The following is a 454,950-nucleotide window of genomic DNA, read 5'->3' on the forward strand; positions in this document are numbered from 1 at the left end:
ATCGCGATCAGGTCGGAGAGCTTGTTGCGCACGAAACCCGGGGAATCCGGTTGCTGCTCCCCCCACATCTCCGTCACCGCGGCCCGCAGATGCGACATCCAGGTCAGACCGGCCCAGGCCGCGGTGGCCAGTCCGATCACACCGACCGACGCGCGCGCGTTGATCGCCGAGTTCATCAGGTCAATCAATTGCTGACCCAGCGCGCCGGTCACCGCCGCGCGGATGTGATCGTCAATCGTCTTCAGCAGCGACGGATCCCGGCTCAGCACGAATCCGACCGCCGCGAAACTGACCATCAGCAAAGGAAATAGCGCAAAGATCGTGTAGTAGGTCAGACCGGCCGCGAAAAAGCCGCCGCTGCGCTCGTCGAAATGCTGGTAAGCGCGTATCACGTGGTCGAGCCAGCCGAACCGGGCCCGCAACCGGTCAAGGACCCCTGGCTTGGCCGGCTCGGTCATGAACGCCTTTACCTCCGGTGCGGAAGGAACCCCAGCCGATCGTAAACCCGCCGCACCGTTTTCCCGGCGACTTCGTCGGCGCGCTCGGCTCCGGCCGCCAGCACCGCCTCCAATTCGGCGAGGTCCGCCGTCAATTCGTCGACGCGGGCCTTGATCGGGGCGACGAACTCGACGACGGCCTCGGCGGTCTCCTTCTTCAGATCGCCGTAGCCGCGCCCGGCGTAGCCGTCGACGAGCTTGTCGATGCCGACCCCAGTCACCGCCGATTGGATGGTCAGCAGGTTCGACACTCCCGGCTTGGCCTCGGTGTCAAAGCGGATCTCGCGCTCGCTGTCGGTCACGGCCGAGCGAATCTTCTTGGCGGACAACGCCGGATCTTCGAGCAGGTTGATCAACCCGGCGTCGGTGGCCGCCGATTTGCTCATCTTCGACGTCGGGTCGCCCAGATCGTAGATCTTCGCGGTGGCCTTCGGAATCAGCATGTCGGGGACGACGAACGTGTCCGGGAAGCGGCTGTTGAAACGCTCCGCGATGTCGCGCGCCAGTTCGAGGTGCTGCCGCTGGTCCTCACCCACGGGGACCAGATCGGTGTCGTAGGCCAGCACGTCGGCGGCCTGCAACACCGGATAGGTGAACAGGCCGACGGTGGTGGAGTCAGCGCCCTGGCGCAGCGACTTGTCTTTGAACTGCGTCATCCGCGACGCCTGCCCGAAGCCGGTGAAGCAGCCCAGCACCCACGCCAACTGGGTGTGGGCGGGAACCTGGCTCTGCACGAAGACGGTGCTGCGGGCGGGGTCGATCCCCAGCGCCAGGTACTGGGCGGCGGTGACCAAGGTCCGCCGTCGCAGCGCCTCGGGATCCTGCGGGACGGTGATCGCGTGCAGGTCAACCACGCAGAAGAAGGCGTCGTAGTCATCCTGTAGCGCGACCCATTGGGTGATCGCGCCCAGTGCGTTGCCGAGGTGAAGTGAATCAGACGTGGGCTGCACGCCGGAGAAAATCCGGCTGGGTCCGGTTGCGGTGCTCATGATGTGTCGATCTTTTCACGCGTGGTTTCCCGGCCGTGCCGTTGCTTGCGGTACCGGCGGTACCACCTTTATTGTCGGCACTATGCGACGTCGTGCGCCGATCCACCTCGGTTCTGGAGAGCCGGTCCTGCTGCTGCACCCCTTCCTGTTATCCCAGGCAGTGTGGGAGGCGGTGGCCCAGCAGCTGGCCGATACCGGCCGCTACGAGGTGTTCGCCCCGACGATGGCCGGCCACAACGGTGGACCGCCGGCAGGCACCTGGCTGCTCAGCTCGTCGGTGCTGGCCGACCACGTGGAACAACAGCTCGACGAACTGGGCTGGGATACCGCTCACATCGTGGGCAACTCGCTGGGCGGCTGGGTCGCCTACGAGCTCGAGCGGCGCGGCCGGGCGCGCAGCGTCACCGGCGTCGCCGCGGCCGGCGGCTGGACGCGCTGGAGCCCGGTCAAATTCGAGGTGATCGGCAAGTTCGTCGCCGGAATGCCGATTTTGCTGTTGACCCGGTTGCTCGGCCAACGCACGCTGCGCCTGCCCTTCAGCCGCCTGCTGGCCACCCTGCCGCTGAGCGGATCGCCGGACGGTGTCAGCGAGCGCCAATTGAGCGCCATCGTCGATGACGCCGCCCACTGCCCGGCCTACTTCCAGATGTTGATCAAATCGCTGTTTCTGCCGGGATTGCGGGAGCTGGCGCACACCGCGGTCCCGGCGCATGTGGTGCTTTGCGAGAAGGATCGCGTGGTCCCGCCGCGCCGGTTCAGCCGACACTTCACCGAGTTCCTGCCCGAGGGAGCGACGGTGACCACGCTCGACGGCGTCGGTCATGTTCCGATGTTCGAAGCGCCCGGCCGGGTCACCGAGGTAATCGTGGAGTTCCTCGATCAGTGCACCCAGCCGTCGCGGCAGGCCGTCAACCCACCGGCCAGTTAGTCGAGCGCTTTCTTCAGGTGCGACCCGAACGCGTGTGAAACCTGGGCGTTCAGCGTGCACAGCGGGCGGACAAATCGCCTGAATCCCGCCCTGGTGTCACCCGCGAAGCCCAGAGTTCACACTCGACGCGGGGGGCCTAGTCGAGCGCTTTCTTCAGGTTGTCGGCGATCGAACCCAGGAACTCCTCGCTCTGCTGCCACTTTTGGTCTGGACCGATGAGGATGGCGAGGTCCTTGGTCATCTTCCCGCTTTCGACGGTGCCGATGACGACCTCTTCCACCTTCTGGGCGAAGTCGATCACCTCCGGCGTCTTGTCCAGCTTGCCGCGGTGCTGCAACCCCCGCGTCCAGGCGAAGATCGAGGCGATCGGGTTCGTCGAGGTGGGCTTGCCGGCCTGGTACTGCCGGTAGTGCCGGGTGACGGTGCCGTGGGCGGCTTCGGCCTCGACCGTCCTGCCGTCGGCGGTCATCAGTACCGAGGTCATCAGGCCCAGTGAGCCGTAGCCCTGCGCGACGGTGTCCGACTGGACGTCGCCGTCGTAGTTCTTGCAGGCCCACACGTAGCCGCCCTCCCACTTCAGGCAGGCGGCGACCATGTCATCGATCAGCCGGTGCTCGTAGGTGAGACCTTCGGCTTCGAACTGCTCTTTGAATTCCTCGTCGTAGATGCGCTGGAATTCGTCTTTGAACATGCCGTCGTAGGCCTTGAGGATGGTGTTCTTGGTGGACAGGTACACCGGCCATTTGGCGTTCAGGCCGTAGGCGAACGAGGCGCGCGCGAAGTCGCGGATGGAGTCCTTGAAGTTGTACATCCCCATCACGACGCCGCCGTGTTCGGGGATGGACACCATCTCGTGCACGATCGGCTTGCTGCCGTCTGAGGGAGTGAAAGTTATTGCGACGGTGCCGGGCCGGTCGACTTTGAAGTTGGTCGCCCGGTACTGGTCACCAAAAGCGTGACGGCCGATCACGATCGGTTTGGTCCAGCCCGGAACCAGGCGCGGGACATTGGAGATCACAATCGGCTCTCGGAAAATGGTGCCGCCCAGGATGTTTCGGATCGTCCCGTTCGGCGAGAGCCACATCTTCTTCAAGTTGAACTCGTGGACCCGTGCCTCGTCGGGGGTGATCGTCGCGCACTTGATGCCCACGCCGTGCTTCTTGATGGCATAGGCCGCGTCGATCGTCACCTGGTCGTCGGTGCGGTCGCGGTGCTCGATGCCCAGGTCGTAGTAGTCCAGATTGATGTCGAGGTGCGGGAGGATCAGCATGTCCTTGATCAGCTTCCAGATGACGCGGGTCATCTCGTCGCCGTCGAGTTCCACTACGGGACCCTCGACTTTGATCTTGGGTGCGTTGGACATATCGACGCCGACTTCCTCCTTGCGGGGTCCGTTACGGCCTCAGCCTTGCGACGCCGCTAGCGTTTCATTGAACGTCTTACTCGGCCGCATGACTGCCGTCGTCTTCTCGGTGTCCGGCTGATAGTAGCCGCCGATGTCGACCGTCTCGCCCTGCACCTTGGCAAATTCGGCCACGATGGCGTCCTCGTTCTGGCCCAAGGAGTCGGCCAGCGCGGCGAAATGGTTGCGCAACTCTTCGTCGTCGTTTTGCGCGGCAAGTTCCTGGGCCCAGTACAGCGCCAGGTAAAACTGGCTGCCGCGGTTGTCGAGTTCACCGGTCTTGCGCGACGGGTTCTTATTGTTCTCCAACAGCTTGCCGATCGCGGCATCCAGCGTCTTGCCCAGAATCCGGGCGCGCTCGTTATCGGTCTTGATACCGAGGTCTTCGAAACACGCTCCCAGAGCAAGGTATTCACCGAGGGAATCCCAGCGCAGATGATTTTCCTCGACAAGTTGGTGGACGTGCTTAGGCGCTGAACCGCCGGCTCCGGTTTCATACATTCCGCCGCCGGCCATCAACGGCACGATGGACAGCATCTTGGCGCTGGTGCCCAGCTCGAGGATCGGGAACAGGTCGGTCAGGTAGTCGCGCAGGATGTTTCCGGTCGCCGCGATGGTGTCCTGCCCGCGCATCGCGCGCTCGATCGTGTGCCGCATAGCTCGTTCCTGCGACATGATTTGAATGTCGAGGCCTTCGGTGTCGTGGTCGGCAAGGTAGGTGTTCACCTTCTTGCGCAATTCGCTTTCGTGCGGGCGCCACACGTCCAGCCAGAACACCACTGGCATGCCCGAGTTTCGTGCCCGGGTGACGGCCAGCTTGACCCAGTCGCGGATCGGCTCGTCCCGGACGATGGGCATGCGCCAGATGTCGCCGGCTTCCACGTTTTGCGACAGCAGGACATCCCCGGTGTCGAGGTCGACGATGTTGGCGACGCCGTCTTCGGGGATCTCGAACGTCTTGTCGTGCGAGCCGTACTCTTCGGCCTGCTGTGCCATCAAGCCGACGTTGGGCACGGTGCCCATCGTGGTCGGATCGAACTGCCCGTGGGTTTTACAGAAGTTGATGATCTCCTGGTAGATCCGGGAAAACGTTGATTCGGGGTTGACTGCCTTGGTGTCCTTCTGCCGCCCGTCGGCGCCCCACATCTTGCCGCCGGCACGGATCATTGCCGGCATCGACGCATCCACGATGACGTCGCTGGGCGAATGGAAGTTGGTGATGCCCTTGGCCGAATCGACCATGGCCAGCTCGGGGCGGTGTTCGTGGCAGGCGTGCAGATCGCGGATGATCTCGTCGTGCTGTGTGGCGGGCAGCGATTCGATCTTGTTGTAGAGGTCAACCAATCCGTTGTTGACGTCGACGCCGAGTTCGTCAAACAGCTCCTGATGCTTGGCGAAGGCATCCTTGTAGAAGATCTTGACGGCGTGACCGAAGACGATGGGGTGGGATACCTTCATCATTGTCGCTTTGACGTGCAGTGAGAACATCACGCCGGTCTTGTAGGCGTCCTCCATCTCCGCCTCGTAGAACTCGCAGAGGGCCTTGCGGCTCATGAACATGCTGTCGATGATGTCGCCGTCGCGCAGCGACACCATGGGCTTGAGCACGATCGTCTTGCCGCTTTTGCTCTGTAGCTCCATCTTCACGTTGCGCGCGCGGTCCACCGTCATCGACTTTTCGCCGTGGTAGAAGTCGCCGTGCCTCATGGTCGCGACATGGGTGCGCGACGCCTGGGACCAGTCCGCCATGCTGTGCGGGTGCTTGCGCGCGTACTCCTTGACCGCGTTGGGCGCGCGGCGGTCCGAGTTTCCTTGCCGCAGTACCGGGTTGACCGCACTACCAAGGCACTTGGCGTAGCGGTCGCGGATTTCCTTGTCCGCGTCGGTCTTCGGACTCTGCGGATATTCCGGAATCTTGAATCCCTTGCCCTGCAGCTCCTTGACGGCGGCGATCAGCTGGGGCACCGAGGCGCTGATGTTCGGCAGCTTGATGATATTGGTGTCGGCCAACTTCGCCAGCTTGCCCAGTTCGCCGAGGTTGTCCGGCACCCGCTGCTCGTCGGTCAGGTCCTCGGGGAACTCGGCGAGAATCCGAGCCGCCACGGAGATGTCACTGGTCTTGATCTCGATGTCCGCCGGCTCGGCAAAGGCGCGCACGATCGGCAGGAAGGCGTAAGTCGCCAGCAACGGCGCTTCGTCGGTCAACGTGTAGATGACGGTCGGCTTTTCGGCGCTCACGGTCCCTCTCCCGGCGTCAATATTTCCAATATCGGTCCAGATCCTCTGGGGGGCTCAGCGTTCTGGCTGCCACGTTATCAAGGGCGTTTAAGCAGGTGTCGACCTGTATGTGCACCGCGCGTTGGCGAGGAGTCGACACAGTAAGATAATCTTTGTATTGGTCATGAGCGCCAGCATCAAGCCCCGGCTTGCTGGCCGGCAACCCTCCAACCGCGGTGGGGTGCCCCGGGTGATGACCAGGTTGAGTAGCCATACGACCGGCTATCCGGCAAGCGCGGGTCCGCCATGACGGGCCCCTGAGTAGACAGGGAAACGTAAGGTGACCACCGACAACACCGAGAACGAGACGGATCCGACTGCGCATTGGTCCTTCGAAACCAAGCAGGTTCATGCCGGCCAGCAGCCCGACCCGGCCACCAACGCGCGCGCGCTGCCGATCTACCAGACCACGTCGTACGTCTTTGACGACACCACCCACGCCGCGGCCCTGTTCGGGCTCGAAGTCCCGGGCAACATCTACACCCGGATCGGCAACCCGACCACCGATGTTGTCGAACAGCGCATCGCCGCGCTCGAGGGCGGCGTCGCCGCGCTGTTCTTGAGCTCCGGGCAAGCCGCTGAGACATTCGCCATATTGAACCTCGCGGGTGCCGGCGATCACATTGTGTCCAGCCCGCGCCTCTACGGCGGCACTTATAACCTGTTCCACTATTCGCTGGCCAAGCTCGGCATCGAGACCAGCTTCGTCGAGGATCCCGACGATCTGGACTCGTGGCAGGCGGCGGTACGGCCCAACACCAAGGCCTTCTTCGCGGAGACGATCTCCAACCCGCAGATCGACATCCTGGACACTCCCGGGGTCGCCGGGGTTGCCCACGCCAACGGTGTGCCGCTGATCGTCGACAACACCATTGCCACTCCCTACCTGATCCAGCCGTTCACGCAGGGCGCCGACATCGTGGTGCACTCCGCCACCAAGTACCTGGGCGGGCACGGCTCGGCGATCGCCGGAGTCATCGTCGACGGGGGCACCTTCGACTGGACGCAGGGCCGCTTCCCCGGATTCACGACGCCCGACCCCAGCTACCACGGTGTGGTTTTCGCGGAGCTGGGACCGCCGGCATTCGCTCTCAAGGCGCGGGTGCAATTGCTGCGCGACTACGGGTCTGCGGCCGCACCGTTCAACGCGTTCTTGGTGGCCCAAGGCCTGGAGACGCTGAGCCTGCGGATCGAGCGCCACGTCGCCAACGCGCAACGGGTCGCCGAATTCCTGGAGGGTCACGACGGCGTGCTGTCCGTCAACTACGCGGGGCTACCCAGCTCACCGTGGCATGAGCTGGCAAAGAAGTTGGCGCCCAAGGGAACCGGCGCCGTGCTGGCGTTCGAACTGGCCGGTGGCATCGAGGCCGGGAAGGCGTTCGTGAACGCGCTGCAACTGCACAGCCACGTCGCCAACATCGGCGACGTGCGCTCGCTGGTGATTCATCCGGCATCGACCACCCACGCGCAGCTGAGCCCCGCCGAGCAACTGACCACCGGCGTTACCCCCGGGCTGGTGCGGCTGGCCGTCGGCATCGAGGGCATCGACGACATCTTGGCCGATCTCGAGCTCGGCTTCGCCGCGGCACGGAAATTCGGTGCGTCCGCCGGTGCCAGTGGCGACCCGCAGGCCGTGGCCGCCTTCTGAGGACTTTGACATGACGATTTTTGACGTCCCCACGCAAACGCTGCCCGCCGAAGGCGAGGTCGGCCTGGTCGACATCGGCTCGATGACCACGGAAAGCGGCGCGGTCATCGACAACGTCTCTATCGCCGTGCAGCGCTGGGGTGAGCTATCACCGACGCGCGACAACGTGGTGGTGGTACTGCACGCCCTCACCGGCGATTCCCACATCACCGGCTCTGCCGGGCCCGGGCATCCCACGCCCGGCTGGTGGGACGGAGTCGCGGGGCCGGGCGCACCGATCGACACCGACCGATGGTGTGCGGTAGCCACCAATGTGCTGGGCGGGTGCCGCGGCTCTACCGGGCCGAGTTCTCTTGCCCGAGACGGAAAGCCGTGGGGCTCCCGATTTCCGCTGATCACCGTGCGCGACCAGGTGGAGGCGGACATCGCCGCACTGCACGCGCTGGGTATCAGCCAGGTTGCCGCCGTCGTCGGCGGATCCATGGGCGGCGCAAGGGCTTTGGAATGGATGGTCGGCCACCCCGACCGGGTTCGGGCCGGATTGCTGCTGGCCGTCGGCGCCCGTGCCACCGCCGACCAGATCGGCACCCAGACCACCCAGATCGCGGCGATCAAGGCCGACCCGAATTGGCAGGGTGGCGACTACCACGACACCGGCCGCACCCCGGATGCCGGGCTGGCGATCGCGCGCCGCTTCGCACACCTGACCTACCGCGGCGAAGTCGAGCTCGACACCAGGTTCGGCAACGACAGCCAAGGCGACGAGGAACCGTCGCACGGTGGGCGCTACGCGGTGCAGAGCTACCTGGAGCATCAGGGTGACAAGATCCTGGCCCGTTTTGACGCCGGCAGTTACGTGATCCTGACCGAGACGCTGAACAGTCACGACGTCGGCCGCGGCCGCGGCGGGGTTGATAAAGCGTTGCGCAGGTGCCCGGTACCGGCCGTGGTCGGTGGCATCACCTCCGACCGGCTCTATCCGCTGCGCCTGCAGCAGGAGCTGGCCGAGCTGCTGCCGGGCTGCACTGGGCTACAGGTTGTCGAATCTGCCTGCGGGCATGACGGCTTTCTCGTGGCAACCGATGCGGTGGGTGAATTGATCCGCAAGACACTGGATTTGGCCGCGAATGAAGGCGTGTGTCGGCGATGACACGGTCTCGGGACGACCGCTCCCTGTCGTTCGGTTCGGCGGCCGCAGCTTATGAACGTGGACGCCCGTCGTATCCACCCGAGGCGATCGACTGGCTGCTGCCCCGAGGCGCCCGCAAAGTGCTCGACCTGGGTGCGGGTACCGGCAAGCTGACCACCCGCCTGGTGGAACGTGGCCTTGACGTCGTGGCCGTGGACCCGATTCCGGACATGCTCGAAGTGCTCCGCGCCTCGCTGCCGGAAACCCGTGCACTGCTGGGCACCGCCGAAGAGATTCCGTTGGAGGACAACAGCGTTGACGCCGTGCTGGTCGCCCAGGCCTGGCACTGGGTGGATCCGGAACGGGCGATTCCGGAGATAGCCCGCGTGTTGCGACCCGGCGGCCGGCTGGGCCTGGTGTGGAACACCCGCGACGAGCGGCTGGGCTGGGTGCGCGAGCTCGGCCAGATCATCGGCAGCGATGGGGACGGGCGTCGCTTCGACGTGACGCTGCCGCCACCGTTCGCCGAGCGACAGCGCCATCAGGTCGAATGGACGAATTACCTTACGCCGCAGGCGTTGATCGACTTGGTGGCCTCACGCAGCTACTGCATCACGTCCCCGGCCGACGTCCGCACCCAAACCCTCGACCAGGTGCGCGAGTTGCTGGCCACCCATCCGGCGCTGGCGAATTCGACCGGCTTGGCGATGCCCTACGTCACCGTGTGCATCCGGGCGGCGCTGGCCGGCTGAGGATAGAGTGGCGGCGTTGGAGTTGCAGGTGGCGCCGTTGGTGCGTGGTTCGCGGCGGCCGCCGATCGTGAAAGTCGGTGGTGCGCGATGACCGGGTCCGGTGTCGAGGCCGCTGCGGCCGCGCGGGAAGTCATGCGCTCCGACGAGGATGCAGCCGCGGGGTATCGGGAGTGGCGGGCCGCCGCCGAGCGGGCCGGTCAAAGAGTATTGCGGGAGCCGCACGGCACCTACGTGTTATGGCGCCGCGACGATGTACTCGCCGCCATGCGTGATGGCGAAGTCTTCGCCAGCCGCCAGGGTGAATTGATGCCCGGCAATCCACCGTTCGGCCCGTACCGGGAAATCTTGCTGGAGCTGCTCAATCCGGGCAGTTCGCGGGAAATGTTGAAGCCCGTGCGTGTGCTCATCGATGATGGCATCGGCGAGATCGCGACGAAACTTGACCGCTGCGATGGTGCGCGTGCCGCTGACGCTCTTTGTCACGCAGCAGCCGTGTCGGCGTGCGGGCTGCCGGCGAACATTGGTCTCGAAGCGGTCACCCCGGCGCTGATTGGGAAGCTTCGCCGGGCGCCGCTGGGTGGCTTTGATGTGATCAGCCGCCTGGCCACCGAACCCGTCACCGACGAAGAGATAATCGGACTGATGGGGTCGGTGGTCCGCGGTTTCATGTTCGCGTCATTCCCTATCAAGGCCGGACTCGCGGTGCTGGCGCGAAAGCCGATGCTTCAGCAGGAGCTACGCGAAACCCCAAGCCGGCAAGGTGATTTCATCGAGGAGCTGCTGCGGCTGGATGGTGGGGCGAAGACCGTTTCACGAATCACCACTCGCAGTGTGACGATCGGCGAAACGACGATCCCAGCCAGGTCCCCTGTCGAATTGTGTGTCGGTCTGGTTCACCGCGACGAGTCCGACGTGATGTCAGGTCAGGACATGAAACTGGATGGCTCGCATCGGAATTGGAGTTTTGGCGGAGGCCCGCATCGGTGTCCGGCATCCCACCTGGCCCGGGATCTGCTGAGCGCGTTCTTTGAGGTGTGGCTAGCCGAGGTCCCGTTTTTCTGGTTCGACTGGAAAGGTGGCGCCGTCCCCAAAGCGTGGCATCCCAGAGCCTACGGCCCGGTGCCGGTCGCGATTTTCGACGGTTGGGTTCCGACTTGTGTGCCGCTGAGGTGGTGAGACCAGCGGGGTGCTCAGAATTTCAGACCGGAGAACATGATCTGGTTGGGGTCGTACTTCTGCCGCACGCTGGTCAGTTGCGACAGATTCGAGCCGAAGTAGCGTGACGCCGCGCTGTTGGGCTCCAGGTAATTGACGTACCCGCCAACCGAAAACTGTTGTACCGCTTGGTGGGCGGAGCTCAGCCACTGAGTGGCCGCTGACAGCTGGTTGGCCGCGGGCTCGACGTACCACTGCAGCACCGCGGACTGTTTACGCCACGGGAAGGCCGAATCCCCGGGGGCCACGTCGGCGATGGCTCCGCCGAGCGGATCAACGAGCAATGAAGCCCTTCCGCCGGAGGCGGGCCATTGGCCGATCGCGGTGGCGACAGCATGGGCCGCAGCCGAATTCAACGTGGTGATCACGTCGGATCCGGCCACGAAGCCGCGCGGCGGTGATGTCGAGCTGCCACCGGCCAGATACGTCACCAGGTCCATTCGGTTCATCGTCTTGTTGGTCACCGCGCTGGGCTGCAAACCGACTGCGGATTTGATCGCGTCGGCCATCCCTGCCGCGCCGCCGGCCGGGCAGGTCGCCAGGATATGGCAGTCGGGCTGGCCCGTACCGACCGCGAGATCGACCATGGCCCAAGCATTTCGGTCGGCTCCGTCCAGCCAGGACTGCCAGCCGACGAGCACCTGGACAGCCGACGACGGGGCGAAATCGAGCCGGACAATGTCGGTGTCTCCGGTGCCGAAGGTCGCGAAGGTCATCGATGTCGTCACCCCGAAATTGCCGCCGCCGCCGCCACGAAGTGCCCAGAACAGATCCGGATGATCGTTGGCGGACGCGGTGACCACGTCGCCGCTCGGAAGCACCACCGTGGCCGACTGAAGCGCGTCGCAAGCCAGCCCGGCATGCCGGGAATCGGCTCCTATCCCCCCGCCGAGCGTCAGCCCCGCGACTCCGACGGTTGGGCAACTGCCCGTCGGGACCGCGCGACCGGCGCTGGCGCACGCCTGATGTACCGCCCACAGATTCGTCGCCGGCGTTACCGTGACGTTGCCGCCGTCGAGGTTCGCCCCGCCCGGAAGTCCGCGCAGGTCAAGCACCATCGTCCCGTTGGCGCTCGACGCGCCGACGTAGGAATGCCCACCGCCGCGCGGTGCGATCTTGAGCTTGTTCGCCGTCGCGAATGCAACCGCCTTTTGAACGTCGGCTTGCGAGGACACCCTGACGACGGCCGCCGGGCTGGAGTTGTTGTAGAACGAGTTGAATACCTGCTTGCTCGAAGCGAATTGGGCGCCACTGGCCGGCAGCAGGACGCTGCCGCCAATGGTGGAGGCCAAGCCATTCCAGCCGGCGGTGGCGGCGCCGGGGTCCGCGGCAGCACGCGTGGTCCCGAACACCGCTCCCGTCGCCAACATTGAAACGGCGCCTCGAAGAAACGTTTGCCGCGAGATCCCAGGATCCATGAGCCGGATTCTTAACCATTTCTCACTGAAATTTCCGGCGGCACAGCACGTGTCAGATCACAGTGTGGCTTCGATTGCCCAGCACCCGATCCCTCCTCTTTTGTAACAGCTTCCGCGCAATAATCGATGTCTCAGATGCGTCGCGCTCATGAAACGCATAGTGTGCAAACCTTGATCGTCCCGTGTTCTAAACGTGACAGCCATCGAGCAGTCTTCCTAGAGTGATTTGAGTGCCCTAAGAGCACTCCGCGACAGATGGGGAAGCTGTCCATGAAAGCAGTTGCCGCTGCGAACGGTTGGGTCTGGACGTTTCGCCATCAACCCCTGACGATCCGCTTGCTGACCGCGGTGGCCGGCCTGCTGACCGTGGCGGCGGCCTTTGGGGCACCTCCGGCCGAGGCGGATGCGCACCAAGACGACGAATTCATCGACTCGCTGAACCACGCCGGCGTCGACTTCGGCCAACCGGGAAACGCGATGGCCGTGGGTGAATCCGTCTGCCCGATGCTGGCCCAGCCCGGCGGCAGCTTCGCCGGGGCCGTGTCGAGCATCAGACACCAGGGCATGTCACCGAGGATGGCGCAGGTGTTCACCACGATCGCAATTCAGACGTACTGCCCGCAGGCGATGGCGAACTTGGCCAGCGGCAACATGCCCAACATGCCCGGCGGTATGCCCGGAATGCCCGGAATGCCCGGCGGTATGCCGGGTATGGGAATGCCGGGCGCGGGTATACCGGGAATGCCGGGCGCGGGAATGCCCGGCGCGGGAATGCCGGGGCTGCCGCAGATTGCCGGCCCGGGGATTTAGCCCGTACCAAGGGGATCGATGGTCCACGCGATATAGACCATCGCCGCCCCGACCGTCGCGGTCGTCGCGAAGTCAATGCCCTTGCTGCGCACCACCAAAAGGCCGGCGCGATCATCGGATAGCACCACCCGCAAGACTGCGGCGACGCCAACAGCGATGCCGATGAGCAGGGAGCCACGGCGCCAGAAGTTGGCGCCCACCAACGCGAAAGCCGTAGTGAAGATCAGCCCGACCAGCAGGATCGGCCACTGGGCTTTCGCTGCGGTCTTCGCCAAACTCATTGCCGCTCAGCCAACTCGACCACATTCGTCAGCAGGAAAGCCCGGGTCAGCGGGCCGACGCCGCCGGGGTTGGGCGACACGTGGCCGGCAACCTCCCACACGTCCGGGTGCACATCGCCGACCAGCCCGTCCTCAGTGCGACTGACGCCGACGTCGAGCACCGCGGCGCCCGGGCGCACCATGTCGGCGGTCAGCAGGTGCGGAACGCCGACGCCGGCGACGATGATGTCGGCCTGCCTGGTCAACGCCGGTAAGTCGCGAGTTCCGGTGTGGCACAACGTCACCGTCGCGTTCTCGGATCGGCGCGTCAGCAGCAGACCCAATGGCCGACCGACCGTGACACCGCGGCCGATCACGACCACGTGCGCCCCGGCGATCTCGACGTCGTAGCGGCGCAACAGGTGCACGATGCCGCGCGGGGTGCACGGCAGCGGGGCCGGGTTGTTGAGCACCAGCCGGCCCAGGTTGGTCGGGTGCAGCCCGTCGGCGTCCTTGGCGGGATCGACGCGCTCCAGCGCCGCGTTCTCGTCGAGCTGTTTGGGCAGCGGCAACTGCACGATGTAACCGGTGCAGTCGGGGTTGGCGTTCAGCTCGTCGATCGTCTCGTTCAACTTGGCCGTAGAGATGTCGGCAGGCAGATCGCGGCGTATCGAGGTGATGCCCACCTTCGCGCAGTCCGAATGCTTGCCGCGCACGTAGGCCTGGGAGCCCGGATCGTCGCCGACCAGGATGGTGCCCAGCCCGGGCGTACGACCCGCCGCGGTCAGTGCGGCCACCCGTTCCTTGAGGTCGACGAAGATCTCGTCGCGGGTGGCCTTGCCGTCCAGTGTGATTGCGCCCACGTCTCACAGTCTTCCATGGCCGAGGTCTACGCTCCTGACATGGCTGCTGACCTGCACCCTCAGACAGAGCCGGTTCCCGATGTGTTCAGTCCCGCCAAGCTCGGACCGATAACGCTGCGCAACCGGACCATCAAGTCGGCCACGTTCGAAGCGCGTACGCCCGGTGGGCTGGTGAGCGACGACCTGATCGAATACCACCGACTGCCGGCCGCCGGCGGGGTCGGCATGACGACCGTCGCCTACTGCGCCGTCTCCCCCGGCGGACGCACCGAGGGCAACGGACTTTGGATGCGCCCCGAGGCGGTGCCCGGGCTGCGCCGGCTGACCGACGCGATCCACGCCGAAGGAGCAGCGGTCAGCGCGCAGATCGGCCACGCGGGTCCGGTCGCCAATGCCAAGTCCAACAAGGCCAAGGCGCTGGCGCCGGTGCGGTTCTTCAACCCGATCGGCATGCGGTTCGCCAAGAAGGCAACCCGCGACGACATCGAGGACGTGATCGCCGGGCACGCCAACGCGGCCCGGTTCGCCATGGAAGCCGGCTTCGACGCCGTCGAAATTCATTTGGGCCACAACTATTTGGCGAGTGCGTTCCTGTCTCCGCTGATCAACCGTCGCGACGACGAGTTCGGTGGATCACTGGAGAACCGGGCCAAACTTGCCCGCGGGATGGTGCTGGCGGTTCGCCGCGCCGTGGACAAAGAGGGCACGCCGATCGCCGTCACCGCCAAGCTCAACATGGCCGACGGGGTCCGCGGCGGGATCAGCACCGAAGAGTCGCTGATCACCGCGAAGTGGCTTCAGGACGACGGCGCGCTGGATGCGATCGAACTGACGGCGGGCAGCTCGCTGGTCAACCCGATGTATCTGTTCCGCGGCGACGCACCGCTCAAAGAGTTCGCCGGAGCCTTCAAGCCGCCGCTGAGCTGGGGCATGCGCATGACGGGCAAAAAGTTCCTGCGCGAATACCCTTACCGCGAGGCGTATCTGCTGCGCGATGCCAAGCTGTTTCGCGACGAGCTGTCGATGCCGCTGATCCTGCTCGGTGGCATCACCAGCCGGGAGACGATGGACCTCGCGATGGCCGAGGGATTCGAGTTCGTCGCGATGGCCCGGGCGCTGCTGGCCGAACCGGATTTGATCAATCGACTCGCCGCCGACGGCACCCACCACAGCGTCCATTCGGCGTGCACGCACTGCAATCGGTGTATGCCGACCATCTACACCCGTACCCGCTGTGTCGTCACGGGAGCGCCCGACTCAGTCGCATAAAGGGCCCGACGTGCCGCATTGGCGCGAATGGTCAATGAGGTCCACGAGCTAGAGTTGTGGCGATGAATGCACCAGCCGCGCCGACGTTAACCGTTCGGTACGACGGGTCGGAACGCACCTTCGCGGCAGGTCACGACGTGGTGGTGGGACGCGATCTGCGAGCCGACATGCGCATCACGCACCCCTTGATTTCGCGTGCTCATCTGTTGCTGCGCTTCGACCAGGGCCGGTGGCTGGCGATCGACAACAGTTCCCTCAACGGGTCTTTCGCCAACGGCCGCAAGGTGCCGGTAATCGATATCCATGACGGTCAGAGCATCAACATCGGAAACCCGGACGGGCCGTTGCTGACCTTCGCGGTCGGACACCACCAGGGAATGGCCGGGCGCCCGCCGCGGACCGAGTCGATGGGTATCGCAATGGCGCCTCAGCCCTCCGCAATGGCGTGGCCGGCGTCACAGGCGTCGGGGCAGCCGGGTCATCCGCTTGCTGCTCCGCCCGGACCGCCGCCTGCGCGCCCGATCGCCTGGAGCGCGTCGCCGCCGCCGCGACCGCATCCCGGCCCGCCCGGTCAGTGGCCGGCGCCACCGGGACCACCGGGACCACCGGGGCAACCGGGACCACCGGGGCAACCGGGACCACCGGGGCAACCGATATATCCGACTTCGGTGGCGCGACCGCCCGTTTATCCGGGCGGCGCCCCGCCCAACTATCCGCCGCCGCAGAAGTCCGGTGTGGCGCCCATGCCTGCCTCACCGCAGACGCAGATGTCGCCCGTGGAAGCCAAACCGCCTGAGGTGTCGAACCTCGCGACGAAGATGTTCCAAGCGTTGTTGCCGTCACGGTCCGGGGCGTTGCAGAAACCGTCGGGCGCGCTCACGATCGGCCGCGCCACCGACAACGACATCGTCATCCAGGACGTCCTGGCGTCGCGCCATCACGCGTTCTTGACCCAGACGCCGCTCGGCACCGAGATCCGGGATGCGCACAGCATCAACGGGACCTTCGTCAACGGTGTCCGCGTCGGTTCCGCGGTGCTGACCGAGGGCGACGTGGTCACGATCGGCAACGTCGACCTGGTCTTCACCCGGGACACCCTGGTCCGGCGCACCGAAGCGGCCACGCGCACCGGCGGCCTGGAGGTGAACTCGGTCTGCTACACCGTCGACCAGGGGAAAAAGCAGCTGCTCGACCACATCTCGCTGACCGCCCGCCCCGGCACCCTGACCGCCATCATCGGTGGGTCCGGCGCCGGCAAGACCACGCTGTCGCGGCTGATCGCCGGCTACACGAGCCCCACCTCCGGCTCGGTGACCTTCGAGGGTCACAACATCCACACCGAGTACGCCTCGCTGCGCAGCCGGATCGGAATGGTCCCCCAGGACGACGTCGTGCACCGCCAGCTGACCGTCAACCAGGCACTCGGCTACGCGGCCGAACTGCGGCTGCCGCCCGACACCAGCCAGGCCGACCGCGAGCAGGTGGTGTCCCAGGTGCTCGAGGAACTCGAGCTGACCAAACACGCCGACACCCGGGTCGACAAGCTGTCCGGCGGACAGCGCAAACGTGCCTCGGTGGCGCTGGAATTGCTTACCGGACCGTCGCTGCTGATCCTCGACGAACCCACCACCGGGCTGGACCCGGCGCTGGACCGTCAGGTGATGATGATGCTGCGCCAGCTGGCCGACGCCGGCCGCGTGGTGCTGATCGTCACGCACTCGGTGTCCTACCTCGACGTCTGCGATCAGTTGCTGCTGGTCGCCCCCGGCGGCAAGACGGCGTTCCTCGGTCCGCCCAGCCAGATCGGTGCGGCGATGGGGACCAGCAACTGGGCGGACATTTTCGCCAAGGTGGGCGCCGACCCCGACGAGGCCAACCGCCGCTTCCTGGCCGAAAACCAGCACCAGCTGCCGGCCGTTCCCTCCGAACACAGTCCGGCTGCCGATTTGGGCGAACCGGTACACACCGACGTGCTGCGCCAGTTCTCCACGATTGCGCGACGCCAGATTCGGCTGGTGATCTCCGACCGCGGCTACACGGTGTTCCTCGCGCTGTTGCCGTTTCTCATCGGTGTCCTGACCCTCACCGTTCGCGGCAAGAGCGGATACGGCATGTCCGACCCGCTGGGCAACAACCCCGCTCAGCCCGACCAGATTCTGGTCATGCTCAACGTCGGCGCGGTGTTCATGGGTACCGCCCTGACGATCCGCGACCTGATCGGCGAGCGTCCGATCTTCAAGCGTGAGCAGGCGGTCGGCCTGTCGACGGCGGCCTACATGGGCGCCAAAATCGTGGTGTTCTCGACATTTGCGATTGTTCAGGCGGCGATTGCCACGGCGATCTCCGTGATCGGTTGGGGCACACCGATCTCCAACGCCGTAATCCTGGGCAACGTCAACTTCGAGCTGTTCGTCACCGTGGCCGCGACCTGCGTGGGTGCCGCACTGCTCGGCATGGCGCTATCGTCGCTGGCTCAATCCCAAGACCAGATCATGCCGATGCTGGTGGTGTCGATCATGAGCCAGCTGGTGTTCTCCGGCGGCATGATCTGGGTGACCGACCGGATCGTGCTCGACCAGTTGTCGTGGGCCACCCCCGCCCGGTGGGGCTTCGCGGCGTCGGCGTCGACGATCGACGCCCACCGGCTGATACCGGGTCCGACCGACCCCAAAGACCAGCACTGGAATCACACCAAGAGCGCATGGCTGTTCGATATGGCGATGCTCGGAGTCCTGTGCGTAACCTATAGCGCAATCGTCTGGTGGAAGATTCGGCTGAAACGACGCTGAACTGATGAATAGCCCTGCGCAACCGGTGCTGACGGTGCGGTCCAACCGTTCCGAAGTCAGTTTTGCGCCCGGAGGCGATGTCATCGTCGGAAGCGACGTGCGGGCCGACCTACGCGTGGCGCATCCGCTGGTCACCCGCGCGCACCTGTTGCTGCGCTTCGATCACGGCAGATGGGTTGCGGTGGACAACAATTCGCGCAGCGGCATCTTCGTCGACGGCCGCCGGGTGCCGATGGTCGACATCCGCGACGGCCAGACCATCAACCTGGGCGGTCCCGACGGACCGCGGATCGTCTTCGCGGTCGGACACCATCAGGGGGCGGTCGGCCTGCTCCCGCCGACGACGCACGCGGTCCCGGCGATCCCGCCGCCCGAGAGCTCCCTGGATCGGCCCACCGACGTGCTACACACCACCGCCGTGCCGATCGTCCGGCCCACCGTGACCACCCAGGCCGTACCCCAGGACGCGACTCAGGTGGCCCAACCCGCGGGCACCGACATGTCGCAGTTTCCGACCCGGGTGCTGAAGGTCGTGGGACCCGGATCGGATCTGCAGGGGCCGATCGCGGGTACCACCTGGATCGGCCGCGAGCTCGACAACGACATCGTCATTCACGACGTGTTGGCGTCGCGCCATCATGCCGTGTTGGAGCCGACACCCGCCGGCATCGAGATCCGCGACGCGAACAGCATCAACGGGACGTTCGTCAACGGGGTCCGGGTCGGGTCGGCACTGCTTGCCGACGGCGACGTCGTCACGATCGGCAACGTCGACCTGGTATTCACCGCCGGCATGCTGGCCCGCCGCCAGGAAGCGGCGACGCGCACCGGCGGCCTGGAGGTGCGCGAGGTCGGCTTCGCCATCAACGGGAAGGATCTGCTCCAGCAGATCTCAATGGCGGCGCGGCCCGGCACGCTCACAGCCATCATCGGCGGTTCCGGCGCCGGCAAGTCGACACTGTCGCGGCTGATCGCCGGCTACACCACCCCCACCTCCGGCTCGGTCACCTTCGAGGGCCACAACATCCACACCGCGTACGCCTCGCTGCGCAGCAGGATCGGAATGGTCCCCCAGGACGACGTCGTGCACCGCCAGTTGACCGTCAATCAGGCGCTGGGCTACGCGGCCGAACTGCGGCTGCCGCCGGACACCAGCAAGGCCGACCGCGACCAGGTCGTCGCCCAGGTCCTCGACGAGCTGGGACTGACGGCGCATGCCGACACCCGCGTCGACAAGCTCTCCGGCGGCCAGCGCAAACGCGCCTCGGTGGCCCTCGAATTGCTCACCGGGCCGTCGCTGCTGATCCTCGACGAGCCGACCTCGGGGCTGGACCCGGCGCTGGACCTGCAGGTCATGACGATGCTGCGGCAACTGGCCGACGCCGGCCGCGTCGTGCTGGTCGTCACGCACTCGCTGACCTATCTCGACGTCTGCGATCAGGTGTTGCTGATGGCGCCTGGCGGCAAGATCGCGTTCCTGGGCTCACCCGACCAGATCGGGGATGCGATGGGAACCACCAACTGGGCCCAGATTTTCGGGAAGGTCGGCGCCGACCCCGACGAAGCCAATCGCCGTTTCTTGGCCCGGCAGGATCGCACGCCACCTGTCCGGGCGGAGACGCCGGCCGATCTGGGCGCCCCGGCGCGCACCAGCATGCTTCGCCAGTTCTCCACGATCGCCCGCCGCCAGATTCGCTTGATCGTCTCCGACCGCGCCTACTTCGCGTTCCTGGCGTTGTTGCCGTTCATTCTGGGTGCGTTGTCGCTGACCGTTCCCGGCACCACCGGGTTCGGCGTCGCCGACCCGACCAGCGAGACGCCCGACGAGGCCGCGCAGATCCTGACGCTGCTGTCGATCGCCGCGGTCTTCATGGGTACCGCGTTGACAATCCGCGATCTGATCGGTGAGCGCCCCATCTTCCAGCGCGAGCAGGCCGTCGGCCTGTCCACCGGGGCCTACCTGAGCGCCAAGATCACCGTGTTCTGCGCGTTCGCCGTCGCCCAGGCGGCGATCGCGACGGGCATCGTGCTGGTGGGCAAGGGCGCACCCAAACAGTCGGCGCTGCTGCTCGGGAATGCCAGCCTGGAGCTGTTCGTCACCGTCGCCGCGACCTGTGTGGCCTCGGCGATTCTCGGCCTGGTGCTGTCGTCGATCGCCCGGTCCAACGAGCAGATCATGCCGCTGCTGGTGGTGTCGCTGATGCTGCAGCTGGTGCTTGCCGGTGGCCTGATTCCGGTGACCGGCCGGGTCTTCCTCGACCAGCTGTCCTGGCTCATGCCCTCGCGCTGGGGCTATGCGGCATCCGCGTCGACGGTCAATCTGCGGGCGCTGGTACCGATCGGCGCGAAGGACAGTCATTGGGCGCACACGGACAGTGCGTGGCTGCTCGATATGGGGATGCTCGGCGCGCTGTCGGTGATCTATTCGGTGATCGTGTGGTGGCGCATCCGGCTGCGGCGCTAATCCGCTGTGGCGTCCAGGCGCAGCCCGTGCGCCAGTGCGAACGCCATGGCCTGCGCGATGTCCACGCGCACACCCGCCAGCGTGGCGGTTCGCCACAACGCCGGATCGGCGATCGCGCCGCGCAGGTCGGCGTCATCGAGCCGGGTACCGGTGGTCCGCGCGCCCGCCAGGTCGGCGCCGCGCAGCACGGCCTTACGCAGGTCGGTCTCCACCAGGCTGGCCTCCCGCAGCCGGCAGCCGCTCAGGTCGACGCCCCGCAGGTCGTTGCCGCCGAGCGCCGCGAGCGTGAAATCCACCTCGTCGAACGTTATCGGCCGCAGCCGGCACTGCACAAAGACCGACCCCAGCATGCTGCACTGCGCAAATGTGCTGTGCCACAGCGTAGTTCGCTCGAATCTGCAGTTACGGAAAGCCGATCCGCGGTGTTGCGACTCGGACAGGTTGACGCCGCTGAAATCGCATTCGGTGAACACGACCCGTTCGGTGCGCAACCGGCTGAGGTCATCGTCCCGGAAATCACGACCCGTGAACTCGCGATCGGCCCACTGCTGCAACGCGGTCAGGCCGTCAGGCTCTGCAGCGCGTACTCGCTCACCGCGATCAGCGCGTCGGTCGCCGACCGGCGATCCCGGGCATCGACGTTGATCACCGGAATGTGCGGGGGCAGGGTCAGCGCTTCGCGTACCGCTCCAGCGGGATACCTTGGCGCACCGTCGAATTGGTTGACCGCGATCAGGAACGGAAGGTTGCGGTGCTCGAAGAAGTCGACCGCGGCAAAGCTGTCCTGCAGCCGGCGACAGTCGACCAGGACGATCGCGCCGATGGCGCCGCGGACCAGGTCGTCCCACATGAACCAGAACCGCCGCTGGCCGGGGGTGCCGAACAGGTAGAGCACCAGGTCCCGGTCGAGCGTGATCCGGCCGAAGTCCATCGCCACCGTGGTGGTCCGCTTGTCGGGCGTGGCCTCGAGCATGTCGACGCCGGCCGAGGCGTCGGTGACAATCTCCTCGGTGCGCAGCGGCATGATTTCCGAAACCGCCCCGACGAATGTGGTCTTGCCGGCGCCGAATCCGCCCGCGATGACGATCTTCGTCGAGGCGGTGGCCCTGGCGTCAGAGTGCTTTAAGGCCACGCAGCGTCCTTCCTATGAGTTCGTGGCGCTCGTCACGGGTCGACTGCTCGGTCAATGTTCTATGCACCCGAAGGTAACCGGACAGGACCAGATCACCGACCAGTACGCGCGTGACACCGACCGGGAGGTTCAGCCGGGCCGAGATCTCCGCGACGGACGGGCTTGTGACACACAGTTGGATGATCCTGCCTCTCGTATCGTCGGCCGGCCACCGGTGAGGCAGCCCGGCGGCCTGCAACGTCTGAACCGGCGCTTCCAGCGGAAGGTCGACCTTGGTCTCGGTCCGCCCGGCCGTCAGGGTGTACGGACGGACCAGGCTCGCCTCACGTGCGGGCGGCCCGGGTTCGCGTTTGTCCATCGCGGCTCACGAGTGCCTAACAGCACGCCGGCTGGACTGCACAACGCCGCCCACCCGTTCGACAAGGATGGCCATCTCGTATCCGATCTGGCCGATATCGCACGCCGTCTCGGCCAGCGTCGCCAGATGCGACCCGTCGCCGACGCGCATCAACAGCAGATATCCGTTCTGCATCTCGACCACCGACTGCAGCACCTGTCCGCCATCGAACAGCTGCGCGGCGCCGGTCGCCAGGCTGGCCAGCCCGGAGGCCACCGCGGCCAGCTGATCGGCGCGTTCGCGGGGTAACTGCTCGCTGGCGGCGATGGGCAGACCGTCGACCGACACCAGCAGCGCATGCGCGACCCCGGGAACTTCGCGGGTGAACTTCGTCACCAGCCAGTCCAGCGAGCTGCCGGGAGACGTCATTCCTGATCGGGTCCTTGACTCGAGTGGCGGGCGTGCGACCGTCCGCTGTGTACGCCGTCGAAATGGTTACTGAACGAGGCGCGCACCGCCTCGGGGTCGCGGGCCGCGTGAAGTCCGCCGTTCGATCCTACGAGGGATCCCTCGTCGTCCTGGCCGGGGTGCTGCTGGTCGGAGGCACTGACACCGTTGGCCGCCCCCGGCACCAGCCGGGCGCCGGGCGTGCGGACCGGCAGGCCGTGCTCGGCGGTGCGCTCCTCGACGGGCTTGTCCTCGGCCTCGGCGGCCAACGACCAGCCGCGGTCCCAGACCGATTGCCAATCCAGGTCGGGGCTGTCGACCAGGTCGTGCGGGTCACCCATCATCTCGGAGAGCATTCGCCGGTAGATCACGTCGTCCGATGCACCGGCGACGGAGCCGGTAGGCGGGGCGGGGCGGGTGGTCGGCGGACCGCCGGTCCCCCGCGAGCGCGCGGCGAAGAACGCCGAGGTGTCCGACACCGCCCGCGCCGGAGCTTGCGGCGGCGGAGCTGGAGCTGGGGCCGGGGCTTTCGGCGCCGGGGCTGGGGCTTGCGGCGGCGCGACTTGCGGCGCCGGCTTTGGCGATTGTTGGTTCTCGTTCTCCCACCACGGCGTGGCCAGCTCGCGCCGGCGTGGGCTTGGCTGCTGTGCAGCGGGCGCGGCCGGAACCTCGGTGATGCCACTGGAGCCCGGGCTGCGACGCGGCAACAACGCGATCGGTGGAGTGTCGTCGGAGCGGGGAGATCCGTTGGCGGTGGTGGCCGCGGCGGGGCGTTGACGCGTCGCCCCGTTGACACCGTCCGGCGCGGCGTTCGCACTGGCGAGTTTCGCGCTCGGCGACGAGACCGCGCGGATCCGTTCCCGCGGTGCCGCCGAGACTTCGGCCGGGCCGCCGTGGAAGCCCTCCAGCACCCCCGGCGGCAGGTAGATCTCGGCGGTCGTGCCGGAACCCGCCTCCTCCGGTCCCGGACCGCGCAGCCCGACCCGGATGCCGTGCCGGGCGGCAATCCGGCCCACCACGAAAAGCCCCATGTGGCGGGCATTGTCGGGAGTGACCTCGCCGCCGGCCTGCAGCCGCATATTGGCCATGCGCCGGTCGGCATCGTTCATGCCCAAGCCTGAGTCGGCGATCCGCAGCACCACGCCTCCGTCACCGCCACGCGCCGCGGAAATCCGGGCGAACGTCGACGGCGGCGAATAGCGCAGGGCGTTGTCGATCAGCTCGGCGAACAGATGGATCGCCCCACCGGCGGCCCCGCCGATCAGCATGCAGTCGGGCAGCTCGGCGATTTGGACCCTGCGGTAATCCTCGACCTCGGAAACGGCCGCGTTGAGCACGGTCGACAGCGGGACCGGATCACGCTGGTCGCGGGCAAGCTGTGCACCGGCGAGCACCAGCAGGTTGGCACTGTTGCGGCGCAGCCGGGCGGCCAGGTGATCCAGCCGGAACAGGCTGTCAAGGCGGTCGGGATCCTCTTCGTTGCGCTCCAGCCCGTCGATGAGCGACAACTGCTGATCGACCAGTGACCGGCTGCGCCGCGACATGGTCTCGAACATGTCGTTGACCAGCAATCGCAACCGCGCCTCGTCACCGGCCAACAGCAGGGCCTGGGTGTGCAGTTCGTCCACCGCGTGGGCGACCTGGCCGATCTCCTCGGTGGTGTACACCGGCAGCGGAGCCGGAATCGGTTCGGCGCCACCGGCTTTGACCCGGGCGATCTCCTCCTCGAGGTCGGTGTGGGCGACCTTGAGCGCGCCGTCGCGCAGCATCCGCAGCGGCACAATCAGCGCGCGCGCCATCAGCAACACGATGAGCAGTGCGATCGCGATGGCGGCCAGCACGAGGACGCCGTCGACGATGGCGGCGTTGCGCCGATCGTTGGCTTGGGCTTGCACCGATTTCGTCACCGACGTTGTCGCGTCGGTGATGATCTGTTCGGCGATCGTGTCGGTGGTCTGGATCGAGTGCAGCAGTTCGGGGTTGTCGACGAGCACGCTGGCCGGATCGGACATGATCGCCATCCGGCCTACCATTTGCTGCTGCAGTGTCTTGGCATCGGGCGAGCCGACACCGAGGACCTGGCTCATCCCGAACAGCGTCGACGGTTCGGTGCCGGCCAGGGTGATCATCGTGGTGCGCAACTGCGGCTCGGGCAGCTCGGCGCCGCGGGTCACCAAGATCTCCTGCATCGTCATCTGGCCGCGGGCCCCGACCGCCCGGCTCAAACCCTGTGCCTGGGCACGGATCTGCTCATCGTCCACGCGCACCGAGGCATTGATGACGTCCTCGGCCGTCAACAGCAGCGGCGCATACGTGGTCACCCGGTCCCGCAAACCAATGCTGTTCTCGGCCACCTTGTCCAGCAGCGACTGGCCGCCGTTCAGCAGGGTGTCCACTCCCGATCGCACGTCGGGCGTCACGTCGGTGTCCGCCAGCCGCGTCTGCAGCTCGCCCTTGCGGGCGTCGTAGTTCTTCTTCGCGCCCTCGACATCGCGCCCGGTGGAGCTCGCCAACAACGCGACATCCAACGCCGACATGTATTTGGTGAGCGCCGGCAACACGTCGGTACGAGCGGCGGCCAACCGTAGGCCACTGGAGCTCGCCATTGCGGTGTTGACGCGCAGCCCACCGAAAACCGCCGCCAGGATCAGCGGGACCAGCACAATCGCCAGGACTTTCCACCGGACCGGCCAGTTGCTCAGCGACCAGGCCGGCGGACGTTTCGCCGGGGCGGCTGCGCCGGCAGGGACTTCAGCGAACTCGGTGGGTGCCGCCTCGACCGGGGTGGCCGGGCGATTGAACATGGTCATAGGCGACCAGCCGCTGCGCTGACACTCAGCGTCAAACGAAACGAGAGACTCATGAAACTTCCTGCTTTATTCCGCTCCCCCCGCGCAGATAGGCGCGAGCAGAAACCGCGTGGCGATTCGACGAGTATGCCAGTCCGCGGCCCGGGTCACCAGGATCGTTACTGAGCAGACACCGCCTCCGAGACGCTGCGCAATCGTCACCGTCGAATTCAGATTCCCGCCGTGAATCAGGCGTAGCGTGCGCCCTATAGCTTCGAGAAGAGGAGCCGAGATGTCCGCGACCGATCACGACTGGAGCAAGCCGGCGGCGCTGGCGATCCCCAAAGAGGGTTACTTCGAACTGGAGCGTGGGCGGTACGGACCGGTTTTTCCGCGCACTCCGGCCTGCTACGGGTTCTCCATCATCGCGAAGGTCAAAGCGGGCCGCGAGGACGCGATCCGCGAACACGGCAAGGTCATCGAGGCAGCGATCGCCGAAACACCGGACTTCCTTGCCGCACTACGTCTGCACTACCTTCGCTGGGTGCTTTTCGATCTTGGTGATGGCTTGACCTTTCAGTACCAGGGCATCTTCGACACCGACTTCGACAAGTACACCGAGGATGCGGTGCAGTTGTTCGGCCAGAGCGGCATCAGCACGGTGTTCACCAATCTCGAAGGCTTCCCGGAAGATTGGAAGGAAAACCCAGCAGCCTTCGTCGAGTTCGTCCGCGAGCACCAGTACCCCAGCTTCCTGGAATACGGCGAGTACCCGTACGTGACCGCCGACGAGATCAAGAAGGCGCTGCGACTGAAGTCGGCGTTTTCCGACATGCTCGACCAGATGCAGTAAGCGACGCGAAAGCGCGTGCGGGCAATGCTCGAATTTGACGATATCCAGCACATTTTGCTGACCCGTACCCCTGCGATGACGGGGCGCTACGAGTTCCTGTCCTTCGATAACCCCGCCGGGGGCCGGGCGTGGTTGGCCGAACTGCTGGATCGAGTCCAGTCCACCTCGGATGCCCGCGCCACCATGGACGATGCCCAGCGGTGGATCACAGTGGCGTTCACCTGGAACGGTCTGCGTGCGCTCGGCGTAAACGACGACGCGCTGGCAACGTTCCCCGAGGAGTTTCGTGAGGGGATGGCGGCCCGCGCCGACATCCTCGGTGACACGGGGGCCAATCATCCCGACAACTGGGTCGGCGGTTTGGCCGGCGACGATCTGCACGCCATCGCGATCCTGTTCGCCCGCACCGAGGACCAACACCGGCGGAGCACGAGCGAACACGACAAGCTGATCGCGCGGTGTCCAGGCGTCCGCAGCGTGTCGGTGCTGGATCTGAACGCCACCCCGCCGTTCAACTACGCCCATGACCATTTCGGGTTCCGGGACCGGCTCTCGCAGCCGGTGATGGAGGGTTCGGGCGAAGAGCCCACGCCGGGGTCGGGTGCAGCACTGAAGCCGGGCGAGTTCATTCTCGGCTATCCGGACGAAGACGGGCCGCCGGCCAATCTGCCCCAGCCGGATGTGTTGTCCCGCAACGGTAGTTATCTGGCCTACCGGCGACTGCAAGAGCACGTCGGGCTGTTCCGCGACTATCTGCGCGAACAGGCGGAAACTCCCGAAGGACAGGAGTTGCTCGCCGCCAAGTTCATGGGCCGCTGGCGTAGCGGTGCCCCGCTGGTGTTGGCACCCAAACACGACGATCCCGAGTTGGGCGCGGACCCAATGCGCAACAACGACTTCAACTACAAGGAGATGGACCCGCACGGCTACGCGGTGCCGCTGGGCTCGCACGCACGGCGCCTCAACCCGCGTGATACCGCCGTGAATATGAACCGCCGCAGGATGATCCGTCGCGGCGCGACCTATGGCGAGGCGTTACCAGAGGGCGCGCCCGACGACGGGGTGGACCGTGGCATCGCCGCATTCATCATCTGCGCCAGCCTGATTCGCCAATTCGAGTTCGCCCAGAACGTCTGGATCAACGACCGGTCTTTTCATGAGCTGGGCAACGAACGCGACCCCATCGTCGGCACCCAAGATGGCTCGCTGGACTACACGATCCCCAACCGGCCGATCCGTAAAGTCCACCAGGGACTGCCGGCCTTCACCACCCTCAAGGGCGGCGCCTACTTCTTCCTTCCGGGCATCGGTGCGCTGCGATACCTGGCCACGCTCGACAGTTAAGAGGGCATGCGATGGGCACGCTGACGCCAGCACGCACCTACAACCAAAGCCACCTCCGGCGAAATCACAACGGACGGCGGCGCATCAGCATCTACTGGACGTGGAGCTATCCCTGGGAAGCCCAACGCGATCCGGCCGCGCTGTACAACCGGTTCTCCACGATCACCGAGGTCCGCAATGCGGCGTGGCCCAGCTACGAGACGCCCGAGTACGACGAGGCACATTTCCTGCAGGGCATCGCCGGAACGCTGGAGCTTTTCCACCGCTCAACACTGGCCTTTCAGGAGTTGGCGGCTGAAATCACCGGCCACCCCGTCGCCGTGTTTCAGCGCATCGACCAGGCGGGCTACCGGCTTCCGATTGACGAACGGGTGCTGGCCGACACCGACACCCTGATGGTGTTCGGACTCGACCACCTGCTGTCTGAGCAGGACGCCGCACCCGAGGAGATCGCCGCCATCCGGGAATGGCTGCAACGGGATGGCACCTGCTTGCTACTGGCACCGCATCATGACGTCGGCTTCACCGACGATTTCGCGCAGCGTCAGGTCGAATACCGACACCACGGCGACCCACTGGTGCCGCGTCAGCAGCGGTTCAGTCAGTACACGCGCTCGCTGATGGAGGCTCTCGACGTCCCGGTCCACAACAAATGGGGACTGCGGCCCGCAGTGGTCGATGGCACGAATGAGATTGCGCCGCTGACCGCGTTTCGCGATCTCGATACATCCCGGCTGCTCGACAACGTCACCACGTTCAATTTCCACCCCCACCTGCCGCACTACGAACTCACGAAGCCAGAGACCGACTCGGTGCGGGTGCTGGGCCGTCAGCGCATCGATCCGGACCGGCCACATCCGTTCACCGCGGCCGGTAACGCCGAGTTCAACGCGCTGATCTGGATGCCGCCGACCGGGCCACGCGTCGGCGACATCGTGCTCGTCGACTCCACCAACTTCACGACACTGTTCGGCGGCACCGACAGCCTCAAGAACTTCTGGCACAACCTCGCCGCCATGAAATGACGGGCTACGCCGGCCGAAGAACCGCGACGAGGAAGTCGGAGTCGTCGGTGAACGGCCGCAGATCCCAGGTGGAGAGCAGCAGATCGGGCGCGAATCCGGCCGCTGCCGCGTGGTCGAGGAACTCGGCAAACTCATAGTCGCGGCCGGCGCCGAAGCCGATCGCCGCTCGACCATCGCCTGCGAGGTGGGCACGTAACCTGCTCAGCACCTGGGCCCGGGTACTCGGGGCTAGAAACGCCATGACGTTGCCGGCGGACACGATCACGTCGAACGGTTCGGCAACGCCGCGCGCGGGCAAGTCCAGTTCGGCGAGGTCGCCGACGAGCCAGCGCGGGCCGGGATAGTCCTGCTCGGCTGCCGCGATGAGCGCCGGGTCGACGTCGACACCGACCACCTGGTGACCGGCCTGAGCCAGGGCCCCGCCCAGCCGGCCCGGGCCGCAGCCGGCATCGAGGATGCGGGCACCGCGGGGCGCCATCGCGTCGACCAAGCGAGCCTCGCCGGCCAGATCGTCGCCGGCGAGGGCCATCGCACGGAAGCGCTCGATATACCAACTCGAATGCCCTGGATCGGCGGCAACCTTCTGCATCCAGATGCTCGGCTCGACCATGCCAGCATTATTCCAGGACGAAAATCGGAATCTTCCGTTCCGTCAGCTTCTGCAACTCGATGTAGACGGGGTAGGCGTCGATCGCCGCCTGCCACCACTCTGCGTGTTCGGTGCCGTGGACTTCGCGCGCCGTCATCTCGAAGACCTTGTCGCCGTCTTGCACAGTCACATTCGGGTTGGCCTTCACGTTGTGGTACCAGGTCGGGTGCTTTGGGGCTCCTCCGATGGAGCCGACCATCGCGTAGCGTCCGTCCTTTTCCACGCGCATCAATGGCACGTACCGCTTGAGGCCGCTCTTCGCGCCGATCACCGTGAACAGGACGACGGGCCGGTCGAAGATCTCGACGCCGTCCGTGGTGCCCTGCTGCAGAATTTTTTCGGTCTGCTCTCGCACCCAATCGGTAGTGCTGAGTTGTACTTGATCCGTCATGCCCGCCTCAACATCTCGGCATCCCGAGCCATTCCCACGGCGGGGTCGCCGGGGTCAAGGAGTCTGCCGTGTTCAAGCTGATGTTTTTCTCGCCGCGCATTGCGCCCAATACGGGCAACGCCATCCGGACGGCCGCGGCCACCGGCGCCGAATTGCATCTGGTTGAACCGCTGGGCTTCGACTTGTCCGAACCCAAGCTGCGCCGGGCCGGATTGGACTATCACGACCTGGCGTCGGTCACGGTGCACGCGACGCTGCAGGCCGCGTGGGACGCGCTGGCCCCGGCGCGGGTAGTCGCGTTCACCGCGCACGCGTCGACGCCGTTCGCCGACGTCGCCTATCAGCCCGGCGACGTGTTGATGTTCGGCCCCGAACCCGATGGGCTGGACGCGGCGACCCTGGCCGACCCGCACATCACCGCGCAGGTGCGGATCCCGATGCTGGCGGGCCGGCGCTCACTGAATCTGGCCAACGCCGCCGCGATCGCCGTCTATGAGGCGTGGCGCCAGCATGGCTACTCCGGGGCGGTGTAGCGATGAATGCTGGGCCGGGCGCGAGTCTGCATTGTCATGGCTACCTTCATCACGATCGGTTACGGCGACGAAGCCGGATATAACCGGACGAGCGACGACTGCAGACGGGCCGCGCACGCCCGCGATGACGAACTCAGCGCATCCGGCGCCCTGATCGGACGCGCCGGAGATCCCGTCCAGGTGCGCAATCCGGACGGCTCTGGGGTGCGGGTCGAGCCGGGACCGTTTCTGCAATCGGCGCTGCCGATCGCGGGGTTCGCGGTGTTCGACGCCGAGGATCTCGAGGCGGCAATCGAGCGGGTGAGCCACACCCCGTGTGCCGTCGCGCATGGGGTGGTCGAGGTCTGGCCCTTACAGACCTGAATTACCAGGTGTTCCAGTGCGTCAGGGTCTCGGCGGGCAGCCGCTTGGCCGGCCGGAAATCCGTGCCCTTGGTGTAGGCGATCGGGAACAGTCCGCCCTGGCTGAACCGGTCGTAGGGAATGCCGAGCACTTCGGCGGCTTTGCGCTCGCCGTCATCGAGCAGGTGCAGCGTCGTCCAGCAGGAGCCCAGCCCGCGGGACCGCAGCGCCAGGCAGAAGCTCCACACCGCCGGGAACAGCGACGCCCAGAACGACACGCCACCCAACGGCCCCTGGTCCGCGCGGCCCTGCCGGCAAGGGATCAACAACACCGGCGCCTCGTGCATGTGCTCGGCGAGGTACATCGCGGAATCTACGACCTTGGGCATCTGCTCGCGGCGGGTGTCGCCCTCGGGGTATTCGCGCTTCGGCGCACTGAGATAGCCCCGGGCGTGCGACAGGTAGATGTCGCCGATCGCCTTCTTCTTGTCGGCGTCCTCGACGAACACCCACTGCCAGTCCTGCGCGTTGGACCCGGTGGGCGCCTGCAGCGCCAGCTCGAGGCATTCCATCAGGACGTCGCGCGACACCGGCTTGTCGAAATCGAGGCGTTTGCGAACCGAGCGGGTGGTGGTGAGGACTTCGTCGACGGACAAGTTGAGGGTCATGCATGCGACTCTAGGTCGGTCGATATCGAGAGCGGCCGCCACGCGTCGATGTCGACCTTGAGGTCTTCGATCTTGGCCTCCACCGCGGCGACGCAGTCGGCGCCCAGCAGCAGATGCACCGGCGGCTCGTCGGCCGAAGCGATGTCGACGATGGCAACGGCCGCCTTGATCGGGTCGCCGGGCTGGGCGTGGTTGACGCCCGCGGCGTGGGCGCGGGTGGCCCCGACGGTGGCTTCGTAGTCGGCGATGACGTTCTCTTCGGTGCCGAGACTGGACGCGTCGAGGAAATCGGTGCGGAAATAGCCGGGTTCGACGATCGTGACCCGGATGCCCAGCGACCGTACCTCCTTGGCCAGCGCCTCGCTGAACCCTTCCATCGCGAACTTGGTCGAGCAGTAGATGCCCCACCCGGCCGAACCGAGCAGTCCGGCGACCGAGCTGATGTTGATGATGTGGCCGGAGCGCTGACGACGCATGATCGGCAGCACGGCCCGCTGCATGGTCAGGGTGCCGAACACATTGACGTCATAGACGGCTCGGACCGAGGCGTCGGAAGCCTCCTCGACGGCGCCGAGCAGGCCGCGACCGGCGTTGTTGACCAGCACGTCGATCCGGCCGAACGCGTCGACCGCCGACTGGACCGCCTGGGCCGCTTGGTCGGCATTGGTGACATCGAGGTCGATCGCGAGTAGGGCGTCACCGGCGTCGGGAAGTTCGGTGAGGATCTGCTCCGCGTGCCGCGCGGTCGCGACCACCCGGTCGCCCTGCGCCAGGATCTTGCGGGCGATCTCGAGTCCGAACCCCCGGGATGCTCCGGTGAGAAACCAGACTTTGGCCACTGTGTCCTCCTGAAGTTGGGATCTCATGACTATCTCCTACTAACGAAAGTCACGCGAGCGTGAGCCGACGGCCAGGGTGATGCGACCCAACCGTTCGGCCACGACGGTGATTGCGCCGCTGGCGTTTTGGACCTGCCCGCGGATCAGCAACGCTGGCGCGGTGTTCGCCAGCTTGCGCTGCCGCGCCCACACCCCCGGCGTGCAGAGCACGTTGACCATCCCGGTCTCGTCCTCGAGGTTGATGAACGTCACCCCCTGCGCGGTGGCGGGTCGCTGCCGATGGGTCACCGCGCCGGCGATTAGCACCCGGTCACCGTCGGGCACCGATCCCAGCGCCTCGGCGGGCACCACCCCCATCGCGTCCAGGTCGGCCCGCAGGAACTGGGTCGGGTAACTGTCCGGTGAGATGCCGGTGGCCCACACGTCGGCGGCGGCCAGCTCCAGCTCGCTCATCCCGGGCAGCTCCGGGACGTGTGACGACGACCCCACGCCGGGTAGTCGGTCCGGCCGTTGGGTGGCCGCGGCCCCGGCCGCCCACAGCGCCTCTCGCCGCGACGTCCCGAAGCAGCCCAGCGCCCCTGCCGTCGCCAGAGCTTCGGTCTGCGGCACGGAGAGCTGCAGCCGGGTTGTCAGATCCAGCAGAGACACAAAGGGGCCGTTGGTTTTTCGCTCGTTGACCAGCTGCTCGGCGAGGTCGTCGCCGATATAGCGGACGGCACCCAACCCGAGCCGGACCTCGGTGCCGGCATTTTCCAGGGTGGCGGGCGCCAGGCTGGCGTTGACATCCGGGCCATGGACCAGCACCCCGTGCCGGCGCGCGTCGGCCACCAGCGACTGTGGCGAATAGAAACCCATCGGCTGCGCACGCAGCAGCGCGGCGCAGAACGCGGCCGGATGGTGCAGCTTGAACCACGACGAGTAGAACACCAGCGACGCGAAGGACAGCGCATGACTTTCCGGAAAACCGAAATTGGCGAAGGCCTCCAGCTTTTCGTAAGTCCGCTCGATCACCTCGTCGGTGGCGCCGTGCAATCTGCGCATGCCGTCGTAGAACCGGCCGCGCAGCCGTTGCATCCGTTCGGTCGAACGCTTGGACCCCATGGCGCGCCGGAGCTGGTCGGCCTCGGCGGCGGAGAAGCCGGCACAGTCGACCGCGAGCTGCATCAGCTGCTCCTGGAAAAGCGGCACTCCCAGCGTCTTTCGCAATGCCGGTTCCATGGACGGGTGATCGTAGACGACCGGGTCGATGCCGTTGCGCCGCCGGATGTAAGGGTGCACCGACCCGCCCTGGATGGGCCCGGGGCGAATCAGCGCGACCTCGACCACCAGGTCGTAGAACACCCGCGGCCGCAGCCGGGGCAACGTCGCCATCTGCGCACGCGACTCCACCTGGAACACCCCGACGGAATCGGCGCGCGAAAGCATCTCGTACACCGCGGGTTCGGAGAGGTCCAGCCTGGCCAGATCGACCTCGATGCCCTTGTGCTCGGCCAGCAGGTCTTTCGCGTAATGCAGCGCCGAAAGCATGCCCAGCCCCAATAGGTCGAACTTCACCAAACCGATGGCCGCGCAGTCGTCTTTGTCCCATTGCAGGACGCTGCGATTCTCCATCCGCGCCCATTCCACCGGACACACGTCGGCGATCGGGCGATCGCAGATCACCATGCCGCCGGAATGAATGCCCATATGTCGCGGCAGATTCCGGATCTGGGTGGCCAGGTCGATCACCTGTTCGGGAATCCCGTCCAAGTCCGGCGAGTCGGCTAAACCGTTCCAGTGACCGATCTGCTTGCTCCACGCATCCTGCTGGCCCTGCGAGAAGCCCAGGGCCCGGGCCATGTCGCGCACCGCGATTCGCCCGCGGTAGGTGATGACGTTGGCGACCTGGGCGGCGTAGTCGCGGCCGTACTTGTCGTAGACGTACTGGATGACCTTTTCGCGCTGATCCGACTCGATGTCCATGTCGATGTCGGGCGGCCCGTCGCGGGCGGGCGACAAGAACCGCTCGAACAACAGCTCGTTGCCCACCGGATCGACCGCGGTGACACCCAGGGCGTAGCAGACCGCGGAGTTGGCCGCCGATCCCCTGCCCTGGCACAGGATGTTGTTCTGACGGCAAAACCGGGCGATATCGTGCACCACCAGGAAGTAGCCCGGAAATGTCAGTTGGGAAATGACTTTCAGCTCGTGCTCGATCTGGGCGTACGCTCGCGGCGCGCCCTCGGCCGGCCCGTAGCGGTCGCGCGCTCCCACCATCACCAACTGCCGTAACCAGCTGTCCTCGGTGTGGCCGCCGGGCACGTCGAACGGCGGCAGCTGCGGCGCGATGAGCGCCAGCCCGAACGCACACTGCTCGCCGAGCTCGGCGGCGGCAGTCACCGCCTCGGGCCGCTGCGCGAACAGCCGGGCCATCTCCTCGCCGGACCGCAGGTGCGAACCACCCAGCGGGGCCAGCCATCCGGCGGCCGAATCCAGCGACTGCCGGGCCCGGATGGCGCCCATCGCCATGGCCAGCCTCCTGCGCGACGGATGGGCGAAATGCGCTCCGGTGGTGGCGACGACGCCGACCCCGAAGCGCGGCGCCAGGGCGGCCAACGTCGCGTTGCGTTCGTCGTCGAGGGGCTGGCCGTGGTGAGTCAACTCGATGCTGACCCGCCCCGCCCCGAAGCGGTCCACCAGATCGGCCAGCGCCCGCTGTGCGGCATCACGTCCGCCATCGGAAAGGGCTTGGCGTACATGCCCTTTGCGGCATCCCGTCAGGATGTGCCAATGCCCGTCGGCGGCTTCGGTCAGCGTGTCGATGTCGAAGCGCAGCTTGCCTTTCTCGCCGCCGGCCAGATGCGCGGCGGCCAGCTGCCGCGACAGCCGCCGGTAGCCTTCCGGGCCGCGGGCCAGCACCAGCAGGTGCGGGCCGGGTGGGTCCGGCTTCTCGGTACGAGCCCCCGAAACCGACGAGGCGCCCAGCGACAGCTCGGCGCCGAACACGGTACGCACGTCGAGTTCGGCCGCCGCTTCGGCGAACCGCACCGCCCCGTACAGACCGTTGTGGTCGGTCAGTGCCAGTGCGCGCAGACCCAGCCGGGCGGCCTCCTCGACCATTTCCTCGGGTGTGCTGGCCCCGTCCAGGAAGCTGTACGCCGAATGCGCGTGCAGCTCGGCGTACGAAACAGAAGGAGCGACGGACGAGCGGACGCTCCCGGCTTGTCGCGGCGGTGTGTACGCCCCGCGTTTGTGCGACAGTGGGCCGTCTTCCGCCGGACCGGCTGGGGTGGGCTCGCCGGCATGGCGCGGCTTGCCGTCGAGCACCCGCTCCATTTCCGCCCAACTCGGCGGCCCATTAAACCAACCCATACCAACCCACGTTCCACAGTCTATCGAATGTATGTTCGATTTCGCGCTGGGGTGTGAAAGAGGTTGTTAAACGGGTCTTCAACTTCTAAACACGTTCTTAACGGTCCTGACCTTCCGCGATGGTGCGCTACGACGGATACTGGTACGGGGCAACGACGGGCGGGAATTCATATGGGACAGCTGACAACGGCACTGGACACGGGCTTCCACACCGCGGCCGACCCCGATCGGCAGGCCAGCATGGCGACCGCCGCGGTCGCCATCGTCGCCGGCGCCGTGCCCAGCCTGGAACTCCTCAAAGCCCTTCTGGCAGAACGAATTCAGTCGATACCGCGGTGCACTCAGGTGCTGCGGACACACCCGTTCAACGGCGCCCAGCAATGGATCGACGATCCGAAATTCGACCTCACCCATCACCTGCGCCGGATCGCGGTTCCCCGCCCGGGCGATGAAGCCGACCTCACGCGGGCGATCGCCTACGCCCTGGAACGCCCCCTCGAATTGGACCGCCCGCTGTGGGAGTGCTGGGTCATCGAGGGCCTGACAGGCAAATGGGCGATCTTGATGAAGGTCCATCACTACCTCGCCGACGCCATCCCCGCTGCCCACCTCCTCACCAGGCTCTGCGATGACGCCGACAGCGAGATGTTCGCCAATCACATTGAGCCCAAGCATGATCCGGTGCCAGCCAAGAAGCCCGGCTGGGCCGACGCGCTCTGGCGAGCTTCAGCTGTCGCCGGCGCCGTCTCCAACACCCTGGCCGAGACCATCTGGTCGGCGGCACGGGCGTCGTCAACCGGCCCGGTGGTCACCATGCGGCGCTACAGCACGGTGCGCGTTCCCCTGGCCGCCGTCGACGCCGTGTGCGGCAAGTTCCGGGTGACCACCAACGACGTCGCGCTTGCTGCCATCACCGAGGGCTTTCGCGCTGTTCTGCTGCACCGCGGCGAACAACCCCGCGCGGGCTCGCTGCGCACCCTGGAGAAGGCCGACGACATCTCGGGGAAGCTGCCTTATCTGCCCGTCGAGCACGACGATTCGGTGCAGCGGCTGCGGATCGTGCACAGCAGCTTGAACCGGCCCAACCCGGGTCAACAGAACCCAGGCGCGAGCATCGTGGATCTGGCGACCAACTCCATGCCATTCGTGTTGTGCGCCAAAGCGATTCAACTGGTACGGAGCCGGCTTCCGCAACCGGGCATCGTGACTCTGGCCACCAACGGACCCGGGCCACGCCACCGGTTGGGCCTGATGGGCGCAACAGTGGAGCGCTTGCTGCCGATCCCCCCGACAGCTTCGCAGCTGTCCAGCGGGGTCGCGGTGCTGAGCTACGGCGATGAGCTGATATTCGGAATCACCGCCGACTACGACGCGGCCCCCGAACTCCAGCAGCTCGCCGCCGGTATCGAACGGGAGATGGCCCGCCTGGCGGCGCTCAGCCAAGACTCCGTTCTGCTGTTCACCAAGGATCGGCGCAAACGACCGACCCGCGCGCTGCCCAACGGCGTCCCTCCCACCCATCCCTCGGCGCGAGCACGCCACTGACCCCACCCCGGCGGCGTCGATCACCGTGAGAAGGTTGGTCGTGCCCACATTGGAGCCGGCCACCATCGACCCGCGCCGCCATGACGCGGTGCTGTTTGACCCTGCATTGGGCGCTCCGCAAGCGTTGATCGCGCAACTGCATGAGGTCGGTGTCGGCACCGGCATCTTCGCGCCGGGCGAGGTGGGGGCGCGGGCGGGACGCTGCGTCGTCGTCGCGGCGAACGCGGCGGTTGCCACCGCCGCACGCGATGCCGGCTTCGCGTTGGTCATCGGTGTCGGGGACCGCGACACGCTGCCCGGCGCCGACCCGGTGGTTGCGGACCTGGGTGAAGTCACCGTGCGGACCGGGGACCGACGGATGTCGCAGCTTCCCGACGCGTCGCAGGCCCTCGAGGACCTCGCCACCCGGCAGCCGGCGGTGTTCTTCGACTTCGACGGCACGCTGTCGGACATCGTCGACGATCCGGACTCGGCGCAGCTTGTCGCCGGCGCAGCCGAGGCGCTGCAGAAGTTGGCCGGGCGCTGCCCGGTCGCGATACTGTCCGGCCGCGACCTCGCCGACGTGACAGCGCGCATCGGCCTGCCGGGTATCTGGTATGCCGGCAGCCACGGATTTGAGCTGACCGCACCCGACGGGACACACCACCAAAACGACGCCGCGGCGGCGACGATACCGGTGCTCGAACAGGCGGCTGCCCAGCTACGCGAGCGACTCGGGCCGATTCCGGGTGTCGTGGTGGAGCACAAGCGCTTTGGCGTTGCCGTGCACTACCGCAACGCGGCCCGCGACCGCGTCGGGGAGGTGGCGGCGGCGGTGCGCGCGGCGGGCCAGCGCGACGCGCTCCGAGTGACCACCGGCCGCGAAGTCATCGAGCTACGTCCGGATGTCGACTGGGACAAAGGAATAACCCTGCGCTGGGTGATCGACCACTTGCACGACTCGGCTCCCTTGGTGCCGATCTATCTCGGCGACGACATCACCGACGAAGACGCGTTCGACGCGGTGCGCCAGGATGGGATACCAATCCTCGTGCGGCACAACGACGACGGCGACCGGGCCACCGCCGCGCTGTACGCGCTGGACAGTCCGGCCCGGGTCGCGGAGTTCGTCGACCACCTGGCCCGCCGGCTGACTGACGCGGGCGAAGACTAACCCTGCACGTATTCCACCGCGCCGTCGTCGAGCACCACGCGTGCGTCACCGCCGCCGGGCGCGGCTGCCTCGGTGCGAAAGACCGCCTTACCCGGCTCGGTACGCCAGATCAGCGTCGTCAACGTCTCGCCGGGAAACACCGGCGAGGTGAAGCGCGAATCGATCGAGATGATGTTGGCCGCAAGACCCTTGCCGAGCTCAGCGACCAGCGCGCGGCCCAGCACCCCATAGGAGCACAGGCCGTGCAGGATCGGCTTGGGGAATCCGGCCAACTCCCGGGCGAACCACGGGTCGCTGTGCAGCGGGTTGCGGTCACCGGACAGCCGGTAGATCAGCGCCTGATCCTCGCGGGTGGGCAGCGCGACCCGGGTGTCGGGCTCACGGTCGGGAAATTCCGGGGAAATGGGGCGCTGACCGGGATGCCCGCCAAACCCACCCTCGCCCCGAAGGACGAGCGTGGTCAGCGTCTCGGCGATCAGCTGCCCCGAGTCCGGGTCGGTACCGCGGCCGCGCAGCATGACGATCGCGTTCTTGCCCTCGCCCTTGTCCTGCAGGTCGGCGACCTCGGTGACCACCGACAGCTTGCCCGCTGCCGGCAGCGGCGCGTGCAGCCGGATGCCTTGCGAGCCGTGTAACAGCATGGCCCAGTTGAACTTTCCGATCTTGCCCGCCGCCCCGAAGGCGGGACAGCAGATCACCGCGTAGGTCGGCAGCACCTGCTGGGTGATGTCGTGGCTGTTCTCGGTGGTGAACGACAGGTCGTCGAGCCCCGCGCCGACGCCGAGCGCGTACAGCATCGTGTCCCGATCGGTCCATTCGAACAACATCGGCTCGGTCACTGCACCGATGGCACTCGGGTCAATCGCCATACGAGTCTCCTGTCGACAAGGTTCAAGCTTTTTCTGCACCCAACCATTGCAAACCCTTCCCCCCGGGGGCGTCGGCAGGGCAGGCTTATCGCTATGGCCACGCGCAGCATGATCGGAAAGGCGGCGGCTGTACTCGCCGCAACACTCGTCGTCGGTGCCTGCGGCGGATCGGCTCAGGCGCGCGCGATCACGTTGACCTTCGTCCGAAACGCGCAGACCCAAGCCGACGCCGACGGGGTCATCAACACCGATCCGCCCGGCCCCGGCCTCACCGCCGAGGGCAAGGGACAGGCCCAGCAAGTAGCGCATCAGAGCGGTCGCAACGACTTCGACGCCATCTACGCCTCCGCGATGGCCGAAGCACAGCAGACCGCCGGGCCGCTGGCCAGCGACCTCGGTAAGCAGGTCGAGATCCTTAACGGCGTGCAGGCACTCAACGCCGGCTGGTACAACGGCAAACCCGAATCGATGTCGAGCTCGACGTACATGTTGGCGCCGGCGGACTGGATCAACGGCGACATCCAGGACAGCATCCCGGGATCGATCAGCGGGAAACAGTTCAACGACCAGTTCACCGCCGCCGTCAACAAGGTCTACAACAGCGGCCACAACAAGCCGGTCGTGTTCTCCCAGGGCCCCGCGATCATGGCGTGGACGCTGCTGAACGCCAAGAACGGCAAGACCAGCCTGCTGACCAGCCATCCCCTGCCGAACACCGGCCGGGTGGTGATCACCGGCAACCCGACCGACGGGTGGACGCTGGTCGAGTGGGACGGCATCCGCAACTTCAGCTGATCCCCGCTACCATGGCTTCATGCGGTATGTCGTTACCGGCGGTACCGGGTTTATCGGTCGCCGCGTCGTCTCTCACTTGTTGCACACTCGGCCCGACGCCGAAGTGTGGATTTTGGTCCGGCGCCAGTCGCTAGGACGCTTCGAACGCCTCGCTGCCGAGTGGGGCGAACGGGCTAAACCGCTGGTCGGCGACCTCGCAGAGCTGGAGCTGCCCGACGAGACCATCGCGGAGCTAGGCCGGGTCGACCATCTGGTGCACTGTGCGGCGATCTACGACGTCACCGCCGGCGAGGCCGAGCAGCGCGTCGCCAACGTCGAGGGCACCCGCGCCGTCATCGGTCTGGCGCGGCGGCTGGACGCCACGTTGCATCACGTGTCCTCGATCGCGGTGGCGGGAGACTTCGCCGGCGAGTACACCGAAGACGACTTCGACGTCGGTCAGCAGCTGCCCACCCCGTACCACCAGACGAAGTTCGAGGCTGAATCGCTGGTGCGGTCCACCCCCGGGCTGCGCTACCGCATCTACCGCCCGGCCGTCGTGGTCGGCGACTCGCGAACCGGCGAGATGGACAAGATCGACGGCCCGTACTACTTCTTCGGCGTGCTGGCCAAGCTGGCCATCCTGCCGTCGTTGACCCCGATCCTGCTGCCCGACACCGGGCGCACCAACATCGTCCCGGTCGACTATGTCGTCGACGCGCTCGTCGCGCTGATGCACACCGAGGATGCTGAGGGGCAGACGTTCCACCTGACCTCGCCGAAAACCATTGGGCTGCGTGGCATCTACCGCGGAGTCGCCAAGGCCGCCGGACTACCCCCACTGCGCGGCTCACTGCCCCGCTCGGTGGCCACATCGGTACTGAAAGTGAGTGGACGCGCCAAACGGATACGCAACATGGCGGCCACCCAGCTGGGGATTCCCGCCGAGGTGTTGGACGTCGTGGACCTGGCGCCCACCTTCGTCAGCGACACGACCCAAAATGCATTGCGCGGCACGGGGATTGAAGTACCCGAGTTCGCCAGTTACGCACCCAAGCTGTGGCGGTACTGGGCCGAGCAGCTAGATCCCGATCGCGCCCGCCGCGACGATCCGGACGGTCCGCTGCAGGGCCGGCACGTGATCATCACCGGCGCATCCAGCGGTATCGGCCGGGCCTCGGCGATTGCGGTCGCTGAGCGGGGCGGATGCGTGTTCGCGCTGGCCCGCAACGGCACCGCGCTCGACGAGCTGGTCGCCGAGATCCGCGCGAACGGCGGTCAGGCCTATGCCTTCACCTGTGATGTCACCGATTCGGTGTCGGTGGAGCACACCATCAAAGACATCCTGGGACGCTTCGGCCATGTCGACTACCTGGTGAACAACGCCGGCCGTTCGATTCGCCGTTCGGTGGTCAACTCCACCGACCGGCTGCACGACTACGAGCGGGTGATGGCGGTCAACTACTTCGGCGCGGTCCGCATGGTGCTGGCGTTGCTACCGCACTGGCGGGAGCGCCGGTTCGGTCATGTGGTCAACGTCTCGAGCGCGGGCGTACTGGCCCGCAATCCGAAGTACAGCTCGTATCTGCCGACCAAGGCGGCCCTGGACGCGTTTTCCGACGTGGTCGCGTCGGAGACGCTGTCCGACCACATCACGTTCACCAACATCCATATGCCACTGGTCAAGACGCCGATGATCGCGCCGTCGCAGCGGCTCAACCCGGTGTCGCCGATCAGCCCCGAACGGGCCGCGGCGATGGTGGTGCGCGGCCTGGTGGAGAAGCCCGCGCGCATCGACACCCCGCTGGGCACGCTCGCCGAGGCCGGCAACTACCTGTTGCCCAGGACCTCGCGACGAATTCTGCATCAGGTCTACCTCGGGTACCCCGATTCTGCTGCGGCACGGGGAGTCTCGCCGGTCAGCAGTGACGCAAAGAGCGTCCGCCGGCGGCCCAAACGCCCGGTCCGTGCCGTCGGCCGCATCGGGGTTCCCCGGCCTGTCCGCAAGGCGATCCGCCTGGTGCCCGGGGTCCATTGGTGACCACATCTTCGCCGGTCTTCGTCGATGTCGACACCGGTGTCGATGACGCACTGGCGTTGATATACCTGCTGGCCTGCCCGGACGCCGACGTGGTCGGCATCGCCTCGACCGGTGGAAATGTTGGGGTGCAACAGGTTTGCGCGAACAACTTGGGCCTGCTCGAGCTGTGCCAGGCCACCGGCGTTCCGGTGTCGAAGGGCGCCGACGACACGCTGGCCGGCCCGCTGCGAACCCCCTCGAAAGTCCATGGCCCACGGGGCCTGGGTTATGCCGACCCACCGCCGAGCGACACTGCGCTGACCGACTACGACTCGGCGACCGCCTGGGTGCGCGCAGCATACGCCTTTCCCGGCGAGCTGATCGGCGTGGCGACTGGCCCGTTGACCAATCTGGCGCTGGCACTGCGCGTCGAGCCCGCGCTGCCAACCCTGTTGCGCCGGCTGGTGATCATGGGCGGCTCCTACGACCACATCGGCAACACCACTGCCGTGGCGGAATGGAATATCAGCGTGGACCCCGAGGCAGCGGCCGAGGTGTTCACGGCCTGGTCCGTCGATGGCCTGGCGCCGCAGCAGCTTCCGATCTTGTGCGGTTTGGATCTGACCCGCAACGTCGCGATCACGCCGCAGATCCTGGCGAGATTGGCGGCGGCCGCGGGGTCGACCTCGACGGCGATGAGCGTGCACGACGAACGCGGCACCCGGTCGACGGCGTCGAATCCGGTGATCCGGCTGATCGAAGACGCGATGCGGTTCTACCTAGAGGGCTACTACGACAACGGGCACGGATATCTGGCGCATCTGCACGACCCGTTGGCCGCGGCGGTCGCGCTGGACCCCGAACTCGTCACGACCCGTTGGGCACGGGTGGACGTAGAGCTGGCCGGGACCCTGACCCGCGGCATGACGGTGACCGACTGGTCAGGGCGCCGGGAGCCCAACGCGCGCATCGGTTTTGGCGTCGACCCCGCGGTGTTCTTCGACCGGTTCATCGAACGAGTGGGGCCATTTGCTCGTCGGCTCGCCTCGTGAAGGACGAAGCATGGAATAGTGGCATATCTGCGCGGGGTTGCGTTTGTCAGCAGGAAGGACCTTCGCAATGACAGAGCTGGTTACCGGGAAAGCGCTCCCGAATGTCGTGGTCACCGGTATCGCCATGACGACCGCACTGGCGACCGACGCCGAGAACACCTGGAAGTTGTTGCTGGACAACCAAAGCGGCATCCGCGCCCTGGACGACTCGTTTATCGAGCACTATGACCTGCCGGTGCGCATCGGCGGGCACCTGCTGGAGGATTTCGACCAGGTATTGACGCGCGCCGAGCGGCACCGAATGGGTTGGCTGCCGAGGATGGCCACCATCTTGGGCCGCCGGGTGTGGGACAACGCCGGTTCGCCCGAGGTCGACCCCAACCGGTTGCTGGTGTCCGTCGGCACCGGCCTGGGCTCGGCCGAGCAAATCGTCTTTGGCTACGACGACATGCGCGCCCGGGGCAGGCAGGCCGTCTCTCCGCTCGCGGTGCAGAAGTACATGCCCAATGCCTCCGCCGCGGCGATCGGGCTGGAACGGCACGCCAGGGCCGGGGTACTCACCCCGGTGTCGGCCTGCGCATCCGGTTCGGAAGGCATCGCCCAGGCCTGGCGCAATATCGTCTTGGGTGAGGCGGACGTCGCCATTTGCGGCGGCGTCGAGGTGAAGATCGAAGCGGTTGCGATCGCGGCGTTTGCCCAGATGCGCATCGTGATGTCGACCAAGAACGACGACCCGGTCGGGGCGTGCCGCCCGTTCGACAGGGACCGGACCGGCTTCGTGTTCGGTGAGGCGGGTGCGCTGATGGTGATCGAGACCGAGGAGCACGCGAAGGCTCGTGGCGCCAACATGCTGGCCCGGATCATGGGTGCCAGCATCACCTCGGACGGCTACCACATGGTGGCACCGGACCCCAACGGCGCGCGCGCCGGGCACGCGATGACCCGAGCGATTCAGCTGGCGGGGCTGACGCCCAACGACATTGACCACATCAACGCCCACGCCACCGGCACCTCGGTGGGCGATGTGGCCGAGGGCAAGGCCATCAACAACGCGCTGGGCAGCAACAGGCCGGCGGTGTACGCGCCCAAGGCCGCGCTGGGCCACTCGGTGGGAGCGGTCGGCGCGGTGGAGTCCATCCTGACCGTGCTGGCGTTGCGGGACCAGGTGATCCCGGCGACGCTGAACCTGGAAAACCTCGATCCAGAAATCGATTTGGACGTGGTGTCGGGCAAGCCTCGGCGCGGTGATTACCGGTACGCGATCAACAACTCGTTCGGATTCGGCGGCCACAACGTCGCGGTGGCGTTCGGCCGGTACTGACACCGCTCACTCGTAGCTACCTTCGAGGTACCACCGCCGCTGGCGATAGCACAGCAGCAACGCGCGCTCGTTTTCCAGCAATACCTGGGCGCGGGCGGTGCGGCCCGCCGATCGATCCGGATCCCACCACCGCTCGTCGACCGGCCAAGGCCCGGCCCACCAGCGCAGCGTGTCGTCTTGGCCGCGGGCGACCAGACGCGCGGGGTCGGCGGAGAACATCCCCCGGCTGGTCACCCGTATCGGATTTCCTTGGGCGTCAAGCAATTCCACCGGGTTGTCGAGCAGCACCGCCGGTGACGGATCCGGCAGCTGGCCGGGCCACGGCAAACCCGGGTCGGCGTGCGGCACCGGCTCGTCACCCAGCGGAGTCAGCGTGATGCGTTCGGCCGGCCCGCGACCTCCGGACAACACCGGCACCCGCACCGCCTCCGGACCGAGCAGACCCTGCACCCGCACCAGCGCCCGGCGGGCCCGCAGCCTGTCCTCCTCACCGAGGCCACCCCATAACGGCAGCTGCAGCGCCTCGGCGGACACCACCTCCACCGCCTGCAGCCGCAACAATGTCACCGCCGCGGTGGGACGGGGGTTGCGGGCGGTCCGGTTGCTCAACCATCCGTCGAGTTGCCAGCGCACCCGATCGGCGGTGGCGTCCTCGGTCAGCGGCTCGGCGCACCGCCACACCCGGTTCAGTTCTTCGCCGTTGGCGGTGACGGCATGAATGGACAACCGGGTGCATCCCACTCCGGCGGACATCAGCATCTGGTGCAGCGTGCTGGCCAGCGAACGCCCGGCGAATGCCGCGGCGTCGACCCGGTCGATCGGCGGATCGCAGTCCAGCACGGCCTCGAGTTCGGCCGACGGCTCCCGCCCGGACGGCCCCCGCTCGGGTTCGCCGCGGGCGAACCGGTGCGCGCTCACCCCGTCGGCGCCGAACCTGGAAGCCACGTCGGTTGCCGACAATGCGGCGAACTGTCCGATGGTGCGAATCCCTAACCGCCACAACAGGTCGGTGAGTTCCTCTCGTCCCGGACCGGACAGGCTCGGCTCGGTGGCCAGCTGCCGGATCGACAGCACCGACAGAAACCTCGCATCGCCGCCCGGTTCGACGACACAACCCGCACGGGCGGCGAAGACCGCGGTGGACAACTGGTCGGCGATCCCCACCTGACACTCGGCGCCGGCCGCGGCCACCGCGTCGATCAGCCGCTCGGCGGCGTGGACCTCGGACCCGAAATAGCGGGCCGCTCCGCGCACCGGCAACACCAGGAGCCCGGGCCGCAGCACCTCAGCTCGGGGCACCATATCGTCGACCGCCGCAACCACCCCTTCGAAAAAGCGGGCGTCGCGGTCAGCGTCTGCAGTGGCGACGTGCAGTTGCGGGCAACGGGCCGCCGCTTCCCGGCGTCGCAACCCTCGCCGCACTCCGGCCGCACGCGCAGCCGACGAGCAGGCGATCACCCGGTTGGCCAGAGTGACCGCGATCGGGGCCGTCACGGAGTGGCCCGCTGCTGCTGCCGCCGCGACCGCGGGCCAGTCCATGCACCAGATGGCCAGCACCCGGGAAGACATCCGAATTCACCCGGTCCGCGCTCTGCCGAGCACCCGTCCCCCCGCGCACACCCCGCTGACCTGCAGCCGCACTCCGCTGATTCGTCCGAATCCGCTGACGGGAGTGCCCCGGTGACCCGCCGTGATGTCGTAGCCACAGACCCGGGCCTCCAACCGCGTCGGCGCCCCTTGCCAGTCGCCGTCGGTGACCAGCAGGGTGCAGCCTTTGAGACGGGCCCGCGCCACGACCGCCCGCGCCCGAGTCAGCGGTACCCGGCGCCCGCCCAAACCGAGCACCACCAGATCCATGCCGTCGATGAGCACCGCGGCCACCTCCACCGGATCGGTCCCGGGATCCGGTATCACCGCGAGCCGGCTCAGATCCGCCCCCATCTCCACCGCGGCCAGCAGCCCGATATCCGGCTGACCGACGATCGCCGCGTTTCCTCCGGCCGCCGTTACCGCGGCAACCATGCTCAACAGCAGTGACCGCGCCCCCGACAGCATCGCCACCGTCCCCCGGGGTAACGGTGCGGGTAACGCGTCAGCCAGCCACTGCGGGACCGGCAGTTGGGATTCCGATTCCGGCAGCAGGTCATCGGAGCGGGTGACGACCGCCTCGGGCACCTTCCCGGACAACACCGCAATCTGCCGGCGTAGCGATTCGAGCTGTTCAGCACGATTCTGGTCGGAGGCGACAGCCGCCGTCATACAAGCCTCCTACCAGCGTTTCCTCAATTATTTTCGAATATATGTTCGACTGATTCGAGTAAACACCCACCCCCCGACAGCCGTCAAGAAACGTGAGAGGCTGCTTTATGCGGTCGGTGCTGTTGTGGCTCCTGGTGCTTTTTTGTGGTGTCGTCGGGGCGGCAACACCGGCCAAAAGCGAGGTCGGATGTCAACCGGCGGAGTTCTTCGTCACCGACAACGCCGATCCCCTGTTCGAGCCGCAGGCAGACGTGACGATCGCCCTCAACGGCGTCGCGGTGACGGGATCGACCCCGCTCGACGGGGTGTACTGGTCCAACGCGCAGCAGCGGGTCACCTTTGAGCGTTCGCGTGAATTTCATCTGTGCGGCGCCGACGAGCCCGCCCTGCACATCGCCGCCGAAGCACTGCGCCGTCAGTTCGACCAGGAATCGGTGCTGTCCTTCGGCTACTTGCCGCAGCGTGCGCCGCAGGAGAACGCGATCATCATTACCGTGCCGGATGTCGACATCGAGCGCCTCGGCACTGCGCTGGCGGCCGACCCGGCGGCCCGCAACCGGCTGCGAGGCGGATCAGTCACCACCACCGACCACACCCTGATCCTGGTCGCCGGAAACGACGATCGCGATGTTGCCCGCCGGCTCGTCGGCGAGGCCGGCGGCAACTGGAACGCGGCCAGCATTGCTTATGGCAGAAGCGAATTCGTGGAGTAACCCCGAAGAAACCCGGCTACTCCCACTCGATGGTGCCGGGCGGTTTGCTGGTGATGTCCAGCACCACGCGGTTGACCTCGGCCACCTCGTTGGTGATCCGGGTCGAGATGCGCTCCAGCACCTCGTAGGGCACCCGCGTCCAATCGGCGGTCATGGCGTCCTCGCTGGACACCGGCCGCAACACGATCGGGTGCCCGTAGGTGCGGCCATCGCCCTGCACGCCGACCGAGCGCACGTCGCCCAGCAGCACCACCGGGCACTGCCAGATCAGGGTGTCCAAACCGGCGGCGGTGAGTTCCTCGCGGGCGATCGAGTCGGCGCGGCGCAGCGTGTCCAGCCGCTTTGCGGTGACCTCGCCGACAATCCGAATGCCCAGCCCCGGACCCGGAAATGGCTGGCGCGCAACGATTTCCTCCGGCAGTCCCAACTCCCGACCGACAGCGCGCACCTCGTCTTTGAACAGCAGCCGCAGCGGCTCGACGAGCTTGAACTTCAGGTCGTCGGGCAGACCGCCGACGTTGTGGTGGCTCTTGATGTTCGCGGTCCCACTGCCTCCGCCGGATTCCACCACGTCCGGATAGAGCGTGCCCTGCACCAGGAAATCGACGCCCACGCCGTCCTCCGCCCCCTCGTCTTGCAAGATGTCTCGGACCGCGCCCTCGAAGGCCCGGATGAACTGCCGGCCGATGATCTTGCGCTTGCCCTCGGGGTTGGTGACGCCCGACAGCGCGTCGAGGAAGGTCTGCTCCGCATCGACGGTGACCAGGTTGGCGCCGGTGGCGGCCACGAAATCGCGTTGCACCTGGGCGCGCTCGCCCGCGCGCAACAGCCCGTGGTCGACGAAGACACACGTCAGCCGGTCGCCGATGGCGCGCTGCACCAGTGCCGCGGCCACCGCGGAATCCACCCCGCCGGACAGCCCGCAGATCGCGTGGCCGTCACCGATCTGGGCGCGCACCTGCTCGACCAACGCCTCGGCGATGTTCGCGGCCGTCCACTGGGCGCCCAGCCCGGCGAAGTCGTGCAGAAACCGGCTGAGCACCTGCTGCCCGTGCGGGCTGTGCATCACCTCCGGGTGATACTGCACACCGGCCAGGCGCCGGGCCCGGTTCTCGAAGCCGGCGACCGCCGCACCCGGGCTACTGGCCACCACGTCGAACCCCTCGGGCGCCGCGGTGACCGCGTCACCGTGGCTCATCCAAACCGGCTGCGTCGCGGGAAGTCCCGAATGTAATTCGCCGCCAAGGACTTTCAGCTCGGTGCGGCCGTACTCGCTGGTGCCGGTGTGGGCGACGGTCCCGCCCAGCGCCTGCGCCATCGCCTGAAAGCCGTAGCAGATGCCGAACACCGGGACACCGAGGTCGAACACCGCGGGGTCCAGTTGCGGGGCACCTTCGGTGTACACACTGGCCGGGCCGCCCGAAAGCACCAGCGCGATCGGATCCCGGGCCTTGATCTCGTCGATCGAGGCGGTGTGCGGGATGACCTCGGAAAAGACCCGCGCTTCGCGCACACGACGGGCGATCAGCTGCGCATACTGCGCGCCAAAGTCGATCACCAAGACGGGCCGCGGCGAGGGTGCTTCCACGGCAGCCAGCTTAGTGGCTGGCGACGGCAGCCCGGGTGGGGCCGCACCTTCGCCGGCGTCACATCAGGTAGGTCGGTTGTTCAATGCCGAATCGGGTGTTGGCGTAGCGCTTCAGCGCAGCCGGGCTGAAGTACGCGTGCTGGCCGAGGGTGTGCAGATCCCGGAAGCAGCGTTGCAGCGGGTGGCTCGCGTGCACCGCGCCGGCACCGGTCAAGTCGAAGGTCGTATCGACCACTTGACGCGCCGCGCGCATCGCCTGTAGAGCGGCAAGCCGAAAGCCGGCGCGCTGATCCAGCGATGGTGGATCACCGGCACAGGCGGTTTCCCACAGCGCACTGACCTGATCGAGCACGAACGCCCGCGCAGACCTCAAACCGGCTTCGGCACCGGCGAACTCGAGCTGGACTGCGGGATCCTTCGCGAGCGGCTCGGACGCCATGGCACGCACCTTCGTCGTCGCAAGATCGGTGAACTCGTCGAGTGCGCGCCGCGCGATCCCTAGCGGGACACCGACCATGCCGATCCCGGCGAGCGTGAAGAACGGAATTCTCCACAGCGGGCCGTCTTGCCGGGCCGCATGGAAGAACGGGCTGATGGTGTGTTCTTCGGGGACTGTGAGACCTCGGGCGGCCACGTCGTTGCTGCCGGTGCCGCGCAGCCCCAGGACGTCCCAATTGTCGACGATCTCGGCGTTGGCGCGCGGGAAGAACGCGAGGCGCTGATCGGGTCCCAGCTCGGGGATCATTCGCGGCTGGTCGCCGTCGAAGACGAAGATCCCCCCCAATATCCACTCGGCGTGGCGGCAACCACTGGCAAACGGCCACTTCCCGTCGACGTCGAACCGGCCGCCACCGTCCGGGATGGCACGCCCGGTGGGCGCGAATATCGTGGCCGATAAAAAGTCGGCGTCCGCACCGAACAGTGTTGTGGCGACGGCGGGTTCGAGCCAGGCGGTAAATGCCGGTGCGCCGCCACCGACGGCAGCGACCCAGCCGGTGGAACCGTCGGCACGCGCCAGTTCCTCGATCATCTGGATGTTCTCGGCCGGAGCCATTTCGAATCCGCCAAGCGAGCGCGGTTGTGACGCGCGGAAGATGCCGGCCGCGCGCAGCCGCTCGACCAGATCGAGCGGCAATGTCCCGAGCGCCTCGGCCTCATCGGCGCGCCGCGTGATCTCGGGTGCCAGGGCGCGCGCTACCGCGATGGAATGGTCGCCGTTCGACAAGCTGACGGCGGGGCATGTTGCACTTGTCACGTCACATCTCCTACTTTTGATGCAGTAACCAGTATTCAATACAGGAGCATGTACTCAATTATGGACGCTGTCAATAGTCCGCCTCCGCGCCGTTACGACTCGACCCGTCGGCGCGAGCAGGCTCAGCGCAACCGAGACGCGGTGCTCGCGGCCGCCCGGCAGCGGTTCCTGTCCCAGGGTTACGCGGCGACGACGATCGCCGAGATCGCGCGGGACGCCGCGGTGTCGGTCGAAACGGTGTACAAGGCGTTTGCAACCAAGGCGGGTGTGCTGAAAGCACTGTTCGATGTGTCCGTCGCCGGCGACGACGAGCCGATCCCGATGGTCCAGAGAGACGTGATCCAGAACGTGGCCGAGGAGACCGAGGCGACTCGCAAGCTGGAAATGTATGCCGAGCACATCGCCGCCATGATGCCGCGCAGCGCTCCGGTCCAGCTACTCGCGCGCGACGGCGCCGCGTCCTCGCCAGACGCCGGTGAGGTCTGGAAGCAGATCCGGCAGGAAACGCTGGCCGGCATGACGATGTTCGCGTCCGATCTCGCCCGGACGGGGCAGCTAGGAGTCAGTGCCAAGCAAGCGCGCGATGTCCTGTGGATGTATCACGCACCCGAGCTCTACGAGCTTCTTGTTCTCGAACGCGGTTGGTCGACCACCCGCTACGGCAAGTTCCTCGCCCAGGCCCTCATCCACGCCCTGATTGAAGCCCCGGATTGACGCCTACAGCGAAAAGCCCGCACGTACCGCGCCGACGGCCGCCGAGTCGCCCGTCACGGCTATGCGCCGCAGCGCCGCCTTCCGCTTGGCTTCGCTCGGGCCCATGCGGGCGGTCACCAGATCCGCCGCGCTGGCAGTGATCGTCACCGACGGTTCGCCGTCCGCCGCCGCGAGGTGCCCCTGCGTCACCGTGAACTCGAAACGGCGGCCATCGATCTCGGCCCGGCACGTCGCCTCCAACCCCGCGGCCTTGCCCGAGTCAAAACCCAGCAGGATGCCGGCCAGGAACCCGTTGAGCGGCGATACCGGGCCCTCGTCGATCGGATCCAGCAGGTCCAGGCCGAACCACGCGATGGTCTGAATGATCGGCAGCACCCGCTGCCAGCCCAGGTCGCTGAGCGTGTAGACGGTGCGCCCGACCGGAGCCGGCAGGTCGGTCCGGTCGACGAGCCCGGCGTCTTGCAGCTCCTTGAGTCGCTCGGCAAGCAGATTGGTTGCGATGCCGGACAGTTCGGCACGCAGGTCCCCGTAACGGCGGGCGCCACCGATCAGCTCGCGCAGGATCAGCAGCGTCCAGCGCTCACCCAAGACGTCGAGCCCGCGCGCGATGGGGCAGTTCTGGTTGTAGATGCGGGTGGACACGTCGCCAGGCTACCGGCGTTAGACATCTTTTTCAAGCTAATACTTGATTTGTTTGTCTAGCAGCTTTACTGTTTTGTCCATGCGTACCGACCCCGTGTTCCGCAATCACCCGATTCCCGCGCTCGCCGTCATCTGCCTCAGCGTCTTCGTGATCAGCGTGGACGCCACGATCGTCAATGTCGCACTGCCCACACTCTCGCGCGAACTCGGCGCCGACACCGCGCAGCTGCAATGGATCGTCGACGCCTACACGCTGGTCATGTCGGGCCTGCTGCTGTCGGTCGGCAGCCTCAGCGACCGCTACGGCAGGCGGGGCTGGCTCAGTCTCGGGCTGGCCCTGTTCGCCATTACCTCCGGCGTCGCGGCGCAAGTGAATTCGGCCGACGCACTCATCGCGGCGCGTGCTGCCATGGGCGTGGGCGCGGCGGTGATCTTCCCGACCACGCTGGGACTGATCACCAACATCTTCACCGACCCGGTCCCACGGGCCAAGGCGATCGGGCTGTGGGCGGCCATGGTTGGTGTCGGCGTGGCAGTGGGGCCGATCAGCGGTGGCTGGCTGCTCGAGCACTTCTGGTGGGGCGCCATCTTTATGGTGAACATTCCCATCGCGGTGGTGGCCATCATCGGTGGGATCCTGTTCGTTCCGACCTCCCGCGACCCCGCCGCCCCCCGGATCGACCTTCCCGGCTTGATCCTGTCCGCGGCCGGAATCACCGGGTTGGTCTACACCGTCATCGAGGCCCCCACATGGGGATGGACCAGCACTCGGGCCATGGCCGGCTTTACCGTGGCCGCAACAGTTCTCATCGGTTTCGCGCTGTGGGAGCGACGCAGCACCCACCCCATGCTGGACGTCGCAGTGTTCGCCAACCGTCGGTTCTCCGGCGGAAGTCTGGCGGTGACCGCGGGCTTTCTGACGTTGTTCGGCTTCATTTTCGTCATCACCCAGTACTTCCAATTCATCAAGAACTACACGGCATTTCAGAGCGGCGTGCGATTGTTGCCGGTCGCTGTTTCGATCGCGCTGGCCAGCATCCTGGGCCCCCGACTGGTGCAATGGGTCGGCACCACCGCCGTGACCGCCGGGGGCCTGGCCGTGTTCGCGGCCGGCCTGGCCTGGGCGTCCACGGCGGACGCGGCCACGCCCTATAGCCAGATCGCAGCGCAGATGTTGTTGCTCGGCGGCGGCCTCGGCATGACGATTGCGCCGGCCACCGAGGCCATCATGGGATCCTTGGACGCCGACAAGGCCGGGATCGGCTCAGCGGTCAACGACACCACACGCGAACTCGGAGGCACCCTGGGTGTGGCCATTGTGGGCAGCGTCTTTGCCTCGGTTTACCGCGGCGATATCGGTTCGTCCACAGCCCTGGCCGAACTACCCGCCGATGTTCACTCGGCGATGGGACGCTCGATGGTAATGGCGCACAACGTGATTGGGCAGATGTCCGGGGAGCGGATCACCGGGGTCCGCGATGCCGTCAATGGCGCCTTCCTCGACGGCCTTCAGGTCGGCTCCCTGGTCTGTGCCGCTATCGCCTTGGGCGCGGCAGTCGTCGTCGCGTGGCTGCTGCCCGCCCGGGAGTTGCAAGCAGCACCACCGCCGGCGGCCGCGGCGCTAGCAGATGCTTAGGGCACCGCGGCCCACCATCACTCACAAAGAAAGGCAGGGGCAAATGAACGAGAACCAGCTCGAATCCCAGTACTCGACCGGGCTCTCGCAGCGCAATATCGAGCGGGCGCTGATAGCGGCCGGAAAGGACCTCGAGCACCTGGCTCCCGCCGATCTGGGCCTGCTGGAGGACTTCCACACGATGGGCCGCTACGCCACCGCCCAATTGGTGGATCTGGCCGGGATCACCAGTGGGAGTGCGGTGCTCGACGCGGGCAGCGGGGTCGGCGGCACCGCACGCTACGTCGCCGACCGTTTCGGCTGCCGGGTGAGCGCGGTGGATCTCACCGACGAATACTGCGAAACCAGCCGTTGGCTCAATCGACTTGTCGGGCTGGACCAGCGGATTGAGGTTCATCGCGGTGACGTCACCCGGCTTCCCTTCGCCGATGGCAGCTTCGACGTCGCGATCAGCCAGCATGTTCAGATGAACGTGGCCGACAAGGCGAGCCTTTACTCCGAAGCCCACCGGTCACTGGCCAAAGGTGGGCGACTTGCCCTGTGGGACATCACAGTTGGCGATCATCGCGAACTCAGCTACCCGCTGCCGTGGGCCGATCGACCCGCCCAGAGTCACCTGGTCAGTCCCGATGACCTGCGCGCCCTTCTCGAGTCTTCGGGATTCCATATCGAACACTGGAACGATCTCACCGACCAGGCGAGCGCGCTCATGCAAACGATCCTGGCCCAGCCCGCCAACCCGCTGGGCCTGCACGCCTTCGTGGCCGACTTCGCCCGCAAAGCCGAGAACCTGACCAGCGCGTTGTCGGACGGGCGGCTGCGGGTTATCCAAGGAGTCGCCCGGGCGAGTTGAACAACATGGGCGTTCACTGGCGGCACACGGGCAAGCATGGTGGAGTGGTATCGCCCGACTACTCCGACAGTGAGGATCCTCTGTGCTTGGTTTGCCAGAGAAGGTGCGTGCCTGCCTGTTCGACCTCGACGGCGTGCTCACCGATACCGCGAGCGTGCATACCAAGGCCTGGAAGGCCATGTTCGACGCCTATTTGTCCCAGCGAGCCGAGCGCACCGGGGAGAAGTTCGTCCCCTTCGATGCCGCCGCCGACTACCGGACGTACGTCGACGGCAAGAAGCGTGAAGACGGAGTCCGGTCGTTTCTGAGCAGCCGCGGAATCCAACTGCCCGATGGCAATCCGGACGACTCCGACGACGCCGAAACCGTTTACGGCCTGGGCAACCGCAAGAACGACATGTTCCAAAAGGTGCTCGACAAAGACGGCGTCGAGGTATTCGACGGGTCGCGGCGCTACCTGGAGGCGGCCTCGGCCGCGGGTCTGGGCATCGCCGTCGTGTCGTCGAGCGCCAACACCCGCGAGGTGCTCGAGATCACCGGGCTGGAGCGGTTCGTCCAGAAACGGGTGGACGGGGTGACGCTGCGCGAGGAACACATCAAAGGCAAACCGGCCCCGGACTCCTATCTGCGGGGGGCACAACTGCTCGATGTCGCCCCCGACGCGGCCGCCGTGTTCGAGGACGCGCTGTCGGGCGTGGCAGCCGGTCATGCCGGTAACTTCGGCTACGTGGTGGGCGTCGACCGAGTGGGCCAGGCCGAGGAGTTGCGCCGCAGCGGCGCCGACGTGGTGGTCACCGATCTCGCAGAATTGCTAGGGAATTCAACCGAGGTCACGTCATGATCAGCGAGGAATCCTTTCCCGTCGAGCCGTGGGTGGTCCGCGAAACCCGGCTCGACCTGAACGTCATTGCCCAGTCCGAATCGCTGTTCGCGTTGGCCAACGGGCACATCGGGTTGCGCGGCAACCTCGACGAGGGCGAGCCGCACGGCCTCCCGGGCACCTACCTGAACTCCTTTTACGAGATCCGGCCGCTGCCCTACGCCGAGGCCGGCTATGGGTACCCGGAGGCCGGGCAGACCGTCGTCGATGTCACCAACGGCAAGATCATCCGCCTGTTCGTCGAGGACGAGCCGTTCGACGTCCGGTACGGCAACTTGGTCTCCCACGAGCGCGTTCTCGACCTACGCGCCGGGACGCTGACCCGCAACGCGCAGTGGGCCTCGCCGGCGGGCAAGGAAGTCAAGGTGACTTCCACCCGGCTGGTCTCGCTGACGAACCGCAGTGTCGCGGCCATCGAGTACGTCGTCGAGGCCGTCGGGGACTTCGTCCGGGTGACAGTGCAGTCCGAACTGGTCACCAACGAGGACCAGCCGCAGACCTCGGCCGATCCGCGAGTGTCGGCCATCCTGGACAACCCGCTGGAGGCCGTCGAACACGAGGCCTTCGAACGGGGCGCGCTGCTCATGCACCGGACCCGGGCCAGCGCGCTGATGATGGCCGCCGCGATGGATCACGAGATCGACGTGCCCGGGCGGGTCGAGGTCGCCACCGACGCGCGTGACGACTTGGCCCGGACCACGGTGATCTGTGGGCTGCGGGCGGGACAGAAACTGCGCATCGTCAAATACATTGCCTACGGCTGGTCCAGCCAGCGCTCCCGGCCCGCACTGCGCGACCAGGCCGCCGCCGCGCTGCACAGCGCCCGCTACAGCGGATGGCAGGGGCTGCTGGACGCGCAGCGCGCCTACCTGGACGACTTCTGGGAGAACGCCGACGTCGAGGTCGAGGGCGACGGGGAATCCCAGCAAGCGGTGCGGTTCGGGCTCTTTCACCTCGTGCAGGCCAGCGCCCGCGCCGAACGTCGCGCAATCCCCAGCAAGGGGCTCACCGGAACCGGCTACGACGGCCATGCCTTCTGGGACACCGAGGGCTACGTACTCCCGGTCCTCACCTACACGTTGCCGCACGCGGTCGCCGATTCGCTGCGCTGGCGGGCGTCGACACTGGAACTGGCCAGGGAGCGGGCGACCGAACTGGGCCTCAAAGGGGCCAGCTTCCCCTGGCGGACCATCCGCGGGCAGGAGTGTTCGGCGTACTGGCCGGCCGGCACCGCGGCGTTTCACATCAACGCCGACATCGCGATGGCCTTCGAGCGGTACCGCGTCGTCACCGGCGACCACACCCTGGAAGCGGAGTGCGGCGTCACGGTGCTCATCGAGACCGCTCGGCTGTGGATGTCGCTCGGGCACCACGACCGCCACGGAGTCTGGCACATCGAAGGGATCACTGGTCCCGACGAGTACACGGCGATCGTGCGCGACAACGTGTTCACGAATCTGATGGCCGCGCACAATCTGGTCACCGCGGCCGACGCCTGCAACCGCCACCCGGAGGCCGCGGAGGCGAAGGGGGTCACCTCCGAGGAGACGGCCACCTGGCGCGACGCCGCCGACGCCGTCAACATTCCCTACGACGAGGAACTGGGCGTCCACCAGCAGTGCGAAGGCTTCACCAAGTTCGCGGAGTGGGATTTCGTCAACGACAACAAATACCCGTTGCTGCTGCACGAGGCCTACGTGCGGCTCTACCCCGCCCAGGTGATCAAGCAGGCCGACCTGGTGCTGGCGATGCAATGGCAGAGCCACGCGTTCACGCCGGAACAGAAGGCCCGCAACGTCGACTACTACGAGCGGCGGATGGTCCGCGACTCGTCGCTGTCGGCCTGCAGTCAGGCGGTGATGTGCGCCGAGGTCGGGCATCTCGAGCTAGCCCACGACTACGCGTACGAGGCCGCCCTGATCGACCTGCGCGACCTGCACTCCAACACCCGCGACGGCTTGCACATGGCCTCGCTCGCCGGCGCCTGGACGGCGATCGTCGGAGGCTTCGGCGGCCTGCGCGACGACGAGGGCATCCTGGCCATCGATCCTCAACTGCCCGACGGCATTACGCGGCTGCGGTTCCGGCTGCGGTGGCGCGATTTCCGGGTGACTATCGACGCCAACCACCTCGACGTCACCTACACCGTGCGCGACGGGCCCGGCGGAGAGCTGACCATCCGGCACGCGGGTGAGGACGTGACGCTGAGCACCAAGGCGCCCACCACCATCGCGGTTCGTCCCCGCAAGGCGCTGCTGCCACCACCGCCGCAGCCGCCCGGGCGCGAGCCCATGCACCGGCGTTCACTCGGACGTCCCAAACCGGGCGACTAAGCCCCCTCCGGCGGCTGGTTGCCGAACTGTAGCCAAGCGACTACATTCGGGTTATAGTCAACTGACTACACCCGATGTTCAAGCAAGGACGACAGCCATGACAGACCAGATTTCCGTCACCAAGCTGGGTAGCCGGATCGGCGCTCGGGTCGACGGGGTGCACCTCGGCGGCGACCTCGATCCGGCCGCCGTCGAGGAGATCCGCCGGGCGCTGCTGACCCACAAGGTCATCTTCTTCCGCGGCCAGCACCATCTCGATGACCAGCAGCAGCTCGCATTCGGCGGGCTACTGGGCACGCCCGTCGGCCACCCCGCGGCCGGTGCGCTCGCGGCCAAAGGCGCGCCGGTCATCACACCGATCAACTCCGAGTACGGCAAGGCCAACCGCTGGCACACCGACGTCACCTTCGCCGCCAACTACCCGGCGGCCTCGATCCTGCGCGCCGTCACCTTGCCCAGCTATGGCGGATCGACGCTGTGGGCCTCCACCGCCGCGGCCTACGACGACCTGCCCGAGCCACTCAAGTGGCTCGTGGAGAACCTGTGGGCACTGCACAGCAACCGCTACGACTACGTGACGGCTGAATCCCTGTCGATGAACGACAACCAACGGGCCTTCCGGCAGGCGTTCGAGAAGCAGGATTTCCAGACCGAGCACCCGGTGGTGCGCGTGCACCCGGAGACGGGTGAGCGCACGCTGGTCGCGGGCGATTTCGTGCGTAACTTCGTCGGCCTGGACAGCCGCGAGTCAAGCATGCTGCTGGAACTGCTGGAACGGCGAATCACCAAGCCCGAGAACACTATTCGCTGGAACTGGGAGGCGGGCGACGTCGCCATCTGGGATAACCGGGCCACCCAGCACCGGGCGATCGACGACTACGACGACCAGCCGCGGCTGATGCATCGGGTCACGCTGATGGGCGACGTGCCCGTCAATGTGCACGGCGAGCGCAGCCGGGTGGTCCGCGGCGCACCCCTCGAGGTGATCGCGAGCTAACCGACCGAGCCGACGGGATCGATCGGCAACCAGCGCAGCGCGCCGGGCGCGTCCGCGGGCACCACCGGATGCTTGGGCGCGATCGGGTCCAGCCGGCGGTAGAAGTCGCCCTGCAGCGGCCGCTGATCGTCTTCGCCCTTGTTCGGCCACAGCGAGGCGGCCCGCTCGGCTTGCGCGGTGATGGACAGCGACGGGTTGACGCCCAGATTCGCCGAGATCGCGGCGCCGTCGACCACCAGCAGCGACGGATAGCCGTAGACGCGGTGATACGGGTCAATGACGCCCCGCTCGGGGCTGTCGCCGATCACCGCACCGCCGAGGAAGTGGGCGGTGAGCGGGATGTTGAACAGCTCGCCCCAGGTACCGCCGGCAACTCCGTCGATCTTGTCCGCGATGCGACGGGTGACCTCGTTGCCGACCGGGATCCACGTCGGGTTCGGCTCGCCGTGCCCCTGTTTGCTGGAGTACCAGCGGATGCCCAGCTTCCCGCGCTTGGTGAACGTGGTGATCGAGTTGTCCAGGTGCTGCATGACCAGCGCGATCACCGTACGTTCGCTCCACTGACGGGGATTGAGCATCCGCAACATCTTGCGCGGGTCCTCGCCCGCGGTGTCGAGCAGCTGCCTCCAGCGCGGCACATCGGTGCCTTGCGGGCCGGGGCCGTCGGTCATCAAGGTCTGCAGCAGCCCCATCGCGTTGGAGCCCTTGCCATAGCGGACGGGTTCGACGTGGGTATCCGACGTCGGGTGAATCGACGAGGTGATCGCCACCCCGTGCGTCAAGTCCAGGTCAGGTGAGACCTGCAACCGTCCAGCACCGACGATCGATTCCGAGTTGGTCCGGGTCAACACGCCCAGCCGCTTCGAAAGACGCGGCAGCCGGCCGGTGTCCCGCATCTTGAACAGCAGATGCTGCGTGCCCCAGGTACCCGCGGCCAGGATCAGATGGCTGGCGGTGTACGTGCGCCTGTCCCGGCGCAGCCAGCTTCCGGTGCGAACGGTGCGGACCTCCCACAGTCCGTCGGAGCGCTGCTCGAAACCCTTCACCGTCGTCATCGAAAGTACTTGCGTCCCAGCTGATTCCGCGAGGCCGAGATAATTCTTGAGCAGGGTGTTCTTGGCGCCGTAGCGGCAGCCCGTCATGCAGCAGCCGCACTCCAGGCAGCCGGTGCGGTCGGGGCCGGCGCCGCCGAAGAACGGGTCCGGCACCGTCTTTCCGGGTGTCTTGGTTCCGTCGGAGCCGAAGAACACCCCGACCGGGGTGGGGACGAAGGTGTCTCCGCATCCCATCTCGTCGGCGACTTCTTTGACGATCCGGTCGGCATCGGTGAACGTCGGGTTCTCGACCACACCCAGCATCCGCTGCGCCTGCCGGTAGTGCGGCATCAGCTCGCTGCGCCAGTCGGTGATGTGCCGCCACTGTTGGTCGTTGAAGAACGGCTCCGGCGGCACGTACAGCGTGTTGGCGTAGTTCAGCGACCCGCCGCCCACGCCGGCGCCGGCCAAGATCATCACGTTTTTCAGCGGGTGAATCCGCTGGATGCCGTAGCAGCCCAGCCTGGGCGCCCAGAGGAACTTGCGCAGATCCCACGACGTCTTGGCGAACTCGGCGTCGGAGTAGCGGCGGCCGGCCTCCAATACGCCTACGCGGTAACCCTTTTCGGTCAACCGCAGGGCGCTGACACTGCCGCCGAAACCTGAACCGATGATCAGGACGTCGTAATCTGGCTTCATCCCCACCAGTATGAACTTACCGGCCGGTAATGTGCCAGCGGCCCGCTAGCCCGGCCGAGTGTGGTGCCAGCGGCCCGCTAGCCCGGCCGAGTGTGCGGCCAGCGGCACACTCAGCGTCGAGTGTGCGGTGTGCCGCACATTCGACGCCAAAGAAACCGTCAAATGCCGACAGTCAGGCCGACTTTCTGGAATTCCTTGAGGTCGCAGTAGCCGGCCTTGGCCATCGATCGGCGCAGACCACCGACCAGATTGAGGCTGCCGAACGGATCATCGGAGGGCCCGTTGAGCACCTGCTCGAGCGGCGGCCGTTCGCCGACAGCGATCTGCAGCAGCGCCCCGCGGGGCAGCGACGGGTGCGCCGCCGCGGTCGGCCAGAACCACCCATCGCCGAGGGCCTCGTCGCTTTCGGCCAGCGGCGTGCCCAGCACCACCGCGTCGGCACCACAGGCGATCGCCTTGGCCAGCTCGCCGGAGGTGTGGATATCGCCGTCGGCCAGCACATGGACGTAGCGGCCGCCGGTCTCGTCGAGGTATTCGCGGCGCGCGGCGGCGGCGTCGGCGATCGCGGTGGCCATCGGCACGCTGATGCCCAGCACCTCATCGCTGGTGGTCGCTCCTCTGGTGGAGCCGTAGCCGACGATGACGCCGGCCGCGCCGGTGCGCATCAGGTGCAGCGCGGTGCGGTGGTCGAGCACGCCGCCGGCCACCACCGGAATGTCGAGCTCGGAGATGAAGGTCTTCAGGTTGAGCGGTTCGCCGTCGCTAGCCACCCGCTCGGCGGAGATGATCGTGCCCTGGATGACCAGCAGATCGATGCCGGCCTGCAGCAGCACCGGTGTCAGCGCCTGCGCATTTTGCGGGCTCAGGCGCACCGCGGTGGTCACACCGGCCGCGCTGATGCGGGACACCGCCGCGCCCAGCAGTTCGGGGTCCAGCGGTGCCGCGTGCAGTTCCTGCAGCAGCCGGATGGACGCCGACGGTTCGGGCTCTTTCTCGGCGGCCTCGACCAGTTGGGCGATTTTGGCCTGGACGTCAGCGTGCCGGCCGATCAGGCCCTCGCCGTTGAGCACCCCCAGCCCGCCGAGCCGGCCCAGCTCGATCGCGAACTCCGGCGACACCAGCGCATCGGTCGGGTGTGCGAGGACCGGTATCTCGAAGCGGTAGGCGTCCAGCTGCCACGCCGTGGACACGTCCTGCGAGGAGCGGGTGCGCCGGGACGGCACGATGCTCACTTCGCTGAGCTCGTAGGTGCGGCGGGCGACTCTGCCCATGCCAATCTCGACCATGGCTAGTTCGCTGTTCACCGCGCGTAGTAGTTGGGGGCTTCGACGGTCATGGCGATGTCGTGGGGGTGGCTCTCTTTGAGTCCGGCCGACGTGATCCGGACGAACTGCGCCTGCTGCAGCTCCTCGATGGTCGGCGAACCCGTGTAGCCCATTGCGGCGCGCAGCCCGCCGGTCAGCTGGTGGATCACCGACGACAGCGGGCCGCGGAACGGCACCCTGCCCTCGATGCCCTCGGGCACCAACTTGTCCTCGGAGAGCGCGTCGTCGGCGAAGTAGCGGTCCTTGGAGTACGACTTGCCGCCGGCCCTGCCCTGCATGGCGCCCAGCGACCCCATGCCGCGGTAGCTCTTGAACTGCTTGCCGTTGACGAAGATCAGCTCGCCCGGCGCCTCGGCGGTGCCGGCCAGCAACGAGCCCAGCATGGCCGTCGACGCGCCGGCGGCCAGCGCCTTGGCGATGTCACCGGAATACTGCAGTCCCCCGTCGGCGATGACCGGCACACCGGCCGGTCCGCAGGCCGCAACGGCTTCCAGGATCGCCGTGATTTGAGGTGCGCCGACACCGGCCACCACGCGGGTGGTGCAGATCGAGCCCGGTCCCACCCCGACCTTCACGGCATCGGCGCCGGCTTCCACCAGAGCGGCGGCGGCCGACCGGGTCGCGACGTTGCCGCCGATCACCTCGACCTTCTCGCCGACTTCGGCTTTGAGTTTGCCGACCATGTCGAGCACCAGCCGGTTGTGCGCATGCGCGGTGTCCACGATCAGCACGTCGGCACCGGCGTCGACCAGCATCATCGCGCGCACCCAGGCATCACCGCCGACACCGACGGCGGCACCGACCAGCAGCCGGCCGTCGCTGTCCTTGGTGGCCAGCGGATGTTGTTCGGTCTTGACGAAGTCTTTGACGGTAATCAACCCGGTCAGCCGGCCGTGGCCGTCGACGATGGGCAGTTTCTCGATCTTGTTGCGGCGCAACAGGCCCAGCGCCGCGTCGGCGCTGACCCCCTCCCGGGCAGTGATCAGCGGTGCCTTGGTCATCACCTCGTCGACGTGCTTCGTAGCGTCCACTTCGAAGCGCAGGTCGCGGTTGGTGATGATGCCGACCAGCGCACCGGCGTCGTCGACGACCGGCAGCCCGGAGATCCGGAAGCGGGCGCACATCGCTTCGACCTGGGCCAACGTGTTGTCCGGCCGGCAGGTGACCGGGTCGGTGACCATGCCCGCCTCGGAGCGCTTGACCATCTCGACCTGGCCGGCTTGTTCGGCGACGGGCAGGTTGCGGTGCAGCACCCCCATACCGCCGGCCCGGGCCATCGCAATGGCCATCCGCGACTCGGTGACGGTGTCCATCGCCGAGCTGACCAGCGGCACTTTGAGCCTGATCTTCTTGGTTAGCTGGCTGGAGGTGTCGGCAGTGGCGGGAACCACATCGGAAGCCGCCGGAAGCAGCAACACGTCGTCGAATGTCAGGCCTAGCATCGCCACCTTGTGCGGGTTGTCTCCCCCGGTCAGCACCGGATCGTCGGCCAGGCCGCCGACGCGCACGTAGGGGCTGGCGACCAGGTCGGAGCTGTCTTCGAGATGCGACATGCCACGGGACATCGGTAAAACCCTTCATACACGCGCGGAGCGAGAATGCCATCCTATCGGTCCCGGCCGTCAGGGGGTTGCACCTGTTGGCGCGTTGCCTGCCCCAATCGTTCACTGGACGACGCGCGTCTTCCTGCTGGCGTTACCACGGCCCGTTTGCGTAGGCTGTTGAGCGTGCGTGACCACCTCCCGCCGGGTTTGCCACCCGACCCATTTGCCGACGACCCATGTGACCCGTCGGCGGCGCTCGATGCCGTCGAGCCCGGACAGCCGCTCGATCAACAAGAGCGGATGGCGGTCGAGGCGGACCTGGCCGATCTGGCCGTCTACGAAGCTCTGTTGGCGCACAAGGGAATTCGCGGACTTGTGGTCTGTTGCGACGAATGTCAGCAAGACCACTATCACGACTGGGACATGTTGCGGTCCAACCTGTTGCAACTGCTGATCGACGGCACCGTCCGCCCGCACGAGCCCGCTTACGACCCGGAGCCGGACGCCTACGTGACGTGGGATTACTGCCGGGGATATGCCGACGCCTCGCTCAACGAAGCGACGTCAGACGCCGACGGATTTCACCGCCGCCACTGAGCGCTAGGGCGTATTGCTTGGCACCAGCGAAGAATGGTGTCGGTGCCTGCCCGCAGCAGGACTCGGGGATTGACTGGGCGCCAAAGAGGTTGTGCGCGGGCTCATCGCCGTCGGCGACGCCGCGCCCGGAACCGTTGAGATTTGGGACTGCGGAGCCGGAAGCAGCGCCGAGCTTGGCGGCGGCGCGGCCGGCGGCAGGGTCGCATTCGGATCGCGCGAGTCGACTTTCGCGTTCAGCAGATTTATTTCGTCCAGCAACTCTTTCCGCCCGGCACTGTCATTCATCGACTGCACGGTGCTGCTGACTTCGGCCAACTGGTCCTCGGCCTTGGTCCATTGCCCCTTGTCGATCAGTTGCTGAACCTTCGCCAGATCGGCCTTGGCGGACAACATCGTCTGATTCTGTTTGGCCTCATCGAAGAACATCGAGTGCATGCCGTACAGCGTCCCGCCGGGACGGGCCTCGACCACCATGGCGCCGAACCCGCTGAGGATCAACAACGTCGCCGCAACCGAGCCGATGGTCGCCAGGCCGCGCCGCCCACGCCGCTGCTCCACCATTCCGGCGCGCAGCGCACCGACGGCCTCCTCCGGAGAAACCAGCGCACTGGCCGGTGGCCACCGCAAGTCGTCGCGCCAATCCCCCAGCAGGGTGGCCAACGCGTCATCGTTGGGATCGTCGACATCGATCCGCTGACGTTCGGCGAGCGCGTCGAGGAGCAGATCGGTCCGGCTCAGCTCGTCCAGGCCCGGCCGGTCGGAGAATCCAAATTCACGCATAGTCACCTGCCGCAACTATCTCGGATTTGAGGCGTGACAAGGCCCGGTGCTGAGCCACCCGAACGGCTCCGGGCGTTGCGCCGACGGCGGCGGCGGTCTCTTCGGCAGACAGGCCGACGACGACGCGCAGGATCAGAATCTCGCGCTGCTTGGGGGGCAGGATCTCGAGGAATTCGTTCATCCGGCTGACCGAATCGGCTTCGAGCGCCCGCTGTTCAGGGCCTGCTTCGGAGGACCGGCGCTCGGGAACGGATTCGAAGGGGTAGGCAAGATCGCGACCGGCGGCGCGGTGGGCATCGGCCACCTTGTGCGCCGCGATGCCGTAGAGGAAGGCCAGAAAGGGGCGTCCTCGATCCCGGTAGCGTGGCAGTGCTGTCAAAGTCGCCAAGCACACCTCCTGAGCCACATCGTCGGCTGTCAGGCCCCCCCGCTCGACTGTGCCGACTCGCGCCCGGCAATATCGCACCACAATCGGACGGATGGTCTCCAGCACCTCCCGTAGTGCGTTTCCATCTCCCGCTACGGCTTCCGCAACCACAGCGTCGAGACGTTCCGCTTGAATTGTCATCGACGGCGGTATCTCCAACGTTACAAACAGGACACGTCGCGGGCTAACTCACGCATTGACCATAACGGCCGAACGCCGTTTCAAGCGGAAGGCCAGGTTCCACCGGCGCGCCGCACTTGGCCTGCGCAGACATCCCGAATTTCGGCCAGCTTTTGTGCTGAAAATGTGACGCTTCGGATATCGATGAGCAAGCAGGCCACCGCCCACCGCAGCGGTAGCAGTCCCGATCGGCCGGTGGCGTCCAGCGCCGCCTCGGCCACCGTGCGGGCGCGCTCGGTAGCGCCGGCGCTGCACAGCGCGGCGGCGAGCACCACCTCACTTTTGATCCGATGTCGCGCCGGGGCTTGTCCTTCGATCAGGCTCATGGCTGTTGCGAGCTCGACGGCTTCCTCGGCGTGGCGCACCGCGAGCGCGCCGTCGCCGCAGGCCATCGCCAATTCGGCGGCCACCCACCGCCGGCGCACCGGGAGCCGCTCCGGTACCGCTCCGTCGATCGGACAGGCCGCCAGCGCCGAGTCCGCGCGCGACAACAACGCCGCCGCGGCAGCGAAACGGCCCACGCCCAACGCGTCGGCCGCCAACCCGATCAGGGCGTCGGCGCGAGCTTCGGGGTCGGCGCCGGCCAGCGCGAGAGCACGACCGTCCCAGCCCCGGGCCCGCGCGTGCCAACCGAGTTGGCGCAGAAACGATCCCTGCGTGCTGTGGGCCAACGAAACCAACGGGGTGACCAGCCGACCGGACGTCGCACCGCGGCGCAATACCGCCAGATCTCGGTAGGCGCTGCCGTAGCGGCCTTGCCCGCCGGCCGCAACGGCGCGCCACCACAACTGGTTCGCCGTGGTCGCCGCCGGCAGGGGCCAGCGCCCTGGCTGGTCGCCGAACGCAGCAGCGGCCAGCGTCGGCTCAACCATCGACGTCTGACCAGTTTCAATCACGGTGATAGTAGTAAACAGTTCGTGCTGCTGGTGTTACTGAAATGTTAATCACGATCAACTCTGTACTAAATGGCGCTCACTGGCCCTTGTGCCCTGAGCTGGGAAATCACGGTTTGATCAAGTGCCTGGTAGCACCGTTCTCCTACGCCAAATGCGTGGCAGATGAACGCGGAGTTAATTCTGTTCCAAGCTGTACATATTTTGTCACACTAAGCGCCTATTGACGGAAATTCATTGACCCACCTAAGTTCTAGCAATGACGGGTAGTCATCGGTGACGCCACCCTTAAATCGGTTGCACACTCACTTCGCGAACCTAATCTCACTTGAGCGTGCCGTGCAGAGAGGGAACTAGCCATGCCACAGCCGGAACAGCTACCTGGACCCAACGCCGACATTTGGAACTGGCAACTGCAGGGACTGTGCCGCGGTGTTGACTCGTCGATGTTCTTTCATCCCGATGGGGAGCGCGGCCGTGCCCGCATGCAGCGTGAGCAGCGCGCCAAGGAGATGTGCCGGCAGTGCCCGGTGATCCAGCAGTGCCGATCGCACGCACTCGATGTCGGTGAGCCCTACGGCGTTTGGGGCGGCCTGTCCGAATCGGAGCGTGACATGCTGCTGAAGGGCGATATCGGCCGCAACCGCGGCATCCGCCGCTCGGCTTAATCAACGCCTCGCTAGTTCGACCCCCGCCTCGTCGACGGGGGTCGAACTCACTCCAGGGCCCGATCGATGCGCGTGACTACGGTGGTGGTCGCAGCTGCGGGTGGGGGCGCCGGCAGCCGCGCCGGCATTAGTGTTCTCGGATGGACATCTCGTGCGCGTTTGCAACGTCGTCCGACACTCCGGCCCACGTGGAACTCGCCGAAACCCTGGGCTATGAGCGTGCGTGGCTGTACGACTCTCCCGCGCTTTACCCGGATGTGTGGATGATCCTGACCCGGTGTGCGGAGCGCACGTCGCGCATCGGTCTCGGGCCGGGCGTCCTCGTTCCCAGCCTGCGGCATCCAATGGTCAACGCCGCCGCGATCGCCGAGCTAGCGGGCCAAGCTCCCGGGCGGGTCGCGGTGGCCATCGGCTCAGGCTTTACCGGCCGGATGGCTATGGGCCAGCGGGCGATGCCGTGGCGACAGGTTGCCGACTACATCCGGTGCTTGAAGGCTCTTCTCGCCGGCGACACCGCGGAGTGGGACGGGGCGAAGGTCCGCATGCTGCAGCTGCCCGGCTTCGGGGCGCAGCGACCGATCGATGTGCCGATACTGATCGGCGCCGACGGACCCAAGGGGTTGGCCGTTGCGGCCGAGTTCGGCGATGGTGTCTTCTCCGCCGCCGTGCCGCAGGCCGATGCCATCGAGATCACCGACTGGCGGGCGCTGCTGTGCTTCGGAACAGTGCTCGACGAGGGCGAGAACCTGGCCTCGCCGCGCGCCATCGATGCCGCGGGGCCTGCCGCGGCGGTGCTGTATCACGCCATGTATGAACGCGGCGGCGCCGAGGTGGTCGACGCGCTGCCGGGTGGGCAAAGCTGGCGTGAGGCGATCGAGGCCTACCCGAAGGACGAGCGGCATCTCGCGATCCATACGGGGCATCTCGTCAAGGCGAATGCAAGCGATGAGCCGCACATCGCCGACCTGATCCCGTTTGCCAGCTCGATGGCGGTGACCGGCACTGCCGAGCAAATACCGGAGAAGTTGGCCGGATTCGCCGCGCTGGGAATCACCGAGATCGTCTACCAGCCAGCCGGATCCGATATCGAGCGCGAACTCCAAACATTCGCGTCCGCCGCCAGCCTCTAGGCCGTCGACTTCTCCAGGACATGTACGCCGCAGGCGGAACCGAGTCCGATCACGTGGGCCAGACCGACTTTGGCGTCGGCGATCTGGCGGTCTCCGGCCTCACCGCGCAGGTGGTGACAGATCTCCCAAACGTTGGCGATGCCGGTGGCCGCGATCGGATGGCCCTTGGACTCCAGCCCGCCCGACACGTTCACCGGGGTCGACCCGTCACGCCAGGTGGCACCCGAATTGAAGAAGTCCGCGGCGCCACCCTCTTCGCACAGCATCAAGTTGTCGTAGTGCACCAACTCGGCGGTGGCGAAGCAATCGTGCAACTCGACGAGATCGAGATCGGCCGGTCCGATCCCCGCCTGCTCGTAAGCGATGGTTGCGGCTTTTCGGGTGAGCGTGTTGACGTTCGGCAACACCTGACAACCTTCTTCGTAGGGGTCGGTCGTCAGGACCGACGCCGACACCTTTACCGCGCGCCTGCGCTGCTCGAGCGACAGCGACTTCAGCGTCTCGCCACTGCACACGACCGCAGCCGCGGCACCATCACAGTTCGCTGAGCACATCGGGCGCGTGTTCGGGTACGCGATCATGACGTCGTTCATGATCTGCTCGAGGGTGAACCGCTTTTGGTACGACGCAAGGGGATTCAGGGTGGAGTGGGCATGGTTCTTCTCGCTGATCTTGGCGAACAACTCGAAGCTGGTGCCGCCGTACTTGTGGCCGTACTCGACGCCGATCTGGGCGAAGACACCCGGCATCGTCTCCGTGCCGATCCTGCCGTCAATCCCTGCGACCGCCCCATACCGGCCCGCCGGTGTCCAGGTGTCCGCGTCCTTCTTCTTGGCCCCACCCGCCAAAAGGCCGGCGCCCGCGAGCTTTTCGACACCGACCGCCAGGCCGTAGTCGACCTCGCCGGCCTTGACGGCCATGATCGCGGTGCGCAGTGCGGTCGCACCGGTCGCGCAGGCATTGGCGACGTTGTACACCGGTATGCCCGTCTGGCCGATCTGCTTCTGAAGCTGTTGGCCGATACTGGCATTCGCGTTCATCAGGTTGCCCGCGGCGATCACTCCGATGTCTGCCATCGTGACGCCCGCATCGGCAAGCGCGCCCATGGCAGCCTCGGCCGCCAGGTCGACGATGTCGAGTTCGGCGTGCTTGCCGAACTTGGTCATCTGGATGCCGAGGATCCAGACCTCATCGCTTGCGCTCATCGCTGTTCCTTTGTTGTAGAGACAGGCTCGAAGCCGAACCCGACCGCCTCCGTGCCTTCAGAGTCGGTGCCGATCGATTGGGTGGCCAGACGCACTTTCATCCCGTCGGAAACGTGCTCGGGATCGGGCTCGACGTTGATCAGGTTGGCGCGGACCTGGGTTCCGTCGCAATCGACCACAGCCGCCACGAACGGGGTCGGAATCCCGGGTGCCGCGAACGTGACGATGGTGAACGCGCGCACCGTGCCCTCGGTCGCGATCGGGACGGTCGCGAATTCGGTGGCAAAGCACTTGGCACACGCGTTACGTCGGTCGAAATATCTGGAAGCGCAGTTGACGCATTCCTGCGCGACCAAATGCGGTTGATCCTCGTTCAACACCAGATAGTCGACCAGCGGGATCTGTCCGGCCATGCGCACCTCCGTCGTTAGTGTCTTCGACGGTATCCCTCGCCGGCCAACCCCCGATAGCCTGTACCGCGATGGGGGCAAGGAGGGCCGCATGACAACCAACCAGAGCGACCACGGCGGGACGTCACCCGAGGGCACCGTCACCGTGACGGAGGCAGGTTCGGGGACTTATACGCAAGAGATCACCGCCGGGCCGCACCGGTTGGTCGCCGATGAGCCAAAGCCGATTGGCGACGACGCGGGGCCAAACCCGTACGATCTGCTCCTGGCCGCCCTCGGCGCATGCACCTCGATGACGTTGCGGATGTATGCAGACCGCAAGAGCTGGCCACTCGAGCGTGTTCGAGTCACGTTGCGGCACTCGCGCATTCACGCGAAAGACTGCGCCGACTGCGAGACCAGTGTCGGATTCGTCGACCAGATCGATCGCGACATCGAATTGACCGGCGACCTCGATGACACCCAACGGGAGCGGTTGCTGTACATGGCCGACCGCTGCCCGGTCCATCAGACCCTGACATCCGAGGTCCACATCACCACATCCTTGCGGTGACTAATCTTCGACGAGCGGCTTGAGCACCTCGCCCACCTTCGTGATGACACCAGGCGTATGGCGGTGCGTCGGGAGGTTGACGATCACGCCGTCGATGCCCATATCGAGGACCCGGCGTTTGATCTGGTCGGCTACCTGATCGGGCGTGCCGGTGATCGCCCGGCCACCGCGTGTCTCACCGATGTCTGTGGGCGCGTCATAGCCGTCGAGCGTGACCGTCAGCAAGCAGCTGGTCTCCAAAGTCGCTGGGTCACGGTCGATTTCGGTGCAGCGCTGCCGTAGTACGTTCAACTTGCCGGGCAGCTTGTCGATGTCGGCGATGATGTTCAGGTGGTCGGCGTAGCGGGCGGCCAATCGGAACGTCTTCTTCTCGCCGCTGCCGCCGAGCATGATCGGGATGTGGTCCCGATAACGGGGCTCGTTGATCGCGCTCTCGGTGTGATACCACTTTCCGGCGAAGCTGGGTCGCTCACCATGCAGCATGGGGGCGATGATCTGCAGCGCCTCCTCGAGCTTTTCGAACCGCTCGGTGAACGTGTCGAAGTCGAAGCCCAGCTGGCGGTGCTCCAGCTCAAACCAGCCCGTCCCGATACCAAGAATTGCCCGTCCCGCGCTGACGACGTCCAGCGTCGTCACCGTCTTGGCGAGCAACGTCGGGTTGCGGTAGGTGTTGCCGGTCACCAACGTCGAGAGCTGCACCCGCTCGGTGGCCGTGGCCAACGCGCCCAGCGCCGTGTAGGCCTCCAGCATGGGCTCGTCGGGTTCACCCAGCGTCGGCAGTTGGTAGAGGTGATCCATCACCAGGACGGTGCCGAAGCCGGCGGCCTCGGCTTCCTGGGCCTGGGCCTTGACGGCGGGAAACAGTTCGGCGACCGGCCCGCCGTAGGAGAAGTTCGGGATCTGCAGTCCGAGTCGAATAACCATGCCCATGTCTAACTGCTCCCGGCGCAGATACTGTTCCGACATGCAGGCAGTGCTGTTCATGCTTGGGCTGATCCTGTTCCTGGTCGGCCTGCTCACGGGGTTCGCCGTCCCAGCACTCAAGAACCCGCGCATGGCGCTGTCGAGCCACCTCGAGGCAGTGCTCAACGGCATGTTCCTCGTGCTTCTCGGGCTGCTCTGGCCACACATCCACCTGCCCGACGCATGGGCGGTTACCGCGGTCGCGCTGATCGTGTACTCCGCCTACGCGAACTGGCTGACGGCGCTGCTCGCGGCGGCGTGGGGCGCCGGTCGCAAATTCGCGCCGATCGCGACCGGCGACCATCAGGCCTCAGCGGTAAAAGAGCGGGTCGTCAGTGTGCTCTTGGTGTCCCTCTCGGTGTCGATCGTGGTCGGCGTGACCATCGTCATCGTCGGACTCTGAAAGACTCGACAGGGTGGAGGTGAACACAATGGGCCGTAACCGTCGAGCCGCGGGCGTTCTCGCCATGATCACGTTCACCCTCGCTGGCTGCGCAGAGCCGGCGCCAACCGCGATGAACGCGACCGCCTCAACCGCGACGCCGGTGGCCCCCACCCGGCCGCACAGCGCGACGATGATGGACGATCCCTCGCCGCCAGCCCCGGCACCCGCGGGCGCGCAGCCGCGACTGGCATCAGATCCCGCCCAGCTGGCCGACGACCTCGTCGCCGACGAGAAAACGCTGCGTGACGGAGCGACGGCGGAGGCAGCACTGGTGGCGGCGGCACACCGCCAGCAGGCGGCCTACCGCGCCATCGGGCATCACCCCGAATGGGATGCGATCGCCCGCCCGCGAATCCCGCCGTCACTGCTCGACGTCTACGACCGCAATGTCGACGCCCGTCGGGCGCTCATCGCGATGACACACGCCAAAAGCACCCTGCCCGCGTGGCGCATCGGGCCGCCGGCTCCGGCGGACGAGCTGCTCGGCGACTATCACGACGCGGAGTCGGCGTCCGGCGTCGGCTGGAACTATCTGGCGGCGATCAATCTGATCGAGACCCACTTCGGCAGCATCGACGGTGACAGCAGCGCCGGTGCACAAGGCCCCATGCAGTTCTTGCCCTCGACGTTTTCCGCCTATGGCGACGGCGGCGATATCCACTCGCCTCGAGACAGCATCATGGCTGCAGGCCGCTATCTCGCCGCGGATGGCTTTGGCAACGATCGCGATCAGGCCATCCGCCGCTACAACCATTCAGACGAATATGTACGAGCGGTCAACCAGTACGCGGCAGTGCTGGGGGCCGATCCCGCTGCGTTTGCCGGCTACTACAGGTGGGACGTTTACTACGCCACGACCGCCGGGGACGTATTACTGCCCATCGGTTACGCCGCGACGGCACCGATCCCGGTGGACGACTACCTGTCGACCCACCCGCAGTAACTCGGGCCTAGCCGCCGAGAGGATTGGCCTCGATGCGTTCGGCAAGGCGATTGACAATCGATCCGGCGGCGGCGCTTTCCGGCTTGCGCGTCCCCTGGTCTTGGAAGCACGCCAAAAACTCGCTACCGAATCCTTGCCAGGGATAGCGCGCGAGAATCTCCGCCCTAGCCTGCGCTCCGAACTCCTCCGGTCGCCTTCCGACGATCTCCCAGCTGGTAGCGACCTGCAAGATGTGCGACTCGGGGTCAGCGGTCGCAGCGACGTCGTCGCGCATGTGCCGCACGATGATCTCCGTCACCCGGGCCGCCCGATCGGCCGGCCAACCAGCCGCCACCCCGAAGACCCATGCCAAATCCCCGCCCGCCTCCTCGAAAGGCACTCGGTGACTGTCGAATACGGCGGTGAGGCCAATGTCGTGCAGCATCGCCGAGACGTAAAGGAGCTCCTCGTCGAAGGTGATGCCGTGCGCTGAGGCGTACATCGCTCCCCACAAGTAGGAGCGGACGCAGTGGTTGAGTAACGGGGGCGTATAGAAACGCGAAGCCACTGACAGTGCGGCAGTGGCCGCCGGTGTCTGCGGAAACCTTTTCCCCGTTGCTAATTCGGCGACAGTGTCCATGGTGTCTTCCTTTCACTAATTTTCTAAAACTCAGTTGTTGACGAGCGTGCGAGCGAGGTAGTGGTCGGGCTCATGCCAGGCACCCGGAACGATGAGCAGAGACGGAAGACTAGCGCCAGCACTGTTTTCCGTCACTTGCCGGCTCCGATCACGCGGATGATCGGCTTGCCGGGGACACGGTGGGCCGGGTCGAAAGCCGAAGGAGCGTCGTGCAGGTCGTAAATCGCTCCGACGAGTGGACGCAGCCGTCCCTCCCGAAGCCTGAGCTCCAGTTCGGCGAGCGCCGCGCGATCGGGTTCGACGACGAAGAAGACGGCCCGCGTGTTTCCGGGAAGAACCGGCGGCGGTTCAGCGATACTGACAAGTGCACCGCCAGGACGGACTAATGTTGCTGAGCGATCAAGGATTTGACCACCCATCACGTCGAATACCATGTCGACCTCGCCAACATCCTCCAGCCGGTCATGGTGCAGATCGACAAAGAAATGCGCGCCCAGATCGAGCACCGCCTGACTGTGGGCGGCGCGTCCGGTACCGATCACCAGAGCCCCCGCCTCGCGGGCCAGTTGCACAGCGACCGATCCGACGCCGCCGGCAGCGCCATGGATGATGACCGTCTGCCCCGCCGCGAGTCGCCCGTGAACGAAGAGTCCCTGCCATGCCGTAAGACCTGAAATCGGTAGCGCGGCAGCCATAACGGGGTCGACTCCCGCCGACAATGGCACTAGGTTTCGCGCTTCTACTGCCACGAACTCGGCCAGCGTGCCGTCGCGGCGCCAGTCGGTGATTCCGAAGACTCGTTGCCCGACATACAGTCCGGTGGTCCCATAACCCAACTCCTCAACCACCCCGGAGACGTCATGGCCGGGGATGGTCGGCGTCCGATCACGGCCGGCCCGGTCGGTCCAGGTGCCCGGCCAGTCGAGTTCACCCGGGGTGAACCCCGCCGCATGCACCCGGACAACGACGTCGTTCTCGGCAGCGTGGGGGTAGGGCACTTGCGCTAGCGCAAGACGATCGATCCCGGCGGCGTGGTCGCCCGCGATGATCGCTTGCATCGTCTTCGTCTTGCATGCACCCAACATGCTTCCAACGCTAGGCGCGGTATCGCGCTGATTGTGGGCCACTTGGGTGCGGCAAGTAGGGGCCAGTCGAGCCAGCGAGCTCAGGGCAGCAGTCGCACCAAGGCAGCCAAAGCTGCCGACCATGCGCTCGGCGCCGGCGCTGCATATCCGATCACCAAACCGTCCTGTTCGCAGCTGGTTTCGGGATGACGGAAGTGATCAAGGCCCCGCACGCCGAGGCGTCGCCACGCGCGTTGACGAGACGCCGCGCTTTCGCCGCCACCGGCGAGCTCGAGCATCACCTGCAGGCCCGCGGCCATCCCGACCACCGCCGTCGTCGGTGACGACCGGGCGACGGCGGCGACGAGTTGTTCACGGCGGCGGTGGTACTGGGCGCGCATTGTGCGGATGTGTCTGTCATAGGATCCGGAGACGATGAACTCGGCCATCGTCAGCTGATCGACAAAGCCGGAGGTCTCCTCGGTTTCACCCTTCTGCCGGGCCACCGCTTCGACGAGTCGTTGCGGTAACACCAGCCACCCGAGCCGAAGGCCCGGCGCTAGCGACTTGCTCGCCGTGCCCATATAGATGACATGTTCGGGATCGACGCCGTGCAGCGCACCGACAGGGCTGCGGTCGTAGCGGAATTCGCCGTCGTAATCATCCTCGATGATCACTCCACCGGTTCGTCGCGCCCAATCAATGACCGCTGCGCGGCGGTCGGAATGCAAAGACACGCCAAGCGGGAACTGGTGCGACGGCGTCAGCAACACACCGCCCACCTCTGGCATGTGCTCGAGCGCCATGACGTCAGCACCATGGGAGTCGACTTCAATTGGAGGGCAACGTAACCCGGATTTGATGAGGGATGACCGTTGTGAGCTGAGTCCGAACGCCTCGACAGCGACGGCGGCGGTCCCGGCCTCGGCTAAAGCGCCGGCGACGAGGCTCAGCCCTTCAGCGGCCCCGGAGCACACGATGATGTTGCACGGTCGGGCCTGAACTCCCCGAGTTCGTGCGAGATATTGAGCAAGCGCCACGCGAAGCTCCAGCCGGCCGTGCAGGTCGGCGTAGTCGAATGCCTCGAACGGTGCAGCGTTCAACGCGCGCTTGACCGCACGGCTCCACTCTGTGCGCGGAAACGACGACAGGTCCGGATGACCGGGGCGCAGGTCGTGGTCCAATCGGTGCGGCGCCGGTGGCTTTGGCGGTGCGGCGACGGACTGGAGAACCGCGGCCGCACGTTGGGAGACAGTTGTGCTTGAGCCATGTTGCGATGTCAGCCAACCCTCGGCGATGAGTTCGGCGTATGCACGGGCCACGGTGTTTCGCGCGACACCGAGATCGGCGGCCAGCGCGCGGCTTGAGGGCAACCGGGTGCCCGGCACCAACCGTCCCGCGCGAATCGCGTCGCGGATGGCATCCATCACACTGTCACGCACCCTGCCGCCGGGACGGTCCAGATGCAGGTCCAATCCGGCGACCGAGCTTCGTCGTCCGGTCGTGACAGCCATAGTTCATGAGGCTACGGCCTGAAATTGGGATCAGATCGCGAACAGCCGCACGCTTGGGCCCGGCCGCTTCTGGTCGTGAGATGTCCGGGATCGGCCGGCAGCACCGCCTCCGTTCAGCTGCCCCATCGGCAGCGCGCTCCACATGGCTGGCGGCATGCCCGTCAAGATCGGTTCGGCGCCCACCGTGATACCCGGCGCGGCCACGAGCTGCGCCGAGGGCGTGGCCGTGGTCCAGCTGGGCGGCACCGACAAGGCACCGACCGCACCCGCTTTGCCCAGGCTTGTCGACACGGTCGCCGCCGGCTCAATCTGGCCCGCGAGCACCCCGGCCGCAGAACCGATCGGACCCGTCGCTACCGGCCCGGATACGGCGGCCGCACCGCCACTGGACGTCAGCGCCGAGCCCTCCGCCGCCGCGGCGACGATACCCAGCACGCTGTTCAGCGCTCCCACGCCGGCACCGATGATGCCGGTGCCCCCGGCCGCGAGTCCGGTGTACGGGGCCAAGCCGCTCAGCGCGTCCGCGGTCGACGACACCGGTGAGGCCGCAGTGGCTTGGGCGACGGCGGCAGATTGCGCGGCCGACCCGGCGTCGTTGGTGGTCGGCGCTGGCGGGGTGAACGGTGTCAGCTGGCTTGCGCTCGCCGAGGATGCGGCATATCCGTACATGGCGGCCGCGTCTTGGGCCCACATCTGCGCGTACTGCGCCTCGGTGGCCGTGATCGCCGGCGTGTTTTGCCCCAAGAAGTTGGTGGCCACCAGCGCCGCCAACAGGCTGCGGTTGGCCGCAATTTCTAGGGGCGGCACCGTCATAGCGAACGCAGTTTCGTAGGCAGCCGCGGCTAACCGCGCGTGCATGGCGGCGTCCTCGGCCCGCCCGGCAGCGCCGGTCATCCACGCCGTATAGGTGGCGGCCGCGGCCGCCATCGATATCGACGACGGCCCCAACCACACGTCGCCGGCCAGCGCTGAGATGACCGCGCGATAGGAGGCCGCCGTCGAGTACAGCTCCGCGGATAGACCATCCCAGGCCGTCGCGGCGGTTAACAGCGGGCCTGATCCCGGTCCGGCATACATTCGGGCGGAGTTGACCTCCGGCGGTAACGCTCCGAAATCCATCAGTCCACTCCTCTCGCCTCTTACTTACCTGTTCGAACAGGTATCCAACGCAGATCTATTCCAATGTTGCTTTTAAGTACGGATTTCCTGTTAAACTGCCCGAGCAGGATATGTCGACGGAACGAGGGGTGAATGGCGAAATCCAGCAGGCCACCGGAGCGCAGCGGACCGACCAGTGTCCCGGTGCCGGCCGCCGCACGTGGCGCGCAGATCGGTGCCGCGCTTTATCGCGTCGCGCGCCTGCACCGGATGACGGCCGGCAATCTACTGCGCCGCGTCGGTCTGCACCCCACTCAGGATCTGCTCATGACGTATCTGTGGGAATTGGGTCCCCAGCGCCAGACCGACCTCATCCGCCTACTCGACTCCGACGCCGCCACGATGACGAGGTCGATCCAGCGCCTCGAACACGCGGGCTTCGTGCGGCGCTCGCCATGTGCCGATGACAAGCGCGCGTACCTCATCGAGCCAACGCCAGCGGGTCGCGCGCTGCGCCCGGAGGTTGAGCAGATATGGAATGAGATCGAAGACTGCATCGTCGGCGGCGTTAGTGAGCGCGAGCGGCAGACGATCCTGCGCATCTTAGAAGCGATGGAACAGCGGCTCACTCAGGCCGCGGAGTCACGGGCCTAAACGGCCAAAACGCGAAACACCCCCGGCCAGCGGGCCGGGGGTGTTTCGTACTGCTTGATCTAGTGGTGGTGACCGTGGCCGTGGCCGTGGCCGTGGTCGTCAGCCTCTTCAGCCGGCTTCTCGACGATCGCCGTCTCGGTCGTGAGCACCATCCGCGCGACCGACGCCGCGTTCAGCACCGCCGACCGGGTGACCTTGACCGGGTCGATGACACCGTCCGCAACCAAGTCGCCGTACTTCAGCGTGGCCGCGTTCAATCCGTGTCCTAACGGCAGCTCACGGACCTTGCTGACGGCCACCGCACCGTCGAGCCCGGCGTTGGAAGCAATCCAGTACAGCGGCGAGGTGAGCGCATCGGCGAACACGTCGACGCCGGTGGCCTCGTCGCCTTTCAGCGACTTACGCAGCTTGTCCAGCACCTTGCCGGCCTGAATGAGCGCCGATCCGCCACCCGTGACGATGCCCTCCTCGACAGCCGCCTTGGCGGCCGAGACAGCATCCTCAACGCTTTCCTTGCGCTCCTTGAGCGCGGTCTCGGTGGCGGCACCGACCTTGATGACGGCCACGCCGCCGGCCAGCTTGGCCACCCGCTCCTGCAGTTTTTCGCGATCCCATTCCGAGTCGCTGTTCTCGATCTCGGCACGCAGCTGCTTGACGCGTGCGGCGACCGCATCTGCCGGGCCGCCACCCTCGACGAGGATGGTGTCGTCCTTGCTGACCACCACCCGCCGGGCCGAGCCCAGCACATCGGCGCCCACCTCACGCAACACCAGACCGGCATCGGGGTTGACCACCTGGCCACCCGTCACGATCGCCAGGTCTTCCAGGAAGGCCTTGCGCCGGTCGCCGAAGTAAGGCGCCTTGACCGCGACCGCCTTGAGCGTCTTGCGAATGGAGTTCACCACCAGCGTCGCCAGCGCTTCGCCCTCGATGTCCTCGGCGATGATCAACAGCGGCTTGCCCGATTCGGCGACCTTTTCGAGCATGGGCAGCAGGTCGGGCAGCGACGTGATCTTGTCCTGGTGCAACAGAATCAGGGGGTCATCGAGCACGGCTTCCTGCGAGTCGAAGTCGGTCACGAAATACGCCGACAGGAAACCCTTGTCGAAGCCGACGCCCTCGGTGAACTCCAGCTCGGTGTTCATCGTCGATGATTCTTCGACGCTGACCACGCCGTCGGTGCCGACCTTCGACATCGCTTCGCCGACCAGCTCACCGATCACCTCATCGCGCGAGGAGACGGTGGCCACCTGCGCGATGCCCTCCTTGCCGGAGACCGGGATGGCCGCCGCCAGCAGCGCTTCGGACACCGCGTCGGCGGCCTTGCTGATGCCGACGCCCAGCGAGATCGGGTTGGCGCCCGCGGCCACCTGGCGCAGGCCGGCCTTGATCAGCGCCTGGGCCAGCACGGTCGCGGTAGTGGTGCCATCTCCGGCGACATCGTTGGTCTTGGTGGCCACCGACTTCACCAGCTGGGCACCCAGGTTCTCGAACGGGTCTTCCAGGTCGATCTCCCGCGCGACGGTGACACCGTCGTTGGTGACGGTGGGCCCGCCGTACGCCTTGGCCAGCACCACATGCCGGCCGCGCGGTCCCAGCGTTACCCGTACCGCGTCGGCGAGCTTGTTCACGCCCGCTTCGATGCCGCGACGTGCGGTTTCGTCGTACTCAATCAGCTTGCTCATCAGGCTCCTCACGCCCGCTACGAACGCATGCCGCCCCGGAAATCACCCGTGTTGCACACGGGGATCGCCGGGGCGGAACACGGTTCTTTACTTGGATACGACAGCCAGCACGTCGCGTGCCGACAGGATCAGGTATTCCTCGCCGTTGTACTTGATTTCGGTGCCGCCGTACTTGCTGTAGATGACGGTGTCACCCTCGGACACGTCCACCGGGATCCGCTTGTCGCCATCTTCGTCCCACCGGCCGGGGCCGACTGCGACGACGGTGCCTTCTTGCGGCTTCTCCTTGGCGGTGTCCGGAATGACCAGACCAGACGCGGTCGTGGTCTCGGCCTCGTTGGCCTGCACGAGAATCTTGTCCTCGAGTGGCTTGATCTTCACCTTCGCCACGATAGGAGTCCTCCACTATTTGGATCGGGTCCGGGACGCTCGCCCGGACTGAGAGTTGGCGGCCGATCCAGGGGTTGCCCGAACCGTCCAATTACCAGATGATTCGGCATTCGGCCGTGCCCCTGGATCGTCGTCGCGGGTGCCGACACAGGGGGTTGTTCGATTGCCACCTAGCACTCTATACACGAGAGTGCTAGCACTCAAGGCCGCCCTGGTGCTTCCCGGATATTGGCCCGTCCCGGTCAGCCAACCTGCCCTTTTACCACCGGCAGCCCCGGGTCGCTGGGCACGTCCAGCGGGGACGGCGGCGCGCCCGCGGCGACCAGGTGCGCGGCGAACGACGCGATCATCGCTCCGTTGTCGGTGCAAAGCCGTGGCCTGGGGATACGCAGCGTCAGGCCCGCCTCGGCGCAACGCTGCGTGGCCAGCTCCCGCAGTCGCGAGTTGGCGGCCACTCCCCCCGCGATCAGCAGGGTCGAGACGCCCAGCCCGGTGGCCGCGCGCACTGCCTTCATGGTCAGCACGTCGGCGACCGCTTCCTGGAATCCCGCGGCGATATCGGCCGTCCCCGCATCCGGGTTGCTCTCCACATACCGCGCGACCGCGGTCTTGAGGCCCGAGAAGCTGAACGCGTATGGGTCGTCGGCCCGGCCGGTCATGCCGCGCGGGAACGCGATGGCGTCGCGATCGCCGGTGCGGGCCAACTCGTCGAGCACCCTGCCGCCCGGATATCCCAGACCGAGCAGCCGCGCCACCTTGTCGTAGGCCTCGCCGGCCGCGTCATCGACCGTGCTGCCCAGCTCGATGATCGGCTCGCCGAGCGAACGCACCTGCAAAAGGTGGGTGTGTCCGCCGGACACCAACAGCGCCACACACTCGGGCAGCGGCCCGTGCTCGTACACATCGGCGGCCAGGTGCCCGCCCAGATGGTTCACCGCGTAGAACGGCACCCCCCACGCGGCCGAATAGGCTTTGGCCGCAGCCACTCCCACCAACAATGCGCCGGCCAGCCCAGGCCCGATGGTGGCCGCGACGATGTCGGGCTTTTCCAGCCCGGCGGTCGCCAGCGCGCGCCGCATGGTCGGACCGAGCGCCTCCAGGTGTGCCCGGGAAGCGATCTCGGGGACCACGCCACCGAACCGGACGTGCTCGTCGACACTGGATGCCACCTCGTCGGCCAATAGGGTGATGGTGCCGTCGGCGTCCAACCGTGCGATGCCGACTCCTGTTTCGTCGCAAGAGCTTTCGATGGCCAAGACTGTGGTCATGTGCGCCGTTCCTCCTCATCGCTTTGCTCTGCATCGTCACCGGCGCGGGTCATGTGCGCCGTTCCTCCTCATCGCTTTGCTCTGCATCGTCACCGGCGCGGGTCATGTGCGCCGTTCCTCCTCATCGCTTTGCTCTGCATCGTCACCGGCGCGGGTCATGTGCGCCGTTCCTCCTCATCGCTTTGCTCTGCATCGTCACCGGCGCGGGTCATGTGCGCCGTTCCTCCTCATCGCTTTGCTCTGCATCGTCACCGGCGCGGGTCATAACGCCTCCCGCCGCATGGTGTACGCGTCCGCGCCGCTGACTCGGTAGTAGCTCCTGCGCAGGCCGATCTGCTCGAAACCCACGCTGCGATAGAGCGCGATGGCCGCCTCGTTGTCGGTGCGGACCTCCAGGTAGACGACACCGCCGTCGGCGAACTCCAGCAGCTCGTCGAGCAGCCGGCGACCGATTCCCCGGCCCTGACATGCCGGATCCACACCGATGGTGTGCACCTCGAATTCGAACGGCGGTTTGCGGCCCAACTTTGAGATGCCGGCATAGCCGACCAGCGTGCGTGGGGTGCGCGCGCCCACGTAATGGTTATGGGCGCTGGCCAATTCGCGGGTAAACGCCTCCGCCGGCCACGGATCGTCGCCGTCGAACAGCTGGGCTTCCAGCTGGGCACACCGCTCGGCGTCGGCGGGTGTCAACGGGCCGAGGGTCACGGGGTCGTTGCAGGCGGTCATTGGCGGGCGGCCAGGGGCTTGGCGTCGGGCCGGCGTAGATACAACGCCACCAGCGGCGCCGGGTTATCGGACCAGTCGGACACCGCGGAGGCTGATGGCGCGGCTCCTCCTCCCGCCGTTCCGGCCGGCATCGTCACCGCGCGCACCAAGCCGGCCGGTGTCGGGTGGACAGGCTCGCGCAGCGGCAGCCCGAACAGCGCCGCGTGTTCGGGCGAGCCGGCCACCGCTTGGGCCGGACCGGGGTCGACGTCGGCCGGGGCGTTGACCGCCGGACCGTCGGTGCGGACTCCGTCCCGGTAGCGGGCCCAGTAGACCTCGCGCCGGCGGGCGTCGGTGACCACCAGCACGTCGCCGGTGGTCAGCACTCCGATGGCATCCAAGCTGCACACCCCGTGCACCGGGATGCCCAGCGCATGCCCATACGCGGCGGCGCTGGCCATTCCGGCCCGCAGACCCGTGAACGGGCCGGGTCCGCAGCCCACGACAACGGCGTCGAGGTCGGTCATCGTCAGCGCGGCATCGGCCAGCGCGGCGAGCACATTGGGAGTGAGCCGTTCGGCGTGGGCCCGGGCGCCGACGGTGACGTGCTGGGCCAGCACCGTGCACGCGGCGCCGTCGCGGCGGACCACGCCGGCCGTCACCGCCGGCGTGGCGGTGTCCAGGGTGAGAATCAGGCTCACGAGTGACCCCACTCCCAGGTCGCGATCCGCACGTCGGAGTGACTGACCCGCTCCAGCCGGATGTCGAGATGACGTTCGGCGAGGCGTTCGGCAAGGCCCTCGCCCCACTCCACCACGACAACCGCGTCCTGCAGATCGGTGTCGAGGTCCAGCGAATCGAGTTCACCGAGCAGGTCGGCGCCCTGGTGGTCCAGCAGCCGGTAGACGTCGACGTGAATCATCGCCGGTGCGCCTGCACGTCGCGGCGGATGGACTCGGGCCAACACATACGTCGGCGAGGTAACCGGGCCGTCGACGTCCATGGCCGCGGCAATCCCCTTGGCCAGCACGGTCTTTCCCGCTCCGAGCGGACCGGAAAGCACAACGACGTCGCCGGCGCGCAGCTGCTGGCCCAACTGCGACCCGAGCGCAACGGTGTCCTCGACCCGCTCACAGCTGGCCGTGCCTGATCCCTGGTCAACCATGGCGTCGGAACCGTTGCCAGGCCTGCCGGTACCGCAGGGTCATTCTGCCCGGAAAGGCCCGGTTGACCAGCCGGACCAGCCCGTCATTGATGGCCTCGGGCTTGTCCAGCAGCGCCAGGTGACTGGCCCCGCTGACGATGACCAGCTCCGATAGCGGCAGCGACGCCCCCATCTTCCTGGAGTACTCATCCGGGGTGAGCAGATCGTGGTCACCGCAGGCAATCAGGGTCGGGATCCGCAGCAGCGTCCACAACCCGCCGGTTTCGTCGTGGTCTTCCAGAGCGCCCAGGAAGCCCACCAGGGTGGCGATCGGGGTGCTGTTCATCATCCGCTGGGAGAACGCGTCCAGGCTGCGGCTGACCTGTAGGTCGCTGAAAGAGGCGGCCCGCAGAACCGGCGCGATCAGTGACCGCGACACATTGCGGCCGCGATGCATCAACTTGGGGGCCGACCGAGCGGTGAAGCGGAAAGCTTCCACCGCGGGGTTTTTCAAGATCTCGCCCAGTGGCGAGCGGGTAACCCCTTCGGCGGCAGTAGAAATCAGCGCCGCACCGACGATCCGGTGACCGTAGTGCTCGGGATACTGCCTGGCGTGCGACAACACCGCCATGCCGCCCATCGAATGGCCGACCAACACGATCGCCCCGCCCGGCGCGACCGCCTTGAGCACGCTCTCCAGGTCCTCGCCCAGCTGGGTCAGCGTGTAGGTCTCGGGTGAGCCTTCGCCGGAGCGTCCGTGCCCGCGCTGGTCGTAGAAGACCATGCGCACGCGCGGTCCCCATTTCTCGGCGAGCCGGGTCCGCTGAAAGTGGAAGGCGCCCATCCGCAGACAGAATCCGTGCACGAAGACCATGGTCAACTCGGCATCCAGCGGGCCGACTTCACGGACGGCCAACGACACCTCGTCCGGTGTGGTCACCACGTAGCTGCGGTCGCTGTACAGACTCTCGAAATCCTCGTCGGCGTAAGGATCCTCGCTTCGGTGACTGCGCTGAATCATCGACCGGCGGATCGATGCGCCGACGATGGTGGCGACCGCGGTCAGCCCCGCCCCACCCGCAAGCCAAGCCCGTCCCCGTTGGCGCCTGCGAGGTTTCTTATCGCTCAACGGTTTCGGCCTCGCGATAGGTCCTGGTGATCCGCCCCCGTGGACTGGTGACCACTTCGTAGTGGATGGTGCCGAGCAGATCGGCCCAATCCTGCGCGGTGGGTTCACCGTGGGTGCCCGGACCGAACAGGATCGCCTCGTCGCCTTCTGCCACATCGACCTGCCCGGGACCGAGGTCGACGAGGAATTGGTCCATGCAGATCCGCCCGACGCCGGGACGCCTTCTGCCGTTGATCAGCACCTCGAGCCGACCGCCCAGCGACCGGAAGACACCGTCGGCGTATCCGATCGGCAGCAGCGCCACCGTGGTGTCCTGCTCCGCGATCCAGGTGTGGCCATAGGACACGCCTTCGCCGGCACGAATCGATTTCACCAGCGTAACAGCACATTTCACTGTCATCGCCGGTATCAGCCCCATGTTGCCGCGCTCGGGAACGGGGCTGAGGCCGTAGACCGCGATCCCGGGCCGCACCATGTCGAAGGCCAGGTCGGGACGGGACATCGTGGACGACGAGTTCGACAGGTGAGCAATCTCGAACTCCACGCCCTGCTCGCGCGCCTGCGCCAGCAAGGCGGAGAACCGTTGGGCCTGAACATCATTGACGGAGTTGGCCGGCTGGTCGGCGAAAACCATGTGTGACATCAGCCCCCGCAGCCGGACCTCTTCGTCGGCGACGGCCCGACGCAGCGCGGTCAGCATCGCCGGGTACTGCGCCGGGCTGACACCGTTGCGGTTGAGCCCGGTGTCGACCTTGACGGTGACCGTCGCCGTGGCCCCCGTCCGGCGCACCGCATCCAGCAGTTCGTCGAGTTGGCGTACCGAAGCCACGGCGATTTCCACGTTGCCCTGCAGCGCGGGTGCGAAGTCGATGCCGGGGGGGTGCAGCCAGGCCAGCACCGGCGCGGTGATGCCGTCGGCGCGCAGGGCCAGTGCCTCGTCGATGGTGGCAACACCCAGTTCGGCCGCACCCGCAGCCAACGCGGTGTGCGCAACTCGGGTCGCGCCGTGGCCGTAGCCGTCGGCTTTGACGACAGCCATCAGCTGCGCGGCGCCGGCGTGCTCGCGCAGCATCCGCACGTTGTGCGCAATTGCACCCAGGTCCACCACGGCCTCGGCGAGGACGCCCGGGGTCAGGGATATCGGCGTAGCTGCCACGGCCGCCATTGTCCCAGAACCACAGAAAGCGTCGCCGAGCGTAACGGCATGGCGAAGAAACGGCCCGAAAGACGCCGTCAGGTTAGGCTCGCGCACACCTCCGCAAGCCCCCCTCAGTGCGCGAAGTGCTCGGCCTTGTAGTGCCCGCCGGGCTGGAGTTTGTCCAGCGAGGCCAGCGCGCTGCGGGCATCGTCGTGCAAGGCCCGGGCCAGGTCGGCGGAGAGGCCTTCACGGACCACGATGCGCAGCACGGATATGTCCGTGGCGTTGTCGGGCATGGTGTAGGCCGGCACCTGCCAGCCATAACCCCGCAGCTCGTGCGAAAGGTCGAACTCGGTGTACCCGCAGTTCTTGGCGAGCCGGAAGCTGACCACCGGAATCGCCGTACCGTCCGAGATCAGCTCGCAGTGATCGCCGACGCGCAACTGCTCGCCCAGCCACCGCGCGGTTGCCGACAGTGACTGCATGACCTGGGTGTAGCCCTCGCGGCCGAGCCGCAGGAAGTTGTAGTACTGGCCGACGACCTGGTTGCCCGCGCGGGAGAAGTTCAGCGTGAACGTCGGCATGTCGCCACCCAGGTAGTTGACGTGGAAGACCAGCTCTTCGGGTAGATACTCCTTGCTGCGCCACACCACGAACCCGATGCCGGGGTAGGTCAACCCGTATTTGTGGCCGCTGACGTTGATCGACACCACCCGCGGCAGCCGGAAATCCCATTTCACCTCGGGATGCAGAAAGGGCACCACAAAGCCTCCGCTGGCGGCATCGACATGCACGGGGACATCCACGCCCCCGTCGGCGGCGAGTTTGTCCAGCGCCGCGCAGATCTCGGCGATGGGCTCGAGTTCACCGGTGTAGGTGGTACCCAGGATCCCCACCACCCCGATGGTGTCCTCGTCGACGGCGTCGATGACCTGCTCCGGTGTGATGACGTAGCGGCCCACCTCCATCGGCAGGTAGCGGGGTTCGACGTCGAAGTAGCGACAGAACTTCTCCCAGACCACCTGGACGTTGGAACCCATCACCAGGTTGGGGGTGCGCTTCGCCCAGTCCTTGCCGATCTTCTGGCGCCAGCGCCATTTCATGGCCAGGCCGCCCAGCATCACCGCCTCGCTGGAGCCGATGGTGGACACCCCGATGGCGCTGGACGGATCGTCATCGCGCAGGTCCTCGGCGTGAAACAGGTCGGCCACCATGCAGACGCACCGCTGCTCGATGGCCGCGGTCGCTGGGTATTCGTCCTTGTCGATCATGTTTTTGTCGAACGTCTCGGCCATCAGTTTCCCGGCCTCGGGATCCATCCAGGTGGTGACGAAGGTGGCCAGGTTCAGCCGGGAACTGCCGTCGAGCATCAGCTCGTCATGGATGAAGCGGTACGCCGCCTCCGGATCCATCGATTCCTCGGGCAGCCGTAGCGCCGGCACCGGGGTGGTGAACATGCGTCCGGTGTAGGCGGGCGCGATCGAGTGGGCGGGGACGGACGGGTGACTGAGGGTCACGATGGATCCTTTCGTTGACGGCTGCGGGCTATAGGGCGGCGAGGGCCGCTCGAATGTGGCCGACGATGCGGGACGCCGAGGTGGGCGCCTCGCCTGGCCCGGGGTCGGCGGCCGACAGCGCCGCCGCGTGCGCGTGGACGAAGGCGCCGGCCGCGGCGGCCTCAGCCGTCGGGAGTCCCGCCGCCAGCAGGGCGCCGATCATCCCGGACAGCACGTCGCCGGACCCGGCGGTGGCCGCCCAGGACTGCCCGGCCGAGTTCAGATAGACCGGGCCGCCGGGGTCGGCGATGACGGTGACATTGCCCTTGAGTAGCACCGTCGCACCGAACGCATCGGCCAGCTTGCGGGTGGCACCCACCCGGTCGTCGCCGGGCGGATTGCCGGCCAGCCGGGCGAATTCACCCGCGTGCGGCGTCAGCAGCGTCGGGGCGGTCCGGTTGGCCACCAGCTCGGGGTGGGCCGCCAGGATGGTCAGCCCGTCGGCGTCGACGAGCACCGGCAGGTCGGTACCTAGGGCGAACCACAGCGCGGCGGCCCCGGTGTCGTCGGTGCCCAGTCCCGGCCCCACCACCCAGGCCTGCACCCGCCCGGCTGCCGCCGGGGTCGGCGACGCGATGACCTCCGGCCAGTGTGCGAGGACCTCGCCATGCGCGCTGCCGGTGTAGCGGACCATGCCAGAGGTGGCTGCGACCGCGGCCCCGGTGCACAGCACGGCGGCGCCCGGATACGTCGACGATCCGGCCATCACCCCCGTGACACCTTGGGTGTACTTGTCGTCATGCGGGCCGGGCACCGGCCAACGGGCGGCCACGTCGCCGCCCTCGAACGCCAGGACGTCGGTGGCGGGCAGGTCGAGCCCGATATCGATCAGCTCGACCCGGCCGCAGTCGGCCAGCGCGTGCACGGGCTTGAGCCCGCCGAAGGTGACGGTCAGCGCGGCGTGCACCGCCGGGCCGCTGATCGCTCCGGTCGCCGCGTCGATGCCGCTGGGGATGTCGACGGCCACCACCGGGATCCCGGCATCGCGGACGGCGGCGAACACGTCGGCGGCCGCCGGCCGAAGCGCACCCGAGCCGGAGATGCCGACGACGCCGTCGATGACGAGATCGGTTGTCGCCGAAACACTCTGCACGACGCGACCGCCCGCTTTCTGGAAGGCTGCCAGTCCCTTGCGGTGGGTGCGGTCCGCGCTGAGCAACACCGCGTCGGCGGCCGTCCCGCGACGGAGCAGGAACGTCGCCGCCCACAGCGCGTCACCGCCGTTGTCGCCCGAGCCGACGACCGCACACACCCGCCGACCGGCGACCCCACCCGCGCGGGCGGTCAGCTCGCCGACGATCTCGGTGGCCAGCCCGAAGGCCGCACGCTTCATCAGGGCACCATCGGGCAGGCTGGCGAGCAGCGGCGCTTCGGCGTCACGGATTGCGTCTACTGAGTAGTAATGCCGCATCACAGCCAGCATTCCATGCATGTCTGGCTTTGCGCACAGCACTCGTTAAGGAGCCGTCCGTACATTCGGATTTATGGCACGCACAGACGATGACACCTGGGACCTGAGCAACAGCGTGGGAGCGACCGCGACCGGAGTCGCGGTGGGACGCGCGTTGGCCAGCCGAGGCCCCGACCCCCTGATCACCGACCCCTTCGCCGAGCCCCTGGTCCGCGCGGTCGGGGTGAATTTCTTCACCCGCATCGCCAGCGGTGAACTGGATCCCGGGCACGTCGACGACAACGGCGACTTCGGGATGCAGCGCATGGGCGCCATGATGGGCGTGCGCACCCGGTTTTTCGACGAGTTCTTCCTCGGCGCGGCCGACGCGGGCATCCGCCAGGCGGTGATCTTGGCCTCCGGACTGGATGCGCGCGCCTACCGGCTGCCCTGGCCCACCGGCACCACGGTGTTCGAGATCGACCAGGCCCGGGTCATCGAGTTCAAAACCACAACCCTGGCCGACCTGGGTGCCAGCCCCACCGCCGACCGGCGGGCGGTACCCGTCGACCTTCGCCACGACTGGCCCACGGCGCTGCGCGCCGCAGGACTGGATCCCAGCAGGCCGACCGCCTGGAGCGCCGAAGGCCTGTTGCCGTTTTTACCGCCGGATGCCCAGGATCGGTTGCTGGACAACATCACTGCGCTCAGCCCGGCGGGAAGTCAGTTGGCCACCGAGAGCCTGCAGGGCGCCGGTGATGCCGTCCAGACGATGGCCGACCGAATGCGTGAGGTCACCGACCAGTGGCGCGAACATGGCTTTGACATCGAGATGACCGACCTCTGGTATGCCGGTGACCGCAAGGACGTCGTCGACTATCTCGATGGGCGCGGCTGGGCGACCTCTGCCACCGGTGTCTCGGAATTAGCTGCGGCCTATGGCCTTTCGTTGCCGGCGGATTCCACCGACCGGACGACCACGCTTGGGTCGCTACAGTACGTCACCGCTACCCGGAACTAGACGCGGCGTGGTCGAGCCCGAGCCCCTCCGCGGCGTCGAATGCCCTGATCATCCATTCGCTCATCGCCGTGGCCAACGTGGCGCGGTTCTCGCGCTTGATGATGCCGTGTCCGTCATTGCCGAAGAGCAGATAGCGCACATCGCGACCGATCTGGCGCAACGCGTCGACGATCTGCTCCGATTCGCTGACCGGCACATTGGTGTCATGGGCGCCGTGCACCACCAACAACGGCGCTACCAACACATCGGCGCGCCGCAGCGGTGACAATTCCTCGAGCAATTCGCGGTCACCGATCGGGTGGCCGTACTCGGGATACGCGGAGTCGGCGATCCACGGTTCGGTGTTGCGATAGAACGTGCTCAGGTCACTCATCCCGCAGATGCTGATTCCCGCCGCGAACAGGTCGGGATGAAACGTCAGCGCCGCCAGCGTCAGGTAGCCCCCGTACGACCAGCCCGCGCAAGCGATGCGGTGTGGGTCCGCGAGGCCGTTGTCAACCAGGAAGCGCGCGCAGTCCGCGACGTCATCGATGGCAGCGAACCGGTTTTCCTTGTCGTCGGCGTGAACGAATGTCCGCCCAAATCCACCAGAGCCGCGGACATTCGGCGTAAGCACCGTGAACCCGTCGTTGACCAGCCGGGCAAAGATGTCGTTATAACCTGGCCGGGCCTGGTCTTCCGGACCGCCATGCAGGAAGATCACCGCGCCCGCCGATGCGCCGGCTTTGATCGGCGGGTACAGCCATGCGTTCAGGCTCAGCCCGTCGCGTGCGGTGATCGTCTGCGGCACGGCAGAGATGCCGGGAATCATCGCACGGTCGCCGCGTTCGGTGTCGACGAGTTCCCATTCGCGCGAACGCGGGTCGACCAACTCGACGGTCCGCGGCAAGTCGGGTCCCTCGACGGTCATCGCGACCATCGAGCCGCCCGCGCTGATGGACAGCTGGCTCACGACCGGGCCGGGCAGCGGGATCGGCGGCCCCAGTGTGTAATCGGTGTATTCGAGTATCTGTAACTCGCTGCCGCCCTGCAGGTTCCACAGCAATGCGACCGTGGATAGGTCATCACTGACAGTGAATTCGGCGAGATCACAATCCGGGCGCTCGGCGACCACGAAATAGGTGACGCCGTCCAATGTCACCGTCACTTCCAACAATCGGGCATGCTCGCAGCCGTTGTCGCTGCGGACCAGCGCGCGTACGTATCCGTCAGCGCCCGTCCCCGGGTAGTACAGCTTCGTCTCGCCGGTGAGTCCATACCGGAGGCGGCGGGGTTGGTGGTCATCGAGGATGATTCCGTCGGCAGTCGTGGAGCCGGGATCGGCAGGCAGTAAAGCGATTTCGGTTTGCCCGAGCAGCATGATCATCTCGTGGTAACCGCGCGGCCCCACCCGAATCAATGCCGCCCCGGCCCAGGCGTCGACCAGCCGGCCGCCGGATCGACGGTCCAGCACGGTGTGACGACCGTCGCCCGGATCGATCAGGCAAGACCGCCCAACCCCGTCCTCCCCGGTCAGGATCGCCGCCACCAGCGTGCCGTCCCACGCGATCAGCTCGGCGGTCCCGGCCTCTTCGTCGTCGATGCGCCAGGCCGTTCGATCATCGGGATCAGTCGTGACGACCCAGATTTGGCTCCGCGATCCACTCCCGTCGAGCGTTACTTCACACGCCAGCCACTGGCCGTCCGCGGAGTGGACGACGCGAGAGACCGGGCCCTCGACCGGAAGCTCCACATCCCGCGAAGAGCTGGCCCGCCAACCGCGCAAAAAGCGTTGCACCGCACGGGGATAGCCGCCGTCGTCGACGATGTGAGCAAACGCGGTTGCGTCCGGGGACAGTGACGCCCCGTAGACCTCACGCACCTGCTGCCCCACCGCCTCAAACCCCTCTCTCGAGCACCGCCGGTTCCCACGCCATCGTCATCATGTCGACCCGCTTTACCGGATCGTCGACGAGCATGACGAGTAGGTTTCCACAGACGGGCAGCTATCGCACACGCACAGTTCGACCTCCGGCACGGACTTCGCCCGGTCGGACGTCAAACCGGCTCCTCGCGGGATCGGAATCGCCGGTAAGCGGCTCTCGCGCGGGCCGGACTCCATGGCCTGCCGTGTCTCGCCTTGGCCATCGGATAGAAGCAGAGCCCGATGAAAATCGAGGTGAAGTGACCTATCGCGGTGAAGTTCAGCCCATGACGGGTCATCGTGATCAGCGGAAAGCCGAAGATGACCAGCAGCACCCCGAGATAGAGCCAGCGCCATGGCGGCACGATGCGATAGGTCAGCACGGCCATGATGCCGACAAGGAAATAGCTGACGCCGATATCGCGCGAGAGCACCAGCCGCTCCGACGCGTCGTGTTCCTCGATCGCGTAGTACAGGATGCCTTCGCTGATATAGGTCGAAAGGATGTGGGTGGTCAATCCCACGGTGAGCCAGTTCAGATGACCGAGCCAGTGTTCAACCGGGGCGAGAAACAGGGTGAACAGCAGGAAATAGGGCTCCAGGCTTTTGCCGTCGATCCAGAGCAGGCTGGAAAACAGCACCGCGAGCGGATCGGTTCCCAGCTCGTGGATGTTGGTGGAACGGTGCAGCAGCACCGAGTGCAGTTGTCGCCCGGAAAGTTGGCTCTGGATGATCGTCGTAATCGTCAGCACGAACAGCCAGCCGTAGGTTAACGGCGCGCCACTGACGTAATGCCAAACCGCGAGCGCCAGGCTCCGCAGTCGCGCCCCCACCGATGCATCCGCCACGGCGTCAACCTTCGCATGCTTGGCGACATCGACAAACCGTTAAGCAGGGTTCTCAGGTTCGGGTCGCAGGTGCCGCCACCAGCAGAAGACGTAGAGCAGCATTGACATTGCCAACACGACGATGACCCAGAGTGTGACCGTGACATCAACCCAAGATCCGACCGGAGGCGCGTCGGGCAGCGCATTTCGCAGCGGTATCACCGCGAAGAGCATTGCCGCATACCACGTCGTCATCGGCGGCTGGAATTTTCGCTTATTGCGCACCGTCTGAATCGCGACGAACAGGGCTGCCCCAGCAAGCACGATCATGACGCCGAGGATGACGGCGGCGAACGCCGCAGTGCTCGGTGATCGACGCACTTCGACTCGGTAGGCCGAGGACGGTTTACCGTCACCAGCGACGGCGACCTTCCAGCCGGAAAGTCGGTCGACGAATCTCGCGGGCACCTGTTCGGGTGTTGGGTTGGTGCCGTAGATGAGATCAACCGTGATGGGGCCCGAATGATAAGTGTCGAAGGGCCATGCCGAGGGGTCACCGCTAATTGTCAGCGGCACAGGGTAATCGCCCGGCAGCATTTCCTTCGTCCAGGTGCGCTTGCTCGGTGTCACCGCGGAGTGAACCACGACAGCGAAGTCTTGGTTGAGACCGCGGGTTGCCGGATCCAGTAGCCCCGGCCCGGGCGCCACGGAGATATTGGCAACCAACGCGCCCTTCATCGACTGGAGCTCGACGACGTCAATCGCCACGGTGGTTCCGTCGGCCGCCGGCTGACCTTTAGTGACTTGAAGCGGGCAGCCACAACCGGAGTTCGCATACAGCCCGATCGTGATGGCGTAAGCCGCAACGAAGAAGACCACGAAACCAAGCGCGGAAAATCTCATCAAGCGATTGCTTTTTGTCAAACCAACCGCCGACAAGGTTGCCTCCCGCTTACTTGGCGCCTGAGATGTGTTCCCGGCCAAAGATCGTAAACCGGCGCCGCGCGTCATTGCCAGAGGCGCACGCGACTAGGTCGGCTTGTGCGCGTCCTCTCGCACCTGTCGCCACCAGCAGAGGATGTAGAGCGCCATCGAGGTCACCAGCACGACGATGACCCACAGCACGACAGTGATGTCGATCCAGAATCCGATCGGGGGTGAATCCGGGAGCGCGTTGCGCAGCGGTACCACCGCGAACAGCATTGCGGCGTACCAAGGAATCATCACCGGCTGGAACTTTGCTCGATCGCGCACCGTCTGAAACGCGACGAAAAGGCCCAGAGCCGCCAGCACGACCATGGCGACGACCATCACGGCAGCGAACGCTGCGGTGCTGGGCGAACGCTCGAAATCCAGCCGGTATGGCGCATCGCTTGCGGTGCCCACCGGAACGGTAATGGTCCAACCGGGAAGACGATCGACGAAAGTCACCGGCACCCGTTCCGGCAGTTGCGCTGGGCCGCGGAAGAGTTCGACGACGATGTCCTCGGATCGGTAGTGGTCGAAGGGCCATTCGGACGGGTCGCCATAAATGGCCAGCGGGACCGGAAGAACGCCCGGCACCATGCCCTTCGACCAGTCCTGTTTGGTAGTCACTTCCGACGTGACCGCGACGCTGAGGTCGTCTTTGAGCGTGTGGGTTACCGGGTCCAACAACTCTTTCCCGGGCGAAACGGTGAGGTTGGCGCCCAGCGCGCCCCGCACCGAGTGCAGCTCTTCAACGTCGATGGTCACCGTGGTCCCGTCGGCCGCGGGCCGGACATCAGTGATTTGCTCGGGGCGCCCCACTCCGGTGCTGGCATACAGCGCAATCGTGATGGCATATGCCGCAACGAAAGCGACGGCCCCGGTGATGGCCCACTTCACGATGCCTCCCCGTCAAACGAGCGGCATGGATGCGCTGCCGTCAGGGATTCTAGGGACTCGAGCTAGTCCCGGCTACTCGACGGTGGCAGGCGCGGCCAGCTCGTCGGGTTCGGGGCGCAGATGCCGCCACCAACACGAGATGTACAGCGACATCGAGATCACCAACACGACGATCACCCAGAGAACGACCGTGATGTCGATCCAGGCTCCGAATGGAGGTGAATCGGGAAGCGCATTTCGCAGCGGCATCACCGCAAAGAGCATCGCCGCATACCAGGTCGTCATCGGCGGCTGGAATTTTCGCTTATTGCGCATCGTCTGAACGGCAACGAACAGGGCCAGGGTGGCAAGGGCGACCAGGACGCCGAGCATGGCGACGCCGAACGCCGCGGTGCTCAACGTCCGATGCAAATCCAGTCGGTACGCCGGGGACACCTGGGCATTGCTGACGCGGGCGACGCCAACTTTCCAGCCGAGCAGACGGTCGACCAGTGTCACCGCTGCTCCGTGCGGCACCTGCGTCGCGCCGGTAAACAGCTGGACCGCAACCGGTCCTGACCGGTAGCGATCGAAGGGCCAATCCGCGATGTCGCCGGCAAGGGTAAGCGAAACCGGAAAAACGTCAGGCAACGTGCCCTTCGCCCAGGTGCGCTTGCTGGCCGTCACCACGGATGTGATGACGACACTGAGATCTTCCTTGAGGGTGTGGGTTTGCGGGTCCAGTAACGCGGGCGCGGGTGAAACGGTGAGGTTGGCGCGAAGCACGCTGTTGTCCGACTGAATATCTTCGATATCGACGGTCACCACGGTGGTATCGCCCGACAGTGAATTTTCAGCAATCTCGTGCGGCTGGCCCATGCCGCTGTTGACATACAACACGATCGAGGCGACGTAGGCCCCGATGAAGGCCACGACACCCATGATGCCGAATCTCGAACGACGGCTCGGCAGGTGAAAACCATTCGCCGACAAGATCGCCTCCCACTTACTCAACCGCATCAAATACGTTGCCGGGCCGCAGATGCCGCCACCAGCAAGAGATGTAGAGCCCCATCGAGATCACCAAGATGACGGTCACCCAGAGCACGATCGTGACATCGATGAAGACTCCGATTGGAGGCGAATCGGGAAGCGCATTTCGCAACGGCACCACCGCAAACAGCATCGCCGCGTACCAGGTTGTCATCGGCGGCTGGAATCGTCGCCGGTCCCGCACCGTCTGGACCGCAACGAAGAGGGCAAAGGCGGCGAGCGCGATCAGCACACCGAGGATGACGACCGCGAACGCCACGGTGCTCGGCGATCGGACCAAGTCCACTTGGTAGGGGCCGACCGCATCGTCATCGTTGATGCGATCCGTCTCGACATCCCAGCCCAACAGGCGATCGACCATAGTCACTACCGCCGGCACGCGGGTGGAGCCGGATACAAGTTGGGCGACGACGGGCCCCGAGTGGTATTGGTCGAAGGGCCAGTTGGCGACTTCGCCGCCGAGGGCCAGCGAAATGCGAAACACATCGGGCAGCGTGCCTTTTGGCCAGGTGCGCTTGCTGGCGGTCACCGCGGAGGACACCGCGATGGTGAGATCGTCCTTGAGATTGTGAGTCTGCGGGTCCAGCAGCTCGGGTCCGGGGTAAACGTTGATGTTGGAAACAACCAGGCTGTTGGCCGACTGAACTTCTTGTATGTCAATGGTCACCCTGGTCGCGTCGGGCACCGGCTCGCCCCGAACGACGACATTCGGACGGCCCATTCCACTGTCGACGTACAGCACCACTGAGATGACGTAGGCGGCGACGAACAACACGACACCAACGATGCCGAATAGCGTGCGCCGCTTACTCAACGGTGACGGACTTCGCCAGGTTTCGCGGCTTGTCGACGTCGTAGCCGCGCGCCTGCGCCACCGAAGCGGCGAACACCTGCAGCGGAATGGTCGACAGCAGCGGCTGTAAAAGTGTTGACACCGCAGGGATTTCGATCAGGTGATCGGCGTAGGGACGCACGGTGTCGTCACCCTCTTCGGCGATGACGATAGTCACCGCACCGCGGGTCTGAATCTCGCGGATGTTGGACATCAGCTTGGCGTGCAGGGTCGCGGCACTCTTGGGCGAGGGCATGACCACGATGACCGGCAGCCCGTCTTCGATCAAAGCAATCGGGCCGTGCTTGAGCTCGCCGGCGGCGAATCCCTCGGCGTGCATGTAGGCCAATTCCTTGAGTTTCAGCGCACCTTCGAGCGCCACCGGGTAGCCGACGTGGCGACCCAGGAACAGCACGGTCGAGGATTGGGCGAACCGGTAGGCCAGCTCTCTGACCGGCTCGATCGTCGAGAGCACCCGGCTCACCAAGTCCGGCATCGCTTCCAGCTCGCGGTATTCACGCTCGACCTCGTCGGGGTACTTGGTGCCGCGGGCCTGCGCCAGCGCCAGGCCGACCAGGTAGTTGGCGGTGATCTGGGCCAGGAAGGTCTTGGTCGAGGCCACGCCGATCTCCGGGCCCGCACGGGTGTAGAGCACCGCGTCGCACTCGCGCGGGATCTGCGAGCCGTTGGTGTTACAGATCGCCAGGACCTTGGCCTTCTGCTCCTTGGCGTGGCGCACGGCTTCGAGGGTGTCCGCGGTTTCACCGGATTGCGATATCGCCACCACCAGCGTGCTGCGGTCCAAAACCGGGTCCCTGTACCGGAATTCGCTGGCCAGTTCCACTTCCACCGGCAGCCGCGTCCAGTGCTCGATCGCGTATTTCGCCAGCAGCCCGGAGTGATAGGCGGTGCCGCAGGCAACGACGAATACTTTGTCGATCTCGCGCAGTTCCTGATCGCTCAAACGCTGTTCGTCGAGCACGATCCGGCCGTCCACGAAATGGCCGAGCAGTGTGTCGGCGACGGCGGTGGGTTGCTCGGCGATCTCCTTGAGCATGAAGTACTCGTAGCCGCCCTTTTCGGCGGCGGCCAGGTCCCAGTCGATGTGGAACTCGCGGTATTCGACGTCGTCGTTGCCGTCGAAGTCGGTGATCCGGTAGCCGTCGGCGGTGAGCACCACGCATTGGTCCTGGCCGAGTTCGACGGCGTTGCGGGTGTGCGGGATGAAGGCAGCCACGTCGGAGCCGACGAACATCTCACCGTCGCCGACACCGATTACCAGCGGGGTCGACCGTCGGGCAGCCACGATGGTGCCCGGCTCGTCGGCGTTGGCGAACACCAGAGTGAAGTGGCCCTCGAGCCGGCGCAGCACCGCCAGCACCGAAGCGACGAAGTCGCCGGCCGTCTCACCCTCGCGATACGCCTGGGCGACCAGGTGCACCGCGACCTCGGTGTCGGTGTCGCTGGCGAACTCGACGCCGGCCGTCTCCAGCTCCTGGCGCAGGGTCGCGAAGTTTTCGATGATGCCGTTGTGGACGACGGCGATCTTGCCGGCGGCATCGCGGTGCGGGTGGGCGTTGCGGTCGGTGGGGCGACCGTGGGTGGCCCAGCGGGTGTGGCCCAGGCCGGTGGTGCCGCCCAGGTCCTGCGGCGACATTTCGGCGACGGCCTTGTCCAGGTTGTCCAGCCGGCCGGCACGACGGCGCACGGTGAGTCTGCCCTCGCCGTCGACGAGCGCGATGCCTGACGAGTCGTAGCCGCGGTACTCCATGCGGCGCAGCGCGTCCATAACGACCTGGCAGGCAGGACCATGCCCGACGTAGCCGACGATTCCGCACATTCTGACCAGGATAATGCAGCCGTGCACCTGGGCCGACCCGTCGCCAGAGCGCTGGCGTGCTGACACGGCGTCGAGTGTGCCCTGAGGGCGGGATTTAGCCGGAATTGCCGCCCTCAGCACACACTCGGCGCCCTAGCGTCACACTCGCCGGCCTGACGGTATCGTTGGGCCGCCCACCTGCGTGAAAGGCCTGTTTTGACCGACCCATACCGCCGCTTCTCTGTCAGGCTTTACCAGCACACCGGCGCGGTCATCTTGTGGCATCAGCGCACCTTCACCTTCACCGGCACGCTCAAGCAGTGCGAAAGGGCATATCGCGATGCGCAGCTGCATTGTCTGCTCGCCGGCTGGTGGAGCGTGGTGTCGCTGCTCGTGATGAATTGGATAGCGCTGTTCTCCAACTACAGCGCGATACGGAAGGTGCGCGCCTTGGCCGCGCAGGCTCCGGCGCCCTACGCCGGGAACCCGTACGCCCCCACCGGCCAGAGCAGTCCCGTCGGCCCGCCTCCTCCCGTCGTCCCGCCTGCTCCGGTCGTCGCACCCCGGCCCCTCGGGCCGCCGCCCGGGTGGTACCCCAACCCCTCGGGACCGGGGCAGCGGTACTGGGACGGTGTCACGTGGACTCATTGGACCCATCCCCGCTAACGTCAACGAGTGGCCCGCATCCGCAAGCTCGTCGCCGCCCTCAGCCGCCGTGGCCCGCACAAGGTTTTGCGTGGTGACCTGGCTTTTGCCGGTTTGCCGGGCGTGGTGTACACCCCCGAGTCGGGTCTGAACCTTCCCGGCGTCGCCTTCGGTCACGACTGGCTCACCGGTGCCGCCCACTATTCGGGTCTGCTGGAGCATCTGGCGTCGTGGGGCATCGTGGCGGGAGCTCCCGACACCGAGCGTGGCCTGGCGCCGTCGGTGCTCAATCTGGCCTCTGATCTCGGCACCGCCCTCGACATCGTGGCGGGTGTGCGCCTCGGACCGGGCAACATCAGCGTGCACCCCACCAAGCTCGGGGTGGTGGGGCACGGTTTCGGGGCTTCGGCCGCCGTGTTCGCCGCGGCGGGGATGCCAACGACGCTGGCGGCGGCGGTCGCGGTGTTCCCCACCGTCACGAGTCCCCCCGCCGAGCAGCCGGCCGCGGCGCTGAAGGTTCCCGGTTTGATCCTGACCGCGCCGGGAGATCCAAAGACGTTGAATGCCAACGCGCTGGCGCTTTCGCGTGCGTGGAACACGGCCACGCTGCGCATCGTCAGCAAAGCGGAGCCCGGTGGGTTGGGTGAGGGCCGGCGACTGGCGTCGGTGTTCGGGCTGCCCGGCTCCGACCGCCGCACCCAGCGATCGGTTCGAGCTCTGCTGACCGGGTATCTGCTCGCCACACTCGCCGGCGACAAAACCTATCGCGACTTCGCTGATCCAGATGCGGTGCTGCCCAAGACAACTCAGATAGACCCCGAGGAGCCACCAGTGGCCCTCGAAGAAAAGATCGTCGCGCTGCTGAAGTGACGCTAGGCCGGCCAGCGCGACGTCAACACGTGCGGCGCCCACGTCGGCCGCATAGGCGCCCCGACCAGCTGGCCACCACTCATTTGGGCGACGATACGGGGACCTTTGCGGGCACTGTTGTCGAAGACGGCCGCGGAATCGCAGCGCGTGATCGCGGTGCCGACCAGTGGCCAAAGATGTTGGTACCGTTGACGAATCTTGTCCTCGGGCACGTCGTCCCCACCCGCCTTCACTCGATGCTTGACCCGCTGCACGGCTAGCTCTTCGGGAATGAGCAGGACGTGCAGGATAACGGTGTAGGACGCCGCATGTGCGCTGTCGATCAGCTCGAGTTTGGACGGGTGAGAAAACACCGTTTCGGCGATGAACGACCGGCGCAGTTCGATGAGCCTGACTCTGGTGTCGGCGGCGATCTGGGCGGCCTCGTAGGCATGCGCGGCCGGGTCGGCAGGCCAGCGTTGTCTGGCGATCTCGTCGGCGTTGACGAAGGCGCTTGTCGGCAGCAGCGGTGCGAGCGTGAATTCGACAAAGGTCGATTTACCCGCTCCGTTGGGCCCGACGACCAGGTCGAGCCGGTTCATCGGGCTCCGGAGTTCACTTCTTGCGTCGTGCGCGTCGTGCGCTGGCCGTCAACACCGTCGAACCGCCATCGGGCCGGTATTCGACGATCTCGCCGGCCTCGTTGAGGGCGACGGTGGTGATGCCACGCTTGGCCAACAGCTCGCCGTAGTTGGACTCGTTGAGGTTTTCTTGGATCGCCGCCGCGATTTCGGCGTTGAAGACGACACCTTCTTCGACGCTCAGGTCGGCCAGTTCCAGGTCGCCCGCCAGCGCCGCCTCCACCCGGCGGCGGGCAGCGGTGTGCTGGCTCGACACGGCGCGACCGACCCGCGCCCAGTGATCGAGTTGCTGCTTGGCCGAACGGCTCTGCCGCGCCCCCTCGGCCGCGGCGCTATCGACCAGGTCCGTGGCGAACCGGGTGACCCGACCTGCGCTGTCAGCCATCATTCCTCAATTCTGTAGCAATATGTAACAAGTGGAGCAAGGAGCTACACGCGGGTGCGAACTCAGCGAAAAGCACCGCGGCGCGAGCCGCCATGCCCCGCGTGATTAAGTGTCGTTCATGCGAATCGGAATCGCTCTGGACTATTCAAGCGGCTTCCACGAAGCCGTCGACCGCATCGTCGAACTCGAGAAGGCCGGCATCGACATCGCCGTAGTGGCCGAGGCGTATTCGTTCGACGCCGTCAGCCAGCTCGGGTATCTGGCCGCCAAGACAAGCACCATCGAATTGGCCTCGGGCGTGTTTCCCATCTATATCCGCACGCCGTCACTGCTGGCGATGACTGCCGCGGGCTTGGACTTCGTGTCCGACGGTCGATTCACTCTGGGGATCGGCACCTCCGGACCCCAAGTGATGGAGGGCTTTCACGGCGTCGAATTCAACGCCCCGATCGGCCGCACCCGCGAGATCGTGGAGATTTGCCGACAGGTGTGGCGCCGGGAGCGGGTCCAGTACGACGGCAAGTACTACCAGCTGCCGCTGCCCGCCGATCGCGGGACGGGGTTGGGAAAGCCTTTACAGCTCATCAACCATCCAGTCCGCGAACGTATTCCGATCACCATCGCGGCGCTGGGCCCCAAGAATGTCGAACTCACCGCCGAGATCGCCGAGGGCTGGCAGCCGGTCTTCTACCTTCCGGAGAAGGCTGACACCGTCTGGGGCGAGGCGCTGGCCGCCGGTACCGCCAAGCGCGACCCGGGTTTGGGGCCGCTGGACATCGTGGTGCATGCGTCGTTGGCCATCGGCGACAACGTCGAGGAGCGACTGGCATGGGTCAAGCCGCAGCTGGCGCTCTACATCGGCGGTATGGGCGCCAAGGGCCGCAACTTCTATCACAACCTGGCGACCCGCTACGGCTACGGCGAGGTCGCGGACAAGATCCAGGAGCTGTACCTGTCCGGCCGCAAGCGTGAGGCCATCGAAGCGGTGCCCGACGAGTTGGTCCGCGGGATGTCGCTTGTGGGACCACGCGGTTTCATCGCCGAACGCATCGCCGCCTTCGCCGAGTCCGGTGTGACGACGCTGTTGGTAAGTCCGGCAGCGACCGACCCGAAGGAATCCGTGCGTTTTGTCGAAGAAGTGCTCGAGCTGCGGGGCGCATAAGACATCACTGCCCTGCCTGCGGAACCTGTTCTGCGGCAATCTGACACGGCGTTGACCCCTCGGTCGGCGGCGCGGCAAGGGGCGCGGGCACAGCCGCCGGCGCCGGCGTGGCCACCGGGGCGGGCACGTTAGCGGCCGGTGGACCGTCAACCGGTGGTGGTGGCGTGTCAGCGGGCGGCGGAGCGTTTACTGGCTGAGCCTCTTCGACTTTGGCATCGTGCTTGTCGTCGGGATCGTCGCGCTCGTCGTCCGCGTCGTCGTGCTCATCGTCGGGGTGGAACGGATCCTCGTCGGAGGAGTCCTCGTCGAATGGGTCGTTGCCCACCGAGTCGTCAAGCCCTGCCGAATCACCGACCCCGCCCGCAGCCGAACCCAGCAGACCACTCATCGCATCGACAATCCGGCTGGCCAGCCCGCCAAGTCCGCCAAGGCCGCCGGCTCCCCCACCGAGATCCCCCAGGCCGCCCAGGCCCTCGGCTCCCGTTGGTATCGCTGGAGCATCACCTAGCGCGGCCCCCAAGTCCGACAGCGGTGACGCCGGGGGCGCCGGTGTCGAAGCCGGTGCGGAAGCCGCCGGCACGGGTGCGGGATCCGCCGCAACGCTGGGAAGCACGGCGGCGGGCGCTGTCACCGCCGGGGCACTCGACAGTGTCGGGGCGCTCGGCGGTTGCGATGGTTGAAAACCCGGCCCGAGGTCGCCCGGAAATTCGAAGTAGGCCGCGGATGCGGCAGCCATCCTGTCGTTGACCATGTCGTAGGCAGTCCCGAACGCGGCCAGTGAGGAGCGCATGGCGGTCAACCAGTCGTCGCGAATGTCGTTGTCCACGTACGGCGTCATCTGCTCGTGAACGACCTCCTGCGCCGTTGACCGCTCGCCTGCCCCGGCAGTCACCACCGCGGCGGCGGCCAACCAAGCCGACCGCTGCGCCAGGCTGCGATCGTCGATCGCGATGGCAGTGCCGACCTTCGAGTCGAGCAGATACCACAGGTTGTCGCGCAGCGACTCACACCGCTGCGCGGCCGCCCGCACTTCGGTGGCGACCATGTTGGCGGCATCGCAATGGCGTTGCAGGAACGCAACCGCGGAGTCGCTTCCCGCACCTGTCCATGCTGCCGTCAGGTCGGCCACCTGGACATGCTGAATCCGCAAGCTTTCGGCGGCCGCGGCACCGGCTGCCCGCAGCTCCGCGCAGTCGCGGTCGAGGACTCGGAGGTCCAGGCCGTCTTCGCTGTCGAGCCAGTCCCGGATCTGGGACGGGTGCGATGTCAAATCCGGATGCTCGTACCCCAGCGTCTGGCAGGCCCGCACGTAGACCTGCGTGTGCTCGATGACGACCCGACCCTCGGCGAGGCGCTCGGCGACGTCTAACCGGTCGGCCACGATCAGGCGATCCGCGCCGCGGCATACAGTTCGGCGTCGGCATAGCGTTCGGCGCCGGACCGCAGCGCGACGGCGATCGCGACCGACGCCCGCGACCACTGCGACAACTGCTCCGCCAACCGCTCCAGCTCGGCTCGCAGCGCGTCGCCGCGCGCGGTGTATGCCCGTCCGGCCGTCGCTCCGCTAAAAGCCAACGCCGCCAGGTGATCACAGACGGCACGGTCGATCAGTTCGGCGGCAGCCCGCAATTGGTCAGCAACTCGATGGACCGCCGCGACGTCGATCCCGGTGCGGTCAAAAGTGGCGTGTCGTACTCGACTTTCGAATCCCATGCCTAATCCGACGCGGGACTGTGCGTCGGGGTTCCAGCGTGGCCGGATTAGTGCGCAGCGCTGACCGCTGCGGCAACGCGAGTGGCGACCCGCTGAGCAATGTCTTCGTCGGGCGCTTCCACCATGACCCGGATCATCGGTTCAGTTCCCGAGGGGCGCAACAGGATTCGACCAGTGTCACCCAGTTCGGCCTCGGCCTCGTCGACCGCGCTACGCACCGAGGGCGCGGCGGCCGCGGTGGTCTTGTCGGCGACCGTGACGTTGATCAGCACCTGCGGGAACGACTGCATCCTCGACGCGAGGTCGGCCAGGGATGAGCCGGTCTGCACCATGCGCGTCATCAAGCGCAGCCCGGTGACGATGCCGTCGCCGGTGGAGCCCAGCGCGGGCATCACGATGTGGCCGGACTGCTCGCCGCCCAGGGTGTACTCGCCGGACCGCAGCTCCTCTAGGACGTAGCGGTCGCCGACGCCGGTCGTGCGGACCGTGACACCCGCGTTGCGCATGGCCTGGTGCAGTCCGAGGTTGCTCATCACGGTGGTGACCAGTGTGTTGGACGCCAGTTCGCCGGCCTCTTGCATCGCCAGCGCGAGCACCACCATGATGGCGTCGCCGTCGACGAGCTCGCCGTTGGCGTCCAGCGCCAGGCACCGGTCGGCGTCCCCGTCGTGGGCGAGGCCGAGGTCGGCACCGTTCGCAAGTACCGCGGAGCGCAGCGACTCCAGGTGTGTGGATCCGCAGCGGTCGTTGATGTTGAGCCCATTGGGCTCGGCGTTGATCGCGATGACCCGAGCGCCGGCGGCGCGGTAGGCGCGCGGTGCGGCCGACGATCCCGCGCCGTGGGCGCAGTCGACGACCACGGTCAGGCCATCGAGCGGCTGTGTGCTGGCCTTACCGACGTGGCGCAGGTAGCGATCGGCGGCATCCTCGGCGTCGATGACACGGCCGAGCCCGGCGCCGACCGGGCGCAAACCCGGTCCGGCGGCGACCAGTTGTTCGATCTGGTCCTCGGTGTCGTCGTCCAGCTTGCGACCGCCGGGGCCGAAGATCTTGATGCCGTTGTCGGGCATCGGGTTGTGCGACGCCGAGATCATCACTCCGAAGTCGGCGTCATAGGCGCCGGTCAGGTAGGCCACCGCGGGGGTGGGAAGGATCCCGACCCGCAGCGCGTCAACACCCTGGCTGGTCAGGCCGGCGATCACCGCGGCTTCCAGCATCTCGCCGCTGGCCCGCGGATCGCGGCCGATCACGGCCAGGTGCCGGCCCGGTTTTCTTGGGCCGGCCAGGCACCGCGCCGCCGCGGTGCCCAGCGCCAGTGCCAGCTCGGCGGTCAACTCATGATTGGCGACTCCTCGTACACCGTCGGTGCCAAATAGTCGACCCATCGGACAAACCTCTCACAGTGACCGTCATGCGCACAAAGTGCACTTAACGTTTGTGACCGCAACCGCGCAGGTTTGTGCGACGACACGCCGAAGACGACGGACAAAGACGCGCAAAGATGCGCAGTCGCGGCCAGAAAGTGATCCCTGATCAGCGCTTGCTGTACTGCGGGGCCTTACGGGCCTTCTTCAGGCCGTACTTCTTGCGCTCGGTGGCACGCGGGTCACGGGTGAGGAAACCGGCCTTCTTCAGCGGGGGCCGGTCCTCCGGCTGGACCACGATCAGGGCCCGGGCGATGCCTAGGCGCAGCGCGCCGGCCTGGCCCGACGGGCCGCCGCCGTGCAGCAGGGCGTAGATGTCGAAGGTTTCCACCCGATCGACGGTGACCAGCGGAGCCTTGATGAGCTGCTGGTGCACCTTGTTGGGGAAGTAGGCCTCCAGGCTGCGGCCGTTGAGGTCGAACTTGCCGGTGCCGGGCACCAGGCGCACCCGCACCACGGCTTCCTTGCGGCGGCCGACGGTCTGGATGGGCCGATCGAGCACGATCGGCTCGCTGGGCTGGGCCGCGGGGGTCTCGGCAGTGGTCTCGGCCGGGGTCTCCTCGGTTGTCACTTCGATGACCACTTCGGTGGCCACCTCGGGCGTTGCCTCGGGTGTTGCCTCGTTGGTTTCGGTCACTGAGCCACCTGCTTGATCTCGAACGGAACCGGCTGCTGCGCGGCGTGGGGGTGCTGCGGGCCGGCGTAAATGTGCAGTTTGCGCTGGATCTGACTGCTGAGCTTGTTGTGCGGAAGCATGCCGACGATGGCCTTCTCGACCACCCGCGTGGGGTGCTTTTCCAGCAGCTCGCCGATCGTGCGGCTGCGCAGACCGCCGGGATACCCCGAGTGGCTGTAGGCCAGCTTGTTCTGCAGTTTGTCGCCGCTGAGGGCGACCTTTTCGGCGTTGATGACGATGACGTAATCGCCGCCATCGACATTGGGGGCGAACGTCGGCTTGTGCTTACCGCGCAACAGGGTGGCTGCCGCGACGGCAAGGCGGCCAAGCACTACGTCCGTGGCGTCGATGACGTACCACGACCTCGTGGTGTCACCCGCCTTTGGCGCGTAGGTGGGCACAGCGCTTACCTTCTTTTCTCTCGGGTGGATCCCGGTTGGAGCCGGGTGCCGGTCAAGCGTCCACGGTTGGGGTTTGGTCTCGGCGACCGACATTGACCCGAGTCCCCGGCGTACCGCACGCCAACGGAGCAGCTTACCGACCCGCATCCCCGCAGGTCAAAATGACTACGAGCCGCTAGCCGCCAGGCGGCTGATGTGCGCCAGCTCGTCACTCTTCTCGGTACGCACCACGTCGGCGTCGTAGCGTGCCTGCAGGTTGATCCAGAACATATCGCTCAGCCCCAGGGCCCGTGAGAGTCGCAGCCCAGTGTCGGCGCTGATCCGGCGCTTGCCGGCGAGGATCTCACCCACCCGCGTCTGCGATACGCCGATCTCCTTGGCAAGACGGTAGGGCGTAATCCCCATCGGCGTGAGGAACTCCTCGGCGAGGATCTCGCCAGGGTGGGTGGGCGCAAAATCGGCCGGCATTCCCCTCCTCAGCTCCCAAATTTTCTGGGTGTCGGCCCCGCTGAACGAGTGGATCACAGTCCCATACTAACGTTCTACGTTACTAACGCCAATCGAGACTAACCGATTATGACTGTGTGGTCCCGACGGCTCTCCTTCCGCCGGGACCACACAGAGACTCACGATTGCGGCTACCTGGCCCAGACGCCGGCCGCCCGACGATCGGCGTTCGCCACCTCGTCCGAGCCGTCGCGCACCGCGTTTCCCAGGTCCACCAGAATCTCGTTCAACGCGGTCGCCGCCTGGTGCCACTTGAGCTGCTCGGCCTGGTAGGCGGCCGCCGCTTCGCGGGTCCAGAGCTGCTGTAACGGCGCGATTTGCGACCTCAGCTCGTCCAGCAGCGCATTGAAACGAACCGACGTGGTGTGGATCTCCTGCCGCACCGAGTGTTCGATTTCGCTGAAGTTATAAGACAGCACTGGGTCCACAGGAACGTCCCCTCAGAGATTTCCACTGGCGGCACCGATGTGGTGCGCATGGTTCTGGCCGGCCTCCTGCAGCACGGCCTCGTTGTGTCGAATCGAGTCGGCGATCGTATGCAGCACGTGGTAGAGCCGCAAAGACTCGGCATTCCAGCGATCGACCACATCCTTGAACCGCGCCGCCGCAGGCCCACCCCACACCGACGGGGGCACGCTGCTCATGCCGCCGATGAAGGCCTGCAGCATCGCCCTGATCTCTTCGTTGCGGGCGTCCGTCGTGCCTGCGACCGATCGCATCAGATCAAAGTCGGTGCTCAGTGTGTTCGCACCGATTGGTGTACTCACCGTTTCCCCTTCCGTTCCGATACCAAGTACGACCGCGCCCGCCACCATTCGGTTCCATCCGATTTCCTCGACCCGTCGCCATTGCTCATCCGATCGCTCGAGCGGACCGCACCGCCTGCTCACACACGTCGCGAACGGCATCCTCGCCGCCAGGCCGGCTCTGGCATCCGACGCTGATCCGAACCGACCCATCTACCAACACCGTCCATCGCACGTGATGGCTGGCGCGTAGTTCGCGATAAGTCACCGCCGGCCGGCCGGCCGTGACTCCGGATGGGTTGAAATCGACAAACACACCCGCAGGCTCGGTGTCGATCGCACGTCTCAACTGGTCAGCGGTGGCACTGAGCGTCTCATCGCGAATCGGCGACTGTGTGATGTGTAGCGCGACTTCGGGATCCGACGGCGAATTGACCTGTACTCGTGCCGAACCCGGCCCGGTGACCACGCGCTGGGTCGGCCAATCCGCCGGCACCGTCAGTGCGACCCGGCCTTCCACCAGAAATGTCGTCGGCGGAGTATTCACGGGCGGGACTGCCCGATGGCCGACAGCGGCCATCGCCGGCACCGCCGCGGCCAGCACGGTGGCGGCGGCCGCCAGCCCACCCAGCATCCGAACGCGCGATCGCCCGTGACCGGCATCGACGGGGTGCGGCCGTGACAGCTGGTCCAGCGCCTTGACGGCCGCCGACACGGTCAGCCGTACCAACCGAGCATCACCGATCTCCACTACTGGCCGACCACTTCGGCGCAGTCGGCCGGCGATCAACGTCGCAAGCGCTTGCGCTCCGGCAACTGCGCCGGGCACGTCGATCAGCACGGCGGTCGTTGTACCGCCGGCCATTTCGCCGACCAAACGCACAATCGCCTCGGCAACAGGTTGCGGCTCTGCCCCTCGCGGCACAGCAACGACATCTTCACCCGCGATCGCCACCAGCCGCTCGGCAATCTCCACCACCATCGCTGCCGGCTCCGCATTCGATGCCTGCCTGACCAACCACGACCGCGGCTGCACCTGCACGTCGTCGGCCAAGGTCGCTGCGGCCGCGGCAACTACATCGACCCGCGACGACGGCCACCACGACGGATGAAACACCTGAATTATTCTCTGCGCGTCCGGGTTTCCGCATTTCAGTGAGCGCAGAGCGGTGCGCCACAGCGAATCGACTGCCACCGGCCGCCCATCCACCAATGCCACTTGATCGTCAATCGCGTCGAGAGCCGCCTGGAGAATCTCGGACGTGTGGTCGTCGGCGACCACTCCTGTGCCACAACACAACCGGCGAATCGCACCCGGACCCGTCACGATAATCGTGCGATGCCCGTTCACGGCTCCGGACTCCAGCCGACCTGTATTACCTGCCCGGCACCGGCGTGAGTGACCAAAACGCCACGCCCCGCGGGCAACCGCGCCGGGCGACCCGAACCCAACAGAGTGCCCTCATCAGGACGCGCACTCATCATCAGCCCCAGGCAGCCGATCTCACGCATGGCCGCCAATAATGGCTCGAACAGGGCACGCGCTGCGCCGCCGCTGCGCCGTGCCACGACCACGTGTAGTCCTAAATCTCTTGCGTGCGGCAAGTATTCAAGCATGGCCAGCAGCGGGTTTCCCGCCGGAGTAGCGACCAGGTCGTAGTCGTCGACCACGAGGTAGATTTCCGGGCCGGACCACCAGGACCGGGCCCTCAGCTGGGCCTGACTCACGTCTGCAGGAGGCATCCGTCGCCGCAGTACGTCGAGCAAGCCCGGCATCAGCGCCCTGAGCGCAGTCGGCGACATCGCATAGCCGCCGAGATGTTGGGACTCCACGACACCCAGCAGGGTGCGCCGAAAGTCGACGATCAGTAGTTGCGCCTCCGCGGCCGTCTTCGTCCGGACAATGTCGCGGCACAAGGTTCGCAACGTGGTGGTCTTTCCGCATTCGTTGTCGCCGAGGATCAACAGATGCGAATCCCGCTCGAAGTCGATTGCGACCGGCCGCAGTCGACGCTCCTCGAGACCAAGGAGTAGTTGTGCATTGAGTTCGTCGCCCGCCTGCTGGACGACGACATTGTGGTCGACGTGGCTGGGCAGCTGCGGTATGGGCGGGGCGGCTAACTCACCGTGCCGGCCCCGCAGTTCTCCTACGTCAATCGGCGATGAAATGGCCATGTGCAGTCCGTCGTGGGACAGGCCGCGGCCCGGTCGATCACGAGGCACGTCGTGCGCTCGTTTTCGGTCAAGCTCGGAATCCGCGGGATCGCCCAGCCGCAATTCGATGCGAGTGCCGATCTGATCCCTCAGCGACGGTCTGATCTCTGCCCAACGTGAAGCCGAGAGCACGACGTGCACTCCGAACGACAGCCCTTGGACGGCAATAGAAGTGATCGATTCCTCAACTGACTGAAACTCATGGCGCAAGCTTGCCCAGCCGTCGACTACGAGAAAGACGTCGCCGAACGGGTCGTGGCCGGAATCCGGGCGCCGCTCGGATCGCAGCTGACGATATTGTGCGATCGAGTCGATGCCCCGCTCGCAATAGCTGGCCTCTCGGGAGCACCTGATGGACTCGAGTTCGGCGATCATGCGCCCGACGAGCTGCGGCTGGGCCCTGCTGGCGACCGCGCCCACATGTGGCAATGCACTTAGCGACGCCAGTGTTCCGCCACCGAAGTCCAGACAGTAGAACTGGACTTGACCCGGATCGTGAGCGGCCGCCAACGCGGTGATCAGTGTCCGCAGTGCTGTCGACTTGCCCGATTGAGGTGCCCCCACAATGGCGACATTGCCTGCAGCCCGGGATAAGTCGACCACTAACGGTGTCCGACACTGCTCGAAAGGGCGGTCGATGATGCCGATGGGTACGGTCAGACTGCCCACTCGAACGTCGTGCAGCAGGCTCGCCAGCGGGGGCGCCACACCCAACGGCGGTAGCCAGACCCGGTGTGCGGGCGGCCCATGTCCCGACAGGCGGTCCAGTACGGTCCGCAGCACGGTGGGTGCGGGCGACGCATCTGCCTTGACGACGTGCGCGATCGGCCCGACGGCTTCTGTGGTGAACATCCGCACCGATGTCGGTGTCTCTTGGTGTATCGGTGCGATGCCTCGAGCCGGCCGGTCTGCCTGTCGCGGTCCTGACACGAATGCGGTTTGGAAGCGCACCAGCTCGCCGCTACCGGAACGCAGAAGGCCTGCTCCCGGCGTGTTCGGTAGTTGGTAGGCGTCGGGCGTTCCCAATACGATTCGTGATTCGCTTGGGGACAACGTCTTCAAGCACACCCGATAGGACAGGTGGGCTTCCAGCCCCCGCAGCCGGCCCTCGTCGAGTCGCTGGCTGGCGAGCAATAGGTGCATACCCAACGACCGGCCGAGTCGACCGATCGCGACAAACATGTCGGCAAAATCCGGGTGCTGGCTCAACAGTTCGGAGAACTCGTCGACGACAATGAACAACGCGGGCAGAGCGATCAATTCCGCACCGGTCCGGCGAGCCTGCTGGTATGCCGCCAAGCTGGCGCAGCCCGCCGTTCGCAGCAGCTGTTGCCGACGGTTCATCTCACCGGCCAATGCGTCACGCATCCGGGCGACCAGCGGCGCTTCCTCCGCGAGGTTGGTGATGACCGCGGCGACATGCGGAGCATGTGCCAAGTCGAGAAATGTTGCTCCGCCTTTGAAGTCGATGAGGAGGATGTTGAGCAGCTCCGGGGAATTGCGCGCCATCATGCCGAGAGCGACGGTGCGGAGCAGCTCCGACTTGCCCGACCCCGTCGCACCCACGCACAGCCCATGGGGCCCGATGCCGTTTTCAGCAGGTTCCTTGATATCCAGCTCGAGTGACACTCCATCGAGCTTCGTTCCGATGGGGGTGCAAAGTCGTGCATGGCGGCTTTGGCTGCGCCACATGGTGATCGGGTCAAAATGTGCGACGTCCTCAAGCCCGACCAGGCCCGCCCATCCTGGGCTGCCGTCCCGGTAGTACGCCGCGCCGACCCGGTATGCGGCAAGCCGGCGCGCACATATCACCGCGTCTAACCGATCCATTTGGTCGGGGTACCTCAGCGCTTCGGCCGCGCCGGCATGCCCGATCGTCAACGGCGAGCCGGCGCGGCCGGGGCAGGCCTCGAGGATGGTCACACCCGCGATCGCGTCGGCGCTATCAAAATCGCGACGCCCCTCTAAGTCGCCTATCATCACCACGCGCGGCGGCAGTTCGGAACCGGATAACGCGCGATGCGCCTCGGCCGGGCTCTGATACACCATGCGGGCAGACCCCACCGAATCAGTGGCGGCGGGATGTTGATTGTGCGGCAGCCACTTCAACCAATCCCAGTGGGCCCGATATCGTTCGTCAATCACACCGACGATCAGCAACTGATCCGGCGGGTGCAGCACAGCCAGTTGGCAGATCATCGCACGCAGCAGTCCGCGTACCTCGGTCGAATCGCCGTCGACCGTCACCCACGCGGTTGCTGTCAAATCAACCGTGATTGGCACGTCCGCGATGGTCGCGTGCGTATGGATAAAGCGATGCGCGGCGGCGACGGTCACCGGATCCGACCGTTCCGCGGACTGGATCTCGGGGGCTACCAACCGGGTCGACAGTGGGTGAGTACCCATGCCGATACGAACCCGACAGAAGTCGGAGTCGGTCAATCGCCGTTCCCACATTCGTGGGCCGCCGATCAATGTCCACAGCGTATCGGGGTCGGGATGGCTCCAGTCAAGTGATGCACGCTGTGCCGCAGCGATTTCGGTGACCGCCGCGCGTAGACGACCTAGGTATCCCAGGTAATCGGTGCGGTCCACATCGATCTCGCCGCCCTGCCGACGGCCACGTTGGGTGACCGCGGTCAACACCATCGAAACGAGCATCATCATCGGGAAGGCCAGAAACGCGGGATTGCGGGTGACGATGGAGCCGGCGAAGAAGGACGCGGCCATGACGCCCAGAGCCGCCAGCGACATGCCCGCCGGCAGCAGGCGCATCAGCAGGCTTGGCGATGTGGAACGCGGCAGCTCGGGCGGCGCGACAACGACGATGTCTGCAGTCGCGACCGCCGTCGGCAACTGGCGCACAACAGGCACAAACCCCTCAGTCATCCCGGCCCCTCCCAGCGTGCGACGACGGTAAGCAGCCACTGAATTGGCCGCAACTCACCTGTGGACAACCGGATACCAGTGGATCGAAATCGCGTTAGCCTCCTGATCATCCGAAGCCGATGAGGTTGATGTTGTCTGTATCCGATCCCGGGCTGCGCCGCGTGTCCGTGCATGCCGGCGATGCCGTCGTCGACTTGGCTCTGCCTTCCGGGATGCCTGTTGCCGCCCTGATCCCGCCGATCGTCGACACCTTCAAACGCCACAGCGCGGACAGTTCCGCCGGTCGCACGGCGACGCGGTATCAGCTGTCGGGCCCCGGCGCGGCCACGTTGCATTCGTCAATGACGCTGGCGCAGAGCGGTATCCGAGACGGTGATGTCCTGGTTTTAAGCCAGTCCGCAACACCATTACCCGTCTTCCGTTACGACGATGTGGCGGAGGCTGTGTCGGAGACGCTGAACGGCCGGAGTTGGAGTCAGTCCCAGAATCACCGGGCGGCGCGGCTTTCCGCCGCGCTGGCAGCGGGCTGGCTAACCGGCGCCGGGGGCCTGGCACTCGTTCGAAATACGTTTAGCGCGAGCGCCGGCCGCTCTGTTGGCGCCACTGCGGCAATCGCGGCACTTGTCGCGTTCATCGCCGTGATGATGGCGGCACTCGCGCACCGGGCATACCGCGACTCGATGGCTGGGCTCACGCTGAGCCTGATCGCTACGACGTTCGCCGCGATTGCGGGCTTTCTGGTGGTGCCTGGCTCCCCCGGTGTCCCCGGCGTGCTTCTGGCCGCCACGGCGGGAGCCGTCACAGCGGTGCTGGCGAAGCGGGTATCCGACTGTGGGGCCGTCACATTGACCGCAGCGTCGTGCTTCGCGACGGTCGTCGCGGTCGCGGCGTTCGGGGGTATGGTCACCGGGGTGCCGTTGTACGTGATCGGTGCGGTCGCTGCGCTGGTATCACTTGGTCTGCTTGGGGTAGCGGCACGCGTTGCTATTGCCCTGGCCGGATTGTCACCGAAGCCAGCAGACCCAGATACCGTCGAGTCACCTGCGGACGGCTTGGGCGCCAAGGCCATCCGTGCTGATGAGTGGTTGGCCAGTCTGCTCGCTGCATTCTCGTCCGCGGCGGCCGTCGGCGCGATCATCACCGTCCTGGCGGGCACACCGCGGCTCGGCTGCATTGCCTATGGCGCTGCTACCAGCGCGCTACTGCTGCTGCATGCCAATTCGGGCGATAGCAAACGCACATTGCCGTGTGTCATCAGCGGAGTGGTCACTATCGGGGCAACGTTCGGGTGTGCCGCGATCAGTACCCCGGAGCACGGCCCCTGGATTGCTGCAGCGACGGCGTTGCTGGTCGGTGCAGCGGTCTACCTGGGGTTCGTCGCTCCTGCGATATCGCTCTCACCCATCGCGCGCAAAGGTGTCGAGCTGTTCGAGTGTTTGGTCCTCATCGCGATGGTTCCCCTGACCTGTTGGATATGCGGCCTCTACGGCGCCGCCCGCGGCCTGCATACGACATGAAGCTAAGCACCTCGCGCATCGTGCGCGTGGCGACGGTATCGGTGCTGCTGGCATACTTTGGAACGCCTTCGGCACAAGCGGTTTCGCCGCCGCAAATCGACGACAGGTTGCTGCCCAAACCAGCGTTGCCGGCGCCGCCCAAGCCGACCGTGCAGCGCGAGGTTTGCACGATGGTGACCGGGGACCCGGGACCAGGCCGGAATCAACTCGCAGATCTCGATCTCCCGCGTGTCTGGCAGCTCACCCGCGGTGCGGGCCAACGGGTCGCAGTCATCGACACCGGCGTTTCGCGACACCGCCGACTGCCCGATGTGGTGGCCGGCGGCGACTATGTGTTCACCGGTGACGGCACCCAGGATTGCGACGCACACGGGACCTTAGTCGCTGGAATCATCGCTGCCGCAGCCGATTCCAAAACCGACAACTTCAATGGTCTGGCGCCCGATGTCACTTTGATCAGCATCCGTCAGTCCAGCGCGAAATTCGCATCCGCGAGCGACCGGTCGAGCTCCGGGATCGGAGATGTGGACACCATGGCGAAAGCGGTTCGGACCGCCGCGGACCTTGGCGCCTCGGTCATCAACATTTCGGCGGTGGCATGCGTTCCGGTCACGTCGGAGCTCGACGACCGGGCGCTGGGCGCCGCGCTCGCCTACGCGGTCGACGTCAAGAATGCCGTGGTCGTGGCCGCGGCCGGAAACACCGGTGGCGCCGGACAATGCCCGCCGCAGCGCCCCGATGCGACCTGGCAGACCGTCTCGGTCGCGGTCAGTCCGGCCTGGTACGACGACTACGTGCTGACAGTCGGTTCGGTGAATGCTGACGGAACGCCGTCGGCCTTCACTCTTGCCGGACCCTGGGTCGACGTCGCCGCGATCGGCGAGGCGGTGACGTCGTTGAGTTCTGCGCCACTGTCCGGCACCAGTTACGCCGCACCGGTTGTCAGCGGACTCGCCGCATTGGTGCGTGCCCGATTCCCGGCGTTGACGGCACGGCAGGTGACGCAGCGTATCGAGGCGACAGCGCATCACCCGCCGGCCGGATGGAATCCGGTGGTCGGCAACGGCACAGTCGATGCCCTTGCCGCGGTGAGCACCGATGCGAGTTCTCCGGGAAACGTCGCCAAACCACCGCCGGCGCGCGCGCCGATCGCAACGCCGCCGTCACCCAGACCAACGAATTCTGATGCGCGGGCGACCGCGTTGCGCGGCGCAACCATGTGCCTGATCGCGCTGATGTGCGCGCTGATCATCGGTGCGGCCAGGCGGCGGCTACGGGGGTCCCGCGACGACGTCGCGGGCGACTGACGCGTTCGCCCTGCTCAGTTCCGGCCCGGACGGCAACACCGCGAGCATCGGCCACGGCACCTGCACCGCTTCCGTCTGCAGACCGAGATCGTGTGCCGCGTCGTTGTCGTGAATCGCGAATCGCACCCCGGTGTCGGTGACGAAGTAGCGTGCGCCGGCCCCCCCACTTCCCCTCACGTAGGCGCTCCGGCCTGGCGGCAAATAGACGCCATCGAGCGCGGGACCACGACCGTCGGCTTGTGACAAGACCACCGGAGCCCGACCAACGGGCAGCGGCAGGCCGCTCCCGGTGAGGAACGCCGCCCCGGATCGGCCGGACCTCCCTGAACTCACACACACGGTGGTGGCGGCGCTGCTCAGGCTGCCCTCCCCGGGTGCGGGTGCCCGTTCGGGGAACGTCCCCACGGGCAGCATGTTCACGATCTGCGCGCCCCGGATCACGTCAGGCGCCACGCTGATGGCGTCGTCGGTGCCCCGCGAGTCGGTGAAACGCAGCAGATCGGCGGCTACCTGACCGACACGTTGTACTCCCGTGCTCAGGACGGCGTAATACTCGTCACCATCGCCGCGGGTGATGCGCAGCAGGCTGCCGACCGGAAAACCCGGGAGTCCAGCCGCTTTGCCGCCCGCGCCACGAATCCGTGGCGCCGTGATCGGCGGCGCCTCCGGGACCGCGTTCAGCAATGACTGCGAGACAACGAGCGGCGTGTGACCCTCCAGTCGTAACGCACGCACCACCGCGGTATCCGCAAGATCCACCACGGCCCGCTGCCCGTTATAAAGCAGGTAAGCCGGCGGACCCGAACCCGATGTGACCAGGAGGGCCTGATCGCGGGCCAGGCGATGGACCGACGATCCCTCGGCCGGTCCGACGACGACCGTCGTGGCCGCACCGCCGTCCGTATCGCAGATTGCCCAGATCGCGTCGTCGCCGGACAGGGGCGGCCCGAGAAACTGTGGCGCACCCGGAATACCCAGCAGCGGACCGCGTTTGGTGCCGCTCAAATCGGACTCGCGCACCGGTTGCGGATTGGCATCGGCCGCCGCGATCAACCGCGCCGAGGCCAGGTTCAGCACCGGGTGCCAGATATCGCCGACTCGCACATACAGCGCTCCGGTCTCCTTGCCCATCACTATCTGGGCGTGATCGAGCCGTGGCTGGGGCCGCAGTACCCCAACAAACGCGCATCCCACCATCGCGACGGCCGCCAGTACGCAGCCGACCGTCAGGGGTCCCTTCCGCGCTCGGAGGGGTTCGCTGGGCGCGGAGCTATCCCCGCTCAGCAACGCCCGCTCGATGCGACGCAGCAGGAATCGGTAGCCGCTGACGTGGGCCCAAGTCGTCGGTTGGCGGGGCACTGACCTCCCAAGATCCGCAAATTCGCTCGTCACGTTAGGTGCTGAGCCGACGGTCCTGCCATCAGGTATCCACAGCTGCAGAAGTTTCGCCAGGTCCCAAATTGGGTAAAATTGCCCGGTGATTTCACACCGCATACGTAGCCCTCGGGTGGGCATCGTGCGGTCAGCCGGTCGCTGGCTCGGCCTGGGCGTTGCCGCCCTGGTCACGGCCTCGGGCCTGCTCGCCACGCCGAGTGCCCCCGTCGCGCACGCCTTCGACTGCCCTGACGTCGAGGTCATCTTTGCCCGGGGCACCAACGAGCCGCCCGGCCTGGGCAAGGTCGGCGACGCCTTCGTCGACTCACTGCGCCAGCAGACCGGCGGGCTCAACATCCTGCCCTACGGGGTCAACTACGCCGCCAGCAAGCTGCAGCTGCATGGCGGCGACGGCGCCAACGACACGATTGACCGCGTCAAGAAGAGCGTGGAAACGTGCCCGAACACCAAGATCGTGCTCGGCGGCTACTCGCAGGGCGCCTCGGTAATGGACATCGTGGCCGGTGTCCCGATCGGCGGCATCAGCTGGGGTAGTTCGCTGCCGCCGCAGTACGCGAACAACATCGTGGCCGTGGCCACCTTCGGCGACGTGGCCGACCGCTCCGGAGGAACCCTGCCGAGCCAGAGCACGCTGCTGGGCTCCAAGGCGATCGACTTGTGCAACCCGAATGACCCGATCTGCCACGCCGGCCCCGGCAACGAGTGGAGTGGTCACACCGAGGGTTACGTCCCCGTCTACACCACCCAGGCAGCGGCGTTCGTGGCGTCCAAGCTGGTCGGCACCGGCCAGTCGGTGCCCGGATACGGGCCGTCGGTCCCGGGCGCTGGCCCGCAATCCCCCTACGGCCCGCAAACGCCCGGCTACGGCCCGCAGACTCCCGGGCAAGCGCCCGGCCCCGGCCCGCTGAGCCCGCAGGCGCCCGGGCCGTTGACACCCAGCTACGCCCCACAGACACCCACCTCTTCGGTGCCCGGACCGCCCGCTCCGCAGACCGACGTGGTAGCTGCCGTTCACTAATTCGTTGTAAACAACCCGTACGATCGCGGCATGAGCCTTGCGAAAAGATCACGGGCGCATAAACATTCAAGCTTGGCGGTCGCCGCGTTCCTGGTAGCGGCCGTGATGCTATTGGGCGCCCCGCTGATTCCCCGCGCCTCCGCCGCGTGCCCGGACGTCGAGGTGGTGTTCGCCCGGGGAACCAACGAGCCCCCCGGTGTCGGGAAGGTGGGTGGCGCCTTCATCGATTCCCTGCGCAAGAAAACCCGCGTCGATGTCGGGGCGTACGCCGTCAACTACCCCGCCAACGACGACTTCCTCGCCGCCACCCAAGGCGCCAACGACGCCAGCGCCCATATCCAGCACATGGCCGCCACCTGCCCCAACACCAAGATCGTGCTCGGTGGCTACTCCCAGGGCGCCGCCGTGGTCGACATCGTCACCGCCGCACCCTTGCCCGCCCTCGGCTTTCAGAAGCCGCTGCCGGCCCGCGCCGCCGATCACGTCGCCGCGGTCGCCCTGTTCGGGAACCCGTCGGGCCGCGCCGGTAATCTGATGACCGCCCTGAGCCCAGGTTTCGACGGCAAGATCGTCGACTTGTGCAACCGGGGTGACCCCATCTGCTCCCCCGGCAACTCGTGGCCGGCTCACCTCAGCTACGTGCCCGGATTGACCAATCAGGCCGCACATTTTGTTGCCGCCAAGGTGTAGCCGCACAAAGATCCGGTCACGCTGCGGTCGCGGAGTGGTCACAGCCGTTCACTAATGCCCCGCGATACTGCGTACCATCGGCTCATGGGGGTTAGTCCGTTGTTGAAAAAATCAGATCTAGTGAAGCGCTCGGCAGGCATCGCGGGCGCCGCGGTTCTCGGGGCAACGTGGATGATCATCGGTCCCGGCGTGGTGTCGATTCCGGTCGCATCGGCGGCGCCGCCGTGCCCGGGTGCCGAAGTGGTGTTCGCCCGCGGCCGCGAGGAACCACCGGGCGTCGGCCTGGTCGGCGATGCGTTCGTCAACTCGTTGCGCGCCAAGACGCCGATGCCGGTCGGCGAGTACGGGGTCAACTACCCCGCCGACGTCGATCCGGCCAAGGGCTCCAACGACATGAGCACCCATGTCCAGTGGATGGCCAAACACTGCCCGAACACCCGCGAGGTGCTCGGCGGCTATTCGCTCGGAGCGGTGTCGGCCGACCTGGTGGTCGCGGTGACCCAGCCCTCGTTCGGGTTCAAGAACCCGCTGCCGCCGGGCATGGATCAACACATCGCGGCTGTCGCGCTGTTCGGCAACGGCACCCAGCGCGTGCTCGGCCCGGTTCCCAGCTTCAGCCCGGCTTTCGCCGGTAAGACGATCGAGCAGTGCGCCCCCGGCGACCCGATTTGTTCGGGCACCGGCAAAGCGGTGTGGGCATCGCATCTGCAGCCCTCCTACATCGACTCCGGGCTGGTGGATCAGGCCGCGACCTTCGCCGCCGGCAAGCTCTGAGTCGTCGGAATCCCTAGGCGCACAGGCAATTGCCAGGCGCCACAGGTAGCGGTCGCCGTCGCATGCCCGGAGAATACTGACGTGTGACGACGACCGCCGCGAGCGACCTCGACAAGTCGCCAGCTGCCCGGGAAACGCTCGAAGACGCAGTTGCCGCCGGTGGTCCACCGCGGTAGTGGGGATCTCGGCTTCGCGATCAGCGCCGACCTCGGCATCACCTACGGCACCGCAAACGTGTTGTGCGGTCCAGCCGACCTGAACGGCAACCGCGAGACATAAACCACGCACCTCCCTTTCGGCGTGTCGTGTGTGAGGTTTATGTGTCGCGAAGATCGCGACGGTCACGCAGGTCCCGGGTGATCAGGATGCGCGACGCGAGCTCGTCGTCGGGCGGATAGTCCACCCCCGCCAACGTCAGGCCCTGTGCCGGTGCCGCCGAGAAATCACTCGATCGTTCTGTCGCGCCGAGCAATTCACGACACCACTGCGGCGTGCGCCGCTGTTCGCCGACGGCCAACAGTGCCCCGACCAGTGAGCGCACCATCTGCCAGCAGAACGCGTCGGCGCTGACGTGCGCGGTGATCAGATCGCCCTCCCGCGACCAGTCCAGCCGCTGCAGGTCGCGAATGGTGGTGGCACCGGCGCGATGACGGCAGAATGCCGCAAAGTCGTGCAGCCCCAGCAGATCTTGCGATGCCACGCTCATCGCGTCCACATCCAGGTCGCGGGGCCAGGCGGTGATGTAACGCGCCTGCTGCGGCTGGACCCCGTAGGCCGCCGTCGACAACCGGTACTCGTAATGACGCCGCAGCGCCGAGAACCGCGCATCGAAACCCGATGGTGCGCGACTGATTTCGAGAACCCGAACGTCGGCGGGCAGGAACCGGCTCAGGCGCCGCAGCAGCGGCAGGAATTCCGGTTCGCCGGCGCGCGACGACCGCGGATACACATTCGGCAAGGCGGCGGCGGGCACATCGACGTGGGCCACCTGCCCGGTGGCATGTACTCCTGTATCGGTGCGCCCGGCCGCCCACAGCCGTAGCGGCGTGCGGAAAACCGTCGTCAGCGCGTCGCCGATAACGCCGGCGACAGTGCGCTGCCCGGCCTGAGTTGCCCAGCCTGCGAAATCGGTTCCGTCATAGGCGATGCCGAGCCTAAGACGGACGTCTTCGCTACTTCTCGGTGGACTCGTCACCCTCGTCGGCGACCTCAGCCTTGGGTTCGTCGGCCTGGTCCGTGGCTTCGGCCTCGGTGGCTTCGGCCTCGGCGGCTTCGGCCTCGGCGGCGGCCTCTTCGACCGGCGCCTCTTCGACCGCAGCCTCTTCGACCGGCGTCTCCTCAGCCGCGGGTGCTGCGGGCTTCGACGACTTCACCCGACGCGCCCGATCGGCCTCCGACGTCACCGTCTTCTCCCGCACCAGCTCGATCACGGCCATCGGGGCGTTGTCGCCCTTGCGCGCCTCGACCTTGATGATGCGGGTGTATCCGCCTTCGCGGTCGGAGAAGAACGGCCCGATCTCCTCGAACAGGGCGTGCACCACGTCCTTGTCGCGGATCTTCTTCAGAACCTCTCGACGGTTGTGCAGCGTGCCCTTTTTCGCATGCGTGATCAGCTTCTCCGCGTACGGCCGCAGCGCACGTGCCTTCGGCTCGGTCGTCTTGATGCGACCGTGCTCGAACAGCGACGTGGCCAGGTTGGCCAGCAGAGCCTTCTGGTGCGAAGACGACCCGCCGAGGCGAGGGCCCTTGGTGGGCTTGGGCATTGCAGACGCTCCTGTCTAGGGGTTCAAAAGCTTTAGAGCTGTTCGGTTTCCGCGTAGTCCTGGTCGTCGTAAGCACCCTCGGTGGACCAGGTGCCGGTGGCGACGTCGTAGCCCGCAACCTCTGACGGGTCGAAGCTCGGCGGGCTGTCCTTGAGCGACAGGCCCAGCTGGTGCAGCTTGACCTTCACCTCGTCGATGGACTTCTGGCCGAAGTTGCGGATGTCGAGCAGGTCGGACTCGGTGCGTGACACCAGCTCGCCGACGGTGTGCACACCCTCACGCTTGAGGCAGTTGTAAGACCGCACGGTCAGATCCAGGTCGTCGATCGGCAACGCGAACGAGGCGATGTGGTCGGCCTCGGCCGGCGACGGCCCGATCTCGATACCCTCGGCCTCGACGTTGAGTTCCCGTGCCAGGCCGAACAATTCGACCAGGGTCTTACCCGCCGACGCCAGGGCGTCACGGGGGCCGATCGAACTCTTGGTCTCGACGTCCAGGATCAGTTTGTCGAAGTCGGTGCGCTGCTCGACACGGGTAGCGTCCACCTTGTAGGTGACCTTGAGCACCGGCGAGTAGATGGAATCGACTGGGATACGGCCGATTTCGGCACCGGAGGCACGGTTCTGCACGGCCGGCACGTAGCCACGACCGCGCTCGACGACGAGCTCGACCTCGAGCTTGCCCTTGTCGTTCAGCGTCGCGATGTGCATGTCGGGGTTGTGCACCGTGACACCGGCAGGCGGCACGATGTCACCCGCGGTGACCGCGCCCGGACCCTGCTTGCGCAGGTACATGGTGACCGGCTCGTCCTCCTCGGAGGACACGACCAGACCCTTGAGGTTCAAGATGATGTCGGTGACATCCTCTTTGACACCGGGGACGGTGGTGAACTCGTGCAGCACGCCGTCGATGCGGATGCTGGTGACGGCCGCACCGGGAATCGACGACAGCAGCGTGCGCCGAAGCGAATTGCCCAGGGTGTAACCGAATCCCGGCTCCAGCGGCTCGATGACGAACTGGGACCGGCTGTCGGTGAGGATTTCCTCGGACAGTGTGGGTCGCTGAGAAATCAGCATGGTGTTTCTTGTTCTCCTTCTCGGCACCCGCTATTTGATGCCGTTAGGTTCCCTGCACCGGCGGTGCAGGACATCTTTACTTCGAGTAGTACTCGACGATCAGCTGCTCGGTGAGCGGCACGTCGATCTGCGCGCGCTCGGGCAATTGGTGGACCAGGATGCGCTGCCGCTCCCCCACCAGTTGCAGCCAGCCCGGGATCGGACGGTCGCCCGCCGTCTCCCGCGCGATCTGGAACGGCACGGTGTTCAGCGACCCCGACCGCACATCGATGATGTCGTACTGCGACACCCGGTAGCTGGGGACGTTGACGTGCACGCCGTTGACGCTGAAGTGGCCGTGGCTGACCAGCTGGCGGGACATCCGGCGGGTACGCGCCAACCCGGCGCGGTACACGACGTTGTCCAGCCGGCTCTCCAGGATCTGCAGCAGGTTCTCACCTGTCTTGCCGGAGTGGCGAGTGGCTTCTTCGTAGTAGCGACGGAACTGCTTTTCCATCACGCCATAGGTGAAGCGGGCCTTCTGCTTCTCCTGCAGCTGCTGCAGGTATTCGCTTTCCTTGATCCGCGCGCGGCCGTGCTGGCCGGGCGGGTAGGGGCGCTTCTCGAACGCCTGGTCGCCACCGACGAGGTCGGTGCGCAGCCGGCGCGATTTGCGCGTCATGGGTCCGGTGTAACGAGCCATGGATTGTTCTCCTCCTAGACCCTGCGTCGCTTCGGCGGGCGAACGCCGTTGTGTGGCTGCGGGGTGACGTCCGAGATTGCACCGACCTCCAGGCCGGCGGCCTGCAACGAGCGGATCGCGGTCTCGCGGCCCGAGCCCGGGCCCTTCACGAACACGTCGACCTTCTTCACGCCGTGCTCCTGGGCCTTGCGGGCGGCGTTCTCGGCAGCCAGCTGCGCGGCGAACGGCGTCGACTTGCGCGAACCCTTGAACCCGACGTGACCCGACGACGCCCAGGCGATGACGTTGCCCTGCTGGTCGGTGATCGTCACGATCGTGTTGTTGAACGTGCTCTTGATGTGCGCCGCACCGTGCGGGACGTTCTTCTTTTCCCGGCGACGCGTCTTCTGCCCCTTCTTGGGGGCAGCGGCTGCCTTCTTGGCGGGTGGCATGGGTTACCTGGCCTTCTTCTTGCCGGCGATGGTGCGCTTGGGGCCCTTGCGGGTCCGCGCGTTGGTCTTGGTGCGCTGGCCACGCACCGGCAGGCCACGGCGGTGCCGCAGACCCTGGTAGCAGCCGATCTCGATCTTGCGGCGGATGTCGGCCTGCACCTCACGGCGCAGGTCACCCTCGATCTTGAGGTTGGCCTCGATGTAATCGCGCAGGTGGGTCAGTTGGTCGTCGGTCAGGTCCTTGGTGCGCAGGTCCCGGTCGATGCCGGTCGCTTCCAAGATCTCGTTGGAACGGGTACGGCCGATGCCGAAGATGTACGTCAGCGCGATCTCCATCCGCTTATCACGCGGCAGATCGACGCCTACTAATCGAGCCATAGGTGGCGTTTTCCTCTTTTTCTAAGCGGAGGTCTGATCCCAACCCGTTCCCGTCGAATTCGGCGGGGCCCGGCCTCCGACCGGACGTGGATGAGCGGCCTATCCGCTCACTGGTATTGGGAGGTCTGCATTCAGTTGTGTTGGCAGCAAGGCAATTAGCCTTGGCGCTGCTTGTGACGAGGATCTGAGCAGATCACCATGACCCGCCCATGCCGACGGATCACCCTGCACTTGTCACAGATTGGCTTGACGCTCGGGTTCACCTTCACGGCCGTATCGATCCTGTCTGTCTATCTCGTAGGTTGCTTTTACTTGTACCGGTACACGATGCGGCCCCGGGACAGGTCGTAGGGAGACAACTCCACCACTACCCGGTCCTCGGGCAGGATGCGGATGTAGTGCTGCCGCATCTTGCCGCTGATGTGGGCAAGCACCTTGTGACCGTTCTCCAGCTCAATGCGGAACATCGCATTGGGTAGAGGCTCGACCACCCGGCCCTCGACCTCGATGGCGCCTTCCTTCTTGGCCATAACTTTTCAGAGATTCCTCGTCGTTTAGTTTCGTTCTCATCTGCGCCAACAACGGCACAGCATTAACACCGACTTTGAAACGTGAGCCGGTGACAGGAAATTCCTTGGGAACGGACACACAAAAAAGCCGGCGCGGAATGGCGCACCGTCGGTCCATGCTACCCGCTGCGACGGCGTGGCCAAAATCCGCGATCAGAGCCCTCGCGGGCGCCACCTCGAGCCACCACACCGCGCCTGACTAGCGCATACTTGACGCCGATGACACGTCCCGATGCGCAACCGCGCAAACCCGTGATGCTGACCGTTGACGACGATCCGGCGGTGTCGCGCGCGGTTGCCCGGGATCTGCGTCGCCACTACGGCGAGGAGCACCGCATCGTGCGGGCGGAATCGGGCGCCGACGCGTTGGAGACACTCCGGGAACTCAAGCTTCGCGGCGAAGCCGTCGCAATGCTGATTGCCGACTACCGGATGCCGCAAATGTCCGGCATCGAGTTCCTCGAGCAGGCAATGGACCTGTACCCGGCGGCACGGCGGGTGCTGCTGACCGCCTATGCCGATACGCACGCCGCCATCGATGCGATCAACGTCGTCGACCTCGACCATTACCTGCTCAAGCCGTGGGATCCGCCCGAGGAGAAGCTCTACCCCGTCATCGACGGGCTGCTGGAGGCCTGGCGAGCCGCACCCGAACACGCGATCCCCCACACCAAGGTGATCGGGCACCGCTGGTCGGCCCGGTCCTGGCAGGTGCGCGACTTCCTGGCCCGCAACGGGCTCTACTACACCTGGTTCATGGCCGACGAGCCCGCCGGTGAGCGGATCCTCAAGGCTGCCGGCGAGGACGGCCGGCGGCTGCCGGTGGTGGTCACCGAGCGCGGCGAGCCCCTCGTCGATCCCACCGACGCACAACTGGCCGACACGCTCGGTCTGTCCACCCAGCTGTCCAAGGACTTCTACGACCTGATCGTCATCGGCGGGGGCCCCGCCGGCCTGGCCGCCGCTGTCTATGGCGCCTCCGAGGGTCTGCGCACGGTGCTCATCGAACGCACCGCAACCGGTGGTCAGGCCGGCCAAAGCTCGCGGATCGAGAACTACCTGGGCTTTCCGGATGGGGTGTCGGGGGGCCAACTGGCCGACCGCGCGCGCCGGCAGGCCGAGAAGTTCGGCGCCGAACTGATCACCGCTCGCACCGCCACCACGCTGGAGATCAACGGGTCCAAGCGCACCGTGCGGTTCGCCGACGGCGGATCCGTCGACGCGCACGCAGTCATCCTGGCCACCGGGGTCTCCTACCGCCAGCTGGACGCAACCGGGTGTGCCGAGCTGACCGGCCGGGGCGTCTACTACGGCGCCGCCACGTCCGTCGCGTCCGAGTGCAAGGACGAGGACGTCTACGTCATCGGCGGTGCGAATTCGGCCGGACAGGCCGCGATGTTTCTGTCCCGCGATGCCGCATCGGTGACCATCGTGGTGCGTGCGGCGTCGCTCGAGGCGTCGATGTCGTATTACCTGATTCAGCAGATCGAACAGAACCCCAAAATCACCGTCCGTACCTGCTCCGAGGTGCACTGCGCCGTCGGAACCGATCACCTGGAGACGCTGACGCTGGCCGACAACCGAACCGGCACCACCGAAGACGTCACCTGCGCCCGGATGTTCATCTTCATCGGAGCCGCGCCGCGCACCGAATGGCTCGACGGGGTGCTCGCCCGCGACGACCACGGCTTCCTGCTCACCGGCCCCGACCTACGCAACGTGTGCGGCTGGTCCTTGGACCGCCCACCCCATCATTTGGAAACCAGCGTCCCGGGCGTATTCGTCGCCGGCGACGTGCGCTCCGAGTCCGCCAAACGGGTCGCCGCCGCGGTCGGCGAAGGGTCGATGGCCGTGATGCTGGTCCACCGTTATCTGGCGGAGTCATAGGGGCCTGAGGATGACCGACAAGATGCCGTGCAAGCCCGACGAGCTGCGCACCCTGTTCCTGTTCGAGGCCCTCACCGACGAGCAACTCGCGGTGCTGTGCGCGAATGGGCATGTCCAGGACTACGAACTGGGCCCGATCTGCGTCGAGGGTGAGCCGGCGACCTGCTTCTACGTGCTGATCGAAGGCGAGCTGACGATGTCCAAGCTCTCCGGCGGGCAGGACATCGAAACGAACCGGACCTCGCAGCGCGGCGTGTATTGCGGTGCCTGGCGGGCCTTCACCGGCGGGACGCAGAAGAGCTACGACGCGTCGGTTCACGTGACCAAACCGTCGCGGTTCTTTGTGATGGACGCACCCGTGTTCGCCAAGTTCATGAAGGACCAGTTCCCGATGGCGGTGCACTTGCTCGACGGCATCGCCGTCGGCACCGACCGAACCCGCCGCATCATCGACAACCGGGAGAAGCTGCTGGCACTGGGCCGGTTGTCGGCCGGCCTGACCCATCAGCTGAACAATCCTGCCGCGGCCACCGCACGCGCGGCAGCCGACTTGCGCGACCGGATCGCCGGCATGCGCGGCAAGCTGGTGATGCTCGCCGATGGCACCGTCACTGCCGAGGCGATGCGCGCCCTGGTGCGGCTGCAACAGCAGGTCGCCGATCAGGTCGCCAAGTCGACATCGCAGCACCTCAGCTCGATCGAGACCACCGACCGAGAGGACGCGGTCGGCGAGTGGCTCGAGGAACACGGCATCGACGGTGGTTGGGATATCGCACCGACGTTCGTCGAAGGCGGCGTCGACACCGACTGGTTGGACCGGATTTCCGCGGTCACCGACGAACTCGCGACGACGTCGTTGGAGCAGGCGATCCGATGGATCAACTACACCATCGAAAGCGAGCTGCTGATGAACCAGATCGCGGAAGCGAGCAAACGGATCTCGGCATTGGTCGCCGACGCGAAGCAGTATTCCCAGATGGATCGGGCCCCGTTCCAGGTGGCCGACGTGCATGACCTGCTACGCAGCACGCTGACGATCTTCGCCGACCGGTTGAGCAAGGACGCCGGCAAGGACCCCGGAGCGGTCACCGTGGTGAAGGAGTTCGACCAATCGCTTCCGGAAATTCCTTGCTACCCAGGCGATCTCAATCAGGTTTGGACCAACATCATCGACAACGCGATCGCCGCGATGCGCGACAAGGGCGGCACGCTCACCATCCGCACCTGCCGGGAAGGCGAGAGCATGGCCCGCGTCGAGATCTGTGACAGTGGGCCCGGGATCCCCGAGGACATCCGCGAGCACATCTTCGAGCCGTTCTTCACCACCAAGCCGTTCGGGGAAGGCACCGGCCTCGGGCTGGACCTGGCCTTCAACATCGTCGTGAAGAAGCATCGCGGTGACATCCGGGTGGAATCGGTGCCCGGCGATACGCGGTTCATCGTGCTGCTGCCGCTGGACCGGCCACCGACCGCGGACGCCGTCGTCGCCGACCTGGACGACGTGGATGAGGATGTAGCAGCCCCGCAATAGCGAGGAATAGCGTCACCGCGCACCCGGTTGGAGACGTCATGACCGACTCTGCTGCAAGCAAGCCCAATCTAGGCCGGTTCGGATCGTTCGGACGCGGCGTAACGCCCCAGCAAGCCAAGGAAATCGAGTCCCTCGGCTACGGAGCCGTCTGGGTAGGCGGTTCCCCGCCCGCCGAGCTGGAGTGGGTGGAGCCCATCCTGGAAGCGACGACCACCTTGCAGGTGGCCACCGGGATCGTCAACATTTGGACCGCGCCCGCCCAGGCGGTAGCCGAGTCGTTCCACCGGATCGACAAGGCCTACCCCGGCCGCTTCCTGCTCGGGATCGGCGTCGGCCACCGCGAGGTGATCAACGAGTACCGCAAGCCCTACGACGCGCTGGTCGAATATCTGGACCGGCTCGACGACTACGGGGTGCCCGCCAATCGCCGGGTGGTGGCGGCCCTGGGCCCGCGAGTCCTGGGGCTTTCCGGGCAACGCAGCGCCGGCGCACACCCGTACCTGACCACGCCGGAGCACACCGCGCACGCGCGCGAGCTGATCGGCCCATCCGCGTTCTTGGCGCCCGAGCACAAGGTGGTGCTGACCACGGACGCCGACAAGGCCCGCGCGGTCGGCCGCAAGGCCCTGGACATGTATTTCAACCTGTCCAACTATCGCAACAACTGGAAACGGTCGGGCTTTGCCGACGACGAGGTCACCCGGCCGGGCAGCGACCGCCTGGTAGACGCGGTAGTGGCCTACGGCACCCTCGACGCGATCGCGGCACGGCTGAACGAACATCTCGCCGCCGGGGCCGACCATGTGCCTGTGCAGGTCTTGACCAAAGATGAAAACCTGGTCTCGGCGCTGGCTGAATTGGCAGGGCCACTCGGACTGAACCACTCGTGACCAATCGCGCAGGGGGACCTCGATGACCGACGCAGTTTCACTCAAGCCCAGCCTGGGCCGCTACGGCGTGTTCCTGGGCACCCGCTCCATCACACCCGAACTGGCCGCCAAGATCGAGGCGCTCGGCTATGGCGCCGCCTGGATCGGCGGATCTCCGGACGCCGAACTGGACTGGGTAGAACCTGCTTTGGCGCAAACCAGCTCGCTGCAGCTGGCCACCGGGATCGTCAACATTTGGTCGGCCCCGGCAACGCCCGTCGCCGAATCCTTTAAACGCATCGAAAGCGCCTTTCCCGGAAGGTTTTTGCTCGGTATCGGGGCCGGCCACCCCGAGCACACCCAGGAGTACGTCAAGCCCTACGCCGCACTGGTCGGTTACCTCGATGCCCTGGACGACGCTCTGGTGCCGACCAGCCGGCGGGTTCTCGCCGCGCTCGGGCCCAAGGTGTTGCAGCTGGCCGCCGAACGCAGCGCCGGTGCTCACCCGTATCTGACCACGCCGGAACACACGGCCAAGGCGCGCGAACAGCTCGGCAACTCGGTGTTCTTGGCGCCGGAGCACAAGGTGGCGCTCACCACCGACCCCGACGAAGCGCGGGCCGCCGGACGCGCCCTCGTCGAGCACTATCTGGGTCTGAGCAACTATGTGAACAACTGGCTGCGGCTGGGGTTCACCGAAAACGACGTGCGCAAGCCCGGCAGCGATCGTCTGATCGACGCGGTGGTGGCCTACGGCACCCCGGAGGCCATCGCGAAACGCCTCAACGAGCATCTGGAAGCCGGCGCCGACCACGTGGCGGTCCAGGTGCTGGGCGGTTACAACGAAGAGACGCTCTTGCCCGCGCTGAGCGAATTGGCCGGGCCACTGGGGCTAACCCCCGCAAACTAACCGCGGCCCTCGGTTAGGGTTTGACCATGCGGCTGCTGGTCACTGGTGGCGCCGGTTTCATCGGCGCGAATTTCGTGCACAGCACCGTGCGCGAGCGTCCCGACGTGTCCGTGACGGTGCTCGACGCCCTGACCTACGCGGGCCGGCGCGACTCGCTGGCCGACGTCGACGATGCCATCACCCTCGTCGAGGGCGACATCACCGATACCGAGCTGGTGTCCCGGCTGATCGCCGACGCCGACGCGGTCGTGCATTTCGCCGCCGAGAGTCACGTCGACAACGCACTGGACAACCCCGAGCCGTTTCTGCACACCAACGTGGTCGGGACGTACACGATCCTGGAAGCGGTACGGCGGCAAGGGGTGCGCCTGCACCACATCTCGACCGACGAGGTCTACGGCGACCTGGAACTCGACGACCCGAAGCGGTTCACCGAGTCGACGCCCTACAACCCGTCGAGCCCCTACTCGGCCACCAAAGCCGCGGCCGACATGCTGGTCCGGGCCTGGGTGCGGTCGTACGGGGTGCGTGCGACCCTGTCCAATTGCTCCAACAACTACGGGCCGTATCAGCACATCGAGAAATTCATCCCGCGTCAGATCACCAACGTGCTCACCGGCCGGCGGCCCAAGCTGTACGGCACCGGCGCCAACGTCCGCGACTGGATCCACGTCGATGACCACAACAGCGCGGTCTGGCGGATCCTGGACAAGGGCCAGATCGGCCAGACCTATCTGATCTCCGCCGAGGGCGAGCGCGACAACCTGACCGTGCTGCGCACGCTGCTTTCGATGATGGGTCGCGACCCCGACGACTTCGACCACGTCACCGACCGCGTCGGCCACGACCTGCGGTACGCCATCGACCCGTCTCTGCTGTATGACGAATTGTGCTGGGCACCAAAGCATACCGACTTCGAGGAAGGCCTGCGCGAAACCATCGACTGGTATCGGGCCAACGAATCGTGGTGGCGTCCACTGAAAGAGGCATCGGAAGCCCGCTACGAAGAACGGGGTCAGTGATATGGAAGCTCGCGAACTCAAAGTCCCCGGCGCCTGGGAACTCACCCCGAAAATTCACGGCGATTCCCGCGGGATGTTCTTCGAATGGCTCACCGACCATGGATTCAAGGATTTTGCCGGTCACGGGTTGAATGTGCAGCAGGCCAACTGCTCGGTGTCAGCCGCCGGTGTGCTGCGTGGCCTGCATTTCGCCCAGTTGCCGCCCAGCCAGGCCAAATATGTGACGTGCGTGCGCGGCGCGGTGTTCGACGTGGTGGTCGACATCCGGGTCGGCTCACCGACGTTCGGGCAGTGGGACTCGGTCCTGCTCGACGATTCCGATCGCAGGACGATGTACATCTCGGAAGGCCTCGGGCACGGATTCCTTGCGCTGGAAGATAATTCGACGGTGATGTACTTGTGCTCCGCGGAATACAGCCCGCAGCGCGAGCACACTATCTGTGCCACCGACCCGGCCCTGGGCATCGACTGGCCGCTGGTCGATGGCGCCGCCCCGAGTTTGTCCGACCGCGATGCCGCCGCCCCCGGCTTCGACGACGTGCGCGCCGCGGGCCTCCTGCCCACCTGGGAAGAGTCACAGCGCTTTATCAACGGCATGCGCAGCGAATAGTCGCACGCTCGCTCGGTGCGGGGGCGCCAATGTGCTTTGTCAGCCGTTCGGTAACGCTACGATGGCGCCCACAGCGCTAGGCGCGGACCACGGACGGAGGCGGATGAAGCTCGGGCAGGTATTCGATCCGCGGAAAAATGCACTGAACGCCTTCCGTTTGGCGTTAGCGACCGAGGTGATCCTGTTCCACTCCTTCCCCATCACGGGCCACGAAATCTCGCCCAAGCCCGTTCTCCAGCTCCTTTTCGCGGTCGGGGTCGACGGGTTCTTCGCCCTCTCTGGATTCCTGATCACCTCGAGTTGGATCCGCGACCCGCACCTTCGTGACTATCTCGTCGCCCGAGCTCTTCGCATCCTGCCTGGGCTCTACACCTGTTTGATCATCACCGCGTTCGTGTTCGCCCCGCTCAGTCTGGCGATTCAGGGTGGCCCGGTCCTGAAGCTGCTGCTGTCCAGCGCGCCAATCGAATACGTCTTGAAAAACGGCACACTGATTGCGGTGCTTCAGTTCGATGTCGGCGGAACACCGCTGAAGATTCCAAATGCGGGCATCTGGAACGCTTCTCTGTGGTCGCTCATCTGGGAAGTGCTGTGCTACCTCGCCGTTGCCGCCATCGGCGTGGTCGGACTTGCGAATCGACGATGGGTTCCTGTTGCGATCTTGGCGCTCGCAGTCTTGGCAGCGCTGATGTTGCCGCCGCTGACCTTCCCCGGGGTTTGGACTATCCCGCAGCTCGCGGCACGCTCGGCCATCATGTTTTCGGCCGGAGCCCTGATCTATCAGTGGCGAGACAAGATCCCTGCGCGCTGGTCGCTGGTCGCGCTGAGCGTAGTCATCGTCCTAGCGTCGAGCCTGCTGCCTGACTACCGGGTGGTCGGTGCCGTTCCGCTGGCGTACGCCGTGATCGTTTCGGGTTCGCTGATCAAAAACAAGCGGTTGACATTACGTACGGACCTGTCCTACGGCACTTACATTTACGCATTTCCCACCCAGCAGTTGCTGGCGGTCTGTGGACTTGCCACCCTGAATCCCTTCCTGTTTTTCGGCATTGCAACGACGGCCATTCTGCCGCTGGCCGCGTTCAGCTGGTTCGTGGTAGAGAAGCCCGCGATGGCCCTGAAATCTCGTCTCAAGCGGAAGTGGACTGCCGGAGCCGTTGTCGACGCCGGCGGCGATCGCGACGCCACCTCGGCAGACCCGGTTAGCGAGCCGCCGACTCCGAAAGCACCGGGCGCCACCTAGTTCTGGGCAGCTGCCAAAGGCCGAAAGCCCGGTGGCGATACGATAACGCCAACAACGTGAACGACTACGGGATGTCGGGGCGGATGAAACTCGGGCAAGTATTCGATCCACGAAATAATGCGCTGAACGCGTTCCGATTGGCGCTGGCGGCCGAGGTGATCCTGTGGCATTCCTTCCGCATCACCGGCCACGACGTGTCGTCCAGGGCTGTTGTCCAGCTTCTCTTCTCGGTCGGGGTTGACGGGTTCTTTGCGCTTTCAGGGTTTCTCATCGCCGCGAGTTGGCTGCGCCACCCGCAGCTGCGTGACTATCTCGTCGCTCGAGCCCTTCGTATCCTGCCTGGGCTCTACGTCTGCCTGGTGGTGACCGCGTTTGTCTTCGCCCCGATCAGCGTGGCGGTTCAGGGTGGTTCGCCGATGAAGTTGCTACGGTCTGGCGCGCCGTTCGGGTACATCCTCAACAACAGCACACTATTGGCGGACCTGCAGCTCGATATCGGCGGAACACCGCGCGACGTTCCGGTTGCCGGCCTCTGGAACGGTTCGCTGTGGACCCTCGTCTGGGAGGTGTTGTGCTACCTCGCCATTGCGGTCATCGGCGTCGTCGGACTCGCTGATCGCCGATGGGTTTCTCCTACGATCTTGGGACTGGCGGTATTGGGCGCGTTGCTGCTGCCGCCGCTTACCTTTCCCGGCGTCTGGACTATTCCGCAGCTGCTGGTGCGCTTCGTCATTATGTTTTCGGCCGGCGCCCTGATGTATCAATGGCGAGACACGATTCCGGCGCGATGGTCGTTCGTCGTGGTGAGCGTGGTCATCGTTCTAGCGTCGAGCATGCTGCCTGATTACCGGGTACTCGGCGGCGTTGCGCTGGCATACGCCGTGATCGTTTCGGGTTCGCTGATCAAAAGCAAGCGCTTGAGGTTACGTACGGATGTGTCCTACGGCACTTACATTTACGCATTTCCCACCCAGCAGTTGCTGGCGGTCTGTGGACTCGCCAGCCTGAACCCCTTCGTGTTTTTCGGCATTGCCACGGCAGCAACCTTGCCGCTCGCCGCGCTCAGCTGGTTCGTCGTGGAAAAGCCTGCGCTATCTCTCAAATCTCGACTCAAGCGGAAGCCTGCCTCCGAGCTCTCCGAGGCCGACCGTTCGGCCTAGTCCCCGTCTTTGCTGCGGCGTCAGCCCACCCGCAGAGCGCCGCCGAGGGCAGCAAGCGAGGCCCGGCCGTGTGGCTATGATGGCGTGGCATGGGATCGGGGACCGCGGGGCGAACGCGAACGACGCTGGGGCAGGTATTCGATCCACGAGCCAACGCGCTGAACGCTTTCCGATTGGCGCTGGCGGCCGAGGTGATCCTGTGGCATTCCTTCTCCGTCACCGGCCACAGCGTGTCGTCCAGGCCGGTTCTCCAGCTCCTTTTCTCGGTCGGGGTTGACGGGTTCTTTGCGCTTTCCGGATTCCTGATCACCTCGAGCTGGCTGCGTAACCCGCAACTGCGCGACTTTCTCCTCGCTCGAGCCCTTCGCATCCTTCCCGGGCTCTACGCCTGTCTGATCGTCACCGCGTTCGTGTTCGCCCCGCTCAGTCTGGCGATTCAGGGTGGCCCGGCCCTGAAGCTGCTATTGTCCAGCGCGCCAATCGAGTACGTTGTGAAAAACAGCACGCTGTTGTCGGCGCTTCAGCTGGATATCGGTGGGACACCGCTCAAGGTTCCAGACGCCGGCGTCTGGAACGCTTCCGTGTGGACGCTGATGTGGGAGGTGTTGTGCTATCTCGCCGTCGCCACTATCGGCCTGGTCGGACTTGCGAATCGACGGTGGCTAACTCCTGCGATCTTCACACTCGCAGTGCTTGGGGCGATGTTGTTGCCGCCGCTTACCTTTCCCGGCGAATGGACCAACTTCCAGCTCGCTGCGCGCTTCGCGATCATGTTTTCGGCTGGGGCGCTGCTGTATCAGTGGCGAGATGTGATTCCCGCTCGGTGGTCGCTCGTCGCGGTCAGCGTGCTCATCGTTATAACGTCGAGCCTGCTGCCTGACTACCGGGTGGTCGGCGGTGTTGCGCTGGCGTATGCCGTGATCGTTTCGGGTTCGCTGATCAAAAACAAGCGACTGATATTGCGCACGGACCTCTCCTACGGCACTTACATTTACGCATCTCCGATTCAGCAATTGCTAGCCGTCTGTGGGCTTTCCGGCTTGAATCCCTTGCTGTTTTTCGCGATTTCGACCACCGCCACGCTACCGTTGGCCGCGCTGAGCTGGTTCGTGATAGAGAAGCCCTCCCAGTCTCTGAAATCTCGGCTCACACCGAAGTGGTCTGGTGCCGAGCTCGCCGAAGCCAGTCGATCCTGACCCCACCGCGGTCACCCGAGAACGCCCACACCAGCACGGTCAACATTTCGGCTCCCACGCTGATCGCCGCGTACGGCGAGGGATCCCAGCCATGCTCGGTAAAGCCGAAGAGTCCGGTGGTTCTGGACAGAGCGAAGGCGACCACAGAGCCGCCGGCTATCGCGGCCGCGGTCCAGCGCAGCCACCAGGGACCGCCGAGAAGGATCAGTGCAGCCACCGCGAACGAGACACTGGCCTGGATCAGGAACGCCGTGCCGATCATCGGAATGTACTGGTAGCCATGGACGTAGAGGTAGGCGTGGCTGGCGGCGCTGCTGAGCAAGGACACAGCGAAGCCGATCCGGACCACGATGCTTGTCAAATTCATTGCAGCCTCTGCTCTTTCAACGCCAAAGTCGTCTCGCCTTTGGTGTAGCTGACCTCGCGGATGCCCAGCGCGTCGTGCAGCTTTCCGGCCGGCAGCGTCATCGGCTTGGGCGCGGGGCCGTCACCGGGATGGGGCAGCGGGTAGGCGGTCGTCGTCCCGCTGTAGAACGCCACGTTGCCTTCCGTCTTGGAAAACAATTGGTGGACATGCCCGTTGATACACGTCACCGAAGCAAAGCGGCGCAGGTAGCTGAGCGCCTGGGTGGCATCGTCGGTGCCCCAGCCCCAGTCCGGGTACATCGCGAACAATGGAATATGGCTGAACACGATGATCGGGGTATCGCTCGATAGCCGCGCGACGTCCTTCTCGACGAACTCCAGCTGATCGACGCCCAGATGTCCGAGCTTGCGCAGGTTCAACGTGTTGACCAGTGCGATCACGTGAACACCGGCGATGTCGAAGCTGTACCACCCGTCACCGGCCGAGCCCGCGCCGAAGGCGGTTCGGTACTTCTGCCCCGCATCGTCGACCGAGTCGTGCTCCCCCGGCACGGTGAACACATGTGGCGTCCTCAGGCCGCTCATCATCTGCTTCACCTGGTCGAACTGGCCGGGGCTGGACAAGTGAGTGAGGTCGCCGGTGTGTATGACGAAATCCGGTGTGTAGCCCAGGTTGTTGATCTGATCGATCGCGTGGCCGAACGAGCCGGACACGTCCGGGTTGGGCGCACCGGTGAAGCCGATATGGCTGTCGCTGACCTGAGCGAACCGCAGGGCGGGCCGGATACGCGCGCGCTCGGCCGCCGCGGCGCCGGCGACATGTGAGATCACCTCGCCGCCGGCCACCGTGAACCCGACCGCCGCCCCGAACCACGCCGTGTGCCGGATCAGCTGACGGCGACTCATCGTGTTCGGGTCGCGGTTCACTGCGTCACCACCACGGTGCCGCGCATCATCGGATGAATCGAGCAGACGTAGTCGAAAGTCCCTGCGGTGGCGAAGGTGTGGGCGAAGGTGGCCCCAGTCCCCATGCCGGGCGAGCGAAACGAACCGTCGCTCGCGGCCACCGTGTGGGGTTCCTCGTCACGATTGGTCCAGGTGACCGTGCTGCCCGTGCCAACCGTCAGCGTCGCGGGGGCAAACGCGAAGCCGTCGATGGTGACGTGGTTACCGCTGGCCGGCACTGCCGGTGCGGTGATCGACGGCGTCGCGCCGGCATCCGGGCTCAGCGTGACCGACGGGTGCGCACTGGGCCGCGAAGCCGAGCAACCGGCCAGCACCAAGCTGACTGCCACCACCGCGACCGAATGTTTTCGAAGCTTGGCGATCTTCATGCCAAGAGATAGCGCGGTTGGTTACATCGCTTAGGCCGGCTGTTCGGGGTGCGGCGGGGCGAACACCTCGATGATCCCGTTGGCCTCGCGAACTATCAGTGTAGGCAACGGCTTTGGGGAAATCGGCAGTTGATGGGTGAGCACTTCGCCGCCAGGAGAAAACGATGTTGAGTGGCAGGGGCAGCGCAATCTGTCCTCTGGGGCGTCGAACCACAACCGGCACCCTTGATGGGTACACACCCCGGAAACGGCCTGGGGCTTGCCATCGACGCGGCGGACGAATCCGCTGACCGACCCGAGGTCAAACGGATGCATGCGACCATCGGGTACGTCCGAGCTGGCCGCCACGCGCTGCCAGCTTCCGTCGTTGGGCGTGAGTTGTCCGGCCGCAGTATCGGGGGCAGGGCCTTCGGTGTGGTTTCCCGTCACGGCTCGATCAATGGTGACCGCGGTGACCGCAGCGGCCGCCGCGGCCGACGTGCCGACGATGACCTGGCGCCGCGTCGTGTTTGGCTTGGGCGCCGGTTCGGCGGGCGGGCCGGCCATTTGTTCGGCGAGACGCCGGTGCAGGTCGGTCAGGAATTCCGGACGCGGGGCGGCCTCGGTGTCAGGGCCCTCTCGCGCTGCTCGCAGCTCGATCGCTGTGCGGATCTGCGCGGCCTCAAAGTCGTCGGGCGCAAACGGTTTCGGCCGGCGCCCCCGCAGCAGATCGTCGACGTAGCGGCGCAACCCTCGCGCGTTCATGACTGGCCCCCATCGTTGACCTGTGCCGCCAGTCGCAGAGCGCGATGTTGGAGCACTTTGGCATTGGCAACGCTGATTCCGAGTTCCGCGGCAGACTCCTTGATCGAATTACCATGCAGGAAACGCAATTCCAGAATTTGACGATAGCGGTCCGGCAGCTTGTCGAGAACCTGAGCGACGCGCGCCGGGGCGGTGCTGATCGCTTCCTCGCTATCGGGTGGTTGCTCAATATCCTCGATCGAGGTTATCTCCCGACCCAGGGTCTCGCGCCAGTGCGCGGCCAGCACGGTTCGCGCGGTGGCGCGTAGGTATGCGCGCACCTCACCGACGCTCGCCGTCAGGCGCAGCGGCCGCAGCGCCGCGAGGAACACCTCGGTGGTGAGGTCCTCGGCATCCGCCCGGTTGCCGACCCGGGCGAACAGCGTCCGGTACACCCAGGTCACGTTGTCCTGGTACACGGCCTCCCAGTTGGTGTAGCCGTCGTTGGGCACCGCGCGCAGGGGGCGCGGGCCCGCGGGTTCGTTCTGTGCTGTCACATGCCTCCCTCACCCGATCAATAGCACCGGGGGTTACACAGTCAGGGTGCGGCGAGCGAAGCGCCGTCGACGACGAGCTCGTCGAGCTTGGCTGCGGTGGCCGATAGCACTGACTTGGCGATGCCCAGCATCCGCTCCCGCACCCGGGGCTTCACCGACGCCGACGGCAGCAGCTGCCCGATCAGATGACCGAAGAGGTCCAGGCGCACCGCGGACAGCCAGGCGGTCAGGTCCGGGTCATCGAGCCAGCGCAGTTGACTGCCGTAGTCGGCCAGCGCGATGCGCACCCAGTCGAGATCGGTGTCGGGGTGCGGCAACGGCGCGCAGAGCTGATTTTTCGCGATGTCATCCGGATAAGCCGCCTCCACATGCGCGATCAGCGCGGCGCTGAATATTTGTTGACACCCGCGCACGCTTTGCAGCGTGATGCGGTCGGTATCGAAAATCGGAGTGGCAGGGCGTTTTTCGGCACCGTCGGCGGTGCAGTCGATGTAGAGCGCGCGCCCGTCCATCGCCACCTCACCGTCGTCGAGGACCATCTTGTCGGTCTCGATACGCCGCAGGTGGCCCCTGCGAACGATATCGCCGATGCGTCGCAGCTGGTCCAGTTCGGCCTGGGTGACGGTCGCGCAGCGGTACATCGTGGGCCGGACCGCCGGGTCGATCCGCAGCACGGTGCCGGCATCCTCGAGCCGGGAAAACAGATCATCGACCGACACCGCGTCGCTGATCGCCCGCAGCTGCGCGATAAATCGGGCTTTGATCAGGTCGGCGAACAGCGATCCGGGTTGCATCGCCGCGCGATCCAGCAGCCAGGAATCGCGCGGCATGATCCAGGTCAGCCGATGCGGCTCGATCCCGTGGCCCAGTAGCCACAGGCAGGTGTCGATGCCGGTCTTGCCGGCCCCGACGATGACGTAGCGCTCGTGCGCGGGCAGCCTCGGCAGGTCGTTCGGCGGGACACACGTGGTGTCGGTCGCGACCGGGTAAGGCGGCGGGCGCATCGCGGGAACCAGCACGCGCATGTACGTGGCGTCAACGACGCGGCGCGTCACGTTGACGGTGTAGTCGGTCCCGGCCAGCGTGACAAAGCGGCCCGCACCCAGATACTCGCTCATCGGGAAGTAGCTGACCCGCCCCGTCGGCAACAGCTGCTGGCGCATGACGTGGTCGTAGTAGGCGCAGACTTCCCCGCCGGTCGCTAGTTCGTAGAGCCCTTGGTTCCAGCCGGCTTGATCGATGGTGCCGCGGCCGAGGCTTAGCGAGTTGACGCCATAGAATGCCGACGGCTGATGCAGTCGGACGAACGGATACGCGGTAGTCCAATGCCCACCGGGCGCATGGTTGCGGTCCACCACCACCACGCGGGCCTCCGTCTCAGAGACCAGCGTGTCGAGGAACGCCATGCCCATGGCGCCGGCGCCGACGACGAGATAGTCGGCCTCGATGGTGTGCATCGGGGTAAAGGCTAACCCCACGCGCCGGCGTCACACCTGGGTTACGCCGCTCGCGCCTCGACCACGCTGAGGGGTGAAGCGGTTTGCACCACCCGTGTCATCCGGAGTCCGGCTTGGCTGAGCAGGTCTCGGTACTCGGCGGCAGTGCGTTCGCGGGCCCCCAAATTCAGCAGCATCTCCAAATCCACCCATTTGCCCGGGAAGTCACGGTCGTGCTTGGGGATGACCAATTCAACCAGCAGCACCGTGGCTCGGGGGCCGGCCGCTTTACGAACGTTACGCAGGATCTGCACCGCCTGTGCGTCGGACCAGTCGTGGATGATGTTCTTGAGGATGTAGGCGTCCCCACCGGTTGGGACGCGGTCAAAAAACGACCCCTCCGCGATACGTACCCGGTCGGCGACCTTGTGCTCACGCAACAGGCTTGGGGCGCTGGCAACAACCGACGACAGGTCGTACAGGACGCCGCGCGAAGCCGGCGCCCCCGCCAGGATGGCGGCCAACAGTGGGCCGTGCCCACCGCCCACGTCGACGATCGTGGGGTAGGCGCTGAAGTCGTAACCGGCGACCACCGGCCCATCGGTCAGCTCCGAGACGCTCGTCATCGTCTGGTTGAAAAGTTCGGCAAGCTCGGGCTGACCGGCGAAGTAGTCGAAGCTCTCCATACCGCGCAATCCCGGGACGACCGAACTCCCGGTTCGGATCGAATCCACCATCAGGGTCCAGCGTTCGCGCTGCTCGGCAGACCCGTAGAACTGCGCCGCCCATGTCATCGAGCTCGGTGCGTCCGAACGCAGGGTGGCGCCAAGGGAATTCAGCTCGTAGCGTCCGTCGCGCCGATGACGGAAGATGCCTTTGCTGATCAAGGCCCGCAGCAGCCGGGTTAGCGCGTCCGCGTCTGCGTCCACCCGGGCGGCCAGCTCCTGGATCGGCAGCGGGCCGTCGGCGAGAGCATCGGCGACACCGAGTTGGGCCGCCACCGTGATCGCCTGCGACGTCCAGGTGGAAACAATCATCTCCATCATTGCTGCCGGCGCCGGTGTCAGCCGTTGATGGAGCCGATTCAGGTAATGGCGAATCCACTCGACAACGCGGGCCAGCTTCGCGGGTGGCACCTTGGTAGGCGACTTGTTCAAGTTATGCATTGGCTTTCACTGGCTTCGACAAAGTGGGGGCTCGTCGCGGCACCGAGGTCTCGGCCGATCTCGGCGGATATCCGGCGGTGACTTACCGAACGCAGAAACCTGGTCAGTACCCAGGTCATGAACCGGTCCGAGATCATCGCCGCCGGTCTCAGCGCGGACTCACTGCGCGATACCTGCAAGGTGGTCACCCAGGACACGGCCTTGACCTGGCGTCGCCTGGTGCTCTCGTACCAGCGCAGCACACTGGGCAGATCACGGTCGCTGCCGCCCAGCCCGTCAGAGCCCTTGGTGAAATCCGAAAGGGCCTTGCACAACACCATCGTGTCGAGCAGCGCCTGATTGGTCCCTTGCGCAAGGGTGGGCGGCATCGTGTGTGCGGCATCGCCGAGCAACGTCACCGCGCCTTGGCCCGAGCGGGGGATCGGATGCCGAAAATGCGGGAACGGCGAAGGGGCCAGATCTTCGTCGGTCAATGTCGCGAGCACGCGATCGACCAAGTCGGACCATCCGGTGAAATGGGACCGGATCAGCTCGATCGGATGTACCGGCCTGACGAAGTCCGGCGACCACGGCAAGTCGAACCACCACTGCAGATCCGAACCTCCAGCCGGCCACAGGCCAAGGCTTCCGTGCTCGCCGATAATCATTTGTGCGACCTGCTTTTCGGCGATGTGTGGAAGGGTGACCAGTCCCTGCCAGCTGCACCAGCCGGTCGGCTCCGCGGATTGCGCGCCGACGGTGTCACGAACCATCGAGTGCAGGCCGTCGGCACCGATCAGGAGATCTCCTTCGGCAAAGCTGCCGTCGTCGAATTCGAGCCGAACTCCGTTTTGCGTAGTGACGACCCCGACCGCTCGGGCATCGCACCAGATGCGATCGACCGGAAAGCCTTCCAGCAGGCGGTCAAGCAGGACTCGACGTGGGACCATCCGAACGGGTGCGCCCAGCCCGTCCGCGATCGCAGTCAGGTCTAACGTGGCGACGGGGCGACCCGTGGGTGTGGCGACCCGCAGGGTGGAGAGCGGCTGACCGGCCCCCTCCATATCGACCCCCAGCTGCTCCAGAACGGTTGCGCCATTGGACCAGATAGTCACGGCGCCACCAGCCGCCTGCATATCCGGTCGCCGTTCGAAGACGGTGACGTCATGTCCGTCGCGCATTAATCCCCGAGCGATGGAAATGCCCCCCACGCCGGCGCCGACGACAAGGACCCGAAGCGACCGCCTCGTTCTGTCCCCGTGCCTCAATTGACGACTCACTTCAATCCTCTGCATGCCGTTGGTAAGCCCAAAGCTCAAGTCGCGCTTGCAGCTTCAGCAGGCCAAGTCCGGCGAACGACGCGCCTGCTGAAAAGTAGACCATCAGCAACGGATTCATCTCGAACCTCCTTCTGCTAACCCAGGACTCGATTTGGTCAGCCCGACTTTGCCACTGCGGCCAATACCGCTTGGGTGGACGCGCGGCCTCCGACGGTGATCCGAGCGGCGCCGTCAGGGTAGTAGCGGGCCTTCAGCTCGGTGTCGGCGAATACCTCTCGCCAGGGGCGCCCGACAGCCGGCAGGTAGACGAAGTTGGCGTGCCCGTCGGTGGTGTATACGCCCATCGCCCGAAGTCGCCGACACAAGTAATCGCGCTCACCGGTGATTCGCAGAATGCGTTGCTGCAACTGGTCTTCGGCGTCGTAGGACGCCGCGACTGCCGCCAGGCTGGTGATACCCATTCCGAACGGCAATTGCATGCTCCACAACATCTTCGCCAGTTCTGGGGACGCGAACCCGTACCCGATGCGAAGGCCGGCCAGCCCGTATGACTTCGAAAAGGTGCGCAATACAACGACATTCGGAAAGCACCGGATCAGACCCGGTCCGTCGATGCGGTGCTGGGGGGCGACAAACTCGATGTAAGCCTCGTCGAGCACCACAACCGTGTCGTCCGGTACGCGCCGCAGGAATCGATGCACATCTGCGACGGATTCCAGGGTCCCGGTCGGATTGTGGGGCCGACACAAGACGACGACCTTGGCGTCCGCCGCGGCATCGGCCATTGCCTCCAGGTTGTGGTGGCCGCGCTCGTCGAGCGGAACAGTGACCGCGCTCAGGTGGGCCATCTGGGTGAAGATCGGATACCCGTCGAAAGTCGGTTCGCTCAGCACAATCCGATCACCGGGCCGTGTCACCGCATGCAGGACCTGCATCACCACCCCGCTAGCACCTGCTCCCAGCACGACCTGCTCGTCGCTGACCCCGATGTGACCGGCGATCAAGTGGCGCAGGCGTTCGGGCAGGAACTCCGGATAACGGTTGGCGGCATCGACTGAACGGATCAGTGCCGAGCGCACCGCCTGAAGCGGCGGAAACGGGTTCTCGTTGAGCGACAACGCGAATGAATCGATCGCGTCCGGCAGCGCGTCGAGGATATCCCCGGTCACGGGGCTCGCCTCCATCAAAGGTTGCATCAGTTTCGTCCGCCCCAGCGGACCGCCGCCGCACCCGCGAAATCACCGGCGTGCGCGAAGGCGGCCATCATCACGACATCGCCGGTCTTGACCTGACCGTCGGATATCGCATGATCCAGGTTGATCGGGATGCCCGCGCCGAACAGGTTGCCGCACTCGTCAAAGGTGTCGCGGTGACGTTCGGGCGCCACCTCGAGCGCCTCGCGCCAGTTTCGCAGGAACACCCGGTTTGGCTGATTGGTGACCAGCAGGTCGATGTCCTTGGACGACAACCCGATTCGATCGCAGACGGCGAGCGCCACTTCTGGGACCTGCCGATTGCCGCGGGCCAGCACCTTGGCGATCTTGGTTTCGGTGAAACCGATGGAGAGCTCACCGGTGCCGGGCTGCCACCACTTGCGGGCCGGGTCCGAGGCCAGCGTCATCTCGCCCGCATATTCGCCGTAGGTGCGGCACTCGATATCGAGAATGGGTGACTGGTCGGACAGCGTGACCAGGCCCACCGCGGCACCGTCGCCGGGCACCGCCGCCTGCGCCTTGCGGCGCACCCCTGGCTGATCGAAGACTTGTCCCGCGGCGTTCTGGGCGACCGCGATCAGCGCGGTGCGGCCCTGTCCGGACGCGAGCAGTTGGCGGGCCACTTTGAGACCGAGCACGAACGCCGCGCAACCGCCGTTGTGCAGATCCAAGACCCAGTTAGGACGCATGCCCAAGCGGTGGGCGATGCCGCCGCCCCCACCGTAGAACGGCAGGTCGGGCGCCTGGGTGTGGGTGATCAGCACGTCGACGTTGGCAAGGACGTCCTGGCCGTGCCGTTCGATCAGGCCCTGGGCGGCGCGCTCGACCATGTCGGTCGCGGTTTCGTCCGGCCCGACGTGATGGCGGAACTTGGGCGCGCGGAACATCAGGTTGGCCGCCAGGTCGTCCGAGCCGGCGAACTGCGCGTAGTAGTCGGCGCCGATGGGTTCCCCGGGCAGATAGGTGGAAAGGTCGGTCAGGCTAACGGTGGGTTGGTTCATGATTTTTTCATCCATTCCGGCGTGATCGGCAGTCCATTGCGGTGGCGGTACTCGGCGATTGACTTGAGGTTGTTCAGCTCCAGCGCATGACCGGCACCAAAGATGTCCCAGAAGTCGCCGACCCAGCCCTCGCGCTCCGGCGGCCCGGCCTCGGGATGCGGGTTGTCGTCGTAGAACGCGTGACGGCAATTGGTCCACAGCACAACGGAACCGGGCTTGCCGAGCACTACCTGCGCGTCGAGGACCCGCATCAGGTAGATCATCCACAGGTGCTCACCCTGGTCCCAGGCGCAGTGGTAGTCGACGGTACGGGCCTGCGCGTTGGCCACCGTGCGGGTGTAGATCTTGGTGTCCGGAAGCAACCGGTCGTAGGCCAGCCAGAGCCCGGACTCCTCGGTGGGCGTGAAGTCACGCAGGGTATAGGTCCACTCCTCGAGGCTGTTGGTGTGAGAAAGGTATTCGAACAGCTCGTCGGGCGGGCAGTCGACGTAGTCGTTGACCGTGCAGTATTGGCCGAAGACCTCCTCGTGCGGGTACACCGACCGCATCTTCGCCATGAACAGCGGAGTGGTCTCCTCCAGCGGCGAGGTCTCGATACGGACCACTCCCGCGATCGGCTCGGTGGTGCCGCTATGGACTGCGATATCTTCAAGCACTGCTTGGGACATGGAACCGGTTCTCCTTTGTCATTGTGATCTCTTGTTCGACAACCTGATTGGCAGGTTGCTTGTTCAGGAAGGCCGCGAATGGCGGGACTTCGTCTGCGGAGCATTCGACGCTGACCACCGACGGTCCGTCGACGGCCATTGCCCGTTCCAGTGCCGCGGGTAGTGCGTCGATGTCGGCCACGTCGACCGAAGACAGCCCGGGGAACATACCCGCCAGACCGGCTCCCAGCTGGCTGGGAGCGAACCGGTTGTAGCTGTACAGGTCGTCGTAGAACAGCTGCTCGCGGGTCACGCACATGGCGTGGGCGTTGTTGTTGAACAGGACGAAAGTCACCGGAAGCCGGTACTGCACCGCCGTGTGCACCTCCATGCCGTGCATGAAGAATGCACCGTCCCCGGCGACCACGACGGTGCGCCGGCTAGGCCCGTTGCTCACCGCACGGCCGAAGGCCATCCCGATACCGGCGCCGAAGCTGTAGCCCATGCCGCCCATGCCGAGTGCGACCGCGAACCGACCGTCCCGGCGAACGGGGAGGTGATGGATTGCGGATGCGCCCGTGTTGCCGGCGTCGACGACGATGTCGGTTCCGTCGGGCAACACGCGATCGAGCACGACCATGGCATCGCGGTAGCGCACACCCGCACCGGCGAAGGGGGGCGGACTGAGTTCGGTGCCTGCGACGAAATCGGGCACGCGCAATCCCCTTGCGCGCCCGTCCCCGGACAACGCCCGGGTCAGCATCGTCAGCGATCCGCGCAGATCTTCGGTGTGCACGTGCGTGCACGGCAGGTATGGGGGCGCCGAGCCGATTGAGACCGTCCGCACCGCCGCGAGCGCGTCGTCGAGGCCAGCGCGGGCGGTCACCGACAGTCGGGTGCCGACCACTAGGCACACGGCGCTGGCTGCCACCGCGGCAGCCACACCGGGATGGCCCATCACACCGGTCACACCGAGCGCTGACGACGAACCGGAACCTGGTGTACCGGCTACATCTTTGGCGTCGGGCACACATGCCACCTGGGCGCGCAGCAGGGCCCGCAGCTCCTCGAGTTCGGACCGGGCGTCGTCGCGAGCCACCTGCTCGCCGGCGATGATGGTGATAGGTCCATCCGCTCGGCGCAGAGCCCGCACGATCGCATGTGGATCACCGATGCACGCTCCCGGACGGTCGAGACCACCCCGGCCAGCACCACGGTCGCCGTTGACGCCGACCTTCGCCTGCTGAATATCCTTGGGCAGCAACAATACTGCCGGACCACCGGTTCGCGCCGCCGCGATAGCGTCGGGCAACGCCGAAAGAATGTCGGTGGGCGTCAACACCCGCCGGCAGAAGACCGACACCGCAGAAAATAGCGCCTCGGCATTCAATGAACCGTTGCGGCCACTGGTGTCTTGAAAGCTGCCCTGACCGTCCATCGTGGTCGCGGGCTGTCCGACCAATGCCAACACCGGTATCCGGCTGGCCAATGATTCTCCAAGGCCCGGAACGAGATTGAGCGCGCCCCCACCTGACGTCGCCGCCACTACTCCCAAACCAGCGCCGCTACGGCTGTACCCGTCGGCCATCGTGGCCGCGGAAAACTCGTGCTTGGCCAACACCGCGGTGATGTCCGAGCAGAAGTGCGCGGCATCGTAGAGATCTTCGATGTTGGCACCGTCGACGCCGAATATGTAATCGCTGTCGATTCTCGCGAGATGCTCGACGATATGGTCGACCACCCTCTGTTGCCTTGGCATATCCCCACCTAACTTGTTATGCCACTAGTACGACTTGCGAGCGACTTCGGTTCACTCGCGGACGCGAATTTCGGCGAACGCTCCAGAGGTACACGGCCGTCATCGGCGGAAACCATTTGCATACAGTCGATTTGGGCGGCCCACATCGGGATCGAGTCCGATCCCGATGGCCGGTCGTCATATCTGTGACCTCCCGTCTTGAGTTCAACGTCTGTTGAACTCAAGGTAGGCCTCGCTGCTGGCGGTGTCAACAGTTGTTGAATACACTGGTGGGCAGGTCCGCAAACGCGCGTGACGGAGAGGCCGTTGCCTGGCAGGGCCCGGGCCTTCGTGAACCGCAAGCGGATCTGGATCGTGTTACTGCCTGGGACCCGAGGTCCTCGCCACCGAGGAAAACGATCGGAGATCATGACTACACAGACCCTGGACAGCCCCGACGCCGTGGTAATCGGCGCAGGGCCCGCCGGTCTCGCCGTCGCACGCGAACTCGATCATCAGCATGGCATCAAAGCGCTCGTTCTCGACCGCGCAGCTGCCCCGGCGATTTCGTGGCGCACGCGCTATGACAACTTCCGCCTCAACACGACCGGGTTCTTGTCACACCTTCCCGGACAACGGATTCCGTTGACCGCCGGCCGTTGGCCGACCAAAGAGGACATGGTCCGCTATTTCGATCACTACGTTGCGCAGCAGAACATTGCGCTACGGCTCGGATGTGACGTCCACCGCATCGACCGTGCCCGGGGACACTGGCAACTCGACACGTCTTCGGGTGACATCCGTTCCCCGGCAATCGTTCTCGCCACCGGCAACTACAGCGCACCTACCATCCCGGCGTGGCCTGGACTCAGCGGCTTCAACGGCGAGATCGTTCACTCCGGGGACTTCACAAACGCTTGGCCCTATCGTGGCCGCGACGTCCTCGTCGTTGGCGCGGGCAATTCGGCCGCCGACATCGCTGTCCAGCTCGCTAACGACGGGGCAGGGCGGATCTGGGTTGCCGTACGCACACCGCCACATCTCGTGCGGCGGGCGATAGGACCGATTCCGTCGGATATCTTCCTTGAGCTGTCCTCGAGGGTCCCCGCGCGGATGATCGATCCGCTGATCGCGCTCATGACCCGCCTCATGTGGGGTGACCTGTCGACCTACGGTTTCCAGCGGCCGACGCTCGGGCTGAAGGCGACAGTGGAAACACGAGGTCGCATCCCGACGCTGGCCGACGACCTGATCGACCTCGTGCGGGTCGGGCGCGTCGAGGTGGTGGGCGCCGTCAAGGCCGTCGAACCCGACCGCGTGATCCTTGCCGACGGCAGGTCCGTAGCGCCGCAGGTGATCATCGCCGCCACCGGGTTCGCGACGGATCTTGACGGGATGGTCGGACATCTCGGCGTCCTCGACGACCGCGGTAATCCGCTCGGCGGCTTTACCTCACACGTCGGTGACGGAATGTTCGCGATCGGCTACGGCATTCCGCCCAACGGCCCGCTCCGGGCGATTCGGCGGGCCGCGACGCCGTTGGCCGCCGAAGTCGCGCTCTACCTGGAGCGGACTGGTCCAGTTCAGCAATGTCGAACGTTTGACGGTGTCATCCCGGGCATGCACTCGGTAATGGCGCACACGAAACGCTTGGGGGCGCAATGATTTTACTTTCCACCGACAAGACCTTCGTTCGTGGCGCAGACGGCTACGAAACGGCCCGTCGCGAAACGGTGTGGAATGGCATTGTGCCGAAACGCTTTCCGGATGTAATCGTGCAGGCGCGTGATGCCGACGACGTGGTCGCAGCGATCCATTACGCACGGGACAACGGTCATCATGTCGGCGTGCGTTCGGGTGGGCACAGCTGGGCGGCCAGTCACCTGCGCGACGGTGGTCTGCTACTCGACGTCAGCCGCCTCGATCACTGCACCGTCGATCCCGATCGGATGACCGCGGATGTCGGCCCGGGCAAGGTCGCCAGTGTCTTTGCGACAGAACTGGACTCGCAAGGGCTGTTCTTTCCTGCCGGCCATTGCGAAGGCATTTGCCTCGGCGGCTATCTTCTGCAGGGCGGATACGGCTGGAACAGTCCGGTGCTCGGCCCGGCCTGCGAGAGCGTGCTTGGACTGGAAGTCGTCACCGCCGACGGGGAACAGATCTACTGCGACCCGGAGAACAATCCAGACCTGTATTGGGCGGCTCGCGGCTCTGGACCGGGCTTCTTCGGAGTGGTCACTTCCTTCAAACTGCAGGTTTACCCACGCCCTGCGGCCTGGGGCACCTGCCTGTACATGTACCCGATCGAGGTCGCCGACGAGGTGTTCACCTGGGCACGCTCGATGGTCTCCGAGCTCGACGACCGGGTCGAGCTGCAGATCCACACCGGGTGGAGCCCTCCGGGATCCGGGGCCAGCCAACCCGGCATCACGATCGCCTGCCCGGTATTCGCCGATTCGGAGGAAGAGGCGATGAAAGCGCTTGCCCCGCTGGGTACTTGCCCGGTCATCGACAAGGCGATCGTCAGTCTTCCTTATGCGCCGACGACTTTGGCCAATTGGTATACCGCCGTGATGGCCAGCTACCCGAAAGGGCATCGCTATATCGCCGACAACATGTTCACGTCGGCTTCCGCAGAAGAGCTGGTGCCGGGTATCCGCAGAATTATCGAAACCATGCCACCGCATCCCTCGCACTTCATCTTCACGGGCTGGAAGACCTCGCAGGAGCGAGCGGACATGGTGTACGGCGTGGAAGACGAAATCTACCTGGCGCTCTATACCATCTGGCAGGATCCGGCCGACGACGAAAAGTACCGCGACTGGGCCGCATCGAACATGGCAGCCATGTCGCACTTGGCGACCGGTATCTCGCTCGCCGACGAGAATCTGTGCCGCCGTCCGGCCCGATTCATCACCGAATCGAACATGGCCCGCCTCGATAAGGTGCGCTCGGCCTACGATCCGGATGGTCGATTCCACAGCTGGATGGGCGGCGTCTGAACGCTGGGCGACCGCTCGGACGTTGGCGCTTCGCGGGTCTCAGCTAACCCCGGTCAGTGTGCCGCAGGTGAACCAGACGGGCGCGTCAATCGTTTTACCAGCAAGGAGGTGAATCCAGTGCTTGGTGCAAAAGAAGCCATTGCGGGCACTGGCTGTTCACCATCACCCGCAACATAGTTGTCGACGAGAGCCGCACCGCATTGGCCCGCAAGGAAGTTCAGCTCGCCGGGCCGGCCGACTGCTGATGACGAATTCTGACGTACCAGGAGATGAGAGTTACACGATGATGCCGCTACGGCGGCCCGGGACGCCGCATGGCGGTGACCCTTCCGGGCATGACGAATACGCGATGTGGGATGCCGCATACGTGCTGGGATCGCTGTCGTCCGTCGGACGGCAGGAATTCGAAGCACACTTGGCTGTCTGCCCGTTGTGCCCCAGCGCTATTGGCGAGCTAAGCGGCTTGCCGGCTCTCCTGTCGCAACTCGATCGTGACGTGTTGGTGGCGATCGACGAGGCAAACCGCGGTGGCGTCGAACCATTGCCGCCTGACGAGCTGCTGCCGACCCTGCTGGCCAAGGTGAACTGGCGGCGGCGCCGGTCCCGCATCTCGACGTGGACGGCGGGGGCCGCCGCGGCCGCGGTGCTGGCGATCGGTGTGTTCGTCGGGGTTGCCACCTATTCTCCGACGTCCGCGCCTACGCCGCAGGCGAGCGTCGCGGTTCAGCCGATGGCGCAGGTGGGGACGAACAGGCTGACCTCGACGGTCTCGCTCAGCAGCCAGCAGTGGGGAACGTTCATCTCGGTGAACTGTGTCTGCCTGGCACCGCTGAACTCCGATCACGACACGCTCGCGATGGTCGCGGTAGGTCGCGACGGTAGCCACACCCGGTTGGCAACCTGGGTGGCCAATCCGGGCCATACAGCAGCGCCCGCCGGCAGCATCTCCATGCCTGTCGGTGAAATCGCCGCCGTGCAGGTGGTCTCCGCCGACAGCGGCCAGGTGCTCCTGGAACGTTCACTGTAGATTTCCCCGAGCGACTGGACTTGTCACTATCATCGCGCTTGCCAACCCTGACCAGGGTTACTAGGATATGCAAGTAATCTGGGCGTAGCCCGTCCGCGATCAAATGAGGACAGTGATGACCACACAAATCCCGCACTTCATCGACGGGAAGCGCACCCTCGGCCAGTCCGGCCGTACCGCGGACGTATTCAACCCCAGCACCGGCGAGGTGCAGGCGAAAGTCTCGATGGCCTCATCTGCCGACGTCGACACGGCGGTGGCCTCAGCCGTCGAGGCGCAAAAGGGCTGGGCCGCGTGGAATCCGCAGCGCCGCGCCCGGGTGTTGATGCGCTTCATCGAGCTCGTCAACGCCAACATCAACGAGCTGTCCGAGCTGCTGTCTCTCGAGCACGGTAAAACCGTGCCCGACGCGCGCGGCGACATTCAGCGCGGCATCGAGGTGATCGAGTTCTCGCTGGGCATCCCCCACCTGCTCAAGGGTGAGTACAGCGAGGGCGCCGGGCCGGGCATCGACGTCTACTCGCTGCGTCAGCCCTTGGGCGTGGTCGCGGGCATCACCCCGTTCAACTTCCCGGCGATGATCCCGTTGTGGAAGGCCGGTCCCGCTCTGGCTTGTGGAAATGCGTTCGTCCTCAAGCCAAGTGAGCGGGATCCGTCAGTTCCGCTGCGGTTTGGTGAGTTGTTCATCGAAGCCGGTCTGCCGCCCGGCGTATTCCAGGTCGTCCATGGCGACAAGGAAGCCGTCGACGCGATCCTGCACCACGCCGACATCAAAGCCGTCGGTTTCGTCGGCAGCTCCGACATCGCCCATTACATCTACGCGACGGCTGCGGCCAACGACAAGCGGTCACAGTGCTTCGGTGGCGCCAAGAACCACATGATCGTGATGCCCGACGCCGACCTCGACCAGGCGGTCGATGCGCTGATCGGCGCCGGGTACGGCAGCGCCGGCGAGCGCTGCATGGCGATCAGCGTGGCGGTGCCCGTCGGCGAGCAGACCGCGGACCGGTTGCGCGCCAGGCTGGTTGAACGGGTCAACAACCTGCGCGTGGGACACAGCCTGGACCCCAAGGCCGACTACGGCCCGTTGGTCACCGAGGCCGCGCTGGCCCGGGTGCGCAACTACATCGATCAGGGTGTGGCCGCCGGCGCCGAAATCGTGATCGACGGCCGTGATCGGCGCAGCGACGACCTGGCCTACGGTGACGCCAACCTCGAAGGCGGCTTCTTTATCGGGCCGACCTTGTTCGACCACGTCACCAGCGACATGTCGATCTACACCGACGAGATCTTCGGACCGGTGCTGTGCATCGTAAGGGCCAAGACCTACGAAGAAGCACTGGCGTTGCCTTCTCAGCACGAATACGGCAACGGCGTCGCGATCTTCACCCGCGACGGCGACGCCGCGCGCGATTTCGTGTCACGAGTGGAGGTGGGCATGGTCGGTGTCAACGTGCCGATCCCGGTCCCGGTCGCTTATCACACCTTCGGCGGCTGGAAGCGCTCCGGCTTCGGTGACCTCAATCAGCACGGACCGGCGTCGATCCAGTTCTACACCAAGACCAAGACCGTGACATCGCGGTGGCCATCCGGCATCAAGGACGGCGCCGAATTCTCCATCCCGACAATGGATTAGGGCCATGTTCGCCCTGAACGACGACGAACGGGTCATCTCCGAGACGGCGGCCGCGTTCGCCGCCAAACGGCTTGCCCCGTACGCCCTGGAATGGGATGCCAACGCGCACTTCCCCACCGACGTGCTGCGTGAGGCCGCCGAGCTCGGCATGGCGGCGATCTACTGCCGCGAAGACGTCGGCGGCAGCGGGCTGCGCCGGCTCGACGGGGTCCGCATCTTCGAGCAACTGGCCATCGCCGATCCCACCACCGCCGCATTCCTGTCCATCCACAACATGTGCGCGTGGATGATCGACACCTTCGGCACCGACGAACAACGCAAGGAATGGATTCCGCGGCTGGCGCCGATGGATGCCATCGCCAGCTACTGCCTGACCGAGCCCGGCGCCGGATCCGACGCCAGCGCATTGAGCACCCGCGCCGTCAAACAAGGCGGCGACTACGTGCTCGACGGCGTCAAGCAGTTCATTTCCGGCGCGGGCGCCTCCGACGTCTACGTGGTGATGGCGAGAACCGGAGGTGAAGGCCCGCGCGGGATTTCGGCCTTCATCATCGAGAAGGGCACTGCAGGGCTGAGTTTCGGTGCGCTCGAGGAGAAGATGGGCTGGCACGCCCAACCGACCGCACAGGTGATCCTGGAGGGAGTGCGGATCCCCGCCGACGCGATGCTGGGCGGCGTCGACGGCGAGGGCGCCGGCTTCGGCATCGCGATGAACGGCCTCAACGGCGGCCGGCTCAACATCGCGGCCTGCTCGCTCGGCGGCGCGCAGGCGGCCTTCGACAAAGCGGGGGCATATGTGCGCGAGCGCCGCGCGTTCGGCTCCGCACTACTCGACGAGCCCACCATCCGCTTCACCCTGGCCGACATGGCGACCGGCGTGGAGACCTCGCGAATGATGTTGTGGCGGGCGGCAAGTGCGTTGGACGCCAACGACCCCGACAAGGTCGAGCTGTGCGCGATGGCCAAACGCTATGTCACCGACACCTGCTACGACGTCGCGGACAAGGCGCTGCAACTGCACGGAGGCTACGGCTACCTGCGCGAGTATGGTCTGGAAAAGATCGTCCGCGATCTGCGGGTGCACCGAATCCTGGAGGGGACCAACGAAATCATGCGGGTGGTCATCGGTCGCGCCGAGGCCGCACGGTTCCGAGCTTCTCAAGCGACCGCTTAGAAAGGCAGCAATGTCAGAGCCTTTTAAGATTGCCTTCTTAGGGCTGGGAAACATGGGCGGGCCGATGTCGGCGAACCTGCTCGGCGCGGGCCACACCGTGCGCGGGTTCGACCCGGTGCCCACCGCGGCGGCGACCGCGGCCGCAGGCGGCGTCGAGGTGTTCGACAGCGCTGCCGACGCGGTGGCCGAGGCCGACGTGGTGATCACCATGCTGCCCAACGGAGACATCGTCAAGCGCTGCTACGCCGAGGTGCTGCCGGCCGCGCGCGCCGGGGCGCTGTTCATCGACAGCTCCACGATCTCGGTCAACGATGCCCGCGACGTGCACTCGCAGGCGGAATCGCACGGGGTTTCGCAGTTGGACGCACCCGTCTCCGGAGGGGTGAAGGGCGCCGTCGCCGGGACGCTGGCCTTCATGGTCGGTGGCGACGAGGCCGCGGTGCAACGGGCACGGCAGGTGCTGGAACCGATGGCGGGCAAGATCATCCACTGCGGTGGCGCCGGGGCCGGGCAGGCGGCCAAGGTGTGCAACAACATGGTGCTGGCGGTGCAACAGATAGCGGTCGGCGAGGCGTTCGTGCTGGCCGAGAAGCTCGGGCTGTCGGCACAGTCACTGTTCGACGTGATCACCGGCGCGACGGGCAACTGCTGGGCGGTGCACACCAATTGTCCTGTGCCGGGCCCAGTGCCGACCTCACCGGCCAACAACGACTTCAAGCCCGGCTTCGCGGCCGCGCTGATGAACAAGGACCTGGGCCTGGCGATGGATGCCGTGTCGTCTACGGGTTCGGCCGCGCCACTGGGCAAGCATGCGGCCGAGATCTACGCGAAGTTCGCCGCCGAGCATGGCGCCTTGGACTTCAGCGCCGTCATCGAGATGCTGCGCAGCAGCTGAATCGATGGTGGCGACCCGCCGCGGGTCAGAAGTCACCGGCGTTGCGGCGCAAGGTTTCAATCGACTCCACCAACGCCTGCGATTCGGCAGCGTCCATGCCGATATCGGCGAACACCTGCTCGTTGAGCGTGACGGTGGCGTCCTCGACCGTGGACCGGCCGAGGTCGGTGATCTGCACCAGCGTGGTGCGCCCATCGGTGGGGTGGGGTACCCGCTGAACCAGCCCATCGGCCTCCAGCCGGCGGATCGCGTGGGTCACGCTGGTGACGTGAACCTGCAGCCGATCGGACGCCTTGGTGATGGGCAGCGCTCCGGTCCGGCTGAAGGCGAGCAACCGCAGCAACTCGTAGCGGGAGAAACTCAGGTCATAGGGTCGCAGGGCCGTCTCCACCCGGGCCAGCAGGATCTGATGCGCACGCATCACTGAGGTCACCGCGACCATGCCTTGCGTGACATCGCCCCAGCCCGCACGCTCCCAGTTGGTCCGTGCCGCGGCGATCGGGTCGCGCTTTTTGTCCGGGGCCACGCCTTTTCTTACCGCACTTGCGGCCAAAGCGGGCCAACCCGGCCCGATTCAGCGTGTGGTCACTTGCTGACCGCGGCCAGCACCGCAAGAGTCGATGCGCGGCTGCCCACGGTAATCCGCGCGCCGCCGTCCGGGTAACAACGCACGCGAAGGTCGCTGTCGGCGAATAACTCACGCCATTGCCGACCCTGCCCGGTCCTTGACGGCAGGTACATGAAATTCGCGTGCGCGTCGGTGGTGTAGATCCCCAACGCGGAAAGCCGCATCCGGAGGTAGCGCCGCTCGGCGGTGATTAGCCGAATCCTTTGCAGTAGTTCGTCTTCGGCATTGTAGGAGGCTATAACCGCGGGCAAGCTGGTCATCGCGATCCCGAACGGCAGCTGCTGAGTCCACATCGTCGCGGCCAGTTCCGCACCCGCCACCCCGTAGCCGATCCGCAGCCCGGCCAGCCCGTACGCCTTGGAAAACGTCCGCACCACCACCACGTTGGGGAAACGCCGCACCAGCGCCGCAACTTCGATGTGATGCTCGGGTGCGGCGAATTCGATGTACGCCTCGTCCAGCAGCACGATGGTCTCGCGGTGTATCCGGCGCAGGAACCGCAACAGGTGCGTCACCGGCTCCAGCGTGCCGGTCGGGTTGTGCGGCCGGCACACCACCACGACGCGGGCACCCGCGGCCGCGTCGGCCAGCCTGTCGAGGTCGTTATGGCCGCCCTTGTCGAGCGGAACGGTCAGCGCGTTCAGCCGTGCCATCTGCGCGATGATCGGATATCCGTCGAAAGTGGGCGTCGCCATCACCATCGCGTCACCCGGAACGGTCAGTGCCCGCAGGGCCTGCAGCACCACACCCGTCGCGCCGCCACCCAGCACCACCTGATCCGCGGAGACACCGATGCGACCGGCGATCAGGTTGCGCAGTCGTTCGGGCAGGAACTCCGGATACCGGTTGGCGGCATCGATCGACTTCACCAGCACCGAACGCACCGCGGGGAGCGGCGGAAACGGATTCTCGTTGAGCGACAAGGCAAGCGGATCGATACCGGGTGGAACCGCATCATCGACCTCGGCGGTGATGGAGCTCGCGACGGGTTGCATCAGCCACGCCCGCCCCAGCGCACCGCTGCCGCACCGGCGAAGTCGCCGGCATGCGCGAAGCCCGCCATCAGCGCCACGTCACCGGACTTGAGCTGTCCGTTGGATATCGCGCGATCAAGGTTGATCGGGATCCCGGCACCGAACAGGTTGCCGCACTCGTCAAAGGTGTCCCGGTGGCGCTCGGGGGGTAACTCAAGCGCTTCACGCCAATTGCGCAAAAACGCCCTGTTCGGCTGGTTGGTGACCAGCACATCGATGTCTTTGGCGGGCAAGCCGATTCGGTCGCAGACCGCCAAGGCCACCTCGGGAACCTGTCGGTTGCCGCGGGCCAGCACCTTGGTGATCTTGCTTTCGGTGAAGCCGATGCTGCCCTCGCCGGTCCCGGCCGCCCACCACTTGCGGGGCGGGTCGAAGGAGAGCGTCATTTCACCCGCGTATTCACCGTAGGTGCGGCACTCGACATCGAGAATCGGCGACTGGTCACCCACCGAGACCAGTCCAACAGCGGCCCCGTCGCCGGGCACCGCCGACTGTGCCTTGCGACGAATCGTCGGTTGTTCGAAGAACTGACCGGCCGCGTTTTGGGCGATGGCGATCAGCGCGGTACGCCCTTCGCCCGTCGACAGCAACTTGCGTGCCACATTGAGCGCCAACACAAATGCGGCGCAACCGCCGTTGTTCAAGTCGAGCACCCAGGACGGTCGCAAGCCCAGTCGGTGCGCGATGCCGCCGCCCTGGCCGTAGAACGCCATGTCGGGCACCTGAGTGTGGGTGATCAGCACGTCGACGCCCTCGACGACGTCGTGGCCGTGCCGCTCGATCAGGCCCTGCACCGCGCGTTCGATCATGTCGATCGAACTTTCGTCCGGGCCGACGTGATGGCGAAACTTCGGAGCCCGGAACATGACATTCTCACGGAGCTCGTCGGATTCGGCGAACTGTGCGTAGTAGTCGGCGGCGATCGGCTCGCCCGGTAGATAGGTCGAGATGTCGATCAGGCTGACGCTTGGCTTACCCATGGCCTGCTCATCTCATCCATTCGGGGGTCACCGGGAGGCCATTGCGGTGGCGGTACTCGGCGATTGCCTTGAGGTTCTTCATTTCCAGCAGATGGCCCGCGCCGAACATGTCCCAGAAGTCGCCGACCCACACTGGGCGTTCCGCCGGTGCGGTGTCCGGATACGGGTTGTGGTCGTAGAACGGGTGATGGCAATTGGTCCACAGCACAACCGAACCCGGCTTGTCGAGGACCGCCTGGGCGTCGATGACGCGCATCAGATAGATCATCCACAGGTGCTTGCCCTGATCCCAGGCACAGTGGTAGTCGACGGTGCGGGCCGCCTCGTTCACGACGGTGCGCGTGTAGATCTCGGTCTCCGAGCCGAGCCGGTCGTAGGCCAGCCACAGGCCGGGCTCTTCGGTGGGGGTGAATCCGCGCAGACTGTAGGTCCACTCTTCGAGGCTGCGGGTGTCCGACATGTACTCGTACAGCTCGTCGGGCGGGCAGTCGACGTAATCGTTGACGGTGCAGTATTCGCCGAAGACCTGATCATGCGGGTACACCGACCGCATCATTTCCATGATGATCGGAGTGGCTTGCTCCCTGGGGCTGGTTTCGACACGGGTGACCCCGTCGATGAGGACGGGGATATCTTCAAGCGCTGGCAGCGACATTGGTGCATTTCTCCTTAACCGTCGGAACCTCGTCAATAGCAATGGTTTTGGTTTGCTCAGTGTTGAGGAATGGCGCGAACGGCGGGATCTCGTCCGCGGCGCATTCGACGCTGACCACCGCCGGCCCGTCGATGTCGAGCGCCACGCCCATCGCCGTCGCGAAGCCTTTGGTGTCGGTGACGTCGATGGAGGTCAGGCCCGGGAACATCGCAGCAAGGCCGGCACCGAGCCGGCTGGGCCGGAACCGGTTGTAGCTGTACAGGTTGTCGTAGAACAGCTGCTCGCGGGTCACGCACATGGCGTGCGCATTGTTGTTGAGCAACACGAACGTCACCGGCAGCCGATATTGCACCGCGGTGTGAACCTCCATGCCGTGCATGAAAAATGCTCCGTCACCGGCAATCACCACGGTGCGCCCGGGCGGCCGGCCGCCGTTGGCACGCCCGAAAGCCATCCCGATGCCGGCACCGAAGCTGTATCCCATGCCGCCCATGCCGAGCGCGACCGCGAATCTGCCGCCCCGGCGCGCCGGCAGGTAATGCACGGCGGATGCACCGGTGTTGCCCGCGTCCACCACGATGTCGGCGCCGTCGGGCAAAACGCCGTCGAGCACCGCCATGGCGTCGCGGTAGCGCACACCCGCACCGACCCACGACGGGGGCGTCAGTGCGGAGCGACCCACGGCGTCGGGCACCCGTAGGCCCGTTGGGCGTCCGCTTCCGGACAGGGCCTGCGTCAGCATGCGCAGCGAGGTACGCAGGTCGTCGGTGTGCACGTGCGTACAGGGAACATAGGGCCGCGCAGACCCGATCGAGACGGTGCGCACCGTCGCCAGCGCGTCGTCGAGCCCGGCGCGGGCGGTGACCGACAATCGGGTACCGACGACGAGGCACACGGCGCTGGCGGCCACCGCTTCGGCCACACCCGGGTGCCCCATGACACCGGTTACTCCCAGCGCGGACGATGAGCCGAATCCGGGTGTCCCGGCGACGTCTTTGGCGTCGGGCACGGTGGCCACCCGGGCCCGCAGCAACGCGCGCAAGTCCTCGAGCTCGGCACGGGCGTCATCGCGCGCCACCTGCTCGCCCACGATGATGGTGATCGGTCCGTCGACGTTGCGTAGCACCGGAATGATCGGCTGGGGGTTGCCGATCGGGCGGGGGTCGTTGCCGATACCTGCCAATCGGGCGTCCACGTATGCCTGCTGAATATCCTTGGGCAGCAACAATACTGCCGGCCCCCCGGTGCGTGCCGCGGTGATGGCCCGGGACAACGCCCCGGCGATGTCGGCGGCCCGCAGCACCCGCTCGCAGGAGACCGACACCGCGGCGAACACCGCCTCGGCGTTCAGCGACCCGTTGTTGCCGCTGGTGTCCTGGAAACTGCCGCGGCCGTCCATGGTTGTCGGGGTCTGACCGACCAAGGCCAATACCGGAACCCGGCTCGTAAGCGACTCCCCCAGGCCCGCTACAAGATTCAGCGCACCGCCGCCCGAGGTCGCGGCCACCACGCCCAGACCGGCCCCGCTGCGGCTGTACCCGTCGGCCATGGTGGCCGCGGAGAACTCGTGCTTGGCCAGTACCGCGGTGATGCCGGACCGGAAATGCGCCGCGTCGTAGAGATCTTCGATGTTGGCACCGTCCACACCGAAGATGTGGTCGACGCCGATTGATGCGAGGCATTCGACGATGTGGTCAACCACCCGGTGCTTCCGAGGCATGTGCTCACCTAGCTCGATTGAGACGATGCCTATGGCACGAATCAGGTGAGCCGCCGGTTCACCTCCGCGGCGGGCTTTAGAGCGAACGCTGCAGCAAGACCTGGCCGCTGTCGGCGGCAATCACTTGCACGGCGGCAATCTGCTCGAGTGGTGTCGAGATGCTGGCTGCGGGCGTCGCGGTGTGGCCGGGTTCGGCCACCCAGGTCGCCAGCCGCGTCTGGCTGCCGTCGCGACCGACCACAACCATCGCCAGCGTGTCATGGTGCGCGTACGGCGGAGCCAGGCAGACGCACTTCAAGTTGATCGCCGTTCCCCAGTGCTGACTGGAGAGCTGAACCGTGGACGCCAGCAGGCTGGTACCCACCTGCGCCATCTCCGACGACGCGGCCACCGGCTCCGGGGCCGTCGGCGACGGGGAATGACCCTGAATGCCGACGAACACGCCGACCGCAAGCACCGCGGCCGCGGCGGACGAGGCCACCCACGTGATCGCACGGGTGCGGCGGCGGCGCCAGGCCACCTTCGCCAGCAACGACGGCAACAATTCGGGCGACATCTCGGGTGTCGCCATCGGGATGCCGGACTGGGTGATCGCAGTCACTTCGTCACGATCAAGCTGTGAAAGCAGGGCCGGCACTCCACTCAGCTCAGCGACGGCCTCCCGGCACGCAGAGCAGTGGGCCATGTGCCCCTCGAATTCGCGGCGGTCGACCGAAGACAGCGACCCCAGCACGTATGCGGCATCCCACATCGCGTAGCGGTGGTTATCTCCCATGATCAGACCAAAGACCTCGTTATCGCCAGGCGGGCCAACACCTCGTAGCGGCGTCTTCATTTCATCCATCTCCTGTCACCCTTCAAGCATTCGGAGCCGACGACCACACGGATTGGTGGCTGGGCTCTTCATCGGGTAACTCCAAGTTCTTGCAGAGTGAGTCGCAACGCCCGCACGGCATAGTGTAGACGCGACTTCACCGTTCCTTCGGCAATATCGAGGTCCGCAGCAATCTGCGCGGTCGTCCATCCGCGGTAGTAAGACCGGTCCACGACGGCCCGGTGCTCCGGGGAGAGTTGCGTCATCGCATCGGCGATCAGCAACCGGTCCAGGGCGGCATTGACCTCGTCGGGCGTGGCCTGCTCGGGTGCTCCGTCGACGTCGGTCGAAGCGACCACATTGCGATACCGCGCGCTGCGGCGATCGTCGATGATCATGTTGCGGGCGACGGTGAACAGCCAGGCACGCGCCGACCGCTCCGTATCGCCGATCACTTCCGGATGCTGCCAGGCCCGAAGCAAGGTCTCCTGGACGACATCCTCGGCGTGACTCGAGTCACCGGTCAGCCGCAGCGCATAGCGCCACAAGACGGCGGCGTGCTCGTCGTAGAGCGCCTTCATCAGCGCCGCTTCTGCAGCCGCGGTACCAGCACCCCGAGCCACTCGATCACCTCCTGCCCATTGACACGAGTCGAGTAGGTGTTTAGTTCGAGGTTTCGCTCACAGTGAGAATGCGGGGCCCCTCGTCCGTCACCGCTACGGTGTGCTCCCAGTGGGCCGCACGTGATCCGTCGGCGGTGGTGACCGTCCAGTCGTCGTCGAGCACCAGTGTATTGCCTGTTCCGAGGGTCAGCATCGGTTCGATGGCGAGCACCGACCCGGGGGCCAGCAGCGGTCCGCGGCCCGCAGATCCCTGATTGGGCAGGAACGGATCCATGTGCATCGCCCGGCCGATGCCGTGGCCCCCGTACCCCTCGACGATCCCGAATGCGCACCGGTGGCGAACCTCGGCCGCCCGCGTCCCCATTTCGATGGCATGTGAGACGTCGGTCAACCGGTTACCGGGGATCATTGCCGCGATCCCGGCTTCCAGCGACTCCCTGGTCGCCGCGGAGAGCGCTTCGTCGGCGGGATCGAGTGCCCCGACCCCAAACGTGATCGCGGCGTCACCGTGCCAGCCGGCCAGCACTGCTCCGCAGTCGATGGACACCAGGTCACCGGGGTTGAGGATCTCGGCCGCGGAGGGGATGCCATGCACCACCCGGTCGTTGACCGAGGAGCAGATCGACGCCGGGTAGCCGTGATAGCCCAGAAACGACGGTGTCGCGCCGGCCTGCCGGATCACTGCCTCGGCGATTTCGTCGAGGCTCAGGGTCGACACCCCGGAGACCGCCGCCGCGTGTACCGCGTGCAGCGCGGCGGCCACTACGGCACCGGCCGCGGCCATCGCGTCGAGTTCGTCGGCGCTGCGCTGCGGCACTACCTTGCGATTCCGCAGCCGCGCCAGCGGGTTCATCGTTACTTGCCCAGCGCTCGCAGGGCGCGGGCGAATACCTCATCCACCGTGCCGATGGCGTCGACGGTCTTCAACTCATCGCGGTAGTACTCCAGCAGCGGCGCGGTTTCGTCGCGGTAGACCTTCATTCGGTTGAGGATGACGTCGTCGGTGTCATCGGCACGGCCGCGGCCCTTGAGCCGCTGCAACAATTCGTCCTCCGACACCCGGAATTCCAGCACCGCGTCGATGTCGGTGCCCCGGCGTCCCAGCATGTCGTGCAGCGCTGCCGCCTGCTCGATCGAGCGGGGGTACCCATCCAAGATGAAGCCGTTCGCCGCGTCCGGGTGGTCCAACCGGTCGTCGACAAGCTGGTTGGTCAGCTCGGACGGCACCAAGTCGCCGGCATCCAGGTAGCGCTTGGCCTCCAGGCCCAGCTTGGTGCCCTCGCCGATGTTGCTGCGGAACAGGTCCCCGGTGGAGATCTGTGGGATCCCGAGCTTCTCGCTGAGCCGCTCTGACTGCGTTCCCTTGCCTGCCCCCGGCGGCCCCAGCAAAACGATCTTCACTTGAGGAATCCTTCGTAGTTGCGCTGCATGAGCTGACTCTCGATCTGTTTGACGGTATCCAACCCGACGCCAATCATGATCAGAACCGCCGTACCACCGAACGGCAGATTCTGCACCGCTCCAGCATTGCCCATCTGCAAGAACAGGTTGGGCAACACCGCAATCGCACCCAGGTAGATCGAGCCCGGCAGCGTGATGCGGCTCAGCACATAACGCAGATAGTCGGCAGTGGGCTTGCCCGGCCGGATGCCGGGGATGAAGCCGCCGAACTTCTTCATTTCGTCAGCACGCTCGTCGGGATTGAACGTGATCGACACGTAGAAGTACGTGAAGAAGATGATGAGCCCGAAGTAGATGCCGATATAGACCGGGTCGCTGGGATCGGACAGATAGGTGCCGACGAACTTGTCCCACCAGCTGTTGCCCACGCCCCCGCTGCCGCTGCGGATCAGCTGGGTGACCAGGTGCGGAATGTAGATCAGCGACGACGCGAAGATGACCGGGATAACACCGGCCTGGTTGACCTTGAGCGGCAGATACGTCGACGTTCCGCCGTACATGCGCCGTCCCACCATACGCTTGGCGTACTGCACCGGGATCCGGCGCTGGCCCTGCTCGACGAACACCACGCCGACGATGATGAGCAACGCGGCGCCCAGGACCGCGGCGAAGATCATCCCGCCGCGGCTGTCCAGGATGGTCTTGCCCTCGGAGGGAATGCGCGCGGCGATGCCGACGAAGATCAACAGCGACATGCCGTTGCCGATGCCGCGCTCGGTGATCAGTTCGCCCATCCACATCACCAGCGCAGCGCCGCTCGTCATGACCAGCACGATGACAATCAGGGTGAAAATGCTCTGGTCAGCGATGATGTCCAGCGAGCAGCCCTGCAGCAGACCGCCGTTAGCCGCCAGCGCCACGATGCTCGTCGCCTGCAGAACGGCCAGCGCGATCGCCAGATACCGGGTGTACTGCGTCATCTTGGCCTGGCCGGACTGGCCTTCCTTACGCAATTCCTCGAACCGCGGGATGACCACGGTGAGCAGCTGCACGATGATGCTGGCGGTGATGTAGGGCATCACCCCCACCGCGAACACCGTGAGCTTGAGCAGCGCACCGCCGGAGAACAGGTTGATCAGCGAATAGATCTGCCCGGCTTCGCCACCACTGGCCTCTTTGATGCACTGCTGCACGTTCGGGAAGTTGACGCCGGGTGACGGCAGCGCGGCGCCGAGGCGATACAGCACGACAATGCCAAGCGTGAAGAGGATCTTCCGTCTCAAGTCGACTGTTCGCAGTGACGAGATGAAAGCGGAAAGCACTCTATCCTCCTGCGCGGCCGGGGGTCATCCTGCGTTACGCGCCCAACACCCGCAGGCCAGGACGTACGGCGTCACGCGTCAAATCGTGTACGAGACTAACAGCTGGTCGGACCGCGTCCTTAAAAGGGCGCCGTGGAGCCGTTCGGAAAGAGCTCAAAAAATTCAGGAAGCGGACAGCCACGAGGCGTAGAGTTTTGATCGTTCGTTGCATTTGCTAAGTATCAAAGCTGGGTGCCGAGGGCGGCATGGTGACGGCCGACGGCCAGCGCGGAACTGATAGAGGAGCCCCATGACACGCACTGATCAAGACAGTTGGGATCTGGCCTCCAGCGTCGGCGCCACGGCCACAATGGTCGCCGCGGCCCGCGCGGTGGCCAGCAACGACGCCGATCCGATCATCAATGACCCATTCGCTGCGCCATTGGTTCGAGCGGTCGGGCTTGATTTCTTCCGCCGCGTGGTCGACGGCGAAGTCGCCTCCGCCGAAACGCCCGACGGCGGCGAACGGGACTTGCAGCTCGAGACGGACTCGATCGCGATACGCACCCGCTTCTTCGACGATTTCTTCCTCAACGCCGCCCGCGACGGGATCCGCCAATCGGTGATTCTGGCCGCCGGGCTCGACGCGCGTGCCTACCGGCTGTCCTGGCCGAACGGCACCGTGGTTTACGAAGTCGATCAGCCCCAAGTCATTGAGTTCAAGACCACCACGATGTCCAGCCTGGGCGCCGCACCGTCGGCCGAGCGGCGCACCGTCAGCATCGATCTTCGGGAAGACTGGCCGGCTGCCTTGCGCAGCAGCGGGTTTGACGTGACCCAGCCAACTTCGTGGAGCGCCGAGGGATTGCTGATGTATCTGCCCCCCGAAGCCCAGGACCGGCTCTTCGACAACATCACCGGGCTGTCCGCGCCCGGAAGCAAGCTGGCCACCGAATACCACCCCGACTCCGACACGACGATGTCCGAGCGCGCTCAGGAATTCAACCAGCGGTGGGAAAAGCTGGGCTGCGACATCAACCTGTCGGGACTGTTCTTCGACGGCGACCGCAGCAATGTCGTCGAGTATCTGACCACTCATGGCTGGCAAGTGAATTCTCGGCCCCGGCGCGAACTGTTCGCCGACTACGGCCGCGCCTTCCCCGACGACGACTCGCTGGGGCAACTGCGCAACATCGTCAGCGTCACCGCAACGCTTGGATAGGAGGCTCGCCATGACGAACACCGATAGCAGCGATACCAAACGGTTTGATGGCGACAGTTGGGATTTGGCGTCCAGCGTGGGAGCGACCGCCACTGCGGTGGCCGCGCGCCGGGCAATGGCGTCCAAGGGCCCGAACCCGTTGATCGACGATCCCTTCGCCGAGCCGCTGGTCAACGCCGTCGGCGTCGACGCCTTCATCCGGATGATGAACGGCGAGGTCGAACTCTCGGAGGACGACCCGGCGTTCACCCCGCAGCGGCTCAGCGAGGGTATGGCCGTGCGCACCAGGTACTTCGACAACTTCTTCCTCGAGGCCGCCGAAGCCAGGGTGCGGCAAGCCGTCATTCTCGCGTCCGGGCTGGACACCCGCGCTTACCGGCTGCCGTGGCCGGACGGCACCGTGCTCTACGAGATCGACCAGCCGCAGGTGATCGAGTTCAAGACCCGCACCCTGGCCGACCTTGGAGCGGCCCCGACCGTCGATCGCCGAACGGTCGCGATCGACCTGCGTGACGACTGGGTAGGCGCGTTGCGCGGCAACGGATTCGATACGGCGCAGCCGACGGCCTGGATCGCCGAAGGACTGCTCGGGTACTTGCCGCCGGACGCGCAGGATCGCCTGTTCGACAACATCACCGCGCTGTCGGCCCCCGGCAGCCGCATCGGCACCGGCTACGTTCCCAACATGCGCGACCGCGTCGAAAAGCGGGGTCGCGAGATGAGCGAACGCTGGCGCCGGATGGGCCTGAATCTCAACTGGTCCGAACTGGTCTACACCGGTGAGCGCAACGACGTGGCGGCGTACCTCGGAGAACGAGGCTGGCAGACGACGGTGCGCGGCACACCGGAGATGTACGCGCATAACGGTTTTGAGTTCCCCACCGAACCATCCATGGTCGCCTTCGGCGACATCAAATACCTGTCCGCGACGTTAGGAGCCTGAGCATGACACGCACAGAACAAGACACCTGGGATCTGGCCTCGAGCGTGGGGGCGACCGCGACGTGGGTCGCCGCCTGCCGGGCCCTTGCCGGCAAGCAACCCAACGCCCTGATCGACGATCCCTTCGCCGATCCGCTGGTTCGTGCGGTGGGCGCGGATTTCTTCATCCGAGTGCTCGACGGCGAAATCACCGATGAGAGCGGCGGTATCGACCCCCACGCGGACCCCGACGCGGAGTTCAACCTGCAGCGGATGGTCAACATGATGGCCGTGCGCACCCGGTACTTCGACGACTTCTTCACCAACGCGACCGCCGCCGGCGTCGGCCAGGTCGTCATCCTGGCCTCCGGCCTGGACTCGCGCCCCTACCGGCTGGCCTGGCCCGAGGGCACCGTCGTGTACGAAGTCGACCAACCGGCGGTCATCGAGTTCAAGACCGCCGCGTTGTCGCAGTTGGGCGCCCAGCCCACCGCGGAGCGCCGGACCGTTGCGGTTGACCTGCGCGACGATTGGCTAAACGCGTTGCGCCAAGCCGGTTTTGACGAGACAAAGCCCGCGGCGTGGAGCGCTGAGGGCCTGCTGATGTACCTGCCGCCGGAGGCGCAGGATCGGTTGTTCGACGCCATCACCACGCTGAGCGCACCGGGCAGCCGGCTGGCCACCGAATACCATCGCGACGGCATGCCCCTGCTCGAGAAACGCGCCAAGGCGATGGCCAAGCGCTGGGGGCAATTCGGCTTCGACACCGACGTGTCCGCTCTCGTCTATGACGGTGAACGCACCCCGGCCGCGGAATACCTGAGCGCGGCCGGCTGGCAGATTACGCCGCGCACCCGCGCCGATCAGTTCGCCGAGGCCGGGCTGCCCGTGCCGCCGGGCGAAGGCCTCAAGGCGCTGGAGAACCACATTTCGGTGGTTGCCGTCTTGCAGTAGCCGGTTAGGCCGGTTTGGCTGCCGGCGTCCGCACCACCAACGGCACGGCCGGGAAACACCACGCCAGCTCCGAGCGCGACTTGCGCAGGGCGGCGGTGCCGTAGCCCCTCTTTCGGTGGTCCGGGTGAATCCAGATCCGCACGTTTACCTCACCGTGGGCGAGCTCGCCGAAGACCATCCCGACCTTGTCCCCCGAATCGATAGCGACAAACCAGGCGGCCTCTTCGTCTTCGACACGGCGCAACGCCGCACGGATCTCGTCGTCGAGGTTGCCGGCCGGTCCGCCGGATCCGTCGCCGGCGGCGCCGATGTCCTGGGTGCGGGCCGCGAACACGTCACGGTCCTGGTCGGCGGAAAACGGCCGCAGCTCGAGGCTCTCCCCCGAACTCGCCGGCCGCTCCCCGAGCGTGAAGCTCAGCTGCTTGTTCAGGTCCTCGAGTTCGGCGAGGATCTTGCGGCGCGAGTCGATGGTGAGCTGAGCAAAGGACATACCCATCACCGCTTCGGCGGCGAGATGGGTCGTGTCGAGCAATGCGACGATCGCCTCGACCGCGGCTTCCTTGCTTTCCGACTCCACCACGACGTCGGCAATCTCATGCCGGCGCTCAAGCGCTTTCAACAGGGCGTCTGCGATCTCTCTGCGGGCAGCTTTGCGGTCGTGGTCAGTCATTGGACCAGACTAGAACGCCAAGCCCGGTATCGCGCTAGATCTTGGCGTCCGAGGCGCGCGACGGCCGGTCGCCCAGTTCCAGGAAACGCCGGTAGCGGTGCTCGACCGCGGTTGCCCAGGCGCGATCGGGGTCGACGATGCGCTCGGTGGAGACCCAGCGCGAGGCGTCGGCGATCGATGTCTCCAGTCCGGCCGCCATCCGGCCCAGGAAAGCCGCGCCCAATGCCGCACCCTCAGCCACCGCGGAAACCTCCACCGGCCGGCCGGTGGCGTCGGCGATGGCCTGCATCCAGGGCTGCAGGCGGGTCCCACCGCCGGTGGCCACGATGCGCGACACCGGCGCGCCACTCAGCTCGATGAGCTGACGGACGACGAAGCCGGACGCCTCGTAGGCGGCCCTGCGCAGCGCGGCGGCGTCGTGGGTGAGATCGACGGCGTCAAGCACGGCACGGCGGTCCGGGTCGTGGAACGGGGTGCGTTCCCCGCGAATGTAGGGCGACCACACCGGGACCCGGTACGGATCGGCCGACCCGGGGTCGCCCGGTCCGATGACGCGATCCACCCAGCCGAGAAACAGTCCGCCGGCATTGCTGGCGCCGCCGATCAGGCTCTTGCCGGCCTTGGTGTGCGGAATGGTCCATAGCCCCGGCACTTGGCGGGCCTCGGGGACGGTGACCCACACGATCAGCGTGGTGCCACACATCACCAGCACCTCGCCGTCGCGTTCGACGCCGGCCACCATCTGCTCGCACAGCGCGTCAACGGCGCCTATCGCCAGCACGGCGCCGGTCCCGTGTACGTGTCCGGCAGCGGCACCGATCGTCTCCACCCGGGGCATTTGCCCGGGGCCGGCGCCTCGCTCGGCGCAGGCCGCCGGATTCCAGCCGGTCCCGTCGAACAGGGGGTAAGAGGTGGCCGCGGTGGCGAAGTCGATCACCGCCTCGCCCGCCAGGGCGTGGTTGGCCACCGCCGGCGCCGGCCAGTATCCGGCCGCATCGGGGGCTTCGGCCGCCGTCCAGCGCAGGAACTCGGCGGCTTCGCCCAGCGCGGGAAGCGGCTGAGCCAGTTCTTTCACGGTCCCCGACGGCCGGCCGCGCTCGTCGCCGTACAGCAGCCCTGGGGTGCGGGGCCGGCCCGCGGTGTCGACGGCGGTCAGCGAGGGAACCATCGCCGAAATGGCCACCGCGCGCACCTCGGGCCCGGGAGCCAGCTGATGCAGGGCCGCCAAGGGACCGCGCCGCCACGCCTCGTCGGCATCGTGTTCCAACCGGTTGGGGGTCGGCACCCGCAATTGATGGGGGATGCGTACCCGCGCCGTCACGCGGCCGTCGGTGTCGGCGGCGACCGCTTTGACCGCGGTGGTGCCGATGTCGATGCCGATCGTGACGTCGTTACGTGACACGGGCGTCACCGTACGCCAGCATTGGCACTCGTGACGTCAAGACCGCGTGCCCTGGTGACGGCCCCGCTGCGTGGTCCGGGGTTCGCCAAACTCCGGCAGCTGGCCGATGTGGTGTACGACCCTTGGATAAGCGAGCTCGAGGCGACCCCGCTGCGGATCTACAGCCCCGAGCAGTTGGCGCAACGCATCGATGCCGAAGGCGCCGACGTCATTGTGGTGGAGAGCGACTCGGTGCGCGGCCCGGTGTTCGACCTGGGTTTGCGTGCGATCGCGTCCACCCGTGGAGACCCCAACAACGTCGACATCGCCGGAGCCACCGCGGCGGGCATCCCGGTGCTGAACACCCCGGCCCGCAATGCCGACGCGGTCGCCGAGATGGCGCTGGCCCTGCTGTTGGCCGCCACCCGCCACCTGTTGACCGCCGACTCGGATGTCCGCAGCGGCAACGTGTTTCGCGACGGCAGCATTCCCTATCAGCGGCTCCGGGGTTGGGAGATCGCGGGCCGCACCGCGGGGCTGGTGGGATTGGGCGCCGTCGGCAGGGCCTTGCGGTGGCGGCTGTCCGGGCTGGGCCTGCGGGTCATCGCCCATGATCCGTACAGCGACGAAGCGGAACACAGTCTGGACGAACTGCTGGGCGAGGCCGACGTCATCTCGCTGCACGCACCGGTCACCGACGACACCACGGGGATGATCGGCGCTGAGCAGTTTGCCGCCATGCGCGACGGCGTGGTTTTCCTCAACACCGCCCGCGCGCAGCTACACGACACCGACGCGCTCGTCGAGGCGCTGCGCAACGGCAAGGTGGCCGCGGCCGGCCTGGACCACTTCGTGGGTGAATGGCTGCCGACGGACCATCCATTGGTGGGCATGCCCAACGTCGTGCTGACCCCGCATATCGGCGGGGCCACGTGGAACACTGAGGCGCGGCAGGCGCAGATGGTCGCCGACGATCTGGAAGCGTTGCTATCCGGCAACACGCCCGCCCATCTCGTCAACCCGGAGGTGCTGGCCCCGTGAAATTCGTTGACAACCCCGAGGCCGCGGTGCTGGCAGCGGCTCAGGACATGCTGCGCCGGGGTCTCGTCGAGGGAACCGCCGGCAACATTTCGGCGCGCCGCTCCGACGGCAACATCGTGATCACCCCGTCGTCGGTCGACTACGCGGACATGGTGCTCGACGACCTGGTTCTCATCGACGCCGAAGGTGCGGTGCAGCACGCCAAGGACGGCCGGCACCCGTCGTCGGAAATGCAGCTGCACCTCGCCTGCTATCAGGCGTTCGACGACATCGGCAGCGTCATCCACAGTCATCCCGTGTGGGCGACCATGTTCGCCATCGCCCACGAGCCGATTCCGGCCTGCATCGACGAATTCGCGGTCTACTGCGGCGGTGACGTTCGGTGCACCGACTACGCCGCATCCGGCACACCCGATGTCGGGACCAACGCGGTCAAGGCGCTGGAAGGCCGCGGCGCCGCCCTGATCGCCAATCACGGCCTGGTCGCGGTGGGGCCGCGCCCCGACAAGGTCCTGCATATCACCGCACTGGTCGAACGCACCGCGCAAATTGTTTGGGGCGCAAGGGCTCTCGGCGGTCCGGTACCCATTCCCGAAGAGGTGAACCGAAACTTCGCCGGGGTTTACGGCTATCTGCGCACCAATCCTCTATGAGTAGCGTTCAGCTGGGCCGCGCGCGCGTGACGCGCGTCGTGGAATTTCAGTTCGAGTTGGGTGCCAGGTTTTTCGCCGGAACCCCCGCGTCGGGCTGGCGGGACCATGCCGACCTGCTGGTCCCGGACTTCTTCGATCCCGACACCGATCAGTGGCGAATCGCGGTGCAGAGCTGGGTCATTGAGGTCGACGGCCTGACCGTCGTGGTGGATACCGGTGTCGGCAACGATCGCCAGCGTCCGCAGACGCCGGCCCTGGATCACCTGAACACCGGGTTCCTGACTGCGCTGCAGTCGGCGGGTGTCGACCGTAACGCCGTGGACGTGGTAGTGAACACCCACATCCACTCCGACCACGTCGGGTGGAACACCCTGCTGGACAACGGAACCTGGGTGCCGACATTTCCCAACGCCCGATATGTCGCACCGGCTGCCGACTATCGGCACTTCGCACCGGACGGACCCGCGGCCAGACAATCGCCACGTACCGAGCAGGAGGCGACCCAGCAGCGCGGCGACCAGCTGGTGTTCGCCGACAGCGTGTTACCCGTCGCAGCGGCGGGACAGCTCATCTGTTGGTCGGACGACAACCAGATCAGCGAGTCGCTGCGACTACGGCCCGCAGCCGGGCACACGCCGGGATCCTCGGTGCTCTGGCTGGATGCCGGTCAGCCTGCGGTCTTCGTCGGCGATCTCACCCACAGCCCGCTGCAACTGTGCCGCCCCGCCGACCCGTGCGCCTTCGACATGGACGCCGGCGCGGCCGCGGCCACCCGCCGAAGAATTTTCACCGAGGCCGCAGACGCCCACGCCGCCGTGATACCCGCGCACTATCCCGGTCACGGCGGTGCGACGATCCGCGCCATCGCGGATCGATTCGAAGTCGATGAGTGGCTGGACATCGAATCCCTCTAGGACTGGGGCACAAAGAGATTCAGTGGTACCGCGCATTGATGGGGCGCAGCGCGTCGTAGAGCGCTCGGAAGTGCCCGAACTTATCGTCGTAGTAGGCGCGATGGGCGGGCCGCGGCTCGAAGGTACGGTCGAATCTGACGAGCTGTCGCACCGCGTCGCGCATGCTGCTCATTGTCCCGCCTCCGAGTCCGGCGAGGATTGCAGCGCCTAGCGGCGCGGCGTCCGGCACCACGGTGCGTTGGAGCGCAAAGCCCAGCGCGTCCGCGCGGATCTGGCACCAGGTGTCAGAGCGGGAGCCACCGCCGCTGATGTTGGCCAGCGATACGGTACGAGTCGACGATTTCTGCAGCGCTTCGAATGCCCACCGCGCCGAGAAGGCGACCCCTTCCATGACGCTGCGCGCCACTTCGGCGGCTCCCGCCGCAGAATCGATCCGCGCGAAAGCGCCGCGTGAGGATGCATCCCAGATCGGTGCGCGTTCGCCCTCGAGGTGCGGCAGGAACAGAGGCACCGCCTCTCCCGGTTCACTCTCGGCCGCCAGCGCCGACACCTGTGCGGGCGTCTTGCCCAACAGATCCGAAAGCCATTGCAGCGCAGCACCACCCGATTGCGTGGGCGCCGCGTGCAGCACGATGTCCTCGTACGGGGGGAACACAACCACGCCAGCCGTCGGGCTCACCGCGGACGATATGATGCCCAGGATCTCGCTGGTGCCACTCTGATACATGGCGTCGCCGTCGTCGAGGACGCCGGAACCGAACATTCCGGCCCACGCGTCCATGGCGCCGACGACCACCGGTGTTCCGGCGCAAGGCATCCCGTCGCGCACCCGCCCCGCAACGTGATGGAAGCTGCGCAGCGCCGGTAGCAACTCTCGCGAGCGCGGCACCAGGTCGAGTAATTCGTCGACGTAGCCGAGACCCCGGGCGAGCCGCACCGCTGAGATCGCGTCGGAGGATACCGCGCCAGTCAGTTGCATCACGCAATAGTCCTTGGGCAGCAGCACATATCGGGTCTTGGCGTAGATATCGGGGTGAACCCTCGCGACGTACGCCATCCGGGATAACGCGTGACTCGCATCAATGGGGATCGGCGCGCCGAACCACGCCGTCAGCTGCGCGGCGCTGACTTGCGCCGCCAGCGCCGCACCGTCGGCCGCGCAGCGGGTGTCCTGCCAGGTGATTGCGGGGATGAGCGCCGCGCCGTCTGAACCCACGAACGCGTGCGTATTCACCTGCGAGGTGATGCCGATCCCGGCGAGTCCGGACAGGTCGTGCCGAGACACGAATGCAGTCAGTGCAGCAACCACACCATCGGTCCAATCGATGGGATTCTGCTCCGCGTAGCTAGCCGCCGGGCGCGACATCGCCACTGGCCGTGCGAAATCGGCGATCCGGTTGCCCGCGGCATCGATCAGGATCGCCTTGACCGCGCTGGTTCCGACATCGATTCCGACCAGACAGCTGCTCACCACGCTCGCTAGTCTTGCAGATTTACGCCGGACGCCGCCCACGCCAGTTCCGGGGTGAGGTGCCGTGCACCCGGCTGAACAGTCGGCTGAAATAGCCCGGGTCGGGCACCCCGACCCGGCGGGCGACCTCCGCGACCGGAATGTCCGTTTCGGCCAGCAGCCTGCGGGCCTCGGCCATGCGACGTTCGATAATCCAGTCCTGCACGGTGCGCCCGGTGCGGCGGCGCACGACCGTGGTCAGGTGCCCCGGCGTCATGCCGAGTTCACGCGCCACGTCGCGCAGGGACAGCTGGTCGGCGTGACGCTCGTCGATCACCGCGAACACGTCGGCCAGCAGCGGTTCACCGCTGCGCCGCAGGTCGCCCACCACGTCGCGGGCCAGCCGTGCGAGCTCGATCAGCAACAGCGTCAGGTGCGCCAAAACCGCCTGCCGATGGCCCTCCTGCCTGGCGGTGAGTTCGGTTTCGATCGACCGGATCACGTTGTCCCACATGGCTCGTCGGCCCGCGGGCACCTCCAGCCGCAGCACCCCACCCGCATGCCCGTGCAGAAACGGGAAGAGCAGCGGGTGCCCCTGCCACGCCGGCCACGGCGATCGCCCATCCTCGCCGAGTGCGGCGGGATCGAAGAACACCGCAACCCCGGCATCCAAGTCATCCAGCCGCTCCGGGTCGAGCACCTCGCCCGCGGCCGCCACATGCACCACGCCCGCCCCGGGGACATACCAGAGCGCCGGGAAATCGTGAATGTGCCGGCCCCGCTCACCAAGGTCGCCGATATGACGGTGCACCGACACCGGAGAGAGTTCCGGATCGGTCCGGTATTGGTAGATGGGCACACCGCCGCGGAGGCCGATCAGCCGAGCTGGCTGCGTCATGGTTACCAAAGATAGTCCTACTTTTGGCGATGATCACCCAATTGCGCAGTGGACAAGCAGTCCACTATGGATTCTGTGACGAAATATCATCCACATGATTACCTTCCCGCCGCCGGCCACGACGCATTTCTTCCCGGCTACGACCTATTGACCCGCCTGTTCGGCTTCCACCGAGTGCATCAACGTCTGATCGATCAAGCCGAACTCGCCGAGGACCAGCGCATCTTGGAAATCGGCTGTGGTACTGGCAATCTCGCACTCCGCGCCAAACGGGCTCATCCCGGTGCCGAGGTGATCGGATCCGACCCCGACCCGCTGGCGCGCAAGCGCGCCCAGCGAAAGGCGCGCAGCTTGGCCGGCATTCGCTTCGAGCAGGGCTACGCGCAACGGCTGCCCTACGCCGACCGCGAATTCGACCGGGTGCTGTCGTCGATGATGCTGCATCACCTCGATGGCGACGCGAAAACTGAAGCGGCAGCCGAGATTTTCCGGGTGCTGCGCCCCGGCGGCAGGCTGCACCTGGTCGATATGGGCGGAAACATGACCGCCGAGGACGGGCTGGCGGCGCGCCTGATCAAGCACAGCCCGCACGCAATCGGCAACCTCGGCGACGCGATTCCTCGACTGCTACGCACCGCGGGGTTCGACTGCGCCGAGCTCGCCACCGAGCGCCACTGGTTTGTGGGACGGCTCACCTACTTTTCCGCCACACGTCCCGCCTAGCGCTGACGTCAGATCATTGAGGCCGCAACCGAAGGGCTGCCGGCGCGGTCGGCGGGACGGCCGGGCTCCTGGGCACAACAGGCTCCAGTCGCTGGTAAGCGCCGTTCAGCGGGGGCCGGGGATCCGCGTCGCCCTTGTTCGGCCAAAACGACATAGCTCGCTCGGCCAGTGCTGTGATGGTGAGCGAGGGGTTGACACCGAGGTTCGCGGAAACGGTTGAGCCGTCGGCGATGTGCAGTCCCGGATGCCCGTAGACGCGGTGGTAAGGGTCGACGACCCCAGTGCCGGGTTTGTCGCCGATGGTGCAGCCGCCGAGAAAGTGGCCCGTCATCGGGATGTCGAAGATTTCGCCAATGCCGTTGGTGGTGAACCCGCCGATGTTGCTGGCCATCCGGTCAAGGGCTGCGCTGGCGGCCGGAAGCCACCTCGGGTTGGGTGCGCCCTCACCTGGCTTGGACGTGACCTTCCAGCGCCCAATCCGGCTCCGGGTGGGATAGAGGGTCAGCGAGTTGTCCAGGTCTTGCATTGTCATCGTAACGACGCTGCGCTGCGCCCACTGGTTGATGCCCCCGTACAGCGACAGTAGCTGACCGGGATGTCTGGCCGCTTTGGTCAGCCACAGCAGCCAACGCGGATACTTGCCGCCGCCTCTCGTCGCGAGAGTCATCAACAGCCCCATCGCGTTTAAGCGCTTGCCCTGACGGAATGGCTCGATCAGAGTGTGCTCGTCGGGCTGAAATGATGAGGTGACCGTTACGCCGGGGGTGAAGTCGTGACGTCTCCGATCTCGCCACTTCGCGGTGACGGCGCCAACCGATTCGGAGTTGGTTCGGCTCAGCAGACCAAGTCGGTCAGACAGTTGGGGCAAGACCCCGGTCGCTTTCATCCGGTGTAGCAGCTGTTGGGTGCCCCACGCGCCCGCCGCGATGACTACCTGGTCCGCGGTAAAGCTTCGTTTGCTTCGTCGCGAACACCAGGCACCGGTGCGGACGGTTTCGACCTGGTAGCCGCCCTCCGGCAGCGGGCGCAGCGCGGTCACGGTGTGCTCTGGATGTATTGCCGCGCCGAGCTTTTCAGCGAGGTAAAGGTAGTTATTTGGCAGTGTGTTCTTCGCGTTATGCCGACACCCGGACATGCACTCACCGACTTCGATGCAGCCGTTGCGGCGCGGGCCAGCGCCACCAAAGAATGGGTCCTCGGCTTCGACACCGGGTTCGACGCGGCCGTCCCGGCCGAAGAACACCGCGACAGGCGTTAATTCGAAGGTGTGCTCGACGCCCATTTCTGCGGCGACTTTTTGCGCAAGCTCATCTACCGGCGTGGTCGAGGGGCTTCGCGAAACACCGAGCATCCGCTTGGCCTGGTCGTAATGGGTTGCCAGCTCGGCGCGCCAGTCAGTAATGTGTCCCCACTGCTTGTCCCGATAGAAAGCCTCCGACTTAGGCTCGTAGAGAACATTGCCGTAGTTGAGTGAGCCGCCGCCGACGCCAGATCCGGCAACCACGATGGCATCAGGAAGCGGATGAATGCGGGTGATCCCTTTGAGCCCCAACATAGGTGCCCAGATAAACGGCTTGAGATCCCACGTGTTTTTGGCGAACTCGTGGTCAGCCCAGCGGCGTCCGGCCTCCAAGACTCCGACGCGATATCCCTTCTCGGCCAGCCGCAGCGCCGTGACGCTGCCACCGAATCCACTTCCGATAACGAGCACGTCATAGCGCTGGCCGTTTGTCATTGGGTCCCCGGGCTGTCGTTCGGATGCGGCATTGCCACGGTGCGCGTCACCTCGCGGTGAGCGAATCCATCGCAGCCCTAGTAACACGCCTAGTCGCGGCCCGATTCCCAGCGCGACGCCAAATGGACGGCCAGTCCCGCCATCTCGGGGCTGGGGTAGCCTCGAACGCTATCCCAGATAAGAGGCTGGATCATATGTTGCTGGGCCGAGCCCGTGAGTGCGAGGACCTCGACGAACGGCTAGACGCGGTTCGCCGCGGTGATAGCCGCTGCAGGCCCAGGAGTAGATGCCCGCACGCGCGACCAACATCCGCCGACTGCCCAGCAGTCACTCACCATTCCTGTCGATGCCTCGCGACCTCGCCGGGCTCATCGCGGACGTGGCGGCCGCATATGACAGACGGAAAGCGAAGTGTGACTCACCTACCTCGCGTTACACGTCACGGTCTAGCGCTGATCGATAGCGACCTTGACCGCACCGCTTACGCCCTGGTTGGCAATCGCCGAAAAGGCGTCGCGCCACTGCTCCAGCGCGAAGGTGTGGGTCAGCATCGGACGCAGGTCCACCCGGCCCGCGGCGACCAGGTCGAGGTAGTGGGCGATGGCGTGCTTGCGCTGCCCGTCGACCTCCTCGAACCCGAAGGCGTTGGACCCGACCCAGCTGATCTCCTTGAAGTACAACGGGCTCCACTCCCAGCGGCCGGGGGCATGGACACCGGCCTTCACCAAGGTCCCCCGCGAGCGCAGCACCCGGACCCCGACCTCGAATGTCTCGGGCTTGCCGACCGTGTCGTAGACGACGTCGACCGCTCCGGGGTGCGCCATCGGCAGACCCTGCAGGGGTTGGCGCAGCCGGCCACCGCCCCAGCCGACCAGCTCTTCGATGAGGGCCAGGCGTGGTTCGTGCGCAAGGACTTTGGCGGCTCCGAACTGTCGGGCCAGCTCCGCCTGGGCATCGAAGCGTGCCACCACGGCCACCGCCACGTCGGGATAGAGCGCCCGCAGGATCGCGACTGCACACAACCCGAGCGAGCCGGCCCCATAGACCAAGACCCGTCCCGAGCGGGGCGGCGGATGCCGGGTAATCGCGTGCAGCGACACCGAAAACGGGTCGGCGAACACGGCCATCTCGTCGGGAATCGACTCGGGAACAACGAACAGCATGCTGTCGTGGGCGGGCATCAACTCGGCGTAGCCACCAGTCACGTCGGCCGACACCCCGGTGTGGATGCCCGGCTTGATGTCGCCGTCGGTGAAGCTCCAGCACAGGCTGTAGTCGCCGGTTTCGCACGCGGGGCATACGGGTGCGATGCCGCGCGGCCCGCACGACAGCCACGGGTTGAGCACGACCCGCTGGCCCACCTCGAGCCCGCGGGCCTTGGGGCCCAGCGCCACCACGTCGGCGACCACCTCGTGGCCCATCACCTGTGGGAAAGAACAGAAGCCGCCCATGGCGTTGTCGGCGTCGCCCTCGCCGAAATCCATCAGGATCTGCTTGGAGTCCGAGCCGCATATGCCGGTCAGCAGCGGCCGGGTGAGCACCCAATCCTCGTGCGGAAGTTGCGGATCCGGCACCTGCCTCAGGGCGGTCGGGGTCCGGGCCAAGTTCACCGTGAGCGTGTTGGCGTCCCCGCGGACCTCGAACGGCTCCGGTGCCACGCCGTAAACCAGCGCCTTCATCGCGCCGCCATCCCGGCCACCCCGGCGATGAAGGCGTCGAGGTCGGCATTCTTGGCGTCGACGACAGCCTTCATGTCGGGCACATAGTGCTCGAATCGGTCGCTGCCCAGGGCGGCGATGATGCCGTCGGCAACCTCGTCGGCCGCGACCTTGGGGCCCTGGTAGAGCGGTTCCTCGCTGCCCGGCTGATCCCAGATCTCGGTGTCGACCGGGCCCGGCTCGATCAGTTTCACCGTGATCCCGCTGCCGTGCAGGTCCACGGCCATCGCCTCGCTCCACCCGCAGAGCGCGAACTTGCTTGCACAGTAAGCGGTTTCGTGGATGATCCCGAGCCGGCCGCCGACGCTCGAGATGTTGACGATCAGACCGGATCCGCGCGCCAGCATCCGCGGCAGCAGCGTCAGTGTCAGGCGCATCGGGGCGAAGAAGTTCACCCGCATGACGTCCTCGACCTCGTCGGGATCGAGTTCCGTGACCGGCCGGCGCTTAGGGATGGCCGCGTTGTTGATCAGCACGTCGATGCCGCCCAGACCATCCCAGACTTTCATCGCGAGCTCCTCGAGGCCCGCGGTGTCGGCCAGGTCGGCCACCCACATCGCCGAGGCCGGCGAGGTCCGCCGGCAGTCCGCAAGTACCTCGCTGAGGCGGTCGCGCCGGCGGGCGATCAGCCCCACTACCGCGTTCTGCGCGGCCAGCTGCCTGGCCAGGGCGGCCCCCAGGCCGGCGGAAGCACCCGTGATGAGCACCCGTTTTCCGGCCACCGCGTACGTCATTCGTCAAGGTTGCCCCGAATCGCGGGAAGCGTACAGTGGTGAAAGCTTGTTATATTGGCTAAGTATTAGCGAAGGTAAGCTAAATACATCCGATTAGGGGAACACCATGACTTCCACCAGCTCCACCAGATACGACGGCGACACCTGGGACCTGGCATCCAGCGTCGGGGTGACGGCCACGATGGTCGCGGCCGCTCGCGCGATTGCCAACCGGGCCGAGCCCCCACTGATCAACGACCCGTTCGCCGAACCGCTGGTCAAGGCCGTGGGGGTGGACCTGCTCTCCCGCCTGGCCAGTGGAGAACTGGACCCCGCCGAATTGAACGACGTGCACGACGGGGCGACTGGGTCGGCTGGGGCGATGTCACGCATGGCCGACAACATGGCGGTGCGCACCAAGTTCTTCGACGAGTTCTTTCTGGATGCGACCAAGGCGGGCATCAAGCAGGTTGTGATCCTGGCTTCGGGGCTCGACTCCCGCGCCTACCGGTTGGCCTGGCCCGCCGGCACGGTGGTCTACGAAGTCGACCAGCCGCAGGTCATCGAATTCAAGACCCGGGCCCTGTCCGACCTGGGTGCCGCGCCGACCGCCGATCGTCGCGTGGTGGCCATTGATTTGCGCGACGACTGGCCCGCCGCGCTGCGCACCGCCGGCTTCGACCCGGTCCAGCCGGCGGCATGGAGTGCCGAGGGTCTGCTCGGCTACCTCCCCCCAGAGGCCCAAGACCGTCTGCTGGACACCGTCACCGCGCTCAGCGCGCCGGGCAGCCGGCTGGCAACCGAGAGCGCACCCAACCCCGAGCCCGGCGACGAGGACAAGCTCAGGGAGCGCATGCAGGCCATCACCGAACGCTGGCGTGCACACGGTTTCGATCTCGACATGGCAGGTCTGGTCTATTTAGGCGACCGCAACGAGGCGGTTCCCTATCTGGCCGATCGCGGATGGTCGCTCAGCAGCAGCAGCATTCGGGAATTGTTCGCGGACAACGGACTTGACCCGTTCGAGGACGACGACATGCGGATGGGCGAGATGCTCTACACCAGCGGCACCCTGGACAAGAAAGGGAAGTAGATGACCTCCGAGACAGGACGCAGCGACGGCGACAGCTGGGACCTGGCCAACAGCGTGGGAGCGACGGCCACCATGGTCGCCGCGTCCCGCGCCGTGGCGTCGCAAGGACCTGATCCGCTACTGGACGATCCTTTCGCCGACCCGCTCGTCCGGGCCGTCGGGCTGGATCCTTTCATCCGCATCATCGACGGGAAGATCGATCTCGAGGACGATTCACTGCTGAACCGCAAAGCGCGCAGCGAGCAGATCACCGTGCGGACCAGGTTTTTCGACGAGTTCTTCACCGACGCGACGAAGACCGGCATCAAGCAGGCGGTGATCCTGGCCTCCGGCCTGGACACCAGGGCCTACCGATTGGGCTGGCCCGCGGGCACGGTCGTCTACGAGATCGACCAGCCACAGGTCATCGCGTTCAAAACCGACACGCTGGCCGGCATCGGCGCCGCCCCGACCGCCGACCGCCGCACGATCAGTATCGACCTCCGGGACGACTGGCCAGCGGCGTTGCGGGAGGCCGGTTTTGATGTCACCCAACCCGCCGCGTGGAGCGCCGAAGGGCTGCTGCCCTACCTGCCGCCCGAGGCTCAGGACCGGTTGTTCGAACACATCACCGCGCTCTCCGCGCCGGGCAGCCGGCTGGCCACCGAGCACGTCCCGGACCCCAACGCATTCTCCGATGAGCGTTTGCAGCGCATCAGCGAGCGGTGGCGGAGCTTCGGGTTCGGCCTCAATGCCGCCGACCTGTTCTATCCGGGCGAGCGCAACGTCGTCGTGGACTACCTGAACACCCACAACTGGAAGGTCACCGCGCACTCCGCCAAGGAGTTGTACGCGCGCAACGGGTTCCAGTTTCCGGAGGACGAGCTGACGGCCACCTTCGCCGACATGAGCTATGTCGCCGCGACCCTGAAGTAGGCGTTGACTAGGGTCTGTCTCATGCCTCGTGCTCACGACGATAACTGGGATCTGGCGTCAAGCGTGGGCGCGACCGCAACAATGGTCGCGACCGGACGCGCCATGGCGACGAAGGATCCCCGTGGTTTGATCAACGATCCGTTCGCCGAACCCCTCGTGCGCGCGGTCGGGGTGGATTTCTTCACCAAGATGATGGACGGTGAGCTCGACCTCTCGGCCATCGAGAACGCCACGCCCGTCCGCATGCAGTCGATGATCGACGGAATGGCGGTGCGCACCAAGTATTTCGACGACTACTTCTTGGGCGCCACCGCTGCCGGCGTACGCCAGGTGGTGATCCTGGCGTCCGGATTGGACTCGCGTGCCTACCGGCTACCGTGGCCCGCCGAGACGGTGGTGTACGAAATCGACCAGCCACAGGTAATCGAGTTCAAGACAACCACTTTGGCCGGTATCGGGGCCCAGCCCACTGCCACCCGCCAGACCGTTCCGATCGACCTGCGCGCGGACTGGCCGGCGGCGCTGCAAGCCGCAGGATTCGACACCACGACGCCGACCGCGTGGTTGGCCGAGGGCCTGCTGATCTACCTGCCACCCGAGGCCCAGGACGGGCTGTTCGACAACATCACCGCACTGTCCGCGCTGGGTAGCACGATCGCCACCGAATTCGTACCGGGCATAGTGGATTTCGATCCCGACCGGGTGCGGGAGATGTCCGGCTCCTTCCGGGAACACGGCGTGGACATCGACATGGCGTCGCTGGTCTACGCCGGACAACGCAACCACGTCGTCGACTATCTGGGTGCCAAAGGCTGGGCCGTCGAGGGCGTGACGCGCACGGAGCTCTTCGGCCACCACAACATGGACATCCCCCCGCCGGAAAACGACGACCCGCTCGGCGAGATCATCTTCATCAGCGGCCGGCTGGCCGGTTAGTGGCGATCGCAAGGGCGGCGTAGCCGAGCGTAGCGGGTTGCCACCATCGAGTTAGAAGCGCGACTCCCCCAGCCACAGCACGCTGGCACCGCTGACCGCCTGCTCGACGTTTTGCACGATCGCGGCAACCGAGCGGCCGAGCAATGCGCCCAGCGCGTCGGGCAGCGACGCGGCGGCCGGTTGCGAGGACGCCCGGGGTCGCACCATCTGAAGCAACGAGGATCCCGGGTAGCTGGCGACCCGGACTTCGGCATCCTCGTCAAGGCCGGCCAGGATTTTGGCTCGGCGCACCGCGGTGCGCAGCCCGCCGAGTTCGTCGACCAGGCCACGCTCGAGGGCGTCGGCTCCGGTCCACACCCGTCCTTTGGCGACGGCGTCGACGTCCTCGGTACTCAGGTTGCGGCCTTCGGCGACGCGCTGCACGAAGTCGGCGTAGATCAAGTCCGCCTCGGCCTCCCGATCGGCGCGCTGCCGTGCCGTGAACGGCACGTCGGTCGACCAGGCGTCGGCATTGGCGTTGGTGCGCACGGCATCTGAGACGACTCCGAGACGCTCCTTGAGATCCCGGAACACCAGCTTCCCGGTGATCACACCGATCGAGCCGGTGATCGTCGCCGGATTGGCCACGATCACGTCGGCGGCCATCGCGGCGTAGTAACCGCCGGAGGCGGCCACCGAGCCCATCGACGCCACCACCGGTTTCCCGCGTTCGCGGGCCCGTGCCACCTCACGCCAGATGGTCTCTGAGGCGGTGACCGATCCTCCGGGGCTGTCGATCCGCAGCACGATCGCCGACACCGAATCGTCGCCCGCCGCCTCCCGCAGTGCCGCCGCGATCGTGTCACCGCCGACGCTCGAGTTGCCGAACGGCAGGAACTGGGGTCCACCCCGCCCGTTGACAATCGGACCTTGCAGGGTGATCACCGCGAACGTGGGCTTTTGCCGGCGGCCGGGTATCGGCGGCGTCGATGGTACCAACCTCGACCGGGCCGCGGCGGCGTAGCGCGTCAGATTGAGCCGCGGCCCGAGCTTTTCCGGGTCGGCCTCGGAGCCGTCTCCGTCGGCTGAAACACCTTCCACGCCAATCATTTCCGCGATCCTGGTGTGGGCCTGGTCGCGGAAGCCGATCCGGTCGACCAGGCCGGAGGCGACGGCGTCGTCGCGCAGCAGCGGCGCCCGGTCGGCAAGCGCATCGAGCGCACCGGAATCGATGTCGCGGGATTCGGCGATCGCGTGCCACACCTGGTCTTGCAGGCTTTTCAGCATCCGGGTCACCGCTTCGCGATGAGCATCGGTGAAGCCGTCCTCGGTGAAAAGGTTTGCCGCCGATTTGTATTCACCTCGGGCGACGAACTCGGCGTCGATCCCCGCCTTGTCGAGCGCGGCACGAAGGAAGGTCGCGTTGCTCGCGAAGCCGATCAGCCCGACACTGCCCGACGGCTGCATCCAGACCTCGGTGAATGCCGAAGCCAGGTAGTAGGACATGGTGCCCGGGTAGGTCTCGGCCCACGCCAGCGATGGCTTGACGGCGCTGAACGCCGCGATCGCCTCCCGCAGCTCCTGAACTGCCGCCGGCGGCGATGCCGCCAGCTGCACGCGGGCGATCAACCCGGCGACCCTCGGGTCCTCGGCGGCACGGTGGACGGCAGCGACCGCCTCGCGCAGCGACAGCGGTCGCTCCGCGCCGGTGACCAATGCCAGCGGGTCAAAGCCCGCCGCCTCGGGCGGCACCGCACGCAGGCTCAATTCGAGCACGCAGCCATTGGGTACGCCGTGGTGGCGGACGGTATCGACACGACCGGCCAGCGCACGCACATCGTCGACACCAGGCAAAGAAGGCAGAAACGCGAACATGCTCTGCAGCGTACCGATTGCCGGCCGTAGGGTGAGTTCGTGAGGTTCTCGATCGCTATCCCGCAATTCGACTACCACGATTTCGACACGGCTGGGCTGCGCTCATACGTGTTGCGCGCCGAAGAACTCGGGTTTGAGGGCATCTGGACGCTCGAGCAGACCATCGGCCGGGCGCCACTGCTGGCACCGTTGGAGCTGCTGTCATGGTGCGCCGCGCACACGGAGCGATTGCGGCTCGGGGTGGCGGTGCTGGTGACGTCGCAGCACGAGCCGCTTCAGTTGGCCTCGGCCGTGACGACGGTGGACCGGATCAGCCACGGCCGGCTGGACGTCGGTGTCGCACCTGGCCGTGGCGGCCCCACGCTCGCCGCCTTCGGCGTCGACAAGGAGACCTTCATCTCGTATTTCACCGAGGGACTCACCCTGATGAAGGCGGCCTGGTCCGACGATCCCACGGTGAACTTCCACGGCCGGTTCCGCGACGTCGACAACCTGCCCTTCCAGCCCAAGCCGGTGCAGCGCCCACACCCGCCGATCTGGTTCGGCGGGATGGCCCCCAAGGCCTTAGCCCGGGCCGTTCGCCACGGCGACGCCTTCATGGGCGCCGGCGCGTCGAGCACCGAAGCCTACGCCGGAGCCGTCCCGATCGTTCGCCGCGAACTCGACGAACAGCAGAAGGACCCGGCGCACTTCCCGATCGGGAAACGGGTCTACCTGATGATCGACGACGATGCGGCCCGCGCTCGTGAACGGGTGCTCGACGGGCTGCACCGCCTCTACGGCGACATGCCCGGGGTTGACACGTTTCCGGTGTCGGGCACACCCGGCGACGTCGTGCGCGGGCTTCGTGAAGTGATCGATGCCGGCGCCCAGACCATCCTGCTCAATCCCCTCGGTCTCGACATACCCGAAAACCGCGAGCAGATGGAACGCCTTGCCGCAGAAGTGATTCCGCAGCTGCGCTAACTACAGCTCGGTGACCGAGCCGCTCGCGGCGGCGATCTTCTCGCGGGCGCTGCCGCTGAACTTGTGCGCGGACACGTCGACCTTGACGGTCAACTCGCCGTCGCCGAGGACCTTCACCAACGAGTTCTTACGGACCGCGCCCTTGGCGACCAGCTCATCGACACCGATGGCACCGCCCTCGGGGAACAGCCGGTTGATGTCACCGACGTTGACGATCTCGTATTCGGTGCGGAACCGGTTCTTGAATCCCTTGAGCTTGGGCAGCCGCATGTGGATCGGCATCTGACCACCCTCAAAGGTCGCCGGCACGTTCTTGCGCGCCTTGGTGCCTTTGGTACCGCGGCCGGCGGTCTTACCCTTGGAGCCATCACCCCGACCGACTCGGGTGCGAGCCTTCTTCGACCCGGGCGCGGGCTTCAGGTCATGCAATTTGATCGTCACTGGGTCTTCCCTCCGGTTTCGGCCGGCTCCACCGTGACGAGGTGACTCACCACCGCGATCAGCCCGCGAGTCTGGGGGTTGTCGTCGCGGACCACCGAATGGCGAATCCGTCGCAGGCCCAGGGTGCGCAGGCTCTCACGCTGCTTCCAGCGTGCCCCAATCGTGCCGCGCACCTGGGTGATCTTCAGCTGGCTCATTGCTGTGCCGTTCCCTCACGCGCGGCACTGGCGGCCAGCGCATCACTTTCCCGCCGCGCCTTCAGCATCGCGGGCGGGGCGACGTCCTCGATCGGCAGTCCGCGCCGTGCGGCCACCTCTTCGGGACGCTGCAGCAGCTTGAGCGCGGCAACGGTGGCGTGCACCACGTTGATCGCGTTGTCGCTGCCCAACGACTTGGCCAGGATGTCGTGCACCCCAGCGCATTCCAGCACCGCGCGCACCGCGCCACCGGCGATCACACCGGTACCCGGGCTGGCGGGGCGCAACAGCACCACACCGGCGGCTTTCTCACCCTGAACCGGGTGAGTGATGGTGCCGCCGATCAACGGGACCCGGAAGAAGCCCTTGCGCGCCTCTTCCACACCCTTGGCGATCGCGGCCGGAACTTCCTTGGCCTTGCCGTAGCCGACACCGACCATGCCGGCACCGTCGCCCACGATGACCAAGGCGGTGAAGCTGAATCGCCGACCACCCTTGACCACCTTGGAAACACGGTTGATCGCTACGACCCGTTCCAGGTAGTTGCTCTTCTCGCCGTCGCGGTCGCGGCCACGGCCGCCTTCGCGCCGACCCCGGCCGTCACGGGAGTCGCGAGAATCGCGGCCGTCACGGCTGTTCGGGGCGCTTTGCCCCCCAGCGGACTGCTCCGCCATTATGCGGTCCTTCCAGTTGTCATCAGAAACTCAATCCGTTCTCGCGGGCGGCGTCGGCCAGTGCCGCGATCCGTCCGCCGTAGCTGTATCCGCCACGGTCGAACACCACGCTGTCGATGCCGGCGGCCTTGGCGCGCTCGGCGATCAATTGACCGACGCGCACGCTGCGGGTTTTCTTGTCCCCGTCCACGCCGCGCACATCGGCCTCGATGGACGAGGCGGCAGCCACTGTGGTGCCGTTCTCGTCGTTGACCAGTTGCACGTGAATGTGTCGCGCCGACCGGTTCACCACCAGCCTCGGGCGCAGCGGGGTGCCCGAGACCTTCTTGCGCAGCCGGGCGTGCCTACGCAGCCGAGAGACCCGGCGACTTGCGGATACGCTCTGCCCCACCGGCTTCCGCTCGACGGCAGCTTGTTTTTGCGCCATGACTACTTACCTGTCTTTCCGACCTTGCGGCGGACCTGCTCGCCTTCGTAACGCACGCCCTTGCCCTTGTACGGGTCGGGGCGACGCAGCCGGCGGATGTTCGCCGAAATCTGGCCGACCTTTTGCTTGTCGATCCCGGTGACCGTGAACTTGGTCGGTGACTGGACGGCGAAGGTGATGCCGTCCGGAGCCTCGACCACCACGGGATGGCTGTATCCGAGCGCGAACTCGAGATTGGAGCCCTTGAGCTGTACCCGGTAGCCGACGCCGAAGATCTCCAGGTTGGTCGTGTAGCCCTGCGTGACGCCGGTGACCAGGTTGGACACCAGCGTGCGCGACAGCCCGTGCAGCGAACGGTTCAGCCGCTCGTCGTCCGGACGGTTGACCACGATCTCACCGTCGTCGTTGCGTGCCACCCTGATGGGCTCGGCGACGATCAGATCGAGGGTGCCCTTGGGACCCTTCACCGAGACGTTTTGGCCGTCGATCGTTACGTCGACTCCCGCGGGAATCGGAATCGGCTTCTTACCAATGCGCGACATGTCTACCCCCTCACCACACGAACGCGAGGACTTCGCCGCCCACGCCCTGTCTGGCGGCTTGACGGTCAGTGAGCAGGCCCGAGGAGGTCGAGATGATCGCCACCCCCAGGCCGCCGAGCACCCGCGGCAGGCCGGTGGATTTCGCGTACACCCGCAAACCGGGCTTGGAAACCCGCTTCAGGCCCGCGATGCTGCGCTCCCGGCTTGGCCCGTACTTGAGCTGGACCACCAGCGCCTTGCCGACCCGAGCATCTTCGGTCCGGAAGTCAGTGATGTAACCCTCGCTCTTGAGGATCTGGGCAATGTTCGCCTTGATCTTCGAATGGGGCAAAGTCACCTCGTCGTGATACGCCGAATTGGCGTTGCGCAGACGCGTCAAGAAGTCTGCGATCGGGTCCGTCATTGTCATGACAGGTCTGTTACCTTCCTCGCGGCGGTTCCCCGGTCAGGGCCTGCCGCGCACCTTTTCGTGGTAGGGATCATGTCGTGGCGGCCTGTTACCAGCTGCTCTTCTGCACGCCGGGCAACTCGCCCGCATGCGCCATCTCGCGCAGGCAGATCCTGCACAGTCCGAATTTGCGGAACACCGCGCGCGGGCGGCCGCACCTGTTGCAGCGGGTGTAGCCGCGCACCGCGAACTTGGGTTTGCGGTTGGCCTTGTTAACCAGTGCCTTCTTAGCCATCTACTCAGTTCTCCTTGAACGGAAAGCCGAGGGCCCGCAACAGCGCTCGTCCTTCGTCGTCGTTTGTCGCCGAGGTGACAACGTTGATGTCCATGCCGCGGACCCGGTCGATCTTGTCCACGTCGATCTCATGGAACACCGACTGCTCGGCCAGTCCGAACGTGTAGTTGCCGACACCGTCGAACTGCTTGGGCGAAAGCCCGCGGAAGTCGCGAATACGTGGCAGTGCGATCGAGGTGAGCCGGTCGAGGAACTCCCACATCCGGTCGCCCCGCAAAGTCACCCGGGCGCCGATCGGCATGCCCTCGCGCAGCTTGAACTGCGCGATGGACTTGCGAGCCTTGCGGATTTCCGGCCGCTGCCCGGTGATCAGCCCCAAGTCGTTGACCGCTCCGTTGATCAACTTGGCATCCCGGGCCGCGTCGCCGACGCCCATGTTGACGACGACCTTGGTCACGGTCGGGATCTGCATGACGTTGCCGTAGCCGAATTCTTTGTGCAACGCATCGCGAATCTCGTTGCGGTAGCGCTCTTTCAGGCGCGGCTGCACCTTCTCTGCAGTAGTCATCAGATGTCCTTGCCGTTGCGCTTAGAGATACGGACGCGCTTTCCGGTCTCGTCGTCGACCCGGTAGCCGATGCGGGTCGGCGTACCGTCCGAGTCGACCACCATCACGTTGGAGATGTGGATCGGCGCTTCCTGGGTGACAATTCCGCCCGACCGAGCTCCGCGCTGGTTGGTCGAAATCGCGGTGTGCTTCTTGATCCGGTTGACGCCCTCGACCAGCACCCGATTCCGGTCCGGGTAAGACTGCAGCACTTTGCCTTTGGCGCCCTTGTCCTTCCCCGAGATGACCAGGACGGTGTCGCCCTTGTGGACCTTCATCTACAAAACCTCCGGAGCCAGCGAGATGATCTTCATGAATCGCTTCTCGCGCAGTTCACGCCCGACCGGCCCGAAGATGCGGGTTCCGCGCGGGTCGTTGTCGGGCTTGATGATTACCGCGGCGTTCTCGTCGAACTTGATGTAGCTGCCGTCGGGACGCCGGCGCTCCTTGACGGTGCGCACCACGACGGCCTTGACGATCTCGCCACGCTTGACGTTGCCACCGGGGATAGCCTCCTTGACGGTGGCGACGATGACATCACCGATGCCGGCGTAGCGTCGCGACGAACCGCCGAGCACCCGGATGCACAAGATCTCCCTGGCGCCCGTGTTGTCGGCGACCTTCAGCCGCGATTCCTGCTGAATCACTCGATCTCCTGACTGAGTTCACGTGTGCACGGCAGGAGAACACCTCGGCGAGCCTCCAAAAAGCAAGGCCCACCACAAACCTGACGTGCGCGGTCTTTGCTACCGAAGGGCACGCAGGGCCTGTGACGCTTGCACGCACCGGCCGAGGTCTGCCCAAGGCAACCCCTAGAGTCTAGGTGAAGACCTGCTCAGCGCCAAATTTCGGGCGGAGCACACCTCGGCCGGCTCGCGGTGCACCCACAGCCCGCCGAATCTAGCAACGGACGTGTTTGCCGGCAGCTCAAAATACACGCCCTCTATATGCGTTGAACTGCGGCGATACGGACTGCCCCGCGGGTCAGTCCCCTTGCCGGACCCAGGAGAAAATGTACAGGCTCATCGCCAGCACCAAGGCGATCAGCACCCACTGCACGATGGCCTGGTCGATCCAGGAGCCCGGCGGCGGCGACCCGGGCAGGATGTTGCGCAGCGGGACGATCGCGAACAGCATCGCGGCGTACCACGTTCCGAACGGCGGCACGAACTTTCTCTTGCCCATCGCCATCGGAATGGCCACCAACAGCGCCAGGGTCGGCAGGGTGATGAGCACGACGCAGATGAACATGTCGAAGACCAGCGGCCCCTTGGCCCGCTTGATCGTGATGACCAACTGCGCGTCATCGAGACCGCGTGAGTTCACGCCGCTGGTTTCGTCGACGCGATTGACGTCGACGTCCCAGCCATCCAGCCCCCCGGTGACTTCGACGCGGGCGGGTATTTTTTTGCGGCTATCGCCGGCGCCGATCAACGTGTCGGCCGAGATTTTCTCGGTTTTGTACGTGTCGAACGGCCAGTTGGCGGGATCGCCGTGGGCCTCGATAGTGGTTTCAAGTTGCGCCGGCGCTTTTCCTGCCGGGAATTGCAGATCCCCGAGGTCGCTGGTCGGGTACAGGCGCACCGCGACGTCGGTGTTCAACACGTCGAATCGCTTGTCGTACAAAGAATCTGGAGGATAGACGAGCACGTCCACTTTAAGACGGTTGGCGGTGGTTTTCAGATCGTCGAGGCGCAACTGCACGATGGTGTCGTTGCCGCCGCCCTGGCTCAGGTCCAACGGTGGGAGTGGCCCCTCCGATCGCTGCAGATAGTGCACCCCAAACAGTGAGAAGGCGTAGGTGCCGATAACAACCGCCAGAATGAACACGCCGAGTGAGATGCGCGGTCGGTGCCTGCTGAGAAAGCCGAAGCCGCCCCGGGCGCCGGATTCCCCCGGCTGGTCCGGCGGTGGGGGCGCCGGAGTCGGTGTCGGCGGAGTTTCGGTGCTCATTGGTCCCGGCCAGCAACTCGCCGACGGAATCCAGCTTTCGGGGGCGACACGGGCAGATGGTAGCGAACATCCGTGCCGGCCGCGCAGCGAAACCCCATGTCCCGGGGGCTTTTGTCACCTGCCCGCAAGCCGGCGTTAACGCACGGCGGCGGACCCGCGATCGGCCACGCAGCGAAACCCAATGTGGGTGGTGGCGGTGTCCTGCGATTGCGGTGACCGCGCCGCCGGACGGTAGCGATGGCAGTACTCGGGCGCGCACAGATGCGAACCGCCCTTCAACGCCTGGCTGACGGCCGGGTCGGCAGGACCCGACGGTGTGCAACAGGCTTTCGGCGGCTGATCGATCCGATGGTGCGCGGAAAACTCGGTGGCGGTCCACTCCCAGACGTTGCCGATCATGTCGCACAGCCCGAACCCGTTGGGCGGAAACTTTCCCACCGGCGAGGTTCCGATCCAGCCGAGCGCACCGTCGTTGCGGTACGGGAACCTGCCCTGCCAGGTGTTGGCCATGAGTTGCCCGTCGGGACTCGGCTCGTCACCCCAGGAATAGGTTGTCGTGCTGCCGCCGCGGGCGGCGTACTCCCACTCGGCCTCCGTCGGCAGCCGCCGCCCGGCCCATCGCGCATAGGCTGCGGCATCCGGATACGCCACCTGCACGACCGGATGATCGGCCCGGTCCGCGAGATCGCTGTCCGGCCCGAAAGGATGACGCCACGTCGCGCCCGGCACCCAGTCCCACCACTGCCGCCAGTCACGCAGGTCGACGGGGCCCGGCGTCGGACGGAAAACCATCGCGCCCGCGCGTAGCTCATTGGGATCCGCCCCCGGGTACAGCGCCGGGTCGATCGGTTGCTCGGCAACGGTGACATAGCCTGTGGCCGCGACGAATTCGGCAAATTGCGCGGTAGTCACCGGGTGCCGTTCCACCGCGAACGAGCTCACGGTCACGGTGTGGATCGGAGCCTCTTCGGGGTAGAAGCTCGTCGACCCCATCCGGAAGGTCCCGCCGGGTAGATCGACCAGCTCGGTGAGCACCACTTCAGGGTAGGCGGCGCCCAACCGGGTTAAGCCCCGCGCGTTAGTCCGTTCGCCGGTACCAGGTGACCATGTAGATGACCATGGCGCCGACCAGCGCTATCAGCACCCAGATCACCAGAGCCTGGTCGATCCAGGCGCCCGGTGGCGGCGCTCCGGGCAGGAAGTTGCGGATGGGGATGACCGCGAAGAGCAGCGCGGCGAACCATCCGCCGAATGGAGGCACGAACTTCCGCTTACCGAGCAGCATCGGAATGACGACCGCCAACGCCATGGCGGCCAGCGCGAAGAGGACCAGACAGATCCCCAGATCGAAGATCAGCGGGGCCTTGGACCTGTGCAGGGTGATGATCACGTTGTCGCCGCCACCCGCCTCTTGACCGCCTTCGCCGACTCGTTGAACGCTGACGTCCCAGCCTTCCAATTTTCCGGCCACCTCGACCCGGGCGGGTTTGTACTTGCGGTCGTCGCCGGACCCGACGAGCACCTCGGCCGAAAGAGTGTCCGTCTGGTAGGAGTCGAACGGCCAGATCTCGGGGTCGCCGTGCGCGTCGACGGTGGTGGCGACCTGCGCCGGCGACTTCCCCGCCGGATAGACCAGGTCTCCCAAGTCATTCGGCGGATCCATGCGTACCGCGGTGTCCTGTTTCAAGACGTCCAGGCGCGGATCCCACATGGCCTCCTGCGGGTACACGAGCACCTTCACCGCGAGGCGGTTGGCGACGGTCTTGATCTCCTCGATGCGCACCAGAACGACGGTGTCCTCGGCGGCGTTGAGATCCGGGGCCTTCACCGGCGCCGCCGATCTGCCCAGCAGATGGAAGCCGAACAGCGACAGGCCGTAGACGACGATGAATGCGACCAGAACGCCCAGACCGAGCAACGAGCGGCGTTTCCCCTTGGGCGGTGGGGCCGCGTGTGTTGGCGGGGCTTGGGTCGTCATCGGTGACCACCGTCGATCGGACGCGGACGCACATTCGCTGGGGCATTCCAGCTAACCGAAGACCACATGAGGCCAAATGCTAGTCAATTCCCGCCGATTTCGGGCGGACATGCCACTTTCGCAAATTGTCGTACGCGTGCCGCCACTCACGGTCCGCACTCCAATCTTCAATTCACCCGATGTTTGTTTGCGCGTCGCTTCGATAGCTGTAAATGTCGACGTGTGTCGACATCGGGGTGGACGTGCGCCCCGCCGCCGGGCGCCGTCTTGGTCGTCCAGGCGATGCGTAACAGCCTGCCGACATCTATGCTGCCGGAGACTGAGTGCACACCTGCCAGCCCCTGATCCGGTTCACGCGGTTACCCCAGTTCACCGCCGCCATCAAGCAACGCCGCATCGCTAGACTCCGGCCGCCGCCCAAGGCCGTCTTACCGTCCGTCGTTCCCGAGGAGGCAATCAACGTGAAGCGCAACCGACCTGCTGTCGCCGTCAACTTGCTGGCCGCGGCCGCACTGGTGGTCTCGGGATGCGGCAAGCCCCACACGGCCCTGGCGTACGCCAACGGATCCAGGGTGGATTGCGGCGGCAAACAAGACATCGCCGCCAGCGGATCGACCGCGCAAGCAAATGCGATGAAGCAATTCGTCGATGCGTACTCGAAGGCCTGCAAGGGACAAACTCTCTCCTACACCGCAAACGCTTCGGGCGCGGGGGTCTCCGACTTCCTCGCGGGGCGGACCGATTTCGCCGGGTCCGACCTACCCCTTACCGGTGACCAGTACGCGGCCGCCAAACAGCGCTGCGGCGGCGCCGATGCCTGGAACTTGCCCGTGGTATTCGGCCCGATCGGTATCACCTACAACCTCAACGCCATTGACTCATTGGTGCTTGACGCGCAAACGCTGGCCCGGATTTTCAACGGCAGCATCACGCGCTGGGATGATCCGGCCATCACCGCGCTGAACGCCTCGATGCCGCCGGAGAACATTCACGTCGTCTACCGCGCCGAGCCCTCCGGCACCACCGCACACTTCCAGGCCTACCTGCAGGCCGCGGCGGGTGGGGCCTGGGATAAGGGCACCGGCAAGGTATTCAACGGTGGCGTCGGCACCGGCGCCCACGGCAACATCGGCACCTCGGCGGAGGTGAAGAACACCGAGGGAGCGATCTCCTACAACGAATTGTCGTTCGCCATGCAGGAAGGACTGTTCGCCGCCCAGATCAAAACCCCGGCGAGCCGGAAATCGTTGCGTCCGGTGCGCATCGGCGCCGACACGGTCGGCAAGACCATCACGAATGTCAAGATCGTCGGCAAAGGCAACGACCTCGTGCTGGATACCACGTCCTTCTACAACCCCACCCAGCCCGATGTCTACCCGATCGTCATGGTCACCTACGAGATCGTCTGCTCGAAATACCCCAACGCGGACGTGGGCCAGGCGGTCAAGGCGTTCCTGCAGGCGGCCGTCGGTCCGGGCCAGGTCGATCTCGACAAGAACGGCTACATCCCACTACCGTCCGACTTCCAATCACGAGTCTTCACCGCGGTCGACGCGATCACCTCTGCACCGATAGGGAATGCGGGCTAAGGCTTTTCGAGTATCAGGTCTACTTCCGCGTCTTTCGATCTCGTTGCCGCCACCAGGCGGAGACGAATATCGACATCGCGGCGACCAGGCCTATCAACACCCATAGCACGACGGCTTGGTCGATCCAGGAACCGTACGGTGGGCTACCCGGCAGGATGCTGCGCAGCGGGACGATGGCGAACAGCATCGCGCCGTACCAGGTGATGAACGGCGGTATGAACGAGGTCCTTCCCAGAGCCATCGGGATGGCCACCCACAGCGCCAGAATCGGCAGCGTGATGAGTACCAGGCACACGCCGACATCGAAGATCAGCGGGCCCTTGGCCCGGTGCAACGTGATGATCACATTGTCCAGGACATTGGGGTCGGCGTCGTCAGGGTCGTGCACGCGGGTGACGCTGGCGTCCCAGCCATCCAGCTTTCCGGTCACTTCCACACGGGCGGGGGCTTTTTCGCGGTTCTGGCCGGTTCCGGTGAACACGTCGGCCGCGATGACCTCCGTTTTGTACGTGTCGAAGGGCCAGTTACCGGGATCGCCGTGCGCCTCGATGGTGGTGGTGACTTGCCCCGGCGCTTTTCCTACCGGGTACTGCAGGTCGCCGAGGTCGTTGTCGGGATACAGCCGGACGGCCGCGTCGGTGGTCAGCACACCGAAGTTCTTGTCGTACAGCGAATCTTTCGGGTAGACAAGCACATTCACCGTCAGACGATTCGCCACGGTTTTCAGGTCGCTCAGGTTCACCTGCACGACGCTGTCCTCGGCCTCGACCTTGCTGAAATCCACCGCCGGAAGCGGCGGCGCCGATTTGGCCAATAGGTGCACCGCAATCAGGGACAGGACGTAGACACTCACCAAGGCCACGAGAATCGCGAAGGCGATCGCGATTTGCCGTCCGCGCGACTCAGGCTTCGACGGCGGCAACGGCGGAGCTTCAGCAGTCATGAGACATCACCACCACGAGTTGGACGAGTAGTTTGAGGCCTTCCCGGCAGGCACGGCCAGATGCTAGCAGTCGCGCGGGGCTGTTCAGGGGATAACGACCGCGAATTGCTGCATCACCGTGGTTTTCGCCGTGCCGAACCCGGGCGCACTCGCGGGTGCCTCCAGATGGATGGCCACCAAAAATGCCTTGGTGTTCGTCCAGATGTGGGTGATGCGGTCGGCGAACACGACCCCATCTGCGGTGCCGCTGAGCAACTGGCTGCTGTAGCCGCAGAACTGCGCCGCCTCAACGGTGTCCCGGACGCCGGGCTTGGCGGTGCGCATTTCGGCGCCGTAGCGCAGGAACGCCCCGCCGGGATCGAGGTCGGTCGGGGTGATGGTCACCCGCACCGATAGGCCGTCGGGCCCGGTCGAGGCCAATGCCACATCCCCGGAGCCGGGGGCCGAGCTCCAGCCCTCGGGCAGCGGCACCGTGAGCTTGGGGGCCACCGGATTCGACACCGAAGCCGTGGTCATCCGGCCGTTGCCGGTGGACGGCGGCAAGCACGCCAGGGCGTTCGGCGGAATCTGGTCGGGCAGTGTGGCCTCGACGCCGGGCACCGGTTCCGCCGGGTCGGATCGGCGTGGTGCACCAGACGTCGTCGGCGCCGGCGTCTTCGTCGGCGACGACGTTGCGCTGGCCCGAATAGCGGTGCCGTCCGTGGTTTTTCCGCATCCCACGACGACGCATGCCAGCACAAAGATCACGCCCGCCGCGGCAAGCGGGACGCGCCTAGCTCGTCGTGACCGTTCAGTCGCGCGAAAACGCAAGCGCAAGTTCAGTTTCCACGTCATGGTAGGGCCGGCCGGACAAGTCGATGGTGACCGCAGCGATGGTGCCGCCGGTGAAGGTGAACGGCGCTTTGTAACGGCTGGATACTCCGGAACCGCCGTTGCGGCCAACGGTGATGCCGGCCCCCGCCAAACCGAACGTCCCCGGGTGGCTGGTCACGTCGGCGAGCGTGCCGACCACCTCGTCGTCGATGAACAGGGTGACGTCACCCAGTGGCGTATGGCTGTTCGGCACCGTTCCCGTCCTCGCGTAGCTGGCGCCGAGCAGGTGTCTGCCCAACGGCACCGCACCCGAGGAGGAAACCAGCTGCTGGCGCTCGCCCAGGAAGTTGTAGACGTAGTGCAGGCGTCCGTCCTGGATGAAGAGCACATGCCCGCCGTGCGCGCCGCCCTGCTTGAACAGCACCCCCTCGGCGCCGGTGGTGTCCACGGTCACGTCGGCCAGCACGCCGAAGGAGCGGCCGCGGATTTCGGCGGCGGCGCCGATTCCGACTTCCGCGCAGTCCGGGTAGTAGATGTAGCTGGTCCGCTCGCCGGACAGGTAGGGCCGGAAGCGGGTCAACGTTTCCATCATGTTGAGATCGGCCAGCGGCAGGCCGTTGTATTTGGCGGCCTCCGAAAACCACAGCGCCTTAAGCTCTTCCAGCTTGTCGGGTTGCTCGGCGGCCAGGTCGTGGCACTGGCTGCGGTCTGCCTCGATGTGAAACAGCTCCCAGCGGTCGGTGTCGAAATGCGACCAGCCCGCTGGCGAGGCCGCGTGCACGGTGTTGGCGAACCAGCCCTCGTGCCAGATGCCGCGGGTGCCCAGCATGGTGTAGAACTGCGTCTGCTTTCCGGTGTCGGCGGCTGAATCCGCAAGGGCGGCCTTGAAACTCATGCCTTCCAGCGGCTTCTGCGCAATGCCTTTGACCGTGTCCGGCGGCGTCACATTCAGCAGATCGTAGACCGTCGGAGTGATGTCGGAAACGTTGACGTAGTTGTCGCGAACCTCGCCGTGCGCCGCAATTCCGTTGGGCCACGAGATGATTGCCGAGTCGGCGATACCCCCCTCGTGCGAGGCGTAGCGCTTGTAGAGCTTGTAGGGCGTGTTGAAGGCCATCGCCCACCCGATCGGGTAATGGTTGTAGGTCTCCGGTCCGCCGAGGTGGTCGAAGACCTTCATGCTCTCTTCGACGGTGTCGATGTAGCCGTTGAAGAACTTGCCCTCGTTCACCGATCCGTTCGGACCGCCCTCACCGCTGGCGCCGTTGTCGGAGATCACCACGATGATGGTGTTGTCCAGCTGCCCGGACTCCTCGAGATAGTCCAGGACGCGGCCGATCTGGGCGTCGGTGTAGCTCAGGAAGCCGGCGAACACCTCGGCCATCCGGGAGAACAGCTTCTTCTCTTCGTCGTTGAGCGAGTCCCAGGGCCGCACCGTGTCCTGCAACGGCCACGGCTCGCCGTTGGGCCCCTTGACATCCAGATACGGATTGACCGGGGACAGTTCGGTGTCGGGCGGCACGATCCCCATCGACTTCTGCTTTTCCAGCACGACCTCGCGATAGCGTTCGTAGCCCATGTCGAACCGGCCGGCGTATTTGTCGGCCCACTCTTTGAAGACGTGATGCGGTGCGTGTCCGGCGCCGGGGCACACATAGCTGAACCAGGGCTTGTCGGGCGCAATCACCTTGGCATCGCGAATGAATTCGATCGTCTTGTCAGCGATGTCCTTGGACAGGTGATAGCCGTCCTCGGGGGTGCCGGGCGGGTTCACCGGGTGGTTGTCGTAGACCAGGTCGGGATACCACTGGTCGGTCTCGCCGCCCATGAATCCGTAGAACCGCTCGAAACCACGTGAGGTGGGCCAGTGCCGCTTCGTCGAGGCCATGCTGCACTCCTCGAGCGGCGTGAGGTGCCACTTGCCGACACAGTAAGTGTTGTAACCACGTTCGGCGAGCACCTCGGAGACCAGCGCGGTGTCATTCGGGATCCGGCCGTTGCAGTTCGGGAAACCGTCGGTGAATTCTTCAATCGTGGCCATGCCCACCGTGGTGGCGTTGCGGCCGGTCAGCAGCGACGCTCGGGTCGGTGAGCACAGCGCGGTGGTGTGAAACTGCGACAACCGGATGCCGCGCTCGGCAATCCGGGTCATGGCAGGCATCTCGACCAAGCCGCCGAAGCAGTCCCAGGTCGCGATGCCGGTGTCATCCCAGACCAGATAGAGGACGTTCGGCGAGTTCTCCGGCGCGGTCGGTGCGGCGTACGGACCCCAGTCCGGCTCCGAGTCGCGAATGTCCAGCTCGATCTTGCCTTGAAACGCTCGGGAGTCAGGAGACATGGGCCGAGCGTAACGGTGCCCTCAGCTCGGCACAGCGAAACGCCCGAGACCTCAAGGTCTCGGGCGTTTCGGTGTCGCTTGGGGCTACTTGGCCTTTACTTCGCCTTCTCCAAGATCTCGACGAGGCGCCAGCGCTTAGTCGCCGACATCGGCCGCGTCTCCATCAGCGCGACGCGGTCGCCGACACCGGCGGTGCTGTTCTCGTCGTGCGCCTTGACCTTCTTGGTGGTCCGGATGATCTTGCCGTACAACGCGTGACGCATACGGTCTTCGAGCTCGACCACGATGGTCTTCTCCATCTTGTCGCTCACCACATAACCGATGCGGGTCTTGCGCTGGCCACGCGTCTTCGGATTGGCCGGTGTGTTCTTGGGGCCCTTGTCTTTCGACCCGCCATCCTTCGCAGCGGCCTTCTTGGGCGCGGCCTTAGCTTCTGCCATCACGATTCCTTACCGTCGGGTCCGGACGCCAGGCCCAGCTCTCGTTCACGCAGCACGGTGTACACACGTGCGATTTCATGACGCACCGTGCGCAGCCGGCGGTTGTTGGTCAGCTGTCCGGTCGCCGTCTGGAAACGGAGGTTGAACAGCTCCTCCTTGGATTCGCGCAGGCGTTCGGTCAGCTCCTCTTCGGTGAGCTCACGCAGTTCGCCTGGCGAAATGCCCACTGCCATCAGAACTGATCCTCTCGGGTGATGATGCGTGCCTTGATCGGCAATTTGTGGATTGCCCGGGTCAGCGCCTCGCGAGCGGTCTGCTCGTTGGGGTAGCTGAGCTCGAACAGCACCCGGCCCGGCTTGACGTTGACCACCCACCACTCCGGGGACCCTTTACCCGAACCCATCCGGGTTTCGGCGGGCTTCTTGGTCAGCGGACGGTCCGGGAACACGTTGATCCACACCTTGCCGCCACGCTTGATGTGCCGGTTGATCGCGATACGCGCTGACTCGATCTGCCGGTTGGTGACATAGGCGTGCTCGAGGGCCTGGATTCCGTAGTCGCCGAAGTTCACCTCTGTGCCACCACTGGCAATGCCGCGCTGGCGTGGATGGTGCTGCTTGCGGTGCTTAACCCTGCGGGGAATCAACATGATTCAGCTCTCCGTGCTCTCCGTGCTCTGCGGTTCGGGAGCAGGCGCACTCTCGGCCGCGGCGGACTCTTCGGCGCCCGCGGCCCGTCCAGCCTCAGTGCTGGTGGCCGTGGTACCCGACGCGCCGCTGCGGCGCGGGCGGGTGCCCGACGGCCGTTCGCGGCGCGGACGATCGGCGCCTGCCGGCGCGGCAGCGGCCAATTCGCGCTTGCCGCCGACGATGTCGCCCTTGTAAATCCACACCTTCACACCGATCCGGCCGAAGGTGGTCTTGGCCTCGTACAGGCCGTAGTCGATGTCGGCGCGCAGGGTGTGCAGCGGAACGCGGCCCTCGCGGTAGAACTCCGAACGGCTCATCTCGGCGCCACCGAGGCGACCGGAGCACTGCACCCGGATGCCCTTCACGTTGGGTTGGCGCATTGCAGACTGGATGGACTTGCGCATCGCCCGGCGGAACGCCACGCGGTTGCTCAACTGCTCGGCAACCCCCTGGGCCACCAATTGCGCCACCGATTCCGGGTTTTTGACCTCGAGGATGTTGAGCTGGACCTGCTTCTTGGTCAGCTTCTCCAGATCGGACCGGATGCGGTCGGCCTCGGTGCCGCGGCGCCCGATGACGATCCCGGGACGAGCGGTGTGGATGTCGACCCGGACCCGATCGCGGGTGCGCTCGATCTCCACATCGGCGATCCCGGCACGCTCCAGACCGGTGGACAGCAGCCGACGGATCGCGACGTCTTCTTTGACGTAGTCGGCGTACTGCTTGTCCGCGTACCAGCGCGACTTCCAGTCGGTCGTAATGCCCAGCCGGAAGCCATGCGGATTAATCTTTTGGCCCACTAGTCTGAGCCTCCCTTCGCATCAGAAGTCTCAGACGTTGGCTTGGAAGCTTGAGCAGTTTCTGCTTTTGCCTCAGCGGATTTCGCCGCAGCCTTCTTGGCAGGCGCCTTCTTCGCAGGCGCCTTGGTGGCCTTTGGACCAGAACTAGCCTTCTTTGCCGGTGCCTTCGCGGCGGCCTTGCTGGCCTCCGCACGACGAGCCCTCGTCGACTTGGCCGACCGCTCGTCGGAGACCGGACGACTTTCCAACACAACGGTGATGTGGCTGGTGCGCCGGCGGATCCGGAACGCACGGCCCTGGGCACGCGGACGGATGCGCTTGGCGGTCGGGCCGCCGTCGGCGTAGACCGTGGCGACTACCAGAGTCGCCGGGTCCAATCCGCTGTTGTTCTGCGCGTTGGCCGCCGCACTGGCGATCACCTTGGCGACCGGCTCACTGGCGGCCTGCGGCGTCCACCGCAAGATGTCGAGCGCGTCGGTCACCGACTTGCCCCGTACCAGGTCGATTACCCGGCGCGCCTTGGTCGGCGAAACCCGCACGAACCGTGCTACGGCCGTCGCCGACGGAAACTCAGTAGTGGTGGTGCTCATCGCCGTTTGGCCTTTCGGTCGTCCTTGATGTGCCCCTTGAAGGTGCGCGTCGGCGCGAACTCACCAAGCTTGTGGCCCACCATCGACTCGGTGACGAACACGGGGACGTGCTTGCGCCCGTCGTGCACCGCGAAGGTGTGGCCGATGAAGTCCGGAATGATCGTCGAACGACGCGACCAGGTCTTGATGACCTGCTTGCTGTTCTTCTCGTTCTGTACGTCGACCTTCTTCAGCAGATGGTCGTCGACGAACGGTCCCTTTTTCAGGCTACGTGGCATGTGTTACTCCTCGACTTCCTAGCGACCGTGCTTCTTGCCGGTGCGCCGGCGTCGGACGATGAGCTTGTTACTGGCCTTATTCGGGTGGCGGGTGCGGCCTTCCGGCTTACCCCACGGGCTGACCGGGTGGCGACCACCAGAGGTCTTGCCCTCACCACCACCGTGCGGGTGGTCCACCGGGTTCATCACGACACCACGGACGGTCGGACGCTTGCCCTTCCAGCGCATCCGGCCGGCCTTGCCCCAGTTGATGTTTGCCTGTTCGGCGTTACCCACCTCGCCGACGGTTGCGCGGCAGCGCACGTCGACGCGGCGAATCTCACCGCTGGGCATACGCAGCGACGCGTAGGTGCCCTCTTTACCGAGCAGCTGGATGCTCGATCCGGCCGAACGCGCCAGCTTGGCGCCGCCGCCCGGCCGCAGCTCCACGGCGTGGACCAAAGTACCGGCCGGGATGTTGCGCAGCGGCAGGTTGTTGCCCGGCTTGATGTCGGCGTTGGCACCAGACTCCACCACATCACCCTGCGAGAGACCCTGCGGCGCAACGATGTAGCGCTTCTCGCCATCCAGGAAGTGCAGCAACGCGATGTTGGCGGTCCGGTTGGGGTCGTACTCGATGTGCGCGACCTTGGCATTGACGCCGTCTTTGTCGTTGCGCCGGAAGTCGATCACCCGGTACGCACGCTTGTGACCACCACCCTTGTGACGAGTGGTGATGCGGCCGTGCGCATTGCGTCCGCCACGACCGTGCAGCGGGCGCACCAACGACTTCTCCGGCTCCGAACGAGTGACCTCGCCGAAGTCGGATACGCTCGAGCCGCGACGACCGGGGGTCGTCGGCTTGTATTTGCGAATTGCCATGTCTAATCAAGTCTCTCTTCTCGCGCCCGGCTAGGCCGGCGCTCCGAACAGGTCAATCGGCTTGCTGCCCGGGGCCAGGGTGACAATCGCACGCTTGGTGCCCTTGCGCTTGCCGAACCCCGTCCGGGTGCGCTTGCGCTTGCCCTGCCGGTTCAAGGTGTTCACCGAGACGACCTTGACGGAGAAGATCTTCTCAATCGCGATCTTGATCTGCGTCTTGTTCGAATCGGGGCGCACCACGAAGGTGTACACGTTGTCGTCGAGCAGTGCGTACGACTTCTCCGAGATCACTGGGGCCAGGATGATGTCGCGAGGGTCAGTGACGGTCGCCATCAGGCCGAAACCTCCACATCGTTGTTTTCAGCGGTTCCCGTTGCCGCGGCGATGTAGGCATTGAGCGCCTCAACGCTGAACACCACGTCGTCGGAGCGCAGCACGTCATAGGTGTTGAGCTGGTCGGGCGCCAAGATGTGCACGCCGGGCAGGTTGCGCACGCTCTTCACACCGGCCTCGTCGCTGCGGCCGATGACGACCAGCACCTGCTTGCGGTCGGTCAGCGTGCTCAGAAATGCCTTGGCGCTCTTGGTGGAAGGGGTCTGACCCGTCAACAGCTCGGTGATCGCGTGGATGCGACCGTTGCGTGCCCGGTCGGACAACGCCCCGCGCAATGCCGCGGCGATCATCTTCTTGGGGGTGCGCTGGCTGTAGTCGCGCGGCTTGGGACCGTGCACAACACCACCACCGGCGAACTGCGGGGCCCGTGTCGAACCCTGACGGGCGCGTCCAGTCCCCTTCTGCCGGTAGGGCTTGCGGCCACCACCGCTGACCTCACCACGAGTCTTCGTCGAGTGCGTACCCTGGCGGGCCGCCGCGCGCTGCGCGGTGACCACCTGGTGCATCAGGGCGATATTGGCCGGGGCATCGAACAACTCGGCGGGCAGCTCGATGGAGCCGTCGACCTTGCCGTCCGGTGTCTTGACGTCAATCTTTACCGCTGCCATTACTTCTCACCTCGTTTGATCGCAGTGCGGACCACGACGAGTCCACCGGTGCGGCCGGGGACCGCGCCCTTGATCAACAGCACGCCGTTCTCGGCATCGACCTTGTGCACCACCAGGTTCTGCACGGTCACCCGGTCGCTACCCATCCGGCCGGACATCCGCGTGCCCTTGAAGACGCGCGAGGGAGTGGCACAGCCGCCGATGGAACCCGGACGGCGGTGCACTGCCTGGGCGCCGTGGCTGGCGCCTTGGCCCTTGAAGCCGTGCCGCTTCATGGTGCCGGCGAAGCCCTTGCCCTTGGAGGTACCGGTCACATCGACATAGGCGCCGTCGGCGAAGATCTCCGCCGTCAGCTCCTGGCCGACCTCGTATTCGGCGGCCGCTTCCGGGTTGTCCAGCCGAAACTCCGCCAGGTGCCGACGGGGGTTAACGCCCGCGGCTGCGTACTGGCCGGTGACCGGCTTGCTGACTTTCCGCGGGCTGATCTCGCCATAGGCCAACTGCACGGCGCTGTAGCCGTCGAGTTCCGGGGTGCGGATGCGCGTCACCACGTTGGGCCCCGCCTTCACGACGGTCACCGGGACAACTTTGTTGTTCTCGTCGAACACCTGCGTCATGCCCAGCTTGGTACCCAGAATGCCTTTTCTTGCCATGAGTTCTGGATCTCCTACTGGATGTTGACGTCGACACTGGCCGGAAGATCGATGCGCATTAGCGCGTCAACGGTCTTCGGCGTCGGATCGAGAATGTCGATCAACCGCTTGTGTGTCCGCATTTCGAAGTGCTCTCGCGAGTCCTTGTACTTATGCGGCGAACGGATGACGCAATAGATGTTCTTCTCGGTCGGCAGCGGCACCGGCCCTACGACGCTGGCACCTGTGCGGACGACGGTCTCGACGATCTTGCGCGCCGAGGCGTCAATAGCCTCATGGTCGTAGGCCTTAAGCCTGATGCGGATCTTCTGTCCCGCCACGCTTCTCCTACCCTCGCTCCTCTTGAGGCCCGTATCCGGGCCTGGTGCCCCCGGCGCGCTTTCGACGCGGCCCGTCTGAGGCCGATCGAGCGTCGCGCCGGTTAATGCGCCGCTGTTTACCTGTCGTGGTCCACCGGTCCCCGCGCTCGGGCGTGTCACCCGCACGCAGCCTCATCCGCGGCCAAAATTCGTAGCCGATAAGGATGGGACCGGACGCGCCCGTTTGGGCGCTGGTCGCATGCCCGTCCAGGCGCAAACCTGGCGCAAGGCAACCCGAACAGTATGCCTTAGATCATCGCTTCGGCCAAATCCCGGCCTAAATCTCGCTACCAGGACAGATAGGCGATTTCGAATAGCTATAAGGACAGCGGTTCTTAGCCGATGGTCACCCGGCACTTACGGTCAGATCGGGTCGTAAAACCGGGCAAGGGGGGCCATGAGCACACCGATTGTGGACGCGGCCGCGAAGGTGTTCACCGACCCCACCGCCTTCACCGACGAGGCGCGATTACATGCGGCGCTGACCCACTTACGCACGCACGCGCCGGTGTCCCTGGTCGACTATCCGCCCTACCGACCGTTCTGGGCGATCACCAAGCACGCCGACATCATGGATATCGAGCGCGCCAACGACCTGTTCATCAGCGAAGCCAGGACGCTGCTTGCCCCCGCCGAGGCCGACGCTCTCGCCCGGGCCCGGCTCGATGCCGGAATGGGCATGCGCACGCTGGTCCACATGGACGACCCCGAACACCGCGTGTTTCGCACCATCGGCGCCGACTGGTTTCGACCCAAGGCGATGCGAGCGCTGAAGGTTCGCGTCAACGAGCTGGCCAAGATCCATGTCGACAAGATGATTGCCTCGGGCCCCGAATGCGACTTCGTCGAGGAGGTCGCGGTGAACTATCCGCTGTACGTGATCATGTCGCTGCTCGGTCTGCCCGAATCGGACTTTCCACGCATACTCGCGCTCACCCAGGAGCTCTTCGGCGCCAGCGACGTCGACCGTCGCCGGGGCAGCACACCCATGGAGCGGCTCGAGGTGGTGCACGATTTATTCGATTATTTCACCGCACTCACCGCTCGCCGACGCAAACAGCCAACCGAAGACCTGGCTTCAGCGATCGCCAATGCCCGAATCGACGGCGAGCTACTGTCCGACGCCGACGCCGCGTCCTACTACGTCATCGTCGCCACCGCCGGCCACGACACCACCAGCTCGACGATCGCCGGCGGTCTGCACGCGCTGATCGAAAACCCCGATCAGCGACAGCGATTGACCGACGACCTGGGACTGATGCCGCTGGCCGCCGACGAAATGATCCGCTGGGTGACCCCGGTCAAGGAATTCATGCGCACCGCCGCAGCCGACACCACTATCCGCGGAGTGGCAATCGCCAAGGGAGAATCGGTGTATCTGTCCTATGTTTCAGCCAACCGCGACGAGGAGGTGTTCGACGATCCGTTCCGCTTCGACATCGGCCGGAATCCGAACAAGCACTTGGCATTTGGCTATGGCGTTCACTTCTGCCTGGGCGCCGCCCTGGCCCGCATGGAGGTCAACGGATTCTTCGCCGAACTGTTGCCGCGGCTGAAATCCATTGAGCTCAGTGGAGAACCGGCACTGATCGCGACGACATTCGTCGGCGGGCTCAAGCACCTGCCGATTCGATACTCGCCGCGTTAGCCCTGCCCTGCGCACGCTGAACGTGCAGAAAGCCATCGACGGCCGCGAGCGCGCATTCCCGGTAATCGAAATCCGGCAACGTGGACAGACGCCCCAGCACCAGCGGACCGATCAGCAGGGCGATGGCCCGGGATCGGTCCACCTCACCCAGTTCCGCCGCCTCTGGGCAATCGAACAGGGCGTCGAACGGCGCCGCGTACTGCAAGGCGATGCGTTCGCGAAGTGTGGTGATCGCCGGGCTGTCGGCGGAACGCGTGTGATCAGGTTCTGGCAAACCTTCTAGGTCGCGGCCCAGCGCCAACCAGGACATCGCCGTCATGACAGCGGGCGCTTGGGCCACCGATTCGGCTTGAGCCAGCACCAGGGCGACAAGCCGGTCCCGCAGCGGACCTTCGTCGGGCGGCGTCGGGGAGGGTGGGATGAGGCTGTTGAATGCGGCGGCCAGCAAATCGTTTCCACTCGGGAAGTGGCGATACAGGGTGGCCCTGGCTACGTTGGCGGTACGGGTGACCGCTTCCACGGTCACCGCGCTGGGTCCCCCGGACCGCAGCAGCGCCGCGGCGGCTTCGAGCAAGCGAGCCTTCGATCGCGCTGGGCGGGGATCGGTACTTCCCTCGGTGATTGTGACTCGCCTCCTTGTTTAGAACCAAGACTATCGGTCTACCTACGAGACTATTGGTCTCAAAACTTCGTACGCCCCCGAAAGGAGGCGCATCCCATGGTCAATGTCCTGTTCCGGCCTGACCAGCGTACTAATGCGGTAAGCATCGGCGGTAGCCCTCGCGCGCGAGCCTGGACACTTGCGGTCGCCTGCATGGCTGTCGCGCTGGTCGTTGCGTCGATGACGGCACTGAACACCGCGCTCGGTGACCTCGCGGTGGCGACCTCGGCGACGCAGTCGCAGCTGAACTGGATCGTCGACGGCTACACCGTGGCCCTGGCGTGTCTGCTTCTGCCCGCCGGGGCGATCGGTGATCGTTACGGCAGGCGCGGCGCACTGCTGATCGGTTTGGTGATTTTTGCGCTCGGGTCGGCGACGCCGGCGATATTGCACAGTCCGCTGCAGATCATTGTGGGGCGCGCGGTCGCCGGTGTCGGCGCGGCCTTCGTCATGCCCGCGACGCTGTCGCTGCTGACCGTGGCCTACCCGAAAGACGATCGCATGAAGGCCGTCGGCATCTGGGCCGGCACGGCCGGTTCCGGCGGGGTCTTCGGGTTGATCGGTTCCGGCCTGCTGCTTCGCTTTTGGGATTGGCACGCGATCTTCTGGTCACTGGGTATCGCCGGGCTGGTGATCTTCGCCCTGGCGTGCACGGTCTCGCCGTCGCGCGACGACGCGGCTCCCCGCATCGATACGCTGGGTGCAGTCCTGATCGGCGCCGCCGTCGCGGTTGCGGTGGCCGCCATCCTGGAAGCTCCCAATCGGGGCTGGGACGATCCGCTGGTCTGGGGTGGAATTGGCGCGGGAGCGCTCATCGCGGCGCTGTTCGGCGTTGTCGAACTCCGGCGCAAACACCCGCTTCTCGACGTTCGGCTGTTCGCCGACCCCAACTTCGCCACCGGAGTGGCAGCGATCGTGATTCTGTTCGGCGCGACGTTCGGGTTCTTCTATATCGGCATGCAGTACGTCCAACAGATCATGGGCTATTCACCGCTGACCACGGCAATTGCGTTCGGCCCGTTCATGATCCCGTTGGGCATCTTCTCGGCGCTGTCATTTTGGTATGTGCCCAAACTCGGGCTGCGCCGTGTGCTGTTCATCGGCACCCTGCTGATGGCAGTTGGTTTCGCATGCATGTACGGACTGGACCTGCATTCGACGTATTCCCAATTCGCTTGGCCGACATTGATCCTGGCCACCGGAATCGGAATCTGCACGGCGCCGACGACTTCGGCGATCATGGGCGCGGTCCCAGACGAAAAGCAGGGAGTCGCCTCCGCGGTGAACGACACTTCGCGGGAGATGGGCGGGGCGTTGGGAATCGCCGTGGCGGGTTCGATTCTGGCCGGACGCTATTCCCACGAGCTCGCGCCGCAATTGGCGAGCTTCCCGCCGGCGGTGCGCGGCCCGGCCACCGACTCACTCGCCAAGGCCGTCGAGGTGGCCGGCCAACTCGGGCCGCAAGGAGTCAAGCTCGCCGAGCTCAGCAAGACCGCATTCCTCACGGCCATGCATGCGTCCACGATCGTGATGGCGGTGATCGTTGCCGTGATTTCGGTGCTGATCGGGCTGTGGGCTCCAGGACGAGACGGGAGACAGCTGCGCCTGGTGCGCCGGATTCTCTCCCGCCGGCGATAGCCGGCCACTCAGCGGACGAATTCCGCGGCGCGGTGCCCGAGCATCACGATGGTCGCGTGCGGTCCCCGACTGGTGATGCTGGGCAGGATGGAGCCGTCGATCACCCACAGGTTGTCGATCCCGCGCACGTGGCACCGAGGGTCGACCACCGCGTGCGGGTCACCCTCGACACCCATCGGGGCGCTGGAAACCAAGTGCTGCGAGGTCGCCCACGCGGGTGGGCCGACATATGTTGCGGCGCTGGACAGTTCGCGGACTAGTTCGGCGCCTCGCCTTAACGTCGCGACGTCCTGCGGCTCGCTGTCGTAGCGGTGCTCGATCCGCGGGGCCACGGCCGGATCCGCCGACACGAGAGATATGCGCCCTCGGGCCCGCGGCTGCATCAGCGCTACCCCGATATGCGGCCAGTCGGGATGACCCGCGGTGCCGTCACCGGTCATCGCGACGAAGCCGCCCGTGTACGGTCTGATCTCCATATCGTCGGCGTTAAGCACCACCTCCAGCACGGGCCGGCCGCTGGCCACCGTCCAATCGGTGGGCAACACCCACTCGGGGTGATCGCTGCAGGACATCCCCACCGGGAGCGACGCCACCACCGGCACGCCGGCCGCGCGCAGCATCGCCTCATCGCCGATGCCGGAAAGCATCAACAAGTGTGCCGATTGAATAGCACCGGCGCACAGTACAATTCGGTCAGCAGTAAGACTCTGCGGGCCGTGTGGCCCCACTGCGTCGACACCTACGGCGGCGGTACCACTGAACCGCAACTGCGCCGCACGCGTCTGCGCCAGCAATGTCAGGTTTGATCGCCCCAGGGCGGGAAGCAGGTATCCCGCGCCCGATCCGATCCTGATGCCGTCGACGATGTTGAGCGGAACAGCACCGACGCCCGCCACCAGCTCTGGCCCGCAATCATTGAGGTCGGCGATCCAGGAAAACCCGGCGCCCTGCGCCGCCGCGATGAAACGTTCAGTGGTGCCGGTCATTTCGTGCGTCCGGCGAACCAGGATCGGACCGTCATCGCCATGGGCGGGACCAGTGAAATCCAGGTCGGTTTCAATGGCGCGGAAATGGTCGATGACGTCGGACCACGCCCAGCCCGGTATCGGGGCCCGATCGAAATCGCGTGGCAATCCGCGGCAGAAATATCCGCCATTGATTGCCCCCGAACCCCCGACCGTCGCCCCACGCACGATCGACAGTTCGCGAACGGGCTCATCGGTGAGCCGGGTCTGATAGCGCTGCACCAGCGGGCTGCCGGCCCCGATCGGCAGCTGCAGTCCATTGGTGGTTTGGGCGAGCAACCCCGGATCGGCGAGCGCGGGCCCGGCTTCCAGGACGGTCACGGCGCAGCTGGGATCGGCGGAAAGACGTTCGGCAACAACCGATCCAGCACTTCCGGCGCCGACGATCAGCACATCGCAGTGCGTGGTGGTCACGGCGGCGGCTAGCTCCGGATCTGCGGCTTGAGGGCGCGCAGGTTGCGCTCGCGCACCACGCCCCACCACAGCCCGAGGCCGTAAGCCAAGTCGTCAATACGCTTGAGCAACAGATAGGTCAGCAGCCCGATCGGCTCGGCCTCGTCGCCGGTGGCGTCGCGGCGTCGGAGCCAATCCACCACGCCGTCCATCACCGCCGCGACCACCACCACGTGCCTGCAGTGGCGCGACACGATCGCCGCGAGCAAGGCCACCGGCCAATAGTGCCGACAGATGGCCGATGCCAGCTGCAGCGCCGCCGACCACAGTCCGCGCGCCGCGATCACCAGAACGTCGGCAAAGGAGGTCTGCGCGCCGCGCATGGCTTTGGCGATGCGCCGACCGGTGAACACGGCGATCAAGATCGACGCCAACTGGGAAAGGCTCGTCCCGAGTGCCATCAGTATCCAGGCCATCAGCGCCCACCCCGAGATCACCACCGGAGCCGTCTTGTCGGGGTGGCGCACCGACAGCGGAGCCGCAGATCCGCCGTAGAATGCCTTGCGCGCGAGCCAATCCCGTAATTGTGTGCGGTGATCGTGCGCGACCAGTGCGATCGGCTCGTAGCGTAACCGCGCGCCCGCCTCGATCAGCCGCCAGCACAGGTCGACGTCCTCGCCGGACGGCATGGTCTCGTCGAACCCGCCGACGTCGCAGATGGCCGAGCGGCGGCAGATGATCGCGGCGCTGGGCACGTAGGACACCGTGCTGTGGGGTATCACGGGCGCCTCACGCTGCCCGAGGTCGAGGGAGGAGTGCACCGCCTCATAGCGCGCCACCACGTTCTCGCTGTGCGCCAGACCCACGATGCGCGGGGCCACCAGTGCCACGGTGGGGTCGCAGAAATGACCGAGGAGGGCTTCCAGCCAGCCTCGGCGCGGCGAGACATCGGAGTCCAGGAACGCCACGAAGTCGGTGGTGGACGCCGCCAGCCCGGTATTGCGCGCTGCCGCCGGCCCCTTGCTGCGGGGGTGGTACAACACCTCGATATCGCAGTGGGTGCCGACGAAGTCTTCCGCCTCGATGGGCGACAACGAACCGTCGTCCACCACGATCACGCGCAGGCCGCGCAACGAGTTCAACAAGCGTCGCACCCCAGAAACGTTGTCCCGCACCGGGATTACCACCGTGACATCACGATGCGAAGGCCCGCCGGCTGGGCGCGGATGTGCGACGGTGGCGTCCAGCAGGGTGCGGGCCAGCTGGGCACTGAGGTCGTCGCGAACCTTCAGCCGGCCGTCCGAGAGCATGTCTTGGGCGGCGGGGCCCAGCTTGAGCAGTCGGGTCGGTGAGCCGCCGAGCAGGGCCGAGCCGTCGCCGAGCACCCGCACGCGGCGATCGACCTGGACGGCGAACCCGTCCGGCAACCGAGGCTGACTCATGTCAGCATCCCGTCGGGGCCGGGTGACCAACGCGCGATCCGGCGCACACACCCGTCGATCATCTCGGAGAAGATGCGCTTGCCCTCGGCCGCGGTCGCTGTGGTCGGGTCCCCCAAGACGCCCACCGAGCTGACCGCCGCGACTCCACCACTGCGCATCGTCGGGAGCAACTCGGGCAACGGCGCCCGGTTCCCGGCCAGCCATCGGTCGGTCAGCACATCGGACGGCGAGATATGCAGCAACAGCGATGTTTCGGTATGGCCGGCGTGGGCGTCGCCGCCCGCGGTGGCGCAGGGGCACCAGCCGATGTCGCGACCTTCGGCGCGAAGGGTGCTCACCGCGCGGTGCAACGCTTCCGTGTTGCCGCCGTGGCCGTTGACGAAGACCAGGCGCTGCGCCCAGCAGGCGGCCGACCTGCCGTACTCGACCAGCAGCATCGTCAAGGCTTCGGTGCCGATGGAGATGGTTCCGGGGAAACTCTGGTGCTCACCGCTGGCGCCGTAGGCGATGGCCGGCGCCACCAACCACGCCTGCTCAAGGCGTGCCCCGGCCCCCCGGGCGACTGCGGCCGCGATCCTGGTGTCGGTGTCCAACGGCAGGTGCGGACCATGTTGCTCAGTCGACCCCAGCGGGACCATGATCGACGGCGAAGTGCTTAATAGCTCGCTCGACGTCGCAGCTCCGAATTCGCCGAGTACGGGCACTCGGTGATGGTAGGACGAATTCACCTGGCGTGCACCAATTGTTGTGCGTTCACAGTTATTTTTTTTCTGGGCTGTTCATCGAGGCGCCGAAATTCGGCTCGTCCGTCACGGTTGCCCCGCGCGTATCACAATTTTCGCACACGTCGATTTTCGCTGGCAATAGCACATCGCGCCATTTGGGTGGCACTGCGGCGACAACCGTGACGACCCTCCAGCTCAATATCAGGGAAACCCGGCCGACTTACCCGCTATTCCTGGGGCGCCGCCGAGATCGTTGGGTTACGCCCGCCCGACCGGGGGGACGCCCAACGCCCGGGTGAAGCCGTCCGGCACCAGAATGTCGTCCGGACTCAGGTCGTGGACCGAGGCGTGCCCCAGCCCCATGAGCGCCGAGTCGATACCCCCGCGCAGGATGTCGAGCACGTTCTCGACGCCGGCTTGACCATTCGCGGCGAGGCCCCAGAGATAGGCACGGCCGATCATCACCGCCCGCGCTCCCAACGCCACCGCCTTCACGACGTCGCTCCCCCGCCGGATACCGCCGTCCAGCAACACCTCGATCTGGTCGCCCACCGCCGCCGCGACCGCGGGCAGCGCGCGGATTGTCGCGGGTGTCCCGTCCAGGTTGTTACCGCCGTGGTTCGACACAGATATCGCCGAAACACCGGCATCCACAGCTCTTTTCGCATCATCGACGCGCATGACACCCTTGAGCATGAACTGCCCGCCCCACAACTCACGCAGCCAGGCGATGTCTTCCCAGGTCGGCGGAGGGGTGCCCATCCACTCGCCGTACGCAGCGAAGAAGGGCGGGCCCACCTCGCCGCGGCGGCCCTGGTTCGGCACCCGCAGGTCCGGTGGCCGCAAGGTCTTGCCGAATTTCCACAACCACCGGGGCTTGAAGGCCGCCTCCGGGGACAACCGCAGGATGGTCCGCAGGTTCATCGCTTCGGGGATCTTGGGGCTGCCCCAGTCGCGTCCGTGCGAGAAAGACCAGTCGGTCGTGACGATCAAACCGACCGCGCCGGCCTGACGCGCCCGCTCCACCCGCTCGGCGATCGCGTCGCGCCCGCCCAGCCAGTACAGCTGGAAGAACAGCTTGGGGTTTGCGGCGATGACTTCCTCGATCGGCTTGCTGGCGAACGAGGACAGGCCCATCGCCGTTCCCCGTGCCGCAGCGGCCCGCGCGACGGCGACCTCACCATCGGGATCGACCGCTTGGACCCCGGTCGGCGAAATCACCACCGGCATGGAGATATCTTGTCCCATAACGGTAGTCGACAAATCGCGCTTTTCCTGCGCGCCTATGACATGAGGCGCGAAGCCAAGCTCGCCGAAAGCATCGGTGTTGTCGGAGACCGTGATTCCCTTTTCACTGGCCGCAACCAGCGCTGCGTAAACGGATTTCGGCAAGCGGCGCTTCGCGCGCTGCTGGGCGATGGCAACCGTTTCAAACCATTCGTCAGCCACCGCTAGACCGGACTTTCGTTGCACAGCCGCGCCGGTGGTTGCTGCGGCGGCCGCAGGGTCAGGGTCAGCGGCACCGGCTGGCGCACCCGTTGTCCACGCGAGTGGTCGGCGCGCGGGCGCGGGGTCTCCCGATCGCCGGCCAGTGCCGACGCACTGTGGCCCTGGACGCATTCCGGATCCGGCCCGTCCATCGGCAGGCCGGTGAAGAATTTGGCGGCCATGCAACCGCCGCGGCAGCTGTCGTAGTGCCCGCAACTGCCACAGGCGCCCGCCGACTGCGGCTCGCGCAGCTCGCGGAACAGTGGGGCATTCTTCCAGACATTGTCAAAACCACTGTCAGACAACACGTTTCCGGCCAAGAAGCGGTCGTGGATGGCGAACGGACAGGCGTATACGTCGCCCACCGGGTCGATCAAGCACACCACCCGGCCGGCGCCGCACATGTTCAGGCCGGCCAGGGCGCCCGAGGAGCCGAGCGGCGCCAGATGGAAGAAGGAATCGCCGGTGAGCACCCCGTCCCCCTTGGCGACCAGCCATTCGTAGAGCTGCACCTGCTGAGCCGCGGTGGGGTGCAGATCTTCCCAGACGTCGGCGCCACGTCCCGAGGGCCGTAGCCGGGTGATCCGCAGCGTGGCACCGTAATGGCTTGCCAGAGCGGCGAATTCGTCGAGCTGGTCGACGTTGTGCCGGGTGACCACGACGGAGATCTTGGCGTCGGAGAAGCCGGCCGCGGCCAGGTTTTCCAGCGCGCGTACCGCCATGGCGAATGATCCGGGCCCGCGGACGGCGTCGTTGACCTCGGCGGTGGCGCCGTCCAGCGAGATCTGGACATCCACGTAGTCGCTGGCCGCCAGTCGCGCGGCGACCTCCGGCGTGATGCGGACCCCGTTGGTCGAGAACTTCACACCAACGTGGTGCGCGGTCGCGTAGTCGACTAGCTCCCAAAAGTCCGGGCGCACAGTGGGTTCCCCGCCACCGATATTGACGTAGAACACCTGCATGCGTTCCAGCTCATCGATGATGTCCATGCACTGGCGGGTGGACAGCTCTCGTGGGTCGCGCTTGCCCGACGAGGAAAGGCAGTGCACGCAGGCCAGGTTGCAGGCGTAGGTGAGCTCCCACGTCAGGCAGATGGGCGCATCCAAGCCGTGCTCGAATTGCTCGATCAGCCGGGGTACAGCGGCTGTTGTCATTGATGGTCCTCCTGGGGCACCAGCATCTGGGAATCGACCAGCACGCCCAACGCGTGCAGGTAAGGCCCCTGCTCGGAGTCGTCGACCTCCGCGGCACGCAAGGCCGACCGGACATCGGGATGGTCATCCAGCGACCGCACCACCGCCAGGATGGTGCGGTTCTTCAGAAAAGACAGCTTGCGGGTGCCGAAGTGATAGAGCAGTGCGCCAAACGGTTCCGGTCGAACCGCGACCTGCGGGTGCAATCGCCAACCGCGATCAGGGTCGAACCGGCTTCCCGCCTGTCCAGCCCTCGCGGGCGCGGACACGGTCAGTAAACCCCGCACATTCCGTCGATGGACACTTCTTCAACCAACGTCTCGGTGACGAGCTCGGTGTCGGTTTCGGTCTCGCGGTCCATATGAATTACCTCTCTTACGGTCTCGACAACGATGGTCGATCTTGCCAGAATCGTCAGAATATGGCATCGAGTGCCGAAACGGAAGGGCGGGTCTGATGCTTGCGCAGTCGCGGGTGGGCCGGCGCCGCTCAACGACGCCGCACGACATCACCGACGTCGCCATCGAGTTGTTCGCCGCGCGGGGATTCGACGAGGTGAGCGTCGACGATGTCGCGCAGGCAGCCGGAATCTCGCGCCGCACACTGTTCCGCTACTACGCGTCCAAGAACGCCATCCTCTGGGGCGAGTTCGACACCCACCTCGGGCACCTGCGGGCACTGCTCGACACCGTCGGCCCGCGGGTTCCGGTTGGTGAGGCGCTGCGGGCGGCACTGTTGGCGTTCAACACCTTTGACGACTCCGAGACCGTCCGCCACCGCGAGCGAATGCGGGTCATCCTGCAGACCGCGGAACTGCAGGCATATTCGATGACGATGTATGCCGGCTGGCGTGAGGTGATCGCGGAGTTCGTCGCCCGGCGGTCCGGCGCCAAGACGACCGACCTGCTGCCCCAGACCGTCGCATGGACGCTGCTCGGGGTCGCGCTCTCGGCCTACGAACATTGGCTGGGTGACGCGTCCGTCCCGTTGCCGGTGGCACTCGGCAACGCCTTCGACGTCGTCGGCACCGGGCTGGACAGGCTGAAACCATGAACTCCACCGACGAGCACCTGCTGCACACCCTGCGGTCGCAGGGACGGTTCTGCGGCGCGTCGGGCTCCACGATGTACGACGAGCTCTTCGAGCTGGTGGCCCGCGACGTGGAAGCCGGCGGCGTCTTCGCGGCGATCCTGTCCGGCCACGAAGACGACCCGTCGCGCGACGCGGTGCCGCTGCGGCTGCTGGGTGGCTTGCACCGGTTGGTGCTCGACGGCCGGGCACCGGCATTGCGCCGCTGGTATCCGAGCACTGGGGGCACTTGGGACGCCGACAGCGCGTGGCCCGAGATCAGGATCGTCGCGGCCGACCATGCCGACTCGTTGCGCGCGGCACTCGGCCAGCCACCGCAGACCAACGAGGTGGGTCGATCCGCCGCGCTGATCGGTGCCTTGCTGCGCATCAATCACGAAACCGCCTTCCCGATACGGCTTTTCGAGATCGGCTCCAGCGCCGGGCTGAACCTGCGGGCCGACCAGTACCACTACCGCTATGGCGGCGGCCACTGGGGACCGATCGACTCGCCGGTGATCATCGACGACGCGTGGCATGGTCGGTTGCCGCCGAGCGCTTCGCTGCAGATCGTCGAACGGCAGGGGTACGACATCGCGCCCATTGACGTCACGGGCGTCAGCGGCAGCGACGGGGAAATGACCGCGTTGAGCTACGTCTGGCCCGACCAGGCCGCCCGGCTGCAGCGGTTGCGCGGCGCCATCGCAGTCGCCCGGAAGATGCCGGCGCAGCTGGTGCGACGGACCGCCGCCGACGCGGTCGCCGGCCTGACTCTGGCCCACGGCGCATTGACCGTGCTGTGGCATTCGATCACCTGGCAGTACTTGTCCGAGGACGAACGCGCCGCCGTGCGCGACGGAGTCGATGCGCTGGGCGCACAGGCCGATGCCCGGTCACCGTTCGCCCACCTCACGATGGAGCCGGCACGCGAGGGGCCGGGCCATGCGCTCACGTTCTTGGTACGCGCTCGTCGGTGGCCGGGCGGCGACCCGCTGGTTCTGGGTGAATGCCACGCACACGGCCCACCTGTGAACTGGCAATAAGCGGATTCGCCGAAATTTTTCGTGCACAACCCGTCGGAGTTGGCGTCGCCACGGCGACGATAAGGGTGTGAGCGCCGAAGCCGACCACCAATCCGGTGCTCGACGCGCGCTTTTGGCGCTCTACGACGAGGCGTTACCGGTGGTTTACGGGTACTTCGTCCGGCGCTGCGGCGATCGTGGCGCGGCGGAGGACCTGACCTCGGAGACCTTCCTCGCCGCGATGGACGCCGCACGTAAGGTCGAGCCACCGCCGATCTCGATACCGTGGCTGCTCGGGGTGGCGCGACACAAGCTGGCCGACCATTATCGGCGCGGTCAAGACCGGCTCTCCGTGCCGGTGGCCGAACCGCCGGAACCCGTCAAGACGACCGACGACTGGGACGCCGAGCTGGATCGCATGGTCGCCGAAGCCGTGCTGGCCCGGCTGGCCGAGCCGCACCGCACGGTGTTGGTGCTGCGTTATATGGACGACTGCAGCGTCGGTGAATGCGCCGAGCTGATCGGGCGCACGGTGCATGCCACCGAAGCACTACTGGTCCGGGCGCGGCGAGCGTTCAAAAAGCAATATCCGGAAGGAGGCATGTGATGAATCAGCGAGACCACTCGGATCCTCCGCAAGACCCGCTGGACGTGCTGCACACCGATGACCTTCCGGTTCAACCTGATCCGGCTTTTGCCGCGCGGCTACGCCGGCAACTGGAATCCGCACTTTTCCTACCGGAAGGAGTTGTCATGAGCGGCACCACCAGCGCCATCGCCGAACTGGCCGAACCCGTTCCGCCGCGCACACCGCGGCCAGCGGCACTGCCCTACCTGAGCGTGGCAAACGCTCGCGCCGCCATCGACTGGTACGTCGACGCGTTCGGCGCCGTGGTAGTCGGTGACCCAATCGTCATGGACGACGGTCGAATTGGGCATGCCGAAATCGCAATCGATGGTGGGGCGCTGTATCTGGCCGACGAATATCCAGAACTCGGCCTGAAAGCGCCCACACCGAAAGCCGTTTCGGTCAGCCTGATGTTGCATGTCGCTGACACCGATGCGGCCCTGCAACAGGCACGTGAACACGGAGCGACCGTCGAGCGGGAGATCTACGAAAACTACGAAACGCGTAACGCGACCCTCATCGACCCGTTCGGTCACCGCTGGATGCTGTCCGGGCCGACGGCTGCGCCCATTGCCGGAATTCAGCATGGTGACATCGGATACGTCTCGCTGTGGACTCCGGACGCACCCCGGGCGGCCGCCTTCTACGGACATGTCCTGGGCTGGACATACGATCCCGCGTCGCATCAAGTGACGAATACCGACCTGCCGACCGGAATCTTCGCCACCGCTGAACCCGCCACCTTGTTCTGCTGCTACGCCGTGGAGGACGTGCGGGCGGCTCGCATCGCGATTTCCGCCGCGGGCGGTGTCCCGGGCGAAATCCGGCAGACCGACCACGGCGACCTGCTCGACGCCACCGACCCACAGGGCGCGGCATTCGCCGTTTACCAGCCCACGGCTGGCCGAAATCGCCTGGCACTCAACGGCTCCGGGCCCGGTGAGCTGTCCTACGTCACCTACCAGGTGCCCGATTCGGCCGGGTTCCGCGATTTCTATGGCCGGTTGCTGCGGTGGACCTTCGAGCCCGGCCGGGTGAGCGACGGCTGGCAGGTGGTGGGCACGCATCCGATGGCCGGCGCCGCCGGCGGCAACGAGCGTCCCACCACCGTGCCGATGTGGACGGTGGCCGATATCGACGTGGCGGTCACGCGGGTCCGCGAAGCCGGGGGCACCGTGCTGGCCGAACCGGCCCGCCAACCCTATGGCGTGACCGCCGAGTGCACCGACGATCAGGGCACGCGGTTCTACCTAGGCGAATTCTGAGGCCACGCCCCGGGGTTGTCAGGTCGCGACCACCCAAGGCATCGCCCGCGAACTCGCGACGGTCGTCCAAACCGCTTGCGCGCCCGGCATTCTGCAGGCGGCAACCGCGACCTGATATCTAGTTCAACGCCTCGGGGTTGGCGATCCGAATCGGCGTCCCGTCCAGCCAGGCCACCACGGCTTCGATGCTGTCCGAGTAGAAGGCGGCCAGCATTTCGCGGGTGACGTACCCCAGGTGCGGAGACAACGTCACATTCGGCAGGCGTCGCAACGGATGGTCAGGCGCAGGCGGTTCGACGTCGAAGACGTCAAGTCCGGCTCCGGCGATACGCCCGGTCTGCAGCGCCGCGATCAGCGCCGCTTCGTCGACGATCGGACCCCTGGACGTGTTGATCAAGTACGCGTGCGGCCTCATCAGGGCCAACTCGGGTTCGCCGACCAACCCTCGCGTCCGCTCAGAGAGCACCAAGTGGATGGACACCACATCGGAGGATTCGAACAAGGCCGCTTTCTCGACCCGGCGCGCGCCGGACGCCGCCGCGGTCTCCTCGGTCAGATTTTGGCTCCACGCAATGACTTCCATGCCAAACACTTTCGCGTATTCGGCCATCCGCTTGCCGGTCCTGCCCAGACCGAGAAGCCCGAGCGTCTTGCCAGAAAGCGTCACACCGACGCTGGTCTGCCACCCACCATCGCGCATACGCCGATGCTCGTCGGCCAGGTTGCGCACCGTCGCGATCATCAAGCCCCAGGCGAGTTCGGGCGTGCCGTCGCGGACGGCGGCGAATCGGGGGTTGGCGAAGTCGGAATGGGCAACCAGGACGCCGGATTCGCTGGCCGCGGCCATGTCCAGGTTCGGCAGGCTTCTGCCCACTATCGTGATCAGCTTCAGGTTCGGCAACCGCTCGATCAGCGTGCGCGGCAGCGCCATACGTTCGCGTACCGTACAGAGCACGTCGAACGGGCGCAGGATCTCTGCCGCCTCCGTTTCGGAGAGATGCCGGTCGAAAACGCTGATCTCGGATCGGCTTTGCACTGGCGACCAGTCGGCGAGCTCGAGGGCCATACCGGCGTAGTCATCGAGTATCGCCACGCGGGGCATGCGGCGTCAGCCCAGCATCTCGGAAATGGGTGTTGCGGCAGCGATTTTCCCGCGGGCCTTCATCACCTTGCCCGGCATGCCGCCGCCGACCACGCCCACCACCACCCCGTCGCGCTCGTAGTAGGCCAGGAACTTGCGTCCGTCATCCTCGACCAGGTGCACGATGTCGGTGGCCTCCGGCTCCCCCAAACACTGGATCTTGACATCGTATTGGTCGCTCCAGAAGTACGGCACGACCGTGACCGACGGCACCTCTTGGCCCAGCAGCGCAGGCACCACCACCCGGGCCTGATCGGCCACGTTGCTCCAATGTTCCACGCGGGCTTGATGTCCCGTCGCGTCACGCCAGGAGGCGACATCGCCCAACGCCCACACGTTGGGCGCGCTGGTGCGCCCGGCCTCATCGCAGATGACACCGTTGTCGACCTCGACGCCACTGCCCGCAAGCCATTCGGTGGCCGGCCGCGATCCGATACCCACGACCACCAGGTCGGCCGCCAGCTCGGTGCCATCGGTCAGCACCACCGTCTCGACCCGGGCGTCGCCGCGCACCTCGGCCACGCTGATGCCGGTGCGCACGTCGACACCCTCGTCGCGATGCAGCCGCGCCACCAGTTCGCCGATCTGTTCGCCGAGCACCGAGGCCAGCGGTGTCGGCTGCGGCTCCACCAATACGACGTCGACTCCCAGGCTGCGCAGGCTGGCCGCGACCTCGCAGCCGATGAAGCCGGCACCGACCACCACGGCGTGCTTCGCCGCCGATGCGTGTTCGCGCAGCGCCACGCTCTCGTCGTAGGACCGCAGCACGCGAATGCCCTCGAGGTCCGGGAACGCCGGGATACGCCGCGGGACCAAGCCCGTCGCGATCACCAGCTCGTCGTACCCGAGCACTGTTCCGTCGTCCAGAGTCAGGGTCTGCGCGGCGGTGTCCAGACTGGTGGCCGCCGCACCCAGGCGAAGTGTGATGTCTTTTTCGTCGTAGAACTCGCGCGGCTTGAGGGCGACGTCGTCAACTTCTTTGCGCAGCACTTCCTTGGACAACGGCGGCCGATCGTAGGGCAGATGCCCCTCATCGCTGACGATCGTGACGGGTCCGGTGTACTCCGCCCGGCGCAGTTGCTCGGCCGTGCGGGCCGCGGCCAGTCCGCCGCCGACGATCACGATCCCTTTTTCGGTCACGTGGTGTTCATACACGATCGCCGATCAGTACTTCAAGGCGCCCTTGTCGACGTGGACCTGCTGGCCCGACAGCGCGCCCGCCCCGTCACCAGCGAGCCAGACAACGACATCAGACACCTCGTCGGAGGTCATAAAGCCCTTGTACTGCATCGGCATTGGCGGAAAACTGTGTACGTAGCGGGGATGGTCGGTAAAGATCTGCATCATCGCCTCCGGCTCGATCATCGGGGTATCGATCGAGTAGGGGTGGATCGAGTTGACCCGGATGCCGTACTCACCGACCTCGATCGCCAGCGAGTTGGTCAGCCCGGTGACTCCGTGCTTGCTGGCCGAGTAGTGGCCGTTGCCCGGCGTGGCCTTCAGACCCGCCGAGGAGCTGACGAGCACGATGGAGCCGCCGTTGCCGGCCTCGATCATCGCGGGCACCGTGGCACGAAGCGTGCGCCAAGTGCCGGTCAGGTTGACCCCGATGACGGTGTCCCACTGCTCGTCGGTGAGTTCCCAGAGCCGTCCCCAGCCCAGCACCCCGGCGTTGGCCACCACGATGTCGAGCCGGCCGAACTGCTCGACACCATCGGCCACCAGCTGGCGCAGCGCCGGGTCGTCGCGCACATCGACCGCGCGGGCCAGCACCTTGCGGCCCTCGGCTTCCACCAATCGGACGGTCTCGCTGAGATCCTCGGGGGTGGCCGGTGTGTAGGTGATGCTGTCGGACACCGGGGCGCAGATATCGGACGCGATGATGTCGGCGCCCTCCCGGGCCAGCCGCACCGCGTGCGAGCGCCCTTGGGCGCGGGCGGCACCGGTCACGAATGCCACCCGTCCTTGCAGTGATCCATCCTGTTCCGACACGGCACGCCCCTTTCGCCGCTCGCTTGCCGAATGACAGGCTAGCAGCGGAACTGAAACGTGTTCTAACTCGGCCCGGGTCTTGCCGGGATCAGAGCTCCGAGATGATCTGAGCCCGCCTCGCGTTGTACTCGTCGTCGGTCAAAGCGCCACTGGTGCGCAGCGTCTCGAGTTGTTGGAGCCGGGCGGCGATCGACGGTTGCGGGGGCGTGACAACCGGGGCGGCTCCGGCGGGGGCCGGCTGCCCGGCGGGCGCCTGCTCGGCCGCGCGGCGCACGACCGCCTGGATCTGCTGACGCAGCCCAGGGTTCGACCGGATGTCGACCATCCGGTTGAGCGGAACATTGTTGTCCTTGAGGATCTGCAGGATCTCCATCAGCGGCCCGGCTTGCCCGCTCAGGTCGTAGGTCCTGTTGTCCTCGGCCACGGTAAACTGCGCGGGCACCAACCCGTTGACCAAAGCGCTTCGCTCCCAGTCGATTTGGTACTCCTGAGTGGTGGGGTCGACCAGGACGACGAGCTTGCGCGCGGTGAGATTACCCAGTCGGGTGACGTTCGCGATCACCCGGTCTTGACTATCGAAGGGCGTGAACCCCGGCCCGGCGATATGCAGGTCGACCTTCACTAGCGGCTGCTCATTGATCCGGGTCCCGGTCTCGCCGAGCCCGGTGATTTGCGCGAGCGCCAGCACCCCGTGTTGCTCCAGCAGGACCGATTTGGCCGCCGACTTGGCGCCGTAATTGGTCAATGCGAGCGCAATGAGCACGTCGGCCACGGTGATGAGCAGGCCGACATAGAACATCCACTGCAGCATGCTGCCCAGGCCGAGGGTGAAGTAGACGACCAGAAAGATCGGCCCGACCAAACCGCCGCATAGCAAAACCACTAACTGTGTCTTCAGATAGCGCGCCAACACGTGTGTCTCCTCGCCTTGCCGGGAAGTTCGTGTCAGATTAGCGCTGTCGCGAGCGCGTTAGGGGCAAACCACCCCGGTGATCACCCAGGCCGCTCAGCGCGCTGGTGTCGGCGCCCGGCCCTTGGGAGAGGACGGCGGCGGCGGCATGGCCGGCCCGCCGCGCTGCCCTGTCGGCATTGCCGCCGGCAGCATGGGGGGCGCCGAAGACAGTTCCGCGGCTTCCGCGTCCACCGGGGCAACCGAGGCGCTCAGTGGGCCCGGCGCGTCCGGGGCCGCCGATACCGGGATCGCTACCGGTCCAGAAGCCGGAGTCTGTGGCTGCGTCGACGCGCCCGCCGTGGCCGGGGCCGCCGATCCCGCCGGCGCGGCCGCCACCGCAGTGGTCGCTGCCATCGGAGTAACCGTCGCCGTTGCCGGGGCGGCCGCCGTCGCTGCCACCGCTGCCGGGGCCGCAGCCGGCTGCACCGCCGCCGCCACGGGCACCCCGGACGCCAACGAGCCCGCTTGTGCCGCGCTGCCGATCAGCGGCTGCGCGCTCAGCGCGGGACCAGATGCACCGGCTCCGCCCAGCACAGCCTGCGCGCCAGCCTGCAGGGGCGCGGCATTGACGGCCTCGGTGTCGGCATATTCCGTCGCTCCACCGCTCATGAGCTGCACAAATTGCTGATGGAACAGGGCCGCCTGGGAGCTGATCGCCTGATAGGCCGCGGCGTGCGCGCCGAACAGCTGCGAGATGCTCGTCGACACCGCGTCGGCACCGGCGGCCTCAACGGCTGAGGTCACGGTCGACGCTGTCGAGTTGGCGTAGCTGATGGACGACCCGATTTTGGCCAGGTCTGATGCCGCGGACGCCACATATTCCGGCGTCGCATTCACGAACGACATCCGAACCTCCCGGCCAACCCCCGACGGTCAAGTTCCCCGACCGTCAATTCCAGACTTGACATCGATGATCTTACCGGAAGTTGGCAAACCTGTTATGCAGCTTTTGCAGGGCCGAAAACGCAGAAGACCCGGACTGCCGAAATCGGCAATCCGGGCCCTGTGCTGACTCGACTAGTTGATGATCTTGACGACCCGGCCGGCGCCGACGGTGCGGCCACCCTCACGGATCGCAAACCGCAGACCGTCGTCCATGGCGATGGGCTGGATCAGCTTCACGGTGATGTTGGTGTTATCACCGGGCATCACCATCTCGGTGCCCTCCGGCAGCGTCACCACACCGGTCACGTCGGTGGTGCGGAAGTAGAACTGCGGACGGTAGTTGTTGAAGAACGGCGTGTGGCGCCCGCCCTCGTCCTTGGACAGGATGTAGACCTGGCCCTCGAACTCGGTGTGCGGCGTGGTGGTGCCGGGCTTGACGACAACCTGGCCGCGCTCGACGTCCTCGCGCTTGATGCCACGCAGCAGCAGCCCGACGTTGTCGCCGGCCTGCCCCTGGTCAAGCAGCTTGCGGAACATCTCGACACCGGTGACCGTGGTCTTGGTGCTGGTCGGCTTGATGCCGACGATCTCGACTTCCTCGTTCACGTTGACCACACCGCGCTCGACACGACCGGTGACCACGGTGCCACGCCCGGTGATCGTGAAGACGTCCTCGACGGGCATCAGGAACGGCCGGTCGGTCTCGCGAACCGGGTCCGGGATCGACTCGTCGACCGCGTCCATCAGCTCCTCGACCGACTTGACCCACTTCTCGTCGCCCTCGAGTGCCTTGAGCGCCGAGACCCGCACAACCGGGGCGTCCTCGTCGAACTCCTGGGCGGCCAGCAGCTCGCGGACCTCCAGCTCGACAAGCTCGAGCAGCTCCTCGTCATCCACGGCATCGGCCTTGTTGAGCGCGACCAGGATGTAGGGCACCCCGACCTGGCGGGCCAGCAGCACGTGCTCACGGGTCTGCGGCATCGGGCCGTCAGTCGCGGCGACCACCAGGATCGCGCCGTCCATCTGGGCCGCGCCGGTGATCATGTTCTTGATGTAGTCGGCGTGGCCCGGGGCGTCGACGTGGGCGTAGTGACGCTTCTCGGTCTGGTACTCCACGTGGGAGATGTTGATCGTGATACCGCGCTGACGCTCCTCGGGCGCATTGTCAATCTGGTCGAATGCGCGCGACTCGTTCAGCGTGGGGTATTTGTCATGCAAAACCTTGGTAATCGCCGCGGTCAGTGTGGTCTTGCCGTGGTCAACGTGACCGATGGTCCCGATGTTGACGTGCGGCTTCGTCCGCTCGAACTTCGCCTTCGCCACTTTGCTGTCCTCCTGGACTTGTTGGTGCTGTTAAGCAGTGTTGATGTTTTCCAGTTTGTGCCGCGGTTATTGACCGGGCCAGGTTACTCCGAGCTGGTGTTCACTCGCCCGTCGCCTTCGCTTCGACCGACTGCTCGCCGCCGAGCTCGTGAGTTGCCACTCACTCGCCCGTCGCCTTCGCGATGATCTCCTTCGAGACGTTCGCCGGAACTTCGGCGTACGAGTCGAACACCATGGAGTAGTTCGCCCGGCCTTGTGTCTTGGACCGCAGGTCGCCGACGTAGCCGAACATCTCCGACAGCGGCACGTGCGCCCGAACGACGCGTGCACCGCTCCGCTCCTCCATGGCCTGGATCTGGCCACGGCGGGAGTTCAGGTCGCCGATCACATCGCCCATGTAGTCCTCGGGCGTGGTGACCTCGACGGCCATGATCGGTTCCAGGATGACTGGTTGCGCTTGCTGCGCAGCCTTTTTCAGTACCTGCGAACCGGCGATCTTGAACGCCATTTCCGAGGAGTCCACCTCGTGGTAGGAGCCGTCGAGCAGGGTGAGCTTCACGTTGACCAGCGGGTAGCCGGCCAGCACGCCGTACTGCATGGCGTCCTGCGCGCCGGCGTCCACCGACGGGATGTACTCCCGCGGGATGCGCCCCCCGGTGACCTTGTTCTCGAACTCGTAGGTCGCACCGTCTTCGCCGGTGAAGGGCTCGAGACTGACGAGCACCTTCGCGAACTGGCCGGATCCACCCGTCTGCTTCTTGTGGGTGAACTCGACCTTCTCGACCTTGCGCTTGATGGTCTCCTTGTAGGCCACCTGGGGCTTGCCGACATTGGCCTCGACCTTGAACTCGCGGCGCATGCGGTCTACCAGGATGTCCAGGTGCAGCTCGCCCATGCCGCCGATAACGGTCTGGCCGGTCTCGTTGTCCTGGTGCACCTTGAAGGTGGGGTCCTCTTCGGCGAGCTTCTGGATCGACAGGCTCAGTTTCTCCTGGTCGCTCTTGGTCTTGGGCTCAATCGCCACCTCGATCACCGGATCGGGGAAGGTCATCGACTCCAGCACAACCTGGTTGTTCGGGTCGCTCAACGTGTCGCCGGTGGTGGTGTCCTTCAGACCGATCACCGCGTAGATGTGACCCGCCGCGGCGGTTTCCACCGGGTTCTCCTTGTTGGCGTGCATCTGGAACAGCTTGCCCAGCCGCTCCTTCTTGCCCTTGGTGGAGTTGATGACCTGGCTGCCGGAGTCGACCTTGCCCGAATACACCCGGACGTAGGTGAGCTTGCCGAAGAACGGGTGCGTGGCGACCTTGAACGCCAACGCCGAGAACGGCTCGTCGGTCGACGGCTTGCGGATGACCTCCACGTCCTCCTTGCCGGGGGCGTGACCCACGGCCGGCGGCACGTCCAGCGGCGACGGCAGGTAGTCGATGACCGCATCCAGCATCGGCTGCACGCCCTTGTTCTTGAACGCGCTACCGCACAGCACCAGGTAGGCCTCGGAACTGACGGTCAGCTTGCGTAGCGCACCCTTGATCTCGTCGATCGACAATGCCTCGCCGCCGAAGTACTTCTCCAGCAGCGCCTCGTCGGTCTCCGCGACGGCCTCGAGCAGCTTGGTGCGGTACTCGTCGGCCTTCTCCTGAAGTTCGGCCGGGATGTCGATGGTCTCGTAGGTCTCGCCGAGCTGAGTCTCGCCCCGCCACACCTTGGCCTTCATCTCGACCAGGTCGACAATGCCTTCGAAGTCGCCCTCGGAGCCGACGGGCAGCTGGATCGGAATGACATTGGCGCCCAGCCGGTCTTCCATGGTCTTGACCGAGAAGTAGAAGTCGGCGCCGATCTTGTCCATCTTGTTGACGAAACAGATGCGCGGGACGTCGTATTTGTCGGCCTGCCGCCAGACCTGCTCGGACTGCGGCTCGACACCTTCCTTGCCGTCGAACACCGCGACGGCACCGTCGAGCACGCGCAGGCTGCGCTCCACCTCGACGGTGAAGTCGACGTGGCCCGGGGTGTCGATGATGTTGATCTGGTTGTCATTCCAGAAGCAGGTGGTAGCGGCGGAGGTGATGGTGATTCCCCGCTCCTGCTCCTGCTCCATCCAGTCCATGGTGGCGGCGCCGTCGTGCACCTCACCGATCTTGTAGCTGATACCGGTGTAGTAGAGGATGCGCTCGGTCGTCGTGGTCTTGCCAGCGTCGATGTGCGCCATGATGCCGATATTGCGGACCTTGGTGAGGTCGGTCAGCACGTCCTTCTGTGCCACAGAAGTCTTCCCACTCTTTCGATTGCGTAGTTAGTTCGCTGTCAGTTTGCGCCCGGCATCTTCGCTGATGTCGCCGCCTGCGCGGCTCCGGGAGCCGCGCATCGCTCTACCAGCGATAGTGCGCGAAGGCGCGGTTGGCCTCGGCCATCTTGTGAGTGTCCTCGCGTCGCTTGACGGCGGCACCCAGGCCATTGCTGGCGTCCAAGATCTCGTTCGCCAGGCGCTCGATCATGGTCTTCTCCCGGCGTTGCTTGGAGAAGCTCACCAACCAACGCAGTGCCAGCGTCACCGAGCGTTCCGGACGCACCTCGACCGGGACCTGGTAGGTGGCGCCACCGACGCGGCGGCTGCGCACCTCGAGGGCGGGCTTGACGTTGTCCATGGCGCGCTTCAGAGTGACGACCGGATCGGTGCCGGTCTTGTCACGGGCTTGTTCGAGCGCACCATAAACAATGCGTTCGGCCAGCGATTTCTTCCCATCCAGCAGGACTTTGTTGACGAGCTGCGTCACCAGCTGCGACCCGTAGACCGGGTCGTTGACCAGCGGACGCTTGGGTGCGGGCCCCTTGCGCGGCATTAGCTCTTCTCCTTCTTGGCGCCATAACGGCTGCGAGCCTGCTTGCGGTTCTTGACACCCTGGGTGTCGAGCGAACCGCGGATGATCTTGTACCGCACACCGGGCAGATCCTTCACACGGCCGCCGCGCACCAGCACCATCGAGTGCTCCTGCAGGTTGTGGCCCTCGCCGGGGATGTACGCCGTGACCTCGACCTGGCTCGTCAGCTTCACGCGCGCGACCTTCCGAAGAGCCGAGTTCGGCTTCTTCGGTGTGGTGGTGTACACGCGAGTGCATACGCCACGGCGCTGCGGGCTGCCCTTGAGGGCCGCGGTCTTGACCTTGGCGATCTTGTCGCGGCGACCCTTGCGGACCAGCTGCTGAATGGTTGGCATCTACCGGCTTTCTATGTTCGAAGTCTTCTTGGCGCTCTTAAGTCTCTGTACTGCAGTTATGCCCCGCCGCATTACCCCGCAGCCGGGTGTGTCGCACCGCGCCCAGCACCGAAATTCATCCGATGCGTAGTGGACATGCGAATTGGCCCGGCATCCACTTCCTTACGTCAGGCGCCGTAAGCCGCCAGGCACGAGCCACTACGATACCCGCCGCTGGTCTGGCAGGTCAAAGCGGCCGCTGGACCCAACCGCTCACCTCAGCACTAGTGTCCGGTCGGCCGCTATTTCGGCGGGGCACCGTCCAGCGGGGCGCGCTTGTCCACGCCCGCCGCCAGCCGCAACACCATCTCGGTGAACAGCGCATCGGTGTCGATGTCGTCCATGACACCGGTCATCTCCAACAACACGAAGCCGTGCAGTGCGGACCAGAATTCGAGCGCCGCGAAAAAAGCCTCCTCGCCATCGAGGCCATAGGAGGACAGCACCGCGATCACGGGTGCGGCCGCGCCCCGGGTGGCTGCCGTGTACTCCGGGTCGTCACCGCCCAGCGGCATCCGGGTGAACGCCGAGTAGCGCCCGGGATGGTGATGGGCATAACTGCGGTAGGCACCGGCCATGACCAGCACGGCGTCATCGCGGGAGCGTCCCTCACCGACCCGGTTCAGCATCGTGATGATGTCGTCGATGACTCGGATCCGCACCGCGCGGCGCAGGTCCTCCAGGCTGTCCACATGGTTGTAGAGCGACGGCCCCTTGGTGCCCAACTGCATCGCCAGCGCGTTGATGGTCAGCGAGTCCCAGCCCTCCCGGTCCAGGAACGCCAGCGCGCCATCGACGATGCCGTGGCGGCTCAGCTTGGCCGGCCGGGACGGGGATCTGCCGCCACGTTGGCGCCCTGCCGCCGACGGCTGTTCCGGATGAACTGCCATGGCGATCGCCCCTCGATTGCGGTGATTAGGTGAAGGTCAACTAATGACTCTAGTTGACGGAGTCGCCGATCTACTCGGGCGGATCCGCTGCGGGGCGCGGTTGGCCGCGACGAAAAAGTTTGTCATCGGGCAGGCAAATACAACTAGGCTCAGTCCAGCAGATACCCGCCAGAGACATACCCAGCGAAGGGGGCCCGCGGTGCACTGGACAACTGTCGCCGGGTCGCTTGCAACCTGCGTCATCACCATCGCAGCGACACCGCCGGCCGCGCTTGCCAAAAACGGCGACACCCACATCCTCGGGCAGGGCATCGAGCAGACCCTGGACTGCAACGACGCGACCCTGATCGTCAATGGCACAAGGAATTCCATCAATGCGATGGGTAACTGCTGGGCGGTGACGGTGATGGGCTCGGGCAACACGATCATCGCCGACACGGTCACGCACGACATCACGGTGTACGGCTATGACCAGACCGTCTTCTATCACAACGGCGCGCCGGCCCTCTGGGACCGCGGCCGCGAGCTGGGAATGGTCAACCGGCTGCAGCAGGTGCCCGGCTGAGGCACAGCGACCGCAGTTGACGTATCGAGGAGGGGAATATGCGCGTCCAGATCACTGAGCGTTCGTTCAGGCTCGCGGCACTCGCCCTGGCGCCGGCCGCCGCGGCTGTCGTGCTGGCCGGCTGCAGCTCGACCGCCAACCCGCCCGGGGGCCCCACTACGACGACGAAGAGCAGCGCGCCCTCGACGACCAGCGGGGCGGCCGCCCCGACGACCGGGACGAGCGGCGAAAGCACCACCGCTTCCGTCGAGATCGGCAACACGCTGAACTACGGGTCGATGGGGACCACGGCCGCGCTTGACTGCGCGACCGGCAAATCGCTGAATGTCGCCGGTTCCAACAACACGCTGACCGTCACCGGCACCTGCGTGACGGTGAGCATCGGCGGAACGAACAACAAGATCACCATCGACAAGGTCGACACCCGCATCACGGTGCTGGGGCTCGACAACACCATCACCTACAAAGACGGCGACCCCAAGGTGGACAACCTCGGCTCGGGCAACACCATCAACAAGGGGAGCTGACCGGCTCACGGTGACCGGCTAGCTGGCAGGGGCACCGTGGCGGCCGGCGCCTGAGGCGAACCGTGACGCTCCTTCATTGGCCTCCACGGCAACTTTCCAGATGCTGGCGAATTCGGCGTCGATTGCCTCCGATTCCGGCAACCCCCACTGATGTAGCGCCGAAAGACGATCCGCTCGCAGGCACTGCTGGGGCAGGGCGGCCAATTCGGCGGCCAACTCTTCGGCGGCCTGTCGTGCCTGCCCGTGGGGGACGACCCGATTGGCCAGCCCGATCGCAAGTGCTTCATCAGCCTGGACTTCGCGGCCGGTGAGGATCAGGTCCATCGCCCGGCTGTGCCCGATCAGGCGCGGTAGCCGCACGGTGCCACCGTCGATCAGCGGTACCCCCCAGCGGCGGCAGAACACACCGAACACGGCATCCTCCTCGGCGACCCGCAGATCGCACCAGATGGCCAGCTCCAGACCCCCCGCGACGGCGTAACCGCTCACCGCGGCAATCACGGGTTTGGACAACACCATTCGCGACGGGCCCATCGGGCCGGGGCCTTCGCGGTGTACTGCGTTGGCCTCCGGTGTGCCGAAGGCCTTCAAATCGGCTCCCGCGCAAAATATTCCGCCCTCGCCCCACAACACGGCCACCGAAGCGGAATCGTCACGGTCGAATTCCTCGAACGCCGCGTACAGCGCGGTGGCCGTGGGGCCGTTCACGGCGTTACGCGCGCGCGGCCGGTTGAGGATCACCGTGGTCACCGCGCCCTTGCGCTCAACCCGCACCGGATCAGTCATGTCGCCTCCAGGAGTTGTGTTGTATCGCGGCGCTCGAGCAGATCGGTCGCGAAGTCGTGGTAGACGCTGCGCAGCAGCGCGCCCGGCCAATCTTCGGGCAGCAGTTCGGCAGGCAGCATCGGGTCGGTGAGCAGGTGCCGCACTATCGCCGCGGCCACCACAAACCGGCCGGGAATGTCGGGGGCCTCGGCCATCTCGTCCAGCAACCGGTGACCGGCCTGGGCCCACGCGGGCAGATCCCACAGCTGCGCGGCCAGCTGCTCGGGTGCGTCGTCGCGCGCCTTGAGCACCCGCATCCGGTCGGCAACGTCGGGCTCCAAGTCGAGGTCGACATTGTCGGGCCGCATCCAAACGCCTTCGCGCAGTTCACCGAAACGCTTGCGGTACATACTGGCTCGCTGCGCAGCCCGGGTGCGGGCATCGGTACCCACACTGGTGACGATCACGACGTGCCAGTCTTCGCGCCAGGTGCGGGTCCGCGGCCGCATGGCCTCATCCTGGCGGCTCTGACGGGCCAGCAGTCGATCCGAGAGCCGATAGCCGTCGGCGGACCGAATCAGGTCGCCGGCACCGACCATCCGGGTCAGCGCGACCCGCAGTGTCGTCTCCTTGATTCCGAAATCTGCTGTCAGCCTGATCAATTCGCTCGCAGTTGCCCATGCGGGGTGGGCGCCGAGCAGCACGCTCAGCACCACGGAACGCGCCGTCATGTTCGGCATGGCTTATACCTCGGATGCCCGCCGGCCGTAGTCACCGAACGGCTCGTCTCGGTGCCGTACCGCCTCGCGGAAGCCGTGTTCGACCGAATCGGCGACAAAGTCGTGCCCCTCTTGCGTGTGCCGAGCGACACCGTCGAACACCGTACTGACCATCCTGCTGGTGGCCACACCCTGTTGCAGCAGAGCCGAATTCAGCGCGAGTTTGACCATGATCAGCTGGTTGACCGGCACCGCCGCAATCCGCTGCACCAGTCGTTCGGTGCGCTCATCGAGGTCTTTCGGGTCCGGCGCCTCAACGGCCAACCCCCATTCGGCGGCCTGCGCGCCGGTGATGGAATCACCGGTGAACAGCAGACGTTTGGCGCGTTGGTCACCGAGCCGGTGCGCCCATAGGCCCGCCGCCGGCACACCCCACACCCGTGTGGGCGGGTAACCGATTTTGGCGTCGGCGGCAGCGATCACCTGATCGGCGTGCAGCGCGATGTCGGTGCCGCCGGCCACGCAATAGCCGTGGATCTTGACCACCGTCGGTTTGTCCGCGTGCATCAGGCTGGAGAAGCCGCGCACGAATCGGCTCATCATCTGGTAGTCGATCATCGGGTCCCACGGGCGGTCCGGCATGTGGTTGACGCCCTGGGTCTTACCGTCCAGCACGGTGCCGTGATAGGCGCCTTTGAGACCCGCGTCGCCGGCCGAGCCGGTGCGGTCGGCGTAGGCGGACAAATCGAAGCCCGCGCAAAAGCCTTCGCCACGACCGGATATCAGCATGACGTGCACATTCGGGTCAAGATCGGCCCGCTCCACCAACGCCGAGAGCTCCAGCGGGGTGTCGGCGACGATCGCGTTGCCCTTTTCCGGCCGATTGAAGGTGATCCGGGCAACCCGGTCGGTGACCTCGTAGGTCATCGTCTTCAGGTTGTCGAAATCGACCGGCCTGATCGCATGAGTCATGGTGCGGCTCAGCCCTTTACCAAAGACCGCTCCAGAATGGGCGCCAGATCCAGCCCGGTTGGCATAGTGCCGAACGCGCCGCCCCACTGGCCGCCGAGCCTGGTCGCCAAAAATGCCTCGGCGACGGCGGGGTGGCCGTGGCGCACCAGCAGCGAGCCCTGCAGCGCCAGGCAGATGTCCTCGGCAACCTTGCGGGCACGGTAGGCAATGGTGTCCAGGTCGGTCAGGTCTTGCCGCAGCCGTTCGACGTGGCTGCCCAGCCGCGGATCCTGACCTGTGCTCTCCTCCAGCTCGGCGAAAAGCACCTCGACACATTCCGGGCGAGTGGCCATGGCGCGCAACGTATCCAGCGCGCTCACATTGCCGGAACCTTCCCAGATGCCCATCAGCGGCGCCTCGCGGTACAGGCGCGGCATCCCGGACTCTTCGACATAGCCGTTGCCACCCAGGCATTCCAGCGCTTCGGCGGCGTGCGGAGTGGAGCGCTTGCACACCCAGTACTTGCTGGCCGCCAAACCGATCCGGCGCAGCAGCTCCTCCTTCTGGTCTCCGCGCAGCGCGCTATCGGTAGCACCGGCCATCCGCATCGCGACGATCGTGGCGGCCTCGGCCTCGACGGCCAGGTCGGCCAGCACGTTGCGCATCAGCGGCTGATCAATCAAGTAGGCGCCAAACGCTTTTCGATGCTGGGCGTGGTGGATAGCACGGGTCAGCCCGGTGCGCATGCTGGTGGCACTGCCCAGCGTGCAGTCCAGGCGGGTGAGGTTGACCATCTCGATGATGGTCGGCACCCCGCGGCCCTCCTCGCCCACCAGCCAGGCGACGGCGCCGTCGTACTCCACCTCGCTCGAGGCGTTGGCGTGGTTGCCGAGCTTGTCCTTCAAGCGCTGCAACAACATCCGGTTGCGGCTGCCGTCGGGCAGGATCCGCGGCAGCATGAAGCACGACAGCCCGCCCGGTGCCTGCGCGAGGACCAGGAAGAGGTCGCACATCGGCGCCGAGGTGAACCACTTGTGACCGGTCAGGCTGTACGTGCCGTCGCCGTTGGGGGTCGCCTGGGTGGTGCCGGCACGCACGTCGGAGCCGCCCTGCTTCTCGGTCATCGACATGCCCGCGGTGATGCCGGCCTTGGTAGTGGCCAGCTTGAGCTCCGGGTCGTACTCCCGACTGGTCAGCAGCGGCTCGTAAACGGCTGCCAGCTCGGGGTTGTAGCGCAGCGCCGGGACGATGGCATACGTCATCGAGATCGGGCAGACGTGACCCGGCTCCACGTTCCACGCCGAGGTCTTGGCGGCCCGCACCACGTGTGCGCCCGGGCGTTCGTCGGCCCACGGCGCGGCGTGCATGCCGTGCGCGATCGCCGCGCGCATCAACTCGTGGTAGGCCGGGTCATACTCGACCTCGTCGACGCGGTTCCCGTAGCGGTCGTGGGTGTGCAGGATGGGCTGATTGCGGTCGGCGAGTTCACCCCAGCGCTGGGCTTCGTGGCTGGCCGAGAGCTCCCCAACCTCGTTCACCTCTTCCAGACCCCACTGCCCGCCCTCGCGGATCAGGGCCTCGACGAGAACCGCGGAGGTCGCGGGGTTGTAGTTCTCCAGCGGCGGGACCTGATTGGTGACGACATGCGTGTCTGACATGCCACCCATATTACATTTTTCCTACAACCGCACAAGAGGTGTAATACCAGGCCTCGGGGTCGCCTGGACTCAGCCGGTGGTCTTGTCTCGCAGGAAGGCGATGTCGTCCTTGCGGCCCTCGTCGGCGGTCTCACAGATCACCGGCGCGCCCGCGGCCGTGACCGCCGCCACCAGCAAGTCGGGGTCAATCTGGCCGGTGCCCAAGTTGGCGTGGCGGTCCCGGCCCGAGCCGGCCTCGTCCTTGGAGTCGTTGCAGTGCACCAGGTCGATCCGGCCCGTGATGGCCTTGATGCGATCCACGGCATTGATCAGGGCCTCACCGGCCGCCCAGGTGTGGCAGGTGTCCAGGCAGAAGCCAATTTCGGTGTCGCCGATGACATCCCATAGCCGGGCGATCGTGTCGAAGTGGCGGGCCATCGCGTGGTCGCCGCCGGCGGTGTTTTCCAGGTACACCGGCACGGTGGTCTCCAACTGGTCGAGCGCCTTGCGCCAGCGGCCGAAACCCTCATCGAAGTCGTTGTCGTCGGCGACGTGCCCCCCGTGCACGATGACCGCCGCAGCGCCGATGTCGGCAGCAGCGTCGCAGGTCTGCTGCAGGATCTTGCGCGACGGGATACGCACCTTGTTGTTCGCCGACGCGACGTTGATCAGGTAGGGCGCATGCACGTAGATCGGCAGCGCCGCGGCCTTCAGTACGGCCGCGTCCTCACGCGGCTTGGGCGCCTTCCAACTCTGCGGGTTGCCGAGGAAAATCTGTACGACGTCAGCGCCCTCGGCCGCCGCCGCGGCCAGCGGGTCTTGCGGACTGACATGTGAACCGATCAGCACGGTGGCCAGTCTAGTGCGGCGAGCAGACAGAGAATCGCGCCGCAGGCGCCCAAAACGCGCGAGTCTGCGACGGCTCGCCAACGAAAAAACCCCGGGCGAACCCGGGGCTTTTTCGTTACTGACTAGCGGTAGTCGCTGTACCCGTAGTCGTCCAGCGGAACCGCAGCACCGGCGGCTGCACCGAAGTCCGGGCTGTAGTACTGATCCTCGTAGGACGGGATCGTGTACGCCGCGGCGCGGGCCTCCTCGGTCGGCTGCACCTGGATGTTGCGGTACCGGTTGATTCCGGTACCGGCCGGGATCAGCTTTCCGATGATCACGTTCTCCTTCAGACCCTGCAGCTTGTCGCTGCGGCAGTTGATTGCCGCGTCGGTCAGCACACGCGTGGTCTCCTGGAACGACGCCGCGCTCAGCCACGAGTCGGTGGCCAGCGACGCCTTCGTGATACCCATCAGCACCGGACGACCGGCCGCGGGCTCGCTGCCCTCGGCCACCACCCGGCGGTTCGATGACTCGAATTCCGCACGGTCGATCAGCGACCCGGGCAGGAACTCCGTCGCGCCCGAGTCGATGATGGTCACGCGGCGCAGCATCTGGCGGACGATCACCTCGATGTGCTTGTCGTGGATCGACACACCCTGTGCCCGGTAGACCTCTTGGGTCTCCCGAACCAAGTGGATCTGCACCTGACGCGGGCCCTGGACACGCAGCACCTCGTGCGGGTCGGCCGAGCCTTCCATCAGCTGCTGCCCCACCTCGACGTGGTCGCCGTCGGAGAGCACCTTCTCGGAGCCGTCCTCGTGCTTGAACACACGCAGCCGCTGGCGCTTGGAGAGCTTGTCGTACACGACTTCCTCGCCGCCATCGTCAGGAACGATGGTGATCTTGTAGAAGCGCTCACCGTCCTCGAGCTGGATCCGCCCGGTGACATCGGCGATCGGTGCCTTGCCTCGCGGCACCCGCGCCTCGAACAGCTCCTGCACACGGGGCAGACCGCCGGTGATGTCCTCACCGACACCACCTTGGTGGAAGGTACGCATCGTCAGCTGCGTGCCGGGCTCACCGATGGACTGCGCGGCCACGATGCCGACCGCCTCACCGATGTCGACCAGCTTGCCGGTGGCCATGGAACGCCCGTAGCAGGTCGCGCACACACCGGTACCGGTGGTACACGTCAACACCGAACGCACCTTGATCTGCGTGATGCCCGCCGCCAGCAGGGCGTCGATCGACGGGTCACCCAGGTCTTCACCACGCGCGACGACGACGTTGCCGGCCTCGTCGACCGCGTCGGCGCCCAAAGTCCGTGCGTACGCCGAGGTTTCGATGTACGGGTCACGGATCAGGGTGCCGTCAGGCTGACGCACGGCCAGCTCGACGAGGATGCCACGCTCCGTCTCGCAGTCATGCTCGCGAACGATGACGTCCTGGCTCACATCCACCAGACGACGGGTCAGGTAGCCGGAGTCCGCGGTACGCAACGCGGTGTCCGCCAAGCCCTTTCGAGCGCCGTGCGTGTTGATGAAGTACTCCAGCACGGTCAGGCCCTCACGGAAGGAGGACTTGATCGGGCGTGGAATGAACTCACCCTTCGGGTTGGTCACCAGGCCCTTCATGCCGGCCAGCGTCCGGGTCTGGGTGAAGTTACCGGTGGCACCCGACTCCACGATCGTGATGATCGGGTTGTCACTGGGGTAGTGCTCCCGCAGCGCCTGACCCACCTCGTCGGTGGCTTCCTTCCAGATCTCCACCAGCGCCTCGTTGCGCTCCTCGCGGTTCACAGCACCACGCTGGAACTGCTTTTCGACCTTGTCGGCCCGGTCCTCGTAGTGGTCGAGGATCTCCTTCTTACGCGGCGGAACCAACACGTCGGCCATCGAGACCGTGACACCGCTTCGGGTCGCCCAGTAGAAACCGGCGTCCTTGAGCTTGTCGACGGTCTGCGCGACCACGATCATCGGGTAGCGCTCGGCCAGGTCGTTGATGATGGCAGCCTGCACCTTCTTGTGCATCTGCTTGTTCACGAACGCATAGCCCAGCGGCAGCAGCTCGTTGAACAGCACCCGGCCCAGCGTGGTGTCGGCCAGCCACGCATCGCCGGGCCGCCAACCGTTGAGGCCGAACAGCTCGGCCTCGATCTCGGCCGGCGGACGCAACTGCGTCAACCGCACCTTGATCTTGGCCCGCACCGAGAGCACACCACGGTCGGACGCCATGATCGCTTCGGCCGGTGAGGAGTACACACCCTGCTCCGGTTGATCCTTGGCGGCCGCGCGGTATTCGCCGTCCGACCCGTCGATCTCGGTCGTCAAGAAGTACAGCCCGGTCACCATGTCCAATCGCGGCATGGCCAACGGACGGCCGGACGCGGGCGACAGGATGTTGTTCGACGACAGCATCAGGATGCGAGCCTCGGCCTGCGCCTCGGCGCTCAACGGCAGGTGCACCGCCATCTGGTCACCGTCGAAGTCGGCGTTGAACGCCTCACACACCAACGGGTGCAGCTGAATAGCCTTGCCCTCCACCAGCATTGGCTCGAAAGCCTGGATACCGAGGCGGTGCAGCGTTGGTGCGCGGTTCAGCAGCACGGGGTGCTCAGCGATGACCTCTTCGAGCACATCCCACACCTGCGGACGCTGACGCTCCACCATCCGCTTGGCGCTCTTGATGTTCTGCGCGTGGTTGAGGTCGACCAACCGCTTCATCACGAACGGCTTGAACAGCTCCAGCGCCATCAGCTTGGGCAAACCGCACTGGTGCAACTTGAGCTGCGGGCCGACCACGATGACCGAACGGCCCGAGTAGTCGACGCGCTTACCGAGCAGGTTCTGACGGAACCGGCCCTGCTTACCCTTGAGCAGATCCGACAGCGACTTGAGCGGACGGTTACCCGGCCCGGTGACCGGGCGGCCGCGACGGCCGTTGTCGAACAGCGCGTCCACCGACTCCTGCAGCATCCGCTTCTCGTTATTGACGATGATCTCGGGCGCGCCGAGGTCGATCAGCCTCTTGAGGCGGTTGTTGCGGTTGATCACGCGGCGGTACAGGTCGTTCAGGTCAGACGTGGCGAACCGGCCTCCGTCGAGCTGCACCATCGGGCGCAGCTCCGGCGGGATGACCGGCACCGCGTCGAGCACCATGCCCATCGGTGAGTTGCCCGACATCTGGAACGCCGCGACCACCTTCAGTCGCTTGAGGGCACGAAGCTTCTTCTGCCCCTTGCCATTTCGGATGACGTCACGCAGGATGTCGGCCTCGGCGTCGATGTCGAAGTTCTCGATCAGCTTCTGGATCGACTCCGCGCCCATGGCGCCGGTGAAGTACTCGCCGTAGCGGTCGATGAGCTCGCGGTAGAGGTTCTCGTCGACGATCAGCTGCTTGGGGGCCAGCTTGGTGAATGTCGTCCAGATCTCCTCCAGCCGGTCCAGCTCACGCTGGGCGCGGTCGCGGAGCTGGCGCATCTCCCGCTCGCCGCCGTCCCGAACCTTGCGCCGCGCATCGGCTTTCGCGCCCTCGGCCTCCAGCTCGGCCAGATCGGCCTCCAGCTTCTGCGCACGGGCCTCCAGATCAGCATCACGCTGATCCTCGACACCCTTGCGCTCCACCACCATTTCGGCTTCGAGCGTCGACAGCTCGTTGTGCCGCATCTCGTTATCGACCCCGACGATCACATATGCGGCGAAGTAGATGATCTTCTCGAGATCCTTGGGAGCCAGGTCCAGCAGGTAGCCCAGGCGCGATGGCACGCCCTTGAAGTACCAGATGTGGGTGACCGGTGCGGCCAGCTCGATGTGGCCCATCCGCTCACGACGCACCTTGGCGCGAGTCACCTCGACGCCACAGCGCTCACAGATGATGCCCTTGAAGCGGACGCGCTTGTACTTGCCGCAGTAGCACTCCCAGTCGCGAGTCGGTCCGAAGATCTTCTCGCAGAACAAGCCGTCCTTCTCTGGCTTCAGCGTGCGGTAGTTGATCGTCTCCGGCTTCTTGACTTCGCCGTAAGACCATTGCCTAATGTCCTCCGCGGTGGCCAAGCCGATACGGAGTTCATCGAAGAAGTTGACGTCGAGCACGTAACTCCCTTTCCCCTTGCGGGTTTAGTAACTAATTAAGCCAAGTCCTCAACAGAGGCGGATTCGTTGCGAGACAAGTTGATTCCCAGGTTGGCGGCAGCCCGCTCCAGGTCTTCGTCTTCGCCTTCGCGCAACTCGATCGCCGCACCGTCGGACGACAGCACCTCGACGTTGAGACACAGCGACTGCAGCTCCTTGAGCAACACCTTGAACGATTCCGGAATACCTGGCTCCGGGATGTTCTCGCCCTTGACGATCGCTTCGTACACCTTGACCCGACCGACGGTGTCGTCGGACTTGATGGTCAACAGCTCCTGCAGCGTGTAGGCGGCGCCGTAGGCCTGCATGGCCCAGCACTCCATCTCGCCGAATCGCTGGCCACCGAACTGCGCCTTACCACCCAACGGCTGCTGGGTGATCATCGAGTACGGACCGGTGGACCGGGCGTGGATCTTGTCGTCGACCAAGTGGTGCAGCTTCATGATGTACATGTAGCCAACGGTCACCGGGTACGGGAACGGCTCGCCACTACGGCCGTCGAACAGCTTCGACTTGCCGTCTGCGTTCACCATGACATCGCCGTCGCGGTTGGGCAGCGTGCAGGCCAGCAGGCCCTGCAGCTCCTCTTCCTTGGCGCCATCGAACACCGGAGTCGACACGATCTGGTCCGGCTCCGCGTTGAGCAGGTCCTCGGGCAGGTTGACCGCCCACTCCGGAACCCCGCTGCCGGTATCGACTTTCCAGCCGGCTTTGGCGACCCAACCGAGGTGAGTCTCCAGGATCTGGCCGATGTTCATCCGTCGCGGCACCCCGTGGGTGTTCAGGATGATGTCGACCGGCGTGCCGTCCGGCATGAACGGCATGTCCTCCACCGCCAGGATCTTGCCGATGACGCCCTTGTTGCCGTGGCGTCCGGCCAGCTTGTCACCGTCGGAGATCTTGCGCTTCTGGGCCACGTAGACACGGACCAGCTCGTTGACACCCGCCGGCAACTCGTCGTCGTCCTCGCGAGAGAACACCCGAATGCCGATCACCTTGCCGGACTCGCCGTGCGGCACCTTCAGCGAGGTGTCGCGGACCTCACGGGCCTTCTCACCGAAGATCGCCCGCAGCAGTCGCTCCTCCGGGGTCAGCTCGGTCTCACCCTTCGGGGTGACCTTGCCGACCAGGATGTCGCCGTCACGAACCTCGGCACCGATCCTTACGATGCCCCGCTCGTCCAAGTCGGCGAGCACCTCGTCGGAGACGTTCGGGATGTCCCGGGTGATCTCCTCGGCGCCCAGCTTGGTGTCGCGGGCATCGATCTCGTGCTCCTCGATGTGGATCGAGGTGAGCACGTCCTCTTCAACCAGGCGGTTGGAGAGGATGATCGCGTCCTCGTAGTTGTGCCCTTCCCACGGCATGACCGCCACCAGCAGGTTCTTGCCGAGCGCCATCTCACCGTTTTCGGTGCAGGGACCGTCGGCGATCACCTGGCCGGCCTCGACGCGATCGCCCGCGTCGACGATCGGCGACTGGTTGGCACAGGTGCCGTGGTTGGACCGCGCGAACTTGCGCATCCGGTACGTGTGCCGGGTGCCGTCGTCGGCCATCACGGTGATGTAGTCGGCGGACACCTCCTCGATCACCCCGGCCTTGTCGGCGACGACGACATCGCCGGCGTCGATCGCGGCGCGCAACTCCATACCGGTGCCCACCAGCGGCGCCTCGCTGCGCACCAGCGGAACCGCCTGGCGCTGCATGTTGGCACCCATCAGGGCACGGTTGGCGTCGTCGTGCTCGAGGAACGGGATCATGGCCGTGGCCACCGACACCATCTGGCGCGGCGAGACGTCCATGTAGTCCACCTCGGCCGGCGTGACGTTCTCGACCTCGCCACCCTTACGACGGACCAGGATCCGCGGTTCGGTGAACCGGCCGCTGTCGTCGATCGGCGAGTTGGCCTGCGCCACGACGTGGCGGTCCTCCTCGTCGGCGGTCAGGTAGTGGATCTCGTCGCTGACCACACCGTCGATCACCTTGCGGTACGGCGTCTCGATGAATCCGAACGGGTTGACCCGTGCGTAGACCGACAGCGAGCCGATCAGACCGATGTTCGGACCCTCCGGGGTCTCGATCGGGCACATCCGGCCGTAGTGCGACGGGTGCACGTCACGGACCTCCAGCCCGGCGCGCTCACGCGACAGACCGCCCGGCCCCAGTGCCGAGAGGCGACGCTTGTGCGTCAGACCCGACAGCGGGTTGTTCTGGTCCATGAACTGGGACAGCTGGCTGGTGCCGAAGAACTCCTTGATCGCAGCGACCACCGGCCGGATGTTGATCAGGGTCTGCGGCGTGATGGCCTCGACGTCCTGAGTGGTCATCCGCTCCCGGACGACCCGCTCCATCCGCGACATTCCGACCCGGATCTGGTTCTGGATCAGCTCACCGACGGTGCGCAGACGGCGGTTACCGAAGTGGTCGATATCGTCGGTTTCCACCGGCACCTCGCTGCCGCCGGGAACCGTCATGGTCGGCTGGCCCTCGTGCAGACGCGCCAGGTACTCGATGGTGGCGACGACGTCTTCTTCGGTCAGCGTCGACGACGTGATCGGCTTGCCGACGTTCAGCCCGAGCTTCTTGTTGACCTTGTAGCGGCCAACCCGGGCCAGGTCGTAGCGCTTCTCCTTGAAGAACAGGTTCTCCAGCAGGGTCTGCGCGGACTCCTTGGTGGGCGGCTCGCCCGGACGCAGCTTGCGGTAGATATCCAGCAGCGCCTCGTCGGGGCCGGCGGTGTTGTCCTTCTCCAGCGTCGACATCATGATCTCGGAGAAACCGAACCGCTCATGGATCCGCTCGTTGGTCCAGCCCAGGGCCTTGAGCAGCACCGTGACCGGCTGGCGACGCTTGCGGTCGATGCGCACACCGACGGTGTCGCGCTTGTCGACGTCGAACTCCAGCCACGCACCGCGGCTGGGAATCACCTTGACGCTGTGCAGCAGCTTCTCGGTCGACTTGTCGATGGTGTCGTCGAAGTACACGCCGGGCGACCGGACCAGCTGGCTGACCACCACGCGCTCGGTCCCGTTGATGATGAACGTGCCTTTTTCGGTCATCATCGGGAAGTCACCCATGAAGACCGTCTGGCTCTTGATCTCACCAGTGTTGTTGTTGATGAACTCGGCCGTGACGAACAGCGGAGCCGCGTACGTCATGTCCTTGTCTTTGCACTCGTCCACCGGCGCCTTGACTTCGTCAAAACGGGGGTCGGAGAACGAGAGCGACATCGAGCCCGAGAAGTCCTCGATCGGTGACAACTCGTAGAGCACCTCTTCGAGGCCACCAACCGGGTTTACGTCCCCACGGCCGGTGGCGATCTCGCGCCAACGCGGCGCGCCGACCAACCACTCAAACGAGTCGGTCTGCACGTCGAGCAGCCCCGGAACCTCGAGAGGTTCGCGGAGTTTGGCGAAAGAAACTCGGTCAGGTGCTCCAGGCACGGAGTTGTTAGAACTAGAGGAGTCCGTCTTGCTCTGGCGAGAAACTGCCAAGATGCATCCTTCCAGCACCTCGTGCGACTCACGAAAACCGGGGCAACCGGACGTTCGCCGCGAATTATTTCGGTTAAGCCGGCAAACGAACTACCCGGTCCTCACGCGCGCAACTAAATAGCTGAGCCGCAGAAGGGGCTCAGGCTAAGACCACGGTGTCAGGTGGCGGGTGAGGTGGGCAGGAAGTAGCCAGCGCAACGTCCAACAATAGCGCAGGCGCGCGCATTCCTCAACTACCCATCCAGGGGATATCGGCGCTGGCTGGCATCTCAACTTTCCCGTGGGTACATGCTGCCCAACAGATTGACCCGTTGACGCCCCTGTCGTCAAGAGGACAGGCGGCAAGTTGTGCGGAGTTAATCTGCGAAATCCTCGGCCCAGGCTTCTTACGGGCAGGGAACGCGGCCCCCGGTAAGACGTGCCTATCGGGGAGGGTCGTCAGCGTTTGGCGGACTAGCCGCCGAATTCGTGCGTTTTCAGCTTGTGGGTGCCCTCGAGGTCATCGAGGATCGCGGCTTGTGCATCCTTTGGCAGGGTGTGCAACATCTCGCGCACCCGGGCCTGGCGCCGAGCGACGGCCTTACGCTCCGGCATCCCCGGCGTCGCGAGGATCTGCGGTGGCACGCCCTCGACTTCCTCGGTACCACCGGAGTGGTGGCCGGCGTCGACCATGGCCTGCTCTTCGGCCATCGTCGCCTCGTCCTTTTCTTCGGACATGCCGATGGGCCCGATGCGGCGGCCGTTGAGGAACTGTCGCACCACTGGCTCATCGCTGGTCAGCAATACCTCACGGGGGCCGAACATCACCAGGTGCTTGCGGAACAACATGCCGATGTTGTCCGGCACGGTGCGCGCAACGCTGATGTTGTGCGTCACGATCAGGATGGTCGCGTCGATCTGGGCGTTGATGTCGAGGATCAGCTGGCTCAGGTAGGCGGTACGAACCGGGTCCAGACCCGAGTCGGGCTCGTCGCACAGAATGATCTGCGGGTCCAGAACCAGGGCGCGGGCCAGGCCGGCACGCTTGCGCATACCGCCGGAGATCTCGCCGGGGAACTTCCGTTCGTCACCAGTCAGGCCGACCAGGCTCAGCTTCTCCATGACGATGTCACGGATCTCGCTTTCCTTCTTCTTGGTGTGCTCACGCAGCGGGAAGGCGGTGTTGTCGAAGAGGTTCATCGAGCCGAACAGCGCGCCGTCCTGGAACAGCACGCCGAACAACGTCCGGATCTCGTAGAGCTCCTTGGCGGTGCATTCGATGATGTCGGTGCCGTCGATCAGGATCGACCCGCGCTCCGGACGCAGCAGGCCGATCAGGGACTTCAAGAACACCGACTTGCCGGTACCCGACGGGCCCAGCAAAACGCTGACCTCCCCGGCGGGGATATCCAGGGTCACGTCTTCCCAAATCCTCGAGGATCCGAAGGACTTGGTCAGACCACTGACCTCGATAGCGACGCCCATAGGAATCCTTCCGTCGACGCAAGTAGCACCCACCTGCCCCTGTGTGGCTTGAGTCACTGTAGCGCACGCCTGGGGCCCCGCATCATGGTTGCACAGCACCACATAGAAAATTGGCCCACCTGAGACCAACCCGCCAATCCCTGGTCAGCGCGATGCCGAGACCGGGTTAGCCGGCCGGAGCCCAGTTGCCGTGGAAGCCCATTGGTACGCGCTGCGGCAGGTGCACGGTGGCAATCGAGCCAAGAGTCTGGGCGTCCAGTATCAGCAACTGCCCTTCGTCGCGGCCCCGGTGGTAGCCGTAACCCATCAGCACTCCGTCATCTTCGGCGCGTTCCCGTGCGCCGTTCGTGGGGTTCGGCACAAAGGACATCTCGCCGAGCAAAAGGTCGGGGTCGAGCGCCGCGACCTCGCTGGATCCCGTCGCGTAGTCGTGCTTGTAGAGCGACGAGGTCATTTCGGTTGCCCCGCCGGAAAGGTAGCCGCCCTCCATGCCGACGGCGTAGCCGAACCGGTGCCGTCCGCCCAGCAGGGTTTCGTTGATGCGCGGAAACTCCTGCGGACGATCGTCGCGGCATTCGGTGGTGACCGCACCGGTCGTCAGGTTGATGGTCCAGCGGTCCAGTACCGGACGGCTGTCGCCGGGACCACGAAGGTCGCGGTCAAACATCCGCGAGTAGCGGACCACGTCGAGCACCAGGACCTCGGCCCCTTGAGAGTCACTGCGCATCTCCGAGTAGGCATTGAGCGGGTGGAAGACGTAGCAGGGTTCGATCTCGAACCAGCGCACGTCGTCGTTGCCGCCCTCGCGCGGCATGACCCCGATGCGCGCCGGGTAGGTGTCCTTCCAGCTGTAGGGCATCTGGTGCATGGGCTGCCGGTTGCCGTTGATCGCCGTCACCATCGGACCGGGAATCCGGACCCGGCCGAGCACTGACTGCACGACCAGGCGGGCCGGCAAACTCAGCCAGCGCGGCACGTTGGCCGGCACGACCTGCGCCGGGTTGAACGTCACCGGCAGGTCGTAGATGACCACATACTTATCCGTCAGGGAGAAGTCGTGCATCATCGGCGAACCGCTCACCTCGATGTCGACGGTGCGGCGCGCGCGCCCGGCGGTGTCGATCACCGAGTACTGCACGGTGCGCCCGCGCCCGAAGCTGTAGGACACCGCGTGCAGTTCTCCGGTGTGCGGATCGCGGTGCGGGTGCGCCGTGTAGCCACCGAACAGGGTGCCGTCGAAGTCGCAGGGCCCCACGGTGTCCAGCTCGTCGGTGAGCTGGTAGTTGGCACCGCCGCCCTCGACCAGCGCCAGCGTCCGCCCGGCGTGGGTCAGCACGTTGGTGTTGGGGCCGACCGACAGCATCCCGGCCCGCGGATTCAGTCCTTGGGGCTCCGGTTCGCCGAGTGCGGCGCACGCGGGCGGGGTGCGGACCCAGCGGTTTCGGTACCAGAGGGCCTTGCCGTCGCGCAGCGCTATCCCGTGCACCATCGCATCGCCGGTGAACCAGTGATAGGTGGCCGGGTCGACCTCGGCGGCCGGGTTGGGCCCGTTGCGGAGATAGCGCCCGTCCAGGTGCTCCGGGATCTCCCCGGTGACGTCGAGGTCGGTGGCGGTCACTTCGGCGCCCACCGGCGCCAGGAAACCCTCGAGATACGGGTTCCGGGATTTGGCGGTTTGGGTGGAAGTCATGGGCTGAGCTCCTATAACATTGATATTTCAGCGTTATTTGGACGGTACGCCAGTGATGAGAAGATGGCAAGGCCTTCGCAGAGATGGTTGGAGAGATGACTTCGGAAGTTCAGCGCAGTGTTCGTGACGAGATGCTGCACGCTGCGGTCGGGCTGCTCGACGAGCAAGGGCCCGACGCTTTGCAGACCCGCAAGGTAGCCGGCGCGGCGGGGACGTCGACGATGTCGGTGTACACCCACTTCGGCGGGATGCAAGCGTTGATCGCGGCGGTCGCCGAAGAGGGGTTGCGGCAGTTCGGCGAGGCACTGACGGTGCCGCTGTCCGACGACCCGGTGGCCGACTTGTTTGTCGTCGGTGGTGCCTACCGCCGCTACGCCATCGAGCGGCCACACATGTATCGCCTGATGTTCGGTAGCACCAGCGCGCACGGCATCAACGCACCCGCGCAAAACGTCCTGACCCTGACCGTCAGCGAAATCGACGAGCGCTACTCCAGCTTTGCGCACGTGGTACGCGGCGTGCATCGGTGCATGCAGGCCGGCCGGATCACCGTGGGTTCGGCGGATGACGATGCGACCGTCGTGGCCACCGCGGCTCAGTTCTGGGCATTGATCCACGGGTTCGTCATGCTCGAACTGGCCGGGCATTACGGCGACGACGGCTCGGCCGTCACACCGGTGCTGAGCGCGATGACGTCGAATCTTCTTGTTGCTCTTGGGGATTCAGCGAAGCTGGTGGCCCGGTCGCTACAGTCGGCGACCCACGCCGGCTGAACACACAAAACCCCCGAGACCCATGGTCCCGGGGGTTTCGCGCGAGTTGAACTACTTGACGGTGACGGTGGCGCCGGCGGCCTCGAGCTTGCCCTTGGCTTCCTCGGCGGCTTCCTTGGCGACCTTCTCCAGCAGCGGCTTGGGTGCGCCGTCGACCAGGTCCTTGGCCTCTTTCAGGCCCAGGCCGGAGACGATCTCGCGGACCACCTTGATGACGCCGATCTTCTTGTCACCGGCGGCCTCGAGGATGACGTCGAACTCCGACTGCTCCTCGGCGGCCTCGGCGGGCGCGCCAGCGGCGGGGCCGGCCGCGGCGACCGCGACGGGGGCGGCGGCGGTGACCTCGAAGGTCTCCTCGAACTTCTTCACGAAGTCGGAGAGCTCGAGCAGGGTCAGCTCCTTGAATGCGTCAAGCAGGTCATCGGTGGAAATCTTTGCCATGGTGTGGGTCCTTCCTAGTTTTCTCAGGTTTGCGGGTTGGTTTTATTCGGCTTCGGGCGTGGTCTCGGCGGGTGTTTCCGAAGCTGGTTCTGCGGCTGCCTCTGGGGCAGCTTCTGCTGCTACCTCGGGGGCAGTTTCTGCTGCTACCTCGGGGGCAGTTTCTGCGGCTGCCTCGGGGGCAGCTTCTGCGGCGGGCTCCGTCGCAGCAGCCGGTGCGGGCTCTTCGGCGGTCCGCTTCTCCAGGAGCGCGGCCGCGAGCCGGGCCACCTGCGAGGCGGGCGCATTGAACAGACCGGCGGCTTTCGAGAGGTTCGCCTTCATCGCCCCGGCCAGCTTGGCCAGCAACACCTCGCGGGACTCCAGGTCGGCGATCCGCTCGACCTCGGCCACCGTCAATGCGTGGCCATCCATGTAGCCACCCTTGAGGACCAGCGCCTTGTTCTCCTTGGCGAAGGTCTTGATGGCCTTGGCGGCGTCGACCGGCTCGCCGCTGACGAACGCGATGGCCGTCGGGCCCACGAACAGCTCGTCGAGACCTTCGACCCCCGCTTCCGAAGCCGCCCGCTTGATCAGCGTGTTCTTGGCCACGGTGTAGGTGGCTGAACCCGCCAACGACCGGCGCAGCTCGGCCAGGGCGGCGACCGTCAGACCCCGGTAGTCGGTGATCAGGGTCGCGGTCGAGGCACTGAACTGCTCGGCGATGTCCGCAACGGCGGTGGCCTTGTCGGCTCTGGCCATGCATACCTCCTCGGTGAAAAGTCACGGTTCGACGTATCGTCTGTGATCACCCGAGGAACGACGAACGCCCCGGCGCAGGAAGCGGCACGGGGCGTTGGGATCCACCGGCAGCGAGCGCCGGTGGTAATGCCTCGTCCTCCTGCGTGGGCCGCCCGGATGTTCCCGGACCTTCGACCGATTGCTCGGCGACCGACGGTCTTTGGTGGATCGGCACCAAGGATAGCGTGACAACGCGCGGTCAGCCAAAACGGCGGATCTCAGATGACGGCGAGCCTGGCCGCCCCAACCAGCCCCGCATTGCCGCCCAGCTCGGCGGGCACCACACGCAGGCCGGCCAGAAAATCCAGCCCCGCATAGCCGGCCAGCGCCGCGCGCAGCGGGTCGAAGAGCACGTGCCCGGATTTGGCCACGCCGCCCCCGACGATGACGAGGTCCAGGTCGCACACCGCCGCCACCGACGCGATCATCATCGCGAGCCCGGTGGCGCCCCTGCCGAAGGCCCGCAGCGCGACCTCGTCGCCGGCCGTCGCCGCGTCAGCCAGCTCGCGCGCGCCGGCGCCCGGCGGTGCGGACCAACCGTTGGCCCGCGCCCAGTGCACCAGCCATGGCCCGGCGGCGACCGTCTCGACACAGCCGCGGCCCCCGCATGTGCACGGCTCGCCGTCCCGCTCGACCACCACGTGACCGACGTGCCCGGCATTGCCGGTGCGCCCGGCATACGGCGCGCCGTCGAGCACCAATCCGCCGCCGACACCGGTGGATACCACCATGGCCAACAGGAAACGCGCACCCCGTCCCGCGCCGCGCCAATGCTCGCCCAGGGCCATACACACCCCGTCGCCGCCCAGCCGCACCGGCACACCGGGCACCGCAGCCGTGACCCGGTCCCGCAGCGGGAACCCTTGCCAGCAATCGATATTGATCGGGCTGACGGTTCCGCTGTGCAGGTCGATGGGGCCGGCCGAAGCGATACCCACCCCGCGGACGGCACCGTCGGCTGCCCCCAACGCCTCGGCGATCATCGCGGCGACCACGGCCCACACCTGTTCGGCCGAACCGTCCGCGGGGGTGGGACGGGTGGCGGTGTACACCAGCGCCCCTTCGGAATCCGCAAGGCCCGCAGCAATTTTCGTGCCACCGATGTCCAGGCAGAGAGTAAGCATGGCCGATCAGTGCCGGTGTGTGTTGTCGGGCTGGCGGGGGTCGCCGGGATGCTCGTAGCCGGCAGCGAGCTGGACCAGCGCGGCGCGTCGCGCGTCCAGCCATACCCGGAAGGCGCGACGCTGCGCGGCGCCGCGCAGATGTTCGGCGATCGCGGAGCGCACCTGTTCCAGCGGCGGCCCGACCCGTGACGGCGAGCGCCAGCCGTGCGGGTCGGGGCGCGACGCGGCGAACCGCAGCGGATTGCGGGCGTGGTAGTCGGCCACCTCGTCGTCGCTGACCCGGACCGCGCCGGTCACCGCGGCGAACAGCGCCCGCGCCCGCGGGTCCGCCAGCGCCGCCGCGGCCACGCTGCCGATCTCCAGCCGGGCCGTCACGTCGGGCAGCAGCGCGGCCTCGCTCGGCGCATCGCACACGGTCAACCCGCGCGCGGCCGACTCGGCGGCCACCACGCGTTCGGTCACGAGAAGTTGCGTGAGCCAGCGCCGCAGTTGGCGGCCCTCGCTGGTGCCGCTGGCCGGCAGCGCGGCCGCGCGGGGGCCGTTGCGCAATCGCGCCTCGGCCGCGTCGAGCTCATCGACCGCGACAGGCGTGCCGGCAACGGTGGCAATCAGGTGGACGCTCATGTGACGGTCACCGTCACCGCCGGTGAGTAGATCAGCCGTCCGGCGCAGCCGACTCGGACCAGCGCCCACCACTGGCCGGGCTCCAGCCATGCCGGCGGCCTGACGTCGAAGCCGAGCTCGACGCTGCCACGGGCTGGCAGGACCGCGCCGAGCGCGGCCGGGCCGATCCACTCCCAGGTGCCCCAGGGACTGATCAGATGTGCCTCCAGCGCCAAGTCCGCCCGGGCATGGCTGCCGATCGTCACCGCCAGCCGGGCCGTCTCGCCGGCACGCAGCGCGATCTCGGCGGGTCCGTCGACGAGGTAGAGCAGTTCCGTCTCCCGGACCGCACCGACTTCGACGACGCACACATCCTCGACGGTCTGTCGCCAGGCGACCGGGACGTTATCCCCGGTGATGCGCAGCTGCGCCCGGACCGGGTACAGGCCGGGCTCGGTAGCGGCCGGAATCGCCAGCATCACGTCGGCCTCCCGGTGTTCGCCGCTGCCCAGGGTGAACGGTAACTCGGCCGGTGTCGCCGACCAGCCGTCCGGACACGCCACCACGACCGCGCCGTTCAAGTCCGCATCGCTGCAGTCACTTGCCGCGGTGAGCCGCAACGCCACCTTGCGGCCCGGCTCGGCGGTCACCTGTTGCGGGTGCAGATGCGCGACGGCCGGCAGCCCGCCCAGTGGCGCGGGCCCACGGTTATGCAGCCAATAGCGCGCGTAGAGCGGCTGAGCGATCTCGGCTTCCGGGGCCAGCGGGGTGGCGTCGTCGAATGCCTTGGGGACCTCGAGCCGGGCCAGCACCGTGGCGACCTGGTACCCGTGCAGATCGACCGAACGCTTGCGCGCCTGTTCCTTCTCCTCCAGAAGGTCGGCGAGCCGAATCGTGCCCAGCTTGCCCAGTGTCGTGCCGATCGAGACGCGGGCGCGGGCGCCGGTCGTTTCGACCAGCCGCAAGGCCACCGAAGCGGGGTCGACCGGCTCGGCACGACCGGCCGTCAGCGGGTTGCCGGCCGCCTTGAATGCCCCGACGTGGACGGTGTCAGCGGGTTCGACGTGCAGCAGCGATCCGGCGGACGCCAGCTTGCCTCGTCGCTGGCCCGGGAAGACGGCGCGCAGCGGATGGGAGAACTGCGCGCTGCGGCTGGGAATCTGGGCGCGGCGCCAATCGCCGTCGCCGCATGCCAGCGCGTAGTCGAAATGGTGTGTCCAGTGCTGGAGTTGGAAGTTCGAGCCGTCGGGCGCGGTGCGGCGTGGTTCGTCGATCCAGGTCCCGGAGGGCCAGCCGGTGCAGGATCGCAACAGCGCGGAGTGCAGCGTCCCGTCGGTGTCGACGGCGAAGCTCGGCACGCCGCGGTTGAACAACGCGACGGTGCGGGATTCGAAGTGCTCCATACCGGATGCGGCCTGCTGGGCGATGACGATTTCAGCGTCGTCGAGATCGACCGCCACCGAAGCGATCTCGGCGTCGAGGCTTTTCTCGTCGACTCCGTCGATCACCAGCACCGGCAGGGCGCACACCGCACTCAGGTCGGCGCCGGGCACCCAGACCGCCGCCAACCGCGTCGCCGCGGGCACCCACACCCTGGCCCGGCCCGTCTTGGCCAGCTGGCGGCCGAGTTCTTTCGCGTAGATCGGATCGGCCTCGGCCAGAACAGCTTTGGTGAAGACATTGCGGGCTGGCCCGCCGAGCGCGATGCGGACATCGGGCAGGTTCGAGTCGACGTGGAGGTTGCCGTAGCGGGGTTTACCGGCGCCGCTGCAGGTGGCCGTGACGCCGGCGCGAACCAGCGCGACCATCAGCTCACGCGCCAGCGATCCGGACGACGCTTCCGACGGCGACACCACCTCTGCCACGGATACCGCGCGAATATCGTTGTCTCCCAACTTGACCCGTACCGCTGAGGACAGACCGAACCAGCCGTAGGCCGGATTGTCCAGCGTCCACGGCTGGTGCTCGGTATCCACGGAGCGAGCGCCGTCGTGCAGCAACGCGAACCCGCGGCCGACGACGGCGTCGCCCACCTCGCTGACCGGCATCGCGCCCGGCACCGGACACGGCCAGCGCAGCCGCAGCAAGCGGTCCTCGCCGCTGAACTCGTCGATGGTGGTGCGGCAATCCACCCGCGCCACGCCGTTCCACAGCGTCAGAGTCTGGGTGTAGCGCAGCAATTCGCCGATCCGGCCGCGTACGACCAGCCGCTGACCGAGCGGTCCCGCATAGGCCCGCACCTGCGCCGGCGATTCCGACGAGCACACCACCGGCCCCTTCGGCAGCAGATGCCAAGGGCCCTCCCCTCCCGTCGGGTGCGCCGGGTATTCCTCGTAGACGGCAAGCTCGTTGCCCACTCGCCCGTCGGCGATCAGCTCGTGGTCAGCACGGACGAGAGACTCCACCGCCCCGCCACGCGTGGGGTCGACAGCAAGCCGGTAGTGTTCGTTGCGGATCTTGTTGCCGCGGAGCGGTTCCCAGCCGGTCGCCAGCTCCGCGGGAACCAGCCGGTAGGCCCGCCAGCCCAGCGACGGGACGTCGCGGGCCAGCCAGGTGACCGACCCCCCATCGTGCTCGACCAGCGCCGGCAACTCGGCACCGTCGACGTCAAGCACCCGCACGCCCGCGGCCAGCGGCGGGTCAACCCGGGCGGTGACGATGTCGGTGCGCTGGTGTGTCAACGGGTTCCACACCGCTACGGCGTCCCGGGGATCGCCTGAAACGTCTACGGCGCCGGACAGCAGCGCCAGGGAATTGTCGCGGGCCGCCCGACCCAGCTCCCACGCGTCGCGCCAGCCGGTCAGCAGATCGAGGTAGACCTGATCGGATTCCGAGCCGGTGATCGCGTCGTGGTGCGCGCCGTAAGCCAGCTGCACCCACGCCTTGGCCAGGGCGGCATGCGGGTAGTCGGTTCCGGACATCAGCGCGGCGAACGCCGCGTAACGCTCGGCATCCAACACGGCGTTCTCGGCGGCCCGGTTGGCCTGCTTGGTGTCGATATAGGAGACGTCCTTGCCGGTATAGATCGGGTTCATGTCGCGGGTTTGCGGCGACGGCACAGACCCCCGCTCATCCAGCTCGGCGCGCACCGCGGCGAAGAACTCCTGCGGCAGCGCGCACACGAATCGCGGCCAGGTGTAGCGCGCGGCCCAGTCGCGGTGGATTTCGGTGACCCACTTGTTCGGCGGGGTGTAGTCGGTGCCGACCGGCAGCAGCACGTTGCGAGTCAGCGCGACGCTCTTGAGCTCGTCGAACAACTCACCGGTGGCATCCTCGGCTTCACGCAGCGACGCCGAGGAGTCCATCCACCAGCCCGCCGAGTAGTGCGCCGGCATGTAGTGGGTGAGCAGGCCACGCCCGGATGGCGAGATCCATTCGAACTCACTGCAGAACTGCATGCCCTGGACGCCACCGGAGTGCGTCGGGCCCCACTGGTGGTGGGGTCCGCGGGCCCACGAGCTCGACGTCAGCCCGGCGTCGGCGGCCATCCCGGGGAACTGCGGGTCGTGGCCGAACACGTCGAGCTGCCACGCGGTAGCCGGGTGAGCACCCAGCACGTCACGCTGAAACCCAATGCCGTGCACCAGGTTCCGGATGGTCGTCTCCGGGCTGGTGAGGTTGGTGTTGGGTTCGTTGTAGGTGCCGCCCATGATCTCGACGCGCTTGTCGCCGATGAAGCGGCGCAGGTCGGCGCGGTCTTCGGGGTGGGTGTCCCAGTACGGCTTGAGGTAGTCCACCTCGGCCAGCACGAATTTGTAGTCGACGTCGCGGCGGGCCATTTCCAGGTGCGCGTGCACGAGTTCGAAGGCGTTGGTCTGCCGGGCCCGTCCCGGCGGGTCCTCGGTCCACTCGCTGGTGTAGGCCCCCTGCGTGTTCCACCACACCGGGTCGTAATGGAAATGGCTGACCATGAACATCGTCCAGCCGGGCTCGGCCACGGTGAATTCCAACGGCACGCTGGCGCCGCCGGCGTGCACCCGAGCGGCCCGCCGCTGACCGACGACCGGTGCCTCTACCGCCACCGGGATCTCGACCAGCTCGTCGCCGATCTCGGCAAGCGTCTCCCCGCTCAGACCGTCGCCGTCGATGCGGATCGACGTCGGCTCGGCGACGCCGCCGACGGTGACCCGGGCCAGCTGTAGTGGCGTATCCGACGGCCCGACGAACCGTTCGGTCGAGCATGCCGAAACCAGCTGCATCCCCGCACTTTACGGCGTGGTTGTCCAGGCGTCGGAGGTTAAGCAGTTGCGGCCGCAGACAGGTGTCACCGGCAGCTGGAAAGCTGAGCACTATGTCCGACCTGACCACACAACTTGCAGATCAGCTCGACTGGCATTGGCGCGAGCAGCTGCGCCCGCGCCTCGACGCCCTCACCGACGAGGAGTACTTCTGGCAGCCGGTGCCCAACTGCTGGACCGTGTATCCGGACGGGTCGCTGGATTTCGAGTTCCCCGCACCGAGTCCGACGCCGTTCACCACGATCGCCTGGCGCATGGCCCACGTCATCGTCGGCGTGTTCGCCACGCGCAACTACCACCATTTCGGCGGGCCGCCCGCCAGCTACCAAAGTTGGGACTACGCGACCGAGGCCGCCACCGCCCTGCGGCAACTCGACCTGGCTTACGCCACGTGGATCGCCGGGGTGCGGTCGCTTTCGGCGGCCGACCTGACCCGACACTGCGGCCCGTCTGAGGGGCCATATGCCGATTACGCACTCAGCGAGCTGGTCTTGCACATCAATCGAGAAGCGATCCACCATGGCGCCGAAATCGCGGTCCTCCGCGACCTGTACGTACATCGATAAACCGTCAACCAGGAGGATTGGCCATGCCCGCCCTTGCCCCGCCGGTGTCCGACGAGCGCAGCGCCCTGCGCGAGTTCCTGGCGTTCCACCAGAGCGCCTACTTCGCTGTGGCCCATGGCCTCACCGACGAACAGGCCCGCTCGACGCCGTCGGCGAGTGCGCTATCGGTCGGCGGGCTGGTCAAGCACGTCACCCGGATGCAACACAGCTGGATGGCGCGGGTCGCCGCCGCGCCGGACGCGCCGCCAAAGGATCCCCGGCCGGCCGACGTGATCGCCAAGGAGTTCTCCGACCAGCACGTGATGCGGCCCGACGAGACGCTGGACGGGCTGCTGCGGGCCTTCGGGGAGCAGAACGCGACGTCGCTGCGGCTGGTCCAGACCGCGGACCTCGACGCGGCGGTGCCGGTTCCGCGGGACGCTCCGTGGTTCCCCAAGGACCTGGAGGCCTGGTCGGTGCGATGGGTGATCCTGCACGTCATCAACGAGTTGGCGCGCCACGCCGGGCACGCCGACATCGTCCGGGAAACCCTCGACGGAGCAACGATGTACGACCTGATCGCCGGGCTGGAGGGCTGGGAGATCGCGGGCTGGGTGACGCCTTGGAACAAGGCCCCAACAGGTGGCGCGCGCAGCTAAAACGCCTGCTCATCGAAGAGCGAATTGGGACTTGACACCTCTGGTTTGGCAGACTGCTGAGATGAGTTCTACCAAACACCGAGAGGCAGCCAAGCTTGACCGGGTGCCGTTGCCGGTCGAAGCGGCTCGGGTCGTAGCTACTGGTTGGCAGGTCACCCGGTCCGCCGCTCGCGTCGTCACCAAGCTGCCGGGCAAGGGCCCGTGGCAGCAAAAAGTGATCAAGCAGCTCCCCCAGGCCTTCGCCGACCTGGGTCCGACGTACGTGAAATTCGGGCAGATCATCGCGTCCAGCCCGGGCGCATTCGGCGAATCGCTGTCCCGCGAATTCCGTGGCCTGCTCGACCGGGTGCCGCCGGCCGACTCCGGCCAGGTGCACAAGCTGTTCGTCGACGAGCTCGGAGGTGACCCGTCCGAACTGTTCGCCAAGTGGGACGAAACGCCGTTCGCGTCGGCCTCCATCGCCCAGGTGCACTACGCCACGCTGCACAGCGGCGAGGAGGTCGTGGTCAAGATTCAGCGCCCGGGCATCCGCCGCCGGGTTGCCGCCGACCTGCAGATCCTGAAGCGCTTCGCCCAGGCCGTCGAACTGGCCAAGCTGGGCCGCCGGCTCTCGGCACAAGACGTGGTCGCGGACTTCTCCGCCAACCTGGCCGAGGAGCTGAATTTCCGCCTCGAGGCGCAGTCGATGGAGGCATGGGTCTCGCACCTGCATGTGTCGCCGCTGGGCAAGAACATCCGGGTGCCGGATGTGTACTGGGAATTCACCAGCGACCGGGTGCTGACGATGGAGCGGGTGCAGGGCGTCCGCATCGACGACGTCGCCGCCATCCGCAAGGCCGGGTTCGACGGCACGGAGCTGGTGAAGGCCCTGCTGTTCTCGCTTTTCGAAGGCGGGCTGCGGCACGGGCTGTTCCACGGCGACCTGCACGCGGGCAACCTGTACGTCGACGAGCAGGGCCGCATCGTGTTCTTCGACTTCGGAATCATGGGCCGCATCGACCCGCGCACCCGGTGGCTGCTGCGGGAATTGGTGCACGCGCTGCTGGTCAAGAAGGACCACGCCGCGGCCGGCAAGATCGTCGTGCTGATGGGCGCGGTCGGCACCATGAAGCCGGAGGCCGAGGCCGCCAAGGACCTGGAGAAATTCGCCACCCCGCTGACCGTGACATCGCTGGGCGACATGTCCTATGCCGACATCGGGCGCCAATTGTCGACGCTGGCCGACGCCTACGACGTCAAACTGCCGCGCGAGTTGGTATTGATCGGCAAGCAGTTCCTCTACGTCGAGCGGTACATGAAGCTGCTCGCACCCAAATGGCAGATGATGTCCGACCCGCAGCTGACGGGTTACTTCGCCAACTTCATGGTCGAGGTCAGCCGCGAGCATCAGTCTGACGTGGAGGTCTAGTGGAGATCCGCACCGGCTATGCCAGTTCCGGGGCCGCTTCGAGATCTTCAGAGGGCGACCTGAAGATCTATTACGAGGACATGGGCGATATCGACGACCCGCCCGTGCTGCTGATCATGGGCCTCGGCGCCCAGCTGCTGCTGTGGCGGACCGAGTTCTGCGAGCGGCTGGTCGACCACGGCCTGCGCGTGATCCGTTACGACAACCGGGATATCGGCTTGTCCAGCAAGATCGAGCGTCGCAGCGTGGGTCAGCCACTGGTCACCCGTTTGGCCCGCTCCTGGGTGGGTCTGCGGAGCAAGGCGGCGTACACGCTCGAGGACATGGCTGACGACGGCGCGGCCGTGCTGGACCATTTGGGCATCAGCCAGGCCCATATCGTCGGGGCATCGATGGGCGGGATGATCGCCCAGGTCTTCGCCGCACAATTCGCGCAGCGGACGCGGACCCTTGGAATCATCTTCTCCAGCAACAACTCAGCGTTCCTGCCACCGCCGGCGCCGCGCGCGCTGCTGGCACTGCTCAAAGGGCCGCCGCCGGATTCACCCCGCGAGGTGATCCTCGACAACGCGGTCCGGGTGAGCAGGATCATCGGCAGTCCGGGCTACCGCATTCCCGACGAGCAGGTTCGCGCGGAGGCTGCCGAGGGATACGACCGCAACTACCACCCGCAAGGCATCGCCCGCCAGTTCAGCGCGATTCTGGCCAGCGGCAGCCTGGTGCACCACAACCGTCGCGTCGTGGCTCCGACTGTTGTCATCCACGGTCGCGCTGACAAGCTCATGCGGCCCCTCGGCGGCCGTGCGGTTGCCCGCGAAATTAACGGTGCCCGATTGGTGTTATTTGACGGAATGGGTCATGATCTGCCACAACAGCTGTGGGATCCTGTGATCGGCGTATTGACGGGCAACTTCGCCGAGGCCAACTGAATCCGGAGTCCAGCAGAAGGCTCCGAGTTTCAGATTGCCCGCAATTTCGCGCCGCGTCTCACAGCGCTGTACCGTTATCGCGGAAGGATTGGTGATGGTGGCGAAACTGAAGCCGTATTACGAAGAGTCGCAGGCTACTTACGACATTTCGGACGACTTCTTTGCGTTGTTCCTGGACCCCAACATGGTCTACACCTGCGCCTACTTCGAGCGCGACGACATGACCCTCGAAGAGGCTCAGCTCGCCAAGTTAGATCTGGCGCTGGACAAGCTGAACCTCGAGCCCGGAATGACGGTGCTCGACGTCGGATGCGGCTGGGGTGGAGCCGTAGTCCGGGCGGTTGAGAAGTACGACGTCAACGTCGTCGGTATTACGTTGAGCCGAAATCACTACGAGCGCAGCAAAGCCAGGCTGGCGGCGATCCCGACGAAGCGGCGCGCCGAGGCCCGGCTGCAGGGCTGGGAAGAGTTCGACGAGAAGGTCGACCGAATCGTCAGCTTCGAGGCCTTCGACGCGTTCAAAAAGGAGCGTTGGCCGCTGTTCTTCGAACGCTCTTACGAGATCCTCCCCGATGGCGGGCGGATGCTGTTGCACAGCATTTTCACCTATCCGCAGACGTACTGGCGGGAACACGGCATCTCGGTGACGATGAGTGATCTGAAGTTCGTCCACTTCCTCGGTAAGGAAATCTTTCCCGGCGGGGGAATGCCGGCACCATCCGACATCATCGACAATTCGCAGGCGGCAGGGTTCTCCCTCAAGGAGGTCCAAAACCTGCGGCCGCATTACGTGCGGACGCTGAACATGTGGGCGGCCAACCTGGAAGCCAACCGCGAACAGGCCATCGCCATCCAGTCCGAAGTGGTTTACGACCGTTTCATGCGCTATCTGACCGGCTGCGCAAACCTGTTCGGCAAAGGCATCTCCGACGTCGCCCAGTACACCCTCACCAAGTAACCCGCTCCCCTGCTCCCACTTCGGGCAACCGCCGCGTTCAACCGACGAGTTTCGCGATTCGTCAACAGGGTGGAGCAGAAGTAGTTACCATGCTCACACGGGGCTAAGGGAAGATTTCATCGCATTTCGCCAGGGGGAGGGCGGCTGCCATGGCCGAAAAGTTGACGCCACATTTCGCCGATGTTCAGGCGCACTACGACCTGTCCGACGACTTCTTTCGGCTGTTTCTGGATCCCACCCAGACCTACAGTTGCGCGTACTTCGAGCGCGACGACATGACGCTGGAAGAAGCACAGCTCGCCAAGATCGACCTGGCCCTGGGCAAACTCCGGCTGCAGCCCGGGATGACCCTGCTCGACGTCGGCTGCGGCTGGGGTGCCACCATGCGGCGCGCGGTCGAGAAATACGACGTGAACGTCGTCGGCCTGACCTTGTCGAAGAACCAGGCCGCCCACGTACAGAAGTCATTCGACGCGATGGACAACCCGCGCAGCAAGCAAGTTCTGCTGGCCGGCTGGGAAGAGTTCAGCGAGCCCGTCGACCGGATCGTGTCGATCGGCGCATTCGAGCACTTCGGCACGGATCGTTACAGCGACTTCTTCAAAATGGCCTACCACGCGTTGCCCGGTGACGGCGTGATGCTGCTGCACACGATCACCGATTTGACGAAACAGGAAATCGTCGACAAGGGCTTACCCATCTCCATCGACCTGCTCCGCTTCGTCATTTTCATCCAGCGGGAGATCTTCCCGGGCGGACGGCTGCCCAAGATCCCGACCGTCCAGGAGCACGCCGGCGACGCGGGTTTCGCGCTGACCCGCTGCCAGTCGCTGCAGCCGCACTACGCCAAAACCCTCGACCTGTGGGCCGAAGCGCTAGAAGCGCACCAAGACGAGGCCATCGCGATCCAGTCCGAAGAGGTCTACGACCGGTACATGAAATATCTGACCGGCTGCGCCGGGACGTTCCGGGACGGCTATGTCGACGTCAACCAATTCACCTTGGTGAAGTAATTCCGGCAGCTTCAGCTGCCATGTCGAATGGCCAGCGCCGGGCCACGCACGGGGTATGTTAGGTGCGTTTCGTTAGGAAGGCACACCCGTCATGGCTCGCAAGCTGACACCACACTTCGCCGATGTGCAGGCGCACTACGACCTGTCCGACGACTTCTTTCGGCTGTTTCTGGATCCCACCCAGACCTACAGTTGCGCGTACTTCGAGCGCGACGACATGACGCTGGAAGAAGCACAGCTCGCCAAGATCGACCTGGCCCTGGGCAAACTCGGGCTGCAGCCCGGGATGACCCTGCTCGACGTCGGCTGCGGCTGGGGTGCCACTATGCGGCGCGCGGTCGAGAAATACGACGTGAACGTCGTCGGCCTGACCTTGTCGAAGAACCAGGCCGCCCACGTACAGAAGTCATTCGATGCGATGGACAACCCACGGAGCAAGCAAGTCCTGCTGGCCGGCTGGGAGCAGTTCGACGAGCCCGTCGACCGGATCGTGTCGATCGGCGCATTCGAGCACTTCGGCCACGATCGCTACGACGACTTCTTCACGATGGCCCACAGCGTTCTGCCTGCTGACGGCGTGCTGCTGCTGCACACGATCACCGGATTGACGGGCACGCAGTGCATGGAACGTGGCATACCGCTGACGTTCGACATGGCCCGCTTCATCAAGTTCATCGTCACCGAGATCTTCCCGGGCGGCCGGCTGCCGTCCATCGAGAAAGTGGCGGATCACTCGTCCAAGCAGGGTTTCCAGTTGACCCGCCGCCAATCGCTGCAGTTGCACTACGCCCGGACCCTCGATCTGTGGGCCGAAGCGCTGGAGGCACGCGAAGACGAGGCGATCGAGATCCAGTCCGTCGAGGTCTACGAGCGTTACATGAAGTATCTGACCGGCTGCGCCAACGCGTTCCGGGTCGGCTACATCGACGTCAATCAATTCACGCTGGAGAAGTAGCCACCGCATCCGTCACACTAGAGGCGGCGGGTCTGCAATCGAGAAACCCAGTGGCTTGCCACCTCAAATACGCGAGATGAGCCGGGCCCCGTGTAGGGTCGCCCCCGGATGGCCTCCTCGTGAAGGTGCCTGTCCACTCGGGAGGGACTCATGTCAAACAATCCAGCAGCCATTATCCGGACGCGAGCCAACGTCGACGACGTCCAAGCCCACTACGACCTTTCGAACGAGTTTTTCGCGTTGTTCACGGACCCGACTCGTACTTACAGCTGCGCGTACTTCGAGCGCGATGACATGACGCTGGAAGAGGCACAGGTCGCCAAGCTCGACCTGGCGCTGGACAAGTTGGGGCTGGAGCCAGGGATGACCCTGCTCGACGTCGGTTGCGGCTGGGGTTCGGTGATGAAGCGCGCCGTCGAGAAGTACGACGTCAACGTCATCGGGCTGACCCTGTCCAAGAACCAGCACGCTTACTGCCAGCAAGTGCTCGACGGAGTCGACTCAACCCGCTCGCGCCGGGCACTGCTGTCTGATTGGGCGGACTTCAGCGAGCCGGTGGACCGCATCATCACGATCGAAGCGTTGGAACACTTCGGCTTCGAGCGCTATAACGACTTCTTCAAGTTCGCCTACAGCATCCTGCCGGATAACGGCGTGATGCTGCTGCACTCGATCACCGGTTTGACGGGAGGGCAGATCGTCGAGCGCGGTATGCCGGTGTCGTTCGAGATGGCTCGCTTCGTCAAGTTCATCCTCACCGACATCTTCCCGGGCGGCCGGCTGCCGTCGATCGAGAAGGTCGACGATCACGCGACGAAGGCGGGTTTCTCCGTCACCGGTGTCCAGTCGTTGCAGCTGCACTTCGCCAGGACCCTCGACCTGTGGGCCGAAGCTCTGGAGGCGCACAAGGACGAGGCCATCGAGATCCAGTCCGAAGAGGTCTACGAGCGGTACATGAAATACCTGACCGGCTGTGCCAAGTCATTCCGCATCGGCTACATCGACTGCCACCACTTCACGCTGGCCAAGTAGAGTTTTGTGTCGGTCGGGGCGAACGGGCGCACGGCGCCCCAGGCGGCTAAGCGGCACGGCTACATTGGGTAGCGCTGCACATCACTGCAGTCAGCGATGCACAGTGCGTTTCAGGCAGTGAATTTCAGGGGAGAACAAGACGACAATGGCTGAGCAACCAATGAGTCCGACGAAGACGCGGACGCGCTCCGAAGATATCCAGGCGCACTACGACGTCTCCGATGACTTCTTCGCCCTTTTTCAGGATCCGGGCCGGATCTACAGCTGTGCCTACTTCGAGCCGCCCGAGCTCACCCTCGAAGAAGCCCAGATCGCCAAAATCGACCTCAACTTGGACCAGCTGGACCTCAAGCCGGGCATGACGCTGTTGGACATCGGCTGCGGCTGGGGCACCACGATGAAGCGGGCCATCGAGAAATATGACGTCAACGTCATCGGCCTGACACTGTCCAAGAACCAGCACGCCCGCTCCCAGCAAGTGCTGGGTGCACTCGACACCGACCGCTCACATCAGGTGCGACTACACGGCTGGGAGGATTTCTGCGAGCCCGTCGACCGGATCGTGTCGATCGAGGCCTTCGAGCACTTCGGGCATGAGAACTATGACGACTTCTTCAAGCGGTGTTTCGACATCATGCCCGAGGACGGTCGGATGACCGTGCAGAGCAGCGTCAGCTACCACCCGTACGACATGAACGCCCGCGGCAAGAAGCTGACCTTCGAGACGCTGCGTTTTATCAAATTCATCATCACCGAGATCTTCCCGGGCGGTCGCCTGCCGACCACCGACATGATGGTCGAACACGGCGAGAAGGCCGGTTTCACCGTCCCTGACCCTCTTTCGCTGCGCCCGCACTACATCAGGACGCTGCACATCTGGGGCGACACGCTGGAGTCCAACAAGGACCAGGCTATCGAGATCACCTCCGAAGAGGTCTACAACCGGTACATGAAGTACCTGCGCGGCTGCGAGCACTATTTCGATTACGAGATTCTTGACGTCAGCCTGGTGACCTACCTCAAGCCGGGCGCCCTCGCCTGATTTAGCGGCCGGTGTCGGATTAGGGCTGCGTCGTTCGTCGGATAGGTAGAGAGTGGAGCACGAGGCTTCGCTCACTACCGGAGGTGACGAACATGCAGTATTTCGCGCTGTTAATCAGCAAGGAACAAGACCGCACGCCCGAGGAGTGGGCCGCGGGCATGGCCGAATGGGAGCGTTTCCACGCCAAAGCCGGCGCGGCGATCAAAGCCGGTGACGCGCTGGCGCCCGTCGCCGCCGCAGTGGTGATCACCGGCGGCCCGGACGCGCCAATCGTCACCGACGGCCCCTTCGCCGAGGCTGCCGAGGTGGCCTGCGGCTACTACGTGTTCGAAGCGGAAAACCTCGACGAGGCGCTGGCGCTGGCGCGCGAGGTCCCGGTCGCCCAGTTCGGGGCGGTGGAATTGTGGCCGGAGGTCCACTCGATTGAGCCGTCCCGCGAGCTCACCGGCAACGACTGGCTCGCGCTGCTGCTGGAACCGGCCGAATCCGCACACACGCCCGGCACACCGGAATGGGACGCGGTAGCGGCAAAGCACGCAGATCTGCACACTGCCGCGGGCGATCACCTGATCGGCGGCGCCGCATTGCACGACCGGACCACGGCAACGACCGTGCGGGTGCGCGATGGCGAGGCCCTGATCACCGACGGGCCCTATGTGGAGGGCGCCGAAATCGCGACCGGGATCTACCTGCTTGGCGCAGCGGATCGCGACGAGGCCATCAAGTTGGCGTCGATGATCCCCGCTTCGACCGTGCAGCTACGGCAACTGGCTGGAGTCTCGGGACTCTAACCACCCGCAATGACCAACCTGGACGGCGTCTTCCGCCGGGAATGGGGCCCCGCCGTCGCCGCGCTCGCGCGGTGGTCGGGTGACCTCACCGTCGCCGAGGACGCCGTCCAGGAGGCCTGCGCCGAGGCGCTGCGCACCTGGCCCCGCGAGGGTGCGCCCGATAACCCCGGCGGGTGGCTGTTGACGGTCGCCCGTAACCGCGCCCGGGATCGGCTGCGCCGCGAATCCGTCCGTCCCGGAAAGGAATTGGCGGCTGTGAAAAGCTACGTGGACGACATCAGGGCGCGTACCGACCACACCGAACCACATCCGGTTCGCGACGACGAACTGCGGATGATGTTCACCTGTGCGCACCCGGCGCTGGACCGGCAGTCGCAGTTGGCGCTCACGCTGCGATTGGTGTCCGGGTTGACCGTCGCCGAGATCGCCCGTGCACTGCTGCAAACGGACACGGCCATCGGTCAGCGAATCACACGCGCCAAGAACAAGGTTCGCCATGCCAACATCCCGCTGCGAGTGCCGCCGGCGGAGCTGCTGGCCGAGCGGACCTCACACGTGCTGGGTTGCATCTATTCGGTGTTCACCGAGGGGTACTGGTCGACCGCGGGCCCCTCGGCGATTCGCGACGAACTGTGCGACGAAGGCGTTCGGCTGGCCGGCGAGCTGTGCGCGCTGATGCCCGACGAGCGTGAGGCGCACGCCTTGTCCGCCCTGACGCTGCTGCATGATTCGCGGCGAGCAACGCGGGTGGATGACACCGGGATGCTGGTGCCACTCGAAGATCAGGACCGCCGCAAGTGGGACCGCGGCCGCATCGCGCGCGGGCTGGACCGGCTACGGCGGGCCGAGGGTTCGACGGGTCCCTATCTGCCCCAGGCGGTGATCGCCGCGCTGCACGCGACGGCTTCGTCCTGGGAACAGACCGATTGGGTCACCATCTGCACGGCCTACGACCGGCTCGTGGAGTTAACCGGTTCGCCGGTGGCGGGCGCGAACCGCGCACTGGCGGTGGGCCTCCGCGACGGCCCCGACGCCGGCCTGCTCGCGCTGGACGAAGCGGCGCGTGATCCCCGGCTGACCCGCTCGAATCTCGTCGCGACGGTAAGGGCCGATCTGCTGCGGCGCGCAGGAAGGCCCGCGGAAGCTCTCACTTGGTATCGAACGGCGTTGGAGTCCAACGGTTCCGAGCCGGGCCGCGACTTCTTGCGGCGACGCATCGCCGAGTGCGGCGGAGAGGCGGCTTCGACGCTCGGCGTCGACGGAATTACTCCTCGGTGAAGTTGCGCGTGACGGCCGGGTCCACCGGGATGCCCGGGCCGGTGGTCGTCGACACGACGATCTTCTTGAGGTAGCGCCCCTTGGATGACGACGGCTTGAGCCGCAGCACCTCGTCAAGCGCGGCGCCGTAGTTCTCCACGAGGTTCTGCTCGTCGAAGGACGCTTTACCGATGACAAAGTGCAGGTTGGCCTGCTTGTCGATGCGGAAGTTGATCTTGCCGCCCTTGATGTCGGTGACGGCCTTGGCGACGTCGGGGGTCACGGTGCCAGTCTTGGGGTTCGGCATCAGGCCGCGGGGGCCCAGCACACGCGCGATGCGGCCGACCTTGGCCATCTGGTCAGGGGTCGCAATCGCGGCGTCGAATTCCAGCCAGCCGCCCTGGATCTTCTCGATCAGGTCGTCACTGCCCACGATGTCGGCACCGGCGGCCTGCGCTTGCTCGGCCTTGTCGCCGACGGCGAACACCGCGACCCGGGCGGTCTTACCGGTGCCGTGCGGCAGGTTGACCGTGCCGCGGACCATCTGGTCCGCCTTACGCGGGTCGACACCGAGCCGGATCGCGACCTCTACGGTCGAGTCCTGCTTGGTCGACGAGGTCTCCTTGGCAAGCTTGGCCGCCTCGAGCGGGGTGTAGAGGTTGTCGCGGTCCACCTTCTCGGCGGCGGCGCGGTATGCCTTGCTGTTCTTGCTCATTCTTCTATCCAATCTGTGTTGGGTTCGTGGTTAATCGGGCCGCAGCTGGCCCTCCCACGCTTGCTGATCCGTACAGGTACTAGACGACCGTGATGCCCATCGACCGGGCGGTGCCGGCGATGATCTTGGCGGCAGCGTCGATGTCGTTAGCGTTGAGATCGGTCTTCTTGGTCTCGGCGATCTCACGAACCTGAGCCCAGGTGACCTTGGCGACCTTGGTCTTGTGCGGCTCCGCCGAGCCCTTGCTCACGCCGGCGGCCTTGAGTAGCAGCTTGGCGGCGGGCGGCGTCTTGAGCGCGAAGGTGAAGCTGCGGTCTTCGTAGACCGTGATCTCCACCGGGATGACGGTGCCGCGCTGGCTCTCCGTCGCCGCGTTGTAGGCCTTGCAGAACTCCATGATGTTGACGCCGTGCTGGCCGAGCGCGGGACCAACCGGCGGCGCAGGATTAGCCTGTCCCGCCACGATCTGCAGTTTGATCAGCCCGGTGACCTTCTTCTTCGGGGCCATGAGATGTTGACGTTCCTTCCTGGTTTATGCATCCAGCCGTTCCCGCGAACGGGCCGGCCGGCTAGATCTTGGAGACTTGGGTAAAGGTGAGTTCCACCGGTGTTTCGCGGCCGAAGATCGACACCAACACCTTGAGCTTCTGCTGTTCGGCGTTGACCTCGTTGATCGTTGCCGGCAACGTGGCAAACGGTCCGTCCATGACTGTCACGGATTCGCCCACCTCGTAGTCGACCTCGACCACCGGACGTTCCAGACCGCCGACCTCGGCGCTGGCGGCGGTGGCGGCCGCACCCTTGACGGGCTTCTTCGCCGCACCCGGCGGCAGCAGGAACTTCACCACGTCGTCGAGCCGCAGCGCCGACGGACGAGACGTTGCGCCGACAAATCCCGTCACACCGGGGGTATTGCGGACCGCGGCCCACGAGTCGTCGGTCAAGTCCATGCGCACCAGGATGTAGCCCGGGAGCACCTTGCGATTGACCTGCTTGCGCTGGCCGTTCTTGATCTCGGTGACCTCTTCGGTGGGTACCTCCACCTGGAAGATGTAGTCGCCGACGTCCAAGTTCTGCACACGGGTTTCGAGGTTGGCTTTCACCTTGTTCTCGTATCCCGCATAGGAGTGGATCACGTACCAGTCGCCGGGCTTGCTGCGCAGGTCCGCCTTGAGCGCGGCGGCAGGGTCGTCCTCGTCGGCCGGCTCCGCCGGGGCGGGGGCCTCCGGGGTCTCCGAAGCCTCCGGGGTCTCCGCGGCCGCTGGGGTCTCAGAGGCCGCTAGGGTCTCCTCGGCGACCTCGTCTACGTCGACCGCTTCACCCGCGGACGTGTCACCGTCGAAGGTAGTCACGGTTTTCAGTCCTCTCTATCACTCTGGAAAGCTCAGCCGAATACCAACAGCACGAGCTTGGTCAGGCCAAAATCAGCAAGGCCGACGAGCGCCACCATGAAGGCCAGGAACACCAGCACCACGGAGGTGTAGGTGAACATCTGTTTGCGGTTCGGCCAGATCACCTTCCGCATCTCTGCAACGACCTGCTTGAGGTAGTTGTAAATAAAAACGAACGGGTTAGCCGTACGGTCCCCGGGTTTCTTCGGCTTCTTGGCCTTCTTGTCGGCTCCGGCCTTCTTGGCTGCGCGGGTCTTCTTGGCCTCCTTGGAGACCTCGACCTCGTCCGAGGACTCTACGTCGACGTCGTCGTCGGTATCCGTCACTCGCTGCCGGGATCGCTTGCCGGTCGGGCGTTGCGGACGCGTCGCAGGCTTGGTCACCACGGCCGTCCGACCACCGCTGGCGCTGTCATCGGTGTCATCGCCGTCGCGTGCGGCGTCGTTGGCAGCGTCGCCCTCGTCGCTCACCGCATGCTCCTTTGTTCGCTAGCTATCTCACGATCCGTCCCGCGCTGATCGGGCACTCGCTTAGTGTCCAGCATGGCACGTCTTCGCGTTCTGCAGGGGCGACAGGACTTGAACCTGCAACCTGCGGTTTTGGAGACCGCTGCTCTGCCAGTTGAGCTACGCCCCTTCGCGGTTGGCAGCCCAACCTGCGCTTACCTGCCGGGGCCTACATGACACACGCGCTCTCCGTTCGGTGATCGCCGAACCGACGGACAGCGCGCTGTAATGGGAAAACCCCGAGGTCCGAGTGTACATCGGCACGCGAGTCAGATACTAATTACGCGGTCCTGACGACCTGCCCGGTTTCCTTGTCCCACCTGAGCTGGATGGAATTGTCCCCCTCGTGTCCCATCAAGGTGGTGTAGGCCTCCAGAATCACCTCGCCATCCTCGGTGCTACAGGTGTTCTTGGTGACCACGATGTCGGCGCCGAAACGCTCGTCCACCGAATGGACGTCCATACGGCCGTACAGTTTGTCTCCCGCGTAGACCGGCCTGGAATAGATGAATTTCTGGTCGACCTGAACGATTTGCATGGACTCCAAGCCGATATCGACATTCCGGAAGAAATCGTCCTGAACAAGCTTCGCGAAGATCGACACGTAAGTCAGCGGCGCAATGATGTTGTCGTGGCCGAGTTCGGCGGCCGCTGACTCGTCGAAGGATGCCGGGTCGTCACACAGGATCGCTCGCGCGAATGCTCGGACCTGCTCACGGCCCACGACGAAATAGTCCGGGTACTGCCAGACCATGCCGCGGATGTCGATCTTGAGCGCCATAGGCTACGCCAGCTTCGCCGACGCGATGGCCCTGCCGAAGATCTTCTTGCCGCCGGTAGTGGCGGTAAGTGCGATGGTTACCAACTTGGTCTCCGGATCGGCCGACTTCACCCGGCCGCTGAAGACCAGCTCCGCGCCCTTGCCGTCGTTGGGTACCGGCACCACGGCGGTGAATCGCACGTTGTACTCGGTGACCGCACCGGGGTCACCGATCCACGAGGTGACGTAGCCGCCGCCGATACCCATGGTCAGCATGCCGTGGGCGATCGCGGTGTCCAGTCCGACGACCTTGGCGATCTCGTCGTCCCAGTGGATCGGGTTCAAGTCACCCGAAACTCCCGCGTAGTTCACCAGATCCTGTCGGGTCAACGGGTAGGTCTTCTCCGGAAGCTGGTCGCCCACCTTCACCGAGCTGAACTCACGCAGTGGCATCAGCAAATCCCTCTTCTCCATCATCGCCGACACGGCCCGCCAGGGTCGTGTAGGTCTCCTGGACAGTCTCGCCGTCTTCATTGGCGATGATGTTCTTGGTCACGATGATCTGGGTGCCGTGCGACACGCGCACCGACTCCACGTATACATCGCAGTAGAGCTTGTCACCCGCCACCAGCGGCCTGAAGTACTTCAGCACCTGGTCGACCTGAACGATCTGCGCATCCTGGACCGCGACGTTGGCGTACTTGAAGAACGCCATCTGAGCCTGGTAGCCGAACACACAGCAAAACGTCAGCGGGGCCAGCAGTCCCTTGTAGCCGAGCTCGGCGGCGGCCCCCTCCTCGGAGTAGCACGCGTCGCCGTTCTGCACCGCCACCGCGTACTCGCGGATCTTCTCCCGCTCCACCTCGTAATGGTCGGGGTAGCGGAAGTGCATTCCGACAATATCGGTCGTCAACGACACGGCTACAAAACCTACCTGCTCAATCTCGATTAAACGGCCGCAGGTAATTAGCGTGTCTCGCGATGCGCCTGGTGCTTGCCGCAATTGGGGCAGAACTTCTTCAGATCCAGCCGGTCGGGGTCGTTTCGGCGGTTTTTCTTGGTGATGTAGTTACGGTGCTTGCACACCTCGCAGGCCAAAGTGATCTTCGGCCGAACATCCGTACTGGAAGCCATATCAGTTCTCTCTCAAACGTCACGTTGTTGTGTTGTAGCGATGGCCGGACTCGAACCGGCGACCTAACGATTATGAGTCGTTCGCTCTAACCGACTGAGCTACACCGCCTCTGGTATGCGCCACCCGCCTGCTCGGCATCCGCCGAGCCCCCTAACGGAATCGAACCGTTGACCTTTTCCTTACCATGGAAACGCTCTACCGACTGAGCTAAGGGGGCCTCTCACCCGTAGCGACCAGTCGTGCCGCGGGCCTAAAAGAGGGTACAGCGCGACGCGCGACGGCACCAAACCACCGGTGCGGGAGGTTCACCCCCCGTCGCTATCGCGGTGAGGTTGCCACGCGGTGAGGTCGCTGAACTCGTCGTAGATATCGTCTTGTTCACCATTTGGGTCCGTGGTGTCGTCGAGCAGAGTCCGCAACGCGAGATGGACGGCCTCGCGCGCGTCGGCCAGGTGATAGCGGCGTATTGCCTCTCCGACCAGATCGTCGTCGATCTCGATCTCGACCTTCTTCAGCATGGACCAACAATACCCACCGCAGACACGGGAAACCCTTCGAAAAAGTTCGGTTGACCGGCCGCGATGCGCCCGCAATCCGCGGTCGGTCGGCCGGGTCATAGGCTGTTGCGGTGACAGATTCGTCAGCGGACCGCCTGTACTTCCGCCAGCTGCTCGCCGGTCGCGATTTCGCTGCTGGTGACATGTTCGCGACGCAAATGCGCAATTTCGCTTACCTGATCGGTGACCGTCAGACCGGAGACTGCGTCGTGGTCGACCCGGCATACGCCGCGGGCGATCTGGTCGACGCGCTCGAGGCCGACGGCATGCATCTGTCCGGGGTGCTGGTGACCCACCATCACCCGGACCACGTGGGCGGCTCGATGATGGGCTTCGAGCTCAACGGGTTAGCCGAGTTACTGGACCGGGCCAACGTGCCAGTGCACGTGAATACCCACGAAGCGGTTTGGGTTTCGCGGGTCACCGGGATTGGTATCAGCGACCTGACCACCCATGAGCACCGCGACAAGGTCAGCATCGGGGACATCGAGATCGAGCTCCTGCACACTCCGGGTCATACCCCGGGCAGCCAGTGCTTTCTGCTCGACGGCCGACTGGTAGCCGGTGACACCCTCTTCCTGGACGGCTGCGGGCGCACCGACTTTCCGGGCGGCGACGCCGACGAGATGTACCGCAGTCTGCAGCAGCTTGCCGCGCTTCCCGGCGACCCGACCGTGTTTCCCGGGCACTGGTATTCCGCAGATCCAAGCGCGTCGCTGGCCGAGGTCAAGCGTTCCAACTATGTGTATCGAGCCACAAACCTTGATCAGTGGCGAATGTTGATGGGCGGCTAACCGACTGAGCGGGGCGTTTCTCGCGTTCGATATTTGCGCCGACGTGAGTGATCGCCGTGGTCATTGCGATTCCGCAGCCGGGCCAGCAGAATTTCGGGTGCACATCGCTGAGATATAAGCGGAGGGATGGATTCAATGGGGTGGATCCAGGGCAGCTGGCACGGGGTCACCAATGTTGAGTCCAGCACCTGGTTGGCATGGGCAGCGTGGGTGGCGATTGCGCTCGGCATCGTCGCGCTGGTCTTCACCAACCACCAGATCGCCCGCAACCGCCGGCTGACCGCCGAGCAGACTCGGCCCCATGTCGGCATGCTGATGGAGCCGCATGCCGCCGACTGGCATGTGATCGAGCTGGTGGTCCGCAATTTCGGTCGGACGGCGGCCTATGACATCCGGTTTTCCTTTGCGAGTCCGCCGACAGTGGCCGAATACGAAAATTCCAGCGATGGCTACGCCGAAGTTGTCGAACTGCAATTTCCCCGCGAATTGCCGGTACTCGCGCCCGGCCAGGAGTGGCGGATGGTCTGGGACTCGGCGCTCGACCGGGCCGAAATCGGCGGCGGCATCGAATCTCGCTTCACCGGGTCGGTGATCTACCACGACCGCCCCGATAAGCCACGCGGGTGGCGGTTCTGGGAGCGTGAGCGCAAGCCGTTGGAGACCAGCGTGGTGCTGGACTGGGATGCCCTGCCACCCGTTCAGCGCATCGAGTTGATGACGACGCATGACCTGGCCAAGAGGGAAAAGCAGAAACTGGAACTGCTACGCAGCCTGCTGACGTACTTTCACTACGCAAGCAAGGAAACGCGTGCCGACGTATTCCGCAGCGAGATCGAACGAATCAACAACGCGGTGGCCGAAACTCAGGACCGCTGGCGTGCCCGGCAGGTCGACGCACCCACCGATGTGGGCCTGCGCTGGGGTAACGGCGAAAACGATCTGGGTAAACATCGCGGCCAGCCCGTGTGACGGTCGAACAACATCCGGCCGCGTGGGGTCACCCAACGTCGATCTGATTCAATCGACTGCGCTGCCTGTCGCTAAGGAGTAACCCATGAGCGGTCCGGTCACCTACAGCCTCAAGGACGCCGTCGCGGTCATCAGGATGGACGACGGCAAGGTCAACGCGCTGGGCCCGACCATGCAAACGGCGATCAACGAGGCGATCGACCAGGCCGACGGCGACAACGTCGGCGCGCTGGTGATCACCGGCAATGAGCGGGTCTTCAGCGGCGGATTCGACCTGAAGATCCTGACCTCCGGCGAGGCGCAGCCCGCGATCGACATGCTCAGGGGCGGCTTCGAGTTGTCGTATCGGCTGTTGTCCTACCCGAAGCCGGTGGTGATCGCCTGCACCGGACACGCCATCGCGATGGGGTCGTTCCTGTTGTCCTCCGCCGACCACCGGGTGGCCGCCCACGCCTACAACATCCAGGCCAACGAGGTGGCGATCGGCATGACCATCCCCTATGCGGCGCTGGAGATCCTGAAGCTGCGGCTGACGCGCTCGGCGTATCAGCAAGCCACCGGGCTGGCCAAGACATTCTTCGGTGAAACCGCCCTCGCCGCAGGCTTTGTCGACGAGATCGTGTTGCCCGAGATGGTGGTCAGCCGCGCCGAGGAAGCCGCACAGGAATTCGCCGGCCTGCACCAGCACGCCCACGCCGCGACCAAATTGCGCGCCCGTGCCGACACGCTGAAGGCGCTGCGCGCCGGAATCGACGGCATAGAAGCCGAATTCGGGCTGTAAGGAGGAGGCGACACGGTTGCCCGGGCAACCGCCCCACCTCCCGTCGCCTCCTCCAACCCGAAGTCTGGCACGCCGGCGACGGGCCGTCACTTCACCCTTGGGCGGGATCCGGTAGCGGCCAACCGCCGCCGCGGAAGTGTTTCAGATACGTCGGCCAGTCCCAGGTCGAGAGGAACTCCTGGGCGGCCTCATAGCCTTGCTCGTAGAGCTCTTCCAGGCGCGGCCTCGGGACATCGAAGTCGAGCACGCCCACGTTGGTCGATTCGACCGCGATTGCGCGGGCAGCGACCCACGGCTGGTTGAGGTGGGTCTGGTCGTGCCCGGCAAGCATCGTGGTGAGCAGGCTCTCCAGCAATGCAGTCTGTGCAAAAAAGCGCAGCGGCTTCAGCGCCGGCATCACCGCACCGATGCCCTCGGTGGGCCTCGGCAAAACCGTGATGCCAAACGTGGGCCAGCGTGGCGCTTTACCGTCCGGCCGGTCGAAGGTATCGATCGGGAAGTTCGACAGCACGCCACCATCAACGAGGGTGGATGTCGCTCCGCTGACCCCCTTCAGCTTGACCGGGCGGTAAAAGAACGGGATCGCCATTGAAGCGCGCACCGCGTGGGCGACCGGCTGCTCATCGGGGTCCAATCCGTAGAGCCGCCGGTAATCCCACGGCAGCCTGACCAGCTGTGCCGCGGTCAGGTCGGCGACTGTGACTACCAGCCGAGAGCGCCGTGCTTGGGGGATCTGTTCCTCGTCGAGGAGTAGATCCCCGAAGGAGGTGACACCCAGGTTCTTCAGCTCGCTCCGGATCCAGTCGTGCGCTACATCGCCCCGATACAGGCTGGTTCCCCGCACCAGCCCCCAGGCTTCACCGAGTACGGGGACGGATCCCGCGTCACGCCACTTGTCCAGCGGTACCGAGAACGCGAGATCCTTCACTTCCTGGCTGGTCAGCCGGTCAGCTCCGGCCGCCAGAATCGCGGCGACCACCGAGCCGGCCGACACACCGGACACCCTCCTGATCGAATATCCGGCATCCATGATGGCCACGACGGCGCCCACCAGGCCGATGAATTTGACTCCGCCTCCGGACAGCACAAGATCGACAGTGTTGCACTGGTCCGCTTTCGCCATCTAGCTCTCCGCCGAAACCCAGTCGTAGGCAAGGTATTTGCCGTCGAAAGTCACGACGACGCGGTCACCCGAAGGGTGTGGCTTCTTCTGCAGGTCGACGCTGAAGTTGATCGCGCTCATGATGCCGTCGCCGAACTGCTCGTGGATCAGTTCCTTGATCGCGCCGCCGTACACCTGAAGTACTTCGTAAAAGCGGTAAATGGTGGGGTCGGTCGGCACCGCGGTGGGCAGTCCCCCGCGCATCGGCGGTGCCGCCAGCACCGGCACCACCGACTGGTCGAGCCCCAGCATTTCGGCCAGCATTTTGCCGAGCTCCGGCGGAATCGGATGTTGGCCCAGCAACGCCGACGTGGTCCACACCACGGGCCTGCCGACGGCATCGGCCAGCTCCTGCCAAGTCAGGCCGCGCGTCAGGCGGGCAACGACGATCTGTTCGGTGATCTCGTTTCTGTCCATGACTTCAGCATGCCCTAGCCCTCTGTCGACCACGTCGGGCGACGGGGATTTGAGAGCGGCGGCGATATCCCCCCGACGGGGCGAAAAGTTTGCGACAACACCGCGATTGGCGTCGTGTTCGAGATGTACGCTTGCCAGACGTCGGATCTTCAACCGCGAGGATCGGGGTCGCTGTGCGAATCGTTGTCGACCTGAACCGCTGCCTGGGGTATGCGCACTGCGTACCGCTGGCGCCCGAGGTGCTCAAGCTCAACGGCGAAGAGGCCCTCACCTACGACCCCAACCCCGATGACGGCCAGCGTTTGCGGGTGTTGCGGGCCGCGGCGGCCTGCCCGGTGCAGGCGATCATCGTCGACAAGCTCGACGGCGAGTAGCGGGATCGGCCGTGGGCGAGAACGGCTTCAAAGACAAGGGTCGCGTCGTCATTGTCGGCGCCTCGCTAGCCGGACTGCGCGCCGCCGAAGCGTTGCGGGAAGAGGGTTTTCGCGGGCAGCTGACCATCATCGGCGATGAGCCGGGCGAGCCATATGATCGGCCGCCACTGTCCAAGCAAGTCCTCAAAGGGTGGGTGGCCGCCGATCATACGAAGCTGCCGCGGTTGCGCGCGGTGGATGCGCAGTGGCGACTCGGAGTCGCCGCGACCGCCTTAGACCGAGCCAACCAGTTGGTACGGCTCGCCGACGGCAGCGAGGTGGTAGGCGATTGCCTGCTGATCGCCACGGGTGTGCGGTCGCGGCGATGGCCCAACCCCGAAGAGGCCGCGCTCGAAGGTGTCTACACGCTGCGGACAAACACCGATGCCGCGCGATTGCAGGCCGCGCTCGCCGCCCGTCCCCGCCGGGTGCTGATCATCGGCTCCGGGTTCATCGGCTCGGAGGCTGCCTCGGTGTGCCGTGAACTCGGGCTTGAGGTCACCGTCACCGAACGGGGCCCGGCCCCGCTGTGCGGTCCGCTGGGCGGGGTGATCGGCGCGGTCGCCGCCGAGATGCAGCGCGCGGCCGGGGTGGATCTTCGCACCGGCGTCTCGGTGCTCGCGTTGGAGGGTGACGCCAGCGGGCATGTGCGGCGCGCTCGCCTCTCCGATGGCAGCACGCTCGACGTCGACGTGGTCGTGACGTCGCTGGGGTCAGTCCGCAATGTCGAGTGGCTCGAGGGGGCCGGTTTGGCTGCCGGGTTCTGGGGCGTGGGTTGCGACGCCGGGTGCCGAGCGTTCGATATCAACGGGGTGGTCACCAGCCGTGTCTTCGTGGCGGGTGACATCGCCCGCGCCCCGCACGTGCTCTACGACTACGAGTTCTTGGCGATGGAACATTGGGACAACGCGGTGCTGGGTGCCCAGGTCGCAGCGCACAACATGGTCTGCGAAGAGATCGATCGCTGGGCGCATCTGCTTATCCCGCAATTCTGGTCGGCCCAATTCGGTGTCAACATCAAATCCGTTGGCGTGCCTTCATTCGGCGATGAGATCGTCTTCACCCAGGGTTCGGTCAAACAGCGCCGGTTTGCCGCGGCCTACGGTCGCCGCGGCCGCATCGTTGGCGCAGTCACCTTCAATCACGCGAAATGGATCGACTATTACCGCGACCAGATTGCGCTGTCCGGACCGTTTCCACCGCATCCGCCCGGTTTCGACTTCCCGGAAAACATGCGGGTGATGCCTGCCGACTTTCCGGCGCGAGGCGTGCCGACCGAGGCCCCCGACGTGGTGTTGACCGGCCACGATCCCAGCGAACGGCGCGCTGAATTCCGTCCACGACAGCGATGAGGAGCAGTGGCGCCATGACCCGCGCCGGCGACGATGCAGAGCGAAGCGATGAGGAGCAGTGGCGCCATGACCCGCGCCGGCGACGATGCAGAGCGAAGCGATGAGGAGCAGTGGCGCCATGACCCGCGCCGGCGACGATGCAGAGCGAAGCGATGAGGAGGAGTGGCGCCATGACCCCCGAGGAAGCGTTTGACGCCGCGATGCGGCACGAAAACCGCGCGAATCCGTATTTATTCTTCGACGAACTTCGCAAGACGCCAGTGGTCCGGGTGACCGACGGCATCTACGCCGTCACCGGATACGAAGAGCTCATGGCGCTGGCCCACGACCCGAGGGTAAGTTCTGACCTCCGTAAAGGGCACCCGCCGGACCACCGCGATCGGCAGATCGCCGATGAGTCCGGGGTCGGGATGGCCCCCGAAATTGCCGGTGCCTACGGCCAGGAACCGAGCTTCATCGCGCAGGACCCGCCTGAACACGACCGGGCGCGCCGACAGTGCATGCGCTTCTTCGGTCCGCCGGATGCACCGGATCTGATCCCCGGCCAGGAACCGCTGTGTCAGCAGATCGTCAACGGGCTGCTCGACAAAGCGATGGGCAAAACCCGCATCGACGTGGTCGACGAGTTCGCCTACCTGCTGCCGGTCAACGTGATCTGCCGGATCATGGGCGTACCCGTCGAAGACGAGCCGCAGTTTCACGCGTGGATCGCAGACGTCGTGGGCGGTGTCTTCGATCTCGGTCCCGACATCCACACCGAGGAGGGCGGGGCACGTCGCGCCAAGGGCGAAGCCGCCAACATCGAGCTTCACGAGTACATCGTCGACCTAGCCGAGAAGGCTGCGAAATCTCCTGGGCCCGGGATGATTTCGCAGTTGGTCCATGACGACGGCCCAGACGGGCGGATGTCGCCGAGCGCGATCGTCAACAACACGATTCTGCTGTTCGTCGCCGGTCATGACTCCACGGTCAACCTGATCTCGCACTGCGTGCTGACCGTGCTGCGCAACCCCTGGTCGATCGAATTGTTGCGCGACAAACCGGAATTGATCCCCGGCGCCATCGAGGAAGTGCTCCGGTTGCAGTCGTCGGTCCAGTTCTTCCCGACACGATCGGCGCTGGCCGACATCGACATCGGCGGCACCACCATTCCCAAGGGGGCGCCGATCTATCTCATGTACGGCGCGGCAAACCGAGACCCGCGTCGGTTCGATGACCCCGACGCGTTCGACCCTCAGCGCACTGACAACGAGCACGTGGGCTGGGGTCGCGGCATTCACATCTGCTTCGGTGGCCCGCTGGCCCGGCTGGAAGTCAACACCGCGTTCGAGGCGTTCCTGCGCCGGGTGGAAAACCCGCGGCTGGTACAGGACCCGCCGCCCTACCGCATCAGCCAAGTGTTCCGCGGGCCACGGCATCTACTCGTCGATTGCGACGAGATCCGGCCCTGACCCGCCCGCCTTCGGATTCCGTGTCTGCCGCTGTGCCGGCCTTCACCAGCGACCGCGGTGGACGACTTCGTCGAACGGCCGCCGGTCCGGTTTGCGGATCGGGGTCAGCGGACGATCGGCGGGATACCCGATCCCGAGCATGAAAGCCACCAGGTAGTCGTCCGGGACGCCCAGGATCGCACGGGCTTTCTCCTGATCCCCCACCGACGAATGGCCGGTGCCGATGCCCAGGTCGGTGGCCGCGATCATCATCGCCATCGTCGCCTGACCGATGTCGTAGTTGTCGGTCACGAGCCGGCGCTCGTCCGGCGGAACCGGCACAACCAAAACAATCGCGGCCGGGGCCGACGCGATATGACCGGCACCACGCCAGACCGTGGACAGGTCCTGCAGCTGAGCCGGGTCGGTGACGATCACAAAGTCCCACGGCTGGCGGTTTTTCGCGGACGGTGCCCGCCAGCCGGCCTCGGCGATCCGGGTTAAGTCGCCATCTGTCACCGGTTCCGGCTTGTACTGCCGTACATTGCGCCGAGCACAAATCGCGTCCCAGCTTTCCATCTCATTCCCCTCTCTTCTGCGCCAACGGATTTCGGCCGCTACGTTGTCGTGCGCTGTGCGGCCACGAACAAGTTCCCGGGCACGTCGTTCTCGACCTCTTCGGAGATGCGGCGCCCATAGCCGGCCATCAGCTCGAGGGACGGGGTCACCGTCACGTCCCAGCCGTGGCGACCGAACCAGTTGCCCACGTCTTCGCGTTCTTCGAAGTACCACAACTCGTCGGTGCTGGGGACCTCGCGTTGCAGGTCCGCTTTGGCGAACACCGCGCGGACGCGATCCATCCGCTCGCGCCGGCGCGTCCGGGCCTCCGGGTCGAGAAACTTCGGCCCCAACGCCTCCACCGCGACCCGGCTGCCGGCAACAGTGAGCCCCTGGACGCGTTCGAACAGCAATTCTTGGGCTGCGGCCGGCAAATACGGCATGAGTCCTTCGGCCGACCAGACGCTGGGCGCCGAGGCGTCAAAACCGGCCTCCCGCAAGGCCGTCGGCCAGTCCTGGCGTAAGTCCACCGGGACCGCGACCCGGTTGCAGGCGGGTTCGGCCCCGTGGTCGGCCAACGTCGAGGATTTGAAGTCCAGCACCCTGGGCTGGTCGAGCTCGTAGACCGTCGTGCCGTCCGGCCACGGCAACCGCCACGACCGTGAGTCCAAACCCGCCGCCAGGATCACCACCTGCTGGATGCCCGCGGTCGTCGCGTCCAGGAAGAACGCGTCGAAAAAGGCGGTCCGGGAGGCCATATAACTGACCATCGCCTGCATCTGCTGCGCCAAATTCGGTTCGGTTTCCAGCAGCTCGGCGGGCAGCTGCGGAGCCGAGTACCAGTTCCACACCCCGTCACCGGCGGCGTCGAGGAAAACGCGCGCGAACGGATCGCGGATCAGTGGATTTTCACTCTCGGTCTCCGCCGCGCGGGATGCCGCGACGCCCAGCGCCGTAGCCCCTACGCTCTCGGTGATCTCCCAGCTGTCGTTATCGGTTCTGGCCACGCTCACGTCCTCCCGGTTGACACACGTCTGGCGCGACCTTACGTGAGCGAGCTGTCCGCAGGCTGTGGCCGACAGCGGCACCCCGCTACCGTTTACCCGCAGGTGAACAAGCTGTCCGGCAGGTTCATGCACGCTTGCCCGGAGGTATCCGGTTAAGTTGTCCGCGGGCCGCCAACTGCGGCCTCCGGGCCCAGGGATCTCGAAGGATCATGGTCATGCGAGTTGACGGACGCGACATCAGCGTTTCTGGCAGCTTGCTGCAACCGGTGAACCGGCGGACCAATGACATTCTGCGGCTGATCCTGGCCACCGCCGTTCTCGCGATGGTGATCACCGGTTCGCTGGTCACCCGCCCGCGCTGGATTCGGCTGGAGAAATCCGTCTCCGAGATTGTCGGCGTCTTGTCCCCCACCCAGTCCGACGTGGTTTACCTGTTGTACGGATTCGCCATCCTGGCGTTGCCGTTCATGATTCTGATCGGCCTGATCGTCGGCCGGCAATGGAAACTCTTGGGCGCCTACGCAGCCGCCGCGATTCTCGCGGCACTCCCGTTGTCGATCTCCAGCAACCGCCTCGCCGCCCCCCGATGGCACTTCGACGTCTCGGATCGGCTGAGCACCCTGCCGGCGCAGTTCCTCGATGACCCGCGTTGGATCGCAATGCTGGCCGCGGTGCTCACCGTGTCCGGCCCGTGGCTACCCGCGCGTTGGCGGCACTGGTGGTGGGGGCTGCTCCTCGCCTTCGTGCCGATTCACCTCGTCATCAGCGCCATCGTCCCGGCTCGGTCCTTGGTGGGGCTGGCGGTGGGGTGGTTCGTTGGCGCGGTGGTGGTGCTGGCCGTCGGAACTCCGGCGCTGGAAGTGCCGCTGGCGGCCGCGGTCCGTGCGATGGCCAAACGTGGATTCGTCGTGTCGCGGCTCATGGTGGTCCGGCCTGCCGGACCCGGTCCGCTTGTGCTTTCCACCGATTCCGGGGACCCCGATTCGACGGCAGCGATCGAGTTGTACGGCCCGCATCAGAGCAGTGGTGGTGCGCTGCGCGAACTATGGCGCAAGATGCGGCTGCGCGATACGGAGACCGCGCCCCTGCAGGCCTCGATGCGTCGCGCGGTCGAGCACCGCGCGCTGATGGCCATCGCCATCGGCGAGGTGGGCGTAGCCAACACCTCGACGATCGCCTTCGCGACCCTGGACCGGGGATGGACGCTGTACGCGCACAAGCCCATTCGGGGGATCCCGCTGGACGAATGCACGAAGACGACGCCGGTCGCGCGGGTGTGGGAATCGCTGAGAAAGCTACACGACTTTCAGATCTCGCACGGCGACCTGCGCTGCAACGAGATCACGGTCGACGACGGCACGGCGCTCTTCGGGGGGTTCGGGAACGCCGAATACGGCGCCACCGACGTCCAGCTCCAATCCGACCTGGCCCAGCTGTTGGTGACGACGACGGCGCTCTACGACGCGAAATCGGCGGTGCGGGCGGCGATCGACACGTTCGGCAAAGACAGCATCTTGACCGCCTCCCGACGGCTCACCAAATCCGCTGTGCCCAAACGAGTCCGGAAATCGGTGGGCGATGCGTCCGGGGTCATCTCGGCCGCCAGAGCCGAAGTCAAATCGCAAACCGGTGCAGATGAGATACAGAAGCAAACCATCACCCGCTTCACCCGCAGCCAAGTCGTTCAGCTCGTCTTGCTCGGCGCGCTGGTCTATGTCGCGTACCCCTTCATCAGTACCGTGCCGACGTTCTTCAACGAACTCAGAACGGCGAACTGGTGGTGGGCGCTACTGGGCATGTTCATTTCGGCCATGACGTATGTGGGCGCAGCGGCCGCATTGTGGGCCTGCACCGACGGTACGGTGGCCTTCTGGAAGCTATCAATAGCCCAGGTAGCCAACACCTTTGCCGCCACCACCACCCCAGCCGGGGTCGGTGGGCTGGCGCTGAGCACCCGGATTTTGCAGAAGAGTGGTCTCAGCGTCATGCGGGCCACTGCCGCGGTGGCGCTGCAGCAATCGGTGCAGGTGATCATGCACCTGGTATTGCTGATTTTGTTCAGCACGGTGGCCGGCGCGTCGATGGACCTGTCGCATTTCGTGCCGGATGCCACGGTGCTCTACCTGATCGCTGGTGTGGCCCTGGGCATTGTCGGCACATTTCTGTTCGTGCCCACGCTCCGGAGCTGGCTGGCGACGGCGGTGCGCCCGCGGCTGCAGGAGGTAGCCAAGGACCTCATCGAGCTTGTCCGTGAACCCAGGCGACTCTCGCTGATCGTACTCGGTTGTGCCGGAACGACTCTCGGTGCAGCGCTGGCACTCTGGTCCAGCGTCCAGGCCTTCGGCGGCGGGGCGACGTTCGTCACCTGCACCGTGGTAACGATGGTCGGCGGCACGCTGGCCTCGGCCGCGCCGACGCCCGGCGGTGTGGGCGCCGTCGAAGCGGCGTTGATCGGTGGGCTGGCTGCCTTTGGCGTGCCCGCCGCCGTCGGGGTGCCGTCGGTGCTGCTGTACCGGGTGCTCACCTGCTGGATACCGGTCTTCATCGGCTGGCCCGTGATGCGGTGGCTCACCGAGAACGACATGGTCTAGCCAGCCGGCCTAATACCCGACTAGCAACTTTTCCCCGACGATGTCGGCTAGTCTCATTCCGCGTGGCTGACGCTGGTGCCAGCCCAATTCTCGGGGAGAAGTGATTGATGAAATATTTCACCACAGCAACCATCACTGTGGCGCTGAGTTTGGCGCTGGTGGGTTGCGGCTCTGACAAGAAGTCAGACACCAAGACGTCAACATCGACGAGCACGTCGACGTCCACATCAACGACCACGACGACCACCAGTGCGACACCGGGCGCACACGCCAACAAATCCATCGCTGACTACATCGTCGAGAACAAGATCACCGAGACTCCGGTCCACCGCGGCGATCCCGGTCCGGCCATCGACTTGCCGGTACCTGCGGGCTGGCAGGTCGGGCAGAACAGCAGCACGTCTTACGGCGGCATCGTTCTGACGCAGCCCGCCAACCCCGCCGATCCGCCCACCATCGTGGCGATCTTCTCGAAGCTCACCGGTAACGTCGACCCCGGGAAGATCATCCAGTACGCACCGGGAGAGCTGCAGAATCTACCCGGCTACCAGGGCTCCAACGGCAGTGCGTCCACGCTGGGCGGTTATCAGGCCTGGCAGCTGGGCGGCACGTACACCAAGGACGGCAAGACGCGGGCCGTCGCGCAGAAGACGGTGGTGATTCCGAGCCAGGGCGCGGTCTACGTGCTGCAGTTCGACGCGGACTCGCTGCAGAGCGACCAGGGCCCGTTGATGGACGCCACCAACGTCATCGACGACCAGACGACGATTACCTCCTAACACACCCAACGAGCAGCCGGATCGCGCCGCGGAGACGAACACGCTCCGCGGCGCTTTCCGGCCAGCGTGTGCCGGGTAGGCCCCGCAGATAAATCTCTGCACCACAACGCTGCGATTGGCCTTACGGTGTGTGCATGGCAGAAGAGTCGTACGCGATCGACGCCGGGCACCCACCGTCGGCCTTGCTCAAGCTCGTCAACCCGATACTGGGCTTCCTGCTGCGCACCCCGCTCGCCGGGCCCGCGCGCAAGCAGCTGATGGTGCTGAGCTTCACCGGGCGAAAGACGGGGCGCCCGTTCACACTTCCGGTGAGCGCCCATCTGATCGACAACGATCTGTATGCGCTCACCGGCGCGGCGTGGAAGCAGAACTTCCGCGGTGGCGCGCCGGCCCAGGTCGTCTACGACGGCAAGTCAACGGCGATGCGCGGCGAGCTCATCACCGACCGCGCTATCGTCTCCGACCTGTTTAAACGCTGCGCCGACTCGTATGGCGTCCGGCGTGCGCAAACCATGATCGGGTTGAAATTCCGCGACCAGCGCATCCCCACCCTCGAGGAGTTCGGCGAGGCGGTCGACCGCATGAAATTGGGCGCGGTCCGGCTGACTCCGGCCGGGTAACGGGTTACTCGGCTCGCTCACTCGCAGGGCGCGGCGGCGCGCGTCCGGCGTCGGGCGTGCAATGACGGCGTTGAGAGTGCGCTAGGGGCGGAGAATCGGCGGATTTGGGGCCCAGGACGCACACTTGACGCCCAGCTTGCACACTGTGTCGGTCGCCGCATCGCTCACTCGCAGGGCGCTGCGCCCGCGGCGGCGCGCGTCCGGCTGATCACCGGTCGGTCAAACCCGGCATCGCACACCGTCTGCCGCACCATCTCAGCCACCAGCTCCGTGCGGTCGAGCGGAACCAAGGCGATCACACAGCCACCGAAGCCGCCACCGGTCATCCGGGCCCCCAGCGCGCCCGCCTCGACGGCGGTATCGGCGATCAGGTCGATGTGCTCCGTGGTGATTTCGAAATCGTCGCGCATCGACGCGTGCGAGGAGGTCAGGATCTGCCCGGCCGCGGCGAAATCCGAATCACCCAGCGCATCAACAAAATCGAGCACCCGCCGGTTCTCGGTCAGCACGTGGCGGGCACGACGTGCGTCGACCGGGTCGGCCACCGCAGCCAGTATCGAGAGCCCTCGATCAGCGACCTCACGCAGTGACGACGCCCCGAGATCGGCGGCCGCCCGCTCGCACGACATACGCCGGGCCGCGTAGTCGCCGCCGGCGTGACGATGGCGTGCACGGGAGTCGATCAGCAGCAGCCCAACACCGCGACCGTCCAGGTCGAAGGCCACCGGCTCAACGGTGACGTCGCGAAAATCGATCAACAACGCCGTCGATGCCTCCCCGAACAGCGAGGCCAGCTGGTCAAGCAAACCCGTTGGGGCACCGACATAGTCATTCTCGGCACGCTGGGCCAGGCGCGCCTGGTCCTTGAGGTCGATGCGCACACCGGTAGCCGAAGTGATCGCGCCCAGCACCGCGCACTCGAGCGCAGCCGACGAAGAAAGGCCCGACCCCATCTCCACCTCGCTGGCGATCGACATCGCGCCACCGGGCACCGGGTGTCCGGCCTGACGCAGCGCCCACATCACCCCGGCCACGTAACCGGCCCAGCCTTCCACGTCACCGGGAGCGGTGCCGAGCAGAATGCGCACCGGGCCGTCCGCGCGGGCACTGTTCACGGTGATGGCGTCGCTGCGGTCGGGGCTGAACGTTGCCACGGTGCGCTGCGGTAACGCGATCGGCAGTGCGAACCCGAGGTTGTAGTCGGTGTGCTCCCCGATCAGGTTGATCCGCCCCGGAGCCGCGTAGCGGACGGCTGGTTCGGTCACCGGCCGAGTTCCCGGAGCCGCTGGGCCACAGTCTCCGGCGTGACGTCACTGATGAAGGCGCCCATCGCCGATTCGGATGCCGCCAAGTACTTGAGTTTTGTTGCGCTACGCCGGATTGACATCAGTTCGACGTGGAAGTAGCCGTCTGCCTGAGCATCGGTGTCCGCGAATTGATGCAACGCCGAAATGTAGGGCAGCGGAGTCGAATACATCCGATCGAACCGCCCCAGCACGTCGAGGTAGACGTGCGCGAACGCATCCAGTTCCTCCTCGCTCAATTCGACGAGGTTGTGCACGAACCTATTTGGGTAGATGTGCACCTCGACCGGCCAGCGCGCCGCGAACGGGACGAATGCCGTGACCAGGTCAGTACGCGCGACAATGCGACTGCCGTCGGCGACCTCCCGCGCCAGCAGATCAGCGAAGAGATTGCCGCCGTGACGAATTCGATATTGCTGCGCCTGCCCCAGCATGGCGGCGGTTCGCGGCGTCAGAAAGGGGTAGCCGTAGATCTGACCATGCGGATGGGTCAGTGTCACCCCGATTTCCTCGCCACGGTTTTCGAAACAGAACACCTGTTCAATGCCCGGTGCGGCCATCAGCTCGGTGGTGCGGTGCCGCCATACCTCAAACACCAGCCGGGCATGCGCTGGTTCCAACTCCGAGAACGACCCGGTGTGGTCGCTGGAAAAACAGATCACCTCCGTGCGGCCCTGCCCCGGCGCGGAAACGAAGTCATCGGCAGGCACCGACATCGGCTGGCCGGCACCGGAGAGGCTCGGGAACCGATTCTCGAAAACCACCACGTCGTAGTCGGGGGCCGGCACCTCGCCGGTCAGTCCGGTCGGGCTGGGACACAGTGGGCACTGGTCGGCGGCGGGCTTGTAGGTGCGGTCTTGGCGCAGTGCCGCGACGATCACCCACTGCCCGGTTGACCGGTCGAACCGCAACTGCGACTGGTTCGGGTCGCGCTCCGGTAAGGGCCGGCGATCGGCGACCGGCGCCGGGCAGTGCCCGGGCAACGCAAAGAACAGCAGGTCACGGCCATCTGCCAGTTGTGCGCGGGTCGGCGCTGTCACGATGTCGAAGACTAGCGTGGCCGGGGCGACGCAGTTCGGGTAACTATGTGATGTCCAACAGACGAAAGGGGGTCATTCCGATATCTCTTTTCTTCGAGCGTGCGCGAAATTGGTGGATCGGCTCCGACCCCGGGCTGTTGCGACTGCGATCGGCTCTCCGGACGACGGCCGCGCTGGCCTGCTCCCTGGTGGTGCTCTCGCTGCTGACGAAAGCGACGGGCCAGCCGCTGACTGTCGCGTTGCTGGGCGTCGTCATCACGATGATCGCCGCCCGGTCCGTCAACGAGCCGGACCCGCAGCAGCAGCGGATCACGATGGCGCTGTTGCCGGTGCCGGGGCGCTGTCCATCACCGCGGCCACACTGCTGGCTCCGCATCCGATCGCCGCCGACGTCGTCTTCGTGGCAGTGGTGTTCTGTGCGGTCTACATCCGCCGCTTCGGGGCCCGCGGCCGGGCGCTGGGCATGGTCGCGTTCATGTCCTACTTCATGACCTTGTATCTGCGGGCCGGTCTCTCGGAGTTGCCCTGGCTGATCCTGGCCGTCGTCGTCGGGACGGTGTGCACGTTTGTGATGGGCACCTACGTGCTGCCCGATCAGCCAGAACGGGTGCTGCACTCCACAATTCGGGCGCTGCGCGCGCGGATGGCGATCGTGATCGACACCACCGCTGAAGCGGTTCGCACCGGCCGCCTCGACGAACGGCGACGCCGCCACATGCGGACCCGCACCATCCGGCTCAACGAGACCGCCCTGATGGTGCAGGATCAGATCGAGGACAAAGCCAACCCCGCCATGCGCTATCGCGGGATAACCGCCGAACAACTCTCTCCCTGGCTGTTCGACGCCGAACTCGCCGTCGAATGGGTCGCCACCGCGGGCCGGCGGGCGGCGGCGGTCGCCTCGGAAAATCCCGCGGCGATGCCGGCCGTAACCCGTGCCGACCTGGTCACAGCGCTCTCCCTGCTGTCGCGCGCGATGCGGGTACCACAGGAAGGCGGCCTTCGGCAGGCCGCGAGCCACGCTCAACGGGTCCTGGACCGGCAACTGAGCTCCCCCGCGACCGATGACGAGGGCGACGCCGCGGTGCGCCGCCTCGCCCTGGCGATCATCAATGCGGCCACCGCGACGGCTGAAGTGCGGGCACTCGTCGAGGGCGCCGTCACCGGTCACGCCGCCCCTGTCGAGAGCGCCGACAGCGCGGTGCCGCCCACACCCGACGACGAGCAACCGGAGCACGGCCTGCGGCAGACCACCCGGCAGGCCATCCAGGTCGCCGTCGCCGCGTCGCTGGCGATCGTGACCGGCGAGTTGTTGGCGCCCACCCGGTGGTACTGGGCGGTGATCGCGGCATTCGTGATCTTCGCGGGCACCAACTCGTGGGCCGAAACACTCACCAAAGGCTGGCAACGGCTGCTCGGCACCGTGCTCGGCGTGCCCGCCGGCGTGCTGGTGGCCACGCTGTTCACCGGCGACAAAACCGCATCGCTGGCCGCGATCTTCGTATGTCTGTTCTGCGCCTTCTATTTCATGACGATCACCTACAGCCTGATGACCTTCTGGATCACCACGATGCTGGCGTTGCTGTACGGCCTGCTCGGGCAGTTCTCGTTCGGGGTGCTGATGCTGCGGATCGAAGAGACCGCGATCGGTGCCGTGATCGGAATCGCGGTCGCCGTCCTGGTACTGCCGACCAATAGCCGAACCGCCATCCGCACCGACACCAAAACTTTTTTGACCAGCCTGTCCGACCTGATTGAAATCTCCACCGCCACGATGTTCGGCGGTGACGAGGCGGTGAGCCCGACCGAGCAAGCCCGCCAGCTCGACCGAAACCTGCAGCAGTTCCGGATCACCGCCAAGCCGCTGCTGGCAGGTGCCGCCGGGCTTGCCAGCCGCCGCAGCATCCGGCGGGAACTTCGGATATTCACCGCGTGCGATCGGTATGGACGGAGCTTGGCCCGCAACAGCGAGCGGTACCAGGATCCCGTTGGCTCGCAACCGCTTTGCGATGCTTTCTCCTCGGCCGCGGGGCAGACTCGACGCAACATCGACGCGTTGATCGCGATCGTCGACGGCGCCGGCGCGCTGACCGTCGATTCCGCGACCGACGACCTTGACGCCGCCGAGTGCCGGGCTCGCCATCACGATGACGAGCGCGAACTGCGCATCGATACCCGACGATTCCTCACCGCGGTGCACGCGCTGCGCCAGATCGAACGGTCGATCGTGACCGCGGCGATAAACCTCGGTGCACGTGACAGCCTGAAAGTTTCCAGTCCAACAGTGACCGGCTAGATCACCGAAAGGCGCAGCAGCATGAAAATTACCGGCAACACCGTCTTCATTCCCGGCTCGACCAGCGGGATCGGCTTGGCGCTGGCGCTGCGCCTGCAGGCCAAGGGCAACTCCGTCATTGTCGGGGGCCGCAGGACCGAATTGCTCGAGCAGATCGCCGCGGAACATCCCGGTATCCATACCGTGCGGATCGACACCGCCGACGCCGCAAGCGTGCGCTCGGCCGCCGACGAGGTGCTGGCGCGTCACCCCGGACTCAACGTCCTCATCGCGGTGGCGGGCATCATGAAAATCGAGGATTGGCATCACCCCGACACGTTCCTCGAGTCGGCCGAATCGACCATCATCACCAACGTGCTGGGACCGATCCGCCTCATCGCGGCGTTCGTCGAACATCTGCAAAAGCAGCCGGCAGCTACCCTCATCACGGTCTCGTCAGGCCTGGGCTTCGCGCCGCTGCGGGTCACGCCGAGCTATAACGCCTCCAAGGCCGCCATTCACATGCTCAGTGAGTCGCTGCGTATGCAACTGGCCGACTCGACGGTCGAGGTCAAGGAACTCGTGCCGCCGGCCGTGCAGACCGATCTGGTTCCCGGACAACGGGACAACGACGCCGCGATGCCACTGAACGATTTTCTCGACCAGGTCATGCAGTTGCTGGAAAACGAACCCGACAGCAAAGAAATCCAGGTGGAGCGCGTCAAGTTCCTGCGCTACGGCGAGGCCCGCGGCGACTACGACCAGGTGATCGCGGCGCTCAATGCCAGCGACCCGCACGGCAAATAGCCGACATTTGCCCTTAGGTGTATGCCCAGCCTCCGCTAAGCGCTAGCATCTCCTCACCACCCGCGATTTTCGAGGAGCACATCCATCGCCACTCCGAGCCTCCCGCCGGGGTTCGACTTCACCGATCCCGACATCTACGCCCACCGGTTACCGGTGCAGGAGTTGGCGGAACTGCGCCGGGCGGCGCCGATCTGGTGGAACGAGCAGCCGCTCGATCGGGGCGGGTTCGGGGACGGCGGCTACTGGATGGTCAGTAAGCATCGCGACATCCGGGATGTATCGCTGCGCACCGAAGTCTTCTCGTCGGCCACCAAGTCCATCGTGCCGCGCTACCGGGAAGACTTGGCGGAAGGCCAGATTGAGGCGGGGCGCACGTCGATGATCATGATGGACGACCCCGAACACAGCCGGCTGCGCAAGATCGTGTCGCGCGCCTTTACGCCACGCGCGGTCGAGCGGCTGCGCGCCGACCTTGGAGAGCGTGCCCGTCGCATCACCATCCAGGCCGCCGCTGAGGGCTCGGGCGACTTCGTCCGCCAAGTGGCGTGCGAATTGCCGCTGCAGGCGATCGCCGGCCTGCTCGGGGTGCCGCTAGAGGACTACGACAAGTTGTTCGACTGGACCAACAACATGATCGGCAGCGACGACCCGGAGTTCGCCGACAACGATGCACTGACGTCGGCGGGCGAATTGATGTGGTACGCCATGCAATTGGCGGCGCGTAAGGCCGAGGAGCCGGGCGATGACATCGTCACAGCGCTGGTCATGGCCGATGCCGACGGACAACGGCTGTCCGACGCCGAGTTCGGCATGTTCGTGGTCACGCTCGCCGTCGCGGGCAACGAGACGACCCGCAACTCCATCACCCAGGGGATGATGGCCTTCACCGACCACCCCGACCAGTGGGAGCTGTTCAAGCAGCAGCGACCCAAGACCGCGGCCGATGAGATCATCCGGTGGGCCACCCCGATCACGGCGTTTCAGCGCACCGCGCTGGCCGACACCGAGCTCGGAGGTGTCGCGATCAAGAAGGGCCAGCGGGTGGTGATGTTTTACCGCTCGGCCAATTTCGACGAAGAGGTCTTCGACGACCCGTACGCCTTCGACATCCTGCGCAGCCCCAACCCACACCTCGGATTCGGTGGCACCGGAGCGCACTACTGCATCGGCGCCAACCTGGCACGCATGACGATCGACATCATGTTCAATGCGATCGCCGACCACATGCCCGACCTGACTTCCGCGGGAGACCCCCAGCGGCTGCGGTCACCGTTCATCAACGGCATCAAACACTGGCCGGTCGACTACAAGAGCGGCTGCCCCGTCGCTCACTAACCCGGCGACCCAACACCGCAGGTCGTTGACAGTCACAGGCGCTGGCCATACATTGTCTGGAAGTTGTCCGCGAGCTTCACGCCCCGCGGATTCCGGGCTAAGGAGAGCGCCATGGCCGTCGGTACCGCTCCCGCAAGTGTTTTCGACGCCGACCTCCCTGCGCTCAGTTACGACGCCGCGGAGACTCCCTCGGACATCTACCCCCGCATCGAAGCCGCACAACGACAGGCCCCGATCGCGCTCGGGCCGTACGGACCCGAGGTGCTCTCCTACCGCCTGGTGCGCTCCGTACTTCGCGATACCCGGTTCCAGATCCCGCCCGGCATCAATCTGTTCGTCCAGGGCATCACGTCAGGCCCGTTGTGGGACAAGGTGGTCAACAGCTTGCTGTGCCTGGAAGGTGATGCCCACCACCGGCTGCGCAGCCTGACGTCCAAGGCGTTCACCCCCCGGGCGACCCTACGCCCGCACGACACCATGGCCGACCTCATGAACGAGCTCGTCGATCAGGTTGCCGACGCGGGGAGCTGTGACGTCGTCACCGACATCGCCCGCCCCTACCCAGTCCCGATCATCTGCGCGCTACTTGGCGCACCACGCGAGGATTGGCAACAGTTTTCGCTGTGGGCCGACGAGATCTTCAAAGCCTTCAGTTTCAACGTCGATCTCCGCGAACTCGAGCCCGGCGTCATGCGCGCGTGGGGCGAGCTCGACGACTATGTCGACGACATGGTTGCCCGCCGCCGGCACAGCCTGACCGACGACCTGCTTTCCGACCTCATCCGCGCCGAGGATGACGGTGATCGCCTCAATGCCGCCGAACTGCGCATGCTCGCCGGAGGTCTGCTGCTAGCGGGGACGGACACCACCCGCAACCAGGTGGGCGCCTCGGTGCAGGTCCTCTGCGAGCACCCGGATCAGTGGCAGCTGCTCAAGGAGAATCCCCAACTGGCCATGAATGCGGTCGAGGAAACCATGCGCCACTCACCGATCGCCTGCGGAACTCTCCGGCTGGTGATCGAGGACGCCGAGCTCGACGGCTATCTCTTCCCCGCCGGCACCATGGTGTTGGTGAATACCGCTGCGGCCAACCGTGATCCAGCTGTCTACGACGACCCACACCGGGTCGACATCACCCGCAAGGGGACACCCCCCATCCTGACCTTCGGCGGCGGCATTCACTACTGCCTGGGCGCCAACCTGGCCCGCCGTGAGCTCGCCGAAGCACTGACCGTTCTGTCCCAACGGCTGGTGAACCCGCGTATCGCCGGACCGGTGCCATGGAAGCCGATGGTGAGTCTGAGCGGGCCGACGAGCCTGCCCATCGAGTTCGAAGTGAACCGATAGTCGTCGGCCGTCCGCCCGCGTAGGGTCCAAGAGGTGAAAGAGCGCAAGACAGCCGACGGCGCGGTTCTTGTGTCACCGGACAACTTCATCAGAGCCGAAAGCGATCTGTATTTCGGCAATGTCGTCACGGACGGCGGATTGGGCGCGTTCGTCCACAACCGAGAACTCACGCCGCTGGACAAGCAGCTGGTGGTGCGGTCAAACCGCGACACGCTGTATTCGGCAGGCGTCTTCGACCTTGATGCCGGGCCAATCACGATATCGCTGCCCGACCCCAGCGGCCGGTTCATGTCGATGCAGGTGATCACCGAGGACCAATACGTGCCCGCGGTGTTCTACGGGCGGGGCCGGCACACTCTTACCCGCGACGACGTCGGCACGCGGTATGTGATGGTTCTGATCCGCATCCTAGTCAACCCCCACGACGAGGCCGATCTTGGGACGGTCCACGCGCTACAAGACGCTGTCGGGTTGCAGCAGGACGGCGCCGGCAGTTTCGAGATCCCGCAGTGGGATCCGGTCAGCCAGAAGACGGTACGAGACGCGCTTGGTCAACTCGCCGCCACTATGTCCAACTTCTCGGGGATGTTCGGCACCAAGGAGGACACCGAACCGGTGCGCAGGCTGATCGGCGCGGCCACCGGATGGGGCGGCAACCCGGAAAGAGATGCCACCTATTTCGGCGTCCATCCCGCCAAAAATGACGGCGCCACCGTATATCGGCTTACGGTGGACGACGTGCCGGTCGATGGGTTCTGGTCGGTCACTGTCTACAACAAAGACGGCTATTTCACGCCGAACGCGGAAAACGCCTATTCGCTGAACAACATCACCGCGCAACGCGACACCGGCGGCACCATCACCATTCAATTCGGCGGCTGCGATGCCCAGACATCCAACTGCTTGCCGATCACTGCGGGATGGAACTACCTGGTCCGTTTATACCGACCGCAAGAAAAGATCCTCACCGGCGAGTGGACATTCCCGGAGGCACAACCGGTTTCGTGATCGTGCAGTTGTGAGAAAGTCCGCAGAAGTCGCGATCGCACTGAACCCGCTTTACGCTCCTGGTTACACGAAGTTAACGGGGGTTTGCTGATGCGTGCGTACCAGGGGCGAAGTATGTCCGGAGCCCGTCTTGCCCTGTTCGGGCCGGCCGTCTGTCTGGTGATCGCGTCCTGTTCGGAGACCGCGTCTCCACCTGCAGCAACACCGACGACCGAGACGTCCACTTCGACGATCACCACCAGTTCGGTTCCGCCACCACCGCCGATATCCGGCCCTTTGGAGAAAGACTGGAAAAGCTACGGCGGAACGGCCTACTTCGGTTGTCCGGAGGAATTCACGCTCAGCAAATCCGCGCTCGAGGACATTCGGCCCAAGGTATTCGATACGAAAACCGGACAATACGTAGCGCCGGCCCTGCCCGCGATTCCCGCCGGCGAGAACGTCACCGGAGCCATCTGCGCGCTGTCGGGCACGGCGGATGCCATGAAGGTCGTGTATGTGGTGGCGACCGTCAAACCGGCGCAGGCGCCGCAGCCCGACGTCGCCAAGACCACCGCATACGCCTTCGACTTCAAGACGGGTCAGCAGGTGGTGACGAAAGAACTTCAACCACCGATTCCCGAGTTGTCATTGACTGACGCCAAGCAATGGCGGCTTGGCGCAACGACATCCGGCGTGGCGTGGATCAATGCCTTCACCGATGGGCATGCCACGGCGTCCCCGCCACGGACCGTCCTTCTTTCCGGTGCCGACTTATCCGTGACGTGGAGCGATCCCGCGCCCGGTCACGTATGGCAGGACGTGCTGTCGTTCCAACGAAACACGCAAGCCGGCAAGACCTCTGGCGCCGAGCTGCGCCGCCCGTCGGGCGAAGCGATCTATCAGGACAACGACGTGGTGACCGTCGATGCCGAATTATCGGACGGGCCAGACAAATTGGTGAAGATCACCCATCGGGACTCCCCCACCGTCGTGTCGACCATGTTTTTCGACCTGAATTCAAAAACCATCATCAAGGTCGGAGACTCCGACCGGATCTCCGGCGGCGGATTAGCCGCGACCTTGTCCGACGGAAGGCTGTTCGTCGATGGGCGAGACTCGCCTGATTCCCAGTTCGGATTCGGTGTTTGGAACCTGCGCACCCAACAGTGGGAGTTGCTGAAGAATCGAGAGGACGCCAAGAAGCTGCCGATCTCCAAAGTGGCATTCTTCGGCGACCATCTCTACATCACGAATACCGGCCAAACGTTCTCGGTACTCGCCCTGCCGGCTCCCGATCCGGTCTCGACGAACTGGATCGTCCGGCCCTTCGAGCGGATATCGGGGTGGACGCTGGTCTGCCGCGGCGAAACCACCGCAGGCGGAGAGTGCAAGGAAATCGTCATGGTGCAAGACCAGGACGGTCACTACCCCGGCCCCTGGTTCTGACGCCGACCTGCGGGAAATGTCATTATCAAATAAGTGATAGTGCTTCTCGTATTGCGAGAGTACGTTATCGATGTATGAAAACGGTGCGCAGTTTCTGCCGCATTTGCACGTCTGTCTGCGGCATTCTCGTCGACGTCGACGGGGACGAGGTGGTCCGCGTTCGCGGCGACCAGGACCACCCTTTTTCGCACGGTTATTGCTGCCCGAAGGGCCGGGCGTTGCCGCAAATGCACCACCACCCGGACCGGCTCGAGCGACCGCGGATTCGGGTCGACGGCCGGCAGCAAGACACCAGCTGGGACGTCTGTCTCGATGATCTAGGCAGCCGGCTGAAGGACATCATCGACCGGCACGGGCCCGCATCGGTCGGCTTCTACTTCAGCACCATGGAGAGTGCCGGGTTCCGGATGGCCGAAGCCTTACACGCCGCGATCGGCACACCGGCGAAGTTCAGCCCGCTGACCATCGACGGCACCGCCAAACCTCTGGTCTCCGATTTGGTGGGTGGGTTCATGGGTCTGTCCGGCCGAACGGATTTGGACAGCTGCGATTTTCTGATGCTCGTCGGCATCAACCCGGTGGTCTCACATGGCCACGCGATCTCGATGCCCAACCCGACCGGCACGGTGCGCGACATCGCCAAGCGCGGGCAGGTCTGGGTGATCGACCCACGGCGTACCGAGACCGCGCGACTGGCCTCTGGCCATCTGGCGCCGCGCCCCAGCACCGACCACGCGGTGCTGGCCTACTTGGTGCGCGAAATTCTGCGCGACGGCATGAAAACGGATGTGCCCGTTCAAGGCATCGACGAACTGGCCGCCGCGGTTGAGCCGTTCACCCTCGAACACGCCGCGCGGCTCGCCGACGTGCCGGCAACGGAATTGGCGCGACTGTGCGCGGCGGTGCGCGCCGCCCAATGCGTTGCGATCGAAACCGGCACCGGTGTCACGATGACGGCCGACCGGGCCAATGTCACCCAATGGCTGGCCTGGGTGCTGATGATCCTCACCGGCGCGATGAACCGGCCCGGCGGCACCTGGTTCCATCCCGGATTCGCTTACCAGCTTGAAACTTTCGGCGAGTTACTGCCAATCACTCCGATCGAGGGATCGTTCGGCCCCGGTCCCCGCAGCCGCCCGGAAGCCCAAGCGTTCATCAACGAATGGCCTTGCGCCGCACTGCCCGACGAGATCGCCGCCGGAAATATCCGCGCCCTGATCAACGTCGGCGGCAGTCTGGTCACGTCATTCCCGGAGACGGGCAAGTTGATCCCGGCGCTGCAGAACCTCGAGGTTTTCGCGACTACCGAGATCATCGACAACGAGACCACGCAGTTGGCCACCCATGTGCTGCCGACCAAGGATCCCCTGGAACGCCCGGACATCACCATTCACGACATCCTGAGTTCGCAAGTGTCGGTGCAATACACGTCGGCGGTCGTCGAGCCCGTCGGCGAGCGGCGATCGATGTGGTGGGTCTTCGCTGAACTCGGCAGGCGGCTTGGCTACGACCTCGGCAGTCTCGGCGATCCCGACAGCAGCACCGACGACGACGTCATCGCCGTCCTGCTGGCCGGAGCCCGCACCAAGTATGACGAAGTGGCGGCCACCGGTTGGGCGGAAGTACCGCGTGAGCTACCGGCGGCGTGGGTCGACGACCACATCGGGCGGATGGGCGGTTGGCGGCTGGCCCCGCCGCTGCTCGTCGATCAACTCGCTGCGCTCAAGCCACCACCGCCGCTGGTGATGGTGCCGCGCCGTCAGCGCCGGAAGCTGAACGGGCAACTCGATTTTCTCGGCGAGCCCCCGGAGATCTTGATCAGCCCCGAGGACGGCGCCGCCGCGGGCGTCGTGAGCGGCCGGCCCGTAACGGTACGCAGCGCCAGCGGAGAGCTGACCGGCGTCGCGAAGGTCGACGCAGCGATGCGGCGCGGGGCGGTGTCGATTCCGCATGGCCACCACGTGGCCAACGTCAATCGCCTGACCAACAAGGACGACATCGACGTGGTGACCGGCATGGTCCGCTACTCCGGCATAGCCGTCAGCCTGCACCCGGCCTGAAACACCAAGCACACCAAGCACTTAGCCGAATAATGGCGCCCACGAATCGCTATCCGGTCGCCAAGATGTCCTGATAGCGTTGCTGGGTTCCGGCCTCCACCGCATGCCGCTGTTCGAGCAGCATCGCGCAGCGCAACGCCAGGTCGAACGACCGATAGCAGTAATGCGATATGAGCGCCAGGTGCTTGAGTTGCTCATCGCTCATCGACTCCGCCTGGGTGAAGTCCCGGACGTAGACCATATCGGCCTCGAGGAGTTGGTTGAGGGGCCGGCGCGGATCCACGCAGGGCGCAATCGGCCATAGTTTGATCGCGGCGAAGCAGTGCGGCAGAAATCCCCGGCTGCGTAGCTCGGAGTCGATGTCGCCCAGGGTTGGCTGATCCTTGTAGAGCGTCATGAATGAGACCTCGGTCTGGATCGCGACCGTCTCGGCGAGCTTCGCCGTCCCGCCTCGAAAAACCGCGAGTTCGGCTCCTTGTACGTCGATCTTCAGGAAGTCGAGGTGTTGAACTTCGGCAATGTCGTCGAGTCTGCGGGCTTGCACGGGTACGCGCTCGATCACTTGCGCGGCCGGCTTGAGGTACTCGAATACGTCCAGCGCCACCGGGTCCGGTTCGAGCAGGCTGGTCATACCGGATCCGCGACATATGTTCAGCGTGTGCGCATCGCCATCACCGACGACATACGGCAGGTAACACTCGTGTGGGCCTTGGTTTCGCTGCAGCTCGAGCAGCGGCGCGTGCTGAGGCTCGAATCCCGTCACCCGACATAGCCCCGCGGCAAGCATTGCCGTGTACGGCGGCTCGGAATCGATCGGATTCGCGCCGACGTCTACGACGTCGGTGAGACGTTGCGGGGCGAGCAGGTTCCGGAACTCTGCGATCTTGCTGGTGCCATCTGGAACGTCCGCCAACACCACGCCGTCAAGTATTACAAGGCGGCAGCGGCGGGCACCACGGGTCCGCGCTGCCACGGCCGCGCCAATGCCAGTTGCGGCAATTGCCATTCCTCCCGGATAACGCCGCAGTCAGCAATCGACGGAGCTCGATGGTGCTCAATACCGTCGTTTCGGCGTAACAACAGCGACGCCAGCTGCGGGAGGTTCGGCCGGGCTTTCGATCGTCTATGTATCAATTGTGTCACCGCTGAGCTGCGGCGATGTTGCCTATCGGTTAAGGATAAAACACTCTCGGCGCGGGAAAGCGCCGCAGCAATAATGCTGATGTAATTTAAATTCAAGTCGCCCAACGTTGCACGATTCCCCCCGCCCCACAGGATGGAGGACGCCAATGTACAAACGTGAAACCGACAAATGCCGCAAGTGCCATGGGCTAGCCGATGCCCTCGTCTGGTATCAGTACTCCTCCCGAGGGGACACGGTCGGAAGAATCATCCACCGGATCCGCTGCCGCAGCGGCTGCACGGGTTTGGTGGTGGCCGGGCCGGGCGCACGCAGTTAGCCCAGCCGGTCAAAGATAGTCGACCGGTCAGTTAATATTGATGGCATGCCACGGCCGCCGAACCCTGAGGTGCGCCGCCGCCTGCTCGCGGCGGGACTCGACCTCGTGCACGCGCGCGGCTTCGCGGCCAGTGGCGTCAAGGACATCACCGACGCGGCCGGCGTCCCGAAAGGTTCGTTCTACGCGTACTTCCCCAGTAAAGAGGCCTTCGCCGCGGCGATCCTCGACCACTACTGGTCCGACATCGAAATGCGGCTGCTACCAATCCTTGCCACGGATGGATTGGCCCAGGAGCGAATCACCCGCTTCTTCCATGCGCTCGCCGACGAACACGAGTCGGGCGAGTTCCTGCTCGGCTGTCTGGTCGGCAACCTGTCGCTCGAGCTCGGCGGTTCCAGCGAATCGGTACGCGCCGAACTCGTCCGCATCCTCGACCGCTGGGACGCTGCACTAACCGCGTGTGTGCGCACCGGGCAGGACGGCGCCGGCGGCATCCGAGCGGACCTCGATGCGGCCGAGCTCGCCTCCCTGCTGATCGAGTCCTGGGAGGGCGCGGCCGTTCGCGGGAAGGTGACCCGCAGCCGCGCCCCGTATGAACGGTTCGAAACCATCACCGTGCCGGCACTGCTGAGCTGATCCGTTGCGGTCAGAAAAGATTGTGTCGTCATGTCTTGATTTATAGACGACTGGTCATCTATTATTTGGGTACCACGAGCGTAAGGATCACCCTGATGACAGACCTGACCATGTACGCCGAACCGCAGAACCCCGCGCTGCCGAGCTCCGGCTTCGAGCTCGATCATCAGCATGCCGCACTTGTCATCACCGATCCTCAAGTCGATTTCCTTAGCCCCGAAGGGGTTTCGTGGCCGGTGTTCGGTGACAGCGTCCGCGACAACAACACCGTCGCTCACATCGATGAACTCTTCTGTGCCGCGAAGCTGGCCGGAATCACCGTGGCGGTATCGCCGCACTACTTCTATCCAACCGACAGCCAATGGCTGTTCGGTGATCCGCTCGAGAAATTCATGAACGCCGTCGGCATGTTCCAGCGCCAGGGCGCGTACACGACCGACGGCTTAGCCGGCTCCGGTGCCGATTTCCTGCCCGCCTACCGGCACCACATCCACGACGGGCACACCGTGATCGCCTCTCCACACAAGATCGTCGGCCCCGAGTCCAACGACCTCGTGCTCCAGTTGCGCAAGCGCGGCGTGAACCAGGTCGTGCTGGCCGGAATGGCCGCCAACCTGTGCGTCGAAGGCCACCTGCGCGAACTCATCGAGCAGGGCTTCGAGGTCGCCGTCGTCAAGGACGCCACCGCGGGCCCACGCCTGCCCGAGGGCGATGGCTACCTAGCCGCCCTGGTGAACTTCCGGTTCCTCGCCAGCGCCGTTTGGACCACAGCCGAGGCAACAGCCCAGCTGAAGAAATCGGTTGACGCGGAACATCTTTCGCGCTAATCCTACCAACAAGGAGGCCGAACAACATGGCAACAAATGACGAGCTGTATCAGCAGAAATTCGCGTTGAACAACGGCGACGAGATTCCGGCGCTCGGGTTCGGGACGTCGCTTTCCGACAACCGCAAAACCCGCGACGCCGTCAAGGCCGCGGTAGAGGTGGGTTTCCGCCACCTCGACGCCGCCGAACGGTACCAAAACGAAGCAGAGGTTGGCGCGGCGCTCAAGGAGCTGTTCGCCGCGGGCACGGTCCGCCGTGAGGACCTGTTCGTGACGACCAAGCTGTGGAACAACAACCATCGTCCCGAACGGGTCAGGCCTGCGCTGCAGGCCAGCCTGAACAGGCTGGGGCTCGACGCGGTCGACCTGTACCTGGCGCACACGCCATTCGCGTTCCAGCCCGGTGACGACCAAGATCCTCGCGACGCGCACGGAGCCGTCATCTACGACAGCGGAGTGACCTTGGAGGAAACCTGGGCCGCGATGGAAAGCCTTGTCGATCAGGGACTTACCCGAACGATAGGCCTGTCCGACATCGACGCCGACGGCACCCGACGGATCCTCGACTCGGCCCGAATCAAGCCGGCGGTCGTGGAGGTCGAGTCGCATCCCTACCACCCGCAATGGGAACTGCATGAATTCTGCAAGACGGAAGGCATCGTCCTATTGGCGTTCGCTTCGCTGGGGCACGCGCTGGAGCCGCGACTGCTCGACGACCCGCTGATCGTGGATCTGGCTCAGCGCTACGGCAAAACTCCCGCGCAGGTGCTGCTGGCCTGGGGGATTCAGCGCGGAAGCGCAGTGCTGACGGGATCCGTTAATCCGTCACGCATCCGCGAGAACTTCGATGTCACCGCGCTTCCCGAGAGCGCAATCCATGAGATCAACGAGCGCCTCGACACTCGCATTCGATTCAATTCGGTTGCAGACGGGGGAGTGCCGGGATTCGCGGAGGTGCCAGCGGGCAATTGAGACAAAGGGTCTTGTGGCCCAAGCATGCTGCGAGCGCCGAGGGGTAACCTGGGCTACCCGTCGGCGCACTGCAAAGGAGAGACCGTGAAAGCTTGGCAGGTCCACGGAATCGGTGAGCCGAATGATGTTTTGCGCCAAGTGGATCGGGAGCTGCCGGACCCGGGCGCCGACCAGGTCAGAATCAAGGTCGCGGCGGCGGGGCTCGGATTACCCGATGTGTTGATGTGCCGAGGCACCTATCCGTTGACAGCTCCACTGCCGTTTACGCCCGGGCAGGAGTTGGTCGGTACCGTCACCGCGGTTGGACCGGGCGTCGGTATGGCAATCGGCACTCGCGTACTGGGTGTCAGCGATTTCCTCAGCGGCAATGGGTCCTTCGCCGCCGAAGCTCTTGCGCAGGCGAGCAATGTTTTCCCGGCTCCCCCTGGCATGGACGACGCCGTCGCGGCGGGATTCTGGATTCCCAACATGACCGCATGGATCGGGCTGGTTGATCGTGGCGGACTCAAAGCGGGACAGCGTCTGGCGGTGCTCGGCGCGGCGGGCGGCAGCGGAATCGCGGCAGTCCAACTCGGGAAGGCTCTGCACGCGGAGGTACTCGCCGTCGTCAGCGACGAAAAAAGGGCCGAATTCTGTCTATCACTGGGCGCCGACCACGTTGTCGTCGCCAATGGCGACACCGCCGCTGACGGAACTCCACTCGCGCACGCGCTGCGAGAGGCGACCAACTGGGTCGGGGTCGACATGATCTTCGATCCTGTCGGCGGTGCGCAGGGCACCGCGGCCATGACCGCCCTGGCTCGCTACGGTCGGCATCTGGCCGTCGGTTTCGCCAGCGGCGCGTGGCCAACCCCCGACGTCCAAATGATGGTCCTGACGAATACGACGCTGGTTGGTGTGCTCGCGGCGGGCTACAGCCGTGAACACGTCGAAGGGATCCTGCGGGGCCTTGAGGAATTGGTCGCCGCCGGTGCCATCCAGCACGCGGTAGCCGAGCGGGTGTCGTTCAGGGATATCCCCGAAGCGCTCACGCGACTTGGCGGACGAAAAGTCCTTGGCAAGATCATCGCCGAAATCGACGGCTCATGACGTGTGAGAGTCCACTGCCTCGTCGGTGGTGGTGCCGTTCAAGCGCGCATCCGGACCGGTCAAGGCCGGACTGAACTTGAGCGCGTCCACGAGTTCGTCGATGGCCGTTGCTCCTTGCCCACCGAGAACGGCCTGTGAGAAGCAGGTCTCCAGATGGTTATGCAACATGACTCTGTTGGTGCGTTCCAGCGCCGACTGCACCGCAGAAATTTGCTTCATCACGTCCACGCAATAGGCGTCGGTTTCAAGCATGCGGATGATTCCGTCGAGATGTCCGCGCACGGTCTTCAGCCGATTGAGCGCCGCACTTTTTTTGGCCGTCAGCTCCTGAGCCATCACTGTTCCTTCTCGATGTGGTCGGGGTGACTCATCTCATTCGCCATGCTATCCCACCCCTCCCCGGGTGGGGTAGCATGGCGGCCATCAGGCCATCCAGCACAGGAGGTTCACGTCATGACAACCACGACCGACGCATCCCCACCGGCAGATGATTCCGGCGTTGCGACCAAACAACCCAAGAACTCCCAGCACCGGTCAAGCCGTCTGAACCAGGCATTGGCGTGGGTGGGCGTAGTCGCCGGAGGCTTGTTCATCGTCGCGGCGATCTTCTTCTCGGGGTTCTTTCTGAGTTGGGACTTGGGCGGTCCCTCGGATGGACATAAGGGTGCGGCACCGATGGCGTGCTGTGACGAGATGAAAGCAGGCCAGCCGATGAAACCCGGCGCGATGATGGCGCCCGGTGGCCAGATGAAACCCGGCGAGATGATGCCCGGCGGGATGATGGGACCGGCTCCGCAGTCACCCGCACCCACTCCCCCGAACACCCCTCGGCGATAGCGCCGAGGGTCGAGAACACAGGCAGCGCTCCGATGTCCACTCGACGAGTCGGCGCGACGCAATCCGTTTTGCGGCAAGCCCATTGGGACTCGGGTCTTATTGCGACACTGCGAGGGCGCGACCCTCGTCCTGACACCCGGCGATGAAGTCGGACGAGGAGTCCACTCGGGGCACCTTCCCGCTTTTGAGGACGTTTCTGAGCTCGTCTTGACAGTATTGTTGCCAGTCGGTGCTGACCGGGAACTGCACGTGATGCTGTTGAACCTGATCGTCGATGGCTTGTTTGCCCTGCTGGTAAGACGGGGACCCGGGATCGGCCGCCGCGGCCGGGCATAAGACAACGACAGCAGCGCTAATGGCCGCAACCAGCCTTAACCCGGGGATCCAGCTCACAAAAATATCGTACGTCGTCTGGTGCACCAGTCGACCGGCTTCTGGGCTACCCCTAGAAGGTCCACGAGCCCGAGGGTTGAAGCACGAAGCCGCGGTTCAAGATTGGGTCGATACAGGCAGTTAGACGGTCAGCGCCCACAACGCAGGTGATATCTGCCTTGGTTATTTTTTGGCCCACATTGAGCAGCGGCGAAGTGACGATCGGGCACCCGGTGCCCTTCTGAAAGCTGTAGGGGCCTAGGTCCGTTGGCACCGATGTCGGCGGTCCCACCACCGAGCAGCCGTCGCTGCCCACGGGGGCGTTGCCGGGAAGACCGGGTAGCGGCCCATCACAGCTGGCGCTGACGTGATCGCCCGGCTTGCTTGGATCAGGCAAGTTGCATTGGAGTCCGTCTGGGGTAACGAAATAGGCTGCGCCACCGGCACGGGCGGCTGCGGTATACGGCGCGGGGTCCACCGGTTGGAATGCATTGAGATCGGGAAAGTTCGGCGGCGTGGCCGTAGCGATGCCGGGGGCAGTACGAGAACAACCCAGCCCCAACACCGCGACGGTCGCGGTGATCGCCGCTACGGCCATCCTGGTTAGCACGCGATGTCGCCTCCCTAGTGTTGGACGCCGAAGGTGGTCGTCCAGGTATTGGGATCGTAGGTCGGTCCGGGCGGCCACGTGCTCACCCGCAGTTGAACTGTCTCAAGGCCGGTCGCCGGATCAACCGTTGTGCCCGTGACGGTGGGTCCGTAGACAGTGGGAAGCTGGCCTGCATCTATCAGCGTTTGGGGGGCCGCGGCCGTCAGTCCCTGCGGGGTGGCGGCGGTGATGGCCTGGACTGGCCCTCCGTTGGTCGCGCCGACAAGCATGTAACCGCCACCCTGGAGTCCAACGAGTTGGCTTTCACGATCACCGGGGAGGCTGACGTCGCCGACGCGCTGCAACGAAGTCATCCAGCCGTTGGGATTGGCCGGGTCGATAGGTCCCGACACCCACAAGCCGCGGTTGAGATCGCCCGTCCGGTTGCTGGTGTTGCCGATGATCACCATCTGATTGGTGGCGGGGTCGTAGACGCCGCTGGCCTGGTAAATCCCCGGCAGGTCACCGACTTTCACCGGATGTGCGGGATCGCTGTAGTCCCAGACAGACCCGTTGGTCGCGTACTCGTTGAGCCCAGGGGTGTGAGTGCCGTCTGGGTTGCTGAAAAATGCGTACCTGCGGCCGTTGGGCCCAAGCGCGGTCCCCGTGGGCAGTGGCCGGGTGCCCGGGGGGCCTTGAGCCAGCTGGGAAGCGGGGCTGCGGGGCAAGCCGTCTCGTGGATCGCCGCCGAAGGTGGGGCCCTGGCCGTCTTGGAATTGGTCTTGTAAGTCGTAGGTGTTCTGCTCGTTGTGGGGCGGGCCGGCTGGGCCCGTGATCCTGGGGTCGCTGGGCGGACCTCCGTCGCCCTCCCCGAAGTCGGCGGGCTTGAACTCGGTGGTGAGGACAGCGTCCTGCGGGGTGAGGTTTCCGTTCGCTTGCGCGTGATGCAGCGATTCCGTGTAGGTGTCGCGAGTTGAACGCAGATCGCCGAGCGCAGCCCTGGTGTCGCCGATGGCGTCGTCTTCACACGTAGTGACGAAGGCACTCAGCGCGTCCCTATCCGCTGCGCTGAGATTGGGATCCTTTTCCATCTCAACCGCCTGGCCGATCATGTTGTCGAGCGTCTGCAATTGAGTCTCGAGAGCGGCGATCCGTCCAGCGGCGGCCTTTTGCGCTTCGGCCAGAGCGGCGGCAATATTTTCTAAGTCGACCCCGATCTTGGGCAACTGCAGGGACTGGGCACCGAGCAACTTCGTCACCCTCTGCACCTCAGCGGAATCATTGATCGGATGGTCGCCATTCTCCCGATTCCAGGCCGCCTCAAAGCGGCGACGGGCTTCTTCGAAGGCCTTGCTGGATTCGGTGGTGCACCGGCCAGCAGCATGAAAGGCCTCGGCCAAATCGGAAATCTGGGCCGGGCGGCCGGCTTGCAGACTTTGATTAATTTTCCACGGGTCACCGCCAGCCTCCGCGACCAGAAGCGGAATGCTTATATACCGGAGCTGCACCGCAAGGCCCGCAGTTTCAAGGCGTTACCTTCAGCATCAACAAGCATCACGGGGCCTGCAAACCTGTTGCAGCGACCGAAATGGTCTCTGACCTTGGTGGCAGGTACTGGATTCGAACCAGTGTAGGCGTAAGCCGACGGATTTACAGTCCGCAGATGGGGCTGCCTTAGGGTGTCCCGGCATCTCCAGAAAGTCTCTGGGTTGGGTGATGGTTTCAACGTATGCCACCGCATACCGGCGGTATCGCAGGAGTTGTGACAACGTCGTGACAAAACCGCGGGAGTCGCAGGCAAGGCCCTTGACTCACATGCCCACCGTCCAGTGCCTCGCCTACCACGCCGGAGTTTTTGAGGCTGCGAGAGTCAGTAGGTCAAGAAGCGCATCGGACCTTACGAAGATCGAGATGACTCCACCGCTAACGCCCTGGTCCGCCACGTGACCGCAGTTCACGCCGAGCAGCTTCACTGAGCCGATCGAGTGGGAGATGCCGATGACAGGCGCTCCGGACATACCTCCCCAACTGAAGGAATGGCAGAAGACATAGCCAGGCTTACTGATATCGACAAAATTGGCCGGGTACCGCGGATCGCTTGACACGATTCCCGAAACCAGCAGCGGCCTGTCAAGCCTCACGATTCCAGCAGCTAGTCCCGAGAGTCCCGGGTACCCCGCGATGAAGACGTCGTCGCCTGGAAGCACCGAGTTCAACTCTTCAGTAGTTGCACACCATTCGAACCCGTAGTGGTTCGCCTGCAGCGTGCTTGACGGAATCTCCTGCCAGTTTTTCATGGACAGGTCGCGCATAGCCACGACACCGATGTCGAGCGAATCGTCTTGGGGAAAAGTAATCTTTGGCTCCGGATACTCGAGCGAATACCATCTAGTCCGCGCCCCGGGGTCAGCCGGCTGGAAATGTCCATCGATCTTGACCTTGCCGAGGGTTGCGTAAGGGTTTTGCTTCGTAGGCTGAAGCTTGTAGTTGTATTCCAGCACATGACGGTTCGTGACTATGAAGTCACCAGCGGGATCGTTCATGACGAACGCCGTGCCCTGCTTACCAGCGATAGCTGTATTACTTCGGCTGTCATAGAACTCCGCCTCGATTGCGACAGAGGCATAGAGGTGTCGTCGGTCAATCAGTTGTGAACCGCCATGAGCTAGTCCGGTATTGGCTCCAAATGACACAACGTCAATGTAAGCAGACAAGCAGAACATCTGAACGGGCAGATAGCAGCCGATAACCCCCGGGAAGCCGCGACGGTGCTGGCCGGCTCGTCGGCGGTATGGGTGAAGACACAATTCCAACCCTGCGACCGCCCCATGCAAACCGTGTTCGCATGGGCAATTCAGACACCGGTGATTTCGGTCGCGATCGGTACACCCAGTTGTGTCGCGATAGGTGTGTAGAGGTCGATGTCTTGCTGCGCAGTTCTCAGCGAAAGAATCAGCGAGTAGCGCACCGGAATGTCGCGGCGGTCGGATCGACTGTTGTTCTTCCACCAGCCCCCGACCGGGTACACGGCGACTGAATTGCACCGCGCCAGTTCGCTTCCCGTGCCGTGCCACTCGTCTTGGTGCAGCGACCCCAGCGTGCGTTGGTTCTCACCAAGCAGCCACCGCTGCGATGTTGTCCCTGCGCTTGATGCGCCGTCCTCGGCAGCTTGCGCTTCCCGATTGATCCGAGCGATGAACTCCTGTCGAGTTTCCAACGATCCCTGCAGGTCGAAGCGCAGCGCGTGGGACGGGTAGGCGTACCGCTGTCGCCACCCTCGACGAGAGGCAGACGGCTCGATGAAGTACGACAGCGTGACGCGCAGCCGCACATCGGCGGCGCCGAGTTCTTCCAGTGCTTCGCTGGGCCAAGGCAGTGTGTGGAGCCGAAAGCTACGCATGCGAAAACCCGTGCCCTCGAAAGGTACGAACTGGTCCTGGGTGACGATAGTGACGGCTTGCTGTGACGAGTTGAGGACCGACTCCTCCGTGGGGACGCCCCAGCCATACCGGCGCAGCAGATTGAGCCGTGCTCTCTTCGGCTGATCGTGCTTGACCTCTGCGTCCATGGGCGGAGTCCACTCCGCCTCATGGGTCATAAGCGCGCGAATGGACTCCGGCCAGTAGTCTGGGTACCTGTCCATCGTCAGCGCAGCGAGACGTGCGGCCTGCGCGGTCGCCGCACTCGTCGCGTTCGCTGAGACGAGAGCAATGTCGTTGCTGTTGCCTGTGGAGCGGAGCGATAGAATGGGCAGATTGTCCTCGAACATCTGGGCACCGTCCGTGAGAACGTTCCCACCCTCCATGCAGATGTCTGGCTTGATCGGGGTCTTCCGGTGGCTGAACAGCATCGACGTCCGGCTGTGCGGTGAGAGTTCGCCCGTTTCAGCCAGTGGCTTCCACCCCGTGTACTGAGGGTGCTGCGGCGTCTCGGTGAGTTCGGTGTAGGCACCAACGGTCAGCGCGTTCCAAGCTTGGGCCGGGTCTTCGATGGCTGCAAGATCTGAGTTCTCGGCGTAGTCGGCGCTGTAGGAGCCGACGTTGCCCGCCGCCACGATAATGAGCCGCGCCGCGCCGGGTTCCGGGGCGGATACGAGTTGGAATTGGTCGCCGTCGCGAGACGAGTCAGTCCCAACCGCAAGTGCGTCGACTGCAGCCGACCATAGTGTCGGCTCGCCCGGATTATCCGGCGTTGTGCTGAGCGTCAGGGCGAATACCCGGCGTCTTCCGCTGGCGATTTCCGGTAGGGCGACCGCCTGAACAGTCGCGCTTCCGTAGTCGAGCGGGTCAATGTTTGGCTCGCCCGGACCGGGTTCCATGCGGACCGATTCCAGGCGGTGGCGGAGGTGGAGCGGGTCGCTGCTCTGAAGCGCGGCGTCCAGGTCGCCGAATAGGGCGAGTCCGGCCATGGATGTTCCGTGGCCGTGGGGGTTTAGATCAGTCCCCGAGCTGCCGATGATCGTGTGTAGGTCGTCGGGCGCTAAGGACTGCGCGAGCAGGACGTGACTGCGCAGCACACCGGTGTCTAGATGGCAGACCGCTGGCGCATCATCGCCGGCCGCGGTGATGCGTTCTGCGAGTTCCTGCACGTATTCGTCTTGTTCGGCGACAGGCAGATCCTCTACGGTCTCGATAAATTCGGGCCGCCGGATTTCGGCCACGGGCACAACGGTGAAAAGAAGCGTTTGAAGGTCCGACCACGACGCTTCCAGCCAGACGACTATTCGATCGCGGAATCGGACGGATCGGGACAGTAACCGGACGTGATAGGCGGCGGCGAAGCCTTCGATGGCACCGACGTGCTCGCTAGACGTGTCCAGCCACAGCTCCCACCAATGAAGTCCAAGCTGCGGTGGTTGGCCGTCCGACGTCCAGAGGTCGGCGAGTACTGCGTTTCGGATACGCGAGATGTTGGCGACGAGATCTTGGTTTTTCGGTTGGCCCTTCGCTGAGGTCTCATTGAGGTAGTCCTCGAAGAGCTTCATGAATGCCGCACGGTGTTTGTCTGACACCCACACAGTCGCCCGTTCAGGCTCGGATTCTGCGGCTGGCCGAACCGACAGCAGCAGCCATCGTGGCTGTTTGGGAACCTTCCGGTGACCGGTGAGACGATTGAGCGAGTTGAGCCTTAGCGGATAGGACGCACCTTCGCCCTCAAGCACGATGATGGTGCCCTGCGCCGCCAATTCGTCGTCGTTCAGTGCGACAGACTCGCGTTCGGTGTCGGATTCGGTGAATGAATCGCTCAGTTCGCCGTTAAGTGCGGCCCCGTGGGAGGCACGGTCCACTTGGCGCCGCCTGGCGCCTCCTCCGCCTTGCGCATAGCGGTAGAAGCCCTCCGAGGCCGCGAATCCCTGAACATAGAGGTGATCGCGCTGCCCCTCGTCAGCCAAGGGTCGCCGCTCGACGTGCGGTGAGCGCCGAGACGACATCGTCGCGCCCGACCTGCGTCTCACCACGCATCAGGACGGCTTTGGCGGCGGACTCGGCGGCTTTCACCAGATCGGCGTGGCTGAGGCCGTGGGTGTACTCGCTGAGCTTGGTCGTGCTCGTCTTCGATGCCATGGAGCCGAGCCGGGTTCGTACCACGGTCGCCGCCTGACGCGCGTCCGGCAACGTGTAGTTCAAGACTGCGTCGAAGCGGCGGAACAGCGCCTTATCCAGGATTGCGCGATGGTTGGTCGCCGCGATGACGATCGACTCCGGACCTGCATTCTCCAGGAACACCAGAAACGAATTGAGGATGCGGCGAGCTTCGCCGACATCGTTGCCGGAGCGATCGGCCCCGAGTGCATCAAATTCATCGAACAGGTAGACCGCCCGCTCCGCGGCGACGGCGTCAAACACGAGGCGGAGCTTCGCCGCCGTCTCTCCCATGAACTTGCTAAGCAGACCGTCCAGACGCACGGTGTACATGGGCAGGGACAGTTCTGTAGCCAGCACCGAGGCCGTCATCGTTTTACCGGTCCCCGGAGGCCCTTCCAGGAGTAACCGATGCGCCGGATTGAAACCATGTTCAAGCAGATTCTTGCGCTGCCGTTGCTCGGCGAGAATTTGTTTGATCTGTGTAATGCGGTCAGCTGACGCGATGAGCTCACGCAGATGCACCTGGGGATGTGACACTTCGACCAGTTCGGCCAGTTCGCCGCGGGCGCGTGGTAGCGCGGTGACGTTGGCCAGCGGGGCGCGCTCACGAGAGGAGTCCACGGCCTTCTTGATGTTGGAGGCGAGGACATGATGACCTTGACGTGCCTCTCGCGCCGCGATTTGAAGCGCGACGGCGTAAAAGGCGGCGTTGTCGCCGGATGCGTGGTTCCGCACCATCGCAGTGATGTGTTCACCCAGTCCTGCCATGTCGCCTCCTTCCCTACGCTGCTTGTTCGGTGTGTCACTGATGCTAACGGTGTCACCTCGGTCCGACACCCAGCGTCTTTCCAACTCGCCGACGCCCTCGGCGCATCCTGCGAAGTGCCATCGAAGCATTCAGACTTCGCTGTCGACTGGGCTTCTGGCTGCATGTTTCACTAGGGCGCGGGATCCCGCCGCACATTTGCTTACTTCGGAACAAATCCGTGATCCGGCGTTGAGGACGGCGGCTCAAAGCTTCGGCCGGATAGTCGATCAAAAATCGATCGGCTCCTGACTCTCGAAGAGATACTCCACCGAATCATCAGGACGGACTAGCGACTGGCCCTCGATCCCGGCTTGCTCGCGAATCACCTGTTCCACCAGGTACGCCCACTGCACGATGTCGTGGCTTGTCAGCCCTCCGCCGATGTCGATTCGTCCAAGGCCGTAAGTCACGGTTCCTGGTCGGTCGTCTGGTCTCATCGCGAGCAGCCTCCTGCGCGACTTTCCCCGGGTGACTTGCTCCCAGTGCTCATCGATATCTCGAAGCAACTTGATGTTGCTCTCGTTCGACAGTTCGGGGATATCGGCTCCACCATTGCGTAGCTGATCGACGCACTTCTGAAGCTGCGCCGCCGCGACGAGCAGCGAGTATCGCGCCAATGTCATTCGCCAAATGGAGCCAGTCGTGATGACGCTTGTCCACTCCTCGTGCTGGTCCCGGAGGAGCTCTTTCTCCTGGTCTGACGACTCGTCGAATTTCTTGCGGAACGCTGCATGGAGGTGCGCCGTCAGGTTCTGCTCCTTGACGTCGCGGAGGCGACGTTCAGCCTCGATGACCGCGAACACCCACATGACCGCTGTTGACCGTATTCCGGAATGCCAGGGTTCGTTGGTGGCATCGCATACCTCGCTGGGATGCTCGCTGAGACCTTTCGCGCGACTTGTGACAATCTGTGGCAGTTCTGACCGTTTAACGCAAATCAGGCCCCTCGAAAGGTGGCCTGACCTTGGTGGCAGGTACTGGATTCGAACCAGTGTAGGCGTAAGCCGACGGATTTACAGTCCGCTCCCATTGGCCGCTCGGGCAACCTGCCGCCTAGCAGGCTACAACGAGCGGGTAGACAATTCACAAACGGCTAGGAGCAAGGGAGGAAGGGCGATCGCATGGCGGACTCATCGTTCGACATCGTCAGCAAGTTCGATCGGCAAGAGGTGGACAACGCGCTTAACCAGGCCGCCAAGGAGTTGTCCACCCGGTTCGACTTCCGCGGCACCGACACCACGATCGCGTGGAAGGGCGACGAGGCCATCGAGCTGACGTCGTCGACCGAGGAGCGCATCAAGGCGGCCGTCGACGTGTTCAAGGAAAAACTGATCCGCCGCGACATCTCGATGAAGGCCTTCGACGCCGGCGAACCGCAGGCCTCGGGCAAGACCTTCAAGCTCACCGGCACCCTCAAGCAGGGCATCGACAGCGAGAACGCCAAGAAGGTCACCAAGCTCATCCGCGACGACGGGCCCAAGGGCGTCAAGACCCAGATCCAGGGCGACGAAATCCGCGTCTCAAGCAAGAAGCGTGACGACCTGCAGGCCGTCCAAGCGCTGCTGAGGCAGGCCGACGTGGACGTCGCGCTGCAGTTCGTGAACTACCGCTAGCTTGCACGCACCGGCGGGTCGCGATGACGGATAAGTGTCCGCAGTGCGGTCTCGTCTACGACCTCACGCGGGCCGCGGCCGCCCGGGAGGCCATTAACGAGCGGGTCGGTGCCGCCGTGGCGATCTTGGGCGACCGCGAGGTGGACGTGCGGTCCAGGCGGCAACCCGCGGTGTGGTCTCCGCTGGAGTACGGATGTCATCTGCGCGACATGCTGCTCGTCCAGCGCGAGCGCGTGCTTGCGGCGCTGCGCACGGATCGGCCGGACTGCACCGCGATGGGACGCGACGAGCGGGTGGTGCACGACGGGTATGCCGACCAGGAGCCCGCCGATGTGGCCCGTCAGCTCGGTGACGCCGCACTGATGTTCGGCAACGTGTTGGGCCGCTTGTCCGCCGACGACTGGAACCGCGCGGTTGTCTACCACTTCCCGGAAACCAGCCTGAGGTCGTTGCGGTGGGTCGCCGTGCACACCGTGCACGAAGCACAACATCATCTCGGCGATATCAGCAACCAGATGTGATTCGTCGGGTCCGCTGAGCCAACCAACCAGTCGGTCCTACGCTAGTGACGAGTCCCACACCGCAAGCGAGGTTCACGATGACCGTGACTCCCCAGGAGGCCAGCGGCCGCCCGCCGGCCGAGGCCGGCAACTTCGACGTCATCATCGTCGGCGCCGGGATCTCCGGTATCGGCGCGGCCTACCGGATCGCCGAGCGCAACCCCCGCATGACGTACGCAATCCTGGAGCGCCGCGAGCAGATCGGCGGCACCTGGGACCTGTTCCGGTATCCCGGTGTGCGTTCCGACAGCAGCATCTTCACGCTGTCGTTCCCCTTCGAGCCGTGGACCCGGAAGGAAGGCGTCGCCGACGGCGAGCACATCCGCGAGTACCTGACGGCCACCGCACGTAAGTATGGGATCGATCGCCACATCAAGTTCAACAGCTACGTCCGTTCCGCGGACTGGGATTCGGCGACCAACACGTGGACAATCACCGTCGAGCAAGGCGGCGCCCGCACGGTTTACCGCAGCAAGTTCGTGTACTTCGCCTCCGGCTACTACAACTACGACGAGGGCTACACCCCGGACTTTCCCGGCATCGAGCAGTTCGGCGGCACCGTCGTCCATCCCCAGCACTGGCCCGAGGACCTGGACTACACCGGCAAGAAGATCGTGGTGATCGGCAGCGGTGCCACCGCGGTCACCTTGCTCCCCTCGCTGTCGGAGCGGGCCGCAAAAGTGACGATGCTGCAACGCTCGCCGACGTACCTGATTTCGGCGCCCAAGTACAGCAAGATCACCACGGTCGCACGTGCCCTGTTGCCCCGCAAGGCTTCTCATCGCGCTATCCGGATGTACAACGCATTGACCGAAGCCGTGTTCTTCTTCATCTCCCGCAAGATGCCTGGCTTGATCAAGCAGCTGCTGCGACGCAAGGCGGTCGATAGCCTGCCCGACGGATACGCCGTCGACGTCCACTTCAAACCGCGATACAACCCGTGGGATCAGCGGATGTGCCTGATCCCCGACGCCGACCTGTACAACTCGATTGCCGAGGGCGGCGCCGAGGTCGTCACCGATGAGGTCGACCATGTCGACGCCACCGGTATCGCGCTGAAATCCGGCACCCACCTCGACGCCGACATCATCGTCACCGCAACCGGCCTGCAACTGCAGGCGCTGGGCGGCGCCGCGATCAGCCTGGACGGCGAAAAGGTCGATCACCGACAGCGTTTCGTCTACAAGGCGCACATGCTCGAAGACGTGCCCAACCTGTTCTGGTGCGTGGGCTACACCAACGCGTCCTGGACGCTGCGGGCCGACATCACGGCGCGTGCCACAGCCACACTGATGGCGTACATGGCTTCTCACGGCTACGCCCATGCCTATCCACACCGCGGCAACGAGCCGATGGCCGAGAAGCCTTCCTGGGATATCAACGCCGGCTACGTGAAGCGCTCGGCGCACGAGCTACCCAAGTCGGGCACCAAGCGGCCGTGGAATGTGCGGCAGAACTACCTCGCCGACGCCCTCGATTACCGGTTCGACCGCATCGAGGAGGCAATGGAATTCGGCCGGGTTTCCGACCGGGCGCCGGTAGCGGGCTAGTCTTCGTGAACCGCTACTAAATGTGAGGTTTCGGCAATACGCTGAAACGTATGGCAGCCGAGAAGCGCGAACCCAAAGTCGTTGTCCTTGGAGGCGGTTCCTGGGGAACCACCGTGGCGTCCATCTGCGCGCGCCGGGGGCCGACGCTGCAGTGGGTGCGCTCCGAGGAGACCGCCAAGGACATCAACGAGAATCACCGCAACTCCCGCTACCTCGGCGACGAGGTCGAACTGAGCGACACCCTGCGCGCCACCAACGATTTCGCGGAGGCCGCCAACTGCGCCGACGTCGTGATCATGGGTGTCCCCTCGCACGGGTTCCGCGGTGTGCTCACCGAACTCGGTAAGGAATTGCGCCCCTGGGTGCCGGTGGTGTCGCTGGTCAAGGGGCTCGAGCAGGGCACCAACATGCGGATGTCGCAGATCATCGAGGAGGTCCTACCCGGTCATCCGGCGGGCATCCTGGCGGGACCGAACATTGCGCGCGAGGTGGGCGAGGGCTATGCCGCCGCGGCCGTGCTGGCCATGCCCGACCAGCATTTGGCCACCCGGCTAGCAGCCTTGTTCCGCACCCGGCGCTTCCGCGTGTACACCAGCGACGACGTCGTCGGCGTCGAGATGGCCGGAGCGCTGAAGAACGTCTACGCCATCGCCGTCGGGATGGGATACGCGATTGGCATCGGGGAGAACACCCGCGCGGCGGTAATCGCCCGCGCCCTGCGCGAGATGACCAAGCTGGGTGTGGCACTAGGCGGCGACGCCGAGACTTTCCCCGGCATGGCCGGTCTGGGCGACCTGATCGTCACCTGCACCAGTCAGCGCAGCCGCAACCGCCACGTCGGCGAGCAACTCGGCGCGGGCAAGCCGATCGACGAGATCATCGCGTCGATGAATCAGGTCGCCGAAGGCGTCAAGGCCGCCAGCGTGATCATGGAGTTCACCAACGAGTTCGGGTTGAGCATGCCGATCGCCCGCGAAGTCGATTCGGTGATCAACCACGGCTCGTCGGTCGAGCAGGCTTATAGCGGCCTGATCGCCGAGGTCCCGGGGCACGAAGTGCACGGCTCCGGGTTCTGAAGCCCGCTAGTCGAGCCCGAAAATCCCTGCGCCGCTCGGCAATTCACGACCACTGAGCTTTTGAACGACCCACTGGTTCATCGAGACACATTGCTCGAGGGCCTCGCGGGCTAGGCGCGCGTGCAGTTCCCGTGACGTCCTGACCACGAACGTTCCGCTGTATCTGCGTTCGCTCAGGGGTGCGGGCGCCGGTTGGCCGAACTCCTGCATTTCGACCAGTTTTTGATCGACGGCCGCCGTGATCGCGACGAGCGCGTCATGCGCGGTGCGGGCGCGCTCCAGCAGGTACGGCAACTCGATACACACGCCGATGTAGTCGTCGCAGTCGCGCGACCACTCCACCCGGTAGGTGTAGTGGCTCACGCAGAAACTGGTAGCACAACGCGGTCAATTTCGGCAGTCATACCTGGGGAGAACTGTGGTCGGCCGCTGCGGACCATGCGGTTGTCTACAAATCCGATAGCGCATGCGATATCGAAAACGAGAATGCACGCATGGTCCTGACAACTCCTAGGCAGATCGGAAGCGCAGCGCCACGCCGTTCATGCAGTAGCGCAGACCCGTGGGCTGGGGGCCATCGTCGAAGACGTGGCCGAGGTGGCCGCCGCAACGGCTGCAGAGCACCTCGGTGCGTGCCATGCCCCCTCCGTTGTCCGACTGTTCGAGTACCGCGCCGCCCAAGGCTTTCCAGAAGCTGGGCCAGCCGGTGCCGCTGTCGAACTTGGTGGTTGACGAGAACAGGTCCTGTGCACAGCCCGCGCAGCCGAAGGTTCCGGACCGGTGCTCATCGTTCAGTGGACTGCTGTAGGGCTGCTCGGTGGCCGCCGTGCGAAGCACGGCGTACTGCTGTGGCGTCAGAAGTTGCCGCCATTCGGCGTCGGTGTGAGTGACCTCGAATGTTTTGGGCGGGGTGCCCGGCGCACCGGCCGCGATGGAGGCAGTCAGTGCGCCACACCCGACGAGCGCGCCGAAACCCGCGGTGCCGAGCAGCATCCGCCGCCGGGTCAGTGCTGGCACGAGTGCGGTGGTGTCGAAGCAGTCATCTTTCCCACCATAGGCCGATCACGCGGTGCGTCGACCGGCTTTGATCGCACCTGCGATAGCGACTGCGTCAGCCCCGCGCCATTTCTTCCAGTCGGCGGATGCGGTCCTCGATCGGTGGGTGCGTCGAGAACATCGAACCGATGCGCTCACCCGCACGGAACGGGTTGGCGATCATCAGATGCGCCTGGGTGGCCAGCCGCGGCTCGGGCGGCAACGGGGCCACCTGCACGCCGCCGGAAATCTTGCGCAGGGCCGACGCCAAAGCCAGCGGGTCGCCTGTCAGCAGCGCACCCGACTCGTCGGCCTGGTACTCGCGGGACCGCGACACGGCCAGCTTCACCACCGTGGCCGCGATCGGGCCCAGCAACGAAACCAGCAGCAGCGCAAAGGGATTCTCGCCATCGCGGTTGCCACCGAACATGCCGACCCACAGTGCCATGTTGGCCAGGGCAGTGATCACCCCCGCCAGCGCGCCAGCCACACAGGAGATCAGGATGTCGCGGTTGTAGACGTGCGATAGCTCGTGGCCCAGGACGGCGCGCAGCTCGCGCTCAGTGAGGATGTCCAAGATGCCGGTAGTGCAGCAGACCGCGGCGTTACGCGGGTTGCGTCCGGTGGCGAACGCGTTGGGTGCGTTGGTGTCGCTGATATACAGCCGGGGCATCGGCTGATGGGCGGTGGTGGCCAGCTCGCGCACGATCCGATAGATCATCGGCGCCTGAAGCTCGGAAACCGGCTGCGCGTGCATCGCCCGCAATGCCAGCTTGTCGCTGTTGTAGTACGTGTAGACGTTCATGCCGATGGCGAACAGCACCGCCAGCCACATCATGGTCGGTCCGAACAACCGGCCGACGAACACGATCATCGCGGACATACCGGCCAAGAGGAGGAAGGTCTTCAGCCTGTTGGCATGGGGATGCCAGGTCATCGTGCCCTCCTTGAAAAGACTTAGACACTCGTTACTGCTGACTGACGTCAATTGAACGCCCGGGATGACCTTCCGGGTTCCAGGACCCGCTATCCGTGCCGGCTGATCGTGTAATCGACCAATGCCTCCAGCGCGTGCCGGCCGGCGACATCGGGCAAAAGGGCCAGCTCATCGCGGGCTTTGGCGGCGTACTGCGCCAGAAATTCCTTGGCCTGGGCCATGCCCGGCGACGCCCGCAATAGCGTCAGCGCCTCGGCCACCGCGTCGTCGTCTTCGACGGGCCCGCTCAGCAGCTCGCGCAGCCGGTCGCCGTCCGGCCCGGGTTGACGCAGGGCGTAGACCATCGGCAGGGTGTGCACTCCCTCGCGCACGTCGGTACCGGGCAGCTTGCCCGACTCATGGGAGTCGCTGTCGATGTCGATGATGTCATCGGAGATCTGAAATGCGGTGCCGACAATGCCGCCGACCCGGCTCAACCGGGCGACCTGATCGTCGTCGGCACCGGAGAACATCGCACCGAACTGGCCGGCCGCGGCGATCAGGCAGGCGGTCTTCTCGTACACCACCTTCAGATAGTGCTCGACCGAATCCACACCGTCGGCGACGCCGCGGGTCTCGCGCATCTGCCCGGTGACCAACTGAGCGAACGTTTCAGCGATGAGCCGCACCGCGTCCGGCCCCAGCCGCGATACCAGCCGCGACGCCGTGGCGAAAAGGTAGTCACCGGCCAGGATCGCGACGTTGTTACTCCAGCGCACATTGGCGGTCTGAGCGCCGCGGCGGACCTCCGCCTCGTCCATCACGTCGTCGTGGTAGAGCGTGGCCAGGTGCACCAGCTCGATGACCGCGCCGGCGATCGTCACCTCCACCGCGTCCGGGTTGGGGCCGATCTGCGCGGACAGCACGGTGAACAACGGCCGGAACCGCTTGCCGCCGGCCTTGAACAGATGCATCAGCGAGTCGGTCATGATCTCGTCGGCGCTGCGCAACTCGACATCCATGAGCTGCTCAATCTTGTCGACGCCGTCGCGCACCGTGGTAGCGAACGCGGCGTCGCCGAAGTCAACGCCCGCCACCACCGTCGCCGGAGTACTCACGCGACCAACATACTGGTGGGCGTGGACGCAAAGGCCTCCGGAGCCGACGTGGTGGTCGTGGGCGCCGGACCCGCCGGTTCGGCGGCGGCCGCCTGGGCCGCTCGCGCCGGTCGCGACGTACTCGTCGTCGACTCGGCGAGCTTTCCCCGCGATAAGCCCTGCGGCGACGGGCTGACACCGCGCGCGGTCGCCGAGCTGGAGCTGCTGGGGCTCGGCGAGTGGCTGGATACCCGCATCCGGCATCGGGGACTGCGGATGAGCGGGTTCGGCGGCGAGCTGGAAGTGGATTGGCCCGGCCCGTCCTTCCCGTCGACCGGCAGCGCGGTGGCCCGCCTCGAGCTGGACGACCGAATCCGCAAAGTCGCCGAGGAATCCGGGGCGCGCATGCTGCTTGGAACCAAAGCGGTTGGTGTGCACCATGACTCATCGAGGCGGGTGACCTCGGTGCTGTTGGCCGACGGCACTGAGGTGGGATGCCGCCGGCTGATCGTGGCCGACGGGGCCCGCTCTACGCTGGGCCGCAAGCTGGGCCGGCGCTGGCATCAAGAGACGGTGTATGGCGTCGCGGCCCGCGGGTATCTGACCACCCCGCGCAGCGAGGACCCTTGGCTGACATCGCATCTGGAACTCCGCTCCCCCGACGGCGCCGTGCTGCCCGGATACGGCTGGATCTTCCCGTTGGGCAACGGGGAGGTGAACATCGGCGTCGGAGCGTTGTCGACGTCGAAGCGGCCGGCCGACCTGGCGCTGCGACCGCTGATCTCCTATTACACCGACCTGCGCCGCGACGAGTGGGGCTTCACCGGTGAGCCGCGGGCAATCTCGTCGGCGCTATTGCCGATGGGCGGCGCGGTTTCCGGGGTGGCCGGGCCGAACTGGATGCTGATCGGTGACGCCGCGGCCTGCGTCAACCCGCTGAACGGCGAAGGCATCGACTACGGGCTGGAAACGGGGCGGCTGGCCGCCGAGCTGCTGGACATGGCCGACCTGTCGAAGCTGTGGCCGTCGCTGTTGCAGGACCACTACAGCCACGGATTCTCGGTCGCGCGCAGGCTGGCGCTGCTGCTGACCTTCCAGCGGTTCCTGCCCGCGACGGGACCCCTCGCGATGCGGTCCACCACGCTGATGACTATCGCCGTGCGGGTGATGGCGAACCTGGTCACCGACGACGACGCCGACTGGGTGGCGCGGGCGTGGCGTGGCGGCGGCCGGTTCTCGCGGCTCATCGATCGTCGAACGCCGTTCAGCTGAGCCAACTTTGCGTCGAGCGGAAGGACCTCGCCACAGACCAAGGAGCGACTCATGGACACGCCGGCGACCATCACCGGAGAGGACGTCAGCCCGGAAGAGCAAGCGATCCGCTACGAACTGACGACCCTCGCCTTTCATCTGCCGAATGCCCAGTCGGCCAAGTCGGGCATCGACGGCTGGCTGGATGCCCCCGCGGCCAGGGGCCGACTGGTCGGCTGCTGGGAGGCCGAACACGGGGTGCTCGGCCGGGTGTATGTGCTGCGCGAGTTCGACGACGAACGGGAGCTCGCAGCCGAGCGCGGGCGTGCCGCCCGCAGCTCGCGCCCCTTCGGCGCCGGCGAACATCTCACCGACCTTGCGATGCACGCTTATGCCCCGTTTCCCTTCATGCCGCGGATCATGACCGGCCACTTCGGCTCGGTCTATGAGATCCGCGACTACCACCTGCTCCCCGGAGGGCTGCCGGCGACCATCGAGGGGTGGCGCATCAAGCTCCCCGGACGTCACCTCGTCGACCCAATCGCGATCGTCATGTACGCGCTCGATGGACCCGCCCGGATCGTCCACATCTGGCCTTTTGCCGGACTCGACGAGCGCGTTGTCGTCCGCCGTCGCCTCGTCGCCGAGGGGATGTGGCCTCCCCCCGGCGGACCCGAGCACATCGCCGAGGCCACTTCGACGATGGCCTGGCCGCTGCCCGGTTCGCCGCTGCACTGAGCTGAGCCAACTTTTCACCGGCAATCCAACATGCGCACAATATCAACTTCATTGACATGTATCAGGGTGGTTGATATATGCTGGGAGCATGACTCAGCCAACTGATTTCGAGTTTGAAACGGCTTACCGCGGCGAATCCGCCCAGTTCGGTGCGGGAGTGCGCCCGCCCTGGAGCATTGGCGCCCCGCAACCTGAGCTGTCCGCGCTGATCGACCAGGGCAAGTTCCACGGCGACGTGCTCGACGTGGGCTGCGGGGAGGCCGCGATCTCACTGGCACTGGCCGAGCTCGGCCACAACACCTTGGGACTGGACCTCTCGCCCACCGCGATCGAGCTGGCCCGTCGCGAGGCCGAGAAGTGGGGCCTGACTAAAGCCACCTTCGAGGTCGCCGACATCAGCTCATTCAGCGGACATGACGGCCGATTCGGCACGATCGTCGACAGCACTTTGTTCCACTCCATCCCGGTCGAGGCACGCGAGGGCTACCAGCAGTCGATCAGCCGTGCCGCCGCTCCTGGCGCCTCCTACTTCGCCCTCGTCTTCGACAAGGAGGCCGCGCCGGAGGGCCCGATCAACGCGGTCACCGCCGACGAGCTGCGTGACGCGGTGTCCAAGTACTGGGTCGTCGACGAGATCCGGCCGGCCCGCATCTTCGCCAACCTGCCGGACAACTCTCCCGAGATGCCGTTCGTCGGAGTCCGCGACGAATCCAACGGTCTGAAGTCGGTCAGCGCCTGGCTGTTGACCGCCCATCGGGACTGAGTCATCCGTGAGACCGAGCCGTTATCGAGGTGTATAGTCCGGCTAATGAGGGGTACCAAGCTGCTTACCAGCTTCGCCATGGCGGCAGCCGCAATTGCGCTGGCCACGCCCGCGCAGGCCGATCCGCCGCCGACGCCCAGGACGCCGTCGCCGCCCAGCGACTACGACGCTCCATTCAAGAACACCGTCAACGGCTTCGGCATCTACCAGCCGCAGGACCAGCTCGCGTGGCTGGGCAAGATCACCTGCGACCGGTTGGGCAGGGGCGTGGACCACGACGCCTACGCGTCGGCCAACTTCATCCAGCACAACCTGCCGCGGGGCACCAGTCAGGGTCAGGCGTTCCAGTTCCTCGGTGCGGCCGTCGACCACTACTGCCCGGACCAGGTGGGCGTCGTGCAGGCCGCCGGCAATCACCCGAATTAGTCCTCAGCGCAGGGGCTTATGCCCCGCATGTAGGGCCACGATTCCGCCGGTCAGGTTGCGCCACCGCACGCCCGACCATCCTGCCTGCGTCATCTGCTCCGCCAGTGCAGCTTGATCGGGCCAGGCCCTGATCGACTCGGCGAGATACACGTAGGCATCGGGGTTGCTCGACAGCGTCTGTGCGACCCTAGGCAGCGCCCGCATCAGATATTCCTTGTAGGCGGTGGCGAACAGCGCGTTGGTGGGCGTGGAGAACTCACACACCACCAGTCGGCCCCCCGGCCGGGTGACACGCGCCATCTCACGTAGTCCCGCCTGCGGGTCGGCCACGTTACGCAGCCCGAAACTGATTGTGACGGCATCGAATACGCCGTCGGCGAACGGCAGCTTGGTGGCGTCGCCCGCGACCTTCGGCACCTTACGTGCACCGCCCGCCGCCAGCATCCCGACCGAAAAATCGGCCGCCACACACCAGGCCCCGGATTTCTCCAACTCCACGGTGGACACCGCGGTGCCCGCGGCCAAGTCGAGCACCTTGTGGCCGGGCCCGATCCGCAGCGCCGAGCGGGTGGCCCGGCGCCAATAGCGGTCCTGGCCCAGTGACAGCACGGTGTTGGTCAGGTCGTAACGACGGGCGACGCCGTCGAACATCGACGCGACCTCCCGGGGATCCTTGTCCAAGGCCGCACGACTCACGACGAAGACGCTACCCGGCCCAATCCCGCCGGTACGGGAATGGTGCGCCGACGCACGCGTTACACAACGGCGTGAGCGAAAAAGTTTGGTTTATCACCGGTACATCACGTGGGTTCGGACGCGAGTGGGCGATCGCCGCGCTGGAGCGGGGCGACAAGGTCGCCGCCACCGCCCGCAACACCGCATCACTGGACGATTTGGTCGCGAAGTACGGCGACGCGTTGTTGCCCATCGAGCTGGACGTCACCGACCGCGAAGCGGATTTCGCGGCGGTCAAGCAGGCTCATGACCATTTCGGGCGGCTGGACATCGTGGTCAACAACGCCGGCTACGGCCAGTTCGGGTTCGTCGAAGAGCTGTCCGAGCAGGACGCGCGCGATCAGATCGAGACCAATGTGTTCGGTGCACTGTGGGTCACCCAGGCGGCGTTGCCGTACCTGCGTGCGCAGCGCAGCGGCCACATCATCCAGGTGTCGTCGATCGGCGGCATCACGGCGTTCCCCAACATCGGGATGTATCACGCGTCCAAGTGGGCGCTGGAGGGCTTCTCGCAGTCGCTGGCGCAGGAAGTGGCGTCGTTCGGAGTGCACGTCACCTTGATCGAACCCGCCATTTTCAGCACCGATTGGGGCGGTTCCTCGGCTAGGCACGCGACTCGGTTGCCGGCTTACGACGAGGCGCATGCCGCGGTGGACGCTGCGCGCAGTCAGCGGGGGGCCAAGCCCGGCGATCCGACAGCTTCGCCGGCCGCGCTGTTGAAGGTGGTCGACGCCGAGCAGCCACCGCTGCGGGTGTTCTTCGGGGCGTCGCCGCTGCGGACCGCAAAGGCCGACTACGAGAGCCGGTTACGTACCTGGGAGCAGTGGCAGCCGGTCGCCGAGCTCGCGCAGGGCTAGCGGCGCAACGTCATTCGCCTTGCGCGTATTGCCGTTCCGAGATACGGGCCCGCGCCCTGGCGATCGGGGATTGCACGGCCGCGTAGTGGCCGAGCAACTCGTCACAGATGACGGGCCACGTGCGGGCGAGCACGCTTTTCCGCGCCGCCTGGGAGTAGCGCGTGCGCTCTTGCAGGAGATGCCCCACCGCGTCGGGCAGCCGCTGCTCGAATTCGTGGACACCCAGCAGCAATCCGGTGCGCCACGGGGTGACGAGGTCACGCGGTCCGCCGGCGTCGGGGGCGATCACGGGCAATCCCGACGCCAGCGCTTCCTGGACGACTTGGCAGAACGTCTCATGCTCCCCGGTGTGCACGAAGACGTCCATGCTGGCATACGCCGCGGAAAGCTCCGCCCCATACATGGCACCGGTGAAAAGCGCTGTGGGCATTGCTGATCGGAGTTTACGTGCGTCGACGCCGTCTCCGACGATGACGACTTGCACGTCGCCGGCCGCGGCTAGCCCGGCGAGCCGCTCGACATGTTTCTCCGGCGCCAGCCGCCCCACGAAGCCGACGATCGGCTTGCCGTCCGGTGACCAGTGCCGCCGCAGCGCCTCGTCGCGAGCCGACGGCGCGTACCCCATGATGTCGACCCCACGCGCCCATTGATGGACCCGCGGAATTCGATGGGACATAAGAGATTCCATTGTCGCGGTGGATGGCGCCAGGGTGCGGTCGGCGAGGCGGTGCAGGTGGCGGAACCATGCCCATGCCACCCGCGTCGATATCCCGATTCCATAGCTCTCCGCGAAACCCGGCACGTCGGTTTGGTAGACGGCAACCGTCGGCACCCCGAGGTAGCGGGCGGCTCGTAGCCCGCCATAGCCCAGCAGCGCGGGCGAAGCCAGATGCATCACGTCGGGCTGGAATCCGCGCAGCACCTTGAACAGTCGCGGCCTGGGCACCCCGAGCGGCAACGTGGTGACCTTCGGAAACATCCGCGACGGCACCCGGTGCACCCGGATGCCGTCGTGAATTCGCTCAGCGGGAGGTTCACCGGGTGGGGTATCGGGAGCGATGACGAGAGCCTCGTGGCCGGTTCGACGCAAATGCTCCAGCACTCGAATTACTGAATTACTGACACCGTTGACATGTGGCAGAAAAGATTCTGCGACGATCGCAACGCGCACACCACCACAGTGTCAGCACTGCCTGTCGATAAGGTTGCGAAGGGGCATACGGGGCGCGAAATTTGCTGCTGAGCGCGTTACGAATCTTTGCTACCCACATTGTTGGGCGCATCACGGCGGTCCAATCGCTTGTCTAGCAGCGCCAAGCCCATCAGCACAACGATCGCGACGAGCCAGGAGACCACCGCGATCGACCCCGCCGGGATTATCGCCAGCCCCGCGTTGCGGTGCTGTACCCGGACCAGGTTCGGGTCGGCCTTGTTGTATTCGACGTATATCCGCATGCCCGTGGCTAATTCGGACGGATAAAGCACGCCGAGCTCGGGCCGGTAGGTGACGCGTTCAGGGGTGACGAATTCGATGGTGGACCGGTGCGGCCCCGCGCTGAGCACCTCCGCCTGCGCCACGCCCATATTGTGTCGAATCGTGAGATCGTCGCGCCAGGCCCCGGCCACCAGCAGGACCGACTGCAGCGTGACCAGTCCGGCCACGATCAATACCGCAATTCGCGTCAATCGCAGCGCAACCCGTACCGGGGTGATCGGAGCCTCATCGCTGCGTCCGTGAATCAAAATGCGCAGCAATGTTTTTGGCGACTTCACAAGGCAGCCTTGATGGCGGCATGTAGTTGTCGCAGCGAGGACCGGTCCGCCTTGACCTCCAGCACCCGCATGCCCGCACCGGATTCGTTGAGTGCCGCGGCCAGCTCGTCGACCTCGATCTGGCGGCTTTCGACGTGGTAAGCGCGGCACAGCGCACCCACATCGACATCGTGTGGGGTGCCGAAGATCCGCGAGGACACGTCGGAGAACCTCGGGTCGCCCTGCTCGAGCAATTCGAAGATGCCGCCGCCGTTGTCGTTGGACACCACGATGGTCAGATGCCGCGGCGTCGGTTCGGTGGGGCCGATCAGTAGCCCGGAGCTGTCGTGGACGAACGTCAGGTCGCCGATCAATGCGACGGTGCGGGCCGGATGGTCAGCAGTGCCACCGCGTTCGTGAGCCAGTGCCGCCCCGATCGCGGTGGACACCGTGCCGTCGATGCCGGCGACGCCGCGATTGGAGCGGACCCGGATGCCGTCGGTGTGCAGACCCACCAGTGCTGCGTCGCGGACCGGGTTGGACGCTCCGAGCACGAGCTGATCGCCCGGTCGCAACGCGTCCGCCACGGCGGCGGCGACGTGCAGGCCGGTGGTCAACGGGTGCGCCGCGAGCTGGTCCCGGACCGCCGCGACCGCCTGCCGGTTCATCTCGGCGCAGCGGTGCAGCCACGCCGGGTTGGGTGTCCCGGTGGTCACCGCCCGGGTGCCGGTGGCCTGCGAGTTTCCCGAGACGTCCGGCCAGCGGGGCCCGGTGGTGAGCGCATACACCGGCACCTTGGGGTCGGCCAGCAGCGCCGACACCGGGCGATGCAGGGTCGGGCGGCCGAGCATGATCACCTGCTTGGGGCGCAGCAGGTTCAGCGCCAGCGGATGCAGCGGATTGGCCGCGGACGCCGCGGTCGGTTCGGCCACCGTCGGCAGCTGCGCGAGGTTGGGGTGCACGCCCGCGCCGTGCCCGGCGATGACGACGGTGTCGGGCGACAGGTCGATGTCCAGGGGCTGGTCGAAGGTGACCGGCGGCGTGTGGGTCCACGGTTTTCCGTCGGGCCGGCCCGGCGGGGTGATGACGCCGTGGGGTTCTGGATCCGGCACCAGGGGCTCGCGCAGCGGGATGTCGAATTGCACGGGGCCGGCGTTGGCGGTGCGAGATCCCGTGGCAGCCGCCACTACCCGGCAGGTGGCCGATCGCCAGGTCGCGTTGAGCGAATCCATCCGCTCCGGTGCCTCCTCGGCCAGGCCCAGACTGATGGTGGCGCGAACTTGGGTGCCGAAGTAGCCCAGCTGCTCCATCGTCTGATTGGCTCCGGTGCCCAGCAATTCGTAGGGCCGGTTGGCCGACAGCACGATCAGCGGCACCCGCGCGTAGTTCGCCTCGATCACTGCCGGACCGAGATTGGCCACGGCGGTGCCCGAGGTCATCGCGATGCATACCGGCGCACCAGCGGCGATCGCCAAGCCGATGGCCAGATAGCCGGCGGTGCGTTCATCGATGCGCACGTGCAGCCTGATCCGGCCGGAGCGATCCGCGTCGTGCAACGCGAACGCCAGCGGGGCATTGCGCGAGCCGGGGCATAACACCACGTCGCGGACGCCGCCGCGGATCAGCTCGTCAACGACGACGCGAGCCTGTGTCGTCGAGGGATTCACTCTTACAGGGTGTCACAGCCCGCTCACGGGCCGCCGAACGATCACACGTCGGTGAAAAACTTCAGCGCCACGCTGTTGACCGCATCCGGCCGCTCCAGGAACCCCAGATGACCGGCGTCGGGTATCTGCACGTAGCGGCCATTGGGCAACGCGTCGGCGACCTCGCGCCCCAGGTGGGGCGGCGTGATCACGTCATCGGCGAAGCCCATCACCAGCACCGGGGTGACAATGCTGTGGTACGCCGCCAGGCGGTCGGTCTGCGGAGACACACTCAGCTGAGTGCGCAGCCCGGGCGTGCGCTTGACCGGCCAGGTCCGGAACATGGTGATCCAGTCGGCGACCAACACGTCGTCGTTGATCGTTTTGCGCGAAAAGCTTTCCAGCACACGGACTTTCGCTTCATAAGCGGGCGGCAGCTCGGTGTTCGACGCATAGAGCTGGGTCTCGCCGTCGTGAAAGCCCTGACGGGCGCGGTCCAAGCGGCCGCGGGTGGCCATCAGGACAGCGGCGCGCACCAGCTCGGGCCGGGCCACCATCAGCTCCTGGGCGATGAATGCACCCATGGACACCCCGACGATGCGCGCGGGGGCGGCGCCCAGGGATTCGATCAGAGCCGCGGTGTCGGCGACCATGGTTTGCGTCGTGAACCCGTCGGCGTTTTCGGTGGCACCGATCCCGCGATTGTCGAAGGTGATCACGCGATATCCCGCCGACAGAAACGCTGGAACCTGATGCGGTAGCCAGGTGCGCCCGGGGCCGCCGCTGCCGGCGATGAAGACCACGGGCTCACCGCTGCCGCGGTCGTCGTAAGCCAGGTTGATCACTCGAACGACGGTACAAGGAGTGGATAGCAGGCCTTGACCCGGTCGATCCACCACTGTCGCCGCTCGGGCGGTGCGGCCAGCGTGTGCAGCCGTGCCGAATCCGGCGTGACCGGGCCAACGGCCAGGTACCCATCGACGGGTATGGCGGCCGGGGCGACGTCTTCGACGAACAGCCTGCCGGTGCCCAGTCCGCAGGCATGCCGCAGTTGCGGTAATGCCGCCGCGGCGGTCAGCCCGGCGGCGATGCCGACCGCCGAATCGAGCGCGCTGGAGATCACGACCGGGATGTCGATCTGCGCCGCGATGTCGAGCAGGGCCGAAACCCCGCCCAGCGGAGCGACTTTGAGCACCGCGATGTCGGCGGCGCCGGCGCGGACCACCGCCAGCGGGTCGTCGGCCTTGCGGATGCTTTCGTCGGCGGCGATCGGCACGTCGATACGCCGGCGCAGCGCGGCGAGTTCGTCGACGGTGGCGCAGGGCTGTTCGAGGTATTCCAGCGGGCCGTGGGCGGTCAGGGCGGCCGCGGCCCGCACCGCCTGTTCGACCGTCCAACCGCCATTGGCGTCCACCCGCACCACCGGGACCAGTTCGCGCACCGCGTCGACCCGGTCGACGTCGTCGGCCAGCGTCTGGCCCGGCTCGGCGACCTTCACCTTGGCCGTTTGGGCACCGGGAAAACGGGCCAGCACCTCGCTCACCTGGGCGGCGGACACGGCCGGCACGGTGGCGTTGATCGAGATGCGATCGCGGTGCACCGGCGGCGGCTGACGGTAAGCGCCCTCGATGCCCGACGCCAGCCACGCCGACGCCTCCGCGGGCCCGTACTCCACGAAAGCCCCGAACTCTCCCCACCCGGCCGGGCCCTCGATCAGCGCGACTTCCCGGGTGGTGATGCCACGGAACCGCACCCGCATCGGCAGCGCCACCACATGCAGGCGCTCGAGCAGATCCGGCAGTGACGGTGTCACCGTTGGTAGACCTGGCGGCCCGCCAGATACGTCGCACGCACGTCGAGATCGGCGATCTGCTCGGGGGGCACCGCACGGGGATCGGCCGACAGCACCACGAGGTCCGCGTACTTGCCGACCTCGAGCGAGCCGATCACGTCGTCGGCGAACAGCTGCCAGGCGGCGTCGATGGTCTGCGCACGGATGGCCTGGTCGACCGTCAGTCGCTCTTCGGGCCCCAGCACCCGGCCGCTCGGCGCGATCCGGGTCACGGCCACGCTGATGTTGCGCAGCGGCTCCTCGGGGGTGACCGGCGGGTCGTTGTGCAGCGAAATGCGCATGCCGGTGGCCACCGCGGATCCTGCTGGCATCCAACGGGATCCGCGCACCTCGCCGAACAGACCGTCGACGATGACGTCGCCCCAGTAGTGGATCTGGTCGACGAAGATGCTGCAGGTGACCCCGAGGTCGGCGGCCCTTTGCAGTTGCTCGTCCCGGATGGCGCCGACGTGCTCGAGCCGCAGCCGATGATCGTCGCGCGGATGGCGGCGCAAGGCTTCTTCGTAGACGTCGAGGATCGTGTCGACGCCGGCGTCGCCCTGCACATGGCAGGCCATCTGCCAGCCCTGCGGGTAGTAGGCCGCAACGATTTCGGTCAGCTGTTCTTTGGTGTAGTTGGCGCATCCACAGGAGCCGGGGGTGACGCCGATCGTCCGGGTGGCGGCGGTGTCCAGGTAGGGAAAGGACAGCGCGATGTTGCCGATCCAGGGCGACCCGTCCACCCAGATCTTGATGCCGACCTGGCGCAGCATGTCGTCGCCCCGCCCGGGTGTGGCGGCGGTGGCCATCTGCGCATTGGAGACCTCGTAGGTGCGAAGCCGGACCGAGAGTTCATTGCGCATGCCCTCGACCACAGGCCCGAAGTTCGGATCGAAGGCCATCTCCGAACAGGTGGTCAGCCCGGCCTGGTTGAGCCGGGCGCACTCGGCGAGCAACATCTTCGGGTACTCGTCGGCCTTGATGGCGCCGCCGAGCAGCGGGAACACCGCGCCGATTTCCTCGGCGGTGCCGTCGAGTTCCCCGCTGGCGTCGTGGCCGTAGCTGGCGCCCTTGGGGTCCGGAGTGTCTCGAGTCAGCCCGTTGAGCTGGGCGGCGTGCGTATTGAAGTAGGCCTTGTGCCCGGAGTTGTGGATGACGACCAGCGGGCCGTCCGGTGCGATGTCGTCGAGCCAGGCCAGCGTCGGCTCGGGCAGTCCGTCCTGCAGCAGCGGGTCCCACCCGTTCAGGTAGGCGCCGTCCGCGCCCCGCCGAGCGGCCTCGCGGCGGACCGCGGCGACGACATCGTCGGGGCCGGGGATGGTGACGGGGCGGATGTCGACGAGTCGGTCCGACAGCGCGACCGCCTCCATCAGCGGATGACCGTGTGCCTCGATGAATCCCGGCATGACGCAGCCGTCGCCGATATCGATGGTCTGGGTGTCGGGGCCGATGAAGTCGGCGACATCGGCGCGGGTGCCGACGGCGATGATCCGGCCGTCCGCGATGGCGAGCGCCTCGGCCGTGGGCCGCTTGTCATCGACGGTCAGGACGGTTCCGGTGATGACGACATCTGCGGCAGCCATGTGCAGTAACCCTAGTGATCCCTGCGGCCATCGAGGGTGCAGCTGACCCGAATTGCAACACGTTCTAGTCTGGCCATATGAGTGACGATCTGTTGCGCAACCCGACCCACAACGGCCACTTGCTGGTGGGCGCGCTCAAGCGCCACAAGAACAGGCCGGTGCTGTTCCTCGGCGACACCACACTGACCGGGGGCCAACTAGCCGAGCGGATCAGCCAGTACACCCAAGCGTTCGAGGCGCTCGGCGCCGGTACCGGTGTCACGGTCGGACTGCTGGCGCTCAACCGCCCCGAGGTGCTGATGATCCTCGGCGCCAGTCAGACCCAGGGCTATCGCCGCACCGCCCTGCATCCGCTCGGCTCGCTGGACGACCACGCCTACGTCCTCTCCGACTGCGGTGCCAGCTCGCTGATCGTCGACCCCAACCCGGCGTTCGTCGAGCGGGCACTGGGACTGCTGGAAAAGGTCGACTCGCTCAAGCAGATCCTGACGATCGGCCCAGTTCCGCCGGCCCTCGACGGGGTTGCCGTGGACCTGTCGGCCGAGGCGGCCAAGTACGAACCCAAGCCGCTGGTTGTTGCCGAGCTGACGCCGGACCACATCGGCGGTATGGCCTACACCGGCGGAACCACCGGCAAGCCGAAGGGCGTGCTGGGCACCACCGGAAACATCGCCACCATGACCCAGATTCAGCTCTCCGAATGGGAGTGGCCGGAAAGCCCGCGGTTCTTGATGTGCACTCCGCTGTCGCACGCCGGCGCGGCGTTTTTCACCCCGACGGTCGTCAAGGGCGGCGAGATGGTCGTGCTGAGCAAGTTCGATCCGGCCGAAGTGCTGAAAACCATTGAGGAGCAGAAGATTACGGCCACCATGCTGGTGCCGTCGATGCTGTACGCGCTGATGGACCACCCGGATTCGCACACCCGAGACCTGTCGTCGCTGGAGACCGTGTACTACGGCGCGTCGGCGATGAACCCGGTCCGGCTGGCCGAGGCGATCCGGCGATTCGGACCGATCTTCGCCCAGTACTACGGGCAGTCCGAGGCGCCGATGGTGATCACCTACCTGGCCAAGGGCGAGCATGACGAGAAGCGGCTCACCTCCTGTGGACGCCCGACGCTGTTCGCCCGGGTGGCGCTGCTGGGCGAGGACGGTAAGCCGGTGCCGCAGGGTGAGCCGGGCGAGATCTGCGTGAGTGGACCGCTGTTGGCCGGCGGCTACTGGAACCTGCCGGAGGCGACGGCCGAGACGTTCAAGGACGGCTGGCTGCACACCGGCGACATGGCCCGCGAAGACGACGACGGCTTCTACTTCATCGTCGACCGGGTCAAGGACATGATCGTGACCGGCGGCTTCAACGTGTTCCCCCGCGAGGTCGAGGATGTCATCGCCGAGCATGCGGCGGTCGCGCAGGTGTGCGTGGTCGGGACGCCGGACGACAAGTGGGGCGAGGCCGTCACCGCGGTGGTGGTGCTGCGCGCCGACGCGCCTCGCGACGAGGCCGCGATCGAGGCCATGACCGCCGAGATCCAGGCCGCGGTCAAGGAGCGTAAAGGCTCGGTGCAGTCACCCAAGCGGGTGGAGATCGTCGACGCGCTGCCGTTGACCGGGCTGGGCAAGCCGGACAAGAAGGCAGTCCGGGCGCGGTTCTGGGAAGGTGCCGGGCGCGCCGTCGGCTGAGTCTTTGGGCGCCAACGTGAAACTCACTTCACGCTCGCGCCCCAATGTGAAGCTAACTTCACGTTCGCCCAGAGATGGGGCTAACGGGCGATACCCGCCACCAGCAGGTCGAGCATGCGGCCCGTCTGCTCCGGCGAACCGCTCACCAGAAAGATGCCGATGAGGCTGGACACCACGTCGTCGGCGTGCACGTCGGTCCGCAGGGTCGCGTCGTCGGCACCGGCCCGCAACAGCATCTCGACGGCACCGACGATGCTGTCCCGCGTCTGGCTGGGCTCCATGGCGCCGGAATCAAAGATCGCGTGTAGGGACTCGGCCATCCCGCGCTTGGCGGCCACGAAGCCGGCGTAGCGGTCCATCCAGCGTCGCAGGGCAGTCTTCGGCGGATTCCGCTTGAGCAGCTGGTGTGCGGCCGCCGCCACTTCGGCGAGTTCCGCTCGGTAGATCGCTTCGACGAGCGCCTCCCGGTTCGGGAAATGGCGGTAGAGCGTGCCGATCCCGACGCCCGCGTCCCGGGCGATCGACTCGAGCGACACCGGACGCCCCTCGGCGGTCGCGAATGCTGTGGTGGCCGCCTCCAGCAGCCGTTCGCGATTGCGGCGCACATCCGACCTCTCGGCCAAAGCGGAGGATCCTCCGTTTCTGCTAGGCTGACGGAAGCGGAGGGTCCTCCGCATTTTTCCAGTGTGGCACAAGGGAGCACCATGACGGACACAGCACAGCCCGGCGGTACCGGCACCATCGGAACGGCCAGGGTCGCCCGCGTCGGCTACGGCGCCATGCAGCTGTTCGAGCCGGCGCCCGACGACGCAACCGCAGTGCTGCGTCGCGCCGTCGAACTCGGGGTCAACCACATCGACACCGCGTCGTTCTACGGCCCCGGCGAGGTGAATCGCCGCATCAAGGCTGCTCTTTCGCCCTACCGCGACGATCTCGTCATCGTCAGCAAGGTCGGTGCGCGCTACACCGGCGATCAACCAGTGCCTCTGGCCGCCGCACAAAAACCCGCGGAGCTACGCGCGGCGGTCGAAGACGACCTGCGCCAGCTCGGCGTGGACTGTGTGCCAGTGGTGAACCTGCGCCGGATGGATCTCGGGCCGGGCGTGGCCGCCGCAGGTGATCAGATCGTCGACCTGGACGACCAGTTGGCCGAGATGATCGCGCTGCGCGACGAGGGCAAGATCGGTGGGATCGGGATCAGCAGCGTGCCGCTGGAGATCCTGCAGCGTGCACTGCCCGCGGGCATTGTCTGCGTGCAGAACGCCTACAGCCTGCTCGACCGTTCTCAGGAGGCGATGCTCGAGCTCTGCACGGCCGAAGACATCGCCTGGGTGCCGTACTTCCCACTCGGGTCGGCGTTCCCCGGTTTCCCGAAGGCGGCCGACAACGACGTGGTGCGCGCAATCGCCGGCGAACTCACCGCCACACCGGCCCAGGTCGGGTTGGCCTGGCTGCTGGCTCACGCGCCGAACGTGTTGTTGATCGCCGGCACCAAATCGATCGGCCATCTCGAGGAGAACATCAGCGCGGGCGACATCGTGCTCAGCGCGGATCAGGTGGCGCGCCTGGACGCCGTCACGGCGCCGGGGGCCGACCCAATGCCGCACGGCATCGAGAGGTTCGTCGACCAGAGCTGACGAGTACGGTCACCCTATGAGCAAATCGGTTCGGCCGCCGTGGTGGCTCAAACCGGCGAACAAGGTCTTCGTCCAGATGTCGCGGCTGGGCCTGAGTTTCGGCGGCGAAAGCCCGGTCGTGTTGACGGTGCCAGGCCGCAAATCGGGACGCGAGCGGTCCACCCCCGTCACGCCGATGACGGTCGCCGGCCAGGAGTACGTCGTCGCCGGATTTCCCGGTGCCGACTGGGTAGCCAACGTCCGGGCCGCCGGTGAGGCCACGGTGGCCCGTGGTCGCAAGGTTCGGCGCGTGAAGATGGTCGAGTTGCCCGCCGAGGATGCCCGCCCATTGCTGCGGGTGTTCCCCGAAGAAGTGCCCACCGGTGTGGGATTCATGAAGCGGGCCGGCCTGGTCGAAGAAGGCCGACCAGAAGAATTCGAAGCTTTGGCAGGCCGTTGCGCGGTGTTTCGACTGGACGGAATTCAATAACTTTGAGCGACAATCCTTTTCGCGCTGACTCCTGGAAGCCTGTCGACGGGTTCAGCGATCTGACCGACATCACCTACCACCGCCACGTCGCCGACGCGACCGTACGGGTGGCGTTCAACCGTCCCGAGGTGCGCAACGCGTTTCGGCCGCACACCGTCGACGAGCTGTACCGCGCGCTGGACCATGCCCGGATGTCCCCCGATGTGGGCGTGGTGCTGTTGACCGGCAATGGGCCCTCCCCCAAGGACGGCGGGTGGGCGTTCTGCTCCGGCGGCGATCAGCGCATCCGGGGCCGCAGCGGCTACCAGTACGCCGCGGGTGAAACAGCCGAGACCGTCGATCCGGCGCGCGCCGGCCGGCTGCACATCCTCGAGGTGCAGCGGCTCATCCGGTTCATGCCCAAAGTCGTCATCTGCGTGGTCAACGGGTGGGCGGCCGGCGGCGGGCACAGCCTGCACGTGGTCTGCGACCTGACACTGGCCAGCCGCGAGCACGCCCGGTTCAAGCAGACCGACGCCGACGTCGGCAGCTTCGACGGCGGTTACGGCAGCGCCTATCTAGCACGCCAGGTCGGTCAGAAGTTCGCCCGCGAGGTCTTCTTCCTGGGCCGCCCGTACACCGCCGAGCAGATGCAGCGCATGGGTGCGGTCAACGAGGTCGTCGACCATGCCGAACTGGAAAACGTCGCCGTCCAGTGGGCGGCCGAGATCAACGCCAAATCGCCGCAGGCGCAACGGATGCTCAAGTTCGCCTTCAATCTGCTCGACGACGGCCTGGTGGGCCAGCAGCTGTTCGCCGGTGAGGCCACCCGGCTGGCCTATATGACCGACGAGGCCGTCGAGGGCCGCGACGCGTTCCTGGAGAAGCGCGCCCCCGACTGGAGCCCCTTCCCGCGCTACTTCTGAGCGTTGACCCGCCCGCACGCTCAACACGACGCTTCCAGATCGTATTGAAGCAACCCGCCCAACCACCATCTGCCGCGCTGACGTCCGCCTAGACTTCCGGCCTGTGAGCAAGAGTCCGCTTCGCCGGTTCACCGACCAGTTCGTGCTGGCCACCATGCGGCCGCCTATTTCGCCGCAAGTGCTGGTCAACCGGCCCGCGATGACACCGATCGACCTGCACGGGAAGCGGATCCTGCTGACCGGGGCATCGTCGGGCATCGGCGAGGCCGCGGCCGAACAGCTGGCCGATCAAGGCGCCACCGTGGTGGTCGTCGCCCGCCGCCAGGACCGCCTCGACGCGCTGGCGGACCGGATCACGTCGGCGGGCGGCACGGCACTGGCGATCCCGTGCGACGTCTCGGACATGGACGCCGTGGACGCACTGGTTGCCGACGTCGAAAAGCGCCTTGGCGGGGTGGACATCTTGATCAACAACGCCGGCCGGTCCATCCGCCGGCCGTTGGCCGAGTCGCTGGAGCGCTGGCACGACGTCGAGCGGACCATGGTGCTCAACTACTACGCGCCGCTGCGGCTGATCCGCGGGCTCGCGCCGGCGATGCTGGAGCGCGGCGACGGGCACATCATCAACGTCTCGACCTGGGGGGTGCTGTCGGAGGCGTCGCCATTATTCGCGGTCTACAACGCATCCAAGGCGGCGCTGTCAGCGGTGAGCCGCATCGTCGAAACCGAGTGGGGCCGACGGGGCGTGCATTCGACGACCCTGTACTACCCGCTGGTGGCCACTCCGATGATCGCCCCGACAAAGGCGTACAACGGGTTGCCGGCCCTGACACCCGAAGAAGCCGCCGAGTGGATGGTCACCGCGGCCCGCAGCCGGCCGGTGCGGATCGCCCCGCGGATGGCCATCGCGGCCAGGGCGCTCGACACCATCGGGCCCCGCTTGCTGAACACCCTTATGCAGCGCCAGAACCTGCAACCCAACCGCGAACCCGATAGCTGAGCCGCTATCGCCGTCGAGCGTGGCGGCCGGTCGGGGACGTGATAGACACAACGCTATGGAGATCCTGTTCAGCCGGATGCTGCTCCGGCCGGCTGACTATCAGCGGTCGTTAACGTTCTACCGCGACGAAATCGGCCTGGCCATCTACCGCGACTATGGCGCCGGCACAGTGTTTTTCGCGGGCCAATCGCTGCTGGAGCTGGCCGGCTGGAGTGACCCTCACCATTCCCAGGGGCCCTTTCCCGGCGCGCTGTGGCTACAGGTCCGCGACATCGAAGCCACCCAGGCCGAACTGGCGGCCCGCGGGGTGGCGATTGCCCGCGAGGCGCGGCGCGAACCGTGGGGCTTGAAAGAGATGCATGTGACCGATCCGGATGGGATTACGCTCATCTTCGTCGAGGTCCCGGGCGACCACCCGTTGCGCCGCGACAGCCGAGGTGAACAACAGGGAACGTCCGGTTAACTGACAGGTAACATCTGGCGACGAGTCGCGATATACCCGCGATTCGCGTGCCTGTGCATTCGACAATTAAATCCCTCAACCACCAGAATCAGGCGCTGTGGACATACAACTGTTCCTCCTAATCATTGTCGTAGTAACGGCACTCGCCTTCGATTTCACCAACGGCTTCCACGACACCGCCAATGCGATGGCGACCTCCATCGCGAGTGGGGCGCTGAAGCCCAAGCAAGCGGTCGCTTTGTCCGCGGTCCTCAACCTGATCGGTGCGTTCCTCTCGACCACCGTCGCGGCCACGATCGCCAAGGGCCTCATCGATTCCAGCGTCGTGTCGCTGGAACTGGTATTCGCCGGGCTGGTCGGCGGCGTCGTCTGGAACCTGCTGACCTGGCTCCTCGGTATCCCGTCGAGTTCCTCGCACGCTCTGATCGGTGGCATCGTCGGTGCCACCATCGCCGCCGTCGGCGCCCATGGGGTGATCTGGAAGGGCGTGATGTCCAAGGCGATCATCCCGGCCTTCGTGTCCGTGTTCCTGGCCATCGTGGTCGGCGCGGTGGCGACCTGGCTGGTCTACCGGATTACCCGCGGCCTGAAGAAGGAGCGCACCGAAGCCGGGTTCCGGCGCGGCCAGATCGGGTCGGCGTCGCTGGTCTCGTTGGCGCACGGCACCAACGACGCGCAGAAGACGATGGGCATCATCTTCCTGGCGCTGATGTCCTACGGGACGGTCAGTAAGAGCGCCGCGACCCCGCCGCTGTGGGTCATCGTGGCCTGCGCCCTGGCGATGGCGACGGGTACCTACCTGGGCGGTTGGCGGATCATCCGCACCCTGGGCAAGGGACTCGTCGAAATCCAGTCGCCGCAGGGCATGGCCGCCGAATCATCCTCGGCCGCAGTCATTCTGCTGTCCGCTCACTTCGGCTACGCGCTGTCGACCACCCAGGTCTGCACCGGCTCGGTGATGGGCAGCGGGCTGGGCAAGCCCGGCGGCGAGGTGCGCTGGGGCGTGGCCGGGCGAATGGCGGTCGCGTGGGTGGTGACGCTTCCATTGGCCGGGTTAGTCGGGGCGATCACCTACTACATCGTCCACTTCATCGGCGGATACCCCGGCGCCGTCGTCGGGTTCGGGCTGTTGGTCGCGGTCTCTGCCGCGATCTACCTGCGGTCGCGCAAGAGCAAGGTCGACCACAACAACGTCAACGCCGAGTGGGAAGGCGACCTGACCGCCGGCCTCGATGACTCGGATAGCGGTAAGCCGTCCAGCAACGGGAGCGCCAAAGTCGGCGCCGCCTCCGGTTCCGACGACGTGAGTGTGGGGAAGCTCTGATGAGTCACTTCGGCGACTGGTTCAACTACGAGGCCACGTTGAAGATCCTGCTCTTCAGCATGCTGGCCGGGGCTGCACTGCCGGGGCTGTTCGCAGTCGGGATCCGGCTACAAGCCGTCGGCGCGGGAGATACCGGCAGCGGCGGTCAACGGAACCCGGTGCTGACCGCGCTCGCATGGGCGATCTACGGGCTGGTCCTTACTGTGATCGTCATCGCGCTGCTGTACATCGCCCGCGACTTCATCGCGCATCACACTGGGTATCCCTTCCTCGGGGCCAAGCTTAAGTAGCATCGAGTCGTTGTCCACGGAATTCCGAGCCCCCCGGGCGGAGTGAAGCAAGTGAACCGATTCCTTACCTCGGTCGTCTCGTGGCTACGTGCGGGTTATCCGGAAGGCGTTCCGCCGACCGATACCTTCGCACTGCTGGCCCTGCTGGCGAACCGATTGACCAATGACGAGGTCAAGCTCGTGGCCAATGCGCTAATGGAGCGTGGCGATTTCGACAAGATCGATATCGGGGTCCTGATCAGCAAGCTCACCGACGAGCTGCCGTCCGACACCGACATCGAGCGGGTGCGGAACCGGCTCGCAGCCAAGGGCTGGCCGCTCGATGACGAGCACGACGACGAGCACGACGATCGCGGCAACGGGGTACGCGGATAGCCGTACTGCGTGCGCTCAGCGTCTCGCCCGGCTCGGCCGCGGTATTGATGCTGCCCGCCCTGGAACGGGTGCTGGAAGGTCGTGATCCGGCTTTCGTTGCGGCACAGGCGGATCGCGAATCCGAGCTGGACGCCTTGCGTGTGGGCGAGACCATCGACGACGACGTAGCTGTCGTTGCGACAACGTCGGGAACCACCGGTGCGCCCAAGGGCGCCTTGCTCACCGCCGCAGCCCTAACCGCCAGCGCGGCGGCCACTCATGATCGTCTCGGCGGACCGGGCAGCTGGCTGCTGGCATTGCCGCCGCATCACATCGCCGGAATTCAGGTGCTGGTGCGCAGCGTGCTCGCCGGTTCGGCACCCGTCGAGCTGGACGTCTCCACCGGCTTCGACACCGCCGAATTGCCAGGCGCCGTAAGTAAATTGGGCGCGGGACGGCGATACACGTCGCTGGTCGCCGCCCAACTGGCCAAGGCGCTCACCCATCCGGCGGCCGCGGCCGCGCTCGCCGAATTGGACGCCGTGTTGCTCGGCGGCGGCCCGGCTCCACGGCCGGTCCTTGATGCCGCGACGGCCGCCGGGATCGCGGTGGTTCGCACCTACGGAATGAGCGAAACCGCCGGGGGCTGCGTCTACGACGGTGTTCCGCTGGACGGTGTGCAGGTGCGGACGCAGCCCGACGGCCGGATCGTGATCGGGGGCGCGACGGTGGCCAAGGGCTATCGCAACCCGATGGATCCCGACCCGTTCGCCGAGCCAGGCTGGTTCCGCACCGACGACCTGGGCACCGTCGACCAGTCCGGCGCGCTGACCGTGTTGGGCCGCGCCGACGACGCAATCAGCACGGGCGGGCTGACGGTGCTGCCGCAGCCGGTCGAGGCCGCGCTGTGCACCCACCCCGCCGTCGGCGACTGCGCGGTGTTCGGTCTCGCCGACGACCGGTTGGGGCAGCGGGTGGTCGCGGCGATCGTGGTGCGTGACGGTTTCGGCCCGCCGACCCTGGACGAGCTGCGGGCACACGTGACACGCACCCTGGCCGGCACGGCCGCGCCACGCGAACTACACATCCTCGACGCATTGCCGCGCCGCGGCATCGGCAAGGTGGACCGCGCGGCGTTGGTGCGCCGGTTCGCCGCCGATCAATAGGCTGGTCAATCGTGAGGGTTGCTCGCCGGGAGATGCTGGCCGTCGCGGTCGGTGCTGGCCTGGTCATCGCCGCCGTCGTGCTGCCGTGGCTGGATCGGGGGGTCAGACCGCGCCTCGACATCGGCCCGGAGCGCTTCGCTACGCACGCCCAGTCGGCGCCACTGTTCGCCTCCTGGGAGATCCACGCCAGCTGGGGAACCGTGCCGGCGATTCTGCTCGCCGTGGCCGCGATGGTGTGGGGTCCTGTTATAGCACAACGCCTTTCGTGGCGAAAGTTGACGTTAGGCACCTGGGCCGTGGCCTGCGGGTGGGCCTTCGCGCTGGCGATGATCGACGGCTGGCAGCGCGGCTTCGCCGGCCGGTTGACCAGGCCGGAAGAGTATCTGTCCCAGGTGCCCGGCATCACCGACATCCCGGCGGCGGTGCGCACGTTTTCCAGCCGGATTCTCGACTACCAGCCGAACTCCTGGATCACCCACGTTTCCGGGCATCCGCCGGGCGCGCTGCTGACGTTCGTCTGGCTGGACCGGCTCGGCCTGCACGGCGGCGCCTGGGCAGGCCTGCTGTGCCTGCTGGTCGGCTCCAGCGCGACGGCGGCCGTGGTGATCGCCATCCGCGCGCTGGCCGACGAGCAGACCGCGCGGCGGGCCGCGCCGTTCGTCGCCATAGCACCGACGGCGATCTGGGTGGCGGTCTCGGCCGACGGCTACTTCGCCGGCGTCGCGGCGTGGGGCATCGCGCTGTTGGCGGTGGCGGTGCACCGCCAGGTTCGGTCCCCCGCGCTGGTTGCGGCTGCCGCGGGCCTGCTGCTCGGCTGGGGCGTCTTCGTCAACTACGGCCTGGTGTTGATGGGCCTTCCCGCATTAGCGGTACTGGTTTCGGCCACCGACTTCAGGGCGGCGCTGCGGGCTCTGGGCCCGGCCGTCTTGGCGGCGGTGGCGGTGGCGGCAAGCTTCGCGGTCGCCGGATTTTACTGGTTCGACGGCTATACCCTTGTGCAGCAACGGTATTGGCAGGGGATTGCGAACGACCGGCCGTTCCAGTATTGGTGGTGGGCCAATCTGGCGTGCGTGGTGTGTGCGATAGGCCTGGGCAGCGTGGCGGGAATCACCCGGGTGTTCGACGTTGCCGCCCTTCGTCGGCGCTCCGGTTTCTACTTGCTATTGCTGGCCATGCTGGCGGCAATCGCCTGCGCCGACTTGAGCATGCTGAGCAAGGCTGAGGTGGAACGGATCTGGCTGCCGTTCACGATCTGGCTCACTGCCGCGCCCGCGCTGCTGCCGGTGCGGTCGCACCGCGGGTGGCTGGCGATCAACGCCGCCGGTGCGCTGCTGGTGAACACCGTGATGATCACCAACTGGTAGGCGGACATGGAAGAGCAGCCCGGGCTGGCACGTCGCCTAGATACGACCGACGCAGTCGTCATCGGGCTGGGTTCGATGATCGGGGCCGGGGTGTTCGCCGCGTTCGGCCCGGCCGCCCAGGCAGCCGGCGCGGGCCTGCTGATCGGGCTGGCACTGGCCGCGGCGATCGCTTACTTCAACGCCTCCTCGTCGGCCCAACTTGCCGCGGTGTATCCCACGTCGGGCGGAACGTACATTTACGGGCGCGAACGCCTCGGCCCGTGGTGGGGCTTCATCGCCGGGTGGAGTTTCGTGATCGGAAAGACCGCCTCATGCGCGGCCATGGCGCTGACCGTCGCCGTTTATACGGCTCCGGGCGCGGCAGTGTGGGTGCAGCGTGTGGTCGCGGTCGCCGCGGTGGTCTTACTGACCACGCTGAACTACCGCGGAGTCGCCAAGACTGCGATGCTGGCCCGAGTTCTGTTGGCGTGCACTCTGATTGCGCTAACCGCCGTGGTCGTTAGCATCGCGACGAGCAAGCCAGACCCGTCGCACCTGAGCGGCCCGTGGTTCACGGGCACGATCTACGGCGTGCTGCAGTCGGCGGGGCTGCTGTTTTTTGCCTTCGCCGGATATGCGCGGATCGCGACGATGGGCGAAGAGGTCCGCGACCCCGGCCGCACCATTCCCCGGGCGATAACTCTTGCCCTGGCGATCGCGGTGGCGATCTATTTGGTCGTCGGGGTGGCCGCGCTGGTGGCCGCGGGACCCGACCGGCTCGCGCATGCCGCTGCACCACTAGCCGAGGCGGTCCGGGCTGCCGGCGCCCCGGCGCTGGTGCCGGTGGTATCGGTCGGCGCGGCGCTGGCCAGCCTTGGCGCGCTATTGGCGCTGATCGCCGGACTCGGGCGCACCATGCTGGCGATGGCACGGCATCGGGATCTTCCGGGCTGGCTGACGGCCGTTCACCCGGACCACCGGGTGCCACACCATGCCGAGATCGCGATCGGCGTGCTGGTCTGCCTCCTGGTGAGCGCCGTCGATCTGCGTGGGGTGATCGGCTTTTCGTCGTTTGGGGTATTGATCTACTACGCGATCGCCAACGCCGCCGCCTATACGTTGCCCGCCCCTCGGCGCCGCGTCCGTAACGTCTGCGGCCTGATCGGATGCCTGCTGCTGGTCGCCACCTTGCCGTGGGCATCGGCGGTTGCGGGGCTGGCGGTATTGGCCGTCGGGATCGCTGGGCGCGCCGTGGTGCTACGCCGACGAGCCTGAGCGGCCGGCTCGGCGTCGAGTGTGCGATGACGGCGTCGAGTGTGCGGTCATGGTGGGAATCCGGCGAATTTCCCGCCCTCAGCGCACAGTCAAAACCAAGGGCGCACAGTCGATGACGACGGCTAGAGGCCCGCGGCGCGGGTCGCTCGGGCGAAGCGACTGGCGGGCCCGCAGGTCTCGCGTACCGCCGCGACATCGTCGGCGATGTCGAAGTCCGCCAACCGATCCACCGATATCACGTCAATACCGTTATTCCGCAACGCTTTCCATGTGAGTTCTCCGGTGTCGGGTTGAGACATCGGCACGGCACGCAGGCATTCGGCCATCGCCGGGTCCTGCACCCCGAGCACCCACCAACCGCCGTCGACGGCCGGCCCGAGCACGGCCGGTGCCCCCAGCAGCGAGCGCGCGCAGCCGGCCAGCAGGTCGGCGGTCACCTGCGGGGTGTCCATGCCGATTTGCAGCACCGGAAAGCCGGCGGCCGCGTCGAGGTGAGCGTTGGCGAGCCGGTCGGCGAAGTCGTCTCCGCGCTGCTCGATCACCGTGAACGCCTCCAGCCGCTGCCGGATCTGTGCCGCGGCAGCGGCCGCAGCCAGGTCGCCGGTCAGCGCGACGACCCGCGAGGCAGCCGGAGCAGCGGCGACCGCATCCAGCGTGTCCAGCAAGGCCGCGGCGGCGATGTCGGCCGCGACCCGGTCGCCCACCGTCGCGGCCAGCCGCGTCTTGGCTCGGCCGGGCTCCGGTGCCTTGGCGACTACCAACAACGTCACCGGCAGGTCCGTCACGAAATCACCTTCCAGAAGTCCAGGATCGCGGTGATGCTGCCCCGCAGCGAACCGCTGACCTTCGACTTGCCGCCGGTGCGGGGGCCGTAGCTGATGTCGAGTTCGACCACGCGCCAGCCGGCGGCCGCGGCGCGCACCAGCAGTTCCAGCGGATACCCCGACCGCCTATCGACGACGCCCAGACCCAGCAGTGCCTCCCGGCGGGCTACCCGCATCGGCGCGATGTCGTGCACCGGCAGGCCGTGGCGACTGCGCAGCCGCCAGCTCATCACGACGGTGCCCACCCGCGCGACCCACGGCCAGTGCAGCCCGGCGACGGGCCGGCGCCGGCCGATGGCCATGTCCACGCCCTGCTCGAGTGCGGCAACCAGCCGGGGTAAGTCGCCGGCATCCATCGAACCGTCGGCGTCGATGACCGCCACGACCGGAGTCGCCGCGGCGACCACACCCGCGTGCACCGCCGACCCGTATCCGGGCCGCGGTTCGGCGACGACCTGGGCGCCGTGCCGAGCGGCGACGCCCGCGGTGTCATCGGTGCTGTTGTTGTCCACCACCAGCGTTCGATAGCCGGCGGGAATGGCCGCCAGCACCGCCGGCAGCGACTCTTCCTCGTTCAGACACGGCAGCACCACCGTGACCAGATCGTCGGGCATCCCTGTCGACCCCAGGGCGATCAGTTCCCCGACGAGGAGTGGCCACCGCCACTGCCGCCGCCCGACGGCGGCTTGGGCGCCACCGGCGCCACCGGCTTGGGCGCCACCGGCGCCACCGGCTTCGGCGCGACGGTCTGCTGCTGGGTGGGCGGCTTGGGAGCCACGGTCTGCTGGGTGGGCTGTTGCGTCGGCAGCTGGGTCTGCTGCGTCGGCTGCTGGGTCCTCTGCGTCGGGGCGACCGTCGTCGGAGCAACCGTCGTGGGGGCGACCGTCGTGGGAGCAACCGTCGTCGGCGCGACCGTCGTCGGCGCGACCGTGGTGGGAGCGACGGTCGTCGACGGCGTTATCGGCGTGTACGGGGTCGTCGTCGGAGCAACCGTCGTCGTCGGCGTCGTCGGAGCGACGGTCGTCGTCGGAGCAACCGTCGTCGTCGGTGTTGTCGGTGTCGTGGGCGGACTCGTCGTCGGCGTCGTCGGCGGGGTGTACGGGGTCGTCGTGGTCGGCGGCGTGTACGGCGGGTAGGGGTTGTATGGCGGCACCCACGGCTGCGGTCGCCAGCCCGGGAACGGAATGATGATCGGGACCGGGATCGGAATCGGCCCATTGGGGTTGGGCACCAGACCGGGAAGACCCGGCGCGCCCGGGATCGGAACGGGGGCGACGGGTACAGGGCCCACTCCGGGCGCCGGTGCCTGCGGGACCGCCGGAATGATGCCGCCCTGGTATCCCGCGTTCGGTGCTTCGGGTGGCGGCGGCGGTACCGGCGCCTGCTGCTGGGTCGGCAATAGCGGCATGAACTTGCCCGGGGCGGCGTTCTGGTGTCCCACCACCGGCTCCTGGCTGGCGGTCGGCCGGACGGCGACGACCACCGCGACGGCCAGCGAAGCGATTCCGACGACCGCGAACGCGACCACCGCATTGCCGAGCAGCAATGACTGTCTGCTGAGCTTCAGCGGGCCGGTCTCGGCATCCGGATCGTCGTAGTAATCCTCGAATTCGTCGAATTCGTCAACCTCGCCCGGCAGCAGGTCGGCGTCGTCTTCGGCCATCGAATACGCCAGCTGCTGGTCGGCCGCATCGGGATCGCCGAGCCCGGCCGGGACGATCGCGGTCTCGTCGCCGCCGAACCCGGCCGCCGGGGCCATCGCGGTCGCATCGCCAGTCAGCCCGACCGCCGGAGCCATCGCGGTGGCATCCGGGGCCAGCGGTGCGGCCGCAATCGCGGCGCCGCGGGCCAGCGCGAAGGTGGGGTCCTCGGGAATCTGCACCCGCATGGTCGCGTCGCGAAGCTGGTCGGCAACCCCGGTGAGATCAGCGGAGCCGCCCACCAAGAACACGTCGCTCGAGGCGTCCGGGTGCTCGCCGAGCCGGGCCATCATCGTGTCCAACGTGCCGGTGGCGTCGCCTCCGAAAGCCTCGCTGGCCAGCAGCGTGGGCGGCGCGTCCGGGTCCTCCGCGGCCGAGCCCAGCACCGACAGCGTCGCCGTGTTGTCGTCAAGCACCAGCACACCGCCGGACCGCCCCGCCGCGCGCATCAGCGCCGTCACCGCCTGCGACTGCGAGAGCACCGCGACGTTGTGGACGCCGGAATCTTCCAACGCCTGGCGCAGCTGGTCGGCGCTGGGATGGTCCGTCCAGCACAACCGGGTCCCGACCAGCCGGTGGTTCTCGTTCGCCAACAGCCGATTGGTGCCGACCACGGTCTCGGTCAACTGCTCAATCGGGTTGTTAGCCAGGTCGACGACGGATTGGTCGATCACGTCACTGCCGCCCGCGCCCGCCCCGACAAGCGCCAAGCGGGCGACGGGGCCAGTGACAGCGACCCCCAAAACGACGTCCATCCCTGCTCTCCTTCGACTGGCCACCCCAGAACCAGCATGTCCCGGCATCATTACACTCGGTACCGTCGGCAGTAACAATCATCCGGGCGACCCCGTTCGCCTACAGGCGCAGCGTAACCGCGTTCCGCAGACCGGGGGACGCACTCCCGCGTCGTCCGAACGGAGATTATGTTTCCAAGTAAGCAACGAAGTCGCCTCGGCAGGGGGTTCCCTGGCCGCCAAAGCGAATTTGCGCCGTCAGTAACCGTCCTCGATACCCGGGGGGAACCGTGAGCCAGAGCAGCGACGAGTCGCCTACCGGCCCCATCAGGGGTGCGCCGGCGCAGCAGAACGCTCCAGGTCCGCAGGCAGCCGGGGCGCCCGCCCGGCAGCGCAATGTGGTGACCGACCTGACCGCCGCCGTCTTGCTGCTCCTTGCGCCGCTGCTGCCGTGGAATCTGTACTTCGGTATCACGATCCCCGATAGCAACACGACCGTTTTCGCGGTGCTGATCGCGGTGACGCTGCTTTCCCTGATCGCTATTGCTTTGCCCGGTTCCGGGCCGGCCCGCCGCGGGCTTCGGCTGGCACTCAACGTTCCCTATTTGCTGTTGGTGCTCGCCTTCGTCGGGTTCGACGCGTTCGAGACGGTCCGGTTCGGTGGGAGCGTGACCGTGCCGGGCGGTGTCGGACCGGGAGCCTGGCTGGGCGTCGCCGGTGCGCTGTTGAGCACGCAGGCGGCGAGCGGCGCCGCAGCCGTCGACGACGACGCGTCCGGCGGGCGGCAGAGGTCGGCCCAGATCATCGGCTACGTCTCGATGGTGGCCGCGGCACTGAGCTTCGGCTTCACCCTGTACTGGCGGGTGAAGTACGCGCTGCACGACGCGGGCGGCTCTGCCGACTTCGGTAAGCAGAACATCGCGGTCATCGCGACGGCGACGGTGTACGGGCTGGTGGCGCTGATCGCGGTGCTCGTGGCCTCGAGGTGGCTTGTCCGCCAGAGCAGGGCCTCCCGATTGGCGACGATCGCGCTGGGGGCCTCGACGGCGGTCGCCGGGATCATCGTGTGGTTTCTCCCGGCCGGCCGGGACATCGACGCGTTCCACGGCATAGCCCAGAACACGTCAACGGCAGGAGTGGGGTTCGAGGGTTATCTGGCGTGGGCGGCGGCCGCGGCGATTTTCGCACCGCGGACGCTGTTGGGTCGCGCCGGCACCGCGTCGTCCGAGGAGAATGCGTGGCGGGCGTCGGCCCGAAATGGCTTACTGCTCATCGCCGTATGGTGCCTGGGGTCAATGGCGATGCGGATCACCGACCTCGCCGTCGCGGTGAGCCTGGACTACCCGTATTCGCGGTACGACACCGTGGTGCTGGCCGCCTTCGATGTGGCCACCGCGATCCTGGCGATCTGGCTGCGGATCAAGCTGCGCAGTGGCTCGTCCGCCCGGCTGATCACGTCGCTGTCCGGACTTGTTGCCGCGCTGACCATTTCGCGTGTCATCGTCGGCGTCGTGCTTGCGCCGCGGTTCCAGGAACCGCCAAATGCCGTGCAAAATCCGGTCTACGGAAACGATCTCGCCCAGCAGATCACCAGCACCTTCGACGTGACGCTGTCGGCGCTGGCCCTGTGCATCCTCGTGGCGGCGATCATCACCGGGCACTTCGCCACTCGGCGCCTGCGGCGCCGTGCCGCGCGCAAGCGTGCGGGACCGCCGGGCACTGAGGCCCCGACGACCCGCATCCCGACCGGTGCTCCCCCGCCCTCGGCCGCCGTGACCACCCACATTCAGACCGGCGAAACACCCACCACCGCAATACCTCAGCTGACCGGCTCGCCCCGGATCTTCCGCGGCGACGATTCGGCCACGCGGCAGATACCCGACTCCAAGCCCAAGATCTACCGGCCCCCGCAGGACCCGTCTCACCCGGATTAGCGCAGCGGCGCGAACGCGAACTCGCGCAGGCCCTCGAGCGGATCAATCGCCGCGTGGAAACCCAACACGTCGGCGGCGCGGGCGGGATCGGCGACGATGTGGCGCACGTCGCCGCTGCGGTATTGCCCGGTGATGACCGGGGACACCGCGCCGTCGCGCGCATCGCAAAGCGCGGTGGCCACCTCCAGGATCGAGATGGGCCGCCCCGAACAGACGTTGACCGCGGTGAAGCCGGAGCCGTCCGCCGCTAACAGCTGCGCCGCCGCGAGATTGGCGGCCGCCACATCATCGACGTGGACGAAGTCACGCATCTGGCCGCCATCCTCGAAAACCCTTGGCGGCCCGCCCTTTTCCAGGTCCGAGCGGAAAATCGCCGCCACTCCGGAGTACGGGGTGTCGCGCGGCATGCCGGGACCGTAGACGTTGTGGTAGCGCAACGCGACCACCGAGCTGCCGGTGGCCTCCGACCACGCCAGCGCGTAATGCTCCTGGGCGGTCTTGCTGGCGGCGTACAGGCTGCGCGGCCGCAGGGCGGCATCCTCGTCGACCAGCTGCCAGGCCAGCTCTTCGCCGCCGAGCGGGCAGCGATGCTCGAAGGTCCCGGCATCGAGGTCGGCACGCCGCCGCGGCAGCGGCTCGACCGTTCCGTGCTCGGGGCAGCGATAGCGGCCCTGCCCGTACACCACCATCGACGACGCCAGCACCAGGCGGCGCACTCCGGCGGCGAACATCTGCGCCAGCAGCACCGTGGTCGCGAAATCGTTGTGGCCGCCGTAGGCGGGGGCGTCGGCCGCGTCGACGCCGGCGCCCACCATCGCGGCCTGGTGACACACCAGATCGACACCGTCCAACAGCGGGGCCAGCGCGTCGGCGTCGCGGACGTCGACCCGGTGACATCCGGGCGGTAGCACCGCGTTTGGGCCGTGCGCGGCGGCCAACAACACGTCGACGGCGACCACTTCATGACCCGCCGCGCGCAGCGCCGCGTCCACCCGCGAGCCGATGAAACCGGCCGCACCGGTGAGCAACACCCTCACGGTAGCTCGATCGGCAGCGTGACGCCGGTGTGCGCCAGGCAGTGCGTGCAGCTGCGCTCGAGAGCCAGCCGGCCGATCGCTTCGCGCACCAGCTTCTTGAACAGCTTCATGTTCTTCTCGAATTGCGCGTACACGTCGACGGCTTTCACGCCCTCGCCGGCGCTGATGCCGGCGTCCAGGTCGGTGACCAAAGCGATTGCCGCATAGCAGAGTTCGAGCTCACGAGCCAGCACCGCTTCGGGGTAGCCGGTCATGTTGACCAGAGTGAAGCCGGCTGAGGCGAACCACTGGCTTTCGGCGCGGGTGGAAAATCGCGGCCCCTGGATCACCACCATGGTGCCGCCGTCGACCACGCCGGGCAGACCGGTGACCGCCTCCCGCAGCGTCGGGCAATACGGATCGGCGAAGTCGACGTGAATAGCGCCGGAGTCGAAGTAGGTGTCGGCGCGGCCGTTGGTGCGATCCACCAGCTGGTCGGGCACCACCACCGCGCCCGGACCCTGTGCGGGCTCCAGGCTGCCCACCGCGCACGGCGCGAGCACCCGCCGCACGCCCAACGTGCGCAAGGCCCACATGTTCGCGCGGTAGGGCACGGTGTGCGCCGAGTATTCGTGTTCGGCGCCGTGCCGCGGCAGGAAGGCGACTTCGTGTTCCCCGATCGTGCCGACCGTGATCGGGGCGGCGGGCAGGCCATACGGGGTGTCCATCGTGATGTCGCGGACATCGGAATCGAAGAACGTGTAGAAGCCGCTGCCGCCGATCACTCCGAGCATTCGCCCATTGTGGTGCATAGGGCAGGATGCCCTGGTGGCCAGTTTTGCGCAGTGGATCTCGGGCGCCCGACCGCGGACGCTGCCCAACGCAATAGCGCCGGTCATTGCGGGTACCGGCGCGGCGGCATGGCTGCATTCCGCGGTGTGGTGGAAGGCGCTGCTGGCGCTGGCCGTCGCGGTCGCGCTGATCGTCGGCGTCAACTACGCCAACGACTACTCCGACGGCATCCGGGGCACCGACGACGTCCGGACCGGCCCGGCGCGGCTGGTGGGCTCGCGACTGGCGACACCGCGGTCGGTGCTGACCGCGGCGGTGGCATCTCTCACGGTGGGCGCGGCGGCCGGTCTGGCGCTGGCACTGCTCAGCGCCCCGTGGCTGATCGCGGTCGGCGTCGCGTGCATCGCCGGCGCGTGGTTGTACACCGGCGGGTCGAGGCCCTACGGCTATGCGGGTTTCGGCGAGGTCGCGGTGTTCGTGTTCTTCGGCCTCGTCGCCGTGCTGGGCACGCAGTACACCCAGGCACTACGGGTGGACTGGGTAGGGCTGGTGCTGGCGGTGTCGACGGGCGCGCTGTCGTCGTCGGTGCTGGTGGCCAACAACCTGCGGGATATCCCCACCGACGCGCAGGCGCACAAGATCACGCTGGCGGTACGCCTCGGCGATGCCCGCACCCGGGTGTTCTACCAGGGGCTGCTGGCCACCGCCGGGGTGCTGACCCTGGTGCTGATGCTGGCGACGCCGTGGTGCGCGGTGGGATTGCTGGCCACCCCACTGGCCCTGCGCGCCGCCGGGCCGGTGCGGTCCGGCCGCGGCGGGCCCGAGCTGATCCCGGTGCTGCGCGACACCGGGCTGGCGATGCTGGTGTGGGCGGTCGCGGTGGCAGCGGCGTTGGCGCTGGCGCACTGACGCGCCCAAGGCGATTTGGCACGCGGCGATCGATGAGGGATTAGCGTCGAGTGTGACCCCCCTTACACCGCTAGCCGAGCGAGGAGCGCAATGCAGCAGATCGCCGCGACCAGTGGACCCACGAACATCGGACTGCTCAGCGTCGGCGCATACCGCCCCGAGCGCGTGGTCACGAACGCCGAGCTGTGTCAGAACATCGACTCGTCCGATGAGTGGATCTACTCCCGCACCGGAATCAAGACCCGCCGATTCGCCGCTCGCGACGAAACGGTCGCTTCCATGTCGATCGAGGCCGCTCGGCAGGCACTGTCAATCGCCGCGCTGCAGGCAACCGACATCGACGGCGTGATCGTCGCCACCAGCACGCAGTTTTACCAGACCCCGGCCAGCGCCCCGGCGGTCGCTTCGGGGTTGGGTGCTACGGGTGTGCCCGCATTCGATATCTCAGCCGGGTGCGCCGGGTTCGGATACGCGGTGGGCGTCGCGGCCGACATGATCCGGGGCGGAAGCGTCGCCAAGATGCTGGTCATCGGTTCGGAGAAGCTGTCACCCACGGTCGACATGCTCGATCGCAGCAACTGCTTCATCTTCGCCGACGGCGCGGCCGCCGTCGTGGTGGGCGAGACGCCCGCTCAGGGTATTGGACCGACCGTCTGGGGCAGCGACGGTGAGCAGGCCAAGGCCATCCGCCAGGACATCGACTGGATCACCTATACGGAGAACCCGACCGGCCCGCGCCCATTTCTTCGGCTGGAAGGCAGCGCGGTCTTCCGTTGGGCGGCATTCGAGATGGGCAAGGTCGGGCGCCAGGCGATGGACGCCGCGGGCGTCAGATCCGATCAAATCGACGTGTTCATCCCGCATCAGGCGAACGCCCGGATCAACGAAGTGCTGGCCAAGAACCTGGATCTGCGGCCGGACGCGATAGTGGCCAATGACATTGAGCACACCGGAAACACGTCCGCGGCTTCCATTCCGTTGGCGATGGCCGAACTGCTGGCCACCGGGGCGTCCAAGCCCGGCGATCTGGCCCTGCTGATCGGATACGGCGCAGGCCTGAGCTATGCCGCACAGGTCGTGCGGATGCCCAACGGTTGAGCTCGCGAGCTCACTTCTCGTCGGGCTCGTCGTCGGGTCCCGGATCACTGACTGCCTCACCGCGCAGCCGGGCCTGCAGCTGTTCGCGTTCGGCGCGACGCCGTTCGCCGGCGACGGCCAGCGCGGCCGTGGCACGTGCTCGCAATGGCGTGAACAGCCAGATGCCCAAGGGCATCGCGATGATCAACGCAAACAATGCCGCGACGACGATCGGGATCTGGCTGACCCCGAGCAACCGCGCGACCAGGTAGATCACCCCGGTGAGCACGACCGCCAGCAGCAGCCGCGCCACCGCGTAGAGCAAAACGTCGACAACCACGCGATCTCGAGCGCGCTCCTGCACGGCGTCCGCCGGGTTATCCCCAGTGCTGTTGTCGCTCGGCCCTTCTGACACAGGTCGAGCCTACGGCGCGAGTATATTCGCTCAAAGGAGGTGTTGAGTGCTCTATCTGGTAGTCATCCTGGTCCTGGGGACGCTGATCTACATTGGCTGGCGCGCGGCGCGGTCGCAGACCCATCGACAGAAGTCGCGCGTCATCGGACCTGACGACGATCCAGACTTCATGCGGCGGTTAGGAAACGGGGACAACAACCCCCGCTGACCGCGCCACCCGCCCTCGCTACGTGACGCCCAGGTTGGGCTGGTCTCCCGGAAACCCTTCGGCGACAACGGCAGCCAGCCCGGTGAGCGCTTCGCTAGTCTCCCGGCGCATCTGATCGAGATGGATCTCGGCGCCCTCGTCGAGATGAGGGTCATACGGCACCAACCGCACCGCGCGGCAGCGCCGGGAGAAGTGATCGATCACCTTGTTCATGTCGACCTTGCCGGTCCGCGGGCGCACCGCGTTGATGACCGCGATCGAGTTGCGAACCAGCGCTTCGTGACCGTGCGCGTCCAGCCAGTCCAGCGTCGCCGAGGCACTGCGCGCCCCGTCGATGGAGCCAGAACTCACCACGATCAGAACGTTGGCGTTCTCCAGCACCGACGACATCGCCGAGTGCAGCAGTCCGGGACCGCAGTCGGTGATCACCAGGCCGTAGAACCGTTCCAGGATCCCCAGAGTGCGGGTGTAGTCGTCGGCATCGAAAGCCTCCGATACGGCCGGATCGCTTTCCGACGACAGCACTTCCAACCCGCTCGGGCCCCTCGAGGTGTAGCGGCGGACATCGCTGTAGCGCTCGACGGTTCCGGCATCCTGCAGTAATTGGCGCACTGTGGCCGCGGTCTCCAGCGGGACCTTTTGGCTCAGGGTGCCGCGGTCGGGGTTGGCGTCGATGGCCACCACCCGGTCGCCGCGGATCGCGGCGAAGGCAGAGCCCAGCGTGGCAGCGATCGTCGTTTTGCCGACGCCACCCTTGAGCGACACCACCGCCACCCGGTAGGAACCGCGCAACGGCCGGTTGACCTGCGCCACCAAGTTGTTGTGCCGAGCGGCTCGAGGGCTTTCCCCCAGGTTGATCAGCCGGCCGGACAGCGCATAGACCAACCGGCGCCAGCCCTCCGAAGGCGGCGGCTTGATCGGCCGCAGCAGCATTCCGGTGGACAGTTCGGGGTAGGGCGTGTGTGGCACCGTCTCGGGGCGATACGGGGGTGCCTGGGCTTCCAGCGAAGGCGCGTCAGCGTGGCCGTTGTAATACGCACCGTATGCGGTCGGGTCGACCCGCGGGATGCCGGTCACCGGTGTGGAATCCCAGGGCGGCATCCCGGCCGGTGGCCCCGCGGTGGCCGGCTGCGCTTCCCGCCGCTCGGTCGCGGGAACCCGGCGCTCGGTGCGGAAGCCGGTGAACGCCCGGGTCGGTGCCTCGGTACCGGAATCCGCGGACTGGTCGCCGCCGGACTGCTGCGATGGCTCCTGGGCGGACAGGTCCGCCGTCGGATGCTCGGGCGCCCCCACCCCGCTCGTTGATTGCTCAGACACGTGCATTCCCCCTTGCGGTGTCGGTTCCTATCTGTCAGCCCACGCCCGCATAGGAATGCAGGCCCACGGTCACCAGGTTAACGAAGAACAAGTTGAAGACCATGGCCACGAACCCGGCCACGTTGATCCAGGCGGCCTTGCGGTCCCGCCATCCCGCGGTTGACCTGGCGTGCAGGTACGCCGCGTAGATCACCCACGCGACGAAGGAAACCGTCTCCTTGGGGTCCCACCCCCAATACCTACCCCAGGCCTCCTCGGCCCAGATGGCTCCGAAGATGACCCCGAAACCGAACACCGGGAACGCGAAGATCGTGGTTCGGTAGGCGATGCGGTCCAGGGTCTGCGCGTCGGGCAGCCGATGCACCACTCGCGCCAACGCGCCGGCACTGTCTTCCGGGCCGGGGTCGCCCAGCCGCGAGGTCCGCAGCAAGAACAGGATGCTGGCAATGCCGGCGACCAGGAAGACCCCGGAACCCAGGCTGACCACCGACACGTGGATCGGGAGCCAGTAGGACTGCAGGGCCGGCATCACCGGTGCGGCGTTGGTATAGAGCCAACGGCCGGAAACCGTGAGCAGGATCAGCACCGGGAGCAGTAGGAAAACCCACAGCGGGCGGAATTGCGGCCGGCGCAGCATGATCGCGCCGGCGACCAGCCCACACAAGCAGGTGAGGTTGATGAACTCGTACATGTTGCCCCAGGGCACCCGCATGGTGGCCAGGCCGCGCAGCACGAGGCAGGCCAGGAGCAGGCCGATGCCGAGGTAGACCACCGCCAGCCCGGCCCGGCCGACGCGTTCGTCGATCGGCCGCTGCACATCGTCATCCACGATGCCGGGGGTGGCGCTGTCGGCCGTGACCCCGCCGGCCAGCACCCGCGAGCGGTTGTCCGCGCGGCGGCCGCCGACGTAGGCCAGCTCGAAGGCCAGCAGCAGCAGCGCGACGACCAGGGCCACCACCGCCGAGGTGAACGCCCAGTCGGAGTAGCGCGCCAGGCCGATGTTGACGTGCAGCGTGTTCATGTGACGTCCACCTGAGAACTCCTTCTGGACGCTGGGTCGGCGGCGCCGGATTGGTCGAGCCCGGTCAACAACCGCTCGGTGAGCCTTTCGAACTCCTCGCCCCAACCAGAGTTGTCGGTGCGGGCCAAGCCGCCCAGCTCGACGTTCACCGTACCGGGGGTCGATTCGATCGGCGTGAGACGAACCCATACCCGCCGCCGGCGCACCAGCAGCGACACCAGCAGTCCACCCATCATCGTGATCGCGAAGACCAGCACCCAGGTCTGGCCGGGGTCATGGGATACCTGCAGGTTGACGAACGGCACGGCGCCGTCGAAGCGGACGGTGGTGCCCGCCGCCGGACCCTGGTCGATGCGCACCTCTTGGCCGGCGCGCAGGTTGACCCGCTTTTCCTTGGTCAGCCGGCCCTGCTCGATCAGCCGGGGGTCCAGGGTGAACAGCGACTGCGGGCGGCCGGTGTCCAGACCGGTGTCGCCGCGGTAGATGTCGATGGCCACCGCGGGGGCGTCCAGGGCCGGGAACCGCGACGACAACAGGGCCCCGTCGAGTTGTTCGGTCGGTGCGAGCAGGCCCTGGATCGCGATCTGGTGTTTGCGGCGCTCGGCGGCGTTCGGATAACTGCCCGCCGGCGGGTCGATGCGCGCCACCCCCGACGAGAGCAGGGTCTGCGGGTTGTCGGGCCGCCACTGCACGGTCGAGGTGCGCGTCTGCCCGTCGGGGAACCTCACCGTGAAGCTCGGCGCGTACCCGTGGCCCTGCAGGTACACCCGGTCGCCGCCGACCCGCAGCGGGTGGTTGACCTCCAGCCGGTAGGGCCGCCAGCTGTTGGCGGCCAGGTCGCGGCCGTCCTGATAGTCAATGTCGGCCGCGAACGACGTGGCCTGCCCGGAAGGCAGGTAGTGCGCTTGAAAGTCATTGACCCGCACACAGATTGGGTGCAGCGACGTGCCGTCGACGGTATTGCCGGCGCGGAACGAGTCGAACGCGGCCGGTGAGGCCGAGCAGAAGCCGGGGCCGCCGTCGGCGATGACGATGACGTTGCCCTCGTAGCCGAACAGCTTGCCGACGGCCACCGCGACCAGCAGCCCCAGCAGCGAGAAGTGGAAGACGATGTTGCCGAATTCGTGCAGGTAGCCCTTCTCCGCGGATATCTCGATGGTGTCGGAGACGGTGTCGTCGCGATGGCGGATGGCGGTGCGCCAGCTGTGCAGCCGGCCGGCGATCGTGTTCGCCATGGCGTTGAGGTCGGCCTCGTCGGCCAGGGTGAGCTCCGCGCTGGTGTGCTTGGGCAGCCGGGCCAGGTTTCGCGGGGCGTTGACGGGGGTGGCGCGCAGGCTGCGGGCATGCTCGATCAGCCGCGGGGTCAGGCAGCCGACGAGGGAGACGAACAGCAGCACGTAGACCGCGGTGAACCAGAAGCTGGAGAACACGTCGAAGGCCTGCAGCCGGTTCAGCCACGGGCCGATCGTCGGATGGACGGCCAGGTACTCGTCGACCTTGCCGGCGTTGAGGCTGCGCTGCGGCAGCAGCGCCCCGGGTATCGCGCCCAGCGCGAGCAGACACAGCAGCACCAGCGCGGTGCCCATCGAGGTCAGGGCGCGCCAGGTGTTCCGTGCCCGGGCGATCAGGGCTATGAGCAGACGCATCAGATCGGCAACCTCGTGTCGCTGACGAAGGCGTCCCGCAGCCAGGAGACGAAGTCGTTCCACATGCCGGTGACCAGCAGCACCCCGACCACGATCAGCAGTGCGCCGCCGAAGATCTGGATGGCGTGGGTGTGCCGTCGCAGCCAGCCCAGGCCGGCCACCGCGCGCGCCGAGCCGAAGGCCAACAGGACGAACGGAATCCCCAGCCCCAGGCAGTAGGCGATCACCAGCAAGATTCCGCGGGCGACATTGGCGCCTTCGGTGGCCGAGGCGACGGTGATCACGCCGGTCAGGGTCGGGCCCAGGCACGGCGTCCACCCGAGCCCGAAGATCGCGCCGAGCACCGGCGCCCCGGCGACCGTCGTCAACTGTTGCGGGCTGAACCGGATTTGGCGCTGCAGGGCCGGGATCAGGCCGACGAACACCAGCCCCATCACGATGGTCAACACGCCCCCGACCCGTTGCAACAGCAGCTGATTGGTGATCAGCGTCGTGGTCATGCCGAGCACGGCGACGGTCCCGAGCACGAAGACCGTGGTGAATCCGGCGACGAACAGTGCCGCCGATCCCGCGACTCGCCACCGGGTCGCCGGCGGGGCTTTGACCGGGCCCGACCCCGGCTCCTCAGCCACTTCCTCGCCGACCAGGGCGGCCAGATACGACAGGTAGCCGGGCACCAACGGCACCACACAGGGTGAGGCGAACGACACCAGCCCCGCCAGCACGCAGGCACCCAGCGCCAGCAGCAAGGGCCCGGCAGCGGCGGTCTGTGCGAAACCGGTCATTTCTGGCTCGGCGATTTCAGGCCCGGCGGCGCTTCCTGGGTCAGCTTCTGCACCACGGGTTGCAGATCGGAAGCCAGCAATTCGCGCAGAAACACCGCCGCGACCCGGTGCTGGCGGTCCAGCACCAACGTGGACGGGATGACGGTGGTGGGGTACTTGCCGCCGAACGCGATCAGGGTGCGCATCGCCGGGTCGAAGATCGACGGGAAGGTCACGGCGCGATCGTTGACGAAATCAAGGGCTGCCTGGCGGTTGTTGTCACGGACATCGATGCCGAGGAAGGACGCCCCGGAGCCGCGGGTGGCGTCGTACACCTGCTGCAGCTGGGTGACTTCGGCGCGGCACGGCCCGCACCACTGTCCCCAGACGTTGATGACGACGACGTTGCCGGCGAAGATCGGGTCGTCCAGCGACAGCGTGTGCGCGGGGTCGGCCAGGTCCGGTCCGGACAACGGTCCCGGGCGGCTACGACTCGAGGGCGGGTCGTAGAAGATGTCGGTTTTCCCTCCGGGCGAGACGAATTCGAAGGTGCCGCCCTGCGCAACGGCGTCGTGACCGGCGGAGCAGCCGGTGAGCAACCCGGAGATTGCCAACACCGCCCCGGCGAACACCAGCCGATGCATGATCAAGCGCCCGCCGGTTGGGAGTATTCGACGCCGACCAGCCGGTCACCGTCGTAGACCAGGGTGGTCAGCGAGGCGAGGTCGCACTCGCGCCGCCGCGGGTCGTGCCAGAGCCGCTTGCCGGTCAGGTGCAGCCGCAGCGTCCACACCGGCAGCTGGTGGCTGACGCAGACCACCTCGTGGCCGGCGCCGCGAGCACGCGCCTTGTCCACCGCGGTCGACATGCGGGCCGCGATCTCCGCGTAGGGCTCACCCCAGGACGGTGTGAACGGGTTGCGCAGCTGCCACCAAAACCGCGGGTCCCGCCAGGCGCCGTCGCCCGGGCCCATGCGCTTGCCCTCGAAGAAGTTGGCCGATTCGATCAGGTCGGGGTCGGTGTCCACGGCCAGGTCGTGCTTGGCCGCGATCGGCGCGGCCGTCTCCTGGGCCCGCTGCAGCGGGGAGGCGATGACCGCGACGATGTCGCGGCCGGCCAGCGCATCGGCGACGGCCTCGGCTTGCGCCCTGCCCCGGTCGGACAGGTGAAATCCGGGCAGCCGGCCGTACAGGATGCCGCCGGGGTTGTGCACCTCGCCGTGCCGCATCACATGCACCAGGGTTTGCTCGGCCATCAGGACTTCCCCTCCAGGGTGGCGCTCGCGGCCGCGCGGGCCGCGAGGGGCAGCGCGTCCGCGATGCGCCCGAACGCGGTGTCGTCGAGTGCCGCCGAGACGAACCATGCCTCGAAGGCGCTGCACGGCGGGTACACGCCCGCGTCCAGCAGGGCGTGGAAGAACGCCGGATAGCGCCAGGTCTGACTGTTGCGCGCGGACGCGAAGTCGGTGACCGGCGTGTCCGCGAAGAACACACTGAGCATATTGCCGGCCCGCGGAATCTGATGCGGCACACCGGCATTGGTGAGCGCCTCGGAGAACAGCCCGGCCAGGCGGTCGGCGTTGGCGTCCAGCGCCGCGTAGACGGCGGCGTCGGCGGTGCGCAGGGTGGCCAGCCCGGCGGCCATCGCCACCGGGTTACCCGACAACGTGCCGGCCTGATACACCGGCCCCAGCGGGGCCAGCCGTTCCATCACGTCGGCCCGCCCACCGAACGCCGCGGCCGGCAGCCCGCCGCTCATCACTTTTCCGAACGTGAACAGGTCGGCGTCGACCGGATCGATTCCGTACCAACCGCTTCGGCTGACCCGGAAACCGGTCATCACCTCGTCGATGATCAGCAGCGCGCCGTGCTCGGCGGTGATTGTCCGCAGCGCCGCGTTGTAGCCGGGCGCGGGCGGGACGACGCCCATATTGCCGGGGCTGGCCTCGGTGATCACCGCGGCGATCTGGTCGCCGAACCGGGCGAACACGGCGGCCACACTGTCTATGTCGTTGTAGGGCAACACGATTGTGTCGGCCGCAGTGGCGCCGGTGACCCCGGGCGAGGACGGCAGGCCCAGCGTCGCCACCCCGGACCCCGCGTCCGCGAGCAATGCGTCCACGTGGCCGTGATAGCAGCCGGAGAACTTGACGATCTTGGCCCTGCCGGTGAAACCGCGGGCCAGCCGCACCGCGCTCATGGTGGCCTCGGTGCCGGAGTTCACCAACCGGATCCGCTGCACCGGCGCAACCCGGCCGATGATCTCGGTGGCCAACTCGGTCTCCGCGGGGGTGGGCGCCCCGAACGACAATCCCGTCGCCGCGGCCCTGGCGACCGCGTCGACAACGGCCGGGTGCGCGTGGCCGAGGATCATCGGCCCCCACGAACAGACCAGGTCGACGTAGCGGTTGCCGTCGGCATCGGTGAGCAGACAGCCATGCGCCTCGGTGATGAAGCGCGGCGTACCACCCACCGCGGTGAACGCGCGGACCGGCGAGTTCACCCCGCCGGGAATCACCGCGCACGCCTCGGTGAAAAGACGCGCCGAGGTGGCCACGCCCCCACTGGACACAGCGGCGGCCTGGTCAGTGCTGCCCATGACGACCAGTGTTCCAGCCTGCGAACAGCGATCAACTACAGGGTGTAAGAGTTGGTTGCGGGTTGAAGTGGGCGGGGTCCGGCGAGTTGGATGGTGGTATGCGACTCCCCGAAGGCCTGGCCCGTTTCAACCGGCACGTCACCAACCCCATTCAGCGGCTGTGGGCCGGCTGGGCCCCGTCGTTCGCGATCATCGAGCATGTCGGACGAAAGTCCGGCAAGGCCTACCGCACGCCGGTGAGCGCGTTCAACGCCACCGTGAACGGCAAACCCGGCGTTGCGGTCCTGCTCACCTACGGCCCGGACCGCGACTGGCTGAAGAATCTCAAGGCGGCCGACGGCGGGCAGATGCGCCGCCACGGCAAGACCTTCGGCATCGCCGACCCCCAGGTCGTCACCAGGGACGAGGCGGCCGAGCACGTGAGCGGCGGGACGCGGCGGGTTTTCGGCAGGTTGCCATTCGAGCAGGCGGTGCTGTTTACCCGGGCCTCCTAGCGGCGGCGGTTCGGCCGCGGGCGCGGGCGACGGCGTAGATCGCCAGCACCACCGCCCACGACAGCAGGCTGAGCCAGAGCTGGCTGCGCGCCGACGCGTCGAACGCCATCTGCACCAGGACGGCCGTGATCCCGGCGAGCGTGAGCATCGACAGCACCGGGAAAAACCACATCTTCACGCGCAGCTTCTCGGCGGGCGTCCGGCGACGCAGGATGATCTGCGAAAGCGCGATCAGCCAGTAGACGAACAAGATGATCGCGCCCGAGGAGTTGAGCAGGAAAAGAAATACGGTGCGGGGCGCGACCCACGACATGATGACGCACAGGAAGCCGATCGCCGACGAGAACAAGATGGCGATGTGCGGGACGCCACGCCCGCTGAGTTTGACCAGCCGCATCGGCGCCTCGTTGCGGGCGGCCAGCACAAACAGCATGCGCGACGCCGTGTACAACCCGGAGTTCAGGCAGGACAGCACCGCGGTGAGCACCACCGCGTTCATCACCTGATCCGCGCCGGCCAGGCCCATGTGCTTGAACGCGGCGACATACGGCGATGCGCCGAGCTCCACCGAATTCCACGGCAGGATGACGACGAGCAGAAAGATCGAACCGACGAAGAAGATCGCGATGCGCGCGACAACCGATCTCGTCGCCCGCTGGACTCCGAGCGCGGGGTCGCGACTTTCGGCCGCGGCGATGGTGACGATTTCGGCGCCCACCATCGAGAAGATCACCACGACGATGGCAGCGAAGACCGCGCCGACGCCTTTCGGGAAGAATCCGCCTTGCGCGGTCAGGTTGGCGAACCCGCCGTGGCGACCGGGCCACAGCCCGAGCACGAACGCCGTTCCGATGCCGAGGAAGATCACGATGGTCGCGACTTTGATTCCGGCGAACCAGAATTCGAACTCGCCGAACGATGTCACCGAGAACAGGTTCGTCGCGGTCATCAGCACCATCAGGCACAGCGACAGCACCCACAGCGGCGCGTGGAACCAGTAGTTGAGGACTTTGCCGCCGGCGACCGCCTCGAACCCGACGACGATCACCCAGAAGTACCAGTACAGCCAGCCCACCGAAAACCCCGCCCAGCCACCCAGCGCCTGTGCCGCGTAGTCGGCGAAGGACCCGGTCGACGGGTTCGCGGCCGCCATCTCGCCCAGCATCCGCATCACCAGAACGACCAGCACACCGCACAGTGCATAGGTGACAACTGCGGCGGGCCCGGTGTCGCGGATCACCACGCCCGACCCGACGAACAACCCCGCACCGATCACCCCGCCGAGCGCGATCATGCTCAGCTGCCGCTGCGAAAGTCCTTGGCGCAGTTGCAGAACGGACTCCGGCTCGGAACGTTGCACCCCGTGTCGGGGGCCACTATCGCTGGTGTCCCCGGCCCCGGAATCCGCCCGCCTCTGCGCGCGCCGCATTACCGGACGCTAGCAGCAAACGGCACCTGCCACGGATCAATCCACGCGGGTGGCCACCACCGACCACACCGGCATGTGCACCCGGTTGTCCTGTAGCAGTGGCCGGATAACGGCAAGCTGCTGCTTCATGACCTCCAATTTCTCGACATTGTCGCCCAGCGGGCCAGTGAGGATTGCGGTCATGCGGTCGAGTGTGTCGGGGGCCCAACGCCCCTCATAGGTGGTGGGCCCGAGATAGTCGAGGTGCCAGCCGGTGGCGCCCAGCACCCGATCGAAGTTGTCGGCAGGTATGGCTTCCCATTGAATGCCGTTGACGTTGTGTGGGGCGAACTCGAACATGAACAGCCGCGCGCCGGGTTTGGTGGCCCGGTGCAGCGCGTGCGCATACGCAGTCTGGACGGCTTCGTCACCCAGGAATACGTGGTAGAACGCACTGTCCACCACCGTGTCGAACCGGTTCTCGAGGCCCTCTAGCTTGGTGGCGTCGGCCACCTGGAAATCGACCTTGACCCCGGCACGCTGGGCATTGCGCTTGGCCTGCGCGATTGCCGTGGACGACCCGTCGATACCGGTGACCGAAAACCCTTGCGAAGCAAAGTAGATCGCGTTGTACCCGTGACCGGTGCCCGGGTCGAGCACCTCGCCGCGGATCGCACCGTAGGCCACCAACTGCTGCACCGCCGGCTGCGGTCCCCCGATGTCCCACGGGATCAGGTCCTTGGTATTTTCGGCTTCGGCGTACAGCGGCTCGAAACTGGCCGCATTGATGTCGGTTGTCATGTGCTCTCGCTCTCGTGCGATCGGTAGTGATGCACTTTGCAGACGGGAATTGTTCACTAAATTCGCTGGCAAGATTCAGCTTAACGGGTTGAAATCCTTACTGAGACAACGCTTATAGTCACGGCAGCGAACCCAACCGGCGGACCGAGAGCCGGGGTTTGCACAGCGAAACTCATCCGCGATACAACTCTCACCAAAGCGACGCGATCTCGCTCATACCGCAGAGACGGACAGCTGACGAGCGCGGGCACAATCGCTCAGGCGGTCCCGGCAGGCCCAGCGTCGCCGCGGGTGTCACGCAATTTACGTTGACAAGCCGGCCGAAAGCACGGCGCCGCACACGCGCATGTCCGTCAAAGTCCAGCTCATCCAAAGAGGTAGCCACCACGGACCACCCCGGTCACCGCAGATACAGATCCTTCTCCCGGATCAGTGCCGTGGCGACCACGCTAATCACCGCGGTCGCAACCAGATACCCGCACGCCAGCCATGGCGCGCCGCCGACGGCCGCGATCAGCGCGGTGAGGATCATCGGGGTCACCCCGGAGGCGTAGATGCCGGAGAACTGGTAGACGAACGACAAACCGGTGTAGCGAGTGCCGGTGGGATACAGCGACGAGTACAGGGTGCCTTGCGCGCCGTAGAGCAGCGCGTGCACGACGCCGAACACGATGATCATCGCCAGCCCGAACCAGACCAGGTTCTTGGTGCCGAACAGGGCGAACGCCGGGAAGACCGCCAGCCCGTACAGGGCCACACCGATCAGATACACCCGGCGGGCGCCGTACCGGTCGCTCAGTGCTCCCGACACGGGCAGCAGCACCGCCATCAGCAGGGCGGCAATGGTCACCACGACGAGAACCGACACCTTGTTGAAGCCCAGCGCGCCGGTGGCGTAGCTGATCGCGAAAACACCCCAGGTGTTGAACGCCGAGCCCTCGGCCCAGCGAGACAACAGCCCCAGCAAGGTGTTTCGCCGGGATTTAGGTTCGCGGATGATTTCCCGGATGGGCACGGTGGATCCGGTCTCGAGGTCGCGTAACTGGCGGAACGCCGGGGTCTCCTCGACCCGCAGTCGCACGATGATGCCGATCACCACCAGCACCAGGCTGAGCAGGAATCCGATGCGCCAGCCGTATGACAAAAACCGAGCTGGGCCCAAAACGACCTGCAGGTACGCGAATATCCCGGTGCCGAGCGCCAAGCCGAGCGCCAGGCCGATCTGCGGGATCGCCCCGTAGCGGCCGCGCCGGTCACTGGGACTGTGCTCGACGGCCAGCAGCACCGCACCGCCCCACTCGCCACCCAGCGCGAAGCCCTGCAGCATCCGTAGCACCAACAGCAGGACGGGCGCCCACACCCCGATCTGGGCGGCGCTGGGCAACACCCCGATCAGCGCCGTCGCCAAGCCCATGATCACCATCGTCAGCGCGAGGCTGCGCTTGCGGCCGATCCGGTCGCCGATGTGGCCGAACACCAGGCCACCGATGGGCCGCATGACGAACCCGACCGCGAAGGTCGCGAACGCCAGCAGCGTGCCCACCAGCGAGCTGGCGTTGGGGAAGAACAGCTTGTTGAAGACCAGGCCGGCGGCGGTGGCGTAGAGGAAGAAGTCGTACCACTCCACGGTGGTGCCGAGCAGGCTCGCGGCAACGACGGTCCGCAGCCGCCGGCGGCGATCGGCGTCGGATTCGTCGTAGCCGTCCGGCGCCGCTCTCGCTGCGTCGGGCAAGGTCGTCGCCATGGCTACTGCGCCGAGGCGGCCGCGAACGGCGTCGCCGAGGCCGGCTGGGCCTTGCGGTTGGGGTGTTTCCACAGGCCCCGGCGCTCCAGCAGCGGCAGCACGCCCTCGCCGAACCAGTACGCCTCTTCCAAGTGGGGATATCCGGACAGGATGAAGTGGTCGATACCGAGGTCCGCGTATTCGGCCAGCCGTTCGGCGACCTCTTCGTGCGAGCCGACCAGCGCGGTGCCCGCACCACCGCGCACCAGGCCGACACCGGCCCACAGGTTGGGCGCAATCAGCAGCTCACCACTCTTGCCGCCGTGCAAATTCAGCATCCGGCGCTGCCCCTCGGATTCGCTGCGCGACAGGCTGGCCTGCACCCGCTCGATGTCGGCCGGGTCGATGGCCGACAGCAGCCGGTCGGCTTCGGCCCACGCTTCCTCTGCGGTGGGGCGGCTGATCACGTGGATCCGCAATCCGAATTGCAGGGTCCGGCCGGCCTCGGCGGCCAGCCCACGAATCCAGTCCAATTTCTCGCTGACGGCAGCCCGCGGTTCACCCCAGGTGAGGTACACGTCGGAGTAGTTGGCGGCCACTGGCCCGGCCGATCCCGACGATCCGCCGAAGAACACCGCGGGTATCGGGTCGGGCGGGTTGTTGAGCTGCGCACCCTCGATACGGATGTGCTCACCGGCGAACGTCACCGGCTCCTTCGAGGTCCACAGTTCCCGCACCACATGCAGGAACTCGGCGGTACGCGCGTAGCGCGCTTGTTTGTCCAGGAAATCGCCGTAGGCCTGTTGTTCGTGGGGTTCGCCGCCGGTGACGACATTGAGCAGCAGCCGTCCATCCGAGTGCCGCTGGAACGTGCCGGCCATCTGCGCGGCCAGGGTGGGGCTGAGCAGTCCCGGGCGGAATGCGACCAGGAACTTCAGCGTCTCGGTGCGCTCGATCAGCATCGCCGTCGTCAACCAGGCGTCTTCACACCACAAGCCGGTCGGGGTGAGCACCGCCTCGAAGCCGTTGTCTTCGGCGGCCGCGCAAATCTGGTGCAAATAGCGCAACGTAGCGGGCCGGTCGCCCTGCATCGCGGTGCCGTGCCCGCCGGCAACGAGGTTGCGCGAATCCCCGTACGTCGGCAAAAACCAATGAAATGCCAGACTCATCCAATCCTCTTCCGCTCTTGATCAGCATTCGGTCGACTGTCGTGGCCACACACGAAAGCTCCAGCCTCCCGAAGCTCGCCGCGGCGCGCGAGGGTTGAAACCTGCCAGATTCGATTCCCCCCGACGGTGGACGTAACTGCTCGATAAATGCCGCGTCACAAAGCCCTTGCAAACGGCGTGGCAGGGTCGGAAAACCCCAGTGCGCGCGGCATTATGGCCCTCGTGCGTGATTTGAACCGCCGCGCGGTGCTGCGAATGGGCGCCAGTGCCAGCGCTGCGGCAGCAGGCGTCTGGGCCCTGAACGCCTGGCTGGATCCGCTGGAGCCGCAGGCACAGCCGCAGTCGCCCGGCCCTTTCGAGCCGTCGACCGCGAGTAGCAACCTGCCCTCCAAACTGACGGGCTCGTTCATCTCAAAGGCGCGCGGCGGCGTCAAGACCAATTGGGTGATCGCCCTGCCGCCCGGACAGACCTCGCAGAGCGGGCTGCTGCGCCCGGTGATCGCGTTGCACGGCAAGGACGGCGACGCAAACATGATGCTCGACTGCGGTGTCGAGGACGCCCTGGCCCGGCTGGTCAAGGAGGGCAGGCCACCGTTCGCCGTGGTGGGCGTCGACGGCGGCTCCGATTCCTACTGGCACAAACGGGTCGACGGCAGCGACTCCGGCGCAATGGTTCTCGACGAGCTGCTGCCGATGCTGGGTTCGATGGGCCTCGATACGTCCCGGGTGGGCTTCATGGGCTGGTCGATGGGCGGGTACGGCGCGATGCACCTGGGCGCCAAGCTGGGGCCGTCGCGGACCGCGGGGATCTGCGCGATCAGCCCGGCGCTGTACACGTCCTACACCGATAGCGCACCCGGGGCGTTCGACAGCTACGACGATTGGATGGCCAACAGCGTGGTGGGCCTGCCGGCGTTAACGCAGATCCCGCTGCGGGTGGACTGCGGCACCTTCGATCGCTTCTATCCCGCCACCCGCCAATTCGTCAGCCAACTGCAAACGCCACCGGCAGTGAGCTTCACTGTCGGCGGCCACGACATGACCTGGTGGCGTTTGCAGTTGCCCGGCGAGATGTCCTGGCTGGCCACCTAACCGAGGCACCCGAAAGAGGTATGACAGTCCGACCGGAAACCGCGACCAGCCCGCCCTCGCCAGCGGGCGCTGACCCCACCCACCAAGTGCAGCGGCGCGGGTTCCGCCCGGACATCGAGGGCCTGCGGGCCGTCGCGGTGGTTGCCGTCGTGCTCTATCACGCAGGCGTACCCGGTACCGCCGGCGGCTTCATCGGCGTCGACGTCTTCTTCGTCATCTCCGGCTTCCTGATCACCGGCTTGCTCTGGCGCGAGGTCAGCACCACCAATACCGTTGCATTGGGCCGCTTTTACGGTGCGCGGGCCCGCCGCCTGTTACCGGCAGCGGCCACCGTCGGCGTCCTCACCGCCATCGCGGCGGCCGTCGTGCTGCCGCCGTTGCAGGCGCGAAGCGTCTTCACCGATGGCATCGCCAGCGCGCTGTACGTCGGCAACTACCGGTTCGCCACCCGGGGCACCGACTACCTGAACGCAGACATGCCCTCGCCGTTCCAGCACTACTGGTCCCTGGGCGTCGAGGAGCAGTTCTACCTGGTGTGGCCAATGCTGATCATCGGCACCGCGTGGCTCGTCGGACGCGTCCGGCGCGGCGCCGCGGCACAGGCGGCGCCCTACGCGGTGGTGCTGGCATTGGTCGCCGCGGCCTCGTTGGCGACAGCCGTGCTGTTGACCCGCACCTCGCCGCCGTGGGCGTTCTTCTCGCTGCCCACCCGCGCCTGGGAGCTCGCCGCCGGCGGCCTGGTCGCGCTGTCGATCCAGCAGTGGCGCCAGCTGCCGCTGCTGCCCGCGGCGATCGCCGGTTGGGGCGGCCTGGCTCTGATCCTGCTGACCTGCACCCAGCTGGGCCCCACCACCCCCTACCCCGGCACCGCGGCGCTGCTACCCGTGCTGGGCACCGCGCTGGTGATCGGCAGCGGCTGTGTCACCCGCAGCCTGGGGGTCGGTCGCCTGCTGTGCCACCCGGCGATGCGAGCGATCGGACGGGTGTCCTACTCCTGGTACCTATGGCATTGGCCGGTGCTGCTGCTGATGCCGCGGCTACTGGGTGAGCCCGCCGGCCTGCCGGCTCGACTGGCCGCGACCGCCGTCTCCGCCGGGCTGGCGGTGATCACCTTCCATCTGGTGGAGAACCCCGGCCGGTTCGCCGCTGCCCTGCGCCGGTCGGTCAAAGCCAGCCTGGCGGTGGCCGGGGTCGCCAGCGCAGCCACCGCGTCCGCATGCCTGTTGTTGCTGACGGTGATACCGGTTCCGGTCGGTCACGGTCCGGCCGCATCGAGGGCCAATTTCGCGGCGCTGCCCTCGACCGCCCCCGTCGCTCCACAGGGGGCGGCGGTTCAGCAGGCCTTCGCGCAGGTGCGCGACGCCGTCGCGGCGGGAGCGGGGCTGCTGGCCGTCCCGTCGAATCTGGACCCGCCGCTGGCCCAGGCGCCGGCCGACAAGGCGGCCGTCTTCGTCAACGGCTGCGTGCGATCCTGGCGCGACGCCGGGCAACCCGAGTGCGCGGCAGCCGACATCGGCTCGCCGACGACGGTCGCGCTGATCGGCGACTCGCATGCAGCGATGTGGAGCCCGGCGTTCCAGCAGGTTGCCGAGCAGCGGCACTGGCGGCTGGAGACGCTGGCCAAAGTGACCTGCCCGATGCAGGACCTGCCCATCGACAGCCCGTATCTGGGCCGCGAGTACACCGAGTGCGAACAGTGGCGCGGCCAGGTCATGGCCCGCGTGGCCGCCGAACACCCGCGTCTGGTCGTGCTGGACATGAGCCGGCGCTACGGCAGTGACTTCGGCTTTGCGTCCTACGATCCGGCGTGGCTCGACACCTTGGGTCGCACCGTCGCAGAGCTGCGGCGCACCGGCGCGACCGTCCTGGTCCTCGGCCCTGCCCCGGATCCGCAATCCCCGGCGCCCACCTGCCTGTCTGGGCACCTCGAGGACGCCACAGCCTGCGCGCCGAACCGTTCGGTCGCGGTCGACGACGGCGGTATCTCCGCGGAGCAGGCGGCGACCACCGGGAACGGCGGTCACTACGCCGATCTCACCGACCTGTTCTGCACCGCCGATCGCTGCCCGATGATCGTCGGTAACACCCTGGTGTTCCGCGACGACAACCACGTCACAACCGAGTACGCGCAACTGCTGGCACCGGTGATGGGCGCACTGGCCGACGATGCCATAACGGAGGGGTGACGTTGCGATGTCTTTCTTTGCAAATGAACCCCACCGCAATTCCGAACGTGTTAGGAATGAAAGGGTTTTGGAGGTTTGAAATGTCCCCGCTGTTGCTGGTCTGCATCGCGGCTGCTACGCCAGTCGTCGGAATTGGTTGGATGCACGTGCAAGCACGCCTGGAGCAGTGGGACTACGAGCGGCACGCAGAAGACTGAGCGCTAACTTTGGCGCGTAAAGCCTTGCGCGGCCGGTATTTTGGCGGGGAGCCAGCCCGCTGAAATTGCGAGCGCTTCCTCACCTGAACAGTTGCGTGCGGATCAGCGGTGCAATCTTGTCGGCCAGATATCGATGCCCGGCGTCGTTGGGGTGCACACCATCCGGGCCGATCAGGTCGGGCCTGTCGACGAACCAGTGAGCGCCGATCGGGTCGACGAACGCCGCTCCCGCAGCCCGTGCCTCAGCGTTGAGCACATCGCGAATCTGCAGTACCGAATCGGGCACATCGGCGGTCGGCCACGGCGGACCGATCACCAGGAACCTCGCCGCCGGAGCGAGAGTGCGCGCGAGGTCGAAGGCGTCGCGAGCCCTTCCGGCCAGTAGGCCGGGGTCGGCGCCCTGGTCGTTGCGGGAGCCGAAGAACACCACCAGCACGTCATCGGGCTTGGCCGCCCTGGCTGTCAGATCCTGAAAGACGCTGCCGTGGTCGCCGGGCACCACGTAACCGGCTCTGCCCTCAGCCGCCACATCCGCGGCGATCTGCAGTCCACGTTTACCGAGGGTCTGCCAGGTAAGAGAGGTCCACGATTTCGGGCCCAGGCCGCCCTCGTCGGTGCCGGTCGTATACGAGTCGCCGACCACCGCGATGTGGGTGAGCCGCCCATCGAGCGTCAACGTGTCGTAAGCCCGCACGCTTGCCGGGTGTGCCATGTCGTGAAAGAGCACGCCGACCAGCAGAGCGAGATTGACGACGAACACGGCCAGACGACTCACCCCAACCTCCCCCCTGCGCACGGCATGGCCGTGTGATGCACCCCAATCAACGGAATCGTACGAACAACTGACCCGAACTGACCGTAAAACGCGCTGTGGCACCCCTGTGATCCACGCCGAAGCCGATCAGCAAGGCTCAAACTACCAGTGCGGCGCGACCAACGCTGCCGAATCCGCGTCCGAGAGGTTTTGGGGCACAGCATGATTCGTCGACACTGAGGCGGCGGTCACACCGCGCGGACGGTGACCGGTTCCAGCCCGCCGTCGATCGGGTGGACCTTGCGGGAGGTCGCGGGCCGGACGTCGACCATCCTGCGCATCCAGCGACGGGCGGGTTCCTCCACGAAGTGGTACAGCAGGCTGGAAAGAGCCAGGGCGATCGCGAAAAGGCCGATGACGTTCCATTTCCAGGGGGAGTCGGACTCCCACGGCGTGAGCGTGAATTGGTCAACCGCCCAACCCCAAGAGGTGTGCACCAGCTCGTGCACCATGTACAGGCCGAACGAGATCTGCCCGCCGTAGACCATCACCCGGGTGGACAGCAGCCTGGGCAGACTGCCCAGGCCGACCGCCAGCGTGATCACCAGCGGAATGAACAGCACGTCGACCACCCCGCTGCTGTCGTTTTCCACGACTCCGGAGATCGGGTGTGCGTTGAACCAGTAGAGGACGCCCACCACGGCAGCCAGCAGAAGCAGCGAGAGGTACCCGGCGATGTGGCGACCACGATCGCTCAGCCGCAATCGGCGCACGGCAGCGCAGGCCAGCGCGCCGGCGGCGAACTGGGTCACGATCCGCGGCAGCCAGCTCCACGGCGTGTAGAAGTGACCGCTGGCCAACAGCATCACCACCGGCGGGAGTGAGGCCACCACGGCCAGCCACATCAGCGTCCGCGCCCGGGTGGCCAGCTTCATCCGGAAGATCACCAGCGCAAGCAGGCCGAACAGCAGGTAGGCCAGCCATTCCGCGCTGATCGACCAGGCCGGCCCATCCCAGCTGGTGCCGTCGAAGAACGGCTCGAACCACAACTGTATGAGCAGCACCTGCCGCACATAGCTGATCGCCGTGAGCGAGCTCGCTTCGGGCAGCGGGGTGTGGCCGACGTGCAGCGACAGGATCACCAGCAGCGCGGCCAGGTGCATGGTGACCAGGTACACCGGCCACACCCGGGCCAGCCGCAGCCACAGGAAGTGCAGGGTCTCGCGCGTCGACCAGGACCGGCCCATGCGGTCGAGGTAGTTCCAGCTCAGCACGAACCCGCTGAGGATGAAGAACAGATCGACGCCCTGCGCGCCGCAGTTGAGCACCGGCGCAAGGTCCTCGCGGAAATCGGGCGAGATGTCGCTGAGCATCGGCCGGAAATGAAACAGCACCACCCACACCGCTGCGACGATGCGAAGTCCCGTCAGGGCCTTGATTTCACCCTTGATCTCTCGGCTGCGCACGACGCTCTTTCGGTCTGGACTTTGCAGTTTCGTTGGCCTTCTCACCCGGCTGACCTGGCGTTTTCGCCCTATCACAAGCCCCCCGACTCGCAACTGGCAGCCAGAGCAGCCTAACAGCGTGGCAGCCCGGATCGCGTGACGGCGGCGGTGTGGCCGCGTCGCTGACCTACGCGCGCTGTGTGGTCAGCTTTTTAGCAAACAGTTAGACGTAACTACCGGTCTCCTTAACTTTGGCGGGGAACGTAGTAGTTAGCTTCGGTCGGCGTTGTGTCGGCCTTCGCAACATTGGGGAATGGAGTGCTCATGACGATCGCGATGAGCCGACAGGGCAACGGCAGCTTCGAATGCAGCGGCGCCCAGATTCGGGCACAGTGCCGCCACCTTGCGACAGTGGTGTCGATCCGGGGCGAAATCGACGCGGTCAATGCTGATCGGGTTCGTGACTACATCCGCCGTTTCACCCTCGGTACCAACTCTTTGTTGCTCGATATGACCGAGGTGAGTCACTTCGCCGGTGCCGGTATCGCGTTGTTGTATGGGTTCGACGAGGACTGCCGCGCGGCTGGGGTGCAGTGGACATTGGCCGCCAGTCCGGCGGTGAGCGATCTCCTGGACGACGACGACCACGAGGCCGGATTCCCGATTGCCGGGTCGGTCCGCGCGGCGCTGCGCAGCCTGGCCGACGCGATCGTCAGCCGGCGTCAGCTGGCGCTACCGCTGATCAAGCACACGGCCTAGCGAGCACGCCACAGCCTCGCAGTCCCGACGACTGCCAGCACTCCGGCGATCATCGCCAGCAGCATCGCCAGCAGCAGCAGCTGAGGATCATAAACCAACGACGTGGTCGGCGGTTGCCCGTCCATGATGGGCGCGACGCCCACGATGTGACGCGCATGCGACCAACTCGCCCCGACACCCACCAGCGCCGCGCAGGTCAGGCCGAGTTCGACCAGAGCCCGGTAAGAGGCGATCACTGCTCCGACCCGTCGTCGTCGTGATGATCGAGATCCGTGGCGTCCGATCGGGCCGGCTCCACCCGCTCCTGCACCAGCGGGGTCAGCGCGTCGCGAAGGTGACGATGGCGTCGCGCCCAGGCCTGCGCGGAACGGCCCTCGGTGAGCTTCAGGCCGATGCCCGTACGGCCGCGCGGCACCCCGAACAGTTCACCGAGCGCCCGCGACTCCTGCCACTTCGCCAGCGGCTTGTCGGACTTCACCGAATTCTCGGGCTCGGGAAAGACCTTGACGATTTCGCGCAACAGGATGGTCTCGGTGCCCTGACGCAAGGCGTCGTGGGTCAGTTCGACGGAAACATGGATCCGCGCGGCCTTTATCTGCAGCCCGATGAACGCCGACACCATCACCAGAAAGATCGCCGGGACCCACAGCGATATCGCGGCGCCACTCCACATTTCAATCAGGATCATCGACGCCGCGGCGGCGGGACCGCTCAGCACCCAAAGCCAGCTGGCGCCGGGTTCGTAGAACAGCGGCTTGGGGTTGAACTCCCTCGCTGTGGTCATTGGAGCCTCATCCCGCAAGCCAACCCGCCGCTTCGGCGGCCCAATAGGTGAGCACGATATCCGCTCCGGCACGGCGGATGCTGACCAGTGATTCCAGCGCCGCGGCGCGCCCGTCGATCCAATTGTTCGCTGCCGCAGCGCAAATCATCGCGTATTCCCCCGACACTTGGTAGGCGGCTACCGGCACCGGCGACACCTCTGCCGCGGCCGCCACCACGTCAAGATAGCCCATCGCGGGTTTGACCATGATGATGTCAGCGCCCTCGTCGATGTCCAATTCAATCTCGCGCACCGCTTCGGCGACGTTGCCGGGTTCCTGCTGATAGGTGCGACGATCACCGGACAGGCTGGAGCTCACCGCTTCCCGGAACGGCCCATAGAACGCCGAAGCGAACTTCGCGGCGTAGGCCAGGATCACCACGTCGGTGTAGCCCGCGGCGTCCAGGCCGTCGCGAATGGCGCCCACCTGCCCATCCATCATCCCGCTCGGACCGACCACGTGAGCACCAGATTCCGCTTGCGCCACAGCCAATTTCACGTAGCGGCTCACGGTGGCGTCGTTATCGACCCGGCCCCGCGCGTCGAGGACGCCGCAGTGCCCGTGGTCGGTGAACTCGTCGAGGCAAGTGTCTGCCATCAACACCGTGGAGTCACCGAGATCCTTGGCCAGGTCGCGAAGAGCGACGTTGAGAATGCCGTCAGGATCGGTACCCGCCGAGCCGGTTGCGTCTTTGTCCTGGTCGCGGGGCACACCGAACAGCATCAGCCCGCCCACCCCGGCCGCCACGGCGTCGGCGGCAGTGCGGCGCAGCGAATCCCGGGTGTGCTGCACGACATCAGGCATAGACGGGATCGGCCGCGGTTCGTCGATCCCGTCGGCGACGAACATCGGCAGCACCAAATGCCTTGGCTCCAAGGATGTTTGCGCCACCAAGCGACGCAACGCGGGGGTGGAACGGAGCCGACGCGGGCGCTGCCGCGGGTAACCGCCCCCGCTCATGAGTGGCGACCCGCTGCGCCCGGCTTCGCCGAGCTGGCGATCGCCATCTAGCGCCTGCGGCTCTTCTTGCGCGGAGGTGGCAGCGCGCCCTCGGCGCGCAACCGCGCGGCATGTTCGGCCAGCGCGTCGACCAGTGGGCCGATGGCAGCCGTTTCGGGCTGCACATCCACCCGCAAGCCGAACTCGGCAGCGGTCTCGGCAGTCTTGGGGCCGATGCAGGCAATGATGGTGCGCGCGTGCGGTTTACCGGCGATGCCGACCAGGTTGCGCACCGTCGAGCTGGAGGTGAAGCACACCGCGTCGAAGCCACCCGTCTTGATCATTTCGCGGGTAGCCGCCGGCGGGGGTGCCGCGCGCACCGTCCGGTACGCGGTGACATCCTCGATCTCCCAACCACGTTCGCGCAGTCCCTCGGCCAGCGTCTCGGTGGCGATGTCGGCACGCGGCAGCAAGACCCGGTTGACCGGGTCGAAAATGCTGTCGTAGGGCGGGAAGTCGTCGAGCAGACCAAGCGAGGACTGTTCCCCGGCCGGCACCAGCTCGGGGCTGATCCCGAAGGCCCGGACTCGGTCGGCCGTCGACTCACCGACGCAGGCGATCTTCACCCCGGAGAACGCGCGGGCGTCCAGCCCGAATTCGCCGAACTTCTCCCACACCGCGCGTACCGCGTTGGTGGAGGTGAACACCACCCACTGGAACCGACCGTCGACCAGTCCCTTGACGGCCCGTTCCATCTGGGCGGGACTGCGCGGCGGCTCGACGGCGATGGTCGGCACCTCGACCGGCAGCGCGCCGTACGACGTCAACCGCTCGCTCATCTCGCCGGCCTGGTCCTTGGTGCGCGGCACCAGCACGGTCCAGCCGTAGAGCGCGCGGCTCTCCCACCAATTCAGCTTCGAGCGACTGTGCACCGTCTTGCCGATGGTCACCACCAGCGGTCCGGTCAGCGGGCCCGCGGGGTCGCCGGCGCCGGCCACGATCGCCGGATCGGTCAATCCGTGCAGCGTGGTTTCGACCGAGCGCTGCTGACAGGTGGTGCCCTGCGAGGTCACCACGCACGGCGTGGTCTCGGCCAGCTCGTGCTCGATCAGGGTGCGGGCCGCGTCGGCCAGATGCGTCGGGGTGGCCTGCAGGATCAGCGGTCCGGGAGCCGCCGCAAGCGCCTCCCAGTCCACGTCGCCACGCACGTCGGCAACCGTGTGCGAGGAGCCCAGCGGTAGGCCCGCATAGGTCGGCACCGCGCTGGTTGCGGACAGGCCAGGCACGATCTCGATGTGCAGGTGAGTGCGCGCGACGGCATTCACCTCGCTGATCACCGCGTCGAGCGTCAGGGGGTCACCGGCCACCAGGCGCACCACGTCGACACCCGTGCGGGCCTCGGCGGTCAGCGTCTTGGCAACATCGGCGGGCTCACCCAGCGCCGGGCGGATGTCAGCGCCGCCGGACAGCACCGTGGGCGCAGCCTGAGGCGGATCGCCGTCGGGTGATCCATCGGCCGGCCCGGGGGGCGGTTCGGCAGGTGCCGGGCCCGAGACGGGCGGCAGGTCCCTGCCGATCAGTGCCAGCACCGGTGCGGGTACGTCGGGATCGGTGAACACCAAGGCGGCGTTGGTCAGTACGGTCGCCGCCCGCGTGGTCAACAATCCCGGGTCACCCGGGCCGGAGCCCACGAACGTGATGCGGCCCGGTCTCGGCTTGCGCCCTCGCGTCGTCATTGTCGCTCCCACGTCACTCTCATTCAGTTTCCTTGCGCGGAATCTCGCCGCGCCTCTCCGATCAGCTCTCCGGCGCCCAACTCCAACAGCTCCGCGGCCACCGAGAGCCCCAGCTCTCGTGCCCGCTCGGGGGCGCCGATGCCGGACGCACGGATCACGTCGGATCCATCCAGCGCCGCCACGCAGCCGCGCAGCGACAGCTCGTCGAAGACGCGACCGTCCTCATCGATGGACTCGACCACCTCGGCGATCGCTCCCACCGGTGCGGAGCAACCCGCCTCCAGTTCGGCCAACAGAGTTCGTTCCGCGGTGACCGCCACGCGCGTCTCGGCGTCGTCCAACTCCGCCAGCACTGCCGCTAGTCCGCTGTCACTGGCACGGCATTCGACGGCGAGCGCTCCTTGAGCCGGTGCTGGCAACATTTGCACCGCCTCTAGCGTCTCGGTGACATCAGCGAGACGGCCCAGCCGGGCCAGACCGGCCCGGGCCACCACGATGGCGTCAAGATCACCACTTCTTACCCTGTTCAACCTGGTATCTAGGTTGCCTCGTAGGGGGCGGATTTCCAAACCGAGACCCAATGCTCTAAGCTGCGCGGCCCGCCGCGGGGACGACGTCCCCACCAGCGAACCTGCCGGCAACTCCCCGAGCACCAGTCCATCGCGGGCCACCAGCGCGTCACGCGGATCGTTGCGGGTGGGTATCGCCGCGATCGTGAACCTGGGGTCGTCAGCGGTGGGCAAATCCTTGTGCGAATGCACAGCCGCGTCGACACGGCCATCCTGAATGGCCTCGCGCAATGCGGTGGTGAAAACGCCCACACCCAGACTTTCGATGGGCGCCGACGACTGGTCACCAGCTGTGCTGATGATCACCAACTCCGCGGGGTGGCCGTTGGCGATCAGAGCGTCTCTGATGAGGGAGGCCTGGGTGGTGGCCAGCAGACTGCCCCGCGTACCTAAGCGGATCACGTGCGCCAATCGACTACTCAGCGGATTGCTTTGGGCCGCCGGGCGCCGGATGGGTGTGGGTGCCAGCATCGAATCCCGTTGACACCACTGGCAATTCACCCGCCGTGGCGACGGCGTCGACGGCGGTCTGGTCGAGTTCGAAAAGCTCGCGCAGGGCTTCGGCGTAACTGTCGCCGCCGGGGGCGCTGGCGAGTTGCTTGATGCGGACCGTGGGCGCGTGCAGCAACTTGTCCACCACCCGCCGGACGGTGCGAGCAACCTCCTCGCGCTGGCCGCTCTCCAGCCCCGGAAGCCGGTTTTCCAGACGCAGCAACTCCGCTTCGACGACGTCGGCAGCGCGCTGGCGCAACGCGGTCACCGTCGGGGTCACCTCGGCCATCCGCTGTCCCGCCAGATAGGCGGCAACCTCGGCGGCCACGATGTGGCGCGCCTGGTCGACGTCGCCGGCAGCGGCGTGAGCCGCGGGTTCATGTTGGATGCGGTCCACGTCGACGACCCAGACACCCGGGAGTCCGGCCACCGCGGGATCGACGTCGCGGGGCATGCCCAAGTCGCAGATCAGCAGCGGGCGGCCAACTTCGTCGCGGTGCCCGCCAGCCAGCGCGTTGTGGACGTCGGCCAGGGAAACCACGGGGCTCACCGCGCCCGTACAGCTGACCACGACGTCGGCGTCCGCCAGTGCGTCGGCAAGCCGGTCAAGCGTCAACGCCTGAGCTCGCACGCCCGATTCGCGGATCTTGCGGACCAGCCGTTGTCCGCGGGACAGCGACCGGTTGACTACCAGGATCTGGTCGATGCCGGCACGGATCAGGTGTCCCGCCGACAGTGCGCCCATCGCCCCGGCGCCGACGACCACCGCGGTTTTGCCCGCCAGCCCGTCTACCTTGCGTTCGGCCATGCCCAGCGCGACCGAAACCACCGAGGCACCGGCAGCGTCGATGGCAGTTTCGGAATGCACCCGCTTACCCACCGACAGCGCGCGTTGGGCCAGCTCGTGCAGCACCCGCCCGACGGTGCGGTTGGCCTCAGCGGCCGTGTAAGCCCTGCGCACCTGACCAAGCACCTGCTGCTCGCCGACCACCGCGGAGTCCAGACCGCTGGCAACGGCGAACAGGTGCTCGACGGCCGCCTCGCTGTAGCGCACGTAGGCGTATTTGGTCAGGTCGCCCATCGACATTCCGGAGTATTCCGACAGCACCTGCCCGATTACCGCCAGCCCGCCGTGGAACGCATCGACCACCGCGTAGACCTCGACCCGGTTGCAGGTCGAGAGCACCATGGCCTCGGTGACCAGCGGCGATTGCAAGACACGATCGACGATCTTGTTGCGATCGGATTCGTCGATGCTGAGCTGTTCCAGAACGGAGACCGGCGCACTACGGTGCGAAACCCCGAAGAGCAAGATGCTCACGGCAGCATCACCTGGCCAGCTCCCTCGCTACTCCAGTAACCAAACTGGTGTCTACGGTAATGGTTTATTCGGTGGGCTACCAAATAATGAGTCAGCTCCGACCAAGCTCTGGGCCCGCAGCGTTAACGGGCAAGGTCGGCACGCAGCCGCGGTTCGTCGATTTCCCAGTAACTGTGCTCGCGGCTATCCAGCAAAATCACCGGCAGACGGTCGCCGAACTCGGCCCGCAGCCCGGGATCGCCAGCCGCGGCCGCGGTGTCGACGTCGGTGGTAGCGAGGTCGAAATCCAGCTCTCCGGCCAGTTCAGCAAGCCGCGCGTAGGCCCGCGCGCAAACGGTGCATCCCTCGCGGGTCAGCAGCTCCACCTTCGGGCGGCCCGTGGCCTGAGTCATGGCACCAGTGTGGCATCGGCGCCGAGCCGCGAGCCGGCGTCGGTGGCCTCAGGGTGAATTGTGGGCCGGGCCGCCGATTATTAGGTTGCGGCTATGGCTGCCGAGACCAATCTGCGCGTCGATCCACTGGTCATGCATGGATTTGCCCAGGCGCTGCGCGGCGGTGCCGAGAGTCTGCGCAATCAGCTAGCCGAGCTGGACGGCCAGGTCGGCGAGATGCTGGGCGGCTGGCAGGGCGGATCGGGCAGCGCCTACTCCCGCGCGTGGGAGCTCTGGCACCGCGGGGCTCGCGAGGTCGAGACCGGATTGTCGATCCTGGCGAGCGCGGTAGCCCAGGCCGGTGCGGGTTTCGAGCACAACGAAGCTGTCTCCACCCAAGCGATTCGGCAGGTGCACGATGGTTGACGCATTTCGGGTAGATCCCCAGGCGTTGTCCGACGCGGTGCAGCGGATGGCCGAATTTCAGCGCTATGCCGAAAGCGCGATCACCGAAATCGACTCTCTGGTAAGCAATTTGCACGCCACGTGGTCGGGTGAGGCGGCGACAGCCCACGCACAAGCCCACCAACATTGGGCTCGCGGCGAGGCGATGATGCGCGCGGCGCTGGCTCAGTTGCGGACGGCGGGCACGACGGCGCACGGCAACTACACGGGCGCCATGTCAACGAATTTGGCGATGTGGTCGTGAGCTAATGGCCCCCCTGGGAGTCGACCCGGTGGCTCTGGACGGAGCAGGCTCCGAGGTGGTCACCGCCGCCGAGGGGTTGGCATCGGTGATCTCGACGTTGATCGCGGCGCTGTCGGGATGTGCCGGGATGGCCGGCGACGATCCCGCCGGCGCTGCGCTGGGCCACAGCTACGATAGTTCGGCATCCAAGCTCGTCGACGCGATGGTGACCACCCGAAATGGGTTGTGCGGACTCGGTATTGGTGTGCGGATGTCGGCGCACAACTACTCGCTGGCCGAGGCGATGTCCACATTGGCGGCAGCGGCAACCCGTTGCCGACGCCGCCCTCGCCCGGACCGACGTCAGCTGGCTCTCCGCCGTCGTCGGCCGAAGGCAGTGACGGCGCACCGCCGGGCTGGGGTTGGGTGGCTCCGTATCTCGGGATGATCTGGCCGAGTGGTGATTCGGCGAAGTTGCGCGCCGCGGCCGCCGCATGGAGTGCGGCGGGCACCCAGTTCGCGCTCGGCGAAATCCTCGGAACCGGCGCTCCGATGGGAGCTATTCGCGCCCAACACATTCCGGAGGGCGCGGACATCGATCGCGCCTTCTCCGATGCCTATAGCAGCACTACCAGCCTCGTACAGCAGTGCCAGCAGATCGCGGCCCAGCTCACTAGCTATGCGGCCAAGGTCGACAAGGTGCATGCGGCGATCCTGGATTTGTTGGCCCGCATCTGTGATCCGCTGACCGGGATCAAAGAGGTCTGGGACATCCTGACCGACGAGGACGAAGACGAGATCAAAAAGATCGCCGACGACATCCGCACGGTGGTCGACAACTTCCGGGCCGAGGTGCAGGCACTGGAAGCTCAGATCGCCGCCACCCTCGCCGAGGCGACGACGATCGTCACCACGATGGCCGACTATGCCTCCCGGCAGTGGGATCAGTTCCTGCACAGCACGAGCGTGGGCCACGCCATCGATCGTGTTGGCCACGGCGCCAAAGAGTTTGGCGACGAGGCCCTCGGATTCGGCAAGGGGTTACGGGGCATCAGTCAGGTGCGGCTTCTGTTCGACCCGGTGGGCTACTTCCACGATTTGAACGGCATGGTCCTGGGTGCTGCGCCGCTCGTCGGCTTGGGCCCCGACGGTGCGCCATCGGTCTGGGACTCGTGGAAAACGGCGGGCAAGGATGTCTCCCACTGGGACCAGTGGGACACCGACCCTGCCGGGGCCTTTGGGCGGACGCTGTTTGACGTCGCCACGTTTGCCCTGCCCGGCGGGCCGCTCTCGAAGTTGGGCACGAGGAGCCGCGCCGCTCTCGATGCGATCAAGGGCTTCAAGAAGCCGCCGGTGCCCAAGCTTCCGGAACCGCCAGCGATCAAGCCGCCCGAGGCACCTAAGCCGCCCCCAGCACCCGAACAGGCGCCCGGCGCCAAGCCGCCGGAACCGGGGAGTCCCGCACCACCGCCCAAGCCGGGCCCAGCCCCGACCGGCACCCCGCCGCCGCACAGCCCAACCGAGCCCAAACCGCCAGCCCCGCCGCCGGTTAGCGCGGGCAAGCCATCGGTACCCGCGGAATCCTCGCCAGTTCCCCATCCGCATGAGTCCGTGCCCGCCCGAGTGCCCGTCTCACCGGGCGGGAGTCCGGGCGAACCGGTTCCCAACACCGCGACCCCAGCGGCGTCTGCGCGTACAGCTTCTCTGCCCTCGGCTTCTATGCCCTCAGCGCCGCATCTGCCGTCACCGGCGTCGGGGCCCATGGGCGGCGGAGCCCCCGCCGAAGCGCCACTCCCCCACGGCGGGGCACCCCAGGCCGGCGAACCGGGCGCGCATGAACCCCACCAACCCCCGCATCCCCCGGGCGAAGGCGATGGTCCGCCACATCAGCCCGGCGACGGCAGCAACCATCCAATCCCAATGAGCGCCTTGACCTCGGGTGATCTGTCGGCACTGGCCGATTACACTGGGTCTGGCTACCAAGACCTAAATAACGCTCTGAGGAGCGACGCATTGGACGCATCTCAACAGGCGCGTATTGACGCACTAAATCGAGCGTTGGAGAAACTCCCGGCGTATGAAGGCCCGGTCGTTCGTGGCACGAACCTCCCGCCTGAGGTACTCGACGGTTATGAACCCGGCGAAGTCATTACGGAACCCGCATTCATGAGCACCACGACGAATCCTGCGGTAGCGCAGTCGCCAACATTCGGCGGGAATGTCGAGTTCCGGATTTTGTCCACCACAGGGCGAGATATTTCTTCTGTATCGATGTTCCCCGGCGAGGAAGAGATCTTATTTCCACCCGGCGCAAAATTCTATATTCTAAGTAAAACAGTGGACCCGCAAACAGCTCGAACGATTATCGAAATGATTGAGCGATAGGTAATTCATGATCTGCAAAAAGAAAGGGGAGCTTTCAAGATGAGCAAGAAAATTGCTGGGAAGACCTTTTCCACGCCCGAGGAAGCCGGCGTTACGCCGCCAACAGAGGCGGAGGTGGCACGCGCAAGGAAGCTCTTCGACGAGTTTCAGCGAAAAGTGGACGCTGTAGAGCCGCAAGATCGAGTCAAGGAAGTCTCACCAAAATTTTGGGACGACGTGTCGGGCACTGAGTACGACAAGCAACAAAAGAGCTGAAAGGTTCGACGCCTGATGACGCCGTCCGCTCGAGGACTCCAGCAGGCAAAAGAGTAAACCGTTGACGACCCTGTTGGAATTTTTTGTGAAGTACCTGGATTTCTTGTACCTGGATCCGAGTTGTCGAATTACCGATTCCAGGACGTCGGGCGTCGCAACTAACGGGGCGTCATTGACGCTGACAAATTCACTCACGAGCTGGCAGATCTCTAATGACCGTGGACAGATCCTGTTCGGGGTCGCTCCGACTAAGTTAGCAGCCGAGCCGCGAAACTGGTTCCGGCTATCGACCATTCGAGAGCACCTCGATAATTACGATGAGACGAACACGGTGTCTGCAACTGGGCAAGCGGTGTGGGCCCGCAATAACCTTGGTCGGATCGACGAATTGTTTGCCGACGCTGCAGCGTCCGAGTCTTGCGAGGAACTTACGGCGCTGGAAAATGCGAACGCAGTAAAATACTGGGGTCGGCCATAGACGTAGAACGGGCGCGACGCATCGACCCACGGATACCAAACCCTAAGTCCCCGAGGATGTTTCGGCAACTGAGCCGAACGCTGTCAGGCTGGCAGCCGTCGTGACACCAAACGATGCCAGAGGCGTAAACCTGCCCCCCGCATCTGCCGGATAGGGTTGATAGCGGCCGCAACACCGGCCACCGGGCGGCACGGCGAGCTAGGAGGAGTGGCGATGACTTCCCCTGAGTCGGGTGGGTCGAACGGCACAGACCCCGCCGTCCGAGTTGAGCTGGAATCGGTGGTCGCCAACGCCAGCGCCGCCCGTGCGCTCGAGGGTTTACAGGAAGCGGCCGCCGCCGAGGGTGGCCCGCAGCCGCCGATCGACCTGACCGCCGCCGCGTTCTTCGACGTGGATAACACGCTGGTGCAGGGCTCCTCCGCGGTGCATTTCGGTCGCGGCCTGGCCGCGCGCAACTACTTCACTTATCGCGACGTACTCGGATTCATCTACGCGCAGGCCAAGTTTCAGCTGCTCGGCAAGGAGAACAGCGACGACGTCGCCGCTGGTCGGCGCAAAGCCCTTACCTTCATCGAGGGTCGCTCGGTCGAGGAGCTGGTCGCCCTGGGCGAAGAGGTCTACGACGAGATCATCGCCGACAAGATCTGGGCCGGCACCCGCGAACTCACCCAGATGCACCTCGACGCCGGCCAGCAGGTGTGGCTGATCACGGCAACGCCGTACGAACTCGCCGCGACCATCGCGCGCCGGCTGGGCCTGACCGGTGCGCTGGGGACGGTCGCCGAATCGGTCGACGGGATATTCACCGGCCGCCTGGTCGGCGACATCCTGCACGGCCCCGGCAAGGCGCACGCCGTGCGGTCGCTGGCGATCCGCGAGGGCCTCAACCTCAAACGTTGCACGGCCTATTCCGACAGCTACAACGACGTCCCCATGCTGTCGCTGGTGGGCACGGCGGTCGCCATCAACCCCGACGCCCGACTGCGCGGCCTGGCCCGCGAACGGGGATGGGAGATCCGCGACTTCCGAACCGCCCGCAAGGCCGCCCGGATCGGAGTCCCGTCGGCACTGGCGCTCGGCGCCGCGGGCGGTGCGCTGGCGGCGTTGGCGTCGCGCCGCCAATCACGCTGATAAGCTGCGCCGCTGAGCAACAATTCGAGTGGAGAGCGGCAAAGCCATGACAACTCCAGTAGGAGCCGAAGGGCTCATCGGCAGCCACTATCGGGCGCCGGATTACTTCGAGGTCGGACGCGAGAAGATCCGGGAGTTCGCGGCCGCGATACAAGACGACCACCCGGCGCACTTCAGCGAGGCTGACGCCGCCGAGGCCGGGTACCCGGCCATGGTGGCCCCGCTGACGTTCCTGGCGATCGCGGGACGGCGCGTGCAGCTGGATATCTTCACCAAGTTCAGCATCCCGATCAACATCGCCAGAGTCCTGCATCGCGACCAAAAGTTCCAATTCCATCGCCCGATGCTGGCCCACGATAAGTTGCACTTCGACACCTATCTAGACTCGGTGATCGAGTCCCACGGCACTGTCATCGCGGAGATCCGAAGCGAAATCACAGACGCCGAAGGGAAACCGATCGTCACCAGCATCGTTACGATGCTGGGCGAGGCGGCACAACAAGAAGCCGGCGCTGAAGCAACCGTCGCCGCAATTGCGTCCATATCAGCCGGAAAGTAGGGTCGATTTAATGACGTCCCAGGGGGAAAAGGGTGGCACCACCCAGCTAAAGCCACCAGTCGAAGCAGTCCGCTCCCACTACGACAAATCAAACGAGTTCTTCAAGCTCTGGCTTGATCCTTCGATGACCTACAGCTGCGGCTACTTTGACGAGAATCCGGACCCGCAGCATCTGACCAAGACGCTGGAAGAGGCGCAGTACGCCAAACGCAAGCTCGCGCTGGACAAGCTGAACCTCGAGCCCGGCATGAAGCTGCTCGACATTGGCAGCGGCTGGGGCTCGACGATGCGGCACGCGGTGCAGGAGTACGACGTCGACGTGATCGGCTTGACGCTCAGCGAGAACCAGTACGCCCATTGTGTGGCCGAGTTCGAAAAGATGGACAGCCCCCGCCGTAAAGAGGTGCGGATCCAGGGCTGGGAAGAATTCGACGAGCCGGTCGACCGGATCGTGTCGCTGGGTGCGTTCGAGCACTTCGCCGACGGCGCAGGTGACGCCGGGTACGAGCGCTACGCCACCTTCTTCAAGAAGTACTACGACTTGCTGCCCGACGACGGCCGCATGCTGCTGCACTCGATCGTGGTACCCACCGCCGAAGAGGGCAAAGCGATGGGCTTGAAGGTGAATATGACCCTGCTGCGGTTCATCAGTTTCATCCTCAAGGAGATCTACCCCGGCGGTAAATTGCCGCAGATCAACCTGGTGGACAAGTATTCGACCGAGGCGGGCTTCAAGATCGAGCGTCACCACGAGATCGGTAAGAACTACGTACCGACGCTGACCGCCTGGGGGGATGCCCTCGAGGCGCACAAGGATGAGGCGATTGCCCTAAAGGGGCAGGAGACCTACGACATCTACTTGAAATACTTGCGTGGCTGCTCGGATCTGTTCCGCGACGGCTACACGAACGTTTGCCAGTTCACGTTGGTCAAGTAACCGCTTGCACGTAGAACGCCCCGGTGCCGACTGGCGCCGGGGCGTTTGCATATCTGCGGAATGCGCCCGCCGCCGGATTGCTCAGCCGCCGGATTGCTCAGCCCAAGAAAATGTTGCGACGCCCGGCCAACAGCCGGTACAGCGTCTGCTGGATCGTCTCGCGCACCTGATCGGTCAACTCGAAGGTGACCATCGGGTCCTCGGCGTCTGACGCGGCGTAGTCGCTGGTGTAGATCGGCTCACCGAACGCGATACGCCACTTCGACGGCAGCGGCACCAGGCCCGCCGGACCGGCCAACGGGAACAGCGGGGTGACCGGGAAGTAGGGCAGGCCGAACAGTCGCGCCAGTAGCTTCACGTCGGTGAGCATCGGGTAGATCTCTTCGGACCCGATGATCGAGCAAGGAATGATCGGCGCTTTGGTGCGCAGCGCTGCCGTCACGAAGCCGCCGCGTCCGAACCTCTGCAGTCGATAGCGGTCCTCGAAGGGCTTACCCAAGCCCTTGTAGCCCTCCGGGAACACCGCGGTGAGTTCGCCGGCGGCCAGCAGTCGGTGCGCATCCGTGGTGCAGGCCATGGTGTGGCCCGCCTTGCGCGCGGCTCCGCCAATCAGGGGTAAGTCGAACACCATGTCGGCGGCCAGCAGCCGCATGTCCCGCTGGGCCGGATGCTCGTCGTGCACCGCGACCGACAACATCAATCCGTCGAACGGCAACACCCCGGCGTGATTGGCCACCAACAGCGCGGCACCTTCGCTCGGCAGGTTCTCGATTCCGCTGACCTCGACCCGGAACCACGACTTGAAAAAGAATCTCAGCAAAGGCCGAACGATGGCGTTGTTGAAGTGCGGATCGAACCCGAACTCGTCGACGGTGTAGTCGCCCGTCAGTCGCTGGCGGAAGAATCCGGTGACTGCGGCGACCTGTTGGGCAAACTCGTTGAGCGGTGCGTCGGCTGACGAAGTCGAACCTCCGCCGCGGCGGTGCTCGTCGATTTCGCGAACCACTGCGGCGACCTGTTCGGCCGACGCGCCGCCGTGCGGATCGGCCAGCAACGAGGGATGTTGACGCGAGGCATCGGCACGTTGGACGGCTCTCCGGCGAGCTGCTACGCGACCCCTATTGCTATGCAGGGGAATAACATTCGCTCTGGTTTCACCCGCCACGATATCTACCTGACCCCACTCCACGGAATTGGATTTCGGCTACCCCAGCGCTGCGCTAAGGCTATGGCGCGACCTTCCATGGAGCGTACCCGATGCGGGTCAATTATGGGAGTCAAGCCACGACCGCGAACATAGTCATCAAACGCCTCCGCCGTCGTCCATTTCGGCTGGTAGCCGAGCTCGGAGTGCATCCTCGCGGTGTCCATGACTCGGCCATAACTTAGGTAATTGAATTGTTCACGATTGATCTCGGTGTAACGATTAGCCCGTCTCAGCGAATCCAGCGCCCACACACCGAAACCGGGTACCGGCAACGGAATCCGGCCCGCCCGCCGGATCGCCTGCGACAGCATGACGATGCCCTCGGCCCCGACGTTGAAGGTGCCGGCCTTGCCGGCCATCGCCGCGCGTTCGAGCGCACCCAACGCGTCTTGCTCGTGTAACAACTGCAATCGCGCGTCGCGGCCGAACATCGTCGGGACCAACGGTCCGGCCAGATACCGCGACAGCGTGGTGTCCATCGCCGGGCCAATCATGTTGGCCAGCCGCAGAATTGTCACCGCGATATCGGGCCGGCGGCGGCCCAATCCGCGCACGTACCCCTCGATGTCGAGGCTGTCCTTGGCGAAACCCCCGCGCAGGGGCCGACGGCTACTGCTGTCTTCGGTGAACATGACCGGATCGCGCGGACTCGACCCGTAAACCTCAGAGGTCGATTTCAGCACCACGCGGCGAACCGAGGGCGCTTTCTGACAGGCCGCGAAAAGTTGCATCGCGCCCATCACATTGAGTTCCTTCAACGCCGCCGTACCGCCGGAGCGCGGCGCATACGACGCCGCCGCGGCGTGCACCACCGTGTCGACGTCGCCGTTGCGAATCACCTTGGCTATGAAAGGATTCCGGATGTCGGCGCGGACGAACTCCGCCCGTCCCATCCGGCGCAGCATGTCCTTACTGGGGGCGATCGCATCCACGGCGATCACCGCTTGAATCAGCGGATTCTGCGCCAGCCGAGCAGTCAGGTAGCCGCCGAGAAAACGGCACGCCCCAGTGACCAGCACCACCTTGGGGTAGTGCATGGTGCTATCCGTGCTGTCGCCCGTTCCGGCGCTGCCCCCGCTCGACGAATCCACTCGAGTAGCCTAACGGCCGCGACAAGCCGCGGCGTTATGGCCGCGCGCCGGTCGACGAGTACGGAATATTGGCGGGACGGGACTTACTTGCCAAGTTTTCTGCGCTGCACCCGTGTGCGGCGTAGGAGCTTGCGGTGCTTTTTCTTCGACATACGCTTGCGCCGCTTCTTGATTACTGAACCCATGAACTCCGCTATCTGACCCGTGACCGCTTCTTAAGGACTGCTAAAGGACCAGGCCACTTTACCCGGCTGGACGCACCGAACACCAAACCGCCGGTCGCGTGACCACTCAAACGGCCACACGCCATGCTCGGCCTTGACCCGGTCCACCGCCGTCGCGCGGCGGGGCTTCGGCTCAGCCCGCGTCGAAGTACGACGTCTCCAACATGTCGTGGACGGCCTTGGCGTGCACCCGGAAGGAACGACCAACCCGAACCGCCGGCAGCTCGCCGTTGTGCACCAAGCGGTAAACCGTCATCTTGGAGACCCTCATCAGGGCCGCCACTTCCGCGACGGTGAGAAATTGTGTCCTGGCCTGCTGGCTATCAACAGAAGCGGTGTCCCGCTTTCCAGCGGAATCTCGCGCCGATGGCCCGTTCGTAGACGTCATCGCAACCCAATCATGTCAGGCCCACGCAATGCCATCGGCTTCCCCGCCGCAGGCACCCACACGGGCATACACAAGGAGAATAGCGGGACTAGTGTGGTTACTGGTACTGGTGGGGGATAATCATTTTGAAATCCTTAAATTATTCACTTGTAATTCTTAGCTGCTCAGAGCGCTTTTTGGCGGCCTGAACAGCCGCGTCGACGGCGATCCGAAGGCCCCCTCGTTCGAGTTCGCGCAGCGCAGCGGCGGTCGTACCGCCAGGCGAGGTCACCGTCGCGCGCAGCTGCGCCGCGGTGGCGTCCGCCGGTCTCCCCAGCGCCTCACCCCCAGGTGTCGGCGGCTCTTGATCCAGCCGTTCCAGTAGCAATGCCGCCGATCCGGCCATCGTCTGCGCCGTCAGACTGGTCGCCACGTCCCGGCTCAGGCCCGCCGCGACGCCGGCGTCCACCAGGGCCTCGACCATCAGGAAGAAGTACGCGGGACCCGAACCCGACAGTGCGGTCACCGCGTCCATTTGCGATTCCGGGACAGTCAGCACGCCGCCGACGGCGTCGAACAGCGCGGTGACCTCCTCGAGCTGCGGGGCAGTGACGAAGCGGCCCTTGGCCAGGGCGGTCACCCCCGCACCCACCACTGCCGCTGCGTTCGGCATCGCCCGGACCACCGGAGTCCCGGCCGGCAGTTTGGACTCGAAGTAGGTGATCGTGATCCCGGCCGCGATGGTGACGAAAACCTGCTCGGCGCTGTCGCCCTCGGCTGCGCCGGCAAGCCGGGCCAGCTCCCCCATCACCGACTCGACATCGGCGGGCTTCACCGCGACGACGACAAACGTCGCGTTTTCCACGGCATCGGTCAGCGAAGTCGTCACCAACACCGAATAGGTTTCGGCCAGGTACTTGGCGCGCTCGGGCACCCGTTCGGCCACCACCAGGTCTTTGACCTGCCGCCCCGCCCGAAGAAGGCCCGACAGCAAGGCCTCGCCGATGCTGCCACCACCGATGATCGCGATTCTCGCCATGCCGAAAGCATCGCAGACAGCCCGGCGTCCGCGGGTTACCGGGGCGCGGGCACCAACGCCAATTGACGGGACTGGACGACGAGTCGGCCCAGGCTGTCGACGACGATGTGGTCCTCATCGAACCAGTCGTGCCCGATCTCCAAGCAAGTGCAGATCACGCGCAACCAGCCGTCGGCGGGCAGGGCCCGAAGGAAGGCGGTGAGCTGAATCGTGGGCGCCCAGCCGGTGCGCTCCACGGCGAACGTCACCGGTGCCGATAGATCCCCGCACATCAGCGCAAAAAGCGCGTCAGGAGCAACACCACGTGGCCGTGCCCACATCTGCAGCACCGGGGGTCGCCCGTCGGTGCTGGGGGCGAGCGTCGACAGCAGTGGCCGGACATCGCACCCTTCGCCCAGATGCACCAGGCCGGCCAGCGGGCGGCCAGGCCCGATCGGTTCGATGTCGTCGGGCGGTTCTGGCGCCATCAGACCCACGACCGGGTTCGCGGACAGCAGCGGCGAAGTGTCGCCGCCCGGCGGAAAGTGCTCCGGCTCGCCGAGGTTGACCACGGCGTGGACGGCGGTGCGACCGCCCTGGACGAGTTCGACGTCGACGACGCTGATCCGACGGCCGCGCTTGCGGATCGACGTCACCAATTGCACTTCCCCCGGATCGGGCGCCCACAGATAGCTCGCCGACACCGCCACCGGTTCGAGGCCGGCCGAGGACCCGCCGCATGCGGTACGTGCGGCGTTGGCACACAGCGCCAGCATCGCGCCGCCGTGCACCTTGGGCCCGATGGTCCAGTGCTTGTTCAGCTCTCCCTCGAATACACCCGGATCGACCTCCCGCAAGGTCATTGCGGTGGTGAATAACGCAGTCATGGTCTCCTGAGGGGTAGCGGGACGGTCAGCGCATCAGATGCGTGCGGGCAAACTGCAACGATTCGGCGAGCATGGCTTCGCGCTCGTTGGCTGAGCGTGCGGTTGACGTGGACACCTCGAGGATGACGTGGCCGGCGAAGTGGCTGGCGGCCAGCATCTGACACACCTCGGCGGTGGGTTGGGTGCCACGCCCGGGCACCAGGTGCTCGTCGGCGGGCAGGCCGCTGCCGTCGCACAGGTGCAGATGCACCAGCCCCGCGCCCATCTGCTGCGCCATGTCCAGCGCGTCGGTGCCTGCGGTCGAGGTATGCGACAGATCCAGCGTGTAGTGCGCGTGGTTGCCGTCCAGTGGGTCGTAGGACGGCGCGAACGCCGAGATCGCCGGTCCTGGGCCACCGCCGCGCCTGCGCATCCGTTCCCGCGACTGGTCGGACCCGAAAAACCGGTCGGCCCGGAACGGGAACATGTTCTCCACGGCGACCATCACGTCACTGGACGCCTCGAGGGCCGTCACCTGTTCGGAGAATCCCTCGGCGTAGCGCCGTTGCCAGCGGAACGGCGGATGCACGACGACCGTCTGCGCGCCGAGTTCCTCGGCGGCCCGCACGCTGCGTTCCAGTTTGGGAACCGGGTTGGAACCCCACACCCGCTGCGAAATCAGCAAGCAGGGAGCGTGCACCGAGAGCACCGGCACGCGATAGCGCTGCGACAGCTTCTTAACGGCCTCGACGTCCTGGCTGACCGTCTCGCTCCAGACCATCAGCTCGACCCCGTCGTAGCCGAGCCTGGCCGCATACTCGAACGCGGCCTCGGCCCTCAACGGATAGACCGAGGCCGTGGACAGGCCGACTTTGATTGCTGGGCGCACTGTTCGTGGGTGACGCCTAGCCGGTTTGCATGGATAGGGCCAGCGGTCCCAAGGTGATCAGCGCCCCGACGGCCACCGCGATCAGCGTGCTCGCGATGTCCTCGGTTTTGCGGACCACCCGCACCCCGGCCACCAGGCCGAGGATGACCAGTACCGACAGCACCAGCGCCACCAGGCTGTTCCACCGCCACAGCTGGTCAAACGCGATGAACAGCCCGGCGCCGAATGCGACGGCGAGGATCGACTGCAGCACGATCAAGCTGCCGCGCCACAGCGCCTCGAGTTTGCCGGGCGCCGCGTGGGCCTCCCTGGGCTGGCCCGCAGGCGGGGCCTCAACGTGGGCGTGGTCCCGCTCAGGTGCTGCAGTCAGCGAGCTTGCGTCGGCTCCACCTCGCTCGTCGCTGCGCCGTCGAGCCACCTCATCGGCGAGGGTCTGACCGCCGAACAGAGTCGAATCCGAAGATTGCAGGTAGGACCGCACGTAGGCGGAATCCTCGGTCGCGAGTTCGGCTTCGCGCACGTCGGAGTCCATGACGTCCACCGGGATGTCGGCGTATTGCTCCAGCGGATCCGGACTCATGTGCTCGGCACCGGACGGCGACGGCGGCCGGCTGGCGGACTCCGGTTGCTCGGCTTCTCCTGCGTCAGACCGGCGCGTGGGCCGCGGGTAAGCGCTGCGCTCGGGCCCCAAGTGGGGCGCCGGAGGTGACGACTTGGGCCAACGCGGCTCCGATTCAGACCAGTACGCCGTCGTGGGCCGGTCTTCGTCGGCTGGTTCGGCGGCGGCGGGTTCCGAGACCGGTTCGGGGTGCTCTTCCAGCTCGGGTTCGGCAACGTGGACCGACCTGGTGGCCTGACGCTCTGTCGCGCCGTGCTCGGCGTCGTCGCGGATGATCGGAATTTCGCCGGTCAGCTCGGCGACGGTGACTGCGTCGCTATCGCCGCGCCGGCGGCGGCGCCGTCGGGTGACCGCCGGGGCGCCCAGGGTTCCATTCCTGGCCAGCAGTTCGGCCACCGAGATGGGCCGAGTGCCGGGGCTCTCGGTCTCGGAATGTGGTCCGGTCATGGTTTGTCGCCTCTCGATCGGTTGGTGTTCCGATCAACTCCGTGACCTCCAGCATTGCGCACCGAAGTCTCTACGAGGGCGGTTCCGTCGGCTTCGCTGTCGAGCTTGCGCAAGATGAGACCTTCCCGTAACGCCCACGGGCAGATATCTACCGTTTCTATCGACAGCGCTCTCATACTCGCCTCCGCCACCAGAGCGCCCGCCACGATCTGCGGCGCTCGCTCGGCACTGACTCCTTCCAATTCGGCCCTGTCAGCGGTGGTCATCCTAGAGATGAAAGATATGAGTTGCCTAAGCCCGTTGGCGGTCAGGGTTCTCTTCACCCGTGGTCCGGCGGCCGACGGCGCCGCACCGGTGAGCCGCGCCAACGAGCGGAAAGTCTTCGAGGTCGCCACCGCGAGGTCCGGGGCGCCGGCTTCGAGCACGGCCACACCGGCGTCGGACAGCTCGGCGTCCAGCCAATCGCGCAGCATCCCCACCCGGCGCCGCCCCGGCGGATCGTCGGGTAGCCACTCGCGGGTCAACCGCCCGGCGCCCAGCGGCAGCGACATGGCCACTTCGGGTTCCTCGTCGACACCGCTGGACAGCTCCAGCGAGCCGCCGCCGATGTCGAGGTTGATGATTCGCCCGGCGCTCCACCCGTACCAGCGGCGCACCGCCAGGAAGGTCAGCCGCGACTCGTCCACCCCCGTCAGGACTTGCAGCTCGACGCCGGTCTCTTTGCGCACCCGGCTCAGCACGTCGTCGGAATTCTCGGCGTCGCGGACCGCGGAGGTGGCAAAGGCCATCAGCTGCGCGCAACCGGAGCTGACCGCGATCTTGGCGAACTCGTCGATCGTGGAGATCAGCTTTTCAGCGCCGCGCTTGGTGATCTTGCCCGAGTTGTCGGTGGCCTCGGCCAATCGCAAGGTGGCCTTCGTCGAACTCATCGGCGTCGGATGCCCGCCGCGATGGGCATCGACCACCAGCAGATGGACCGTATTGCTACCCACGTCAAGCACGCCTAATCGCACGAAAACAACCTAGCGGGACGACCATGCGGTTCGGGTTGCGCCCCGCTGGGGAGCACAACATTGCGATGTCGCGGACAGCAATCTTTAGACGATTCGGGATCCGCTCATCCACGACCGCGCGGGCGGGAGTGTCAGCGGGTCAAACAACACGAATTTTGGTCTAACGTTGCATCCGTGGCGAATTCGCACCCCGAGCCCGGGCAGGAAGTTGAATTGGATTTTGCCCGTGAATGGGTGGAATTCTTCGATCCGGACAATCCGGAGCACCTGATCGCGGCCGACCTCACTTGGCTGCTCTCCCGCTGGACGTGTGTGTTCGGCACGCCGGCCTGCCGCGGTACGGTGGCGGGCCGCCCGGACGACGGGTGTTGCTCGCACGGCGCATTCCTGTCCGACGACGACGACCGCGCCCACCTGGACGACGCGGTCAAACAACTCACCGACGACGACTGGCAATTCCGCGAAAAAGGTTTGGGCCGCAAGGGTTACCTCGAACTCGACGAGCACGAAGGCCAACCCCAGTACCGCACCCGCAAATACAAGCAGGCGTGCATCTTCTTGAACCGGCCCGGCTTTGCCGGCGGTGTTGGCTGCGCCCTGCACAGCAAAGCCCTCAAACTGGGCGTCCCGCCGCTGACGATGAAACCCGAGGTCTGCTGGCAGCTGCCGATCCGGCGCAGCCAGGAGTGGGTGACCCGGCCCGACGGCACCGAAATCCTCAAGACCTGGATCACCGAATTCGATCGCCGCGGCTGGGGCTCCGGTGGTGCCGACTTGCATTGGTATTGCACCGGCGATCCGGCCGCCCATGTCGGCGCCAAGCCGGTGTGGGAGAGCCTGGCCGACGAACTCACCGAGCTACTCGGCTCCAAGGCCTACTCCGAACTGGCGGCAATGTGCAAGCGCCGCAGCCAATTAGGGCTCATCGCCGTGCACCCCGCCACCCGCATCGCCGAGTAGCCGGGCCGCCCAACCCCAGGTGCACCAGTGGACAACGACGCACGATCTGCGGCGGCCCCACGCTGGAAGGGCGGCGCCGGGCGCCTGGAAGTCTGGTACGCAACCCTGTCGGATCCGCTGACTCGTGCCGGCCTGTGGATTCACGGCGAGACGGTCGCGCCCACTCACGACCCCAGCCCCTACGCACATGGCTGGGTGACCTGGTTTCCGCCTGACGGCCCACCGCGCACCGAACGGTTCGGCCCCGAGCCCATCCATCCCGCGGTGGGTGCGGCCTGGTTCGACACCGGGGGCGTACGGGTGGGGCCCGAAGGGCTGACCGGGCGGGCCGGGGCGCTCGCCTGGGATCTGTCCTGGACGGACACCGGCGCGCCGCTGTGGACCTTTCCCCGCGTGGCGTGGGAACGCGAGCTGCTCCCCGGCGCGCAGGTGGTGGTCGCGCCGACCGCTGACTTCACCGGGTCGCTGACGGTCGACGACACCGGTCATCGCGTCGAGGCCTGGCGCGGCGCCGTCGCCCACATCTACGGGCATGGCAACGCCAAGCGCTGGGGGTGGATCCATGCCGACCTCGGCGACGGCGACGTCCTGGAGGTGGTCACCGCGGTGTCGCACAAGCCGGGACTGCGCAGGCTTGCGCCGATGGCGTTCATTCGCTTCCGTATCGGCGGAAAGGATTGGCCTGCAAGCCCTTTGCCGTCGCTCCGAATGCGCACAACGCTTGGTCTGCCGCACTGGCAATTGACGGGACGCATCGGGGAGCGCGACGTGTTCATCGGGGTCGATCAGCCCCCAGAAAGGTGCGTGAGTCTGCGATACACCGATCCCGACGGGGCCACCGCGGTGTGCACCAACACCGAGCAGGCCGACATTCACATCGAGATCAGCCATCGCGAGCATCGCACCCGGGTCGTCGACCACAGCTGGTCAGTACTCGGTACCGGGCATGCCGAGGTCGGTTTGCGTTAGGCGAGTGTGCGTCAGGGGCGCTGGCGGTGCGTCAGGGCGGCGAGTGTGCGTCAGGGGCGGGATAAAGCCGAAATTCCCGCCCTCAATGCACAATCGGCGCCCAGGACGCACGCTCAATTTCCGGCCGTTGGCTCCTCATCGTCCGCGTCGGCACTTCCGCGGCGCCCAGTCACCATTCCCATCAGGCCATCGTGGAACTTGCGCCACCGCGGCCTGCTTACCGCGCCGTCGACGGTGCCAGCCGGTGGCAAAAGCGGGGTGCGTTCGGCCTCAGAGCCGGCCGCCGTCCAGCTTGGGGGCACCGACAACGAACCGAGCGAGCCCGCCTTGCCAAAGCCAGGTGCTTCGACGTCAATTTCGAGGAAGCGCTGCAACGACTCGGATTTCTTATGGTCCTGTGCGCCACCTTTTTCCACGATCTGGTCACCCTAGCGCGGCCGAGGCTGTGGCTGCCGCCGACACGAACTCCGAGAGCGCCTCGGCATTCAGCTGGGGCTGGATTCCTGCCGTGCCCGCCAGGCCCGGCGTGCTCGCCAGCGGAGTAAGAAGCCCCAACCCGGACGCCGTCGGCGTGGCCGCGGGAACCACCGGAACGAAGATGCCGGTAGTGACGGCCCCGGTGTTGATGGCCGTGACGACGCCGCCGGCACCGGTGACGGTGACGCCGGAGCCGGCGGTGATGGTGCTGTCGGCAACGGTGACCGAGCCGCTCGCGACGGTGAAGGTACCGCTCTCGATCGTGGCGGTGCCGGAATTCAATATAAAGCTCGAACCGGCGTTGAAGGTGAAGGTGAAGCCGTTTTGGATAACGATGGTGGTGGTGACGGCGGTGATCTTGGTCGGGGTGTCGACGACAGTGACGATGCCGCCGCTGCCGATGGTGACGGTAACGCCGGCGTCGACGGTGACGGTGCTGCCCGGTCCGACCGAAATTGTGCCGCCCGGCCCGACGGGACTGCTATTGGCGGCGGTCGAGGCCATCTGAAGGACGGATTGGGTACGGGCGCTGGTGGTATTGCCCGTGGCCTGGGCGACCGCGCGGGCCTGATCAGCCTGCCCTGACTGGTTGGTGGTCCGGGGCGGTTCGTCAAAGGGTTGCAGCGTGCTCGCCGGCATGGAATCGGCTGCGTAGCCGTACATTGCGATGGCGTCTTGGACCCACATCTCCGTGTACTGGGCCTCGGTGGCCGCGATCGCCGGTGTGTTCTGCCCCAGGAAATTGGTGGCGATCAGCGCCATCAACTGCGCCCGGTTGGCCGCGACCAGCGGCGGGGGCACCGTCATCGCGAACGTCGCCTGGTAGGCCGCGGCGGCGGTGTAGGCCTGGGCGGCGGCCTGGGCGGCTTGGACCGCACTGAGCTGCAGCCACGCCGTAAACGGTGCGGCCGCGGCCGTCATCATCACCGATGACGGGCCAATCCACGCCTGGCCGGTCAGTCCGGAGACTTCAGAGGAGTAGCCGCTCGCGGTGGACTCGAGTTCGGCGGCCACCGCATCCCAGCCCGCAGCGGCGGCCAGCATCGGCCCGGCCCCGGGACCGGTGTACATCAACCCCGAGTTGACCTCCGGCGGCAGCAAAGCAAAGTCCATGTCCCACAGCCCTTTCCCCGCAGTTGACGTGCGATCGCCGGCCGGATAGGCCCCGCATCCGTAACTGACACACGCGTCAAATAACACTCACATAGAACCGCAGCCGCACGGCAAAGTCACTAGCATTAAATGTGACGAGGGTCACATTGACCGAGCTCAGCGGTTTCAACTAAAGACACAGGGCCACAACGGCTTTGCGGCTCGGCGGGGCGTTTGCTAAGCGTGTGCGTCAGCAAACAGCCGAAGCCGCGCCAGCAAAGGCGCCTGGCGAAAGGCGGCAAGAGTCGGGGCTCCTTGCCCGGCGTCGGGTGTGCATCCTTGGCGTTGAGCGTGTGCTCCGAGGGGCAGAGCGCCGGAATTCCCTCCCTCTGAACACAATCGGCTCCCTGAGTTCAGCTACAGCGAACTAGCCCTCGAGCTTGTAGCGTGGCCCCGCAGGCGGTTGACGTGGACGTCCAGTGCCTGGGGTGTTCGCCGACGTAGTCCGCGCCCCAGGCCCAATCGATCAGCTGCCCGCGGGTGAGCACGCGTCCACTGTTACGCATCAGGTATTCGAGTAGGTCGAATTGCTTGAGCGGCAAGGTAATTACGTCATCGTTGACCGACACGACGTGCCGAATACGGCGTGGCCACATCGTCGTCCGCGCAAAATTTCCAAGCCGACCACCGTGAACACTTGAAGAGGTTCTGCCACGCCCACCCGTCGTCGATCTCGACGACTGGGCATCGGCCGCCGATTTCATGACTCACGGTATGGCGGTCATACCGCCGAATCGGATATGGTATGTCGGCCATGCCAGCAATCGTCGTATTGGGAAATAGCTCATGGAGTTAACCGCATTTCTGTGTAACCACGCCGAGGCGCAAAACAACTTGTTGTACGTCCTGGGGGCCGGCATCGATCGGGCTATCATCCCTGCCGGACGCTCAGGACCCTTTAATATCGCATTCAGCCTCGGCATCATCGTTGAGGTCCCGTGGACGGCGACCAACGAGGAGCACACAGTCACCGTCGAATTGGAGGACGCGGACGGGCACCCGGTCGAGTTCCACAGGGGCCCAGACGAACGCGAGCCGTTCCGCGCCCAATTTCAATTCACCGTCGGCCGGCCGCGCCACCTTGAGGATGGCGAGACCCAGTCAGTTGTTTTTGCCGTCAACGTTCCCGTACTTCCGTTAGAGAAACTAGGGTCATACGTCTTCACCATTGGCATCGACGAGGCCGTCCTGCGCCGTCTGCACTACCGGCTGATTGGGCAGCCCGGTGTGACGGCTACGGGAACCGGTGTGACCACTAAGGGAAATTGGCCAACGGGATTCAGCAGCTAGCCGTCATAGCTGTTGGGCATCAGGTATCCCAGTAGGTCGAATTCCTTGAGCGGCAACGTGATTGCGTCACGCGCCGAATAGGGCCGGGTCACATAGTCGTCGGGCGCCGCTGCGCCGGCCGGAGTTGTCGAGGCGGGATCCGCCAAGCAGCCACTGGCCGATACCACGCAGCGGCGGGCCGCTCAGTCGCCCTCTGGGTGTTTTCGCGCGGCTCCCGGTGTTGGATTCTCGTCGTTATTCGCTTCGCCGCTGTCGTCTGTGTCGGCCTTGTTGCGGTCGGTCGCATCCAAAGGGGTGCCGCTCCCAGTCATCGTTGCCATCAGCGCCGCCTGAAACGCGTGGCCCGGTGGCCTACCTACGACGTCGGCCGGGGCATCGCTGCTAGCAGATTCAGAAGAAGAGACCGGTTCGACCGGCGAGGCGGCCATCGCCCAGCCCGGCGGCACCGACAACGACCCGAGCGAGGCCGCGTTGCCCACGCCCGCAGACGGAACGCCAGATGAGGTCCGCCGCGGCCCCAGCGACTGGCGGTGCGAATTACCCTCTGTCCCAGTACTTGCCACGATGTCCCCACCCCGCCCGGCGGGCGCTAGTTAGCACCGGATGACCGAAAACCAACAGCCCATCTACAATTCAGATCCTCATTCGAGCACAAGTAGATTGACGGGCAGAGTGGGAACGTTCTGCAGATCGTTCTCGACATCCGATATGGCGTAATCTAATTGAGCGAAAGCGCGATCCAATGAGTCGTCGACATCTAGCTCAGGAATTCCCCGGTTGTCCTCCGTTCCCGAGTCTCCCTGAATTCCCGAAAGTCCCGAAAGACCCGAGTTTCCCGCCAGGCTCGACGCACCCAACGCCTCGCCAAGCCCACCGGGCACCGGAACCGGCGCCGTACCCGGGGCGATGGTGACCGGCCCGATGATGCCCGCGGAGGTATAGCTCCCGCCGGGGCCCACGGTCACGAGCTCGCCGGGGCCCACGGTCAGGGCGCCGCCGGTATTGATGGGGACGGTACCGCCGGCATCCACCATCAGAGTGCTGCCGGTGTCGACGAGGAGAGTGCCGCCGGTATTAATGGTGACGGTGCCCCCGGAGCTGACGGTGACGATGCCACTGTCGGTGAGCACGCCACCGGGGCCGATGGTGAGGGTGCCGCTGTCGGTCAGCGCGCCGTCGACGCTGACGGTCAGGCTGCCACCGTCGGTCAGGCTGCCGCCGACGTTGACGGTCAGGGTGCCGCCGTCAGTCAAGCTGCCGCCAACGTTGACGGTCACGGTGCCGCTGTCAGTCACGGTGCCGCCAGCATTGACGGCCACGGTGCCGCCATCGGTGAGCAGGCCCCCGGAGTCGACGCTGACCGCGCCGCCGGAGTCCACGCTCAGGGTGCCGCCGGTGTTGACGGTGACGGTGCCGCTGTCGGTCAGGGTGCCCCCAGTGCTGACCGTCAACGAGCCGCTGTCGGCACCGGCGGTGCCGATGTTGAGCTGACCGGTGGAGCCGACGTCGATGGTGCTGCCCGTCAGGGTGACGCCGGTGCTGGAGCTGATATTGACGGTGCCGTTGTCGGTCAACGTCACCCCGGAGCCCAGGGTCAGGGTGCCGCTATCGGTCAGGACACCACCAGAGTTGACAGTGACGGTGCCGGCGTCGGTCAGGGTGCCACCCGAGTTGATAGTGACGGTGCCGCTGTCGGTCAGGACGCCCCCGGTGCTGACCGTCAGCGAGCCGCTGTTCGCGCCAGCGGTGCCGATGTTGAGCTGACCGGTGGAACCCACGTTGATGGTGCTGCCCGTCAGGGTCACACCGGTGCTGGAGCTGATATTGACGGTGCCGTTGTCGGTCAACGTCACGCCGGAGCCCAGGGTCAGGGTGCCGCTATCGGTCAGGACACCACCAGAATTGACCGTGACCGTGCCGGCGTCGGTCAGGGTGCCACCGGTGTTGATGGTGACCGTGCCGGCGTCGGTCAGGGTGCCGCCGGTGCTGATGGTGACCGTGCCGGCGTCGGTCAGGACGCCCCCGGTGCTGACAGTCAGCGAGCCGCTGTCGGTCAGGACACCACCAGAATTGACCGTGACCGTGCCGGCGTCGGTCAGGGTGCCACCGGTGTCGATGGTGACCGTGCCGGCGTCGGTCAGGGTGCCGCCGGTGCTGACCGTGACGGTGCCGCTATCGGTCAGGGTGCCACCCGAGCTGACCGTGACAGTGCCGGCGTCGGTCAGGGTGCCGCCGGTGTTGATGGTGACGGTGCCGCTATCGGTCAGGAGGCCACCCGAGCTGACCGTGACCGTGCCGCTATCGGTCAGGGTGCCACCCGAGCTGACCGTGACAGTGCCGGCGTCGGTCAGGGTGCCGCCGGTGCTGACCGTGACGGTGCCGCTATCGGTCAGGACGCCACCCGAGCTGACCGTGACCGTGCCGGCGTCGGTCAGGACGCCACCCGAGCTGACCGTGACCGTGCCGGCGTCGGTCAGGGTGCCACCCGAGCTGACCGTGACCGTGCCGGCGTCGGTCAGGGTGCCACCCGAGCTGACCGTGACCGTGCCGGCGTCGGTCAGGGTGCCACCCGAGCTGACGGTCAGAATGCCGCTATCGGTCAAGGTATGACCGGTGCTGATGGTCACGGAGCCGCTGTCGGTCAGGGTGCCGCCCGAGCTGACCGTGACCGTGCCGGCGTCGGTCAGGGTGCCGCCGGAGTTGACGGTCAGCGCGCCGCTGGAGCTGACGTTGAGGGTGCCCAAGTCGCTCACGACGCCGCCGGAGTTGACGGTGACGGTGCCGCTATCGGTCAGGATGCCGCCGGTGTCGATGATGACGGTGCCGCTGTCAGTCAGGACGCCGCCCGAGTTGATGGTGACGGTGCCGCTGTCGGTCAGGGTGCCACCAACGGTCAGGGTGCCGGTATCACCCGTAGTGGTGGTGCTGACGGTGAGCGTGCCGCCGTGCAAGACCGTGATCGCGCCGGAGTCGGTCACCGTGCCGCCAGAGCTCACCAACATGGTGCCGTTGTCGGTGAACACACCGCCGGAGCTGATGGCCAGGGTGCCGCTGTTGTTGACGTTAAAGCTGCCGTTAAAGATCACGGTGCCGCCATTGTCGACAACCAGCGTGCCGGAGTCGGTGATCGTGCCCTGGCTGCTGAGAAGGAAGCCAGCGTTGTCGACGGTGAAGGTGCCGCCAGGGTCGATGGTCAGGGTGCCATTGAGACCGACCGAGAATGTGTTGGCGTCGTTGACAACCCCGCCGCTTTCCACGTTCACCGCGCCGAAGTCCGACAGGACATAGTTGACGTTGAGGGTGCCGGGGTCGGTGAGGGTGCCGCCGACGTTGAGGGTGCCGCCGGCGTTGACGAAAAAGCTGCCGTTATCGGTGAGGGTGCCGCCGGCGTTGACGGTGATCGTGCCCGCGTCGTTCAGAATGTTGCTCACGGTGAGGCTGCCCGTGTCGGTGCCACCCTGGCTCACGGTGAGCGTGCCGCCACTGTTGACGGCTAAGTGGCCAGCGTCGGACAAAGTGCCGCCGCCGGTCACCGTGAGGCTGCCGGTGTCACCGGTAGTCGTGGTGCTCACGGTGAGCGTGCCACTGGAGTTGACGGTCAGGGTGCCGCTGTCGGTCAGGGTGCCACCCGAGCTGACCGTGACCGTGCCGCTATCGGTCAGGGTGCCGCCGGTGTTGATGGTGACCGTGCCGCTGTCGGTCAGTACGCCACCGGTGCTGACGGTCAGCGAGCCGCTGTCGGTCAGGGTGCCACCCGAGCTGACCGTGACCGTGCCGCTATCGGTCAGGGTGACACCGGTGTTGATGGTGACCGTGCCGGCGTCGGTCAGGACGCCACCGGTGCTGACAGTCAGCGAGCCGCTGTCGGTCAGGACACCACCAGAGTTGACAGTGACGGCGCCGGCGTCGGTCAGGGTGCCACCGGTGTTGATGGTGACGGTGCCGCTGTCGGTCAGGACGCCCCCAGTGCTGACCGTCAGCGAGCCGCTGTTGGCGCCAGCGGTGCCGATGTTGAGCTGACCGGTGGAACCCACGTTGATGGTGCTGCCCGTCAGGGTCACACCGGTGCTGGAGCTGATATTGACGGTGCCGTTGTCGGTCAACGTCACCCCGGAGCCCAGGGTCAGGGTGCCGCTATCGGTCAGGACACCACCAGAATTGACCGTGACCGTGCCGCTGTCGGCCAGGACGCCACCGGAGCTGACCGTCAGCGAGCCGCTGTCGGTCAGGGTGCCACCCGCGTTGACAGTCAGCGAGCCGCTGTCGGTCAGGACACCGCCAGAATTGACCGTGACCGTGCCGGCGTCGGTCAGGGTGCCACCCGGGTTGATGGTGACAGTGCCGCTGTCAGTGAGCAGGCCACCGGAGTTGACCGTCAGCGAGCCGCTGTTGGGGGCAAAGGTGCCGATGTTGAGCTGACCGGTGGAGCCCACGTCGATGGTGCTGCCTGTCAGGGTCACACCGGTGCTGGAGCTGATGTTGACGGTGCCGTTGTCGGTCAACGTCACGCCGGAGCCCAGGGTCAGGGTGCCGCTATCGGTCAGGGTGCCACCGGCGTTGACGGTCAGCGAGCCGCTGTCGGTCAGGGTGCCGCCGGAGCCCACCGTCAGGGTCCCGCTGTGGGCGGTGGCGGTGCCCACCGTGACGGTGCCACTGTCCGTCATGTTGCCACCCACAAAGACGCTGCCGGTGTCGGTCAGGGTGCCACCGGCGCTGACGGTCAGGGTGCTGCTGCTGTCCACGACATTCAGCTGGCCGTTGACGGTCACGGTGCCGGCGTCGGTCAGCGTGCCACCCGAAGAGATGAGCAGCGCGCCGTTGTCGGTCAGGGTGCCACCACCATTGACGGTGATGGCGCCGGACTCAGACCAGAGGCCACTGTTGATCAGGGTGCCGCTGTTGGCGGTGGCGGTGCCCACCGTGACGGTGCCACTGTCCATCACGTGAGCACTCGAGCCGAAGACCACGGTGCCGGTGTCGGTGAGGATCCCGCCGGAACTGACAGTCAGGGTGCCGCTGTTGGTCAGGATCCCGCCGGAACTGACGGTCAGGGTGCCGCTGTCGGTCAGGATCCCGCCGGAACCGACGGTCAGGGTGCCGCTGTCGGTCAGGACCCCGCCGACACTGATGTCGAGGGTGTCGTTGACGGTGACGATCTCGCCGGCGTTGATGGTGATGGTGCCGCTGTCGGTGACGAGCCCGCCGGCGTTGATGGTGAGGGTGTCGTTGACGGTGAGCAGGCCGCCGGAGTTGATGACAAGGTGGCCGCCGGCCTGGATTGTGGTTCCGCCAACTGGGAGGTCGTAGGCGAAGCCCGTTGGGATGGTGAAGGTTTGGCCGGGGGTAATGACGCTCGGGAGGGTTGGATCGATGTAGGTGACGCCGTTGATGGTGACGGTGGGATGGGCAATCGAGCTGAGCTGGTCGGCGGCGGCGGTCGAGCCGAGCTGCTGGGTCGCGGCGGGCGCAGCCGCCTGCTGGGTCGCGGCGGTCGAGCTGAGCTGCTGGGTCGCGGCGGGCGCGGCCGCCTGCTGGGTCGCGGCGGGCGCGGCCGCCTGCTGGGTCGCGGCGGGTGCGGCCGCCTGCTGGGTCGTCGCGGCCGGCGAGGTCAGCTGCTGGGTCGCGGCCGGCGCAGCCTGCTGAGACGCGGCCGGCGCAGCCGCCTGCTGGGTCGTCGCGGCCGGCGAGGTCAGCTGCTGGGTCGCGGCCGGCGCCGCCTGCTGAGACGCGGCGGTCGAGCTGAGCTGCTGGGTTGCGGCAGGCGCAGCCTGCTGAGACGCGGCCGTCGAGCTGAGCTGCTGGGTCCCGGCGGTCGAGCTGAGCTGCTGGGTGACAGCCGGCGAGGTCAGCTGTTGGGCGGCCGCGGGTGAGGTCAGCTGCTGCGTCTCCGCCGTCGAGGCCAACTGCTGGGTGGCGGCGGGCGCTGCCGCCTGCTGGGTGACAGCCGGCGAGGTCAGCTGCTGCGTCTCCGCCGTCGAGGCCAGCTGTTGGGTGGCGGCGGGTGAGCTGAGCTGCGTCAAGGATTGGACGCGGGCGCTCGTGGCGTTGCCGACGGACTGGGCCACCGCGCCGGCCTGGTCACCCTGCGCGGACGGGTTGGTGGTCCGCGGCGGCTCACCAAACGGGGACAGGGTGCTCGCGGCCGCCGAAGCACCGGCGTAGCCATACATCGCGGCAGCGTCTTGGGCCCACATCTCCATGTACAGGGCTTCGGTGGCCATAATCGCCGGGGTGTTCTGCCCCAAGAAATTGGTCGCGATCAACGCCATCAACTGCGCCCGGTTGGCCGCGATCACCGGCGGGGGCACCGTCATCGCAAACGCCGCCTCATAGGCCGCCGCCGCCACATAGGCCTGGGCACCGGTCTGCGCGGCCTGAGCGCCGGTCGCGGACAGCCACGCCACATAGGGTGCGGCGGCCGCCGCCATCAGCATCGACGTCGGGCCAAACCACAGGGCGTTCAGCCCCGTAAGCACCGAGGAATAGCCACTCGCGGTGGACTCCAGCGAGGCCGCCAGCGCGTCCCAACCCGCCGCACCCGCCAGCATCGGCCCCACCCCGGGGCCGGTATACATCAACCCGGAGTTAACCTCTGGCGCTAGCGACCCGAAGTCCATGGCCTTCACCTACAGCAGGGTCATGACTCGTCAACATGGCGGGAGAACGCCTCCACTCACTCCGTTGCCGGGACACCGTCAGCCAGACGCCGTCCCGTGAAGCGACTGACGGTTGCGCAACAGCTGTCAGGTGCCCCAGGGGCGACTCATAGCCATGTAATAGCGGCCTACAGTACTAACAAAAGCCACCGCTAACAAGCTATTAGTTTGATAATCCGCTGCGAACATTACCGCCGGTATTCGCCCTGGCCCTGGCCTCGTCGGCGCGCCAGCTCGGTCCGGCCAGGTGAGTACCGCGACAGGTACATGCCAACCGATCAGATGATGCACAAAATTCGGTTATCCGTGCGCCATGCGACCATTGTCGAATCGGCAGAGGACCCCAGCAGGGCTCTCACCGACTCAGTTAGCTAGCCCTCGAGCTTGTAGCCCAGCCCGCGAACCGTCACCAGGTGGACCGGGTTGGCGGGATCGCCTTCGATCTTGGATCGCAGGCGCTTGACGTGGACGTCCAGTGTCTTGGTGTCGCCCACGTAGTCCGCGCCCCAGACCCGATCGATCAGCTGCCCGCGGGTGAGCACGCGTCCACTGTTGCGCATCAGGTATTCGAGCAGGTCGAATTCCTTGAGCGGCAAGGTAATTGCATCACCGTTGACCGACACGACGTGCCGCTCGACGTCCATCCGTACCGGACCGGACTCCAATACGCCGTCGCTGATTTCGGAGTCGTCGTCGCCGCCGCGGCGAAGCACCGCCCGGATACGGGCGATTAACTCACGTGCCGAATAGGGTTTGGTCACATAGTCATCGGCACCGAGCTCCAAGCCGACCACCTTGTCGATCTCGCTGTCCCGCGCCGTCACCATGATCACCGGCACGCTGGAGCGAGCGCGCAGCTGCTTGCACACGTCGGTACCGGACATGCCCGGCAGCATCAGATCGAGGAGCACGATGTCCGCGCCGGCCCGATCAAACTCGCTGAGCGCCGCTTGCCCATCGGTCACTACCGTGGCTTCGAAGCCCTCTTTGCGGAGGAGAAAGGCCAGCGGATCGGCAAGCGACTCCTCGTCTTCCACGATCAGCACACTGGTCATCGACTTAATTCTTCCTCTCGTTGGGACCTGTTGGGCCGCACCTCGCGAGCCCGGGGTTGCTCAGGTTCTTCGTCGCTATCGCTGTCCTGATGAGCCGGGATGGACAACGTAAACGTCGAACCGGTTCCCGGCTTGCTCCACACACCGATGCTGCCGTCGTGGTTGGCCGCAACGTGTTTGACGATCGCCAGCCCCAGCCCACTGCCGCCGGTGGCTCGCGAACGCGCCTTGTCCCCCCGGAAGAACCGCTCGAAGACCCGCTCCTGGTCTTCCAGAGCAATCCCGATACCGCGGTCGGTGACCGCGATCTCGATGTTGTCGCCACGACGGCGACGGCTGATCGACACCGGTGAACCCGGCGGTGAATAGGCGATCGCATTGGAGACCAGATTGGCCAATGCGGTCACCAGCAGCGTTTGGTCCCCGAGCACCTGCAGGCCGGAGGGCGAGTCGGTCCGGAGCTCGATCTTGGCGTTGTCAGCGGCCACCTTGTGGCGCGCAATCGCCTCGGACACAACGCTATCGACCTCAACGTCGGTGACATTGGGCAACCGCTCGGCGCCTTGCAGCCGGGACAACTCGATGAGCTCGGCGACCATGTCCCCCAGCCGGTTGGCCTCGATCAGCACCTTCTCGGCGAACCGGCGCACGGTTTCGGAGTCGTCCGCCGACGCCAGCAGGGCCTCGGCGAGCAGCGCCATGGCACCGACCGGGGTCTTGAGCTCGTGGCTGACGTTGGCCACGAAGTCACGCCGGGTGGCCTCCATGCGGGCATAGTCGGACTGGTCGTGGACGAACACCACCGCGAACCGGCGGTCCTCTTCACTGAGCAGTCGGGCCTGCCCGTGCACCGATATCCCGGAGCGGCCGGCGGCCCCGCGCTTGCCGGGCTGTAGGTCGAACTCGGCGTCGTCACCGCTGAGCGCCTGCTGCGCCGCTTGCCAGGCCTGGTCATCGAGCTGCCGATCGCGTACCAGGCCCAATTCCCTGGCGCGCTCGTTGAGGTAGACGACGTCGCGATGTGAATCCACCACCGCGGCGCCCAGTGGCATCAAGGTGACGATGCGTTGCAGCATCTGCGCCACGGTGATCCCGGTCGATTCGGTGGTCACTCGCTGGCGGCGTCGCACGGCACGCGCGGACAACCGAGCGCCGACCGCTATTCCGACGGCCAGCGCCAGCACGGACAAGACCCCGGCCAGCAACAGTGCCGAGAACACAGTCACGTCTAAATCCTACAAATCTGGTGAACGCTGCCCTAGCGGAACGAGGCCAAATTCGGACAAGTCACAACTTGCGCTACAGGTGTTCGGCTGTCGTTCATGCGAAGTTTGGCCAACGGGCCTTTCCCGCACAAGAGCGACGGTCGCCGGCCGCTGGCCGAAGCCTACCGGGCACCCTGGCTGGCTACCGCCGCGGCACCGGCGGCGGCCGCCTCCGGGTCCAGGTAGGTACCGCCCGGCACCACCGGGCGCAGGTCGGCGTCCAGGTCGTAGCGCAGCGGAATGCCGGTCGGAATGTTCAGCTCGGAGATCTCGTCGTCGGATACCTGGTCGAGGTGCTTGACCAGGGCGCGCAACGAGTTGCCGTGCGCGACGATCAGCACCGTCTTGCCGAAGCGCAAATCCGGGACGATGACGTCGGTGAAATACGGCAGAAAACGGACCACCACATCGGCCAGGCATTCGGTGAGCGGGCCGCCGCTGATATCGGCATAACGCGGGTCGGTGTCCTGGCTGAACTCGCTGCCCTTCTCGATCGGCGGCGGCGGGGTGTCGTAGCTGCGCCGCCAGGCCATGAACTGGTCGTCGCCGTAGCGGGCCTTGGTTTCGGCCTTGTCCAGACCCTGAAGCGCACCGTAGTGGCGTTCGTTGAGCCGCCAGCTGCGGTGTACGGGGAGCCACAGCCGATCAGCGGCGTCCAACGCCAGGTGCGCGGTGCTGATCGCGCGTCGCAGCAACGAGGTGTAGAGCACGTCGGGCAATAGGTTGTGTTCGATCAGCAGCTCACCGCTGCGAACCGCTTCGGCCCGGCCCTTTTCGGTGAGGCCGACGTCGACCCATCCGGTGAACAGGTTCAGCGAGTTCCATTCGCTTTCGCCGTGGCGAAGCAGCACCAGCGTGGCAGTGTCACCCATGCGCGTTAGTCTCTCACGCACTCATTCGTCATCGTCGTCGTCGATCAGGTGGGCGAAGGCCTCCAGGTTCTTCAGCGACTCGCCACGCGATACCCGCCAGTCCCACTCCTTCTGGATCGACGAACGAAAACCCAACTCCAGCAACGTATTAAAGTCAGAATCCACCGCTTCGAGTACCTGTCCGAGCACCCGGTCGATTTCCTCGGCGTCCACCGATGCCAGCGACATCCGGCCCACCAGATAGATATCGCCGACGTTGTCCAGCGTGTAGGAGACTCCGTAGAGCCGGCGGTTGCGCTTGAGCAGGAACCGGTAGACGCCTTCGTGGTTTTCGTCGGGCTGGCGGCACACGAACGCCTCGACGCGCACCGAGTGCTCACCGATGCTCAGGATGGTGTTGGTCTTGAGCTTGCGTTCACCGGGCAACTCCACCACCAGCCCCGGCAGCCCGCCATGTACGCCGTCGTGTTCCGAATAGGTCAGGTCGCTGGCCTGCAAGGCATGCTCGATCAGCTGCTGCACCGAGGAACTCATGCGCCCACCCCCCGACGCGGTGTCCAGCGGCGCGGCTTGCGGGCCGCCACCCGGTCCCGGACCCGGCGCTGCCGCGCGGCGGTGAAGTCGCCGATGGCGTGCCGGTAGCTGGCCAGCAGCGCGTCGGTGGTGTTCTGCCAGGAGAACGTTGCCGCGTGCGCGGCCGCCGCGCGCCGCATCGCCGTGCCTTGCGGCGCACCGTCCAGCCGCAGCAGCTCATCGAGCGCGTGCGCCCAGTCATCGACGTCATGCCCGGTCACCAACGAGCCGGTGACACCGTCGCGCACCGCCACCGGCAACCCGCCGACCGCGGCCGCGACCACCGGTGTGCCGCACGCCTGCGCCTCGACGGCGACCAAGCCGAACGACTCCGAATAGCTGGGCACCGCAACCAGATTCGCGGCCTGGAACAACGTGGCCAGATTCTCCCGCGACTGCGGCGGCAGGAAGGTCACCCGCGCCGTGATCCCGAGTTCATCGGCGAGACGGACCAGACCGTCGGGGGTAGCCAAACCGCTGCCCGACGGCCCGCCGGCGACCACAATGCGTACCCCCGGCAGTTTCGCCGCTGCCCGCAACACGATGTCGGGTGCCTTCAGCGGCTGGATTCGACCAACGAACGCCACGATCTGTTCGTCGAGCGGGAGGCCCAGCGCGGCCCGCGCCGCCCGGCGATCACCCGGATGGAACACGTCCAGATCGACGCCGGGATGAACCACGTCGATACGCCCGGGATCGGCGTGATGGATCGAAATCAATTGCCTTGCTTCGTCATCGGTGTTGACGATCAGCCGATCCGCTTCGTCGACGACCTGCTGCTCCCCCACGGTGCGCAGTGGCGGCTCGGGCGCGTCGCCTGCGGCCAGTGCCGCGTTCTTGACCGCGGCAAGCGTGTGCGCGGTATGCACCAGCGGCACCGCCCAGCGGTCGCGGGCCAGCCAGCCGACCTGTCCGGACAGCCAGTAGTGCGAGTGCACGATGTCGTAGTAGCCGGGTTCGTGCGACGCTTCGGCGCGCAACACCCCGGCCGCGAACGCGCACAGCTGGGTGGGCAGGTCGTATTTGTCCAGGCCCTCGAACGGACCCGCCACCACGTTGCGCACCAGCACACCGGGCTCGACCTCGACGACCGGCGGATCGGCCGACGCGGTGGCCCGGGTGAAGATCTCCACCTCGATACCCCGCCGGGCCAGATGCAACGCACTTTGCAGCACGTACACGTTCATCCCGCCGGCGTCGCCGGTACCCGGTTGGGCCAGGGGTGAGGTGTGCACTGCCAATAGCGCGACCCGGCGCGGATCATTCAGTTGGAGGACGTCGTCGTGCCGCACACTTTCATCTTTACAGGACGGGCCTTGCGCCAGCCCAGGCCGCGGCGGCTTGTTCGCGTCAGGCGGACGACTCGGGGATGATCTCCGGGATCCGGGAGCCGATCACACCGGCGCGGCGCATTGCTCCCAGCGGGTCGGCGTACAGCCCGCCCAGCGACACAATTCCCGCTCCGGCCTCCTGCACCCGGTTGCCGAAGGCGGTGACGCGGATATCCCGCGGGGTCAGCACCGAGCGCTCGGCGAACGCCTCCTCCACCTGCTCCATCGCCTCCGGATATTCGGTGAAGGCCTGGCCACCGACCACCAGCTCGTCGGGATTGAGCAGGTCACGCAGCAAGGCGACCGCCTCACCGAGCACCCGGGCCCGTTCCGAGAGCAGATCCTTTGCCTGCTGGTTCCCGGCCCGGGCCACCCGCAGCAGATCGGTGATCGCGGTGGCGGAGCCGTTGCTACGGCCGGCGGGAGCCGCCGGCAGTATTCGCAGCCGGCGCGCCGCCGCCAGCACGGCCTCGTCGCTGACCGTGGACTCCAGCTGCCCGGTGCCGCCGAGCAGCTCCGAGAACGCCGGCAAACCCGCGATGGTGCCGGGACCGCTGGACGGGCAGTGCACCCGCCCGCCGATCACCAGCGCGTAACCCACAGTCTCGCGGGCATAGACGTAGAGGCTTGTCGGCGAGCTCGGCGCGAACCGCCGCAAACCCAGCAGCAACTCGGCTCCGGCCATGGCGTCGACGTGGGAGGCCACCGAAACCGGCAGGCTCAGCGCGTCGGCCAGCACCGGTCCGACCGGCGCTTGCCGCCAGCCCAACCGCGGGTGGTCGACGTGGCCGGTGGCGCCATCGACGGTGCCACCGATTGCCACCCCGACCCAGAGCGGCCGCCGGCGATGCCAGCGCCTCAAGTACCGGGAGGCGCTCTCGGCCAGCGATGTCAGCGCGGCTGCCGGGGGGCTCAGCGGCGTCGGAGTTTCCACGGTGTCCAACGTGCGGCCGAACAGGTCGGTGGCCACGATGCTGGTGGTCCGCGCACCGATATGGATGCCCAGCGTCACGAACGGCTCGTGGTTGATCTCCACCGGTACGCGTGGGCGCCCGATGGCCCCGGAGACGGCCAGGTCGGCGCGTTCCCGCAGCAAGCCTGCGTCAAGCAGCGCGATGACCTGGCGGTTCACCGTCGCGATGCTCAGCGATGTGACGCCGGCGATGACGTCGCGGCCGACCGGGCCGCGCAACCGGACCGCCCGGAACACCGAGGCCGCGGCGGAGTCCGAGATATGCAGCGACGGCGGCAGAATCTGGCGGTGCAGCCGAAGGTGACCCTTGCGGCTGGGGGAATGAAGGGTGTGGGTGAGAGAAGTCGAGCGCACGAGCGTCCTTTGTCCGAGTTCTGATGGCCGGTCTTGGCCACAACCTGTTTTGGGTCAGGCGCGGCAAAGTGCGCGGCAACAACACGCACATGCCGCGCAAAGACACGCGGCGGTGTTGTTGAACTTGGCGCTGTGGTGCACACGAGAAATTTAGCACGTTTATTAGAGTTGGCTCGGTGACTTCAGCTAACGCGCATCAACGGGTGGCGGTGATCACCGGTGCCAGTTCCGGGATCGGCGAGGCGACCGCCAAAAACCTTGCCGCCCTTGGGTTTCACGTCGTAGCGGTGGCACGCCGCGCAGACCGGATAACTGCCCTGGCAAACGAGATCGACGGCACCGCAATTGTGGCTGACGTCACAGACGACCAGGCGGTCGAGGCACTGGCCGGCAAATTGAGCCGGGTCGATGTGCTGGTCAACAACGCCGGAGGCGCTCGCGGATTGGAGCCCGTCGCCGACGCCGACCTCGAGCACTGGCGGTGGATGTGGGAGACCAACGTGCTTGGCACGCTGCGCGTGACCCGCGCGCTGCTACCCAAGCTGGTCGACTCCGGCGACGGCCTCATCGTCACCGTCACCTCGGTCACCGCGCTCGACGTTTACGACGGCGGCGCCGGCTACGCGGCGGCCAAGCACGCCCAGGGCGCGCTGCACCGCACGCTACGCGGCGAGTTGCTCGGAAAGCCGGTGCGGCTCACCGAAATCGCCCCGGGCGCAGTCGAAACCGAGTTCTCGCTGGTCCGCTTCGACGGCGATCAGCAGCGCGCGGACTCGGTGTACAGCGGCATCACGCCGCTGACGGCGACCGACGTGGCCGAGGTAATCGGGTTCGTGGCGTCGCGGCCATCCCACGTCGACTTGGACCTGATCGTGGTCAAGCCGCGGGACCAAGCCACCACGATGCGGTTTAACCGCCAGGGCTAGGCGACGTTGTCGTCGTGGTCGGCGTCCCCGACAAACTGGGGGCAGTCGACGGCGTCACCGGCGCGGTGACGGGGATGTGACTGGCCGGCGGATGCGCGTTCGGCGGGGGCAGCGCCGACATGGCCACCCAGGTGTCCCAGTCCACGGCCCAGTCCCAGATGTCGCCGTCGGAGTAGGACAACTGGATCGTGCTGCCGGTCACCTCGACCGGGTCCCCGTAGATCGCGGAGCCGAAGTACTGCTGGGCGTCTTCGGTCGACAGGTTGACGCAGCCGTTGGTGACGTTGGTATTGCCCTGTGCGCCCGAGCTCGAGGGGTTGGCGTGGATGAACTCGCCGTTATTGGAGATCCGCACCGCCCAGCGTTCGTGGGCGTTGGTGTAGCCGGCGGCCGGGTTGGACATGTAGAAGTCCGAATACTTCTCGGTGACCACGTGGACGCCGTTGCGGGTGACGTTGCGAGCCTTGTCCGCCTCCCCGTAGCTGCAGGGGAAGTCCATGATGACGCCGGCATCGGTGACGACCTGAATGCGGTGCGACGTCACCTCGGCCTTGACCACCTGCCGCCGGCCGATCTGAAAGCGCAACGAAATGTCATCGGAGCCGAACGCACCGTCGCCGTACGGCAGTCCGTAGAACTTGGCCTCGACGTTGACGGTGGTGCCCGCCGGGTAGTACTCGCGGGTGCGGTAGTGGATGCGGGCGCCTTGCTGCTCGTCGGGCAGCCAGGCCCAACTGCCCTCGACGGGCGGGTTGGTGGTGACGGTCAGCGCTTTTTCGACGGCGGCCTTGTCGCTGATCGGTGCGTCGAACTGGATGATGATCGGCACGGCGACCCCGACGGTCTGGCCGTCGGCCAGCTGGAATGAGCCGCCGATCTTCTTGCTGGGTGTCACGGTGGTGAACTTGCCGGTGACCGGAACCGACTTGCCGTCGTGGCCCACGACCGACCCGCTCCAGCTATAGCTCGTGTCGTAGCCCAGCGGCTCGGTCGTCGTGTAGACGGTGCGATCCTGGTTGAACGCTCCGGCAACGGTCTTGCCGGACGAGTTCGTCAACGCCGCCTTCTGAAACCAGCCATCGCTGACCACCACGCTGACCGGCGCGATGGGAACCACATCGTTGGCAGCATCGGCGGGCTGGTATTTCAGATTCGGCGCCGACTGCTCTTTATTCTTCTGCGCTTGCTTGGTCACGGTGCCGCTGCAGGCGGCCAGAACGCTCGGGGCGAACACACCCAGCCCGAGGGCTGTCAAAGCCACACGCCGGTTAAGCGGCGGCGGGGTGCTGGAGGTGCTCACGATATTAAAAGATACCGGCAGGAACGACATCCTCCCCGCCACGACGAGGCGGTGCCGGGTGCTGCCGCACCCGAATTACCCCTACAGCCCGCAGCCCAGCAGGACAGGCTCGGGTTCCAGTGTGATGCCAAACACGTCGCGGACCCCGTCGCGGACGGTGCGCGCCAGCGTCAACACGTCCGCGGTGGAGGCGTTGCCGCGGTTGGTCAGAGCAAGCGCATGCTTGGTGGACAACCGGCACGGCGCCGACGGGTCGTCCGGATAGCCCTTGCCGAAGCCCGCGTGCTCCACCAGCCAGCCGGCCGCCAACTTGACGCCGTCAGGGGCCGGATAGTTCGGCACCGGCCCGTCGGTCCGGGCGGCCAGCGATTCGTAGACGTCTGGCGCAACGACCGGGTTGGTGAAAAACGAACCCACGCTCCAGGTGTCGTGGTCGGCCGGGTCGAGCACCATGCCCTTGCGGGCCCGCAGGGCCAGCACCGCCTCGCGAACCGCGCGTGGGTCGGCACGCTCACCGCTGGTCGCATTGAGTGCCGCCGTGAGCTCGCCGTAGCGCAAGGGCGCACTGCGGCCCGATTCGTCCAGCGCGAACTCCACTTCCAGGACGACGCCGGGGACCCGCTCACCCCCGGCCCGTTTGAACATGCTGGTGCGATAGCCGAAGCCCAGCTCGCCGCCGGGTATCCAGCGCACCGCGCCGCCGCGGCGATCCAGCACCCGGACGCGGGTGATGGTGTCCGACACTTCGGCGCCGTAGGCTCCGACGTTCTGCACGGGGGTGGCGCCGGCCGATCCCGGGATGCCGGACAGACATTCCAGCCCGCCCAGACCGTGCTCGACGGCCGCAACCACCACGTCGTCCCAGACCGCGCCGGCCTCGGCACGCACCAGGTTGCCGTCGATGGTGATCCCGCGAGTGGCCAACTGCACCACGGTGAGGTCGGTCAGGTCATCGGCGATCACCAGGTTGGAGCCACCGGCTAACACCACCACCGACCCGCCGTCGCCGCCGCGGTGTGCCGAGTCCAGCTCGGTCAACACAGCGACAACTTGTTCGCTGGTGGTGCAGGTAATCAGGCGGCGCGCGACCGGTCCCACCCGCAAAGTCGTCAACGGCACCAACGGCACCGCGTCGGCGACGCGCGCACCCGCGAACAGCGATCCGGCATCGCTGGCTTTCATGGCCCGTAACGGTAGCCTGACCTGCTATGCCCCGCTCATTCGACTTGTCCGCGGATTACCTGGGCAGCGTCGAAGAACTTCATCGGGCGTTCGGTGACGTGGGTTACTGGCGGGCCAGACTGGCCGACATCCCGGTCGACGAGGCGCGGCTGGAGTCCATCCGGGTCGGTGGTGAATCCGGGGACGACGGCACCATCGAAGTGGTGACGCTGCAGGAAGTGCACAGCCACAACCTGCCGGCCATGGTCACCCAGCTGCACCGGGGCGATCTCTATTTCCGACGCGAAGAGACGTGGGGGCCGGTCACCAACGGCACCGCAACGGCGTGGATCAACGGCTCGATCGTGGACACTCCGGTGAACGTTTCGGGCACCGCCGAGCTGTCACCTATCGCTGCGGGCGGCGCCCGCCTGACGTTCCGGGTCACCATTCAGGTACGGATCCCCCTGATCGGCGGCAAGGTGGAGAACATCATCGGTACCCACCTGGCCGAGCTGGTGAGCAGAGAACAACGCTTCACCACGGAGTGGCTGACCAACAACGCCTGACCGACGGAAGCGCCCGGCGGGATCCGCTTCTACGCTGAACCCATGCGAATCGCGTTGGCCCAAATGCTCAGTGGCAGCGATCCGGCGACGAATCTGCAGCAGGTGCGCGATTACACCGGCCGGGCCGCCGACGCCGGCGCGACGCTGGTGGTGTTTCCCGAAGCGACCATGTGCCGGTTCGGCGTTCCACTGGGACCGATCGCCGAGCCCGTCGACGGGCCGTGGGCCGACGGTGTCCGGCGGATCGCGACCGACTCCGGCGTCACGGTGATTGCCGGTATGTTCACCCCGGCCGGTGACGGGCGAGTGACAAACACGCTGATCGCGGCCGGGCCGGGCACTCCCAACCAGCCGGACACCCACTACGACAAGATCCATCTCTACGACGCCTTCGGCTTCACCGAGTCGCGGACCGTCGCGCCCGGCCGCGAACCGGTGGTGATCACGGTCGACGGGGTCGGGGTGGGGTTGACCGTTTGCTATGACATCCGCTTTCCGGAGCTCTATACCGAGCTCGCTCGGCGCGGCGCCCAACTCATTACCGTCTGCGCGTCCTGGGGTTCGGGTGCCGGAAAACTCGAGCAGTGGACGCTACTGGCCCGCGCCCGCGCGCTGGACTCGATGAGCTACGTGGCCGCGGCAGGTCAGGCCGATCCCGGTGACACGCTGGCCGGCTCGGGGCCCGCCTCGGGTGCCCCGACGGGGGTCGGCGGCAGCCTGGTGGCCTCACCGTTGGGCGAAGTGGTCGCGTCGGCCGGCGGCCGGCCGGAACTCGTGGTCGCCGACATCGACGTCGACAAGGTCTCCAAGGCCCGGGACAGCATCGCGGTGCTGCGCAACCAGTCCGACTTTGCTCGTAGCGATAGGGCAGAATCGGTTGGGTGACGAACCCGCAAGGACCACCGAACGAGGGCCCGTCGTCGTGGGCTCGTCCCGGGGATCAAGGTCCGTTCGGGCCACCTCCCACTGAGCGCCCGACCGAGCGGATACACACCGGCGATGCGGCCCAACCGCCGCAGAACGCCGCGGCTCAGCCGCCATACCCGCCCGTCGCGGACACCCAGCAGGCCGGCTACCCGCCGCCGCCCGTTCCGCCGGCGCCCACCGAGCGGATTGCCGCCCCCAGCGCAGAGCCGGCTCCGGCGAAGAAGAAAAGACTTCGCGACCCACTATCCATCGTTCTGATCTGCGTCATCGTGGTTTCGCTGGTCGTCGCGGGGCTGATCGGCGGCGAGCTGTACGCCCGCCACGTGGCCGACACCAAGGTGGCAGAGGCGGTGGCATGCGAGCTCCAGGATCAGGCCACGGCGTCGTTCGGTGTAGCGCCGCTGCTGCTGTGGCAGCTCGCGACGCAGCATTTCACCAATATCTCGGTGTCGACGGCGGGCAACCAAATCCGCGAAGCCAAGGGGATGAAGATCGACCTCAGCATCAAGGACGTCAAGCTCGGGGGTAACTCCTCATCCAAGGGCACCATCGGCTCGCTCGATGCGACCATCACCTGGACCAGCGATGGCATCAAGGAGTCGGTACAGAACGCGATACCGGTTCTCGGGCCCTTCGTCACCAACAGCGTGACCACCCACCCCGCTGACGGCACGATCGAGCTGAAGGGAATGTTGGATAACATCACGACCAAACCGGTGGTGTCCGGCAACGGGATTCAGTTACAGATTCAGAGCTTTAACGCGCTCGGCTTCACGATGCCAAGAGAGAGCGTGCAGTCGACGCTGGACGCGTACACGGCGAAACTGACCGGCAACTACCCGTTGGGTATTCACGCGGACAGCGTGCAGGTGACGCCTACCGGCGTGACGAGCCACTTCTCCACGCAGAACGCGGCCATTCCCGCCGGCGACAACAACGACTCCTGCTTCGCCAACATCTAGGCGCCGGCTCTAGCTGAGCCCGTCGAGGACTACCCGAGTGCCGGACAGGCCGAGCCTGGTCGCACCGGCATCCAGCATCGCGAGCGCGTCGGCGGCGGTGCGAATCCCGCCGCTGGCTTTGACCCCGAGGCGACCGCCGACAGTCCCGGCCATCAGCGCGACGGCCCGCACCGACGCCCCGCCCGCGGGGTGAAATCCGGTCGAGGTTTTGACGAAGTCCGCACCTGCATCCTCGGCGGCGCGACACACCTCGACCAGCGTGCGCCCCTCCGAATCGCCCAACAACACAGCCGATTCCACGATCACCTTGAGCACGACGTCGGGCACCGCTGCGCGCACCGCGGCGATATCGGAGCGCACTGCGTCCAGCTCCCCGGCCAACGCAGCACCGACATCGATGACCATGTCGACTTCGCTGGCACCGGATGCCACCGCCTGGGCGGCCTCTTGCGCCTTGACCGCCGGCACGTGCTTGCCTGACGGAAAGCCGGCCACCGCAGCGACCCGCACGCCGCCGGCCGCCACGGCGACCGGCACCATCGACGGCGATACGCACACCGCGTAGACACCCAGGGCGGCGGCTTCGTCCACCAGCGCGACCACATCAGCCTCGGTGGCCTCGGGTTTGAGCAAGGTGTGGTCGACGAGCGCGGCCAGCTCCGCGCGACTGGGCGTCACGAGAGCGGTTCTTCCGGGCCGCCGGGATTACAGCCGGATGCGAACATCTCGGCGTCGTCGACGACGGGCCGCCACGGCTCGAGGTTCCAGCTGGTCTTGCCGGGTTGCGCCATTTCGGCGAACTGCCAGTGGCAGATGAATTGTGCCCGCATGCCGGGGCCGGCGGCGTCCGGCGCCATCGCCAGCACCTCGCCCCAGGCCTCGTCGGCCGGACCCGCCGTCCCGGGTTGCCTGGAGGCCAGCCGCCCGGACGGTGTCGGAAAGACCCGCAGACTGGTCAGCCGTCCCCACTGCATCCATTCGGTGTGATCGACGAACGGCGGCGAATACGAGGGGCCGGAGGGATCGACTTGGCCGGTGCCAGGTTCGGCCACGGCGACGCCCGTCGCGGACACCAAGCCCAGCAGGGCGACAACCGCCGCCGGCACGACCAGCAGGGCCTTCATCGCGTCAGCGCGACTTACCCTGAATTTCCAGAAGTTTGGGCCGGACATCGACCAGATACACACCAGCCGCGCAGGCCGAGATCGCCATTCCGAGCACGCCGAAAACGAAGCTCAGAATGGACGTCAACGCCACGGCGAGGCCCAGGATCACCAGCCACACCGGCTTGGTCAGCTTCTCCGCGGCGGTATACGCATCGGACCGCTGCATCGCTGCGTGGATGAACGCGTACACGGCCATCACCAGGACGGCGATCTGCAGAACCAACATGACGGTACCCACGACTTGGCTCACGCCATAAGGGTATGCGGGCGCCGTCGGAAACGTCGAATCCGAGTTGCCCCGCAGGGCAACTCGGAGTTCGAACTACTTCTGGGTGACCTTCTTGGCAGCCGACTTCTTGGCCGGGGCCTTCTTGGCCGGGGCCTTCTTGGCGGGAGCCTTCTTGGCCGTGGCCTTCTTCGCCGCCGCCTTGGCCGACTCGGCCTTCTTGGGCAGCTCGATGCCGACCAGCTTGGCCGCACGCTCGCCGACCGCGCGGGTCTGCGACGCCACGGTGCCCAGCGCCTCCTGGGTCAGCTCGACGGCCTGGTCGACGTAGCCCTCGGCGCGCGCCGTGGTCTCCTCGAACGGCCGCTGGCTGCGCAGCCGCTGCAGCGCAGCCTCGCCCCGATCGACCAGCTCGTTGTAGCGGTTGGTCGCGGCGTCCAGGTAGCCCTCGGCTGCCTTGCGCAGCTCCTCGGGGGTGAACCGCTCGCGCAGCTCGGTGAACTGCTCGGGCAGGTCGTCCTGCAGCTTGGCCAGGCGAGCACGGCTCTCCTCGACGCGGCTGCGGGTGTCGGTGCGGGTGTCTTCTGCGCGCTCACGCAGGCCGGTGAGCAGCTCGTTGACGGTGGCCAGGGCCAGGTCTGCTGCGCCCAGGGCCGCGAGCAACGGTGCCCGCAATTCTTCGATGTTCGTGTTTTCAGCCATGGTGTTTCCTTTCATGGTTGGGTTTTTCGTTATCAGTGGTTTGTGGTGTTTTGGTTGGAAGTCGGGGCAAGCGTCGGCTCCTCTGGCGAGGAGTAGTCAAGACCCGTGGATTGACATGGCACGCGACTTGCCGGGAAACCTCCTGGTTGGTCGGGTCGGGTTGACGATCGAGTGCGTATCAGCGCAGGCGCCGCGCCTGGGAATCAGTGGAACCTTCCCTTCTGAGTAACCCGACGGCCGCTGGGATATACGTCACCAACCCAGACCCAGGCGAATACGCAGCTGAGCCGGCCCGGCCGGGCCAATCACTCGTGACTATCGGTTTCGGTCGGACACTCCTCGTGGCTGGATTCTTTTTGCTGGGCAAATGAGGCGTAGATGTCTAGCAGGATCTGCTTCTGGCGCTCGGTGATCGCCGTGTCGGTGATGATGGCGTCACGCACCTGGCTTTTGTCGCTCGGCTCGAGAATTCCGGCCCGCACGTAGAGGACCTCGGCGGAAACCCGCAGCGCTTTGGCGATCTGACTGAGCACGTCGGCAGACGGTTTGCGCAGGCCGCGCTCAACTTGGCTCAGGTAGGGATTGCTGACACCGGCCAGTTCGGCAAGTTGTCGCACCGAGACCTGGGCGAGTTCACGCTGGCTTCTGATGAAACTGCCGATGTCGGAGGCGGCCGTGGACACCTTGGCGGAGAGCGTCTCCTCCGGTGGCATTGCATGCTCCTTGGGTCCGATGGCCTACCTTGACAAATTAAGAGCCTACGGACATGTGCTTGCAATTGCAAGCAGTAGTTAGCACCCCTAGAAAAAGAGCTGTGCCACCGTGTAGATGACCAGGCCCGCCAGCGAGCCCACCACGGTGCCGTTGATCCGAATAAATTGCAAGTCGCGGCCCACGTGCAATTCGATCCGCCGGCTCGCCTCATCGGCATCCCAGCGTTCGATCGTGTCGGTGATGATCGCGGTGATCTCGATTCCATACTGCGAGACCAGATGCTGGGCCGCCCGCACTATCCAATTGTCGACCTTGTCGCGCAGCTCGGCGTCGTCGCGCAATGACTCCCCGATATTCACGACGGCGTCGGCGATGCGGCTGCGCAACGCACTGGACGGATCGTCGACGCCCTCGAGCACCAACCGTTTCAGCGTCTTCCACGCCGTCGCCGCCGCAGTGGCGATTTCATCGCGCGCCATCAGCTGCCCTTTGACCGTTTCGGCGCGGGCGATGGTATCCGGGTCGTGCTGCAGATCGTCGGCGAATTCGAACAGGAAGCGGGTCGCCGAACGGCGCAATTCGTGATCGGGGTTGCGGCGCACCTTATCGGTGAAGTCCATCAATTCACGGTGGATGCGGTCGCCGACGAGATGGTCGACGAATCGGGGCGACCACGTCGGTGAGTCACGCTCGACCACTCGCTGGATGATCTCGCCCGCATTCAATGACCATTGAAACGCCCGGTCGGCAAGCAATTGAATGAGGGCTTCCTGTCGGTGCTCGGCGAGCAGCGTCGACAGGACCCGGCCCACCGGCGGCCCCCACTGGGGTTCGGCGATGCGGCGCACGATCATCCGGTCGATCACCTGCTGGACGTCCTCGTCACGCAGCAACTCGACGAGCACTCGCAGCACCGTCGCGGCCTCGCCCGCCACCCGCTCCGCATGCGAGGGTTCCGACAACCACTTGCCGAGCCGACCGGGCACCTGGGCGTCGCGCAGCTTGGTCTCCACCACCGCCGACGAGAGGAAGTTCTCCCGCACGAAGGTTCCCAGTCCCTCGCCGAGCTGGTCCTTCTTCCGCTTGATGATCGCGGTGTGCGGGATCGGTATGCCCAGCGGGTGCTTGAACAGCGCGGTCACTGCGAACCAGTCCGCGAGGGCACCCACCATGCCGGCTTCGCCGGCCGCGCCGACATAGCCGACCCAGGCGCCGACGCTGCCGTGCGCCTGCGCCCACCGGCAGGCGAGGAACACGACAGTCGCACCGACCAGAAAGCTCAGTGCCACCAATTTCATCCGGCGCAGCCCCACCTGCCGTTGCGCGTCCGCGTCCGGATCGGCTCCAGCGAATGATTCCGCGAGGGACGTGTGGGGCCGGCCCGCCGTGGCCGAGGACACGGTCGGCTCCGGCCGCGAAGCGGCCGAGCCCGATGCCTCGGCGCCTGGTGAGGCTCTGTGTACCACCCCACCATCATGTATCGCGCGGGCCAGTTAGTGTTACTACACGGTTGATGGACCCCCCTCCCGAGGCGTCCCATCCGCCAAAACGACTCCCCAACGCCGTACTATCGGGGGCGTCTAGGGAATGGGAATGTCGATGGTGGCAGATCAAATCCCGGCTGTGATCGTTAAGACGGACGGCCGTAAGCGGCGCTGGCACCAACACAAGGTGGAGCGCCGCAATGAGTTGGTCGACGGCACGATCGACGCGATTCGCCGACTCGGCCGCTACCTGAGCATGGACGAGATCGCCGCCGAGATCGGCGTGTCCAAGACGGTTCTGTACCGCTACTTCGTCGACAAGAACGACTTGACGACCGCCGTGATGCGCCGGATCGCGCAGACCACGCTGATTCCGAACATGGCCGCGGCGCTGTCGTCGAATCTCGATGGCATCGACCTGACCCGCGCGGTCCTCCGCGTCTACGTCGACACCGTGGCGGATGAACCGGAGCCGTACCGGTTCGTGATGGCGAACAGCTCGGCCAGCAAAAGCAAAGTGATCGCCGACTCCGAGCGGATCATCGCCCGCATGATCGCGGTGATGATGCGGCGCCGCATGATCCAGGCCGGGGTGGACACCGGCGGCGCGGAGCCGTGGTCGTACTTGATCGTCGGCGGTGTGCAATTGGCCACACACTCGTGGATGTCGAACCCGCGGATGACCAGAGACGAATTGATCGACTACCTGACAATGCTCAGCTGGAATGCGCTGTGCGGAATTGTCGAAGTCGGCGGCTCGCTGGACAAATTCCGCGAGGAGCCGCATCCCTCGCCGATTGTGCCGCCGCGAGAGCTCTGAAAGGCCGCTGGCGTCCCCCACGTTTTGTGGATTCCACCATTCGCGTGTGACCCTATGTCACGGCCGCTCACATCACCCGTGCCGGTCCAACCCGATAGCATGCAGAGGGCATGCACCGGAGGTCGACGCGCATCCCCTGCCGATTCGTCTGCGCCTCCGGGATAAAGAAAGGCTCCTTTGCGTTATGTCCGTGCAGCTCACCCCGCAGTTCGGCAACGTGCAAGCGCACTACGACCTGTCTGACGACTTCTTCCGGCTCTTTCTGGACCCCACCCAGACGTACAGCTGCGCGTACTTCGAGCGGGACGACATGACCCTGCAGGAAGCGCAGCTCGCCAAGATCGACCTGTCGCTGTCCAAGTTGCGGCTCGAGCCCGGGATGACGCTGCTGGATGTCGGCTGCGGCTGGGGTGCCACCCTGCGGCGGGCCATCGAAAAATACGACGTCAACGTCGTGGGCCTGACATTGTCCGAGAACCAGGCCGAGCACGTTCAGAAGACGTTCGATCAGCTGGACACCCCGCGGACCAGGCGGGTGTTGTTGGAGGGCTGGGAGAAGTTCGACGAGCCGGTCGACCGGATCGTTTCGATCGGCGCATTCGAGCACTTCGGCCGCTCGCGGTGGGCCCGCTTTTTCGAGATGGCGTACTCGGTGCTGCCGGCCGACGGCGTGATGATGCTGCACACCATCGTGCGCCCCCCGTTCAAGGACGCCAGGGCAAAGGGCCTGCCACTGACCCACGAAGTCGTTCACTTCACGCAGTTCATCCTGGCCGAGATCTTCCCGGGCGGCTGGCTGCCCACCCCCCCGTTGGTGGAAGAGCATGCTTCCGACGCCGGCTTCAAGCTCACCCGGACCCAGTCCTTGCAGCTGCACTACGCGCGCACCCTGGACATGTGGGCCGCCGCGCTGGAGGCGAATAGGGACACCGCTATCGCGATCCAGTCGGAAAAGGTCTACGACCGCTACATGAAGTACCTGACCGGCTGCGCGAAGCTGTTCCGCCAGGGCTACACCGACGTCAACCAGTTCTCGCTGGAAAAGTAATCCAACTCACTGCCGGCACCCCGGCAACGGAATGGCGATGGGGCTGACGTCGCGGTGACATCAGCCCACCGCCCGCCTACTTCACGAGGGTGAACTGCCCCACGTTGCTGATGCCCTTGATGAAGAAGTCCTCGCATCCCGTCAAGTAGTGCATATAGCGGTCGTAGACCTCTTGGGATTGGATGGCAATGGCCTGCTCTTTGTTGGCCTCAAGATTGGCGGCCCAGATGTTCAGCGTTCGCGCATAGTGCTCTTGCAGCAAATGCACTCTTTCGACTGAAAATCCGGCGTCCTGGCTGAATTTGAAAATGTCTTCCTGCGCCGGCAACTGTCCGCCCGGGAAAATCTCCGTGCCGATGAACCGCGCGAATCGAATGTCGCGCATCGTCAGCTTGATGCCGCGTGCGGGCATCTCTTGCCATTGATACGTCAAAATTGTGTGCAGCAACATCCGGCTGTCGTCGGGAAGAACGTTGTAGGCGCGGTCGAAGAACGCGGCGTACCGCTCCAGCTTGAATGCTTCGAAGGCGCCGATCGAAACGATTCGGTCGACTCGGTCCTCGAACTCCTCCCAGCCCTGCAGCCGCACCTCAACGGTGCGGTCGGTGGGAATCTTGGACAGCTTGGCCTTGCTGTACTCGAATTGGTTGCGGCTCAGCGTGATTCCGATGACGTTGACGTCGAACTTCTCGATCGCGCGCGCCAGCCCTCCGCCCCAGCCGCAGCCGATGTCGAGCAGCGTCATCCCGGGCTCGAGGTTGAGCTTGCCCAGCGCCAGGTCGAACTTCGCGTTCTGGGCCGCTTCCAGCGTCATGTCGTCACGCTCGAAATACGCGCACGTGTAGCCCATGGTCGGGTCTAGGAATAACGCGAAAAACTCGTCGGAAACATCGTAGATCGATTGCGATTCCTCGTAATACGGTCTCAACTGGGTCATGCTCGTGCGAAACCTCTCGTCGGGGGATCGCGAGGATTTTATCCAATAAACGGAGTCGATGCCACCGACCCTCGGCACACGACGCGCCGATAGCGACGCACCCGGCCCCAGTACGTCCTCAGTATGTGTAGAAGCCCCGACCCGACTTCTTGCCCAGGATGCCCGCCTCGACCATCCGCAGCAGCAGCGGCGGCGGACCGTAATGCGGTTCTTTGAATTCCTCGAACATCTTGTCCGCGATCAGTTTGAGTGTGTCCAAGCCAACAAGATCCGAAAGGCGCAGCGGGCCCATCGGGTGGGACAGGCCGGCGACGACCGCTTTGTCGACGTCTTCGACCGTCGCAAATCCCGCCTCCACCATCCGGATGGCCGACAGCAAATACGGCACCAAGAGCGCGTTCACCACGAATCCGGACCGATCCGAACAGCGCACCACCTGTTTGCCCAGCACCGCACTGGCAAACTCTTCGGTACGAGCGGCGGCGGCTTCATCGGTGACCAAGGTGCTGACCAGTTCGACCAGCGGAAGGACCGGCACCGGGTTGAAGAAGTGCAGGCCCAGCACGCGCTGGGGACTCTTGGTGGCCGCCGCGATCTTCATGATCGGAATGCTCGAGGTGTTCGACGCCAGCACCGCGTCGGGATCGGTGATCACCTGGTCGAGTTTCGCGAACACCTCGGCCTTGACGGCCTCGTCCTCGATGATCGCCTCGATCACCAGCTGGCGGTCGGCGAGGTCCTTGAGGTCGGTGGTGAAGGTGAGCTGGCTCAGCGCGCGGTCACGCTCACGCTCGGTGACCTTGCCCGCGCTGACGCCGCGCTCCAGCGACTTCACGATGCGGTTTCGTCCCGCCGTGATCAGTGCCTCGGTGGTCTCGTACACCGTGACCGCGACGCCGGCGCGGACCGAGACTTCGGCGATTCCGGCCCCCATCTGCCCGGCCCCGACAACCCCAACCCGCTGAATCCCTGTGTCGCTCACTGCGTTTCTCTCCGGTCGTATTGTCTTACACCGCAATAGGCCCCGCCCAGGATCGCCGGGCGGGGCCTATGCTACTTCAGCCGCGAGTTGGCGCAGCTGGGCTCAGTGACTTGAGCAGTCGGTTTCACTTCGTCCTCAGTGAAACTGACCTTCCTCGGTCGAGCCGACCAGGGCGGTGGTGGACGACGTCGGGTCCACCGTGGTGGCGATGCGGTCGAAGTAACCGGCACCGACCTCACGCTGGTGCTTGGTCGCGGTGTAACCGCGCTCCTCGGCGTCGAATTCGCGCTCCTGCAGCTCGACGTAGGCGGTCATCTGGTTGCGGGCGTAGCCGTAGGCCAGATCGAACATCGAGTAGTTCAGCGCGTGGAAGCCGGCCAGCGTGATGAACTGGAACTTGAAGCCCATCGCGCCCAGCTCCTTCTGGAACTTGGCGATGGTGGCGTCGTCCAGGTGCTTGCGCCAGTTGAACGACGGCGAGCAGTTGTAGGCCAGCATCTGGTCCGGGAACTCGGACTTGACGCCCTCGGCGAACTTGGCGGCCAGCTCGAGATCCGGTGTGCCGGTCTCCATCCAGATCAGGTCGGAGTACGGCGCGTAGGCCTTGGCCCGCGCGATGCACGGCTCGAGGCCGTTGCGGACCCGGTAGAACCCTTCCTTGGTCCGCTCACCGGTGATGAACGGCTGGTCGCGCTCATCGACGTCGCTGGTGATCAGGGTGGCCGCCTCCGCGTCGGTGCGGGCGATCACGACGGTCGGGACGTCGGCGACGTCGGCCGCCAGGCGGGCCGAGGTCAGCGTGCGGATGTGCTGCTGGGTCGGGATCAGCACCTTGCCACCCAGGTGGCCGCACTTCTTCTCCGAGGCGAGTTGATCTTCCCAGTGCGACCCCGCGACGCCTGCGGCGATCATCGCCTTCTGTAGCTCATAAACGTTGAGCGCACCACCGAAGCCGGCCTCGCCGTCGGCGACGATCGGTGCCAGCCAGTTCTCCACCGACCGGTCACCCTCGACCTTGGCGATCTGGTCGGCGCGCAGCAGCGCGTTGTTGATCCGGCGGACGACCTGCGGCACCGAGTTGGCCGGGTACAGGCTCTGGTCGGGGTAGGTGTGGCCCGAGAGGTTCGCGTCACCGGCGACCTGCCACCCCGAGAGGTAGATGGCCTTCAGGCCGGCACGCACCTGCTGGACGGCCATGTTGCCGGTCAGCGCGCCCAGCGCGTTGACGAACTCCAGGTCGTGCAGCTCTTCCCACAGCACCTCCGCGCCACGGCGGGCGAGGGTGTTCTCTTCGACGACGCTGCCCTGCAGGGCGACGACGTCTTCGGCGGAGTAGGTACGGGTGATGTTCTTCCAGCGCGGGTTGGTGTCCCAGTCGTGCTGGATCTGCTCGGGGCTCTTCGGGGTGCCAACGACAGACATTGGTCTTACTCCTTAACTCAAACGGTGAACGGTTAACGCCATACCGCTATCGGAGCGGTAGCCGGAGGCTGAACTTCACTGGCGTGCTAACACGACCTTGGCACAGCGTGTTGATGCTGGTCCACCCATTTCAATTGCCAATTTCGGCAACGACGCAACGCGGTTTTGCAAAGTTTGCGAAGGCGCGTCGGAACTTAACCGTTTCAGAAGCTACCGGCCGGTAACTAAAATTTGCAGGTCAGCCGGGGATTTAACGGGACGCTTGTCCGGTTAGATCGCGAAGAGCGCGGCGACGGCTTTTGTCTCTTCGCCGACCGCATATGTGAGCGTTGTAACAGGGCGATCCGTCAGCCCGGGACCGAATTTCTCGGTCGATCCGGCCGGGTGAACGTGCGAGATGATCTCCAGCTTGTCGCCCAGCCCCACCGGCGCCTCGTGCTCGATGGTGATGCGCAGCGGTGCGGCCATCAGTTCCAGGTGCGACGCGAGGTAGTCCTCGATCACACTCCAATACACGGAGTTGTTCATGTGGTCGAACAAGTCGATGTCGGTAATCCGCAGCGGGAACTCGTGAATCTCCGACGCATCGTCGCGGCTGCCGGGCTTCAAGTAGCCCTTCCACCGCAGCCGATCAACGGACGTGGTCCTGTGCAGGCCTTCGAGGAAGTCGTCGGAGATGCGCGAGGGCATCTGGGTGTCCCGGTTGATGTTGATCCAGAACGCCTCGGATTCGATCAGGCCGCCCTTGCGTCCGTCGACGCGAACCCGCATCTCACACCACCGATTCGAGGTTCCCGAACACCAGCGCCGACATCGCAGCATGTCCTGGAATTCGATCGGACGCAGCAAGTCAAGCATCGTTCGCCGGACGATCCACAGCGGATGGGTCTCTTCGAAGCCCAGCTCGCGGAGCTGGTCCGAGCCGATGTCCTGGATGTGCCGGCAGGCCGCGTCCAACCGCAGCCGCCCGGTGCGATCGATGTCGCCGACACGCAGCGGCCATTCACGATCGAATACGTCGGGGTGGCCGTCGGGCACCGGCATCATTATTTTGTCCAGGCTCACGACTTCGCTCCCCATTTGACCTACGTCTGTTACCCCGAGGTTTACCTCGAAGCCCCGATGCGAATCATGCCAACGACGACGAAAAACACCAAACCTGACGAAGGCGGCTTAGGGTGCCAAGTCTGCTAACCCTTTCTTCGCAGTGCAGGTAGGCTGAGTTGAGTGTCCAAAACGTTCGTCGGCTCACGTGTTCGCCAACTGCGTAACGAGCGCGGATTTTCTCAGGCCGCGCTGGCTCAAATGCTCGAGATCTCGCCGAGCTATCTCAACCAGATCGAGCACGATGTCCGCCCGCTGACCGTGGCCGTACTGCTGCGGATCAGCGAAGTGTTCGGAGTGGACGCGACCTTCTTCGCCTCCCACGACGACACCCGCCTGGTCGCCGAGCTGCGCGAGGTGACCATGGATCGCGATCTGGACATCAACGTCGATCCGCCCGAAATCGCCGAAATGGTCAACACCCATCCCGCCCTGGCCCGCGCGGTGGTCAACCTGCACCGGCGCTACCGGCTCACCACGGCGCAGCTGGCCGCGGCCACCGAGGAGCGCTACTCCGACGGCAGCGGCACCGGATCGATCACGATGCCGCACGAAGAGGTGCGCGACTACTTCTACCAGCGGCAGAACTACCTGCACGAGCTGGACACCGCCGCCGAAGACCTCACGATCCACACCCGGCTGCACCACGGCGACCTGGCCCGCGAGTTGACCCGCAGGCTCACCGAGGTGCACGGCGTCCACATCAACAGGCGGATCGACCTCGGTGACACGGTGCTGCACCGCTACGACCCCGGGACCAAGACGCTCGAGATCAGCAATCACCTCTCGTTGGGCCAGCAGGTCTTCAAGATGGCCGCCGAACTGGCCTACCTCGAGTTCGGCGACCTGATCGACAGCATGGTCGCCGACGGCAAATTCACCAGCGACGAGTCACACACGCTGGCCCGACTGGGTCTGGCGAATTACTTCGCCGCTGCCGCGGTGCTGCCCTACCGCCAATTCCACGACGTCACCGAGAATTTCCGCTACGACGTCGAACGGCTGTCGGCCTTCTACTCGGTGAGCTATGAAACCATCGCGCACCGGCTGTCGACGATGCAACGGCCGTCGATGCGGGGGGTGCCGTTCTCGTTCGTCCGGGTGGATCGCGCCGGCAACATGTCAAAACGTCAGTCCGCCACCGGCTTTCATTTCTCCTCCAGCGGCGGGACCTGCCCGTTGTGGAACGTCTACGAGACGTTTGCCAACCCGGGCCAGATCCTCGTGCAGATCGCCCAGATGCCCGACGGCCGCAACTACATGTGGGTGGCGCGCACCGTCGAACGTCGCGCTGCCCGGTATGGTCAGCCAGGTAAAACCTTCGCGATCGGGCTGGGCTGCGAACTGCGGCACGCGCACCGGCTCGTCTACTCGGAAGGACTCGACTTGTCGGGAGACGTCGCCACACCCATCGGCGCGGGTTGCCGTGTCTGCGAACGTGATAACTGTCCACAGCGGGCTTTCCCGGCTTTGGGACGCGCACTCGATCTCGACGAGCACCGCAGCACGGTGTCGCCGTACTTGGTGAAGCAGCCATGAGCGATATCGAAGCCGGCCACGTCGGCCGCGTACCGTCCTCCACCAAACTGCGCCGGCTGGGTCCGATCAACTGGGTGCTCGCGAAGGCGGCCGCCCGCACGGTGTCGGCCCCGGAGATGCATCTGTTCACCACGCTCGGTCAGCGCCAAGGGCTTTTTTGGGCGTGGTCCCTCTATGGCGGCCGGCTGCTGCGCGGCCGGCTGCCGCGGGTGGACACCGAATTGGTGATCCTGCGCGTCGCGCATTTGCGCTCGAGCGAATACGAGCTGCAGCACCATCGGCGGATGGCACGCCAATACGGTCTGGATGCTCACCTGCAGGCGACGATATTCGCCTGGCCCGATGTCCCGGACGGCGACGGGCCCCGCGTGATACTGAGCGCCCGGCAGCAGGCGCTGCTGAACGCGACGGATGAGCTGATCAAGAACCGGTCGATCAGCGAAGGCACCTGGCAGCAACTGGCGACGCACCTCGACCGGCGCCGGCTCATCGAATTCTGCTTGCTTGCAACGCAATACGACGGGCTGGCCGCGACGATAACCGCCCTGAACATCCCGTTGGACAACCCGAGGTAACGCCTCAGGCGTAGACGTCGGCCAGCACGGCCAGCGTCAGGACCACCGGCAGTATCGGCAAGTCGAACGCAAACGCCGCCCACAGATACTTCCGGCGCCGGCGTAGCAGCCAGCCCCAAATGGCGGCCCCGACTCCCAGCAGCACCGACAGCAGCAACACCAGCGGACCCCACCGGCCCACCGTCGCGTTGTCGCCGGCGATCGAGATGGCGATCAGCCACAGCACATAACCGGTGGCGGCACCGCCGACCGCTCCAATAATGGTCTCGCTGCGAATCATTCGCAGCTCAGAAGTTGATCATGTGGCCGGTCAGACCGTGGAAGCACTCCTGCAGCGCTTCGGACATGGTCGGATGGGTGTGCACGTTGCGGGCCAGTTCGTTGGCGGTCAGGTCCCATTTCTGCGCCAAGGTGAGCTCGGGCAGCAGCTCGGACACGTCGTGGCCGACCAGGTGTCCGCCCAGCAGCTCGCCGTACTTGGCGTCGGCCACCAGCTTGACGAAACCGCTGGGGTCGCCCACACCATGGGCTTTGGCGTTGGCGGTGAACGGGAATTTGGCCACCACCACGTCGTAGCCTTCGTCCCGGGCTTGCTCCTCGGTCAGCCCGAAGCTGGCGACGTTCGGCTGGCAGAACGTCGCGCGCGGCAGCATCCGGTAATCGCCGAGCGCCAAAGTCTCTGCGCCGGCGATGGTTTCGGCTGCCACCACACCTTGCGCCTCGGCGACGTGGGCCAGCTGCAGCTTGCCGGTGACGTCGCCGATCGCGTAGATGTGGTCGACGTTGGTGCGCATGTAGTCGGTGATCCCGATGGCCTTGCGGTCGGTCAGCGCGACCCCGGCCTTGTCCAATCCGAAGCCCTCGACGTTGGGCGCAAAACCGATGGCCTGCAACACCTTTTCGGCTTGGAGTTCCTCGGTCTTACCGTCCTTGCTGATCGCCACCCGGACCACCGACCCATCGTCGGTAATGGAGTCGACCTTGGTGCCGGTCAGGATCTTGACGCCCAGTTTCTTGAACTGCTTCTCGACCTCCTTGGACACCTCGGCGTCCTCGTTGGGCAACGCGCGCGGCAGGAACTCGACGACGGTCACGTCGACGCCGTAGTTCTTCAGCACATAGCCGAACTCCATGCCGATCGCCCCGCATCCGGCGATGATGATCGACTCCGGTAACTCGCGGGACAGGATCAGTTCCTCGTAGGTGACCACGTTTTCGGACAGCGACGTACCGGGAACCAGGCGGGTGCTGCTGCCGGTGGCGATGATGACGTTGTCGAACGTGACCGTCTCGGTGCCACCGTCATTGAGATCGACCGACAGCGTGTGGGCGTCGGCGAATCGGCCGTAGCCATGGATTTCGGTGATCTTGTTCTTCTTCATCAGGAAGTGCACGCCGGCAACACGGCCCTCGGCCACCTTGCGGCTGCGATCGAAGGCGACCCCGTAGTCGAAAGACACCTCGCCGCTGATGCCGAACGTCTTGGCCTCTTTGGTGAAGATATGCGCGAGTTCGGCGTTGCGCAGCAGGGCCTTGGATGGGATGCAGCCGACGTTGAGGCAGATTCCGCCCCAGTATTTCGGTTCGACGACCGCGGTGTTCAGGCCGAGCTGCGCGGCGCGAATGGCCGCGACATATCCGCCGGGACCGGCCCCGAGGACGACGACGTCATAGTGAGAAGTCACGAGCCCACCCTAATAGGTCAATATGGGATGACGGCGACCAGACAATGACCCGTGCGGGCGCAGTAGTAATAGCCGTACAGGGGTGCCGCGGCGACGACGGAGCCAAACGGTCCCGACATCACCGCGATGGACAGCGCCGCGATCACCGGCCTGCCCTGGACCATCGCCAGCATCACCCCGCCGACGGTGCACGCGACCACGTAGACCAGGGCCATGAACACCGCGGGGGTCTTGTCGATCGTGTGGTACCACCAATAGAACAGACTCAGGCCGACCTCGGCCGTCCCGGCCCACACGCCGAGGAGCACCAGGACCAACTTCCACCACTTCAGGTATTGGTAGCGGCCGGGCACGGTGACCGACTGCACCGATGCGCCGAGCGGCTCGATCCCCGCATCCCGGTCGGAAGCGGCAGCGGGCGTCTCGGTCGCAACCTCGTCCTCGGACGTGCCCGGCTTCTCCGCGGCGGCTATCGGCTGCGAGCCGGTGTCGCCGAAGTCCGGGACGAACCCCTGCGTGCCGGTGTCCTCCTCGAAGTCCGGCACAAAACCTTGCGTGCCGGTGTCTTCGAAGTCCGGCACAAACGGCTCGGTCCCCGGATTCGACGCGCGGTCTTTGTCAGCCACCGGAGGTCACCTGGACAGCGACGAGCACCCCGAACCAGCCGGGAGCGATGGATAGCGTGAACGCGCCCAGCATCGTGACCCAACGACGACCGGAAAACAGCATCGTCACCAGCCCGACCAGACTGGGCAGCCCCACCACCAGCGCGATGACGACGTCCGGGCGAACCGGCGTATGGACCACCACCGTCAACGCCACCCCCGCCAGCAGCCCGACCGCGGCGCCGATCAGCATCGCGCTGGCCAGCAGCCAGGGTCGGGGTAGGGGGATCACCCCACCGACATTACTGCGGCTACCGGCCACCGGGCGGGCACGTTCCCGGCGCGGCCTCGTCGACCACCAGCCCACGAATCGACGGGCGCTCGCCCCCCTCGTACGCGGCACCGGTGATCACCGGTACGGCTTCTAGCTGGGCTTTCTCCTCGTCGGTGAAGACGCGGCCGCGACTGAGAAACCGCACGCCTTCGGGTGCTTCCAGGCTGAATCCGCCGCCGCGGCCGGGTACCACGTCGATCACCAGCTGGGTGTGTTTCCAGACCAGGTACTGCGGACCCGAGATCCACACCGCCACACCCTCGGCTCCCACGTCGAGAACTCCGAGCAGGACGTCGCGGTCACCAACGAGAAAGTCGCCGTTCGGATAACACATCGGCGATGACCCGTCGCAGCAGCCGCCGGACTGGTGGAACATCACCGGGCCGTGACGGTCCTGCAGTCGTGCCAGCAATTGAGCGGCGGCGGCGGTGATGACCGCACCCGCCGGAGCGCTCATCAGAAGAAGCCCTGCGCCTTATCGGCGTAGGACACCAGCAGGTTCTTCGTCTGCTGGTAGTGGTCGAGTGCCATCTTGTGGGTTTCGCGGCCGAACCCGGATTGCTTGTAACCGCCGAACGCCGCGTGCGGCGGGTACACGTGGTAGCAGTTCACCCACACCCGGCCGGCCTTGATCTCGCGGCCGGCCCGGTAGGCGGCGTTGCCGTCGCGGCTCCACACCCCGGCGCCCAGCCCGTAGAGGGTGTCGTTGGCGATGCCCATCGCGTCGTCGAAGTCGGTGAACGACGTCACCGTCACCACCGGCCCGAAGATCTCTTCCTGGAAGACGCGCATCTTGTTGTGGCCGGCAAAGATGGTCGGCTGCATGTAGTAGCCGCCGGACAGGTCACCGCCCAGCTCAGCGCGCTCGCCACCGGTGATGAGCTTGGCGCCCTCCCCTTTGCCAATCTCGATGTAGGACAAGATCTTTTCCAGCTGGTCATTGGAGGCCTGCGAACCCAACATCGTCTCGGTGTCCAGCGGGTCGCCTTGCCGGACCGCCTTGGTCCGGATCGCGGCCAGCTCCAGGAACTCGTCGTGGATGTCGGACTGGATCAGGCTGCGCGACGGGCAGGTGCACACCTCGCCCTGATTGAGCGCGAACATCGTGAAGCCCTCGAGGGCCTTGTCCTGGAAGTTGTCGTTGGCGGCCATCACGTCGGAGAAGAAGATGTTGGGGCTCTTGCCGCCGAGCTCGAGCGTCACCGGGATCAGGTTCTGCGACGCGTACTGCATGATCAGCCGCCCGGTCGTGGTCTCGCCGGTGAACGAGACCTTGTTGATCCGGTCGCTGGACGCCAGCGGCTTGCCGGCCTCGACGCCGAATCCGCTGACGATGTTGAGCACACCCGGCGGGATCACGTCGCCGATCAGCGACATCAGGTAGAGGATCGACGCCGGTGTCTGCTCGGCCGGCTTGAGCACCACCGTGTTGCCAGCGGCCAGGGCGGGCGCCAGCTTCCACGCACCCATCAGGATCGGGAAGTTCCACGGAATGATCTGCCCGACCACCCCGAGCGGCTCCTGGAAGTGGTACGCGACGGTGTCCTCGTCGATCTGCGACAGCGAGCCCTCCTGGGCGCGGATCGCCGCGGCGAAATACCGGAAATGATCGGCGGCCAGCGGGATGTCGGAGGCCAGCGCCTCGCGGATCGGCTTGCCGTTGTCCCAGACCTCGGCCACCGCCAACGCGTCCTTGTTTTCCTCAATGCGATCGGCGATCTTGTTCAGCACGGTCGCCCGCTCGGCCGGGGAGGCCTTGCCCCACGCCGGGGCGGCCGCGTGCGCGGCGTCCAGCGCCTTGTTGACGTCGGCCTCGTCGGATCGCGCCACTTCGCAAAACACCTCGCCCGTCACCGGCGTCCGGTTCTCGAAGTACAGCCCCTTGGCCGGGGCGACCCACTGGCCTCCGATGAAGTTCTCATAGCGCGACCGGTACGACATCAGTGCCCCGGCAGAGCCTGGACGTGCGTAAACAGTCATCTGCTCGGCTCCTCGCTCGGACCTTCAACCATGGTTGTAATACAGCTCACATTACCGCTGGGGCCACAATGGCTTCCATGACAGCAGAAGCTGCCGAACCCGACAACCGATACCAGCCACCCGATGACCCGCACCGGTGGCTCGAAGACGTGACGGCCGAAACGGCGCTGGATTGGGTGCGCGCACGCAACGAACCGACCATGGCGGAATTCCGCGATGCGGACTTCGAGCAGATGCGCGCCGAGGCGCTGGAGGTCCTCGACACCGATGCCCGGATCCCCTATGTGCGCCGCCGTGGCGAGTACCTGTACAACTTCTGGCGCGACGCCGCCAACCCGCGCGGGCTGTGGCGGCGCACCACGCTGGACAGCTACCGCGGCGACTCCCCCGAGTGGGATGTGCTGATCGATGTGGACGAACTGGGCCGCGCCGACGACGAGAAATGGGTGTGGGCGGGCGCCACGGTCATCGAACCGGAGTTGACCCGCGCCCTGGTCAATCTGTCCCGCGGCGGCTCGGACGCGGTGATCGTGCGTGAATTCGACATGCTGACGCGGGAATTCATCCCCGACGGGTTCGCGCTGCCGGAAGCCAAGTCGCAAATCGGCTGGGCCGATCCGGATACGGTGCTGGTGGGTACCGACTTCGGCGCCGACTCGCTCACCGAATCCGGATATCCGCGGATCGTCAAGCGATGGCGTCGCGGCACACCGTTGACCGATGCCGAGACGATCTTCGAGGGGACGCGCACCGACGTCAGCGCGTCGGCGAATGCCGATCGGACGCCGGGCTTCGAACGCAGCTTCGCGGGCCGTTCCCTGGACTTCTGGAACTCCGAGATCTACGAAGTGCGCGGGTCAGAACTCATCCGCATCGACGTGCCCACCGACGCGGGCGTATCGATTCACCGCGAATGGCTGCTGATCGAGCTGCGCACCGATTGGACCTTTCGCACCCTCACTTACCGCGCCGGCTCGCTGCTGGCCGCCGATTATGACGAATTCCTTGCCGGGACAGCAGATTTGCGAGTGGTCTTCGAACCTGACGAGCACACCTGCCTGCATCAGAGCGCGTGGACCCGCGACCGCCTACTGCTCGTCACACTGGCCGATGTCGCCAGCCGGGTCGAGATCGTCACGCCCGGCACCTGGCAGCGCGAGCCGATCGCCGGAATCCCGCCGGCGACCAACACGGTGATCGCCGCCGCTGACGACACCGGCGACGAATTCTTCTTGGATTCAAGCGGATTCGATTTGCCCTCGCAGCTGCTACGCGGCACCGGCGCAAGCCAACTCGAGCAGATCAAGTCGGCGCCGGCATTCTTCGATGCCGAAAACCTCGACGTGAAGCAATATTTCGTGCCATCCAAGGATGGCACCAAAATCCCGTACTTCGTAGTGCGGTCGCGATCCGTCGAAGGACCCGGCCCCACCCTGCTGGGCGGCTACGGCGGCTTCGAGTCGTCCAAGACGCCCGGGTACAGCGGGGTGCTGGGCCGGCTGTGGCTGGCCCGTGGCGGCACTTACGCGATGGCCAACATTCGCGGCGGCGGCGAGTACGGGCCGGGCTGGCACACCCAGGCGATGCGGGAGAACCGGCACAAGGTCGACGAGGATTTCGCAGCGGTGGCAGAGGATTTGGTGCGGCGCGGCATCACCACCGTGCAGCAGCTGGGTGCGCAGGGCGGCAGCAACGGCGGCCTGCTGATCGGCATCATGCTGACCAAGTACCCGGAGAAATTCGGCGCGTTGGTCTGCGACGTGCCGCTGCTGGACATGAAGCGCTACCACCTGTTGCTGGCCGGTGCGTCGTGGGTCGCCGAGTACGGTGACCCCGACAACCCCGACGACTGGGAGTTCATCTCCAAATACTCTCCATACCAGAATGTTTCGGCGACGCGGCACTACCCGCAGGTGCTGTTTACCACGTCCACACGCGACGACCGGGTGCACCCCGGCCACGCCCGCAAGATGGTCGCGGCGTTGCAGGCCGCGGGTCATTCGGTGTGGTACTACGAGAACATCGAAGGCGGGCACGCCGGCGCGGCCGACAACGAACAGGCCGCGTTCAAGTCGGCCCTGAGTTATTCGTTCCTATGGCGGACATTGGGAGGCCACGCGTGAAGATCCTCGACATGATCGAACTCGGCTTAGTCATTGCCGGTCTGGTCCTGATCATTGCCGGTTGGGCGCAGGCACGTTTTCGCTTCATCGCTGAGCGCCGCAAGGCCCGGTACTTCTATTGGGGAACCTCGGCTCTGGGCATCGTCCTTTTTGGCTTCGGGACAGGGCAACTCTGGCCGAACGCCGTGATGACAACATTGATCTTCACCACACTCATCGTGGGATCGGCCTACTTCACCACGCCTTATCTGAAGATCGGCGACCAAATCTACGCATCGACTCCGGAAAATCGAGAGCCCGACCCCCCCGTCGAGGAACGCTAGCCCAGACTTGAGCTATGCCCGACTTCGAGACTCTGCTCTACAAGACCGCCGGTCCGGTTGCCACCATTACGCTGAACCGCCCCGAGCGCCTCAACACGATCGTCCCGCCGATGCCCGACGAGATCGAGGCCGCGATCGGCCTGGCCGAGCGGGACCCGGGGATCAAAGTCATCGTGCTGCGCGGCGCCGGACGCGCCTTCTCCGGCGGCTTCGACTTCAGTGGCGGCTTCGAGCACTGGAGCGAAGGCATCATGACCGACGGCAAGTGGGATCCGGGTAAGGACTTCGCGTGGGCCAGCGCCCGCGAGACCGGGCCGACCCAGAAGTTCATGGCCATCTGGCGGGCGTCCAAACCGGTGATCGCGCAGGTGCACGGCTGGTGCGTCGGCGGGGCCAGCGACTATGCGCTCTGCGCCGACATCGTGATCGCCAGCGAAGACGCCGTGATCGGCACCCCGTACAGCCGGATGTGGGGGGTCTACCTGACCGGCATGTGGCTGTACCGGCTGAGCCTGGCCAAGGCCAAGTGGCACTCGCTGACCGGCCGGCCGCTGACCGGCGTGCAGGCCGCCGAGATCGAGCTGATCAATGAGGCCGTGCCGTTCGAACGCCTCGAGGCGCGGGTCGCCGAGATCGCCGCCGAGCTGGCACAGATTCCGCTGTCACAGCTGCGGGCACAGAAGCTGATCGTCAACCAGGCCTACGAGAACATGGGCCTGACCTCCACCCAGACGCTGGGCGGCATTCTCGACGGCCTGATGCGCAATACCCCCGACGCGCTGGACTTCATCAACACCGCCGAAACCCAGGGTGTACGGGCAGCAGTGGAGCGCCGCGACGGCCCGTTCGGCGACTACAGCCAGGCCCCACCGGAACTGCGGCCCGACCCCTCGCACGTCATCGGCGCTGATGGCGATAGCTAATAAGACGGACTAGAAGTCTGCCAAGACTCGCCCGCGGGGCGGCCGAAGTGCTACCGTAACAACTATGTCTCGGCTGACTTCTTGCCTGCGTGCAGGCGCCGTCTTTCTCACCCTGGGTATCGCCGCTGCGATCGTCCCGACGACCGCGGCAGCGGATTCCACGGAGGACTTCCCGATCCCCCGCCGGATGATCAACACCACCTGCGACGCCGAGCAGATACTGGCGGCCACCAGGGACACCAGCCCGGTGTACTACCAGCGGTACATGATCGACTTCAACAACCACCCGAACGTCTCGCAGGCGGCGATCGACAAGGCGCACTGGTTCTACTCGTTGTCGCCGCAGGACCGCCGGAATTACTCCGAGAACTTCTACGCCCCGGTCTCTGACCCGCTGTGGGTGGCGTGGCCCAACCACATGAAGATCTTCTTCAACAACAAGGGCGTCGTCGCCAAGGCGACCGACGTCTGCAGCACGTACCCGCCCGGCGACATGTCCGTCTGGAACTGGGCCTAACGGTCTCATTCACGCCAATTAACCCCGGGCCTGGCCCGGGGTTAATTTGTATTCGGGGACAACCGAATCGTGACGGGTGGCCGTCAGTAGTGCGGTGAGCTCGCCTGGAAGCGATCGGTGTGGGCCGCCTCGCCGTTGGGCGACTGGCCATTGCTCGGCGTTAACAGGGGTTCATCGAGCAGGGTGCGAACCGCCGGACGCGACCCGTACGGCTGCAGCATCCGACTGGCCGGGCGGGGCCGCACGTGGGTCGGCCACCAGAACCAGCGGCCCATCAAGGCGGCGACCGACGGCATCATGAACGAACGCACGATCAACGTGTCGAACAACAGACCCAGCGCGATGGTGGTTCCCACCTGCCCCATGACCCGCAGCGGGCTGATCGCAAACGTCGACATGGTGGCGGCGAACACCAAACCGGCAGACGTCACCACCGCGCCGGTGCCGGCCATCGACCGGATGATCCCGGTCTTGATGCCGGCATGGATCTCCTCTTTGAACCGGGAAACCAGCAGCAGGTTGTAGTCGGATCCCACCGCCAACAGCAGGATGACCGACATCGCCAGCACCATCCAGTGCAGCTTTATGCCCAGGATGTCCTGCCAGACCAGCACCGAGAGGCCGAATGAGGCCCCCAACGAGATCAGCACCGTCCCCACGATGGTGATCGCGGCAACCAGGCTGCGGGTGATGATCAACATGATGATCAGGATGAGGCTGGCCGCCGATATCCCAGCGATCATCAGGTCCCACTTGGATCCGTCACGCATGTCCTTGTAGACCGCGGCCGTGCCGCCCAGCCAGATCTTGGAACCCTCCAGCGGGGTGCCCTTGATGGCTTCCTTCGCCGCCAACTTGATCGGGTCGACGTGCGAAATCCCTTCGGGCGTCGCCGGGGGGACGTCATGGGAGATGATGAACCGGGCGGCGTGGCCGTCGGCCGACAGGAACATCTTCAAGCCGCGCTTGAAATCGGGGTTGTCGAAGACCTCCGGCGGAATGTAGAACGAGTCGTCGTTCTTGGCCGCGTCGAATGCCTGACCCATGGCGGTCGAGTTCTGGCTCATGACGTCCATCTGGTCATACATGGAGTTCATCGAGCTGTGCATGGTCAGCATCATCTGCTTCATCGTCGACATGGTCGCGATCATCGGCGGCATCTGCGCGAGCATCTGCGGCAACAAGGCGTCCAGGTTGGCGATGTCGTCCGTGAGATAGGTGAACTTTTCGACGATCTGATCCAAACCATCGAGGCTTTCGAAAATGGACCGCAGCGACCAGCAGATCGGGATGTCGAAGCAGTGCTTCTCCCAGTAGAAGTAGCTGCGAATCGGCCGCCAGAAGTCAATGAAATCCTCGATGTGATCCCGCAATGTGGCTGTCACGTCCAGCATTTCGTGCGTGAGGCCGTCCATGTGGTGTGTGACGGCGGCCATCTTCGCCGTGATGTCGTACATGCGCTGCATCGTGTCGATGGACATCTGCATCGCGTCGGCCTGCTTGAGCATGTCGGCCATACGCTTCTTCATGTACTCCTGGTTTTCGACCTGCGTAATGCTGTTCATGCTGATCTGGAACGGGATCGAGGTGTGCTCGATCGGCGCACCCAGTGGCCTCGTTATCGTCTGGACGCGGGCGACGCCGGGGATGTGGAAGACGCCCCTGGCGATCCTGTCCAGCACCAACATGTTTGCCGGATTCCGCATATCGTGATCGGTCTCGATCATCAGCAGTTCCGGATTCATCCGGGCGTTGGAGAAATGCCGCTCCGCGGCCTCATATCCGACGATCGCCTTCGTGCTCTGAGGCAGATAATCGCGGTTGTCGTAATCCGTCTTATACCCGGGCAGCGCGAGCAGACCGATGAGTGCGATGCCGATCGATACGGCCAGGATCGGCCCGGGCCACCGGACGATGGCGGTGCCCACACGCCGCCAACCTCGCGTCCGCATCTTGCGTTTGGGGTCGAACAGGTGAAAACGACTGCGACTGCCCACCGCCAAGATCGCCGGGCCCAGCGTGAGCGCCGCAAGTACGGCGACAAGTGTCCCCACCGCGCACGGGACGCCGAGGCTCTGGAAATACGGAAGGCGGGTGAAGCTGAGGCAATACATCGCTCCGGCGATGGTCAGACCGGAGCCCAGCACCACATGCGCGGTGCCATGAAACATGGTGTAGAAGGCCTGTTCTCGATCTTCGCCGAGCGACCGCGCCTCCTGATACCTGCCCAGCACGAAGATCGCGTAGTCGGTGCTTGCCGCGATCACCATCAGCACCAGCAGATTCACCGCGAAGGTCGACAAGCCAATGATGTCGTGATCGGCCAGGAACGCGACAACCTGGCGTGCCGCGAACAGTTCGAGCACCACCATCAACAGGGTGATGAACACGGTGACGATCGAGCGGTAGACCCACAGCAGCATCACGATGATCACGACGAACGTGAGCAGGGTGACCAAGATGACGCCCTTCTCACCGGCGGCCGACTGATCGGCGGTCAGGGCCGCCGCGCCCGTCACATAGACCTTGAGCCCGGGCGGCGGCGGCGTGTCGTCGACCAGTTTGCGGACCGACCTGACGGACTCATTGGCCTTGGTCTCGCCCTGGTTACCCCGGAGATACACCTGCACATAGGCGGCCTTGCCGTCCGTGCTCTGCGAGCCGGCCGCCGTCAGCGGATCCCCCCAGAAGTCCTGCACGTGCTCGACGTGTTTCGTGTCCGCCTCGAGCTTTTTGACCAGCCCGTCGTAGTAGTGATGGGCGTCGTCGCCGAGCGGCTGGCTAGCCTCCAGGACGACCATTACCGCGCTGTCGCTCTCGAATTCGTTGAACACCTTGCCGACGCGCTGCGTCGCCTGCATCGATGCCGCCTCTTTCGGGCTCATCGGCACCGTGTGTTCCTTGCCGACTTTCTCCAGGTCGGGAACGAACATGGACAGGCAGACGACCATCGCGACCCAGCCCAGCACGATCAGCGGCGCGAACTTGTACACCGACCGCGCAAAAAACGGCATATGGGGAAGGCCGACGGCGGCGTTGTCCCTCATGCGGACTTCACTATGCAAAAGGTTTCAGCGTTCACTCCGGTGATCGACCTTTCGTCTTTGACCACGTCGTTCACGATGATCTGGCAGCTGATCTGGTCTCCGTCGGTCTGCGCGACCACATTGACGCTCACCGATGGCAGCGTCGTGGTGACCGACAGCGTCCAGGGCAGTGGCACGTGGTCTATGCGCCGCGGCTGGGCGTTGACGTCCAGGTAGTTGATGTCGGCGGTGGCTCCAGACCCGTAGACCTTGTAGACCACGTGCTTCGGGTTGAACGGCTTGATGTCATCCAGGCTGCTGTTACCGATGCCTGAAGTGTCGTGATTGCCGAAAAACGAGCGGAGGCGAAGGACGCAGAACCCCGCCACAGCGATAACCAAGGCGATGACCAAGACGATCCATAACTTCTTCACCGCGTTGGCAACAGGAGCCTTTGCCACCCGATCACCTTCCGCTAACCGAGCGGCCGACCGCCCGTCTCATTGCGCACATGCCAATCTGCTTTCTGCTCATGGCGATTCGGCGATAAGGCCGATGCAGGTGGCCGTCAACACCCGGGTCAAGGCGGGGGCGAATTCGATGTTCCATTCGGACGGCATCACCTCGGGCTCGTCGGCATAGGCATCGGTGAGCCGCTCCGGCGGGTTGGCGATCTGCCAGAAAGCGGCGGCCAACGAGTACGCGGCAATCAAGCTGTCGAACGCGCCGGAGCGGCCGAGCTTGGGCAGTGCGTGCTCGATGGCGTCGGCGAGGGCGACCGCGGCGGCGGAGATCGTTCGCCGGATGTCGACAACCCGCTCGACCTCCACCTCATGCTCGAGGTGCAGGTGCAGGTTGGCCAGCAGGTCACAAAACAGTGGGTCGGCCGCCAGCCCGTTGGCCAACGTTTCGGCCAGCCGCGCCGGCGACATCGGACCCGGCTCGGCCAGCTCCGCGCACACTGTGCCCGACCACCGCACCCAGCCCTCGGCGGCGAGGTGCAGCAGAACCTCTTTGTGCGAAGTGAAGTAACGGCGTACCGCCGAGTAGTGGATGCCGGCGCGATTGGCGACGGCCGTCAATGTCACTGACGCGACGCCGGTTTCGCATGCCAGGGAGCGTGCGGCCTCGACGAGTGCCGCCGCACGTCGGCGCTTGTTCTCTTCCGTGCGGGCGCGCTGAAAGGTGAGTTGCGCCACTGCCCGAGGATAACGCACATCATGTGATTTGTATAACGCACAATACGTGATTTCTACGGCCCGCGCATACGACGAAAGGCGGCCATGCGGCAAGGCGCCTGGCCTGCACTCCGCCAGCGAGAACGTACGATGCATCACACTTCGTGGCCCGGATGGAAGCGGACGATGCTCCGGGCCTAAGCTGACTAAACGCCTCTTCCTTAGGTTAGGCTTGGCTACTTTCCACCAGTCACGACCAGCTCTGGGCAGCGGCAGCTCGGACACCCACCGGGGACGTGTGGGCGGCCGGGACGATGCGGCAATCCATGACTGAATGGCTTTAGCCGCCGACGAAAATGCCAATCGCTGAAGGGAATTCGGAATTTTCAAGATCGTTTCGCGGCTGTGGATTCCGATGGTCGTCTTCGCGGTGTTCATCGCCGGGGGGCTCGTTGTGTACCGGGTCCACGGCTACTTCGGCTCTCACCCACGGGAGTCGTACACCGATGGCAACGTCGCCGGTCCCAAGCTGCTAAAGCCCAAGTCGATGATTTTCGAAATCTTCGGCGCAAACGGGACAGTTGCAGACATCAGCTATTTCGACGTGAATTCTGATCCCCAGCGAGTCGATGGGACACGTCTACCGTGGTCGCTGCGTATCACGATGACCAAACCAGGCGCGATGGGAAACCTTATGGCGCAAGGTGATAGCGATAGCATTGGCTGCCGAATCACGATAGACGGCGAGGTCAAAGCCGAGCGGATTTCGCATGAGGTCAATGCATATACCTTCTGTCTGGTGAAGTCCGCGTGAGTGCACACTCCGCCGACCACGCCCCGGCGCAAACGCACCAAGAACGGCCGCCCATCGCCAGGATGATCCACCGGTTTGCGGTGCCCATTGTCCTGAGCTGGGTGGGACTCGTCGTCGTCCTGAGCGCCACTGTTCCGTCGCTGGAGGAGGTCGGGCAGGAGCGTTCGGTCGCCCTGAGCCCTCGCGATGCACCGTCATACGAGGCGATGAAGCGCATTGGCAAGGTTTTCCACGAAGGAGACTCCGACAATTCGGCGATGATCATTCTCGAGGGCACTAAGCCCCTTGGAGACGACGCCCACAGATATTACGACCGTTTGGTCGGCAACCTGCGAGCCGCCACCAAATATGTGCGGAGCGTCCCAGACTTCTGGGGCGATCCGCTAACGGCGTCGGGCGTACAAAGCAACGACAGCAAAGCCGCTTATGTTGAGGTGAATCTCGCCGGGAATCGGGGCGAGCTATTGGCCAACCAATCCATCGAATCGGTCCGCAAGATCGTCAACAGCGTGGCCGCACCACCCGGGGTCACCGTATGGATCACCGGCGCATCGGTAATCGCTGCGGACATGCATCAGAGTGGCGACAAATCGATGATGAAGATGATCTTCACCAGCGTCGCCGTGATTTCGATTGTGTTGCTGTTCGTTTACCGCTCGATCGTCACCGTGGTTCTGCTGTTGATCACGGTCGGAGTCGAATCGTCGGCGGCGCGCACAGCCGTCGCGGTGCTCGGGCATAACACCCCGATCGGGCTCACCACCTTTGCCGTCAGCCTGCTCACGTCGTTGGCTATCGCCGCTGGAACCGACTACGGGATATTCATCATCGGGCGATACCAGGAAGCCCGGCAGTCCGGCGAAGATACCGAAACGGCGTTCTACACGATGTATCGCGGCACCGCCCACGTCATCTTGGGTTCCGGATTGACCATCGCAGGGGCCACTTTTTGCCTCAGCTTCGCCCGACTTCCGTACTTCAACACCATGGGCCTTCCCTGCGCGCTGGGGATGGCCGTCGCGGTCGTCGTCGCGCTCACGCTCGGGCCCGCGATCCTGGCGGTCGGCAGCCGTTTCGGATTGTTCGACCCAAAAGGAAATATCCAACATCGTGGGTGGCGACGGATAGGCACCGTGGTGGTTCGTTGGCCGCTACCCGTTCTCGCCGCGTCCTGCGCCGTGGCCCTCATCGGCCTACTCACGCTGCCCGGGTACACGCCGAGCTACAACGACCGGGCATTTCTGCCGACATCCATCCCGTCCAACCAAGGATTCGCGGCGGCGGATCGCCATTTCTCTCAGTCCCGCATGAAGCCTGAGGTTTTGATGATCGAGTCGGACCATGATCTGCGCAATCCAACAGACTCTCTGGTATTGGACAGGCTGGCCAAGGGCATCTTCCGGGTTCCCGGAATTTCTCGGGTGCAAGGTATAACCAGGCCTGACGGAACGACGATGGACCATACCTCGATACCGTTTCAGCTGAGCATGCAAAACGCTGGCCAGGTGCAAACCATGAAGTACCAGCGTGATCGGATGAACGACCTACTGAAGCAGGCCGACGATATGCAGCAGTCCATTGTCGCGATGCAACGTATGTACAGCATTACTGCGAACATAGCTGCCGTGACACACAGCATGAACGGCGTCACGCATGAAATGGTGGATGTTACGAGTCAATTGCGAGACAACATCGCCAATTTCGAAGATTTCTGGCGGCCGATCCGCAGCTATTTCTATTGGGAGAAGCACTGTTACGACATTCCCCTCTGCTCGTCGCTGGGATCGGTTTTCGACGCACTCGACGGGGTGGATCAGATCACTGAAAAATTGACGTCTCTTTCGGGCGACGTATCCGATCTGGACAGCTTGATGCCGCAGATGCTGGCGCAGATACCGCCGATGATCGAAGCCATGGTGAACATGCGGACCACGATCCTGACCATGCACAGCACCATGTCCGGCATCTTCGCTCAGATGGACGAGATGAGCCAGGATGCGACGGCCATGGGTCATGCTTTCGACGCCTCCAAGAACGACGACTCGTTTTACCTTCCGCCCGAGGTGTTTCAAAACAAGAATTTCAAGCGGGCTATGAACAACTTCCTGTCGCCGGACGGACATGCGGCTCGCTTCGTCATTTTGCACCGCGGCGACCCCGCGACCACCGCAGGAATCGCGAGTATCGACGCGATGCGCACGGCGGCCGAGGAGTCATTGAAGGGGACTCCGCTAGAGGATTCCAAGATCTACCTGGCGGGCACAGCTGCTGTCTTCAAGGACATTTCCGAAGGCGCCAGTTACGACCTCATCATCGTCGGAGTTTCCGCTCTCTGCCTCATTTTCGTCATCATGCTGATCCTCACCCGGGCATTCGTTGCCGCCGCCGTCATCGTGGGCACTGTGGCGCTTTCACTGGGCGCTTCTTTTGGTCTGTCCGTCTTGTTCTGGCAGCATCTTCTCGGTTTCCCATTGCACTGGTCAGTGCTCGCGATGTCCGTCATCGTTTTGTTGGCTGTGGGATCTGACTACAACCTGCTCTTGGTCTCCCGGTTCCGACAAGAAATCCACGCCGGGCTGAACACCGGCATCATCCGTTCGATGGGCGGTACCGGCAAGGTCGTGACGAACGCCGGCCTGGTGTTTGCGTTCACGATGGCGTCCATGGTCGTCAGCGATCTGCGGGTGATCGGGCAACTGGGGACGACCATCGGTCTCGGGTTGCTGTTCGACACGCTGATAGTGCGCTCATTCATCACTCCCGCCATCGCCGCGCTGCTGGGACGCTGGTTCTGGTGGCCAATGCGCGTTCGTTCCCGGCCGCGCCCGGCTCCCGCGCTCCTGACACCGTGTGCTTTGGTGCGTTAAGTACCCTGCACTCGGGGTGGGGCTAACGTGGGAAACCGTCAGGCTTGAACCAATCCGTATCCCCGGTCGTCTCGAATAACACGTATGCAGACAATTGCGCTCATCGGCTTCCTCGGCGGCCTGATCACCGGCATTTCACCGTGCATCCTGCCGGTGCTTCCGGTGATTTTCCTGTCCAGCATGGGCAGCGGCACCGGCGCCAGCAGTCGCAGCATGCGCGCCACAACCCGTCCGTACCTGGTGATCGCGGGCCTGGTGTGCAGCTTCAGCCTGGCCACGCTGATCGGCTCGGCGCTGCTGTCGGCGATGCATCTGCCGCAGGACGCGATCCGGTGGGCCGCCCTGGTGGTGTTGACGCTCATCGGCCTGGGATTGATCTTCCCGCCGCTGCAACACTTGATCGAGCGGCCGTTCGCATTTCTGCCACAGCGCCAAATCGGTAGCAACACAGATGGCTTCGGGCTGGGCCTGACGTTGGGCGCGTTGTACGTGCCGTGCGCGGGACCCGTGCTGGCCGCGATCGTGGTCGCCGGTGGCACGGCGTCGCTGGGCCCGTCCGTGATCGTGTTGACCGCGACGTTCGCGCTCGGCAACGCGTTGCCGCTACTGGCTTTCGCGCTGGCCGGGCGGCGCGTCGCCGAACGCGTGACGGCGTTCCGCCGTCGGCAGCGCCAGATTCAGATCGTTGGCGGAATCGCGATGATCGTGCTGGCGGTCGGGCTGGTGTTCAACCTGCCCGCGATGCTGCAGCGCGCCGTACCCGACTACACGACGGCGATGCAGAATCGCCTCGGCGCCAACGACATCCAGCGCACGCTGAACTCGGGCAGCCCACAACGGCCGACCGCGGGCAGCGCACTGCAGCTCAGTGAAGGCAACGCGAGCAACGGCCTACCGACCAACTGCACCGACGGTTCTACGGAGCTGCAACAGTGCGGGCCGGCACCCGCCATTACCGGCATCACCGGATGGCTCAACACCCCGGACGGCAAACCGCTCGACCCCGCCTCGGTGCGGGGCAAGGTGGTCTTGATCGACTTCTGGGCGTACTCCTGCATCAACTGCCAACGCGCCATCCCGCACGTGGTCGATTGGTACAACCGGTATCGCGACAGCGGATTGGTGGTCATCGGGGTGCACACCCCCGAGTACGCCTTCGAACGGGTTGCCGACAACGTGGCCAGCGGTGCCGCCGGGTTGCACATCGACTACCCCATCGCGCTGGACAACGACTACGCAACCTGGAACGCGTTCAACAACATGTACTGGCCGGCCGAGTACCTGATCGACGCGAACGGATCCCTCCGGCACACCAAATTCGGCGAAGGCGACTACGACGGCACCGAGAAACTGATCCGCCAACTGCTGGTCGACGCCAATCCGAATGTCCGGCTGCCGGCGGCGGTGAACGGGGTCGACACCACCCCAAAGACAAGCCTCACCCCCGAGACCTACCTGGCGCCCGACAAGGCCACCACCTACGGGGGAGACGGCAGCTACCAGACGGGTACTGCCGGGTTCAGCCTGCCGGCGCAATTGGCCAACGACAAGTTCGCCTTGCGCGGCCGGTGGACCCTGGATGACCAGGGCGTCACCGCCGAAAGCGACGACGCCGCCATCCGACTCAACTACACCGGCAGAAATGTCTACGCCGTCGTTGGCGGCACCGGAACCATCACCGTGACCCGGGGCGGGAAGACCATCGTCACCCCGATCGGCGGCGCTCCCACGCTGCACCAGATTGTGGCTGATGACGCCGCGCACCGCGATCAGCTCGACATGCAGGTCAGCAAGGGCTTGCAGGTGTTTTCGTTCACTTTCGGTTAGGCATCGCTAAAGCGCGCAGCCGCCCATCCGCCAGGTCGATGGCTCCGAATAGCAATCGTGGACTCGTCACACGCGCGGTCGGTTGCCGTCATCGGCAGTGGCGTGGCCGGCCTCACCGCCGCCTACGTTCTGTCCGGCCGCGACCGCGTGACCCTGTATGAAGCCGATGTGCGGCTCGGCGGCCACGCACACACCCATGTCGTGGACGACGGTGACGGTCGGACCGTCGGCGTCGACTCGGCGTTCCTGGTGCACAACGACCGGACCTATCCGACACTGTGCCGGCTGCTGGACGAACTCGGGGTGGCCACCCAGCAGTCCGAGATGTCGATGTCGGTGCGCGCCGACGACATCGGGCTCGAATACGCCGGCGCCCTGGGGGCCGGCGGGCTGTTCGCGTGCCCGCAGTCGCTGCGGCCTCGCTACCTGCTGATGCTCGGCGAGATCGTCCGCTTCCACCGCGCCGCCAAGCGACTGCTGCGCGAGGACACCACCGATGACGACGACCTGGAGACGCTGCAAGCCTTCCTGAGCCGGCACCGTTTCTCGCCGTATTTCATCGACTTCTTCATCACCCCCCTGGTGGCCGCGGTGTGGTCGTGCACCAGCGACGACGCCCTGCGCTACCCGGCCCGCTATCTGTTCGTCTTCCTCGACCACCACGGCATGCTGTCGGTTTTCGGCTCCCCCACCTGGCGCACCGTGACCGGGGGTTCGGCGCGCTACGTGCAGGCCGTTGCCGCTCGGCTCACCGAGGTGTTGACCGGGACGCCGGTGCACTCGTTGCGCCGGGTACCCGATGGCGTGCTGGTGCGGACGGGCAATACGGCGCCGCGGTTTTTCGACGCGGCCGTCGTCGCCGTCCATCCCGACCAGGCGCTGCTGCTGCTCAACGATCCCACGCCGTGGGAGCGCGCGGTACTGGGCGCGATTCCCTACTCCACCAACCGGGCCCAACTGCATACCGACGAATCGGTCCTGCCCCGGCATCGCCGTGCGCGCGCCTCATGGAATTACCTGGTTACCCCCGGGAAGGACCACGTGGTGGTCACCTATGACGTCAGCAGACTGATGCGGCTGGAGGGCAACCGCCGGTACCTGGTCACCCTGGGCGGAGCTGACTGTGTCGATCCGACGTCGGTGATCGCCGAGATGACCTACAGCCATCCCTTGTACACGCCGGAATCTGTTGCGGCCCAAGCATCGTTGCCGACCCTCGACGACGATCGGGTGGTATTCGCGGGCGCCTACCACGGCTGGGGTTTTCACGAGGACGGTGCTGCCTCGGGCCTGGCCGCGGCCCGGCGCCTCGGTGCCGACTGGCCGACGGTGACCCGGCGCGAGGCGGTGGCCCGATGCTGACGCCCGCGATCTACCGCACCACGGTCAGCCATTCGCGGCAGGCCCCGGTGCGCCATTCGTTCGAATACCGAAGCTACAGCTGGTATGTCGACGTCGACGACTTGCCCCGGCTGCCGTGGTGGCTGCGGCCGTTCGCCCGGTTCCGCGCCTCGGATCACTTCGCCACCCCGCAGCAGGGCTCGTTGCGCGACCGGCTCAGTGCCGTCTTCACCGACCGCAACCTGGCCGCCCCCGAGGGCCGCATCACCGCGCTGCTGCAGCCACGGGTGTTCGGGTATGTGTTCAATCCGCTGAGCGTCTTTTGGTGCCACGACCATGACGGCAGGCTCCGCCATGTGATCGCCGAGGTACACAACACCTACGGCGAGCGCCACGCCTACCTGTTGCCCCCGGCCGACCTGCCGGTGATCACCGCGAAGAAGCTCTATGTGTCGCCGTTCAATGCGGTGGACGGCTACTACCTGGTGCGAGCACCGCGACCCGACGGCGAAGTCGACATCACCGTGGAGCTGCGTCGCGATCATCAGCCCGCGTTCACAGCCAACCTGCGCGGACAACGACGACCGGCGACCAACGGGCAGGTCGCGATCATGCAAATCGTTTCGCCGCTAGCACCGCTGGTGGTGGCCGCACGTATCCGAATTCAGGGGATCAAACTGTGGTTACGTCGAGTTCCATTGGTACCGCGATGACCGTCTCGACCATCCGAAAGCCCTCGGCAGCAATCGATTCCAAACGCTGGCCAGCGATCGCGAAGGTGCCGTCCGGGCCCATTAGCGCGACGGCGGCGGTGGTCGCCGACCGGCTGCTGCGCCGCGCGGCGGCGCGCCTGCCGCTGCGAGTGGCCTACCCCGACGGCACGGTGGTCGGTGCGGCCGACCGGACCGTGCCGACCTTGGTTGTCCACCAGCCGGAAGCGCTGGCGCGCCGGATCGGGCGCTACGGCCTGATCGGATTCGGCGAGTCCTACATGGCCGGGGAATGGTCCTCGGATGACCTCAGCGGATTGTTGACGGTATTCGCCACCTCGGTAGGCGACCTGGTGCCGGGCCCGCTGCAATGGCTACGGCCGATCGGACCGGCCTTCCGGCCGCGCTGGCGTGGCGCCAGCCGAGAACGCGCCCGGCGCAACATCGCCGAGCATTACGACCTGTCCAACGATCTGTTCGCCGAATTCCTCGACGAGACCATGACGTATTCCTGCGCGGTGTTCGACCGGCTACCCGCGTCGTCGTCGGATTTGGCTGCGGCGCAAGGACGAAAGATCGATCGGCTGCTCGACATCGCCGGAGTTCAGCAGGGCAGCCGGGTTCTCGAAATCGGCACCGGGTGGGGTGAGCTGTGCATCCGCGCTGCCGCCCGCGGAGCGGAGATCCGCTCGGTGACCCTGTCGGTCGAGCAACAGCAGCTGGCGCGGCTTCGGGTTGCTGCGGCGGGGCTGTCCGACAAGGTGACGATCGACCTCTGCGACTACCGCGACGTCGACGGGTGTTACGACGCGGTGGTGTCGGTCGAGATGATCGAGGCGGTGGGATTCCATGCGTGGCAGCGGTATTTCGCCACGCTCGAACGGCTGGTGCGACCGGGCGGCCGGGTGGCGATTCAGGCGATCACGATGCCGCACACCCGGATGATGGCCAGCCGCAACACGCATACCTGGATCCAGAAGTACATCTTCCCGGGCGGACTGCTGCCGTCCACCCAGGCCATTTCCGCAATCACCGAGTGCCGCACGAATTTACGCACGGTCGACATGGCGTCGCTGCGCCCGCATTACGCGGAGACTTTGCTGCTGTGGCGGGAGCGGTTTCTGCAGCAGCGAGATCGGCTGGCACACTTGGGCTTCGATGACGTGTTCCAGCGGATGTGGGAGCTGTACCTGGCGTATTCTGAGGCGGGCTTCCGATCGGGCTATCTGAACGTCTACCAGTGGACGTTCGCACGCGAGGGGTGCTGATGAGCAGCGTGAGCTTTGGCCAGGACTTGGCCCAGGTGTCGGGCGCTTCGGTTTTGGTTCTCGCCGTGGTGCATTCGGTTACGTTCGCCATCGGCAGGCGCATCGGGCGCTACAACGTCGTCGACGTGGCATGGGGCATCGGCTTCGTCGGCATCGCCGCCGTCGCCGCGACGCTCGGCCATGGCGACCCGACCCGGCGGTGGCTGCTGTTGGCGCTGGTGACGGTCTGGGGCGTGCGGCTGAGTTGGCACATCCAGCGCAAGACCGCCGGCAAGGGCGAGGATCCGCGCTACGCCGCCATGCTGCGCGACGCCACACCCAGCCAAGTGCTGCGCAAAGTCTTTCTTCTGCAGGCGTTCATCACCTGGTTCGTCGCCATCCCGCTGCAGCTGTCGGCGGTGACCGGGGCGACGCCGAAACCGCTCACCGCGGTCATGGTGCTGGGCGTGGCCGTGTGGCTGGTGGGTATCACCTTCGAAGCGGTCGGCGACCGGCAGCTGCGCGTCTTCAAATCCGACCCGGCCAATCGCGGTGTGGTGATGGATCGCGGCCTGTGGGCGTGGACGCGTCACCCCAACTACTTCGGCGATGCCACCGTGTGGTGGGGGTTGTGGCTGATCACCCTCAACGGGTGGTGGCCACTGGCCACCGTCGGCTCGCCGCTGCTGATGACGTACTTCCTGGTCTACGTGACCGGCGCCCGGCTTACCGAGAAATTGATGGCCGGCCGGCCGGGCTTCGAGGAATACCAGCAAAGGACGGCGCGTTTCTTCCCAAGGCCACCGCGACCAGCACGTCGATAACCATCGCCGAGGCGGTCCGGGCCGGGAGCGATAGGCTATTTGGTAATGACCGGACTGGCGCAGATGAGCAGCGACCTCGATGTGTTGCTGCGTCAAGTCGCGCGCGGCGACTCCGAGGCCTTCGCGGCGGTCTACGACCTCACCAAGAGCCGGGTGTTCGGGCTGGTGGTGCGGGTGCTGCGGGACGCCGGCTACAGCGAGGAAACCACCCAGGAGATCTATCTCGAAGTGTGGCGGTCGGCGTCGGAGTACGACCCCGCCCGAGGCTCGGCGTTGTCCTGGATGCTGACCATGGCACACCGGCGGGCCATCGACCGGGTGCGCTCCGAGCAGGCGGGCAGCAACCGGGAATCGCGCTACGGCGCGGCCAACGTCGACACCGACCATGATGTGGTCGCCGACTCGGCCATCGCCGGTGACGAACGCCGCCGAGTGGCCGACTGCCTCGGCTCGCTGACCGACGCCCAGCGGCAGTGCATCGAGATGGCCTACTACGGCGGGCTGACGTACGCCGAGGTGTCGCAGCGGTTGGCTGCCAATCTGTCGACGATCAAATCGCGCATCCGTGACGCGTTGCGGGGACTGCGCAACTGCCTGGACGTCCAATGACCGCGCCGAACGATTTCGAACTGCTGGAGCTGGCCACGCCGTATGCGCTGCACGCCGTGTCCGGGGCGGAGCGCGCCGACATCGACCGGCAGCTCGCGGCCGCACCGGCGTCGATCGCGTCGGCTTTCGCCGACGAGGTTCGTGCGGTGCGCGAAACGATGGCCGTCGTCTCGGCCGCGACCGCCGTCGAACCGCCGGCGCAGCTGCGATCAGCCGTCCTGGCCGTGGCCGTGCCGAGCTTGCCACAGCGCCAACGACGTTGGCGCACCACCGCTTTGATCTCGGTGGCGGCAGCGATCGTGGCGGGGTTGACGGCATTCGGCGTCCAGACGCTGTTGCGACCAACGCCGACGCAGTCGGTCGCCGCGCAAATTATGGCGGCCCCGGATGTGCGGACGGTTTCGCGCCCGCTGGCCAACGGGACGGCCACGGTGGTGTTCTCCCACGATCGCAACGCGGGTGTGCTGGTGATGAACAATGTGCCGCCGCCAACTCCGGGCACCGTCTACCAAATGTGGTTGATCGATGCCAACGGACCGACATCGGCCGGGACGATGAGCACCGCGGCCGTGTCGCCGTCGACGACGGCGACACTGAGCAACCTCGGAACGTCGACGGCCCTGGCCTTCACGGTCGAACCCGGCGCCGGATCGCCGAAGCCGACCTCGCCGATATTGGCCACATTGCCACTGGGCTAGACCTTTCAGGCCTTCTTCACCAGGCTGCCCAGCATCGCCACGACCACGCCGAATATCACCAGCGCCGCGCCGGCGGCCAACGCCAGGTCCAGCCATTGGCGCAGGCCAGCCTCGGCGTTGTGCACCATGACGTCCGCGATCTGGCGGATATCGCCGGTGGTGCGGTTGAGCCCCTCGTTGATGTAGCGGCCTGCGACCTCGATGCCCACCCACCCGGCCGCGCCGACCAGCAGCGCCGAGACCCCGAGACTGGTCAGCGCCTTGCCGCGGCGCCGGGCGACGAGCAGCGTCAGCAGTGCCCACACACCGCACAGGGCTGCGGCCCCCATACTCGCCCACGAGCCCCAGGTGGCGACGCGGCTCAGCTCACCTTGTCGCAACGAGTGCGGCACCGACACCGTCAGCGGGACGGTCAGCGTTGCGGGCACCTTCACGTTGTGATCGCTCAAGATCTGTTCAAACGCACTGTCGTTGAGCATCGGGGCGACGTCGACCGCCCAGGAGTCACCGGAGGTCGCGTCGGCGAACAGCCACCGGTGCGCCGCCCGGTTCGCCGCCGCGAACTGCGGCGGGAACGACGGCCCGGCCGTGAATGCGGCGGCGGCATCGTGCACCTGCGAGCTGTCGACCGGATAGCGTCCGCCGCCGTGCTCGGCAATCAGCGCCATCGCCCGGGTGGTGAGTTCACCGGCCATCGCGGACTGCAGGGCGGGGTCGCCCGCCGCCTTCTGGGCCAACACGGCGTAGCCGTTCTCGTCGACAAGATTGCGCTGTGCCCATCCCGCGGGGAGCGCCACCGCCAGCGCGACGGTGGTGGCCAGCCACAGCATTAGGGTCGCGGTGAATCGCACGCCGCCAATCTACGGCGCGATCCCCCGAACGTATGCGGCTTGCCCGAGGTGCTGGGCGCAATCGTCGACAATGCTGACTATCCGGGCGCTGGCCGTCACCGGCGGGTCCCAGTTGGTGTCCACGACACGGGCCAGCTCGTCGGCCGTCACGCCGGCGATGTACTCGAGACTGAATTGGTGCACCGCGTGGTAGTAGCCGGAGAGCAGGTCGGCGGGGGCACGCACCTTCGCCACGTCCGCGGCGCTGTGACCATAGCCGATGTCGCGGCGCGGCAGATCCAGCGCGAAGCGGTCCACCCAGCCGTCGCGGGTCCACACCTCCTCGACGTCGGCCACGTCGGCCAGCTGAATGTCCTGCACCCGGGCGCTGTGCCAGATCAGCCAGGCGATGGTGTTGGCGTCCGGGGTCGGGCGGTAGTTGGACAGCTCGTCGGTCAGGCCGTCGGTGAGCTCATCGACGTGTTCGATCAACCGGGTGAACGCGTCACGGAGCAACTCCCGGACGGTGGCGTCGGTATCTGACATACCCGCGACATTACGGGGCCCCGTGATAGACCGCTTCGACGTTATTGCCGTCCGGATCGCGCACGAAAGCACCGAAGTAGCTTCCCAAAAGAGGAGAGTGATATTCCGGCCAAAGCCGCGGCTCATGCAGCGATTCGGCACCCTTTCCCAGGGCCGCCTCGTGGAACGCGCGCACGGCGTTTTCGTCGGCGGCCGCGAACGCGATGTGGGTTTCCCTATTGGGTCCCAGCCCGGTGCCGTCGGCGATCCAGAACGTCGGCTCGCCGTCGCGTCCGTACCCGATGGCCTCGCCGAAATCCAGCTGCCGCGAAAAGCCCAGGACCGCCAGCACGGTGTCGTAGAACGCCTGAGATTTCGGGTAGTCGGCGCAGTTAATACCTATGTGGTCAATCACGAAAAGATCGTGGCACGACTTCGTCCACGGTCGTAGATTGATTAGGTGATCTATGACCTCCTCATTCGCAATGGCACCATCGTCGACGGCCTGGGAGGCGAGCCGTACGTCGGCGACGTCGGGGTACACGGTGGCCTCATCACCGCCGTCGGCCCCGTCAATGGCGACAGCGCGGAGCACGAGATCGACGCGACCGGCCTGCTGGTCACGCCCGGCTTCGTTGACCTGCACACCCACTACGACGGTCAGTCCATCTGGTCGGAGCGCCTGACCCCGTCCTCGGCGCACGGCGTGACCACCGTGGTGATGGGCAACTGCGGCGTCGGGTTCGCGCCATGCCGCCAGGAAGACCACGACGTGCTCGTCGACGTGATGGCCGGAGTCGAGGACATTCCCGGCGTCGTAATGACCGACGGCTTGCCGTGGAACTGGGAAACCTTCCCCGAATACATGGACGCGCTGGACGCCGGCAGGCGCGACATCGACGTCGCCGCCTATCTGCCGCATTCCCCGCTGCGGGTCTACGTGATGGGTCAGCGTGGCGCCAACCGCGAGCCGGCCACCGCCGAGGACCTCGCCAAGATGCGGGCGCTGGCCAAAGAGGCGATCGAGATCGGGGCGCTGGGTTTCGCCTCGTCGCGGTTGACGATCCACAAGACCGAAAGCGGTTCCCCCATCCCGAGTTACGACGCCGCCCGCGAGGAGATCGAAGAGATCGCCAGGGGTGTGGTCGACGCCGGCGGCGGCCTGCTGCAGTTCGTGCCCGACATTCCGGCCGGCGGCTATCAGCCGGTGCTGCAAACGGTGTTCGACGTCGCCGAGGACGTCGGGCTGCCGGTCACCTTCACCCTGGTCGTCGCCAACGCGGGCGATCCGACCTGGCCGGACGCCATCAACATGATCGAGAAGGCCAACGCGGCGGGCGGTGACGTCACCGCGCAGCTGTTGCCGCGCCCGATCGGGCTGATCATCGGGCTGCAATTGACCGCCAACCCGTTCGTGCTCTACCCCAGCTACCGCGAGATCGCCCACCTGCCGCTGGCCGAGCGGGTGGCCGAGATGCGCAAACCCGAGGTCCGCGCCCGCATCCTGGCCGACAAGCCCGGCCATGGGCACCCGATCCTGTACGTGGCGCAGATGTGGGACTGGATCTTCCCGCTGGACGACAACCCCAATTACGAACCCAACCCGGCGGACAGCATCGGGGCCCGGGCCCGGGCCAAGGGGGTCAACCCGATGGAAGAGGCCTACGACCGCCTGCTCGACGAGGACGGCCGGGCCATGCTGTTGGTCGCGACCAGCAACCTGGAGGGCAATTCGCTGAACACCGTCGGCGAGCTGCTGCATCGCGACGATGTGGTGCTCGGCCTCGGCGACGGCGGCGCCCACTACGGCATGATCTGCGACGCCAGCTACTCGACGTACTTCTTGGCGCATTGGGCCCGGGACCGGGCGTCGGGCCGGTTCACGGTGTCCGAAGCCGTCCGCGAACTGACCTCCGTTCCGGCCCGCGTCGCCGGACTGGCCGATCGCGGCCGCATCGCGGTCGGATACAAGGCCGACCTCAACGTCATCGACCACGCCGCGCTGCGGCTGCACAAGCCGGTGATCACCTACGATCTGCCCGCCGGCGGACGGCGCCTGGACCAGACCGCCGAAGGCTACGTGGCCACGATCGTGGCCGGCGAAGTGATCGCCGAAAACGGCCAACCCACCGATGCCCGTCCGGGAAAGCTGGTCCGCGGCCGCCAGATCGCGCCCGCACCCACCCCATAACGCCACGAACTGGGGCCTGTCCCGGTTAAGTTATTTCCGTGACGAGCCCGCATTTTGCGTGGTTGCCGCCAGAGATCAATTCGGCCCTCCTTTACGCCGGTCCTGGATCGGCACCGCTGCATGCTGCCGCGGAAGCCTGGGATGGGCTGGCCGAGAATTTGGCGACGTCAGCATCCTCGTTTTTCTCCGTGGCATCCGATCTTGCCAACGGTGCGTGGCAGGGCCCGTCGGCGAAGGCGATGCTGACCGTCGCGACCCAGTACGTGAGCTGGCTCAAGGCGGCGGCAGCCCAGGCGGAGGCGACGTCCAGCCAGGCTGCGGCCATCGCGGGCGCATTCGAGACGGCGTTGTCGGCCACGGTGCAGCCGGCCGTGGTGTCGGCTAATCGTGCTTTGGTGCAGTTGCTGGCTAACACGAACTATCTGGGGCAAAACGCTCCGACGATCATGGACATCGAGTCCGCCTATGAACAGATGTGGGCGACGGACGTGGCGGCGATGTCCGGTTATCACGCCGACGCATCGGCGGCCGCCGACCAGCTCGCGCCCTGGCAGCACGTCATGCAGAACCTCGGCGTGCACTTCAGCAACGGCAACCTGACTTTCGGGCCCCATGCGGCCACCGGAAATTTGGCGCAGCACCTCAGCGGAATGACGGGCCTCGATCACACCGGCGGTCACGTCGGGTCATGGCTGACCGACACCCCCGGAGGGGGGTTCGCCAACGCCAGGCCGGACGCGGGCTTGCTCGGTTCCAGTCACTACGTGACGGGCGGTGCGGGTGCGGCCAATGTCCACTCGGGTCTGCTCAGCTCACCCACCGCGGGCACGGGTTTCAGCCCCGGCACCACGAACCCGGGCCTGCTCAGCGATCTCGGCTCGGGCGCCATACCGACGGGTTCGCCAGACTGACGCCACGCGCGTGAGGCCTATCCTCGACATCATGCGCACGAAGAAGAGGGTGGACCTCGACAGGCTCGCCGCCGCCCTGCCCGATTACCCGTTCGCCTATCTGATCACCGTCGACGACGGATACCGCGTGCACACCGTGACGGTCGAGCCGCAGCTGCTCGGGTCAACCCTCGACGTCGGTCTCATCGGTGGAGGAACCCGCGAGAATCTCGCCCACCGCAGCGATGTCACCCTGCTGTGGCCCCCGCCCGAACCGGGCGGATACTCGCTGATCGTCGACGGCCGTGCCGAAGTGAGCGATGCAGACACGGACTCGGTGCGCTGCGAAGTGGTCCCGACCCGCGCCCTCCTGCACCGCGACGCTGGCCCGGACTCTCCCGACACGGCCAAAGGTTGCCTGCACGACTGCGTGGTGTTCTCCCTACCCGCCTGACGAAACGGAACGGCTGCCTCCGTACAGTCATTCGCGTGAGCCGCGTTGCGCCCCTTGCTCCGCCGTGGAGCGAGGAAGATGCCACCAGCATCAACAGCTGGGGTCACCCGGACCGCTCCTACGAGCCGCTGCTTCTGGTGCGTTGCCTGCAGCGCCATCCTGCGCTGGCCAGCCGACTGCGAAAGCTCGGCGAATCCCTTTACATCGCAGCACTTTTGCCACCCCGGACCCGCACGATCGCGATCCTTCGCATCTGTGCGCTCGTGGGCTGCGAGTACGAGTGGGGCGGGCAGGCGGCGTTCTGGGGCCCGATCGCGGGCGTCAGCGACGACGAGTGCGACGCGCTGGTGACCGGCGGTGCGGACGACGCGCGGTGGAGCCCGGAAGACCGGACGCTGATCGAGGCGGTGGACGAACTGGAGCGCACCGGCTCGTGGTCGGAGTCGACGTGGATAGCACTGGGCCGCGACCTCGACGACGAGCAGCGGATCGAATTGCTCACGGCCGTCGGCTGGTATCGCACGATCTGCACGCTGTGCAATGCACTCGCGCTTCCGGCGGAGGGCTGGATGCGGCCCTGGCCCTCAGCTCGCTGACCGGTCCCTGCCCGAGTCTCTTTTGAGGCCCGGGTGCTGTTTTTTCAGTAGCGGCAGCAGCAGCCGTCGCGGCATGAACTGAAACAGCCGAGCGCTGAGTTGGCTTGGCAGCCCAGGGATTACGGTTCCACGATCGCCGTCGAGCGCGTCGATTGCGGTGCGCGCCACCTCGCGCGCCGGCGTCCACAGAAACTTCGGGAAAGCGTCGGCGAAACTCCGCTCGTCCATGCCGGCGCTCTTCAGGAACTCGGTGCGCACCGGTCCTGGGTTCAGCAGCGCGACGGTGACACCGGTGTCGGCGAGTTCGCCACGCAGTCCTTGGGTGTAGGTGATCACGAACGCCTTGCTGGCGGCGTAGCCGGCCTGGCCCGGGAAGGGGTGGTAGCCCGCGGTGGATCCGACGTTGAGGATCGCGCCTCTTCCGCGGGGCACCATCTGCTGGACCGCGCGGGTGGTCAGGTCGATGACGGCCTCGACATTGACCCGCACCTGGGCGATCTCGGCGTCGACAGACGCATTCGTCACTGCCCCGATGGTGCCGATGCCGGCGTTGTTGACCAGGATGTCGGCCGTCAGCCCGCGACGGTCGACCTCGTCGAAGAGTCCGGAGCGAGCAGCGGAATCCGCGACGTCGCAGGCGATCACCTCTACGCGGACGCGGCCCGCGAGTTCGTTGGCCAGCTCCCGCAGCCGGTCCTCGCGGCGAGCGACGAGCGTGACGCCGTGGCCGCGATCGGCGAGCTCACGCGCGATGGCGGCACCGATGCCCGACGATGCCCCGGTGACGACGGCGGTGCTGCTGGGTGAGGGAGTCGGGAGAGCCACCCGTCGAACTTACAAGGCCGCCGAGTGCGCGCGGGCCTTTACGACCGCCGAACGTGAAGCTGGCCGCACGCTCGGCGTCGAATGTGCGGCCAGCCTCACGCTCGACAAGACACGAAAAAACCCGGCCCCCAAAAGGACCGGGTTTTTTCGCTAGTCGACTTCTTAGAAGTCCATACCGCCCATGCCACCGGTCGGGTCGCCCGCAGGAGCGGACGCCTTTTCCGGCTTGTCGGCGACGACGGCCTCGGTGGTCAGGAACAGCCCCGCGATGGACGCCGCGTTCTGCAGCGCCGAACGGGTCACCTTGACCGGGTCGGCGACGCCGGCCTTCAGCAGGTCCTCGTACTCATTGGTGGCGGCGTTCAGGCCGGTGCCGGCCTTCGAGTTGCGCACCTTCTCGGCGACAACGCCGGGCTCCAGCCCGGAGTTGAAGGCGATCTGCTTCAGCGGAGCTTCCAGCGCCACGCGGACGATGTTGGCACCAGTGGCCTCGTCGCCCTTGAGCTTGAGCTCATCCAGGGCCGGAGCCGCCTGCAGCAGGGCCACGCCACCACCGGCGACGATGCCCTCCTCGACGGCGGCCTTGGCGTTGCGGACCGCGTCCTCGATGCGGTGCTTGCGCTCCTTGAGCTCCACCTCGGTGGCAGCTCCGGCCTTGATCACCGCAACACCGCCGGCCAGCTTGGCCAGGCGCTCCTGCAGCTTCTCGCGGTCGTAGTCGGAGTCGCTGTTCTCGATCTCGGCGCGGATCTGTGCCACCCGTCCGGCGATGGCGTCGGTGTCACCGGCGCCCTCGACGATGGTGGTCTCGTCCTTGGTGATGACCACCTTGCGGGCCTTGCCCAGCAGCGAGACATCGGCGGTCTCCAGGGAGAGGCCGACCTCCTCGCTGACGACCTGACCACCGGTGAGGATGGCCATGTCCTGCAGCATCGCCTTGCGGCGGTCACCGAAGCCGGGGGCCTTGACCGCCACCGACTTGAAGGTGCCACGGATCTTGTTGACGACCAGGGTGGACAGTGCCTCGCCCTCGACATCCTCGGCGATGATCAGCAGCGGCTTACCACCCTGAATGACCTTCTCCAGCAGCGGCAGCAGGTCCTTGACGGTCGACACCTTGGAGCTGACCAGCAGGATGTAGGGGTCCTCCAGGACCGCTTCCTGACGCTCGGCGTCGGTGACGAAGTAGCCCGAGATGTAGCCCTTGTCGAACCGCATGCCCTCGGTGAGCTCGAGCTGCAGGCCGAAGGTGTTGGACTCCTCGACGGTGATGACGCCCTCGTTGCCAACCTTGTCCATCGCCTCGGCGATCAGGTCGCCGATCGACTGGTCACCGGCCGAGATGCCCGCGGTAGCAGCGATCTGCTCCTTGGTCTCGACGTCCTTGGCCGACTTCAGCAGGGTCTCGGTGATCTTCTCGACGGCCTTCTCGATGCCGCGCTTGAGAGCCAGCGGGTTAGCGCCGGCCGCGACGTTGCGCAGGCCTTCCTTGACCAGCGCCTGGGCCAGCACGGTGGCTGTCGTCGTACCGTCACCGGCAACGTCGTCGGTCTTCTTGGCGACTTCCTTGACCAGTTCGGCGCCGATTTTCTCGTACGGGTCCTCCAGGTCGATCTCCTTGGCGATGGACACACCATCGTTGGTGATCGTGGGAGCGCCCCACTTCTTCTCCAGGACGACGTTGCGGCCCTTGGGGCCCAACGTCACCTTTACCGCGTCGGCGAGGGCGTTCAGACCCCGCTCGAGGCCGCGACGGGCCTCTTCGTCGTACGCAATTGTCTTGGCCATTGCGAAGTGATTCCTCCGGATTGGGGATGACTCGGGGTGACCACGTGCGGGCCACCCGATACTTATGCTGGCCGGGAACAGTGCCCGCGACGGACGACCGTATCTGTTGGTCTCACCATCCCGACCTAGCACTCACGCATCGCGAGTGCCAATGTCATTCTTAGCACTCGCCCATGTCGAGTGCAAGAAGAGGTAACCGCTATCGCCCAGCGCGCAAACCGTCGACGACGACGTCGGTAACCCGCTCAGCCAACTCCGCGTTGTAGGCCTCCATCGCCTGGCATCCGACCATGATCGCCTTGACTTCGCGCACGCCGATGTCCTGGCGCGCGGTGCCCGCCCGCTGCGCGGCGCGCAGCAGCTCGTCGAGCATGGCAAGGAAGGCGTCTTCGGCGTTGGGCGCGGCGGTGGCGATGTCGATGCCGAATCCGGCCAGCGCGTCGACCAGGCCGCGGTCCCCCGCCCCCCACTGCAGCACGATCGAGCGGAGGTAGGTGAAGAGCGCCTCGCCGGGCCCGTCGGATTCCAGCAGGGCGCGCCCGTCGTCGACCAGGCGCTGCATGCGGTCTTCGATGACCGCCCGAAACAGCGCCTCCTTGGTCGGGAAATGCCGGTAGACGGTGCCGGCCCCGACATCGGCCCGCCGCGCGATCTCGTCGATGGGCACCGACAAGCCCTCGGCCGCAAAGGTGTCGTAGGCGACTTCCAGCACGCGCGCACGATTGCGCGCCGCGTCGGCACGCAGCCGACGTTCGGGCTGCGCCACTTATTCACCACCCATCGGTTGACAAAACGGGGCGTACGTTCCGTATAGTAAAGCCCAACCGGAGCGCTCGCCCCGTTTACTTTACTAGTGAGGAGTTTGCCATGGCGAACTGGACAGCGGCGGACATTCCCGACCAGACGGGTCGTGTCGTCGTGATCACCGGAGCCAACACCGGCCTGGGCTACGAAACCGCCGCCGCGCTCGCCGCGCATGGCGCCCACGTGGTGCTGGCGGTGCGCAATCTCGACAAGGGCAAGGACGCGGCCGCACGCATCGCCGCCCAGAGTCCACACGCCGACGTCGAGCTGCAGGAGCTCGACCTGACGTCGCTGGCGTCCATCCGGTCCGCCGCGGAGCAGCTGCGGTCCGCGCACGACCGCATCGACGTGCTGATCAACAACGCGGGCGTGATGTGGACGCCGAAGTCCACCACCAGCGACGGCTTCGAGCTGCAGTTCGGCACCAACCACCTCGGCCACTTCGCCTTCACCGGCCTGCTGCTGGATCGACTGCTGCCTTTCGCCGGGTCCCGGGTCGTGACGGTCAGCAGCGTCGGCCACCGCATTCGCGCCGGCATCCATTTCGACGACCTGCAATGGGAACGCAGCTACAGCCGGGTCGGCGCCTACGGACAGTCCAAGCTGGCCAACCTGCTGTTCACCTACGAACTGCAGCGGCGGCTGGCGCCGCAGGGGACGACGATCGCCGCGGCGGCCCACCCCGGCGGCTCGCGCAGCGAGCTCACCCGCAACCTGCCTCCCTTACTCACGGCCGTCTCGTCGGTGCTGATGCCGCTCTTCCAGGGAGCGGATATGGGCGCCCTGCCGAGCCTGCGTGCCGCGACCGACCCCGGCGTGCTGGGCGG

General features: G+C 66.0%; 443 protein-coding genes, 4 tRNA genes, 6 pseudogenes and 1 riboswitch (2 of these 454 cut by a window edge). Of the genes and pseudogenes, 177 read left to right on the forward strand and 276 right to left on the reverse strand.

From position 1 onward, the window contains the following. Together yhjD and trpS are read right to left on the reverse strand one after the other, a co-directional pair. Positions 1–458: the start of an inner membrane protein YhjD gene (gene yhjD, locus ACTXG5_RS00505; protein WP_445161846.1), read on the reverse strand. The gene continues 571 nt to the left of window position 1, outside the view; only the first 458 of its 1,029 coding nucleotides appear in the window; the start codon lies at positions 456–458; its stop codon lies off the left edge, out of view. An 8-nt stretch (positions 459–466) separates the two neighbouring features. After that, entirely contained in the window at positions 467–1,486 is a 1,020-nt protein-coding gene (gene trpS, locus ACTXG5_RS00510) for a tryptophan--tRNA ligase (RefSeq protein WP_445161847.1), read from the reverse strand. A gap of 127 nt (positions 1,487–1,613) precedes the next feature. On the opposite strand from trpS, the gene ACTXG5_RS00515 reads away from it, so the two are divergent. Then, on the forward strand, positions 1,614–2,414 hold the full coding sequence (locus tag ACTXG5_RS00515; RefSeq protein ID WP_445164625.1) for an alpha/beta fold hydrolase: 801 nt from the start codon (positions 1,614–1,616) through the stop codon (positions 2,412–2,414). A 136-nt stretch (positions 2,415–2,550) separates the two neighbouring features. On the opposite strand, the gene ACTXG5_RS00520 is transcribed toward ACTXG5_RS00515, so the two are convergent. Continuing rightward, positions 2,551–3,777 carry an NADP-dependent isocitrate dehydrogenase gene (locus tag ACTXG5_RS00520; RefSeq protein WP_445161848.1) on the reverse strand — a complete coding sequence of 409 codons (1,227 nt, stop codon included), beginning with the start codon at positions 3,775–3,777 and terminating at the stop codon, positions 2,551–2,553. Positions 3,778–3,816: 39 nt separating this feature from the next. Continuing rightward, positions 3,817–6,054 carry an NADP-dependent isocitrate dehydrogenase gene (locus ACTXG5_RS00525; RefSeq protein WP_445161849.1) on the reverse strand — a complete coding sequence of 746 codons (2,238 nt, stop codon included), beginning with the start codon at positions 6,052–6,054 and terminating at the stop codon, positions 3,817–3,819. A gap of 159 nt (positions 6,055–6,213) precedes the next feature. Then, a riboswitch (SAM riboswitch) is annotated at positions 6,214–6,335 on the forward strand. Positions 6,336–6,373: 38 nt separating this feature from the next. Between ACTXG5_RS00525 and ACTXG5_RS00530 the strand changes: the two genes are divergently transcribed. The 4 genes from ACTXG5_RS00530 (at position 6,374) to ACTXG5_RS00545 (ending at position 10,798) form a co-directional block, all read left to right on the forward strand. Continuing rightward, positions 6,374–7,741: a bifunctional o-acetylhomoserine/o-acetylserine sulfhydrylase gene (locus tag ACTXG5_RS00530; protein ID WP_445161850.1), complete on the forward strand. Its 1,368-nt coding sequence runs from the start codon at positions 6,374–6,376 to the stop codon at positions 7,739–7,741. 10 nt (positions 7,742–7,751) lie between these two features. Next, the gene (metX, locus tag ACTXG5_RS00535) at positions 7,752–8,891 is read left to right on the forward strand and encodes a homoserine O-acetyltransferase MetX (RefSeq protein WP_445161851.1); all 1,140 of its coding nucleotides are present in this window, start codon (positions 7,752–7,754) and stop codon (positions 8,889–8,891) included. Next, positions 8,888–9,622, forward strand: coding sequence for a class I SAM-dependent methyltransferase (locus tag ACTXG5_RS00540; protein ID WP_445161852.1), 735 nt, complete (start codon positions 8,888–8,890; stop codon positions 9,620–9,622). The genes metX and ACTXG5_RS00540 overlap by 4 nt, the downstream gene beginning before the upstream one ends. 87 nt (positions 9,623–9,709) lie before the next feature. Continuing rightward, complete coding sequence (locus tag ACTXG5_RS00545) at positions 9,710–10,798, forward strand: hypothetical protein (protein WP_445161853.1); 1,089 nt, start codon at positions 9,710–9,712, stop codon at positions 10,796–10,798. A 14-nt stretch (positions 10,799–10,812) separates the two neighbouring features. Here ACTXG5_RS00545 and ACTXG5_RS00550 read toward each other — a convergent pair whose 3' ends face one another. After that, positions 10,813–12,255 carry an FAD-binding protein gene (locus ACTXG5_RS00550; RefSeq protein ID WP_445161854.1) on the reverse strand — a complete coding sequence of 481 codons (1,443 nt, stop codon included), beginning with the start codon at positions 12,253–12,255 and terminating at the stop codon, positions 10,813–10,815. 270 nt (positions 12,256–12,525) lie between these two features. Between ACTXG5_RS00550 and ACTXG5_RS00555 the strand changes: the two genes are divergently transcribed. Then, a complete protein-coding gene (locus ACTXG5_RS00555) occupies positions 12,526–13,065 on the forward strand; it encodes a DUF732 domain-containing protein (RefSeq protein WP_445161855.1) in 540 nt (179 codons plus the stop codon). Here the strand turns inward: ACTXG5_RS00555 and ACTXG5_RS00560 are convergent. Together ACTXG5_RS00560 and ACTXG5_RS00565 are read right to left on the reverse strand one after the other, a co-directional pair. After that, the gene (locus tag ACTXG5_RS00560) at positions 13,062–13,346 is read right to left on the reverse strand and encodes a DUF3017 domain-containing protein (RefSeq protein ID WP_445161856.1); all 285 of its coding nucleotides are present in this window, start codon (positions 13,344–13,346) and stop codon (positions 13,062–13,064) included. The genes ACTXG5_RS00555 and ACTXG5_RS00560 overlap by 4 nt on opposite strands. Next, on the reverse strand, positions 13,343–14,188 hold the full coding sequence (locus ACTXG5_RS00565; protein WP_445161857.1) for a bifunctional methylenetetrahydrofolate dehydrogenase/methenyltetrahydrofolate cyclohydrolase: 846 nt from the start codon (positions 14,186–14,188) through the stop codon (positions 13,343–13,345). The genes ACTXG5_RS00560 and ACTXG5_RS00565 overlap by 4 nt, the downstream gene beginning before the upstream one ends. Before the next feature lie 39 nt (positions 14,189–14,227). Between ACTXG5_RS00565 and ACTXG5_RS00570 the strand changes: the two genes are divergently transcribed. From ACTXG5_RS00570 to ACTXG5_RS00580, 3 genes are all read left to right on the forward strand, one after another. Next, entirely contained in the window at positions 14,228–15,457 is a 1,230-nt protein-coding gene (locus ACTXG5_RS00570) for an NADH:flavin oxidoreductase (protein ID WP_445161858.1), read from the forward strand. Positions 15,458–15,519: 62 nt separating this feature from the next. Continuing rightward, entirely contained in the window at positions 15,520–18,246 is a 2,727-nt protein-coding gene (locus ACTXG5_RS00575; RefSeq protein ID WP_445161859.1) for an ATP-binding cassette domain-containing protein, read from the forward strand. A gap of 4 nt (positions 18,247–18,250) precedes the next feature. Next, positions 18,251–20,710, forward strand: coding sequence for an ATP-binding cassette domain-containing protein (locus ACTXG5_RS00580; protein WP_445161860.1), 2,460 nt, complete (start codon positions 18,251–18,253; stop codon positions 20,708–20,710). Here ACTXG5_RS00580 and ACTXG5_RS00585 read toward each other — a convergent pair. From ACTXG5_RS00585 to ACTXG5_RS00605, 5 genes are read right to left on the reverse strand one after another with little or no spacing between them, the layout of a single operon-like run. Further along, positions 20,707–21,264: a pentapeptide repeat-containing protein gene (locus ACTXG5_RS00585; protein WP_445161861.1), complete on the reverse strand. Its 558-nt coding sequence runs from the start codon at positions 21,262–21,264 to the stop codon at positions 20,707–20,709. The genes ACTXG5_RS00580 and ACTXG5_RS00585 overlap by 4 nt on opposite strands. 5 nt (positions 21,265–21,269) lie before the next feature. Continuing rightward, on the reverse strand, positions 21,270–21,842 hold the full coding sequence (locus ACTXG5_RS00590; protein ID WP_445161862.1) for a GTP-binding protein: 573 nt from the start codon (positions 21,840–21,842) through the stop codon (positions 21,270–21,272). Beyond that, the gene (locus tag ACTXG5_RS00595; RefSeq protein ID WP_445161863.1) at positions 21,823–22,200 is read right to left on the reverse strand and encodes a DUF742 domain-containing protein; all 378 of its coding nucleotides are present in this window, start codon (positions 22,198–22,200) and stop codon (positions 21,823–21,825) included. The genes ACTXG5_RS00590 and ACTXG5_RS00595 overlap by 20 nt, the downstream gene beginning before the upstream one ends. A gap of 6 nt (positions 22,201–22,206) precedes the next feature. Continuing rightward, the gene (locus ACTXG5_RS00600) at positions 22,207–22,608 is read right to left on the reverse strand and encodes a serine protease inhibitor (RefSeq protein WP_445161864.1); all 402 of its coding nucleotides are present in this window, start codon (positions 22,606–22,608) and stop codon (positions 22,207–22,209) included. Beyond that, the gene (locus ACTXG5_RS00605) at positions 22,605–25,436 is read right to left on the reverse strand and encodes a sensor histidine kinase (protein WP_445161865.1); all 2,832 of its coding nucleotides are present in this window, start codon (positions 25,434–25,436) and stop codon (positions 22,605–22,607) included. The genes ACTXG5_RS00600 and ACTXG5_RS00605 overlap by 4 nt, the downstream gene beginning before the upstream one ends. Before the next feature lie 271 nt (positions 25,437–25,707). On the opposite strand from ACTXG5_RS00605, the gene ACTXG5_RS00610 reads away from it, so the two are divergent. From ACTXG5_RS00610 to ACTXG5_RS00620, 3 genes are read left to right on the forward strand one after another with little or no spacing between them, the layout of a single operon-like run. Continuing rightward, on the forward strand, positions 25,708–26,268 hold the full coding sequence (locus ACTXG5_RS00610) for a hypothetical protein (RefSeq protein ID WP_445161866.1): 561 nt from the start codon (positions 25,708–25,710) through the stop codon (positions 26,266–26,268). 24 nt (positions 26,269–26,292) lie between these two features. Then, positions 26,293–27,612 carry a Dyp-type peroxidase gene (locus ACTXG5_RS00615; protein ID WP_445161867.1) on the forward strand — a complete coding sequence of 440 codons (1,320 nt, stop codon included), beginning with the start codon at positions 26,293–26,295 and terminating at the stop codon, positions 27,610–27,612. Positions 27,613–27,623: 11 nt separating this feature from the next. Beyond that, positions 27,624–28,637 (forward strand): hypothetical protein, encoded by a 1,014-nt coding sequence (locus ACTXG5_RS00620; protein WP_445161868.1) that lies wholly within the window; start codon positions 27,624–27,626, stop codon positions 28,635–28,637. A gap of 4 nt (positions 28,638–28,641) precedes the next feature. Here the strand turns inward: ACTXG5_RS00620 and ACTXG5_RS00625 are convergent, their stop codons facing one another. Both ACTXG5_RS00625 and ACTXG5_RS00630 read right to left on the reverse strand, forming a co-directional pair. Next, a complete protein-coding gene (locus ACTXG5_RS00625) occupies positions 28,642–29,247 on the reverse strand; it encodes a class I SAM-dependent methyltransferase (RefSeq protein WP_445161869.1) in 606 nt (201 codons plus the stop codon). Positions 29,248–29,254: 7 nt separating this feature from the next. Then, positions 29,255–29,677 (reverse strand): nitroreductase family deazaflavin-dependent oxidoreductase, encoded by a 423-nt coding sequence (locus tag ACTXG5_RS00630; protein WP_445161870.1) that lies wholly within the window; start codon positions 29,675–29,677, stop codon positions 29,255–29,257. Between the two features lie 68 nt (positions 29,678–29,745). On the opposite strand from ACTXG5_RS00630, the gene ACTXG5_RS00635 reads away from it, so the two are divergent. Beyond that, a complete protein-coding gene (locus ACTXG5_RS00635; RefSeq protein WP_445161871.1) occupies positions 29,746–30,210 on the forward strand; it encodes a tRNA (cytidine(34)-2'-O)-methyltransferase in 465 nt (154 codons plus the stop codon). A 36-nt stretch (positions 30,211–30,246) separates the two neighbouring features. Continuing rightward, complete coding sequence (locus tag ACTXG5_RS00640) at positions 30,247–30,573, forward strand: YciI family protein (protein ID WP_445161872.1); 327 nt, start codon at positions 30,247–30,249, stop codon at positions 30,571–30,573. A gap of 1 nt (position 30,574) precedes the next feature. On the opposite strand, the gene ACTXG5_RS00645 is transcribed toward ACTXG5_RS00640, so the two are convergent. The 3 genes from ACTXG5_RS00645 to ACTXG5_RS00655 are packed head-to-tail and all read right to left on the reverse strand — an operon-like array spanning position 30,575 to position 35,409. After that, on the reverse strand, positions 30,575–31,219 hold the full coding sequence (locus ACTXG5_RS00645) for a nitroreductase family protein (protein WP_445161873.1): 645 nt from the start codon (positions 31,217–31,219) through the stop codon (positions 30,575–30,577). After that, positions 31,216–32,085: an oxidoreductase gene (locus tag ACTXG5_RS00650; protein ID WP_445161874.1), complete on the reverse strand. Its 870-nt coding sequence runs from the start codon at positions 32,083–32,085 to the stop codon at positions 31,216–31,218. The genes ACTXG5_RS00645 and ACTXG5_RS00650 overlap by 4 nt, the downstream gene beginning before the upstream one ends. Before the next feature lie 12 nt (positions 32,086–32,097). Next, the gene (locus ACTXG5_RS00655) at positions 32,098–35,409 is read right to left on the reverse strand and encodes an error-prone DNA polymerase (RefSeq protein WP_445161875.1); all 3,312 of its coding nucleotides are present in this window, start codon (positions 35,407–35,409) and stop codon (positions 32,098–32,100) included. Positions 35,410–35,580: 171 nt separating this feature from the next. Here ACTXG5_RS00655 and ACTXG5_RS00660 point away from each other — a divergent pair, with 171 nt between their 5' ends. Next, complete coding sequence (locus ACTXG5_RS00660) at positions 35,581–36,954, forward strand: wax ester/triacylglycerol synthase domain-containing protein (RefSeq protein WP_445161876.1); 1,374 nt, start codon at positions 35,581–35,583, stop codon at positions 36,952–36,954. Positions 36,955–36,994: 40 nt separating this feature from the next. Further along, the gene (otsB, locus tag ACTXG5_RS00665; RefSeq protein ID WP_445161877.1) at positions 36,995–38,107 is read left to right on the forward strand and encodes a trehalose-phosphatase; all 1,113 of its coding nucleotides are present in this window, start codon (positions 36,995–36,997) and stop codon (positions 38,105–38,107) included. Here otsB and ACTXG5_RS00670 read toward each other — a convergent pair. Continuing rightward, positions 38,104–38,976 (reverse strand): MaoC/PaaZ C-terminal domain-containing protein, encoded by an 873-nt coding sequence (locus ACTXG5_RS00670; RefSeq protein WP_445161878.1) that lies wholly within the window; start codon positions 38,974–38,976, stop codon positions 38,104–38,106. The two genes, otsB and ACTXG5_RS00670, sit on opposite strands and share 4 nt — an antisense overlap. 93 nt (positions 38,977–39,069) lie before the next feature. On the opposite strand from ACTXG5_RS00670, the gene ACTXG5_RS00675 reads away from it, so the two are divergent. The 4 genes from ACTXG5_RS00675 to kasB all read left to right on the forward strand — a co-directional run bounded on the left by ACTXG5_RS00675 (position 39,070) and on the right by kasB (position 44,143). Beyond that, positions 39,070–39,771 carry a histidine phosphatase family protein gene (locus ACTXG5_RS00675; protein WP_445161879.1) on the forward strand — a complete coding sequence of 234 codons (702 nt, stop codon included), beginning with the start codon at positions 39,070–39,072 and terminating at the stop codon, positions 39,769–39,771. Positions 39,772–39,790: 19 nt separating this feature from the next. Next, entirely contained in the window at positions 39,791–41,791 is a 2,001-nt protein-coding gene (locus ACTXG5_RS00680) for an SDR family oxidoreductase (protein ID WP_445161880.1), read from the forward strand. Beyond that, a complete protein-coding gene (locus ACTXG5_RS00685) occupies positions 41,788–42,822 on the forward strand; it encodes a nucleoside hydrolase (protein ID WP_445161881.1) in 1,035 nt (344 codons plus the stop codon). The genes ACTXG5_RS00680 and ACTXG5_RS00685 overlap by 4 nt, the downstream gene beginning before the upstream one ends. Before the next feature lie 67 nt (positions 42,823–42,889). Then, on the forward strand, positions 42,890–44,143 hold the full coding sequence (gene kasB / locus ACTXG5_RS00690) for a 3-oxoacyl-ACP synthase KasB (RefSeq protein ID WP_445161882.1): 1,254 nt from the start codon (positions 42,890–42,892) through the stop codon (positions 44,141–44,143). 6 nt (positions 44,144–44,149) lie between these two features. Here kasB and ACTXG5_RS00695 read toward each other — a convergent pair whose 3' ends face one another. Both ACTXG5_RS00695 and ACTXG5_RS00700 read right to left on the reverse strand, forming a co-directional pair. Then, positions 44,150–45,718: a DNA polymerase Y family protein gene (locus ACTXG5_RS00695; RefSeq protein ID WP_445164211.1), complete on the reverse strand. Its 1,569-nt coding sequence runs from the start codon at positions 45,716–45,718 to the stop codon at positions 44,150–44,152. Next, on the reverse strand, positions 45,719–46,402 hold the full coding sequence (locus ACTXG5_RS00700) for a hypothetical protein (protein WP_445161883.1): 684 nt from the start codon (positions 46,400–46,402) through the stop codon (positions 45,719–45,721). It abuts the gene before it with no gap. A gap of 107 nt (positions 46,403–46,509) precedes the next feature. On the opposite strand from ACTXG5_RS00700, the gene ACTXG5_RS00705 reads away from it, so the two are divergent. Further along, positions 46,510–47,115 (forward strand): hypothetical protein, encoded by a 606-nt coding sequence (locus ACTXG5_RS00705; RefSeq protein ID WP_445161884.1) that lies wholly within the window; start codon positions 46,510–46,512, stop codon positions 47,113–47,115. Between the two features lie 16 nt (positions 47,116–47,131). On the opposite strand, the gene guaA is transcribed toward ACTXG5_RS00705, so the two are convergent. Both guaA and ACTXG5_RS00715 read right to left on the reverse strand, forming a co-directional pair. After that, positions 47,132–48,703 carry a glutamine-hydrolyzing GMP synthase gene (gene guaA / locus ACTXG5_RS00710; RefSeq protein WP_445161885.1) on the reverse strand — a complete coding sequence of 524 codons (1,572 nt, stop codon included), beginning with the start codon at positions 48,701–48,703 and terminating at the stop codon, positions 47,132–47,134. A gap of 58 nt (positions 48,704–48,761) precedes the next feature. After that, positions 48,762–49,958: an acyl-CoA dehydrogenase family protein gene (locus ACTXG5_RS00715; RefSeq protein WP_445161886.1), complete on the reverse strand. Its 1,197-nt coding sequence runs from the start codon at positions 49,956–49,958 to the stop codon at positions 48,762–48,764. A 60-nt stretch (positions 49,959–50,018) separates the two neighbouring features. Here ACTXG5_RS00715 and ACTXG5_RS00720 point away from each other — a divergent pair, with 60 nt between their 5' ends. Next, entirely contained in the window at positions 50,019–50,672 is a 654-nt protein-coding gene (locus tag ACTXG5_RS00720) for a TetR/AcrR family transcriptional regulator (protein ID WP_445161887.1), read from the forward strand. Positions 50,673–50,675: 3 nt separating this feature from the next. On the opposite strand, the gene ACTXG5_RS00725 is transcribed toward ACTXG5_RS00720, so the two are convergent. Next, a complete protein-coding gene (locus ACTXG5_RS00725) occupies positions 50,676–51,314 on the reverse strand; it encodes a winged helix-turn-helix transcriptional regulator (RefSeq protein ID WP_445161888.1) in 639 nt (212 codons plus the stop codon). Positions 51,315–51,393: 79 nt separating this feature from the next. Between ACTXG5_RS00725 and ACTXG5_RS00730 the strand changes: the two genes are divergently transcribed. The 5 genes and pseudogenes from ACTXG5_RS00730 (at position 51,394) to ACTXG5_RS00750 (ending at position 58,013) form a co-directional block, all read left to right on the forward strand. Then, positions 51,394–52,950 carry an MFS transporter gene (locus tag ACTXG5_RS00730; protein ID WP_445161889.1) on the forward strand — a complete coding sequence of 519 codons (1,557 nt, stop codon included), beginning with the start codon at positions 51,394–51,396 and terminating at the stop codon, positions 52,948–52,950. Positions 52,951–52,993: 43 nt separating this feature from the next. Continuing rightward, entirely contained in the window at positions 52,994–53,803 is an 810-nt protein-coding gene (locus tag ACTXG5_RS00735) for a class I SAM-dependent methyltransferase (protein ID WP_445161890.1), read from the forward strand. A 36-nt stretch (positions 53,804–53,839) separates the two neighbouring features. Then, positions 53,840–54,644, forward strand: a pseudogene (locus ACTXG5_RS00740) (beta-phosphoglucomutase family hydrolase). Then, complete coding sequence (locus ACTXG5_RS00745; protein WP_445161891.1) at positions 54,641–57,016, forward strand: glycoside hydrolase family 65 protein; 2,376 nt, start codon at positions 54,641–54,643, stop codon at positions 57,014–57,016. The pseudogene ACTXG5_RS00740 and the gene ACTXG5_RS00745 overlap by 4 nt, the downstream one beginning before the upstream one ends. 97 nt (positions 57,017–57,113) lie before the next feature. After that, complete coding sequence (locus ACTXG5_RS00750; RefSeq protein ID WP_445161892.1) at positions 57,114–58,013, forward strand: TauD/TfdA dioxygenase family protein; 900 nt, start codon at positions 57,114–57,116, stop codon at positions 58,011–58,013. Here the strand turns inward: ACTXG5_RS00750 and ACTXG5_RS00755 are convergent. The 3 genes from ACTXG5_RS00755 to guaB form a co-directional block, all read right to left on the reverse strand. Then, the gene (locus tag ACTXG5_RS00755; protein ID WP_445161893.1) at positions 58,010–59,746 is read right to left on the reverse strand and encodes a GMC oxidoreductase; all 1,737 of its coding nucleotides are present in this window, start codon (positions 59,744–59,746) and stop codon (positions 58,010–58,012) included. The genes ACTXG5_RS00750 and ACTXG5_RS00755 overlap by 4 nt on opposite strands. A 158-nt stretch (positions 59,747–59,904) precedes the next feature. Then, on the reverse strand, positions 59,905–61,032 hold the full coding sequence (locus ACTXG5_RS00760; protein ID WP_445164212.1) for a GuaB3 family IMP dehydrogenase-related protein: 1,128 nt from the start codon (positions 61,030–61,032) through the stop codon (positions 59,905–59,907). A gap of 14 nt (positions 61,033–61,046) precedes the next feature. Then, positions 61,047–62,636 (reverse strand): IMP dehydrogenase, encoded by a 1,590-nt coding sequence (gene guaB, locus ACTXG5_RS00765; RefSeq protein ID WP_445161894.1) that lies wholly within the window; start codon positions 62,634–62,636, stop codon positions 61,047–61,049. A gap of 162 nt (positions 62,637–62,798) precedes the next feature. Between guaB and ACTXG5_RS00770 the strand changes: the two genes are divergently transcribed. Next, the gene (locus tag ACTXG5_RS00770; protein WP_108921040.1) at positions 62,799–63,212 is read left to right on the forward strand and encodes a DUF5319 domain-containing protein; all 414 of its coding nucleotides are present in this window, start codon (positions 62,799–62,801) and stop codon (positions 63,210–63,212) included. A 3-nt stretch (positions 63,213–63,215) separates the two neighbouring features. Here the strand turns inward: ACTXG5_RS00770 and ACTXG5_RS00775 are convergent, their stop codons facing one another. The 3 genes from ACTXG5_RS00775 to ACTXG5_RS00785 form a co-directional block, all read right to left on the reverse strand. Continuing rightward, entirely contained in the window at positions 63,216–63,992 is a 777-nt protein-coding gene (locus ACTXG5_RS00775; RefSeq protein WP_445161895.1) for an anti-sigma-D factor RsdA, read from the reverse strand. After that, the gene (locus tag ACTXG5_RS00780; protein ID WP_445161896.1) at positions 63,985–64,560 is read right to left on the reverse strand and encodes a sigma-70 family RNA polymerase sigma factor; all 576 of its coding nucleotides are present in this window, start codon (positions 64,558–64,560) and stop codon (positions 63,985–63,987) included. Before ACTXG5_RS00780 ends, ACTXG5_RS00775 begins: the two co-directional genes overlap by 8 nt. 80 nt (positions 64,561–64,640) lie before the next feature. Then, a complete protein-coding gene (locus ACTXG5_RS00785) occupies positions 64,641–65,471 on the reverse strand; it encodes a hypothetical protein (protein WP_445164213.1) in 831 nt (276 codons plus the stop codon). A gap of 380 nt (positions 65,472–65,851) precedes the next feature. Between ACTXG5_RS00785 and ACTXG5_RS00790 the strand changes: the two genes are divergently transcribed. After that, a complete protein-coding gene (locus tag ACTXG5_RS00790) occupies positions 65,852–66,160 on the forward strand; it encodes a WhiB family transcriptional regulator (protein ID WP_313862207.1) in 309 nt (102 codons plus the stop codon). A 140-nt stretch (positions 66,161–66,300) separates the two neighbouring features. Next, complete coding sequence (locus ACTXG5_RS00795; RefSeq protein WP_445161897.1) at positions 66,301–67,290, forward strand: LLM class flavin-dependent oxidoreductase; 990 nt, start codon at positions 66,301–66,303, stop codon at positions 67,288–67,290. On the opposite strand, the gene ACTXG5_RS00800 is transcribed toward ACTXG5_RS00795, so the two are convergent. Together ACTXG5_RS00800 and ACTXG5_RS00805 are read right to left on the reverse strand one after the other, a co-directional pair. Further along, entirely contained in the window at positions 67,287–68,495 is a 1,209-nt protein-coding gene (locus ACTXG5_RS00800; RefSeq protein ID WP_445161898.1) for a thiolase family protein, read from the reverse strand. The genes ACTXG5_RS00795 and ACTXG5_RS00800 overlap by 4 nt on opposite strands. After that, positions 68,492–68,908: a Zn-ribbon domain-containing OB-fold protein gene (locus ACTXG5_RS00805; RefSeq protein ID WP_445161899.1), complete on the reverse strand. Its 417-nt coding sequence runs from the start codon at positions 68,906–68,908 to the stop codon at positions 68,492–68,494. The genes ACTXG5_RS00800 and ACTXG5_RS00805 overlap by 4 nt, the downstream gene beginning before the upstream one ends. 88 nt (positions 68,909–68,996) lie before the next feature. Here ACTXG5_RS00805 and ACTXG5_RS00810 point away from each other — a divergent pair, with 88 nt between their 5' ends. Continuing rightward, positions 68,997–69,458: an OsmC family protein gene (locus tag ACTXG5_RS00810; RefSeq protein WP_445161900.1), complete on the forward strand. Its 462-nt coding sequence runs from the start codon at positions 68,997–68,999 to the stop codon at positions 69,456–69,458. Here ACTXG5_RS00810 and ACTXG5_RS00815 read toward each other — a convergent pair whose 3' ends face one another. Beyond that, positions 69,459–70,382 carry an LLM class F420-dependent oxidoreductase gene (locus ACTXG5_RS00815; protein WP_445164214.1) on the reverse strand — a complete coding sequence of 308 codons (924 nt, stop codon included), beginning with the start codon at positions 70,380–70,382 and terminating at the stop codon, positions 69,459–69,461. Between the two features lie 40 nt (positions 70,383–70,422). Here ACTXG5_RS00815 and ACTXG5_RS00820 point away from each other — a divergent pair, with 40 nt between their 5' ends. Both ACTXG5_RS00820 and ACTXG5_RS00825 read left to right on the forward strand, forming a co-directional pair. Next, positions 70,423–70,824, forward strand: a complete 402-nt coding sequence (locus ACTXG5_RS00820; protein WP_445161901.1) for a hydrogenase — start codon at positions 70,423–70,425, stop codon at positions 70,822–70,824. A gap of 28 nt (positions 70,825–70,852) precedes the next feature. Further along, on the forward strand, positions 70,853–71,809 hold the full coding sequence (locus ACTXG5_RS00825) for a transglycosylase SLT domain-containing protein (RefSeq protein ID WP_445161902.1): 957 nt from the start codon (positions 70,853–70,855) through the stop codon (positions 71,807–71,809). A 7-nt stretch (positions 71,810–71,816) separates the two neighbouring features. On the opposite strand, the gene ACTXG5_RS00830 is transcribed toward ACTXG5_RS00825, so the two are convergent. The 4 genes from ACTXG5_RS00830 to ACTXG5_RS00845 form a co-directional block, all read right to left on the reverse strand. Further along, positions 71,817–72,428, reverse strand: a complete 612-nt coding sequence (locus tag ACTXG5_RS00830; protein WP_445161903.1) for an HD domain-containing protein — start codon at positions 72,426–72,428, stop codon at positions 71,817–71,819. Between the two features lie 131 nt (positions 72,429–72,559). After that, positions 72,560–73,486: an NADP-dependent oxidoreductase gene (locus ACTXG5_RS00835; protein WP_445164215.1), complete on the reverse strand. Its 927-nt coding sequence runs from the start codon at positions 73,484–73,486 to the stop codon at positions 72,560–72,562. A gap of 107 nt (positions 73,487–73,593) precedes the next feature. Next, positions 73,594–75,006, reverse strand: a complete 1,413-nt coding sequence (gene pdxR, locus ACTXG5_RS00840) for a MocR-like pyridoxine biosynthesis transcription factor PdxR (RefSeq protein WP_445161904.1) — start codon at positions 75,004–75,006, stop codon at positions 73,594–73,596. Positions 75,007–75,036: 30 nt separating this feature from the next. After that, a complete protein-coding gene (locus ACTXG5_RS00845; protein WP_445161905.1) occupies positions 75,037–76,125 on the reverse strand; it encodes a PPE family protein in 1,089 nt (362 codons plus the stop codon). Between the two features lie 132 nt (positions 76,126–76,257). Between ACTXG5_RS00845 and ACTXG5_RS00850 the strand changes: the two genes are divergently transcribed. After that, the gene (locus tag ACTXG5_RS00850; RefSeq protein WP_445161906.1) at positions 76,258–76,758 is read left to right on the forward strand and encodes a MarR family winged helix-turn-helix transcriptional regulator; all 501 of its coding nucleotides are present in this window, start codon (positions 76,258–76,260) and stop codon (positions 76,756–76,758) included. Between the two features lie 59 nt (positions 76,759–76,817). Here the strand turns inward: ACTXG5_RS00850 and groL (ACTXG5_RS00855) are convergent, their stop codons facing one another. The 10 genes from groL (ACTXG5_RS00855) to ACTXG5_RS00900 form a co-directional block, all read right to left on the reverse strand. Further along, the gene (gene groL / locus ACTXG5_RS00855) at positions 76,818–78,443 is read right to left on the reverse strand and encodes a chaperonin GroEL (protein ID WP_445161907.1); all 1,626 of its coding nucleotides are present in this window, start codon (positions 78,441–78,443) and stop codon (positions 76,818–76,820) included. An 87-nt stretch (positions 78,444–78,530) separates the two neighbouring features. Then, positions 78,531–78,833: a co-chaperone GroES gene (gene groES, locus ACTXG5_RS00860; RefSeq protein WP_445161908.1), complete on the reverse strand. Its 303-nt coding sequence runs from the start codon at positions 78,831–78,833 to the stop codon at positions 78,531–78,533. Between the two features lie 242 nt (positions 78,834–79,075). After that, a complete protein-coding gene (tsaD, locus tag ACTXG5_RS00865) occupies positions 79,076–80,101 on the reverse strand; it encodes a tRNA (adenosine(37)-N6)-threonylcarbamoyltransferase complex transferase subunit TsaD (protein WP_445161909.1) in 1,026 nt (341 codons plus the stop codon). 261 nt (positions 80,102–80,362) lie between these two features. Beyond that, complete coding sequence (gene rimI / locus ACTXG5_RS00870; RefSeq protein ID WP_445161910.1) at positions 80,363–80,830, reverse strand: ribosomal protein S18-alanine N-acetyltransferase; 468 nt, start codon at positions 80,828–80,830, stop codon at positions 80,363–80,365. After that, entirely contained in the window at positions 80,827–81,510 is a 684-nt protein-coding gene (gene tsaB, locus ACTXG5_RS00875) for a tRNA (adenosine(37)-N6)-threonylcarbamoyltransferase complex dimerization subunit type 1 TsaB (RefSeq protein ID WP_445161911.1), read from the reverse strand. The genes rimI and tsaB overlap by 4 nt, the downstream gene beginning before the upstream one ends. After that, the gene (gene tsaE / locus ACTXG5_RS00880) at positions 81,507–81,974 is read right to left on the reverse strand and encodes a tRNA (adenosine(37)-N6)-threonylcarbamoyltransferase complex ATPase subunit type 1 TsaE (RefSeq protein ID WP_445161912.1); all 468 of its coding nucleotides are present in this window, start codon (positions 81,972–81,974) and stop codon (positions 81,507–81,509) included. Before tsaE ends, tsaB begins: the two co-directional genes overlap by 4 nt. Continuing rightward, the gene (locus tag ACTXG5_RS00885; protein ID WP_445164216.1) at positions 81,967–83,019 is read right to left on the reverse strand and encodes an alpha/beta fold hydrolase; all 1,053 of its coding nucleotides are present in this window, start codon (positions 83,017–83,019) and stop codon (positions 81,967–81,969) included. Before ACTXG5_RS00885 ends, tsaE begins: the two co-directional genes overlap by 8 nt. Positions 83,020–83,071: 52 nt before the next feature. After that, positions 83,072–84,238, reverse strand: a complete 1,167-nt coding sequence (gene alr, locus ACTXG5_RS00890) for an alanine racemase (protein ID WP_445161913.1) — start codon at positions 84,236–84,238, stop codon at positions 83,072–83,074. Positions 84,239–84,351: 113 nt separating this feature from the next. Further along, complete coding sequence (locus tag ACTXG5_RS00895) at positions 84,352–85,737, reverse strand: glutamate decarboxylase (RefSeq protein WP_445161914.1); 1,386 nt, start codon at positions 85,735–85,737, stop codon at positions 84,352–84,354. 28 nt (positions 85,738–85,765) lie between these two features. Beyond that, complete coding sequence (locus ACTXG5_RS00900; protein WP_445161915.1) at positions 85,766–87,187, reverse strand: NAD(P)H-hydrate dehydratase; 1,422 nt, start codon at positions 87,185–87,187, stop codon at positions 85,766–85,768. Between the two features lie 73 nt (positions 87,188–87,260). Here ACTXG5_RS00900 and ACTXG5_RS00905 point away from each other — a divergent pair, with 73 nt between their 5' ends. Continuing rightward, positions 87,261–88,187: a class I SAM-dependent methyltransferase gene (locus ACTXG5_RS00905; RefSeq protein WP_445161916.1), complete on the forward strand. Its 927-nt coding sequence runs from the start codon at positions 87,261–87,263 to the stop codon at positions 88,185–88,187. Here the strand turns inward: ACTXG5_RS00905 and ACTXG5_RS00910 are convergent. The 7 genes from ACTXG5_RS00910 to glmS form a co-directional block, all read right to left on the reverse strand. Further along, positions 88,174–90,060, reverse strand: a complete 1,887-nt coding sequence (locus ACTXG5_RS00910; RefSeq protein ID WP_445161917.1) for an alpha/beta hydrolase family protein — start codon at positions 90,058–90,060, stop codon at positions 88,174–88,176. The two genes, ACTXG5_RS00905 and ACTXG5_RS00910, sit on opposite strands and share 14 nt — an antisense overlap. A 164-nt stretch (positions 90,061–90,224) precedes the next feature. Continuing rightward, complete coding sequence (locus ACTXG5_RS00915; RefSeq protein WP_445161918.1) at positions 90,225–90,938, reverse strand: rhomboid-like protein; 714 nt, start codon at positions 90,936–90,938, stop codon at positions 90,225–90,227. Positions 90,939–90,977: 39 nt separating this feature from the next. Beyond that, positions 90,978–91,820 carry a DUF4436 domain-containing protein gene (locus ACTXG5_RS00920; RefSeq protein ID WP_445161919.1) on the reverse strand — a complete coding sequence of 281 codons (843 nt, stop codon included), beginning with the start codon at positions 91,818–91,820 and terminating at the stop codon, positions 90,978–90,980. A 126-nt stretch (positions 91,821–91,946) separates the two neighbouring features. Further along, complete coding sequence (locus tag ACTXG5_RS00925; RefSeq protein ID WP_445161920.1) at positions 91,947–92,783, reverse strand: DUF4436 domain-containing protein; 837 nt, start codon at positions 92,781–92,783, stop codon at positions 91,947–91,949. A gap of 72 nt (positions 92,784–92,855) precedes the next feature. Beyond that, a complete protein-coding gene (locus ACTXG5_RS00930) occupies positions 92,856–93,704 on the reverse strand; it encodes a DUF4436 domain-containing protein (RefSeq protein ID WP_445161921.1) in 849 nt (282 codons plus the stop codon). A gap of 64 nt (positions 93,705–93,768) precedes the next feature. Next, positions 93,769–94,629 (reverse strand): DUF4436 domain-containing protein, encoded by an 861-nt coding sequence (locus ACTXG5_RS00935; protein WP_445161922.1) that lies wholly within the window; start codon positions 94,627–94,629, stop codon positions 93,769–93,771. After that, a complete protein-coding gene (gene glmS, locus ACTXG5_RS00940) occupies positions 94,622–96,487 on the reverse strand; it encodes a glutamine--fructose-6-phosphate transaminase (isomerizing) (protein WP_445164217.1) in 1,866 nt (621 codons plus the stop codon). Before glmS ends, ACTXG5_RS00935 begins: the two co-directional genes overlap by 8 nt. A 195-nt stretch (positions 96,488–96,682) precedes the next feature. On the opposite strand from glmS, the gene ACTXG5_RS00945 reads away from it, so the two are divergent. Continuing rightward, positions 96,683–97,132 carry a DUF2510 domain-containing protein gene (locus ACTXG5_RS00945; protein ID WP_445161923.1) on the forward strand — a complete coding sequence of 150 codons (450 nt, stop codon included), beginning with the start codon at positions 96,683–96,685 and terminating at the stop codon, positions 97,130–97,132. Positions 97,133–97,141: 9 nt separating this feature from the next. Next, positions 97,142–97,981, forward strand: a complete 840-nt coding sequence (locus ACTXG5_RS00950) for a dienelactone hydrolase family protein (protein ID WP_445161924.1) — start codon at positions 97,142–97,144, stop codon at positions 97,979–97,981. A gap of 2 nt (positions 97,982–97,983) precedes the next feature. Here the strand turns inward: ACTXG5_RS00950 and ACTXG5_RS00955 are convergent, their stop codons facing one another. After that, positions 97,984–98,562, reverse strand: coding sequence for a zeta toxin family protein (locus tag ACTXG5_RS00955; RefSeq protein ID WP_445161925.1), 579 nt, complete (start codon positions 98,560–98,562; stop codon positions 97,984–97,986). A 13-nt stretch (positions 98,563–98,575) separates the two neighbouring features. Further along, entirely contained in the window at positions 98,576–98,986 is a 411-nt protein-coding gene (locus ACTXG5_RS00960; RefSeq protein ID WP_445164218.1) for a TA system antitoxin ParD family protein, read from the reverse strand. Between the two features lie 118 nt (positions 98,987–99,104). Between ACTXG5_RS00960 and ACTXG5_RS00965 the strand changes: the two genes are divergently transcribed. Further along, positions 99,105–100,148: an LLM class F420-dependent oxidoreductase gene (locus ACTXG5_RS00965; protein ID WP_445161926.1), complete on the forward strand. Its 1,044-nt coding sequence runs from the start codon at positions 99,105–99,107 to the stop codon at positions 100,146–100,148. 4 nt (positions 100,149–100,152) lie between these two features. On the opposite strand, the gene ACTXG5_RS00970 is transcribed toward ACTXG5_RS00965, so the two are convergent. The 10 genes from ACTXG5_RS00970 to eccCa form a co-directional block, all read right to left on the reverse strand. Further along, positions 100,153–101,529, reverse strand: a complete 1,377-nt coding sequence (locus ACTXG5_RS00970) for a hypothetical protein (protein WP_445161927.1) — start codon at positions 101,527–101,529, stop codon at positions 100,153–100,155. A gap of 2 nt (positions 101,530–101,531) precedes the next feature. After that, entirely contained in the window at positions 101,532–101,861 is a 330-nt protein-coding gene (locus tag ACTXG5_RS00975; RefSeq protein WP_313864924.1) for a type VII secretion target, read from the reverse strand. A 47-nt stretch (positions 101,862–101,908) separates the two neighbouring features. Continuing rightward, positions 101,909–103,246 (reverse strand): phosphoglucosamine mutase, encoded by a 1,338-nt coding sequence (gene glmM, locus ACTXG5_RS00980; RefSeq protein ID WP_445161928.1) that lies wholly within the window; start codon positions 103,244–103,246, stop codon positions 101,909–101,911. A gap of 148 nt (positions 103,247–103,394) precedes the next feature. Beyond that, positions 103,395–103,862 (reverse strand): 30S ribosomal protein S9, encoded by a 468-nt coding sequence (rpsI, locus tag ACTXG5_RS00985; protein WP_445164219.1) that lies wholly within the window; start codon positions 103,860–103,862, stop codon positions 103,395–103,397. Between the two features lie 56 nt (positions 103,863–103,918). Beyond that, complete coding sequence (rplM, locus tag ACTXG5_RS00990) at positions 103,919–104,362, reverse strand: 50S ribosomal protein L13 (protein ID WP_445161929.1); 444 nt, start codon at positions 104,360–104,362, stop codon at positions 103,919–103,921. 165 nt (positions 104,363–104,527) lie between these two features. Further along, entirely contained in the window at positions 104,528–104,830 is a 303-nt protein-coding gene (locus ACTXG5_RS00995; protein WP_445161930.1) for a HigA family addiction module antitoxin, read from the reverse strand. A 170-nt stretch (positions 104,831–105,000) separates the two neighbouring features. Continuing rightward, complete coding sequence (locus ACTXG5_RS01000; RefSeq protein WP_445161931.1) at positions 105,001–105,297, reverse strand: WXG100 family type VII secretion target; 297 nt, start codon at positions 105,295–105,297, stop codon at positions 105,001–105,003. Between the two features lie 12 nt (positions 105,298–105,309). Next, on the reverse strand, positions 105,310–105,636 hold the full coding sequence (locus tag ACTXG5_RS01005; RefSeq protein ID WP_445161932.1) for a WXG100 family type VII secretion target: 327 nt from the start codon (positions 105,634–105,636) through the stop codon (positions 105,310–105,312). Between the two features lie 85 nt (positions 105,637–105,721). Continuing rightward, on the reverse strand, positions 105,722–106,966 hold the full coding sequence (locus ACTXG5_RS01010; RefSeq protein ID WP_445161933.1) for a type VII secretion-associated protein: 1,245 nt from the start codon (positions 106,964–106,966) through the stop codon (positions 105,722–105,724). Beyond that, entirely contained in the window at positions 106,963–110,718 is a 3,756-nt protein-coding gene (gene eccCa, locus ACTXG5_RS01015) for a type VII secretion protein EccCa (RefSeq protein WP_445161934.1), read from the reverse strand. The genes ACTXG5_RS01010 and eccCa overlap by 4 nt, the downstream gene beginning before the upstream one ends. Before the next feature lie 128 nt (positions 110,719–110,846). Here eccCa and eccD point away from each other — a divergent pair, with 128 nt between their 5' ends. After that, a complete protein-coding gene (gene eccD / locus ACTXG5_RS01020) occupies positions 110,847–112,235 on the forward strand; it encodes a type VII secretion integral membrane protein EccD (protein ID WP_445161935.1) in 1,389 nt (462 codons plus the stop codon). Continuing rightward, entirely contained in the window at positions 112,232–113,542 is a 1,311-nt protein-coding gene (gene mycP / locus ACTXG5_RS01025; protein ID WP_445161936.1) for a type VII secretion-associated serine protease mycosin, read from the forward strand. Before eccD ends, mycP begins: the two co-directional genes overlap by 4 nt. Here the strand turns inward: mycP and eccB are convergent. Beyond that, positions 113,507–114,901 (reverse strand): type VII secretion protein EccB, encoded by a 1,395-nt coding sequence (gene eccB, locus ACTXG5_RS01030; protein ID WP_445161937.1) that lies wholly within the window; start codon positions 114,899–114,901, stop codon positions 113,507–113,509. The genes mycP and eccB overlap by 36 nt on opposite strands. 154 nt (positions 114,902–115,055) lie before the next feature. On the opposite strand from eccB, the gene ACTXG5_RS01035 reads away from it, so the two are divergent. The 3 genes from ACTXG5_RS01035 (at position 115,056) to ACTXG5_RS01045 (ending at position 117,419) form a co-directional block, all read left to right on the forward strand. After that, positions 115,056–115,955: a cutinase family protein gene (locus tag ACTXG5_RS01035; protein ID WP_445164220.1), complete on the forward strand. Its 900-nt coding sequence runs from the start codon at positions 115,056–115,058 to the stop codon at positions 115,953–115,955. 105 nt (positions 115,956–116,060) lie between these two features. Then, positions 116,061–116,645 (forward strand): cutinase family protein, encoded by a 585-nt coding sequence (locus ACTXG5_RS01040; RefSeq protein ID WP_445164221.1) that lies wholly within the window; start codon positions 116,061–116,063, stop codon positions 116,643–116,645. Between the two features lie 84 nt (positions 116,646–116,729). Continuing rightward, the gene (locus ACTXG5_RS01045; protein ID WP_445161938.1) at positions 116,730–117,419 is read left to right on the forward strand and encodes a cutinase family protein; all 690 of its coding nucleotides are present in this window, start codon (positions 116,730–116,732) and stop codon (positions 117,417–117,419) included. A gap of 316 nt (positions 117,420–117,735) precedes the next feature. Here ACTXG5_RS01045 and truA read toward each other — a convergent pair whose 3' ends face one another. The 8 genes from truA to infA form a co-directional block, all read right to left on the reverse strand. Further along, positions 117,736–118,614 carry a tRNA pseudouridine(38-40) synthase TruA gene (gene truA / locus ACTXG5_RS01050; RefSeq protein WP_445161939.1) on the reverse strand — a complete coding sequence of 293 codons (879 nt, stop codon included), beginning with the start codon at positions 118,612–118,614 and terminating at the stop codon, positions 117,736–117,738. Further along, positions 118,592–119,182 carry a 50S ribosomal protein L17 gene (gene rplQ / locus ACTXG5_RS01055; protein WP_445161940.1) on the reverse strand — a complete coding sequence of 197 codons (591 nt, stop codon included), beginning with the start codon at positions 119,180–119,182 and terminating at the stop codon, positions 118,592–118,594. The genes truA and rplQ overlap by 23 nt, the downstream gene beginning before the upstream one ends. 32 nt (positions 119,183–119,214) lie before the next feature. Next, a complete protein-coding gene (locus ACTXG5_RS01060; protein ID WP_445161941.1) occupies positions 119,215–120,258 on the reverse strand; it encodes a DNA-directed RNA polymerase subunit alpha in 1,044 nt (347 codons plus the stop codon). 76 nt (positions 120,259–120,334) lie between these two features. Further along, entirely contained in the window at positions 120,335–120,940 is a 606-nt protein-coding gene (gene rpsD / locus ACTXG5_RS01065) for a 30S ribosomal protein S4 (protein ID WP_445161942.1), read from the reverse strand. A 14-nt stretch (positions 120,941–120,954) separates the two neighbouring features. Next, positions 120,955–121,371 (reverse strand): 30S ribosomal protein S11, encoded by a 417-nt coding sequence (rpsK, locus tag ACTXG5_RS01070; protein WP_445161943.1) that lies wholly within the window; start codon positions 121,369–121,371, stop codon positions 120,955–120,957. Between the two features lie 3 nt (positions 121,372–121,374). Next, the gene (gene rpsM / locus ACTXG5_RS01075) at positions 121,375–121,749 is read right to left on the reverse strand and encodes a 30S ribosomal protein S13 (RefSeq protein ID WP_268130204.1); all 375 of its coding nucleotides are present in this window, start codon (positions 121,747–121,749) and stop codon (positions 121,375–121,377) included. Between the two features lie 155 nt (positions 121,750–121,904). Beyond that, the gene (rpmJ, locus tag ACTXG5_RS01080) at positions 121,905–122,018 is read right to left on the reverse strand and encodes a 50S ribosomal protein L36 (RefSeq protein ID WP_003879483.1); all 114 of its coding nucleotides are present in this window, start codon (positions 122,016–122,018) and stop codon (positions 121,905–121,907) included. Between the two features lie 39 nt (positions 122,019–122,057). Then, positions 122,058–122,279: a translation initiation factor IF-1 gene (infA, locus tag ACTXG5_RS01085; RefSeq protein WP_046182346.1), complete on the reverse strand. Its 222-nt coding sequence runs from the start codon at positions 122,277–122,279 to the stop codon at positions 122,058–122,060. A gap of 258 nt (positions 122,280–122,537) precedes the next feature. Between infA and ACTXG5_RS01090 the strand changes: the two genes are divergently transcribed. The 9 genes from ACTXG5_RS01090 to ACTXG5_RS01130 all read left to right on the forward strand — a co-directional run bounded on the left by ACTXG5_RS01090 (position 122,538) and on the right by ACTXG5_RS01130 (position 132,746). Next, positions 122,538–124,205, forward strand: coding sequence for an FAD-dependent oxidoreductase (locus tag ACTXG5_RS01090; protein ID WP_445161944.1), 1,668 nt, complete (start codon positions 122,538–122,540; stop codon positions 124,203–124,205). Positions 124,206–124,215: 10 nt separating this feature from the next. Then, a complete protein-coding gene (locus ACTXG5_RS01095; RefSeq protein ID WP_445161945.1) occupies positions 124,216–125,736 on the forward strand; it encodes an ATP-binding protein in 1,521 nt (506 codons plus the stop codon). Between the two features lie 38 nt (positions 125,737–125,774). Then, the gene (locus ACTXG5_RS01100) at positions 125,775–126,626 is read left to right on the forward strand and encodes an LLM class F420-dependent oxidoreductase (RefSeq protein WP_445161946.1); all 852 of its coding nucleotides are present in this window, start codon (positions 125,775–125,777) and stop codon (positions 126,624–126,626) included. Positions 126,627–126,648: 22 nt separating this feature from the next. After that, a complete protein-coding gene (locus ACTXG5_RS01105; protein ID WP_445161947.1) occupies positions 126,649–127,515 on the forward strand; it encodes an LLM class F420-dependent oxidoreductase in 867 nt (288 codons plus the stop codon). Positions 127,516–127,541: 26 nt separating this feature from the next. Continuing rightward, positions 127,542–128,537, forward strand: coding sequence for a dTDP-glucose 4,6-dehydratase (rfbB, locus tag ACTXG5_RS01110; protein WP_445161948.1), 996 nt, complete (start codon positions 127,542–127,544; stop codon positions 128,535–128,537). Between the two features lies 1 nt (position 128,538). Next, on the forward strand, positions 128,539–129,147 hold the full coding sequence (gene rfbC, locus ACTXG5_RS01115) for a dTDP-4-dehydrorhamnose 3,5-epimerase (protein ID WP_445161949.1): 609 nt from the start codon (positions 128,539–128,541) through the stop codon (positions 129,145–129,147). 103 nt (positions 129,148–129,250) lie between these two features. Next, a complete protein-coding gene (locus ACTXG5_RS01120) occupies positions 129,251–130,390 on the forward strand; it encodes an acyltransferase family protein (RefSeq protein WP_445161950.1) in 1,140 nt (379 codons plus the stop codon). An 83-nt stretch (positions 130,391–130,473) separates the two neighbouring features. Further along, positions 130,474–131,550 (forward strand): acyltransferase family protein, encoded by a 1,077-nt coding sequence (locus ACTXG5_RS01125; RefSeq protein ID WP_445164222.1) that lies wholly within the window; start codon positions 130,474–130,476, stop codon positions 131,548–131,550. A gap of 89 nt (positions 131,551–131,639) precedes the next feature. Continuing rightward, positions 131,640–132,746 carry an acyltransferase family protein gene (locus ACTXG5_RS01130; RefSeq protein WP_445161951.1) on the forward strand — a complete coding sequence of 369 codons (1,107 nt, stop codon included), beginning with the start codon at positions 131,640–131,642 and terminating at the stop codon, positions 132,744–132,746. Here ACTXG5_RS01130 and ACTXG5_RS01135 read toward each other — a convergent pair. From ACTXG5_RS01135 to ACTXG5_RS01190, 12 genes are all read right to left on the reverse strand, one after another. Beyond that, complete coding sequence (locus ACTXG5_RS01135) at positions 132,697–133,113, reverse strand: hypothetical protein (RefSeq protein ID WP_445161952.1); 417 nt, start codon at positions 133,111–133,113, stop codon at positions 132,697–132,699. The two genes, ACTXG5_RS01130 and ACTXG5_RS01135, sit on opposite strands and share 50 nt — an antisense overlap. Further along, positions 133,110–134,018 (reverse strand): metallophosphoesterase family protein, encoded by a 909-nt coding sequence (locus tag ACTXG5_RS01140; protein WP_445164223.1) that lies wholly within the window; start codon positions 134,016–134,018, stop codon positions 133,110–133,112. The genes ACTXG5_RS01135 and ACTXG5_RS01140 overlap by 4 nt, the downstream gene beginning before the upstream one ends. 17 nt (positions 134,019–134,035) lie before the next feature. Further along, positions 134,036–134,446, reverse strand: a complete 411-nt coding sequence (locus ACTXG5_RS01145) for a cupredoxin domain-containing protein (RefSeq protein ID WP_445161953.1) — start codon at positions 134,444–134,446, stop codon at positions 134,036–134,038. Positions 134,447–134,476: 30 nt separating this feature from the next. Then, positions 134,477–135,190 carry a Rieske (2Fe-2S) protein gene (locus ACTXG5_RS01150; RefSeq protein ID WP_445161954.1) on the reverse strand — a complete coding sequence of 238 codons (714 nt, stop codon included), beginning with the start codon at positions 135,188–135,190 and terminating at the stop codon, positions 134,477–134,479. Further along, positions 135,187–135,726: an RNA polymerase sigma factor gene (locus ACTXG5_RS01155; RefSeq protein ID WP_445161955.1), complete on the reverse strand. Its 540-nt coding sequence runs from the start codon at positions 135,724–135,726 to the stop codon at positions 135,187–135,189. Before ACTXG5_RS01155 ends, ACTXG5_RS01150 begins: the two co-directional genes overlap by 4 nt. 41 nt (positions 135,727–135,767) lie before the next feature. Continuing rightward, positions 135,768–137,183: an NAD(P)-binding protein gene (locus ACTXG5_RS01160; RefSeq protein WP_445161956.1), complete on the reverse strand. Its 1,416-nt coding sequence runs from the start codon at positions 137,181–137,183 to the stop codon at positions 135,768–135,770. 41 nt (positions 137,184–137,224) lie between these two features. Further along, a complete protein-coding gene (locus ACTXG5_RS01165) occupies positions 137,225–138,328 on the reverse strand; it encodes a methyltransferase (RefSeq protein ID WP_445161957.1) in 1,104 nt (367 codons plus the stop codon). Then, the gene (locus ACTXG5_RS01170) at positions 138,316–139,602 is read right to left on the reverse strand and encodes an FAD-dependent oxidoreductase (protein WP_445161958.1); all 1,287 of its coding nucleotides are present in this window, start codon (positions 139,600–139,602) and stop codon (positions 138,316–138,318) included. Before ACTXG5_RS01170 ends, ACTXG5_RS01165 begins: the two co-directional genes overlap by 13 nt. 140 nt (positions 139,603–139,742) lie before the next feature. Then, positions 139,743–140,783: a pyridoxal phosphate-dependent aminotransferase gene (locus ACTXG5_RS01175; RefSeq protein ID WP_445161959.1), complete on the reverse strand. Its 1,041-nt coding sequence runs from the start codon at positions 140,781–140,783 to the stop codon at positions 139,743–139,745. Next, entirely contained in the window at positions 140,783–141,802 is a 1,020-nt protein-coding gene (locus tag ACTXG5_RS01180) for a 3-oxoacyl-ACP synthase III family protein (protein WP_445161960.1), read from the reverse strand. The genes ACTXG5_RS01175 and ACTXG5_RS01180 overlap by 1 nt, the downstream gene beginning before the upstream one ends. Beyond that, positions 141,799–142,470, reverse strand: coding sequence for an SRPBCC family protein (locus ACTXG5_RS01185; RefSeq protein ID WP_445161961.1), 672 nt, complete (start codon positions 142,468–142,470; stop codon positions 141,799–141,801). The genes ACTXG5_RS01180 and ACTXG5_RS01185 overlap by 4 nt, the downstream gene beginning before the upstream one ends. Then, on the reverse strand, positions 142,451–144,208 hold the full coding sequence (locus tag ACTXG5_RS01190) for a thiamine pyrophosphate-binding protein (protein WP_445161962.1): 1,758 nt from the start codon (positions 144,206–144,208) through the stop codon (positions 142,451–142,453). The genes ACTXG5_RS01185 and ACTXG5_RS01190 overlap by 20 nt, the downstream gene beginning before the upstream one ends. Before the next feature lie 408 nt (positions 144,209–144,616). Between ACTXG5_RS01190 and ACTXG5_RS01195 the strand changes: the two genes are divergently transcribed. The 6 genes from ACTXG5_RS01195 (at position 144,617) to mmsB (ending at position 151,921) form a co-directional block, all read left to right on the forward strand. After that, positions 144,617–145,852: a flavin-containing monooxygenase gene (locus tag ACTXG5_RS01195; RefSeq protein WP_445161963.1), complete on the forward strand. Its 1,236-nt coding sequence runs from the start codon at positions 144,617–144,619 to the stop codon at positions 145,850–145,852. Continuing rightward, positions 145,849–147,189 (forward strand): FAD-binding oxidoreductase, encoded by a 1,341-nt coding sequence (locus tag ACTXG5_RS01200; protein ID WP_445161964.1) that lies wholly within the window; start codon positions 145,849–145,851, stop codon positions 147,187–147,189. Before ACTXG5_RS01195 ends, ACTXG5_RS01200 begins: the two co-directional genes overlap by 4 nt. A gap of 283 nt (positions 147,190–147,472) precedes the next feature. Then, the gene (locus ACTXG5_RS01205; RefSeq protein WP_445161965.1) at positions 147,473–148,216 is read left to right on the forward strand and encodes an anti-sigma factor family protein; all 744 of its coding nucleotides are present in this window, start codon (positions 147,473–147,475) and stop codon (positions 148,214–148,216) included. A gap of 115 nt (positions 148,217–148,331) precedes the next feature. Beyond that, the gene (locus tag ACTXG5_RS01210; protein ID WP_445161966.1) at positions 148,332–149,852 is read left to right on the forward strand and encodes a CoA-acylating methylmalonate-semialdehyde dehydrogenase; all 1,521 of its coding nucleotides are present in this window, start codon (positions 148,332–148,334) and stop codon (positions 149,850–149,852) included. Positions 149,853–149,856: 4 nt separating this feature from the next. Beyond that, the gene (locus ACTXG5_RS01215; RefSeq protein WP_445161967.1) at positions 149,857–151,026 is read left to right on the forward strand and encodes an acyl-CoA dehydrogenase family protein; all 1,170 of its coding nucleotides are present in this window, start codon (positions 149,857–149,859) and stop codon (positions 151,024–151,026) included. Between the two features lie 10 nt (positions 151,027–151,036). Beyond that, on the forward strand, positions 151,037–151,921 hold the full coding sequence (mmsB, locus tag ACTXG5_RS01220; protein WP_445161968.1) for a 3-hydroxyisobutyrate dehydrogenase: 885 nt from the start codon (positions 151,037–151,039) through the stop codon (positions 151,919–151,921). Positions 151,922–151,946: 25 nt separating this feature from the next. Here the strand turns inward: mmsB and ACTXG5_RS01225 are convergent, their stop codons facing one another. The 10 genes from ACTXG5_RS01225 to secY all read right to left on the reverse strand — a co-directional run bounded on the left by ACTXG5_RS01225 (position 151,947) and on the right by secY (position 161,098). Continuing rightward, on the reverse strand, positions 151,947–152,447 hold the full coding sequence (locus ACTXG5_RS01225) for a MarR family winged helix-turn-helix transcriptional regulator (RefSeq protein WP_445161969.1): 501 nt from the start codon (positions 152,445–152,447) through the stop codon (positions 151,947–151,949). Between the two features lie 59 nt (positions 152,448–152,506). After that, a complete protein-coding gene (locus ACTXG5_RS01230) occupies positions 152,507–153,544 on the reverse strand; it encodes a pyridoxal phosphate-dependent aminotransferase (RefSeq protein ID WP_445161970.1) in 1,038 nt (345 codons plus the stop codon). After that, complete coding sequence (locus tag ACTXG5_RS01235; protein ID WP_445161971.1) at positions 153,544–154,563, reverse strand: 3-oxoacyl-ACP synthase III family protein; 1,020 nt, start codon at positions 154,561–154,563, stop codon at positions 153,544–153,546. The genes ACTXG5_RS01230 and ACTXG5_RS01235 overlap by 1 nt, the downstream gene beginning before the upstream one ends. A 7-nt stretch (positions 154,564–154,570) precedes the next feature. Beyond that, entirely contained in the window at positions 154,571–155,218 is a 648-nt protein-coding gene (locus ACTXG5_RS01240) for an SRPBCC family protein (RefSeq protein ID WP_445161972.1), read from the reverse strand. Next, a complete protein-coding gene (locus tag ACTXG5_RS01245) occupies positions 155,199–156,938 on the reverse strand; it encodes a thiamine pyrophosphate-binding protein (protein WP_445161973.1) in 1,740 nt (579 codons plus the stop codon). The genes ACTXG5_RS01240 and ACTXG5_RS01245 overlap by 20 nt, the downstream gene beginning before the upstream one ends. 76 nt (positions 156,939–157,014) lie before the next feature. Continuing rightward, a complete protein-coding gene (locus tag ACTXG5_RS01250; protein WP_445161974.1) occupies positions 157,015–157,782 on the reverse strand; it encodes an anti-sigma factor family protein in 768 nt (255 codons plus the stop codon). A 59-nt stretch (positions 157,783–157,841) separates the two neighbouring features. Beyond that, a complete protein-coding gene (locus tag ACTXG5_RS01255; RefSeq protein ID WP_445161975.1) occupies positions 157,842–158,375 on the reverse strand; it encodes a sigma-70 family RNA polymerase sigma factor in 534 nt (177 codons plus the stop codon). 40 nt (positions 158,376–158,415) lie between these two features. Continuing rightward, positions 158,416–159,228: a type I methionyl aminopeptidase gene (gene map, locus ACTXG5_RS01260; RefSeq protein ID WP_445161976.1), complete on the reverse strand. Its 813-nt coding sequence runs from the start codon at positions 159,226–159,228 to the stop codon at positions 158,416–158,418. Positions 159,229–159,230: 2 nt separating this feature from the next. Next, entirely contained in the window at positions 159,231–159,776 is a 546-nt protein-coding gene (locus tag ACTXG5_RS01265) for an adenylate kinase (protein ID WP_445161977.1), read from the reverse strand. Then, positions 159,773–161,098 carry a preprotein translocase subunit SecY gene (gene secY, locus ACTXG5_RS01270; protein WP_445161978.1) on the reverse strand — a complete coding sequence of 442 codons (1,326 nt, stop codon included), beginning with the start codon at positions 161,096–161,098 and terminating at the stop codon, positions 159,773–159,775. The genes ACTXG5_RS01265 and secY overlap by 4 nt, the downstream gene beginning before the upstream one ends. 289 nt (positions 161,099–161,387) lie before the next feature. On the opposite strand from secY, the gene ACTXG5_RS01275 reads away from it, so the two are divergent. The 3 genes from ACTXG5_RS01275 to ACTXG5_RS01285 are packed head-to-tail and all read left to right on the forward strand — an operon-like array spanning position 161,388 to position 164,174. Beyond that, on the forward strand, positions 161,388–162,299 hold the full coding sequence (locus ACTXG5_RS01275; protein ID WP_445161979.1) for a class I SAM-dependent methyltransferase: 912 nt from the start codon (positions 161,388–161,390) through the stop codon (positions 162,297–162,299). Between the two features lie 10 nt (positions 162,300–162,309). Continuing rightward, on the forward strand, positions 162,310–163,242 hold the full coding sequence (locus ACTXG5_RS01280) for a class I SAM-dependent methyltransferase (protein WP_445161980.1): 933 nt from the start codon (positions 162,310–162,312) through the stop codon (positions 163,240–163,242). A gap of 2 nt (positions 163,243–163,244) precedes the next feature. Beyond that, entirely contained in the window at positions 163,245–164,174 is a 930-nt protein-coding gene (locus ACTXG5_RS01285) for a class I SAM-dependent methyltransferase (protein WP_445161981.1), read from the forward strand. 4 nt (positions 164,175–164,178) lie between these two features. Here ACTXG5_RS01285 and ACTXG5_RS01290 read toward each other — a convergent pair whose 3' ends face one another. Then, a complete protein-coding gene (locus tag ACTXG5_RS01290) occupies positions 164,179–164,844 on the reverse strand; it encodes a GNAT family N-acetyltransferase (RefSeq protein ID WP_445161982.1) in 666 nt (221 codons plus the stop codon). Between the two features lie 34 nt (positions 164,845–164,878). Beyond that, positions 164,879–166,246, reverse strand: a complete 1,368-nt coding sequence (locus tag ACTXG5_RS01295) for a xylulokinase (RefSeq protein WP_445161983.1) — start codon at positions 166,244–166,246, stop codon at positions 164,879–164,881. Between the two features lie 30 nt (positions 166,247–166,276). Between ACTXG5_RS01295 and ACTXG5_RS01300 the strand changes: the two genes are divergently transcribed. The 3 genes from ACTXG5_RS01300 to ACTXG5_RS01310 are packed head-to-tail and all read left to right on the forward strand — an operon-like array spanning position 166,277 to position 168,833. Further along, positions 166,277–167,266: an NAD(P)-dependent oxidoreductase gene (locus ACTXG5_RS01300; protein ID WP_445161984.1), complete on the forward strand. Its 990-nt coding sequence runs from the start codon at positions 166,277–166,279 to the stop codon at positions 167,264–167,266. Next, entirely contained in the window at positions 167,263–167,919 is a 657-nt protein-coding gene (locus ACTXG5_RS01305; protein WP_445161985.1) for an L-fuculose-phosphate aldolase, read from the forward strand. Before ACTXG5_RS01300 ends, ACTXG5_RS01305 begins: the two co-directional genes overlap by 4 nt. After that, positions 167,916–168,833 carry an MBL fold metallo-hydrolase gene (locus ACTXG5_RS01310; RefSeq protein WP_445161986.1) on the forward strand — a complete coding sequence of 306 codons (918 nt, stop codon included), beginning with the start codon at positions 167,916–167,918 and terminating at the stop codon, positions 168,831–168,833. Before ACTXG5_RS01305 ends, ACTXG5_RS01310 begins: the two co-directional genes overlap by 4 nt. A 19-nt stretch (positions 168,834–168,852) precedes the next feature. Here the strand turns inward: ACTXG5_RS01310 and ACTXG5_RS01315 are convergent, their stop codons facing one another. Together ACTXG5_RS01315 and ACTXG5_RS01320 are read right to left on the reverse strand one after the other, a co-directional pair. Continuing rightward, complete coding sequence (locus tag ACTXG5_RS01315; protein ID WP_445161987.1) at positions 168,853–170,307, reverse strand: xylulokinase; 1,455 nt, start codon at positions 170,305–170,307, stop codon at positions 168,853–168,855. A 19-nt stretch (positions 170,308–170,326) separates the two neighbouring features. After that, positions 170,327–171,181, reverse strand: a complete 855-nt coding sequence (locus ACTXG5_RS01320) for a helix-turn-helix transcriptional regulator (RefSeq protein WP_445161988.1) — start codon at positions 171,179–171,181, stop codon at positions 170,327–170,329. A gap of 75 nt (positions 171,182–171,256) precedes the next feature. On the opposite strand from ACTXG5_RS01320, the gene ACTXG5_RS01325 reads away from it, so the two are divergent. Next, complete coding sequence (locus ACTXG5_RS01325) at positions 171,257–171,904, forward strand: class I SAM-dependent methyltransferase (RefSeq protein ID WP_445161989.1); 648 nt, start codon at positions 171,257–171,259, stop codon at positions 171,902–171,904. Positions 171,905–171,917: 13 nt separating this feature from the next. On the opposite strand, the gene ACTXG5_RS01330 is transcribed toward ACTXG5_RS01325, so the two are convergent. The 3 genes from ACTXG5_RS01330 to ACTXG5_RS01340 all read right to left on the reverse strand — a co-directional run bounded on the left by ACTXG5_RS01330 (position 171,918) and on the right by ACTXG5_RS01340 (position 176,079). Further along, positions 171,918–173,639 (reverse strand): GMC oxidoreductase, encoded by a 1,722-nt coding sequence (locus ACTXG5_RS01330; protein ID WP_445161990.1) that lies wholly within the window; start codon positions 173,637–173,639, stop codon positions 171,918–171,920. A gap of 446 nt (positions 173,640–174,085) precedes the next feature. Further along, a complete protein-coding gene (locus tag ACTXG5_RS01335) occupies positions 174,086–175,318 on the reverse strand; it encodes a zinc-dependent alcohol dehydrogenase (RefSeq protein ID WP_445161991.1) in 1,233 nt (410 codons plus the stop codon). Next, positions 175,315–176,079, reverse strand: coding sequence for an SDR family NAD(P)-dependent oxidoreductase (locus ACTXG5_RS01340; protein ID WP_445164224.1), 765 nt, complete (start codon positions 176,077–176,079; stop codon positions 175,315–175,317). The genes ACTXG5_RS01335 and ACTXG5_RS01340 overlap by 4 nt, the downstream gene beginning before the upstream one ends. 118 nt (positions 176,080–176,197) lie before the next feature. Here ACTXG5_RS01340 and ACTXG5_RS01345 point away from each other — a divergent pair, with 118 nt between their 5' ends. Genes ACTXG5_RS01345 through ACTXG5_RS01355 form a run of 3 tightly spaced genes read left to right on the forward strand, consistent with a single transcriptional unit; the run spans position 176,198 to position 179,014 of the window. Beyond that, positions 176,198–177,163: a class I SAM-dependent methyltransferase gene (locus tag ACTXG5_RS01345; RefSeq protein WP_445161992.1), complete on the forward strand. Its 966-nt coding sequence runs from the start codon at positions 176,198–176,200 to the stop codon at positions 177,161–177,163. Further along, a complete protein-coding gene (locus ACTXG5_RS01350; RefSeq protein ID WP_445161993.1) occupies positions 177,164–178,078 on the forward strand; it encodes a class I SAM-dependent methyltransferase in 915 nt (304 codons plus the stop codon). It abuts the gene before it with no gap. A 21-nt stretch (positions 178,079–178,099) separates the two neighbouring features. Next, entirely contained in the window at positions 178,100–179,014 is a 915-nt protein-coding gene (locus tag ACTXG5_RS01355) for a class I SAM-dependent methyltransferase (RefSeq protein WP_445161994.1), read from the forward strand. Between the two features lie 51 nt (positions 179,015–179,065). Here ACTXG5_RS01355 and sppA read toward each other — a convergent pair whose 3' ends face one another. Continuing rightward, complete coding sequence (sppA, locus tag ACTXG5_RS01360) at positions 179,066–180,868, reverse strand: signal peptide peptidase SppA (protein ID WP_445161995.1); 1,803 nt, start codon at positions 180,866–180,868, stop codon at positions 179,066–179,068. Positions 180,869–180,907: 39 nt separating this feature from the next. On the opposite strand from sppA, the gene ACTXG5_RS01365 reads away from it, so the two are divergent. Next, complete coding sequence (locus tag ACTXG5_RS01365; RefSeq protein ID WP_445161996.1) at positions 180,908–181,834, forward strand: LLM class flavin-dependent oxidoreductase; 927 nt, start codon at positions 180,908–180,910, stop codon at positions 181,832–181,834. Here the strand turns inward: ACTXG5_RS01365 and rplO are convergent, their stop codons facing one another. The 13 genes from rplO to ACTXG5_RS01430 form a co-directional block, all read right to left on the reverse strand. Further along, positions 181,835–182,275 (reverse strand): 50S ribosomal protein L15, encoded by a 441-nt coding sequence (rplO, locus tag ACTXG5_RS01370; protein ID WP_445161997.1) that lies wholly within the window; start codon positions 182,273–182,275, stop codon positions 181,835–181,837. Beyond that, positions 182,272–182,472, reverse strand: a complete 201-nt coding sequence (rpmD, locus tag ACTXG5_RS01375) for a 50S ribosomal protein L30 (RefSeq protein ID WP_445161998.1) — start codon at positions 182,470–182,472, stop codon at positions 182,272–182,274. Before rpmD ends, rplO begins: the two co-directional genes overlap by 4 nt. Then, positions 182,469–183,146, reverse strand: a complete 678-nt coding sequence (gene rpsE, locus ACTXG5_RS01380) for a 30S ribosomal protein S5 (protein WP_445161999.1) — start codon at positions 183,144–183,146, stop codon at positions 182,469–182,471. The genes rpmD and rpsE overlap by 4 nt, the downstream gene beginning before the upstream one ends. A 22-nt stretch (positions 183,147–183,168) precedes the next feature. Beyond that, positions 183,169–183,537, reverse strand: coding sequence for a 50S ribosomal protein L18 (rplR, locus tag ACTXG5_RS01385; RefSeq protein ID WP_445164225.1), 369 nt, complete (start codon positions 183,535–183,537; stop codon positions 183,169–183,171). A gap of 38 nt (positions 183,538–183,575) precedes the next feature. Continuing rightward, positions 183,576–184,115, reverse strand: coding sequence for a 50S ribosomal protein L6 (rplF, locus tag ACTXG5_RS01390; RefSeq protein WP_445162000.1), 540 nt, complete (start codon positions 184,113–184,115; stop codon positions 183,576–183,578). A 10-nt stretch (positions 184,116–184,125) separates the two neighbouring features. Next, positions 184,126–184,524, reverse strand: coding sequence for a 30S ribosomal protein S8 (gene rpsH, locus ACTXG5_RS01395; RefSeq protein ID WP_445162001.1), 399 nt, complete (start codon positions 184,522–184,524; stop codon positions 184,126–184,128). An 88-nt stretch (positions 184,525–184,612) separates the two neighbouring features. Further along, positions 184,613–184,798, reverse strand: coding sequence for a type Z 30S ribosomal protein S14 (locus ACTXG5_RS01400; protein ID WP_445162002.1), 186 nt, complete (start codon positions 184,796–184,798; stop codon positions 184,613–184,615). A gap of 4 nt (positions 184,799–184,802) precedes the next feature. Then, a complete protein-coding gene (gene rplE, locus ACTXG5_RS01405; protein WP_445162003.1) occupies positions 184,803–185,366 on the reverse strand; it encodes a 50S ribosomal protein L5 in 564 nt (187 codons plus the stop codon). Further along, positions 185,366–185,683: a 50S ribosomal protein L24 gene (rplX, locus tag ACTXG5_RS01410; RefSeq protein ID WP_445162004.1), complete on the reverse strand. Its 318-nt coding sequence runs from the start codon at positions 185,681–185,683 to the stop codon at positions 185,366–185,368. Before rplX ends, rplE begins: the two co-directional genes overlap by 1 nt. Beyond that, on the reverse strand, positions 185,684–186,052 hold the full coding sequence (gene rplN, locus ACTXG5_RS01415; RefSeq protein WP_066962997.1) for a 50S ribosomal protein L14: 369 nt from the start codon (positions 186,050–186,052) through the stop codon (positions 185,684–185,686). It abuts the gene before it with no gap. 337 nt (positions 186,053–186,389) lie between these two features. Then, entirely contained in the window at positions 186,390–187,358 is a 969-nt protein-coding gene (locus ACTXG5_RS01420; RefSeq protein ID WP_445162005.1) for a DUF4436 domain-containing protein, read from the reverse strand. 135 nt (positions 187,359–187,493) lie between these two features. Further along, the gene (locus ACTXG5_RS01425; RefSeq protein ID WP_445162006.1) at positions 187,494–188,393 is read right to left on the reverse strand and encodes a formylglycine-generating enzyme family protein; all 900 of its coding nucleotides are present in this window, start codon (positions 188,391–188,393) and stop codon (positions 187,494–187,496) included. A 43-nt stretch (positions 188,394–188,436) separates the two neighbouring features. Beyond that, positions 188,437–189,336: a DUF4436 domain-containing protein gene (locus ACTXG5_RS01430; protein ID WP_445162007.1), complete on the reverse strand. Its 900-nt coding sequence runs from the start codon at positions 189,334–189,336 to the stop codon at positions 188,437–188,439. 461 nt (positions 189,337–189,797) lie between these two features. Between ACTXG5_RS01430 and pstS the strand changes: the two genes are divergently transcribed. After that, positions 189,798–190,925, forward strand: coding sequence for a phosphate ABC transporter substrate-binding protein PstS (pstS, locus tag ACTXG5_RS01435; RefSeq protein ID WP_445162008.1), 1,128 nt, complete (start codon positions 189,798–189,800; stop codon positions 190,923–190,925). A 19-nt stretch (positions 190,926–190,944) separates the two neighbouring features. Here pstS and ACTXG5_RS01440 read toward each other — a convergent pair whose 3' ends face one another. The 14 genes from ACTXG5_RS01440 to rpsJ all read right to left on the reverse strand — a co-directional run bounded on the left by ACTXG5_RS01440 (position 190,945) and on the right by rpsJ (position 200,651). After that, positions 190,945–191,868, reverse strand: coding sequence for a DUF4436 domain-containing protein (locus ACTXG5_RS01440; RefSeq protein WP_445162009.1), 924 nt, complete (start codon positions 191,866–191,868; stop codon positions 190,945–190,947). 84 nt (positions 191,869–191,952) lie between these two features. Further along, positions 191,953–192,615, reverse strand: coding sequence for a hypothetical protein (locus ACTXG5_RS01445; RefSeq protein WP_445162010.1), 663 nt, complete (start codon positions 192,613–192,615; stop codon positions 191,953–191,955). A gap of 43 nt (positions 192,616–192,658) precedes the next feature. Then, on the reverse strand, positions 192,659–195,019 hold the full coding sequence (locus ACTXG5_RS01450; protein WP_445162011.1) for an arylsulfatase: 2,361 nt from the start codon (positions 195,017–195,019) through the stop codon (positions 192,659–192,661). Between the two features lie 95 nt (positions 195,020–195,114). After that, positions 195,115–195,459, reverse strand: a complete 345-nt coding sequence (gene rpsQ, locus ACTXG5_RS01455; protein ID WP_445162012.1) for a 30S ribosomal protein S17 — start codon at positions 195,457–195,459, stop codon at positions 195,115–195,117. After that, positions 195,459–195,692: a 50S ribosomal protein L29 gene (rpmC, locus tag ACTXG5_RS01460; protein ID WP_445162013.1), complete on the reverse strand. Its 234-nt coding sequence runs from the start codon at positions 195,690–195,692 to the stop codon at positions 195,459–195,461. The genes rpsQ and rpmC overlap by 1 nt, the downstream gene beginning before the upstream one ends. Continuing rightward, positions 195,692–196,108, reverse strand: coding sequence for a 50S ribosomal protein L16 (gene rplP / locus ACTXG5_RS01465; RefSeq protein WP_077077568.1), 417 nt, complete (start codon positions 196,106–196,108; stop codon positions 195,692–195,694). Before rplP ends, rpmC begins: the two co-directional genes overlap by 1 nt. Before the next feature lie 3 nt (positions 196,109–196,111). After that, positions 196,112–196,948 (reverse strand): 30S ribosomal protein S3, encoded by an 837-nt coding sequence (gene rpsC, locus ACTXG5_RS01470; RefSeq protein WP_445162014.1) that lies wholly within the window; start codon positions 196,946–196,948, stop codon positions 196,112–196,114. Next, entirely contained in the window at positions 196,948–197,538 is a 591-nt protein-coding gene (rplV, locus tag ACTXG5_RS01475) for a 50S ribosomal protein L22 (protein ID WP_445162015.1), read from the reverse strand. Before rplV ends, rpsC begins: the two co-directional genes overlap by 1 nt. Then, on the reverse strand, positions 197,535–197,816 hold the full coding sequence (gene rpsS / locus ACTXG5_RS01480) for a 30S ribosomal protein S19 (RefSeq protein ID WP_019514048.1): 282 nt from the start codon (positions 197,814–197,816) through the stop codon (positions 197,535–197,537). The genes rplV and rpsS overlap by 4 nt, the downstream gene beginning before the upstream one ends. Before the next feature lie 18 nt (positions 197,817–197,834). After that, on the reverse strand, positions 197,835–198,677 hold the full coding sequence (gene rplB / locus ACTXG5_RS01485; protein WP_445162016.1) for a 50S ribosomal protein L2: 843 nt from the start codon (positions 198,675–198,677) through the stop codon (positions 197,835–197,837). A 30-nt stretch (positions 198,678–198,707) separates the two neighbouring features. Beyond that, positions 198,708–199,010 carry a 50S ribosomal protein L23 gene (gene rplW, locus ACTXG5_RS01490; protein WP_445162017.1) on the reverse strand — a complete coding sequence of 101 codons (303 nt, stop codon included), beginning with the start codon at positions 199,008–199,010 and terminating at the stop codon, positions 198,708–198,710. Next, on the reverse strand, positions 199,010–199,678 hold the full coding sequence (gene rplD, locus ACTXG5_RS01495; RefSeq protein WP_445162018.1) for a 50S ribosomal protein L4: 669 nt from the start codon (positions 199,676–199,678) through the stop codon (positions 199,010–199,012). Before rplD ends, rplW begins: the two co-directional genes overlap by 1 nt. After that, positions 199,678–200,331 (reverse strand): 50S ribosomal protein L3, encoded by a 654-nt coding sequence (gene rplC, locus ACTXG5_RS01500; RefSeq protein ID WP_445162019.1) that lies wholly within the window; start codon positions 200,329–200,331, stop codon positions 199,678–199,680. The genes rplD and rplC overlap by 1 nt, the downstream gene beginning before the upstream one ends. Before the next feature lie 14 nt (positions 200,332–200,345). Then, positions 200,346–200,651, reverse strand: a complete 306-nt coding sequence (rpsJ, locus tag ACTXG5_RS01505; protein WP_085179197.1) for a 30S ribosomal protein S10 — start codon at positions 200,649–200,651, stop codon at positions 200,346–200,348. A gap of 436 nt (positions 200,652–201,087) precedes the next feature. Between rpsJ and ACTXG5_RS01510 the strand changes: the two genes are divergently transcribed. Then, on the forward strand, positions 201,088–202,338 hold the full coding sequence (locus ACTXG5_RS01510) for a cytochrome P450 (RefSeq protein ID WP_445162020.1): 1,251 nt from the start codon (positions 201,088–201,090) through the stop codon (positions 202,336–202,338). Here ACTXG5_RS01510 and ACTXG5_RS01515 read toward each other — a convergent pair. Beyond that, positions 202,304–202,912, reverse strand: a complete 609-nt coding sequence (locus ACTXG5_RS01515; RefSeq protein WP_445162021.1) for a TetR/AcrR family transcriptional regulator — start codon at positions 202,910–202,912, stop codon at positions 202,304–202,306. The genes ACTXG5_RS01510 and ACTXG5_RS01515 overlap by 35 nt on opposite strands. A gap of 240 nt (positions 202,913–203,152) precedes the next feature. Between ACTXG5_RS01515 and ACTXG5_RS01520 the strand changes: the two genes are divergently transcribed. Beyond that, the gene (locus ACTXG5_RS01520; RefSeq protein ID WP_445162022.1) at positions 203,153–204,637 is read left to right on the forward strand and encodes an MFS transporter; all 1,485 of its coding nucleotides are present in this window, start codon (positions 203,153–203,155) and stop codon (positions 204,635–204,637) included. An 8-nt stretch (positions 204,638–204,645) separates the two neighbouring features. On the opposite strand, the gene mftG is transcribed toward ACTXG5_RS01520, so the two are convergent. The 7 genes from mftG to mftA all read right to left on the reverse strand — a co-directional run bounded on the left by mftG (position 204,646) and on the right by mftA (position 211,264). Next, on the reverse strand, positions 204,646–206,076 hold the full coding sequence (mftG, locus tag ACTXG5_RS01525) for a mycofactocin dehydrogenase MftG (RefSeq protein ID WP_445162023.1): 1,431 nt from the start codon (positions 206,074–206,076) through the stop codon (positions 204,646–204,648). Positions 206,077–206,084: 8 nt separating this feature from the next. Continuing rightward, a complete protein-coding gene (mftF, locus tag ACTXG5_RS01530) occupies positions 206,085–207,497 on the reverse strand; it encodes a mycofactocin biosynthesis glycosyltransferase MftF (protein WP_445162024.1) in 1,413 nt (470 codons plus the stop codon). Next, a complete protein-coding gene (gene mftE, locus ACTXG5_RS01535; RefSeq protein WP_445162025.1) occupies positions 207,494–208,225 on the reverse strand; it encodes a mycofactocin biosynthesis peptidyl-dipeptidase MftE in 732 nt (243 codons plus the stop codon). The genes mftF and mftE overlap by 4 nt, the downstream gene beginning before the upstream one ends. 255 nt (positions 208,226–208,480) lie before the next feature. Beyond that, positions 208,481–209,671 carry a pre-mycofactocin synthase MftD gene (gene mftD, locus ACTXG5_RS01540; protein WP_445162026.1) on the reverse strand — a complete coding sequence of 397 codons (1,191 nt, stop codon included), beginning with the start codon at positions 209,669–209,671 and terminating at the stop codon, positions 208,481–208,483. Positions 209,672–209,673: 2 nt separating this feature from the next. Further along, positions 209,674–210,864 (reverse strand): mycofactocin radical SAM maturase, encoded by a 1,191-nt coding sequence (mftC, locus tag ACTXG5_RS01545; protein ID WP_445162027.1) that lies wholly within the window; start codon positions 210,862–210,864, stop codon positions 209,674–209,676. Next, the gene (mftB, locus tag ACTXG5_RS01550; protein ID WP_313863035.1) at positions 210,861–211,190 is read right to left on the reverse strand and encodes a mycofactocin biosynthesis chaperone MftB; all 330 of its coding nucleotides are present in this window, start codon (positions 211,188–211,190) and stop codon (positions 210,861–210,863) included. The genes mftC and mftB overlap by 4 nt, the downstream gene beginning before the upstream one ends. Continuing rightward, positions 211,175–211,264, reverse strand: a complete 90-nt coding sequence (gene mftA, locus ACTXG5_RS01555) for a mycofactocin precursor MftA (RefSeq protein ID WP_264064801.1) — start codon at positions 211,262–211,264, stop codon at positions 211,175–211,177. Before mftA ends, mftB begins: the two co-directional genes overlap by 16 nt. Before the next feature lie 95 nt (positions 211,265–211,359). Here mftA and mftR point away from each other — a divergent pair, with 95 nt between their 5' ends. From mftR to ACTXG5_RS01575, 4 genes are all read left to right on the forward strand, one after another. After that, positions 211,360–211,956 (forward strand): mycofactocin system transcriptional regulator, encoded by a 597-nt coding sequence (gene mftR / locus ACTXG5_RS01560; protein WP_445162028.1) that lies wholly within the window; start codon positions 211,360–211,362, stop codon positions 211,954–211,956. Continuing rightward, positions 211,953–213,014, forward strand: a complete 1,062-nt coding sequence (locus tag ACTXG5_RS01565; protein ID WP_445162029.1) for a DUF2332 domain-containing protein — start codon at positions 211,953–211,955, stop codon at positions 213,012–213,014. Before mftR ends, ACTXG5_RS01565 begins: the two co-directional genes overlap by 4 nt. Positions 213,015–213,081: 67 nt before the next feature. Beyond that, positions 213,082–213,600, forward strand: coding sequence for an RNA polymerase sigma factor (locus ACTXG5_RS01570; RefSeq protein ID WP_445162030.1), 519 nt, complete (start codon positions 213,082–213,084; stop codon positions 213,598–213,600). After that, a complete protein-coding gene (locus tag ACTXG5_RS01575) occupies positions 213,600–214,886 on the forward strand; it encodes a VOC family protein (RefSeq protein WP_445162031.1) in 1,287 nt (428 codons plus the stop codon). The genes ACTXG5_RS01570 and ACTXG5_RS01575 overlap by 1 nt, the downstream gene beginning before the upstream one ends. A gap of 118 nt (positions 214,887–215,004) precedes the next feature. On the opposite strand, the gene ACTXG5_RS01580 is transcribed toward ACTXG5_RS01575, so the two are convergent. The 10 genes from ACTXG5_RS01580 to ACTXG5_RS01625 all read right to left on the reverse strand — a co-directional run bounded on the left by ACTXG5_RS01580 (position 215,005) and on the right by ACTXG5_RS01625 (position 225,325). Then, entirely contained in the window at positions 215,005–215,988 is a 984-nt protein-coding gene (locus tag ACTXG5_RS01580; RefSeq protein ID WP_445162032.1) for a D-2-hydroxyacid dehydrogenase family protein, read from the reverse strand. 6 nt (positions 215,989–215,994) lie between these two features. Next, entirely contained in the window at positions 215,995–217,167 is a 1,173-nt protein-coding gene (locus ACTXG5_RS01585; protein WP_445162033.1) for an NAD(P)/FAD-dependent oxidoreductase, read from the reverse strand. A gap of 24 nt (positions 217,168–217,191) precedes the next feature. Beyond that, entirely contained in the window at positions 217,192–218,019 is an 828-nt protein-coding gene (locus tag ACTXG5_RS01590) for a mycofactocin-coupled SDR family oxidoreductase (protein ID WP_445162034.1), read from the reverse strand. 88 nt (positions 218,020–218,107) lie between these two features. Continuing rightward, a complete protein-coding gene (locus tag ACTXG5_RS01595) occupies positions 218,108–218,932 on the reverse strand; it encodes an SHOCT domain-containing protein (RefSeq protein ID WP_445162035.1) in 825 nt (274 codons plus the stop codon). A 93-nt stretch (positions 218,933–219,025) separates the two neighbouring features. Further along, on the reverse strand, positions 219,026–219,817 hold the full coding sequence (locus ACTXG5_RS01600; protein ID WP_445162036.1) for a PE family protein: 792 nt from the start codon (positions 219,815–219,817) through the stop codon (positions 219,026–219,028). 171 nt (positions 219,818–219,988) lie between these two features. Continuing rightward, positions 219,989–221,179: an elongation factor Tu gene (gene tuf, locus ACTXG5_RS01605; protein ID WP_445162037.1), complete on the reverse strand. Its 1,191-nt coding sequence runs from the start codon at positions 221,177–221,179 to the stop codon at positions 219,989–219,991. Positions 221,180–221,339: 160 nt separating this feature from the next. Then, positions 221,340–223,445 (reverse strand): elongation factor G, encoded by a 2,106-nt coding sequence (fusA, locus tag ACTXG5_RS01610; protein WP_445162038.1) that lies wholly within the window; start codon positions 223,443–223,445, stop codon positions 221,340–221,342. A 106-nt stretch (positions 223,446–223,551) separates the two neighbouring features. After that, the gene (rpsG, locus tag ACTXG5_RS01615) at positions 223,552–224,022 is read right to left on the reverse strand and encodes a 30S ribosomal protein S7 (protein ID WP_343571739.1); all 471 of its coding nucleotides are present in this window, start codon (positions 224,020–224,022) and stop codon (positions 223,552–223,554) included. Then, entirely contained in the window at positions 224,022–224,396 is a 375-nt protein-coding gene (gene rpsL / locus ACTXG5_RS01620) for a 30S ribosomal protein S12 (protein WP_007167812.1), read from the reverse strand. The genes rpsG and rpsL overlap by 1 nt, the downstream gene beginning before the upstream one ends. 281 nt (positions 224,397–224,677) lie before the next feature. After that, positions 224,678–225,325 carry a TetR/AcrR family transcriptional regulator gene (locus ACTXG5_RS01625; protein WP_445162039.1) on the reverse strand — a complete coding sequence of 216 codons (648 nt, stop codon included), beginning with the start codon at positions 225,323–225,325 and terminating at the stop codon, positions 224,678–224,680. 199 nt (positions 225,326–225,524) lie between these two features. Between ACTXG5_RS01625 and ACTXG5_RS01630 the strand changes: the two genes are divergently transcribed. Together ACTXG5_RS01630 and ACTXG5_RS01635 are read left to right on the forward strand one after the other, a co-directional pair. Then, on the forward strand, positions 225,525–225,890 hold the full coding sequence (locus ACTXG5_RS01630; protein WP_445162040.1) for a DUF3060 domain-containing protein: 366 nt from the start codon (positions 225,525–225,527) through the stop codon (positions 225,888–225,890). Positions 225,891–225,928: 38 nt separating this feature from the next. Beyond that, on the forward strand, positions 225,929–226,417 hold the full coding sequence (locus tag ACTXG5_RS01635) for a DUF3060 domain-containing protein (protein WP_445162041.1): 489 nt from the start codon (positions 225,929–225,931) through the stop codon (positions 226,415–226,417). Between the two features lie 18 nt (positions 226,418–226,435). Here ACTXG5_RS01635 and ACTXG5_RS01640 read toward each other — a convergent pair whose 3' ends face one another. The 9 genes from ACTXG5_RS01640 to ACTXG5_RS01680 form a co-directional block, all read right to left on the reverse strand. Continuing rightward, positions 226,436–227,203 carry a crotonase/enoyl-CoA hydratase family protein gene (locus ACTXG5_RS01640; protein ID WP_445162042.1) on the reverse strand — a complete coding sequence of 256 codons (768 nt, stop codon included), beginning with the start codon at positions 227,201–227,203 and terminating at the stop codon, positions 226,436–226,438. Further along, positions 227,200–227,922, reverse strand: a complete 723-nt coding sequence (locus ACTXG5_RS01645; protein WP_445162043.1) for a PaaX family transcriptional regulator C-terminal domain-containing protein — start codon at positions 227,920–227,922, stop codon at positions 227,200–227,202. The genes ACTXG5_RS01640 and ACTXG5_RS01645 overlap by 4 nt, the downstream gene beginning before the upstream one ends. Before the next feature lie 3 nt (positions 227,923–227,925). Then, entirely contained in the window at positions 227,926–228,873 is a 948-nt protein-coding gene (locus ACTXG5_RS01650; protein WP_445162044.1) for a crotonase/enoyl-CoA hydratase family protein, read from the reverse strand. An 8-nt stretch (positions 228,874–228,881) separates the two neighbouring features. Further along, positions 228,882–230,510, reverse strand: coding sequence for an acyl-CoA dehydrogenase family protein (locus ACTXG5_RS01655; RefSeq protein WP_445162045.1), 1,629 nt, complete (start codon positions 230,508–230,510; stop codon positions 228,882–228,884). 69 nt (positions 230,511–230,579) lie between these two features. After that, positions 230,580–231,338: a deoxyribonuclease IV gene (locus tag ACTXG5_RS01660; RefSeq protein ID WP_445162046.1), complete on the reverse strand. Its 759-nt coding sequence runs from the start codon at positions 231,336–231,338 to the stop codon at positions 230,580–230,582. A gap of 122 nt (positions 231,339–231,460) precedes the next feature. Continuing rightward, positions 231,461–235,411 (reverse strand): DNA-directed RNA polymerase subunit beta', encoded by a 3,951-nt coding sequence (locus tag ACTXG5_RS01665; RefSeq protein WP_445162047.1) that lies wholly within the window; start codon positions 235,409–235,411, stop codon positions 231,461–231,463. Between the two features lie 35 nt (positions 235,412–235,446). Continuing rightward, on the reverse strand, positions 235,447–238,941 hold the full coding sequence (rpoB, locus tag ACTXG5_RS01670; RefSeq protein ID WP_445162048.1) for a DNA-directed RNA polymerase subunit beta: 3,495 nt from the start codon (positions 238,939–238,941) through the stop codon (positions 235,447–235,449). 453 nt (positions 238,942–239,394) lie between these two features. Beyond that, complete coding sequence (locus ACTXG5_RS01675; protein ID WP_445162049.1) at positions 239,395–240,405, reverse strand: ABC transporter ATP-binding protein; 1,011 nt, start codon at positions 240,403–240,405, stop codon at positions 239,395–239,397. 166 nt (positions 240,406–240,571) lie between these two features. Further along, positions 240,572–242,095 carry a carotenoid oxygenase family protein gene (locus ACTXG5_RS01680; protein WP_445162050.1) on the reverse strand — a complete coding sequence of 508 codons (1,524 nt, stop codon included), beginning with the start codon at positions 242,093–242,095 and terminating at the stop codon, positions 240,572–240,574. Between the two features lie 95 nt (positions 242,096–242,190). On the opposite strand from ACTXG5_RS01680, the gene ACTXG5_RS01685 reads away from it, so the two are divergent. Continuing rightward, entirely contained in the window at positions 242,191–242,868 is a 678-nt protein-coding gene (locus ACTXG5_RS01685) for a TetR/AcrR family transcriptional regulator (protein WP_445162051.1), read from the forward strand. 51 nt (positions 242,869–242,919) lie between these two features. On the opposite strand, the gene rplL is transcribed toward ACTXG5_RS01685, so the two are convergent. The 5 genes and pseudogenes from rplL to ACTXG5_RS01710 all read right to left on the reverse strand — a co-directional run bounded on the left by rplL (position 242,920) and on the right by ACTXG5_RS01710 (position 250,012). After that, positions 242,920–243,309: a 50S ribosomal protein L7/L12 gene (gene rplL, locus ACTXG5_RS01690; RefSeq protein WP_445162052.1), complete on the reverse strand. Its 390-nt coding sequence runs from the start codon at positions 243,307–243,309 to the stop codon at positions 242,920–242,922. Between the two features lie 207 nt (positions 243,310–243,516). Next, positions 243,517–244,047, reverse strand: a pseudogene (gene rplJ / locus ACTXG5_RS01695) (50S ribosomal protein L10); the annotation flags it as partial. Between the two features lie 257 nt (positions 244,048–244,304). Further along, a complete protein-coding gene (locus ACTXG5_RS01700; protein ID WP_445162053.1) occupies positions 244,305–245,210 on the reverse strand; it encodes an ROK family protein in 906 nt (301 codons plus the stop codon). 6 nt (positions 245,211–245,216) lie between these two features. Then, positions 245,217–245,834, reverse strand: coding sequence for a DUF7158 domain-containing protein (locus ACTXG5_RS01705; RefSeq protein ID WP_445162054.1), 618 nt, complete (start codon positions 245,832–245,834; stop codon positions 245,217–245,219). Then, entirely contained in the window at positions 245,831–250,012 is a 4,182-nt protein-coding gene (locus ACTXG5_RS01710) for an NEW3 domain-containing protein (protein ID WP_445162055.1), read from the reverse strand. Before ACTXG5_RS01710 ends, ACTXG5_RS01705 begins: the two co-directional genes overlap by 4 nt. Before the next feature lie 92 nt (positions 250,013–250,104). Between ACTXG5_RS01710 and ACTXG5_RS01715 the strand changes: the two genes are divergently transcribed. From ACTXG5_RS01715 to ACTXG5_RS01765, 11 genes are all read left to right on the forward strand, one after another. Then, complete coding sequence (locus tag ACTXG5_RS01715; RefSeq protein ID WP_445162056.1) at positions 250,105–250,617, forward strand: DinB family protein; 513 nt, start codon at positions 250,105–250,107, stop codon at positions 250,615–250,617. Positions 250,618–250,661: 44 nt separating this feature from the next. Continuing rightward, entirely contained in the window at positions 250,662–251,255 is a 594-nt protein-coding gene (locus tag ACTXG5_RS01720) for a DinB family protein (RefSeq protein ID WP_445164226.1), read from the forward strand. Positions 251,256–251,316: 61 nt separating this feature from the next. Then, positions 251,317–252,663 (forward strand): ABC1 kinase family protein, encoded by a 1,347-nt coding sequence (locus ACTXG5_RS01725; RefSeq protein WP_445162057.1) that lies wholly within the window; start codon positions 251,317–251,319, stop codon positions 252,661–252,663. Beyond that, positions 252,663–253,592, forward strand: a complete 930-nt coding sequence (locus ACTXG5_RS01730; protein WP_445162058.1) for an alpha/beta hydrolase — start codon at positions 252,663–252,665, stop codon at positions 253,590–253,592. The genes ACTXG5_RS01725 and ACTXG5_RS01730 overlap by 1 nt, the downstream gene beginning before the upstream one ends. A gap of 97 nt (positions 253,593–253,689) precedes the next feature. After that, a complete protein-coding gene (locus ACTXG5_RS01735; protein WP_445164227.1) occupies positions 253,690–254,550 on the forward strand; it encodes a cyclopropane mycolic acid synthase family methyltransferase in 861 nt (286 codons plus the stop codon). 149 nt (positions 254,551–254,699) lie between these two features. Beyond that, complete coding sequence (locus ACTXG5_RS01740; RefSeq protein WP_445162059.1) at positions 254,700–255,563, forward strand: cyclopropane mycolic acid synthase family methyltransferase; 864 nt, start codon at positions 254,700–254,702, stop codon at positions 255,561–255,563. 91 nt (positions 255,564–255,654) lie between these two features. Further along, entirely contained in the window at positions 255,655–256,518 is an 864-nt protein-coding gene (mmaA2, locus tag ACTXG5_RS01745) for a cyclopropane mycolic acid synthase MmaA2 (RefSeq protein ID WP_445162060.1), read from the forward strand. A gap of 150 nt (positions 256,519–256,668) precedes the next feature. Continuing rightward, positions 256,669–257,550, forward strand: a complete 882-nt coding sequence (locus tag ACTXG5_RS01750) for a cyclopropane mycolic acid synthase family methyltransferase (protein WP_445162061.1) — start codon at positions 256,669–256,671, stop codon at positions 257,548–257,550. A 145-nt stretch (positions 257,551–257,695) separates the two neighbouring features. Beyond that, positions 257,696–258,592: a hydroxymycolate synthase MmaA4 gene (mmaA4, locus tag ACTXG5_RS01755; protein ID WP_445162062.1), complete on the forward strand. Its 897-nt coding sequence runs from the start codon at positions 257,696–257,698 to the stop codon at positions 258,590–258,592. A 92-nt stretch (positions 258,593–258,684) separates the two neighbouring features. Then, the gene (locus tag ACTXG5_RS01760) at positions 258,685–259,383 is read left to right on the forward strand and encodes a YciI family protein (RefSeq protein ID WP_445162063.1); all 699 of its coding nucleotides are present in this window, start codon (positions 258,685–258,687) and stop codon (positions 259,381–259,383) included. Between the two features lie 9 nt (positions 259,384–259,392). After that, complete coding sequence (locus ACTXG5_RS01765) at positions 259,393–260,661, forward strand: RNA polymerase sigma factor (RefSeq protein WP_445162064.1); 1,269 nt, start codon at positions 259,393–259,395, stop codon at positions 260,659–260,661. Here the strand turns inward: ACTXG5_RS01765 and rplA are convergent. From rplA to ACTXG5_RS01825, 12 genes are all read right to left on the reverse strand, one after another. Further along, on the reverse strand, positions 260,648–261,355 hold the full coding sequence (rplA, locus tag ACTXG5_RS01770) for a 50S ribosomal protein L1 (RefSeq protein ID WP_445162065.1): 708 nt from the start codon (positions 261,353–261,355) through the stop codon (positions 260,648–260,650). The genes ACTXG5_RS01765 and rplA overlap by 14 nt on opposite strands. 79 nt (positions 261,356–261,434) lie before the next feature. Continuing rightward, positions 261,435–261,863, reverse strand: a complete 429-nt coding sequence (gene rplK, locus ACTXG5_RS01775) for a 50S ribosomal protein L11 (RefSeq protein WP_445162066.1) — start codon at positions 261,861–261,863, stop codon at positions 261,435–261,437. A 61-nt stretch (positions 261,864–261,924) separates the two neighbouring features. Then, a complete protein-coding gene (gene nusG / locus ACTXG5_RS01780) occupies positions 261,925–262,707 on the reverse strand; it encodes a transcription termination/antitermination protein NusG (protein ID WP_445162067.1) in 783 nt (260 codons plus the stop codon). Between the two features lie 32 nt (positions 262,708–262,739). Beyond that, the gene (gene secE, locus ACTXG5_RS01785; RefSeq protein ID WP_445162068.1) at positions 262,740–263,216 is read right to left on the reverse strand and encodes a preprotein translocase subunit SecE; all 477 of its coding nucleotides are present in this window, start codon (positions 263,214–263,216) and stop codon (positions 262,740–262,742) included. 93 nt (positions 263,217–263,309) lie between these two features. Beyond that, positions 263,310–263,382: transfer RNA gene (locus ACTXG5_RS01790), tRNA-Trp, on the reverse strand. Positions 263,383–263,532: 150 nt separating this feature from the next. Beyond that, the gene (hadC, locus tag ACTXG5_RS01795; RefSeq protein WP_445162069.1) at positions 263,533–264,033 is read right to left on the reverse strand and encodes a (3R)-hydroxyacyl-ACP dehydratase subunit HadC; all 501 of its coding nucleotides are present in this window, start codon (positions 264,031–264,033) and stop codon (positions 263,533–263,535) included. Positions 264,034–264,036: 3 nt separating this feature from the next. Next, positions 264,037–264,465, reverse strand: a complete 429-nt coding sequence (hadB, locus tag ACTXG5_RS01800; RefSeq protein ID WP_445162070.1) for a (3R)-hydroxyacyl-ACP dehydratase subunit HadB — start codon at positions 264,463–264,465, stop codon at positions 264,037–264,039. Beyond that, on the reverse strand, positions 264,452–264,931 hold the full coding sequence (gene hadA, locus ACTXG5_RS01805; RefSeq protein ID WP_445162071.1) for a (3R)-hydroxyacyl-ACP dehydratase subunit HadA: 480 nt from the start codon (positions 264,929–264,931) through the stop codon (positions 264,452–264,454). The genes hadB and hadA overlap by 14 nt, the downstream gene beginning before the upstream one ends. A gap of 47 nt (positions 264,932–264,978) precedes the next feature. After that, entirely contained in the window at positions 264,979–265,146 is a 168-nt protein-coding gene (rpmG, locus tag ACTXG5_RS01810) for a 50S ribosomal protein L33 (protein WP_067102879.1), read from the reverse strand. Positions 265,147–265,181: 35 nt separating this feature from the next. Then, positions 265,182–265,255, reverse strand: a tRNA-Met gene (locus tag ACTXG5_RS01815). 36 nt (positions 265,256–265,291) lie between these two features. After that, positions 265,292–265,364, reverse strand: a tRNA-Thr gene (locus ACTXG5_RS01820). Between the two features lie 88 nt (positions 265,365–265,452). After that, positions 265,453–265,665, reverse strand: coding sequence for a type II toxin-antitoxin system VapB family antitoxin (locus ACTXG5_RS01825; RefSeq protein WP_445162072.1), 213 nt, complete (start codon positions 265,663–265,665; stop codon positions 265,453–265,455). A gap of 110 nt (positions 265,666–265,775) precedes the next feature. Between ACTXG5_RS01825 and ACTXG5_RS01830 the strand changes: the two genes are divergently transcribed. The 3 genes from ACTXG5_RS01830 to ACTXG5_RS01840 all read left to right on the forward strand — a co-directional run bounded on the left by ACTXG5_RS01830 (position 265,776) and on the right by ACTXG5_RS01840 (position 268,248). Continuing rightward, positions 265,776–266,498 carry an MBL fold metallo-hydrolase gene (locus tag ACTXG5_RS01830; RefSeq protein ID WP_445162073.1) on the forward strand — a complete coding sequence of 241 codons (723 nt, stop codon included), beginning with the start codon at positions 265,776–265,778 and terminating at the stop codon, positions 266,496–266,498. A 126-nt stretch (positions 266,499–266,624) separates the two neighbouring features. Then, complete coding sequence (locus ACTXG5_RS01835; protein WP_445162074.1) at positions 266,625–267,467, forward strand: hypothetical protein; 843 nt, start codon at positions 266,625–266,627, stop codon at positions 267,465–267,467. Positions 267,468–267,552: 85 nt separating this feature from the next. Continuing rightward, on the forward strand, positions 267,553–268,248 hold the full coding sequence (locus ACTXG5_RS01840) for a crotonase/enoyl-CoA hydratase family protein (protein WP_445162075.1): 696 nt from the start codon (positions 267,553–267,555) through the stop codon (positions 268,246–268,248). 91 nt (positions 268,249–268,339) lie between these two features. Here the strand turns inward: ACTXG5_RS01840 and ACTXG5_RS01845 are convergent, their stop codons facing one another. Both ACTXG5_RS01845 and cynS read right to left on the reverse strand, forming a co-directional pair. Further along, positions 268,340–269,371 (reverse strand): patatin-like phospholipase family protein, encoded by a 1,032-nt coding sequence (locus ACTXG5_RS01845; RefSeq protein ID WP_445162076.1) that lies wholly within the window; start codon positions 269,369–269,371, stop codon positions 268,340–268,342. After that, positions 269,372–269,827, reverse strand: a complete 456-nt coding sequence (cynS, locus tag ACTXG5_RS01850) for a cyanase (protein WP_445162077.1) — start codon at positions 269,825–269,827, stop codon at positions 269,372–269,374. 173 nt (positions 269,828–270,000) lie between these two features. Between cynS and ACTXG5_RS01855 the strand changes: the two genes are divergently transcribed. The 3 genes from ACTXG5_RS01855 to ACTXG5_RS01865 all read left to right on the forward strand — a co-directional run bounded on the left by ACTXG5_RS01855 (position 270,001) and on the right by ACTXG5_RS01865 (position 273,043). Then, entirely contained in the window at positions 270,001–270,201 is a 201-nt protein-coding gene (locus tag ACTXG5_RS01855) for a ferredoxin (RefSeq protein ID WP_445162078.1), read from the forward strand. An 11-nt stretch (positions 270,202–270,212) separates the two neighbouring features. Continuing rightward, entirely contained in the window at positions 270,213–271,592 is a 1,380-nt protein-coding gene (locus ACTXG5_RS01860) for an NAD(P)/FAD-dependent oxidoreductase (RefSeq protein ID WP_445162079.1), read from the forward strand. A 170-nt stretch (positions 271,593–271,762) separates the two neighbouring features. Then, on the forward strand, positions 271,763–273,043 hold the full coding sequence (locus ACTXG5_RS01865) for a cytochrome P450 (RefSeq protein ID WP_445162080.1): 1,281 nt from the start codon (positions 271,763–271,765) through the stop codon (positions 273,041–273,043). Positions 273,044–273,085: 42 nt separating this feature from the next. On the opposite strand, the gene ACTXG5_RS01870 is transcribed toward ACTXG5_RS01865, so the two are convergent. Next, positions 273,086–273,601 (reverse strand): nitroreductase family protein, encoded by a 516-nt coding sequence (locus ACTXG5_RS01870; RefSeq protein WP_445162081.1) that lies wholly within the window; start codon positions 273,599–273,601, stop codon positions 273,086–273,088. A gap of 38 nt (positions 273,602–273,639) precedes the next feature. Then, positions 273,640–274,587: a class I SAM-dependent methyltransferase gene (locus tag ACTXG5_RS01875; protein WP_445162082.1), complete on the reverse strand. Its 948-nt coding sequence runs from the start codon at positions 274,585–274,587 to the stop codon at positions 273,640–273,642. 215 nt (positions 274,588–274,802) lie between these two features. On the opposite strand from ACTXG5_RS01875, the gene ACTXG5_RS01880 reads away from it, so the two are divergent. From ACTXG5_RS01880 to ACTXG5_RS01890, 3 genes are all read left to right on the forward strand, one after another. Beyond that, positions 274,803–277,178, forward strand: a complete 2,376-nt coding sequence (locus tag ACTXG5_RS01880; protein WP_445162083.1) for a lysylphosphatidylglycerol synthase domain-containing protein — start codon at positions 274,803–274,805, stop codon at positions 277,176–277,178. A 107-nt stretch (positions 277,179–277,285) separates the two neighbouring features. Beyond that, positions 277,286–277,957 (forward strand): LpqN/LpqT family lipoprotein, encoded by a 672-nt coding sequence (locus ACTXG5_RS01885; protein WP_445162084.1) that lies wholly within the window; start codon positions 277,286–277,288, stop codon positions 277,955–277,957. A gap of 134 nt (positions 277,958–278,091) precedes the next feature. Then, positions 278,092–278,577: a hypothetical protein gene (locus tag ACTXG5_RS01890; protein ID WP_445162085.1), complete on the forward strand. Its 486-nt coding sequence runs from the start codon at positions 278,092–278,094 to the stop codon at positions 278,575–278,577. 164 nt (positions 278,578–278,741) lie between these two features. Here ACTXG5_RS01890 and ACTXG5_RS01895 read toward each other — a convergent pair whose 3' ends face one another. Beyond that, positions 278,742–279,842: a galactokinase gene (locus ACTXG5_RS01895; protein ID WP_445162086.1), complete on the reverse strand. Its 1,101-nt coding sequence runs from the start codon at positions 279,840–279,842 to the stop codon at positions 278,742–278,744. Beyond that, positions 279,839–280,921 (reverse strand): galactose-1-phosphate uridylyltransferase, encoded by a 1,083-nt coding sequence (gene galT / locus ACTXG5_RS01900; RefSeq protein WP_445162087.1) that lies wholly within the window; start codon positions 280,919–280,921, stop codon positions 279,839–279,841. Before galT ends, ACTXG5_RS01895 begins: the two co-directional genes overlap by 4 nt. Before the next feature lie 50 nt (positions 280,922–280,971). On the opposite strand from galT, the pseudogene ACTXG5_RS01905 reads away from it, so the two are divergent. From ACTXG5_RS01905 to ACTXG5_RS01935, 7 genes and pseudogenes are all read left to right on the forward strand, one after another. Then, positions 280,972–283,217: pseudogene (locus ACTXG5_RS01905) on the forward strand (FUSC family protein). A 21-nt stretch (positions 283,218–283,238) separates the two neighbouring features. Next, positions 283,239–284,003, forward strand: coding sequence for an SDR family oxidoreductase (locus ACTXG5_RS01910; RefSeq protein ID WP_445162088.1), 765 nt, complete (start codon positions 283,239–283,241; stop codon positions 284,001–284,003). Positions 284,004–284,087: 84 nt separating this feature from the next. Then, complete coding sequence (locus ACTXG5_RS01915; RefSeq protein ID WP_445164228.1) at positions 284,088–285,338, forward strand: cytochrome P450; 1,251 nt, start codon at positions 284,088–284,090, stop codon at positions 285,336–285,338. A 111-nt stretch (positions 285,339–285,449) separates the two neighbouring features. After that, positions 285,450–286,685 (forward strand): cytochrome P450, encoded by a 1,236-nt coding sequence (locus ACTXG5_RS01920; RefSeq protein ID WP_445162089.1) that lies wholly within the window; start codon positions 285,450–285,452, stop codon positions 286,683–286,685. A gap of 69 nt (positions 286,686–286,754) precedes the next feature. Next, a complete protein-coding gene (locus ACTXG5_RS01925) occupies positions 286,755–287,693 on the forward strand; it encodes a DUF1254 domain-containing protein (RefSeq protein ID WP_445164229.1) in 939 nt (312 codons plus the stop codon). A 114-nt stretch (positions 287,694–287,807) separates the two neighbouring features. Next, entirely contained in the window at positions 287,808–289,121 is a 1,314-nt protein-coding gene (locus ACTXG5_RS01930) for a hypothetical protein (protein WP_445162090.1), read from the forward strand. 74 nt (positions 289,122–289,195) lie between these two features. After that, positions 289,196–291,181 (forward strand): molybdopterin-containing oxidoreductase family protein, encoded by a 1,986-nt coding sequence (locus ACTXG5_RS01935; protein WP_445162091.1) that lies wholly within the window; start codon positions 289,196–289,198, stop codon positions 291,179–291,181. Positions 291,182–291,230: 49 nt separating this feature from the next. Here the strand turns inward: ACTXG5_RS01935 and ACTXG5_RS01940 are convergent, their stop codons facing one another. Then, complete coding sequence (locus ACTXG5_RS01940; RefSeq protein ID WP_445162092.1) at positions 291,231–292,100, reverse strand: FkbM family methyltransferase; 870 nt, start codon at positions 292,098–292,100, stop codon at positions 291,231–291,233. A 586-nt stretch (positions 292,101–292,686) separates the two neighbouring features. Between ACTXG5_RS01940 and ACTXG5_RS01945 the strand changes: the two genes are divergently transcribed. From ACTXG5_RS01945 to ACTXG5_RS01960, 4 genes are all read left to right on the forward strand, one after another. Continuing rightward, entirely contained in the window at positions 292,687–293,277 is a 591-nt protein-coding gene (locus ACTXG5_RS01945; protein ID WP_445162093.1) for a TetR family transcriptional regulator C-terminal domain-containing protein, read from the forward strand. Between the two features lie 95 nt (positions 293,278–293,372). Continuing rightward, positions 293,373–294,104: a cysteine hydrolase gene (locus ACTXG5_RS01950; protein WP_445162094.1), complete on the forward strand. Its 732-nt coding sequence runs from the start codon at positions 293,373–293,375 to the stop codon at positions 294,102–294,104. Positions 294,105–294,130: 26 nt separating this feature from the next. Next, on the forward strand, positions 294,131–295,075 hold the full coding sequence (locus ACTXG5_RS01955) for an aldo/keto reductase (protein WP_445162095.1): 945 nt from the start codon (positions 294,131–294,133) through the stop codon (positions 295,073–295,075). An 84-nt stretch (positions 295,076–295,159) separates the two neighbouring features. Further along, the gene (locus ACTXG5_RS01960; RefSeq protein WP_445162096.1) at positions 295,160–296,164 is read left to right on the forward strand and encodes an NADPH:quinone oxidoreductase family protein; all 1,005 of its coding nucleotides are present in this window, start codon (positions 295,160–295,162) and stop codon (positions 296,162–296,164) included. Here the strand turns inward: ACTXG5_RS01960 and ACTXG5_RS01965 are convergent. Then, a complete protein-coding gene (locus ACTXG5_RS01965; RefSeq protein WP_445162097.1) occupies positions 296,159–296,500 on the reverse strand; it encodes a metal-sensitive transcriptional regulator in 342 nt (113 codons plus the stop codon). The two genes, ACTXG5_RS01960 and ACTXG5_RS01965, sit on opposite strands and share 6 nt — an antisense overlap. A 117-nt stretch (positions 296,501–296,617) precedes the next feature. Between ACTXG5_RS01965 and ACTXG5_RS01970 the strand changes: the two genes are divergently transcribed. Then, on the forward strand, positions 296,618–297,001 hold the full coding sequence (locus ACTXG5_RS01970; protein ID WP_445162098.1) for a hypothetical protein: 384 nt from the start codon (positions 296,618–296,620) through the stop codon (positions 296,999–297,001). A 96-nt stretch (positions 297,002–297,097) separates the two neighbouring features. Here the strand turns inward: ACTXG5_RS01970 and ACTXG5_RS01975 are convergent, their stop codons facing one another. The 7 genes and pseudogenes from ACTXG5_RS01975 to ACTXG5_RS02005 all read right to left on the reverse strand — a co-directional run bounded on the left by ACTXG5_RS01975 (position 297,098) and on the right by ACTXG5_RS02005 (position 305,406). Beyond that, a complete protein-coding gene (locus ACTXG5_RS01975; RefSeq protein ID WP_445162099.1) occupies positions 297,098–297,394 on the reverse strand; it encodes a hypothetical protein in 297 nt (98 codons plus the stop codon). 1,500 nt (positions 297,395–298,894) lie between these two features. Next, positions 298,895–299,470 (reverse strand): annotated as a pseudogene (locus ACTXG5_RS01980) (putative alpha/beta hydrolase); the annotation flags it as partial. Positions 299,471–299,800: 330 nt separating this feature from the next. Beyond that, the gene (locus tag ACTXG5_RS01985; protein WP_445162100.1) at positions 299,801–300,655 is read right to left on the reverse strand and encodes a S1 family peptidase; all 855 of its coding nucleotides are present in this window, start codon (positions 300,653–300,655) and stop codon (positions 299,801–299,803) included. Positions 300,656–300,816: 161 nt separating this feature from the next. Next, complete coding sequence (locus ACTXG5_RS01990; protein ID WP_445162101.1) at positions 300,817–303,354, reverse strand: S8 family peptidase; 2,538 nt, start codon at positions 303,352–303,354, stop codon at positions 300,817–300,819. Next, entirely contained in the window at positions 303,347–304,315 is a 969-nt protein-coding gene (locus ACTXG5_RS01995; protein WP_445162102.1) for an AAA family ATPase, read from the reverse strand. The genes ACTXG5_RS01990 and ACTXG5_RS01995 overlap by 8 nt, the downstream gene beginning before the upstream one ends. A 267-nt stretch (positions 304,316–304,582) precedes the next feature. Beyond that, positions 304,583–305,164: a hypothetical protein gene (locus tag ACTXG5_RS02000; protein ID WP_445162103.1), complete on the reverse strand. Its 582-nt coding sequence runs from the start codon at positions 305,162–305,164 to the stop codon at positions 304,583–304,585. Between the two features lie 156 nt (positions 305,165–305,320). Beyond that, a tRNA-Tyr gene (locus ACTXG5_RS02005) sits at positions 305,321–305,406 on the reverse strand. Between the two features lie 70 nt (positions 305,407–305,476). Here ACTXG5_RS02005 and ACTXG5_RS02010 point away from each other — a divergent pair. From ACTXG5_RS02010 to ACTXG5_RS02025, 4 genes are all read left to right on the forward strand, one after another. Further along, complete coding sequence (locus tag ACTXG5_RS02010; protein WP_445162104.1) at positions 305,477–305,968, forward strand: YajQ family cyclic di-GMP-binding protein; 492 nt, start codon at positions 305,477–305,479, stop codon at positions 305,966–305,968. Between the two features lie 23 nt (positions 305,969–305,991). Continuing rightward, positions 305,992–306,489, forward strand: coding sequence for a DinB family protein (locus ACTXG5_RS02015; protein WP_445162105.1), 498 nt, complete (start codon positions 305,992–305,994; stop codon positions 306,487–306,489). Between the two features lie 77 nt (positions 306,490–306,566). After that, complete coding sequence (locus ACTXG5_RS02020) at positions 306,567–308,078, forward strand: flavin-containing monooxygenase (protein ID WP_445162106.1); 1,512 nt, start codon at positions 306,567–306,569, stop codon at positions 308,076–308,078. A 50-nt stretch (positions 308,079–308,128) separates the two neighbouring features. Continuing rightward, positions 308,129–309,154, forward strand: a complete 1,026-nt coding sequence (locus ACTXG5_RS02025) for an NAD(P)H-dependent glycerol-3-phosphate dehydrogenase (protein WP_445162107.1) — start codon at positions 308,129–308,131, stop codon at positions 309,152–309,154. Positions 309,155–309,160: 6 nt separating this feature from the next. On the opposite strand, the gene ACTXG5_RS02030 is transcribed toward ACTXG5_RS02025, so the two are convergent. The 4 genes from ACTXG5_RS02030 to grcC1 all read right to left on the reverse strand — a co-directional run bounded on the left by ACTXG5_RS02030 (position 309,161) and on the right by grcC1 (position 312,223). Next, positions 309,161–309,517 carry a type II toxin-antitoxin system HicB family antitoxin gene (locus tag ACTXG5_RS02030; RefSeq protein ID WP_445162108.1) on the reverse strand — a complete coding sequence of 119 codons (357 nt, stop codon included), beginning with the start codon at positions 309,515–309,517 and terminating at the stop codon, positions 309,161–309,163. Positions 309,518–309,664: 147 nt separating this feature from the next. Beyond that, complete coding sequence (gene msrB, locus ACTXG5_RS02035; RefSeq protein ID WP_445164230.1) at positions 309,665–310,147, reverse strand: peptide-methionine (R)-S-oxide reductase MsrB; 483 nt, start codon at positions 310,145–310,147, stop codon at positions 309,665–309,667. A 118-nt stretch (positions 310,148–310,265) separates the two neighbouring features. Next, positions 310,266–311,126 carry a zinc metalloprotease HtpX gene (htpX, locus tag ACTXG5_RS02040; protein WP_445162109.1) on the reverse strand — a complete coding sequence of 287 codons (861 nt, stop codon included), beginning with the start codon at positions 311,124–311,126 and terminating at the stop codon, positions 310,266–310,268. An 89-nt stretch (positions 311,127–311,215) separates the two neighbouring features. Continuing rightward, positions 311,216–312,223 (reverse strand): nonaprenyl/(2E,6E)-farnesyl/geranylgeranyl diphosphat synthase, encoded by a 1,008-nt coding sequence (gene grcC1, locus ACTXG5_RS02045; protein ID WP_445162110.1) that lies wholly within the window; start codon positions 312,221–312,223, stop codon positions 311,216–311,218. Positions 312,224–312,244: 21 nt separating this feature from the next. Here grcC1 and menJ point away from each other — a divergent pair, with 21 nt between their 5' ends. The 4 genes from menJ to ACTXG5_RS02065 all read left to right on the forward strand — a co-directional run bounded on the left by menJ (position 312,245) and on the right by ACTXG5_RS02065 (position 315,380). After that, positions 312,245–313,474 (forward strand): menaquinone reductase, encoded by a 1,230-nt coding sequence (menJ, locus tag ACTXG5_RS02050; protein ID WP_445162111.1) that lies wholly within the window; start codon positions 312,245–312,247, stop codon positions 313,472–313,474. Between the two features lie 51 nt (positions 313,475–313,525). Next, a complete protein-coding gene (locus ACTXG5_RS02055) occupies positions 313,526–314,191 on the forward strand; it encodes an NIPSNAP family protein (protein ID WP_445162112.1) in 666 nt (221 codons plus the stop codon). 88 nt (positions 314,192–314,279) lie between these two features. After that, positions 314,280–314,954, forward strand: coding sequence for a class I SAM-dependent methyltransferase (locus tag ACTXG5_RS02060; protein WP_445162113.1), 675 nt, complete (start codon positions 314,280–314,282; stop codon positions 314,952–314,954). 45 nt (positions 314,955–314,999) lie between these two features. After that, positions 315,000–315,380, forward strand: coding sequence for a DUF732 domain-containing protein (locus tag ACTXG5_RS02065; RefSeq protein WP_445162114.1), 381 nt, complete (start codon positions 315,000–315,002; stop codon positions 315,378–315,380). Between the two features lie 3 nt (positions 315,381–315,383). Here the strand turns inward: ACTXG5_RS02065 and ACTXG5_RS02070 are convergent, their stop codons facing one another. Continuing rightward, entirely contained in the window at positions 315,384–316,076 is a 693-nt protein-coding gene (locus tag ACTXG5_RS02070) for a demethylmenaquinone methyltransferase (protein ID WP_445162115.1), read from the reverse strand. 71 nt (positions 316,077–316,147) lie between these two features. Here ACTXG5_RS02070 and ACTXG5_RS02075 point away from each other — a divergent pair, with 71 nt between their 5' ends. Continuing rightward, positions 316,148–316,972 carry an SDR family oxidoreductase gene (locus ACTXG5_RS02075; RefSeq protein WP_445162116.1) on the forward strand — a complete coding sequence of 275 codons (825 nt, stop codon included), beginning with the start codon at positions 316,148–316,150 and terminating at the stop codon, positions 316,970–316,972. Between the two features lie 10 nt (positions 316,973–316,982). Here the strand turns inward: ACTXG5_RS02075 and ACTXG5_RS02080 are convergent, their stop codons facing one another. The 6 genes from ACTXG5_RS02080 to ACTXG5_RS02105 form a co-directional block, all read right to left on the reverse strand. Beyond that, entirely contained in the window at positions 316,983–318,143 is a 1,161-nt protein-coding gene (locus ACTXG5_RS02080; protein ID WP_445162117.1) for a glycosyltransferase family 4 protein, read from the reverse strand. A 77-nt stretch (positions 318,144–318,220) separates the two neighbouring features. Next, positions 318,221–318,745 (reverse strand): DUF3592 domain-containing protein, encoded by a 525-nt coding sequence (locus ACTXG5_RS02085; protein ID WP_445162118.1) that lies wholly within the window; start codon positions 318,743–318,745, stop codon positions 318,221–318,223. Beyond that, the gene (gene menD / locus ACTXG5_RS02090; RefSeq protein ID WP_445162119.1) at positions 318,742–320,391 is read right to left on the reverse strand and encodes a 2-succinyl-5-enolpyruvyl-6-hydroxy-3-cyclohexene-1-carboxylic-acid synthase; all 1,650 of its coding nucleotides are present in this window, start codon (positions 320,389–320,391) and stop codon (positions 318,742–318,744) included. The genes ACTXG5_RS02085 and menD overlap by 4 nt, the downstream gene beginning before the upstream one ends. A 41-nt stretch (positions 320,392–320,432) precedes the next feature. Continuing rightward, the gene (locus ACTXG5_RS02095; protein ID WP_445162120.1) at positions 320,433–321,215 is read right to left on the reverse strand and encodes an alpha/beta fold hydrolase; all 783 of its coding nucleotides are present in this window, start codon (positions 321,213–321,215) and stop codon (positions 320,433–320,435) included. Further along, entirely contained in the window at positions 321,212–322,129 is a 918-nt protein-coding gene (locus ACTXG5_RS02100; protein ID WP_445164231.1) for an o-succinylbenzoate synthase, read from the reverse strand. Before ACTXG5_RS02100 ends, ACTXG5_RS02095 begins: the two co-directional genes overlap by 4 nt. Before the next feature lie 50 nt (positions 322,130–322,179). Then, entirely contained in the window at positions 322,180–323,784 is a 1,605-nt protein-coding gene (locus ACTXG5_RS02105; RefSeq protein ID WP_445162121.1) for an amidohydrolase, read from the reverse strand. A gap of 77 nt (positions 323,785–323,861) precedes the next feature. On the opposite strand from ACTXG5_RS02105, the gene fadD8 reads away from it, so the two are divergent. After that, entirely contained in the window at positions 323,862–325,463 is a 1,602-nt protein-coding gene (fadD8, locus tag ACTXG5_RS02110) for a fatty-acid--CoA ligase FadD8 (RefSeq protein ID WP_445162122.1), read from the forward strand. Positions 325,464–325,543: 80 nt separating this feature from the next. Here the strand turns inward: fadD8 and ACTXG5_RS02115 are convergent, their stop codons facing one another. Next, positions 325,544–326,086, reverse strand: a complete 543-nt coding sequence (locus tag ACTXG5_RS02115) for a TetR/AcrR family transcriptional regulator (protein WP_445162123.1) — start codon at positions 326,084–326,086, stop codon at positions 325,544–325,546. Positions 326,087–326,167: 81 nt separating this feature from the next. On the opposite strand from ACTXG5_RS02115, the gene ACTXG5_RS02120 reads away from it, so the two are divergent. From ACTXG5_RS02120 to ACTXG5_RS02170, 11 genes are all read left to right on the forward strand, one after another. Then, positions 326,168–327,100, forward strand: a complete 933-nt coding sequence (locus tag ACTXG5_RS02120; protein ID WP_445162124.1) for an aldo/keto reductase — start codon at positions 326,168–326,170, stop codon at positions 327,098–327,100. A 16-nt stretch (positions 327,101–327,116) separates the two neighbouring features. Continuing rightward, positions 327,117–327,569, forward strand: a complete 453-nt coding sequence (locus ACTXG5_RS02125; protein WP_445162125.1) for a nitroreductase family deazaflavin-dependent oxidoreductase — start codon at positions 327,117–327,119, stop codon at positions 327,567–327,569. A gap of 2 nt (positions 327,570–327,571) precedes the next feature. Then, positions 327,572–328,474: a 1,4-dihydroxy-2-naphthoyl-CoA synthase gene (locus ACTXG5_RS02130; RefSeq protein WP_445162126.1), complete on the forward strand. Its 903-nt coding sequence runs from the start codon at positions 327,572–327,574 to the stop codon at positions 328,472–328,474. A gap of 103 nt (positions 328,475–328,577) precedes the next feature. Next, the gene (locus ACTXG5_RS02135; protein WP_445162127.1) at positions 328,578–329,474 is read left to right on the forward strand and encodes an SDR family oxidoreductase; all 897 of its coding nucleotides are present in this window, start codon (positions 328,578–328,580) and stop codon (positions 329,472–329,474) included. 55 nt (positions 329,475–329,529) lie between these two features. Beyond that, the gene (locus ACTXG5_RS02140) at positions 329,530–329,937 is read left to right on the forward strand and encodes a VOC family protein (RefSeq protein WP_445162128.1); all 408 of its coding nucleotides are present in this window, start codon (positions 329,530–329,532) and stop codon (positions 329,935–329,937) included. Positions 329,938–330,034: 97 nt separating this feature from the next. Continuing rightward, positions 330,035–331,261 carry an anion permease gene (locus tag ACTXG5_RS02145; RefSeq protein ID WP_445162129.1) on the forward strand — a complete coding sequence of 409 codons (1,227 nt, stop codon included), beginning with the start codon at positions 330,035–330,037 and terminating at the stop codon, positions 331,259–331,261. Further along, complete coding sequence (locus ACTXG5_RS02150) at positions 331,261–331,551, forward strand: hypothetical protein (RefSeq protein WP_445162130.1); 291 nt, start codon at positions 331,261–331,263, stop codon at positions 331,549–331,551. Before ACTXG5_RS02145 ends, ACTXG5_RS02150 begins: the two co-directional genes overlap by 1 nt. A 51-nt stretch (positions 331,552–331,602) precedes the next feature. Further along, complete coding sequence (locus ACTXG5_RS02155; protein ID WP_445162131.1) at positions 331,603–331,926, forward strand: DUF3349 domain-containing protein; 324 nt, start codon at positions 331,603–331,605, stop codon at positions 331,924–331,926. Positions 331,927–331,994: 68 nt separating this feature from the next. Beyond that, positions 331,995–333,071 carry an o-succinylbenzoate--CoA ligase gene (gene menE, locus ACTXG5_RS02160; protein WP_445164232.1) on the forward strand — a complete coding sequence of 359 codons (1,077 nt, stop codon included), beginning with the start codon at positions 331,995–331,997 and terminating at the stop codon, positions 333,069–333,071. An 11-nt stretch (positions 333,072–333,082) separates the two neighbouring features. After that, positions 333,083–334,435 carry a hypothetical protein gene (locus ACTXG5_RS02165; RefSeq protein WP_445162132.1) on the forward strand — a complete coding sequence of 451 codons (1,353 nt, stop codon included), beginning with the start codon at positions 333,083–333,085 and terminating at the stop codon, positions 334,433–334,435. 6 nt (positions 334,436–334,441) lie between these two features. Further along, positions 334,442–335,689, forward strand: a complete 1,248-nt coding sequence (locus tag ACTXG5_RS02170) for an APC family permease (RefSeq protein ID WP_445162133.1) — start codon at positions 334,442–334,444, stop codon at positions 335,687–335,689. A gap of 122 nt (positions 335,690–335,811) precedes the next feature. Here the strand turns inward: ACTXG5_RS02170 and ACTXG5_RS02175 are convergent, their stop codons facing one another. Genes ACTXG5_RS02175 through ACTXG5_RS02185 form a run of 3 tightly spaced genes read right to left on the reverse strand, consistent with a single transcriptional unit; the run spans position 335,812 to position 338,968 of the window. Further along, positions 335,812–336,474, reverse strand: coding sequence for a TIGR04282 family arsenosugar biosynthesis glycosyltransferase (locus tag ACTXG5_RS02175; RefSeq protein WP_445162134.1), 663 nt, complete (start codon positions 336,472–336,474; stop codon positions 335,812–335,814). Then, positions 336,471–337,127, reverse strand: coding sequence for a glycosyltransferase family 2 protein (locus tag ACTXG5_RS02180; protein WP_445162135.1), 657 nt, complete (start codon positions 337,125–337,127; stop codon positions 336,471–336,473). Before ACTXG5_RS02180 ends, ACTXG5_RS02175 begins: the two co-directional genes overlap by 4 nt. A gap of 20 nt (positions 337,128–337,147) precedes the next feature. After that, entirely contained in the window at positions 337,148–338,968 is a 1,821-nt protein-coding gene (locus ACTXG5_RS02185) for a hypothetical protein (RefSeq protein WP_445162136.1), read from the reverse strand. Between the two features lie 305 nt (positions 338,969–339,273). On the opposite strand from ACTXG5_RS02185, the gene ACTXG5_RS02190 reads away from it, so the two are divergent. Further along, entirely contained in the window at positions 339,274–340,881 is a 1,608-nt protein-coding gene (locus ACTXG5_RS02190) for a DUF7937 domain-containing protein (protein WP_445164233.1), read from the forward strand. Here ACTXG5_RS02190 and ACTXG5_RS02195 read toward each other — a convergent pair. Further along, on the reverse strand, positions 340,878–341,918 hold the full coding sequence (locus tag ACTXG5_RS02195) for an NAD-dependent epimerase/dehydratase family protein (RefSeq protein ID WP_445162137.1): 1,041 nt from the start codon (positions 341,916–341,918) through the stop codon (positions 340,878–340,880). The two genes, ACTXG5_RS02190 and ACTXG5_RS02195, sit on opposite strands and share 4 nt — an antisense overlap. Beyond that, the gene (locus ACTXG5_RS02200; RefSeq protein ID WP_445162138.1) at positions 341,915–342,691 is read right to left on the reverse strand and encodes an S-methyl-5'-thioadenosine phosphorylase; all 777 of its coding nucleotides are present in this window, start codon (positions 342,689–342,691) and stop codon (positions 341,915–341,917) included. Before ACTXG5_RS02200 ends, ACTXG5_RS02195 begins: the two co-directional genes overlap by 4 nt. Positions 342,692–342,725: 34 nt before the next feature. Between ACTXG5_RS02200 and ACTXG5_RS02205 the strand changes: the two genes are divergently transcribed. Beyond that, positions 342,726–343,598 (forward strand): 1,4-dihydroxy-2-naphthoate polyprenyltransferase, encoded by an 873-nt coding sequence (locus tag ACTXG5_RS02205; RefSeq protein WP_445162139.1) that lies wholly within the window; start codon positions 342,726–342,728, stop codon positions 343,596–343,598. A gap of 90 nt (positions 343,599–343,688) precedes the next feature. Continuing rightward, positions 343,689–344,696 carry a beta-ketoacyl-ACP synthase III gene (locus ACTXG5_RS02210; protein WP_445162140.1) on the forward strand — a complete coding sequence of 336 codons (1,008 nt, stop codon included), beginning with the start codon at positions 343,689–343,691 and terminating at the stop codon, positions 344,694–344,696. Between the two features lie 10 nt (positions 344,697–344,706). Here ACTXG5_RS02210 and ACTXG5_RS02215 read toward each other — a convergent pair whose 3' ends face one another. Then, positions 344,707–345,090 carry a DUF4229 domain-containing protein gene (locus ACTXG5_RS02215; protein WP_445162141.1) on the reverse strand — a complete coding sequence of 128 codons (384 nt, stop codon included), beginning with the start codon at positions 345,088–345,090 and terminating at the stop codon, positions 344,707–344,709. A gap of 46 nt (positions 345,091–345,136) precedes the next feature. On the opposite strand from ACTXG5_RS02215, the gene ACTXG5_RS02220 reads away from it, so the two are divergent. Continuing rightward, a complete protein-coding gene (locus tag ACTXG5_RS02220; protein WP_445162142.1) occupies positions 345,137–345,298 on the forward strand; it encodes a hypothetical protein in 162 nt (53 codons plus the stop codon). Positions 345,299–345,316: 18 nt separating this feature from the next. Here ACTXG5_RS02220 and ACTXG5_RS02225 read toward each other — a convergent pair whose 3' ends face one another. Genes ACTXG5_RS02225 through hemL form a run of 7 tightly spaced genes read right to left on the reverse strand, consistent with a single transcriptional unit; the run spans position 345,317 to position 352,644 of the window. Further along, complete coding sequence (locus tag ACTXG5_RS02225; protein WP_445162143.1) at positions 345,317–346,615, reverse strand: MinD/ParA family ATP-binding protein; 1,299 nt, start codon at positions 346,613–346,615, stop codon at positions 345,317–345,319. Positions 346,616–346,649: 34 nt separating this feature from the next. Then, on the reverse strand, positions 346,650–347,636 hold the full coding sequence (ccsB, locus tag ACTXG5_RS02230; protein ID WP_445162144.1) for a c-type cytochrome biogenesis protein CcsB: 987 nt from the start codon (positions 347,634–347,636) through the stop codon (positions 346,650–346,652). Beyond that, positions 347,633–349,282, reverse strand: coding sequence for a cytochrome c biogenesis protein ResB (locus ACTXG5_RS02235; protein ID WP_445162145.1), 1,650 nt, complete (start codon positions 349,280–349,282; stop codon positions 347,633–347,635). The genes ccsB and ACTXG5_RS02235 overlap by 4 nt, the downstream gene beginning before the upstream one ends. Further along, positions 349,282–350,067 (reverse strand): cytochrome c biogenesis CcdA family protein, encoded by a 786-nt coding sequence (locus ACTXG5_RS02240; RefSeq protein ID WP_445162146.1) that lies wholly within the window; start codon positions 350,065–350,067, stop codon positions 349,282–349,284. Before ACTXG5_RS02240 ends, ACTXG5_RS02235 begins: the two co-directional genes overlap by 1 nt. Then, positions 350,064–350,690: a TlpA disulfide reductase family protein gene (locus tag ACTXG5_RS02245; RefSeq protein WP_445162147.1), complete on the reverse strand. Its 627-nt coding sequence runs from the start codon at positions 350,688–350,690 to the stop codon at positions 350,064–350,066. Before ACTXG5_RS02245 ends, ACTXG5_RS02240 begins: the two co-directional genes overlap by 4 nt. A 2-nt stretch (positions 350,691–350,692) precedes the next feature. Further along, entirely contained in the window at positions 350,693–351,301 is a 609-nt protein-coding gene (locus tag ACTXG5_RS02250) for a histidine phosphatase family protein (RefSeq protein ID WP_445162148.1), read from the reverse strand. After that, positions 351,301–352,644, reverse strand: coding sequence for a glutamate-1-semialdehyde 2,1-aminomutase (gene hemL, locus ACTXG5_RS02255; protein ID WP_445162149.1), 1,344 nt, complete (start codon positions 352,642–352,644; stop codon positions 351,301–351,303). The genes ACTXG5_RS02250 and hemL overlap by 1 nt, the downstream gene beginning before the upstream one ends. Before the next feature lie 98 nt (positions 352,645–352,742). Here hemL and ACTXG5_RS02260 point away from each other — a divergent pair, with 98 nt between their 5' ends. Further along, complete coding sequence (locus ACTXG5_RS02260; RefSeq protein WP_445162150.1) at positions 352,743–353,138, forward strand: nitroreductase family deazaflavin-dependent oxidoreductase; 396 nt, start codon at positions 352,743–352,745, stop codon at positions 353,136–353,138. Here the strand turns inward: ACTXG5_RS02260 and ACTXG5_RS02265 are convergent. The 4 genes from ACTXG5_RS02265 to ACTXG5_RS02280 form a co-directional block, all read right to left on the reverse strand. Continuing rightward, positions 353,122–354,432: an amino acid permease gene (locus ACTXG5_RS02265; protein WP_445164234.1), complete on the reverse strand. Its 1,311-nt coding sequence runs from the start codon at positions 354,430–354,432 to the stop codon at positions 353,122–353,124. The genes ACTXG5_RS02260 and ACTXG5_RS02265 overlap by 17 nt on opposite strands. 171 nt (positions 354,433–354,603) lie before the next feature. Continuing rightward, positions 354,604–355,347: a class I SAM-dependent methyltransferase gene (locus tag ACTXG5_RS02270; protein ID WP_445162151.1), complete on the reverse strand. Its 744-nt coding sequence runs from the start codon at positions 355,345–355,347 to the stop codon at positions 354,604–354,606. A gap of 400 nt (positions 355,348–355,747) precedes the next feature. Then, complete coding sequence (locus ACTXG5_RS02275; RefSeq protein ID WP_445162152.1) at positions 355,748–357,091, reverse strand: MFS transporter; 1,344 nt, start codon at positions 357,089–357,091, stop codon at positions 355,748–355,750. Positions 357,092–357,093: 2 nt separating this feature from the next. Beyond that, positions 357,094–358,239, reverse strand: coding sequence for an LLM class flavin-dependent oxidoreductase (locus tag ACTXG5_RS02280; RefSeq protein WP_445162153.1), 1,146 nt, complete (start codon positions 358,237–358,239; stop codon positions 357,094–357,096). A 213-nt stretch (positions 358,240–358,452) separates the two neighbouring features. Between ACTXG5_RS02280 and ACTXG5_RS02285 the strand changes: the two genes are divergently transcribed. Both ACTXG5_RS02285 and ACTXG5_RS02290 read left to right on the forward strand, forming a co-directional pair. Then, on the forward strand, positions 358,453–359,331 hold the full coding sequence (locus ACTXG5_RS02285; RefSeq protein WP_445162154.1) for an alpha/beta hydrolase: 879 nt from the start codon (positions 358,453–358,455) through the stop codon (positions 359,329–359,331). A 20-nt stretch (positions 359,332–359,351) separates the two neighbouring features. Then, positions 359,352–361,517 (forward strand): acyltransferase family protein, encoded by a 2,166-nt coding sequence (locus ACTXG5_RS02290; protein ID WP_445162155.1) that lies wholly within the window; start codon positions 359,352–359,354, stop codon positions 361,515–361,517. A 276-nt stretch (positions 361,518–361,793) separates the two neighbouring features. Here the strand turns inward: ACTXG5_RS02290 and ACTXG5_RS02295 are convergent, their stop codons facing one another. Together ACTXG5_RS02295 and ACTXG5_RS02300 are read right to left on the reverse strand one after the other, a co-directional pair. Next, the gene (locus ACTXG5_RS02295; protein WP_445162156.1) at positions 361,794–362,489 is read right to left on the reverse strand and encodes an Rv0518 family GDSL lipase; all 696 of its coding nucleotides are present in this window, start codon (positions 362,487–362,489) and stop codon (positions 361,794–361,796) included. A 227-nt stretch (positions 362,490–362,716) separates the two neighbouring features. Then, positions 362,717–363,934 carry an acyltransferase family protein gene (locus tag ACTXG5_RS02300; protein WP_445162157.1) on the reverse strand — a complete coding sequence of 406 codons (1,218 nt, stop codon included), beginning with the start codon at positions 363,932–363,934 and terminating at the stop codon, positions 362,717–362,719. Positions 363,935–364,237: 303 nt separating this feature from the next. Here ACTXG5_RS02300 and ACTXG5_RS02305 point away from each other — a divergent pair, with 303 nt between their 5' ends. After that, positions 364,238–364,672, forward strand: coding sequence for an STAS domain-containing protein (locus ACTXG5_RS02305; RefSeq protein WP_445162158.1), 435 nt, complete (start codon positions 364,238–364,240; stop codon positions 364,670–364,672). Here the strand turns inward: ACTXG5_RS02305 and ACTXG5_RS02310 are convergent. From ACTXG5_RS02310 to ACTXG5_RS02340, 7 genes are all read right to left on the reverse strand, one after another. Continuing rightward, a complete protein-coding gene (locus tag ACTXG5_RS02310) occupies positions 364,669–364,908 on the reverse strand; it encodes a hypothetical protein (RefSeq protein ID WP_445162159.1) in 240 nt (79 codons plus the stop codon). The two genes, ACTXG5_RS02305 and ACTXG5_RS02310, sit on opposite strands and share 4 nt — an antisense overlap. Continuing rightward, positions 364,905–365,456 (reverse strand): DUF3093 domain-containing protein, encoded by a 552-nt coding sequence (locus ACTXG5_RS02315; RefSeq protein ID WP_445162160.1) that lies wholly within the window; start codon positions 365,454–365,456, stop codon positions 364,905–364,907. The genes ACTXG5_RS02310 and ACTXG5_RS02315 overlap by 4 nt, the downstream gene beginning before the upstream one ends. Before the next feature lie 7 nt (positions 365,457–365,463). Then, complete coding sequence (hemB, locus tag ACTXG5_RS02320; protein ID WP_445162161.1) at positions 365,464–366,456, reverse strand: porphobilinogen synthase; 993 nt, start codon at positions 366,454–366,456, stop codon at positions 365,464–365,466. 47 nt (positions 366,457–366,503) lie between these two features. Next, positions 366,504–368,171, reverse strand: a complete 1,668-nt coding sequence (locus ACTXG5_RS02325) for a uroporphyrinogen-III synthase (RefSeq protein ID WP_445162162.1) — start codon at positions 368,169–368,171, stop codon at positions 366,504–366,506. A gap of 23 nt (positions 368,172–368,194) precedes the next feature. Then, on the reverse strand, positions 368,195–369,142 hold the full coding sequence (hemC, locus tag ACTXG5_RS02330) for a hydroxymethylbilane synthase (protein WP_445162163.1): 948 nt from the start codon (positions 369,140–369,142) through the stop codon (positions 368,195–368,197). A 13-nt stretch (positions 369,143–369,155) separates the two neighbouring features. Beyond that, positions 369,156–370,553: a glutamyl-tRNA reductase gene (locus ACTXG5_RS02335; RefSeq protein WP_445162164.1), complete on the reverse strand. Its 1,398-nt coding sequence runs from the start codon at positions 370,551–370,553 to the stop codon at positions 369,156–369,158. 122 nt (positions 370,554–370,675) lie between these two features. Next, entirely contained in the window at positions 370,676–370,945 is a 270-nt protein-coding gene (locus ACTXG5_RS02340) for a glutaredoxin family protein (RefSeq protein WP_445162165.1), read from the reverse strand. A gap of 93 nt (positions 370,946–371,038) precedes the next feature. On the opposite strand from ACTXG5_RS02340, the gene ACTXG5_RS02345 reads away from it, so the two are divergent. From ACTXG5_RS02345 to ACTXG5_RS02380, 8 genes are all read left to right on the forward strand, one after another. Further along, positions 371,039–371,350, forward strand: a complete 312-nt coding sequence (locus ACTXG5_RS02345; RefSeq protein WP_445162166.1) for a WXG100 family type VII secretion target — start codon at positions 371,039–371,041, stop codon at positions 371,348–371,350. Further along, entirely contained in the window at positions 371,343–371,633 is a 291-nt protein-coding gene (locus ACTXG5_RS02350; protein WP_445162167.1) for a WXG100 family type VII secretion target, read from the forward strand. The genes ACTXG5_RS02345 and ACTXG5_RS02350 overlap by 8 nt, the downstream gene beginning before the upstream one ends. Positions 371,634–371,637: 4 nt before the next feature. Continuing rightward, positions 371,638–372,060: a hypothetical protein gene (locus ACTXG5_RS02355; RefSeq protein WP_445162168.1), complete on the forward strand. Its 423-nt coding sequence runs from the start codon at positions 371,638–371,640 to the stop codon at positions 372,058–372,060. Next, the gene (locus tag ACTXG5_RS02360) at positions 372,057–373,997 is read left to right on the forward strand and encodes an ADP-ribosyltransferase (protein ID WP_445162169.1); all 1,941 of its coding nucleotides are present in this window, start codon (positions 372,057–372,059) and stop codon (positions 373,995–373,997) included. The genes ACTXG5_RS02355 and ACTXG5_RS02360 overlap by 4 nt, the downstream gene beginning before the upstream one ends. A 39-nt stretch (positions 373,998–374,036) precedes the next feature. Further along, positions 374,037–374,252 (forward strand): hypothetical protein, encoded by a 216-nt coding sequence (locus tag ACTXG5_RS02365; RefSeq protein WP_445162170.1) that lies wholly within the window; start codon positions 374,037–374,039, stop codon positions 374,250–374,252. A gap of 691 nt (positions 374,253–374,943) precedes the next feature. Beyond that, positions 374,944–375,861: an HAD family hydrolase gene (locus ACTXG5_RS02370; protein WP_445162171.1), complete on the forward strand. Its 918-nt coding sequence runs from the start codon at positions 374,944–374,946 to the stop codon at positions 375,859–375,861. A 46-nt stretch (positions 375,862–375,907) separates the two neighbouring features. Continuing rightward, on the forward strand, positions 375,908–376,420 hold the full coding sequence (locus ACTXG5_RS02375; RefSeq protein WP_445162172.1) for an FAS1-like dehydratase domain-containing protein: 513 nt from the start codon (positions 375,908–375,910) through the stop codon (positions 376,418–376,420). Between the two features lie 10 nt (positions 376,421–376,430). Next, positions 376,431–377,357 carry a cyclopropane mycolic acid synthase family methyltransferase gene (locus tag ACTXG5_RS02380; protein WP_445162173.1) on the forward strand — a complete coding sequence of 309 codons (927 nt, stop codon included), beginning with the start codon at positions 376,431–376,433 and terminating at the stop codon, positions 377,355–377,357. 97 nt (positions 377,358–377,454) lie between these two features. Here ACTXG5_RS02380 and ACTXG5_RS02385 read toward each other — a convergent pair whose 3' ends face one another. The 9 genes from ACTXG5_RS02385 to ACTXG5_RS02425 all read right to left on the reverse strand — a co-directional run bounded on the left by ACTXG5_RS02385 (position 377,455) and on the right by ACTXG5_RS02425 (position 385,098). Beyond that, complete coding sequence (locus tag ACTXG5_RS02385) at positions 377,455–378,522, reverse strand: lysophospholipid acyltransferase family protein (RefSeq protein ID WP_445162174.1); 1,068 nt, start codon at positions 378,520–378,522, stop codon at positions 377,455–377,457. Between the two features lie 5 nt (positions 378,523–378,527). After that, on the reverse strand, positions 378,528–379,601 hold the full coding sequence (locus ACTXG5_RS02390; RefSeq protein ID WP_445164235.1) for an SDR family oxidoreductase: 1,074 nt from the start codon (positions 379,599–379,601) through the stop codon (positions 378,528–378,530). A gap of 137 nt (positions 379,602–379,738) precedes the next feature. Continuing rightward, the gene (locus tag ACTXG5_RS02395) at positions 379,739–379,840 is read right to left on the reverse strand and encodes a 30S ribosomal protein bS22 (protein ID WP_003402602.1); all 102 of its coding nucleotides are present in this window, start codon (positions 379,838–379,840) and stop codon (positions 379,739–379,741) included. A 172-nt stretch (positions 379,841–380,012) separates the two neighbouring features. Continuing rightward, complete coding sequence (locus ACTXG5_RS02400; protein WP_445162175.1) at positions 380,013–380,267, reverse strand: cell division/environmental response transcriptional regulator; 255 nt, start codon at positions 380,265–380,267, stop codon at positions 380,013–380,015. 139 nt (positions 380,268–380,406) lie between these two features. Further along, positions 380,407–381,285, reverse strand: coding sequence for a pyrroline-5-carboxylate reductase (gene proC / locus ACTXG5_RS02405; protein ID WP_445162176.1), 879 nt, complete (start codon positions 381,283–381,285; stop codon positions 380,407–380,409). A gap of 35 nt (positions 381,286–381,320) precedes the next feature. Further along, entirely contained in the window at positions 381,321–382,151 is an 831-nt protein-coding gene (locus ACTXG5_RS02410; RefSeq protein ID WP_445162177.1) for a thioesterase family protein, read from the reverse strand. 25 nt (positions 382,152–382,176) lie between these two features. Next, on the reverse strand, positions 382,177–383,019 hold the full coding sequence (locus ACTXG5_RS02415; RefSeq protein WP_445162178.1) for a sugar phosphate isomerase/epimerase family protein: 843 nt from the start codon (positions 383,017–383,019) through the stop codon (positions 382,177–382,179). Positions 383,020–383,035: 16 nt separating this feature from the next. Then, entirely contained in the window at positions 383,036–384,085 is a 1,050-nt protein-coding gene (locus ACTXG5_RS02420; protein ID WP_445162179.1) for a hypothetical protein, read from the reverse strand. Beyond that, positions 384,082–385,098, reverse strand: a complete 1,017-nt coding sequence (locus tag ACTXG5_RS02425; RefSeq protein ID WP_313861364.1) for a Ppx/GppA family phosphatase — start codon at positions 385,096–385,098, stop codon at positions 384,082–384,084. The genes ACTXG5_RS02420 and ACTXG5_RS02425 overlap by 4 nt, the downstream gene beginning before the upstream one ends. A 174-nt stretch (positions 385,099–385,272) precedes the next feature. Between ACTXG5_RS02425 and ACTXG5_RS02430 the strand changes: the two genes are divergently transcribed. Continuing rightward, a complete protein-coding gene (locus ACTXG5_RS02430) occupies positions 385,273–386,058 on the forward strand; it encodes a hypothetical protein (RefSeq protein WP_445162180.1) in 786 nt (261 codons plus the stop codon). A gap of 27 nt (positions 386,059–386,085) precedes the next feature. Then, entirely contained in the window at positions 386,086–387,027 is a 942-nt protein-coding gene (locus tag ACTXG5_RS02435) for a hypothetical protein (protein ID WP_445162181.1), read from the forward strand. A 113-nt stretch (positions 387,028–387,140) separates the two neighbouring features. On the opposite strand, the gene ACTXG5_RS02440 is transcribed toward ACTXG5_RS02435, so the two are convergent. The 3 genes and pseudogenes from ACTXG5_RS02440 to ACTXG5_RS02450 all read right to left on the reverse strand — a co-directional run. Further along, on the reverse strand, positions 387,141–387,443 hold the full coding sequence (locus ACTXG5_RS02440; protein WP_445162182.1) for a PE/PPE C-terminal domain-containing protein: 303 nt from the start codon (positions 387,441–387,443) through the stop codon (positions 387,141–387,143). A gap of 7 nt (positions 387,444–387,450) precedes the next feature. Next, entirely contained in the window at positions 387,451–388,617 is a 1,167-nt protein-coding gene (locus tag ACTXG5_RS02445; protein ID WP_445162183.1) for a PPE family protein, read from the reverse strand. A 396-nt stretch (positions 388,618–389,013) separates the two neighbouring features. Beyond that, positions 389,014–389,234 (reverse strand): annotated as a pseudogene (locus ACTXG5_RS02450) (winged helix-turn-helix domain-containing protein); the annotation flags it as partial. 208 nt (positions 389,235–389,442) lie between these two features. Here ACTXG5_RS02450 and ACTXG5_RS02455 point away from each other — a divergent pair. Next, positions 389,443–389,946 (forward strand): DUF6941 family protein, encoded by a 504-nt coding sequence (locus ACTXG5_RS02455; RefSeq protein WP_445162184.1) that lies wholly within the window; start codon positions 389,443–389,445, stop codon positions 389,944–389,946. An 8-nt stretch (positions 389,947–389,954) separates the two neighbouring features. Here ACTXG5_RS02455 and ACTXG5_RS02460 read toward each other — a convergent pair. The 9 genes and pseudogenes from ACTXG5_RS02460 to ACTXG5_RS02500 all read right to left on the reverse strand — a co-directional run. After that, positions 389,955–390,047, reverse strand: a pseudogene (locus ACTXG5_RS02460) (hypothetical protein); the annotation flags it as partial. 81 nt (positions 390,048–390,128) lie between these two features. Then, on the reverse strand, positions 390,129–390,425 hold the full coding sequence (locus tag ACTXG5_RS02465; protein WP_445162185.1) for a PPE family protein, SVP subgroup: 297 nt from the start codon (positions 390,423–390,425) through the stop codon (positions 390,129–390,131). 162 nt (positions 390,426–390,587) lie between these two features. After that, the gene (locus tag ACTXG5_RS02470; RefSeq protein WP_445164630.1) at positions 390,588–396,572 is read right to left on the reverse strand and encodes a PPE family protein; all 5,985 of its coding nucleotides are present in this window, start codon (positions 396,570–396,572) and stop codon (positions 390,588–390,590) included. Positions 396,573–396,973: 401 nt separating this feature from the next. Beyond that, positions 396,974–397,657, reverse strand: coding sequence for a two-component sensory transduction protein RegX (gene regX, locus ACTXG5_RS02475; RefSeq protein ID WP_445162186.1), 684 nt, complete (start codon positions 397,655–397,657; stop codon positions 396,974–396,976). After that, positions 397,654–398,883 (reverse strand): sensor histidine kinase, encoded by a 1,230-nt coding sequence (locus tag ACTXG5_RS02480; protein WP_445162187.1) that lies wholly within the window; start codon positions 398,881–398,883, stop codon positions 397,654–397,656. Before ACTXG5_RS02480 ends, regX begins: the two co-directional genes overlap by 4 nt. Positions 398,884–399,044: 161 nt before the next feature. Beyond that, positions 399,045–399,794 carry a phosphoglyceromutase gene (locus tag ACTXG5_RS02485; RefSeq protein ID WP_445162188.1) on the reverse strand — a complete coding sequence of 250 codons (750 nt, stop codon included), beginning with the start codon at positions 399,792–399,794 and terminating at the stop codon, positions 399,045–399,047. A gap of 21 nt (positions 399,795–399,815) precedes the next feature. Further along, positions 399,816–400,328, reverse strand: coding sequence for a YbjN domain-containing protein (locus tag ACTXG5_RS02490; RefSeq protein ID WP_445162189.1), 513 nt, complete (start codon positions 400,326–400,328; stop codon positions 399,816–399,818). Next, positions 400,325–401,659, reverse strand: a complete 1,335-nt coding sequence (gene mshA / locus ACTXG5_RS02495; RefSeq protein WP_445162190.1) for a D-inositol-3-phosphate glycosyltransferase — start codon at positions 401,657–401,659, stop codon at positions 400,325–400,327. The genes ACTXG5_RS02490 and mshA overlap by 4 nt, the downstream gene beginning before the upstream one ends. Before the next feature lie 58 nt (positions 401,660–401,717). Next, positions 401,718–403,025, reverse strand: coding sequence for an ROK family protein (locus ACTXG5_RS02500; RefSeq protein WP_445162191.1), 1,308 nt, complete (start codon positions 403,023–403,025; stop codon positions 401,718–401,720). A 176-nt stretch (positions 403,026–403,201) separates the two neighbouring features. Here ACTXG5_RS02500 and ACTXG5_RS02505 point away from each other — a divergent pair, with 176 nt between their 5' ends. Then, on the forward strand, positions 403,202–403,951 hold the full coding sequence (locus ACTXG5_RS02505) for an SDR family NAD(P)-dependent oxidoreductase (RefSeq protein ID WP_445162192.1): 750 nt from the start codon (positions 403,202–403,204) through the stop codon (positions 403,949–403,951). Here the strand turns inward: ACTXG5_RS02505 and ACTXG5_RS02510 are convergent. Beyond that, positions 403,935–405,293: a L,D-transpeptidase gene (locus ACTXG5_RS02510; protein ID WP_445162193.1), complete on the reverse strand. Its 1,359-nt coding sequence runs from the start codon at positions 405,291–405,293 to the stop codon at positions 403,935–403,937. The two genes, ACTXG5_RS02505 and ACTXG5_RS02510, sit on opposite strands and share 17 nt — an antisense overlap. Positions 405,294–405,332: 39 nt before the next feature. Continuing rightward, entirely contained in the window at positions 405,333–406,433 is a 1,101-nt protein-coding gene (locus ACTXG5_RS02515; RefSeq protein ID WP_445162194.1) for a UDP-N-acetylmuramate dehydrogenase, read from the reverse strand. A gap of 26 nt (positions 406,434–406,459) precedes the next feature. Here ACTXG5_RS02515 and ACTXG5_RS02520 point away from each other — a divergent pair, with 26 nt between their 5' ends. Genes ACTXG5_RS02520 through ACTXG5_RS02530 form a run of 3 tightly spaced genes read left to right on the forward strand, consistent with a single transcriptional unit; the run spans position 406,460 to position 408,870 of the window. Next, positions 406,460–406,981: a DUF2505 domain-containing protein gene (locus tag ACTXG5_RS02520; protein WP_445162195.1), complete on the forward strand. Its 522-nt coding sequence runs from the start codon at positions 406,460–406,462 to the stop codon at positions 406,979–406,981. Positions 406,982–407,023: 42 nt separating this feature from the next. After that, the gene (locus ACTXG5_RS02525) at positions 407,024–407,866 is read left to right on the forward strand and encodes a carbon-nitrogen hydrolase family protein (RefSeq protein ID WP_445162196.1); all 843 of its coding nucleotides are present in this window, start codon (positions 407,024–407,026) and stop codon (positions 407,864–407,866) included. Then, positions 407,863–408,870, forward strand: a complete 1,008-nt coding sequence (locus tag ACTXG5_RS02530; protein WP_445162197.1) for an LmeA family phospholipid-binding protein — start codon at positions 407,863–407,865, stop codon at positions 408,868–408,870. The genes ACTXG5_RS02525 and ACTXG5_RS02530 overlap by 4 nt, the downstream gene beginning before the upstream one ends. 9 nt (positions 408,871–408,879) lie before the next feature. On the opposite strand, the gene deoC is transcribed toward ACTXG5_RS02530, so the two are convergent. The 6 genes from deoC to ACTXG5_RS02560 form a co-directional block, all read right to left on the reverse strand. After that, on the reverse strand, positions 408,880–409,548 hold the full coding sequence (gene deoC, locus ACTXG5_RS02535) for a deoxyribose-phosphate aldolase (protein ID WP_445162198.1): 669 nt from the start codon (positions 409,546–409,548) through the stop codon (positions 408,880–408,882). Next, complete coding sequence (locus ACTXG5_RS02540; RefSeq protein ID WP_445162199.1) at positions 409,545–409,994, reverse strand: DUF2599 domain-containing protein; 450 nt, start codon at positions 409,992–409,994, stop codon at positions 409,545–409,547. Before ACTXG5_RS02540 ends, deoC begins: the two co-directional genes overlap by 4 nt. Positions 409,995–409,998: 4 nt before the next feature. After that, positions 409,999–410,286 carry a DUF2516 family protein gene (locus tag ACTXG5_RS02545; RefSeq protein WP_445162200.1) on the reverse strand — a complete coding sequence of 96 codons (288 nt, stop codon included), beginning with the start codon at positions 410,284–410,286 and terminating at the stop codon, positions 409,999–410,001. A 72-nt stretch (positions 410,287–410,358) separates the two neighbouring features. Further along, complete coding sequence (locus ACTXG5_RS02550; RefSeq protein WP_445162201.1) at positions 410,359–410,964, reverse strand: heparin-binding hemagglutinin; 606 nt, start codon at positions 410,962–410,964, stop codon at positions 410,359–410,361. A gap of 305 nt (positions 410,965–411,269) precedes the next feature. Continuing rightward, on the reverse strand, positions 411,270–411,677 hold the full coding sequence (locus tag ACTXG5_RS02555; RefSeq protein WP_445162202.1) for a helix-turn-helix domain-containing protein: 408 nt from the start codon (positions 411,675–411,677) through the stop codon (positions 411,270–411,272). 87 nt (positions 411,678–411,764) lie between these two features. Continuing rightward, positions 411,765–413,144: a DUF445 domain-containing protein gene (locus ACTXG5_RS02560; RefSeq protein ID WP_445162203.1), complete on the reverse strand. Its 1,380-nt coding sequence runs from the start codon at positions 413,142–413,144 to the stop codon at positions 411,765–411,767. A gap of 136 nt (positions 413,145–413,280) precedes the next feature. On the opposite strand from ACTXG5_RS02560, the gene ACTXG5_RS02565 reads away from it, so the two are divergent. Together ACTXG5_RS02565 and pcaA are read left to right on the forward strand one after the other, a co-directional pair. Continuing rightward, a complete protein-coding gene (locus ACTXG5_RS02565) occupies positions 413,281–413,982 on the forward strand; it encodes a TetR/AcrR family transcriptional regulator (protein ID WP_445164236.1) in 702 nt (233 codons plus the stop codon). Positions 413,983–414,166: 184 nt separating this feature from the next. Beyond that, on the forward strand, positions 414,167–415,030 hold the full coding sequence (pcaA, locus tag ACTXG5_RS02570) for a cyclopropane mycolic acid synthase PcaA (RefSeq protein WP_445162204.1): 864 nt from the start codon (positions 414,167–414,169) through the stop codon (positions 415,028–415,030). Positions 415,031–415,106: 76 nt separating this feature from the next. Here the strand turns inward: pcaA and ACTXG5_RS02575 are convergent, their stop codons facing one another. From ACTXG5_RS02575 to ACTXG5_RS02590, 4 genes are all read right to left on the reverse strand, one after another. Next, positions 415,107–415,967 carry a cyclopropane mycolic acid synthase family methyltransferase gene (locus ACTXG5_RS02575; protein ID WP_445162205.1) on the reverse strand — a complete coding sequence of 287 codons (861 nt, stop codon included), beginning with the start codon at positions 415,965–415,967 and terminating at the stop codon, positions 415,107–415,109. Between the two features lie 118 nt (positions 415,968–416,085). Further along, positions 416,086–416,949: a 3-hydroxybutyryl-CoA dehydrogenase gene (locus ACTXG5_RS02580; protein WP_445162206.1), complete on the reverse strand. Its 864-nt coding sequence runs from the start codon at positions 416,947–416,949 to the stop codon at positions 416,086–416,088. 135 nt (positions 416,950–417,084) lie between these two features. Beyond that, entirely contained in the window at positions 417,085–418,371 is a 1,287-nt protein-coding gene (gene aceA, locus ACTXG5_RS02585; protein ID WP_445162207.1) for an isocitrate lyase, read from the reverse strand. A 270-nt stretch (positions 418,372–418,641) separates the two neighbouring features. Continuing rightward, entirely contained in the window at positions 418,642–419,436 is a 795-nt protein-coding gene (locus ACTXG5_RS02590; protein WP_445162208.1) for an acyl-ACP thioesterase domain-containing protein, read from the reverse strand. 162 nt (positions 419,437–419,598) lie between these two features. On the opposite strand from ACTXG5_RS02590, the gene ramB reads away from it, so the two are divergent. Beyond that, entirely contained in the window at positions 419,599–421,014 is a 1,416-nt protein-coding gene (gene ramB / locus ACTXG5_RS02595) for an acetate metabolism transcriptional regulator RamB (protein WP_445162209.1), read from the forward strand. Then, a complete protein-coding gene (locus ACTXG5_RS02600) occupies positions 421,011–421,589 on the forward strand; it encodes a carboxymuconolactone decarboxylase family protein (protein ID WP_445162210.1) in 579 nt (192 codons plus the stop codon). The genes ramB and ACTXG5_RS02600 overlap by 4 nt, the downstream gene beginning before the upstream one ends. Before the next feature lie 4 nt (positions 421,590–421,593). On the opposite strand, the gene ACTXG5_RS02605 is transcribed toward ACTXG5_RS02600, so the two are convergent. The 6 genes from ACTXG5_RS02605 to exaC are packed head-to-tail and all read right to left on the reverse strand — an operon-like array spanning position 421,594 to position 426,193. Further along, the gene (locus ACTXG5_RS02605) at positions 421,594–421,869 is read right to left on the reverse strand and encodes a hypothetical protein (RefSeq protein WP_445162211.1); all 276 of its coding nucleotides are present in this window, start codon (positions 421,867–421,869) and stop codon (positions 421,594–421,596) included. Between the two features lie 7 nt (positions 421,870–421,876). After that, positions 421,877–423,274, reverse strand: a complete 1,398-nt coding sequence (gene lpdA, locus ACTXG5_RS02610; RefSeq protein ID WP_445162212.1) for a dihydrolipoyl dehydrogenase — start codon at positions 423,272–423,274, stop codon at positions 421,877–421,879. Between the two features lie 17 nt (positions 423,275–423,291). Then, a complete protein-coding gene (locus ACTXG5_RS02615; RefSeq protein WP_445162213.1) occupies positions 423,292–423,900 on the reverse strand; it encodes a hypothetical protein in 609 nt (202 codons plus the stop codon). Then, positions 423,893–424,171 carry a putative holin gene (locus ACTXG5_RS02620; protein ID WP_445162214.1) on the reverse strand — a complete coding sequence of 93 codons (279 nt, stop codon included), beginning with the start codon at positions 424,169–424,171 and terminating at the stop codon, positions 423,893–423,895. Before ACTXG5_RS02620 ends, ACTXG5_RS02615 begins: the two co-directional genes overlap by 8 nt. A 19-nt stretch (positions 424,172–424,190) precedes the next feature. Further along, positions 424,191–424,670 (reverse strand): DUF779 domain-containing protein, encoded by a 480-nt coding sequence (locus ACTXG5_RS02625; RefSeq protein WP_445162215.1) that lies wholly within the window; start codon positions 424,668–424,670, stop codon positions 424,191–424,193. After that, the gene (gene exaC, locus ACTXG5_RS02630; RefSeq protein WP_445162216.1) at positions 424,670–426,193 is read right to left on the reverse strand and encodes an acetaldehyde dehydrogenase ExaC; all 1,524 of its coding nucleotides are present in this window, start codon (positions 426,191–426,193) and stop codon (positions 424,670–424,672) included. Before exaC ends, ACTXG5_RS02625 begins: the two co-directional genes overlap by 1 nt. A 77-nt stretch (positions 426,194–426,270) precedes the next feature. On the opposite strand from exaC, the gene ACTXG5_RS02635 reads away from it, so the two are divergent. From ACTXG5_RS02635 to ACTXG5_RS02650, 4 genes are all read left to right on the forward strand, one after another. Continuing rightward, positions 426,271–428,316 carry a prolyl oligopeptidase family serine peptidase gene (locus ACTXG5_RS02635; protein ID WP_445162217.1) on the forward strand — a complete coding sequence of 682 codons (2,046 nt, stop codon included), beginning with the start codon at positions 426,271–426,273 and terminating at the stop codon, positions 428,314–428,316. Beyond that, a complete protein-coding gene (locus tag ACTXG5_RS02640) occupies positions 428,313–428,639 on the forward strand; it encodes a hypothetical protein (RefSeq protein ID WP_445162218.1) in 327 nt (108 codons plus the stop codon). The genes ACTXG5_RS02635 and ACTXG5_RS02640 overlap by 4 nt, the downstream gene beginning before the upstream one ends. Positions 428,640–428,653: 14 nt before the next feature. Next, complete coding sequence (locus tag ACTXG5_RS02645) at positions 428,654–429,562, forward strand: crotonase/enoyl-CoA hydratase family protein (protein WP_445162219.1); 909 nt, start codon at positions 428,654–428,656, stop codon at positions 429,560–429,562. A gap of 64 nt (positions 429,563–429,626) precedes the next feature. Beyond that, entirely contained in the window at positions 429,627–430,079 is a 453-nt protein-coding gene (locus tag ACTXG5_RS02650) for a DUF5078 domain-containing protein (RefSeq protein ID WP_445162220.1), read from the forward strand. A gap of 83 nt (positions 430,080–430,162) precedes the next feature. Here ACTXG5_RS02650 and ACTXG5_RS02655 read toward each other — a convergent pair whose 3' ends face one another. From ACTXG5_RS02655 to ACTXG5_RS02665, 3 genes are all read right to left on the reverse strand, one after another. Further along, on the reverse strand, positions 430,163–433,093 hold the full coding sequence (locus tag ACTXG5_RS02655) for an MMPL/RND family transporter (RefSeq protein WP_445164237.1): 2,931 nt from the start codon (positions 433,091–433,093) through the stop codon (positions 430,163–430,165). A gap of 29 nt (positions 433,094–433,122) precedes the next feature. Beyond that, the gene (locus ACTXG5_RS02660) at positions 433,123–433,566 is read right to left on the reverse strand and encodes an MmpS family transport accessory protein (protein WP_445162221.1); all 444 of its coding nucleotides are present in this window, start codon (positions 433,564–433,566) and stop codon (positions 433,123–433,125) included. 69 nt (positions 433,567–433,635) lie between these two features. Then, entirely contained in the window at positions 433,636–434,322 is a 687-nt protein-coding gene (locus ACTXG5_RS02665) for a TetR family transcriptional regulator (protein WP_445162222.1), read from the reverse strand. A 376-nt stretch (positions 434,323–434,698) separates the two neighbouring features. On the opposite strand from ACTXG5_RS02665, the gene ACTXG5_RS02670 reads away from it, so the two are divergent. From ACTXG5_RS02670 to ACTXG5_RS02710, 9 genes are all read left to right on the forward strand, one after another. Then, positions 434,699–435,097 carry an MmpS family protein gene (locus ACTXG5_RS02670; RefSeq protein WP_445162223.1) on the forward strand — a complete coding sequence of 133 codons (399 nt, stop codon included), beginning with the start codon at positions 434,699–434,701 and terminating at the stop codon, positions 435,095–435,097. 62 nt (positions 435,098–435,159) lie between these two features. Then, entirely contained in the window at positions 435,160–437,964 is a 2,805-nt protein-coding gene (locus ACTXG5_RS02675) for an MMPL/RND family transporter (RefSeq protein ID WP_445164238.1), read from the forward strand. Between the two features lie 84 nt (positions 437,965–438,048). Continuing rightward, positions 438,049–439,791 (forward strand): cytochrome c biogenesis protein DipZ, encoded by a 1,743-nt coding sequence (locus ACTXG5_RS02680; RefSeq protein WP_445162224.1) that lies wholly within the window; start codon positions 438,049–438,051, stop codon positions 439,789–439,791. A gap of 57 nt (positions 439,792–439,848) precedes the next feature. After that, positions 439,849–441,153 (forward strand): NAD(P)/FAD-dependent oxidoreductase, encoded by a 1,305-nt coding sequence (locus ACTXG5_RS02685; protein WP_445162225.1) that lies wholly within the window; start codon positions 439,849–439,851, stop codon positions 441,151–441,153. Next, positions 441,147–441,845 carry a DUF1365 domain-containing protein gene (locus ACTXG5_RS02690; protein WP_445162226.1) on the forward strand — a complete coding sequence of 233 codons (699 nt, stop codon included), beginning with the start codon at positions 441,147–441,149 and terminating at the stop codon, positions 441,843–441,845. Before ACTXG5_RS02685 ends, ACTXG5_RS02690 begins: the two co-directional genes overlap by 7 nt. Next, entirely contained in the window at positions 441,842–443,110 is a 1,269-nt protein-coding gene (locus ACTXG5_RS02695; RefSeq protein ID WP_445162227.1) for a class I SAM-dependent methyltransferase, read from the forward strand. The genes ACTXG5_RS02690 and ACTXG5_RS02695 overlap by 4 nt, the downstream gene beginning before the upstream one ends. Further along, on the forward strand, positions 443,110–443,913 hold the full coding sequence (locus ACTXG5_RS02700; protein WP_445162228.1) for a DUF1295 domain-containing protein: 804 nt from the start codon (positions 443,110–443,112) through the stop codon (positions 443,911–443,913). The genes ACTXG5_RS02695 and ACTXG5_RS02700 overlap by 1 nt, the downstream gene beginning before the upstream one ends. Positions 443,914–443,958: 45 nt before the next feature. Then, positions 443,959–444,522, forward strand: coding sequence for a sigma-70 family RNA polymerase sigma factor (locus ACTXG5_RS02705; protein ID WP_445162229.1), 564 nt, complete (start codon positions 443,959–443,961; stop codon positions 444,520–444,522). After that, positions 444,519–445,220: an anti-sigma factor gene (locus ACTXG5_RS02710; protein ID WP_445162230.1), complete on the forward strand. Its 702-nt coding sequence runs from the start codon at positions 444,519–444,521 to the stop codon at positions 445,218–445,220. Before ACTXG5_RS02705 ends, ACTXG5_RS02710 begins: the two co-directional genes overlap by 4 nt. A gap of 5 nt (positions 445,221–445,225) precedes the next feature. On the opposite strand, the gene ACTXG5_RS02715 is transcribed toward ACTXG5_RS02710, so the two are convergent. Genes ACTXG5_RS02715 through ACTXG5_RS02725 form a run of 3 tightly spaced genes read right to left on the reverse strand, consistent with a single transcriptional unit; the run spans position 445,226 to position 446,990 of the window. After that, entirely contained in the window at positions 445,226–446,071 is an 846-nt protein-coding gene (locus ACTXG5_RS02715; protein ID WP_445162231.1) for a hypothetical protein, read from the reverse strand. Positions 446,072–446,080: 9 nt separating this feature from the next. Next, positions 446,081–446,596 (reverse strand): mycothiol transferase, encoded by a 516-nt coding sequence (locus ACTXG5_RS02720; protein WP_445162232.1) that lies wholly within the window; start codon positions 446,594–446,596, stop codon positions 446,081–446,083. Between the two features lie 10 nt (positions 446,597–446,606). Then, positions 446,607–446,990, reverse strand: coding sequence for a VOC family protein (locus ACTXG5_RS02725; protein ID WP_445162233.1), 384 nt, complete (start codon positions 446,988–446,990; stop codon positions 446,607–446,609). 45 nt (positions 446,991–447,035) lie between these two features. Between ACTXG5_RS02725 and ACTXG5_RS02730 the strand changes: the two genes are divergently transcribed. Genes ACTXG5_RS02730 through ACTXG5_RS02745 form a run of 4 tightly spaced genes read left to right on the forward strand, consistent with a single transcriptional unit; the run spans position 447,036 to position 450,706 of the window. Further along, a complete protein-coding gene (locus ACTXG5_RS02730) occupies positions 447,036–448,766 on the forward strand; it encodes an N-acyl-D-amino-acid deacylase family protein (protein WP_445162234.1) in 1,731 nt (576 codons plus the stop codon). 38 nt (positions 448,767–448,804) lie between these two features. Continuing rightward, the gene (locus tag ACTXG5_RS02735; RefSeq protein WP_445162235.1) at positions 448,805–449,677 is read left to right on the forward strand and encodes a PPE family protein; all 873 of its coding nucleotides are present in this window, start codon (positions 448,805–448,807) and stop codon (positions 449,675–449,677) included. A gap of 31 nt (positions 449,678–449,708) precedes the next feature. Continuing rightward, positions 449,709–450,110, forward strand: coding sequence for a pyridoxamine 5'-phosphate oxidase family protein (locus ACTXG5_RS02740; RefSeq protein WP_445162236.1), 402 nt, complete (start codon positions 449,709–449,711; stop codon positions 450,108–450,110). 35 nt (positions 450,111–450,145) lie between these two features. Further along, positions 450,146–450,706, forward strand: coding sequence for a carboxymuconolactone decarboxylase family protein (locus ACTXG5_RS02745; protein WP_445162237.1), 561 nt, complete (start codon positions 450,146–450,148; stop codon positions 450,704–450,706). Here the strand turns inward: ACTXG5_RS02745 and ACTXG5_RS02750 are convergent. The 3 genes from ACTXG5_RS02750 to ACTXG5_RS02760 form a co-directional block, all read right to left on the reverse strand. Further along, positions 450,695–451,531: an SDR family NAD(P)-dependent oxidoreductase gene (locus ACTXG5_RS02750; RefSeq protein ID WP_445162238.1), complete on the reverse strand. Its 837-nt coding sequence runs from the start codon at positions 451,529–451,531 to the stop codon at positions 450,695–450,697. The two genes, ACTXG5_RS02745 and ACTXG5_RS02750, sit on opposite strands and share 12 nt — an antisense overlap. 162 nt (positions 451,532–451,693) lie before the next feature. Beyond that, positions 451,694–453,319, reverse strand: a complete 1,626-nt coding sequence (gene groL, locus ACTXG5_RS02755; RefSeq protein ID WP_445162239.1) for a chaperonin GroEL — start codon at positions 453,317–453,319, stop codon at positions 451,694–451,696. A 199-nt stretch (positions 453,320–453,518) separates the two neighbouring features. Then, positions 453,519–454,085 carry a TetR/AcrR family transcriptional regulator gene (locus ACTXG5_RS02760; RefSeq protein ID WP_445162240.1) on the reverse strand — a complete coding sequence of 189 codons (567 nt, stop codon included), beginning with the start codon at positions 454,083–454,085 and terminating at the stop codon, positions 453,519–453,521. 101 nt (positions 454,086–454,186) lie between these two features. Here ACTXG5_RS02760 and ACTXG5_RS02765 point away from each other — a divergent pair, with 101 nt between their 5' ends. Continuing rightward, on the forward strand, positions 454,187–454,950 hold the 5' portion of the coding sequence (locus ACTXG5_RS02765; RefSeq protein WP_445162241.1) for an SDR family NAD(P)-dependent oxidoreductase. 148 nt of this gene lie beyond the right edge of the window; only the first 764 of its 912 coding nucleotides appear in the window; it begins with the start codon at positions 454,187–454,189; the stop codon falls past the right edge of the window.

It is taken from the genome of Mycobacterium sp. Dal123C01, from assembly GCF_052566995.1.

What these genes read in the sequence shown, in the direction of transcription:
- ACTXG5_RS02000 (WP_445162103.1), bottom strand. Translation starts at nt 305,164, where the DNA reads ATGTGGGTGTTCGCGGTCATCGAGGCTGAACGTCGCCTCCGCGACGTC.
- ACTXG5_RS02260 (WP_445162150.1), top strand. Translation starts at nt 352,743, where the DNA reads ATGCGACTCCCCGAAGGCCTGGCCCGTTTCAACCGGCACGTCACCAAC.
- ACTXG5_RS01865 (WP_445162080.1), top strand. Translation starts at nt 271,763, where the DNA reads ATGACCCCCGAGGAAGCGTTTGACGCCGCGATGCGGCACGAAAACCGC.
- ACTXG5_RS02325 (WP_445162162.1), bottom strand. Translation starts at nt 368,171, where the DNA reads ATGACGACGCGAGGGCGCAAGCCGAGACCGGGCCGCATCACGTTCGTG.
- rpsE (WP_445161999.1), bottom strand. Translation starts at nt 183,146, where the DNA reads ATGGCGGAGCAGTCCGCTGGGGGGCAAAGCGCCCCGAACAGCCGTGAC.
- hemB (WP_445162161.1), bottom strand. Translation starts at nt 366,456, where the DNA reads ATGAGCGGGGGCGGTTACCCGCGGCAGCGCCCGCGTCGGCTCCGTTCC.
- ACTXG5_RS01440 (WP_445162009.1), bottom strand. Translation starts at nt 191,868, where the DNA reads ATGACTGCTGAAGCTCCGCCGTTGCCGCCGTCGAAGCCTGAGTCGCGC.
- ACTXG5_RS01995 (WP_445162102.1), bottom strand. Translation starts at nt 304,315, where the DNA reads ATGGCAGGACTGGGTGAACACATCACTGCGATGGTGCGGAACCACGCA.
- ACTXG5_RS02700 (WP_445162228.1), top strand. Translation starts at nt 443,110, where the DNA reads ATGAGCAGCGTGAGCTTTGGCCAGGACTTGGCCCAGGTGTCGGGCGCT.
- aceA (WP_445162207.1), bottom strand. Translation starts at nt 418,371, where the DNA reads ATGTCTGTCGTTGGCACCCCGAAGAGCCCCGAGCAGATCCAGCACGAC.
- hadB (WP_445162070.1), bottom strand. Translation starts at nt 264,465, where the DNA reads ATGCCACTGCGTGAGTTCAGCTCGGTGAAGGTGGGCGACCAGCTTCCG.
- ACTXG5_RS02010 (WP_445162104.1), top strand. Translation starts at nt 305,477, where the DNA reads ATGGCGGACTCATCGTTCGACATCGTCAGCAAGTTCGATCGGCAAGAG.
- ACTXG5_RS02340 (WP_445162165.1), bottom strand. Translation starts at nt 370,945, where the DNA reads ATGACTCAGGCCACGGGCCGCCCGAAGGTGGAGCTGCTGACCCGCGAG.
- ACTXG5_RS00550 (WP_445161854.1), bottom strand. Translation starts at nt 12,255, where the DNA reads ATGGATCCTGGGATCTCGCGGCAAACGTTTCTTCGAGGCGCCGTTTCA.
- fadD8 (WP_445162122.1), top strand. Translation starts at nt 323,862, where the DNA reads ATGAGTGACGATCTGTTGCGCAACCCGACCCACAACGGCCACTTGCTG.
- glmS (WP_445164217.1), bottom strand. Translation starts at nt 96,487, where the DNA reads ATGTGCGGAATCGTCGGCTACGTCGGGCATGGTCCTGCCTGCCAGGTC.
- ACTXG5_RS02675 (WP_445164238.1), top strand. Translation starts at nt 435,160, where the DNA reads ATGATCCACCGGTTTGCGGTGCCCATTGTCCTGAGCTGGGTGGGACTC.
- rplE (WP_445162003.1), bottom strand. Translation starts at nt 185,366, where the DNA reads ATGACTACTGCAGAGAAGGTGCAGCCGCGCCTGAAAGAGCGCTACCGC.
- ACTXG5_RS00905 (WP_445161916.1), top strand. Translation starts at nt 87,261, where the DNA reads ATGGCACGCACAGACGATGACACCTGGGACCTGAGCAACAGCGTGGGA.
- ACTXG5_RS01060 (WP_445161941.1), bottom strand. Translation starts at nt 120,258, where the DNA reads ATGCTGATTTCTCAGCGACCCACACTGTCCGAGGAAATCCTCACCGAC.
- ACTXG5_RS00790 (WP_313862207.1), top strand. Translation starts at nt 65,852, where the DNA reads ATGCCACAGCCGGAACAGCTACCTGGACCCAACGCCGACATTTGGAAC.
- rplW (WP_445162017.1), bottom strand. Translation starts at nt 199,010, where the DNA reads ATGGCGACCGTCACTGACCCTCGCGACATCATCCTGGCCCCAGTGATC.
- ACTXG5_RS00810 (WP_445161900.1), top strand. Translation starts at nt 68,997, where the DNA reads ATGACAACCAACCAGAGCGACCACGGCGGGACGTCACCCGAGGGCACC.
- ACTXG5_RS00730 (WP_445161889.1), top strand. Translation starts at nt 51,394, where the DNA reads ATGCGTACCGACCCCGTGTTCCGCAATCACCCGATTCCCGCGCTCGCC.
- proC (WP_445162176.1), bottom strand. Translation starts at nt 381,285, where the DNA reads ATGGCGAGAATCGCGATCATCGGTGGTGGCAGCATCGGCGAGGCCTTG.
- ACTXG5_RS01195 (WP_445161963.1), top strand. Translation starts at nt 144,617, where the DNA reads ATGACTACACAGACCCTGGACAGCCCCGACGCCGTGGTAATCGGCGCA.
- ACTXG5_RS02410 (WP_445162177.1), bottom strand. Translation starts at nt 382,151, where the DNA reads ATGACTGCGTTATTCACCACCGCAATGACCTTGCGGGAGGTCGATCCG.
- rplK (WP_445162066.1), bottom strand. Translation starts at nt 261,863, where the DNA reads ATGGCCCCGAAGAAGAAGGTCACCGGGCTGATCAAACTGCAGATCGTG.
- ACTXG5_RS02100 (WP_445164231.1), bottom strand. Translation starts at nt 322,129, where the DNA reads ATGCGGGTGCGGTTCCGTGGCATCACCACCCGGGAAGTCGCGCTGATC.
- rfbB (WP_445161948.1), top strand. Translation starts at nt 127,542, where the DNA reads ATGCGGCTGCTGGTCACTGGTGGCGCCGGTTTCATCGGCGCGAATTTC.
- ACTXG5_RS01600 (WP_445162036.1), bottom strand. Translation starts at nt 219,817, where the DNA reads ATGTCGTTCGTGAATGCGACGCCGGAATATGTGGCGTCCGCGGCATCA.
- ACTXG5_RS02555 (WP_445162202.1), bottom strand. Translation starts at nt 411,677, where the DNA reads ATGCCACCGGAGGAGACGCTCTCCGCCAAGGTGTCCACGGCCGCCTCC.
- ACTXG5_RS00975 (WP_313864924.1), bottom strand. Translation starts at nt 101,861, where the DNA reads ATGGGATTCGAAAGTCGAGTACGACACGCCACTTTTGACCGCACCGGG.
- ACTXG5_RS00640 (WP_445161872.1), top strand. Translation starts at nt 30,247, where the DNA reads ATGGCTACCTTCATCACGATCGGTTACGGCGACGAAGCCGGATATAAC.
- ACTXG5_RS02200 (WP_445162138.1), bottom strand. Translation starts at nt 342,691, where the DNA reads ATGCTCGGAGTGATCGGCGGCAGCGGCTTCTACACGTTCTTCGATTCC.
- rpsQ (WP_445162012.1), bottom strand. Translation starts at nt 195,459, where the DNA reads ATGGCAGAAGCTAAGGCCGCGCCCAAGAAGGCCGCTGCGAAGGATGGC.
- ACTXG5_RS01840 (WP_445162075.1), top strand. Translation starts at nt 267,553, where the DNA reads ATGAGCGGTCCGGTCACCTACAGCCTCAAGGACGCCGTCGCGGTCATC.
- ACTXG5_RS01175 (WP_445161959.1), bottom strand. Translation starts at nt 140,783, where the DNA reads ATGCAACCTTTGATGGAGGCGAGCCCCGTGACCGGGGATATCCTCGAC.
- ACTXG5_RS02015 (WP_445162105.1), top strand. Translation starts at nt 305,992, where the DNA reads ATGACGGATAAGTGTCCGCAGTGCGGTCTCGTCTACGACCTCACGCGG.
- rpsH (WP_445162001.1), bottom strand. Translation starts at nt 184,524, where the DNA reads ATGACAATGACGGACCCGATCGCAGACTTCTTGACGCGTCTGCGCAAC.
- ACTXG5_RS00850 (WP_445161906.1), top strand. Translation starts at nt 76,258, where the DNA reads ATGGCGAAATCCAGCAGGCCACCGGAGCGCAGCGGACCGACCAGTGTC.
- ACTXG5_RS01140 (WP_445164223.1), bottom strand. Translation starts at nt 134,018, where the DNA reads ATGAGTCGCCGTCAGCTGATCCGGCACACGGCGTGGTTCGGGGCGGCG.
- ACTXG5_RS01150 (WP_445161954.1), bottom strand. Translation starts at nt 135,190, where the DNA reads ATGAACGCGCGAGGGTTGCGCCGCTACGTCGACGATCTGCTGCGGGGG.
- ACTXG5_RS01970 (WP_445162098.1), top strand. Translation starts at nt 296,618, where the DNA reads ATGACAACCACGACCGACGCATCCCCACCGGCAGATGATTCCGGCGTT.
- htpX (WP_445162109.1), bottom strand. Translation starts at nt 311,126, where the DNA reads ATGACCTGGCATCCCCATGCCAACAGGCTGAAGACCTTCCTCCTCTTG.
- ACTXG5_RS01205 (WP_445161965.1), top strand. Translation starts at nt 147,473, where the DNA reads ATGATGCCGCTACGGCGGCCCGGGACGCCGCATGGCGGTGACCCTTCC.
- ACTXG5_RS01200 (WP_445161964.1), top strand. Translation starts at nt 145,849, where the DNA reads ATGATTTTACTTTCCACCGACAAGACCTTCGTTCGTGGCGCAGACGGC.
- ACTXG5_RS00670 (WP_445161878.1), bottom strand. Translation starts at nt 38,976, where the DNA reads ATGGCGATTGACCCGAGTGCCATCGGTGCAGTGACCGAGCCGATGTTG.
- ACTXG5_RS02705 (WP_445162229.1), top strand. Translation starts at nt 443,959, where the DNA reads ATGACCGGACTGGCGCAGATGAGCAGCGACCTCGATGTGTTGCTGCGT.
- ACTXG5_RS00785 (WP_445164213.1), bottom strand. Translation starts at nt 65,471, where the DNA reads ATGGTTGAGCCGACGCTGGCCGCTGCTGCGTTCGGCGACCAGCCAGGG.
- tsaE (WP_445161912.1), bottom strand. Translation starts at nt 81,974, where the DNA reads ATGGTTGACCAGGGATCAGGCACGGCCAGCTGTGAGCGGGTCGAGGAC.
- ACTXG5_RS01185 (WP_445161961.1), bottom strand. Translation starts at nt 142,470, where the DNA reads ATGTCCCAAGCAGTGCTTGAAGATATCGCAGTCCATAGCGGCACCACC.
- rpmD (WP_445161998.1), bottom strand. Translation starts at nt 182,472, where the DNA reads ATGAGCCAGCTGAAGATCACCCAGGTGCGCGGCACGATTGGGGCACGC.
- ACTXG5_RS02550 (WP_445162201.1), bottom strand. Translation starts at nt 410,964, where the DNA reads ATGGCTGAAAACACGAACATCGAAGAATTGCGGGCACCGTTGCTCGCG.
- ACTXG5_RS02180 (WP_445162135.1), bottom strand. Translation starts at nt 337,127, where the DNA reads ATGCCCGACGATCTGGTCACGGTGGTGCTGCCGTGTCTGAACGAGGAA.
- ACTXG5_RS01740 (WP_445162059.1), top strand. Translation starts at nt 254,700, where the DNA reads ATGGCCGAAAAGTTGACGCCACATTTCGCCGATGTTCAGGCGCACTAC.
- mftA (WP_264064801.1), bottom strand. Translation starts at nt 211,264, where the DNA reads ATGGACCGCGAGACCGAAACCGACACCGAGCTCGTCACCGAGACGTTG.
- ACTXG5_RS01350 (WP_445161993.1), top strand. Translation starts at nt 177,164, where the DNA reads ATGACCTCCGAGACAGGACGCAGCGACGGCGACAGCTGGGACCTGGCC.
- ACTXG5_RS00920 (WP_445161919.1), bottom strand. Translation starts at nt 91,820, where the DNA reads ATGAGATTTTCCGCGCTTGGTTTCGTGGTCTTCTTCGTTGCGGCTTAC.
- ACTXG5_RS02380 (WP_445162173.1), top strand. Translation starts at nt 376,431, where the DNA reads ATGACGTCCCAGGGGGAAAAGGGTGGCACCACCCAGCTAAAGCCACCA.
- ACTXG5_RS01210 (WP_445161966.1), top strand. Translation starts at nt 148,332, where the DNA reads ATGACCACACAAATCCCGCACTTCATCGACGGGAAGCGCACCCTCGGC.
- ACTXG5_RS01935 (WP_445162091.1), top strand. Translation starts at nt 289,196, where the DNA reads ATGAAAACGGTGCGCAGTTTCTGCCGCATTTGCACGTCTGTCTGCGGC.
- ACTXG5_RS01275 (WP_445161979.1), top strand. Translation starts at nt 161,388, where the DNA reads ATGACACGCACTGATCAAGACAGTTGGGATCTGGCCTCCAGCGTCGGC.
- rpsM (WP_268130204.1), bottom strand. Translation starts at nt 121,749, where the DNA reads ATGGCTCGATTAGTAGGCGTCGATCTGCCGCGTGATAAGCGGATGGAG.
- ACTXG5_RS00630 (WP_445161870.1), bottom strand. Translation starts at nt 29,677, where the DNA reads ATGACGGATCAAGTACAACTCAGCACTACCGATTGGGTGCGAGAGCAG.
- ACTXG5_RS02025 (WP_445162107.1), top strand. Translation starts at nt 308,129, where the DNA reads ATGGCAGCCGAGAAGCGCGAACCCAAAGTCGTTGTCCTTGGAGGCGGT.
- ACTXG5_RS01625 (WP_445162039.1), bottom strand. Translation starts at nt 225,325, where the DNA reads ATGGCAGTTCATCCGGAACAGCCGTCGGCGGCAGGGCGCCAACGTGGC.
- ACTXG5_RS00680 (WP_445161880.1), top strand. Translation starts at nt 39,791, where the DNA reads ATGCGGTATGTCGTTACCGGCGGTACCGGGTTTATCGGTCGCCGCGTC.
- ACTXG5_RS00835 (WP_445164215.1), bottom strand. Translation starts at nt 73,486, where the DNA reads ATGCAAGCGATCATCGCGGGCGACCACGCCGCCGGGATCGATCGTCTT.
- ACTXG5_RS01100 (WP_445161946.1), top strand. Translation starts at nt 125,775, where the DNA reads ATGACCGACTCTGCTGCAAGCAAGCCCAATCTAGGCCGGTTCGGATCG.
- ccsB (WP_445162144.1), bottom strand. Translation starts at nt 347,636, where the DNA reads ATGAACACGCTGCACGTCAACATCGGCCTGGCGCGCTACTCCGACTGG.
- ACTXG5_RS01335 (WP_445161991.1), bottom strand. Translation starts at nt 175,318, where the DNA reads ATGAAGGCGCTGGTTTACGGCGTGGCACCGGAGCCGTTCGAGGTCCGC.
- ACTXG5_RS02695 (WP_445162227.1), top strand. Translation starts at nt 441,842, where the DNA reads ATGACCGTCTCGACCATCCGAAAGCCCTCGGCAGCAATCGATTCCAAA.
- eccCa (WP_445161934.1), bottom strand. Translation starts at nt 110,718, where the DNA reads ATGACTGAGGGGTTTGTGCCTGTTGTGCGCCAGTTGCCGACGGCGGTC.
- ACTXG5_RS02520 (WP_445162195.1), top strand. Translation starts at nt 406,460, where the DNA reads ATGCCCCGCTCATTCGACTTGTCCGCGGATTACCTGGGCAGCGTCGAA.
- rpmG (WP_067102879.1), bottom strand. Translation starts at nt 265,146, where the DNA reads ATGGCTTCCAGTACGGATGTTCGGCCGAAGATCACTTTGGCCTGCGAG.
- hadC (WP_445162069.1), bottom strand. Translation starts at nt 264,033, where the DNA reads ATGGCGCTCAAGATCGACATCCGCGGCATGGTCTGGCAGTACCCGGAC.
- infA (WP_046182346.1), bottom strand. Translation starts at nt 122,279, where the DNA reads ATGGCCAAGAAGGAAGGCGCCATCGAGGTCGAGGGCCGGGTGGTCGAG.
- ACTXG5_RS01420 (WP_445162005.1), bottom strand. Translation starts at nt 187,358, where the DNA reads ATGAGCACCGAAACTCCGCCGACACCGACTCCGGCGCCCCCACCGCCG.
- ACTXG5_RS00830 (WP_445161903.1), bottom strand. Translation starts at nt 72,428, where the DNA reads ATGGACACTGTCGCCGAATTAGCAACGGGGAAAAGGTTTCCGCAGACA.
- ACTXG5_RS01640 (WP_445162042.1), bottom strand. Translation starts at nt 227,203, where the DNA reads ATGACTGATCCGGTGCGGGTTGAGCGCAAGGGCGCGGTGACCACGGTG.
- ACTXG5_RS02270 (WP_445162151.1), bottom strand. Translation starts at nt 355,347, where the DNA reads ATGACAACCGACATCAATGCGGCCAGTTTCGAGCCGCTGTACGCCGAA.
- ACTXG5_RS02170 (WP_445162133.1), top strand. Translation starts at nt 334,442, where the DNA reads ATGGAAGAGCAGCCCGGGCTGGCACGTCGCCTAGATACGACCGACGCA.
- pdxR (WP_445161904.1), bottom strand. Translation starts at nt 75,006, where the DNA reads ATGGCTGTCACGACCGGACGACGAAGCTCGGTCGCCGGATTGGACCTG.
- ACTXG5_RS01890 (WP_445162085.1), top strand. Translation starts at nt 278,092, where the DNA reads ATGGCAGAAGAGTCGTACGCGATCGACGCCGGGCACCCACCGTCGGCC.
- ACTXG5_RS01705 (WP_445162054.1), bottom strand. Translation starts at nt 245,834, where the DNA reads ATGAGCGTCCACCTGATTGCCACCGTTGCCGGCACGCCTGTCGCGGTC.
- rpsS (WP_019514048.1), bottom strand. Translation starts at nt 197,816, where the DNA reads ATGCCACGTAGCCTGAAAAAGGGACCGTTCGTCGACGACCATCTGCTG.
- ACTXG5_RS02525 (WP_445162196.1), top strand. Translation starts at nt 407,024, where the DNA reads ATGCGAATCGCGTTGGCCCAAATGCTCAGTGGCAGCGATCCGGCGACG.
- ACTXG5_RS00815 (WP_445164214.1), bottom strand. Translation starts at nt 70,382, where the DNA reads ATGGTTATTCGACTCGGACTGCAGATCCCGAACTTCTCCTACGGCGGG.
- ACTXG5_RS01320 (WP_445161988.1), bottom strand. Translation starts at nt 171,181, where the DNA reads ATGACGCAGCCAGCTCGGCTGATCGGCCTCCGCGGCGGTGTGCCCATC.
- rplD (WP_445162018.1), bottom strand. Translation starts at nt 199,678, where the DNA reads ATGGCAGCGGTAAAGATTGACGTCAAGACACCGGACGGCAAGGTCGAC.
- ACTXG5_RS01330 (WP_445161990.1), bottom strand. Translation starts at nt 173,639, where the DNA reads ATGACAAACGGCCAGCGCTATGACGTGCTCGTTATCGGAAGTGGATTC.
- mmsB (WP_445161968.1), top strand. Translation starts at nt 151,037, where the DNA reads ATGTCAGAGCCTTTTAAGATTGCCTTCTTAGGGCTGGGAAACATGGGC.
- ACTXG5_RS00645 (WP_445161873.1), bottom strand. Translation starts at nt 31,219, where the DNA reads ATGACCCTCAACTTGTCCGTCGACGAAGTCCTCACCACCACCCGCTCG.
- metX (WP_445161851.1), top strand. Translation starts at nt 7,752, where the DNA reads ATGACGATTTTTGACGTCCCCACGCAAACGCTGCCCGCCGAAGGCGAG.
- ACTXG5_RS02490 (WP_445162189.1), bottom strand. Translation starts at nt 400,328, where the DNA reads ATGAGTTCCTCGGTGCAGCAGCTGATCGAGCATGCCTTGCAGGCCAGC.
- ACTXG5_RS02400 (WP_445162175.1), bottom strand. Translation starts at nt 380,267, where the DNA reads ATGACGTCTACGAACGGGCCATCGGCGCGAGATTCCGCTGGAAAGCGG.
- ACTXG5_RS01700 (WP_445162053.1), bottom strand. Translation starts at nt 245,210, where the DNA reads ATGCTTACTCTCTGCCTGGACATCGGTGGCACGAAAATTGCTGCGGGC.
- rpsK (WP_445161943.1), bottom strand. Translation starts at nt 121,371, where the DNA reads ATGCCACCCGCCAAGAAGGCAGCCGCTGCCCCCAAGAAGGGGCAGAAG.
- ACTXG5_RS00825 (WP_445161902.1), top strand. Translation starts at nt 70,853, where the DNA reads ATGGGCCGTAACCGTCGAGCCGCGGGCGTTCTCGCCATGATCACGTTC.
- ACTXG5_RS01725 (WP_445162057.1), top strand. Translation starts at nt 251,317, where the DNA reads ATGAGTTCTACCAAACACCGAGAGGCAGCCAAGCTTGACCGGGTGCCG.
- ACTXG5_RS00560 (WP_445161856.1), bottom strand. Translation starts at nt 13,346, where the DNA reads ATGAGTTTGGCGAAGACCGCAGCGAAAGCCCAGTGGCCGATCCTGCTG.
- ACTXG5_RS00700 (WP_445161883.1), bottom strand. Translation starts at nt 46,402, where the DNA reads ATGACGGCGGCTGTCGCCTCCGACCAGAATCGTGCTGAACAGCTCGAA.
- ACTXG5_RS01710 (WP_445162055.1), bottom strand. Translation starts at nt 250,012, where the DNA reads ATGCAGCTGGTTTCGGCATGCTCGACCGAACGGTTCGTCGGGCCGTCG.
- eccD (WP_445161935.1), top strand. Translation starts at nt 110,847, where the DNA reads ATGTTGTCTGTATCCGATCCCGGGCTGCGCCGCGTGTCCGTGCATGCC.
- rplB (WP_445162016.1), bottom strand. Translation starts at nt 198,677, where the DNA reads ATGGCAATTCGCAAATACAAGCCGACGACCCCCGGTCGTCGCGGCTCG.
- rfbC (WP_445161949.1), top strand. Translation starts at nt 128,539, where the DNA reads ATGGAAGCTCGCGAACTCAAAGTCCCCGGCGCCTGGGAACTCACCCCG.
- ACTXG5_RS02020 (WP_445162106.1), top strand. Translation starts at nt 306,567, where the DNA reads ATGACCGTGACTCCCCAGGAGGCCAGCGGCCGCCCGCCGGCCGAGGCC.
- rpsG (WP_343571739.1), bottom strand. Translation starts at nt 224,022, where the DNA reads ATGCCGCGCAAGGGGCCCGCACCCAAGCGTCCGCTGGTCAACGACCCG.
- ACTXG5_RS02635 (WP_445162217.1), top strand. Translation starts at nt 426,271, where the DNA reads ATGACAGCAGAAGCTGCCGAACCCGACAACCGATACCAGCCACCCGAT.
- kasB (WP_445161882.1), top strand. Translation starts at nt 42,890, where the DNA reads ATGACAGAGCTGGTTACCGGGAAAGCGCTCCCGAATGTCGTGGTCACC.
- ACTXG5_RS01835 (WP_445162074.1), top strand. Translation starts at nt 266,625, where the DNA reads ATGGATTCAATGGGGTGGATCCAGGGCAGCTGGCACGGGGTCACCAAT.
- ACTXG5_RS01245 (WP_445161973.1), bottom strand. Translation starts at nt 156,938, where the DNA reads ATGCCTCGGAAGCACCGGGTGGTTGACCACATCGTCGAATGCCTCGCA.
- sppA (WP_445161995.1), bottom strand. Translation starts at nt 180,868, where the DNA reads ATGTTCGCGTTTCTGCCTTCTTTGCCTGGTGTCGACGATGTGCGTGCG.
- ACTXG5_RS00660 (WP_445161876.1), top strand. Translation starts at nt 35,581, where the DNA reads ATGGGACAGCTGACAACGGCACTGGACACGGGCTTCCACACCGCGGCC.
- ACTXG5_RS01675 (WP_445162049.1), bottom strand. Translation starts at nt 240,405, where the DNA reads ATGGGCGTCGCTATCGAGGTCAGTGGTCTGACCAAGTCCTTCGGATCC.
- ACTXG5_RS02060 (WP_445162113.1), top strand. Translation starts at nt 314,280, where the DNA reads ATGACTCAGCCAACTGATTTCGAGTTTGAAACGGCTTACCGCGGCGAA.
- ACTXG5_RS00555 (WP_445161855.1), top strand. Translation starts at nt 12,526, where the DNA reads ATGAAAGCAGTTGCCGCTGCGAACGGTTGGGTCTGGACGTTTCGCCAT.
- ACTXG5_RS02650 (WP_445162220.1), top strand. Translation starts at nt 429,627, where the DNA reads ATGTCTCGGCTGACTTCTTGCCTGCGTGCAGGCGCCGTCTTTCTCACC.
- rplF (WP_445162000.1), bottom strand. Translation starts at nt 184,115, where the DNA reads ATGTCGCGCATTGGTAAGAAGCCGATTCCGATTCCCGCGGGAGTCGAC.
- ACTXG5_RS02740 (WP_445162236.1), top strand. Translation starts at nt 449,709, where the DNA reads ATGCGCACGAAGAAGAGGGTGGACCTCGACAGGCTCGCCGCCGCCCTG.
- mftF (WP_445162024.1), bottom strand. Translation starts at nt 207,497, where the DNA reads ATGAGTCAGCCTCGGTTGCCGGACGGGTTCGCCGTCCAGGTCGATCGC.
- ACTXG5_RS00800 (WP_445161898.1), bottom strand. Translation starts at nt 68,495, where the DNA reads ATGAGCGCAAGCGATGAGGTCTGGATCCTCGGCATCCAGATGACCAAG.
- ACTXG5_RS02315 (WP_445162160.1), bottom strand. Translation starts at nt 365,456, where the DNA reads ATGACCACAGCGAGGGAGTTCAACCCCAAGCCGCTGTTCTACGAACCC.
- ACTXG5_RS01280 (WP_445161980.1), top strand. Translation starts at nt 162,310, where the DNA reads ATGACGAACACCGATAGCAGCGATACCAAACGGTTTGATGGCGACAGT.
- rplL (WP_445162052.1), bottom strand. Translation starts at nt 243,309, where the DNA reads ATGGCAAAGATTTCCACCGATGACCTGCTTGACGCATTCAAGGAGCTG.
- ACTXG5_RS02375 (WP_445162172.1), top strand. Translation starts at nt 375,908, where the DNA reads ATGACAACTCCAGTAGGAGCCGAAGGGCTCATCGGCAGCCACTATCGG.
- ACTXG5_RS02670 (WP_445162223.1), top strand. Translation starts at nt 434,699, where the DNA reads ATGGTCGTCTTCGCGGTGTTCATCGCCGGGGGGCTCGTTGTGTACCGG.
- ACTXG5_RS01910 (WP_445162088.1), top strand. Translation starts at nt 283,239, where the DNA reads ATGAAAATTACCGGCAACACCGTCTTCATTCCCGGCTCGACCAGCGGG.
- ACTXG5_RS01965 (WP_445162097.1), bottom strand. Translation starts at nt 296,500, where the DNA reads ATGGCTCAGGAGCTGACGGCCAAAAAAAGTGCGGCGCTCAATCGGCTG.
- map (WP_445161976.1), bottom strand. Translation starts at nt 159,228, where the DNA reads ATGAACCCGCTGGCGCGGCTGCGGAATCGCAAGGTAGTGCCGCAGCGC.
- ACTXG5_RS02275 (WP_445162152.1), bottom strand. Translation starts at nt 357,091, where the DNA reads ATGGCGACGACCTTGCCCGACGCAGCGAGAGCGGCGCCGGACGGCTAC.
- ACTXG5_RS01575 (WP_445162031.1), top strand. Translation starts at nt 213,600, where the DNA reads ATGAATCAGCGAGACCACTCGGATCCTCCGCAAGACCCGCTGGACGTG.
- ACTXG5_RS00720 (WP_445161887.1), top strand. Translation starts at nt 50,019, where the DNA reads ATGGACGCTGTCAATAGTCCGCCTCCGCGCCGTTACGACTCGACCCGT.
- ACTXG5_RS01845 (WP_445162076.1), bottom strand. Translation starts at nt 269,371, where the DNA reads ATGGCGAAAGCGGACCAGTGCAACACTGTCGATCTTGTGCTGTCCGGA.
- ACTXG5_RS00540 (WP_445161852.1), top strand. Translation starts at nt 8,888, where the DNA reads ATGACACGGTCTCGGGACGACCGCTCCCTGTCGTTCGGTTCGGCGGCC.
- ACTXG5_RS00705 (WP_445161884.1), top strand. Translation starts at nt 46,510, where the DNA reads ATGCGGTCGGTGCTGTTGTGGCTCCTGGTGCTTTTTTGTGGTGTCGTC.
- rplC (WP_445162019.1), bottom strand. Translation starts at nt 200,331, where the DNA reads ATGGCAAGAAAAGGCATTCTGGGTACCAAGCTGGGCATGACGCAGGTG.
- mycP (WP_445161936.1), top strand. Translation starts at nt 112,232, where the DNA reads ATGAAGCTAAGCACCTCGCGCATCGTGCGCGTGGCGACGGTATCGGTG.
- ACTXG5_RS02645 (WP_445162219.1), top strand. Translation starts at nt 428,654, where the DNA reads ATGCCCGACTTCGAGACTCTGCTCTACAAGACCGCCGGTCCGGTTGCC.
- ACTXG5_RS01180 (WP_445161960.1), bottom strand. Translation starts at nt 141,802, where the DNA reads ATGAACCAACCCACCGTTAGCCTGACCGACCTTTCCACCTATCTGCCC.
- ACTXG5_RS00655 (WP_445161875.1), bottom strand. Translation starts at nt 35,409, where the DNA reads ATGGGTTGGTTTAATGGGCCGCCGAGTTGGGCGGAAATGGAGCGGGTG.
- ACTXG5_RS01045 (WP_445161938.1), top strand. Translation starts at nt 116,730, where the DNA reads ATGGGGGTTAGTCCGTTGTTGAAAAAATCAGATCTAGTGAAGCGCTCG.
- ACTXG5_RS00900 (WP_445161915.1), bottom strand. Translation starts at nt 87,187, where the DNA reads ATGCGGCATTACTACTCAGTAGACGCAATCCGTGACGCCGAAGCGCCG.
- ACTXG5_RS01635 (WP_445162041.1), top strand. Translation starts at nt 225,929, where the DNA reads ATGCGCGTCCAGATCACTGAGCGTTCGTTCAGGCTCGCGGCACTCGCC.
- ACTXG5_RS01645 (WP_445162043.1), bottom strand. Translation starts at nt 227,922, where the DNA reads ATGCCGAACATGACGGCGCGTTCCGTGGTGCTGAGCGTGCTGCTCGGC.
- ACTXG5_RS01120 (WP_445161950.1), top strand. Translation starts at nt 129,251, where the DNA reads ATGAAGCTCGGGCAGGTATTCGATCCGCGGAAAAATGCACTGAACGCC.
- rpsD (WP_445161942.1), bottom strand. Translation starts at nt 120,940, where the DNA reads ATGGCTCGTTACACCGGACCCATGACGCGCAAATCGCGCCGGCTGCGC.
- ACTXG5_RS00760 (WP_445164212.1), bottom strand. Translation starts at nt 61,032, where the DNA reads ATGGTCGAGATTGGCATGGGCAGAGTCGCCCGCCGCACCTACGAGCTC.
- ACTXG5_RS01250 (WP_445161974.1), bottom strand. Translation starts at nt 157,782, where the DNA reads ATGGATGAAATGAAGACGCCGCTACGAGGTGTTGGCCCGCCTGGCGAT.
- ACTXG5_RS00605 (WP_445161865.1), bottom strand. Translation starts at nt 25,436, where the DNA reads ATGACCATGTTCAATCGCCCGGCCACCCCGGTCGAGGCGGCACCCACC.
- tsaD (WP_445161909.1), bottom strand. Translation starts at nt 80,101, where the DNA reads ATGACCACAGTCTTGGCCATCGAAAGCTCTTGCGACGAAACAGGAGTC.
- ACTXG5_RS02515 (WP_445162194.1), bottom strand. Translation starts at nt 406,433, where the DNA reads ATGAAAGCCAGCGATGCCGGATCGCTGTTCGCGGGTGCGCGCGTCGCC.
- ACTXG5_RS00820 (WP_445161901.1), top strand. Translation starts at nt 70,423, where the DNA reads ATGCAGGCAGTGCTGTTCATGCTTGGGCTGATCCTGTTCCTGGTCGGC.
- ACTXG5_RS02265 (WP_445164234.1), bottom strand. Translation starts at nt 354,432, where the DNA reads ATGATCGCGCTCGGCGGGGTGATCGGTGCGGGGTTGTTCGTCGGGTCG.
- ACTXG5_RS02680 (WP_445162224.1), top strand. Translation starts at nt 438,049, where the DNA reads ATGCAGACAATTGCGCTCATCGGCTTCCTCGGCGGCCTGATCACCGGC.
- ACTXG5_RS02395 (WP_003402602.1), bottom strand. Translation starts at nt 379,840, where the DNA reads ATGGGTTCAGTAATCAAGAAGCGGCGCAAGCGTATGTCGAAGAAAAAG.
- ACTXG5_RS01215 (WP_445161967.1), top strand. Translation starts at nt 149,857, where the DNA reads ATGTTCGCCCTGAACGACGACGAACGGGTCATCTCCGAGACGGCGGCC.
- mmaA2 (WP_445162060.1), top strand. Translation starts at nt 255,655, where the DNA reads ATGGCTCGCAAGCTGACACCACACTTCGCCGATGTGCAGGCGCACTAC.
- ACTXG5_RS00930 (WP_445161921.1), bottom strand. Translation starts at nt 93,704, where the DNA reads ATGGGTGTCGTGGCCTTCATCGGGGCCTACGTCGCCTCGATCGTGTTG.
- ACTXG5_RS01450 (WP_445162011.1), bottom strand. Translation starts at nt 195,019, where the DNA reads ATGTCTCCTGACTCCCGAGCGTTTCAAGGCAAGATCGAGCTGGACATT.
- ACTXG5_RS00620 (WP_445161868.1), top strand. Translation starts at nt 27,624, where the DNA reads ATGGGCACGCTGACGCCAGCACGCACCTACAACCAAAGCCACCTCCGG.
- ACTXG5_RS01105 (WP_445161947.1), top strand. Translation starts at nt 126,649, where the DNA reads ATGACCGACGCAGTTTCACTCAAGCCCAGCCTGGGCCGCTACGGCGTG.
- ACTXG5_RS01170 (WP_445161958.1), bottom strand. Translation starts at nt 139,602, where the DNA reads ATGCAGAGGATTGAAGTGAGTCGTCAATTGAGGCACGGGGACAGAACG.
- ACTXG5_RS00965 (WP_445161926.1), top strand. Translation starts at nt 99,105, where the DNA reads ATGCGAATCGGAATCGCTCTGGACTATTCAAGCGGCTTCCACGAAGCC.
- rplP (WP_077077568.1), bottom strand. Translation starts at nt 196,108, where the DNA reads ATGTTGATTCCCCGCAGGGTTAAGCACCGCAAGCAGCACCATCCACGC.
- ACTXG5_RS00805 (WP_445161899.1), bottom strand. Translation starts at nt 68,908, where the DNA reads ATGGCCGGACAGATCCCGCTGGTCGACTATCTGGTGTTGAACGAGGAT.
- ACTXG5_RS02710 (WP_445162230.1), top strand. Translation starts at nt 444,519, where the DNA reads ATGACCGCGCCGAACGATTTCGAACTGCTGGAGCTGGCCACGCCGTAT.
- ACTXG5_RS00745 (WP_445161891.1), top strand. Translation starts at nt 54,641, where the DNA reads ATGATCAGCGAGGAATCCTTTCCCGTCGAGCCGTGGGTGGTCCGCGAA.
- ACTXG5_RS02285 (WP_445162154.1), top strand. Translation starts at nt 358,453, where the DNA reads ATGGCCCTCGTGCGTGATTTGAACCGCCGCGCGGTGCTGCGAATGGGC.
- ACTXG5_RS02655 (WP_445164237.1), bottom strand. Translation starts at nt 433,093, where the DNA reads ATGCCGTTTTTTGCGCGGTCGGTGTACAAGTTCGCGCCGCTGATCGTG.
- ACTXG5_RS02240 (WP_445162146.1), bottom strand. Translation starts at nt 350,067, where the DNA reads ATGACCGGTTTCGCACAGACCGCCGCTGCCGGGCCCTTGCTGCTGGCG.
- ACTXG5_RS00520 (WP_445161848.1), bottom strand. Translation starts at nt 3,777, where the DNA reads ATGTCCAACGCACCCAAGATCAAAGTCGAGGGTCCCGTAGTGGAACTC.
- trpS (WP_445161847.1), bottom strand. Translation starts at nt 1,486, where the DNA reads ATGAGCACCGCAACCGGACCCAGCCGGATTTTCTCCGGCGTGCAGCCC.
- ACTXG5_RS01090 (WP_445161944.1), top strand. Translation starts at nt 122,538, where the DNA reads ATGACACGTCCCGATGCGCAACCGCGCAAACCCGTGATGCTGACCGTT.
- ACTXG5_RS00995 (WP_445161930.1), bottom strand. Translation starts at nt 104,830, where the DNA reads ATGCCGGCCGATTTTGCGCCCACCCACCCTGGCGAGATCCTCGCCGAG.
- ACTXG5_RS02120 (WP_445162124.1), top strand. Translation starts at nt 326,168, where the DNA reads ATGACGGACACAGCACAGCCCGGCGGTACCGGCACCATCGGAACGGCC.
- ACTXG5_RS01040 (WP_445164221.1), top strand. Translation starts at nt 116,061, where the DNA reads ATGCTATTGGGCGCCCCGCTGATTCCCCGCGCCTCCGCCGCGTGCCCG.
- ACTXG5_RS00750 (WP_445161892.1), top strand. Translation starts at nt 57,114, where the DNA reads ATGACAGACCAGATTTCCGTCACCAAGCTGGGTAGCCGGATCGGCGCT.
- groL (WP_445162239.1), bottom strand. Translation starts at nt 453,319, where the DNA reads ATGGCCAAGACAATTGCGTACGACGAAGAGGCCCGTCGCGGCCTCGAG.
- ACTXG5_RS02370 (WP_445162171.1), top strand. Translation starts at nt 374,944, where the DNA reads ATGACTTCCCCTGAGTCGGGTGGGTCGAACGGCACAGACCCCGCCGTC.
- ACTXG5_RS01145 (WP_445161953.1), bottom strand. Translation starts at nt 134,446, where the DNA reads ATGAAGATCGCCAAGCTTCGAAAACATTCGGTCGCGGTGGTGGCAGTC.
- rpsL (WP_007167812.1), bottom strand. Translation starts at nt 224,396, where the DNA reads ATGCCAACCATTCAGCAGCTGGTCCGCAAGGGTCGCCGCGACAAGATC.
- ACTXG5_RS00580 (WP_445161860.1), top strand. Translation starts at nt 18,251, where the DNA reads ATGAATAGCCCTGCGCAACCGGTGCTGACGGTGCGGTCCAACCGTTCC.
- ACTXG5_RS02575 (WP_445162205.1), bottom strand. Translation starts at nt 415,967, where the DNA reads ATGACCCAGTTGAGACCGTATTACGAGGAATCGCAATCGATCTACGAT.
- ACTXG5_RS00735 (WP_445161890.1), top strand. Translation starts at nt 52,994, where the DNA reads ATGAACGAGAACCAGCTCGAATCCCAGTACTCGACCGGGCTCTCGCAG.
- ACTXG5_RS02065 (WP_445162114.1), top strand. Translation starts at nt 315,000, where the DNA reads ATGAGGGGTACCAAGCTGCTTACCAGCTTCGCCATGGCGGCAGCCGCA.
- ACTXG5_RS00780 (WP_445161896.1), bottom strand. Translation starts at nt 64,560, where the DNA reads ATGACAATTCAAGCGGAACGTCTCGACGCTGTGGTTGCGGAAGCCGTA.
- ACTXG5_RS01510 (WP_445162020.1), top strand. Translation starts at nt 201,088, where the DNA reads ATGAGCACACCGATTGTGGACGCGGCCGCGAAGGTGTTCACCGACCCC.
- ACTXG5_RS01520 (WP_445162022.1), top strand. Translation starts at nt 203,153, where the DNA reads ATGGCTGTCGCGCTGGTCGTTGCGTCGATGACGGCACTGAACACCGCG.
- ACTXG5_RS02365 (WP_445162170.1), top strand. Translation starts at nt 374,037, where the DNA reads ATGAGCAAGAAAATTGCTGGGAAGACCTTTTCCACGCCCGAGGAAGCC.
- ACTXG5_RS01240 (WP_445161972.1), bottom strand. Translation starts at nt 155,218, where the DNA reads ATGTCGCTGCCAGCGCTTGAAGATATCCCCGTCCTCATCGACGGGGTC.
- ACTXG5_RS01135 (WP_445161952.1), bottom strand. Translation starts at nt 133,113, where the DNA reads ATGAATTTGACAAGCATCGTGGTCCGGATCGGCTTCGCTGTGTCCTTG.
- mmaA4 (WP_445162062.1), top strand. Translation starts at nt 257,696, where the DNA reads ATGGCTGAGCAACCAATGAGTCCGACGAAGACGCGGACGCGCTCCGAA.
- rplX (WP_445162004.1), bottom strand. Translation starts at nt 185,683, where the DNA reads ATGAAGGTCCACAAGGGCGACACCGTCCTGGTCATCTCGGGGAAGGAC.
- ACTXG5_RS01760 (WP_445162063.1), top strand. Translation starts at nt 258,685, where the DNA reads ATGCAGTATTTCGCGCTGTTAATCAGCAAGGAACAAGACCGCACGCCC.
- ACTXG5_RS00775 (WP_445161895.1), bottom strand. Translation starts at nt 63,992, where the DNA reads ATGCGTGAATTTGGATTCTCCGACCGGCCGGGCCTGGACGAGCTGAGC.
- ACTXG5_RS02355 (WP_445162168.1), top strand. Translation starts at nt 371,638, where the DNA reads ATGGCCCCCCTGGGAGTCGACCCGGTGGCTCTGGACGGAGCAGGCTCC.
- ACTXG5_RS02445 (WP_445162183.1), bottom strand. Translation starts at nt 388,617, where the DNA reads ATGGACTTTGCTTTGCTGCCGCCGGAGGTCAACTCGGGGTTGATGTAC.
- ACTXG5_RS01880 (WP_445162083.1), top strand. Translation starts at nt 274,803, where the DNA reads ATGCGAGTTGACGGACGCGACATCAGCGTTTCTGGCAGCTTGCTGCAA.
- ACTXG5_RS02055 (WP_445162112.1), top strand. Translation starts at nt 313,526, where the DNA reads ATGGACACGCCGGCGACCATCACCGGAGAGGACGTCAGCCCGGAAGAG.
- ACTXG5_RS00955 (WP_445161925.1), bottom strand. Translation starts at nt 98,562, where the DNA reads ATGAACCGGCTCGACCTGGTCGTCGGGCCCAACGGAGCGGGTAAATCG.
- ACTXG5_RS01685 (WP_445162051.1), top strand. Translation starts at nt 242,191, where the DNA reads ATGACTTCGGAAGTTCAGCGCAGTGTTCGTGACGAGATGCTGCACGCT.
- ACTXG5_RS01235 (WP_445161971.1), bottom strand. Translation starts at nt 154,563, where the DNA reads ATGGGTAAGCCAAGCGTCAGCCTGATCGACATCTCGACCTATCTACCG.
- ACTXG5_RS01125 (WP_445164222.1), top strand. Translation starts at nt 130,474, where the DNA reads ATGAAACTCGGGCAAGTATTCGATCCACGAAATAATGCGCTGAACGCG.
- ACTXG5_RS01715 (WP_445162056.1), top strand. Translation starts at nt 250,105, where the DNA reads ATGTCCGACCTGACCACACAACTTGCAGATCAGCTCGACTGGCATTGG.
- ACTXG5_RS02455 (WP_445162184.1), top strand. Translation starts at nt 389,443, where the DNA reads ATGGAGTTAACCGCATTTCTGTGTAACCACGCCGAGGCGCAAAACAAC.
- ACTXG5_RS01650 (WP_445162044.1), bottom strand. Translation starts at nt 228,873, where the DNA reads ATGACTCATGCGATCAGGCCGGTCGATTTCGACAACCTGAAGACGATG.
- ACTXG5_RS01950 (WP_445162094.1), top strand. Translation starts at nt 293,373, where the DNA reads ATGACAGACCTGACCATGTACGCCGAACCGCAGAACCCCGCGCTGCCG.
- cynS (WP_445162077.1), bottom strand. Translation starts at nt 269,827, where the DNA reads ATGGACAGAAACGAGATCACCGAACAGATCGTCGTTGCCCGCCTGACG.
- ACTXG5_RS00610 (WP_445161866.1), top strand. Translation starts at nt 25,708, where the DNA reads ATGTCCGCGACCGATCACGACTGGAGCAAGCCGGCGGCGCTGGCGATC.
- ACTXG5_RS02485 (WP_445162188.1), bottom strand. Translation starts at nt 399,794, where the DNA reads ATGGGTGACACTGCCACGCTGGTGCTGCTTCGCCACGGCGAAAGCGAA.
- ACTXG5_RS01190 (WP_445161962.1), bottom strand. Translation starts at nt 144,208, where the DNA reads ATGCCAAGGCAACAGAGGGTGGTCGACCATATCGTCGAGCATCTCGCG.
- ACTXG5_RS01285 (WP_445161981.1), top strand. Translation starts at nt 163,245, where the DNA reads ATGACACGCACAGAACAAGACACCTGGGATCTGGCCTCGAGCGTGGGG.
- ACTXG5_RS02185 (WP_445162136.1), bottom strand. Translation starts at nt 338,968, where the DNA reads ATGGACGTCGTTTTGGGGGTCGCTGTCACTGGCCCCGTCGCCCGCTTG.
- ACTXG5_RS01345 (WP_445161992.1), top strand. Translation starts at nt 176,198, where the DNA reads ATGACTTCCACCAGCTCCACCAGATACGACGGCGACACCTGGGACCTG.
- rplQ (WP_445161940.1), bottom strand. Translation starts at nt 119,182, where the DNA reads ATGCCCAAGCCCACCAAGGGCCCTCGCCTCGGCGGGTCGTCTTCGCAC.
- ACTXG5_RS00755 (WP_445161893.1), bottom strand. Translation starts at nt 59,746, where the DNA reads ATGAAGCCAGATTACGACGTCCTGATCATCGGTTCAGGTTTCGGCGGC.
- regX (WP_445162186.1), bottom strand. Translation starts at nt 397,657, where the DNA reads ATGACCAGTGTGCTGATCGTGGAAGACGAGGAGTCGCTTGCCGATCCG.
- ACTXG5_RS01580 (WP_445162032.1), bottom strand. Translation starts at nt 215,988, where the DNA reads ATGCCCCGCGTGGCGATACTCGATGACTACGCCGGTATGGCCCTCGAG.
- ACTXG5_RS01680 (WP_445162050.1), bottom strand. Translation starts at nt 242,095, where the DNA reads ATGACTTCCACCCAAACCGCCAAATCCCGGAACCCGTATCTCGAGGGT.
- ACTXG5_RS01945 (WP_445162093.1), top strand. Translation starts at nt 292,687, where the DNA reads ATGCCACGGCCGCCGAACCCTGAGGTGCGCCGCCGCCTGCTCGCGGCG.
- ACTXG5_RS01165 (WP_445161957.1), bottom strand. Translation starts at nt 138,328, where the DNA reads ATGCATAACTTGAACAAGTCGCCTACCAAGGTGCCACCCGCGAAGCTG.
- ACTXG5_RS02690 (WP_445162226.1), top strand. Translation starts at nt 441,147, where the DNA reads ATGCTGACGCCCGCGATCTACCGCACCACGGTCAGCCATTCGCGGCAG.
- rplA (WP_445162065.1), bottom strand. Translation starts at nt 261,355, where the DNA reads ATGAGCAAGAACAGCAAGGCATACCGCGCCGCCGCCGAGAAGGTGGAC.
- ACTXG5_RS00960 (WP_445164218.1), bottom strand. Translation starts at nt 98,986, where the DNA reads ATGGCTGACAGCGCAGGTCGGGTCACCCGGTTCGCCACGGACCTGGTC.
- ACTXG5_RS01955 (WP_445162095.1), top strand. Translation starts at nt 294,131, where the DNA reads ATGGCAACAAATGACGAGCTGTATCAGCAGAAATTCGCGTTGAACAAC.
- ACTXG5_RS01130 (WP_445161951.1), top strand. Translation starts at nt 131,640, where the DNA reads ATGGGATCGGGGACCGCGGGGCGAACGCGAACGACGCTGGGGCAGGTA.
- ACTXG5_RS01930 (WP_445162090.1), top strand. Translation starts at nt 287,808, where the DNA reads ATGTCCGGAGCCCGTCTTGCCCTGTTCGGGCCGGCCGTCTGTCTGGTG.
- ACTXG5_RS02210 (WP_445162140.1), top strand. Translation starts at nt 343,689, where the DNA reads ATGCAGCAGATCGCCGCGACCAGTGGACCCACGAACATCGGACTGCTC.
- ACTXG5_RS02420 (WP_445162179.1), bottom strand. Translation starts at nt 384,085, where the DNA reads ATGACCGGACCACATTCCGAGACCGAGAGCCCCGGCACTCGGCCCATC.
- rplV (WP_445162015.1), bottom strand. Translation starts at nt 197,538, where the DNA reads ATGAGCACCACCACTACTGAGTTTCCGTCGGCGACGGCCGTAGCACGG.
- rpmC (WP_445162013.1), bottom strand. Translation starts at nt 195,692, where the DNA reads ATGGCAGTGGGCATTTCGCCAGGCGAACTGCGTGAGCTCACCGAAGAG.
- msrB (WP_445164230.1), bottom strand. Translation starts at nt 310,147, where the DNA reads ATGCTGCTCGGCACCGCGGGTTTCGGCGCGCTCGTCGGGTGTGGCGCA.
- ACTXG5_RS00600 (WP_445161864.1), bottom strand. Translation starts at nt 22,608, where the DNA reads ATGACGTCTCCCGGCAGCTCGCTGGACTGGCTGGTGACGAAGTTCACC.
- ACTXG5_RS00650 (WP_445161874.1), bottom strand. Translation starts at nt 32,085, where the DNA reads ATGAGATCCCAACTTCAGGAGGACACAGTGGCCAAAGTCTGGTTTCTC.
- ACTXG5_RS01825 (WP_445162072.1), bottom strand. Translation starts at nt 265,665, where the DNA reads ATGCTGAAGAAGGTCGAGATCGAGATCGACGACGATCTGGTCGGAGAG.
- ACTXG5_RS00625 (WP_445161869.1), bottom strand. Translation starts at nt 29,247, where the DNA reads ATGGTCGAGCCGAGCATCTGGATGCAGAAGGTTGCCGCCGATCCAGGG.
- ACTXG5_RS00545 (WP_445161853.1), top strand. Translation starts at nt 9,710, where the DNA reads ATGACCGGGTCCGGTGTCGAGGCCGCTGCGGCCGCGCGGGAAGTCATG.
- ACTXG5_RS01095 (WP_445161945.1), top strand. Translation starts at nt 124,216, where the DNA reads ATGACCGACAAGATGCCGTGCAAGCCCGACGAGCTGCGCACCCTGTTC.
- pcaA (WP_445162204.1), top strand. Translation starts at nt 414,167, where the DNA reads ATGTCCGTGCAGCTCACCCCGCAGTTCGGCAACGTGCAAGCGCACTAC.
- ACTXG5_RS02345 (WP_445162166.1), top strand. Translation starts at nt 371,039, where the DNA reads ATGGCTGCCGAGACCAATCTGCGCGTCGATCCACTGGTCATGCATGGA.
- ACTXG5_RS02235 (WP_445162145.1), bottom strand. Translation starts at nt 349,282, where the DNA reads ATGCGTCTGCTCATAGCCCTGATCGCCCGGGCACGGAACACCTGGCGC.
- rimI (WP_445161910.1), bottom strand. Translation starts at nt 80,830, where the DNA reads ATGACCGCCTGCAACGACCCCGTGACCCTCGGCCCGTTGACACCCGCC.
- ACTXG5_RS02350 (WP_445162167.1), top strand. Translation starts at nt 371,343, where the DNA reads ATGGTTGACGCATTTCGGGTAGATCCCCAGGCGTTGTCCGACGCGGTG.
- ACTXG5_RS02720 (WP_445162232.1), bottom strand. Translation starts at nt 446,596, where the DNA reads ATGTCAGATACCGACGCCACCGTCCGGGAGTTGCTCCGTGACGCGTTC.
- ACTXG5_RS02305 (WP_445162158.1), top strand. Translation starts at nt 364,238, where the DNA reads ATGACGATCGCGATGAGCCGACAGGGCAACGGCAGCTTCGAATGCAGC.
- ACTXG5_RS01885 (WP_445162084.1), top strand. Translation starts at nt 277,286, where the DNA reads ATGAAATATTTCACCACAGCAACCATCACTGTGGCGCTGAGTTTGGCG.
- ACTXG5_RS00845 (WP_445161905.1), bottom strand. Translation starts at nt 76,125, where the DNA reads ATGGATTTCGGAGCGTTACCGCCGGAGGTCAACTCCGCCCGAATGTAT.
- ACTXG5_RS02360 (WP_445162169.1), top strand. Translation starts at nt 372,057, where the DNA reads ATGATCTGGCCGAGTGGTGATTCGGCGAAGTTGCGCGCCGCGGCCGCC.
- ACTXG5_RS02250 (WP_445162148.1), bottom strand. Translation starts at nt 351,301, where the DNA reads ATGGCCGAGCAAACCCTGGTGCATGTGATGCGGCACGGCGAGGTGCAC.
- ACTXG5_RS02245 (WP_445162147.1), bottom strand. Translation starts at nt 350,690, where the DNA reads ATGCATCGGCTGGTGTTCGCCGGGGCGGTGTTGGCAATCTCCGGGTTG.
- ACTXG5_RS01765 (WP_445162064.1), top strand. Translation starts at nt 259,393, where the DNA reads ATGACCAACCTGGACGGCGTCTTCCGCCGGGAATGGGGCCCCGCCGTC.
- ACTXG5_RS01430 (WP_445162007.1), bottom strand. Translation starts at nt 189,336, where the DNA reads ATGACGACCCAAGCCCCGCCAACACACGCGGCCCCACCGCCCAAGGGG.
- ACTXG5_RS01310 (WP_445161986.1), top strand. Translation starts at nt 167,916, where the DNA reads ATGAGTAGCGTTCAGCTGGGCCGCGCGCGCGTGACGCGCGTCGTGGAA.
- exaC (WP_445162216.1), bottom strand. Translation starts at nt 426,193, where the DNA reads ATGACTGTTTACGCACGTCCAGGCTCTGCCGGGGCACTGATGTCGTAC.
- ACTXG5_RS02600 (WP_445162210.1), top strand. Translation starts at nt 421,011, where the DNA reads ATGAGCGATATCGAAGCCGGCCACGTCGGCCGCGTACCGTCCTCCACC.
- ACTXG5_RS00575 (WP_445161859.1), top strand. Translation starts at nt 15,520, where the DNA reads ATGAATGCACCAGCCGCGCCGACGTTAACCGTTCGGTACGACGGGTCG.
- ACTXG5_RS02540 (WP_445162199.1), bottom strand. Translation starts at nt 409,994, where the DNA reads ATGAAGGCCCTGCTGGTCGTGCCGGCGGCGGTTGTCGCCCTGCTGGGC.
- ACTXG5_RS01655 (WP_445162045.1), bottom strand. Translation starts at nt 230,510, where the DNA reads ATGTCAGACACGCATGTCGTCACCAATCAGGTCCCGCCGCTGGAGAAC.
- ACTXG5_RS01920 (WP_445162089.1), top strand. Translation starts at nt 285,450, where the DNA reads ATGGCCGTCGGTACCGCTCCCGCAAGTGTTTTCGACGCCGACCTCCCT.
- ACTXG5_RS01870 (WP_445162081.1), bottom strand. Translation starts at nt 273,601, where the DNA reads ATGGAAAGCTGGGACGCGATTTGTGCTCGGCGCAATGTACGGCAGTAC.
- ACTXG5_RS01400 (WP_445162002.1), bottom strand. Translation starts at nt 184,798, where the DNA reads ATGGCTAAGAAGGCACTGGTTAACAAGGCCAACCGCAAACCCAAGTTC.
- ACTXG5_RS00595 (WP_445161863.1), bottom strand. Translation starts at nt 22,200, where the DNA reads ATGGACAAACGCGAACCCGGGCCGCCCGCACGTGAGGCGAGCCTGGTC.
- ACTXG5_RS02605 (WP_445162211.1), bottom strand. Translation starts at nt 421,869, where the DNA reads ATGATTCGCAGCGAGACCATTATTGGAGCGGTCGGCGGTGCCGCCACC.
- glmM (WP_445161928.1), bottom strand. Translation starts at nt 103,246, where the DNA reads ATGGGTCGACTATTTGGCACCGACGGTGTACGAGGAGTCGCCAATCAT.
- ACTXG5_RS02105 (WP_445162121.1), bottom strand. Translation starts at nt 323,784, where the DNA reads ATGGCTGCCGCAGATGTCGTCATCACCGGAACCGTCCTGACCGTCGAT.
- ACTXG5_RS02280 (WP_445162153.1), bottom strand. Translation starts at nt 358,239, where the DNA reads ATGAGTCTGGCATTTCATTGGTTTTTGCCGACGTACGGGGATTCGCGC.
- guaB (WP_445161894.1), bottom strand. Translation starts at nt 62,636, where the DNA reads ATGTCCCGTGGCATGTCGCATCTCGAAGACAGCTCCGACCTGGTCGCC.
- groL (WP_445161907.1), bottom strand. Translation starts at nt 78,443, where the DNA reads ATGAGCAAGCTGATTGAGTACGACGAAACCGCACGTCGCGGCATCGAA.
- ACTXG5_RS02290 (WP_445162155.1), top strand. Translation starts at nt 359,352, where the DNA reads ATGACAGTCCGACCGGAAACCGCGACCAGCCCGCCCTCGCCAGCGGGC.
- ACTXG5_RS02140 (WP_445162128.1), top strand. Translation starts at nt 329,530, where the DNA reads ATGGAGATCCTGTTCAGCCGGATGCTGCTCCGGCCGGCTGACTATCAG.
- ACTXG5_RS02625 (WP_445162215.1), bottom strand. Translation starts at nt 424,670, where the DNA reads ATGAGCGCTCCGGCGGGTGCGGTCATCACCGCCGCCGCCGCTCAATTG.
- ACTXG5_RS00570 (WP_445161858.1), top strand. Translation starts at nt 14,228, where the DNA reads ATGGCTGCTGACCTGCACCCTCAGACAGAGCCGGTTCCCGATGTGTTC.
- ACTXG5_RS01290 (WP_445161982.1), bottom strand. Translation starts at nt 164,844, where the DNA reads ATGACTGACCACGACCGCAAAGCTGCCCGCAGAGAGATCGCAGACGCC.
- ACTXG5_RS02150 (WP_445162130.1), top strand. Translation starts at nt 331,261, where the DNA reads ATGAGTCACTTCGGCGACTGGTTCAACTACGAGGCCACGTTGAAGATC.
- ACTXG5_RS01160 (WP_445161956.1), bottom strand. Translation starts at nt 137,183, where the DNA reads ATGCACACCATCGAGGCCGACTATCTCGTCGTCGGCGCCGGCGCCATG.
- ACTXG5_RS00615 (WP_445161867.1), top strand. Translation starts at nt 26,293, where the DNA reads ATGCTCGAATTTGACGATATCCAGCACATTTTGCTGACCCGTACCCCT.
- ACTXG5_RS01565 (WP_445162029.1), top strand. Translation starts at nt 211,953, where the DNA reads ATGAACTCCACCGACGAGCACCTGCTGCACACCCTGCGGTCGCAGGGA.
- mftC (WP_445162027.1), bottom strand. Translation starts at nt 210,864, where the DNA reads ATGACAACAGCCGCTGTACCCCGGCTGATCGAGCAATTCGAGCACGGC.
- ACTXG5_RS00795 (WP_445161897.1), top strand. Translation starts at nt 66,301, where the DNA reads ATGGACATCTCGTGCGCGTTTGCAACGTCGTCCGACACTCCGGCCCAC.
- ACTXG5_RS02390 (WP_445164235.1), bottom strand. Translation starts at nt 379,601, where the DNA reads ATGCACTACCCCAAGGTGGTGCTGGTCACTGGGGCGTGCCGTTTTCTC.
- ACTXG5_RS01230 (WP_445161970.1), bottom strand. Translation starts at nt 153,544, where the DNA reads ATGCAACCCGTCGCGAGCTCCATCACCGCCGAGGTCGATGATGCGGTT.
- ACTXG5_RS00675 (WP_445161879.1), top strand. Translation starts at nt 39,070, where the DNA reads ATGGCCACGCGCAGCATGATCGGAAAGGCGGCGGCTGTACTCGCCGCA.
- ACTXG5_RS01355 (WP_445161994.1), top strand. Translation starts at nt 178,100, where the DNA reads ATGCCTCGTGCTCACGACGATAACTGGGATCTGGCGTCAAGCGTGGGC.
- mftR (WP_445162028.1), top strand. Translation starts at nt 211,360, where the DNA reads ATGCTTGCGCAGTCGCGGGTGGGCCGGCGCCGCTCAACGACGCCGCAC.
- ACTXG5_RS02125 (WP_445162125.1), top strand. Translation starts at nt 327,117, where the DNA reads ATGAGCAAATCGGTTCGGCCGCCGTGGTGGCTCAAACCGGCGAACAAG.
- ACTXG5_RS01750 (WP_445162061.1), top strand. Translation starts at nt 256,669, where the DNA reads ATGTCAAACAATCCAGCAGCCATTATCCGGACGCGAGCCAACGTCGAC.
- hemL (WP_445162149.1), bottom strand. Translation starts at nt 352,644, where the DNA reads ATGGGCAGCACTGACCAGGCCGCCGCTGTGTCCAGTGGGGGCGTGGCC.